Source organism: Phytohabitans sp. LJ34, assembly GCF_052068095.1.
Lineage (GTDB): Bacteria > Actinomycetota > Actinomycetes > Mycobacteriales > Micromonosporaceae > Phytohabitans.
In genome coordinates this window covers 170,042-496,297 of sequence record NZ_JBQHDG010000003.1, presented here as the reverse complement: position 1 = coordinate 496,297, position 326,256 = coordinate 170,042, and the positions used below count along the sequence as shown (strand labels likewise).

Below are 326,256 nucleotides of genomic sequence, written 5' to 3'. Positions count from 1 at the left end.
CTGAGCGGCGCCGGCGCCGGCTCCGCGGGCTCGGCGGGTTCCGCGCTCGTGCGGCGGCTGCTGCGGCGCCGCTCGGTGCAGGCGGCGGCCGGTGCCGCGGCGGTCGCGGCCGCGGTGGCGGCGCTGGCCATGCTGCTCACCAGCCAGCCGACGCCGGTGGCCGGGCCGCCTCCTTCCGCGGCTCCCGCGGCGCCACCGCCTCCCCCGGCCGCGACGGTGCCGCCTCCGGTCGTGCCCTCGCCCTCTGTTTCGGAACCCTCGTCCGCCGCTCCGCCGCCACCCACGCCGTCGCAATCTCCATCGCCATCGTCGCCTCCGGCGGCTCTGGAGGCGCGGCTGGAGCCGGTTGGCACCCTGGTGCGCGGGCGGCCGGGCGTGCTCGCGCTGACGGTCGTCCACTCCGGACAGCGGGGCGGCGTGGGTGGCAGCCTGGCACTGCCGGACACCGGTCCACTCACCGCGCGGCTGACCCTCCCTCGTGGAGTGAGCCTCCGCTCAGGACCGGCGGGCGACGGCTGGACCTGCGCCGCCGTCCGCTGTGGACGATCCGCGTTGGCCGCCGGTGGCACCACGCGCGCGTACCTGCCGGTCACCGTCTCCGACACGGCGGCCGACGACCCGCCGCGGGTCCAGCTCACCGCGCCGCGGGCCCGCGCGGTGGCGGCGACCGCTACGGCCGGGGTACGGGCCAGTGGGCTCCCCGCGACCTTCGCCGGCACGGCACCGGTCGCGCTCGCGGTCGGCGGCAACTCGCTGCTCTCCTGCGGCGACACCTCGCGCACCTGCCCGGACGCGCGGTCGGGCCAGCGCGCGGCCGACAACGGCGACTACCACATGACCCGCTACACCGACACGCGGGCGCCGGCCGGCTACCCGTACGGCGCGGCGGTGAGCGGAGCGGCGATCCCCGTGCGCGGGAAGGTGCTCTGGGCCGGCCTCTACTGGTCCGGCACCGGACCCCGCCCCAACGAGCCGGTCGCGCGGCTGCGGGTGCCCGGCGCGGACGGGTACGCCCCGGTGGCGGCCACCCGCGTGGACACCGCCTCGGCGGCCGACTTCGGAGACGTGTACCAGGCGTCGGCCGACGTCACCGCACTCGCGCGGGGCGCCCGGGGCGGCGGCACGTGGTGGGTCGCCGTGGAGCGCGAGGCCTTCAAGGGCGGCTACAACACGTACGCCGGCTGGGCCCTCGTCGTGGTCGCGGACGGCGGCGGTACACAGCGGACGGTGGCCGTCTTCGACGCCTTCACGCCGGTGGCCCGCGGCGGCTCGTACTCGTCCCCACTGTGGGGCGCGCCCGGCCCGGCGAGCATAGGCCTGGTCGCCTGGGAGGGCGACCGCACGCTGGCCGGCGATCGCCTCGTCATCGGCGGCGCGGCGGCCGGCGGCGACAACGTGGCCGCGAGCCGGTCGGACGGCACGCCGGCGGGCTGGCACACGCTGGGCACGGACGCCCGCGTGCTGCCCGCCCGCCCGCGCTCCCCCACCCTCACCGCGTCGGCGACGACGGACGCCTGGCTGCTCGGCCCGGTCGCGCTCGTATCAGGCTGAGCGCGGCGCCGCGCTCCTCAGTCCAGACACGCCACAGCGAGCCTCAGCCCTGTAGAGACGACGCCGCTCACCAGGGCGACCTCTCCTTGGCCCAGAATGCTGGTGCTCAGGCAGACGCCGTCACTGAGTTGAGCCGTCTGCCGGCACACTTCAGCCACGCGTTCACGCCAACCTTTCCGGGCCGGATCTTCGGTCATCTTTCCTGGACTCCTTATGGACAAAGCACTCTTCACCGTTGTGGATCCGATCGCGCGCGCGACCAGCCGCTCACCAGGACGATCGGTCCCGGCAATCACTTAAAGGCGCAAGTGAAGATATGGTCTGGCTGCGGATGAGCGACCTCGCCTCGTTCGCCGACGCCTCGCTGCCCCGCCTCTCCCAGGTGGTCGGCCGGCTCGAGCGGCGCGGCTAGGTGCGGCGCACCCCGGATCCGGCCGACGGCCGCTACACGCTCGCCACCCTCACCGAGGACGGTCGGGCCACGGTGGTGGCGACCGCGCCGGGACACGTCGAGGAGGTCCGCCGCCTCGTCTTCGACCCCCTCACCAAGGCCCAGCAGCGCCAGCTGGGCACGATCGGCCGGCGCGTCATGGGCGCGATCGACCCGACGGCACCTGCCCCACCCGCTGAAAGGCCCCCCGATGATCCCCGCGGGCGCGTACGACGCGTTTCTCCCCGAGGCCCTGACCAAAGCCCGCACCCACCGGGCCTGGATACCGGCCGACGGTGCCCTGCCCGCCCTCTACCTCAGCCACGGCGCGCCGCCCCTCTTCGACGACGGCCCCTGGCTGCGGCAGCTCTTCGACTGGGCGCAGGCCCTCCCCAAGCCGCGCGGCATCGTCATCGTCTCCGCGCACTGGGAGACCGCCCCGCTGAGCCTCTCCGCACCGGCCGCGAACACCCCGCTGGTCTACGACTTCGGCGGCTTCCATCCGCGCTACTACGAGATGGAGTACGGCACGCCCGACGCCACCACGCTCGCCCGCCGCGTCGCCGCCGCCATGCCCGACACCGAGCCGGTGCACCAGCACCCGAGCCGCGGGCTCGACCACGGCGCCTGGGTGCCGCTGATGGCCATGTATCCGCTGGCGGACATCCCGGTGCTCCAGCTCAGCCTGCCCACCCACGACCCGGCCCGCCTGCTCGACATCGGCGCGAGACTCCGCCCGCTGCGGCAGGAGGGCGTGCTGGTGATCGGCTCCGGCTTCATGACACACGGCCTGCCGTTCGTCACCCGCGAGATGTTTCTGCACGGCACGGTGCCCGCCTGGTCCGCCGACTTCGACGCCTGGGTGGCCGACGCCCTGGCCCGCGGCGACGTGGACACGCTCGCCAGCTATCGCGACCACGCGCCCGGCATGCCGTACGCACACCCGACGCCCGACCACTACATCCCGCTCTTCGTCACACTGGGCGCCGCCGACCGCCCTGACCACCCGGTAGACACGACCATCGACGGCTACATGATGGGCTTTTCGAAGCGCTCGTTCCAAACCACCGCCTGACGACCGGCGCGGCGGATCCTGCCACGGGAGATGGACGTCTCACCATCGCATGATCTGTGCGATCAGAATCGCATTCGAGGACGCGGACGCGCGCTTACCAAAACGATTAACGGGTGTCGACGCGTCGGAAGTTCGGATACCACAGCAGCTCCGTCAGCTGGGCCCGATCCATAGGGCAAGCCAACCTGCGATCATGCTGCTGGCACCGACGGCCAGCGACAGCATGTCGAAGGCACGCAGGCGCGTCGGCTGCCCCGCCGGCGTTGTGGGGATCCCACCTGATTGGGCGGCATGGACCGGCTGATCGGGGTACTCGTACGTGGTCGCCGCCTGGTCGCGGTCGTGGCCGAAGATTCTCCCGATGCGGTCGAAGCGGTGGTGGCGGCAGCCGATCAGCAAGCCGCAGCCGATAAGGCGGCAAGCTTTTCGCTGGCGCGTGTAGCCGCCGCACTTGAATGGTGCGACCAAAGCCAGGTAAGGAACGAACAGCGCCAGCGCAACGAAGATCGCCAGACGACGCTGGTCGGAGACCCAGAACAACAAAACCAAGGCGACCAGTACGATCCCGACGGTCACGCGCTCTGCGACCTTGGATTTCCTGGCCATAGAAGGACGCTAATGGCTAGCGGAGCGTAGCGGAACCCATCCCGACGGTAGTCAATCCGACAGGATCTGAGGCCAGCGGCTGACACGGACCAGGGCAATAAGGGTCTATGCCGTCTGGGGTGGGATGCGCATCGGCTCGGTGAGGTCGCGGAGCTCGGCCAGGCCCGCCGCCACGCCGCGGAGCATGTCGCTGGCCTCGGTCAGGCGGGACACGGCCGGGTGCTCGGTGGCCGCGCGGCCGTCCTCCGCCACGTAGCTGGCCGCGGCGGCGACCAGGCGTTCGTACGCCACCACGCCGCTCTCCAGCTGGTCGACCAGGTTTTGCCTGGCCTCCTCCAGCGCGGGCCTCGTGTCGGCCGGGGCGAAGCGCAGTGCCTTTTCGATCGTGGCCACCCGGTGGGCGAGGTCGCGCAGTGACTGCTCGGCCACCGCGGCCTCCAGCACCGCGGGCTCTCCCGGGCCGGTGAGGCGGCCGGCCAGGCCGGACAGGGTGAGTGACGCGCGGTCGAGGCGGGCCCACGGGCTCGCCGCGGACGAGCCGCGGAGGGCGAAGCGGGCCTGTTGGCGGCGCACCTCGTCGAGGGCCGAACGGCCGACGGGCAGGCGCTGGACGGCGGCGATCAGCTTGGCGCGGGCCTGCTCGCCGGCCAGGGCCGGGTCGGGCGGTGGCGGGGCGGGCTGCGCGGCCAGGGCGCGGAAGTCGACCCACCGCCAGGCGGCCAGCGCGATCGAGCCGCCCGCCGCGGCGGCCCAGGCCGCGTCGGGGAGGCCGAGGCCGGCGTACGGGGTGAGGACCGCCGCGGCGCCCCCCAGGCCCGCGGCGAGCACGCTCCACCGGCGCGCGGAACGGCGCAACCGGCGGAGCCGCCGGAAGTAGCGGGCCCGGGGATCTGCCACGGCAGCCTCCTGCTATCCGGCCGCGCTGGCGTCGCCGGTGGTCTTTTCCTTGTTGGCCATGCTGGCCCGGATCTGGTCGAGGCGAGCCACGCCGGCCGAGTCGGCGGGGTTGGCCTGCCCGACCGCGGGCGCGGCCGGCTTGGACGCGAGCTGGTCACCGGCCATGCTGGCCCGGATCTGCTCCAGCCGAGAAGAGCCGGCCAGGTCCAACGTGGACTTTTGAATCTCGAGCATGCGGCCCTCGACCGAGTTGCCGGCGAGCTCGGCGCGGCCCATCGCGTTGGCGTAGCGCCGCTCGATCTTCTCCCGCACCTCGTCGAGCGAAGGGGTGTTGCCCGGCGCGGCCAGCGCGGACATCGACTCCAGCGAGCGGGCCACGGTCTCCTGCATCTTGGCCTGCTCGAGCTGGCTGAGCAGCTTGGTGCGCTCGGCCAGCTTTTGCTGGAGGACCATCGCGTTGTTTTCCACCGCCTGGCGGGCCTGGCCGGCTGCGCCGAGCGCCTGGTCGTGGAGGGTCTTGAGATCCTCCATCGACTGCTCGGCGGCGACCAGCTGGGTGGCGAGCGTCTGCGCGGTCTGCTCGTACTTACCCGCCTCGGCCTCGTCACCGCCCGCCCGCGCCTTGTCGGCGAGCACCAGCGCCTGGCGGGCCATCGACTGAAGCTTTTCCACCTCGGACATCTGCCGGGAAAGCTTCATCTCGAGCTGCCGCTGGTTGCCGATAACGGCGGCCGCCTGCTGGACGAGCGCCTGGTGCTGGCGCTGCGCGTCTTCGATCGCCTGCTGGATCTGCACCTTGGGATCGGCGTACTCGTCGATCTTGGCGCCGAACAACGCCATGAAGTAGCGCCAGCCCTTGACGAACGGGTTCGCCATCTCGCGGTATCCCCTCAGTGTCAGCACTCCGGTCGAGCCGCCACCGCGATGGGCGGCGCGCCCCCGCGGTCCGGCAGAGTTCCATACTCCCAGCCCGGCGCCAACCCGTCATGCGACCTCAGGGGGATATCCGGGTATGTGCCGACCGTGCCTGGGTGGATGCCGCCCCGCGCGGTTAAACCCTACGCGCGTCAGGCGACGCAGACTACATCCCGGTCACGCGGGGTGGGACGCACGGTGCGCGTGGTGCGCAGGACCGCGCTGAGCGGCGTGTCCTGGCGGATCGAGACCGAGACGGCACCGTCGGTGATCTTGCCACCGGCGACCTTGCCGGGCCGGGCCATGCGGTGCACGGCGGCCTCGGGCTGGCTCGGGGTCTCCTCGCCGGCACCCGCCGTGGCCGGCACCGGGGCGGGCGCGGGCGTGCGGGCCGGCGCGGCCGCCGGCGGCGTGTCGCGGCCGTCGCGGTCGCCACCCTGGGCCGGAACCAGCACGTGCTCCATCTGCTCGGCCAGCGCCATCTCGTCGCTGACCTCGCGCAACAGCTCGGAGAGGTGGGCGCCGAGCGCCTCGCAGATCGAGGCGAGCAGCTCGCTGGACGCTTCCTTTTGACCGCGCTCGATCTCGGAGAGGTATCCGAGACTCACGTTGGCGGCGGTAGAGACCTCGCGCAGGGTGCGGTGCTGCCCCTGCCGGCGCGCACGCAGTGCGTCACCGATCACACGGCGTAGCAGGATCATGGCACCTCCCCTGGAAAGGCTGCCCGCAACGTTACCCGCTACCCGCCCGCAACTCACAGAGGTGAGCGGGCCTAGAGGTGCTCGGTCAGCAGCCGGAGGGCCTCGGTCACGCTGGCTGAGCGGATGGCTTGGCGCCCGCCGCCCAGCGAAAGTTCGCGCACGGCTGAACCGGTCGGGCCGGCCACCGCCACGTAGACCAGGCCCACGGGCTTGCCGCCCTGCGGCTCGGGCCCGGCCACACCCGTAGTGGAGAGCCCCCAGTCGGCGCCGCAGCGGGCACGCCCGCCCTCGGCCAGCGCGAGCGCCACGTCGGGGTCGACCGGGCCGCGCTCGTCGAGCAGATCCTCCGGCACGCCGGCCAGCGAGGCCTTGAGCTCCGTCGCGTAGACCACCAGCCCGCCCCGGTAGACCGCGCTCGCACCGGCCACCTCGACCAGCATGGCCGCGACGAGCCCGCCGGTGAGCGACTCGATGGTGGCGAGCGTCTCCTTGCGCTCCACGAGGGCGTGCACCACCCCGGCGGCGGCCGACGGATCAGACACGCGCCGCCGCCCGCATGCGGAGGGCCCGGAGGGTGTAGTCGAGACCGGTGACCGTGGTCACCACGACCGCGGCGGCCATGATCCAGGGACCGATGTCGGAGATCGGATCCGGGAACGGCCACAGATACCAGGCGATCGCCATGATCTGGAGGGTTGTCTTGATCTTGCCGCCCTTGCTGGCCGCGATCACGCCGTATCGGATCACCCAGAAGCGCAGCAGTGTCACGCCCACCTCGCGTACCAGGATCACCACCGTCACCCACCAGGGCAGCCGGTCGTACCAGGAGAGCAGCACCAGCGCGGCGCCGGTGAGCGCCTTGTCGGCGATCGGGTCGGCGACCTTGCCGAACGCGGTGACCAGCCCGTATCGCCGGGCGATCCAGCCGTCGACGAAGTCGGTGAGCGAGGCGAACCCGAACGTCAGGCAGGCCGCGACGCGCCAGTCTCGCCCGACCATGTCGGACGCCACGACCATCGCCACGAACAGCGGCACCATGACGAGCCGGAGCGCGGTAATCGCGTTTGCCGCGTTGACGAGTGGCACCGGCGGCACCGGCGCGGCCCGAAGCGCGGGGTCGGTCATGGCGCGGCCGCCGAGACCATCTCGGTCGGCACGGCCACGAGGTCGACGCCCTCGGTGCCGGTGACCGTGGCCCGCACCAGGTCGCCGGGCACGAGCGCGGCCAGGTCGACGCCCGCGTCGCCGGCGACCAGCGTCACCGAGCCGTCGACCTCGGGCGCCTGGTGGGCGGCACGGCCCTCGACCACGCCGTCTTCGACGGTGTCGACGAGCACCTCGACGACCGAGCCGAGCCGCTCGGACGCCCGCTGGGCGCACAGCTCCTCGGACAGGCCGAGCAGCTTTTCGTATCGCCGCTTGATGGTCGCCCGGCCGACCTTGCCGGTCATCGTGGCGGCCTCGGTGCCGTCTTCGTCGCTGTAGTCGAACACGCCGATCGCGTCGAGCCGCGCGTCGGTGAGGAAGCGCACCAGCTCGTCCACATCGGACCGGGTCTCGCCCGGGAAGCCGACGATGAAGTTGCTCCGGGCGCCCGCCTCCGGGGCCAGCGCCCGCACCGACTCCAGCAGCTCCAGGAAGCGCTCGGTCGAGCCGAACCGCCGCATCCGCCGCAGCACCGGCTCGCTGGAGTGCTGGAAGGACAGGTCGAAGTACGGCGCGACGCCCGGTGTGGTGGCGATCACCTCGACGAGCCCGGGGCGGGTCTCCGCCGGCTGGAGGTAGCTGGCCCGCACGCGCACGATGCCCTCGACGGCCGCGAGCTGGGGCAGCAGCCGCTCCAGCAGGCGCGGGTCGCCGAGATCCTTGCCGTAGGAGGTGGAATTTTCACTCACCAGCACCAGCTCGCGCACGCCGGTCTTGGCCAGCCACTCGGCCTCGGCGAGCAGCTCGTCGGGCGTACGCGACACGAAGGCGCCGCGGAAGGCGGGGATCGCGCAGAACGCACACCGCCGGTCGCACCCGCTGGCCAGCTTGAGCGAGGCGACCGGCCCGTCGGCCAGGCGCCGCCGGCGCAGATGCTTGGGACGCACCTCAGCGTCCGCGTCAGCGCGGCCCCCAACACCGTGTCCGGGTCCGAACGACCCGGCGGGACTTACCTCAGCGTCCGCGTCAGCGCGGCCCCCAACACCGTGTCCGGGTCCGAACGACCCGGCGGGAAGGTGGCCGGGGATCGCGAGGTCGCTCTCCCGGCGGGCGACCGGCGTGAGCGGCAGCAGCTGGCGGCGGTCGCGCGGGGTGTGCGCGTCGAGCCGCTCGCCGGCCAGCACCGAGTCGAGCCGCGCGGCGATCTCGGGGTAGTCGTCGAAGCCCAGCACCGCGTGTGCCTCGGGCAGGCTGTCGGCGAGCTCACGCCCGTAGCGCTCGGCCATGCACCCGGCGGCGACCACCTTGGCACCGGTGTCGGCGGCGGCCATCAGCGTCTGGATCGAGTCTTGCTTGGCCTTGTCGACGAAGCCGCACGTATTGACCAGCACCACGTCGGCGCGCTCGCCGTCGGTGGTGACCTCCCACCCGTCGGCGTGCAGGCGGCCGGCCAGCTCCTCCGAGTCGACCTCGTTACGGGCACAGCCCAACGTCAGCAGGGCTACGCGACGGGTTTCGGCGGAGGAGGGAGACACCACCCGAGGGTACCGGTCCGCGCAGCGGAAGCACCTGAGGCGTCCGTACTGGAAGTACGAGACCATCAGGACGTGAAAGAGCGAATCAGCAACTGGGCCGGCAATGTCACCTTCACCGCGGCGCGCCTGCACCGCCCCTCGACCGTCGCGGAGCTTCAGTCGCTCGTCGCCGGCGCGGATCGGATCCACGCGCTCGGCACCGGCCACTCGTTCAGCCGTGTCGCCGACTCCCCCGGCGACCTCGTCACCGTCGCCGGGCTGCCGCCTGTGATGGACGTCGACACGGCCGCCGGCACGGTCACCGTCTCGGCCGGGCTGCGCTACGGCGAGCTGGCGCCGTACCTGCACGAGAAGGGGTACGCGCTGCACAACCTGGGCTCGCTGCCGCACCTGTCGGTGGCCGGGGCGTGCGCGACCGGCACGCACGGCTCGGGCGTACGCAACGGCGGGCTCGCCACGGCCGTGTCGGAGATCGAGCTGGTTACGGCGGGCGGTGAGATCGCTCTCCGGAAAAGAGGCGACGACCTCTTCGACGCGGCGGTTGTCGGGCTCGGCGCGTTCGGCGTCGCCACCCGCGTCACGCTCGACCTCCAGCCCACGTTCGACGTCGAGCAGTACGTCTACGACGGCATGCCCTTCGCCGCGCTGCGCGAGAATTTCACCGAGGTGATGTCGGCGGCGTACAGCGTCAGCGCGTTCACCGACTGGGCCAGCCCCACCGTGCGCAACATATGGGTCAAGCGCCGCGTCGACGAGCCGCTCCCGCCGCCGGCCGAGTGGCTGGGCGCGGTGCGGGCGGACGGCCCACGCCACCCGGTCCCCGGCATGCCGGCCGAAAACTGCACCGAGCAGCTCGGCGTGCCCGGTCCGTGGCACGCGCGGCTGCCGCACTTCCGGCTGGAGTTCACACCGAGCAGCGGGGAGGAGCTGCAAACCGAGTACTTCGTGGCGCGCGAGGACGCGGAGGCCGGGCTGGCCGCGCTGGACGCCGTGCGCGACCGGATCGCCCCGGTGCTCCAGATCTCCGAGATCCGCACCATCGCGGCGGACCGGCTCTGGCTCAGCCCTTCGTACGGGCGGGACAGCGTCGCCTTCCACTTCACCTGGGTCAAGGACGCGGAGGCGGTCGCGCCGGTGGTCGCCGCGATCGAGGAGCGGCTGGCCCCGCTCGGCGCGCGCCCGCACTGGGGCAAGGTCTTCGCGATGGCGCCCGAGGTCGTCGCCGACCGGTACCCGAGGTTGCGCGACGCCGCCGCCCTGGCCCGGAGCCACGACCCGCGCGGCGTCTTCCGGAATGAGATGGTCGACCGCTACCTGACGTCCTAACTTCGAAAGATTTTGAGCTACCGCGACGTCCGCGGTGGTCCGGACCGCTGCTCCCGCGGCCTCACCCGTCCGCTGTTGGTCACGCGGTTGGGTCTTGCCCCGCGGACGTGGCAGCGGAGGCCGGGGATCTCGGCTCGCCCCGCGAGCCGCCGGCCGCCGCGGTCTCCGGCGGGAGCGGCGGCCCGCCGCTGACGCGGCCCGGGAACATCTAGCATCTACCGAGTGACGACTATCGATCTAGATCATCCGCTCGACCCACCGGCTGGCACGTGGCAGGAGGAGCACCTCAGTCGCTATCTGCGGACCGGCGGGCAAGACGGCCACATCTGGAACGGCGCGCCGACGCTGCTGCTCACCACGCGTGACCACCGACTCGGGCGGGCGCGGCGCACCGGGCTGATCTACGGGCGCGACGGCGACCGATACCTGGTGGTCGCCTCGGCCGGCGGGCGGGCCGACCATCCGATCTGGTTTCACAACCTGTCGGCGGACCCCGAGGTGCTCGTGCAGGTCTTCGAGGAGCGCTTTCCGGCGCGGGCGCGTGCCGCGACAGCCGAGGAGAAAGCGCGCCTTTGGGAGATCATGACTGATATCTGGCCGGACTACGACGTGTACCAGACGCGCACCGAACGCGACATCCCGCTGGTGATCATCGAACGTGCATAAGTGATCACGCACGGGTACCCACCAGGGACCCGAAGTGTGCGAAGATACGTCGTGTTTACCCAGCGTGACCAAGGGAGCGCGGCTTCGCGCCAGCTCACCGGTGTCGGCGCCAGCGACCTGACTGACTCCCGGGGGGCCGGCCGCGCCGCCGCTTCGGCCGCCGTGGGCCGGTTGGGCGGCCCGCCACCCACCCTCGTCGTCGTGTACTCGTCGGTGCGCCACAGCCTCACCGACCTGCTCGCCGGCGTGCGGGATGTCACCGGCACCACGCCGCTGGTGGGCGCCACCTCGAGCGGGCAGTTCCACGACGGCACGCTGACCCCGCCCGGCGAAGGCGTGGTCGTGCTGGTGCTCGGCCCGGGGCCCTACCGGTTCGGCGTGGCCTCGGCCAAGGGCCTGCGCGCCGACGCGTTCACCGCGGGTCGGGAGATCGCGCGGGCCGCACGCGACGCCGCCGGGCCCGAGCGGCTGGCGCACGCGGCGATCCTGCTCCTCGCCGACGGCCTCGCCGGCCACCACCAGACGCTGCTCAGCGGCGTTCACCGGGTGGCCGGTGCCTCGGTGCCGGTGGCCGGCGGCGCGGCCGGCGACGACCGCAGGCTGGCGGAGACGTTCGTCTTCCACGACGGCGAGGTGTTGGCCGACGCCGCGGCGGCGGTCTGGATCGACTCGCCCCACCGGCTCGATGTCGTGGTGGCGCACGGCTGGCGGCCGGTGAGCCTGCCGATGCTCGTCACCCGCGTCGACGGCACGGTCGTGCACGAGATCGGCGGCCGGCCGGCGCTCGATGTCTTCCGGGAGCACTTCCCCGGCCGGGCCGTGGAGCAGTCCCTGCGCTACGCGCCGGTGGACGGCTGGCCCCGCTCGCACGCGTTGGGCCTGATCGAGCCGGACGGCACGCAGCTGATCCGCGGTGCGTACCTCGACGACGAGGGCCGGCTCAACACGTTCGCGCCCCTCCCGCCGTACTCGGCGGTGCAGATCGTGGCCGGCGAGCCCGACGACCTGCTCAGCGTGGCCGACGGCATCGCGAAAGACGCGGTCGCCGGGCGGGAGCCGGGCGTGCTGCTGGTCTTCAGCTGCGTGGCCCGCCTCGACATCCTGCGCGACCGCGGCGCCGAGGAGCCCGGCCGGCTGCACGCCGCGGCGGCCGGCGTGCCCACGTTCGGCTTCTTCACCTACGGCGAGTTCGCCCGCACGACGAGCGTGGCCGGCTACCACAACGCGACAGTCGCGGCGATAGCCCTATGACCGCGGAGCACGTCGCCACGCTCCGGCGGCAGCTCGACGAGGCCGCGAGCGCGGTACGCCAGGCCTACCGCGACACCACGCGGCTGATCCGGCTGCTGGCGGCCGTCGGCCAGCCTTCCTCGCCGGGCGAGCTGACCGACCGGATGCTGCTGGTCCTCTCCGACGTGTTCTCCGCGGACGTGACGATGCTGGCCCACGTGGCGCCGCCGCGCATGGTCGTGCGCCACTCCTGCGGCCTGCCCGAGGACGACCCGGGGCACACCACCGGCTGGTCCCTGCCCGCGGAGTCGGCCGGCCCGCTCGCCAGCGCCGGCCTCGCCACGTTGGGCGGGCGGGGCGTGTCGGCGATGCCCGCCCCGCTCGCCGCGCTCGGCGCCCGGTTCGCGGTGTGGATCCCGCTCGACCCGGAGCGGGCGAGATCCGGGCCGGGGAGCGCGGGAGAAGCGGGCTCCGGCGCCGACCCGGGCGACGTGCTGGTGCTGTGTCGCGGCGCCGGTGAGGAGTTCACCCAGCTCGACCTCCAGGTGCTCGCGTCGGTGACACACCGCCTGCGGATGGCGCTGCACGAGCGCGAGCAGAGCGCGGTGATGGCCCGCCTCGCCCAGTCCGGCCACCGGCTGGCCCGCCACCTCGACCTGGTCCCGCTGCTCGACGAGGTGGCCGCGCTGCTGCGCGAGCTGACCGGCGCCGACGACGCGTGGGCGGTCACCGTCCGCGACGGCCGCGCGGTCCGCCGTGCCCACAGTGGACACGACGACACCCTCGATCCGGCCGACCAGCTGCCCGGCTGGGAGGCGGCCTGGCAGGGCGAGCCGTACGTGCTGGTGCAGGGGCATCGCCGGCTGGTCGGCGTGCCGGTGATGCGTGACGGCGAGCCGTGCGCCCTGCTGTACGCGGCCCGCTCGCTCCCCCGCCCGCTGACCGGCGACGCGGTCGAGATCCTCGCCGTGTTCGCCAACTACGTGGCGGCGGCGATCACCAACGCCGAGCTGTACCGCGCGCTCGGCCAGAGCGAGTCGTCGCTGCGCCTGATCACCGACTCGATCAGCGACCTCGTGGCGATGGTCGGCGCGGACGGGCGCTTCGCGTACGCCTCCCCCTCGCACGGGCGCGAGCTGGCCCGCGAGCCGGACCGGCTGGTGGGGCGGCGGGTCACCGACTTCGTCCACCCCGACGACCGCGCGCGGCTGGAGGGCGCGCTGCGCGGGGCCGCCTCGGGCGACAAGGTGGAGTACCGGCTGCGCACCGGCTCCGGCCACTGGACCTGGGTGGAGAGCGCGCTGCGCCCCGCCCCCTCGGCCGGCGGCACCGTGGTGCTCTCCTCGCGCGTGATCGACGACCGCAAGCGGCTCGAAGCCGAGCTGCGGCTGCGCGCCACCCACGACCCGCTCACCGGCCTGGCCAACCGCACGCTCGTCGCGCAGCGGCTCGCCGAGGCACTCGCCGACGGCGAGGGGGCCGGCCATGTCGGGCTGCTCTTCTGCGACCTCGACAGGTTCAAGGCGGTCAACGACCGGCTCGGCCACGAGGCCGGCGACGACCTGCTCAAGCAGGTGGCCGCCCGCCTGCGCCACAGCCTGCGCCCCGGCGACCTGCTCGGGCGCTTCGGCGGCGACGAGTTCGTGGTGGTGCTCGACGGCGTGGGCGACCTCGCCGACGTCGCACAGGTCGGCCGGCGGGTGGCCCGCGCGCTCGACGACACGTTCCGGCTGCACGACGAGCCGGTGCGCATCTCGGCGAGCGTGGGCGGGGTGCTCGGCGTACGCCGCCGCACCACCGCGAGCGCGATGCTGCGCGACGCCGACGCCGCCATGTACGCGGCGAAGGACCGCGGCCTCGGCCTGATCGAGGTCTTCGACGACGCCGCGTCGAGCCGCTCGCTCGACCGGCTCGGGCTCCGCTCCGACCTGCTCGGCGCGCTCGAAGGCGACCAGTTCGCGGTGCACTACCAGCCGATCTGCGAGCTGGGCAGCCGGCGGGTGGTCGCGTTCGAGGCGCTGCTGCGGTGGACCCACCCGCAGCGGGGCGCGGTGCCGCCCGACGTGTTCATCCCGCTCGCCGAGGAGACCGGCGCGATCGTCCCCATCGGACACTGGGTGCTCGAGGAGTCGTGCCGCGAGCTGGCCCGGTGGAACGGGCGCGCCGGGGAGCGGATGCGGGTCAACGTCAACCTCTCGCCGGTACAGCTCCAGCAGCCCCACCTCGCCCACGAGCTGCTCGACATCGTGCGACGGTCCGGAGTGGACCCGGGCGACGTGTGCCTGGAGGTCACCGAGCACAGCTACCTGCGCGAAGACGTCACCGAGAGCGCCTCGGTGCTCCGCTCCGCCGGGCTGCACTTCGCGCTCGACGACTTCGGCACCTCGTACTCCAGCCTCAACTACCTCAAGTGGTTTCCGATCGACCTGCTCAAGGTCGACCGCTCGTTCGTCGGCGGCGTGGCGGCGAGCGACACCGACCGGGGCATCGTGCGGGCGGTGCTCGCGATCGCCGACTCGCTGCGGCTCGGCGTGATCGCCGAGGGCGTGGAGACCGAGGAGCAGCGCGCGGCCCTGGTCGACCTCGGCTGCGCGCTGGGCCAGGGCAACCTGCTCTCCGCCCCGCTCACCCCCGAGGCGGCCGCTGACCTGCTGGGAGTGGCGCCGCCGCCGGCGCGGGATGCGGCTCACGCAGGGTGAACGCCTCGGGCCCGGGGCCCGCCTTGTCGAGCAGCGCCAGCCGCTCCCACGCCTCTTCCACGGTGGGGATCGTGCCGGCGGGGATCCACCAGAGCACGAGGTGGGAGCCGAGTCCTTCGCGGGAAAACCACTCCCGCCGCCGGCGCAGCTGCTCCAGGTGGGTGCCGTCGCGGTAGGTGAACTCGCGCAGCGCCTCGACCGACTCCCAGACCGACATGTTCACCATCAGGTCCGGCCCGAACGGGCGCAGCATCGTCGCGTCGTCGGAGCCCTCACCGATGAGCCGCCAGACGAAGCCGGGCGCGGCGTCGGCGCGCGCGTTGATGAGTTCGAGCTCGCCGACGAAGCCGGCCATCGAGGGGTCGTCGAGCGGCGCGCGCGGGTAGGCGACGTTGAGCTGGGCGAGGTGGTAGTCGGTCATGGCCGTACTATAAATCATCAGCGTTGGTTTTAGAAAGGACCACGCAGCAGTAGCCGGGACGCGGATCCAGCCGCGCCCGCCATTCGCCGTCGCCGGCCCCCTCCAGCAACCCCTCGACAAGGGCCAGGTTCATGCCGCAGACAAGCGGCGGAAACCGCTGCGCGACCTGGTGGAAGGGGCAGTTGCGCAGGCGCACCGTGTACCCGTCGACCTCCGGCTCGTAGCCCCGGGCGGCGAGCACCTCGACGGGGTCGGCGCCCGCACCCACCTTCTGGCCTTCCACGCGAGCGACCTCGTAGGCGGCGGCGTCAGCGCCGGACCGCTCGACCGCCTCGGCGAGCAGCTCGGCCGCCGACAGGTAGGAACGCGGCGGCACACTGACCACGTGCTCGCCGGCCGCCCGCTGGTAGAGCTTCGCCGGCCGCCCGGCACCCGGCCCGGAGCGCCCCGTCCGCCGCGCGAACGACACCTCCAGCAGCCCCGCCTCCACGAGCTTGTCCAGATGGAACGCCGCGAGCGTCCGCCCCACCCCGAGCGCCCCCGCCACCTCGTCCCGCCCCACGGCCACGCCGCCGGCATCGACGACGACCTGGTACGCCGACCGCCGCACCGGATCCGTCAACAGCGCGAGCGCCTCTAAATCCTCCACACGTTGACAATAGAGCCCTCGCCAGCCCAGGTCCGCCCGTCGTGATGCCTATTTACCCCTGTCCGCGCCAGTTACGGACCGTATGCTCCCGCGGGCACCGCTCCGGTCGGCGGCTCGCCAGGGCTCGCCGAGATCCCCGACCTCCACTGCCAGCTCCGCGCCCCAAGCCCTTCACCCTTGCCCCAAGAGGGCAGCCCTCTTGGGCGTGAATTCCCAGCAGGGGTCCCGTACACCCGCCCAGACAGTGACAGGGCTGCCCTCTTGAGGCAGGGGCGGGAGGGGTGAGCGGGACCAGCGGCGGACGGGTGAGGCCGCGGGAGCAACGGTCTGGACCACGACGGAGGTCGCGGTAGCTCGAAATGTCTTTGGCTCCGGTCACTCCGGGCGGAGCTGGACCAGCGCTTCCTCGAGCTCGTCGGGCTTGACCAGCACGTCGCGGGCCTTGGAGCCCTCGGACGGGCCGACGATGCCGCGGGTCTCCATCAGGTCCATGAGGCGGCCGGCCTTGGCGAAGCCGACCCGCAGCTTGCGCTGGAGCATCGACGTGGAGCCGAACTGGGACGTGACGACCAGCTCGATCGCCTGCACCAACAGGTCGAGGTCGTCGCCGATGTCCTCGTCGATCTTCTTCTTCGGGTCTTGCACCGGGGTAAGCACGTCTGGCCGGAACTCCGGCTCGCGCTGGTCCTTGCAGTGCTTGACCACGTCGTTGATCTCGGTCTCGCTGACCCAGGCGCCCTGGATGCGGATCGGCTTGGACGCGCCCATCGGCAGGAAGAGGCCGTCGCCGCGACCGATCAGCTTTTCGGCGCCGGGCTGGTCGAGAATGACGCGCGAGTCGGCGAGTGACGACGTGGCGAACGCGAGCCGCGACGGCACGTTGGCCTTGATGAGGCCGGTGACGACGTCGACCGAGGGGCGCTGGGTGGCCAGCACCAGGTGGATGCCGGCGGCGCGGGCGAGCTGGGTGATGCGGACGACCGAGTCTTCGACGTCGCGCGGGGCGACCATCATGAGGTCGGCCAGCTCGTCGACGATCACCAGCAGGTAGGGGTACGGGCGGATCTCGCGCTCGCTGCCGGGCGGCGGCTTGACCTGCCCGCTGCGTACCTTGCGGTTGTAGTCGTCGATGTGGCGTACGCCGGCGGCGGCCAGGTCGTCGTACCGCATGTCCATCTCGCGGACGACCCAGTCGAGCGAGTCGGCGGCCTTCTTCGGGTTGGTGATGATCGGGGTGACGAGGTGCGGGATGCCCTCGTACGAGGTCATCTCCACCCGCTTCGGGTCGATCAGGACGAGCCGCACCTCGTCGGGGGTGGCCCGGCTCAGGATCGAGACGAGCAGCGAGTTGAGGCAGGACGACTTGCCCGCGCCGGTGGCGCCGGCGATGAGGATGTGTGGCATCTTCGCGAGGTTGGCCACGACGTAGCCGCCCTCGATGTCCTTGCCGAGCGCGACGAGCATCGGGTGGTGGTCGCCGGTGGCGGCCCGCGAGCGGAGCACGTCGCCGAGCGCCACGTCTTCGCGGTCGGAGTTGGGGATCTCCACGCCGACCGCGCTCTTGCCCGGGATCGGGCTGAGGATGCGCACGTCGGGCGACTTCACGGCGTACGCGATGTTGCGGGAGAGCTGGGTGATCCGCTCGACCTTGACACCGTGGCCCAGCTCCACCTCGTAGCGCGTGACGGTAGGCCCGCGGGTGAAGCCGGTGACCGCCGCGTCGACGTCGAACTGCTCGAACACACCCTGGAGCGCGGCGATGACCTCGTCGTTGGCCTTGCTGCGGCTCTTCGCGGCGGCGCCCTGCTTGAGCAGGTTGGGCGGGGGCAGCTTGTAGTCGCCGGCCATGCCGGTGATGGCGAGCTGCTCGGCGCGGGTGGGCGGCGGCGAGTGCTCCGGCGGCTCGGCGACCTTGCGGGCGGCGGGCACGGAGGCGGGCGGCTTGCGGGGCAGGAGGACCGTGTCGTGGACGATCTCCTCCTCGTCCGGCTCCTCGTTGAGGCTCGCCTGGCGCCGGCGTGACGGCGAGCGGCGCCGGACCGGAGGCTCTTCTTCCTCCTCTTCCTCCGTGGGCTCCTCGTCGTCAGGGAGCGGCCGGCCCAGCAACGAGCCGACCAGCAGGCCCAGCCGCTCCGGGACCTTGTTGATCGGTGTCGCCGTGATGACCAGCAGGCCGAAGAGCATCAGCAGCACGAGCAGCGGGAACGCCACCCACTCGGTCACCGCCCGCTCGAGCAGCCCGCCGACGCCGGTGCCGATCAGCCCACCCGCGTAGTCGCGCTGGGCGTTGTCGATCGGGTCCTGGGCGAGGTGGAGCAGGCCGGCCGCGGAGAGGATCAGCGCGGACCAGCCGACCACGCCCCGCCCGCGGTGCTCGGGGTCGCTCGGCTCGCGCATCAGGCGGATCGCCGCGACGAGCAGCAGCAGCGGCAGCGCGGCGGCGATCGCGCCGAGGAAGAGCCGCACGGTGTCGGCCACCCGCTCGCCGACCGGGCCGGCGCCGGAGAACCAGACCGCGACGCCGGTGAGGATGGCCAGGCCCAAGAGCAGGAGGCCGCCGCCGTCGCGGCGGTGCTCGGGGTCGAGGTCACGGGCGGTGGCGGCCTGGCGACCGACGCCCCGGACCGCCCACCCCACGCTGTGCGCGACGCCCATCCAGACCGCGCGGACGCCGCGTCCCAACAGGACGGGCACATTGGTGCTGGAGGTGCGACGACGGGCGCGGGTGGATTGGCGGGCGCGACCGCTCGCGGCGCGCGCGGTGGACGCACCGCGCCGCCGACTCGCCTGGGTGGTGCGGCCAGCCATAGGCCCTAGGATCACACGGTAGCCGCAAGGTACGACGGAAGCGCGCCCACCGGCGGCGTGTCATTTTGAGGCGAAGACCCTTTGATCCGGCGCTGGCACCGCCGTCGTATCGTGCCCCGGGGACCCCTGGCCGCCGTTCATCGAGCGGTGCTAGGAAAGACCGCAGCCACATCCGAAGGGACATTTCTCGCATGCCATCCGAAGGCGAAGTCCAGACCCTCGCGCCGCTCACCAACGACCTGATCGCGCAGGTGCTGACCGCCCACGGCTACAACTTCGGCACTGACGACGACGGCGACATCGGCGGGATGTGGGACGACAACCTCATCTGGTTCTTCCGCCGCGGCTCCTCGGGCGAAATGCTCCAGGTGCGCACCCTGGCGGCGGCCGAGTTCACCGTCGACGACGTGCCGCGGCTGTACGCGTTCTGCAACGAGTGGAACCACGACCGCCTGTGGCCGAAGGCGTTCGTGCACGTCAACGACGACGGCACGGCCCGCGTCTTCGGCGAGGTCACCACCGATCTCGAGCGCGGTGTCTCGCACGCCCAGCTCGACCAGCTCATCGGCTGCGGCATCTCGACCGGCTGCCAGCTGGCCGAGGCGGCGGCGGAGCTCAAGTCGTGACGAGTACGGAGCACCGTTTCCAGGTCGACCTGCGCGGCGTGGTCGACCTGCTCAGCCACCACCTGTACGCGAGTCCTCGGGTCTTCGTCCGCGAGCTGTTGCAAAACGGCACCGACGCGATCACCGCGCGTCGCGCCGCGGACCCGGACGCCCCCGCCGGCCGCGTGGTCATCGAGCCGCTCCCCGGCGGGGCGCTGCGCGTGACCGACAACGGCATCGGCCTCACCGAGGCGGAGGTACACACGTTCCTGGCCAGCGTCGGGCGCACCTCCAAGCGCGACGACCTGGGCTTCGCCCGGCAGGACTACCTCGGCCAGTTCGGCATCGGGCTGCTGTCCTGCTTCATGGTCGCGGACGCGATCGAGGTGGTCTCCCGTTCGGCCAAGGGCGGCGGGGCGGTGAGCTGGACCGGTTACGCGGACGGCCGCTACACCACCGGCGCGGCCGAGGCCGCGGAGGTCGGCACGACGGTCACCCTCCGCCCGCGGGCCGGCGCCGAGCACTGGCTCACCCCGGCCACCGTGCGCGAGCTCGCCTCGTCGTACGCCCACCTCCTGGACGTCGAGGTCACCGTCGGGGGCGAGCGGATCACCGAGCCGCAGGCTCCGTGGGAGGTCGCCTACGACGATCCGGAGGTACGCCGCGCGGCGCTCCTCGACTACGGCGCCAAGCTGCTCGGCAGCCGCCCGATGGAGGTCATCGACCTGGGCGTGCCCGAGGCGGGGCTGCGCGGCGTCGGCTTCGTGCTCGCGTCGCCGGCCCAGGTCGGGCAGGGCGGCCACCGCGTGTACCTCAAGCGCATGCTGCTCAGCGAAGACGCCTCCAAGCTCGTGCCGGAGTGGGCGTTCTTCGTGCGCTGCGTGGTCGACACGAGCATGCTGCGGCCGACCGCCAGCCGCGAAGCGCTGTACGAGGACGACCTGCTCTCCGCCGTCCGCGCCGGCCTCGGCGAGCAGATCCGCACCTGGCTGCTCGACCTGTCGGTCAACGACCCCGACCGGCTGGCCGCCTTCCTGCGCGTGCACCACCTGGGTGTCAAGGCGCTCGCCGTGCGCGACGACGAGATGCTCAAGCTCGTCGACGCGTGGTTGCCGTTCGAGACGAGCCGGGGCACGATGCCGCTGCGGGTGTTCCGCCGCGGGCTGTCGATGATCCGCTACGTGGAGACCGTCGACGAGTTCCGTTCGCTCGCCGCGATCGCCAGCGCCGCCGGCACGCCGGTGGTCAACGCGGGCTACGCGTACGACACCGAGATCCTGGAGCGACTGTCCAGGGTGGACTCCGAGGCACGGGTGCGCCGCCTCGACCCGGGCGAGCTCGCCGCGCGGCTCGATCCGCTGCCGCCGGCCCAGGAGGCGCAGGTGGCGCCATTCCTGGAGACCGCGCGGGCGGTGCTGCGCGAGCTCGACTGCGTGCCGCTGATCCGCCAGTTCGACCCGGTCACGATGCCCGCCCTGTACGTGATGAGCCAAAAGGCGCGCACCCAGGACACCGTCCGGCGCAGCATCGAGGCGGTCGACGACCTGTGGTCGGACGTACTTTCGGCGTTCGACGACGTGGCCGTGGAACACCGGCCGGAGCTCGTCTTCAACTGGCGCCACCCGCTCATCCGCAAGATCACGTCGTACCCTCCGGGGCCCGCGCTGCGCCACGCCGTCGAGGCCCTCTACGGCCAGGCGCTGCTCGCCGGCCACCACCCCCTGCGGGCGGTGGACCAGGCGGCCCTCAACCGTTCGTTCCTCGCTTTGCTGGACCGCGCCTTCACGGACCTCCCGTCCTCTGACTCCTCGGAGAAATCATGAGCACCACGCACGAGCTGCAAGAGGCCCTCGAAGAGGCCCGCGACATGCCCGACGGCGACGGCAAGATCGCCGAGCTGGAGCGGATCGCCGCCCACGCCGACGCCGCCGGTGACGTGCGGCTCGGCTACGACGCCCGGATCGACCTGATCGACGCGTACAACAACCACACCGAGCGGTGGCGCATGCTTCCCGCGTTCGGGTGGTGCCTCGCGGCGTACGACCGCGACCCCTCGATGTTCGAGGAGTGGGACGGCGAGCAGCTGCGCTGGTACCACAAGTGGGCGGTGGCCACGCTGCGCAGTACTCCGCGCGTGGGGCTGGCGCAGACGCAGGCCGCGCTCGACGACATGGAGCGGCGCTTCCGGGCCGGCGGGCACAGCATGCAGACCATCTACAACCTCCGCTGCAAGATCGCCGACCACGTCGGCGACGAGCCGGGCGCGCGCAAGTGGTTCGACCTGTGGCGCACCGCCGAACGCGACGAAAACAGCGACTGCGCCGGCTGCGACCCCTCCCGCCAGGCCGAGCTGCTCGCCGGCTGGGGCGAGTGGGACGACGCGCTCAAGACGGTCGAGCCGGTGCTCAGCGGCGTGCTGGGCTGCGCCGAGCAGCCGGAGAAGGCACTCGTCGCGGTGCTCATGCCGTACCTGAAGCTGGGCCGCTACGAGGAGGCCGCGAAGGCGCACGTGCGGGCCTACCGCCGCCACCGCCACGAGCGGGACGCGTTCTCGTTCCTGCCCGAGCACATGCGTTTCTGCGTGCTGACCGGTAACACCGACCGCGCCGTCGACATCCTCGCCGAGCACCTGAGCTGGCTCGACCGCCCGTACGACGACGCCTCCGCCATGGAGTTCGCCGCCGTGGGCGCGCTCGTGTGCCGGCTGGCCGCGCCGACCGGCCGGATCGTGCACCGGCCGTCGTTCGAGAGCCGCCCCGAGGCCGACCTCACGCTGGAAGAGCTCGGCGCCACCCTGGCCGCACAGGCCCGGGAGATCGCCGGGCAGTTCGACGCGCGAAACGGCACCGACCACCAGTCCCGCCGCATGGCACAGTGGATGTCAGCCGAGCCACTGCTGGAGAGCCTTGAACTGCCACCGGACCAACCCACCCCGTCCTACATGAACGAGCCAGGCCTACCCCCGGAGGGCCGCGACGAGGTCGTGGCCCCGTTGACCGTGCAGGCCATCACCGCGGCGCTCGACGACCGCGGCGACCGCTACTACGTCGACGAAGACGGCACGGTCGGCGGCCAGTGGGGCAAGGGAATGCTGACCTTCGACTGTATGGGCGAGCAGGGCGAGATCCTGCACGTGCGCGTGGTCGCCCAGCGCCGCCTCCCCGCCGACCGGCTGATGGACGCGTACGCGTTCTGCAACGCCTGGAACCACGACAAACTGCTGCCGAAGGCCTACGTGCACGACACCGGCCAGGGCGACCTCATCCTGGCCGGCGACGTCACGACCGACCTGGAGCACGGCGTGGCCGCGCCCCAGCTGGGCGTGCTGCTGCACGCCGCGATCGTCACGAGCGCCCAGTTCGCCGACGAGGTGGCCGCCCTGCCGTAACGGGCACTGTCGCGGCGCCGTCCCGCTGGGGGCGGCGCCGCTCGCCGTCCCATTGGGTGCGGCGCTCGCCGTCCCGCTGAGGGCGGCGCCGTTGCTTTGCTACGAACCCCACCCACGAGACGACGACGGCGATCGCGGCGAGCACCTGCATCAGGGTGGCGAGCCGCTCGGGGTAGACGACGCCCTCGATGTACCGGTCGATGAAGCCCTTGGTCAGCCCGGCCTCGCCGGCCTGCCGCCGCGACCAGTCCTCCGCGTAGGTGAGCGGGCAGGTCAGCTGCGCCCCGATCACCACGAACCCCCACAGGCCGGCGGCCAGGTGCGGCCAGATCGCGCGCGGCCAGCGCCAGGCCAGAAACCCGCCCGCGACCGCGTAGGCCACGAAGGCGAAGTGCAGCCCGAGGATGATGCTGGTGAGCGCGCGGTACCCCACCCGGCCAGCGTATGCCGGCGCCTGGTAGATGGCCTGGTGTCGCATACCTAGGCTCGGGGTGTTGATCAGGGAGTTGGTGGGCGTGTCGGCCGATGTGTCGCGTCACCAACTCCCTGATCAATACCAAGGGGCCGCCCCTGAAGCGGGATGCCGGCGCCCAGATAGGGGCGCCGGCATCCGGCCCGCCCGCTCACCGCCGGCCCGAGTGGCGATGTGCGGGCTCTTCCTCCCGCCGCGGCGGGCGAGGAGGCGCGTCCGCTCGCGGCGCGCCACGGACCCGGCTGGCAGGGGCCGGATGTGCCCGCGGCGCCTTGCTGAGATTCTGGCCGCGCCGCCCCCTGGATCGAGGGCGGCGCGCTGGCTCACGGTGTGGAGAACCCCAACGTGTAGTCACCCGATCCGGTCCTGGACTGCACCCGGTAGCGGTACACGCCGGCGTTTCCGTTGAAGGTCAGCGTCTCGTCCGACCCGGAGCCGGTGGCCCGGGCCACGGTCTGCCACGCCTGGCCGTTGAAGCGCTGTAGGGAGAGGTCGAAGTCGGCGCCCTCCGGCCCGTCGAGGCAGGCGGTCTGCGCGCCGCCGGCGGTACGGAAGAAGCGGCCGTTCGGCTGGGTCTGGCGGGCGCCGCCGCGGCTCAGCGCGCCGGCCACCGTGACCTCCTCGTCCGCGCACGCGTTGGTCGCGGGCGGCTCCGGCGCGGGCTCCTCCGTGGCCGGCGGGTTGCCGGTGGAGGGCGGCGGGGCCACCTCACCGTTCGAGGTGACCAGCGTCAGCTGGTTGACCTGGAGGATCTCGGTCAGCGGCTGGAAGAACGTGACGCCACCCGACGTGCAGTCGCCCGAACCACCGGATGTGACGCCCTGCGCCTGGTCGCCGGACATCCAGGAGCCGCCCGAGTCGCCCGGCTCGGCGCACACGTTGGTGCGGGTCAGGCCGGTCACCGTGCCCTCGGGGTAGTTGACCGTGGCGTTCTTGGCCTGCACCACGCCGCAGAACGTGCCGGTCGTGGAGCCGGAGCGGCAGATCGACGCGCCGACCGGCGCCTCCTCCGCGCCCGCCACGGTGACCTCGCCGCCGTTGAAGTCGTTGACGACCGGACGCGGCGTCCAGTCACCGTTGACCTCGACCACGCCCCAGTCGTCGCCGGGGAACGACGACGCCGAGAACGTGCCCTGCGCCTCCTGGTTGAAGCCCGTGGTCGGGTCTCCGGTCTGTCCACAGTGGCCGGCGGTCACGAAGCCGCCCACCACCGAGAAGCCGATGGAGCAGCGGGCCGCGCCGTTGATGAAGAACGGGTCGGCGCCGCGCACGTCGAAGAACGGCGTCGGAGCCTCCTCTGTGGACAGCACGCGCACGCTCTGCGCCGGCGCGCCCGCGTCTACCACGAACTCGCGCGCCGCCGCCTCGCCGCCCTTGTTGGCGAGCACGACGACCGTGTTGGTGGCGACGTCGACGTACCAGCCCGGCAGGTTGGGCGTCGCGGCGTCGGCGTTCTGGTCGAGCGCCTTCTTGACCGTGTCGAGGTCGGCGGCGCTTCGCGTGACCACCTTCGGCTCGGCGCCGGCGGCCCGCACGCGCTCGGCCAGCGCGGGATCGGTCACCGCGACGGTCAGGCTGGTGGCGTCCGCGCTCAGCCAGGCACCGGCCCAGGCGTCGGCGGCGCCGCGCTTGAGGTCGGCGATGGTACGCGTCGCCGCGCGCTCGCTCGTCAACCGCGTGCGCGCCTGATCCTGCGTGATGCCGAGGTCGCGCTGGAGCGCCGAGAGGAGCTCGGGCTCCGGGCCGCCGGGCGCAGGACCTCTCGTGGTCGCCACCGCTGGGATCGTCACCGCGGCCGCGGCTCCCGCTGTGGCCACCACTAGTCCTATGGTCAACGCCCGTCTGCGGTCCATCCGCAACACCTCCCACATAGCCGCACTGATCCGGCAAATCGGGGTACGGCGGAGAGCTAGACGCGGATGAATGGGGCGGCGGTGGTGGATCTCACAGAGAAAGCCGAGAGAGTAGTGAACTGATCACTCTCTGCGGCGGTGCAGCCAAGCCAGGAACGAGATCCATTGCCCGGCCGAGAAGATCAGCCGTGGCCCTTCCGGATCCTTCCCGTCTCGGACCACCACTCCTTCGTTGCCATGTGCAACTTCCACACAAGCATTTGTGTCACAGCGGGCACTCTTGTGCCATTGAAGTCGTTCGGTGTCTGCCATCACCGACTCCACTCTATGCAGGGCCATCCTTACGATACGTAATCGCCCCGCCGAAAGGAAGAGGCGGCACCGTCGGCGCACGCGCCCCGGATGCCGCCTCGGTCAGAGCTCAGTCGAACAGGAAGTCGCCGTCGTGCACGCCGCCGACGAAGGCATCCCACTCAGCCCTGGTGAAGAGCAACGTCGGCCCGTCCGGACGCTTCGAGTCACGGATTGCGATGTCGTGGCCGACCGCGGCCACCTCGACACACGTGTTGCTGTCGCATCGCCCGCTCTTGCGCCAGACAAGCGCGGCGGTCTGCTCCATTCGGTTCTCCTCGGATAGGTAAACAGTGTGTTTTACCCCCCGCCCCCGTTAATCCTCGCGACGCTATACGTTGCGAGGATTACCGGGAAGCGAAGCTTTAATCAGCCGCTGGTATATCGGTCGGGCTCGGGCATCATCTGATCCGCGCGAGCCGCTATCAAACTCGCCGAAGCGGTCTCGCCGAGCGACTCTTGCCAGAGATGCTCGAAATATCCGCGGTGGCGCATAAGCGCCTCTCCGGCGTGGACGACCTCGTCCAGGAGGAGGCTTTCGCGGTAGAGCACCGCGTTTTCCTCGTCACCGAAGTCGCAGATGAGAAACGGACCGAGCATCGCGACCAGGGCACCCTTGGCAAAGGGCACGACCCGCACGTGCACGTTGGGCCGGCGCATGATGACCAGCAGGTGGCGCAGCTGCTCGGCCATCACCTCGACGCCGCCCACCGGTCGGTGCAGCACCGACTCGTCGAAGATGAAGAAGATGTCGGGCGGATCGGTGCGCCCGAGCAGCTGCTCTCCGCGCCGCAGCCGGGTCTCCAGGCGCGCCTCGCGGACGAGCGGAGACAGCTCCGGCTTCCAGAAATCGAGGACCGCCTGTGCGTACGCCCGGGTCTGGAACGGCCCGTTGACGACCGTGGGCTGGAAAATGCGAATCGCCGTCGCCTCGGTCTCGAACTGGAGGAGCTGAAGCATCGGTGGGGTCAGGTGCTCCCGGTAGCGCGGCTCGTCCCACCATCCGCGCTGTCGCGACGAACGGGACGACCGCACCAGCTCGTCGATCAGATCGTCGTCATCGACGCCGAACAACTCCAGTAACGCGAGCAGATCCGTCTTCGAGACGGTGACGTCGCCCTTTTCGATGCGGTTGACCTTGCTGAGTGACCAGTCGAGCTCGTCGGCGACGTGTTGCTGGGTGAAACCTCTCGCCTCGCGTGCCGCGCGCAACGCGAGGCGTACGCGGCGGCGTGCGACCGCGGGCGGCTCGGGCGAAGTCATGATCCAACCAATGAGGCGGAGCAAACCTGCCATGTGGCAGATAGCTGTTCCGCCACACGACACGATGCAGGACGTTACACGTGTCACTGGGGACACGCCAGGGCGACACAGACTTGCGAGCGACGACTTGCGGGACGGCTAGCGATCAGTGCCGCCAGTATGAGCGGGGCACGCCGAGATCGCCATGCCGCTATGTGCGACAGGGCGTGTGGGAAATCGAGGGGTCCTAGACCTCGACCACCGTGGGGACGATCATGGGGCGGCGGCGGTAGGCCTCGTTGACCCAGCGGCCGACCACGCGGCGCACGATCTGCTGGAGCTGGTGCGGATCCGTGACGCCGTCGAGCGCGGCCCGGTCGAGCGCCTCGGTGATCAACGGGATCACCGCGTTGAACGCGCCCGGGTCTTCCGAGAAGCCCTTGGCGGACACCGTCGGGCCGCCCACCACCTTGCCGGTGACGGAGTCGACCACGACGGTCGCGGCGATGAAGCCACCGTCGCCGAGGATCCGCCGCTCGGTGAGGAGCGACTCGCCCACGTCGCCGACGGCGAGCCCGTCGACGTACACGTAGCGGCTCTTCACGTGGCCGACCAGCCGCGCCCGCCCGTCGACGAGGTCGACCACGTCGCCGTCTTCGCAGAGGACGACGCGGTCGCCGGCGACGCCGGACTCGATGCCGAGGCGGGCGTGTGCGCGCAGGTGCCGCCACTCCCCGTGTATCGGCATGAGGTTGCTCGGCCGCACGACGTTGAGCAGGTAGAGCAGCTCGCCGGCGGGTGAGTGGCCGGAGACGTGCACCTTGGCCACGTCTTTGTGGATCACGTTGGCACCGGCGCGGGAAAGCTGGTTGATCACCCGGTAGACCGAGGTCTCGTTGCCCGGGACCAGCGAGCTCGCCAGCACCACCGTGTCGCCGGGCGCGACCGTGATGTGCCGGTGGTCGCCGATGGCCATGCGGCCCAGCGCGCTCATCGGCTCACCCTGCGAGCCGGTCGACATCAGCACGATCTGGTCCGGCGGCAGCGTGGTGGCCTCATCCAGGCCGACCACCAGGCCACCGGGGATGCGCAGCAGGCCGAGGTCGCGGGCGATGCCCATGTTGCGAACCATCGAGCGGCCGATGAACGCGACCTTCCGGTCGTACTCGTACGCCGAGTCGAGCACCTGCTGCACGCGGTGGACGTGGGAAGCGAAGCTGGCCACGATGATCCGGCCGGTCGCCTTGGCGAAGATCGAGTCGAGCACCGGCCCGATGTCGCGCTCCGGGGTGACGAAGCCGGGGATCTCCGCGTTGGTCGAGTCGGAGAGCAGCAGGTCGACGCCCTCGGCGCCGAGCCGCGCGAAGCCGGCCAGGTCGGTGATCCGCCCGTCGAGCGGCAGCTGGTCCATCTTGAAGTCGCCGGTGTGCAGCACCAGCCCGGCCGGGGTGCGGATGGCCACCGCCAGCGCGTCGGGGATCGAGTGGTTGACCGCGAAGAACTCGCACTCGAACGGCCCGAGCGTCTCCCGCCGCCCCTCGCGGACCGTCAAGGTATACGGCTCGATGCGCCGCTCGGCCAGCTTTGCCTCGACGAGCGCGAGCGTGAACTGCGATCCGACCAGCGGGATGTCCGGCTTGTGGGCGAGCAGGTAGGGCACCGCGCCGATGTGGTCTTCGTGGCCGTGGGTGAGCACGATCGCCTGCACGTCGCCGAGCCGGTCGAGGATCGGCGTGAAGTCGGGCAGGATCAGGTCGACGCCGGGCTGCTCCACGTCGGGGAAGAGCACGCCGCAGTCGACGATGAGCAGCTTTCCGTCGTACTCGAAGACGGTCATGTTTCGGCCGATTGCGCCGAGGCCACCCAGCGGGATCACACGCAAGCCGCCCTCGGGCAGCGGTGGGGGCAGCTCCAGCTCGATGTGCGCCCCGGTCATAGAGGAAGTCCCGCGGCCTCGCAGTCTTCGCGAAGCTGGGCTATCTCCGCCTCGCTCGCGTCGACCAGCGGCGAACGCACCGGCCCGGCGGGCAGCCCCTTCGCCGCCATGGCCGCCTTGACGAGGATCGTGCCCGGGCTGCGGAAGATGCCCGTGAAGATCGGCAGCAGCCGGTGGTGGAGCGCCAGCGCGGCGGCCATGTCACCCCGCTCGTACGCCTGGATCATCTCCAGGGCGCCGGGGCCGCTGAGGTGGGTCGACGTGCCGACCATGCCCACGGCGCCGACCGCGAGCGCCGGAAGCGTGAGCGCGTCTTCGCCGCAGTAGAACGCCAGCTCGGTGCGCTTGGTCACCCACGACGTCGCGATCAGGTCGGCCTTGGCGTCCTTCACGCCGACGATCCGCGGGTGCTCGGCGAGGCGGACCAGTGTCTCGGTGGCGACCGCGATGCCGGCGCGGTGCGGGATGTCGTAGACCAGCATCGGCAGGCCGGTCGCGTCGGCCACCGCGGTGAAGTGGCGGATCAGGCCGGCCTGTGGCGGCTTGTTGTAGTACGGCGTGACGACCAGCAGGCCGTGCGCGCCCGCCTTTTCCGCGGCGGTCGCGAGCTCGATCGTGTGCGACGTGTCGTTGGTGCCCACGCCGGCGACCACCTTGGCCCGGTCGCCGACGGCCTCTAACACCGCCCGGATGAGCTGCTCTTTCTCCCCGTTGGAGGTGGTGGGCGACTCGCCGGTGGTGCCATTGATCACCAGCGCGTCGTTGGCCTGGTCGTCCACCAGGTAGGTGGCGAGCCGGGCCGCTCCCTCAACGTCGAGTGAGCCGTCGGCGCGGAACGGGCTCACCATCGCGGTGAGCAACCGCCCGAAGGGTCGGTGGTCGTGCGTCATGCTTGACAACCTAGCGGACCCGCGCTGACCGGCCGAAGTGGTTACGACACCTGCGCATAAGGGCTGGCCGCGACCTCCGTGCCGTCGGGCAGCTTGGAGATCGTGAAGTCGCTGAAAACGTTGGGCGCGGCGCCCTGAAGCTGCCGCAGGCACTCCACGGCCAGCTCGCGGATCTCGACGTCGGCCGTCTCGGTCGCGCGCATCGCGATGAAGTGGCGCCACGCCCGGTAGTTACCGGTGACGACGATGCGGGTCTCGGTGGCGTTGGGCAGGACCGCGCGGGCCGCCTGCCGCGCCTGCTTGCGGCGGAGCGTGCCGTTTTCCACGTCGGCGAACCGGCGCTCCAGGCCCTCCAGCAGCTCGTTGTAGGCGCGGAGGCTCGCCTCGGTCGCCTCTAGGAAGAGCTTGTGCAGCTCGGGGTCGTCGGCGATCACCTCGGGCTCGACCATCGCGGCCTCGCGCTCCGGCACGTAGCGCTGGGACAGCTGCGAGTACGAGAAGTGGCGGTGCCGGATCAGCTCGTGCGTGAACGAGCGGGACACCCCGGTGAAGTAGAACGTGACCGACCCGTGCTCCAGCACCGACAGGTGCCCCACCTCGAGGATGTGAGCCAGGTATCCCTCGTTGGTGGCGGTGGCCGGGTTGGGCTTCTTCCACGACTGGTAACAGGCGCGGCCGGCGAACTCGGCGAGCGCCTGACCCCCGTCGGCGTCGGTGGACCACGGCACGTCGTCCGGTGCCTCGAAGTGGGTCCAAGCGATGAGTTTGACCTGGGGCGGGACTACTTCCGGCATGCCCGGGAGCCTAGACCACCCCACCGACAACATCCGCACCGCGGCTTGCTATGACGTCATCATGGTGTCATAGTGACGTCATGGACCTGGCACCGTATCTGGAGAACCTGCGGCGAGACCTCGCCGCCACCGCCGCACCCGGCGGGCCCGACGTGGCTCGGGCAGCCGACCTGCTCACCGGCGCGCTCGACGCGTCGGTGCGGCTGTGCCTCCTGGAGGTGCTCTCCGACGCGGCAGACGAGATCACCGCCCGGCTTCCGGCGGCGACCGTCGAGGTGCGCCTACGCGGTGGCCAGGCCGATTTCGTGGTGACGCCGACTGACGTCATGCCAGCACCGTCGGTGACACCACCCGAGCCGTCCGGCGACGTCGCCCGGATCACGCTGCGCCTGCCCGAGTCCCTCAAGGACACGGCCGAGCGCGCCGCGGCCGCGGAGGGCGTCTCGGTCAACACCTGGCTGGTCCGCGCCGTGCAGGCCGCGGCGCAGGGCGGCCCGTCCACCCCACCGACCCGTGGCATCACCGGCCGCCGGATCACCGGTTTCGGCCGGGCCTGAGAGGAGTCACCATGCCCGAGTTCCCCAGCCCCACGCCCGTCAACACCGTCGTCCGCCTGGCCGCCGGCGAGCTGGAGATCACCGCCGAGGAGCGCGACACCGCGCTGGTCGACGTCCAGCCGGCCGACGACCGCCCCGCCTCCCACGAGGCCGCCGAGCGCACGAAGGTCGAGATGCGCGGCGACACGCTGACCGTGGCCGCCCCCGAAAGCGGCTGGCTGTCCGGCCGCGCCGGCGCGCTGGCGGTCACCATCCGCGTGCCGTTGGACAGCCGGCTGGCCGTCAAGTTCGCCTCGACCCGCGTCGACTGCCACGGCCGCTTCGCCACACTTGACGCCGACGGCGCGTCTGGCGGCCTGACCATCGACCACGTCACCGGCGACGCCACGGTGAAGATCGCCGGCGGCGACGTGGTCGCCGGACAGATCGACGGCAAGTTCGAGGTCGGCGGCGCCTCCGGCGACGTCACCGCACGACACGTGGGCGGCCCGGTCGACGCCCGCCTGGCCAGCGGCAACGTCAACATCGGCGCGGCCGCCGCCAGCGTGAAGGCCCGCACCGCCTCCGGCCGGGTCGCGATCGGCGCCGCGCGGCGCGGCACGGTAAACGTTCGCACGGCCAGCGGCGACGTAGCGGTAGGCGTCCGCAGCGGCACCGGCGTCTGGCTCGACCTCAACACGGTGTCCGGCCACACCACCAACGACCTGGACATGACCGCCGGCGGCGGCGAGTCCGGCCACGACCTCAGCGTCGAGGTCCGCACCGCCAGCGGCGACATCGCCATCCAACGCGTCCCCGCCGACGCCACCGCGGCCTGACCTCCGCCTTCACGGTAGAGCCACATTTCGTGCGTCCGTCGGGGTAACTCGCCGCCGCTCCCGCCGAGACCGGTCGGTGGGTGGCTGCGGTGGGAGCCGTGCTTCGCACGCTGGCTGCGGCATCGGGGGGTTGACCGGGCCGCGAAACACCATGATCGGCGGCTCGCCGGCTGCTTTCCCACTGGTTGGGTATGTGGCTCAGCATGTGGGCGACGTCATGATCGTTAACCCGAAAAGGCTGTGACACGCCGAGGACCACGCCCCTATCGGGCTAACGATCATCGCAGCGCGGTAGACGCCGGGGGCTTGCGGAGCCTTGCTTGGCCGGGCCGCAAGCCGGCCAAACCGCGAAAGTCGAGGCGCCCTGACTCTCCAAGATCTGGAATCTCGGGCCGCGTGCACGGCGGCGGCGACTACTCGGGACGACGAAAGCGCAGGCGGCGCATCCGCCGAGGCAAAGGGGTGACGGCGACCGAACGCGGGGGTGAGCCGCGGGAGCAGCGGACCAGACCATGGTCGACTTAGGGTGAGTGGCATTGGGCGTTCAGACCGCTGCTTCCGCGGGCTTGCACCGCGGACCCGGCAGCGGACGGCCGGGGATTTCGGCTCGGTTACGAGCCGCCGGCCGGGAGCGGTGCCCGCGGGAGCAAACGGTCTACAGGTGACGCGGACGTGGGCAAATATGTCTCCAGCCCATCTCACGAAGAGCGAGACACCCCGACTCCCAAAGGTCTAGACGTAGAACCAGGTGAACGGCGCCCACGGCAGGTTTCGCAGGATGCTGAAGCCGAGCCACGCCGCGAGGAAGACGCCGATCATCGTCGGCGTGACGCGCAGCGACGGCAGCGTCTTGCCGAACACGCGCTTGCCGGCCCACGCCACGTACACATACACCAGGAACGGCACCGCGAAGATGAACAGCGCGTGGTGGCGGGCGGCGGCGGGGAGGTCGCCGTGGATCATGTACCAGAACGCGCGGGTGCCGCCGCAGCCTGGGCAGTCGAGGCCGGTCGTGAGCTTGAGCAGGCAGGTGGGGGGCGCGTCGGCGGTCGACTCGGTCGGGTTGGCGATCGTGACGTAGCCGGTGGCGGCGGCGAGGCAGCCAAGCACCGCGACCGGGGCCAGCCACCGTGGTGACCTGGCCATCAGGCGCGTGAAGCGGCCGGGCGGCGGGGGCACGAAATAGGGCGGAGGCGGCGGGGCGGCGGTGGGGTCGGCCACGCTGGTCACCCGCTCACCGTACACCGAGGGCGCTCCTCAGCTTGAGGTCTCCGCCCTCGGGCCGGGCCACCTCCGACAGGCCGAGCCAGCCGGCCAGCCGCTGGAGCTCGGCCGCCAGTGCCTCGGCGGTCTCCTCGGGGTCGGCGCCCGGCTCGAGCCAGGCCGCCGGCACGCGGAGCACGCCGGCTTTGCGGTCGGCTTTGAGGTCGACACGGGCGGTGAACCTGTCGTCCTGAAGGAACGGCAGCACGTAGTAGCCGTGGACGCGCTTGTGTGCCGGCGTGTAGATCTCGATCCGGTAGCTGAAGTCGAACAGCCGCTCGGTGCGGGCCCGCTCCCAGATCAGCGGGTCGAACGGGCTGACCAGCGTGGCACCCCGCACCCACCGGGGCAGCTTGGCGTCGGCGTGCAGGTAGGCCGGCTGGCGCCAGCCGCGCACCTCGACCGGGAGCAGCACGCCGGCCTCGACGAGCTCGGGGATCGCGGCCCGCGCGCCGGCGACGGGGAGGCGGAAGTAGTCGCGCAGCTCGAACTCGGCGGCCACCCCGAGCGAGCGGGCGGACACCGCCACAAGCTCGCGGTAGGCATCGGCCGGCGTCGGCGTGGGTGCGGCCAGGACCTCGGCGGGCAGAACGCGCTCGGGCAGGTCGTAGACCCGCGCGAAGCTGCCATTGCGCCGGGCGGCGACCACCTCGCCGGCCCAGAAGAGGAACTCCAGCGCGCGCTTGACCGACGACCAGTTCCACCCCCAGTTGCCCTTTTCGCGCGGGCTCTCGTGCTCGATCTCGGCGGCGGTCAGTGGGCCGTTGACCCGCACCTCGTCGCGCACCCAGTCGACGAGCTTTGGCTCCTCCTCGACAATGCGCCGCACGCCGCCCCACGCGTGGGCGCCGGCCATGCGCCACCGCAGCGCGGGGTGCAGCGACACCGGGATCAGCGACGCCTCGTGCCCCCAGTACTCGAAAAGCTCGGGTGGCCGCCCGTAGGCGGCGCGGTCGAGCAGGGCCGTGGGATAAGGGCCGAGCCGGCTATACATCGGCAGGTAGTGGGCGCGCTGAAGCACGTTGACGGAGTCGATCTGGAGCAGGGCGGTGCGCGACAGCACGCGGCGCACGTGGCGCATGGTGACCGGCCCCGCCGGCCTGGGGTCGGCGAAGCCCTGGGCGGCCAGCGCGATGCGGCGGGCCTGCGCGATCGACAAAGACTCTGGAACGGCCATCGGGTCGAACGCTAACCGACGGGTACGACACTCCCCTCCAGCACCAGCGCGGTGAGCCGCGCGGACGGGTCGAGGCCCGGACGACGACGCACCAGGGTGCTGGGGCCACGAGTCCAAGATTGGACACTCGCCGTCTACACGAACATCTCCGCTCCGTATCCGGACCGTCGACGCTTAGTACACACGTTCGATAGAATGGCGCGCGTGGACCCGCTGGAGAGCGCGTTGTGGTATGCGTCCACCGGCGTGCCCGTCCTCCCCCTGCACACCGGCCTGGGCGGCGGCCGCTGCTCGTGCCGGCGGCCACACTGCGACCGGCCGGGCAAGCACCCGCGGTGGCACCCCCGCCTGATCACCGCCGGCCTGCACGAGGCGAGCACCGACCCCGACCAGGTGCGCCGCTGGTGGTCCGCCTGGCCGGAGGCAAACGTGGGGCTGCGCACCGGCGTCGCCGTCGACGTGTGCGATGTGGACACTCCGGCCGGCCTGCACCTGCTCCGCGACCTCATCGGCGACCTCGACGAGACCCCGCTGGTGCAGACCGGGTCGGGCGGCCTGCATCTCTACTTCGCCGCGAGCGGCGCGCCCAACAGGGTCCGCCTGCTGCCCGGCGTCGACTGGCGCGGCGAGGGCGGTTACGTGGTGGCGCCGCCGTCCGTGCACGGCAATGGCACGCGCTACCGATGGATCAGCCACGGCCCGGCGCCGCCCTGCCCGCCCGAGCTGCTGCGCCTGGTCATCCCGCCTCCGCCACCGCCGCCGCCGGTGGTGCGCCACCCCGGTCGGTACGCGGCGGCCGCGCTCGACAACGAGGTCACGCGCGTGCGCTTCGCGCCGGTCGGCGAGCGCAACAACACGCTCTACCGCGCCGCCCGCAGCCTGGGCCGGCTGGCGGCGGCCGGGCTCCTCGACCCGTACGACGTGGTGAGCGCGCTGACCCCCGCCGCGCTCGCCGCCGGGCTGGGCGCCGCGGAGACCGCGCGCACGATCCGCTCGGGCCTGACCGCGAGCCGCGGCCGGCGGGTCGCCTGACCCCCATGGCCGGTCGTGGGGCCGGCGACGCGCGCCGGTCCCACCTCCGTAGGCTGGTCACCCATGGCCACGGGGTACGTCCGGCCGGCCCGTCCCGAGGACGCCGGCGAGATCGCACGCATCCAGCTCTCGACGTGGCGGACCGCGTACCGCAAGGTGCTGCCGGCCCGCGCGCTCGACCAGCTCGACGAGGCGTGGATCGCCGAGCAGTGGCGCGCCGCGATCGAGGCCCCGCCGAGCGCGCGGCACCGGGTGCTCGTCGCGTTCGAGCAGGCGGAGACCACCCACCTGGTCGGTTTCGCCGCCTCAGGCCCCGCCGACGAGCAGGCCCTGGCCCCCGACGAGCCACCACTCGGCGCGGACGTTGCCGCCTTCACCGACCTGCTGGTCGAGCCCCGCTGGGGGCGCCGCGGCCACGGCAGCCGCCTGCTCGCCGCGAGCGTCGACCTGTGGCGCGAAGACGCCCTGGCGACGGCGGTGGCCTGGGTCTACGACGGCGACCCGGCCACCCGCAAGTTTCTCGGCTCGGCCGGCTGGGAGCCCGACGGCGCCACCCGCGCCCTCGACGTCGACGACCAGCTCATTCCCCAACACCGCCTCCACACCAGCCTTTAGCGGAGCGCCGCGATCTCCGCACGACTGGCCCTTCGAGCGCGGCGCGGAGTGGTTTCAGCCCTTCTCGGCGCCTTCTGATGCGCCGCGGACGAAGTAGCGCTGGAAGATCACGAATATGATCGCCACCGGGATCGTGGCGAGCAGGGCGGCGCCGAGCTTGAGCGGGTACTGCGTGCCGACGCCCAGTGAGCCGCTCACCAGGTCGGCCAGGCCGCGCGGCAGCGTGAAGAGGTCCGGGTCCTGTACGGCGACGAGGGTGTGCGGAAACTCGTTCCACGAGCCCTGGAACGACAGGATCGTCAGCGTGATCAGCGCCGGCCGGGCCATCGGGAGCACCACCGACCAGTAGGTGCGGAAGATGCTCGCGCCGTCTATGCGGGCCGCCTCCTCCATGCTGGCCGGCACCGACTCGAAGAACTGCTTCATGATGAACACGCCGGCCGCGTCCACGATGATGGGCAGGATCAGCGCGGTGTAGCTGTCGTAGATGCCGAGCTGGTTGAGCACGAGAAACTTCGGGATCAGCAGCACCACGCCGGGCACCGCCATCACCGCGATGACGCCCGCGAAGATGGCTCGCCGGCCGCCGAAGCGGAGGCGGGCCAGCGCGTAGCCGGCCAGCGAGTCGAAGAACACCCGGCCGGCCGTGATGACGATCGTGACGAGCACCGAGTTGCCCAGCCAGAGCGGGAAGTTCGTGCCTTCGAAGATGCGCTCGAAGCCGGCGAACGACACCGGGTTGGGCACCGGCGACAGCGGGTTGTCGGCCGCGTCCGGCTCGGTCTTGAACGAGTTTGCCAGCTGGATCACGAACGGGTACAGGAAGACGAGCGCGAAGAAGATCAGGATCGAGTACCCGACCAGGGTGTTGACGAGACCGCGCGGCTTCACGAGGACTTCCTCTCCCGGAGGAGCCACCGCTGGAGCAGCGTCATCGCCACGATGATCAGGAAGAGCACGAACGAGATCGCGGCTCCCCGGCCGTACTCGAAGTCTCTGAAGGCCGTCCGGTACGACAGGAAGGCCGGCGTCAGCGTGGTCTTGGCCGGGTTGCCCTGGCTCATCACGTAGATCTGGTCGAAAACCTGCCAGGTGCCGATCAGTCCGAGCGTGAGCACCAGGAAGAGGGTCGGCCGCAGCATCGGGAGCGTGACGAAGCGCAGCCGCTGCCACCGGTTGGCGCCGTCGATGAGGCTCGCCTCCTCGACCTGCTGGGGCACGTTCTGGAGGGCGGCGAGAAACATCAGCATGAACGTGCCGGACGTGGTCCACACGACCAGCGCGATGATGGCGCACATCGCCACGCTCGGGCCGGAGAGCCAGTCCCACCAGGTCAGGCCGAGCACGCCGTGGTCGGCGAGCGCGCCGGGCGGGCTGTTGACGCCCACGGTGTCGAGCAGCAGGTGGACGAGGCCGCGCGAGTCGTCGAACCACACCGGCCCGTCGATCCCCACCGTGCCGAGCAGCGCGTTGACCGCGCCGGAGTTGGCGAAGATGAACAGGAACACCACGCTGATCGCCACCGAGCTGGTGACCGACGGGAAGTAGAACGCGGTGCGGAAGAAGCCTTTGCTCTTGAGCATCCGCTGGTTGACGACGAGCGCGAGCCCCAGCGCCAGCGCGGTCTGGATCGGCACGACGAGCGCCACGTAGTACAGGTTGTTGCGGATGCTCGTCATGAAGTCCTGGCGGGGCAGCCCGTCTGCGGTGATGAGCGACGTGTAGTTGTCGCCGCCCACGAAGGGCACACCGGACCGGAACGGGCTGCCCTGCCCGTTCCAGCCGGTGAGGCTCACCCACAGCGCCATGAGGATCGGCAGCAGCAGGAAGAGACCCAGGATCAACACGACGGGAGCGACGAAGAGCCAGCCCGCCAGGGTCTCGCTACGCGTCCTCATTGCCCCAGCGCGGACTGGGTGTTCTTCTGCACCCGAGCCAGCAGCGCCTTGGGGTCGCCGTTCGTCAGGCCTTGCAGGCCGGTGTCGAAGTCGGCGAGGACACTGTCCATCTTGGGCGCGTTGACCGGGCCCTGCGCGTACGCGGCGCCGTCGATGAACGCCTTGTCGGCCGGGAACTGCTGGGTGAACTGCCCACCTGCCGACTGTCGGGACGGCATCACGCCGAACGCCTTGGCGAACGTCATCTGCTGGTCGGCGATGGTCATCGCCTCGACGAACTTGACCGCCGCGTCCTTGTGCTTGCTCTTGGCCGCGATGCCCCAGCAGTTGGTGAACGAGAGCGTGCCCTGGCCCTTGGGACCGGCCGGCAGCGGGTGCACGGTGTACTTCACGTTCGGGAAGTCCGCCGACAGCGCACCCTTGATCCAGTTGCCCTCGATGGTCATCGCCGCCTTGCCCTTGCCGAACGCCTCACCTGCCCAACCGGCGTCGAGCGCCTTGGGATACTCGGCGTACTTGTTCTTGAGCAGCCCCTGCACGTACTGGAGGGCCTGGAGGTTTTCCGGCGTGTCGGCGGTGGCCGTCTTGCCGTCCACGCTCGTGATCCAGCCGCCGGCCTGCACCATGAACGCGCCGATCCGGTCGCGGGTGTCGCCGAGCGCCAGCGGCACGGTGCCCTTCGCCTTGATCTTCTGGGAGACCGAGGTGAGCTGGTCCCAGGTGGTGGGGATGTCCGCGTCGGTCAGGCCGGCCTTGCTCCACAGGTCGGTGTTGACCACCAGGGCCAGCGTGGAGAAGTCCTTGGGCGCGCAGTAGAGCTTGCCGTCGTACGTGAACGTCGTGCGCAGGCTCTCGTAGAAGTCACTCGAGTTGCTGATCTTGTCGCCGTAGGGCTCCAGCGCGCCCACGCTCGCGTAGTCGGCGAAGCGGCCGGCGTCCACATAGAACACATCCGGTGGGCTGTCGCCGGCGAAGGCCTGCCCGAGCTGCTGCGTCAGATCCTGCGCCGGCGTGACGGTCGCGGTGTTGCCGGACGAGCTGGCCCACTTCGCGGCCGCCTCCTGTACCGCGGTGGTCTCGGCCTGCCCGGACGAGCCGATGAGGATCTGGAGCGACACCGGGCCGGACTGCTGCTGCGCGGAGTCCGAGGAGTCGTCGTCGAACCCGCTGCCGCACGCGGCGGTGGCCAGCAGCGCGCTGGCCGCGACCGCGGCGAGCAATGTCCTATGTAGCATTTCCATCTCCTTCAGGCTGACTGGCGGATCACGAGGGAGGGTTGGAGGAGCACGGGACGCGGCGCGGTGCCCCCGTCGAGCACGCCGGCGAGAAGGTCGACACAGCGGGCGGCCGCCTCGGCGAGCGGCTGCGCGACGCTGGTGAGCCCGAGCACGCGCGCGACGGGCGTGTCGTCGAAGCCGGCGACCGCGACGCCCGGAGACGCCGCGGTGTAGGCCCCGACGGCCAGCGAGTCGCTCGCACACACGAGTGCGGTCGGTGGGTCCGATATGGACAGCAGGTCGCGGGCCGCCGCCTCGCCCTCGGCGACACCGTCCACAGTGGCGCGGGCGAGGTCGGCGTGGTCCGGCCCGACGGTGCTCGCCCACCCGGAGCGGCGCTCGTCGCCGACGCCGGAGCCCGCCGGCCACCCGACGAAGCCGATCCGCCGGTGCCCGGCGTCGAGCAGGTGGCGGGTGGCGGCGGCGGTGCCTGCCGCGTTGTCGACGTCGACCCACGGATGGCTGTCGGGCGCACCCCAGGGCTCAGCTAGCTGGCTCGCTTCGCTCGCTTCGGCCCTGGATGCCGGCTGAATCCGGGCACGTCGCTCCGCGCCATGCTCCGGGTCCAGCCGGCCCCACGGCCGCCCGAACGTCACGAACGGCACGCCCCGCTCGGCCAGCCACGACGTGCGCACGTCGCCGTGATGGGTGCTGGTCAGCACGAAGCCGTCCAGCTCGTGGGTGGCGAGCAGGTCGTCGTAGGTGGCGATCTCGGCCTGGTCGTCGGCGGCGGCGTAGAGCAGGATGCGATATCCGGCCGGGGCGGCCGCCTCGGTCAGCCCGTGCAGGAAGCGGTCGAGGACCGAGCCGTTGATCCCGTCGCGGGTGGGCTCGATCCGCACGGCCAGCAGGCGTGACCGGCCGGTGCGCATGAGCCGGGCGGCCTGGTTGGCCCGGTAGCCGAGGGTGGCGATCGCCTCACGCACCCGCTCCCGGGTCTCCTCGCGGACCAGGTGCGGGGTGTTGAGCACGTTGGACACCGTCTGCCGGGACACGTTGGCGCGCGCGGCAACCGTGGCGATCGTCACCTTACCACCCATTCGTACCTTCTATCCTCTTGAACGTTCAAAGCGAGGTGGGGCATGATTGGATCGTTCAAGTTTCGGGGTTGTTTCGCACTTTGCTCCGCGCGAGCCGATCTGTCAAGACTGTCCCCAGGAGGTAGTCACCCGTGCCGGACCGCAAGCTCCAGCCGCTGCTACACGACCTCGTGACCACGACGACGGCGCCGACGACGGCGCTCAGCGGGGCCGGCGGGCAGATCAGCGGGGCCGGCGTCCAGGGCGTCTTCCACGCCGACGCCCGCGTGCTCGCCGAGGCCAGGCTGCTGGTCGACGGGCGCGAGCCGCAGCCCATCGGGTACACGGCGGCGGGGCCCGGCACCGCCCGGTTCGTCTCGGTCGTACGGTGGCTGGGCACCCGGATCCCCGACCCCACCGTGCGGATCGACCGGGTCCGCCGCGTGACCGCGGGCGGGATGGCCGAGGAGATCACCGTGACCTCGACCGCCGACGTGCCCGTCCGCGCCACCGTCACCCTCGACCTCGCCTGCGACCTCGCGCCGATGGACATGGTCAAGTCGGGCGGCTCGACCGAGCGGCTGTCCCCCACAGCGCCACTCGTGTGGAGCGGCGGCGGCATCACCGTGACGGTGGTCGCCTCGGGGCTGCCCCAACCCGGCGGTGGCCGCTCCACGACCAGCCCGGATCGGGGCGGCAGCACAGCCCTGGAGAGCCTCACCTGGCCGGTCGACCTGCCGACGCGTGGCAGCGTGACGCTGCGCTGGGAGGTGCGGATCGACGACCCGCGCGCGATCGTCGCCGCGCCCGCCGGGCCGGTCGAGTGGTCCCGCCCGGAGGTCAGCGCCGACGACCACCGGCTGGTGCGCCTGCTCGACCGTTCCCTGGACGACCTGGCGTCGCTGCGGCTGGCCGACGGCGACGACACCTACCTGGGCGCCGGCGTGCCCTGGTTTCTGACGCTCTTCGGCCGGGACAGCATCTGGGCCGCGCGCATGCTGCTCCCGCTCGGCACCGACCTGGCCGCCGGCACGCTGCGGGTGCTCGCCCGGCGCCAGGGCACCCGCGACGACATCCGCTCCGGCGAGGCGCCCGGCAAGATCATGCACGAGCTGCGGCGGCACGACACCACCCACCGCGCCGAGCGGATCGATCTGCCCGCGGCGTATTACGGGACCGTCGACGCCACCCCGCTCTGGGTCAGCCTGCTGCACGACGCCTGGCGGTGGGGAATGCCACCGGAGCAGGTGGCCGCGCTGCTCCCGCACGTCGAGGCCGCGCTCGCGTGGCTCGGCACGCACACCGACTTCGTCCGCTACGTCGACAAGAGCGGCCGCGGCCTCGCCAACCAGGGCTGGAAGGACTCCGGCGACGCGGTCCGCTTCCGCGACGGCCGCCAGGCCGACCCGCCGATCGCGCTGGCCGAGGTGCAGGGCTACGCCTACCAGGCGGCCCTGCACGGCGCCGCGCTGCTCGACGCGTTCGGCCGCCCGGGCGCCGACCGCTGGCGCGACTACGCCGGCGCGCTGGCCGAGCGCTTCCGCGCACGCTACTGGGTGGACGGTCCACAGGGGACGTACCCGGCGCTGGCCCTCGACCGCGACGGCCGCCCGGTCGACGCACTGACCAGCAACATCGGCCACCTGCTCGGCACCGGCCTGCTGACCCCCAAGGAGTCGACCGCCGTCGCCGAGGCACTCGCCTCCCCCACCCTCTCCGGCGGCTTCGGCCTGCGCACGATGTCCACACAGGACGCCGGCTTCAGCCCGCTCTCGTACCACTGCGGCTCGATCTGGGCACACGACACCGCGATCGTGCTGGCCGGCCTGGCCCGCGAGGGCTTCGGCCCGGCGGCCGCCAAGCTGGCCGACGGCCTGCTGAGCGCCGGCGAGGCCTTCGACTACCGCCTGCCCGAGCTGTACGGCGGCGACGACCGGACGGAGTTCGCCCGGCCGATGCCCTACCCCGCCGCCTGCCGCCCCCAGGCCTGGTCCGCCGCGGCCGCCGTGGTGGTGCTGCACGCCGCGCTGGGCGTCTACCCGGACGTGCCGGCCGGCCGCGTCACCCTCCGCCCGTCGCTCCCGCTCGGCGCCGTGCGAGCCACGGGCCTCCGCATCGCCGGCACACCGGTGAACGCCTCCGTGGACGGCGACGGCCGCCCGGCTATGACCGGCCTACCGGCCGGCCTGACGATCCACGAAACCCTCTGACGTCATCGGTGGTGTCGCGCCGATCCTCCGGGCCCGGCCCGCTGGTCGACAGGCCAGGCCCAGGTGATGGTGTCATCCAACCGCATTTGCTCTGCTTCCCTATGGGAAGCACTCGCCCTGCCCTACGGGAAGCACTCGCCGCCCGAGGCGGCGCATCGCGGCCGCTTCCTAATGGGAAGCAGAGCAAATGCGGTTGGACGGCACACCTTGCCGGCCGCCGCCGGACGCCCGGCGGTCGGAGTTTGGGTTGTGAACCACGGAGGGTGAGGCCGCGGGAGCAACGGCACGGACCACCGCGGACATCGCGGTAGCCCAAAGGATCAAAGGCTCAGCTGTCGAGCAGCGGGGCCAACCCAACGGTCAGGCCGGGGCGCTGGAGGACCTGGCGGATGGCGAGCAGCACGCCGGGCATGAACGAGGCCCGGTCGTACGAGTCGTGGCGGATGGTGAGGGTCTCGCCGGTCGTGCCGAAGAGGACCTCCTGGTGGGCGACCAGGCCGGCGGCGCGCACCGAGTGGACGCGGACGCCGTCGAGGTCGGCACCGCGGGCGCCGGCCACCTCGTCCTTGGTGGCGTCGGGCATGGCGGCGAGGCCGGCGGCGGCGCGGGCCTCCGCCACGACGCGGGCGGTGTGGGTGGCGGTGCCGCTCGGCGCGTCAACCTTGGCCGGGTGGTGCTGCTCGATGATCTCGACCGACTCGAAGTAGCGGGCGGCCCGCGCGGCGAACTCCATCATCAGCACGGCGCCGACGCCGAAGTTCGGCGCGATGATCACGCCGACCTCGGGCTTGTGCTGGAGCCAGTTGCGCACGCGTTCGAGGCGCTGGGCGGTGAAGCCGCTGGTGCCGACCACGCAGTTGATCCCCTGGTCGATGCACCAGTGCAGGTGGTCCATCACCACGTCGGGGTTGGTGAAGTCGACGACGACCTCCGCACCCGCGTCCGAGGCGTTGAACAGCCAGTCACCCTGGTCGATCATCGCGACCAGCTCTAGGTCGTCGGCGGCGTCGACGGCCTTGCACACCTCCACGCCCATGCGCCCACGGGCACCGAGCACGCCGACACGGATGGGTTCGCGCTCTTCAGTCACGGGGAGAAACTATCCCACGGAGGAGAAGGTCACACGAAGAAGGCGGCGAGCTCACGGTCGCGCGCCGCTAGTTCGGCCGCCTCGGTCGGGTACGGCATGTGGCCGGCGCTGAGCATCCACAGCCGCTTGGGGCCGGCGAGCGCGTGGTAGATGGCGAACTGACCGACCGGCGGCACGGCCGGATCGCGCCGCGCCACGGACACGAAGACCGGTATCCGGATGCGGGTCGCGGCGGTCGCGGCGTCGAAGTAGGCGAGCACGTCGCGCACCTCGGGCTGGCGCGCCACCCGCCTGCGCACCGCCTCGCCGCTGCCGGTGCACGGCACGCGCAGCCGCAGCGGGTGGTGGCCGAAGCTCGGCAGGTAGAAGTGCGCGCGGTGGAAGCGGTCGTCCCATGGAAGCGCGAGCGCGCCGATGCCGCCGCCGAAGCTGCCGCCGTTGTAGTCGAGCCGCTCGATGCCCGGAAAGCGCTCCAGCAGGACCGAGGCGGAGCGCCAGATGTCGGCGGCGCAGAAGCGGTGCACGTACGTCTCCCGCGACTCGATGCCGTGCAGCACGTGCTCACCCGTCACCGCCGGGATCGTGGGCGACAGGCTGCGCGGCAGCCCGGGCGCGCACGGGAAGATCTTCGCGGCCTCGGGCGCGGGCGCGTACTCGTCCGGCCCGTCCGGGCGGCCCTGGTAGCCGTGGCTCACCACCATGCCGCGGCTCACCTCGGCACCGCGCGGGTAGGTGAGCCAGGCGAACGCCCGCTCGCCCGTGGCTGAGTCGAAAGTCAGCTCCTCGACCCGCCGGCCGAGCCGGTCGTCGTCGTATCGCCGGCGAACTCGCCAGGACAGTGGTGGTTTGGACAGGTCCTCACGCGTGGCACGCCAGAACGCCTCGAAATCGGCGGGCTCCGGCGGCGGTGCGGGAGGCTCGGGGAGGGACCCGGCGCTCATGGCCCATCATCGTGCCGCCCGCACACATCGACGCTCAAGGCCCTGATAGATAGACCACGATCAGGGCACCAAAATAGCCCTATACCGGGCCAATCACCGCCAACGAGGTGGGCCTTGTCAGCAGATCGGTGGCCAGTGCGTTCACCTGGTCGAGCGTCACCGCGTCGACGCGGGCCAGCAGCTCGTCCACGGAGAGCACGCTGCCGTACAGCAGCTCACCCTTGGCCAGCCGGCTCATCCGCGAGCCGGTGTCTTCCAGGCCCAGCACGTACGAGCCTTTGGACATGCCCTTGCCGCGGGCCAGCTCGGCCTCGGTGAAGCCCTTTGCCGCCACCGCGGCCAGCTCGGCCCGGGTCAGCTCCAGCACCTCGTCGACCTTGCCCGGCGCGCAGCCGGCGTAGACCGCGAAGAGGCCGGTGTCGGCGTACTGGCTGGAGTACGAGTAGACCGAGTACGCGAGGCCGCGCTTTTCCCGGATCTCCTGGAAGAGCCGGCTGGACATGCCGCCGCCGAGCACGTTGTTGAGCACGCCGAGCGCGAAGCGCCGCTCGTCGAGCCGCCCGATGCCGGGGCAGCCGAGCACGATGTGCGCCTGCTCGGTGTCCTTTCCGCGTACCACCGTGTCGGGCGCCTGCGTCGGCACGGTGTCGGTGGGTCGCAGCGGCGCGGGCGTGCCCCCACCGGCCAGGTCGAGGTTTCGCCGCACCAGCTCGACCACGACGTCATGGTCGAGGTTGCCGGCCGCGGCGACCACAATGGACGGTGCCAGGTACCGGTCGTGGTAGAAGCCCTCGATCTGCGGCCGCGTCATCGGCGCGATCGTGTCCTGCGTGCCGGAGATGAGCCGGCCCAGCGGGTGGGTGCCGTAGACGGCCTCGGCGAAGACGTCGTGCACCTCGTCGCCGGGCTCGTCGTCGTGCATCGCGATCTCTTCGAGGATCACGCCGCGCTCGGTCTCCACATCGGCCGCGTCGAGCACCGAGTGGGACACGAGGTCGCACATCACGTCGATGGCGAGCGGCAGGTCTTCGTCGAGGACCCGCGCGTAGTAGCAGGTGTACTCCTTGGTGGTGAACGCGTTGGTCTCGCCGCCCACCGCCTCGATCTGGGCCGAGATGTCCAGCGCGGTGCGCCGCTCGGTGCCCTTGAAGAGCAGGTGCTCCAGGAAGTGCGAGACGCCGGCGAGCTCGGGTGCCTCGTCGCGGGAGCCGATGCCCACCCACACGCCGAACGAGACGCTCCGCATCGAGGGGATCGCCTCGGTCAGCACCCTAAGGCCCGAGGGCAGCACGGTACGCCGTACCGTGCTGCCCCCGTCCCTACTGTCCAGCGTCATCAACGACGGTGCCGGCGGCGGCGCGGGCCGCCTTCGCCGTCGCCCTCACCCGCGGGCTCGCCGCGGCTCGGGCCACGGTCGCCACCGTCGCGGTCACCGCGGTCGCGCGGACCACGGTCGCCCCGGTCGCGGGCCGGCGGGCGGTCGCCACCGGCGGCGTCGGCCGGCGCCTCCTCGCCCTCGGCGCGCACCTTGTCGAGGTAGATCTTGCCGCGCTGGTCGATGTCGGCGATCTGCACCTCGACCTTGTCGCCGACGTTGAGGTAGTCCTCGACCTTCTCGACCCGCTTGCCGTTGCCCACCTTGGAGATGTGCAGCAGGCCGTCGCGGCCGGGCAGCAGCGAGATGAACGCGCCGAACGCGGCCGTCTTCACCACCGTGCCGAGGAACTTGTCGCCCACCTTCGGCAGCGTGGGGTTGGCGATCGCGTTGATCCGCTCGACCGCCGCCTCGGCCGAGGGGCCGTTGGTCGCGCCGACGTAGATCGTGCCGTCGTCTTCGATCGAGATCTCGGCGCCGGTCTCGTCCTGGATCGCGTTGATGGTCTGGCCCTTCGGCCCGATCACCATGCCGATCTTGTCGACCGGGATCTTGACGGTGGTGACCCGCGGCGCGTACTCGGACATCGTGGCCGGTGCCTCGATGGCCTCCTGCATCACGTCGAGGATCGTCTGGCGCGCGTCGTGGGCCTGCTGGAGCGCGGCCGCGAGCACGTCGGACGGGATGCCGTCGAGCTTGGTGTCGAGCTGGAGCGCGGTCACGTACTCACGGGTGCCGGCGACCTTGAAGTCCATGTCGCCGTAGGCGTCTTCCGCGCCGAGGATGTCGGTGAGGCTGACGTACTGCGTCTTGCCCTCGACCTCGTCGGAGATCAGGCCCATCGCGATGCCCGCGACCGGCGCCTTCAGCGGCACACCGGCCGACAGCAACGACATGGTCGAGGCGCAGACCGAGCCCATCGAGGTCGACCCGTTGGAGCCGAGGGCCTCGGAGACCTGGCGGATCGCGTACGGGAACTCCTCGCGGCTGGGCAGCACCGGGATCAGCGCCCGCTCGGCCAGCGCGCCGTGGCCGATCTCGCGCCGCTTGGGCGCGCCGACCCGGCCGGTCTCACCCGTCGAGTACGGCGGGAAGTTGTAGTTGTGCATGTAGCGCTTGTGCTTTTCCGGCGACAGCGTGTCGAGCTGCTGCTCCATGCGGAGCATGTTGAGCGTGGTGACGCCGAGGATCTGCGTCTCGCCCCGCTCGAACAGCGCCGAACCGTGCACCCGCGGCAGCACCTGGGTCTCGGCGGTCAGCGGCCGGATGTCGCGCGGGCCGCGGCCGTCGATGCGCACCTGGTCGCGCAGCACGCGCGTGCGCACCTCCGACTTGACCAGCGAGCGGAACGCCGGAGAGATCTCCTTCTCGCGCCCCTCGAACTGCGGGGCGACGAGCTCGACGGCCTTGTCCTTGATGCGGTCGAGCGCTTCCTCACGCTCGGCCTTGCCGGCGATCTTCAGCGCCTCGCTGACCTCACCGCGCACCGCGGACGCGACCGCCTCGAAGGCGTCGTCCTGGTAGTCGAGGAAGGTCGGGAACTCGGCGATCGGCTTGGCGGCCACGTCGGCGATCACGCTCTGCGCGCGGCACAGCTCGCGGATGGCCGGCTTGGAGGCCTCCAGGCCACCGGCGACGATCTCCTCGGTCGGCGCGGTGGCGCCGCCCGCGACGAGGGCGACGGTGTGCTCGGTGGCCTCGGCCTCGACCATCATGATCGCGACGTCGCCGTCGGGCAGGACGCGGCCGGCGACCACCATGTCGAACGTGGCGCGAGCCAGCTCCTCGTGGGTCGGGAACGCCACCCACTGGCCGTCGATGTGTGCCATCCGGGTGGCACCGATCGGGCCGGAGAACGGCAGGCCGGAGAGCTTGGTGGAGAGGGACGCGGCGTTGATCGCCACCACGTCGTACGGGTGGGCCGGGTCGAGCGCCAGGATGGTCTCGACGACCTGGACCTCGTTGCGCAGGCCCTTGACGAAGCTGGGGCGCAGCGGCCGGTCGATCAGGCGGCAGGTGAGGATCGCGTCCTCACTCGGCCGGCCCTCGCGGCGGAAGAACGAGCCGGGGATGCGACCCGCGGCGTACATGCGCTCTTCGACGTCGACGGTCAGCGGGAAGAAGTCGAATCCCTCGCGGGGCTGCTTGCCCGCCGTGGTCGCGGAGAGGACGACGGTGTCGCCGAGCTGGGCGATCACGGAGCCGGCGGCCTGCTTGGCCAGCCGGCCGGTGGAGAACGTGATCTCCCGGGTGCCGAACGACCCGTTGTCGATCACCGCGGTGCTTTGCTGGTTGCCGAGGCTGTTGTGCTCGGTCATGTTCTGGATGCACTCCTCTTCGGTTGTGGGGGTCACAACCTCGGGAGCTGCTCAGACGGGCCGGTCTTCGATCGAAGCGCCCGGGGGGCCGATGTGCGGCAGCCCGGGGGCCACTACCGAGGACCGGTGCGTCGATCCGCTCCCGGACCCCCTCGGGTGGGTAGGGGAGCGACTCACGCCGCTCCCCCGGTGTTTATCGCCGCAGACCGAGCCGCTCGATGATCGACCGGTAGCGGTTGATGTCCTTCTTCGCCATGTAGTTCAGGAGGCGGCGGCGGCGACCCACCAGGAGCAGCAGACCACGGCGGCTGTGGTGGTCGTGCTTGTGCACCTTGAGGTGCTCGGTGAGGTCGGCGATCCGCTTGGTAAGCACCGCGACCTGCACCTCGGGAGAACCAGTGTCTCCCTCGACGGTCGCGTACTCTTCCCTGATCTTGGCCTTGGCTTGTTGGTCGAGCGCCATTTTCTCCCTGTTTCTATGGGCGTTAACAGTCCGGGCCCGCGGCGTCGTGCAGGCACACGGAACAGAACGTCGTAACACGACGTCCCGGTAACACTACCAGCCCGTGAGACGCTACCCGTTCAGCAGTGCCCGGGTCTGCGCCACGTCCTCCTTGATCTGGGCGATCAGGGGCTCGATCCCGTCGTACTTGACCTGGCCACGCAGGTTGGCCACCAGCTCCAGGCCGAGGCGCTCGCCGTAGAGGTCGCCGTCGAAGTCGAGGATGTGCGCCTCGACCCGCCGGTCTTCGCCCGAAAAGGTAGGGTTTGTCCCCACGGAGGCGGCGGCCGGCAGCCGCTCGTCGCCGCGGATCACCCATCCGGCGTACACGCCGTCGGCCGGCACCGCCGTGTGGGTGCCGGTGAGGAAGTTGGCCGTGGGGAAGCCGAGCTGGCGGCCCCGCTGGTCACCGCGGACGATCACACCCTCCACCCGGTGCGGCCGGCCGAGCGCCTCGGCGGCCGCCGCCACGTCGCCGGCGGCGACACAGGCGCGGATGTACGTCGAGGAGAACACCGTGTCGCCGCTCGACACCAGCGGCGAGTCTTCGACCGCGAACCCCCACCGGCGGCCCAGGTCGCGCAGCAGCGCCCCGTCGCCGGCCGCCTTGTGGCCGAAGCGGAAGTTGTCACCCACCACCACCACGGCCGCGTGCAGGTGCTCGACCAGCACGTCGTGGACGAACGCCTCCGGTGGGAGCCGGGAGAAGTCCAGCGTGAACGGCACCACGCACAGCGCGTCGACGCCCAGCTCGGCGATCAGCTCGGCCTTGCGCCGCGGCTCGGTGAGCACGGCGGGGTGGGTGCCCGGCCGGACCACCTCGGAGGGGTGCGGGTCGAACGTCAGGACCACCGACTGGAGCCCGGCGTCGCGGGCCCGCTTCACCGCATGGCCGATGGTCGCCTGGTGTCCCCTGTGGACACCGTCGAACACCCCGATGGTGACCACCGAACGGCCAAACCCGCTCGGCACCGTGTCGTACCCCCGCCACCTCTGCATGCAGCCCACTCTAGGCCGTCCGGAGCCGCGAGCAGCGCGTGTGCGTTATCACTCGGTCTGTGGCACCCTCGGCGCGTGCCCGGTCTGGAGGTAGCCGCGATCTCACTCGGCGCGGCGGTGGCGAGGGTGGCCTGCGGCGTCTGGCTCGGCGACCACCGGATGGCGGCCGAGGGCGGTGCCAGCGTGATCGACCACGCGGCCGAGCGGCTGACCAGTGCCCGCGAGCGACGACGGTTCCACCGGATCTGGGAGGAGGCCGCCGAGGTCGTCGCCGAGCGGCTCCTGGCCCTCCGCGAGCTGGGCGACCTGCCGCCCAACGAGCAGGAGGCGGCGCTCCACGCGGTGCGGGAGACGTTCGAGGCGGCCGCGCTCACCGAGGAAGACCTGTTCAAGCAGGACCTGGACGCCGGCTACCTGGACCGCTACCTGCGCGCCCAGGACCCGGGGCGGCCGGTGCGCGCCGGCCTCGCCGAGGGCGGGGTCCGGCTGTACGACCTGGTGCTGCGCGAATGCGCCGCCTACGCGATCGAGGCCGCCCGCGCGCTGCCCGGCGCGGGCATCGCCGGGATCACCGAGCTGCTGCGCCGCGACCGCCAGATCCTCGACGAGATCCGCGCCATGCTGGAGCGCCTGCCGGAGCGGCGCGGGCCGCACGACTTCGAGCGCGACTACCGGCAGCTCGTGGCCAACCGGCTCGACCAGGTCGAGTTCTTCGGCGTGACGCTCTCCGAGTCCAGCCGCCGCTACCCGCTCTCGGTCGCTTACCTGAGCCTGACCGCGCGGGCCGCGCGGACCCCGGACGACCTGCTCGCGGGCGACCAGGTGGAGCGGGTCCTGGCCCGCTCCGACCGGCTCTTCGTGCGCGGGCAGGCCGGCACCGGCAAGACCACGCTGCTGCACTGGGTCGCGGTGCACAGCGCGCGCGACACCTTCCCGGACCGCCTCGCGGCCTGGCAGGGGACCGTGCCGTTCTTCCTGCCCCTGCGCCGGTACGCGGCCTCCGAGCTGCCCGCGCCGGAGGCCTTCCTCCAGGAGGTGGGCCGCCACATCGCGCAGGAGATGGCACCGGGCTGGGTGCAGCGGCAGCTCCGCTCGGGCCGGGCGATCGTGCTGCTCGACGGCGTCGACGAGCTGGCCGAAGACCGCCGCGACGAGGTGAAGCGGTGGCTCACCGACCTCATCACGGCGTTTCCGCGGGCCCGCTACGTGGTCACGTCGCGGCCGGCGGCCGCGCCGGAAGACTGGCTGGCCGCGGCCGGCTTCCTCGCCGCCGAGCTAGAGCCGATGACCCCGACACAGGTACGCGCGTTCACGCACCGGTGGCACGAGGCGATACGCAGCGGATGCGCCACCGAGCCGGAACGGGCGGAGGTCACCGAGCAGGAGCAGGGGCTGCTCGACGCCCTCGACCGCCACCGCCACCTGCGCCAGCTGGCCGGCTACCCGCTGCTGTGCGCCCTGCTCTGCGCGCTGCACCGCGACCGGCGCGGCCAGCTGCCCGGCAACCGCATGGAGCTGTACGAGATCGCGCTGCACATGCTTCTGGAGCGGCGCGACCGGGAGCGCCGGGTCGACACCCAGCCGGTGATCGGCCGTACCGAGCAGACCCTGCTGCTCAGCGACCTGGCGTACTGGCTGATCCGCAACGGCTGGTCGGACGCGGCCCGCGACGACGCGATCGACCGGCTGGCGGCGAAGCTGCGGGCGATGCCGCAGGTCAAGGCGGAGGCGGCCCAGGTCTACCGGGTACTGCTGGAACGCACCGGCCTGCTGCGCGAGCAGGTCGAGGGGCGAGTGGACTTCGTCCACCGGTCGTTCGAGGAGTACCTGGCCGCCAAGCAGGCGGTCGACGAAGGCGACTTCGGGGTGCTGCGGGCGCACGCGCACGAGCCGCAGTGGCACGAGGTCGTGGTGATGGCCGCCGGCCACGCCAGCGCGGCCGGCCGGGAGACGCTGCTGGGCGGGCTGCTGGCGCGCGGGCGCGACCGCGAGACCCCACGCGCCCACCGCGACCTGCTCGGCCTTGTCGCGCTCGCCTGCCTGGAGACCTCGCCCGAGCGCTCCCCCGAGCTGGAGCGGACCATCCGCGAGGCCACCGCCAAGCTTGTGCCGCCGCAGGGCGAGGCGGCCGCGCGGGCGCTCGGACGGGCCGGACCGTTCGCGATCGACCTGATGATGGCGAGCCAGCCCAACAACGAGTACGCCGCGGTGCTCACCATCGAAGCGGTCCGCGAGTCGGGCGACCCGGCCGCGCTGCCGCTGCTGGCCCGGTTCGGCGGCGACTCGCGACACAGTGTCGTGGACGCGCTCGTGCGGGCCTGGTCGCACTTCGACCCCGAGGAGTACGCCGCGCGGGTGCTGGCCGACTCGCCGCTGCACGCCGGCGAGCTGACCGTCGACGACGCCCGCCTGCTGCCCGCGCTGCGCTGGCTGCGGCGGCTGACGCACCTCACCGTGGCGGCCGGCGGCCTGGACGGTGTCGCCTTCGTCCGTGACCTGCCGGCGCTCCGGGCGCTGGAGGTCGCCGCCTCACCGGGGCCGCTGGACCTGGCGCCCCTGGCCGGCCTGCCGGATCTCACCTCGCTTGTCGTGGCCGGCGACGTGACGGGCGTGCGTGTACTGACCGGCCTGCCGCTGCGCGAGCTGGCCATCAGCGCCCCGCGCGTCTACGAGCTGGACGGCGCCGAGCTGCCCGCGCTCGAGTCGCTGACGCTCTACCACGTCACCACCGTCGAGCCGCTCGCCGGCATCGGCCTGCCCGCGATGACCCGGCTCGACCTGCACCTCGGCGGCGCGTGGTCCGCCGACAGGCTTCCGGTGCCACCGGGCCTGCGGCGGCTAGCACTCCACTTCGCGACGCCGCCGGATCTGCGCGCGCTGCGCGAGGTGACCGGCCCGGTGATCTCCATCCACCACCACGGTCACGGCCCGCTCGACCTCTCGCTGCTGGCCGGCCGCGCCAACGTGCGGGTGCACCTGTACCGCCGCAGCGCCCAGGTGGTCGGCGAGCGTGAGCTGGGTCCCGGGAGCCTGGTCCGCAGCGCCTGGGAAGACGGCCTCACGAGCCGGTGAAGACCACCTCGGGGCGGGCCCGCCCCTCCCGCTCGCGCACGATCGCGAGCAGCCCGCCGTCCGGGGCGAAGACCGCGTAGGGCCCCTCGATGCCGGCGCGGTCGAGCGGCCCGCCGTGCGACAGCGTCTTCGCCTCGTCCACAGTGGCCTCCCGTGCCGCGAAGAACCGCCGGGCGGCGTCCGCGAGCGGCAGGTTGACCACCTCGGGCGCCACCTTCTCCAGCTCTTCCAATGTGGACGCTTCCGCCAGCGTGAAGCCACCGACGGCCGTCCGCCGCAACGCCGTCAGGTGACCGCCCACCTCCAGCCCGGCGCCGAGGTCGCGGGCGATCGCGCGGATGTAGGTGCCGGACGAGCAAACCACCTCGACGTCGACGTCGACCACGTCCGCGGACGGTCGGCGGATCGCCAGCACCTCCAGCCGGGAGATCGTCACGGGCCGCGCGGCAAGCGTCACCTGCTCGCCCTCGCGCACCCGCTTGTACGCCCGCTTGCCGTCGATCTTGATAGCGCTCACCGCGCTCGGCACCTGCTCGATGTCACCGGTGAGCGCGTCCAGCCCGGCGCGGATCGCGCCGTCGGTCACGTGGCCGGCCGGCGTAGTGGCGACCACCTCGCCCTCGGCGTCGTCGGTGATCGTTGCCTGTCCGAGGCGGATGGTCGCCGTGTAGCCCTTGCCCGACCCGATCACGTAGGTCAGCAGCCGGGTCGCCTTGCCCACGCCGATGACCAGCACGCCGGTGGCCATCGGGTCGAGGGTGCCGCCGTGCCCTACCCGCCGGGTCCGGGCCAGCCGGCGTACTCGTGCCACGACATCGTGCGATGTCATCCCGGTCGCCTTGTCCACGACCACCAGCCCGTCCACGCTCACGGCGCAAGCCTGCCAGATAGCGGATTGTGATCAATCGGGCACGGTGGCAGCCTCGGCTCGCATTCCACGAGAGCTTCGCTGGAAGATCAATAGACCTTGCGCGTTATATGATGTCAGCGTTATAGTCTTCCCGTGGAGTCGCGTCGTGAGTTGGTCGATCATCGTTCTGGAGCCGGCCCGATCCTGGCTGCACACCCTGCGGCGCACCGACCGCGCCACCCTGCTCCTCGTCAGCCAGGCCATCGAGGCGCTCGGCGTCGAGGGCCCGGCGCTCGGTCGGCCGCTTGTCGACACGGTCAAGGGCTCGCGCCTGGCCAATCTCAAAGAGTTACGTCCCGGATCGCGCGGCGCCAGAAAGGTCCGGGTCCTGTTCGTCTTCGACCCGCTGCGGCGGGCGGTGATCCTGGTGGGCGGCGACAAGGCCGGCCGTTGGCGTAGCTGGTACAGCACGGCGATCCCGATGGCCGAGGCGGCGTATGCCGAGCATTTGAAGCATGTGGAGGAGCAGACGCATGAGTGACCACCTGAGTGATCCCGAGACGCGTTCTTGGGACGACATGAAGGGCGAGCTCGGCTTCACCGAGGCGGAGCGGGCCGAGATCGACGACGGCGCCCGGCGGATGGTCGCCGAGTCGCGGGCCCACCGGCTGGCCGAGGTGCGCCGCCGCCAGCGCACCACCCAGGTGGAGGTCGCCAAGGCGATGGGCGTGACGCAGGCGCGGGTGTCCCGCATCGAAAAAGGCCAGCTGGAGCGCACCGAGGTGGAGACGCTCGCGGCGTACGTGCGGGCCCTCGGCGGCAAGCTGACGATCGTGGCCGACTTCGGCGACGAGCAGTACGTGCTGGGCTGACGCCGGGGGCCTATCGCACCGCGCCGACCACGGCCCACGCGCCGGTGCGCATCCGCAGCAGCAGGGTGACCAGGCGCAACACGATGAAGAGCGACAGCCCCGCCCAGATGCCACCCAGCCCGGCGTCCAGCGCGTACGCCAGCCAGACCACCGGCAGAAAGCCGCCCAGCGCCGCCAGGATCGTGGCGTTGCGCAGGTAGCGGGCGTCGCCGGCGCCGATGAGCACGCCGTCCAGGGCGTAGACGATGCCGGCCAGCGGCAGCAGTGCGACAAACCACGGCCAGGCCACCAGCGCCTGGTCGTGCACCGCCGGGTCGCCGGTAAACCAGCCCGGCACCACGCCCGCGCCCGCGCCGATCACCACCGCGAAGCCGGCGCCGCTGACGCCACCGATCAATGCGATGCGCCGGCCCAGGTCGCGCGCCTCGCGGTCGTGTCCGGCACCCAGCGCGGCGCCGATCAGCGACTGGGCGGCGATGGCCACCGCGTCGAGGGCGAGCGCGCAGAAGAACCACAGCTGCACGGTGATCTGGTGCGCCGCGACCACCGCCGTGCCGAAGCGGGCGGCCACCGCCGTCGCGGAGAGGAAGCAGGCCTGAAACGCCGAGCCGCGGATCAGCAGGTCGCGGCCGAGCACGAGCTGCTGGCCGATCACCGCCGGGTGTGGGCGCAGGGACACCCGCTCGGCGACGAGCGCACGGGCGAAAAACACACCCGCGACCGTCTGCGCCACCACGTTGGCCACGGCCGAGCCGGTCAGGCCGAGCCCCGCCGGGTACACGAGGATGGGGCAGAGCACCGCGGAGAGCACGTTGGCCCCGAGCACGTAGTAGAGCGGCCGCCGGGTGTCCTGCACCCCGCGCATCCAGCCGTTGCCGGCGGCGGCGAGGAGAAGGCCGGGGGCGCCGAGCGCCGCGATCCGCAGCCATTCGGCGGCGGCGCCGGCCACGTCCGAGTCACCACCGCCGAGGGTACGGGCCAGGGGGCCGGCCGCCACCTGGGCGACGACCGCCAGGGCGAGTCCGACGCCGAACGCCAGCCACGACGCCTGCACGCCCTCGGCCACCGCCGCGGCCCGGTCACCGGCCCCGAAGCGGCGGGCGGAGCGGCCGGTCGTGCCGTACGCCATTACGGTGCCCAGCCACGCGGCCGCCGACATCACCGTGCCGCCGATCGCGAGCGCGGCGAGCGGGACACTCCCCAGGTGTCCGACGACCGCGGTGTCGACGAGCACGTAGAGCGGCTCGGCGGCGAGCACGATCAGTGCGGGCAGCGCGAGAGCCGTGATGCGGCGCAGGGAGTACGGGGACATCGCCCGCCATCCTGACACCGATCACGTAATGACCGCAATGGCCTGTGGTGCTTACGCCACGAAGAGCGAGCGCGGCTCGCCGTACTCCTTGATCTCGGTGCTCGTCGACTGGATGAGCTCGCGCGACCGGCGCCAGCCGGCCACCTGCTCGGCGTAGCGGACGCCTCCGCTGCGGGCGACCACGGTCCACGGCATGCCGAAGCCCACGCGAAGCAGGGTGATGATCGGCAGCAGGAGGAGCAGGAGCAGCCACTCGGCCACGAAGATGGCCGCGACGAGGACGACCGGAAACAGCACCAGGACGGCGGCGACGACGATGGCGATCAGAAGCCCGATGGGCTCGTCGCCGCTGATGGGAAAGTCGGTCAGGCCGCCCTTGCCCATGTCACGGCCGCGGGGCCGCCAGGGCAACCAGCGCCGGCCGACCCACCAGCGCCGGCCGTCAGGTCCTTCGATCCGCATGCCCTCGCATGGTGCCAAGGGCAATCAAGCGGGTGACTGTCTTACTGGCGCGTGTCCATGGAGGTCTGGAGTGCGCGGCGGGCCTGCTCGCGCTCGTCTTCGGTCGTCTGCGGCTTGGGCTTGCTAGCCATCGGAACAACGTCCTTCCAGGGCGTGCGGCTCTTGAGCGTGAGCCACCACGGCGGGCGGTCGTGCGGTGCGCCGAAACGGCCCTCCGGGATCGCCGGAACGGCGGTGGCGCGAGCCCGGGTCGGTCTGACCCTGGAGGCAACACCGGCCGCACGCAGTGCTCTGGATACGAACTGCACGCACGAACCGGTACGCAACGCCAACCAAGTTAGCGTTAAGTCAGATGAACGCGCGCTAGGTTCCCGGCATACGGACGGGTAGCAGAAGGAGACGCAGCGTCGTCGCGCCCGCTCACAGCTCCGCGCGGATGGACCCGATCACGTCGTCGACCGTGCCCCGCCCGGTGAACCCCGCCGCCAGCCGGTGGCCACCGCCGCCGAGCGCCACCGCGACCCGGCTCACGTCGACGGCGCCCTTGCTCCGCATCGAAACCGCCCACTCGGCCGGAGCGACCTGCTTGACGACGCAGCTCACGTCGGCCTCCGCCGAGCACCGCACGGAGTCGATGAGCGCCTCCAGCACGTACGGCTTCTGACCGTGGCGGGCGAGGTCGTCGAGCGTCGCGTACGTCCACACGAGCCCCACCCCGCCGGCCGCCTCGGGCTCGAGCTGGGCGCGCCGCAGCACGTCGCCGTAGAGCCGAACGGCGCCGAACGGGCGGGTGTCGAAGATCCGGCGGGAGATCTCACCCGGGCTGATGCCGGTGGCGATGAGCCGGGCGGCCATCTCGTGCACCGCCGGGGTCGTCATGTCGAACCGGAACGAGCCCGTGTCGGTCGCCAGCGCCACGTAGAGGCACGCCGCGATCTCCGCGTCGAGCGACACTCCCAGCCGGTCGAGCAGGCCCTCGGACACCACCGAGGTGGCGGCGGCACCCGGGTCGACGAGGTGGATGCCACCGAAACGTGTATTGGACGCGTGGTGGTCGAGCACCACGGCGGCGCCCGCCGTGTCGAGCCGGTCGACGAGCGCGCCGAGCCGGGAGGCGCTCGCCGCGTCGAAGCAGAGGAACAGGTCGGGCGCCGGGTAGGCGGTATCTGCCGGGACCAGCAGGTCGAGGCCGGGCAGCCAGCGGAACGGCTCGGGCACCTCCGGCGGCCCGGTGTACCCGTCGCCGGCGGCTCCCGCCGTCGCACCCGGGAACGTCGCCTGAAGCTGGGTGACGCCCAACCGGCGCAAGCCCAGCGCCACGCCGAGCATGCTGCCGAGAGCGTCGCCGTCCGGGTTGACGTGGCAGACCAGCAGCACCGTGCCGCCCGGCGGCAGGCCGCGCACCGCGGCGACGGCGGCGGCCCAGTCGGCGGCGGCAGGCTCCGCGGCCGGCGCCTCGACCACGGCGGTCACGGCCGGTCCCGGGCGTCGTCTTCGTCGCCCTCGTCCTCGTCCGCCTCTTCTTCCTTGTACGGGTTGGCCTCCCCCGCGTACTCCGCGCCGGCCGCCAGCCGCTGCACCTCGGTGTCGGCCGTGCGCGCCTGGGCGAGCAGGTCGTCGATGTGCTTGGCGTGATCCTGCACGACGTCGTGGACGAAGGTCAGCGTCGGCGAGTGGCGGAGCCCGAGCGCTTTGCCGACGGTGCTGCGCACGAGCCCCTTGGCGCTGTCGAGGGCGGCCGCGGTGCCCGCCTGGGCGGCGGCGTCGCCGAGCACCGTGTAGAACACCGTGGCGTCACGCAGGTCGCCGGTGATCCGGGCGTCCGTGATGGTGATCATGCCGAGGCGAGGGTCTTTGATCTGGGTGCGCACCACCGAAGCCACCAGCTCCCGCACCCGCTCCGCGTGCCGGCGTACCTTGGCCGGGTCCGTCATCTCGCCACCTCCGGAAGCTTCACTTGCGCGCACCCGGCCAGGCGGCCGGAAACACCCGCCAACCTCTGCACACTACCCGTGTGAGCAGCTCAAAATCAGTCCTCGTCGCCGTGTAGCCGGCGCCTCACGGACAGCAGCTCGATCTCTGGACGGCCGGCCATGAGGCGCTCGCAGGAGTCGAGCACCTCGCCCACGTGCCGGGGCTCGGCGGCCACCACCGCCACCCCGATCTCCGCCCGTCCGTGCCGGTCGAGCGCGCCGACCTCGGCCACGGATATCTCGAACTTTCGCAGCGCCGCGACGATCGGCCGCACGTACGAGCGCTTCGCCTTCAACGAACGTGAGTCCCCCGGCAGGAGCACGTCAAACACAGCGGTTCCGGTATACACGCCGAGAGAACTTACTGGGCCGGGGACCGCCCCGCGACAATGATCGGCTCCGGGGTCTCGGGCAGCGGCGCGGCGCCGGCGCCCATCGGCAGCCGCGGGTGCAGGGGCAGCGGCGCGCCCGAGCTGCCGCCGCGGCCCGGATACACGTATAGCCCGTTGACCGGGTCGGGCACCGCGTCGAGCACCGCACGCACACCGGGCAGCGCCCGGAAGCGCAGCCATCCCTCGGGGTCGCGGAAGCCCACCTCGAAGACAAGCCCCCAGGGCTGCTCCACCCAACCCCAGTCGCGCGCCCCGTGGGTCACCGCCATCTCGAAGAGCGACTCGCCGAGCTGGTCGCGCCACCGGTGGGCGGAGAACGCTCCGTGCCGGACCTCGATCGACCACCAATGCAGCTCCACGGCTACCCCCTTGGCGACGTCCCGCGTCCACGGTACGCCCGGAAAACACAAGCGCCCCGCCGGTGCGATGCCGGCGGGGCGCTTGCTACGCGTTCGCTACGAGCGCGTCTTCTCGCGCATCTCGAACGTCTCGATGACGTCGTCGACCTGGATGTTGTTGTAACCCTGGAGCGTCAGACCACACTCGAAGCCCTCGCGGACCTCGGTCGCGTCGTCCTTGAACCGCTTGAGCGAACTGAGCGTGAGGTTGTCGGCCACGACGGCCCCATCGCGGATGAGCCTCGCCTTGGCGTTGCGCCGCAGGACGCCGGACCGGACGATACAACCCGCGATGTTGCCGACCTTGGACGAACGGAAGACCTCGCGGACCTCCGCCGAGCCGAGCTCGACCTCTTCGTACTCGGGCTTGAGCAGGCCCTTGAGCGCCGCCTCGATCTCCTCGATGGCCTGGTAGATGACCGTGTAGTACCGGATCTCCACGCCCTCGCGGTCGGCGATCTCGCGGACCTTGTTGGCGGCCCGCACGTTGAAGCCGATGATCGTCGCGGCCTCGGACGAGGCACTGGCGAGCATGACGTTGCTCTCGGTGATCGCGCCGACGCCCCGGTCGAGGATCTTGAGCTGCACCTCTTCGGGGATGTCGAGCTTGAACAGCGCATCCTCCAGGGCCTCCACCGAACCGGAGACGTCGCCCTTGAGGATGAGGTTGAGCGTGGTCTTCTCGCCCTCCTTGATCTGCTCCATGAGGTTTTCGAGCGTGACCCGGCCGCGGGAGTTGGCGAAGCTCGCCGCCCGCCGCCGCGCCTGCCGCTGCTCGGCGATCTGTCGCACGGTGCGGTCGTCGGTCGCGGCCAGGAACGTGTCACCCGCACCCGGCACGGCCGTGAGGCCGAGCACGAGCACCGGACGGGCCGGACCCGCCTCGGTGACCGCCTTGAAGTTTTCGTCGAGCATGGCGCGGACCCGGCCGTGCGCCCCACCGGCGACGATCGAGTCACCGGCGCGGAGCGTGCCCTTCTGCACCAGCACCGTGGCCACCGCACCCCGGCCCTTGTCGAGGTGGGCCTCGATGGCGACACCCTGAGCCGGCCCGTCGACGGGAGCGGTCAGCTCCAGCGACGCGTCAGCGGTCAGCAGCACGGCCTCGAGCAGCTCGTCGATGCCGATGCCGGGCTTGGCCGCGACGTTGACGAACATCGTGTCGCCGCCGTACTCCTCGGCCACCAGCCCGTACTCGGTGAGCTGCTGGCGCACCTTGTCCGGGTTGGCCTCCGGCTTGTCGACCTTGTTGACCGCGACCACGATCGGCACCTCGGCCGCCTTGGCGTGGTTGAGCGCCTCGATCGTCTGAGGCATCACGCCGTCGTCGGCCGCGACCACGAGGATGACGATGTCGGTCACCTGGGCACCACGGGCACGCATGGCGGTGAACGCCTCGTGACCCGGGGTGTCGATGAAGGTGATCGCCCGCTCGGTGCCCTCGTGCTCGACCATGACCTGGTAGGCACCGATGTGCTGGGTGATGCCGCCGGCCTCGCCCTCGATCACGTTGGTCTTGCGGATCGCGTCGAGCAGCTTCGTCTTACCGTGGTCGACGTGACCCATGACGGTCACGACCGGCGGCCGGCTGACCAGCCGGTCTTCGTCGACCGCCGCGTCGAGGTCGATGTTGAACTGCGCAAGCAGCTCACGGTCCTCGTCTTCCGGGCTGACGATCTGCACGTCGAAGCCGAGGTGCTCACCGAGCAGCAGCAACGTGTCGTCGGAGACCGACTGCGTCGCCGTCACCATCTCGCCCAGGTTGAACATCTCCTGGACCAGTGAACCGGGGTTGGCGTTGATCTTGTCGGCGAAGTCGGAGAGCGACGCGCCGCGCGAAAGCCGGACGACCTGGCCCTGACCGCGCGGAGCACCGGAGCTCATCTGCGGCGCGGACAGGTTGTCGAACTCTTGACGCCGCTGCTTCTTCGACTTGCGACCGCGGGTCGGCTTGCCACCGGGACGCCCGAAGGCACCCGCCGCACCGCCGCCGCGACCGCGACCGCCACCACCGGGACGGCCGGCACCGCCGGCACCCGCGGGCGCTCCGCCACCGGGACCGCCACGGTAACCACCGCCGCCGCCACCGGGACCACCGCCGCCACCGGGACCGCCGCGGTAACCACCGCCGCCGCCACCGGGACCGCCGCCGCCACCGCGGAAGCCACCGCCACCGCCGCCGCCGCCGCCGGGACCGCCGCCACTGCGGAAGCCACCGCCGCCGCCACCGCCACCACCGGGACCGCGACCGCCGCCGCCGGGGCCACGGCCACCGCCGGGACCGCCAGGGCCACCGCCGGGTCGGCCGGGCCGCTGCGTCGGCATGGACGCCGGGCTCGGTCGGGGGGGCATGGACGCCGGGCTCGGCCGCGGGGGCATCGAGGCCGGGTTGGGCCGCTGGCCGCCACCGCCGCCGCTGGCCGCGGGGCGCTGGCCGCTGGGCGTGATGCCGAACGGGTTGTTGCCACCGCTGCGCGGCGGACGCGGGCCGGGACGGCCGCCACCCGTGGCGGGTGCCGCGGGTGGGGTGGGCCGACCGGCGGCCGGGGAACCGGGCCGCGGTGGCACCGCGCCCGGACTGGGCTTGGGCCGGGTCGCACCGTCGGCCGGGGGCTCCCGCCGAGCGGTGTCACGCTGCTTGGCCGCCTGCTGGGCGGCCTTGACCGCCTCCGCCTGGTCGCGCTTGAGCCGCGCCGCGCGCTCCTCCGCCGCGGCGACCTCGATGTCGTGGGCGCTCGCGGGCTTGGCCACCGGGGTGGGCTGGGGCGGATTGGGGACGGGGGACTTGGGTCGGGCCGAGGGCCCGGGCGCGGGCGTCGTGGCCCGCCGGGGCGGCGCCGGACGCGCCGCGACCTTCTGGGGCGCCGGAGCCGGTGCGGCGGGTGCCGCCGCTGAGGCCGCCGGGGCCGACGGAGCGGCCGGAGCCGCCGCGGGGGCTTGCGATCCTGCGGCGAACGCACCACGCAGCCGCCGGGCGACCGGCGCCTCCACAGTGCTCGACGCTGACTTGACGAACTCGCCCATTTCTTTCAGCTTGGCGAGCACGGTCTTACTTTCGACCCCGAGCTCCTTCGCAAGCTCGTGTACGCGGGCCTTGCCTGCCACTGCACTCCTCACTCCGAGGTCGTGCGGGCGGCACCCGCAGCGACCTCACTCCTGCACTTGAAGCCTGGTCATTTCAGCGACTTCATCGTGTGCTCATGTCGGTCGTCCTACCTTGCTCTTTGCGACCCCCGACCGGTCTGGTGACCGGTCGTAGTGGCTACCGCACGGATGTGCTCGGCCAGCGCACCGCTGTCCAGGACACCGGTGACGCGCAGCGCTCGCCCGAAGGCGCGACGCCGCTCCGCCAGCGCGAAGCAAGCCGGATCAGGATGCAGATGAGCTCCCCGACCCGGCAGTCTACGGGCCGGATCCGGCGTAAGGCTGTGGCCAGCCTCACTGGGAACCGCGACAACCCGTAGCAAATCGGTGGCCGCCGCCCGATGCCGGCAACCCACACAGGTGCGCACCGGCCGCGCACGTCGTACCAACGGAGAGTCTACTCCTACGCCTCGGCGACCGCGCCGCCTGGCTCGGTCGCATGATCGCCACCGGCGGGGCGCGCCGGCTCGTTGTCCGGCTTGATGTCGATCCGCCAGCCGGTGAGCCGCGCGGCGAGGCGGGCGTTCTGCCCTTCCCGGCCGATGGCGAGCGACAGCTGGAAGTCGGGCACGGTCACCCGTGCGGTGCGTGTGGCCGCGTCGACGACCTCCACGCGCAGCGCCTTGGCCGGCGAGAGCGCGTTGCCGACGAAGTGTGCCGGGTCGTCCGACCAGTCGATGATGTCGATCTTCTCGCCGTGCAGCTCGCTCATCACCGCGCGGACCCGCTGGCCCATCGGCCCGATGCAGGCGCCCTTGGCGTTGACACCGGGCGCGGTCGAGCGCACTGCGATCTTGGTGCGGTGACCGGCCTCACGGGCGATCGCGGCGATCTCCACGGTGCCGTCGGCGATCTCCGGCACCTCCAGCGCGAAGAGCTTCTTCACCAGGTTGGGGTGCGACCGGGAGAGCGTGATCTGCGGCCCGCGGAAGCCCTTCGCCACGTGTACGACCACGCAGCGGATCCGCTGGCCGTGCGCGTAGATCTCGCCGGGCACCTGCTCGGAGTGCGGCAGCACCGCCTCCAGCTTGCCCAGGTCGACGGTGACGATGCCCTTCTCCGAGCGCGCCTCGTGCGCCTGCACCACGCCGGTCACCAGGTCGCCGTCGCGCCCCACGTACTCACCGAAGTGCACCTCGTCGGTCGCCTCGCGCAGCCGCTGGAGGATCACCTGCTTGGCGGTCATCGCGGCGATCCGGCCGAAGTCGTGCGGGGTGTCGTCCCACTCCCGGACGACACTGCCGTCCGAGTCCAGCTCCTGCGCGTACACGAGCGCGGCGCCGGTCTTCCGGTCGATCTCCACCCGCGCGTGCGCCTCGGCGCCCTCCGTGTGCCGGTACGCGGTCAGCAACGCGGTCTCGATCGCCGCGAGGATCGTGTCGAACGGGATCTCCCGCTCTCGCTCGAGGGCGCGCAGCGCCGCGAGGTCGATGTTCACCTCTCCTCGTCCTCCTCGTCGATCTCGTCGTCCTCGTCCGCACCCTCGACCTCGCCCCAACGGGTGAACTCGAGCTGCACCCGGCCGGCCCCGAGGTCGGTGTGGGCCACCTCCTGGATGGTGCCGTCGACGTCGAGCGTCACGCCCTCGTCGCCAGCGGCCTTGATCCGCGCGGTGACCTGGCGGCCCGCCGCGCTCACCTTCACCAACCGGCCGACGTTGCGCCGCCAGTGGCGGGGCAGCGTGAGTGGCCGGTCGACGCCGCGCGAGCTGACCTCCAGCTCGTACTCGCCGGGCAGCAGATCGCCCTCGGCCGCTTCGGCCGCGTCGAGCGCCGCCGAGACGGCCCGCGAGACGTCGGCGATGTCGTCGAGGCTGACGCCCCGGTCACCGTCGATCGTCACCCGCACCACGTGTCGCCGGCCGGCCCGGGACACGGCGAGGTCTTCCAGGTCGTATCCGGCATCGGTCACCACCGGCTGCACGACGGCGGCGACCCGATCCCGGGAGACCCGGGGCTGCGGGGTCCGGTCGGCGGGCGGGCGGCGGCGGTCACCGGAGCCTCGCGGTGGAGTGGTGCGACCACGCTGAGTCATCAGGCGCACCTCTCTCCGTCACTCGGGCCACCCAGCCACCGTCTCCCCGGCCTGGTTAGGCGGCCATGCCTCCTCGCCACCGGACCAAACAGCGTCCGGTGGCTGCGCAGAGCGTAACGCGCCGAAGCGCTTCCGGGACGGCCGGCGCACCGACCTTCCCCCGCGTGGGACCACTGTGGGGGTTTCCCGGGAGTGGGGTGGCCGGCCGGTGGCGTGCGTACGGCAGACTTTGGCCGTGCGGAGCAGGCTTGTAGATCAACAGCCGTCCCGCCGTGGAGTGCTGGCCGCGGCGGTGGGGGCCGTCGCGGTATACCCGATCTCGGGGTGCGGCCTCTTCGGCGACGACGAGGAGAAGGCGCAGCCCCCGGCGCCCGACCCGCTCGCTCCGCTGCTCGCCGAGGCGCGGTCGCTCGCCGGCCAGCACGAGGCGGCGATCGCCGCCTTTCCTGTGCTCGCCGAGCGCCTGACACCGGTCGCCGAGGCACACCGCGAGCACGCGGCCGCCCTGGCCAAGGTCATCAAGACGCCCGAGCCGAGCGCGTCCGCGTCCGCCAGCCCTTCACCGCCGGCCGGCGACGCGAAGGGCACACTCGCCGCGCTGCGGGCGGCGGAGCAGAAGTGCCAGAAGGCCGCCGCGCAAGCCTGCCAGGCGGCACCCGCCGAGCGCGCCGCGCTGCTCGGCTCGATCGCCGCCGCCTGCGCGACGCACCTGGAGGTGGTCCGATGAGCCCGGAGGCTCTGGTCACCGCCCTCGACGCCGAGCACGCGGCGATCTACGCGTACGGGCCGATCGGGGTGCGCCTCGACACCGCCTCGGCCGGCGACGCGCGCCAGGCCGAGGCCGCGCACCGCTCCCGGCGGGACGCGCTCGTGCTCCGGCTGACCGCGCTCGGCACGACCCCGCCGCCGGCGGCGCCGAGCTACGCGCTGCCGTACCCGCTGACCGACCGGGCCGCCGCGCTCCGGCTGGCCACCGAGATCGAGGAACGCACCGCGGCGGTGTGGCGGGCCGCGCTGCCGGCGACCAAGGACGCCGACCGGGGCACCGCGCTCGCCGCGCTCACCGACTGCGCGGTCCGGGCCACCCGCTGGCGGCGCCGTGCCGGGGTCAGCCCGGCCACCGTCCCCTTCCCCGGCCGGGCTACCTGATACCCCCAGGTCTTGCCCGTGGCATACCGAGTATGCATACTCGGTAGCCATGTCCATCCGTCACGGTCTCCTGGCGCTGCTCGAACGCGGCCCCATGTACGGCTACCAGCTCCGCGCCGCATTCGAAGAGTCGACCGGCACGACGTGGCCGCTCAACATCGGGCAGGTCTACACGACCCTGTCGCGCCTCGAACGGGACGGCCTCGTGCGTCCGCTGCCGGAAAACGACGGGGGGCAGCGGCCGTACGAGATCACCGATCCGGGCCGGAGCGAGCTGGCGCAGTGGTTCGCCACGCCGATCAGCCGCACCGACCGCCCCCGTGACGAGCTGGCGATCAAGCTCGCGCTGGCGCTCACCACGCCCGGCGTCGACGTACGCGCGGTGGTGCAGACCCAGCGGACCGCCACGATGCGGGCGCTCCAGGAGTACACCCGCCTCAAGAGCCGGGAGAACGACCCCGCCGACCTGCCGTGGCGGCTCGTGCTCGACGCGATGATCTTCCAGGCCGAGGCGGAGATCCGCTGGCTGGACCATTGCGAGGCGAGCCTGATGCGCTACCCACCCCCGCCACCCAAGACGATTCCGGCGACGGCGCCGGACCCTGAACACAGCGAGGTGACCCACTCATGATCCTCGAACTGCGCGACGTGCACCGCACACACGGCAACGGCGCGGCCGCCGTACACGCGCTGCGCGGCGTCGCCCTCGGCGTACGCCCCGGCGAGCTCGTCGCCGTCATGGGCCCATCCGGCTCCGGCAAGTCCACGCTGCTCAACCTCGCCGGTGGGCTGGACCGCCCGACCCAGGGCGGGGTGTACGTCGAGGGCAAGCTCCTCGGCGAGCTCTCCAGGCGCCAGCTCGCCGCACTGCGCCGGCGGTCGGTCGGCTACGTCTTCCAGGACCTCAACCTGCTGCCCAGCCTCACCGCCGCGGAAAACGTCGCGCTGCCGCTGGAGCTGGACGGCATGAGCGTGCGCAAGGCGCGCCGGCTCGCCGTGGCCGCGCTGGAGGAGGTGGGCCTCGCCGACCTCGGCCCGCGCTTCCCCGACGACATGTCCGGCGGCCAGCAGCAGCGGGTGGCGATCGCCCGGGCATTGGTCGGCGACCGCCGCCTCGTGCTGGCCGACGAGCCGACCGGCGCGCTCGACTCGCAGACCGGCGAGGCGGTGCTGCGGCTGCTCCGGGCGCGGGTCGACGCGGGGGCGGCCGGCGTACTGGTCACGCACGAGGCACGCCACGCCGGCTGGGCCGACCGCGTGGTCTTCCTGCGCGACGGCGTCGTCGTGGACACGTCCGGCCCGCTCACCCAGGCGGAAGAGCTCCTGGAGCCGGTCCCGTGACGTCCTGGCTGACCGCCCTGCGCATCGCCCGCCGCGAGGCGCGCCGGGCAAAGGGCCGTTCCGCGCTGGTGATCGCGATGATCGCGCTGCCGGTGCTGGCGCTCTCCTTCGCCGCGGCCTCGTACGACATGTTCCGGCTCCGCCCGGCCGAGAAGGCGGACCGCGACATGGGCACCGCCGACGCCCGGCTGCTGTGGGAGTACACCGGGCCGGTCGTGCAGAACCCGCGCGGCGACGGCTGGAGCGCCGAGGGAGATCCGCCCGCCCAGCCCCGTACCGAGCGGGAGATCCTCGCCGCCCTGCCCGCCGGCAGCCGGGTCATCCCGTCGCTGGAGAGCTACGCGGACTTCCGTACGGCCAGCGGGGTGGGCAGCATCGGCACCCGCGGGCTGGACCTGCGGGACCCGCTCACCGCGGGCCTCGTCACACTCCTCGACGGCCGCGCGCCCGCGAGCGCCGACGAGGTCGCGATCAGCCCGGACGCCGCCGATCGGCTCGGCGCGGGCGTCGGCGACACGATCCAGAGCGCGGACCGCACGAAGTCCTGGACGGTCACCGGCCTCGCCGAGCTGCCGGCCGCGCTCTTCGAGAGCGTCATCTTCCTCCCCAGCGCCATGCCCTCCACCGGCCCCAACTCCTCCGGCGGCGGCACCGGTTGGCTCTGGGACGCCCCCGGCCCGGTCAGTTGGGAGCAGGTCAAGCAGCTCAACCAGCGGGGCATGGTCGTCTTCTCCCGCGAGGTCCTCATCCACCCGCCGCCGGCGTCCGAGACGCCGGACATGTTCCAGAACTCGACCGTCGACGCCGAGGCGATCGGGATCGGTGGCCTGGTCGCGGGCCTGGCGATCCTGGAGATCGTGCTCCTCGCCGGCCCGGCGTTCGCCGTGGGCGCCCGCCGCCGGCGACGCGACCTCGGGCTCATCGCCGCCAACGGGGGTACCCCCGCGCACCTGCGTCGCATCGTCCTCGCCGACGGCGTCGTGCTGGGCCTGCTGGGCGCCGTCGCCGGTCTGGTGATCGGGGTCGTGGCCGCGTTCGCCACCCGGCCGCTGCTCGAGGAGCTGCTGGTCAACCAGCGGGCCGGCGGCTACCGGGTGTTTCCGCTGGCGCTCGCCGGCATCGCGGCCCTCGCCGTGTGCACCGGTGTGCTCGCCGCGCTCGTGCCGGCGTTCACCGCGGCGCGGGGCGACGTCGTCGCGGCACTGACCGGGCGGCGGGGCAGCGTGCGCTCGCGCAAGCGCTGGCTCGTCGCCGGCGTCGGGCTGGCCGGGGTCGGCGCCGCCGCGACCGTCTTCGGCGCCCGGCAGACCGAAATCAACCTGGTACTGGGTGGCCTGATCGTGGGTGAGCTCGGCCTCGTGCTCTGCACGCCGGCGCTGGTCGGGCTGATCGCCCGGATGGGCCGGGTCCTGCCGCTCGCGCCCCGGATCGCGCTCCGCGACACCGCCCGCAACCGGGCCGCCTCGGCGCCGGCCATCGCGGCGGTGATGGCGGCCGTCGCCGGCAGCGTCGCGCTCGGCGTCGTGCTCACCGCGGACAACGAGCGCAACGACGCGAGCTACCAGGCCGGGCTGCCCGACGGCAACGCGTTCGTCCAGTACCAGTACGGCGGTCCGGGCACGGATCCGCGGGCACCGGCGAAGGCGCCCGACATGGGGCGGGTGGCGGCACTGGCCCGGAACACTTTCCCGGCGAGCACCACCGTCCCGGTCAACGAAGTCACCTGCCCGGCCGGCACGCCCAGCGACGTCTACTGTGGACTCAGCCCACGGATGCCGCGGGAGCGGGAGTGCCCGTGGGCGGACGACGCCACGCCGCTGAGCGCCGACGACCAGCGCAAGGCCCTCGCGGATCCGCGCTGCGCGCGCATCTCGGGCTGGTCGTACATGGGCTTCGGCGGCATCATCGCCACGCCTGAGTCGCTGCCCGGGATCACCGGGGCGACCGGCGACGACCTGGCCAAGGCGCGGGCGGCCCTGGCCGCGGGCGGCGTCGTGCTCAGCGATCCGCGGTACGTCGTCGATGGCAAGGTCACGCTGGAGATCTACGACTCCCGCCAAGCGGAGGGCACCACCACGCCGGAAGACCGCGAGCGGATACCGACGGTCGTCGTGCCCGGACACGCGGTCGCCACCGGCCTGCCGCCGCACGGCGGCGCCCTGCTCTCCAGCGGCGCGGTCGCGGCGGCCAAGCTGGCCGAGCGCCCGTCCGGCGTGGTCGTGACGAACAGCCGGGTACCCACCACCGCCGAGGAGGACCGGCTGACCGCTGGGCTGCGCGAGGTGGACCAGAACCTGTACGTCGCGGTCGAACGGGGCCCGGACCGCCGCTCCGACCCGACCCTGTTGATCCTCGCCGCCGCGGCCGGGCTGATCACGCTCGGCGCGGCCGGCATCGCCACCGGCCTGGCCGCCGCCGACGGCCGATCCGACCTGTCCACGCTCGCCGCGGTGGGCGCCAGTCCGGGGGTACGGCGGCGGCTGTCGCTGAGCCAGTCGGGCGTGATCGCCGGGCTCGGCACGGTGCTCGGCGTGGCCGCCGGGCTCGGGGTCTCCGCGGCGGTGCTCTACGCGTACAACCAGGCTGGCGCGGGCCGCTGGCCGGGCGAGCCGCCGTATCCGGTCGGTGTCCCGTGGGAGAGCCTCGCGGTCGTGGCCGTCGTGCCGATCGTGGCGATGCTCGGCGCGGGCCTGCTCACCCGTTCCCGCCTGCCGATCGAGGCCCGCCGGGCGACGTAGCTCCCGGAGTCGTGCCACAGAAACGTCCGGCGGACCCACCCGGGTCCGCCGGGCGCCAGGATCGTAAGCATGATGCGATGGGCCGGTCCGACATAGGGTGGGTCGGAGGGAAACAGCAACGCAGCGCTACCGCACCGCCACAGTGATGCCGGAGAATGATCGCCGTGGCGGAGCCAAACCCGTACCTCGCCAATCCCCGTTGGGTCGTGGCGGACCAGGTGGCCGATGCGGCCCGACGGCGATACCCGGCCGGCGTGTTGGCGATCGGGGTGCACGGTTCGCTGGCACACGGCGACGACACCGACACGAGCGACGTCGACATGGTCGTCGTCACCTACAAGGCGGGCGCCGGGCCGCGGCCGGTCACCCGGCGGGTGGACGGGATCCTCGTCGACCTCGGCGTGGTGGCCGCGGAGGAGTACCTCCAGCACGCCCGCACGCTCTCGACCTCGTGGCCGGTAGCCGCCGACCGGTACGTGACGACGCGCGCGATCTACGACCCGAACGGTTGGCTGGAGCGGCTCCGCGACACCCACCTGGGGCGGCTGGCGGAGGCGAAGTCGCTGGAGTTCACGACGCTGGCTCGTGAGGCGTGGTGCCGGGCCTCCTCGGCGCACGCGCGGGCGGTCCGGCTCACCCAGTGGTACGAGACGGACGCCGCGATGCTGACGATCGGCGAGGCGCGGCTCTCGGCGGCGATGGTGGTCGGGCTGCTGACCCGCACGTACTTCCGCAACAGCGCCGACGCGGTCAAGCGCACCGGACTGGCCGGCGTCGACATGACCGAGCTCGGCCTCATCCTGCGCGACCAGGCCAAGGAGCTGGCCAACAGGGGCCGCCCGGTCGACGCGACGGTGAGCCAGATATTCGACGCCTAGCACGGCCGCCTGGGTTGGGCCTTTGGGTCGCGGAGGCTGGACGCTCCGTCCCACCCGGACGCACCGCGCTAGGCGGCGTTGACGCCGATCAGGCTGCCGATCAGGTAGGTGGCGGCGGCCGCCGCGGCGCCGAGCAGGAGCTGGCGCAGGCCGCTGCCCCACCACGAGCGGTTGGTGAAGCGGGCGACGAGCGCGCCGGCCACGAAGAGCCCCACACCGCCGACCCCGAGCGCCAGCCACAGCTGGTCGAAGCCGAGCAGGTAGGTGACCAGCGGCACCAGCGCGCCGACCGAGAAGCACACGAACGAGGAGACGGCCGCCGTCCACGGGCTGGGCCGCTCGTCCGGGTCGACGCCGAGCTCTTCGCGGGCGTGAAAACGCAGCGCCTCCTCCGGGTTGCGCTTGAGCACGGCGGCGACCTCCTCGGCCAGCTCGCGGGGCAGGCCGCGGGAGGTCCAGGTCTCCACCAGCTCGCGCGCCTCGGCGTCCGGAAAGCGCTGGAGCTCCCGCCGCTCCTTGGCGACCTCGGCGGCCACCTGCTCGTTTTGCGTGCGCACGCTGGTGTACTCGCCGAGGCCCATCGAGATCGCGCCGGCGACGAGCCCGGCCACGCCGGTGAGCACGATGTTCCGCGACGAGACCCCGCCGCCGCCCACGCCCGCGATCAGCGCGATGTTGGTGACGAGGCCGTCCATCGCGCCGAACACCGCCGGGCGCAGCCAGCCGCCGGATACGTCGGCGTGGTGGTGTGGGTCGAGCGCGGCCGGGCGGTCGGCCGTCACGGCAGGGTCAGGATCTCGTGCCCGTCGTCTGTCACCACGATCGTGTGCTCGAACTGCGCGGTCCACTTGAGGTCTTTGGTCACGACCGTCCAGCCGTCGCGCCACATCGTGTACTCGTGGGTGCCCAGCGTGATCATGGGCTCGATGGTGAAGGTCATGCCCGGCTCCATGACCACGTCGAGCCGCGGGTTGTCGTAGTGCGGCACGTACAGGCCACTGTGGAACGCCTCGCCGATGCCGTGCCCGGTGAAGTCGCGCACGACCCCGTAGTCGAACCGGCGCGCGTACGCCTCGATGACCCGGCCCACGGCGTTGAGCGGGCGGCCGGGCGCGACCGCGCGGATGCCCCGCATCATCGCCTCGTGCGTGCGCTCGACGAGCAGCCGCGCCTCCTCGGAGACGTCGCCCACGAGGAAGGTGGCGTCGGTGTCGCCGTGCACCCCGCCGATGAACGCGGTCACGTCGACGTTGATGATGTCGCCGTCTTCCAGCACGGTGGAGTCCGGGATGCCGTGGCAGATCACCTCGTTGAGGCTGGTGCAGCACGACTTCGGAAAGCCCTTGTAGCCGAGTGTCGACGGGTAGGCGCCGTGGTCGCAGAGGAACTCGTGGACGACCTTGTCGATCTCGTCGGTGGTCACGCCCGGCTTGCAGTGCTCGCCGGCGAGCTGGGTCGCCTGGGCGGCGAGCCGGCTGGCCACCCGCATCTTGTCGATCGTCTCGGGTGTCTGCACGTGCGAGCCACGCCACTCCTTGGGCCGCTTTTTCCCCACGTACTCCGGGCGGGGGATGTTGGCTGGCACCTGGCGCCACGGCGAGATCTGGCCTGGCACGAGTGGGGCACGGACACTCATGGCCTCCACCCTAGCGCCGGCCGCGGCCGCCTTACCGCAACGCCAACTTACGGGCGTTGGCCGCCTCCACGAAGGCCTCGAAGACGCGGAAGTCGTCGGTGTCCTCGGGGTGCCACTGCACACCGAGGACGAAGGTGCGGCTCGGATCCTCCACCACCTCGATCAGATCGTCACCCGGGCACCAGCCGACCGGTGTGAGCCCGCCCGGGTCGCGGACCCCCTGATGGTGGTACGAGTTGACGGTCACCTCGTCGCCGAGGATCGCGTGTGCGCGGGAGTGCGGCAGCAACCGCACCGGGTGGTGGCCGAACTTGGGGCCGCTCACCGGCCGGTGGCCGTCGTGGCCGAGCACGTCGGGCAGGTGCTGGTGCAGCCGCCCGCCGTACGCCACGGCCATCAGCTGCATGCCCCGGCAGATGCCGAGCACGGGCAGGTCGGCGGCGACCGCCGCGCGGAGCAGGAGCAGCTCGGCGGCGTCTCGCTGGGGCTTGACCTTGGTGGCGGGGTGGGCCGGCTCGCCGAAGAGCGCGGGGTCGACGTCGGAGCCGCCGGTGAACATGATGCCGTCGATGCCGTCGAGGACGTCCGCGTCGGGCGCGTCCGGGGTGATCAGGACCGCCCGGCCCCCGCTTTCGTGTACCGCGTGGACGTACGACAGCGGCAGCACGGCGGAAAAGGTGTCATTGACCCCAAAGCGCGCATCCTCGGCATATGTCGTCAAACCAATCAGAGGCCGCCCCATAACGCCACAACCTATCGTGCGGCGTCCACCAGAGCCTGGAACGGCCGGATGTCGCCGTCCGACTCCGGGTGCCACTGGATACCCAGCAGGAACGGGCGCGACGGGTCCTCGACCGCCTCGATCGTGCCGTCGTCGGCCCAGCCGGTGACCGTGAGCCGCCCGGGGTCGGCGACTCCCTGGTGGTGGTACGAGTTGACCTCGCCGTCGCCCTCCATGATCCGGTCGACCAGGCTGCCGCGCACGAAGCGGGCGCCGTGCGAGCCGTACACGCCGGGCGCGGGGCGGTGCTTGTCGTGCCCCACCACGTCGGGCAGGTGCTGGTGCAGCCGCCCGCCGTACGCGACCGCCATCAGCTGCATGCCCCGGCACACGCCCAGGATCGGCAGGTCGGCGCCGGCCAGCGCGAACTCGCCCGCGTCCCGCTCGATACGAGGGCTGTCGGTGCGCGGGTCGGCCGGCGCGCCGTAGCGTGCGGGGTCGAGGTCGGGGCCGCCCGCGAGGACCAGGCCGTCGAGAACGCGCACGACCTCGGCGCCGGAAGGGTCGGGCGGGATCACGATCGCCCGCCCGCCGGCCGCCTCGACCGCGCGCACGTACGAGTACGGGAGGAGGGCGGCCGGTACGTCGTGCCACACGCCCCAGGCGGCGGGCTCCACGTACGAGGTGATACCGATGATCGGCCGCATCAGATTATTTCTACCCTAGATCGGCTCCTCTACCCCAGAGACTTTCCGTCGGGGTTACGTCTGTTCGACGTTGCCCAAGGCAGATTTTGTCCCGGGTCCGTGTCACCTGCGGACCGCCGCTCCCGCCGGAGACCGCGCAGGCCGGCGGCTCGCGGGGCGAGCCGAGATCCCCGACCTCCGCTGCCACGTCCGCGGTGCAAGCCCTCCGATGGAGCGCGGTGATCGTTCGCCACCATCGACGAGCGCAACCCAATCTGGGCAAGGAGATCGGCTGACCTTCCCTGGGGTGACCACCCCAGGGAAGCAGAGCAAAGCGGCGCGCACAACCGCCCTGGCCGGGCCCGCGCAGGGCCGGCGCGGCCGGAAAGCTCCCTAGATCGGCGTCACGTACGCCCCGGTGATCCCTCCGTCGACCACGAACTGGGACGCGGTGACGAACGACGCGTCGTCGCTGGCCAGGAACGCGACCGCGGCGGCGATCTCCTCCGGCTGGGCGAACCGCCCCATCGGCACGTGCACCAGGCGCCGGGCGGCCCGCTCCGGGTCCTTCGCGAACAGCTCCATGAGCATCGGCGTCGCCACCGGCCCGGGGCAGAGCGCGTTGACCCGGATCCCCTCGCGGGCGAACTGCACGCCGAGCTCGCGGCTCATCGCGAGCACCCCGCCCTTGCTCGCTGTGTACGCGATCTGGCTGGTCGCCGCACCCATGATCGCGACGAACGACGCGGTGTTGATGATCGAGCCCTTGCCCTGCCGCCGCATGTGCGGGATCGCGTACTTGCAGCAGAGGTAGACGCTCGTGGTGTTGACCTTGATCACCCGCTCCCACGCCTCCAGCCCGGTGACCAGGATCGAGTCGTCGTCGGGCGGCGAGATGCCGGCGTTGTTGAACGCGACGTCCACCCGCCCGTGCCGCTCCACCACGCCGTCGAAGAGCTCGCGCACGGTCGCCTCGTCGGTCACGTCGCAGGCGACGAACTCGCCGGCCACCTCGGTGGCGACCGCCTTGCCGCTCGCCTCGTCGACGTCCACGCAGACCACCAGCGCGCCCTCGGCGTGCAACCGCCGGGCGGTGGCCAGCCCGATCCCGCTTCCCGCCCCGGTCACGACCGCGACACGGCCGGCAAGACGCTCCATCCCACACTCCTTACGCTGCGATGAACACGTTCTTGACATCGGTGAAGGCGTGCAGCGCGTCGGGGCCGAGCTCGCGGCCGAGCCCGGACTGCTTCATGCCGCCGAACGGGGTCCAGTAGCGCACCGAGGAGTTGGAGTTGACGCTCAGGTTGCCCGACTCCACGCCGCGCGCCACCCGGATGGCCCGCCCCACGTCGCGGGTCCAGATCGAGCCGGACAGGCCGTACTCGGTGTCGTTGGCGAGCCGGATCGCGTCGGCCTCGTCGTCGAAGGGCAGCACCGACACGACCGGCCCGAAGATCTCTTCCCGCCAGTGGCGCTCGGCCGGCGAGTCGGCGAGCAGCACGGTCGGCGCGTACCAGAAACCGTCCCCGCCGGGTGCGGAGCCGGTGAACGCGACCTTCGCACCGTCTACATAGGAGGATACGGTGGCTCGCTGCCCAGCCGAGATGAGCGGGCCCATCTGCGCGGTCTCCAGCGCCGGGTCTGCCACCCGGAAGGCCCGCACCGCCGGCTCCAGCAGCGCCAGGAACTCGTCGTACGCCGAACGCTGGACGAGGATCCGGGAGCGCGCGCAGCAGTCCTGGCCGGCGTTGTCGAAGACCGCGGCCGGGGCGGCGGCGGCCGCCGCGGCGAGGTCGGCGTCCGCGAAGACGACGTTGGCGCTCTTGCCGCCGAGCTCCAGCGTCACCCGCTTGACCTGCTCCGCGCAGCCCGCCATGATCCGCTTGCCCACCTCGGTGGACCCGGTGAAACACACCTTGCGCACCGCGGGATGGGTCACGAACCGCTCCCCCACGACCGACCCTTTCCCCGGTACGACCGTGAAGACGCCCTCCGGCAGGCCAGCCTCCAGGGCCAGCTCGCCGAGTCTCATCGCGGTCAACGGGGTCAGCTCGGCCGGCTTGAGCACCACCGTGTTGCCGGCGGCCAGCGCGGGCGCGAAGCCCCAGCCGGCGATCGGCATCGGAAAGTTCCACGGGACGATCACCGCGACGACGCCGAGCGGCTCGTGAAACGTCACGTCGAGCCCGCCGGGCACCGGGATCTGGCGCCCGGTCAGCCGCTCCGGCGCGCCCGCGTAGTAGTCGAGCACGTCGCGGACGTTGCCCGCCTCCCAGCGGGCGTTGCCGATCGTGTGGCCGGCGCTGGTGACCTCCAGCCGGGCCAGCTCCTCCAGATGCGCGTCGACCACCGCGGCGAAGCGCCGCAGCAGCCGGGCCCGGTCGCCGGGCGAGACCTGGCGCCAGGAATCGAACGCCCCCCTCGAGCGCTCGATGGCGGCGTCGGTCTCCTGGGTCGATGACGACGGGACCGTCGCCACGACCCGCCCGGTCGCCGGGTTGAGCACATCTGTCGTCGTCACAGCCGTTCGAACCCCCGGTGCAGCTCCCAGTCGGTCACAGCGGCGTCGAAAGCGGCCAACTCGACGCGCGCGTTGTTGGCGTAGTGGGCGACCACGTCGTCCCCGAACGCCGCGCGCGCGACCGCGGAAGTCTCCCACAGACCGACCGCGTCGCGCAGTGAGGACGGCACCCGGGGTGCGGCGGCGTCCTCGTATGCGTTACCGCCGTACGCCTCTTCGAGGTCGAGCTCGTTTTCGAGGCCATACAGCGCCCCGGCCACGAGCGCGGCGATCGCCAGGTACGGGTTGACGTCCGCGCCCGGCACCCGGTTTTCCACCCGCAGCGAGTGGCCGCCGTGGCCGACCAGCCGCAGCGCGCAGGTGCGGTTGTCGGTGCCCCAGCGCACGGCCGTCGGGGCGAACGAGCCGGGCTGGTAGCGCTTGTACGAGTTGATGTTGGGGGCGTAGAAGAGGCTCAGCTCGCGCATCGTGGCGAGCAGGCCGGCGAGCGTCCGCTGCCCGGTCTCGGAGAGATGCCCGGGCCCGTCGCCGACCATCGCCGCGCCGCCCGCGGGCGTACGCAGCGAGAAGTGGATGTGGCAGGAGTTGCCCTCGCGCTGGTTGGGCTTGGCCATGAAGGTGATCGACATACCCTCCTGCGCCGCGATCTCCTTCGACCCGTTCTTGTAGATCACGTGGTGGTCGGCACAGGTGAGCGCGTCCGCGTACCGGAACGCGATCTCGTGCTGACCGAGGTTGCACTCGCCCTTGGCACTCTCCGGCACCAGCCCGGCCCCGTGCATCTCGTTGCGGATGCGGCGCAGCAGCGGCTCGACCCGGGCGGTGCCGAGCAGCGAGTAGTCGATGTTGTAGAGGTTGGCCGGGTTGAGGTCGCGGTAGCCGCGGCGCTGCGCCTCCTCGTAGGAGTCGCGGTAGAGCACGAACTCGAGCTCGGTGCCGGCGTACGCGGTCAGCCCGTGCGCGGCGAGGCGATCGAGCTGGCGGCGCAGGATCTGCCGCGGCGAGGCCACGACGTCGCCGGAGCCGTCGAGCCAGTGAAGGTCGGCCAGCAGCATCGCGGTGCCGGGCTGCCAGGGCACCCGGCGGAGCGTGGAAAGGTCCGGCGCCATCGCGAAGTCGCCGTAGCCACGCTCCCAGGACGACATCGCGTATCCGTCCACTGTGTTCATGTCGACGTCGACGGCGAGCAGGTAGTTACACCCCTCGCTGCCGTGCGTGACCACCTCGTCGAGGAAGTAGCGGGCGTGGAACCGCTTGCCTTGCAGGCGCCCCTGCATGTCGGTGAGCGCGAGCACCACCGTGTCGATCTGACCGGCGTCGACCGCCACGCGCAGCTCTTCCAGCGAGAGTGCCGGCCTGCCTGCCGTCATGAGAGCGCCTCCGGAAAAGGTCTATTGCTATACCAATATCAGGTCAAGAGTCCGAGCAACAGCTCCGCGGTGCCGTCGCAGTGCTCCTCCATCAGCGAGCGGGCCGCGGCCGGGTCGCCGGCGAGGATCGCGTCGACGACCCGGGTGTGCTGATCGTCCGAGTGGTCCAGGTTTCGCTTGATGACCGGGATCGCGGCCAGCAGCCGGTCGAGCGTGAGCTGCACGTCGGCGACCGCCGCCGTCAGCGACGGGCTGCCGCTCGCCGCCGCGATAGCCAGGTGCAGCCGCGAGTCGGCCACCCGCCGCGTGGCCGGGTCGCGGTCGCGGGACGCGGTGAGGCAGGCCACCAGGTGCTGGCGGTCGGCCGCCGCGAGCGCCCGGCTGGCGGCCAGCCCAGCCGCGCCCGGCTCCACCACCCGCCGGAAGTCGAGCGCGTCGTGCAGGGTGTCGCCCATCTCCCGGGCCAGGTCGGCCGCCGTGCCACGCCGGGCCAGCGGGGTGACGGCGGCCGCCGCCACCGACTTTCGGCCGGGCCGACCACGGGGCGGGCTGGACCCGGAGTTGGACGCCGAGCGCCCCGTCCGGATCGAGCCGGCATCCGGGGCCGACGCGAGCGGAGCGAGCCGACCCGCAGAGCCCCGCGGCGGGACGGGTGGCCGCCCCGCTCGCGAGACCACGAACGTGCCGCCGGTGCGGCCCCGGCGCGACTCGAGATAGCCCGCCTCCCGCAAGGCCCGGATGGCCTCGCGCAGCGTGACCCGGCTGACCTGGAGCTTTTCGGCGAGCTCGCGCTCGGCCGGCAGCCGCTCTCCCTCGGCCACCATCCCGAGCTTGATCGCCTGGGCCAGCCGGGACACCGTGATCTCGAACGCGTTGCCGCCGCGCACGGGTCGCCACAGGGGCATGCTCCGGCTGCTGGACTCCTGTCCGGTCAGCGCGGCGACCCCGTCGCTCGGCATCGATCACCCCTAGCGCTAGGCCGGCTGATCCGCGGAGACCTCCGGCTCGTCGATAGTACGGCGCGGACCGGTGAACCACTTGCGGGCCGAGGCGTACCACCACACCGCCACGAGGAGCAGCAGGCCGCCGACCGCGATGGGCGCGTAGTTGACCGACGACCAGCTGAAGTCGTCGTTGCCGGGCACGCCCGCGGGGACGATCGGCATGATGAAGTACAGCGAGATCACCGCGATCTCGATGACCGCGATCCAGCCGAGCACCTTGTACTTGCGGCCCAGCGTCCACGGGCCGGGCACGAAGCGGTCGCCCATCCGCAGCCGCAGCGCGATCGGGATGAGGAACGCCAGGTACAGGCCGATGACCGCCACCGAGACGACAGCGTAGAACGCGACCGGGATGCCGGCCGGACTCTGGTACAGCGCCGGGAGGGTGAGGATCAGGCCCGCGACGGTGGCGCCGATGATGGCGTTGACCGGCGTGCCGTTGCGGTCCACCTTGGACCACATCCGCCAGCCGGGGATCGCGCGGTCGCGGCTGAACGCGTACGTCATCCGGGACATGCTCGTCACGCAGCTCATGCCGCAGAAGAACTGCCCGATGGTGGAGATGATGATGACGGCCTTGAAGAAGAACGGCGTGAGCGCGCTCTCGAAGATGGCGCCGGAGAAGCCGCCCGCCTCGTTGACCGCGTCCACGTTGGTCGCCGCGAAGAGGAACGACAGCAGCAGGATCCAGCCGCCGATCGCGGAGTAGAAGATGGACCGCCACAGCCCCTTCGCGGCCGCCGTCGACGCGCCCCTGGTCTCCTCGGAGACGTGCGCGCAGGCGTCGAAGCCGGTGATCGTGTACTGGGTGAGCAGGAAGCCCAGCGGCAGGATGTAGAACCAGAACGTCAGCCCGTTGTTGTCGCCACCGGCGAAGCCCGAGTTGTTGAACTTCTCGGTGAAGACGAACTGCATGCTCTGGTGGTTGTCCGGCACGAAGACGAGGATCAGCACGACCGCGGCCGCGCCGACCACGTGCCACCACACCGAGACGTTCTGGAGGATGTCGATGATCTGGTGGCCGAAGATGTTGATGATCCCGTGCAGCGTCAGGATGATCACGAAGAGCAGGAACGCCTGGTTGAGCGTGCCGGCCCAGCCCTCGAAGAGCGCCGAGAGGGTCAGGTTGAGGAACGTCGCGCAGCCGTAGTCGACCGACGCGGTCACGGCGACGAGGCCGATGAGGTTGAGCCACCCGGTAAACCAGCCGTGCACCGGCTTGCCCATCTTCGAGGCCCACCAGTAGATGCCGCCCGCCGTCGGGTACGCCGACACGAGCTCGGACATGCAGAAGCCGATGATCAGGATGAAGATCGAGATGAGCGGCCAGCCCCAGCTGATCGCGATCGGGCCGCCGTTGTTCCACGCCTGGCCGAACGTCGTGAAGCAGCCGGCCAGGATCGAGATGATGGAGAACGAGATGGCGAAGTTGGAGAAGCCACTCCACTTGCGACGCAGCTCCTGCTTGTAACCGAGTTCGGCGAGGCGATGGGCGTCGTCGTCCATGGGGTGCTCGGCCGTCGCCGGCACGGTGGTTGCCATAAGGGTCTCCCTTGTCTACGGATGGAGGGAGGACGTGCGGCCGGCGGCCGCCCGCAGGAGCCGGCCCAGGTCCGGTGCATCCATGTCCCGGCAGGCCTGGCCCCACTTGTCGGCCGCCTCGGCCCAGTAGTCGAATGTGGACTCCGGATCGCGCAGCAGGCCGTGATGCACGGTGAACCACAACGTCCAGGTGACGTTGGAGAGCAGGAGGTTCAGCCGTACCCGGGCGACCAGCGCGGGCGTGGTCTCGGCGCCGAAGTAGGCGGCGGTGAGGTCCGCCACCTGGTCCGGGTCGAAGTCGGCCTCGGCCGCGATGTCGCCCAACTCGAAGGTCGGGTCGTTGTTTCCGGACAGCTGGTAGTCGACGATCCGGATGGCGCCGGCCACGTCGATGAAGTTTTCCGCCAGCAGGTCGTTGTGGCAGGGCACGGTCGGCATCGGGATGACACCGAGCGCCGCGCGCACGTGCTCCACCGTGGACAGCCGCTCGAGGTAGCCGTCGGGCAGCGGCAGGTCGTGGTGGCGGCACACGTCCAGCAGTTCGTAGAGCTTGCCGATGATGTCGAACTCGTTGCCGAAGCGAGGCCCGGCGTGCAGCCGCTTGCAGGCGGACGCGATGCGGGGGATCGAGGCCGGCTCCCGCACCGACGCCGGGTCGAGCGTGCGCCCCGGCAGAAACTCGAGCACCAGTGCGGGCAGGTCGGGGAGCACCTCGTAGACCCGTGCGCCGGCGCCCGACTCCGCCGCCAACCGGGTATTTTCGATCTCCAACGGCGGGGGCACCCCCAACCCCGCCGCGGAGACCGCGGGCTCGAGCACGCGCAGCACGTAGCTGCGGCCCCTCACGTCGACCCGCCAAATGTGGTGCGAAAGGCCGCCCGTCAGCGGCCTGTGGGTGACCGGCTGGCCAGACCACATCGCGACGCGCCCCAGCACGTCTTCGACATGGACCGTCCGTGCACCCATGGCTGAGTTTCAGCCCGTGGGATGAGAAGCGTCAATACACGCCAGGTTACGTTTTGAGTGGCCGCTCAGCTCTTTTGGTCTGACCAATTAGGTGATACGACTCACGTGTGCGGACTGATGCGCGGGTCGTCGTGGTCGGTGGCGGGGTGGCCGGATGCAGCGTCGCGTACCACCTGGCCCGGCTCGGCTGGACCGACGTGGTGGTGCTGGAGCAGCACGAGCTGACCGAGGGCACCACGTGGCACTCGGCCGGTTTCGTCGGCCAGCTCCGCTCCACCATCAGCCAGACCCGCATGATCATGTACTCCTCGTCGCTCTACGCCGAGCTGCGCGAGCGCACCGGGCTCGACCCCGGCTGGCGGGGCGTCGGCGGGCTGCGGCTGGCCACCACGGTGGAGCGCGAGGAGGAGCTGCTGCGCCAGGTCAGCGCCGCCACCACGTACGGGCTGGAGATGGAGCTGCTCTCCCCCGCCGAGACCCGCTCGCTCCTGCCCATGCTCGACGTCTCCGACGTGCGGTCGGCCGGCTGGCTGCCCGGCGACGGCTACCTGCGGCCCGAGCCGCTCGCCGCCGCGCTCGCCGCCGGCGCGCACCAGCTCGGCGTCGAGTTCCACACCGGGGTGAGGGTCACCGGCGTCGAGGTCGAGCGCGGCCGGGTGCGGGCGGTGCTGACCGACCAGGGTCGCGTCGCCACCGAGGTGGTGGTCGACGCGGCCGGCGCGGCGGCCGGCCACGTGGGGCGCCTCGCCGGGGTCGCGATCCCGATCGTGCCGATCAAGCACCAGTACGTGGTGTCGTCCCCATTGGACGCCCCGGACGTGCCCGGCATCCCCACCGTGCGCGATCCCGACCACATCGTCTACTTTCGCGGCGAGGGCGACGGGCTGCTGGTCGGCGGCTACATCCGCACGCCCGACGTGTGCTGGCCGGCGGCCGGCGAGGCGCCGCTCTCGACCGCCCGCACCCTCTTCCCGCCGGACCTGGCGAAGTTCGGGGAGTCGTGGGGCAACGCCCGCCGCCGCGTGCCGGCGCTCCGCACGGCCGAGATCGCCCGGGTGGTGCACGGGCCGGAGGCGTTCACGCCGGACGGCGAGTTCCTGCTCGGCGAGACCTCGGTGCGCGGCTTCTGGGTGGCGGCGGGCTTCTGCGTGCACGGCCTCGCGGCGGCCGGCGGCGTCGGCAAGGTGCTGGCGGAGTGGATTGTGGACGGCCAGCCGGAATTCGACGTGTCCCATATGGATATCCGCCGCTTCGGCGCGCACGCCGCGAGCCGCTCGTGGGCCACCGCCAAGGCGCTCGACGCGTACTCCCGCTACTACGACGTCGTCTACCCGTACACGGAGTGGTCCGCCGGCCGTCCCCTGCGCCGCTCCGCCACCTGGCCCCGCCTCGAGCCGCTCGGCGCGGCGCTGGGCGAGAAGGCCGGCTGGGAGCGGGTCAACTGGTTCGGCTCACCCCCCGGCTTCGTGCCCTCGGCGCCGCGCCCCGCCGGCTGGGCCGGGCAGGTCTGGTCACCGGCCATCGAGGCGGAGTGCCGCGCCACGACGGAGGCGGCCGGCCTCTTCGACCAGTCGTCCTTCGCGAAGCTCGACGTGCGCGGTCCGGTCTCCTTCCTCCAGCGGATGTGCGCGGCCGATGTGGACCGTCCGGTGGGGACGGTGGTCTACACCCAGCTCCTCAACGCCCGCGCCGGCATCGAGGCCGACCTCACCGTCACCCGGCTCGGCGAGGCACACTTCCGGGTCGTGACCAGCACCGCCTCGGGCGTGCGCGACCTGGCCTGGCTGCGCCGCCACGCGCCCGAGGGCGTCACCGTCGACGACGTCACCGCCGCGTACGGCTGCCTGTGCCTGTGGGGCCCGGCCGCCCGCGACGTCCTCCAGCCGCTGGTCGACGAGGCGCTCGACTTCCGCTTCATGCGCGCCCGCCACCTGACCGTGGGCCCGGTGCCGGTGCTGGCCCAGCGGGTCACGTTCGTCGGCGAGTACGGGTGGGAACTCTACGCGCCGACCGACTACACGCTGACGCTGTGGGACCTGCTGCTGTCCACCGGCGCCCCGTCCGGCCTGGCACCGGCCGGCTACCGGGCGATCGACGCGATGCGGCTGGAGAAGGGATACCGCGTCTGGGGCTCCGACATCACGCCGGAGACCACACCGGACGAGGCCGGCCTCTCGTTCGCCGTCCGGATCGAGACCGACTTCCTCGGCCGCGACGCCCTGCTGGCGGCCCGCGCGGCCGGCGGACCGGAGCGCCGGCTGCGCTGCCTTGTGCTCGACGACCCGCGCACGGTCTGCCTCGGCACCGAGCCGGTCCGCGTCGACGGCCGCCCCTGTGGCCGCGTCACCTCCGGCGGCTACGGCTACCGCGTCGGCGCCTCCATCGCGTACGCGTACCTGCCGTCCACAGTGGAGATCGGCGCGAAGGTCGAGGTCGGCGTATTCGGCTCCTGGCAAAGCGCCGAGGTCCGCGACGAGCCCCTCTTCGACCCCGCCAACACCCGCGTCCGCGGCAGCTGACCAACTGAGCCGCGACAAAGCCCACATTGACATCTCTTGGCCGAACTTCCCGTAAGGCGCCTTTCCGCTTCCTCCCTACACACCTGGTGAGAGGCAACCACACGGACATACATTCATTTACATGTATCTAGAGCTTGGGTGCCGTGCTTTGATCGCGGCGCTCGCCGGGGCACTTGCCGTGGTCGCGCCCGCCACCGCGGCACACGCGGCGGCCGGTTGTGAGGTCACCTACACCATGCAACCCTGGCCTACCCCCGGCTTCCTCGCCTCCGTCCAACTCCGGAACACCGGCGACCAGCCGTGGAACGGGTACACCGTCGACTTCCGGTTCACCGGCAACCAAACCGTCACGGGCCTGTGGCACCAGACCTGGAGCCAGGCCGGCCAGTCGGTCACCGCTCGCAGCGCGACCTGGGAATCTCCCGTGCAGCCCGGACAGGCCGCGTACCTCGGCTTCACCGCGTCGTACTACGGCACCAACAATCCGCCAATCGACTGGCGGGTCAACGGCGTGCCATGCAGCACGCCGGACGCGCCCGCCGTCGTCGCCGACCGCAACTACGTCGATGTCCTGGAGGGCACCGGCCAAGGGTTCAGCGTGCGGCTGAGCCATCCGCCCTCGGGCTGGGCGATGCTGCACATGTCGTCCTCGGGCACGGGCGTCTGGGCCACGCCGCCGTCCATCGTCTACTTCTCACCGGCGGACTGGAACTACCGCCTCATCACCGTGATGAGCGCGCAGGACGCCGACACGGTCGACGACCGAGTGGTGTTCACGCTCTCGGTGGACGGGTACGCCCCCACCACCGTCACCTTCCAACAGATCGACGACGACTAGAGACCTTCCGGTGTCAGCGTGGTGCCTGCCTTTCTTGAGCCCAATTTCGAGAATGTGAGCTACCGCGATGCCCGTCGTGGTCCAGACCGCTGCTCCCGCGGCCTCACCCGTCCGCCGCAGGTCGCGCTCACCCCGTCGGGCCGCCGCGACGGTCGCTGTTCGTCCACAATGTCTGCTCCCGGGTCGGCGCTCCGGGAAGGCTGCGGATTTTCGTCGCCGCCGGTAACCGCCGCGGGGGTGTGAGCGGCGCGAGATCCCAGATCTCGGAGAGTTAAGGCGCTATTTCAACCCCAACTCTCCTAGATCTCGAAGTCCCGACCCATGAGCTGGTAACGCCGCGTCAGGACGGCGGAGATAGGCCCCGCGAAGCCCCCTTCGGGGCTTGTCCCGCGGACCTGGCAGTGGACGGCCGGGGATCTCGGCTCGCCCCGCGAGCCGCCGGCCGGGAACGGTGCCCGCGGGAGCATACGGTCTCCAGCTGACGCGGACGGGGGAAATCTGCCGGAGCGCCGCCACGCGCGTAACCCCAACTCCGAAAGGTCTATATAGGCGGCGGTCGACGGTTCAACGGCCCCGTGGGTAGGTGGCCACTATAGGGAAGCAGAGCAAAGGGAACCGCGCGCACAGCCATCTCCCCGGTCGGCATGGCCTGCCACGGCGCCGGGTGGGCGTCGCCTCAGCCCTGGAACGCGCGGACCTCGACGTCGTTGAAGGCGACCGTGAACGGTGGCTGGTGGTTTGGGGTTTCGGGGTAGATGCCGAGCACCACCCGTCCCTCGGCGAACGTCTCGTCCGTCACGGTGCCGACCTGCTGGCCGTCGCGTTCCAGGGTGATGGTCGTGCCCTGCATCGAGACGCCCACGCGGGTCGGGGTGTCCAGCGCGATCGGCGTCGTGAACCCCATCGAGCGCAGCACCCGCACGGTCGTGCCGTCGTCGACGCCGTGCGTGCCGACGTAGAAGCCCTCCGGGCAGACGCGCACGATGTAGCCGGCCGCCTTCACGAAGCGGAACCACATCGCGGCGCAGGCGCCTTCGCTGCGGAGCCGCACGTCGACCGTCATCGAGAAGTCGGTGAGCTGGTCCATCGGGCCGGGGCAGCGGTAGGGGCCCTGCTTGCCGCGGGTGATCACCAGCGCGTCCTCGAAGGTGCAGGTGGTGAGCTGGGTCTTGTCGTCGCGCAGCTGCCACAGCCGGGGCGAGGTCAGCGGGTCCTGTGCGACCAGCTCGCTGGGCCGTGGGGAGCCGGTGGTCGGTGCCGCCGTCGGCGGCGCGGTGGTCGAGGGCGACGGGGCCGCACCGGACGAGCCGCCGCCGTCGAAAGGCAGCTTGCCGGTGGCGATGCCGGCCACGGTCAGCGAGGTGACGAGCACCGCGATGGCCATGGCCACGTTCGCGAAACGGCCCCATTTGCTGCCGCCCCGACCCGCCGGCGCGTGCGGTGGGGCCGGGACCGGGGCGGTCGGTGGGACCGGAGCGGCCGGGACCGCGACGGCCGGCGTCACAGCCGCCGGCAAAGCGGGCGAAACGGGCGCGACAAGGGCGGTTGGCTGGTTGGAGGGGGTCACCTCGGTCGGGCCGGCGGCGAGCGTGCCCAGGTCCGGTGGCACGGCGGCCGCGGTCAGTGCCCCCTCCGGCCGCTGGTGGGTGGCCGCCTGGGCCTCCTCGGCCGCGACGAGCAGGCCGGGCTGCTGTGCCAGCGCGGCGGCCATCGCGGGCGGCCGGTCCGGGCCGGCGACGAGCAGCATGTCGAGCAGTTCACGCGAGGTGGGGCGGAGGGACGGCTCTTTGGCGAGCGTCCGCTCGACGAGGTCGCGCAGCGGCGGCACGAGGCCGGTCAGGTCGGGCGGCTGGGTCAGGATGCGGGCGGCGACCACCGGCGGCGAGTCGGCCGCGAAAGGTGTGTGGCCGGTGCCCGCGTAGGCCAGGACGGCGCCCCAGGCGAAGACGTCCGCCGCGGGCGTGATGACCGAGCCGGCGTCAGACCCGAAGCGCTCCGGCGCCATGTACGCCACGGTGCCCAGCCACTGGTTCGTCGCGGTGTGGTGGCTCGTCGCCTCGACCGCCCGCGCGATGCCGAAGTCGATGACCTTCGGGCTGCCCGGTGCCAGCAAGACGTTGCTGGGCTTGAGATCCCGGTGGATGACGCCGGCGCCATGGATGGCCGTGAGCGCGGTCGCCATGCCGATCGCCAGCGCGTGCAGATTGGCCGGGCTGAGCGGTCCCCGCTCCGCGACCACGGCGGAGAGGCTGGGCCCGTCGACGTACTCGACCACGAGGTACGGGCGCTCGTGGTCCGGGTCGGCGTCGAGCACCTCCGCCGTGCAGAAGGGCGGCACCTGCCGCGCCCTGTTGACCTCACTGCGGAAGCGGCGGCGGAACTCCTCGTCGACCTCCAGGTCGGCGCGGATCATCTTGATCGCCACCTGGCGCCCGTCGGACGCGCGGGCGAGGTAGACCACGCCCATGCCGCCCTCGCCGAGCCGCCCCACCAGCTCGTACCGCCCCAGCTTTCGCGGGTCGCTCTGGCGCAACGGCGCAGCACGCGACCCCTGATCCCCGCTCATTTCCCCGATCCCCCCAGTCACGGCCCCGCCTCCACGAGACCGACAAACCACGCGACATGATTCCACCCGACCGGCGATCACGACAGTCCCCCGACGCAGATCTGCCTGTTCAGCGGGTTGACCGCAACCTGGCCGTGATGTCTCCGGCCGATGTGGCGCCGCCGAAGAGCAGGCCCTGGCCGGTGTCGCAGTCCAGCGCCCGCAGCAGGTCGGCCTGCTGGGCGGTCTCCACCGCCTCCGCCGTCACGGTCAGGCCCAGCGCGTGCGCCAGCCGCACCAGCGCGTCGACGATCCGCTCGTCGGCCATGCTCGCCGAGTCGACGAGGTCGCCCGAGCGCAGCCCTTCGATGAACGGCCCGGCCAGCTTGAGCGAGTGGATCGGCAGCCGGCGCAGGTAGGCCAGGTTGGAGTAGCCCGTGCCGAAGTCGTCGATCGCGATCCGCACGCCGGTCGCGGCCAGCCCGCGCAGCGACCGCACCGGCTCACCGGCGGTGGGCATCACCGCGCTCTCGGTGAGCTCCAGCTGGAGCTGGGCGGCCGGGAACCCGGTGCGGTCCAGCACCTCGGCCACCTCCTCGACGATGCCGGGCGCGTTGGCCTGGCGCACGGCGAGGTTGACGCTCACCACCAGCCGCGCCTCGGGAAACTCGCGGTGCCACCGCGCGCCCTGCGCGCACGCCTGCTCCAGCACCCACCGTCCAAGTCGGACGATCATGCCGGTCTCCTCGGCCAGACCGATGAACCGGTCCGGCGGCACCATCCCCAGCTCCGGGTGGCGCCACCGCACGAGCGCCTCGACCGCGCGCAGCCGCCCGCTCTCCAGGCCCACGATCGGCTGGTATTCCAAAGTGAACTCACCCCGGTCGAGCGCGCCGGGCAGTGCGGCGGCGAGTGCGGCGCGGGCCAGCTGGTGTGCGCCGCGCACCGGGTCGAACAGCGACCAGCGGCCGCGCCCGTCGGCCTTCGCCCAGTAGAGCGTGGTGTCGGCCGCCTTCATCACCTCGGTGGGGCTGGTGCCGTGTACCTCGCGCTCGACGATGCCGATGCTGGCCGTCACTGAGAGCGGCTGGTGCGAGTCGATCTTCACGGGCTCGGCCACCGCCGCCAGCGCCGCCTCGGCCACCTCGATGGCCGCGTCGGTGCCGCCCGAGTCCTCGACCAGGATCACGAACTCGTCGCCGCCCATCCGCGCCACGAGGTGCCCGCGCGCGGACACCGAGGCGGCCAGCCGTCGCGCCACGACCACCAGCAGCTCGTCGCCCACGTAGTGGCCGAGGCTGTCGTTGACCGCCTTGAAGCCGTCGAGGTCGAGGAAGCAGACGCCGACCCGGCGCGCCGCTCCGTCGAAGACCGCGGCCAGGCGTTCGAAGAAGAGCGTGCGGTTGGGCAGCCCGGTGAGCGGGTCGTGCAGCGCCTGGAAGCGGAGGCGCTCCTGGAGCTCGTACCGGTCGGTGATGTCCTCGACCATCGCCACGGTGAAGCGCGGCTGCCCGTCCTCGTCGCGGATGAGCGACACGGCGAGGTCGGTCCAGAGGATCGTGCGGTCCTTGCGGTAGTAGCGCTTTTCCACCCGGACGCCGTCGCGCTTGCCCTCGATCATCTCCTTGTACATGTCCCACATGCCCGGCCCGTCGTCCGGGTAGAACAGCTCCGCGACGTTGATCTCGCGCATCTCTTCGACGGTGTAGCCGAGCATGTCGGCGAACGCCTGGTTGACGTCGATGATCCGCCCGTCCATGTCGGCGATGCCGATGCCGATGGCCGCGCCCGCGAAGACCGCCCGGAAGCGCGCCTCGCTGGCCCGCAGGTCCTGCTCGATCTGGTTGCGCGCCGACCAGACCGCGCGGCCGATGCGTTCCTGCTGGGTGAACGTCCGGTCGCGCAGCCCGCGCGCGTATCCGGCCGCCAAAGCGGCCTGGAGGGCCACCGCCCGGTCGGCGAACCTCTCGGTGTGCTCGGGCACGACGAGCCGCAGGAACCACCGCCCGAACGTGAGCAGCGTCTGATCGAGGAACTCCGGCGCGGTGAAGTGCACGTCGACGAGCGCGCGGCCGACGGTGTGCGCGGGCGCGGTGCTGAACGGCTCGGTCACGAGCGCCTCGGCCAGCAGCGTCGTGTGGTTGTGCAGCATGCGCTCGGTCTCGTCCGGGCTCATCGGCACATAGCCGAGCGCCGCCCCGGCACGCGCCCACAGGTGCGCGTACCGCTCGACTCCCTCCCTGCTGACCCGGTCGATCGTCGCCCTCCCGCAGCCTTGGCGGCGCCCCTCGACCTAGCCGGCCCGGCCGACGCCCCCGAAGGCGCCGAACCGCTCCGGATGCTCGTCTACATCTCCCGGCGACTCCGGCCGCCACAGCGGCAGGTGCACGAGCCCGGGGTCGACGAGCGCGAAGTCACCGAAGTAGGACGAGATCTCCGCGTGCGAGCGCAGCGTGATCTCGGTGGCGGTGCGTTTGGAGAGCTTTTGCGCGTCGAGCATCTCCTGCGGCTGGTCCTCGTAGGTCGAGTGGGAGATGACCAGGAAGCTGCCCGGCCCGACGGCGGCGCGCAGGCTCGCGATCACCTCGGCCGGACGGTCGGCGTCGGGCAGGAAGTGCACGACACCCGCGAGCAGCACCGCGATCGGGCGGTCGAAGTCGAGCAGGGCTTGCTTTCGGGTATCGGCGAGGATCCGCTCCGGGTCGCGCAGGTCCCCTTCGAGCACCACGGTCTGCTCGTCACCCTCCAAAATGGAGCGACTGTGCATGACCGCCACGGGGTCGACGTCGACGTACACGACGCGCGACGCCGGGTTGGCCGCCCGGGCCACCTCGTGCACGTTGCCCACGGTGGGGATGCCCGAGCCGATGTCGAGGTACTGGTCGACGCCTTCGGCCGCGATGTATCGCACCGCCCGCCGCAGAAACGCCCGGCCGGCCCGCATCGTGTCGGCGAGGTTGGGCGTGAGGCTGGCGATCTGCTCGGCGAGCTGGCGATCGACCTCGAAGTTGTGCGCCCCACCGAGGAAGTAGTCGTACACTCGGGCCGCGCTGGGGCGGCTCATGTCGATGTCCGACGAAAGATCGCGCGGTTGCTCCATGATCCGCCTTTGGGGTGAGACAAGTTCGCGATCACACTACCGCTAGGGCGCCTCCAGCAGCAGAGAGATCCCCTGGCCAACGCCGATGCACATGGTGCACAACGCCCGGCGCGCCCCACGTTGTCCCAGCTCGACCGCCGCCGTCAGAGCGAGCCGCGCACCGCTCGCGCCCAGTGGGTGACCGAGAGCGATCGCGCCGCCGTTGGGGTTGACGTGCTCGGCGTCCGCGGGCAGCCCGAGCTCGCGGAGCACGGCCACCGCCTGCGCGGCGAACGCCTCGTTGAGCTCGACCACATCGACGTCCGCCAGCCCCAGGCCGAGCCGGTCGAGCAGCTTGCGGGTGGCCGGCACCGGGCCAATCCCCATGATCCGCGGCGGCACGCCGGCCGCCGCGGCGCCGGTCACCCGGGCGAGCGGGGTCAGCCGGTACTTGTCGACCGCTTCCTCGCTCGCCAGCAGCAGTGCCGCCGCGCCGTCGTTGACCGGCGAGGCGTTGCCCGCCGTGACCGTGCCACCGGCCCGGAACGGCGTGGGCAGCGCGGCCAGCTTTTCCAGCGACGTCTCCCGCGGCGGCTCGTCGACGTCGACGGTCTTGGTGGCGCCCCGACCGGCCGGCACGTCGATCGGCGCGATCTCCAGCGCCAGGCGGGCCCGCGCCTTGGCCGCCCGCTCCTGCGACCGCAGCGCGAACTCGTCCTGCGCCTCCCGGCCGACGTCGAACTCCGCGGCCACGTTTTCCGCCGTCTCGGGCATCGAGTCGATGCCCCAGCCGTCGCGCATCAGCTTGTTGACGAACCGCCAGCCGATCGTCGTGTCGAAGATCTCCGCGGTACGGGAGAACGCGCTCGCCGCCTTCGGCATCACGAACGGCGCCCGGCTCATGCTCTCCACGCCCCCGGCCACCACGAGGTGCGCCTCGCCGGCCCGGATCGCGCGCGCGGCCGTGGCCACCGCGTCGAGGCCGGACCCACAGAGGCGGTTGACCGTGGAGCCGGAGACGTGCTCGGGCAGCCCGCCGAGCAGCACGGCCATCCGCGCCACGTTGCGGTTGTCCTCGCCGGCCTGGTTGGCGCAGCCGAGCACCACGTCGTCGACGGCCGCCCAGTCGACGGACGGCAGCTTGCCGGTCAGCGCCCGAACGACATGCGCCGCCAGGTCATCCGGCCGCACACCCGACAGCGCCCCGCCATATTTTCCGAACGGTGTACGAACACCGTCGACGATGAACGCCTCCATGCCTACCCCGCTCCGCCGCTCGGCGCTCGTCCGCCGTCGTGGTCGAGACCCGTAGCCTCGCGGCTCCCGCTCATCTCAGAAAGGGTACTGGGGCACGTCACCACGGACGGTTACCCAGCGGGTCTCGGTGAACGCCTCGACGTTGGCCGCGGCGCCGCCGAAGCGGGCACCGGTCCCCGACGCGCCTACGCCGCCGAAGGGCACGTTCGCCTCGTCGTTCACCGTCTGGTCGTTGATGTGCACGATGCCGGTCGGGATGCGGTCGGCGAGCGCGAGACCCTTCGTCACGTCGCGGGTGATGATGCCGAGCGACAGGCCGTACTCGGTGCCGGCCGCGAGCGTGGCCGCCTCGTCCAGGCTGCCGAACCGGGCCACCGGCGCGACCGGGCCGAAGACCTCCTCGGCGTACGCGGGCATCTCGGGCGTGACGTCGGCCAGCACCGTGGGGCGGTAGAAGAGGCCGGTGAACGTGCCGCCGGCCGCGAGCCGCGCGCCCTTCTCGACGCTGCCGCTCACCAGTGCGTGGATCTTGTCGCGCTGGCCGGCGTCGATGACCGGGCCCAGTTCGAGGGCGTCGGCCTTCTTGGCGAGGCGCTCCACGTACTCCTCGTAGACGGACTCGTGCACCAGGTGGCGGCCGGTGGTCATGCAGATCTGGCCCTGGTGGTTGAACGAGCCGAACGCGCCGGCGGAGATCGCGCGGTCGAGGTCGGCGTCGTCGAGCACCACGAGCGCGGAGTTGCCGCCCAGCTCGAGGTGTACCCGGGTCAGGTTGGCGGCCGCGACCTGGCCGACCCGGCGGCCGGCGCGGGTGGAGCCGGTGAACGACACGACGCGTACCCGGGGGTCGGCGATGATCGCCTCGCCCAGCTCGGGGCCGCCGGGGAGCACGTGCAGCAAGCCGTCGGGGAGCCCGGCCTGCGCGAAGATGCCGGCCAGCAGCAGGCCGCCGCTGACGGCGGTGCGGGGGTCGGGCTTGAGCAGCACCGCGTTGCCGAGCGCGAGCGCGGGCGCCACCGAGCGGATCGACAGGATCAGCGGGAAGTTGAACGGCGAGATCACGCCGACCACGCCGGCCGGCACCCGCCGCGACATGCTGAGGCGGCCGTCGAGGCTGGGCAGCAGCTCGCCGTACGGGCGGGAAGGCAGCGCGGCCGCCTCGTAGCACTCCTGCGTGGCGACACCGATCTCGAAGTCGCCCTTGGGCGGGACCGCGCCGGTCTCGCGCACGATCCAGTCGCGCACCTCGTCGGCGTTCTGCTGCCACAGGTCGCCGGCCTTGCGCAGGACCGCCGCGCGCGCGGGATGCGGCAGCGCGGCCCACTCGGCCTGCGCGGCGGCCGCGGCGCGGGCGGCGGTGGCCACGTCGGCCGGGCCCGCGACGCCCACGCGGCCGAGCTCCGACCCGGTGGCCGGCTCGACGACCGCCCGGTCGCCACCCTCGCCGGAAACCCAGCCGCTACTGAAGAACTTGCTTTGCCATGTCGGTTGGTCGAGCAGCATCGTGACTCCCCACAGTGGACTCTCGTTTGGCGGCCTGGATCTGCGCGTACACGTGGGAGCGCAGCTCCGTGAAGCGGCTGTCTGACCGCGTGGTCAGCTGGTCGCGTCGATCCGGCAGGTCGACGTCGAGCACCTCGCGCACTACCGTGGGCGAGGAGGACAGGATGATCACCCGTTGCCCGAGGTAGACCGCCTCGTCGATGTCGTGCGTGACGAAGAGCATGGTGATGCCGAGCTTTCGCCACAGGTCCCGGATCAGATCCTCCAGGTCCGCGCGGGTCTGTGCGTCGACGGCCGCGAACGGCTCGTCCATGAGGAGCACATCCGGCTGGTACGCGACGGCGCGCGCGATGGCCACGCGCTGCTGCATGCCGCCGGAGAGCTGCCACGGGTAGGCGTGGTGGGCGTCGGCCAGGCCCACTGAGGCGAGCGCCCGGCCCACCACGTCTTGGCGCAGCCGGCGCGTCATGCCCTTGTTGCGCAACGGAAGCTCCACGTTGTCGCGCACGCTCATCCACGGGAAGAGGCTGCGGCCGTACTCCTGGAAGACCACGGCCAGACCCGGCGGTGGCGAGGTGACCCGCTTGTCCCGCAGCCGCACCTCGCCGGCGGTCGGGGCGAGCAGCCCCGCCATGCACTTGAGGAGGGTGGTCTTTCCGCAGCCGGACGGGCCGACGAGACACACGAGGTCGCCGGCGTCGAGGCCGAAGGTCAGGTCGCGTACCGCCTCGACCGGGCGCTGGCGGCCCTCGTAGACCTTCTTCAGGCCGCGGACATCGAGCAGCATCGTGTGTCCCTTCAGGACGGACCGCGCTGGGCCCGGCGCTGGCCGTGGTACCAGCGCAGGCTCCAGCTCTCCACGAGTCGAAACAGGACGGACAGGGCCAGGCCGAGCAGGCCCAGCAGGAGGATGCCGCTCCACATGTCGGGGATCGCGAAGCTGCGCTGGAACTGCACGATGGTGAAGCCGAGCCCGTTGCTGGCGGCGAACATCTCGCTGATGACCATCAGGATGATGCCGATCGACAGCGCCTGCCGCATGCCGGCCGCGATCTGCGGGCTGGCCGAGCGGAGCACGAGGTGGCCGATGCGGGACGGGCCGGTGATCCCGTACGACCTGCACGTGTCCGCCAGCACGCTGTCGACGGCCCGCACGCCCTCGACGGTGTTGAGCAGGATCGGCCACACGCAGCCGGCCGCGATGACCACGACCTTCATCGTGTCACCGATGCCGGCGAAAAGCATGATGACCGGGACCAGGACCGGCGGCGGGATGGCCCGGAAGAACTCCAGCACGGGCTCCAGCACCGCCCGCACCGGCCGGCTGCTGCCGACGAGCACGCCGAGGGACACACCGGCGAGCACCGCGATCGTGTAGCCGACGGCGAGGCGGATCAGGCTGGGCAGCACGTCGGCGCGGATCCGGTCCCAGGTCCACACCTCGGGGAAGGTACGCAGGATCTCGCTGAGCGGCGGCACGTAGAAGTTCTGGCTGTTCGCGGTGGCGAACCACCAGACGGCGAAGAGCACCACCGGCAGCGCCAGCCACAGTGCGACTTTCGTGAGGATGCGCTTCATACGAGCACTTCCCCGCGTACCGACTGGTGCCAGTGCAGCAGCAGCCGCTCGACGCCGCGGGCGGCGAGGTTGATGGCGACGCCGAGCAGGCCGGTGACGGCGATGAGCGCGTACATGTTGGGCACCGCGTTGGAGGACTGTGCGACCGCGATGCGGCTGCCCAGGCCCGGGGCGCCGATGACGAGCTCGGCGGTGATGGCCAGCACAAGGGCCACCGCGGCGGCCAGGCGGACGCCGGTCATCACGTACGGCAGGGCGGTGGGCCACAGCACGTACCGCACGCGGGCCAGCGTGCCGAGCCCGTAGCTGCGCGCGGTCTCGTCCGCGACCGGGTCGACGTCCTGCACGCCGTAGAGCACCTGGATCAGCACCTGCCAGAACGACGCGTACACGACGAGCATGAGCGTGGACCGGATCTCCGTGCCGTAGAGCAGGACGGCGAGCGGGATCAGCGCGACCGACGGGATCGGCCGCAGGAACTCGATCGTCGACGCGGTGAGCGCGCGCAGCACCGGCACGGCGCCGATCACGAAGCCCACCACGATGCCGGCGAGCACCGCGATGGCGAGCCCGATCGCCCAGGCCACGAGCGTGTCCCACAGCGCGCCCCAGAACGCGCCGTCGGCGAGCTCCGTGGCCAGCGCCACCGCGATCCGGTGGGTGGGTGGAAGGAAGTCCGACGACACCACCCCGGTGTACGGCAGCACCTCCACCACCAGAAGGAGGCCGGCGAGCCCGGACAGTCCGAGCGCGACTTTTCGGATCACGGCAACAGCTGGGTGAGGTCGGGCGTCTTGTCGCCGAAGACGCCGTCGTTTTTGCCCAGCGTCGCCAGCGTCTCGATGGAGGCCTTGTTGATCTCGGTCGGCCAGACCGGCAGCGTCATCGCGTCGCGGGTCTTCTGGTCGATCTGGGTATACGTGCCGAGCACCTGCCGCACCTCGTCGGCATGCGTGGACGCGTACGTCAGCGACTCGTTGATCGCCTCGGTGAACCGCTTGACCAGGTCCGGATTTTCCTGCGTCAGCTTGGTGGAGGTGAAGTAAGTCGCGACGGTGAGGTTGGGCGCGGCGTCCACGTAGTTCCACGCGACGACGCGACCGCCCTGCGATTTGACGACCGAGAGGGACGGCTCGACCACCCAGGCCGCGTCGACCTGGTCACTCGCCAGCGCGGCCGGCATCTGCGGGAAGCCGATCTCGACGAAGTTGATCGTGCTGGGGTCGCCGCCCGCCTTGCGCACGGACTCGCGGACGGTGGTGTCGCCGATGTTCTTCAGCGTGTTGACCGCGACCTTCTTGCCGGCGAGATCCTTGGCGGACTTGATCGGGCTGTCGCCCTTGACCGTCACGCCGCCGAAGTCGGCGCCCTCCTTGCCGGTCGAGGCGACCCCGTTGGCCACCACCTTGACCGGCACCCGGTTGCCCTGGGCGATCATCAGCGACGTCACGTTGCTGAAGCCGAACTGGAACTGGCCGCTGAGCACGCCGGGCACGATGGCGGCGCCGCCCTGGCCGCTCTCCATCGTGAGGTCGATGCCGCGGGCGGAGAAGAAGCCTTTTTCCTTGCCGAGATAGATCGGCGCCACGTCGACGATCGGGATGACACCAACCGTGACCTTGGCGGGGGTGCCTTCGTCGCTGGGCGTCGACGGGGAGTCGGACGACCCGCATGCCGTGGCGGCGAGAAGCGTCGTGGCCACGGAAAAGACTGCGAAGGACCGGCGCAAAGGGACCTCCGTAAGTGCGTGCGACATACGAACGTTGGTTCTCATCGTGAACGTACGGCGTGACCGCGCTCACGTCAACGTCGCTCTAGGCGCCCGATTGACAGTGCCAGAGCATCGCCGTTACGTTCGGATAGCGAACCTTGGTTCTACAAGCGCACGAGGTTGGGGTTTCAATGGGGGTCATCGCCTCGCTGCCCGAAGCGATCGCCGAGCTGGTGCGCGACGGGCAGACCGTGGCCCTCGAGGGGTTCACCCACCTGATCCCCGTAGCCGCCGGCCACGAGATCATCCGGCAGGGGCGCCGCGACCTCACGCTGGTCCGGATGACGCCCGACATCGTCTACGACCAGATGATCGGCGCCGGCTGCGCGCGCAAGCTCGTCTTCTCCTGGGCCGGCAACCCCGGCGTCGGCTCGCTGCACCGCTTCCGCGACGCCGTGCAGCGCGGCTGGCCGGCTCCCCTCGAGATCGAGGAGCACAGCCACGCTGGCATGGCCAATCGGTACGTGGCCGGCGCGTCCGGGCTGCCGTTCGCGGTGATGCGCGGCTACGTCGGCACCGACCTGCCCGCGCACACCGCGACCATCAAGCCGATCACCTGCCCGTTCACCGGTGAGGTGCTGACCGCCGTGCCGGCCCTCAACCCCGACGTCGGCATCGTCCACGCGCAGCGCGCCGACCGCGCGGGCAACGTGCAGATGTGGGGCATCACCGGGGTACACAAGGAGGTCGTGCTCGCCTCGCGCCAGTCGCTGGTGACCGTGGAGGAGGTCGTCGACGAGCTCGACCCCCGCCCCGGCGCCGTGATCCTGCCGGGCTGGGCGGTCACCTACGTGGCCGAGGTGCCCGGCGGCGCCCACCCGTCGTACGCCATGGGATACAGCGAGCGCGACAACGGCTACTACCAGGCCTGGGACGCGATCAGCCGAGACCGGGACGCGTTCACCGCGTGGCTCAAGGAGCACGTGCTCGATCGGGTGCCGGCGAAATGACCTGGTCGGCCGACGAGATGATGACGATCGCGGCGGCGCGGGCGCTGCGCGACGGCGACCGGTGCTTCGTGGGCATCGGCCGCCCCAGCACCGCCGCCAACCTCGCCCGCCGCACGCACGCGCCCAACCTCGTGCTGATCTACGAGTCCGGCACGATCGGCGCCAAGCCGGCCACGCTCCCGCTCTCCATCGGCGACGGCGTGCTGGCCGAGACCGCCGACGCCGTCGTCTCGGTGCCGGAGATCTTCAACTACTGGCTCCAGCCCGGTCGCGTCGACGTGGGCTTCCTGGGTGCCGCGCAGATCGACCGGTACGGCAACATCAACACGACGGTGATCGGCGACGACTACCGTGACCCGCGCGTGCGGCTGCCCGGCGCGGGCGGCGCCCCGGAGATCGCCGCGTCCTGCCGCGAGGTCATCGTGATCGTCAAGCACAGCCCGCGCACGTTCGTGGAGCGGGTCGACTTCGTCACCTCGGTCGGCTATGGCGGCGGCCCGCGCGACCGGGCAAAGCTCGGCCTCACCGGCCGCGGCCCGGTGCTCGTCATCACCGACCTGGGCGTGCTGGAGCCCGACCCGGAGACCGCCGAGCTCACGCTGACCCAGGTGCACCCGGGCGTCGAGCCGGCGCGCGCGGTCGAGGCGACCGGGTGGCCGCTCGCCGTCGCGCCGTCGCCGCGCGTCACGCCCGACCCCAGTTCCGCTGAGCTGTCCGCGCTACGCCAGCTGGAAAGGCAGGATTGACTGATGACAGCGGCCAATCGGCTGACCGTTCCCGGATACCGGCGGGACGAGGCGGGCACGCATCCGCCGCTGCTCTCGCCCGCCTACAAGTCGACCGTGCTGCGTGCGCCGGGCCAGGCCCCGCTGCTGCTCCCGCATACGCTGACCGAGGTGACCGGGCCGCTGCTCGGAGAGGGCCGGGTCACCGCGGACGACGCCGACCTCACCCACCACGCGGGCGGGGAGGCGCAGGGGCAGCGGATCGTCGTGCACGGGCAGGTCCGCGACAGTGACGGGCGCCCGGTGCCGCACACGCTCGTCGAGGTGTGGCAGGCCAACGCCGGCGGGCGCTACCTGCACCGGTGGGACCAGCACGACAGCCCGCTCGACCCGCACTTCACCGGTGTGGGGCGGGCGCTCACCGACTCGCTGGGGCGCTACAGGTTCGTCACGATCAAGCCGGGCGCGTACCCCTGGCGCAACCACCACAACGCCTGGCGGCCGGCGCACATCCACTTCTCGCTGTTCGGCCGGGCGTTCACCCAGCGGCTCGTCACGCAGATGTACTTCCCGGACGACCCGCTCTTCCCGCACGACCCGATCTACAACTCGGTGCCCGAGGCGGCCCGGCACCGCATGGTGTCCCGCTTCGACCTGTCCGCGACGGTCGAGGAGTGGGCGCTGGGCTTCGAGTTCGACATCGTCCTTCGTGGACGCGAGGCGACGCCGATGGAGGAGACGTGACCACGCCTTCGCAGACGGTCGGGCCGTACCTGTCGATCGGCCTGCCCTGGCCCGACGGGCCGGACGTGGTCGCCGAGGGCGTGCCGGGCGCGTTCCGCCTGCACGGCGTGGTGACCGACGGCGCCGGCGACCCGGTGCCCGACGCGCTCGTCGAGACCTGGCAGGCGGATCCGGCCGGCCACTTCGACCACCCGGACGACCCGCGCGGCGCGGTCTCCGGCTTCCGCGGCTTCGGCCGCTGCCCGACCGACGACAGTGGACGGTGGGCGATTCGCACGCTCAAGCCAGGCCCGGTGCCGGGGCCCGACGGGATGCCGCAGGCGCCGCACATCGACGTGTCGGTCTTCGCGCGCGGCCTGCTGCACCGGGTCGTCACCCGCGTCTACTTCGCCGACGAGGAGACGGCGAACGCGACCGACGCGATCCTGGCGAGCGTGCCGCTGCCCCGGCGCGCGACGCTGCTCGCGGTGCCCGACGAGGAGGGCTACAGGTTCGACATCCGCTTGCAGGGCGACGATGAGACCGTCTTCTTCGCCATCTGACGGTGGGCCGGCCGGCAGCCGCCGCGGCGCCGCTGGCGCGGGCGCCGCAGGGCCGGGCACCGCAGGGCCGGACACGGCAGGGGCGGGCACCGCAGGGCCGGGCACCGCAGGGCCGGGCACCGCAGGGCCGGGCACCGCAGGGCCGGGCGCCGCAGGGGCGAGCACCGCAGGGCCGGGCGGCGCTACGGCTGGCGGTACTGGAGCGGGCGCCGAGGGCGGGCTTTTTGATGGCGTGCTCGCCGCCGGCCCGGTGCGCGCGGCGACCAGCGACCGGGCGTGGCTCCAGGCGATGCTCGACGTGGAGGCGGCGCTCGCCCGGGCCGGCGGCGCGCCACCGGAGGTGGCGGCCTCGTGCCGTGCCGAGCTGTTCGACGTCGCCGCCCTGGGTGCGGCCGCCGCGGAGTCCGGCAACCCGGTCGTGCCGCTGGTCCGGGCCCTCCGTGCGGCGGTCTCCCCGGAGGCCGCCCGCCACGTCCACCGGGGCGCCACCAGCCAGGACATCCTCGACACGGCCGCGATGCTCGTCGCCCGGAACGCGCTCGGGCTGATCGTCAACGACGTCTCCGCGGCGGCGGAGGCGGCCGCCCACCTGGCCGCGGCCCACCGGGACACGCCGGTCGCCGCGCGCACGTTGATGCAACAGGCGCTGCCGACGACGTTCGGGCTCGTCGCGGCCGGATGGCTCACCGCGCTCGACGGGGCCGCCGACCGTCTCGCGGCGATGCGCGACAGCGGCCTGGCGGTCCAGCTCGGCGGTGCGGCCGGCACCCTCGCGGCCTTCGACTCACCGTCCATCGTGGACCGGCTGGCCGAAGAGCTCGGGCTGCCCGCACCCGCGCTGCCGTGGCACACCGACCGCACCCGGATCGCCGACCTCGTCTGGCCGCTCGGCACGGCGTGTGGCGTGATCGCGAAGGTGGCCGGCGACGTCGTCCTGTACGCGCAGACCGAGGTCGGTGAGCTGGCCGAGGGTCAGCCGGGCGGCTCGTCCAGCCTGCCGCACAAGCAGAACCCGGTCGCCGCCGTCTCCGCACGCGCCTGCGCGGCCCAGGCGCCCGGCTACGCCGCCACGCTGCTGGCGTCCATGGGGCACGAGCACCAGCGGGCGGCGGGCGCCTGGCACGCCGAGTGGGCGCCGTTCACCGGACTTCTGCGGGCGACCGGCTCGGCGGCGCACTGGCTGGCGCGGTGCCTGGCGCACCTGCGGGTCGACCCGGCCCGGATGCGGGCCAACCTCGACATCACCGGCGGGGCGCTGCTGGCCGAGCGGGTCGGCGCCGCGCTCGCGCCGAAGGTCGGCCCGACCGAGGCGCACGATCTGGTACGCGACGCGGTGGCCGGTGGCCGGCCGCTCGCCGAGGCGCTCGCGGAGCACTTCGCACCGGCGGAGCTCGCCGCCCTCCTCGACCCGGCGTCCTACCTCGGCGCCGCGCCCGCGCTGACCGACCGCGCGCTCAAGCTGCACGGGGAGCGACCGTGACTCCGTACTCCATAGTGGATGGTCCAACGGACGCGCCGGTGCTCGTGCTGGCCAACTCGCTCGGTGCCACAGTGGACATGTGGGAGCCGCAGCTGCCCGCGCTGGTCGAGCGCTTCCGCGTCGTCCGCTTCGACACCCGGGGGCACGGTCGCTCGGCGGTGCCTGCCGGCCCGTACACCATCGGGGATCTGGGTGGCGACGTGCTCGCGCTGCTCGACGAGCTCGATGTGGCACGGGCCCATTTCTGCGGTCTGTCCATGGGCGGCATGGTCGGCATGTGGCTGGCCGCGCACGCGCCGGAGCGGATCGACCGGCTCGTGCTGTGCTGCACGTCGGCCCGGCCGGGAGCGCCCGATTCGTGGGCGCGGCGCGCGGCTGTCGTGCGGTCGGAGGGCACCGCCGCGATCGCCGACCTGGTGGTGAGCCGTTGGCTCACGCCGGAGTACGCGTACCGCCGGCCCGATCTGGTCGCCCGGCTGCGCGCGATGCTCACCGCCACACCCGCCGAGGGGTACGCGTCCTGCTGCGGGGTGCTCGAGCGGCTCGACCTCACCGACGCGCTGCCCCGCATCGCCGCGCCCACGCTGGTGTTGCACGGTGCCGACGACCCGGCGTTCGCCCCGTCGCACGGCGCGGACATCGCGGCGGCGGTGCCGGGCGCGCGGCTCACGCTCGTACGCGACGCCGCGCATCTGGCCAATGTGGAGCAGGCCGACGCGGTCACCACGCTGATCGTCGAACACCTCGGGGGGACGGATGAGTGACTTCGACCGGGGCATGGCGGTCCGCCGCGAGGTGCTCGGCGACGCGCACGTCGACCGGGCCGTCGCCGACACGACGCCGCTCACGGCGCCGTTCCAGGAGTTCATCACCCGGTACGCGTGGGGCGCGGTCTGGAGCCGCGACGGCCTCGACCGCCGCACCCGCAGCTGCGTCACGCTCGCGGTGCTGGCCGCCCTGCGGTGCGAGGAGGAGCTGGCCATGCACGTGCGCGCCGCCCGCCGAAACGGCCTCAGCCCTGCCGAGATCGGCGAGGTGCTGCTGCACACGGCCGTCTACGCTGGTGTGCCGGCCGCCAACAGCGCACTGGCGATCGCGCGGAGAGTGCTGGAGGAGGACGCGCATGACGGATGACGTGGGGCGGGAGGCCCACTTCGTACAGTCGCTGGAGCGCGGGCTGGCCGTCATCCGCGCGTTCGACGCCGGGCACCCTGAGCTGACGCTCAGCGAGGTGGCCCGCATCTGCGACCTCACCCGCGCCGCCGCCCGCCGCTTCCTGCTGACGCTGGCCGACCTGGGCTACGTGCGCACCGACGGCCGGATGTTCAGCCTCACTCCGCGGGTGCTGGAGCTCGGCTACGCGTTTCTGTCCAGCCTTTCGCTGCCGGATGTCGCCGAGCCACACCTGGAGCGGCTGGTGGCGCAGGTGCACGAGTCGTCGTCGGTGTGCGTGCTCGACGGCGACGACGTGGTGTACGTGGCCCGCGTCCCCACCTCCCGGATCATGACGGTCGCCATCAACGTGGGCACCCGCTTCCCCGCGTACGCCACGTCGATGGGGCGGGTGCTGCTCGCCGGCCTGCCCGACGACGAGCTGGCGGCGTACCTCGACCGGGTGAAGCTGGCCCGCCTCACCGCGCGCACCGTCGCGACCCCGGCGGCGCTCCGCACCGAGCTGCGCAAGGTGCGCGCCCAGGGGTACGCGATCGTCGACCAGGAGCTGGAGGAGGGGCTGCGCTCGGTGGCGGCGCCGATCCGCGACCGGGCCGGCGCGGTGATCGGCGCGGCCAACGTGTCGGTGCACGCCAGCCGCAACTCCGTCGAGTCGATCCGCCGCGACCTGCTCCCCCACCTGCTCGCCACGGTCGCGAAGATCGACGCCGACCTACGGATCGCCAACCCGCGCCGCACGCGTCACCGGGTCGGCTAGCCCGTCCAGCATGATCCGGAGGAGCCGCTCGGCCTGCTCCTCGGACACCTGCTCGCGTACCCACGCGGCGGCCGTGATCAGCGCGAAGAGGTCGGACGCGCCGGCGTCCGGCCGGATGCCCCCGGCCGCACGCGCCCGCTCGACGAGCCGCTCGCCCATCTCGGTCATCGCGTGACAGGCGCCGTACAGGGGCGACGTCGGGTCGTCGAAGCAGCTGATCAGGGAGCCGGCGAGCCCCTGGTAGGCGGCGGTGTGCGCGACCGAGATCCGCGCCCACGCCTCCAGCGCCTCGCCCGGTGAGCGCTCCTTGATCAGCTCCTCCCCCTGGGCGATGACCTGGTCGTTGCGCTCGCGCATCAGCGACTCCAGCAGGGCCTGCCGGGTCGGGAAGTGCCCGTACAGCGTGCCGATCGCCACGCCGGCGCGGCGCGCGACCTCCTCCAGCGACGCGTCTGTGCCGTGCTCGCGGAAGGCCGCGTCGGCCTCCGCCAGCAGCCGCTCGTAGTTGCGCCGGGCGTCGGCGCGCATACGCCGCATTGCCACACTCCCCTTGCCTAAGTCGAGGGTCCCTCATTATGTTTCTTGAGGCAGCCTCAGCTTAACTCACTACGGGGGTACCACCTCATGCGTGTGCCACGGTCCTTCGCCGCGCTCGCCATCATCGCCGCCTGCCAGCTGATGGTCGTGCTGGACGGCACGGTCGTCTACGTAGCCCTACCCAAGATCCAGGCCGACCTCGGCTTCTCGACGGCCGGGCTGTCGTGGGTGGTCAACGCGTACACGCTGGCCTTCGGCGGCCTCCTCCTGCTCGGCGGCCGAGCCGGCGACATCCTCGGCCAGCGACGGGTGTTCGTCGCCGGCATCGCCCTCTTCGGCCTCGCCTCGCTCGCCGGCGGGCTCGCCGAGGCCGAGTGGTTTCTGCTCGCCGCGCGCACCGCCCAGGGCGTGGGTGCCGCGCTCGCCGCGCCGAGCGCCCTCGCGCTCATCCCGGCCAACTTCGCCGAGGGCGCGCCACGCACCCGCGCGATCGGCGTCTACACCGCCGTCGCGGCGGCCGGCGGCGCGGTCGGCCTCATCGTGGGCGGCCTGCTCAGCGACTGGGCCTCCTGGCGGTGGGTGCTCTTCATCAACGTGCCGGTCGCCGCCGCCGTGGTGCTCGCCGCCCCGGCCGCCATCCGCGAGACGCCACGCCGCCCCGGCCACTTCGACCTCGCCGGCGCGCTCACCTCCACGGCGGGCATGACCGGCCTCGTGTACGGGCTGATCCGCGCCTCCGCCGAGGGCTGGCGCGACCCGCTGGCCCTGGCCGCGCTGGGTGTCGCCGCGCTGCTGCTGGCCGGGTTCGTGGTGCGCGAGGCCCGCGCGAGCCAGCCGATCCTGCCGCTGCGCCTGCTCGCCGACCGCACGCGCGCGGCCGGGTTCGCGACGATGCTCGTCTTCCCCGCAGCCATGTTCGGCATGTTCTTCTTCCTTACCCAGTTCCTCCAGCAGGGACACGGGTACAGCGCGCTGCGCACCGGCTTCGCGTTCCTGCCGCTGACCCTGCTGGTGCTCGCCTCCTCGACGCTGGCCGCGCGGCTGATCCCGCGGTTCGGCACGACCGGGCTCGCCGCCACCGGCGCCTCGATCACCACCGCCGGCCTGGTGTGGGTGGCGCAGATCGGCCCGGAGACCGGCTACGCCGCCGGTGTCCTCGGCCCGGTGCTCCTCTTCGGACTCGGCGCCGGCCTGCTCTTCGCGCCGCTCACGACCGCGATCCTCGGCGGTGTCGCGCCGTCGGACTCGGGCGCCGCGGCCAGCCTCCTCAACGCGATGCAGCAGGTCGGCGGAGCACTCGGCCTGGCAGTACTCGTCGCGGTCGCATCGACGGACGGGGTGGCCGGTATGGCACGGGCGTTCTGGGTGGCCGCGGTCTTCACGGCGGCCGCGGTGGTGCTGTCGATCGTCGCCCGGCGGCGGCCGGTCGCCCCGGCTCAACCGTCCGCCAACGCGCAACTTGCACCCGACGTGAATACGCCACCTGGCGGACGTACGCGAAGCCCGCTCGGGAAAGGATGAACACCAAGCCGCTGGAAAAGCGGAAGCCGATGAGAGAAGTCCCAGCCCGCGTACTGCCAAGGGGCTGCGCTGGTTGGTCGACAAGGGGTGCGTGGCAAGCGCACCCCCATCGGTAATTCAAGCTCCCCATTCCTTGATCGGCGTTTACGGGGCTGCGAGTGTCGGACGGTAGTTCTAGCCTCACGACATGCCAACAACCAGATTGGCCCCCGCAGACCTACACGCATGGATAGACGAGGTCTTCGGCACACCCGATGCGGCGGCCTGCCGGGTTGTCGACGTGATCGAGGCGCAGGTCGACGCGCTGGCCTGGGTGCGCGACACGACCGGGTGCTACCCCTCGCCCAAGCCCGTGGCAGCCGCCATTCAGGAGGCCGCAAACGGTCTCCGTGGCGTGGACGACGAGCGCGACCCGCGGCAGGTGCTGTTCGCCATCGCGGCGGAGGCGCTTGCCGCGCACATGGCCGAGCCATCGTGACCGGTTACATTCTCGATGATCTCGCGCTGGTGGCGGGTCTCGGCGGCACGGGCGCTGAGCACCAACGGCGCGAGCTGTCCCGCATGATCCATCGCGCGGCGACCGGCGGGCCGGTGCTCGACGTGCCAGCCCTCTGCCTCACGGAGGCGACCACCGCGCGCCGCTCGATCGCCGAGCACGTGGCCGATCTCGTCGCGACTGCCCCGCCAGGCACGGTCGCGGTCCCTACGCTTGTCCGCGACGCCGGGCTGGATGCCGCCCTGAGCATCGACCAGCCGCTTGACTGGGCCGGCATCCATGCCGTGTCGCAGGCTCTCGCCACGGGGCATCCCATCGTGACGCTTCACCCTGACCGCTACGAAGGCTTCCCCGTCCAGACGGTGACTTGGTGATCAAGGCGGAGCTGGCTGTCACACCCGGCGGGTAGGGTCGGGTGCGCAGGGAGGGCCGCCGATGACGCAGCAGCCGGTGCCGCCGGAGCCGGTTTCGTTCGAGGAGTTTCGCCTTTATCACGCGACCACCGAGCGGGTGACCGACCGGCGGCTCGCGCTCAATCGGTGGAACTACTCGATCCTGGTCGCCACCCTCCTCGCGATCGGGGCGGTGCTCACCTGGTCCACGTCCCGCCCGTCGTATGTGCTGGTCGGCCTCTGCGGCGTGGTCGTGCTGTCGGTGGCGGCGATCCTGCTGTGCACGTACTGGATCCAGCAGATCAGTGACTTCAAGTCGCTCAACGCGGCGAAGTTCCGCATCCTCAACGAGATGGCTCCGCTGATCGTCTTCGACGGGCCCAACGGTCCGTCCGCCGCGCGGTCCTACCGGCCGTTCGAGCGCGAGTGGGAAGACCTCCAGGACCAGCAGGCGGTCAGCAAGGTGCCGACGGGGCGGCTGCGCCACACCTTGGCGCTCAGCTCCTCGGGTGCTGAATACTTCATTCCGAGGGCGTTCCGGGTGCTCTTCGCGACGATCCTGGTGGTGGCGGTGACGTTCGGGGCGATCAGCCACGAGGCTGTGTTCGACCAGATCTCGCCGTTCAGCGGCGTCGACGCCGACGAAGGGGGCACGCCGTGACACCCATGGTCTACGTGATCATGCCGGTCGGGTCCGACCCCGCCTACGAGCGCCGCCGCGCCGCCATCGAGCGGGCGACCGCCGCCGTGGGCCTGGCGACGCTGCTGCCCGCCGACCGGCTGCACGCGCAGGTGCCGTTCGACCTCGACCACGCCCGCCGCGACCTGCGGCGTGCCCGGGTGGTGCTGGCCGACCTGACGCTGGAGCGGCCGAGCTGCTACTACGAGGTGGGTCTGGCCCAGGCGCTCAATAGGCGGGTGGTGCTCGTCGCCGAGCGCGGCACCCCGATCCACCAGGCCCACGACCGCGACAAGGTCATCTTCTACGACTCGCTCGACGACCTGTCGGCAAAGCTGACCCGCGTGCTCCGCCCGATCGCCGCCGGCGCCCGCACCACGGCAAAGCCAGCCGCGACGACAGCCTGACCCACGCCCTTCGGGCCGTAAGAGCGGATTTCCCGAGCCGCGTCAGCTGCTGACCGTCGCTCCCGCCGGAGACCGCGCGGGTCGGCGGCTCGCGCGGGGCGCTCGCCGAAACCCCGACCCGCGCTGCCACCTCCGCTCGGCAAGCCCCACCCGCGCTACTTCGCCAGGCGGCTCAGCAGCGCGCTCGCCACACCGATCGCCAGCGCCGCCGCCCCGACCAGCACGGTGTAGTCGAGCCAGAGCCGCGCGGGTGAGCCGATCAGCAGGCCGCGCAGCGCCTCGACCTGATAGCTGAGCGGGTTGGCGTGGTTGATCGCCTGGAGCCAGCCGGGCATGAGGGCGACCGGGTAGAGGGCGTTAGAGGCGAAGAAGAGCGGCATCATGATGGCCTGGCCTATGCCCATCATGCGGTCGCGGGAGAGCACGAGGCCGGCGATGATGATGGACAGGCAGCAGAAGAACGCCGAGCCGAGCAGCACCGCCGCCACCACGCCGAGCAGCTTCAGCGGGTTGTGGGTCAGCGTCACGCCGAGGATGGCGGAAAGCACCAGCACGACCAGCACCTGGCTGAGCGCCCGCATGCCGGCGGCGAAGGCCTTGCCGGTCACCAGCGCCGCCCGCGGGGTCGGTGTCACCATCAGCTTGGCGAGGATGCCGGCGTCGCGGTCCCAGATGATCTGGATGCCGTAGAAGATCGAGATGAACAGCGCGGACTGCGCGATGACGCCGGGCGTGAGGTAGTCGAGGTAGGGCACGTCGCCGGTGGGGATGGCCTTGATCTTCGTGAACGTGACGCCGAAGACCAGCAGCCACAGCGCCGGCTGCACGGCACGGAAGAGCAGCTCCGCCTTGTCTCGCCGCATCTTCTGGAGCTCGACGAGGCACATCGCGCCAACCCGGGCGAAGAGCATGCGGAGGCCGCCGCCCCAGGTGTCAACCGAGGCGAGCGGCGGTGCGTCGAGTCTGGCGGACATTGCGGAGTCCCTTCGTCTCTTCGTCCCAGTCGTCCCCCGCGTACACCCGGAAAACGTCGTCGAGGCTGGCTGGGCCGGCGGCGCCCAGGCTGGCGATCAGCTCAGCCGGGCTGCCCACGGCCCGGATGTGGCCGCGGTGCATGAGCGCGACGCGGTCGCACGAATGCTGCGCCTCGTCCATGTAGTGGGTGGTGACCAGCACGGTCATGCCCGTCTCCTGGCGCACCTGCGCTATCCGCTCCCACACGCCGGAGCGCGCGACCGGGTCGAGGCCGATCGTGGGCTCGTCGAGCACCAGCAGCCGCGGCGCGCTCACGAGGGCCTGCGCCAGCTCCAGGCGGCGGATCATGCCACCCGAGTATGTGCCGGCGGGCCGATCGGCCGCCTCGGTCAGGCCCATGGCGGCGATCGCCGCGTCGACGCGGGTGGCCCGCTCGCGGCGCGGCACGTCGTAGAGCCGGGCGAAGAGGCTCACGTTTTCCCGGCCGGTCAGCGCGCCGTCGGCGGAGAGGAGCTGCGGCACGTACCCGAGGAGGCGCCGCACCGCGATGCGCCGGCGCCGCACGTCGATGCCGAAGACCGAGACCGTGTCACGCGGCACCGGCAGCAGCGTGGTGATCGCGCGGATGGTGGTGGTCTTGCCAGCTCCGTTGGGGCCGAGGAGGCCGAAGATCTCTCCGGGCTCGACGTCGAGGTCGATGCCGTCGACCGCCACCGTGTCGCCGAACGCGTATCGCAGGCCGCGCACGCTCACCGCCGCCGTCATGCCGCCTTCCGCCGCCAACGGCGTGGTCTTCGCACTCATCGAACCCGAAGCACTCGCGCTCATGCCGCCCCCTCCTCCTGCCGCATCTCGTCGAGCAGCCGCCGCAGTGCGGGCAGCGCGGCCGCGACCGTCTCGCGGTCGGTCTCGTCCAGCCGCTCCAGCGCCCGCCCCACCAGCTCGGCCCTGGCGTCGCGCCACCCGGCGAGGCGCTCGCGCGCGGCACCGGTGAGGAAGAGCCGCGCCGCCCGGCGATCGGCGGGATCGGTCTCGCGCGTAAGCAAGCCGGCGTCCACGAGCACGTTGACGAGACCGCTCACCGAGTTGTCCGCCAGGTGGAGCACGCGGGCGGCGGCCGCGATGCCGATGCCAGGCTCCTCCTCGACCGCGATCAGCAGGTCGACCTGCGCGGACGGCAGCCGGGGCGGTCGCGAGGCGGCCAGACGCCGGCGGACGACCCGCCGCATCCCGGCGAGCACCTGCATCAGCTCACTGGCGACCTTGGTGTCCACGCCTCCCAAAATACCTCGGTCACCGAGGTATTCGAAACCCCGCTATTTGCCGGCCGCCTGAAGCGCGGGTTCGGGCTTGGCCGGCGCCGCCGCCGGGCCCGCCGTCGAAGCCGACGCGGTCAGCCGCTCGTAGAGCATCCCGGCCTGGTGGGCGAGCGCCCCCACCACCGCCGGCACCACCGGGAGCACCCAGTCGGCGACCACGCCCGCGTGCGGGAGGTTCAGGATCAGCACGGCCGCGGCGGCACCGCCCAGGCCGTGTGCGAACGCCCGCCACACCGCCTTGCCCGCGTGCCCCGCCACCGCCCGCCGGGCGGCGCGGTCGCCGAGGTCCGGAAAGCCGGCCAGGGCGCGGGCGTCGCGGCGGCCGAAGTTGAGGCCGGCGACCAGCGCGGTGACCGAGGTGCCCACCACGGCCGCCAGCAGGATGTTTCGGGTGAGGAGCATCAGCAGGCCGAACGCGGCCAGCCCGATGCCGAGTGCCACAGCGGCGCGGATCCACTCCTTCTTGTCACCCGGGTACCAGTAATACTTCGTGGTCCCCTCGGAGACCTGCTTCACGATCCGCCCCATCGCGGTGCTCACCCCACTGGCCGTAACCTGCATCGCGGTCGGTCGTTACGTAGCGTAGGCAAGTGAAAGCGCAGAGTGTTGACCCCTTGCTGAAAACGCCTGTCATTCTCCCAGATACTGGGCGGTAAGCCGCCCATACGGGCCTAGAACAGGACGGTCGCGAACTCGCCGGCCGGCCGGAAGCCGCACCTCGTGTAGACGCGACGGGCCCGCTCGTTGTGGCCGTTGACGTAGAGGCTCACCGTCGGCGCCACCCGCCGCAGCGCGTCGCGCACCACCGCGGCCATCGCGGGCCCGGCCAGGCCTCGGCCGCGCCACTCCGGCGCCACCCAGACCCCCTGCACCTGCGTGGTGTGCCGGGTGACGACCGCGAGCTCGGCCTTGAAGATCACCTCGCCACCCAGGACCCGCGCGTACGCCCGGCGGGCGCGCACGAGCTCCGCGACCCTCCGCCGGTATCCGCGCCCACCGTCGTCGGCCAGAGGCGAGACGCCGACCTCCTCGTTGTACATCGCGACGGCGGCCGGGAAGAGCAGGTCGATCTCGTCAGGGCGGACGAGTCGCACACCGGGGTCGGCCGGAAGGGCGGGCGGGGCGTCCGCGACGAGCAGCGGCTGGTAGGGCCGGACATCGCGGGCCGGCCCCCAGTGTGGCTGGAGGCGCTCCCACAGCCCGAGCACCGCGTCGGCCCGCCCCACGATCGAGGAGCACCCGCGATCTTCGGAAAGGATCATCTCGGCGAACGCGGTGACCGCCGCCGGCGTGGCGAGGACGGGCGTGAGGTGGCCGCCGAACCAGCACAGCGACTCGAGGTGGCGGCGCGACCCGTAGCCGAAAATGCGCCCGTCGGCGCGCCACCATGACAGCCCGTGGGTGGCGACCCGCTCCGTGACCTGGGCAGCACCGAACGGATCAAGGTCGAGGATCCGCTCGACCGCACCGCGCTCGGTCTCGCCGAGCTGCCGCACGGGAACCGTCAGCACATCTGCCAGCCTATATGCAACGGGCGCCCAAGGAACCCGCCGGATATGAGGCAAATGCAGCACCGCCTGTCGCAGGCGCCCCAGACCTTGACAGTGGTCGCTGTAAGCGCTCACAGTATGACGGCTATGTTACGGACATAACTCCATTTCAAATGACTGTGAGCGCTCACAGGAGGCTGGCTATGAGATTGTTCCGGCTGGTCGCGGTCGCGGTATCCGCCGCCCTTGTCGGCGGGTTCCTGGGGAATGTTCCGGCACGAGCCTCCGGAGGCGGCGTGCGCAACGCGGGTTTCGAGGACGGACTCGCCGGCTGGGCCACCGCCGGCGCCGCCTCGGCCGAAGAGGGCGGGCACACCGGCACCGCCCGCCTCACGCTCTCCGCCGCCGCTGAGCCTCCCTCAGCCGGAGCGGGCCTGGCTCCCGCGTCGCTGCACGGGCCCGGCCCGGCGGAGGCCACGCAGCGGGTGTCCGGGCTGGCCCGCGGCACGTACACGCTGAGGGCCTGGGTCCGCGGCGGCGGCGCCGCGGCGGTGAGCCTCGACTGCGGCGGGCCCGGCCGCGACGTGGCTGTCCCCCGCACCGGCCCCGAACTGTGGGTGCAGGTGGCGGTCGACGCGCGGGTGACCTCGGGGCGGTGCCAGATCCGCCTCACCGCGGCGAGCGGCTGGGCGCACGTCGACGACGTCACGCTGGCGCGCGGCGCGCTCGACCCGGTGCGGATCAAGGGCGCCGACATCTCCCACCTGACCAAGAACGAAGACTACGGCGCCGTCTACCGCGACCACCGCGGCAGGCCCGGCGACGCCGTCCGGATCCTCCGCGACAACGGCGTCAACCTGGCCCGCCTCAAGGTCTGGGTGGACCCGGCGGACGGCTACAACAGCAAGGCGCGGGTGCTCGCGATGGCCAAGCGGGCGAAGGCGCGGGGCATGCGGCTGCTGATCGACTTCCACTACTCCGACGCGTGGGCCGACCCGGGCAAGCAGAACAAGCCCGCGGCGTGGGCGGACCTGCCGTTCGACGGGCTGCGGCAGGCGCTGTACGACCACACCTACGACGTCATCTCCGCGCTGCGCCAGCAGGGCACCCCGGCCGACATGGCACAGGTGGGCAACGAGATCAACGGCGGTCTACTGTGGCCGGACGGCCGCTGGGACAACTGGGACGGCCTCGCCGCCCTCCTCACCGCCGGCAGCAACGCGGTCAAGGCGGCCTCACCGTCCACAAAGGTCGTGCTCCACCTCGCCGAGGGCGGCAACAACGGCGGCCACGTGTGGTGGTTCGACAACGCGATCGCGCGCGGCGTCCCGTTCGACGTCATCGGGCTTTCGCACTACGTCTACTGGCACGGGCCGCTCGGCGCGCTCCAGGCCAACCTCTTCGACCTGTCCACCCGCTACGGCAAGCCGATCGCGTTGGTGGAGACGGCGTACGGCTTCACGCTCGAAGAGAACGACCACGAGGCCAACATCTTCAACGCCGCGCTGGAGCAGGCCGGCGGCTACCCCGCGACGCCGCAAGGCCAGGCCGACGCGCTGCGCGACATGTTCAACGTGGTGGCGGCGGTGCCGGGCACGCTCGGCGTCGTCTACTGGGAGCCGACCTGGACGGCGGTGGACGGCGCGGGCTGGGACCCGGCCGACCCGACCTCCGGTGACGGCTGGGAAAACCAGGCGGTCTTCGACTACTCGGGCCGCGCACTGCCGGCCCTGAAGGTCTTCGGGAGGTTCTGATGAGACGCCTCGTCATGCTGGCGGCCGCCGCCCTGCTCTTGGTCCCGGCGGCGCCCGCCTCGGCGGCGACCACACTGACCAACACCGGCTTCGAGTCGGGACTCAGCGGGTGGTCCGGCAGTGGCTACACCGAATCCGGCGGGCGCTCCGGACTCCGGCTCACCCACTGGGCGTCCGGCGCGTACCAGTGGGAGACGACCCAGACGCTGACCGGGCTGAGCAACGGCTCGTACACCGCGCGGGTGTGGGTACGTTCCGGCGGCGGGCAGAACGCCGCGTACCTCGCTCTCAAGAACTGCGGCGGCGCCGAGCAGCGGGCGTCGGTGCCCACCACCGACGCGTGGACGCAGATCTCGGTGACCACCACCGTCTCGAATGGACAGTGCACGGTGAGCCTCTTCTCCAACGCCAACGCGGGCAACTGGGCCAGCTTCGACGACGCAAGCTTCGCGGGCGGCTCGACCAGCGGCACCATCCAGATCCGCGGTGTCGACGTGTCCACGCTGAAGAAGAGCGAGGACCGCGGCGGCGTGTACCGGGACAGCGGCGGCACCCAGCGCGACGCGCTCGCCATCCTCCGCTCCGGCGGCGCCAACTACGGGCGGCTCAAGGTGTGGGTCAACCCGGCCGACGGGTACAACAACAAGGCCCGCGTGCTCACCATGGCCAGCCGCATCAAGGGCCAGGGCATGAAGCTGCTCGTCGACTTCCACTACTCGGACTCGTGGGCCGACCCGGGCAAGCAGAACAAGCCGGCCGCGTGGGCGTCGCTGTCGTTCACCGCGCTGCGGCAGGCGGTCTACGACCACACGTACGACGTGCTCAACGCGCTCAAGGCCCAGGGCACGACGGCCGACATGGTGCAGGTGGGCAACGAGATCAACGACGGCATGCTGTGGCCGGACGGCCGCTCGAACAACTGGGCCAACCTCGCCTCCCTGCTCACCGCCGGCAGCAACGCGGTCAAGGCGGTCAACTCCTCGACCCAGGTGATGCTGCACCTCGCCGAGGGCGGCAACAACACCCAGCACCGGTGGTGGTTCGACCAGGCGACCAGCCGCGGCGTGCCGTTCGACGTGATCGGGGTTTCGCATTACATCTACTGGCACGGCTCGGTCTCCAGCCTCCAGGCCAACATCAACGACCTCGCCTCCCGCTACGGCAGGCCGATCGTGGTGGCCGAGACGGCGTACGGCTTCACGCTCGCCCAGGAAGACAGCGAGCCGAACATCTTCAACTCCTCGCTCCAGCAGGCCGGCGGCTACCCCGCGACCGCGCAGGGCCAGGCGGACGCGCTGCGGGCCGTGATCAACGCGGTCAAGGCGGTGCCCAACGGCCGCGGCCTCGGCGTCTTCTACTGGGAGCCGACGTGGACCGCGGTCAACGGCAACGGGTGGGACCCGACCAACCCGTCGTCCGGCAACGGCTGGGAAAACCAGGCACTCTTCGACTACAGCGACAGGGCGCTGCCCGGCCTGTCGGTGCTCGGCACCGCCTGAGCCGGTAGCGTCGCGGCCCGGCCGGTCCCCCCGTTGGACCGGCCGGGCTCTTCGCACATCAGGCACAGTGCCTCGTCCAGGCGGCGGCGCGCCTCGGCGCCGTACGTCCGCACCGGCTGGTGGGCGACCTCGCCCAGGCCGAGCCGGATGAGCAGGCAGGCCGCGCGCGACCGCGCGTCCGAGGGATCCATGCGCCGGCGCCAGCCCGCGAGTAGCAGGTGCTCCAGGCCGGTGAGCTCGTCGTCCACGTCACAACCTCCCCGCTTCCCCTTGTCGACGATAGGTTACCGATATATCGTCAACGTATCAACGACAGAACGGAAGATCCACCAGAGGGGGACACCATGGGATTCCGCAGAGGCTTCCAAGACATGCACGAGGCCCGCATGCGCGGGTTCGGGTTCGGCGGCGGCGCGGGCTGGGGCGGTGGCTGGGGCCACGAGCACGGCCACCGGCACGGCGGCCGGGGCCGCGGCGGTCGCCGTCAAAACGTCAGGGCGGCCGTGCTCGCCCTGCTGGCCGAGCGCCCGATGCACGGCTACGAGATGATCCGCGAGCTGGAGACCCGCACCGGCGGCATCTGGCGCCCGAGCCCCGGCTCGATCTACCCGACGCTCCAGCTGCTGGAGGACGAGGGCCTGATCGTCGCCGAGACCGGCGAGGGCCGCAAGCGCTTCGCACTCACCGAGGCCGGCCGCGAAGAGGCCACCCGCGCGGCCGAGGCGCCGCCGTGGCAGGAGTTCGCCGACGACACCGTGTCGCAGGCGCAGGACTTCCGCGACGCCGCCTTCGGGATCATGAACGCGCTGCGCCAGGTCGGCTTCAACGGCACGCCCGAGCAGCGCCAGCGCGCGCTCGAGGTGCTCAACGAGACCAAGCGCAAGCTCTACGCCATCCTGGCCGAGTCCGAGTAACAGCCAGCCGAGTAGGGCCCCGCGACGTTTCGCGGGGCCCACTCTGTTACAGAGGCAAATTTGCCCCCGTCCGCGCCAGCTGCGGACCGTTCGCTCCCGCGGGCACCGCTCCGGCCGGCGGCTCGCAGGGCTCGCCGAAACCCCCGACCTCCGCTGCCAGGTCCGCGGACCAAGCCCCAACGCACCGCCCAGTGGGCGATGGGCAGCTCGCCTTTGGTTGCGGTTACTGCTGCGCCTCCGGCGAGGGCCTCCGGCGGGGCCTCGGGCTCCGGCCGGGCCGTCCCCGGCTTGTTCATCCTTCTTGGTGGGTGGTTGCGGTGTTCGCCGTGCTACGCCCGCTGGCGCGGCTTAGGGGTTGGCCTGACCGCGAAACACCATGATCGGCGGCTCGCCGGCCCGCCTTCCCCCCGTTTGGGGAGGCGGCTCGGTATGCGGGCGGTGTCATGATCGTTAGCCCGGAACCCGTGTGACACGCGGGCGAGAACACGGGTTTTGGGCTAACGATCACCGAAGCGCGAAGGGCACCGCGCTTGCGAAGCCTTGCTTGGCCGGGCCCCGAGCCGGTCAAACCGCGAAGTCGAGAGGCCGTTAAACGCCAAGATCTGGTGGGCCCGGCGGTACCCGGGCGATCAAGGTCTCGGCCCGCGGACGTGCACGCGGGGCCGGGGGAGAGTGTGGATCGCGGAGGGTGAGGCCGCGGGAGCAGCGGTCTGGACCACGGCGGACGTCGCGGTAGCTCAGAAATTGATCTTTAGCCGTGCCAGGAGCGCCAGAGGGCGGCGTAGGTGCCGCCGGCGTCCACCAAGTCGTCGTGGCTGCCTAGCTCCGTTACGCGGCCGTCTTCGAGTACCGCGATCCGGTCGGCGTCGTGCGCGGTGTTGAGGCGGTGGGCGATCGCGATGACCGTGCGTCCCTCCAGCACGGCGGCGAGGGCCCGCTCGGTGCGGCGTGCGGTGGTGGGGTCGAGGGCGGCGGTGGCCTCGTCGAGGATCAGGGTGTGCGGATCGGCCAGGACGAGCCGGGCCAGCGCGAGCTGCTGGGCGTCGGCCGCGCTCAGCTCGAGCGCGCCGTCGCCGAGCTGGGTGTCGAGGCCTTCCGGCAGTCCGGCCGACCAGTCCGCGCCCACCACGGCCAGCGCGGAGCGCATCTGCTCGTCGGTGGCCTGGGGTGCGGCGAAGGCGAGGTTGTCGCGGAGCGAGCCGATGAAGACGTGGTGCTCCTGGGTGACGAGGGCGATCCGGCGGCGGCGCTCGGCCGGGTCGAGGTCGACGACCGGGCAGCCGCCGACGCTCACCTCGCCCTCGTGCGGCGCGTCGATGCCGGCGAGCAGCCGGGCGAGCGTCGACTTGCCCGCGCCCGACGGGCCGACGATGGCCAGCCGTTCGCCCGGGTTGACGTCGAGGTCGATGCCGTGCAGCACATCGTGGCCCTCGGTGTACGCGAACCGGGCGCCGCGCACGACGATCCGCTCGCCGCGCGGTGCGGAGGCGGTGCCACGCGGCTCCGGCGGCACCTGCCCCACGCCCAGCACGCGGGCGAACGACGCGATGCCGCGCTGCGCCTGCTCGATCCACTGGAGCAGCAGGTCGAGCGGGTCGATCGCCCGCTGGAGGTAGAGGGCCGCCGCGACCACCTCACCGAGCGTGAACCACCCGTCGTTCAGCAGGAGGCCGCCGACCAGCAGCACCGCGGCGATGGGTAGCGCGTAACTGCCCTCCACGACCGGGAAGAACACCGACCGCAGCTTGAGCGTGGCTCGCCGGGTCGCCCAGACCTGGCCGATCCGCTCGCTGCCGTACCGGATGCGCTCGCCGCCCAGGCCGAGCGCCTCGACCGTGCGTGCGCCCTCGGCGGTCGTGGTGAGCGCGTCGGTGAGCTCGGCGGTGGCGGCGCCTTCGGCGAGGTACGCCGCGCTGGCCCGGCGCAGGTACCACCGGGTGACCGCGTAGATCGACGGGAGGCCGACCAGCGCGACGAGCCCGAGCAGCGGGTGCAGCAGGAAGATCGCGCCGAACAGGAGGGTCAGCTCGGCCGTCGCGAGCACGATCACCGGCAGCACGTCGCGGACCGTGGTGCCCACGGTGCCGACGTCGACCGAGCTGCGCGTGGCCAGGTCGCCGGTGCCGGCGTGCTCGACCACGGACACCGGCAGCTGGAGCGTCTGCGCGACGAAGCGTTCGCGCAGCCGCGCGACCGCCCGCTCGCCGAAGCGGTGCCCGGCGTATTGCGCGTACCGGGTCAGCAGCCCCTGCGCCAGCACGCAGCCGGCGATGACCAGCGCCAGGCGGTCGACGGCGCCCGCGCCCGCACCGCCGGCCACCTCGTCGACGATGCGACCCAGCAGCCACGGCGTGGCGAGGCCGGCGACCGCCGCGGCGCTGTGCAGCACCACCACGATCGTCGCCGCCCGGCGGTCGAGGGCGATCAGGTCGAGGGTCGCGCGGCGTACGGCGGCCCGGCCGGCGACCGGCAGGCGCCTCATCGCCGCACCTCGTCTTCGATGTCGGCGTTTCGCGCGACCAGCGCCCGGTAGCTCGGGTCGCTGGTTAGCAGGTCGGCGTGCCGCCCGGTGGCGACGACATGACCGCGACGAACGTGCGCCACGGTGTCGACGCGGCCCAGCAGCAGCGGCGACGTGGAGATGACGACCGTGGTGCGGCCGGCACGAGCGGCGCGCAGCCGCTCCGCGATCCGCGCCTCGGTGTGCGCGTCGACGGCCGAGGTGGGATCGATCAGGATCAGCACGTCGCGCTCGGCGAGCAGGTCTCGTGCCAGGCGTACCCGCTGCCGCTGCCCGCCGGAAAGGGTGCGGGCGCGCCCACCGACGGCGGTGTCGAGCCCGTCGGGCAGCGCGTCGACGACGTCTTCGGCCGAGGCGGCGCGGAGCGCGGGCCACATCGCGGCGTCGTCGACGCCGTCCCGGACCCGCAGCATCTCCCGCAGCGAACCCGCGAAGAGGTACGAGTCGTGATCCGCGACGAGGATCCGGGCCCGCAGCTGGTCGAGTGCGATCTCGGCGAGCGGCACGCCGCCCCAGGTGACGTCGCCGGGCGCGAAGCGACCGAGCCGATCCGCCAGCGCGATCCCCTCGGCCGGCTCGTCGGTCGCGACGCCCACGATCCACCCGTCGGGCACCAGCAGGCCGGTGCCGGGGTCGTGGAGATCGGCCGGACGCTCCGGCGCGGGCCGCGTGCCGCGTCCATCGGCGTCGTCCGGCCGGAGGCTCAGCAGCGCGACGATCCGCCGGGCGGCGACCCGGCCGCGGATCAGCTGATAGGTGCCTTCCAGCAGGAACCAGACCGGCACGATGAGCACCGTCACGTAGCCGTACACGGCGACCATCTCGCCGATGGTGATGTCGCCGTGCGCGGCCATCCGGGCCGCCAGCCACACCACGGCGGCAAGGAAGAGCCCCGGGATCACGATCGTCAGTGCCTCGATCCAGCTCTTGACCGCGCCCACCCGGTATCCCTGGGCCCGCAGCTCCTGAGACCGGACCGAGTAACGGCGCGCGAACAGGTCTCGCCCGCCGACGCCGGCGAGCACGCGCAGCCCCGCCACGATGTCGCCCGCGCGGGCGGTGAGCGCACCCTGCTGGTGCCGGTACACCTGCTCGGCGCGCTCCAGGCGGCGCAGCAGCGGCCCGACCACGACGACGATCGCCGGCACGCCGAGCAGCACGAACAGCGCCAGGAACGGGGAGACCGACCACAGCAGCACTGCCACGACCGCGTACGCGATCACCGCGCCGACGCCCGGCCCGGTCATCGTCAGCACCGCCGACGTGTTGACGATGTCGGTGCCACCGACCGTGGCGACCTCGCCCGCGGAGAGCTTGCGCGGCAGGACGGCGCCGATGCGGGAGAGCTGGCGCAGCAGCACGCCGGCGGATCGGGCGGAGGCGTCCTCGCGCACGAACGTCATCGTGCGGTGCCGCATGATGCCCAGGTACGCCAGGCCGAAGCCGGCGAGCACGATCGCGGCCACCCACAGGATCAGGGCTTGGCGGTCGTTCGCGCGCAGCCCGTCGTCGATCGCCCGCGAGATCAGGTAGGGCCGGACCGCCAGCCCGACCATCCACGCCGTGCCGATCAGGCTGCCGCGCAGCACCCGCACCGGCTGGCTGCGGACCAGCCACCAGATGTACTGCATCGGCCCCCTCGTATCCGGGACACCAGGATCCGGATGAGGGAGCTGAAGTGGCATGTGCCAAAGGCTACCTACGCCTCTGACATCGCTATATTCATTTTCTCGCTCAATGTCCTCAGTGGACGGTGACGGTGGGGCCCATCAGCTCGCGCAGCTCATCGGGGAGCTCGGCGCCCATCGAGTCGGCCAGCTTGAGCGCCTCCTCGATGAGCGTCTCCACGATCTGCGACTCCGGCACGGTCTTGATGACCTCGCCCTTTACGAAGATCTGGCCCTTGCCGTTGCCGGACGCGACGCCGAGGTCGGCCTCGCGGGCCTCGCCGGGGCCGTTGACGACGCAGCCCATCACGGCCACACGCAGCGGCACCGGCAGCCCCTCGAGGCCGGCGGTGACCTGCTCGGCCAGCGTGTACACGTCGACCTGCGCGCGACCGCAGGACGGGCAGGAGACGATCTCCAGGCCGCGTTCGCGCAGGCCCAGGGACTCGAGGATGGCGTTGCCGACCTTGATCTCCTCGACCGGTGGCGCGGAGAGGGAGACGCGGATGGTGTCGCCGATGCCCTCGGCCAGCAGCGCGCCGAACGCGACCGCCGACTTGACCGTGCCCTGGAACGCCGGGCCAGCCTCGGTCACGCCCAGGTGCAGCGGGTAGTCGCACTGCTCGGCGAGTTGGCGGTAGGCGCGGATCATCACGACCGGGTCGTTGTGCTTGACCGAGATCTTGATGTCGCGGAAGCCGTGCTCCTCGAAGAGCGAGCACTCCCACAGCGCCGACTCGACCAGCGCCTCGGCGGTGGCCTTGCCGTGCTTGGCCATCAGCCGCTTGTCGAGCGAGCCGGCGTTGACGCCGATGCGGATCGGCACCTTCGCGTCGGCCGCCGCGCGCGCGATCTCGGCCACCTTGTCGTCGAACGCCTTGATGTTGCCCGGGTTGACCCGCACCGCCGCGCAGCCCGCGTCGATCGCCGCGAACACGTACCTGGGCTGGAAGTGGATGTCGGCGATGACCGGGATCTGCGACTTCTTCGCGATGGCCGGCAGCGCCGCCACGTCGTCGGCCGAGGGCACCGCCACCCGCACGATCTGGCAGCCCGCCGCGGTGAGCTCGGCGATCTGCTGGAGCGTCGCGTTGACGTCGGCGGTGAGCGTGGTGGTCATCGACTGCACCGACACCGGCGCACCGCCGCCCACCGGCACCGAGCCCACCATGATCTGCCGCGACGTGCGGCGCGGCGCCAGCGGTGGCGGTGGCACCGCGGGCATGCCCAGGGATACGGCGGTCATGCGAGTCTCACCTCAGAAGGGCAGCTGGATCGGGTTGACGATATCGGCGGCGACGGTCAGCAGGGTGAACCCGCCGAAGATCAGAATCACCACGTAGGTGACCGGCATGAGCTTGAAGTAGTCGACCCGCCCCGGGTCGGGCCGGCCCAGCCGCGCGTACAGCCAGGAGCGCACCCGCTCGAACCAGGCGATCGCGATGTGCCCGCCGTCGAGCGGGAGCAGCGGCAGCAGGTTGAAGATGCCGATGAAGAAGTTGAGCGCGGCCAGCAGCAGGATGAACGTCGGCCACTCGCCGCGGTCGAAGAGCTCGCCGCCGATGCGGCTGGCGCCCACCACGCTGATCGGCGTCTCCGGATCGCGCTCCTCCCCGGTCAGCGCGTTCCACAGTGCGGGCACCTTCTCCGGGAAGCGCTTGAGCGCGCTGAACGTGCCCTCGAACATCACACCGGTCTGCTCGACGGCCTTGCCGACGCCGTCGATCGGACCGGCCGCGGTGCGCGGGATCTCCGGTGTGATGCCCAGCATGCCGACCTTCTCCAGGTCGGCGGGGGTGATGTCGCTGGCCGAGCGGTCCGGGTCGTCGCGGATCACCTGCTGCTTGACCCGCTCGGCGACCGGCAGCAGGACCGACTTGGTCTCGGTGGTGCCGCCGCGCTCGTAGGTGATGGTGACCTGCTGGCCACCGGAAGCGCGGATCTTGGTGGTCAGCGCGTCCCACCCGCGGATCTCCTGCCCGTTGAGGGCGGTGATGGTGTCGCCGGGCTGGAGGCCGAGCGTGACCGCGGCGCTGTCCGGGTCGACGCCCTTCTCGCAGGTGCGCTCACGCTGCGTGGCCGGGTCGACACTCCACTGCTGCTCGACGCAGGGCGAGATGCTCGCGATCGTGACCGGCTGGCTCTGGAGCTTGGTCTCGTCGTTGAGCGGGACGAAGGAGAAGAGGCCCCACAGGATCAGGACGCCGAGCGCGAAGTGGGTGAGCGACCCGGCGCTCATCACGATCGTGCGCTTCCACACCGGGTAGCGCCACATCGCGCGCGGCTGGTCCTCGGGCGCGACGTCGTCGTCCTGCGGCGTCATCCCGACGATCTTCACGAACGCGCCGGCCGGGATGGCCTTCAGCCCGTACTCGACTTCCTTGCGCTTGAACGCGAACAGGGTCGGTCCGAAGCCTACGAAGAACCGGGTGACCTTCATCCCGAACATCCGCGCCGTGCCCATATGTCCGGCCTCGTGCAGGGCGACGGAGATCAAGATACCCAGCGCGAACAGGAGAATCCCGAAGATCTCCATCAAGCTCCTTCACCGATGATCCGCTGGGCGTGTGATCGCGCCCAGTCCTCCGCCGCGAGGACGTCCTCGACGGTACCTGGTTCGGCGAAGTCAGGAGCCTCGTCCAGTACCCGTTCGAGCGTTTCAACCATCCCCAGGAATGGCAGCCGGCCGGCCACGAAGGCCGCAACGCACTCCTCGTTGGCCGCGTTGTAGAGGGCCGGGCGGCACCGGCCCGCCGCACCCGCCTCCTTGGCCAGCCGCACCGCCGGGAAGGCCGCGTCGTCGAGCGGCGTGAACTCCCACGCGTGCGCCTTCGTCCAGTCGACCGCGGGCGCCGCGCCGGGCACCCGGTCGGGCCACCCGAGGGCCAGCGCGATCGGCAGCCGCATGTCGGGCGGGCTGGCCTGGGCGATCGTCGACCCGTCGACGAACTCCACCATCGAGTGGATGACCGACTGCGGATGGACCATGACCTCGATCGCGTCGTATCCGATCCCGAAGAGCTCGTGCGTCTCGATCACCTCGAGCCCCTTGTTGACCAGCGTGGCCGAGTTGATCGTCACGACCGGCCCCATCTGCCACGTCGGGTGTGCCAGGGCCTCCGCCGGTGTGACCTCGGTCAACTCCTCGCGCCGCCGGCCGCGGAACGGCCCGCCGCTCGCCGTCAGCACCAGCCGCCGCACCTCGCCGGCCGAGCCGCCGCGCAGGCACTGGGCCAGCGCCGAGTGCTCCGAGTCGACCGGCACGATCTGCCCCGGCCGCGTCACCGCCGCCTTGACGAGGGGGCCGCCGGCCACGAGCGACTCCTTGTTGGCCAGCGCGAGGGTACGGCCGGCGTGCAGCGCGGCCAGCGTCGGCGCGAGCCCGAGGGAGCCGACCACGCCGTTGAGCACCACATCGCACGACCACTCGGCCAGCTCCGTCATCGCGTCCGGCCCGGCCAAGATCTTGGGGATACGGAAGTCGCCCGTGGCGTATCCCCGGCGGGACGCCTCGGCGTAGAACGCGAGCTGAAGGTCCTGGACGGCGGACGCCTTGGCCACGCCGACCGCCTCCACGCCCAGCTCCAGCGCCTGGGTCGCGAGCTGCTCGACATTGCCGCCGCCGGCGCCGACGGCCACGACCCGGAAGCGGTCGGGGTTGCGCCGGACGATGTCGATCGCCTGCGTACCGATCGACCCGGTCGAGCCGAGGAGGACGATCTCGCGGGGGGAGGTCACCCGGCCATTGTCGCCGACCCCGACGGCCGGCAGGCGACCGGTCTCCTAATCGCACCTGATCGGAATACAAGGTCCGTGTCAACCGATCAGACAAAGGCACGACATTCACCGCCGGCCGGCCATAATTCGCGCGAGAATCGCAGGACTTGCGTTCGTCGGCCACCATGAGTCCAGCCAAACAGGAGGTTGATGGCTCGCATGGTGAATGATCACAAAACTAGCGGGGCGCGACACCAGAGCTGGCGATGGGCGATCCTCTTCGTCGTTGGTGTCGCCGATTTGGCCTTAATGATCGTGACAGCCGCACCGCTCATTCGCGTGATCGCCGCGGCGCTGTTAGGCGTCATTATCGGGATCTTGGTGCGGAGCATTCGAGGACCGGCGGGCGGCACCGTCACCACGCCGGAGCCGGGCCCGTCACCGCAGCGGCCTTCCGGTTCCACGTTCGTCATCCCGTCGGAATTGCCGCCACCGCCGGACATTTTTCACGGCCGAGACGATGAGATTTCCATGATGATGGGGGCCCTTCAGGCCCAGACATCGCAACGCTGCACGGTGATCGTCCTGCATGGTGAGGCGGGCATCGGAAAAACGACATTGGCCATCCAATTCGCCTACCTCGTAGCCGACAGATTTCCCGATGGCAAGCTCTTCGGCCCTTTTCCACACGTCGGTGACGGCCGCACCGCCGTGCTCACGAGCTTCGTAAAGGGACTCCGCGGGCCGGGTGACCAGGCGACGCCGGTGGGTGACGCGCTGGCCGCGCAGTACGCGGCACTCACCCACGGCCGCCGGGTGCTCGTCATCATGGACGACGTCGGCGAGGTGGAAGACATCCGGCAGCTTCTGCCCACCGGGCCGGGCTGCGCCGTCATCACCTGCCGTCACCCGCTCCCGGAGCTGGAGTCAGACCTCCAGATGGCGGTGCCGCCGCTCGACAAGACCAGCGGCATCGCCCTGCTCAGCAGCATCGTCGGGGCGGAGCGGGTGGCCGCGGCGCCGCAGGCGGCGGGGCGGATCGTCGGGCTGGTCAGATACCATCCGCTCGCACTCCGCCTGGCCGGCGCGTCGCTCAGCCGCCGGCCGCACTGGAGTCTCGACCAGGTGGTCGAAAAGCTGGCGAACCGATCGTCGACCGCGCTGACACACACCGACTTCGCCGGCGCGCTCGACCTGAGCTACGGGCTGCTCACCACCGACGAGCGCCGCGCGCTCCGCCAGCTCGGGCTCCGGGAGGAGCTGAGCTTCGCGCCGTGGATGCTCGCCGCTCTGCTCGGCGACGAGTACGACGAAGACACCGTCTGGCGGATCACCGACCGGCTGGCCGAGGCCGGGCTCGTCATCAGGTCCACTGTGGACACCGCCGGCCTGACCACGTTTCGGATCCTCGAACACGTCCACCGGTACGCGCGGGCGCGCCTGCTCGCGGAGACCACCGAGGAGCAGCGGCAGAAGAGCATCCACGCGCTCCGGCGGGCCCAGTCGATCCGCACCGAGCAGACCGTCGGTGCCGACCTGCTCGAAGACATCTACGTCGTCCGGGACGGCGGCGACCTCAACAGGGCGATGGACATGATCCTCGCCGCCCTCGCCCTCGCCCGCGAAAACGGCGACCGCGGCGGCGAAGGCCTGGCGCTGGCGACGCTCGCCGAGTTCAAGGCCGAGCTGGGAAACGTCGCCGAGGCCACCGAGCTGGCCGACGCCGCCCTGCGGATGGAGCACCCGTTCGGCCGGATCCGCGCGCTGCGCTGCCACGCCCTCATCGAGCGCCGGCGGCGCCAGATCCCCGCCGCGCTCGGCCACCTCGACCACGCGCTGTCCATCCTCTCCGCCGGTGACGCGTCGTGGAGCGCAACGCAGGAGCGGGTGCGGATCCTGCGCGAGCGGGCCATCGCCCACGCGTTCGGCGCGCGCCCCCGCGACGGCTTCGCCGACCTCGACCTCGTCGACGAGATCGTCGGGCGGGCGGGGCAGGGCCGGCTACTGCGGGCCGGGGCCTGCTGGGCGCGGGGAGCGTTCCTCGATCTCACCGACGACCATCCCGGCGCGGAGCGGATGCTTGCCGAGGGCCGGCGAGTCGCCGAGGACCTCGGCCAGCGGTGGTGGTTGGCATGGCTGGCGCACGCCGAGGCCCGCCTCGCCCTCGAGGTGGGCCAGGTCCGAAAGTGCCGCGGGTGGGCCGATACGGCGATCGACCTGTTCGCCTCGATGCAGGACCGGTACGGCGCGGCACAGTGCCGCCTGTTGCTGGGCAAGGCCTACCTCCGTGAACGCCGCACCGTCGAGGCGTCCGCCCCACTGGAAGAGGCGCTGCACACGCTGCGCGACTGCGAAGACGAGCACCTTGAGGCCCTCACACTCAAGGAGCTCGCGGAGGTCCGGCTCGTCCAGGAGCGGTTCGACGACGCGATCGAGATGTTGCGGACGGCCGATCGCTCGCTGCACGACCTCGGCGACCTGCTCGAGCAGGGCATGGTCCAGCACCGGCTGCACGAGCTACTCGACAGCCCGGCGACCACCTACCGGCAAGCATGATCTCAACCCTCTGAGGATTGCGCATGGCGAAGCGGGGCTGGCGATTCCGGTGGCCGGTTTGGCTTTCGGGACAGCCAAACCGGCGGCGAGTCAAGGTCGCGGTGGCGGCTGCGATGCTCGGCGTCGCGGCCGGCACCGGCGTCGTCACGGGCGGCGCGCCATGGCCGCTGCTCCTCGCCGTCACCGCGTTCACCGCGGTGGGCACGATCCTGGTCACCGAGGCGCCGCACAACACGCTTCCGCCGGTACCGGATCTCCCCGCTCTCGATCCGGCCGCGGCTGCCGCCCCGGCGCGGCAGCCCGACCTGCCAAAGCCGCGCATGCTGCCGGAGCGCCAAGTGGCGTTCAGGGGGCGCGCGGAGGAGCTCGCCCAGCTGTTGCACCACCACGCGACCGGCCGGGCACAGCGTGACGCCCGCCCGATCGATGATCCCGGTGCGGCCGGCGCTCAGCTGATCACGCTGCACGGCCGGCCGGGCGTCGGTAAGACGGCGCTCGCCGACGAGTTCGCGCACCGCATCGCCGACCAGTACCCGGACGGCCAGCTTTACGCGACGCTCGGCAGTGCCGGCCATCCGCGGCCGCCGGGCGAGGTTCTCAAGATCTTCCTCGCCGCGCTCGGCCGCACCGAGGGGTTGCCGCGGCGCACCGAGGATCGGCTCAAGATGTTCCGTTCCCTCCTCGCCGGGCGGCGGGTCCTCGTCGTGCTCGACGCCGCCCGAAACGCCGACCAGGTGCGCCAGCTGCTGCCCACGGCGCCCGGCTGCACGGTCATCGTCACCAGCCGGCGCGATCTCGGGCTGTCGCTCTACGCCCGCGGCGCCTCGATGCCGGTCGACGTGCCGTCGGCGGTCGAAGCGGCGGAGATCCTGCGCACCGCGGCGCGTACGTCACCGTACGAGCAGCCCGTCTGTACCGCGGAGATCGTGCACTTCGTGGGCCGGCTGCCGCTGGCGCTCCGGGCGGCGGGTGAGCAGGCGGCGGAGGGCGGGCAGCAGCTGTGCGGGATGGCGCGCATCCTCCGCAACGAGCAGGGCCGGCTCGGGCAGCTCCAGTTTCGCGGTCTCGACGTGCGGGGACGCATCGCCAGCGAGTACCGGAAGCTGACCGACCGGGAGAAGGAAGCCTTCCACCTGCTCGCCATGGTCGAGTCGGCGACCTTCCAGCCGTGGGTGCTGGCGGCGCTCATCGACGTCGACGTCCTGGAGGCCGAAAACCTGGTGGCCCAGCTCTGCGCCGCCCAGCTCGTCGACGTGGCCCACCAGGATTCGTCCGGCCCGGCCCGATACCACTTCCACCCGCTCGTCCGCCTCTACGCCCGGGAGCAGCTCGCCGAGCGGGTGCCGGCGCGGGAGCAGCAGGCGGCGCGCGACCGCATGCACGAGGCGCACCTCCAGGTGGTGCGCGGCAGCGGTGGCGGCCTGCGGTACGTGGCCGCGGAGTACGCGAGCCTGATCGACGCCATCGACACCGCCGCCGCGAACGGCGACTGGGCGGCCTGCTGGTGGATCGGCTCCCTGCTCGGTGACTGCGTGCCGTACGACCTGGACCCGGAGCGGTGCCTGCGCGCGTTCAAGACGTGCGCCGAGGCCGCGGAGCAGCTGGGTGACGAAGACGCCCGCGTGGCCGTGGCGGTGGCGCGCGGGAGCTACCTGGTGAGCATCGAGCGCTACGACGAAGGCATCGCCGCGCTCGAAGAGGTCACCCAACAGCCCGGGAGCGAAGAGCTGATCATCCGCGCGCACCGCCGGATCTCCGAGGCCTACCTCCAGGCGGCCGCCTACGCCGACGCGCGCAGGAGCCTCGAACGCACCGCGAAGCTGATCAGGCGCACGACGGACGCGCACGCCGACCCGTACGTCGCCACCGAACTCGCCATGCTCAAGGTGCTGAAGGCCGAGATGCAGGCGGCCACCGACGCGACCCGCTGGCGCACGGACCGCCCGTACCAGGACGTGCAGGCAGCAAACGACGACCGGGTCCGCTACCGCATCCAGGTCAACCTCTCCGAGGTGGCCAGCCGGCGGCGCGACTGGCAGGCGGCGCTGGACCACCTCGGCCTCGCGTCGCTGGCGGAGCGCGAAAACGCGCGGCGCGTGGCCTCCGTGGCGTACCGCACCGCCCGGGTGAAGCTCGCGGCCGCGCGACACCTAAGAGGCGACGAAGGCGACCGGCTGGCGCAGGAGGCCGTCGACCTCGCCGCGGAGGCCGTGCTGACCTTCCGGCGGATCAACAACGAGGTCGGCGAGATCAGGGCCCGCTGCATGCTGGCGCGCGCCCTGACCCGTGGCCGCCAGTTGGAGGAGGCCGGCGCACAGATCCGCCTCGCCAGCCAGGCGCTGCCGGACATCCGCGGCGCGGCCTGCGCCATCGGCCCGCTCGAGGCGCGGATCAAACGGGCCGAGGGCGAGCTGCTGATCGACCAGGGCAGCTACGCCGCGGCGATCAGCGTCCTGCGCCGCGCCGAGCAGCTCTTCGACGAAAACCGCGACGTGCTGTCGAAGGCCGAGACGCGCCGCCTGCTCGGCCGGGCATACCGGCAGATCAGCCACATCAGCGAGGCGGCCGACATGCTCTGGTACGCCGCGGACGAGTACCGCCGGGCGGGCGACCACGTCACGTTCGGCGAGATCTGCGCCGAGATCGCGGCGATCGTCGGCCGCTGACCCCGCCCGCCCGCTCGTCCTCGAGAGGGCAGCCCTGTCACTGTCTGGGCGGGTATACGGGACCCCTGCTGGGAACTCACGCCCAAGAGGACTGCCCTCTTGGGGCTCGGGGGCTCGGCGCGCGGAGGTGGCCCCGCGCGGCGGTCCGCAACTGGCGCGGGCCCGGGCAAATCAGCCTCGTAACCGACAGATCAGGAGCGACTGGCGGGTTCTGGTTCGCGGACGGGTTGGGGGGCTTCGGTTTCCCTGAGGCCGTAGCGGCTGTAGACGCGGCCGAGCGGACCCGGTGCCCACCAGTTCCAGCGGCCGAGCAGCCGCATCGTCGCCGGGACCAGCAGCGCGCGGACCAGCGTCGCGTCTACCACGATGGCGACGATCATGCCGATGCCGATCAGCTTGATGAACATGATGCCGCCGGTCGCGAAGCCGGCCACCACCACGATGAGCAGCAGTGCGGCGGCGGTGATGATGCGGCCGGTGCGGGCCAGGCCGTGTGCCACCGAAGCGGTGTTGTTCCCGGTGCGGTCCCACTCCTCGCGTACCCGGGACAGCAGGAACACCTCGTAGTCCGTCGCGAGTCCGAAGAGGACGGCCAGCATGAGGATCGGGTTGCTCGGCTCGATGAACCCGGTCGGCGTGAAGCCCAGCAGGTCGGCGAGGTGCCCGTCCTGGAAGACCCAGACCACCACGCCGAACGAGGCGCCGATCGAGACGAGGTTCATGAGCACCGCCTTGATCGGCAGCACCACCGAGCCGAACGCGAGGAACAGCAGCACCAGCGTGGCCGACGCCATGATCAGGGCCATCCACGGCAGGCGTGAGGCGAGGCTGGAGATGAGGTCGAGGTCGGCGGCGGTGCGGCCGGTGACCAGCACCTCGGCGGCCGCCGGCCCGGGTAGGTCGCGGATCGTGCGGACCGCGTCCTGGGCCACCTGGCCGGTGGACTCGCCGGTGTACGTCGCCGAGAGCAGCGTCGAGTCGCCGCGGTTGGCGGTCACCTGTACGCCGGTCACGCCCGGCACCTGGCCGACCCGCTCGGCGAACTGCCGCGCCGCGGCCTCCGGCGCACCCGAGACCAGCACCTCGATCGGCCCGACCGTGCCGCCCGGGAACCCGGTGGCCAGCCGGTCGGCGACCACCCGCGGCTCGCTGCCGGCGGGCAGCACCCGCTCGTCGAAGCCGCCGAACTCCATGCGGACCGCCGGCGCCGCGAAGACGGCGAGGATCGCGACCACGCCGACCGCGTAGAGCCAGGGGCGGCGCATCACGCTGCGGGCGACGCGGGCCCAGCCGTCGCCGTGCGTGGCGGTCCGCCGGCGCCATGGCATGGGGATACGCAGCGCGTTGACCCGGGGACCGAGCACGGCGAGCAGCGCGGGCAGCACGGTCAGCGCGCCGAGCATCGCCACGAGCACCGCGGCCACGCCACCGAAGCCCATCGAGCGGAGGAACACCTGCGGGTAGATCAGCAGGCTGGCCAGCGCGAGTGCGATCGTGAGGCCGGAGACCATCACGGTGCGGCCGGCGGTGGTCATCGTCCGCTGGATCGCGGCCGGGGTGTCGTGCCCGGCCGCCAGCTCCTCGCGGAAGCGGCTCACCACGAAGAGCGCGTAGTCGATCGCCATGCCGAGGCCGATCAGCGTGATCACGTTGATCGCGAAGACCGAGACGTCGGTGGCGAGGGTGAGCAGGCGGATCGCCACGAACGCGCCAAGGATCGCCAGGCCGCCGATCAGCAGCGGCATGCCGGCCGCGACGAGCCCGCCGAAGATCACGACGAGCAGCACGAGGAGTACCGGCAGGGAGATCGTCTCCGCGCGTACCAGGTCGCGCTCGGTCTGGTGGTTCGCCTCGTAGAGGAACGGCACCGTGCCGCCCGCGTCGGTGGTCACGCCGGGCGCGTCGAGGGCCGGCTCCACCCGCTCGTACGCGGCGGTCTTGTCATCCGGCTCGACGGCCCGCAGCTGCACCACCGCGTACGTCGCGTGGCGGTCGGCCGAGACGAGGTTGGGCGCCTGCGTGTCGTACCAGCTGGTCACGCTCGCCACCTCGGGCAGCCCGCGGAGCGCGGTGAGCGTGGTGGTGACCGGGTCGCGGAAGGCCGGCTGGTCCACGGTGGTGCTGTCGCTGGAGTACAGGACGAGCACGTCGACGTCCTGGTTGCCGAGCTCGGCGATGATCCGGTCGCGTGCCTTCGTCGACTCGCTCGCGGGGTCGTCGAAGCCGCCGCCGGTCACCTTGCCGAACACCCCGGCGCCCCAGGTCAGGCCCACCACGACGAGCACCGCGGCCGCCGCGAGCACCGCCCACCTCAGCCGGACGACTGTCCTTCCCCACCACGCGAACATCGCTTTCCCCCACCGCGCAACAGCTACGCTGTAATAGCCGATCAGTCAGGTGAACGGTGTTAACTATCGCAATCGCCGTTTGCTGGCGTCAAGGGGGTTCGCGGGCATGACGACTTCGTCACCCACGCGTCGGGAGCGTCTGCGGTCCGCGACCGTCTCCGAGATCAAGGCGGGGGCGCGGCGGCTGCTCGTGGCGGGCGGGCCGCAGGCCATCTCACTGCGCCAGATCGCCCGCGACATGGGCATGACCGCGCCGGCCATCTACCGCTACTTCCCCAGCCTCGAAGCGCTGGTCCTCGCACTCGCCGAAGACCTGATGGAGGAGGTCGCGGGCGTGGTGGCCGCGGCCAGCGAGGCGGCGGGCGACGACCCCGGCCGGCAGCTCGCCGCGATGGCCCGCGCGTACCGCGCCTGGGCGGTCGGCCACCCGGTCGAGTTCGGCCTGGTCTTCGGCGCGCCGGTCCCAGGCGTCGGCCACCTCGGTCTCGAGTGCCTGCCGGACGACCCGGGCGCCGACCTCGGCCGCCCCTACCTGGAGGCGTTTCTCCGGCTGTGGCAGCGCCAGCCGTGGCCGACGCCCCCGCGCGAGTACATGCTGGAGCACCTCGGCCCCCACCTCGGCCCGCTGCGCGAGGCACACGGCGACCTGCCGATCGAGGTCGCGTACACGTTCCTGTCCGGTTGGGCGCGGCTCTACGGCATGGTCGCGATGGAGGTCTTCCAGCAGCTGCGCTGGGCGCTGACCGACCCGGAGGCGCTCTTCGAGGCCGAGATCGTCCAGTTCCTCAGCCAGGTCGGCGCTCTACCCGACTAACGTGCATGGGCATGGTGCCTGAACGCGCGGACGTGGTGATTGTCGGAGCCGGACACAACGGACTCGTCTCGGCGGTCCTGCTGGCCCGGGCCGGCCTCGACGTGGTGGTGCTGGAGGCGGCCGGCGTGCTCGGCGGCGCGGCGCGCACCGAGCACCCCTTTCCCCGGGTGCCGGGGCTGGGCCACTCCACCGGCTCGTACCTGCTGGGTCTCATGCCGCCCGAGCTGCTCAAGGCGCTCGACGTGGACATCCCGGTGCTCCGCCGCGACCCGCACTACTTCCTGCCCACGCGCGGTGACGCGTACCTGCTCTTCGGCACCGACCGCGAGGCGACCCGCGCGCAGATGACGCGCTTCTTCTCGCCCGAGGACGTGGCGGCGGACGACGCGATGCAGGCCGAGATCGGGGCCCTCCGCGACGACCTCGGCCCGGCGTGGCTGGCCGAGCCACTGCCCGTGGAGGAGACCGCCGAGCGCTACATCCGGCCCGCGCTCCGGCAGACCTTCGTCGACCTGGTGCGCGGCTCGGTCGCCGACTACCTGGCCCGCTTCGACTTCCGGTCGGAGCTGCTCGTCTCCATGTACGCGGTCACCGACGGCCTCTCCGGTCTCAACGCCGGCCCGGACGACCCCGGCACGGGCCACAACTTCCTGGTGCACAACATGTGCCGGCTCCCCGGCGCCGACGGCACCTGGATGATCGCCAAGGGCGGCATGGGCACCGTCTCGCGGACCTTCGCCGACGCGGCGCGTGCCGCCGGGGCACAGCTCTTCACGGGTACCACCGTGCAGGAGATCGTCCTCGACGGCGGCGCGGCCGCGGGGGTGGTGCTGGACGACGGGCGAGCGGTGGCCGCGAAGGTCGTGCTGGGCGCGTGCGACCCGTACCGGCTGATCGACCTGATGCCCGCCGGCGCGCTGCCGGTGGAGCTGACCGCGCGGATGGCGGCGGTCCAGCGCCCCGGCACCACGCTGAAGGTCAACATGGCGCTCTCCGGACTGCCCCGCTTTCCCTGCCTGCCACCGAGCGCGCCAAGCCCTTTCGGCGCGACGATCCACCTGCTTCCCTACCAGGACTCACCGATGGCCTCGCTCCGTGCGATGTGGACGGACGTGGTGGAGGGGCGGCTGCCGGCCGAGCCGACCATCGAGTGGTACGTGCACACCACAGTGGACCCGTCGCTGCGGGACGAGGGCGGGCACCACTCGTCGGCGCTCTTCGTGCAGTCGGTGCCGGCCACACTGACGGACGACGAGCTGCCGTCCTATGTGGACCACCTGCTGTCCATCTGCGACTCGTACGCGCCGGGTACCTCGACGCTCGTGGCCGACGCGTTTCCGCTGACACCGGCCGGCATCGAGCGGCATTTCGGCATCACCGGCGGGCACATCCACCACGTCGACAACACGGTGTCCTTCACCGACCGCATGCCCTACGCGACGGGCGTCGACGGCGTGTACGCGGGCAGCGCCGGCTGCTTCCCCGCCGGCAGCGTGATCGGCGCCGCCGGCCACAACGCCGCACTCCGCATCCTCCGCGACCTGGGCCACGCCTCATAACCGAGATTTGAGCTACCGCGATGTCCGCGGTGGTCCAGACCGCTGCGCGGGGCCCCCGGGGAAACGTGGAGCGCAGCGGAGCGTTTTCCTGGGGTGCATTTCCCGCGGCCTCACACGTCCGCTGTTGGTCACGCTCACCCTCGCGGTCACGCCTTCTTGCCTCCGGCGGAGGCGCGGCCCGCGCCACGCGGTGCAGCGGTGTTTGTCCACAATGCCTGTTGCCGAACGGGCGGTGGGAGATCGGGGCCTTCGTCGCCCTGAGTAACCGCCGCCGCCGCGTCACAGACGGTGGCCGGCCCACCCTGTACGGGCAGGAAGTCCATGCAGGGCCGTGGGCCCTTGCCTGTCCTGTCACCCGCGCCTCGACATGTCCAGGTCAATGCCTTGATCTACTTGGGGTGAGTGGCATTGGGTCCAGACCGTTGCTCCGGCGCCCTCACCCGTCCGCGCCGTTGGTCTTGCGCCGCGGACATGGCAGCGGGGGCCGGGGATTTCGGCTCGCCCTGGCGAGCCGCCGGCCGCCGCGTTCTCCGGCGGGAGCGGCGGCCCGCCGCTGACGCGGACCCGGGAAATGTCTGTTTCAGGTGGCCGATGGCGCCGGAGAAGGAGTGTCCGTGGGTTCGGGCGACGGCGTGGGTGACGGGGACGGGTCCGGGGTCGGCGGCGGGCAGGCCGGGACGGCGTCGCCGATGTAGAGGAGCAGGTTGGGCGTGCCCTCCAGCGGGTCTCGCACCGTGCCGGGCGTGGCGGCGGCGACCACCGCGGCCGCCACCTCGGGCGGGGTCGCCTCGGGGTGTTCCTGTAGGTAGAGGGCGGCGGCGCCGGTCACGTGCGGTGCCGCCATCGAGGTGCCGCTGAGGGGACGGGTGGCGTCGTCGGCGGCGTTCCAGGCGGAGACGATCGAGACGCCCGGCGCGAACAGGTCGACGCAACCGCCGGTGTTGGCCCACGGCGCGCGGCTGTCCTCGCGGTCGGTGGCCGATACCGTGAGCGCCTCCGCGACCCGCGCCGGTGACTGGTCGCAGGCCGGCCGGGGCGCGCCGCCCAGCCCGTTGCCGGCCGACAGCGCGAAGGTGACGCCGCTGGCGATCGCCCGCCGCACGCCGTCGTCGAGTGCGGGATCGGGGCCGCCGCCGAGGCTCATGTTGGCGACCGCGGGCTTTTGGGCGTGTGCGGCCAGCCAGTCGACGCCGGCGAGCACGGTCTCGGTGGTGCCGCTGCCGGCGCAGTCGAGCACGCGGACCGCGACGACCCGCGCGGCCTTGGCCACACCGTGCGCGGTGCCGGCGATCGTGCCCGCCACATGGGTGCCGTGGCCGTGGCAGTCGTCGGCCAGGCCGCCGTCGATCGCGTCGAACCCGCTCTCGGCCCGCCCACCGAAGTCGGCGTGGGTGGTGCGCACGCCGGTGTCGACCACGTACGCGTGCACGGTGGGCGCGTCGTTCGGGTAGGTGTACGACTCGTCGAGCGGCAGCGCCCGCTGGTCCACCCGGTCGAGGCCCCACGACGGCGGCTGCGCCTGGGTGTCGGTGACGCGGTGCCCTATGTTGCGCTGCACGTAGGACACGGCGGGGTCGCGCAGGATCGAGGCGGCCTGGTCGGCGGTCATCGCGGCGGAGAAGCCGTGGACGGCGCTCTGGTAAGTGTGGCGGGCGGTCACCCCGTACCGGTCGGCGACCGCTTCGGCCTGGACGGTGCCGTTGGTCACGACAATGTAGACACCGTCGCCGGCGGGTGGTGGCTGCGCCTGGCCGGCGGGTGGCGTGGGCTCTTGTGGGGGCGCTGGCGCGGCCAGGGGCACCGCGATGGTCATCAACACGGCGACGAGACCGAGCACGGCCCTCACCTGCCCTCCCGAGGTGGGACTAAATGTCCCTTTTGTACCTCAGGTCGGGCAAGATCGGCAGGAGATTACTCCGATTGGCTGGCGGCTTTGCTCGCCCGGATCTGGTGACCCACGCTCGTCAGGCACCGCCCGCTGGCCAGGTCGAACTTCCACCCGTGCAGCTGGCAGGTGAGCTGGTTGCCCTCCACGATGCCGAAGCGGGTGAGGTCGGCCTTGAGGTGCGGGCAGCGCCGCTGCACCACCCACTCGCCGAGCCGGACGTCCTCCTTGTCGGCGTTTTGGAAGTGCTCGTCGTACCAGCCCTCGGCGTACTGGAGCCGCTCTTCCGACAGGCACTTGAAGAAGGCGTAGACGAACTCGTTGTACTGGCCGATGCGGGCGGCGGAGAAGCGGCAGGACAGGAACAGCGAGTTGACCCAGTCGACCTCGCCGATGTGCAGCAGGTGCTCGACCAGGGCCCGCTCGGTGCGGAAGCGGTAGCGGACCTTCTCGTCGCCGTACGGCCGGACCTGCCCGTTGGGGAAGTCGACCACGATCGACTCGACCGCCTCGCCGTCGTAGCCGACCAGGTCGAAGCGGACCGGCCCGCCCACCCCCTTGGCCAGGTAGATCGACTCGTCGAGGAGCGGCTCGATGATCCGCTTCATCTCCTTGAGCACGTCGATCTCGGGGTGCCGCCAGGTCTTCTTCTCCGCCTCGATGACCGGGCGCTTGCGCTCCCGCATCTCCTCCAGGTGGGCCGCCTTGTTGGCGAAGTACTCGTCCACATCGGTCGGGTGCGTGGTGACGCACTCCTCGGTGGTCAGCTCCGAGACCGAGCCCGGCAACAGCACCACACCGTTGCTACCGCCCACCTTGGCGTACTCGCGGATGAACACCGACTGGTCCGGGAAGATGTTGCCCTCGTCACCGAAGATGTCGTTGAACTGCCACAGCTCGTCATCCAGGAAGCACGGCGGCCCGGCGATCGGGAAGACGTGCGAGGCCTTGAGGTCGTCGATGTAGCGGAACGTGCGGTCGAACTGCCGGTCACGCTTCTGCTTGCCGAACGCGGTCTTCGCCGTCTGCGGCAGCTCGTACACCATCGGATACCAGATCGCGCCGGAAAACTGGAGCATGTGCGCGTGCACGTGCCCCAACTCCGCGAACGTGGACAGGTCGGTGGGCCGCGCGTCGTTCTGGTTGAGCAGCCGCACCCCGTCGTACTCCACCCACAGCGACGAGTCACCAATCGGCCCGTCGGTCGGCGACGTCAGCGCCTGGATCATCACCTTGAGGCCACCGTCGAGCTCGATCACCTCGTTGGTCTTCGTCTCGATGAAGCTCGTGAAGCCCAGCTCGCGCAGCTGGTCTTCGAGCTCGCTGGTCGGGTAGTCCGGCAGCAGCACCGTCGCCTTCTTCGAGATGAAGCGCCTGAGGTGCTCGGCGTCGAAGTGGTCGCGGTGCAGGTGAGAGACGTACAGGTAGTCGGTCTGCCCGAGGCTCTCCCAGTCGAGCAGTGAATTGTCCGGGAAGGGAAACCACGAAGCGAAGTAGGCCGGGTTGACCCACGGGTCGCACAGGATGCTGCCCGCGGCCGTGTCGATCCGCATGCTCGCGTGCCCCGTACCCGTCACTCGCACCGCACTGCCTCCACTCGGTCTTGACGCCCGCAGTCGAGGTTATCGGGCGCGCGGCCCGATCCCGGCGCGGGGCGGCATTCCGGCGCATGCCAGACTTGGCCGCGGATCAGTTCGAGGGAAGGACCGAAGGTGGCGGGTAGCGAGCCGGTAACCTCACCGGACCAGCGCAAGCCGGGCGGGCGCAAGGCTTCCCGCATCGGCGCGGTGTTGACGATCATTGTGCTGCTGACCATGCTGATCGGCAACCACACCGGCCGCACGGAAGACGTCTTCCTCGTCGTGATCGCCGCCGGCCTCGCCCTGGTCCTCGTCGTCGACGTGGTGCTCCGCCGCAACGGCCTCCGCTCCTAGCGCCCCTTTCGCTCTGGTTCGCGGTTTGGCCGGCTTGGGGTCGGCCAAGCAGGCTCCGTAGGCGCCGGCATCCACCGCGCTTCGTGATCGTTAGCCCAGAACCCGCGTTCTTGCCGGCGTGTCACACGGGTTCTGGGCTAACGATCACGACCCTTCCACATCCTGACCCGCTCGTCCCGCCACATGGGAGATGCCCGACTGCGGCGGGCGCATCTCATGATCGTTAGCCCGATAGGGGCGTGCTCCTCGGCGTGTCACAGCCTTATCGGGTGACGATCATGGCACCGCCCGCATGCCGAGCCACATCCCCAACCAGTGAGAAGGTGGACCGGCGATCCGCCGGCCGGCCAACCCCCGAAGCCGCAGCCAGCGCACGAAGCACGAGCCATGCCTATACCGTCGTCCACCCGAACGGGGAGCCGACCCGCGCCTCAGCGAGGGACATTGTGGACAGATGCCGACCGCACTCGGTGCGCTCCGGGGTGAGCGTGACCAGCGGCGGACGGGTGAGGCCGCGGGAAATGCACCCCAAGAAAACGCTCCGCTGCGCTCCGCGTTTCCCCGGGGGCCCCGCGCAGCGGTCTGGACCACGACGGACATCGCGGTAGCCCAAGTCTGCTTTTGAACCGAGTTTTTGAGGCCGCGGCGCCCCTAACCGAGCCCGCAGACCGGGGCAATAAGAATCCCGCCCTCACTGCCCGCGCAGGATGTCCTTGACCTCCTTGAGGGCGGCGTCCACCTCGGCCTCGAAGTAACCGCCGGGCACCAGGCCGAACTGCGCCCGGTCGATCTCGTTGGGGTTCATCGGCATCGGGCCGCGCCCGGTCGCCGCGTTGAAGATGCCCTCGAAGAGGCGGTCGACCTGGGCCGGGTCGTAGCCGCTGCCGAACCGCCGCACCTGGAAGCCCCGCCGCAGCTGGTCGATCCGCTGCAACTCCGGGGGCAGGCCGGCCATCCCCGGTGGGGGGCCGCCCACGGGTGGGCCGCCGAGGCGCATCTCCGCGGTCATATCGGCCTTGCCGTGCCGACCGGGCTCGGCGAAGCCGTCGAAGCGGTCGTCGCCGTATCGCCCGTCGGATGGAGCGCCGAAGCCGCCACTGGGCGTGTTGAAGCCGCCGGTGGGCGGGCCGTCGAAGCCGTCACGGCCGGGCGGGCCGTCGAAACCACCGCGGCCGGGCGGGCCGTCAAAGCCACCGCGGCCGGGCGGAGCGTCGAAACCACCGCGACCCGGCGGGCCGTCAAAGCCACCGCGGCCGGGCGGAGCGTCGAAACCACCCCGGCCGGGCGGGCCGTCAAAGCCACCGCCACCGTAGCCGCCGCCCTGGTCGTAGCCACCCTGGTCGTAGCCGCCCTGGTCCTCGTAGCGCCCATACGGGTCGCGGGAGGGGCTGGCCTGGGCGGGCATCGGCCGCTGGGGCATGGGTGGGCCGCCGGGGGGCATGCGGTCGTCGCGGATCGGCGGGCCGATACGCTCCGTCATCGGGCCGCCACCCATGCGGTCGGGCGGGCCCATGCGATCCGGGGGGCCCATCCGGTCGGGCGGACCCATGCGGTCGGGCGGGCCCATCCGGTCTGCGCCGGCGAGGCGGTCGGGCGGGCCGAGGCGGTCGGGGCCACGGCCGTAACCGCCGCGCTCCTCCAGCTCGGCGAGCTGCCGCTCGACGCGGTCGAGGTGCAGGTCGACCTGCCACTCGTCGTAGCCGCCGAAGCGGACCCGGAAGACGACATCGTGGACCTCCTGGGAGGCGACCGGCGCGCCTACCTGGTCGCCCGCCAGGGTCGCCTCCACACGGTCGAGGAAGGCATCCACCTCGTCGACCTTGTAACCGCGACGCAGCGCCCGGCGCCGGAACCGCTGACCCTGACTAGCCACCTATGTCACCTTCCGTCCGCACTGCTGGTCTCGCTGGCGGCCAGCTGTCCGCACGCGCCGTCAATTTCACGACCCCGCGTGTCACGCACTGTGGTCGAAACTCCGGCCTCGCGCAACCGCCGGACGAACTCCCGCTCGACCGGCTTCGGGCTCGCATCCCAACGGCTGCCCGGTGTCGGGTTGAGCGGGATGAGATTTACATGGGCCAGCCGCCCGGCGAGCAGCCGCCCCAGCAGGTCGGCTCGCCACGGCTGGTCGTTCACATCCCTGATCATCGCGTATTCGACAGACACGCGGCGACCCGTGCGGGAGGCGTAATCCCACGCGGCGTCAAGCACCTCAGCGACCTTCCAGCGTTGGTTGACGGGCACGAGTTCGTCGCGCAGCTCATCATCGGGCGCGTGCAACGACAGCGCAAGGGTTACGGAGAGTCCCTCTCCGGCCAGCCTACGCATCGCCGGCACGAGCCCGACCGTGGAGACCGTCACATGGCGCTGGGAGAGCCCCAGGCCCTCCGGCGCCGGCGCGCACAGCCGCCGGACCGCGTCGACCACCCGAGAGTAGTTTGCCAGCGGCTCGCCCATGCCCATGAACACCACGTGTGACAGCCGCGGCGGCGAGCCGGCGACCGCCCCGGAGGCGGCCACGCCCGCCAGGTAGACGGCCTGGTCGACGATCTCGGCGGTCGACAGGTTGCGCGTGAGGCCGGCCTGACCGGTCGCGCAGAACGGGCAGGCCATGCCGCAGCCGGCCTGGCTGGAGATACAGACGGTGACGCGGTCGGGGTAGCCCATCAGCACGCTCTCGACCAGCGAGCCGTCGTGCAGCCGCCACAGTGCCTTGCGTGTGGCGCCGTCGTCACAGGCCATCTCGCGCACCGGCGTGAGCAGGCGCGGCATCAGCGCCTCGGCCAGCCGGTCGCGAGTGGCGGCGGGCAGGTCGGTCATCTGCGCGGGGTCGCGCACCAGGCGGCCGAAGTAGTGGGTGGACAGCTGCTTGGCCCGGAACGCCGGCTCGCCCAGCTCCGCCACCAGCGCCTGCCGGCCCGCGAGGTCGAGGTCGGCGAGGTGTCGCGGGGGCAATGCGGGGCGGCGCCCCACGGCGGCGGGACTGAGCGGGAGAACGGGCAGGCTAGTCATAGCTCGTCCAGTCTCCCATGCGCCCGCATTTGGCGCGGACTCGTGTCACGTGAAGACGGCCAGCAGCAGATACGCGGTCGGCAGTGCGAAGAGGATCGAGTCAAGACGGTCCATGAGGCCGCCGTGGCCGGGCAGGAGGTTGCTCATGTCCTTGATGCCGAGGTCGCGCTTGAGCATCGACTCGGCCAGGTCGCCGAGCACCGACACCACGGAGAGTGCCAGCCCGAACACGGCGCCCCACCACGGCTCGACGTCGAGCAGCACGTACAGCAAGATGGCGCTGCCCACGGCCGTGGCCACCAGCGAGCCGGCCAGCCCCTCCCAGGACTTTTTGGGGCTGATCGTGGGCGCCATGGCGTGCTTGCCGAAGAACACGCCGGCCGCGTACCCACCGGTGTCGGAGAGCACCACGGCGGCGAGGGTGACGATCACGCGGACCGCCCCGTTTTCGGGCTCGGCCAGCAGCGCGGCGAAGCCACCGAGAAATGGCACGTACACCGCGATGAGGACGGCCGCGGAGATGTCTTTCCCGTAGCCGGAGAGGCCGTCGGCGAGCCGCCACACGAGCGTCGCCAGGAGCGTGACCACGAAGCCGAGCAGCAGGGCGTCCTCACCGGCGTACCAGGCCATGCCGATCATGACCAGGCCGCCCGCGGCGAGCGGCACGGCCGGCGGATGCGCGCCCACGGCGCGCACCGCGCGGCTCATCTCCCAGATCGCGACGCCGAGGGCGAGCACGATCACACCCAGAAACGCCGGGCGCCACACGAACAGCGACGCGATGACCACGGCCCCGAGCGTCAGCCCGACGCCGATCGCCGCGGGCAGGTTGCGCCCCGCCCGGCCGGTCGCCCGCCGCTTTCCCGGACCCGGGCGCCGTGGACGCACTGGCTCGGGCTCCTCCTGTGTCCGGGGTCGCACCTGCGGGTACGCCGCCGTCTGGGCCTCGCCCTCCGAATAGGAGAGGTCACCCGACCCCGTGTACGGCTCGTCGACGTGCCCGTTGCGGTTCGGCCATTCGCCGGCTGGTTCGCGGTCGGGCTGGTCCAGCCAGGGGTCCGGCACCCACTCGTCGGGTGCCCGGTTGGGCGTCTGGTTGCCGTAGGGGTCGAGTTGCGACATCAGACCTCGAGCAACTCTGTTTCCTTGTGCTTGACGAGCTCGTCGACGTGCGTCACGTACCGGTGGGTGGTGTCGTCGAGGTCCTTCTCCGCGCGGCGTCCCTCGTCTTCGCCGGCCTCGCCGTCCTTGACGATGCGGTCCAGCTCTTCCTTGGCCTTACGCCGCACGTTGCGGATCGCGACCTTGGCTTCCTCGCCCTTGTGGCGGGCCACCTTGATCATGTCGCGGCGGCGCTCCTCGGTCATCTGCGGCAGCAGGATGCGCAGCTGGGTGCCCTCGTTGTTGGGGTTGACGCCCAGGTCGGAGTCGCGGATCGCCTTCTCCATCGCGCCGAGCTGCGACGCGTCGTACGGCTTGATGATGGCCATGCGCGGCTCGGGGGTGCCCACCGAGGCCATCTGGGTCAGGGGGGTTGGGCTGCCGTAGTAGTCAATGATGATCTTGGAGAACATCGCCGCGTTGGCGCGCCCGGTGCGGATCGCCGCGAACTCCTCCTTGGCGTGCTCTACCGCGCGCTCCATCTTTTCCTCGGCCTCGAGGAGGGTGTCGTCGATCACCTGCCCCGTCGCCTCCCTTCTAAGTGATCCGGCTAGTTAGCAGTGATCAGAGTGCCGATGCGCTCGCCACCTACGGCCTTCACGATCGTGTCGTCACCCTCGGCGCCGAACACCAGCATCGGCAGCCCGTTGTCACGGCACAGGCTGAACGCGGCGGCGTCGGCGACCCGCAGGCCCCGGCTCAGCGTCTCGTCGAAGGTGATCGCGTCGAGCTTGACCGCGGTGGGGTCGGTGCGGGGGTCCGCGGTGTAGACGCCGTCGACGCCGTTCTTGCTCATCAGCACGACATCGGCGCGGATCTCCAGGGCCCGCTGGGCGGCGACGGTGTCGGTGGAGAAGTACGGCATGCCGGCGCCGGCACCGAAGATCACGACCCGCCCCTTCTCCAGGTGGCGGATGGCGCGCAGCGGGATGTACGGCTCGGCCACCTGCGCCATGGTGATCGCGGTCTGCACCCGCGTCTCTATGCCCTCCTTCTCCAGGAAGTCCTGGAGAGCGAGGCAGTTCATCACCGTGCCGAGCATGCCCATGTAGTCGGCGCGCGCCCGATCCATGCCGCGCTTTTGCAGCTCGGCGCCGCGGAAGAAGTTTCCGCCGCCGACCACCACGGAGACCTGCACGCCCCGGCGCACCACGGTCGCGATCTGCCGGGCCACAGCCTGCACGACGTCGGGGTCGACGCCGACCGCGCCACCGCCGAAGACCTCACCGGAGAGCTTGAGCACCACCCGGCGCGCCCGCCCGGGGGGCGGTGCGGTCGGATCGTCCATCGTCGCGGGCTCGCCCGCCACCGTCTGCGTCATCCGGTCCGCCTTCCGCCGTCGTTGGCTGTGGTGCTGGTGATGCTCTTGTGACGCCCGCCGGCGTCGCCGGTGTTGCCGCTCACACTACGTGACAAGGAGGCCGCCGTGACGGTCACGTACACGGGCGGCCTCCTCGGCTGTTCGATCTTGTACTGGCGCTGCTGGCCGGCCGATCAGGCCTGGCCGACCTCGAAGCGCACGAAGCGGGTCACCTCGATGCCGGCCTCACCCAGCACCTGCTTGACCGACTTCTTGTTGTCGGCGACCGACGCCTGCTCCAGCAGGACGAAGTCCTTGAAGAAGGCGTTGACCCGACCGTCGACGATCTTGGGCAGCGCCGCTTCCGGCTTGCCCTCCTCGCGCGCGGTCTGCTCGGCGATGCGGCGCTCCGACTCCACGACGTCGGCCGGCACCTCCTCGCGGGTCAGGTACTTCGGGCGCATCGCGGCGATCTGCATCGCCACGCCACGCGCGTCGGCGTCGCCCGCCTCGTCGGTCTTGCCGGTGTACTCCACCAGCACGCCGACCGCCGGCGGCAGGTCCTGGCTCTTGCGGTGCAGGTAGACGGCGGCGGTGCCACCGACCACGCCGTAGCGGTTGAGCACCAGCTTTTCGCCGATCTTGGCGGACAGGTCCTGCACCGCGTCGGCGACGGTCTGCCCGTCGGCCAGCGTCGAGGAGAGCAGCTCCTCGGCGGTGGTCAGACCCGCCTGGTCACCGTGCTCGACCAGGCGCTGGGCCAGCGCGACGAAGTCGGCGTTCTTGGCGACGAAGTCGGTCTCGCAGTTGAGCTCGAGCAGCGCCTTGCCGGAGTGGGCCACCAGGCCGTTGGCGGCGGTGCGCCCGGCCCGCTTGCCCACGTCCTTGGCGCCCTTGATGCGCAGGACCTCGACAGCCTTGTCGAAGTCGCCCTCCGCCTCGTCGAGCGCCTTCTTGGCGTCCATCATGCCGGCGCCAGTGAGGTCGCGGAGCTTCTTGACGTCCGCGGCGGTGAAGTTGGCCATGACTCTCTCTTTGGGTCGTGGTTGTCGACTGGCTTGCGGTCCTACTCGGCGGCGGCCGGTGCGGGCTCGGCGGCGGCAGCCGGTGCCGGCTCGGCGGCGGCGGCCGGTGCCGGCTCGGCGGCGGCGGCCGGTGCGGGCGCGGCGGCGGCCGGTGCCGGCTCGTCCGCCTTCTTCTCGGTGTCTTCGAGCAGCTCGCGCTCCCACTCGGGCAGCGGCTCGTCGGCGCCGACCACACCGGGCTCGGGCTTCTCCTCGGCGCCACTGCGGGTGGCACGGCCGGAGCGGGCGATCAAACCGTCGGCGACGGCCGTGGCGACGACCTTGGTGAGCAGCTCGGCGGAGCGGATCGCGTCGTCGTTACCCGGGATCGGGAAGTCGACCTCGTCCGGGTCGCAGTTGGTGTCGAGCACCGCGATCACCGGGATGCCCAGCTTGCGGGCCTCGTCGACGGCGATGTGCTCCTTCTTGGTGTCGACGACCCAGATCGCGGCCGGCACCTTCTGCATGTCGCGCAGGCCACCGAGCGTGCGGCTCAGCTTGTCCTTCTCGCGGGACAGCTGGAGCGTCTCCTTCTTCGTGTACCCCGCGGCGGTGCCGGTCAGGTCGAGCGACTCCAGCTCCTTCATGCGCTGAAGCCGCTTGTACACCGTCTGGAAGTTGGTCAGCATGCCACCCAGCCAGCGGTGGTTGACGTACGGCTGGCCGACCCGCGTCGCCTGCTCGGCGATCGCCTCCTGGGCCTGCTTCTTCGTGCCGACGAAGAGGATGCTGCCGCCCTCGGCCACCGTGTTGCGCACGAAGTCGTACGCCTTCTCGATGTAGTCGAGCGTCTGGCGGAGGTCGATGATGTAGATACCGTTGCGCTCGGTGAAGATGAACCGCTTCATCTTCGGGTTCCAGCGACGAGTCTGGTGCCCGAAGTGGACACCGCTCTCCAGCAGCTGGCGCATGGTCACTACGGCCATGGTGGGGTGCTCCTCGTATGTTCCCTGGTTGTCACGCTTGACCGGTCGGTCAGGCGTCCTGGCGCCTGGTCGCCGGCCAGGGTGGGCCCGAAATGCTTCGGGACCAGGGGACCGTCGCCCCATGGACGGAGCCGTGGGGAGGGCGCGCGAGGTCGGCCGCCTTGAGGCGGTCGCCAGTCGACCAGTGTACGCCTCACTCCGCTCGGTCGTCCGGCGGGCCGGGACCAAGCGTGTGCTCCTGGCCCGCGTCTGGATCGCCGCCGCCGGCTCCACCGCCTAGCCCATGTCCCGGGTCCGCGTCACCTGCGGACCGCCGCTCCCGCCGGAGACCGCGGCGGCCGGCGGCTCGCCGGGCGAGCCGAAACCCCCGACCCCCGCTGCCACGTCCGCGGCGCAAGACCAGACCGCGGCTGTGGGTTTGCCGTCTAGCTTTGGGTGCTGTCTTGGCTCTCGGGTGTGCTGTCTGGCTCTCGGGCCGGACGTCCGGCTCTCGGGTGTGCCGTCCGGCTCCCGGGTGTGCGGTCCGGCTCTCGGGCCGGACGTCCGGCTCTCGGGTGTGCCGTCCGGCTCCCGGGTGTGCCGTCCCGCTCTCGGGCCGGACGTCGGGGCTTTGGGTTTGCTGTCAGGCCGCGAGCGCGGCCGCGACCAGGAGGACCAGGCCGACCGGCAGGTAGGCGGTCGGCGGCCGCAGCCACGCCTGTGCGCCACCACCGCCGTCGCTGGGCAGCCGATTGGCGCCCGTGACCAGGGCATAAAGGCCGAGCGCGACGAGCGGCAGCCCGGCCACCAGGAACGTGCCCGCCACCACGCCGGAAGCCACCACGGGCCCACCGATCGCGGCGTCCCCGAGCAGGCGCAGCGCCGGGATCTCGAACACGACCGCGAGGACCGCGAAGACGATGCCCGCCGCCGGCCGCTTCGTCCGATACACCCCGTCTGGGGCCGGCGCCGCCGGGCGGCGCAGCGCGGCCCGGTCGATCGCCTCGGTGTGGAAGTGCTGGGCCGCGGCCGGCGCGGTCTGGAAGCGCTGGGTCTCGATCGACTCGGCCTCCGCACGGGGCGTGACCGGCGGCACAGCGCCAGTCGGCTCCTCGAACGACTGGTAGCCCGGTGGCGGCGGCGGGACCTGCGGCACAGCTGCCGGCGCCGGCACCGGCGGGCCCCCGTAAGCGGGCACCTCCATCGCCGGCGCCGCCAGTGGGTTGTAGCCACTCTGCTGGTCATAGGCGGCCTGCGGCGGAGCGTGCTGCTGGTCGTAGGCGGCCTGCGGCGGGGCGTGCTGCTGGTCGTAAGCGGGCTGCGGCGCGGCGTGCTGCTGGTCGTAGGCGGGCTGTGCCGCGGCGCGTGGACCACCCGAGAGTGGGTCGGCCTCCAGCGACTCCCCCGCACCGCGCGGGCCGGGCAGGCGGTAGCCCTCCCACTCCGGCTCGCCGTGCCGGCGGTCGTACCAGCCGCGATCGGCCTGGTCGGGAGCGTTCCGTTGTGGGTCCATGCCTACCCCGCTCCGTCACTCGGCGCTCGTCCGCCGTCGTGGTCAAGGCCCGTAGCCTCGCGACTCCCGCTCACGCCTACCCCGCTCCGTCACTCGGCGCTCGTCCGCCGTCGTGGTCAAGGCCCGTAGCCTCGCGACTCCCGCTCACGCCTACCCCGCTCCGTCACTCGGCGCTCGTCCGCCGTCGTGGTCAAGGCCCGTAGCCTCGCGACTCCCGCTCACGGGCGCACGGTATGCGACCTGGCGCGATTAGGCCACCTTCGCAAAGCGGGCAAACTCTTGTGATCGGCGTCGCTGCGCCACCGGCCCCGGGCGGGCACGATCCCGGCATGAAAGCGGCGGATGCGGGACTGCTGATCCGGACGTTCCGGCATTTCGCCCACAAAGAGTTTCGCGGGCACTCTCCCCGGTACGAACGGCTCTCCGCGGCCGTCGCCGACCAGCCGGAGCTCGCCGAGCCGCTCCTCGCCGCACCACCGGACCAGCGGCGGCCGATCCTGTTCTTCGCCGCGGTGCAGTACCTCCTGCGCACGGTGGCGCGGGATCACCCGCTCGTGGCGTACCTGCCGACGCTCGGTGGCTCGCGTGACGTGGACAGCGGGCTGCCGGCGGCGCTCGTGGACCTCGTGGCGGCGCACCGCGACGATCTCACCGCCCTCTGCGCGACGAGGACGACCCAAACGAACGAGGCGCGGCGCGCGGCGCTGCTGCGGCCGGCCTTCGGCCGCGCCGCGGGTGTGGCTGGCCGGCCACTCGCGCTCGTCGAGCTCGGGACCAGCGCGGGGCTGCTGTTGATCAGCGATCGGTACACCTGCGAGTACCGCCACGGCGACCGCGTCGAGTCCTACGGGCCGGCCGGCGGGCTGGCGTTGAGCTGCGAGGTGCGCGGCGAGCGGTGGCCGTCGCCGGCCGCGAACGACGTGGCGGTCGCCGACCGGGTGGGCATCGACCTGTCCCCTGTGGACGCCGCCGACCCGCACGCCACCGAGTGGCTGCGTGCCTGCGTCTGGCCCGAGCACACCGAGCGGCTGGCCCGGCTCGACGCCGCGCTGGCCGAGGTGGCGGCCGCGCGCCCGCGGCTGGTGGCCGGCGAGATGGTGGCGGCACTGCCCGGCGTACTGTCCACTGTGGATAACGGTGCGGTGCCGTGCGTCTTCACGTCGAACGCGCTCATGTACCTGTCCGACGCCGACCGCCGCCGCCTGGCGCTCACCCTGGCCGAATGCGGGGCGCGGCGGGATCTCACGGTGGTGCTGAACGAGGCTTCGCAGTGCGGCGCGGAGATGTTCACCGGGCGGCCGGCGGAGGCGGGCCCGCGCGGGGTGCTGGCCGTCGGGCTGCTCACGCTCGTCGCGTGGCGGGGCGGCCGGGCCACCGTCGAAGTCCTGGCCCGCACCGGCCCGCACGGTGAGTGGTTGGAGTGGGTCCAGCGGGAGTACGCGTACGCGCCCGTTCGTTGAGCCGGGTCGGCTTTCGGCTTCTCGGCTTTTGGCTTCTCGGCTTTTGGCTTCTCAGATCTCGGCTTCTCGGCTTCTCGGGTGAGCTGACCGCGCCGATCTCATAACACACCCACCGCATGATTGTCCGGCTCTCCACAGCCCACACACCTGTCCACACATCGATCAAGGGCGCCTTCCCCTCCCACACCCTCCCCCCACACGCTCGTTCCCATGACGACGGCGACATTGGCGGTCGGTGCGTACGGCGAGCGGCGCGCGGTCGCCCACCTGGTCGAGGCGGGCATTCGGATCGTCGAGCGCAATTGGCGGTGCTCCGACGGTGAGATCGATATCGTCGCGCGCGACGGCGACGACATCGTCTTCTGCGAGGTAAAGACACGGCGCAGCCTCGAGTTCGGGCCGCCGGCCGGCGCGGTGGTGTCGGCCAAGGCGCGGCGCCTGCGCCGGCTCGCCGTGCGCTGGCTGCACGAGCACGACATGCACGGTCACGACGTGCGCTTCGACGTGGTGTCGGTGCTTCCGCAGCGGCGGGGCGCGGCGCGCGTCGAGCACCTGCGCGGAGTCTTCTGATGAGCGAGTGCGCCAGGCACGTCCACAGGCGCAGCGCCGACGAAGGTCCGTGGCCGCCCACCGCCGCGCGGATCGAGGGCGACGGCGTGGGCAAAGACCGGTGGCCGGCCGCGGCAGAGCGGGCGCGATCATGAGTTACGCCAAGGTGCTGTCGGTTGGGCTGACTGGTGTCACCGGCCACCTCGTCGAGGTCGAGGCCGACCTGTCGCCCGGGCTGCCGGCGGTGGTGCTCTCCGGCCTGCCCGACACCGCGCTCAACGAGGCCCGCGACCGCGTCCGCGCCGCGATCGTCAACTCGGGGCAGCGCTGGCCCAGCCGCCGCATCACGGTCAACCTGCTGCCCGCCGGCATGCGCAAGACCGGCTCGGCCTTCGATCTGGCCATCGCCGTCGTTCTGCTCGGCGGTTCGGGCGAGCTGCCGCTGGCCGCGTTCGACGGGGTGGCGATCTTCGGCGAGCTCGGCCTCGACGGCACCGTCCGTCCGGTGCGCGGCGCGCTGCCCATGGTGGCGGCGGCCGCCAAGGCCGGCGTCAGCCGCGTGGTCGTGCCGATCGGCAATGCGGCGGAGGCCGCCGTGGTGCCCGGCGTGCAGGTCAAGGCCGTCGACGCGCTGCACCGCCTGGTCGCGTTCGTGCGTGACGGCGCGTCGCTGCTCGACCCGCCCGATAGCGGGCCGGAGGCCGAGCCCGACGGTCCAGACCTGGCCGACGTGGCGGGCCAGGCGCTGGGCCGGCGCGCCATCGAGGTGGCTGCGGCGGGTGGCCACCACGTGGCCCTGCTGGGGCCGCCCGGGGCGGGCAAGACCATGCTCGCCGAGCGCCTGCCATCGATCCTGCCCGAGCTCGACGACGAGGCCGCGCTGGCGGTGACCGCCCTGCACTCGATCGCGGGCGTGCTGCCGCCGGGCGGGCGGTTGCTGCGCCGGCCCCCCTTCCAGGCCCCGCACCACACCGCCACCGTCCAAGCCCTGGTCGGCGGCGGCACCGGGCTGGCCCGCCCAGGAGCCGTGTCGCTCTCACACGGTGGTGTGCTTTTCATCGACGAGGCCGCCGAGTTCGCCAGCCGGGCCCTCGACGCGCTGCGCCAGCCGCTGGAGACCGGCCGCATCCTGCTGCGCCGGGCCGACGGCGCTACCGAATACCCGGCACGCTTTCAGCTGGTGCTCGCGGCCAACCCTTGCCCATGCGCAAAGCCATCTGGTGACCAGTTCTGCGAGTGCAGCCCGACGGCCCGCCGCCGCTACATCGGGCGCCTCTCCGGCCCCCTGCTCGACCGGATCGACGTGCAGGTGACGCTCGACCCGTTGGGCGCCGCCGAGCTGATGGCGCCCGAGACGGACGGCGAGCCGTCCGCGGTGGTGGCCGACCGGGTGCTCAAGGCGCGGGCGGCGGCGACGGCGAGGTGGTCGGCAAACGGCTGGCGCACCAACGCCGACGTGCCCGGCGCGGCGCTGCGGCGGCCGCCGTGGCGCCTGCCGGCCGCCGACACCAAGGCACTGCGCACCCGCCTCGACCACGGCTCGCTCTCCGCACGCGGCTTCGACCGCATCCTCCGCCTCGCCTGGACGATCGCCGACATCGACGGCCGCCACCGGCCGGATTCCGATGACGTGCTCGAGGCGACCCAGCTCCGCACCGGCATAGCCAAATGAGGGAGGTCTCTGTGAATGAGCGAGTGCGGCTGGCCCGGATCGCGCTGCACTGGCTGATCGAGCCGGGCAACGAGGCCGTGCACCGCATGGTCAACGCCAACGGCCCGCTCCGCGCGCTGGAGCGGCTCGTCGAGGGTGACGTGCCCGACGCACTGCGCGGAGCGGCCGCGGCCCGGATGGGTGCCGGCGACCCGCACGAGGTCGCCGAGGCAGCCCTCGAACGCGCCGACCGGCTCGGCGCCCGCATCGTGATCCCTGAAGACGACGAGTGGCCGCAGCCCGTCCGCGACCTCACGCTGCTGCTGGGCCGCCCCGCCGAGCACCGCATCGACCGCGACGTCGCACCGCCGCTGTGCCTGTGGGTGCGCGGCGCGCCCCGGCTCGACGAGGCCCTCGACCGGTCGGTCGCGGTGGTCGGCGCGCGGGCCTCCACCCACTACGGCGAGCACGTGGCGACCACCCTGGCATACGAGCTGGCCGAGCGTGAGTGGACGATCGTCTCCGGCGGCGCCCACGGCATCGACGCCGCCGCCCACCGGGGCGCTCTCAACGCCGGCGGGCTCACCGTGGCGGTGCTCGCCTGCGGCGTCGACAAGCCCTACCCGTCGGGCAACACCGGCCTCTTCGACCGCATCGCCGAGGCTGGCCTGCTGGTCAGCGAGTGGCCACCCGGGTCGGTGCCGGTCCGTCACCGCTTCCTGATCCGCAATCGCGTGATCGCGGCCGCCACCCGCGGCACCGTGGTCGTCGAGGCTTCCGCGCGCAGCGGCGCCAGCCAGACACTGCGGCGCGCGATCGCGCTCGGTCGCCGCCCGATGGTCGTGCCCGGCCCGGTCACCTCCGCCATGTCGGTCGGCTGCCACGAGCTGCTCCGCGACCATCCCGAGGTACGGCTGGTCACCGGCGCTGCCCATGTCATGGAAGAGATCGGCCAGATCGGCGGCGACCTCGCGCCCCGCCCGCGCGGCCCCGTGCGCCCCCATGACGGCCTCGACGTCGAGGCCGCGATGGTGCTGGAGTGGGTCCCGCGCCGCGGCACCGCGAGCCCCGACGAGATCGCGGCGAAGGCCGGCATCGACATCCGCACGGCGATGCGCAAGCTCACCCTCCTGGAGGATCTAGGCTTCGTCTCCCGCCGCGCCGGCGGCTATCGACTCGTCCCCAAGACGAGCAAGCCGCCAGTCCAGGCCGCTCCGCCCGAGTCCGACGCATCCGACCCCGAGGCAGGTGCGCCCGAGCCCGGGGCAGGTCCGTCTGAGCCGGGGATAGGTGCGCCTGAGCCCAGGGCGAGTGCGCCTAAGCCCCAGGAGCGTGCGCCCGAGCCCGCGCCGCGTGCGCCCGAGCCCGCACCGCGTGCGTCTCGGCCCAGGGCGCGTGCGTCTGAGCTCGGGGCGGGTGCGTCTCCGGTCGGGGTGGGTGCTTCTGAGCTTGGAGCGGGTGCGGCGACGGCCGCCGCCGATGTGGGCGAGCCTGCCTTGGCCGCCGCTGGCGACAAACGGCGGGGCGCTCAGCCGCGAAAGGCGCAGAAGGCCGGCGCGGTGCCTTGACACCCCACGCCTCAGGCTTCCACGGTCGACGGTGTGAAGCGAAAGAGCGTCAGCATCCGGGCGATCCACGAGGGCCTACCCGAGCCGATGCGCGACGCGGTCGACGAGTTCGCGGACCACCTCGCCCAGGTCGACAACCGCTCGGCGCACACGGTCCGGGCCTATGTCGGCGATGTCGTCTCGCTCCTCGACCACGCCGCGCTGATGGGGTGCGCGACGCCGGGCGACATCGACATCGCCGTGCTGCGCAGCTGGTTGGCAAAGCTCCGCACGCTCGGCGCCGCCCGCACCTCCCTGGCCCGGCGAGCCGCCTCCGCGCGCACGTTCAGCGCCTGGGCACACCGCGCCGGACGGCTCACCACCGACGTCGGCGCCCAGCTCGCCAGCCCGAAGGCACACCGCGACCTGCCGGCCGTACTCCGCGCCGACCAGGCCGAGACGCTGGTCAGCGCCCCGGGCGACGAGGCCTCCCCCGTGCTGCTGCGCGACCGCGCGCTGCTGGAGCTGCTGTATGCCACCGGCATCCGCGTCAGCGAGCTCTGCGGCCTCGACATAGCGGATGTCGATCGTGGCCGCCGGGTGGTGCGCGTGCTGGGCAAGGGCGGCAAGGAACGCTCCGTCCCCTATGGACTCCCAGCCGAGGAAGCGATCGATGACTGGCTCCGCCTGGGCCGCGGCGCCCTTTCCGGCCCGTCGAGCGGCGACGCGCTCTTGTTGGGCGCACGCGGCGGCCGCCTCCAGCCCACGATCGCGCGGCGCATCGTGAGCGGCTACGCCCGCGCCGCCGGCCTGCCACACACCAGCCCGCACGGCCTCCGCCACTCCGCCGCGACACATTTGCTGGAAGGCGGCGCCGACTTGCGGGCGGTGCAGGAGCTGCTCGGCCACGCCTCGCTGTCCAGCACCCAGATCTACACCCACGTCTCTGTGGAGCGCCTCCGCGCCGCGTACCGCCAAGCCCATCCCCGCGCCTAGCTGCCGCCCGCCGTCCCACAGCTCAGGTTGCCTGCCATGGATTGGCAATTGGACCGCATAGCTGCCGCCTGCCGCCTCGCAGCCCTGGTCGTGGGGCCATGGATCCCCGCGGCCACGAATGGCCTTTGGCGCCCCAAACCCATCCCCGCGCTGCGCGCCCACAGCACGGGTCGCCGCGGACAGCGGCCACGGATCAGCCATTGGCACGCTGCGGCGGGCGAGCCGGCGCGTAGGGTTGGCGCCGTGGGAGGCACGGTGGTCGAGGGTGTTAACGTCGGCTGGGACCGCATCCGGGAAGGCTTCTCGCTCGACCCCGCGCTCGCATACCTCAACCACGGTGCGCGCGGTGCCGTGCCGATCGCCGTGCAGCGGGCGCAGCAGCGGCTGCGCGACGAGGGCGAGACCAACCCGATCCGCTACTTCCGCGACCTGCCCGAGCGGATCACGCACACCCGCCGCCACCTGGCCACCTTCCTGGGCGCGGACCCGCAGGGCGCCGGCCTGGTCGGCAACACCACCATCGGCGCGGCGATCGTCCTCCAGTCGGTGGGGCTGCGCGCGGGCGACGAGGTGCTGATGACCGACCACCGGTACGGCGCGATCGCCTTCACCGCCGAGCGCGAATGCCGCCGTACCGGCGCCACCGTACGCACAGTCGGCGTGCCACTCGACGCCGGCGACGACGAGGTCACCGCGACGGTCGCCCAGGCCCTGCGGCCGGGCCGCACCCGCCTGCTCGTCGTCGACCAGATCTCGTCGCCCACGGCCCGCCTCTTCCCGGTGGAGAAGATCGCTGCCGCCGCCCGCGAGCGGGAGGTGCCGCTACTCGTCGACGCCGCCCACGTACCCGGCATGCTGCCCGTGTCGGTCGACACGATCGGCGCCGACTTCTGGATCGGCAACCTGCACAAGTGGGCGTACGCCCCGCGCGGCACCGCCCTGCTCAGCGTCGCCCCGCGCTGGCGCGAACGCATCGACCCGCTGGCCATCTCCTGGGAGCAGGACAGCGGCTACCCGGCGCGGGTGGAGTGGCAGGGCACGCTGGACTACACGCCCTGGCTGGCCGCCCCCACGGGTCTCTTCCTGCTGCGGACACTGGGCGCGGAGCGGGTGCGGACACACAATGCCGACCTGGCCGCCTACGGCCAGCGGGTCGTGGGAGCCGCACTCGGCCTGTCCCCGGAGGAGCTGCCCGACCCGGGCGCCCCGCAGGTCGCGATGCGCATCCTTCCGCTGCCGGCCGGCGTAGCGACGACCTTCGAGGCGGCGACCGAGCTCGCCAACCGCATCGAGGAGGAACTGGCCGCAGTCGTCGGGGTGATGTCCTGGAACGGCCGCGGGTGGCTGAGGCTGTGCGGGCAGATCTACAACCACCGCGACGAGTACGACCGGCTGGCGGAGCGCCTGCCCGCCTTCCTGCGCCAGCTCCGCTGAGCTCGCACGCCAGCCTGGCAGCCCACCGCCAGCTCCGCTGAAGCTCGCACGCCAAACCGGCAGCCCACCGCCAGAACGCTGAGCTCGCACGCCAAACCGGCGGCCCGCCGCCAACACCCAGCCGCGATTCCCGGCCGCCGGCGCCGGCCACACGTCGGCGACGGTCAGCCGTCGGCCCATGCGACGACATCTCCGCCGCCAACGCGAGCAGCACGTCCCGGTCACGCGGTCCGGGCGCCAGCGCGCTCATGGTGGGTCCATGTCCTCGGCGTCGAGGCGGGCCCAGCGGGTGGCGTGGCGGGCCTGGAGGCCGGCCTTCCGGCGGGCGTTCAGCACCCGCCGTTGCTCGGCGCGGGCGGCGCGCCGCCGCATGGAGCGCTCTACGCCTATCCGGACGCGTGCTTTCCACTCCGGCTCGGCGACCGACTCCGGCGTCGTCCCGCTGATCTGAAGCTCAGGTGCTTCAGGTCGCTCCCCGGTCATCGGGCCACCCCGGCGGAGCAGCTGTCCGGGTGAATGACCGGGCGGGCAACCCGACCGCCGGCGAACCGGCGAAAGTCACCGCCCACCGCCGGCGCCGACTCCACCGGCACCGACACAGGCACTGCCGCTGCCCACACCGCCGGGGCGGAAGCGTCCAAAGGCAGCAGGCGGACCCGGCCCAGGCCCAGCAGAGCTAGCGGATCCAGGTACTCCTCGCCGCGTCTCAGGCCCCAGTGCAGGCAGGCCGCCACCGGGCAGCCGGCGTGGCCGGCGATCAGCTTGCCGATCTGGTCGCCGGCCGCCACCGCCTGCCCGGTGCGGACGCTCGGTTTCAAGGGCTCGTAGGTGGTGCGTAGGCCGTTGGGGTGGGCGACGCTGACGACGCCACGGCCCGCCACGCTGCCGGCGAAGTGGACGGTGCCGGCGCCCGCCGCGCGCACCGGGGCGCCAACCTGCGCCGCCAGGTCAACGCCGCGGTGGCCGGCCAGCCACGGCTCCGGCGGCGGGTCGAACCGCCGCACCACTCGCGGAGCACCGTCCAGCGGCCATCGGAACGACCCCACCGGCACGGGCGCCCGAGCCAACGCCGCCGAAGGAAGGGCTGTACGCGAAGAGACCCAAAGACCGGGAGTCACCCACACGTCATGAGCCAGCGACAAATCAGTGCCGGAACCCACCCGCAAGCCGGTGGGCGCTCTCAAACCAGGGGAAACCGACCAACCTGGCGACCCCAACAAACCACCCAGCATGATCGCAACCAGCGACACCAATGCCCGCATGGAGGGCAGCGTCGGTGGTACCCCGGAAAGACCGCAACCGGGCCGCGGCCGCCCTGTGGACGGCCGGGCCCGGTGTGGATAACGCCCGGAGAGCTAGTCGATCTGGTATGGGGCCGAAGGCTCAGCCGCCGAAGCCGTTTTCCGTCGGGAGGGAGATGTCGGGCTTTTCGAGCTCTTCCACATTGACGTCCTTGAACGTCATTACTCGCACATTCTTCACGAAACGGGCGGGTCGGTACATGTCCCACACCCAGGCGTCGTGCATCTCGACCTCGAAGTAGACCTCGCCGTCCGAATTGCGCACATGCAGGTCGACCTGGTTGGCGAGATAGAAGCGGCGCTCGGTCTCGACCACGTAGGAGAACTGGCGGACGATGTCGCGGTACTCCCGGTAGAGCTGCAGCTCCATCTCGGTTTCATACTTCTCGAGATCTTCTGCGCTCATCGCACTCCGCCTTCCATGGCCACATCTTCCCCCACCGGCAGCGGCAGCCGCGCCCCCTCGGCCAACGCCACGCCGACGGTACCCCCTGCGGGGATCGCCCGCCCCATCGGCTCGAGCGCACCGACCGCCGCGGGGCGGCGGGAGCGTGGCGGGCGGGAGTCGCGGCCGGAGGCGGTGGCCACGTTCACGTACGAAAAGCGATGTTCCAGACACGGTCCGTGAGCTACCAGCGCGGCATTGTGCTCGGGCGTGACGTAGCCCTTGTGCTCGTCGAAGCCGTACTCCGGGAAGCGCCCGTGCAGGTCGACCATGAGCCGGTCTCGGGTGACCTTGGCAAGCACGCTGGCCGCGGCCACGCAGGCGGCCACCTGGTCGCCCTTCCACACGGCCAGCCCCGGCACGCCCAGCCCGTCGACGCCGAATCCGTCGGTCAGCACGTACTCCGGACGGGTGGTGAGGGTGGCCAGCGCGCGGCGCATGGCGGCGAGATTGCACACGTGAAGGCCGCGCGCGTCGACCTCGGCGGCCGGGATGACCACGACCGCGTACGCGAGGGCGCGCTTGACGACCTCGGCGTAGACACGTTCGCGTGCGGCGGGGGTGAGCAGCTTGGAGTCGGCCAGCTCGTCGATCTCGCCGCGCTTGCCCTCGGGCAGCACCGCCGCGGCGGCCACCAGCGGGCCCGCACACGCGCCCCGCCCGGCCTCGTCGGCACCGGCCACGATGCGGAAGCCGCGGCGCTGAAGCGCCCGCTCAAGGGCGTAAATGCCACCCTCCCGGCGGACCACCGTCCGCGGCGGCGTCAGCACGACGCCTCCACAGCGCCGCCAGCGGCGACCCCACCACCGACAAGCAGACGCCACACCACCGACCACCACCGCGTCAGCACGACGCCTCCACAGCGCCGCCAGCGGCGGCCCCACCGCCCACCAGCAGACGGCGCAGCAAAGGCGCCAGATCCGCCGGATACACCCGCTCCGCAGTCGCCTCCAGCTCGGCCACCTCCCACCACCGGTGATCGTCGATCGAGTCGCGCTCGACGTCGTCGAAGCCGCGCGTGTCGACCTCCCAGCTTGGCACGCGCACGAGGAAGAACTCCTGGCGCTGCCGGAACCACTGGCCGCCAAACGGGTACTCGGTCACCTCGTCCCACACCGGGTCGCCCAGCTCTTCCGGAGGTAGCCGCAGGCCGGTCTCCTCGGCGAGCTCGCGGGCGGCGCCCACCGCGTACGGCTCGTCACCGTCGAGGCCGCCGCCCGGGGTGAACCAGTACCGATGGTGCGGCCGGGCCGGGTCGAAGCCGCGAAACAGCAGCACGCGGTCGTCACCGTCGACGAGCAGCACCCGGGCCGCGCGGCGGGGGATACCGTCCACCGCCCCAGCCTAGACTCAGGGGTTGGGCACCTTGTCGAACGGATCGGGCACCGACAGCCACTTGGCCCGGCCCACCGGCCAGAAGACCACGAACGCGCGCCCGATCACCGCGTCTTCCGAAATGGTGGCCGAGTTGAGGTCGCGAGTGCGCTCCCAGTGCTCGAGCGAGTCACCCGACGCCGAGCGGTGGTCGCCCATCATCCACAGCCGCCCCTTGGGCACCGTGATGTCGAACGACTCGTCGGCCGCGAGGTCGGTGGTGCCGCCCTCGGAGAAGATGTACGGCTCGTCGAGCGACTGCCCGTTGATGATCAGGCGCTGGTCGGAGTCGCAGCAGACGATGTGGTCGCCGCCCACGCCGATGACCCGCTTGATGAAGTCTTCGCCGTCGGGGTTGCTCCGCCAGTCGGCCGGCGCCTCGAAGACCACGATCTCGCCGCGGTGCGGCGAACGGAAGTCGTAGACGAGCTTGTTGACGAGCACCCGGTCGTAGATGTCGAGCGTGTGCTCCATCGACGGCGACGGGATGTAGAACGTCTGGAGCACGAACGCGCGCACGAGCACGGCCACCAGGATCGCCACGCCCAGCAGGATGGGAAGCTCGCGCCAGAACGACCCGCGGCGCTTTTCGGTCTGCTCGTCAATCACGGACGGAGCCTACGACGGAGACCTGGAAATGAGCGCGGGGAACGCGCGGACAGGCCCAAAGACCAGCGGGGGAAGAGGGCCAGTGGCAGCAGGAGCGGTAGGACGACAGCGAAACCTCCCTGGTCAGGCAGGCGAGCCGGAGACTCCGCCGGCGGTGCGAGCGCCGCGGCCTGCGGCACGTCGTCGAAATTGGACGGGATGCCAAGCCCCGCCCACCTGTCGTATGGCCAGACGATCACGAAGGCGCGCCCGATCACGTTGTCGATCGGGACCTGGCCCTGGCATCGCGAGTCTTGGGAGACGAGGCGGTGGTCGCCCATCACGAAGAGGTTGCCCGGCGCGACGGTGATCTCGTCGAACTGCCGTGAACGGCACTCGCGCGGGTTGGGCGGCAGGTCCGGATCGGAGTTCTCCAACACGTACGGCTCGTCCATCGACTTGCCGTTGACCTGCACGCGCCCCTGGTCGTCGCAACACTTGACCTTGTCGCCGGGCACGCCGATTACCCGCTTGATGAAGTCTTTCTCGCCCGGACGGCTGACGCCGACCAGGTCGCCCACCGTGCGGCCGAGCTTTGCCATGAAGCCGACCGAGGGCTCTTCCTGGAACTCGGGCGTCCAGTTGGGCGGGCCACGGAAGACGACGACCTCACCGCGCTCGGGGTCGCGCACGTCGTAGACGATCTTGTTGACCAGTACCCGGTCGCCCACCAGCAGCGTGTCTTCCATCGACCCGGAGGGGATGAAGAACGCCTGCAACAGGAAGGTGCGGATCAGCACCGCCAGGCAGAACGCGACGATGAGCAGCAGCGGAAGCTCTTGCCAGAGCGGCATCTGCCGCCGCCGCCCGCTGCTGCGTCGGGGCAGGCTGCGCCACGGGTCGACGTCGCCGTCCTGCTGCACCTCGCGCGCCCCCCGAGTCCGAGATACAGCACTACCGCCCGCGAGGCCTCCTCCGCGGAGGTCGGGCGAGCGGTAGTGCGGGGGTGTCGCGCCGCCCCGGCGTTGACCGCGGACGAAGCGTTCGTCGTACGTCACCGCCGACAGCGTATCCGCCCGGCACCCGAAGCGGCCAATGCCAAGAACGAGAGGGACGAGCCTCAGCTCGGCTGCTTCTCCCGCTTTTCCTTGATCTTGGCGGCCTTGCCGCGCAGCTCGCGGAGGTAGTAGAGCTTGGCCCGGCGGACGGCACCGCGGGTCACGACCTCGATGCGGTCGATCGCCGGGCTGTTGATCGGGTAGGTGCGCTCCACCCCGACGCCGAAGCTGACCTTGCGGACCGTGAAGGTCTCCCGCAGGCCGCCACCCTGGCGCCGGATGACGACGCCCTGGAAGACCTGGACCCGGGAACGGTTGCCCTCGACCACTCGCGCGTGCACCTTGACGGTGTCACCGGCGCGGAAGTCGGGGAGGTCGGTCCGCTGCGACTGGGCGTCCAGTGCGTCGAGCGTGTTCATCGCGTGGCTTCCTCATGACTCGTTGGGGCGATCACCACCCGGCGGCGGCCGGGAGATGAGCACGCGGACCCACCGGAGGGCGGTGGCTGGTCGCGGCAACCTCACTACTTTGCCATATCGGCACCCCGGACCTGAAATCCGGCCCCGTCCAGGAGGGCGAGATCGCGCTTGTCCAGGATACCGGGGTCAAGCGCGGCAAGCAGATCCGGGCGGCGATGTGCGGTGCGCAACAGGGCCTGGTCGCGCCGCCAGCGCGCGATCCGACCATGATCGCCGGAGCGGAGGATTTCCGGAACGGGGTGGCCGCGCCACTCCGGTGGCTTCGTGTAGACCGGCGCCTCCAGGACCCCGTGTGCGTGCGACTCCTCCGCCAGCGAATCGGCGTTGCCCAGCACCCCGGGCAGTAGCCGCACGATCGCCTCGCACATGACCAGCACCGCGACCTCGCCGCCGAAGAGCACGTAGTCGCCGAGTGAAACCTCCGTCACCGGCATCCGGGTGGCCGCGTGGTCGAGCACCCGCTGGTCGATGCCCTCGTACCGGCCGCACGCGAAGATCAAGCGCGGCTCGGCGGCGAGCTCGTGCGCCAACGTCTGGGTGAACACCTCCCCGGCCGGCGTGGGCACCACGAGCCGCGCGCCCCCGTCCGGAGCCAGCGCGTCCAGCGCCTCACCCCACGGCTCCGGGCGCATCACCATGCCCGGCCCCCCGCCGTACGGGCTGTCGTCGACCGTCCGGTGCACGTCGTGCGTCCACGTCCGCAGGTCGTGTACGCCCACGTCGAGCAGCCCGCTCTCGCGCGCCTTGCCGATCAGCGACAGGTCGAGCGGGGCAAGGTACTCCGGGAAGATCGTGACAACGTCGATCCGCATCCCTCTTCGACCTCCGCATGGTGGCGGATGTATCCGCACGCGCTCTGGCCGAGTCTTTAACCCATGTACGGATCATCCGAGCAGGCACTCTACGTGCTGGACCAGGCGGCCGAGGTGCGCGCCCGGGCCGACGTCACCTGGCGCTCGGCGATCAGGCAAGCCCTCGCCAGCGAAGCGTCGATCGAGCAGATCGCCGACCGGGCGAACACGAGCATCGAGCAGATCCTCGCGATCGTCAGCACCCCCGTCCCCGCCCCCACATCCGAGTCTCCGCGTAGTGGCGGATGTTTCCCGCGCAACACCGGGCGATGGTGAGAGCCATGCCCAGCCTGGACATCACCGCGACGCGGTGTGAGGCGCTGTTCGTGTCGGATCTCCAACACTCGCAGCGTCCCAGCGCGGAGCAGGTACGTGCCGCGGTCGTCCGGACCGTTCGCGCCCACGGCGCGAAGAGCTGCGTGGCCAAGGTCGCGCAGGAGTTCGGCGACCACCCCGACATCGCCGCCGCCCGGATGCGCTGGGCTCGGGCGGCGGTCGCGGCGGCGTACACGGTTCGCGTAACGGGATGGTCGACCCGAACGACCATCTGCCATCTGGCCGCTCCCGCCCTGCCTCCGGCTAAGGCGGCCTGAAACAGCCGGTCATCCCCCCGACCGGTGACAGCCCTCCGGGTGGCGGACGTACCACGCCTCCCCGCCACCCGGAGGGTTCTTCCAAGGGGCAGCCCACGCCTCCGGGCTCCCCGAACGAAAGAATGACCCCGACCCCGTGGCCAGGGAACTGGGCCCTGGCCACGGAAGGAGGGGATTTTGGGGCGATATTTCCCGGGCCGCGTCAGTTGTGGACCGCCGCTCCCGCCGGAGACCGCGCAGGCCGGCGGCTCGCAGGGCTCGCCGAAACCCCCGACCTCCGCTGCCACGTCCGCGGTGCAAGACCAAACCGCGTGACCAACGGCGGACCGGTGAGGCCCAGAGAGCAGCGGTCCGGACCCGAATGCCACCCACCGTCAGTCGACCATGGTCTGGTCCGCCGCCCCCGCGCGGCTCACCCCTCGTTTTGGCCGCTGTCACCCTTTGCCTCCGCCGGATGCGCGGCCCGCGGTTTGTCCACAATGCCCGTTGCCGAACGGGCGGCGGGAGATCAACCGAGGCTTCGTCGCCCTGAGTAACCGCCGCCACCGCGCGTGCGGGCCAGATTTCGAGATCTTGGAGAGTTAGGGCGCTATTTCAACCCTAACTGTCCTAGATCTCGAAGTTCACCGCTGAGCCTGCTGACGCCGCGTCACAGACGGTGGCCGGCGAGGCCGGCCCACCCCCGTGCGGGCAGAAATCCATGCAGGGCCGCGGACCCCTTGCCGGTCCTGCCACCCGCGCGCCAACGGAATGTCCAGGTGCCGAATTCGTGAAATGACCCTTTATAGGTCGAAGAGGCCTTCTGGTGGGTCGACGACGACGCGGCCGGCGGCCAGGTCGACCTCAGGGACGATCGCCTTCACGAAGGGGACCAGCGCCGTGTGGCCCTCGGGGCGGCGCAGCACGAGCAGGTCGGAGGCGGGTGCGTGGTCGATGCGGGCCACCTCGCCCAGCGTCTCCCCCGCCGGCGTGACCGCCGTCAGACCCACCAGCTGGTGGTCGTGGAACTCGTCCGGGTCGGACAGCGGCCCCACGTCGGCGCTGTCGACGCAGAGCAGCACCCCGCGCAGCGCGTCGGCGACGTTGCGGTCGTAGACCCCGTCGAACGCGATGATCAGCCGGCCCTGGTGGGCGCGCACCGCCTCGATCGTGAGCTGATCCGGCACCTGGTAGGCGGCCGGGTCGGTGCCTTTGGACGGCATCGCCCCCGGATCGGTCGCGAGGACCTTTCCGGGGGCGAAACGCTCATCCGGGTCGTCCGTCCGCACCTCCACGATGACCTCACCGCGGATGCCGTGCGGCCGGACGATACGCCCGACGTAAAGCAGCATCTATCAGTACGAGTCGACGATGTCGACGCGCACGCCACGACCGCCGATCGAACCGATGACCTGCCGCAGGGCCTTGGCGGTGCGGCCGCCCCGGCCGATCACGGTGCCCAGGTCTTCGGGGTGCACGCGCACCTCCAGCCGCTTGCCGCGGCGCGAGTCGATCATGCGTACCCGGACGTCGTCCGGGTGGTCGACGATGCCCTTGACGAGGTGCTCCAGCGCGGGCCGGAGTGCCACCTCAGACCTGCTCGCCGGAGTCCGCACCGGCCTGCTCCTCGGTCTTCTCGGCGGGCGCCTCAGCGGCGGCCGCCTTCTTGGTCGCCTTCTTCGCGGGCTTGGCCGGAGCCGCCTCCGCGACGCCGGCGGCCGCCTTGGCCTCCGCCTCGTACGCCGCCTTGCGGTCGGCGCGCTCCGGCGCCACGAGCAGCGGCGGCGGGGCGGGCTCGCCCTTGAACTTCTGCCAGTCGCCGGTCTTCTCCAGCAGGCGCTGGACAGCCTCGCTCGGCTGCGCGCCGACGGAGAGCCAGTACTGCACCCGCTCGGACTTGACTTCGATCACCGAAGGGTCTTCCTTCGGCTGGTAGATCCCGACGTACTCGATCGCGCGACCATCGCGCTTGGTGCGCGAGTCGGCGACGACGATGCGGTACTGCGGGTTGCGGATCTTACCCATCCGCAGGAGCCGGATCTTTACGGCCACGTTTGTTTTCGCTCCTGTGCGATACGGGTGAGCTGACCGGATGCCACGTGGGGTTGTGACGCCGGAGCTCGGGTGGACTGGCCGCATGCCCGGGTTAGAGGGCGCGAACATGCGAAGCCGGATACCAGCGACCCATTGTGCCAGACGGTTCGGGGGTGTTACACGGCGGGTGGTCGATCCCACCCCGGCGGCAGTACGGGCGGAGGATCCCACGCCGGATCCGGGGTGAAGTCGACCCAGGTGCCGTCGAACGGGAACTCGCCCGCCTCGATCTGCTTGACCACCCGCCAGCCCTCGGCCCACACCGCCGCCTCGTCGGGCACCCAGTAGTGATCCGGGTGGGCGAGCCGCTCGGCGAACTCGCCCTCGTCCTTCCACTCCCAGGAGAGGTCCGGCCGCACCACGATGTCGAGGTCCTGGTCGACGATGTCGATGCCGGCGGCGCCGCCGTCGTCCCAGCGCACGCCGGGCTCTTCGAGGTTGACGTACCAGTTGACGAAGCGACCCTCGTCGTCGCGAAACCACCACACCGAGTGGCTCGCACCCACCGGAAGGAACTTGAGCACCGGCGGGCCGGCCCACGTGCCGGGGGCCAGGCGGTAGGGGCCCTGCTCGATCCACTCGGCGAACGGCATCGACCGCAGCCCCCGCCCGTCGGCGGCGACCTCGCCGGCCACCGGCGTGCCGCGCGCGACCCACACGAGCAGGCCGCGGTCGTCGTCGGCGACCACGCGCGCCGGGCGTACCCAGGCGATGCGGCCGCGGTGGACGTTGCGGTGGATGATCAGCTGACCGGGCTTGAAGCCCATCAGTAAGCGCGGGCCAGGATGGCCTGGAGCTCCGGCTCGTCTTCCGAGTCGGGCACCGAGCCGTCGGCACGGATGAGGCAGCGGACGGTGACGCCTTGCCCGTTGGCCTCCTTTTCACCGGCCGGCCCGACCTCCGACCACGGCACCTTGGCCCAGCCGTTGGCGCTGGCCTCGATGGCCTCCGCCAGCGTGGCCACCTCGACGGTGCGCTCCAGGCGCATCGCGAGCGCGGCGTCGTAGAGCGCCTGCTGGTCGGCGTCGAGCGCGGCGAGCACCGCCTTGACCACGTCGGGCACCGCCACCGGCGTCTTCGAGCCGTCGGTGCGGCGCACCAGCACCGCATTGCCCGCGGCGAGGTCGCGGGGACCCACCTCGATGCGCACCGGGTAGCCCTTGAGCTCGGCGTCGACGGCCCGGCGGCCGAACGGGGTGTCGACCCGATCGTCGAACCCGACCCGCACCCCGGCGTCGCGCAGCGCGTCGCGCAGCTTGGCCGCGGCCTCGCCGACGCCCTCGCCGTCCTTGACGATCATCACGTATGCCTGCACCGGCGCCAGCCGCGGCGGCACCCGCAGCCCGTTGTCGTCGCCGTGGGCCATGATCAGGCCGCCGAGCATGCGGGTCGAGGTGCCCCAGCTCGTGGTCCAGGCGTGCTCGACGCCGCCGGTGGCCGACGTGTACGTGATGTCGAAGGCGCGGGCGAAGTTTTGCCCCAGCTCGTGTGAGGTGCCGAGCTGGAGGGCCTTGCCGTCGCCCATCATGCCCTCGAGCGTGTAGGTGTTGGTGGCGCCGGCGAACCGCTCACCGGCCGTCTTGCGCCCGACCAGCACCGGGATGCCGAGCACCCCGACCATGAAGTCTTCGTACACCTCGTGGAGGATCTTGCGGGCGTAGGCGCGCGCGTCGGCCTCGGTGGCGTGGGCGGTGTGCCCCTCCTGCCAGAGGAACTCGCTCGTGCGCAGGAAGACCCGCGGGCGCAGCTCCCACCGCACCACGTTGGCCCACTGGTTGAGCAGCAGCGGCAGGTCGCGGTAGGAGTCGACCCACTTGGCCATGAACTCGCCGATCACGGTCTCGCTGGTCGGCCGCACCACCACCGGCTCGGCGAGCTGCTTGCCGCCACCGTGGGTGACCACCGCCAGCTCGGGCGAGAAGCCCTCGACGTGCTCGGCCTCGCGGCGCAGGTAGCTCTCCGGGATGAATAGCGGGAAGTACGCGTTTTCCGCGCCCGCCACCTTGATCCGCGCGTCCATCTCGGCCTGCATGCGCTCCCAGATGGCGTATCCCGTCGGTCGGATCACCATCGTGCCGCGCACGGGGCCGTTGTCGGCGAGCTGCGCTTTCGCGATGACGTCCTGGTACCAGCGGGGAAAATCCTCCGCACGGGGAGTGAGCACGCGTGCCATGAGCCGACATCCTATCGGCCGGTGAATGTGCAACCCGACCCGGCGCCATCCCGTGTCCCTAGTGGCAGATTGATCGATGGGTGGTGGGGATGGCGGAGGCTGAGCGGTTCGACGCGTTCTACCGGGACACGTCGAGACGCCTCGTGCGGTACGCGTACGGGCTGACCGGCGACGTGGCCGAGGCACAGGATCTCGTGCAGGAGGCGTACGCACGGGCCTGGCAGCGGTGGCGCCGGCTGACCGGTTACGACAACGCCGAGGCGTGGCTGCGGATCGTCATCACGCGTCTGGCGACCGACCGGTGGCGGCACCTCAAGGTGCGGCGGGTACGCGCCGCCGCGGACAGGCCACCACCCCCGGTCCCACCGCCCTCGGAAGACACGGTGCTGCTGGTCACCGCGATGCGCGGGCTGCCGGCGGCGCACCGGCGCGCGCTCGTCCTGCACTACCTGCTCGACCGTTCCGTGGCGGACATCGCCGCCGAGACCGGCGCGGCACAGGGCACGGTCAAGTCGTGGCTCTCCCGGGGCCGCGCGGAGCTCGCCGCGGCGCTCGGCCAGCCGCTGGCGCGGACCACGAGAGGAGGTGCCGGCGATGTCGAGTGACCTCGACCGGATGTTCGGCGCGCTGCGGCACGACGCGGACGCGATCCCGCTGGGCCGCGCCTCGACCGCGCGGCGCCGTGGCGAGCGCCGGCGCCGCACCCGGCTGATCGCCGCGACCGCCGCGGTGGCCTGCGTCGTCGGCGCCGGCCTGACCGGCGGCGGCTGGCTGGCCCGCAACGACGCCGCGCCGCAGCCGGCCGGTCCGCCCCGGCCGCTCACCGACATGATCCCGCTCGAAGGCGGCGCCGAGTCCTTCACACCCAGCGCGACCTCCGGCGACCGGGTGCTCGTCGCCTGGCGTACGCAAGGGCGGCTCGCCGTGCGGCTGGCCGACCTCGAAACGGGACAGCCGATCGGGCCCACCCGCGAGCTCGGTTCGACGCTGAACTACCCGGACGTGGTCGGGCTGCCGTGGGCGTTCGTGGCGATCGGAGACGGTGAGGGCGGCCGGGCGTACGTCCTCGATCCGGAAAGCGGCGACGTGCGGTGGAGCCTGCCGTCCGGCGACCTTCTCTACTACCCGTTCGCGCTCGTGGCCGTGGCCGGCGGAGTCACCCGGGGGTTCGACTGGGACACCGGAGCCCAGCTGTGGCAGGCGCCCGCACCGGCCGACGCGCCCGTACGCAGCCTCGGCGTGTTCACGCCCGCCGACCCGTTGCCCCGCGCCAGCTCCATCGAGGCGGACGCCTTCGGCTACGCCCGCCCGCTCGCCGGCGACCGGCTGCTCCAGATCACCGCCGGCGGCGCGCTGCTGGTCCGCGACGCCCGGACCGGAAGGCAGCTCAGCCGGCGACCCGGCGTCGCGCCGGCCGACGAGGCGTACTACATGGCCTACGACGGCCGCCTCTACGCGTGGCCGCGCGACGGTACCTTCCGGCTGACGGTGACCGACGTGGACGGTGCGGCCGCACCGCGCCAGCTGTACCGCGCGGCGGCCGGACGGTTCGGCGAGCACGTCGTGCCGTGCGGCACCGGCCAGGTCTGCTTCATCGAGGGAAACAGCACCGCGACCCAGGTCGTCGCCGTCGAGGTGAGCAGCGGCCGGGTGGCCTGGCGCGCGCAGGCCACCCGGAAGGCACCCAGCCTGCTGCCCGTCGGCGACCGGCTGCTGGTCTCCGCCGACGACGGCTCGAGCTCCGCCCTCCTCGACCGCGACGGTCGCCAGCTGCTCGGACCCGACGAGCGGGGGGTGCCACTTGTATGGCTCACCACCGGCACGCTGCTCACGATGGGCCAAGCGGACCTTGTCGAGATCTCCGCGGCGGACGGCACCCGCCGCTTCCTCGCCACGTCGCCGGAGGGGCGGTGGCGCTGCTCGTCCTGGAACGAGCGGCGGCTCGTCTGCCACGCGGGTTCGGGGCCATCTGCCGCTGCGACGCCCGCCGACGGTGGCTTCCAGGTCTGGTCGATCGCGAGGTGAGAGCTAGCGGACCACCCGCCCGCGCAGCACCATCCGCTGCGGGGCGCGGACCACGTGGAGGTCGCGACGCGGATCCTCGGCGTACACGACAAGGTCGGCCAGGCCACCCTCGACGAGGCCCGGGAAGCCCAGCCACTCGCGCGCGCCCCAGGAAGCGGCGCGGAGCACGTCGAGCGGTGCCACACCCGCCTCCTCGTGCATGCGCAGCATCTCGTCGGCGATCCGCCCGTGGGTGATCCCGCCGCCCGCGTCGGTGCCGGTGTAGAGGGGCACGCCCGCCTCGTACGCCGCGCGCACCAGCGCCGGAAAGCCGTCACCGAGGGCGCGCATGTGCCGCGCGTACCCGGGAAACTTGCCCTCCGCCCGCGCCGCGATGTCGCCGAACGTAGCGATATTGATCATCGTGGGCACCAGTGCCGTGCCCCGCCGCGCCATCTCGTCGACCAGGTCCAGCGACAGCCCGGTGCCGTGCTCCACGCAGTCGATGCCGGCCCGCACGAGCACCGCCACCGCCTCCTCGGAGAACGTGTGCGCGGTGATCCGCGCCCCGGCCGCCTGGGCCGCGCGTACGGCCGCTTCGAGGGTGGCGGCGTCCCAGGCCGGCGCGAGATCGCCGACCGAGCGGTCGATCCAGTCGCCGACGAGCTTCACCCACCCGTTGCCGGCCCGCGCCTGTGCGGCCACCTCGGCCGGCACGCCGGGCGCGCCCACCTCGACGCCGATGTCGCGCAGGTATCGCTTGGGCGGCGCGACATGGCGGCCCGCGCGGGCCAGTCGCGGCACGTCGGGGTCGTCGTCCAATTGGGGGTACGGGTAGGGCGAGCCACAGTCGCGGATCGCGAGCACCCCGCTGTCGCGATCCTGGGCGGCCAGCTCTTTGGCCTGCCGGATCCCCTCGATCGGCGCCCCGCCCGGAGCGATGCCGATGTGGCAGTGCGCGTCGACGAGCCCCGGCAGCACGTACCCCCGATCGACGATCGTCTCCGCCCCCGCCACGGGCGAAAACGTCACCCGGTCGCCGACGAGCCAGAGGTCACGCTCTTCGTCGTCCGGCAGCAGGACCCCACGCACATGCAACGCCATGCGCACAGTCCTACCCGATCGTCAGTCCGCCGGCTTGGACCGCCCCAGAAACCCGTCCCGCCGCGCTGTCAGGGCCGGCAGGTCGATGACGATCCGATAGGGCTCGTCAGTGGTAAAGACCTCCGTGGTCTGCTGGGCGATGGCGTACCGCCGGTGGGGCTTGGACTCCAGAACATGTTCGGCGAGCGAGATCTTGTCGCCCAGTGGGTCGATCACCCAATAGCGGTTGACACCGGCGGCGGCGAACATGCTCGCCTTGTCATACAGGTCGCGCACCTTCGAGTCCCTCGACACGACTTCGACTGCGAGGATCGCGTCTTCGACCGGAGGCGGATGCTGGTCGACGTGTGCGGTGTCCAACACCACCACGTCGGGCCGCGGCTCGCTGTAGCGGTTGACATCCAGCGAGAGGTCGTAGACGGGCTCATGGTCCGGCGGACAGTTGTCGCCGAGCGCACGCACAATCTGGACGCATAGGAACTGATGGATGAAGGTAGGGGGCAAGAGGATCAACCTTCCGTTGACGAGTTCGTACGGAAGGTCGGGGGGGTAGCTCGGCCAGGTCGTCGACGGTCCACACCTCGCGCTGCGGCAGGTTGAGGGCCGTGGTCATAGGGCTCTCCTTCCGTGAGGGCGGCATCACGTCAACCACCTCACGCCTCATCCTGATGCCCTATCAGCGTTGGTTCGAGTCCCCCCATTTCTTACCCCGCGCGGCGAGTTACTTGTCGGTGTCCTTGTCTTTCTTGCCGAGCTTGCCGAAGTCGAGCTTGGGGAGCTTGAAGCCGGGCGGCAAGGCGCCGCCGCCCAGGGCGCTCGGGTCCATGCCCGGGGGGAGCTGGGGCATGCCCGGGGGCATCCCGCCCGGCATGCCGCCGGGCAGGCCGGCCGAGCGGGGGCGGCCGCCGCCCTTGGTGCCCTTGCGCTTGTTCTTCGGGGACTTGGTCGCCTTGCGCCGGCCGCCCGGCAGGCCCATCATGCCGCCCATCTGCTTCATCATCTTCTGCGCTTCGGTGAAGCGGTTGAGCAGCTGGTTGACGTCCATGACGGTCACGCCGGAGCCGTTCGCGATGCGGGCGCGGCGGGAGCCGTTGATGATCTTCGGGTTGGTGCGCTCGCCGGGGGTCATCGAGCGGATGATCGCGGTGACCCGGTCGAAGTGCTTGTCGTCGAGCTCGGCCAGCTGGTCCTTCACCTGGCCCATGCCCGGCATCATCGACAGCACGTTGGCGATCGGGCCCATCCGGCGCACCGCGATGAGCTGGTCGAGGAAGTCTTCCAGCGTGAAGCTCTGGCCGCCCATGAGCTTGGCGGCCATCTTCTCCTTCTGGTCTTCGTCGAACGCCTGCTCGGCCTGCTCGATGAGCGTGAGCACGTCGCCCATGCCGAGGATGCGGCTGGCCATCCGGTCGGGGTGGAAGACGTCGAAGTCTTCGAGCTTTTCGCCGGTGGACGCGAAGAGAATGGGCTCGCCTGTCACGTGCCGGACGGAGAGCGCGGCACCACCGCGCGCGTCACCATCCAGCTTGGACAGCACCACGCCGGTGATGCCCACGCCGTCGCGGAAGGCCTCGGCGGTGGTCACCGCGTCCTGGCCGACCATCGCGTCGATGACGAACACGATCTCGTCGGGCTGGACCGCGTCGCGGATGGAGGCGGCCTGCGCCATCATCTCGGCGTCGATGCCCAGCCGGCCGGCGGTGTCGACGATGACGATGTCGCGGGCGGCCCGCCGCGCGTGCTCGATCGAGTCGCGGGCGACCTGGACCGGGTCGCCGACGCCGTTGCCGGGCGCCGGCGCGTACACCTCGACGCCGGCGCGCCCACCGAGCACCTGGAGCTGCCCGACGGCGTTGGGGCGCTGGAGGTCGGCGGCCACCAGCAGCGGCTGGTGACCCTGCGCCTTGAGCCAGCGGGCGAGCTTGCCGGCGAGCGTGGTCTTACCGGAGCCCTGGAGGCCGGCGAGCATGATCACGGTCGGTGGCTGCTTGGCGAACTGGAGTCGCCGCGCCTCGCCACCGAGGATCGCGACGAGCTCCTCGTGCACGATCTTGATGACCTGCTGCGCCGGGTTGAGCGCCTGGGAGACCTCGGCGCCCTGGGCGCGGTCCTTGATGCTCGCGATGAACGCCTTGACCACCGGCAGCGCGACGTCGGCCTCGAGCAGGGCGAGGCGGATCTCGCGGGCGGTCGCGTCGATGTCGGCGTCGGAGAGGCGCCCCTTGCCGCGAAGCTTGGTGAAGATCCCGGACAGCCGGTCGCTCAAGGTGTCAAACACGCCGCAACATCCCGTTTGTCGTCATTTGGCGAGCACATAGTGGGCCGGCTCACGAGCCGGCCGCGCCCCTAGCCTAACCGGGTACTCGTACCCAGACCCGGCTCTGGTCATGCTGTCCCTACCTCGAACAGACCGGCTGACCGGATTCAGACCGAGAGCGTGTGTTCATAGCGTTTCGAGCATGATGAGACACACACGCATCATCGTCGGAATCCTGGCCGGAGCGCTCGCCGCGGGGGCGGTCGCCGTGGCCGCGCCGGCGGCTGGCGAGACAAGGGAAAGCGGACGGATCGTGGCGGTCCAGCCACTCCGCAGCCTCACCACCAAGGAGGACGTCGCGCGCGAGCTGACCGCGGCCGAGTTCAAGGTCGACGAGGTCCGGTACGGCGTGGACACCTACCAGCTGGTCTACCGCACGGTGGACCCCGCCGGGCGGCCGACGATCGCCAGCGGCCTGGTGGCCCTCCCGCGGGGTGGGGCGCGCGAGCTGCGCGTCGTGTCGTACACGCACGGCACCGAGATCAACCGGACCGACGCACCGTCGATGTGGCGGGACGGTTGGGCGGTCGCTCCGGCGCTGACGTACGCCTCGGCCGGCTTCGCCGCGGTCGCGCCCGACTACCTCGGCATGGGCATCGGCCCCGGCCCGCACCCCTACCTCGACGTGCCCTCGGAGACCACGGCCGCGCTCGACCTGCTCCGGGCCGCGCGCGAGTTCACCGCTGGCAAGGGCCGCGCGCTGGAGCGGAAGGTGCTGGTCACCGGCTTCTCCCAGGGTGGCACCGCGGCCACCGGGCTGGCCCGCGCGCTGGCCACCGGCGCGGACGGCTGGTTCCGGCTGGGTGCGCTCTCGCCGATCGCCGGCCCGTACGACGGCCGGCGGCAGGTGCTGCCCGTGCTGGCCAGCATGCCGCCGCCGTTCAACACGGGCTACACGGCCTACCTGCTGGTCTCCTACAACCGGCTGCACCACATCTACGACAAGCCGAGCGACGTGTTCGAGAAGGAAGGTGTCGAGGAGGTCTTCGACGGCGTGCACACGGGCGAGGAGCTGGCGGAAACGCTGGGCGGCTCCGTGGACGACCTGCTCACGCCGCGCGGCAAGGCGCTGATCGACAACCCGACCGGCCCGTTCGCGGCGGCGCTGGCGGTGCACGACGGCACCTGCACCGGCTGGACGCCGCGGGCGCCCGTGCGGCTTGTGGTGTCGGGCGGCGACGAGCAGATCGTGGTGGGCAACGCCACCGCCTGCCGCGCCAGCTTCGCCGCCAGCGGGGTGGACGTGCCGGTCGTGGACGCCGGTGACCTGGTCTACAACGACTCCAAGCACCTCGGCGCCAACGTGATGGGCACCGCCGACACCGTGAAGTGGTTCAAGACCCTGTGATCGACGTTTCCGGTCCGCCCGCCGCCGCGAGCGGACCGGAACGTGGGCTCCGTTTCGAGGCGGATTTCCCACATCCGCGTCAGCGGCGGACCGTATGCGCGGAGTCCCCGGGGAAACGTGGAGCGTTTTCTTGGGGTGCTTTCCCGCGGGCACCGGCGGCTCGCGGAGCGACCCGAAATCCCCGGCCGTCCGCTGCCGGGTTCGCGGGCCAAGCCCCGAGAGTCTTTGCGGGGGCGGTCGCAGGCCCCATCCGTCCGACACCCTGACGCAGCGTTACCAGCCTGGGTCGGGACCTTGAGATCCCTTATTTGGACAGGTCGCTAGAAGTCGACCAGGCCCGATTGGTAGGCGAAGACGACGAGCTGGGCGCGGTCTCGCGCACCCAGCTTGATCATCGAACGGCTCACGTGGGTGCGGGCGGTCGCCGGGCTGACCACGAGGCGCTCGGCGATCTCGTCGTTGCTCAGGCCCTCGCCGACCAGGCCGACGATCTCCCGCTCCCGCTCGGTGAGCGTGTCGAGCTGGGGGTGTGGCTTGGGCACGCGGCTCGGCCGGGTGGCGAACTCGCGCACCACCCGCCGGGTCACCGAGGGCGACAGCAGTGCCTCGCCGCCCGCGACGAGGCGGATCGCGTGCAGCAGCTCGGCCGGCTTGGTGTCCTTGATGAGGAAGCCGCTGGCGCCGTGGCGGAGCGCGTCGAAGACGTACTCGTCGAGCTCGAACGTGGTCAGCACGACGACGCGGGTCTCGGCAAGCGAAGGGTCGGCGACGATGCGGCGGGTGGCCTCGATGCCGTCGATGCCGGGCATGCGGATGTCCATGAGCACCACGTCGGGGCGTTCGCGGCGGGCGATCTCCACCGCGGCGAGGCCGTCGGGTGCCTCGCCGGCCACCGCCATGTCGTCTTCGCTCTCGACGAGCGTGCGCAGCCCGAGCCGCACAAGGTCCTGGTCGTCGGCGATGAGTATCCGGATCATGGCAGCGGCAGCCTCGCGTACACCCGGAACCCGCCGCTCTCCGCGGGCCCGGCGGTGAAGTCGCCGCCCAGCGCCGCGACCCGCTCGCGCATGCCGGCCAGGCCGTGGCCCCCGCCCAGCGCGATCACCGCGCCGCGGCCGGTGTCGACCACCTCCACGCTCACCTCCTTGGGCAGGTAGACCAGCCGGACCGTGGCGGTGGCCGCGCCGGCGTGGCGCAACACGTTGGTCAGCGACTCCTGCACCACCCGGTATGCTGCCAGATCCACCGCCGCGGGCAGGTCCCGCCGCTCGCCGGTGACCTCGACCTTGACCGGCACCCCGCTCTCGGAGACCCGCGCCGTCAGGTCGTCGAGACGGGCCAGGCCCGCGGTGGCCGCTCTTGTCTCGCCTTCATTGGTACGCCGGACGAGCGCGAGTGTCACGCGCAGCTCGTCCAGTGCCTCGCGGCTGGTGCGGCTGATCGCCGTGAGTGCCGCCTCGGCCTGCTCGGGGCGCTTGGGCAGCAGGTGGAGGGCGATCTCGGCCTGCATGTTGATCGCGGAGAGCCCGTGCCCGACCACGTCGTGCACCTCCTGTGCGACGCGCAGGCGCTCCTCGTCGGCGTACTGGCGGGCCAGGTCGTCCCGGGCCCGCACCGCCGCCTCGCGGCTGATGCGCACGGTGACGCCCACCGCGAACGGCACCACCACCCACGCCGCGCCGGGCACGAGGCCGGCCACGTCGCCGTCGACGAACACGTGCAGCAGCAGGACGGCGAGCGCGATGCCGGCGGCGATCCCGGCGAGCTTGAGTGGCAGGTGGCGGGCGGCCGAGTAGACCGCGACCATGAACGCGATGAGGATCGGGCCGTACGGGTACGTCAGCGTCAGGTAGACCGACGTGCCGGCGGCCGCCACGCCGAGCGTGACGAGTGGCCACCGCCGCCGCACCACCAGCGACAGGGCCACGATCACGACCAGCACGAACGTGAACGCGGTGACCGGTCGGTCCTGCCCCTCCCCCGCCGCCCTGGTGCCACCGATGCCCACGAAGAGCAGCACCAGGGTGAGCAGCCCATCGGCCACCCACCTCCGGCGCGCTCCGTTCATGGTCCGCATTCTCCCTAGATGATGTCGCGACGGCGCAGCAGGAGGCCGCCGACGCCGACGAAGAGGATCAGGTAGGCCGCCAGCACCCCCACCGCGTGTACGTCGCCGACGAGCGTCGCCACGCCGGGCGTGTCCGGTGAGGTGCCGAGCGAGGCGGCGAGCGAGCCCGCGTTGGGGCCGGGCAGCCACTCCTGGAGCTTCGCCACCCAGTCGAGCAGGGGCGCGGCGATGGAGGCGAGGAGGTTCTGCACGGCCATCAGCCACACCAGGCCCAGCCCGATCGGCAGCGCCACGCCGCGCAGCGCCACTGCCAGCACCACGCCCAGCCCGGCCCACATCGTCGCCATCAGCCAGCCCGCGCTGATGCCCGCGAGTACGTCCACGATGGACGGCCAGTCCGCCGGTGCGCCCTCGGCCGCCGCGATCGCCGCGCTCGTCACCGCGCCGGCCGCGAAGAGCGCCAGCACGATGACGAGACTGGCCAGCGCGACCGCGGTGATCTTCGCGGCGTACACCGTGAGCCGCGACGGCCCCTGGGCGAGCAGCGTCTTCCAGGTGCCCCAGCCGTACTCGCCGCCGACCGCCAGCACGCCGAGGATCAGCAGGATCGCGCCGGCGAAGACCGGCAGCCCGCCGATCGAGTTGCCGACCAGCTGATCCGGCAGTGTCTCGGCGATGCCCCGGGTGGCGTTGGGCGCCCCGTCGGCGGTGCCGTTCGCCCCCGCGTAGGGGACCAGATAGGTGAAGGTCAGGCTCAGCACGACGGCGACGGCCAGCAGCAGCCAGCTCGCCGGGCGCCGTACCAGCTTGATGATCTCGGCTCGCGTACTACCCAACATTTGTCAACTCCAGGAATACGTCTTCCAGCTCGCGTTCGCGCACGCCCAGCTCGCTCACGTCGATGCCGGCGCTCACCAGCTCCGCGTTGATCCAGGCCGCCTTGCCCGCCTCGATGTCCAGCTCCAAGGCGCCGTCCTCGACCCGCACCCGGTCCTGCCCCACCAGCGCCCGCGCACGGGCGGCGGCCTCCTCGACCGGATCCGCCACCACCCGCAGCCGCGCGCCGCCACGCAGCTCGGTCACCGTGCTCTCGGCGATCAGGCGGCCGCCGGACACCACGCCGACGCGGTCGCAGATCTGCTGCACCTCACCGAGCATGTGGCTGGAGAGCAGCACGGTCTTGCCCGCCGCGCCGAGCCGCTTGATCAGCCGCCGCATGTCCGCCATGCCGGCCGGGTCGAGGCCGTTGGTCGGCTCGTCGAGGATCAGCAGCTGGGGATCCTTGAGCAGCGCCGCGGCCACGCCGAGCCGCTGCTTCATGCCGAGCGAGTACGTGCCGTAGCGGTCGCCGGCCCGGTCGGTCAGGTCGACGAGGTCGAGCACGATGTCGACCCGCCCGGCGGGGCAGCCGGCGTAGTGGGCGATGACGCGCAGGTTCTGCCGCCCGGACAGGTAGGGGTAGAACGCCGGCCCTTCGATCAGCGCGCCGACGTCACCGAGACTCTGCCCGACGTCCTTGCCGAGCAGGCGCACCGTGCCGGACGACGGCCGCACCAGCCCGAGCAACATCCGCAACGTGGTCGTCTTCCCCGCGCCGTTCGGGCCGAGGAACCCGTAGACCTCTCCGGGCCGTACGGTGAGGCTCACCTTGTCGACGGCGACGAGCTGGCCGTACCGCTTGGTGAGCTCGTGGGTCTCCACTGGGAACATGCCCAAAGCCTCGCCGCCGGCGGGCCGGGAGACGTCCGCCGCCGAGCGTCAGTCGGCGTACGCCCCCTGACGTACGGCTCAGCCCAGGTTGAACTTCTCCCACGTGCCGACCGCGGGTCGGCTGGCGATCAGCGGCAAGGTGCCGGCGCTTTCCGCGGACACGTAGAGGTTGTTGGTGGCCGAGCGGAAGCTCACCGTGCCGTCGCCGTTGCGGACCAGCGTGAAGCGTTCCCACGCGCTGACCGCGAGCCGCTTGGCCTGGAGCGGCTGGGCGCCGGCGTTCTCCGCGGCCACGAACCGGTTGTTCGCGCGGGCGAAGAGTGCGACCTGCCCGTTGCCGAGGTCGACGATGTCGAACCGCTCCCACGTGTTGGCGGCCGGCCGGCTGGCGATCAGCGGCTTGGTGCCCGCGCTCTCGGCGGAGACGAACTTGCCGTTCGCCGAGGCCTTCAGGGTGCGTGCGGCGTCGCTCACCTTGACCGGGTGGAACTTCTCCCACGTGCCGATCGCGGTCCGGGTGGCCCCGAGGTACGGCGACGTCTGCGACATGATGCTGACGTACCGGAGGGTGTGCACCGACCGGAGGCTGATGCTGCCGTCGGTGTTGCGGACGAGCGTGAAGCGTTCCGTCGGGCCGACGTTCGTGGCGAACATGGTAAGCGGCCCGGTGCCCATGCTGTCAGCAGACAGGTACATGCCGGTCGCCCGGGAGACAAGGGCCACCTCACCGCCACCGGCGTCGCCGATGTCGAACCCGCCCGCCGCGGTCAGCCCGGGCTGGCCGGGCCCGAGCAGGCCGTTGGTTGCCACGGCGACGTAGTTGAGGTTGTACAAGGAAAGCAGGCCGGCGGTCGGCGACGCGGGCAGGATGGTGACCCGCTGGGTGGGCACGCTCGTGCCGAGCCCGTCGGCCGTGTTCACCGTGGTCCTGATCTGGTACTCACCGGGCTGCGCGTAGCGGTGCGAGATGGTCGGCGCGGCCTGGGTGGTCGTCGTGCCGTCTCCGAAGTCGAAGGTGTACGAGACGATCGGATGGGTGCCGGCCTCGGACGCCGAGGCGTCTACGGTGACCGAGCTCGCCGCCAGGTCGACGGCGACGCTGCTCCGGGCCGAAGCGCGGCGGACGACCTCCCGCGTGCCCCGGTCGGCGTAGGTCACGGGTCCGGCGCCGGTGTTCGGCACGCCGGGATCGTCGATGCGGGCGGCGCCTTCGCGGTCGGTTTGCGGGTATCCCGGGGCGGCCGAGTTCGCCGAGTCGATGGCGTCGTGGTCGGCGGCAGTCTCACGGTCGTGTGCGGCCTGGCCGGACGCGGCCCGAAACGCGGCCAGGCTCATGCGAACCCCGTCCCACGCGTAGACAGCGGGCGAGTTCGGATTGAGATGATGCGCGTCGTTGTAGTCGACCACGGTGTCGCCGACCGCGCCGTCGTAGACGCCGATCTCGACGCCATCCACCGGCAGCCCGTCGCAGTGGTCCTGGCCGAGGTTGCCGTTGAGGCTGAGCCGGTTGTTCTGCACCGAGACACCGGAAGACGCACCCTCGACGCGGATGCCGTCCCGGCAGTGGTTCTCGACATGGTTGTTGGTGATCGCGGTGCCGGAAGCGCCCCGGTTGAGGATGCCGAAGCCGGCGCCGCCACCGATCGCGTTGTTGACGACGGGCGTGCCGGCTGCGCCGGGCTCCAGCACGATCTCCGCTTCTCTGAAGCCGTGAATCATGTTCTTCGCGACCGTGTTGCCAGGCCCGGTCACGCGGACGCCGGCGCTGTCACTCGTGCCGTAGGCCTCGCCCGAGGCGTAGATCGAGCCGGATCTGACCTCGACGCCCGTCGTTTCCGCGTCGAGGATGATGCCGCCGGCTGGCGCCCGGTGGACGTACGGGGCCATCCAGGACTGGGTGACCGCGGCAAGCCGGATGGCGGGTGCGGTGGCCGTCCACGTCATCTGGATGCTGGTGGCCTGGACCGTGATACCCGACGACGCGCGGATGTCCAAGGCGGGCACGGCCTCGGTCCCGTTGACGCGCACGTTCAAAATCTTGATGTCGTGCTGGCCGTCGATGACGAACCCGGCGGTCGGGCCGACGAGCGTCGGAAGGGGCAGCGCCGAGGCGATCCGGAAGGTGATCGGCTGGTCCGGCGTGCCGGACTTGGCGAGTGTGACCCGCTCCGGATAGCTGCCCGCGCCGATCATGACCGTCTGCCCGGCGCTGACGACCGCGGCCGCGGCACCGACCGTGCAGAACGGCTGTGCGCTCGTGCCCGGTCCGCCGTCGGTGCAAGCGGCTGACGTCTGCTGCACATAGAGGGTCGTCGCGTCGGCGGCACGGGCGGGGCCGGCGGCGCCCAGCACGGCGGCGCAAGCGAGTGCGATCCCGGTGATACAAGCTCGAAAAAACGCGCCCATGCCCGTCCCCCGTGTAGATCTTCGCCGAAGTCCCGGGATCAGACCATGCCACGAGATTTGATGTCATCAACCCAACGGTCGATGCGCGAGCGCTCTACGTACCGGCGGCGGTGAGGACGGCGGCCTCGACCTTTTCCCGTTCGGTGTCGTCGGCCCAGGCGCCGACGAGGTAGAACGCGTCGACCACGTCAGTGCCCAATGTGGAGATACGGGCGGCCCGCACCTGCGCGCCGGCCTCGTCGAGCGCCGACGTCACCCGGTACAGCAAGCCCGGCGCGTCGGCCGCGCGCAGCTCGAGGATGGCGGCGTCGGTGGCGGCTTCGCGGTGCCACACCACGCGGGGGGCGGCGTGTGCGGCGCCGGGTCGGGCGGCGAGGGCGCGGCCGCGCAGGCGCTGGGTTACCGAGACGTCGCCGGAGACGGCGCGGCGCAGGTCGCTGGCGAGCGCCAGCGAGTCGGGCGGGGTGCCGTACCGCGGGCGTACCCGGAACTCGACCAGCGACCGACCGTCCACGGTGGACGCGTCCGCGGTGAGAACCTCCAAGCGGTGCAGGGCAAGGCAACCGGCCACCGCGGCGAGCAGGCCGCGCCGGTCGGCGGCGGCCACCGCGACGCTGCCGCCGTCCAGGTGTACCACCGGGAGCGGGCCGGTCACCAGCGCCGGGTCCGGCCTCGGAGGTGCGGGCAGCGCGCCGGTGTCGAGGGCGATGTGCACGCGGCGCACCAGGTCGGCGATCAGCCGGCCCTTCCAGTCGGACCAGGCGGCTGGGCCGGTGGCCTGTGCGTCGGCGCGGGCGAGGCCGTGCAGCAGGCTCAGCGTGGTGGTGTCGCCGACCGCGTCGGCCACACCGCGGATGGTCACCGGGTCGGCGAGGTCGCGGCGGGTGGCCACGTCGGGCAGCAGCAGGTGCAGGTGGACGAGCTTTTCGATCACCGCCACGTCTTGCGGCGGCAGGCCGATGCGCTGGGCGACGGCGGCGGCGATCGGCGCGCCGACGACGCTGTGGTCGCCGGGCAGGCCCTTGCCCACGTCGTGCAGGAACGCGCCGAGCAGCAGCAGGTCGGGCCGGCCCACCTCGCGGGTGAACGCGGTCGCCTCGTACGCGGCCTGCACCAGGTGGCGGTCGAGCGTGAAGCGGTGGACCGGATTGTGCTGCGGCAGGCTGCGCATGCGGGTCCACTCGGGCAGCCACGCGTCGACCAGGCCGTACCTGTCGCAGGTCTCCCAGGTGGGCACCAGCCCGAGGCCGGCACCGAGCAGCGTGACCAGCGCGTCCCGGGCTTCGGACGGCCAGGGTGCGGGCAGCGGCGGGCAGTACGCGGCCAGCCACTCGCAGGTGGCCCGCGCGATCGGCAGCTGGGTGACCGCCGCGGCGGCCGCGACTCGCAGCGACAGGCTCGGGTCGGGCCGGGCGCCGATCGCGGCGCGGGCGAGCACCAGCTCGCCGTCCTGCTCGACGACGTCGCGGGCGACCGGCCGCCGCTGCGGCTTGCCGTCGGCCCCGCGGCGGCGCCCCGAGCGGAGGCGGTCGGCCATGCGCCAGCCGTCGTCGAGCGCGTGTGTGATCGTGCGGGCGTCGCTGGCCACCCGGCGCAGCAGCGCGTCGCCGTCGTCGAGGCCGAGCATGCGGGCCACCGAGGCACGCTCCTGGGCCACCAGGCGGTCGACCCGCCGACCCACGCTGGCGTGCAACGCGTCACGGGTGTCGAGCAGGCGCAGGTGCGCGGCGCGTACCGCCGGGCGCATCGTGTCGGCCAGCCCGCCCTGCGCGATGGCCCGCAGGATGCCCACGTCGCGCAGCCCGCCGGCGGCCTCCTTCAGATCGCCTTCGAGCAGGAACGCCAGCTCGCCGTGCGCCTTCCACCGGGCCAGCGTGATCTCGCGCAGCCGCACCAGCTGGCGCACGGCCGTACGCCGCCACTGCTCGGCGGCCGCCTCGACGAGCTGGCGGGTGAGCTCGCGGTCGCCGCTCACGTGGCGGGCGTCGAGCAGGCTGAGGGCGACCTTGACATCGTCGTGGGCGACCGACAGCGCCTCGGGGATGGTGCGCACCGAGTGGTCGAGCCCGATCCGCGAGTCCCAGATCGGGTACCAGAGGGAGGCGGCCAGCTCGTCGATGCCGGGTACGCCGGTGTGCAGCAGGATCAGGTCGAGGTCGCTGCGCGGGGCGCACTGGAGCCGGCCCAGCCCGCCGAAGGCGACCAGCGCGACCCCGGGCGGCCAGGTGGGCACGAGCGACCGGAGCCACATGTCAAGCGCCGCCGCACGCTCGACGCGTGCGGCGGCACCGACCTTGTCGTTTACCTCTATCAGAGCGCGTCCAGCCCGCGCTCGCCGGTGCGGACCCGGACGACGTCTTCCACCGCCGTGACCCACACCTTTCCGTCACCGATCTTTCCGGTACGCGCGGCGGTGACGACGGCGTCGACGACCTTTTCGACGTCGATCTCGTCGGTCAGCACCTCGATCCGGATCTTCGGAAGGAACTCCACCGTGTACTCAGCGCCCCGGTACACCTCGGTGTGGCCCTTCTGGCGCCCGTAACCCTGGACCTCGCTGACGGTCAGGCCGGCCACGCCGAGGGCGTGCAGCGCCTCCTTCACGGCGTCCAGCTGGTACGGCTTGATGACCGCGGTCACCAGCTTCATGCTCAATCCCTCCATCGGTCCGAGGTTAACCGGAGACCTTCTCGCTCACCGGCGCCTTGGCGGGCGCCGCGCTGTTGGCCGACGGAGCGATGCCCGCCTGGGCGAACGCGCCGCCCGTGGTCGGCGACAGGTCGTAGCCGCTCTCCGCGTGCTCGGCGACGTCGATGCCGTCGACCTCGGACTCCGTCGAGGTGCGCAGGCCGATCGTCGACTTGATGATCAGAGCGAGCACCGCGGCGATGGCGAACGAGTAGACCGACACGATGCCGCTGGCCAGGAACTGCCGGCCCAGCTGGGTGGCGCCGCCGCCGTAGAACAGGCCCTCGCTGGCGCCCAGACCCTCGATCGCCGAGTTGACCTGGAGGGTGGCGAAGAAGCCGATCGACAGCGAGCCGATCCAGCCGGCGACGAAGTGCACGCCGACAACGTCGAGCGAGTCGTCGAAGCCGAGGCGGTACTTCAGGCTGACCGCCACGGCGCAGACCGCACCGGCGATCAGACCGAGGATCACGGCCGGGATGGGTGCGATGAAGCCACACGCCGGGGTGATCGCGACCAGACCGGCGACAGCACCGGACGAGGCGCCCACCAGGGTCGGCTTGCCGTCACGGAGCCACTCCACGATGATCCAGCCCAGCACACCGGCCGCGGTCGCGACCTGTGTGTTGACGAACGCGACCGCCGTGGTGCCGTCGACGGTGAGCTCGGAGCCGGCGTTGAAGCCGAACCAGCCGAACCACAGCAGGCCCGCGCCGAGCATCACGAACGGCACGTTGTGCGGCTTGAAGCTTTCCTTCGGCCAGCCGATGCGCTTGCCGAGGATGAGCACCAGGCCGAGCGCCGCCGCACCGGCGTTGATGTGCACCGCCGTACCACCGGCGAAGTCGAGCGCCTTGATCTTGGCACCGATGAAGCCGCCGCCCCAGACCCAGTGCGCGACCGGGACGTAGACGAGCGTGAACCAGCCGAACGCGAAGAGCAGCCAGCCGGCGAACTTGAGCCGGTCGGAGGCGGCGCCGCTGATCAGCGCGACCGTGATGATGGCGAACATCATCTGGAACGCCATGAACACGTACGTCGGAATGCCGGTGCCCGCGCCGAGGAAGAGCCACTCCTCGCCGATGAAGTCGGTCTCGGTGCCGAGGTACTGGGTGAAGCTACCGATGATGTTGTTGACACTGGCGCTGTCGTTGGTGCCGAACGCCAGAGTGAAGCCGTAAATGACCCACAGTACGGAGATGAGCCCGATGGCGCTGAAGCTCATCATCATCATGTTGAGCACGCCCTTGGACCGGTTGAGGCCTCCGTAGAACAGAGCCAGACCCGGCGTCATGAGCAGCACGAGCGCAGACGACAGGAGCAACCAGGCGGTATTCCCGGTATTGATCTCCACGCTGCCTCCTCTCGGTTAGGTTGCCTCCCTCCGGCAGATCCGGGGCAGCGTTGCCCGTACGCCGGTTGCGCGGAAGCTTCTAGTGCCGAGGTTTCGCGCACGGTGCCTGCGTGATTTCCGCCAGGTCACGCTTTGTTTCAGGCGTGTGAAGAAACGCTCATTACCTCAGCGCAGCGCGTACTCGAGCGTATGGCGCTCGTAGTCCAATAGCCGCAAATCCCGCATAGGGCGCCTAAGGTGACCTTTGTGCACAATACGGACGAACGCCGGGTCGCCCGCCGCGGCCATCCGCCGGATGCCCTCCACGTGGTCGACGATCCGCTTACGGATCGTGCGCACGAGGCGGTGCCGGTCGCGCGGGATCAACCCGTACGCGTCGGCGAATAGCCGGAGCCGCCGCGGCCGGTTGGGCCGCTTCCAGCCCAAGGTGTACGAGTCGCGGTCGGAGAAGAGCGGCACCCAGGTCCACGCCGCGTACGCCACGTCGTAGATGCGCGCGCCGGGCGAGGCGAGGTCGAAGTCGATCAGTGCGAGCGTGCCGTCCGGCCGCCAGATGACGTTGTGTGGCGCCGCGTCGTGGTGGCAGATGACCTCGGTGTCCGGCGGCGGCGGGCCGAACGAGCGCCACACCGCACCGGGCGGCGGCGTGAACCCGTACTGCGCGTCGTGGAACATCCGCAGCATCGTCGCCACCGTGACCAGGGCCTCGTCGGTCACCCAGTGCGGGGCCAGCGGGTACTCCCCGCACTCCCCCTCCAGGTAGGAGAGGACCTCGCGGTTTCGCTCGTCCATGCCGAGGGCGCGGGGTGAGCCGGTGAAGCCGACGTACTCCAGATGGCGCAACAACGCGTGCACGGACGGGGTCCACGGGCCGGCGTTGCGCCGGACGGTGTCCCCCACACGCACCACGGTGCTGACGTTCCCGCCGCGGAGCGGGATCTCATGCGAAGTCACGTACGGTCTCCCGAGGCGCGGCGCCTGATCGCGGTAGGTCACCCGAGGTTACGCGTCCGTGCCAAGGAGCGCGTCTACGAACTGCCGCGGCTCGAACGGTGCCAGGTCGTCGGGCCCCTCGCCCAGACCGACAAGCTTCACGGGTATGCCCAGCTTGCGCTGCACGGCGATGACGATGCCGCCCTTGGCGGTGCCGTCCAGCTTGGTCAGCACCACGCCCGTGACATCCACCACCTCGGTGAAGACGCGGGCCTGCTCCAGACCGTTCTGCCCGGTGGTGGCGTCGAGCACGAGCAGGGTCTCGTCGACCGGCTGCTGCTTTTCCACCACCCGCTTGACCTTGCCGAGCTCGTCCATCAGGCCGACCTTGTTTTGCAGGCGGCCGGCGGTGTCGACGAGCACCGTGTCGACGCCGGTCTCGATGCCCCGGCGCACCGCGTCGAACGCCACGCTCGCCGGGTCGGCACCCTCGGGACCGCGTACCACCTCGGCGCCGACCCGGCCGGCCCAGGTGGCCAGCTGGTCGGCGGCGGCGGCGCGGAAGGTGTCGGCCGCGCCCAGCAGCACCGTGCGGCCGTCGGCCACCAGCACCCGCGCGATCTTTCCGCAGGTGGTGGTCTTGCCGGAGCCGTTGACGCCGACGACCAGCACGATGGTGGGCTTGCCGTCGCTCTTGAGCGCGCGGTCGAGCCCGGGGTCGAGCGCCGCGACGAGCTCCTCGGTCAGCAGCGTGCGCAGCTCGTCGGGGCTGCGGGTGCCGAGCACGCGGGTGCGCTCGCGCAGCCGGTCGACGATCTCGCGGGTCGCCTCGACGCCGACGTCGGCCGTGATCAGGCTCTCCTCGACCTCGTCCCAGACGTCGTCGTCGAGCCGGTCGCGGGAGAGCAGGCCGAGCAGGCCCTTGCCGAGAGCGCTCTGCGAGCGGGAGAGCCGGGCCCGCAGCCGGACCAGCCGGCCCGCCGTCGGCTCGGGAACCTCCAGCTCAGGGGTGGTCGGCACCGCTTCGGGCTCGACCTCCACCGGGGCCGGCGCGGTCTCCACCGGCGAAGGTGGGGCCGGTGGCGGCGGCAGCTCGGGACGGCGGCGCAGGCGGGGAATGACGAGCCCCAGGCCACCGAGCACGAGCACGCCCAGCAGGACGAGCGCGATGACGACGTACTCCATGCGGAAATCCTGACAGATGGCTGGGCGCCGCACACTGTTAGCCCTCACGGCTGGCGCACAGAGTCCTGGGGTAGAGAGGATGTCCCCGTCCCCCCGACCGGAGGTCACCCTTGTCCGCTGAGCTCGTCATCGGCCCGGTGCTGCGCCGGGTGATCGGCACCCGCGCCACCGTCTGGGTGGAGACCAGCGCACCGGCCATCGTGCGGGTTTCCGCCGGGTCGGGCGCCGGGGAGGCGTCGACATTCAGCGTGTACGGCCACCACTACGCGCTAGTGGTGGTCGAAGGGCTCACGCCGGGCACCGCGACGCCGTACGAGGTGTTCGTCGACGACGCCCGCGTGTGGCCCGAGCCGCGGAACCAGTACCCGCCGTGTGTGATCCGCACCCGCGAGGGTGACACCGCCGACGAGCCGGTGCGGCTGGTCTTCGGCTCGTGCCGGGAGACCACCCAGCACGCGACGCCGCGCAAGCTGCCGCCGGACGCGCTGGACGCCTACGCGCGGCGGCTGATGTCCGGCGCGGAGCCGGCCCCCGACCTGCTGGTGCTGCTCGGCGACCAGGTGTACGCGGACATCCCGTCACCGGCCGTCAAGCGCTTCCTGCACCGCCGGCGCGGGCACGATCACCACCATCCGGAAAATCAGGTGGTCTCGTACGAGGAGTACACGCAGCTCTACCTGGAGTCGTGGCGCGACCCGGAGATCCGCTGGCTCTTCGCCACCGTGCCGAGCGTCATGATCTTCGACGACCACGAGATCATCGACGACTGGAACTCCTCCGCCTCCTGGCGCCGCGAGGTGCGCGACAAGCCGTGGTGGCCGGAGCGGATCTCCAGCGGCCTCGCCTCGTACTGGGTCTACCAGCACCTGGGCAACCTCGACCCGGACCAGATCGCCGCCGACCCGGTGTACCAGAAGGTGATGGCGGCCGACGGCGACGCCACCGAGGTGCTGCGCGACTTCGGCACGGCGGTCGACAAGGAGGCCGACGGCGCCGTCGGCTATCAGTGGAGCTACGCGCTCGACCTGGGCCGCACCCGCCTCGTCGTGCTCGACAACAGGTGCAGCCGGGTGCTCGACCACGAGCACCGGGCGATGCTGCCGCCGGGCGAGTGGGCCTGGTTCGCCGAGCTCGCCCGCGGCGACTTCGACCACCTGGTCGTGGGCTCGTCGCTGCCGTGGCTGCTCCCGCCCGGCATCCACCACCTTGAGGCGTGGAACGAGCGGCTGGCCGGCTCGCCCCGCCCACGGGTGTCCGCCTTCGCCGAGCGGCAGCGCCGGGCGCTCGACCTGGAGCACTGGGCCGCGTTCCAGCGCTCCTTCGACGCGCTCGCCGCGCTCTTCGCGGAGGTCGGCTCGGCCGGCGCCGCGTCGATCAGCGTGCTCTCCGGCGACGTGCACCACTCGTACGTTGCCCGCGCCGTGTTTCGCGAGCGCCCGGTCGCCGCGCCCGTGCACCAGCTCACCTGCTCGCCGGTGCACAACCAGCTCCAGTCGTACATGCGGCCGGTGCTGCGGCTCGGCTGGTGGAAGGGGCCGGCCGCGGTGGCCCGCGCGGTGGCCCGCGCCGCCCGGATCGCCGCGCCCACGGTGCGGTGGCGGAGGCTGGCCGGCCCCTACTTCGGCAACGCGGTGAGCACGCTGGTGCACGAGGGCCGGTCGGCCCGGGTCGTGATCGAGGGAACGACGACGGACGGCGACCTGCGCCAGGTCGCCGCCGTCGATCTCACCGCTACTGGCAGTACACGGTAGGCAGCGCCAGCGGACCCGTCCCGATGTAGCCGAAGGTGACGGTCTGCCCGGGCAGCAGCACCGGGTTCCACGGCCTGATCACCGCGGTCGAACCGGTGACCGTGACGGTGACGTTCCAGCTCTGCACGATGAAGCCGGGCGGCTGGAGGATGACGTTCGCATACACGGTTACCGGCCGATTTGAGATGTTTCGAACGGTGATATTCACGATGTACCCGGTGGTCCACTGGGCCGGGACCGTGACCGAGATCTCGCAGAGCTGAGCCGGCGGGGTGGTGGGCGGTGGGGTCGGGTCGGCAACGGCGGGTGCGGCCAGCACGAGCGCGGCGAGCATGCCGACCACAAACGTGAGAAGCCTTCTGTAGTAACGCATCCGTTCCCCAATACATAGATGTAAATGAGTCAACGATCCGTCACTGACAGACACATGGTCAATGTCCGAACGGCTTCACATTCTCTTCACAGGAACCACGCAGAAACTGGACCGGAGTTTGATCGAGGTTCATCCAACCCAGACCCACTCTGTCTCCGTCAGGAAGGTGAAGATCCTGCACCTGATGGAGGCCTGGATTGTCCACCCACACGGGGACCCTGCTCGACCGGCCCGCCGCGTACCCCGCGGCCGACCGAGTCCATCGCCTGGTGGCGGGCGGGTCCGAGCTGGGCGTGCAGCTATCGCGCGCGCTCGACATGCCCCTGCGCGCCTACCTGCGCGCGCTGGTGCCCGCCCCACAGTCACAGCCGAACGCGCACCGGTTGCGCCTGGCCCGCGCGGTGGAGACGTACCTGCGCGCGCACGGTGACCCGGACGTGGACGCGACCTGCGACCACCTCCTGCGCGTACCGGTGATCCAGCAGGCCGACCACTCCAACCTGCTGCTGGACGCGGAGACGTTCCTGCACAACTACCTCTTCTACGTCGCGAGCCGGGAAGCGGGCGCGCGGGTCGCGCTGGTCAACCAGTGCTCGATCGTGAGCTGTCTGGCCCGCCGCGCGCCGGTGCTCGGGCCGACGTTCCTGCGCAGCCGCGGCGGCCTGTTCGGCGTCTACCCGTTATCCAAGACCCAGCTCAAGAACTCCTCCTTCTGCGGCCTACCCGGCCCGCTGGAGATGGCGTTCGAGCCGCTGGAGGGCACCCGCCACGACGTCGCGTCCGATCCGGTGCTCGGACCGCTCACCGGTCTCAAGGCGCCGGACGCGCCCACCGCGTACCGGATGGCCAACGACGAGATCTGGGCCGGCCTCGACGTCGACCACGACGTGCGGCGGGTGCAGATCGACGAGGCGGTCGTCTCGGAGTGCGTCGCCCTGCACGTCGAAGACCCAGCCAGCCCGGTCTTCGCGCTGCTCTTCGACCCGGAGGTACGGGACGCGTTCCTGCGCGCCAAGCGGCGGCTCGTCGCGGACCCGTCCAACCTGACCGTCAACAACGCCTCCCCCGACTTCCTGTGGCTGCGCAAGGGCAGCCGGCTGCACCAGGTGGTGCTCACCGGCACCGGCCCGGGAGCACAGTGGACCGTGGAGACCAACGGCGCGCCGCTGCCGGTACCCATGGAGCCGGCCGCCGTGGCCGCGGCACTGCGCGCCGGCGTGCTGTACGCGGACCGCATCCTGGCCTACCTCGTGCGGTGCCTGCTGCCCGGCGTCGTCGCGGTCGGCGGCACCAGCCAGCAGGACTACGTGGCGCTGTACCGGCGGATGTTCGTGGCCGCGGACGCCGAGGCACCCTTCCTCGACCGCTCCGACCTCGACCGCATCCGCCAGCCAGGACACAGCGTGGCCGGCGGGCGGGTGATGCTGGAGCCGTACGGCGAGTCGCTGGAGCTGATCCGCCACGTCGGGCCGCAGACCCGCCTCGCCGACCTCGACGAGGCATACCTGGACCGGCCCGTCGGCGAGACGATCGGCGAGCTGCGCTGCGTACGCCACCTGGAGCGTGCGATCGACAGGTGACACTGCCTGTCGGATACCCGTCGCAACGGCGGCCGCCGCCCGGACGTGTTCACCCCGAAGCCGGAACAGCCGGCCTGAAACGGGGAGAACGACGATGCGCGGGACACTGCTCGGCGCCGTGCTGCTGGCCACGGTGGCGATGACCGGATGCGAGGCGGACAGCGGGGCGGGGAAGGCACCGGACGGAGGCGGCGGCGGGGCCGCCCCCGTCGTCACCACCCCAGCTCCGGACCCCACGACCGCACCGCCGCCCACGACGACCGCACCGCCGACGTCGACGCCGCCCACCAAGGCGCCGCCTCCGCGACGGCCGGCCACGCCGACCCCGCCGTCGTCCTTCGACCCGGAGCGGGACATCACCGACCTCACGATCAGCACGCCAGGTCTCGTCCTGCGAAAGCCGATCGACGGGGTACGGCACGGGCAGCTCGTCGTGACAATCAAGAACAACGGCCCCAACCCGGTGTGGGGCCTGCGGTTCACCGTCGAGCTGCCGCGAAGCTTCGCGGCGGACGGCGGCGACTGGGCCGGGTGCACGCGGCTGAAGTCGACGCGGGCCGGATACCCGGCCGGCTCCATCTGCGGCAAGGGCTACATCGCGCCCGGTAAGTCCCGCACCTTCCGGCTGGGCGTCAAGTCGCCGGCCGCCAAGGACAGCGCCGACGGCACGGTCTCGCGGTGGCTCGTCGACGTGGTTTCCGCCGGACCGAAGGGCACCTTCTACCGCGACCGGGCCCCCGAGGACAACCGCTACATCTTCTCGATCACCCGCCGCTGACCCGCGTCGATACTTATACACCGGGTGGGAGTAGGTCTGGACGACTTGTGGTCGGCCGGTTGACCATAAGTCGTCCAAAGACCTTTCGGGGTCAGGGTCGCCGCCGTCGTGGCGCTGCTTCGAGGCATCTTTTGCCCACGTCCGCGTCACCTGCGGACCGTATGCTCCCGCGGGCACCGCTCCCGCCCGGCGGCTCGCCAGGGCGAGCCGAAATCCCCGGCCGTCCACTGCCAGGTCCGCGGGACAAGCCCCGAAGGGGGTCTTCGCGGGCCCTACCTCCACCATCCACCGCCTGGCGCGACCTCAATCCCCCGCGGGTTGCGCGTAGGGGGTGAGCGCGACCAACGGCGGACGGGTGAGGCCGCGGGAGCAACGGTCCGGACCACGACGGGCGTCGCGGTAGCTCAATCTCTGTCTAAATCGAGGATTTCACTTGTGGCGATCGTGGGCTTGCACCGCGGACCCGGCAGTGGACGGCGAGACAGCCGACTCCGATAGGTTTCTGGTCATGACCTGGACCGCGCCTGAGATCGAGCGCCGCAAAGAGCCCTTCGTCGCGGGCGAACGCGACATGCTCGAAGGCTGGCTCGACTTCCACCGCGACACCCTGCTCTTCAAGTGCCAGGGTCTGAGCGTCGACCAGCTCCGGCGGCGCAGCGTCGAGCCGTCGTCCTTGAGCCTGCTGGGGCTCGTGCGGCACATGACCGACGTGGAGCGGAGCTGGTTTCGGCGCCGGGTCGGCGGAGCGGGCGACCTGCCCGGCCTGTATTACGACGAGACCAACCGGGACGGCGAGTTCGACGACGTGGACACCGCCGACCCCGAGGCCGACTTCGCGGCCTTCCGGGCCGAGGTCGAGCTGGCCCGCGCGGCGGCGGCCGGACACTCGCTGGACGAGACGTTTCAGCATGAGCGGACGGGCGTCGAGATCAGCGTCCGGTGGGTCTACATCCACATGATCGAGGAGTACGCCCGCCACAATGGCCACGCGGACCTCATCCGTGAACGGATCGACGGTATGACGGGAGACTGACAGTTCTTCCGAGAAAGTTTCCCGACAGCCGGCCGCCCCGCTTGATACTGTGTGCGCTGTTGTTGATCAGCCCAGGCAGCACGCTGGCAGGGGGCGATACCGATAGAGGAGCCTGCCCCGGCGAGGGATAGCAGAGCCTCCGGGGTCGCGTCCGCCCTCTTCCTCGCCGCTGGCGTAGCAGCGAGCGTACTCTACGTCGTCACGAGCTCCGATGTGATCTCGGCGGCGTCTTTCGCCGGCATCGCGCTCGGCACGATCGTGGCCCTCTTCGCCGGACCCCGGTGGCACCGGGCGGCACCCCGCTATCCGTGGCAGCTGCTGGGCGCGGCCGGCATCGCCTTCCTCGCCGGGGCGCTGATCCGGCCCTGGGCGGCCGAGCGCGAGGGCTGGGAGGCGCTGGCCGGCGACGCGTTCACCGTGCCGGGATACCTGCTGATGTTTCTGTCGCTCGGCGGGCTGCTGCTGGCGCGCGGGAGCGTCCAGCGGCACGCGGTGATCGACGGCCTCATCGTGTGCGTGGGTGCCGGCCTGGCGTCGGCCCTGCTGCTGGCCGCGCCGGCGGCCACAATCGACGGTCGCCCGCAGCTCGTGTCCGTCCTAGCTGGACTGTATCCGCTCTTCGACGTCGTCTTCCTGCTGTTGCTGGTCAACCTCGCGTTCACCACGAAGGATCTCCGGCCCGCGTACGTGCTGCTCCTCTGTGGACTGTTCATGTTGCTCGCCGGCGACCTGGCGTACGCGATCGTCGGCGCGTCCGGCGACCTCACCGGATCGTCCCTGTTGGACCTGCCGTTCGTCGTCACGTTCACGCTGATCGGGTCGGCCGCGCTGCACCCGTCGATCGCCGACCTGACCCGCGCGGCGGCGATGCCGGTGCAGACCTGGTCGGTGCGCCGCCTGCTGGTGATCGTGCCGGCGATGCTCGTGCCGTTCGCCTTGATGCCGTTGATCGAGCACGGCACCGCCGAGCACATCGCGCTGGCCGCCGGCGGCACCGCGATGGTCACGCTGCTCGTCGCCCGCGCCGCCACGGCCGTGCGGGACTACGCCGCCGCCAAGCTCAAGTCCGAACACCAGGCCACGCACGACCCGCTGACCGGCCTGCCCAACCGCCTCATGCTCGCCCAGGAGATCAGCCGGCTGCTGGGCACCACCCCACCCGCCACGACGGCCGCCGGCGCAACACTCGCGGTCGGCGAGCCCGCCGTCTGGGTGCTCTTCCTCGACCTCGACGGCTTCAAGCTGGTCAACGACTCGTGGGGCCACGAGGCCGGCGACCAGCTGCTCGTCGAGGTGGCCAGCCGGCTCCGCGACACCGTGCCGCAGCCCGACATGGTGGCGCGGGTGGGCGGCGACGAGTTCGTCGTGGCGCGGATGGGCAACCGCCAGGAGACGGTGGCGCTGGTCGAGCGGATCATGGAGCGGCTCAGCGCACCGGTACAGGTCAGCAGCGCCGAAGTGGTGATCACGCCGTCGATCGGCGTGGTCGGCTCGGCGGCCGGGATGGCGCCGGTGCCGGCGGTGGCCGCGGTGACCGCCGAGGCGCTGCTCCGCGACGCCGACACCGCCATGTACCGGGCCAAGTCCGACGGCCGCGGGCGGTGGACCGAGTTCGACGCCTCGATGCACGAGCGGGTGCGCGAACGGGTCGAGATCGAGCTGGCCCTGCGGCACGCGCTCGCCACCGAGCAGCTGCGGCTGGCGTACCAGCCGATCGTCGAGCTGGCAACGGGACGCCTGGTGGGCGCCGAGGCGCTGTTGCGGTGGACCCATCCGGTGCGCGGCCCGATATCGCCGGCCGTGTTCATCTCGATCGCGGAGGACAGCGGCCTCATCGCGGCCATCGGCCGGTGGGTGCTCGACGGCACGCTGCGGCAGGTCGCCGCGTGGCGGGCGGACGACCTCGTCGACGACGACTTCTGGGTGTCGGTCAACGTCTCCCCGCGCCAGCTGCGCGACCCGACCCTGCCCGGCAAGGTCTCCGAGGTGCTGGAGCGGTGGAAGGTGCCGCACACCTGCGTCGTACTGGAGATCACCGAGTCCGTGATGATCGACGCGTCCAGCGTCACCGACCAGGTCCTCTTCGACCTGCGCCGGCTCGGCGTGAAGATGGTCGTCGACGACTTCGGGACCGGCTTCTCCGCGCTCGGATACCTGCGCCGCCACCCGGTGACCGGCGTGAAGATCGACCGGTCCTTCGTGGACGGTCTCGGCACCGACGCCGAAGACGAGGAGATCGTGCGCGCGGTGGTGGCGATGAGCACCGCGCTCAAGCTCACGGTCGTCGCCGAAGGCGTCGAAAACCAGGCGCAGCAGGAGGTGCTCTCCACGCTTGGCGTGACGGTCGGGCAGGGGCACATGTGGGGCGCGCCGGTCAGCGCCGAAGAGTTCACCGAACGCTGGCTGGCACTGGAGGCCACCCCCGACGGCGACGACGACGCCACCGTGCCCGACGCGGCCGCTCAGGAAGCCGCGGGAAACTCGTAGGACCAGTAGGTCTGCGTGTCCAGGCGCTGGGTGCGCACCTCGCCCAGGTCTTCCAGCACCCCGCGCACGAAGCGCGGCAACTGGGCCACTTCCTCGTTGTAGGCGCAGAAGTCCACCACGGCCACACCGGGCACGATGACCTTCACCATCTCTTCGATCAGCGACGCGAAGAGGCCCGAGCCACGGTGCTGTGGGTGCACGGCGTAGAACCCGACGTACCAGACCTGCCGCCGCGCGTAGAGGGCCGGCCACCGGTGCCGGAAGTAGTCCGGGGAGATGAGCGGCGCGGCGTCGAAATCGTTGGTGAGCGTCCCGATCGCGGCGATCGCCCCACTCCCCCGGATGACGTACTTGCGCACCCGCGGGTCGCGCATCTGCTCGTCGAAGTCGACCCGGGGCATGACGTGGCGCTGCACCGCGAGCGTGCGGAGCTCGTCGAACGACTCGGCGTACAGCCGCCACGCCTCGTCGAGCACCGCTTCGGGCAAGACCTTGTGGGTCTCCATCCGCATTTGCCGCCCCCTATGACGTGGGTGAACCCGGTCGGGCTCACCCAATATCAAAAATAACCGAGGACTCTTCACCTTCTCTTGGCGGCGTCAGTAAGGACAAACCCGACCAACCGCCCGCACCCACAGTGAGATCTCCACACACCAGATTTGCCCGCGTCCGCGTCACCTGCGGACCGTATGCTCCCGCGGGCCGCCGGCGCCGCGGTTCAAGCCCGACTACCCGCCGCTCTCGCTTGCCGGAACAAATGGGCTCAGGATGACGCAGCGCTACCAACGTTACTGACAGCGACAATGCCTGCTGTCGCCTCCGTCGATCCATCCGACAAGGGACATTGTGGACAAAGCTTTCACCCGACAGGGAAACCCGCCACCAGTCTCGATGGGCGAGGCCGGCGCTGGATTGGGCTTTCGGCGGGTGGGAGAAGGCGTCCGGCGGGCTTGGCACGCGGGCCTGGCAGTGGACGGCCGGGGTTTCGACGAGCGCCAAGCGAGGAGCCGGCCGGGAGCGGTGCCCGCGGGAGCATACGGTCCGCAGCTGGCGCGGACCGGGGCAAATATGCCTCAGCTCAGGCCGAGGGCGGCGCGCAGGTAGGGCAGGTCGGCCGGGCCGTTCCAGCGGTACGCGGAGAGCCCGACCACGCGCGCGCCGCGCACGAAGCGGTCTGAGTCGTCGATCAGCAGCATCCGGTCGGGCAGCGTGCGCAGGGCTTTCGCGGCCGCGGCGAAGAACTCGCGGGTGGGCTTGTGCGCGCCGACCGCCGATGAGTTGACCACGGCGTCGACCTCGCCGGTGAGGCCGAGGGTCGCCAGGTCGGCGTCGAGGGTGTCGGTGGCGTTGGTGGCGATCGCGACCGGCACACCACCGGCCCGCGCCTCGCGTACGAAGGCCAGCACGTCCGGGTCGACCTCGCCGCGGTATCGCTGCCACTCGGCGACGGCCTCGGGCGCGCCCAACGCCTCGGCCACGCCGGCCATCCAGCCCGCGTGGGTGACCTCGCCGGTGATCGCGGGGCGGAGGCGGGACCAGTCCATGGCGGTCTTCTCCAGGGAACCCGGCGGCAGGCCGTGCGCGGCCTCGATCCGCGCGGGCACTTCCGGGTCCCAGCGGCGCAGCACGCCGTCCAGGTCTACGAGCAGGGCGGTGGGCCGGGCGCGGACCACGCTCAGCCTTCCTCGTCGTTGGAGAGGCGCTGGCTGATCACCTCGGTGACACCGCTGCGCATGGTCACGCCGTACAGCGCGTCGGCGACCTCCATCGTGCGCTTCTGGTGGGTGATGATGATGAGCTGGCTCTTTTCGCGGAGCTGCGCCATCAGCGTGATCAGGCGGCCGAGGTTGACGTCGTCGAGGGCCGCCTCGACCTCGTCCATGATGTAGAACGGGCTGGGCCGCGCCCGGAAGATCGCGACGAGCATCGCCACCGCGGTGAGCGAGCGCTCGCCGCCGGAGAGCAGCGAGAGGCGCTTGATCTTCTTGCCGGGAGGGCGGGCCTCGACCTCGACGCCGGTGGTGAGCATGTCTTCCGGGTCGGTGAGCACCAGGCGGCCCTCGCCACCCGGGAAGAGCACCGTGAAGACCTGCTCGAACTCGCGGGCCGTGTCCTCGTACGCGCTGGTGAAGACCTCCAGGATGCGGTCGTCCACGTCCTTGACCACGGTGAGCAGGTCGCGGCGGGTGGCCTTGAGGTCTTCGAGCTGGTCGGAGAGGAACTTGAAGCGCTCTTCCAGCGCCGCGAACTCCTCCAGCGCCAGCGGGTTGACCTTGCCGAGCAGCGTCAGCTCGCGCTCGGCCTTCGCGGCCCGCTTTTCCTGCGTGGGGCGGTGGTAGGCGACCGGCTCCGGCGGTGTCTTGTCCTCGGCGAGTGCGGCGTTGACCTCGACCTGCGTCGGCGGCACCGGCTGCTGCGGGCCGTACTCGGCGACGAGCGTCTCGACGTCGAGCCCGAAATCCTCGGCCGCCTTGATCTCCAGCTGCTCGATGCGCATCCGCTGCTCGGCGCGGGCCACCTCGTCGCGGTGTACCTCGCTGGTGAGCCGCTCCAGGTCGGCGCCGAGGCGCTTGGCCGAACCCCGTACCTCGGACAGCTCGGCCTCGCGCGCGGACCGCGACTGGGCGATCTCGTCGCGGGTGCGTTCGGCGTCGGCCAGCGACACGGCGACGCGGGCGAGCGCCTCACGGGCGCCGACCTCGACGGCGCGGGCGATGTTGGCGCCGCGGGCCCGTGCGGCCCGGCGGGCGGCGGCCCGTTCGCGGGCGGCCCGCTCGGCGGCGGCCTGGCGGGCCAGCGAGTCGGCCCGGCCGGCGATGGAGGCGACCCGCTCCTCGGCGGTGCGGACCGCGAGGCGGACCTCCATCTCGTTTTGCCGGGCCTGTGGCACGGCGCCGGCGAGCTGGTCGCGCTCGTCGGTGTCCGGCTCCTCGTCGACCGCGGTGTCTTCGGCCAGCCGCAGCCGCTCCTCGAGGTCGTCGAGCGCGGCCAGGTCGCGCTCGCGGGCCTCCTCGGCCTTGGCCCGGGAGGCGGCGAGCCGCTCGGTCTCGGCCTTGGCGGAACGGGCGGCGGCGCCCAGCTCGGCGAGGCGGCGGGCGGCGGCGTTGCGGTGGCTCTCCGCCTCCTTGCGGGCGGCCGCCGCGACCGCGACGACCTCCTTGTGGGCGGCCACCTCGGCGCGGGCGGCGGTGAGCTCTTCCCGGGCGTCGGCCATGACGTCTTCGGCCTCGGCCCGGCGCGCCTTGGCCTCGTCGACCGCCGCCTGCACCTCGAGGTAGCTGGGTGCCTTGCCGGAGCCACCGGCGGCCGCGTAGGCGCCGACGACGTCGCCGTCGGGCGTGACCGCGCGCAGCTCCGGGTTGGCGGCCACGAGGCGGGTCGCGGCGGCGAGGTCGGGCACGAGCACGACGTCGCGCAGCGCCCGGTGTACGGCCGGGCGAATCTGGTCGGGGCAGCCGACCACGTCGGGGGCCCACACGGCGCCGTCAGGGAGGGCCGGACGGAGCGCGTCGAGCGACCCGATCATGCCGGGGCCGCCGGGGCTGCCGACCAGCAGGCTGGCCCGCCCGGCGTCTTGGATCTTGAGCAGCCGCATGGCTTCGGTCGCCTCGTCGACGCCGGCCACCGCGACCGCGTCGGCCAGGCCGCCCAGCGCCGCGGCGAGCGCGGCCTCGTGGCCGGGCCGGACCGTCAGCATGCCGGCGAGGCTGCCCAGCAGGCCGGGCACCTGGTCGGCGCGGGCCAGCAGCGCGCCCGCACCGTCCTTGCGGCGCAGGCTCATCGCCAGGGCGTCTTCGCGCGCTTTCCAGGTCGCGGCTTCCCTTTCCGCGGTCCGCTCGGCGTCGCTCAGCGCCCGTACGCGGGCGGCCGCCTCGTCGTGCGCGGCCACCGCCTCGGCGTGCTGGGCGTCGAGGTCGGCGTTGTCGCGGTCGGCCTCGCTGGAGAGCGCGGCCACGGCGTCCACTTCGGCCTGTGCCTTCTCGGCGCGCCCCTGGGCGTCCGAGTGGGCCGCGGCGAGCCGGGCGATCTCCTCGGCGGCGCTCGTCGTACGCGCGCGGGCGGCGTTGACCTGCCCGCTCAGCTTTGCCAGCCCTTCGCGGCGGTCGGCGATCGCCTTCGCGGCGGCGCGCAGGGCCCGCTCGGCGTCGGCGAGCTGCCGCTCCAGCTCCTGGCGGCGCTCGACGGCCTCGGCGAGGTGTGCCTGGTCGGCCTTGAGCGCGGCGCGCAGCTCGTCTTCCTGGGCCCGCACCCGCTCCGCCTCGGCGGCGAGCTGCTCCGGGTCGCGGCCGGGACGCTCGTCGTCGGGCGTGGCGGACAGGTGGCGCAGCCGCTCGCTGGCCAACTGCTCGGTCGAGCGGAAGCGCTCCTGCAAGGCGGACAGCTTGTACCAGGTGTCCTGCGCGGCGGCGAGCAGCGGGGCGTCTTCGGCCAGCGCCGCCTCGAGCTGGGCCAGCCGCCGCCCCACCTCGCCGTACTGGTGCTCGACGAGCTCGCGCCGCTCGCGCAGCGCGGTCTCGTCGGCGATCTCCTTGTCCAGAGTGGAGCGCAATGTGGACAGATCGTCAGCGAGCAGGCGGAGTCGGGCGTCGCGCAGGTCGGCCTGGATGCCGGCGGCACGGCGGGCCACCTCGGCCTGCTTGCCCAGCGGCTTGAGCTGGCGGCGCAGCTCCGCGGTCAGGTCGGTGAGCCGGTTGAGGTTGGCCTGCATCGCGTCGAGCTTGCGCAGCGCCTTTTCCTTGCGCTTGCGGTGCTTGAGGACGCCGGCCGCCTCCTCGATGAACGCGCGCCGGTCTTCGGGCTTGGCGTGCAGCACGGCGTCGAGCTGGCCCTGCCCCACGATGACGTGCATCTCCCGGCCGATGCCGGAGTCGGAGAGCAGCTCCTGGATGTCGAGCAGGCGGCAGGAGCTGCCGTTGATCTCGTACTCACTCTCGCCCGACCGGAACATCCGCCGCGTGATCGACACCTCGGTGTAGTCGATCGGCAACGCGCCGTCGGTGTTGTCGATGGTGAGCGTGACCTCGGCGCGGCCCAGCGGCGCGCGGCCGGCTGTGCCGGCGAAGATCACGTCTTCCATCTTGCCGCCGCGGAGCGCCTTCGCCCCCTGCTCACCGAGCACCCAGGCGATCGCGTCGACGACGTTGGACTTACCGGAGCCGTTGGGGCCCACCACGCAGGTGATGCCCGGCTCCAGTCGCAACGTCGTGGCGGAGGCGAAGGATTTGAAGCCCTTCACCGTCAGGCTCTTTAAATGCACGTCTTTCTATCCGCTCGCAGGGACTCTTCCATGGCAGGGTAACCCGACCTGGTACGACGCACTCGGCACGCCGCACGTATGCACAACGACAAAAAGCTGCGCGCCGCCACTTGTTGTGTCGGCGCGCGGTGTGTGCGATGCGATTGAGTTGTAGGCGGTGGGCGCCGGATGCCCGGCGCCCGGGAGGTCAGGTCAGAGCCGGTTCGGGCAGCCTCAGCAGGTCTCCTGCCTCGGCGGCGGCCGCCGCGAGCCGGTCGTTTTCTGCTCGCAGCCTGGTGACCTCGAACTCCAGTGCCTGAACCCTGGCACGCAGTCGGGTGACCTCGTCGAGGAGGCGCCGATCGGGCGCCGCACCAACGTGGCCGTAGAGGGCCTTCGCCATATCGTCTCCTTGTAATGCGCTGCCGGAGTGGCCGGCCAACGCGCGCCCAGCTATCTTCGCGACTATCAGCCCACGGGCACGCGTGGGCATGATTGGGCGCGACTGGCGACGCCCCTATACTCCGCCGATCCTCCCGCTTCGTCAAGTTAACCGGGCCCAGATCACCCCCGGATCCATGATCAAACGCTTCCTTGGCGGCGTCTTAGATCTTCCTTAGGGCGATTGCCCAGGTGGGAGCGCACCCGTACCGTCCGGCTCGGCCCAGTCCTGACTCTGGAAGGGATCCAATGGACGCCGATGCGCCCACGAGGCACACCGGCCGGCACCGGCCCACGCGCCGCCTGCCCGGCCCTCTCGCCCTCGCGGTGCTGGTCGGCGCCCTGCTGCTGGCCTTCGGCGCGGGCGCGGCGGTGCTCCGGCCCAACCTGACCGGTGGCGGCGATTCGGGGGGCGACCGGACGGCTTCCGAGCGCGCGGACGAAGCCGGCGGTACGGGCGGTTTCGGCGTCGCCGTGGCGGCGACCGCCACCCCGAGCCAGAGCCCGGACGCGAGCCCCAAGCCGACGCCCACCACCAAGGCCAAGCCGCGCACCACGACGAGCCCGACGCCGAAGCGTTCGCCGACCAAGACGACCACGCGCCCGGCGACGAGCGGCGGCAGCAGCCCGGCCCAGTCCGCCGACGAGAACAAGGTCGTCGAGATCACCAACCAGGAGCGGGCGGCCGCCGGCTGCGGCGCGGTCAAGGTCAACACCAAGCTCGCCGCCGCGGCCCGCCTGCACAGCCAGGACCAGGCCGAGCACAACAAGATGTCGCACACCGGCAGTGACGGCAGCTCGCCGTGGCAGCGCTCGGAGCGGGCCGGCTACACGAACGCGATCGGCGAGAACGTGGCCATGGGCTACCGCACCCCGGCCGCCGTCATGGACGGCTGGATGAACAGCGACGGCCACCGCGCCAACATCCTCAACTGCTCCGCGAAGGCGATCGGCGTCGGCCTGGCGTACGCGAGCGACGGCTCCCCGTACTGGACACAGATGTTCGGTTCTGTGGTCTGACCTGTCGCGTAGCTGACAGCTCAGCCGTTGGTTTCGACCTGGATCGTTGCCCCCTGCATGCGGGTAACGCTCATAACGGACGACTCCTACCCGTACGTCAAGGGTGGCCCCGGCGACTGGTGCCACCGGCTTGTGCACGGGCTCGACCGGCACACGTTCCACGTCGTCGCGCTCGGCTCCCACGAGCGGCGGGAGGCGGCGTACACCCTCCCGCCCAACGCGCTCCTCCACCCCCTCGGCGACCGCCGGCCCGCCCCCGCCGGGCGCCTGGCGCGGCACGGGCGGCGAAGGGCGGCCACCACGGCCGCCGTGCTGCTCTGCCGGGGGCTGTTGACCGACGGCGAGCAGGGCGCGGCGATGTTCGCCGAGAGCCTGCGCCTGCTCGCCGACCTGGCCGCCGCCGGCGGTGCCCCACTGCGCGGCGTACCCCTCCCCGACGTCCTGCTCGACGCCTGGCAGGCGGCCCGCTGCGAGCCGGCCCTCCCCCGCCTCTCGGTCCGCGACGCCCGCCGGGCGGCCGACCACCTCGACCGCGCGCTGCGGCCGCTCGCCGTGCGCCCGCCCGCCGCCGACCTCTGCCACGCCGTCGCCGCCGGCCCGGCGCTGCTGGTCGCGCTCGCCACCCGCTGGCGCGCGGGCACCCCGCTGCTGCTCACCGAGGACCGCCCGCCCGCTCTCGACGCGGCCGACGGGACGCCCGCGGTGAAGGCGGTGCTGCTCCGCTACCACCGGGCGCTGCGCCGCCTCGGGTACGCGGAGGCCGCGCTCGTCGCCTCGGCCAGCCGCTTCCACCAGCGCTGGGAGCTGCGCGACGGCGCCGACCCGGCCAAGGTCGTCGTGGTGCCGGGCGGCGTGGAGCCGGTGCGGTACGCGCCGCTGGAGACCGAACCACCCGCGCCGGCCGTCGTCTGGGTCGGGCAGATCGCGCCGCACAAGGACCTGCACACGCTGATCCGCGCGTTTCACCGGGTCCGCGAGGCGGTGCCGCACGCCGGACTCACCCTCGCCGGACCCACGACCGACATCGGGTACCTGGACACGTGCCGCCGCCTCGTGGAACGGCTCCGGCTCGGCGACAGCGTCACGTTCGCCGGTCCGGCCCCGTCCAGCCGCGAGGCGTACGCCGCCGGCCACGTCGTCGCCTCCTCCAGCATCGCCGAGCACACCCCCGACGCGCTCGTGGAGGCGATGCTCTGCGCGCGGCCGACGGTCAGCACCGACGTGGGCGCGGTGGCCGAGGCGGTGGGCGACGCGGGCGTGGTCGTGCCGCCCGGTGACCCGGTCGCGCTCGGCGCCGCCTGCGTCGAGCTGCTGCACGACCCGGAACGGCGGCGACGGCTCGGCGCGGCCGGGCGGGCGCGGGCGCTGCGCCTGTTCACAGTGGACGGGATGCGGCGCGCCTACGACCACCTGTACCGGGACGTGGCCGCGTGAAGGCACTCCACGAGCTGGCACAGCGCTTCGACAAAGGCGTGGCCGACGTCGACGAGCTCGTCGGGGCGCTGGAGGCGGCCGGCATCAACGACCAGGTGGCCGCCCGGCGGTACGGACAGCCCAGCGTCTTCGCGCTCGGCGAGGCGGTGCTCGCGCTGCTCGACCGGCCGCCGGCGCGCGCACCCCGCCCGAAGCCGTACCTGTGGGCCGCGCTCCGCCGCTCCGCGCTCCTGCTCACGCCGGTCGTCTGCGCCCTCGCCGCCGCGGACGAGCTGGCCCGCGTCGAGTGGCAGGTGCCCGCGCTCGCGGCCGTGCTCGGCTGGGCCGCCGCGCGCGGCTGGATGTACGCCGCCAGCGGTACCGCGCTGGTCATCGCCGCGTGCGCGCTGGCTCCCACCGCCGACCGGCCGCTGGCCGTCGGGGTGGGCCTGACCGGGTACGCGCTTGTCGCCGGGACGAGGGGCGGCCTGGGCTGGGCGGTGCCCGCCTGGCTGGCCGCCGCGGCGCTGCTGTCCGGCGCGTGGGACCGGGTGGAGATCCTTCCCGTCGCTGGCGGGCTGATGCTCGCCGGCGCGGTGCGGATCCACGCGCACGCCCCGTTCGCCGGTGTCGCCGCCGCGCTGTGCCAGGGCGCCACGGCGGTCCTCGTGTGGCGTGCGGCACCGGGCGCGGTGGTGCTCGCGCTCGGCGTACCCCTGCTGGTTTTCGTGGTGTGCTGGCACGAAGCCCGCGCCGCCACCGCGGCGGACGCGCACGACGACCTGCGGGCGTTCCACCGCGAGGTGCGCGACCTCGGCACGGTGACCGTGGGTGCGCTGGTGCCGCCGCTCGTGGCGGGCGTGGCACTGGGCGCGGCCGCGTACCGGCTGCCGTACTCGCTCTCCGGCCACCCCGGCGCGCGCGGCCTTGTGCTCGGGTGCGCGGCGGTGCTGCTGCTCGGCGGCGTGCTGGCGCTGACCGCGCTGCTCGCCGCGCGCGGGCGTCCGGCGGTGGCCGCGGTCGTCGCCGCCGGGCCGCTGTGCGCGCTCGCGGCCGGTGGCGCGCTGCTGCCGGCCACCGTCGCCGCGCTCGCCGTCACCTACGTGGCCGGTCTGGTGCTGGCCGCGCACGCCGTCTTCGACCCCGAGCGCTACTGATGGAGAAGTTCGCCAGGATCGACCTGGAGTACGGCGAGCGGCCGCTCGCGGACGTCCTCGACGCGGTGGAGCGGCTGGCCGCCGAGCCGCACGACGGGGTCTTCCTGGACCGCGCACCGGGCGACCGGGCCGGGCTGGGCGGTGTCGCGCTGGCGGTACGGGTGGCGCACCGGGTCGGGTTCGAGGTGGTGCTGCTCAACCCGGGGCGGCCGGTGGACCCGGGATACCGGGCGCTCGACGCCGCGATCTGCGTCTTCGACGGCGACTGGGCCGACTACCAGCGCTGGTCCGGCGAGGGCGCCGCGCCGGGCGACGGCCACCTCGTCTACGGCGTGCCGGCGGCCCAGGCCGAGACCGCGCGAAAGATGATGGAATGGCGCGGTGCGGGCTTCGGCGTGGTAGCCGAAACCCGCACCTGGTAGACGCCACTCCTTAGTGGACGGAGGCGAGCTCCCGCTCGGGCTCGCCGGCGTGCTTGGCCGGCGGGCGCTTGCGCAGGAAGCGCGGTGCCCACCAGTTGGCGTCGCCCAGCAGCGTCATCACCGAGGGCAGCACGACCGCCCGGATGATCGTCGCGTCGAGCAGGATCGCCGCCGCGAGGCCGATGCCGAGCTGCTTCATGTCGATCGTGCTGAGCGTGGCGAAGATGGAGAACACCGCCACCATCACGATCGCCGCGCTGCTCACCGTGCCCGCCGAGCTCGTGATGCCGTACGCCACGGCGTCCCGGTTGGACACTCCACGCTGGACAGCCTCGCGGATCCGGCTGACCACGAAGACGTGGTAGTCCATCGAGAGTCCGAAGAGGACCACGAAGAGGAAGAGCGGCAGCCACGTCACGATCGACTCCATCGACGTGAAGCCCAGCAACCCTTCCGCCCACGTGCCCTGGAAGACGAGCACCAGCAGGCCGTACGCGGCGCCGACCGAGAGCAGGTTGAGCAGGATCGAGGTCAGCGCGACCACCACCGACCGGAACGTCAGCACCATCACCACGAACGTGAGGATCAGCACGAACGCCATCACCAGCGGCAGCTTGTCCCGGATGTGTGCCGCGTAGTCCACGCTGCCGGCCACGTCGCCGCCGACCGCATAGTCCACCTTGGACAGCCCGGACATCGCCTCGGGGACGTACACGTCGCGCAGCTTGTCCAGCGACTGCCGGGCCTCGTCGGTGCGCGTGTGGTACGGCGTCGCCACTTGGAGCACGCTCACCGTGCCGTCGGCTGACTGCTCGATGTCCGGCCCGTCGGCCTCGACCGGTGCGAAGAGCGGGTCGCTCCCGGCCTTCTGCGCCAGCGCGGTCAACGCCGCCTTCACCTGTGCCGCCTCGGCCGCCGGCGCCTCCACCGCGAGGAAGTGTGCCGTGCCGGTGCTCGGGAACGCCGCGGTCAGCCGGTCGTACGCCTGCATGGCCGGCGTGGTGCGGGGCAGGTCCTCCATGCCCGGGAATTTCATCTTCATGCCCATCGCGGGCGCCGCGAGGGCCAGCAGCGCGCCGACCGAGAGGACCAGGGCGAGCAGCGGGCGGCGCAGCGCCGGGCGGAGCAGCGCCGGCCAGAAGCGGGGCGTGCCCGCGCGGCGGGCCTGAAGGCGCCACAGCAGCGGCACGCGCGGCCGGTCGACCCAGCGGCCGAGCTTGGCCAGCAGTGCCGGCAGCACGGTCAGCGAGCCGATCACCGAGACCGCGACCACCAGGATCGAGCCCACGGCCAGCGACGAGAACACCACGTCGGTGGCGAGGAAGAGCCCGGCCATCGCGATCATGACGGCGATACCCGAAACCACCACCGCGTGCCCGGACGTCTCCGCGGCGATCTCCACCGCGTCGAGGTGGGTACGTCCCTTGGCCCGTTCCTCCCGCTCGCGCTTGATGTAGAACAGCGAGTAGTCCACGCCCACCGCGAGGCCGATCAGCAGGATCACGCTGTTGGTGGTGTCGGTCGACGGCAGCAGGTGTGAGGCGAGCGTCGACAGCCCCATCGCCGCGAACACCGACGACATCGCCAGCAACACCGGCACACCGGCCGCGATGAGCGCGCCGAACGCGATGATGAGGATGGCGAGCGTGACCGGCAGGCTCAGCATCTCGGCCCGCTGGAAGTCCTCGCCGAGCGTGTCGTCGAGTGCCTTGCCGATGGACGGCCCACCGACCTCTTCGATCCGCACCTGCGGGTGCGCCTCCTGGAGAGCCGCGGTGGTGTCCTGAAGCGGCTGGAGCCGATCCGAGGCGGTGTCCGGGTCACCGCTCATGGTGACCCCGATCAGCAGCGCCGAACCATCCCGCGCCGGCACCGGCTCGTCCACTTTGGCCACACCTTCGGTGGCCTTCATCTTGGCGATCGCGTCGGCCGCCGCCGCGTCCGCCGCCGCCCGGTTCAACTGTCCACTGGGGGCGGTGATGAGGACGTTCTCCACCGCCGGGTCTTCGAAGTCACCGTGAATCTCGATCACCGACGCCCGACCGGCCTCGCCGATCGCCTGGTCCTCGTCGGTCGCCTCGTTGAGGCCGGCCGCGCTGCCCCCCACGAAGCACACCGCCACGAACACCACCCACAGCGCGATGGCGCGCCACGGGTGCTCCGCGCTCCATCGCGCGACCCGCACCGTTACCGGTCGCTTGCCCATCCCGGGCTCCCCCTCCGCCAGTCTCTTGTTCACAGCACCTGACGCTAGGGATCGGGACGCTCAGCTACATCCGGGTCCGACCCGCCCCGGCCCCGGAAGTCGGACCTCGGGGAATACCCCGACGAGAGGCCGCCGGCATAGGGGGTCGCCTGCTCCTAAAGATCAGTTCCCGAGCTACCGCGACGCCCGTCGTGGTCGCTCTCCGTCGCTCCCGCGGCCTCACCCATTCGCTGTTGCTCGCGGTTACCCCTGTTTCGCCTCCGGCGGGACCTTTCCTGAGCGGGTGTGGCTCGTTCGGTGCCCTCGTAGTCGCCTAGGTCTTGGGCTTGGCATCCCGCCATTCGGGGGAACGTGCTCGACATGTGGACCGCGCCATGATCGTTAGCCCTGTAGCTGTGTGACACGCCGAGGACAGTACGGATTTCGGGCTAACGATCATCGCGACGCAAGTGGTCGCCGGGCTTGCTGGGCGGGTGCCCACTAAAGGGAAGCAGAGCAAAGGGGTTCACGCGCACACCCTGTCTTAGCCGAGGTCTGTGGGCCTGGCGCGACCACCTGGAGTGCGTGACCAGCAGCGGACGGGTGAGGCCGCGGGAGCAGCGGTCCGGACCACCGCGGACGTCGCGGTAGCCCACGCCTTCTAAGGGGTGGCTCTGATCGGGCGGCGGGGGCGGGGTTGGCAGCGGGGGCAGCTGAAGGAGGAGCGGTTCATGAAGGGCTCGCGGCGGATGGGTGCGCCGCAGCGGTTGCAGGGCTCGCCCTCGCGGCCGTAGACGTTGAGCGAGCGGTCGAAGTAGCCGCTCTCCCCGTTGACGTTGACGTAGAGCGCGTCGAAGCTCGTGCCGCCCGCGACCAGCGCCTCGGAGAGCACCTCGCGGACGTGGCCGAGCAGCCGCGCGACCGCCGGCTTGGTGATGGCGTCGGTGGGGCGGACGCCGTGCAGTTTGGCGCGCCACAGTGCCTCGTCGGCGTAGATGTTGCCGACGCCGGAGATCAGGGTCTGGTCGAGCAGGGCGCGCTTGACCTCGGTGTGCTTGCGGCGCAGGTTGGTCACGAAGTCGGCGTCGGAGAAGAGCGGGTCCATCGGGTCGCGGGCGATGTGCGCGATCTCCGCGGGCAGCTCGGCGCCGCCGGGCGAGACCGACAGGCCGCCAAACGTGCGCTGGTCGACGAAGCGCAGCTCCGGGCCGTCGTCGTCGAAGCGGAAGCGGATCCGCAGGTGTGCCTCGTCGGGCGCGTCGTCGGGCTGGAAGAGCAGCTGGCCGGACATGCCGAGGTGGCCGATGATCGCGTCGCCCGAGTCGAGGGGGAGCCACAGGTACTTGCCGCGGCGGCACACGTCGACCACCGTGTGGCCGGAAAGTACCGCGGCGAAGTGGTCGGCGCCGGGCAGGTGGCGGCGGATGGCCCGCGGGTGGCGCACCTCCACCGACGCGATCCGCCTCCCCGTCACCCACTTGGCCAGGCCCTGTCGGACGGTCTCGACCTCAGGAAGCTCCGGCATTGTCCCCTCCGACCGCCTCGCCGAACTTGGCGGACAGCGTGCGGTAGGCCGCCTCGGCCGCCCGCTGCTCGGCCTCCTTCTTGCTGCGTCCCTCGGCCCCGCCGTAGCGGTCGCCGGCCACGACCACCCACGCCGTGAAGGTCTTGGCGTGGTCGGGGCCGGCCTCGTCGATCCGATACTCCGGCACGCCCAACCCGAGCGAGGCGGTGAGCTCCTGGAGGCTCGTCTTCCAGTCGAGGCCCGCGCCGCGGCCGGCCGACTCGGCCATCAGCGGGTCGAACAGGCGGTGGATCACCTCGGCGGCGATGTCCAGGCCGTACTGGAGGTAGATCGCGCCGAGCAGCGCCTCCAGCGTATCGGCGAGGATGCTCGCCTTGTCGCGGCCGCCCGTGGTCTCCTCGCCCTTGCCGAGCAGCAGGTACGGCCCGAGGCCGCTCGGGCCCAGCCCGCGTGCCACGTCGGCGAGCGCGCGCATGTTGACCACGCTGGCGCGGAGCTTGGCGAGCTGGCCCTCGGGCAGGTCGGGGTGGTTGTGGAAGAGCGCGGTCGTGATCACCACACCCAGCACCGAGTCGCCGAGGAACTCCAACCGCTCGTTGGTCGGCAGGCCCCCGTTCTCGTACGCGAAGGAACGGTGGGTCAGCGCCCGTTCCAGCAGCTCCGCGTCGAAGGCGACGCCGAACGCCGTCTCCAGGTGGTCGGCCGGCGGCCGCTTGCGCTTATCCATGACTCACCCCTAGCAGCGTGGCGATCTCGGTGGCCGCGGCGCGGCGGTGCAGATGTGCGGCGAGTGCGATGCCCGAGGCGACGTCCGCCCCAGTCGCGGCGCCATGGCAGACGATGACGACGCCGCCGACCCCGACCAGCGCCGCCGCCCGCGGCGGCGCCTCGATCCGGTCCGGGCGACATCTGATGTACGTGCCCTCGATGCCCTTGAGCAGCACGTTACCGGTGAACCCATCGGCGACGATCACGTCGGCGCGCTCACCGAGCGACGCTTCGTAGCCCTCGACGAGCCCGATGTAGCGGGCCTCGGAGGGCAGGGTCTGCGCGGCGATGAACGGGTCGGCGGCGCGCCGGACCCGGTCTCCCTTGCCCGGCTCGGTGCCGATCGACAGCAGGCCGACGCGGGGACGCTTCACCTGGTGGACGGTGGCGGCGTACGCGGCGCCGAGCGCGGCGTGGCGGGCCAGCGTGCCGGGGCGCGCCTCGACGGAGGCACCCACGTCGAGCAGCACCACGGGACCGGCCTCGGCCGGAAGGGTGGCGACCAGCGCCGGGCGGCGTACCCCGGCCCAGCGGCCGAGGCCGAGCACGGCGGCGGTGACGGTCGCGCCGCTGGCCCCGGCCGAGACGACCGCGTCGGCGCTGCCCTCCGCCACAGCGGCGACGGCCGCGCGGACGGTGGTGTCCGGGCGCTTGGCGCCGGTGGGCGCGTCGGCCATGCCGACCACCGCCCGCACCGGGCGCACGGCGACCCGGCCGCGGTCTGCCGGTGAGAGCGCGCCAACCAGCTCGCCGGCCACTTCAGGTGGGCCGACGAGCAGGAGGTGGAGGTCGGGATCGGCGTCGCATGCCCGCAGAGCGCCGTCAACCACGACGGCGGGTGCCCCGTCCCCGCCGAGGAGGTCAACGGCGATCCGCGCGATGCCAGGCTCAAGGGGAAGGCCAGCCTGCCCCGGTGCCTGTGCTTCCCGACCCGTGGTCGGGTCTGTCACGCGCGGCTGAGCGTCAGACCTCGATGATCTGACGGCCGTTGTACGTGCCGCAGACAGTGCACGCCGCGTGCGGGAGCTTCGGCGAGCGGCACTGCGGGCACGCCACCGTCGCCACCGCCGTGGCCTTCCACTGCGCCCGGCGCGACCGGGTGTTACTGCGCGACATCTTCCGCTTGGGGACCGCCACGGTTCTTACTCCTCTTTCTGGTGCAGTTGAGTCAGAGCCGCCCACCGGGGGTCGACCTGCTCGTGGCTGTGGCCAGCCGGCAGCTCGTCCCAGTGGACCCCGCACTCGGGGCACAGCCCTGGACAGTCTTCTCGGCACAGCGGGGTGACCGGCAGTGCGAGCACCACCGCGTCCCGCAGCACCGGCTCCAGGTCGATCAGGTCTCCCTGTAGCCGGCCGACCTCGTCTTCGTCGGCCGTCTCGTCCGTGGTGCTGTGCTCGTAGGCATACAGCTCCTGGATCGTGACGGCCACCGTGTCGCTGATCGGGCGCAGGCACCGGCCGCACTCGCCCGCCACGGGGGCGGACGCGGTGCCGGAGACGAGCACGCCCTCGGAGACCGACTCCATCCTCAGGTCGAGGGTGAGATCGGCGCCTTCGGGCACCCGGATCAGCTCCAGCCCGAGGTCTGCCGGTGCCGGCACCACCCGCGTGACCGTACGCATCGCACCAGGCCGGCGTGGGAGCTCCCTCGTGTCGAGGACCAGCGGCGACCTGGGGTCGAGGTGGATCTGCGCGTGATTGGGCATCATGAGACTCCGGCCTGGTAGGAGGCCGACGGTCTACGGTACCTGAGGCCGATCTCAGTATCAAAACGGCAGTGGCCGCTCGTTTTCCTCGCCGGTGAAGGTGCCGATCTCGCGGAGCGCGTGCATCTTGTCGCGGCCCCGCTCGATCGAGGCGAGCGCCCGGGTGAGGAACTGCTCGAAGTTGGCCAGCGCGGTGTCGACGTAGTCGTCGACCTCCGCGCGCAGCCGCTGGGCCTCCGCGCGGGCCTCGCCGACGATCCGGGCGCCCTCGTGCTCGGCGGAGACGGTGATCTCGTTGACCGACACGAGACGGGCGTGCTCGGCCTCACCCTCGCCGATGATCCGGTCGGCCTCGCGGCGACCCGCGTCGATGATCTTGTCACGCTCGTCAAGCAGAGCCGTGGCCCGCCGCAGCTCGCTGGGGAGCTCGGCGCGGAGCTGGTCGAGGGCGTTGATCATCTCACTGCGGTCGACCATGCAGTTGGTGCGCGACATGGGGACCGACCGGGCGGCCTCCACGATCGCGATGATCTCGTCGATGCGGTCGAGCGGGTCCACCTGCGCCTCACTCCTGTCGTTCCACAGCCGACCTTCACATGATGCGGGTGCTCACCTCATGATGCGGCCCCGGGGCGCAGGGTACGCCCACCGGTTGTCCGCCGGGCGCGTCGTGGTTACGACGCCAGGCGCTCGGTCAGGTGTACCGCCACCACGTCCGGCACATGCGCCGACACGTCGCCGCCCCACTTCGCGACCTCCTTGATGAGGCTCGACGAGATGAACGAGTACAGCGGGTTGGTCGGCATGAAGAGGGTCTCGACGCCGGCGAGCCCGATGTTCATCTGCGCCATCTGGAGCTCGTAGTCGAAGTCGCTCACCGCGCGCAGGCCTTTGACCACCACGGCCGCGTCCTGCGCGCGGCAGAAGTCGACGAGCAGGCCCCGGAACGACAGGACCCGCACGTTGTCGTACCCCTTGGTGACCTCGCGCAGCATGTCTATGCGCTCGTCCTCGGTGAAGAGGCCGGTCTTCGCCTGGTTGATCAACACACCGACGATGACCTCGTCGAAGAGCCGGCTGGCCCGGCCCACGATGTCCAGGTGCCCGTTGGTCACCGGGTCGAAAGAGCCGGGACACACCGCACGTCTCACGATCGGCGACCGTACCAAAGCGTTGTCTCCCCATATCGTCGGCTGTGCTCGGCGGTGATTCCTTTCACCCAGGTCAAGACCCCGGAGCGAGTGGAGCGCTCGATCACGACCACGGCCTCCGGGGCCAGCCAGCCGCCGTCGACGAGCGCGGCCTGCACGGCGGTGAGCTCCTCGTCGGGTGCCGCGTACGGCGGGTCGGCGAAGACCACGTCGTAGGCACCCCCCTCCGGCCCGTCGGCCAGTGCGCCGCTCACCTTGGCCGTGACCAGCCGGGCGGCGGGGCCGACGCCGAGCGCCGCGATGTTTTGCCGGACGACCCGGGCCACCCGCGCGTCGGATTCCACCAGCAGCACGTGCGAGGCGCCCCGGGAGAGCGCCTCGAGGCCGACCGCGCCGGAGCCGGCGTAGAGGTCGGCGACCCGCGCTCCCTCCAGGTCGACCATCGACTCCAGCGAACTGAAGAGCGCCTCGCGCACCCGATCGGAGGTGGGACGCGTGCGGTCGCCGACGGGCGCCGCGATCCGGCGGCCGCCGAGGGTGCCGGCCACGATGCGGGTCATGGGAGTGACGCTACGCTACGCGGCGGCCAAGTCACACCAGTCACTCCACTACACACAGGTATCGCCCCGCTTCACTCCGGCCATCGAAGATTACGAGTTCACAACGGGATTCTTAGTTCGGCTTCAATTCCTCTGCGTTACTTCAGGAACCGCTAAGGTCGTGCGCTGTGTCGGCAGCGTCCTCGCCGGCACGACGACCTGGGGAGGCGTCGGACGGGCCGCGGCTGAGATGGCCGCGACCGGCTGTTGCCCTGCCTGAGCCCCGGGCCGCGACCTGAGAACCCCCCTTTGTTTCAGGAGTTCGCGTGAACCGTAGCAAGCTGCGGCGATCTATCGCCGTCGTCGGAGCGGCCGTTATCGGCCTCATGACGGCCGTCGCCGTGTCCTCCCCAGCCAGCGCTCACCACCCCACCGTCACCGGCGAGGCCATCTGCACGTCGGCGGGCACCTGGATCGTCAAGTGGTCCGTCGGAAACAGCGAGACCGACATCCCCGGCACCGTCACCGCGCTCGAAGTGACACCCGCCGACACCAAGGTGGCCGGCGTCGCCGTCGGCACGGAGGTGGCCCCCGGCGGCAAGGCCCTCGGCGTGCACGTGGTGCCCGGCGACCAGACCAAGGCCGAGCTGACCGTGTCGATGCGCTGGGTCCGCGAGCACAACGGACACAAGAAAGAGATCGACGCCACCCGGAGCGGCACCGTCGAGTTCGGCGGCACCTGCACCAAGCCGAAGGCGAACCCCGACGCCAAGTTCGCGTCGAGCTGCACCGGGGTCACCGTGACGCTCATCAACGGCGCGGATGCCACCAAGCCGGCCGAGTTCGTGGTGACCGGCGAAAACGGCTTCAAGGTGGAGAAGACCGTCGCCGAGGGCGAGGAGCAGGTCATCGTCCCCGCCGCCAACGCGGGCAAGATCACCGTGACCGAGAGCGGCGAGCCCGTGGGTAAGCCGTACAGCTGGGAGCGGCCGGAAGACTGCGCGCTGCCGACCCTGGCCTACGCGTCGACCTGCGACGAGCTCATCTTCGAGATCACCAACCCGAAGGACGGCGCGCCGTTCACCGCGACCTTCACCCCCAGCACCGGTGACGCTCAGACGGTCACCGTGGCGCCGGGTGAGGTCAAGACCGTGACGTTCCCCGGTTCGGAAGGGCTCACCGTAACGCCGTCGAGCGAGGGTGTCGAAGGCGAGCCGTTCGCCTGGGAGCCCGAGGAGTCCTGCGGCGGTGGCGGTGGCGGCGGTGACGAGCCCGAGCTGCCGGTGACCGGTGTCGCGGCGGGTGGCATCGCGGGCGGCGCGCTCGTGCTGCTGTCCCTCGGCGCGGTGCTCTTCTTCATGGCTCGCCGGCGGCGCATGAGGTTTACCGCCTAAGCAGTATCCGTTTCACCCCCTCCGCGGCCCGCGACGACACCCCCCGGTCGTCGCGGGCCGCACCCGTCGCGGGCCTTGCCGTGGGTCAGCCCTTCTCCAGGTACTCCGCGCGCTCCTCGTCGACGAGCGCGGCCACCGAGGCGGCCAGCGCGGGATGGCGCTCGAGCTCGGGATCCTCCTCCACGAGCGAGATGGCCTCCATCCGGGCCTCGTTGATGAGCTTGGTGTCGTGCAGCAGCGACAGCAGCCGCAGGTGTGAGCGGCGCCCCGACTGGGTGGCGCCGAGCACGTCGCCCTCGCGCCGCTGCTCCAGATCGATCTCGGCGAGCCGGAACCCGTCGGTCGTGGAGGCCACCGCGTCGAGGCGCTCGCGGGCGGGCGTGCCCTCCGGCGCCTCGGTCACCAGCAGGCACAGGCCGGGCGCGGAGCCCCGACCCACGCGGCCGCGGAGCTGGTGCAGCTGGGAGACGCCGAAACGCTCGGCGTCGAGCACCACCATGACTGTCGCGTTGGGGACGTTGACGCCGACCTCGACCACGGTGGTGGCGACCAGCACGTCGATCTTGCCGCCCGCGAACGCCCGCATCACCGTGTCTTTCTCGTCGGCGGGCAGCTTGCCGTGCAGCACGCCCAGGCGCAGCCCGTGCAGCGGCCCGTCGGACAGCAGCGGCGCGACGTCGAGCACCGCCACGGGCGGCCGCTTGCCGTTGTCGTCCGTCTCCACTGGGGCGTCTTCGTCGGACGACGTGTCGCCGATGCGGGGACACACCACGTACGCCTGGTGGCCGGCCGCGACCTCCTCGCGGATCCGCTGCCACGCGCGCTCCAGGAACGCCGGCTTGTCGGCGGCCGGCACCACGTGCGACGCGATCGGCGAGCGGCCCCGCGGCAGCTGCGACAGCGTGGACACCTCGAGGTCGCCGTAGACGGTCATCGCCACCGTGCGCGGGATCGGCGTGGCCGTCATGACGAGCACGTGCGGCGGCTGCTCGCCCTTGGCCCGCAGCGCGTCACGCTGCTCCACGCCGAACCGGTGCTGCTCGTCGACGACCACCAGGCCGAGGTCGGCGAAGTCGACCCCTTCGTACAGCAGGGCGTGCGTGCCCACCACGATGCCCGCCTGGCCGGTCGCGATCTCCTCCAGCGCCCGCCGCCGGGCCGCCGCGCCCAGCGAGCCGGTGACGAGCGCGACGCGGGTGGCGCCGTCGGCCGAGTCGAGCTCGCCGGCGCGGCCGAGCGGCCCGAGCAGCTCGGCGATCCCCCGGTAGTGCTGCGCGGCGAGCACCTCGGTCGGCGCCAGCATCGCGGCCTGACCGCCGGCGTCGACCACCTGGAGCATCGCGCGCACGGCCACGAGCGTCTTACCGGAGCCCACCTCGCCCTGGAGCAGGCGGTGCATCGGGTGTGCGGTGGCGAGGTCGCGGGCGATCTCACCGCCGACCGTGCGCTGCCCGTCGGTCAGCTCGTAGGGCAGGGTGGCGTCGAACGCCGCGAGCAGGCCGCCCTCCCTCTGCCGGCGGGGCCGGGCCGGCCAGGAGGCGGCGCGGTGCTTGCGCTGCACGAGCGTCAGCTGCACCGCGAACGCCTCGTCCCACTTGAGCCGCCGCCGGGCCCGGTAGAGGTCCTCTTTGGACGACGGCCGGTGGATCTCACGCAGCGCCGTGGCGAGGTCGACGAGGCCGCCGTGGGCGCGCACGCCGCCCGGCAGCGGATCCTCCGGCATCGTGGCCGCGTCGAGCACGACGCGGACGCACCGCGCGATCGTCCACGTAGGAACCTTCGCCGCCGCGGGGTAGACCGGGATCAGCGCGCCCGCGAACTCCTCGATCTCCTCCGACGCCTCGCCCTCGTCGGACAGCAGGACGTACTGCGGGCTGTTGAGCTGGCGCTTGCCCCGAAACTCGGTCACCTTGCCGGCGAAGAGCCCCCACCGCCCCGGTCGCAGCTCCCTCTCCCGCCACGTCTGGCGGCGCCCGAAGTAGGTGAGCATCAGCTGGCCACCCATGTCGTCGCCGACGGTCACCTCGAGCATCTCGTCGGAGCCGTTTCGGATCTTGCGCTTGTTGGAGACCCGCACCTGCGCCATCACCGTGACGTCTTCGCCCACCTCGAGCGAACGCATGTCGGTGTGGTCGCCCCGCTCGTCGTATCGCCGGGGGAAGTGGTAGAGCAGGTCGCCCGCGGTGTGCAGGTCGAGGTGGGTGGCGAGGGCCTTGGCCGTATTGCCGCCGAGCACCTTGGTGAGCGGCGTGTCCACATCGGTCATTCGATGCCTACTAGGAGCGGATAGGTGGGCTGGCCGCCGTCGTACACCTGCACCTCCACAAACGGCCATCGCTGGGCCAGATGGTCCCGCAGCCCGTCACCGAGGCCCGGCGGCGCGTCGGAGCCCAGCAGCAGGGTGGCGAGCTCGCCGCCCCCGCCGAGCATGCGGTCGAGCAGGTCGCGGCAGGTCTGCGCCAGGTCGGCGCCGATCAGGTGCACCTCGTCTTCGACCAGCGCCAGCACGTCGCCGGGGCGGCAGGGGCCGGCCATGGTGACCGCCTCGCGGCTGGCGTAGCAGACCTTCGCGTATCGGCAGGCGCCCGCCGCCTCGGCCATCGCGATCACGTCGTCTTCGAACCCACGGCCCGCGTCGCGGACGGCCAGCGCGGCCAGCGCCTGCACCGGCGAACGGGTGGGCACCACGCTGACCCGCACCCCCAACGCCTGCGCCTCGCGCGCCGCGGCACCGGCGACCGCCTGGGTGTCGGGATCGTCGGGCAGCACCACCACCCGCCCGGCCCCGGTGGCGAGCACGGCGTCGAGGATCTCGGCCGTCGACGGGTTGGCCCCGATCACCCGCGCGCCCTCGCCCCCGAAGATCTCGACAAGCCCCGACCCGGCCGCGGCCACCACCGCACCCCGGCCGTCCGGGTCGCGGGGCGGCGATGTCGGCCCGGCGGTCGCCGCACCCGGCGCCTGGTCTTCGAAACGCGTCACCGTGATCCGGTGTGGCCGCCCCGCCTCCACACCCGCCTCGATGGCGGCGCCGATGTCGTTGACGTGGACATGCACATTCCACACAGGCTCGTCGCCCACCACGACGAGCGAGTCGCCCAGCACCGCCAGCGTCGCCCGCAACCGCTCCACCGCGGCGGAGCCGGCCTCGAGCAGGTACTGCACCTCGTACCCGTACTCCGAAGATCCGGTCTCGCGGGTGGCGGTGACCGGGCGGCCGAGCGCGACCGGCGCGGACGTCACCTCCTGCCCGGTGACCACCGCGACAAGAGCGTCGAGCAGCACACAGAGGCCGCGCCCACCCGCGTCGACAACACCGGCGCGGGCCAACGCCGGCAACTGCTCGGGCGTGCGGGCCAGCGCGGCGGCCGCCGCCCCCGCCGCCGAACGCGCCACCGCGTCGAGATCGTCCGACCCGGTGGCCGTCGCCCCCGCCGCGGCCGCTGAGGCGACAGTCAGGATCGTCCCCTCCACCGGCCTGGCCACGGCCGCCCGCGCCGCCGCGGCCGCCTCGCCCAGCGCGCCGGCGAGCGCCCGCCCCCGGACGGCGCCCACGTCGGCGAGGGAGTCGGCCATCCCGCGCAGCAGCTGCGAGACGATCACACCCGAATTGCCCCGCGCACCGAGCAGCGCGCCCCGCGACATGAGCCGCAGCACGCCGCCGCTGTCGTCACCCCCGCCTACCCCGTCGTCGGCGATCGCCCGCTGCGCCGACGCGACGGTGAGCACGAGGTTGGTGCCGGTGTCGCCGTCGGGCACGGGGTAGACATTGAGCTGGTCGATCTCGTGCTGGTGCAGGCGCAACGACTCGAGCCCGGCCGCACACCACCGGCGCACCGCCTCCGCGTCGAACGTCTCCAGCACGCGATGAGCCTACTGTCGCCCACCGACACCCGCCGCGATCTCCCGCCCGCCTGTCGTCGGCGGCCATACATTCAAATGCCTTGAGCTACCGCGACGTCCGCCGTGGTCCAGACCGCTGCTCCCGCGGCCTCACCCGTCCGCTGTTGGTCACGCTCACCCATTTCTCGGCCCGACGGCCCGGGTGCGCCACTTTGTGGTTGCGCCGCGAACACGCAAGACCGTCCGGGGTGGCGCGGTGATCGTTAGCCCTACAGCTGTGTGACACGCCGGGGAGAGTGCGGGTTTTGGGCTAACGATCATCGCGGTATCCGCCGGCCCTCTTTGCGGGGACCTGCCGCCGCCTGGGTTTCGGAGTCTAGAAAGCTTGCGCGATCAGGGTTGGCGAGCCTGCCCACAATGCGCGGTCAAGTTTTCCCAGGTCCGCGTTGGCGATGGACCGCATGCTCCCGCGGGCACCGCTCCCGGCCGACGGCTCGCCAGGGCGACCCCCTACCCCGACAATCTGACGCAGCGTCACCAGCCTCAGGGTCGGGCTTTGAGATCTAGGAGACTTAGGTTGAAATAGCGCCCTAACTTTCCAAGATCTCGCACCAGGCGTTGTTCCGATGGTCACTCACGGTGACGGCGCCTCGATTCGGGGCGTCACGCAGATCCTGCCGGAGGCGAGAGGGGTAACCGCGACCAACAGCGGACGGTGAGGCCGCGGGAGCAACGGCACGACGGGCGCGACTCGGCGGCGGTGAGAGTAGGGACAGACGTAGCCGCCGGATCGCGTCGATCCGGCGGCTACGGAAAAAGCGTCGCTAAAGGGGCGCGGCGTCAGCCGCGCACGACCTTGCCCGCCTTGATGCAGGACGTGCAAACCTGCATCTTGCGGGTGGTGCCGCCGCCAGCCGGCGTGCGGACGCTCTGGATGTTGGGGTTCCAGCGCCGCTTGGTCTTCTTCTTGGACCACGGCACGTTGTGGCCGAAGCCCGGCCCCTTGCCGCAGACGTCGCACACGCTAGCCACGGAACACTCCTGGGATTGTCGATCATGATGTCGCCGACGGATGCGGTCCGGGCAACCTGACCAGGGTAGCCGATCCCCCGCTCGACGAGCCAATCGGGCCCCGCGGGGGTCGGGCTCAGCGGGCGCCGACCGCGGCGACCACTTTCTGGGTCCAGGTGGCCTGGTACAACACGCCCGGGTCCAGTTTGGGGGCGTCCGCCGGTGCGGTGACCGTCACGCCGGGGTCCTGCGAGACCGTGCGGCGACCCACGGCCTGGCCTGTCGCGGGGTCGAAGAGGATCTCGTCGCCGGTGCCCCGCTCGGTGTGCCGCACGGCCACCAGCCGCCGGCCGTCGACCGTCACGTCGCTGGACGTGAGGCCGCGCAGGCCGGTGAACGACAGTAGCAGCGCCGCACGCACCTCCGGGCCGAGCACGAGGTCAGCCCTCAGATAGAGCTCTTGCAGCGTGCTCCACAGCGCGTGGTCGGTCGACCAGGCGCCGCCGTCGCCGGTGAGTTCGCGGAGCTTGGTGCGGAGCCGCTCCGGGTCGGTGGGCAGGCTGGCCAGCCACTCGGGCGTCGACCAGTTCAGGCTGGGGCCCTCCCGCTCGAAGGCCCCACGCTCGGCGGAGGGGTCGGCGCCCAGGTCGACCTGGCCGTCCGTGACGGACATCGTGACCATGCCCCGCGGGTCGAACCACATCTCGCGGATCTGCCGCTCGATCTCGCCCTCCTGCGGCGGCGCACTGTTGCCCTCGACGGCCGCCCGGAACGCCCCGGCCCACCCGTCGTGGCGCACGAAGATGTACTGCCCGGGAGGCACCTTCACGGCGGCCGGGCCGTGGGTGGCGGCCTCGGCGAGGGCGTGGAGCACGGCCACCGTCTGCGGCGGCGCGGGCGCGAGGTTGGGCTCGGAGGTCTTGTCGTCGGACGGCGCACCGAACTCCAACACGCCGCCGCCCGGACGCATCACCAGGACGCCGCCCACCACAAGGCCCGCGACGAGGGTCGCCGCCATCGCGGGGACGAGGATCCGCGAGGTGGCACGCGTCCGTGCCGGGCGGCGGGCGGCCGTGATGTGGTGCCAGGTGCGGCTCACCGACTCCTCGGTCGGCTCGGGCCGGCCGGGCGGGAGGTCCCGCACGGCGATGATGTCTGAATCGTCGCGGCTCATCGCGCGTCTCCTTCGGCGAGGGCGGCCCGCACCTTGGCGCGGGCGCGGTGCAGTGCCGACTGGACCGATCCGAGGGGTATCTCCAGGGCGGCGGCGATCTCGGCGTACTCCAACTCGGCCACCGCGTAGAGCATCAGCACGTCGCGCTGCCGCCTGGGCAGCTTCGCGAGTACCGCCGAGAGCCGCCCCACCGTCCGCTCGGCGTCCACCCGGTCGGTGGCGCGCTGTGCCGGCCCCTCCGCCGCCCGCGATCCCCCGTCCGCCTGGGCGAGTGCCCGGAGCGCGCGGATCTCGGTGCGGCGGTGGCGGCGCAGCAGGTTGGTGGCGATGCCGTAGAGCCACGGCAGCACCTCGCCCTGAGCGGGGTCGTAGTGGTCCCGCCGCTCGTACGCGACGAGGAAGGTCTCGGCCACCACGTCCTCGGCGACCTGCTCACCCACCCGGCGCGTGCAGTAGCGCAGCAGGTCCCTGGCGTACCGGTCGAACACCCCCGCGAGATCAGCAGGATCGATCGCCGCGGGGGATATCGGCGTCGTCATGCCCGTACTTGCCACGCCGCCCACGCCGTGTTCCCCAGTCGGTCAGAAATGTTGCCAGCCGGTCGGGCCCTTGAACGGCTTGCCGTCCACCGTCACACCCGCCCCTTCCCGCACCACGCCCACCAGCCGCCACCGCGGCGGCAGCGCCACGCTCTCCGGGAACGTGGCCACCAGCGCGTGGTCCTCGCCGCCCGCGAGCACCCAGGTGTACGGGTCGACGCCCAGCGCGTACGCCGCGTCGCGCATCTGGCGGGGCACCTCGAACGCGTCGCGCCGCAGGTCGACCGCCACCCCGCTGCCCTTGGCCACGTGGCCGAGGTCGGCCAGCAGCCCGTCCGACACGTCGATCATCGCGGTGGCGCCGAGCTCGGCCGCCTCCGGGCCGGCGTCGTAGGGCACCTCCGGCCGCCGGTACGCGTCCACGAGCACCTTCGGTGTGCGGAAGCCGCGGGACAGCACCGTGTAACCCGCGGCCGCGTACCCGACCCTGCCGGCCATGGCGACCACGTCTCCCGGCCGCGCGCCCGTGCGAACGACCGGCGCCCGGCCCTCCAGGTCGCCGAGCGCGGTCACCGCGATCGTCAGCGTGGGGCTGCCGGACATGTCCCCGCCCACGACGGCGGCCCCGACGGCGGCGGCCTCCGCCCCCAGCCCGTCGGCCAGCTCCTCGGCCCACTGGGCGTCCAGGTTGGGCGGGACGCAGAGCGCGACGAGCAGCGCGGTGGGCGTGGCGCCCATCGCGGCGATGTCGGCGAGGTTGGCGCCGGCGGCGCGGTGCCCCACGTCCTGTGCCGTGCACCAGTCACGCCGGAAGTGGCGCCCCTCCACCAGCACGTCGGTCGATGCGACGACCCGCCCGTCGCCGGCCTTCACGACTGCCGCGTCGTCGCCAGGCCCCAACACGGTGGCCGGCCCGTCCGGCAGGCGTGCGGTGACCCGGGCGATCAGTCCGAACTCACCGGCCTTCGCCACACTCAACTCCGACCTCCCGTGCACCATCGGACGATCCCGTTCCGCTCCGTACGGTAGTTTCACGGTCGAGCCGCTGGCTGCGGCGGAGAGGAGGCGGATCGTGGTCCAGGCATACATCCTCATCCAGACCGAGGTCGGAAGGGCGCGTGACGTGGCCGCGGCGATCAAGGATGTCTCCGGAGTCGTGCGGGTGGACGCTGTCACGGGGCCGTATGACGTGGTGGTGCTCACCGAGGCACACACCGTCGACGAGCTCGGCAAGATGATCGTCAGCAAGGTGCAGATGGTGCCCGGCATCACACGTACGCTCACCTGTTCGGTGGTGCACTTATAGATGGACCGCACCACCCGCCAGGCGGCACTGTGGGCGACCGCGGTGGCCGTGCCCATCACCCTGGTCGTGGCGCTGGTCGCCATCCTCGCCACCCGACCCGACGACGGCACGGCCGCCGAGCCGAGCGCCACGCCGCCCCGACCCCAGGCGACCACGCCGGTCGCGATGGACGCCCCGAAGCTTTCCGAGCGGGCCACCGTGGTCTGCCGCGCGCTGGTCTCCCAGCTGCCCACCGCCGTTCGTGACCTCCGCGTGCGGCCGGTGACGGCCGGCCACGAGCAGAACGCCGCCTACGGCGACCCCGCCATCACCGTCTCCTGCGGTGCCCCGAAGGCGACCTATCCGCCGACCGACCAGGTCTTCCAGCTCAACCGGGTCTGCTGGCACCAGGTCGAGCGGCCCGACGCCAGCGAGTGGACCACTGTGGACCGCGAGGTGCCGGTGCGGGTGACCGTCCCGCGGGCGTACGACGGGCCGGGGCAGTGGACGACGGCCTTCTCCGACACGGTGATCGCCACGGTGCGGTCGCTGGAAAAGATCCCGACCGGCTGCAAGCCTTAGCCCTCCGATCCCACGCGCTTCGTGCAGCCCATTTGAGCTACCGCGACGTCCGTCCTGGTCCATGCCGCTGCACGCCCCCATGGTCGTTGGCCGAGGCGTCGGCGCGGCTCGGCAATCGAAGAAGAGCACTGTGGACGGAGCCGCGAACCTGACGGCGAAAGGTCCACAGCTTGTCGAGCTGCCCCGTTTGTGAGGCCGCGGGAGCAACGGCATGGACCACGACGGGCGCCGCGGTAGCTCGAATCTTGGGTCGGGCCTTGAGCTAGTGCAGGCCGGTGCCGCGGTTGAGGGCGGTGCGGATGAGGCGGCTGACCAGCTTCGGGTACTCCAGCCCGGTCTCCGCCCACATGCGGGGAAACATCGAGGTCGGCGTGAAGCCCGGCATGGTGTTGATCTCGTTGAGGTAGACGTCGAGCTCGGGCGTGACGAAGAAGTCGACCCGGGCCAGGCCGGCGCAGTCGAGCGCGGTGAACGTGCGGCAGGCGTACTCCTGGACCCGCCGGGTGACGTCCGCGGGCAGGCTCGCCGGGATCGTGTACTCGCAGGAGTCGTCGAGGTACTTGGCCTCGAAGTCGTAGAACTCGTGACCGGAGACGACCCGCACCTCGGCGAGCAGTGACGCCTCGGGTGCGCCGCCGGTCTCCGCCTCCAGCACGCCACACTCGATCTCGCGGCCCACGATCGCCGCCTCGACCAGCACCTTGGGGTCGATCTGGCGGGCCTCGGTCACCGCGGCGTCGAGGTCGGCCCAGTCGCTGACCTTGGAGATGCCGTACGACGAGCCGGCGCGGGACGGCTTGACGAAGACCGGGAGGCCGAGCCGCTCCTTCTCCTCCTCGGAGAGTGAGACGCCGGCGCGGAGCACCGTGTACGGCCCGACCGGGATGCCCTCGGCGGCCGCGAGCTTCTTGGTGAACTCCTTGTCCATGGCGGCGGCGGAGGCGAAGACGTTGGCCCCGACGTACGGAATGCCGGCCATCTCCAACATGCCCTGGATCGTGCCGTCCTCCCCGTACGCCCCATGGAGTGCCGGAAACACGACATCGACACCAGTAAGTGCCTGCGGGCCAGCGGCGGCATCGAGCACCATGAGACCATTAGCCGTAGGATCGGCGGGGAGCACCACGGCCTTACCGGTCTCGTGAGTGATCTCCGGCAGCCGGCGGTCGGCGATGGCCAGCCGTGCCGGATCGCCGGCGGTGAGCACCCACTGGCCGGCTCGGGTGATCCCGACCGGGATGACCTCAAACTCGTCCGGGTCGAGGGCGGCCATGATGCTGCCCGCGCTCACGCACGAGATGGCGTGCTCGGTGCTGCGTCCGCCGAAGACGAGGGCTACGCGGGTCTTCCGTGGGCTGCTCACGCGGGTGACCCTACTCTGGGTGGGCGGCTTTCGCGCTCAAGGAGCGAGGAGTCGATGAGACCGACACTCCACGTGATCGAGTGGCACGGACCGGGGCGGTTGGCGACGATGTCGCACCCCCGCGGTGGCGACTGGCTGGCGGACGAAATGTCCGCGCTGGTCGAGGCCGACGTCGACGTGCTGGTCTCCGCCCTGACCTCAGAAGAGTCCGACCGCCTCGCCCTCACGCAGGAGCGGGAGGCGGCCCGGGCCGCCGGCATCGCCTTCGTCCCCTTCCCGATCCCCGACCGGGGCGTGCCCGCGCCGGGTCCCGCGGCGATCGAGCTGGCGATCCGGCTGGCGGCACACGTGCGCGCCGGCCGCTTCGTGGTTACCCACTGCTTCGCGGGCATCGGCCGGGCGACGCTGCTCGCCGGCGCGACGCTCGTCACACTCGGCGCCCAGCCGGCGCACGCCCTACGACTGATCGCCTCCGCCCGCGGCCTCGACGTGCCCGACACCGACGCCCAGCGGGAGTGGCTTTTCGACTTCGCGGCGGCGCACGCCTGCTATCGGGAGCGCGCCTGGCCGGGACGGCTCGTGGCGCCCCGGCCGCGTGCTCCGGAGAGCGGCAGCCCCACGGTCACCAGTAGCGGCGGCGTCCCTTCCGCTTAGGGCGGTAGTGGCCGTGGTATCCGTAGTGGCCGTATCCGCCCTTTGAGCGGTAATGCCCGTGATAGCCGTAGTGGCCGTGTCCATGGCCGTAGCCGGGCGCGTGGCCGTGACCGGCCCGGCGGTGCAGCTCGTGCTCCAGGTAACGGGCCGCCGTGGAGTGGCCACGGCGGTGGAGCAGGCGACCGAGCTTGGCCGCCAGGATCGAGAAGAACATGCCTTTCAGGTGGCGCCTCATGCGACAAGGGTAGGTAGTTCGCGCTACGACGCCCTGTGCATGAGCTGTGAGTTTGCTGCACGCCAACCCAGGCGCACGCCACGAGGCGCAGGCCGCGCGTCAACCGCGGTTGACAAACCTGGCGCGTCAACGTAGGTTGACGGCATGAGTGAGGCAACCGAGCTCGCCGCCGCGGCCGGCAGCGCCGACCCCCGGGTGGGCCTGCGCGCCGTGCTGGCCCTTCGCCGCCTGCTGGAGACCCTCGAGGTGCTCCAGGTCGACAACGCGCGGCGGCAGGGCTGGTCCTGGCAGGAGATCGCCGGCGCGCTCGACGTGACCAAGCAGGCGGTCCACAAGAAGCACGCCGGCCGGGCGCCGGTGGGCACGCGACGGGAGGCGTGATGTTCGAGCGGTTCACCGATCAGGCCCGGAGCGTCGTCAAGGGCGCCCAGGAGGAGGCGCGCGGGCTGCGCCACCGCTACATCGGCACCGAGCACATCCTGCTGGCCCTCCTCGCCGAGAGCAGCGGGATGGCCGCGACGGTCCTGCGCGACGCGGGCGTCTTCCCGGAGCAGGTGCGTGCCGACGTCGAGTCCGCGATCGGGCCCCGGCGCGACCAGCTCGGCCCGCTCGACGCGGAGGCGCTGCGGGCGATCGGCATCGACCTCGACGCCGTCCGGGAGAAGGTGGAGGAGACCTTCGGCGAGGGCGCGCTGGAGCCGCCGCCGAGCACCCCACCACAGCGGCGCGGGCTCTTCCGCCGCGCGGTGCCCCAGCCGGCGGCCAGCCCGGGCCACATCCCTTTCACCCCGCGCGCCAAGAAGGTGCTGGAGCTGTCGCTGCGCGAGGCCCTGCGCCTCAAGCACAAGCACATCGGCCCGGAGCACATCCTGCTCGGCCTGCTCCGCGAGGGCGAAGGGTTGGCCGCGATGGTGCTCACCGACGCCGGCGTCAGCCTCGACGACCTGCGCACCCACGTGCTCGACGCGATGGACCGCGCCGCCTGACGCTGGCTGACGCGACAGTCAGGCGGCACCGTGGGCGGCGTCGAGGGCGGCGGTGATGTCGGCCACCAGGTCGGCGGTGTCCTCGACGCCGCAGGAGACGCGCAGAAAGCCGGGCGGGGTGTCGTCGCCCCACTGAGCGCGGCGGTCGGCGCTGGTGTGCAGGCCACCGAAGGACGTGGCGGCGAAGACGAGCTTCGAGGCCTTCAGGAAGGCGGCCGCCCGCTCCGCCGAGCCGAGGTCGACCGAGACGAGCCCGGGGATCCGCCGCATCTGGCGCTCGGCGACCACATAGGACGGGTCGTCCGGCAGGCCGGGCCAGCGTACCCGCTCTACATCGGACCGGGCGGCGAGCGCGACCGCGATCCCCGCCGCGTTGGCCGACTGGCGGGCCAGGCGGAGGTCCAATGTGGCCAGCGAGCGGTGGGCCAGCCACGCGTCGAACGCACCGGGGATCGCGCCGGTCTGCGTACGCCAGGTGGTGATCCGCTCCAGCAGGCCGGCGTCGCGGGTGGCCACGTAGCCGAGCAGCAGGTCTGAGTGGCCGGTCAGCGCCTTCGTACCGGAGGCGACCGAGATGTCCGCACCCAGGTCGAGCGGGCGCTGGCCGAGCGGGGTGGCGGTGGTGTTGTCCACGGCGACGAGCGCGCCCGCCGCCCTGGCCGCCGCGGCGAGCTCCGCCACGTCGCAGACGTCGAGCCCGGGGTTGGAGGGCGTCTCCAGCAGCAGCAGCCGCACGCCCTCGAAAGACGGGTACGGGCCGGCGGTGGGCACATAGGACACGTGTACGCCCAGCTCGTCCAGTGTGGAGGCGGCGAACGAGCGGACCGCGTAGTACCCGTCGGCGGGCATCAGCACCGTGTCACCGGGCCGCAGAGCCGTCATCAGCACCGCCGTGATGGCCGCCTGGCCGCTGGCGAACGCCCGTGCCTCGCCGCCCTCCAGCTCGCCGATCGCGGCTTCGAGGTGCCGGCGGGTCGGGTTGTCCGGCCGGCCGTACCCGTTGGGGCCCGGCCCGGTGGCCGGATCGAGGTGGTACGGCGCGGCGAAGACCGGACCGGGCAGAAACGGCTGCCCCGGCTCTGGCGCCGGCAGTCCAGCGTGGACGGAGCGGGTGCCGTCGCCATAGCTCATTCCGGCTTCGTCTCCCGGCTCATCAGCGCGATGAGCGCGCTGCGCGGGTCGACGCCCTCGTGGCACACCGCCTCGACCTGCTCGGTGATGGGCATGTCCACGTTGTGCGTACGGGCCAGGTCGCGGATCGCGAGGCAGCTCTTCACGCCCTCGGCCGTCTGCCGGGTGGCGGCCTGCGCCTGCTCGAGCGTCTCGCCCCGCCCCAGGTGCTCGCCGAACGTGCGGTTGCGGGACAGCGGCGACGAGCAGGTGGCCACCAGGTCACCCAGCCCGGCCAGCCCGGCGAACGTCAGCGGGTCGGCCCCCAGCGCCACACCGAGGCGGGCGGTCTCGGCCAGCCCGCGGGTGATGAGCGTCGCCTTGGTGTTGTCACCCAGGCGCATGGCGGTGGCGATGCCGTAAGCGAGGGCGATCACGTTCTTCACCGCGCCGCCCAGCTCGCAGCCGACCACGTCCTTGTTGGTGTACGGCCGGAAGTAGGGCGTGGTCACCGCGCGCTGCACGAACGTGGCGCGGGCTCCGTCGATGCAGGCGACGACGGTGGCGGCCGGCTGCTCGGCGGCGATCTCGGCGGCCAGGTTGGGCCCGGAGACCACGGCGACCCGGTCGGCGGGCACGCCGGCGGTCTCCACGATCACCTCGCTCATCCGTTTGGTGGTGCCCAGCTCGACGCCCTTCATGAGCGAGACGAGCGTCGCGTCGGGCGCCAGGAACGCGGCCCAGTCGGCGAGGTTGCCGCGCAGCGTCTGCGACGGCACGGCCAGCACGACGAGGTCGGCACCGGCGATCGCCCGCTCCGCGTCGGAGGTGGCGGTGACCCGCTCGGGCAGCCGCACGGCGGGAAGGTAGTCGGGGTTCGTCCCGTACTCCCGGATCGCCGCCGCCACCGGCTCGCGGCGGGCCCAGATCGTGACGTCCGTGCCGGCGTCGGCGAGCACCTTCGCGAACGCGGTGCCCCACGAACCCGCGCCGAGCACGGCGGCGGCCGTCATTTCTTCTCTCCCTTCGCCGGCGCCCACAGCGGCGGCGGCGCCTCGCCGCGGATGCCGGCGAGCAGGTCGCGGACGCGGAGCATGATCTCGTCGGTCATCTCGTCGAGCGTTGCCCGGGTCGGCTCCGCGCCGGCCCAGCGGGACAGGTCGACCGGCGGGCCGGCCGCGATCGTGATCGGCGTACGGGGCCGGACGCGCACCTTCTTGGTGCGGGTGTCGTAGAACGACTGGGCGCCCCACTGCGCGATCGGGATCACCGGTGCGCCGGTGGCGAGCGCGAGCCGGGCCGCCCCGGTCTTGCCCCGCATCGGCCACAGGTCGGGCTCGCGGGTGGTCGTGCCCTCGGCGTAGATGATCACGGCGCCGCCGTCTTTGATCGCGGCGACGAGCGCCTCGAGCGACTTCGCGGCGTCGACGCTGCCCCGCTCGACCGGGATCTGCTGCACCCGCAGGATCAGCTTGCCGATCACCGGCACCTTGAACACGCTGGCCTTGCCCAGGAAGCGCGGCCACCGGTGCGCGTCGTAGACGAAGTGCGCCATCACCAGCGGATCGGCGTGGGAGAGATGGTTGGGCGCCAAGATCACACCGCCGGTACGCGGGATGTGCTCCTGGCCGGTCCACGTGCGCTTGGTCATCGGTGTCATGACCGACTTGACCAGGATCACCACGAACCGGCGCAGTGGCCCCAACCGCTTTACGGCCATCAGTCGCTCCCGTCCGGCGCCCCCGCCGGGCACCCGCAGCGAAATCATGCCTGCTGAAGCTGGGTACGGCCAGAGCGGCACCCGGGCCCGCCCCGGCACCGGCGGTCCGCGCGACACGCTGGCAGGATTGTCCCGTGAAACCGACGTGGGGGGTGGTGCTGCCGGTAAAGCGGCTCACCGCGGCGAAGAGCCGGTTGCGGGGAGCGCTCACCGGGGTGCCACACGAACGCCTGGCGCTGGCCCTCGCCCAGGACACCGTGGCCGCCACCGTGGCCAGCGACGAGGTGGCCGAGGTACTCGCGGTGACCGACGACCCGGTGGTGGGCCGGGCGCTTGCCGCACTCGGCGCCCGGGTGGTGCCGGACGTGCCCGGCGGCGGGCTCAACGCGGCGTTCGCGTACGGCGCGGGCCTGCTCGCCCACCGCCCGGTCGCCGCACTCGCCGCCGACCTGCCCGCCCTCCACCCGGCCGACCTTTCCGAGGCGCTGCGCAAGGCAGCCGGACCGGACCGGCACTTCGTCGCGGACGCACCCGGCACCGGCACCGTCCTGCTCGCCGCCCCGGCCGGCATGCGGCTCGACCCGCGCTTCGGGCCCGGCTCGGCGGCCGCCCACCGCCGCTCCGGCGCGGTGCCGCTGACCGGCGACTGGCCCACCCTGCGCCGCGACGTCGACACGGCCGCCGACCTCGCCGCGGCGGTCCGGCTGGGGCTGGGCGCGCACTCCGCCGAGACTGTGGGCGCACACTGCCTATCCCCCTAGAGCAACCAGCTGTCCCCCTGGAGCATCCGGGTCGGGCTTGGCCGCGGCCCGCAAGGCCGCGAACGTTCGATTCAACAGATTGGGCTACCGCGATGTCCGCGGTGGTCCCGACCGCTGCTCCCGCGGCCTCACCCGTCCGCTGCTGGTCGCGCCCCGGCGAGCAGGTCGACAGCCTCCACGGCGGTGGGTGGGCCACCACCCACGCACGCCTTCGCCTCCGCCATCCCGACGGGATGGCACCTCGACCATCCTGATGTCCGAAGGCTTGAAAGGGGGTAACCGCGACCAACGGCGGATGGGCGAGGCCGCGGGAGCAACGGACCGCGACCACGACGGACATCGCGGTAGCCCAAGAATTTCTGAAACGAAGCCGGCGGCGACCTCGACCCTGAAGGCTCACCAGAGCCGAGTGCGGGGGGCGCGGTTAGGCTGGTGACCATGCAAGGCACCGTCGCGACATACGACCCGGAGACCCGCTCGGGCACCCTTCTACTTGACGACGGCACCGAGGTCGCGTACCCGGCGGAGGCGTTCGCGGCGTCGGGCCTGCGGCTGCTCCGGCTGGGCCAGCGGGTACGCATCGACCACGACGAGTCCGGCCAGGTGACGCGCCTTACGTTGCCGACGTTCGACTGATCAAATCGCGGGTGAATTCACCTCGCGTTAACCGTTTTCGGGTGATGATGATTCAGTGAGCGAGACGCCTTCCGGACAGCCCCCTGTGCAGCGCCGTGCCCTCGGCACGGTGCTCGCGACTATCCCGCTGCGCGGTCCCGACGGGCGCTTCGTCAAGTCGCCCCCGGCGGCCGCCCACCTGCCCGAGCCACCGGAGAGCGGCACCGACGACATGGACAGCCCGCCGCCCGGTGACGACGAGCTGGCGCTGTCCGAGCCGCTGCCCGACGACCGCTTCCTCAACCGCGAACTGTCCTGGTTGGACTTCAACGCCCGGGTGCTCGCCCTGGCCGAAGACCCGGACACGCCGCTGCTGGAGCGGGCCAAGTTCCTGGCCATCTTCGCCAGCAACCTCGACGAGTTCTACATGGTGCGGGTCGCCGGGTTGAAGCGGCGGCTCCAGGCCGGCCTGCCGGTGCGCGGCGGCGACCAGATCCCGCTCCGCACCCAGCTCGAGCTGATCGGTGAGAAGACCAGCGACCTGATCGCCCGGCACTCCGCCTGCTTCGCGGAGGAGGTGCAGCCCAAGCTCGCCGCCGAGGGCATCCAGCTCGTCGAGTGGTCCGACCTCGACGGCGAGGAGCGCGACCGGCTCCGCACCTACTTCCGGGAGGTGGTCTTCCCGGTCCTGACCCCGCTCGCGGTCGACGTGGCGCACCCGTTCCCGTACATCTCCAGCCGCTCGCTCAACCTGGCCGTCACCGTGCGCGACCCGGAGGGCGGGCCGGAGCTGTTCGCCCGGGTCAAGGTGCCCAACAACGTGCCGCGCTTCGTGGTGGTGGAAAACAGCACCCGGGTCGCCCGCTTCCTGCCGCTGGAGGAGCTCATCTCCACCCAGCTGGGCCAGCTCTTCTCCGGCATGCAGGTGGTCGAGTGCCACCTCTTCCGGGTCACCCGCAACGCCGACTTCGAGGTCGACGAAGACCGCGACGAAGACCTGCTCCAAGCCCTGGAGCGAGAGCTGGCGCAGCGCCGCTTCGGCCCGCCGGTCCGGCTGGAGGTCGCTTCGACGATCTCCGAGCAGATGCTCGAGACGCTCGTGCACGAGCTCGACATGGACAGCCACGACGTCATCCGGGTGCCCGGACTGCTCGACCTCTCCTCGCTCTGGCAGGTGTACGACGCGGTCGACCGGCAGGCGCTCAAGGACCGCCCGTTCGTGCCGTCGACCCATCCGCGCTTCGCGGAGGGCGAGGTGCCGCGGAGCGTGTTCGCCACCCTGCGCGACGGCGACGTGCTCGTGCACCACCCGTACCACTCGTTCTCCACGAGCGTGCAGCGCTTCATCGAGCAGGCCGCCGCCGACCCCAACGTGCTGGCCATCAAGCAGACGCTCTACCGCACCAGCGGCGACTCGCCGATCGTCGACGCGCTCGTCGAGGCGGCCGCGGCGGGTAAGCAGGTGGTGGTGCTCGTCGAGGTCAAGGCGCGCTTCGACGAGCAGGCCAACATCGGCTGGGCGCGCACGCTGGAGCGGGCCGGCTGCCACGTCGTGTACGGGCTGGTGGGGCTCAAGACGCACTGCAAGACCGCGCTCGTCGTGCGGCAGGAGGGCAACCACATCCGCCGCTACTGCCACATCGGCACGGGCAACTACCACCCCAAGACCGCCCGGCTGTACGAGGACTTCGGGATGCTCACCGCCGACCCCGAGATCGGCAAGGACGTCACCGACCTTTTCAACGTGCTCACCGGGTACAGCCGGCAGACCGCGTACCGGCGGCTGCTCGTCGCCCCGCACGGCGTCCGCGCCGGCATCATCGGCCGGATCGAGCGGGAGATCGAGCACGCCCGCCTCGGCGGCCGCGGGCTCGTGCAGATCAAAGTGAACTCGCTCGTCGACGAGGAGGTCACCGACGCGCTCTACCGCGCCTCGCAGGCCGGCGTGCAGGTCGACCTGATCATCCGGGGCATGTGCATGCTGCGTCCCGGCGTGCCCGGCCTGTCGGAAAACATCCGGGTCCGCTCGATCCTCGGCAGGTTCCTGGAGCACTCGCGCATCTTCCGGTTCGGCAACAACGGCTCCACCGAGTTCTGGATCGGCTCGGCCGACCTCATGCACCGCAACCTCGACCGCCGGGTGGAGGCGCTGGTGCAGGTCACCGACCCGGTCGCCCGCGACGAGCTCGACCGGGTCATCAAGATGTCGATGAGCGACGAGTGCGAGGCGTTCGTGCTCCAGCCGGACGGCACCTGGCTCCGCCGGCAGGGCGCGACAAACCTCCAGGAGGCCCTCCTGCGCCGCGTACTCGGCGCATCGAAGTCTCGCACTGAGTAGGCTGATCGGATGCTGGAGGAGGAACGCAAGTACGAGGTGGAGCCGCGCTTCACGATGCCAGATCTGACCCCGTGCCTGCCCTCCGGCGGCAGGGTCGACGAGCGGCCGCCGGTGACCCTCACCGCCACCTATTACGACGCCCCCGATCTGCGCCTGGCCCGCGCGGGTGTCTCGCTGCGCCACCGCAAGGGCGACGCCGAGCCGTGGACGGTCAAGCTGCCCGCCGACACCCCCGGTGTGCGGCACGAGATCTCCCGGGGCGGCGGGCCCGGCACGCCACCGGCCGACCTGCTCGCACTGGTCACCGCGTACTCGCGGGGTGACGAGCTGGAGCCGGCCGCGGTGGTGCGCACGGTCCGCCGGGCGTACGAGGTGCGCGACGACAACGACCGCCTGCTCGTCGAGATCGCCGACGACGCGGTCTCGGTGCTCGACGGCCGCAAGGTGACGTCGAAGTTCCGCGAGATCGAGGTGGAGCGCAAGGGCGGCGGCCGCAAGCTGCTCGACCGCATCGAAGAGGCGCTGCGCGACGCCGGGGCGGTGGCCGGCGGGTTCACCCCCAAGCACGTGCGCGCGCTCGGCGACGCGGCGGCCGGCCCGCCCGACCTCGTGCGCGCCGGCGAGCTGCCGCGCAAGCCGCGGGCCGGCGAGGTGGTCACCGCCGCCATCCGCAAGGGCATCGACCGCGTGCTCACCCACGACCCGCTGGTCCGGCTGCGCGCCCCGGTCGGCGACAACGACACGGCGGTACACCAGATGCGAGTCGGCTGCCGGCGGCTGCGCAGCGACCTCAAGACGTTCGGCCCGCTGGTCGACAGCTCGTGGGCCAAGCCGCTGCGCGACGAGCTGGGCTGGGTGGCCGGGCTGCTCGGTGGCGCCCGCGACGCGGAGGTGATGCGCGCCCGGCTGCGCCGCACGGCCTCCGCCGACCCGCTCAGCCCGCCCGACGAGGCGTCCGTCGCGCGGATCGACGCCGACCTGGCCGCCCGCCACGAGGAGGCGCTCGTCGCGCTCGAGGAAGGGCTCCGCTCCGACCGGTACGCGAAGCTCGTCGACAGCCTCGTCTCCGCCGCCCGCGAGCCGCACCTCACCCCGCTGGCCCGCGAGCGCGCGGTCGACGTGCTGCCCAAGCTCGTGTCCCGGCCGTGGCGCATGTTCGCCCTCGGTGCCAAGGGCGTCGACGGCGCGGCCGACCTCGACCCGTACGCGCCGGACGAGCAGTGGCACGCGGTGCGCATCAACGGCAAGCGCGCCCGGTACGCCGTGGAGGCCGTCGCCGGCGTGCTCGGCGGCGCGGCGCCGGAGCTGGCCAAGGCACTCGCCGGCGTGCAGGATCTGCTCGGCGAGCACCAGGACGCCGCGACGGCCGCCGAGACGTGGCTCTCCATCGCACTGTCCGACCCCGACGACCACTCCCTCGCGGTGACCGCGGGCCGGCTCTTCGAACGCGAGCGCACCGCCATCCGCACGGTCCGCGCCGAGTTTCCCGAAGCCTGGCGGAAGGCGGCGAAACCGCGGATGACAGATTGGCTTCCGTAGGCCCGATCCGGGCCGCCGGCGGTGTCGTCTGGCGGACCGGCAAACGCGGCGGCGTCGAGGTGTGCCTCGTACACCGGCCGCGCTACGACGACTGGTCGCTGCCCAAGGGCAAGCTGCACAGCCGCGAGCATCCGCTCGCCGCCGCCGTGCGCGAGGTGGCGGAGGAGACCGGGATACACGGGCGGCCGCAGGTGCGCCTCCCGTCGGTGCGCTACCGCCGTGACGGGCAGCCGAAGGTGGTCGACTACTGGTCGATGCGGGCGCTCTCGGTGGCGCGCTTCTCCCCCAACTCCGAGGTCGACCGGCTCCGCTGGGTCTCACCGGAGGCGGCCGCGCGCACCGTGACGTACGGGCACGACGCCAGCGTGCTGCGCCACTTCGCGAACCTGCCCCGGGTCACCGCGGTGATCGCGCTGGTGCGGCACGGGCTGGCCGGCAAGCGGGGCACCTGGAGCGGTCCCGACAGCGCCCGCCCACTGGACGCGGCCGGTCGCGCGCAGGCGCGGGCGCTCAGCCCGCTGCTGGCCCAGGCGGCGCCGGAGCTGATCCTTTCCGCCACCGCCCGCCGGTGCACGCAGACGCTCGAGCCGCTGGCCGCCCGCCTCGACCTGCCGATCGAGGTCGACTCCGTGTTCGACGAGCCCAAGCCCGGCCAGGACCCGGCCGACGTCGCGGCCGCTGCCGCCGCCCGCCTCGCGGAGCTGGCCGTCGCCGGCGAGTCGGTGGCCGTGTGCAGCCAGGGCAAGGTGATCCCGCCGGCCCTCGCCCGCCTGTCCGGGCTGGGCTCCGCGAAGGCCTGGGCCACCCCGAAGGGCACCGGCTGGCTGCTGGCCTTCGCCGGCACGCACCTGGCCGGCGCGGACCGGTTGACCCTCTAGAGACCTTTCGGAGTCAGGGTTCGCGAGGGCGGCCACAATGCACGGTCAAATCCGAGACAGGAATTTTCCCAGGTCCGCGTCAGCTGGAGACCGTATGCTCCCGCGGGCACCGCTCCCGGCCGGCGGCTCGCGGGGCGAGCCGAAACCCCCGGCCGTCCACTGCCAGCTCCGCGGGACAAGCCCGACCACCGCCAGCATCCTGACACAGCGTCACCAGCTACGGGGTCAGGCGTTGGATCTAGAACGCTTAGGGTTGAAATAGCGCCCAAACTCTCCAAGATCTCGCACCGGACACCGTTCACGCCACCGCGGCGGTTACTCGCGGTGACGGCGCATCTGTCCGGTCTGTTGCCCGCCGCTTCGGCACGGGGCATTGGGGACAAACGAACCACGCGCGGGGTGAGCGTGACCAGCGGCGGACGGGTGAGGCCGCGGGAGCAGCGGTCTGGACCACGACGGACATCGCGGTAGCCCAGAATCGGTCTGAGAGTGCGCCTCGCTCCCAGGAGGGAGGCGCGGTATCCCCGCAGCGGGTGATACTTCGACCGTGGATTGGGTGAGGGCGCTTCGCGAGCGCACGGCCGCGGTGCCGCCACACATCGTGGACGTGGGCGTCGCGCTGCTCTGCTACCTGCTCATGGCGGTCTCGTCCGGTAACCACAACAACGCGCGGCCGATCGTGCTGCTGCTGGTCGCCGTGGCGACGCTCCCGCTCGTCTGGCGGCGCCGGTGGCCGCTCCCGGTGACGGCGGTCTGCGGCGCGGGCACGGTGACCCTCACGTTCCTCGACGGGTTGGGCGACATGCCCTACAGCCAGCTCGTCGCCACGTACACGTTCGCCGCCTTCAGCGGGCCACTGAGCCGGCTCGTCGGCGTGGCCGGCACGGCGGTCGGCATCGGCGTCTCGTTCCTCGGCCACGACGAAAAGCTCGCCCAGCTGCCGGTCGTCGCGCTGGTCTTCCTCGGCGCCTACGCGCTGGGCACCGGCACCCGGGCCCGCCACGACCGCATCGCGCTGCTCGAAGAGCGCAACCGGCGCCACGCCGAGGAGCGGGAGGCGGCCGCGGCCCGCGAGCGCGAGCGGATCGCCCGTGACATGCACGACATCCTCGCCCACTCGATCAGCCTCATCGCCGTGCAGGCCGAGGCCGGTCCGGTGCTCGTGCGCTCCGACCCATCCCGCGCCGAGCGGGTCTTCGACACCATCGGGGAGACCGCGCGCGAGACGCTGACCCAGCTGCGCCGCACCCTCGGGATGCTGCGGGGTGAGGCCGGCACGCGAGCCCCGCAGCCCGATCTCGACGGCCTCGCCGCCCTGGCCGACCGCGCGCGCGAGGCGGGCCTCGCGGTGGCGCTGGAGGAGCGCGGCGAAAAGCGGCCGCTCCCGCCGGAGCTGGGGCTCGCCGCCTACCGCGTGGTGCAGGAGTCGCTGACCAACGTGGTGCGGCACGCCAGCGCCAAGCGGGTGTGGATCCGCCTCGACTGGGCCTCCGACCAGCTGGGCGTGGAGGTGCGCGACGACGGCCGGGGCCCGTCCGCGGGTGCCGGCGGCGGTCACGGCATCGTCGGCATGCGCGAACGGGTCGGTGCGGTCGGTGGCGCGCTGCGCACGGGGCCGGGGCCCGGCGGCACCGGCTTCCAGGTCAACGCGACGCTGCCGGTCCAGGCGCATGGCTGATCTGATCCGGGTCCTCGTCGTCGACGACCAGGCGCTGGTGCGCGACGGCTTCAGTGTGATCCTGGACGCCCAGCCGGACATCGCCGTGGTCGGAGAGGCCGGAGATGGCGAAGAGGCCGTCAGCGCGGCGCTGGCGCTGCGCCCGGACGTCGTCCTGATGGACGTCCGCATGCCGCGGCTCGACGGCATCGGCGCCACTACGCGCATCTGCGCCGAGACCGACGCGCGGGTGCTGGTGCTGACCACGTTCGACGTCGACGAGTACGTGTACGACGCGCTGCACGCCGGCGCCAGCGGCTTCCTGCTCAAGGACATGCGCCGCGACGAGCTCGTGGCGGCGGTACGCACGATCGCGGCCGGCGAGGCGCTGCTCGCGCCGACCGTCACTCGCCGCCTGATCGCCGAGATGGTGCACCGCGAGCGGTCCGCGCCGGCCGGGCGGCGGCCCGAGGGGCGGCTGTCCGCGCTGACCGCGCGCGAGACCGACACGCTGCGCCTGGTGGCCCGCGGCCTCTCCAACGCGGAGATCGCCGCCGAGATGTTCGTCACCGAGCACACCGTCAAGACACACGTCAGCAACCTGCTCACCAAGCTCGGCCTGCGCGACAGGGTGCAGGCGGTGGTCCTCGCGTACGAGTCGGGGCTCGTCGTGCCTGGCACTGGGCTGGCTCAACCCGGAGCTGGACGCGAAGCGACCAGCCCGGACTGAGCCGGCCGGGCCGAAGCGAGCGAAGCGAGCCAGCAAGCTGAGTGCATCTCCGTCTCAGGACTGAGCCGCGACTCCACTCCTGTCGGCGATCCGCCCAAAGGGGTACCCGGACGAGCATCGGCACCATGCTCACCTCAGTCACAGGATTCGCGATCCGGCGCCCACGCATCGTCCTGGCGGCCTGGATTCTCGTACTCGTCGCCGGCTTCGGCATCGGCGTCGGCGTCTTCGGGCGCCTCACCGGCGAGATCAGCTCTGGCTCGGGCACCGAGTCGGCGCGCGGCCACGACCGCATCGCCGCCGCGGGCCCGGAGCGGTCCGCCATCACCGCGGTCGTACACGGCAAGCCGGCCGGCGATCCGACGGTGCGATCGCAGCTCGACGCCGCGATCGCCGACGTGCGCACGATCCCCGGCGTCGTCGAGGTGAGCCCGCCCCAGCCGTCCACGCGCACCGGCGAGGCACTGATCCTCGACGTCACGCTCGCGTCGGACGACGAGAGCGCCGCGGCGGAGGCGGCGGCCGCCCGGCTGCACGAGATCTCCGCCGCGCAGGTCGCGGTCTCGGGCGGCCCGCTCCTCGACGAGGAGTACAACGCGCAGGCACAGGAAGACGTGCAGCGCGCCGAGATGCTGACCACACCCGTCGTGCTCGTCCTGCTGCTGCTCATCTTCGGCGGGCTGATCGCGGCCGGGCTGCCACTGCTGATCGCGGTGGCCGGCGTGGGGGGCACGTTCGGCATCCTCTACGGCTTCTCGGAAGTCACCGACGTCTCCGTGTACGCCATCCAGGTCACCACGATGATGGCGGTGGGCCTCGGTGTGGACTACGCGCTGCTGATGGTGAACCGCTTCCGCGAGGAACGCGCGGTCGACCCGGACGTACGCGGCGCCGTGACCCGGACGGCCGCGAGCGCCGGCCGCACCGTGTTCTTCGCCGGCCTCACCGTCGCGATCGCGCTCGCCGGTCTCGTGGTCTTCTCCGACCCGTTCCTGCGCTCGATGGGCTTCGCCGGCATGGCCGTCGTCCTCGTCGACATGCTCGCCGCGCTCACGCTGCTACCCGCGTTGCTGGTTTTGCTGGGACGCCGGATCAAGCCGGCCAAGCGGCGGGCGGGCGGCGGCTTCTTCGCCCGCGTGGCGCGCGGTGTGCAGCGCCGCCCGCTCATGACGATGGTCGTGACCGCCGCCGCGCTGCTCTTCGTCGCGCTGCCCGCACTCGATCTGCGGCTCGGCGTCGGCGACCCGCGCATGCTGCCGGCGGACTCCGGCCCGCGCCAGCTCTACGATGCGCTCGCGACGCACTACCCGGAGGGGAACGCGCCGGATCCGATCGAGGCGGTGGCCGCCGTACCGTCGACGGATCCCGGCATCGCCGTGCTACGCGACCGGATCGGCGGCGTGGACGGCATCGCGCGTGTCGAAGCGGTTCCCGCCGGCCCTGACCTCACGGTGCTCAACGCATACCCGGTCGACATCACCCCGTCGGACAGTACGAAGGAAGCGGTGACCGCGATCCGCGACCTGCCCGCGCCGTTCGAGGTGTTGGTGACCGGCGACGCCGCCAACCTCGTCGACTACGAGGCGATGCTCGTCGACCGGGCGCCGTGGGCGATCGGCGTGGTGGTGCTCGGCACGCTGCTGCTGCTGTTCGCCTTCACCGGCTCGGTGCTGCTGCCGCTCAAGGCCGTGCTCACCAACATGCTCAGCATCGGCGCCGCGCTCGGCGTGGTGGTGTGGGTGTTCCAGGAGGGCAACCTGGCCGGCGTCTTCGACACCACGGGTCTGGGATATCTCAACCTGACCGTCCCGGTACTCGTCGCGGCGATCGCGTTCGGCCTGTCGGTCGACTACGAGGTCTTCCTGCTCTCCCGCATCCGCGAGCGGTGGCTGGCCGGCGTACCCGCGGATCGCGCGGTGGCGGAGGGGATCCAGCGCACCGGGCGCATCATCACCTCGGCGGCGCTGCTGCTCATGGTGGTGTTCGCCGGGTTCCTGCTCGGCGGCTTCGTACCCATCAAGGGAATCGGCCTGGGGCTGGTGCTCGCCGTCGCGCTCGACGCGACCGTGGTGCGGATGCTGTTGGTGCCGGCCACGATGACGATCCTCGGCCGGTACAACTTCTGGGCGCCGGGCCCGCTGCGCCGCCTGCACAAGCGGATCGAGGTGGCCGAGGAGGCGCCCGCGCCGAAGGAGCCCTTGCTCGTTTGATCCAGACAAGAAGAAGGGCACCCGGTTCGCCGGGTGCCCTTCTTCGTTGCTTGCTTAGCGCGCCTTGCGGGCCGGCGCCTTCTTGGCGGGGGCCTTCTTGGCCGCCGCGCTCGTGCGGGCGGTGGTGCTCTTGGTCGCGGCCTTCTTGGCGGGGGCGGCCTTCTTGGTCGCCGTAGCCTTGGCGGGGGCCGCGGCCTTCTTGGTGGCCGTGGTGGCCTTGGCGGTGGCGGCCTTCGTGGCGGTGGTCTTCTTGGCGGCGGCCACCTTCGGCACCCGGCCGCTGGCAACCATCTCCTTGAAGCCGGCGCCGGCGCGGAAGGCCGGGACCGAGGTCTTCTTCACCTTCACCGCTTCGCCGGTGCGCGGGTTGCGTGCTGTTCGCGCGCCACGGACCCGCTTCTCGAAGACGCCGAAACCGGTGATCGCCACCCGGTCGCCCTTTGTGACAGCCTGCTGGACTTCTGCCAGCACCGCGTCGAGCGCCGCCGTCGCCGCCTTCTTGTCCCCCAAGCGGGCGGCGAGCGCCTCGATGAGCTCGGCCTTGTTCACGTTTTCCCTCCCGTACTTAACTTCGGACTCAACTCGAGCCCATTCTGCGCGCACGGTATGCCCTTTGCCCAGTCTGAGCAAACATCCACGCGAAAAAAGCCGTTGTGTCGTAACGGATTCGCCCCTGTCGGATGATCCGACAGGGGCGAAAACGGCCAGGTGCGGGCTACCGCGTGGCTATGAAACCGCTGGCAGGAAGGGCAGTCGACGCTCTTCGTAGGCCGTGATGGCGTCCTCGTGGCGCAGCGTCAGTCCAATGTCGTCCAACCCCTCCATCAGCCGCCAGCGGCTGAAATCGTCGAGGGGAAAGGACCAGATGCTGTCGCCGGCCCGTACCTGCCGCGCCATCAGGTCTATCGTGACCTGCGCGGTCGGGTCACTCTCGACGAGATCCCACAGCGCTTCCACAGCCTTGAGTTCGAGCTCGACGGGCAGCAGCCCCTGCTTCAAGGCGTTGCCCCGGAAGATGTCCCCGAAGCGCGGCGAGACCACCGCGCGGAAACCGTAGTCGAGCAACGCCCACACGGCGTGCTCGCGCGACGACCCAGTGCCGAACTCGGTGCCGGCCACCAGGATCGAGGCACCTGCGTAGGCCGGGTTGTTGAGCACGAAGGCCGGATCCTCACGCCAGGCGCTGAACAGCCCGTCCTCGAAGCCCGTGCGGGTCACGCGCTTGAGGTACACGGCGGGGATGATCTGGTCGGTATCCACGTTGGACCGGCGCAGCGGGAGGGCGGTGCCGGTGTGCACGGTGAACTTCTCCATGAATGAACTCACGCCCTAGTTCAGGTCGGCGGGCGCGGCGAGGCGGCCCACGACGGCGGTTGCGGCGGCGACCGGGGGTGAGACGAGGTGGGTACGCCCACCGCGGCCCTGCCGGCCCTCGAAGTTGCGGTTGGAGGTGGACGCCGAGCGCTCACCGGGCTTGAGCGTGTCCGGGTTCATGCCGAGGCACATGGAGCAGCCGGCGAACCGCCACTCCGCGCCCGCTTCCGTGAACACCTTGTCCAGCCCTTCGTGCTCGGCCGCCTCGCGCACCGCCGCGGAACCGGGCACCACGAGCATGCGCACGCCGTCGGCGACCTTGTGGCCGCGCAGCACGTCGGCCGCGGCACGCAGGTCTTCCAGCCGGCCGTTGGTGCACGAGCCGACGAAGACCACGTCCACCGGGATGTCGCGCAGGCGCGTGCCCGGCTCCAACGCCATGTACTCCAAGGCGCGGCGGGCGGCCGAACGCTCGACCTCCTCGACGAACTCCTCCGGGTCCGGCACGGCGCCGTCGAGCGCGACGCCCTGCCCCGGGTTGGTGCCCCACGTGACGAACGGGTTGATCTGCGCGGCGTCCAGCACCACCTCGGTGTCGAACGTGGCGCCCTCGTCGGTCGCGAGGCTCTGCCAGTGCGCGACGGCCGCGTCCCACGCCTCGCCCCGCGGCGCGTTGGGGCGCCCCTTCAGGTAGGCGAAGGTGGTCTCGTCCGGCGCGATCATCCCGGCCTTGGCGCCCCACTCGATCGACATGTTGCAAATCGTCATGCGGCCTTCCATGGAAAGCGCGCGGATGGCTTCGCCGCGGTACTCCACCACGTGGCCGCGCCCGCCGCCGGTGCCGACCTTGGCGATCAGCGCCAGCACCAGATCCTTGGCCGTGACACCAGGCCCGAGCGCGCCCTCGACCGTCACCGCCATCGTCTTGGGACGCGCCTGCGGCAGCGTCTGCGTGGCGAGCACGTGCTCGACCTCACTCGTGCCGATGCCGAACGCCAGCGCGCCGAACGCGCCGTGCGTCGCGGTGTGCGAGTCGCCACACACGATCGTGAGACCGGGCTGGGTAAGGCCGAGCTGCGGGCCGATCACGTGCACGATGCCCTGCTGCGCGTCGCCCAGCGGGTGCAGCTTGACGCCGAACTCGGCGCAGTTGCGGCGCAGCGTCTCGATCTGCGTGCGCGACGTGGGGTCGGCGATGGTCAGCAGGTCGCCGCGGCGGCTGTTGAACGACGGATCCGCGTACCCGGTCGGGGTGTTGTGGTCTTCCGTCGCGAGCGTGAGATCCGTGCGCCGGACGGGCCGCCCGGCCATCCGCAGGCCGTCGAACGCCTGCGGGCTGGTCACTTCGTGAAGCAAGTGAAGGTCGATGAACAGCAGATCCGGCTCACCCGCGGCGGATCGCACCACGTGGGCGTCCCACACCTTCTCGGCGAGGGTCCTTGGTTTCTGCGTGTCTCCCACCATCTGGACATCCTAAATTCTGGGAGGTATGTTTCGGCTTGTGGGACACAGTATGAGCGGTGTCGGCGTTCTCGACAAGGCGGTGGTCATCCTCGCGGCCTGTGTCGACGGCGCCAGCCTGGCCGAACTCGTCGAGCGCACCAAGCTGCCGCGGGCCACCGCGCACCGGCTGGCGCAGGCGCTGGAAATCCACCGGATGCTGGTGCGCGACACCCAGGGCCGGTGGCGTCCGGGCCCACGCCTGGGCGAGCTCGCCAACGCCGCGCCGGACGTGCTGCTGACCGCCGCCGAGCCCCTCCTCGCCGCGCTGCGCGACGCCACCGGCGAGAGCGCACAGCTTTACCTGCGCCGTGCCGACGAGCGCATCTGCGTGGGCGCGGCCGAGCGCGCCAGCGGCCTGCGCGACACCGTGCCGGTGGGCGCCGTGCTCCCGATGACGGCCGGCTCCGCGGCACAGGTCCTGCTCGCCTGGGAGCCGCCCGAGGCCGTGATGCCGCTGCTGCCCCGCTGCAAGTTCACCGGCCGCACGCTCGCCGAGGTGCGGCGGCGCGGGTGGGCGCAGAGCGTCGCCGAGCGCGAGGCCGGCGTGGCAAGCGTTTCCGCCCCGATCCGCGACCGCACCGGCCGGGTCATCGCCGCGATCAGCGTCTCCGGCCCGATCGAGCGCCTCGGCCGCCGCCCAGGCGACCGCCACGCGATGGCGGTGGTCCGCGCCGGCCAGCGCCTGAGCGGCCTGTAGAAAGGCATCCGCGGTCGCTCCGGCCCGGATCCCCGCCACCACAAGGGATTTGAGCTACCGCGACGTCCGCCGTGGTCCAGACCGCTGCTCCCGCGGCCTCACCCATCCGCTGTTGTCACCGACAAACACTTGCACATCCTGCAAGCTACAATGCAGGATGTGCAAGCACGGTCGCAGCTGCTGCCCATCCTGCGCTCGCCGCTCGTCGGGGAGTTGCTGGCCTGGGTCTATCTTCACCCTGACGACGCGTGCTCCGTGACCGACCTGGCCAGGCGGTTCGCGATATCGCAGTCGACCGTGAGCCGCGAAGCTGACCGCCTCGTGTCGGCCGGCCTCATCCGGGAAGTGCGCCGCGGCAACCTGAGACTCCTCCAGGCAAACCTTGACAGCCCTCTCACCGGGCCGCTGACGGAGCTGCTGACCCTGACGTACGGGCCCGCGTCGGTGCTCGGCGACCTCCTCCAGCATGTCGATGGCATCACCGAGGCGTACATCTACGGCTCCTGGGCCGCGCGTTACACCGGAGAGCCCGGCCCACTCCCCCGCGACATCGACGTGCTCGTCGTGGGCACCGCGGACGAGGACGACCTCTTCGACGCCGCACGCAAGGCCGAGCAGCGATTGGGACGCGAGGTCAACGTCCATCGCGTCAGTGCCAAGGCATGGCGTAACTCGCCCCGTGACCCTTTCCTCACGGCAGTACGATCGCGCCCGCGCTTCTCCATCGACCTGGCAGGAGACCAACCGTGAGGTGGCAGCAGGGCCGCGAGGCACTCGACGGCATGATCGCTCGTCGAGAGCTGGAGCGGATACCAGCCAGCCGGGACCACGCCGATCTCCTCCTGGCTCAGGCGCGCCGGCACCTGGACTCCAGCCAGATCATCGGTCAAACCGACCCGGCGGGCGCTTACCAGCTGCTGTACGACGCCGCCCGCAAGGCCCTCGCCGCCGTGCTGGAAAACCAAGGACTTCGGGCGACGAGCCGAGGCGGCCACATCGCGGTGCGGGAGGCCGTCACGGCGCAGCTCGACCCGCCGTTGGGAAGCATCTTCCGTCCGTTCGACCGGCTGCGCCGCCGGCGAAACCAGGCCGAGTATCCGTCCGCCGAGGGACCCGGGTTCACCGCCGACGAGGTCGCTCGCGACCTGCCCAAGGTGCGCGAGATCGTGGCGGCCGTCGACAAGGTGCTCGACCAGATGAGCCCATACTGAGCCTCGTCCAGACGCCTTTCGTGCAAAACGAAACAGGTCCGCACCCGAAGATGCGGACCGCTGCACTGTAGCCCCGATGGGATTCGAACCCACGCTACCGCCTTGAGAGGGCGGCGTCCTAGGCCGCTAGACGACGGGGCCAAGACCTTCTTTGCTCCGCTGCCCTTCCGGACAACGGTGCTGAACTCTACCAGAGGACCAGCACCGGCGCCTTCGCGGACATCGGCTGCTGGGGTACCAGGACTCGAACCTAGACTAACTGAACCAGAATCAGTTGGGCTGCCAATTACCCCATACCCCATCGGCGCCTGCCCATCGGACGGCACCGAGGGGGAACTCTACCCGACCGCACCGCCGCCGCCCAAATCGACCCGCACGGGCTCAGTCGAGGGCCACGACCGGGTTGGCCAGGTCACCGATCCCCTCGACGCGGACCACCACGGTGTCGCCGGCCGTGATGGGGCTCACGCCGGCTGGCGTGCCGGTCAGGATCACGTCGCCGGGCAGGAGCGTCATGACGTGCGACACGTACGAGACGAGCGTGGGCACGTCGAAGATCAGGTCCTTGGTGCGGCCGAGCTGGCGGACCTCCTCGTTGACCTCGCAGCGCACCTCGAGGTCGCTCACGTCGAGGCCGGTGCTGATCCACGGGCCCAGTGGGCAGAACGAGTCGAAGCCCTTCGCGCGGGTGAACTGCACGTCGGCCTTCTGGAGGTCGCGGGCGGTGACGTCGTTCGCGCAGGTGTACCCGAAGATGGCGCGCTCGGCGGCCGCGCGGTCGGCCCGCCGTGCGCCCGGCGGGCCGATGACCACCGCCAGCTCGGCCTCGTGCTCGACCTGCTTGGACTGGGCCGGGAGCCGGATCGCGTCGCGCGGGCCGATCACCGCGGTGGAGGGCTTGAGGAAGAGCAACGGCTCCTTCGGCACCTCGTTGCCCAACTCGGCGGCGTGCTCGGCATAGTTTCGCCCCACGCACACCACCTTGCTCGGCAGGATCGGCGAGAGCAGCCGCACGTCGGCGAGCGCCCAGCGCTGGCTGGTGAACGAGATCTGCCCGAACGGGTGGCCGTCGATCTCGGCGACCGTCAGCCCGTCCGGGTCGCCCTCCACGACGCCGAACGACATCCCGCCGGCATGAACGAAACGAGCGATACGCACAACCGCCAACCTACCCTGGACGGATGCCGGTCCTGGACGCCACCGAGTGGCACGCGCGCCGCGCCGCCCACGAGGCGCGCGTCGACGCGTGGCTGGCCCCGCACCTGGCCCGCCGGCAGGCCGGCGAAAAGCATCCGGTCGAAGACTTCCTCTTCACGTACTACTCGTTTCGCCCCGCCCAGCTGCGCCGCTGGCACCCCGGCGCCGGCGTGATCCTGGCGGGCGGCGAGCCGGACAAGGACTACGTCGAGACCGCCGGCGGGGTGATGCTCGACCCGACGATCGCGAAACGCAAGTCGACCGAGTGGATCGCCACGCTGCTCCGAAACACGGCCGGTAGACCGGCCCAGTTCGGGTGCTTCGGCATGCACGAGTGGGCGATGGTCTACCGCGCCGAGGGCGTGCGCCACGAGCAGGTGCCGCTGCGCCTCTCGCCCGCCGAGACGGCGCGCGTGGTGGACGCCAACAGAGTGCGGTGCAGCCATTTCGACGCGTTCCGCTTCTTCACGCCGGCCGCCCGCCCGCTCAACCGGCTCCAGCCGACCCGCGAGGGCCAGCACGACAACGAGCAGCCGGGCTGCCTGCACGCCAACATGGACCTCTACAAGTGGGCGTACAAGCTGTCACCGCTCGTCGAGAGCGAGCTGGTCGCGGACGCCTTCGCGCTGGCTCGCGACATCCGGGCGCTGGACATGCGGGCCAGCCCCTACGACCTGGCCCACCTCGGCTACGAGCCGGTCCGGGTGGAGACGGCCGAGGGCCGGCACGAGTACGCGCGGGCGCAGCGCGCCTTCGCCGAGCGGGCCGCCCCGCTGCGCGCCCGCCTCATTGCTGCCCTCGATCGAGTCGCCGGCCCTTCTTGAGCTCGGAGCGGCGGCGCTTTTCGTCCAGGCGCCGCTGCTTGGCCGCACGGCTCGGCTTGGTCTGCCGGCGCGGCGGCGGTGGCGGCGCGATCGCCGCGCGCAGCAGCGCGACCAGCCGCTCCCGCGCGGCCTCCCGGTTGGCCAGCTGCGCCCGGTATTCGCTCGCCGCGATCGTGAGCACCCCGTCGACGAGCCGCCCGGCCAACCGGGCCACCGCGCGGGCGCGCAGGTCGGGCGGGATCGTGGGCGAGCCGGCCACGTCGAACGAGAGCTCCACCCGGCTGTCGGCCGTGTTGACGCCCTGCCCGCCCGGGCCCGAGGAGCGGGAGAAGCGCTCGCGGAGCTCGCCGCCCGGGATCAGCAGCCGATCGGTCACACGCAGGTCGTCAGGCACAGGCTCAGAGGCCTTTCGGATGCGGGGGTTGGGCGCCGGTCGTGATGGTTTCCACGCTGATTTTCCCACGTCGGCGTCAGTTGTAGACCGTATGCTCCCGCGGGCACCGCTCCGGTCGGTGTTTCGGCATCGCTGGCGCTCGCCGAAACCCCGACGCTCCGCTGCCGGGTCCGCGTTCCAAGGACACAGGTGGAGACCTCCGCGGCCCGCTGCGGCTGGCTATCTCAGCTGACCGACCCTGGGGTGTCCACTCCAGGGGAGCAGAGCAAACGCGCCTCGCGCACACCCACCTGGCCGGCCCGCGAGGGTCGGCGGGGTCGGCGCGACCAACAGCGGACGGGTGAGGCCGCGGGAGCGACGGTCTAGGCCACGACGGACATCGCGGTAGCTCACGTCTTTGTCTGGAATCTTGGCTAGTTGAGCGCGTTCACCGCTCGCGCGATGACCAGGACCACGATGAGGAACGACGTGCACGCCTGCACGGTCATCGCGAGCTTGGCCCAGCGGGCGAGCGGCATCGTGTCCGTCGGGCTGAACGCGGTGGAGTTGGTGAACGCCAGGTAGAAGTAGTCGACGTAGAGCGGGCGCCACTCGTTGTGGGTGAGCTCCGGCGTGGTCATCTGCGGGAAGAGGAACTCCGGGGTGATCTTCCGGGCGTTGGCGCGGGCGGCGGGTCCACCGCGGTCGGTGAGCCAGTACCAGACCGAGAAGACGATCACGTTGGTGAGCCAGATGACGGCGCCGCTGAGCAGCACGTTGCCAGGATCCTCGTGCTGGCCGCGGACCAGCACCAGCACCAGGCGGCCGGTGGACCAGAGCAGGGCGACCGTCGCCACGCACACCAGCGCGATGCCCAGCATCCGCAGCGCGGTCGACTCGCGGTCGAGCCGGAACGGGTTGACGACAAGCACGCCGAGCAGCAGGGCGACCTCGACGGCGGGCAGCAGCCACTTCGGGTCGAATGCCAGCTCCTGCGGGGTGAGAAACTGGAGCACGATGGCGAACGCGATCGCCAGCGCGACCGGCCCGCGGTGTTCCACCTGGTGGGGCCGCTTCCAGGCCGGGGGCTGATCACTCACGCGTCCATTGTGTACGCGATGACCGATTGACAACCCTGGTACGGCTTCCTATCGTGATTGGAAAGCGCTTTCCAGGTCCGAGGGTCTGCCACCTCTCCCCACGAAAGGCAGACCTCCGCATGCTCCGACCGACCCTCGCCGCCGTGCTCGTCGCGGCCGGCCTCACCGCCGTCGCGCCGCCGGCGCCCGCACAAGCGGCCGACAGCGCCCCGATCGGCTTCGCGGCCGTCAACGCGCTCGGTCAGAACGGCACCACCGGCGGCGCCGGTGGGCCTACCGTCACGGCCACCACCACGGCGCAGTTCCTCGACTACATCGCCCGGCCCGGCCCGTACGTCATCCAGGTCACCGGCACCATCACGCTGCCCACCGGCAGCAGCGACGGCATGCACAACGTGACCTCGGACAAGACCATCCTCGGCGTCGGCGCGAACGCCCGGCTCGTGGGCGGTGGCCTCAACATCGGCGTGCCGGTCGACGACGACGTGACGACCCCGCCGGCGAACGCCGTGCACAACGTGATCATCCGCAACATCGCGCTGACCGGCGCGACGGACGACCTCATCAACGTGCAGATGTTCAGCCACCACGTGTGGATCGACCACAACGACCTGTCGAACGGCGACGACGGCGCGGTGGACATCAAGCGCGGCTCGGACTACGTCACGGTCTCCTGGAACCGCTTCCACGACCACGACAAGACATCGCTGGTGGGGCACGACGACGACAACGCCGCGCAGGACGTCGGCCGGCTCCGTGTCACCTACCACCACAACTTCTTCGACGGCTCGGACCAGCGCAACCCGCGTGTGCGCTTCTCCCCGCTGGTGCACGTCTACAACAACTACTACGACGACCCGAGCTACGGCATCGCGTCGACAATGGACTCCGGGCTGTGGGTCGAGGGCAACTACTTCTACAGCGTCAACAACCCGGCACGGGTGGACTTCAGCGGTGACCTCGGCCGCCTTGTGCAGCGCGACAACATCCTCGTCGCCTGCAACCACGCCATCGAGGTACGCGGCTCCGTGCCCGATCCGCGCACCTACTACCCGTACACGGCGGATCCCGCCTCCAGCGTCCCCACGACCGTCCCGGCCGGCGCCGGCGTCGGAAAGATCTGAGGTGCCCGCCATGAAGCGCATTCCTGTCGTCCTGGCCGCGGCCTCCCTCCTCGCCGCGGCGATCGTCACCGCCGGCGGTGGTGGCGCGCAGGCGGCCACACTCTTCAGCGACAACTTCGAAGACGGCAACAGCAGCGGCTGGACCACGAGCGGCGGCACCTGGGCAGTCGCCGCTGACGGGTCGCAGGTGCTGCGCCAGTCCGGCACGAGCAGCGACGCCCGTGCCCGTGCCGGACAGGCGACCTGGACCGACTACACGGTCACCGCGAAGCTGAAGCCGACCGCGTTCAGCGGCAGCAACCGCTTCGCCGCCCTGCTCGCCCGGGCGCAGTCGGCCACCAGCTACTACTACGTGGCGCTGCGCTCCAACAACACCGTCGAGCTCAAGAAGCTCGTCAACGGCGCCGCCACCACGCTCGCCTCCACGTCGCTCACCGTGTCGGCCGGCACCACGTACACGGTGAGCCTCCAGGTGGCCGGCACGACCCTGCGCTCCACTGTGAACGGCGGCGCGGCGCTGACCGCCACGGACGGCACGTTCACGGCCGGCGGGGTCGGGGTCGCCACCTTCTACACGGCGGCCAACTTCGACGACCTCTCGGTGGAAACGGCGGCGGCACCGACGACCCCGCCGCCGACGACCAGCAGCCCGCCACCGGTCCCCACCGACGGGCCGATCGGGTTCGCCTCGCTGAACGCGCTGGGGCAGAACGGCGTCACCGGCGGTGCCGGCGGGCGCACGGTCACCGCGACGAACGCGACCGACTTCCTGGAGTACATCGACAGCACCGAGACGCTGACGATCCGGGTCTCCGGCCAGATCAACATCACGAGCAAGCAGGGCGTGCGCCCGAACAAGACGATCATCGGCGTCGGCACCTCGGGCCACATCAACGGCGGCGGGCTCGACTTCTACCGCTCGTACAACGTGATCGTGCGGAACCTCCGCTTCACCAACGCCGAGGACGACGCGGTCAACGTCGGTCAGGAGTCGCACCACATCTGGATCGACCACAACTCCTTCTCCGGCGCGGTCGACGGCTCGATCGACATCGTGCGCGGCGCGGACTACGTGACCGTGTCGTGGAACCACTTCGACCACGCCGACAAGAGCATGCTGATCAGCCACTCGGACGGGGCGGCCTCCACCGACATCGGGCACCTGAAGGTGACCATCCACCACAACTTCTTCGACAACAGCCGGCAGCGGCACCCGCGCATCCGCTTCGGCGAGCCGGTGCACGTGTTCAACAACTACTTCCTGAACAACGAGCTCTACGGCGTCGCCTCGGTGCAGCAGGCCGGCGCGGTGGTGGAGAACAACTACTTCGAGAACGTGCCCTTCCCGTGCTTCTCCGCGAGCGGGTACGCGGACAGCGGGCCGGGCCGGCTGGTGCACCGGGGCAACACGTTCGTCAACTCGGGCACGTGCGAGGCGGCCGGATCCGTCGTGGAGCCGCGCACCTACTACGCGTACACGATGGACAGTGCGGCGAGCGTGCCCGCCACGGTCCGGGCCGGTGCGGGGTACGGCAAAGTCAGCTGATCGGTGACACCGACGGCGCCGGAGTGTCGTCGGTGCGGTCGCGGGCCGGCAGCCACAGCACGAACGTGCTGCCGGCCCCCAGCGTGGAGAAGACCGACACGTGACCGCCGTGCGACTCGGTGATCTGCCGCACGATGGCGAGGCCGAGGCCGGTGCGGCGGTCGCGGGACGGATGGGCGCCGCGCCAGAAGCGGTCGAAGACGCGGGGCTGGTCGTCGTCGGAGATGCCCGGCCCCTCGTCGGCGATCGCGAGCCACAGCCACCCGCCCTCCTGCCCGGTCGCCACGGCCACGACGCCGCCCTCGGGCGACAGGCGGACGGCGTTCGACAGCAGGTTTCCCGCGGCCCGGCGCAGCGCGTCGTGGTCGCCGATGAGCATCAGGTCACCGCGTACGTCGTACCGGATCCGGACGCTGCGATCGGCCGCGATGGCGGCGAAGTCCTCCCCCGCCTCGCGCGCGACCGCGCCGAGGTCGACGTCGGTGTCGGCGAGCGCGACCGCGTTGCGCCGCGCGGTGGCCAGCAGGTCCTCGACGAGCCGGGACATGCGCGTGGTGGCCCGGTCGATGACCGCGACCGCCCGGTCCTTCTCCGGCTCGGTGGCGTCCGGCGCGTCCATCAGCGAGGCGTCGAGGTTGGCCCGGATCACCGCGAGCGGGCTGCGCAGCTCGTGCGAGGCGTCGTCGATCAGCTGCCGCTGCGCGCGGAACGCCTCGTCGAGCCGGTCGAGCATCGAGTCGATCGTGTCGCCCAGGTCGCGCAGCTCGTCGCGCGGGCCGCTGAGCCGGATCCGGCGGGACAGGTCGGTCGCCTGGATCTCCCGCGCGGTACGGGCGATCGCGCCCACCGGCCGCAGCGCCCGCCCGGAGAGCACCCACCCGATGCCGAGGCTGGCGACGAAGAGGCCGCCGAGCGCGATCAGCGAGTAGTTGCGCATGGTCTGGAGCGTGCTGTAGTTGACCGCCGACTCGATCTCGTCCACCTCGGCGACGGTCATCGTCCCGGTGAACTGGGTGCCCCGGTAGGTCTTGGCCTCGTACGACTTCGTGATCGGCTTGGGGTCGGTGGTGCGCTCCACCGCCACGTACGTCACCGCGAGCCCCGCCCCGGCGAGGGCGAAGAGCAGCGTCGAGTAGAGCACGGTGAGCCGGAAGCGGATCGTGCGGACGAAGCGCATCACGCCTCCTTCAGCCGGTAGCCGCGGCCCACCACCGTGTCGATGGCGTCGCCGCCGAGCTTGCGCCGCAGCGTACCCACGGTCACCCGCACGGTCTGCGTGAACGGGTCGGCGTTTTCGTCCCACACGTGCTCGAGCAGCTCCTCCGCCGACACCACGTGCCCGGGGCGGGTCATGAGGTACTCCAGCACCCCGAACTCCTTCGGCGTCAGGTGCAGCGCGTCGCCCCCCACGGTCGCCTCGTGGCGGGCCACGTCGAGGCGGATGCCGGCCACCTCCAGTACCGAGGTGCCGCCGCCGGTGTCCCGGCGCAGGAGCGCCCGCACCCGGGCCAGCAGCTCGGCGAGCGCGAACGGCTTCACGAGGTAGTCGTCGGCGCCCTCGTCGAGTCCGCGCACCCGGTCGTGCAGCGCGCCGCGCGCGGTCAGCATCAGCACCCGCAGGTCCGCGCCGCCCTCCACGGGCACCTCGCCGCGCCGGATCGCGTGGCACACGTCGAACCCGTCGCCGTCGGGCAGGTTGATGTCGAGCAGCATCAGGTCGTACGCGTTGACGGCCAAGCGGTCGTACGCCTGCGCCGCGTCGCCGGCCACGTCTACCGCGTAGCCGGCACGGACCAAGCCGAGGCGGACGGCCTCGGCCAGGTCTTCTTCGTCTTCCACCACGAGGAGGCGCATGGCTGAACGCTATCCGCCGCCGCTGATGATTCGCTCAGCCGCCTGCTGGGCCTGCTCGATCGGGATGGCGAAGCCGATACCGATGTTGCCGCTGCCCTCCAGCGTGGCGATCGCGGTGTTCACGCCGACCACCTCGCCGCGCGCGTTGACCAGCGGGCCACCGGAGTTGCCCGGGTTGATCGACGCGTCGGTCTGTATCGCGTTGCGCCGGGCGCCCGAGTCGCCGAGGCGCACCTGCCGGTCGAGCGCGCTCACGATCCCCGCGGTGACCGTGCCGGACAGTCCGAGGGGCGAGCCGACGGCAAGCACCGGCTCGCCCACCCGGGTCGTGCCGGGCTGCGCCAGCGCGAGAGGGCGCAGCCCGGACGACGGATCCACCCGCAGCACGGCGATGTCGCTGCCCGGGTCGCGGCCGACCACCTCGGCCGGCAGCCGCCGCCCGTCCTGGCCGACCACGCTCACCGAGCCGCCGCCCCGCACCACGTGGTTGTTGGTGATGATGTGGCCCTGGTCGTCCACCGCGAAACCTGAGCCGCCCGAGTTTCCCACCCGGACCTGCACCACGCCCTGAAGCGCGGTCGCGGCCGCGGCGACGAGGTCGCTCGGCACGCCACCCGCCGCCGGCGGCGGGGCGGCGGTGGCCGGCTCCGGCGTGCTCGGGGCTGGCGCGGCGTCGTCGTCCGCCACCACGCCGCCGGCGATCGCGCCGGACGTCGCGGAGACCGCCACCACCGCGAGGCCCACGAGCAGCAGGCGCGGCCATCGTGAGGGGTCACGCTTGCCCACCTCCCCCGCCACGCCGCCGGGCCGGGGCGCACCCCACGGGTCGAGCTCGGGAGAGATGAAGCCCGGCCCCCTGGGCTCTCCGAGTCCTGTGTGCACAGTTTCCTCCATCATGGAATGCGCGAGAACCAGAACATCGACGCGGCCGCCGCGCCCAGCGCGAGCACCAACCCGATGCCGATGAACCGGGCCGAGACGTCCTGCCGCTCGGTGGTGTACCCGACCGAACTGCCGATGTCCTCGTACACCGCGCGCAGCTCGTCGGAGCTGCCGGCCTGGTGGTAGGTGCCGCCGGTCTGCCGCGCCACCGCGTCGAGCGTCTCGCCGTCGACCGGCACGCTCATCCGCCGGCCCGCGCCCTCGATGGCACCCGACTCCGTGCCGAACGCGATCGTGTCCACCGGCACGCCCGCCGCCGTGGCCGCCGCGGACGCCTCGTCGGGGTCGCGGCCGGCCGTGTTGGCACCGTCGGAGAGCACGACCACGCGGGCCGGCGGCGTCTCCTCGGCGGCCTCCGCGTCGAGCGACTGGATCGAGCCCAGCGCCGCGTAGATCGCCTCACCGATCGCCGTGCCCTGCTCGCCCGCGCTCCCCTCTTCGAGCCGCTCGATGCCGTTGTACATGGCCTCCCGGTCGGTCACCGGCGCCACGAACACCGAGGCGTTGCCGGCGAAGCCGACCAGCCCGACGTTGAACTCCTCGGGCAGCCCCTGGACGAAGTCGCGGGCCGCCGACTTGGCCGACGTCAACCGGTCCGGCGCCACGTCGGTGGCCATCATGGACAGTGACACGTCCACCGCCACGATGACCGTGGCCCGCTCGCGCGGCACCCGCACCTCGTCGCTGGGCCGGGCGAACCCGACCACGAGCAGCGCCAGCATCGACAGGAACAGGGTCGCCGCCACGTGCCGCCGCCAGCCGGGGCGCTTGGGCGCGACCCGGTCGAGCAGCCGCAGGTTGGTGAAGCGCACCGCGTACCGGCTGCGGCGGCGTTGGAGCACCAGGTACAGCACGGCTATGGCTGCTACGCCGACGAGCAGCCAGAGCCGCACCGGGCTTTCGAAACTCACCGTGCTCTCCTTGTTCGCTCGCTCGCCGTCGTCGTGGACCGGCGCCGCATGCCACGCTCTCTCACGCTGTCCCCCTCTTCGGTGTTGCCGCCATCGCGAGGCGACGCTGGGCGTACACGTGCCGCACGATGTCGGCCACCCAGTCCCGGTCCGTCCGAAGTGGAAGGTGGGCCGCACCGGACCGCCGCAGCGCCCGCCGCACGGTCTCCCGTTGGACGGCCGCCGCCGCGGCGTACCGCTCGCGCAGCTTGCGGCTGCTCGTCGACACCTCACGCCGCTGCCCGCTCTCCGGGTCGACAAGCGTGATGAGTCCGACGTCGGGCAGCTCCAGCTCGCGCGGGTCGGCCACTTCGACGGCCAGCACCTGGTGCCGCACCGCCACGCGGCGCAGCTCCTCCTCCCAAGCCGGTCGGGCCTCTGGGTCATCGGTATCCGGTAGGCCATCCAGGAAATCGGAGATCACGACCACCAGGCCCCGCCGCGGCGCCGACCGCCGCAGGCCCGCGATCGCGTCCGCCAGGGCGGGTGGCTGCGCGCCTTCAGCCTCACGGGGAACGGCGAGCAGCGTGCGCAGCAGGCCGAGCAGGTGGGTCCGCCCGGTACGGGCCGGGAAGCGCCGCACCGCCTCGGCGCCGAGCACGTGCGCGCCGAGCCGGTTGCCTGAGCCGGCGGTCAGGAAGCCGACCGCGGCGGTCGCCGCCACGGCCAGCTCCCGCTTCTCGATCTCCGCCGTGCCGAAGTCCATGCTCGGCGTGGCGTCCGCGAGCAGCCAGGTGGTCAGCTCGCGGTCCGCGTCCACCTCGCGGACGTGCGGCACGTTCGTCCGCGCCGTGACCGCCCAGTCCATGCGGCGCACCTCGTCCTCGCCCGGCCGGTACTCCCGGCTGCCGGCCAGCTCACTGCCCGCTCCGGGGAGCAGGCCGAGGTACTGGCCGTGCAGCAGCCCGTCGAGCCGCCGGGTGATGGTGAGCTCCAGCCGCCGCAGCCGCCGTTCCGGCGCCAGCTCGTGGATGGACGCGTATCCCTCGTTCACGCTGCGGCCTTTTCGGCTTGATGAGGTGCGATCTGCGGCGGTGGCACCGCCTCGACGAGCCGGCGCACCACGGACTCCGCGCTCACGCCGTCGGCGACCGCGTCGAACGACAGCACGAGCCGGTGCGACAGCACGTCGACCGCGAGGTCGGTGATGTCGGCCGGGAGCACGTAGTCGCGCCCCCGCAGCAGCGCCAGCGCCCGCGCGGCGGCCACCAGTCCGAGCGTGGCCCGCGGGCTCGCGCCGTACGCCAGCCGCGCCTTCACGTCCCCCGCACCGAAGCGCTCCGGCTGCCGCGTGGAGACCACGAGGCGAACGACGTACTCGGCGAGCGCGTGGTGCACGAACACGCCCCGCGCCTGCTCCTGGAGCGCCCGGAGTCGCACCGGATCGAGCACGGTGCGCGGTTCGGGCCGCGTCGTGCCCATCCGGTAGAGGATGCCCAGCTCCTCCTCGTCGGTCGGGTAGTCCACCACGACCTTCATGAGGAACCGGTCCCGCTGCGCCTCCGGCAGCTGGTAGACGCCCTCGGACTCGATCGGGTTCTGGGTCGCCAGGACCAGGAACGGATCGGGCACCGGGTGCGACTTCCCGCCGATGGACACCTGCCGCTCGGCCATGGCCTCCAGCAGCGCCGACTGCACCTTGGCCGGTGCCCGGTTGATCTCGTCGGCGAGTACCAGGTTGGCCATGACCGGCCCGAGCTCGACGTCGAAGGTCTCCTTGGACGACCGGTAGATCCTGGTACCGACGATGTCCGACGGCACCAGGTCCGGCGTGAACTGGATCCGGCTGAAGCTGCCGCCCACCGCCGTCGCCAGCGTCTGGGCCGCGAGCGTCTTGGCCACGCCGGGCACGCCCTCCAGCAGGCAGTGCCCATCCGCCAGCAGCGCGGTGAGCAGCCGCTCGACGAGCCGATCCTGGCCGACGATCACCCGCTTGACCTCGAACAACGCCTGTTCGAGCTGCACGTGCGCCGGCGTGACCTCAAGTACGGTTTCCGTCACAGGTTCTCCTGGGCCGGCGCGTTACCGCCGTTCTTCTCGGGGCAGTCGACAGCCGACCCGCCCTCCTCCACGATCTTGACGGTCGTGCCCGTGCCGCTTCCGGTGTCGTCCGCGGCGTACGCCACACCCCCGGCCACCCCGACCGCGGCGACCGCACCGGCGAAGCTCAGGCCCACGATTGTCTTGATCCGCATTGATCTCGTTCCCTCCGTAGAACCAGCACTGCCGTACGGGCGCCCGCGTTCCGTCAGCTGGGGGGCAGCACCACGGGCGCCCGCATACGCCCATGTCACCAGGTGGAACCGAAAGACAGCCGAAGACGAGTCAGCCGGTGCTCAGGAAACCGACAGCGTCACCCGGGCCGGACTAGGCTCGGATCATGCGTCTGACCAAGTACACGCACGCCTGCGTACGCCTACAGGACGGTGACCGCCAGCTCGTCATCGATCCGGGCATCTGGAGCGAGGGCGCCGCGCTCGAAGGCGTCTCGCACGTGCTCATCACCCACGAGCACGCCGACCACGTCGACGTCGACAAGCTCGCCGCGGCCCAGCTCGCCAACGCCGACCTCAAGGTGTACGCCCACGCCGACGTCGCGCGGCAGCTCGAAAAGCTGGGCGACGCCGTAGTCACGGTGGCGAGCGGCGACGAGTTCGACGCGGGCGGCTTCCAGGTGCGCGTCGTGGGCGGCGCGCACGCCGAGATCTACGACGGCCTGCCGGGCTGCGCCAACATCGGCTTCGTCGTCGACGGCGTCTACCACCCGGGCGACTCGCTCTTCGTGCCGGACGTGCCCGTGACCACACTGCTCGTGCCGACCAGCGCGCCGTGGCTCAAGCTGGCCGAGGGCATCGACTTCGTGCGCGCGGTCGGCCCGGCACGCGCACACTCCATCCACGACGCGATGCTCAGCGACAAGGGCGAGCAGATCCTCGACCGCTGGCACGCCATGAAGGGCAACACCGAGTACTCACGCATCCCGGTCGGCGAAACCGTCAAAATCTAAAGAGCTTCCCGGGCTACCGCGACGTCCGCGGTGGTCCATACCGTTGCTCCCGCGGCCTCACCGGTCCGCTGTTGGTTGCGGTTACCCCTCTTTCGCCGCTGACGGGAGCGCTCCGCCCATCGGGATGGGGAGGCGCCATCCCGACGACGCGCAGGCACCGACCGAGCGACTGCGGCAACTCGGCATCCACTCCGGACGAGCCCGCTCCACCGCCCTGTTCGCCCTCTCGACCGAGCTGCCCGCCGCGCTGTTGGCCCGCATGCTCGGCATCCACATCGCGGTCGCCGTCGCTTGGCAACGCGCCAGCGCGGGCGACTGGACCACGTACGCCGCCGAAATCAGCCGCCGGAACAACACCTGATTCGGAGTATCGATGCCACACCAACCCACCGGCCCAGATCAACGCGATCTTGTCGACGTCCCAGCCGGGATTCGGCTGGTCGCCTTCGACCTCGATGGCACCCTCACACGCGGACAAACGTGCTTGGAGGCCATCGCCGACACGTTCGGTTTTGCCGCTCAAACGTCCGTCTGGGAACAGGCGCGCACCGAACAGGAGCTCATCGCGGCGCGCCTTGGTATGTGGGAATACCTCCAGCATCTCAGTACCGAGGACATGGACGCGGTGCTCGCCGACATCCCGCTGGCGCCCGGCGCGATCGAGGGCATCACCGCGCTGCGCACGGCCGGCATCGGCACGATCATCGTGTCCCTCGCACACGCCCCGAACGTCGCCTACTTCGCCAGCCGCCTCGGCGTCGACGCACACTTCGGCACCGAACTCGACGGCAGCGACGGAATCCGCCACGTCTTCCCGGCAACCAAACCCACCCTGCTCGCCGAGTACGCCAACGCCCTCAACGTTTCCCCCGAGCAGATCGCGGCCGTGGGCGACACCCCAAACGACGTGCCGATGCTTCGTACGGCCCGAATCTCGATCTACGTCGGCACCACACTGCCCGACGACTTCACACCGACCTGGCATCTCCCCGCAGCGCCCATCGACGAGATCGCCCGCGTCATCCTCAACCCCGACCAGGAAAACGCGCCACCGTCGACCCGATAGACAGGGGTATTCGGTCAGTTGGAATATCCGATGTCGCCAGAGATGCCCCACCAGCGCGGCCATGTCCAACAGTTTCCCCGGGGACCCCGCGCATACGGCCTACAACTGACACGGACCTGGGAAAAATCGTGCCTCGAATTTGACCGTGCGTTGTGGCCGGGCCCGCGAACCCTGACGCCGAAAGGTCTCTGGGGAGCACCAGTCAGAAAGGCGGCCGGCTGCCCCGTTTGTGCGAGCAGCTCGAAAGCTCTCCCGCACACCCGGCCTGGTTAGGACCAGGCGGTCCACTCGCGCCAGGCGTGTACGGCCACCTCGATGACGGGGCCGTGCACGTCCACAGTGGCGTACTGGGGATACTTCTCACGCAGGAGGGTGACCGCGCGGTCCACAGCGGACGGCGCCTCGGTGACCACGGCCAGGCCATCGGCGCGGACCCACCACAGGGCCGACCAGTCCTCGTCCCAGTGCTGTGCGAGCAGGCTGACCCGCGGGTTGGCGCGGATGTTGCGGTGGCGGCGCAACGCCGTGCCGCGCTTGGGCTTGCCGTCCACCGCGGACACGACGGTGTCACCCTCGACGGCGAAGGTCACCGGCACCACGTGCGGCGTGCCCGCGTCGTCCACTGTGGCCAGTATGGCGACGCGGGCGGCCGCGAAGCGTTGGCGGGCCTGGCTCACAGCACCGCGTCGGCGAGCCGGTCCACTTCCTCGACCGAGGGGATGGTCGGGTCGAAGACTAGCTCGGTGACGCCCACGTCAGCGAAAGCCTTTGCCGCCGCGCGGATCGCGTCCGGGGTGCGCAGCGCGCCGTTCGCGATGTTGTCGGCCCACTCGCCGAGGAAACTGTAGTACTGCCGCAGCGATGCCTTCGAGACGTCCTCGTCGCCGAGGCCGTAGTAGGCAAGCGCGGCGATCCGCGGCTCGCCCTCGCGGCCGGCGTCGTGCCACGCCTGCCGCACCTTCGCGACCATCGGGCCGATCTGGTCGGGGCTGGCGCCACCCACGGTCCAGCCCTCGCCGTAGGCCACCGTGCGCCGCACCGCCGCGTCCGAGCCGCCGCCGATGAGCACCGGGATCCGGCCGCCGGCGGCGGGCTCGGGGCCGACCGGGTGCTCGTCGCCCGTGACGCTCTCGCCGGCCCACGAGCGGTGGAGGAGGTCGAGCGTCTCGTCCATCAGCTTGCCGCGCCGCTCCAGCGGCCGGTCCATCGCCGCGTAGTCGTCCGGGCGGTTGCCGACGCCGAGGCCGAGCGTCAGGCGCCCGCCGGAGAGGGCGTCGAGGCTGGCCGTCGCCTTCGCCAGCCACACCGGTGGGTACGCCGGCGTGAGGAGGATGTCCGGGAAGAGCCGGATGCGCGACGTGGCGCCGGCGGCCACGGCGAGCACGGTCAGCGAGTCGTAAGACGGGTAGACGATCCGGTCGATCGTGGCGAGTGAGCTGAAGCCGCGCTCCTCCGCGCGGCGCGCCCACTCGACAACGTCGGGACCCTTGATGTGCAACGTGTTCGGCAGTCCGATCGCGATATCCACAAGACCTCACGCTAGCCCGGCAAGCTTGTAAAGGACCAGCGATCCGGCCACCGCCACGTTGAGGCTGGCGCCCATCCCGACCATCGGGATCTCGACCACGTCGTCGAGCAGGTCGAGCGCCTCCGGTGGGATGCCGCTCTGCTCGTGGCCGAGGACCGCGACGGTGCGACGGCGAGCGGCGGGCAGGTCGGCCAGGCGCAGCGCGTCTTCGGCCAGCTCCACGCCGAGCACGTGCGCGCCGCCGGCCCGCTGCTCGGCCAGCCAGCCGAGCGGGTTGCCGACCCAGTGCACGCAGGCCGGCCGCCGCAGGGTGTTGCCCTTGTCGAGCGCGTCCGGCACCCACCGGAACCGCGGCACGGCAATGCAGGCGCCCACCGCGTCACAGGTACGCAGGAGCGTGCCGAGGTTGACCCCGTGCAGTGGCCACAGGGGTGCGGCGACAAGATGGTCCCAACATGGGTGCTCGCGGCGGCGCCGGCTGGCGCGGAGCTCGCGGGGGGTGCGGAGCCGGATCGACCGGCCCGCGCTCATCGGCGGTGGGCGGGCGCGCCCTTCGTCTCGAGAGTCATCCCACCACGGTACTACCAGACCATCGTCACCACGCGCTCGAAGTTCGCGTACCCGGCCCGCTCGAAGGCGCGCGCCATCGGCATGTTTCCCACGTCGGTGGCGGCGCGGACGCGCGGCACGTCCTGGCCCGCCAGGAAGCGCGTGGCCTCGCCGACGAGGTCGTCGACGTAGCCGTGACCGCGGTGGGCCGGGCGCACCGCGATGTATCCGATGATGGGCCCGTAGTCGTTGCGCGCCGGGCACACGAAGCCCACCGGCTCGCCGCTCGGCAGCGTGCCCACCAGCCACCACTCACGCGGGCTGCGGTAGTGCGCGAGCTCTCCGTCGAAGTGCTTGCGGGCCGCTTCCGCCGGGGTCATCGACTCGAGGTCGAGGAGGCTGTGGCCGTCGAGCGTGCCCTCCAGCACCTCGGTCATCAGATCGAGCATCTCGCCGGCGTCGCGCACCGGCCGAAACGCCAACCGCCCGCGCGGCTCGGGCAGCGGCGTACCCGGCCGCCACTCGAAGCGCAGCCGCTCGACCAGCGGCCGCGCGCCGGCGCCCGCGAGGATCGCCACGCGCTCGTCCACCGCCGCGGGATCGTCGTGCCAGTCCGGCGGCACCAGGCGGTAGTACTCGGCGGGACCCACCGCGGCCAGGGCGGCGGCCACGAGCCGCGCACCCACCGCCCGCCGGTCCCGGTCCCCGTCATCAAGGTCAAAAACGTCAAGCAGCCTTGGTACCGGCTCCGACTCCCTCCCCCACCAGGCGATCCGTGCCACGACACGGTCACCTCGCGTGGCGACCCACATCCACGCGGCACGCCGTCGACCTGTCGCGAGGTCGTCGGCGAGCTCGTCGTTCAGCACGTAGGGCAGCGAGTTGAAGAGGCCTATCTCGTCCGGCCCGGTGATCGGCCGGATCGTCAGATTCTCGGTCAAGGCCACAGTCTGCACACAACCCACACGAGGCCTACAACCGATTTACACCATTCTGGTGGATCACCGTGGATACGGTCGAAGCATGGCGAGAGGGCTGACGGTGCTCTGCTGGGCGGTCGCCGCCCCCGGGCTGCTGTGGGCCACCGTGCGGCTCCTCGGCGTCGAGCGCGGGCCGCTCGTGCAGCTGCTCGCCTTCACGCCGTACGTGGCCGCCTGGAGCCTCGTCCCCGTCACGCTGGCGCTCGCCCTGCGGCGCTGGTGGCCGGCGGGCGTCGCGGTCGCCGCCGCGGTCGCGCTGATCGCCGTGGTGGTGCCGCGCGCGGTCGGCGGCGCCACCGACGTCGAGGGTCCTACGCTCCGCGTGCTGACCGCCAACCTGCTCGCCGGCGCGGGCGACGCGGAGACACTCGTGCGGCTGGTGCGCCAGCACGAGGTGGACGTGCTGGCGGTGCAGGAGTTCACGCCCGAGGCCGCCGCCCGCCTCGACGCGTACGGTCTGGCCGGGCTGCTGCCGCACCGCGAGCTCAACCCCGTCGTGGGCACCAGCGGCTCGGGGCTGTACTCCCGCTTCCCGCTCACCGGCACCGGCGTGCGGGAAAACCCGGGCGGTTTCACGCAGGCGTACGGCACGCTGACCGCGCCCGGCGCCGCACCGGCCACAGTGGAGTCGGTGCACCCCATGGCGCCGTACGCGTTGGGAAAGCTCCGCGACTGGGAACGCGACCTCGACGGCCAGCCACGGGCCACGCCCGGCGGGCCGCTGCGGATCCTGATCGGCGACTTCAACGCCACGCTCGACCACGCGCCGCTGCGCCGCCTGCTCTCCTCCGGCTACCGCGACGCCGCGGACGCGGCCGGCGCGGGGCTCACCGGGACGTGGGGGCCGTACCTGCCCGACCGCCGCCATTCGTCGGATCGCGGGCCCGCGATCCGAAGGATAGCGGCCAGAATAACTGGCGACCGGATTCCACCGGTCACCATCGACCACGTGCTGGTGGACCGCCGCGTCGGCGTACGCGACGTATCGGTGCTTCGCCTCCCGGGCAGTGACCACCGCCCGGTCTACGCGGAGCTGGCGCTACCGCGAGGCGATCTGCGCGGGTGACAGCCCGTACGTGAGCGCGTCGACGAGCGCGTGCCAGCTCGCCTCGACGACGTTCTCGTGTACGCCCACCGTGGTCCAGTCGCGGCCGCTGCCGTCGACCGTCTCCACGAGCACCCGCGTGACCGCGCCGCTGCCGTGGCTCCCCTCGAGGATCCGCACCTTGTAGTCGGCGAGCTCGAAGTGGGCCAGCGCCGGATAGTGCCGCCGGAGCGCCACCCGCAGCGCCTCGTCGAGGGCGTTGACCGGACCGTTTCCCTCGGCGGTGGCGATGACCCGCTCGCCCCGTACCCGGACCTTGACGGTGGCCTCGGAGACGACGGCGCCGTCCTCGCGGTGCTCGACCTGGACCCGGTAGGACTCCAGGGCGAACGGCTTCGCGGTGGTCTCGCCCGGCAGCTCCGAGCGGACGAGCAGCTCGAAGGAGGCGTCCGCGGCCTCGAAGGACCAGCCGCGCGCCTCCAGCTCCTTGACCCGGCGGGTGACCGAGGAGAGGGCTTCCGGATGGCCGGCCAGGTCGAGACCGAGCTCACGACTCTTGAGCTCGATGCTCGCCCGGCCGGCCATCTCGGTCACCAGGATCCGCATGTCGTTGCCCACGATCGATGGGTCGATGTGGTTGTACAGCACCGGATCCACTTTGATCGCGCTCGCGTGCAGCCCCGCCTTGTGAGCGAATGCCGCGGCCCCGACGTAGGCCTGGTGGGTGTCGGGGGCGATGTTGGCGATCTCGGCGATGGCGTGCGAGACGCGCACCGTCTGTTCCAGGCAGCCGTCCGGTAGGACGGGCAGCCCGAGCTTGAGCTGGAGATTGGCGACGACGGCGAAGAGGTCGGCGTTGCCGGGCCGCTCGCCGTACCCGTTGGCGGTGCACTGGAAGTGCTTCACACCCGCCTCGACCGCGGCGACGGTGTTGGCGACGGCGCAGGAGGTGTCGTTCTGGCAGTGGATGCCGAGCCGCTCCGGCCCGACGCCGAGGCGCTCGACCAGCTCACCGATCGCGGCGGTCACCCGCGACGGGAGCATGCCGCCGTTCGTGTCGCACATCACGACGACCTCGGCGCCCGCCTCGAGGGCGGTGGAGACGACCGAAGCGGTGTACGCGGGGTCGTAGCGGTAGCCGTCGAAGAAGTGCTCGCAGTCGAGGAACACCCGCCGCCCCTCGGCGACGAAGTGGGCCACGCTGTCGTGCACCATGGCGAGGTTTTCCGCGCCGGTGGTGCGCAGCGCCCGCTCCACGTGGCGGATGTCCGACTTGGCGACGAGACAGACGGCGGGCGTCTCGGCGTCGAGCAGCGCGCGTACCTGCGGGTCGTCGGCGACCGCGATGCCGGCCTTGCGGGTCGCGCCGAACGCCACGAGTACGGCGTGTTTAAGAGGTAGCTCGTTGCGGGCTCTGGCGAAGAACTCGGTGTCCTTGGGCATCGCTCCCGGCCAGCCGCCCTCGATGAAACCGACGCCGAACTCATCGAGGAGCCGCGCCACGGCGAGCTTGTCCACGACGGAGTAGCTGATCCCCTCACGCTGCGCCCCGTCACGGAGCGTGGTGTCATACACCTGGAAGGTCATGGCTCTTCCTCTCCTGTCCAACAAAAAGACCCCCCGCGGTCGCGGGAGGTCTGCGCGCTCGGCGTGAGGGGTGCCGGCGCGCTAGGTGCCAATAATGAGGGCGAGGTGGGTCACGAGTAGACACTCTGCCACCGCGCCGGCACGTTTGGAAAGCAAGGTCCACATCTCGGGAAGGGTCACTAGGTTAGGTGACCCTCGATGTGGGGTACCTCCTGGGTCGGAAGGAGTGATAGCCGTGAACAGGCACGATCCCCAGACCCCGTACCAACCCCCGACCCCGAATGAGGTCGGTGGCTCGATGCCGGGTGCCGTGCCGGGACGGGCGTTCGACCCGTGGACGTATCGCGACGACGCCGGCGTGACCGGCGCGGACCTCGTCGGCTACAAGGTGGAGGCGACGGACGGCGGCATCGGCAAGATCGACCGATGCAGCTATGAGGTCAACTCCAGCTACCTGGTAGTCGACACCGGCCCGTGGATCTTCGGTAAGAAGGTCATGCTGCCGGCGGGCGTCGTGAACAACGCAGACCACGAGGACCGCAAGGTGTACGTGGACCGGACGAAGGACGAGATCAAGTCCGCGCCCGAGTTCGACGAGAACACGTACACGGACCCCGTTTACCGGGACAAGCTCGGCTCGTACTACACCGGGCTCTAGTAGATCGGTTCCCTCCCTCTGAGGACCGGGGCGCTCACGCGGCCGCGTGAGCGCCCCGGTTTGCCTGCTGAGCTACCGTAGCGGCGTGGATCGCACGCTGCCCCTTACCACCACATTCAACTTCCGCGATGTCGGCGGCTACGTGGGCCACGAGGGCCGCACCGTGCGCTGGCGGCGGCTTTTCCGTTCCGACTCGCTGCACCGCCTCGACCGCGGCGACACGGAGGCGTTCGCCGCGCTGGGCGTGCGGACGGTCATCGACCTGCGCCGCCCCCACGAGGTCACCCGCGACGGCCGCGTGCCCGAGTACACGGGGCTCGGTTACCTCCACATCCACCCCGAACACCAGGACTGGGACGAGATCCCGTTCGAGGAGGAGCTGGGCGTCGCCCGCTACCTCGCCAACCGCTACCACGACCTGGCCGAGCAGGGCGTGGCGGGCATCTCCACGGCGATCGGCGTGATCGCCGACGAGGCCGCCGCCCCGGTGGTCGTGCACTGCGTGGCCGGCAAGGACCGCACCGGCGTGGTCTGCGCGCTCACCCTGTCGGTGCTCGGCGTGAGCGACGACGACATCGCCACGGACTACGCGCTGAGCACGGAGGCGTCGGCGCGCTTCACCGAGTTTCTGCGCACCCGCAAGGTCCGGGTGAACGACATCCCCCGCCCGTACTTCTCCTCGCCCGCCGAGGCGATGCTCCTCTTCCTCAAGGAGCTGCGCGAGCGGCACGGCTCCCCCGAGGGCTACCTGCTGGCCGCCGGCATCCGGCCGGAGCAGCTCGCCTCGCTCCGCACGCACCTGCTCTCCTGACCGCTGTGTGACATCCCACCGCCGGGTTGACGGCCGGCGGGCGGGAGGCGGACGGTAGCTGGATGGAGGATCTGCCGGCCGAGGCTGCCCGCCTCCGCGACGCCATCTCGTGCGAGCTGCACGCCCAGCTCGCCCTCCGCGGCGAGACCATCGACCTGGCGGCCGTGCCGGAGGTCGCCTACGCGGTCGCGATGCGGCTCCGGCAGGCATTCGCGATCGAGTGGGCCCCACGCTGGGACGACACCCCGGACGACGACGGCTCCCTGGGCCTGGACGCCGCGGTCTTCCACGCGTCGACCGCGCCGGCCGCCGACCGCTACCCGATCTTCGACCACGGCTGGCCGCGCCCCTGACCCGCTACAGGTCCCCGCCCGGCCCGGCGCTGGTCCGCTCCCCGGCAGGCGGCTCGCAGACCGAGCCGAACCCCGGCCAACCCGCCAGATCTTGGTATTTAGTGGCCCCTATGGGGGCCAATCCGTGCCAAGATCTGCTTGCGTCCCAAAGAGCGGCCGCTCGTCGTGGCGTTGCTTCGAGGCAGATTTGCCCGGCCGTCCACTGCCAGCTCCGCGAGACAAGCCCGAGCGGGTCTGCGCGGTCCCTACCTCCGCCATCCTGACGCAGTGTCACCAGCCAAACGGCCAGACTTCGAGATCTAGGAGATTTAGGGTTGAAATAGCGCCCTAACGCTCCTAGATCTCGAATCTCGCGCCGCTCACACCGCCGCGACGGTTACTCGCGGCAACGGAACCCCTGCTGCTTTCCCCGATCGCCGATCCGGGAATAGACATTGTGGACAAACGTCGAGCACCGGCGCGACCAACGGCGGACGGGTGAGGCCGCGGGAGCAGCGGTCTGGACCACCGCGGACATCGCGGTAGCCCAAATCTTTATTGATGGTCCAGGCGGCAACCCGCCGCGGAGGCGCTAGAGGACGCGGTGGACCCAGCCGTACGGGTCTTCGGCGCGGCCGCGCTGGATGGCGACGAGCTGCTCGCGCAGGCCCATCGTCACCTCGCCGGGGCCGCCGTCGCCCATCGTGAACTCGCCCTCGGGGGTGCGGACGACGCCGATCGGCGTGATGACCGCGGCCGTGCCGCAGGCGAAGACCTCGCGGAGGCGGCCGCTCGCGGCGTCGGCGCGCCAGTCGTCGAAGCTCACCAGGCGCTCCTCGACGCGGCGGCCCTCCCGCGCGGCCAGCGCCAGCACCGAGTCGCGGGTGATGCCGGGCAGGATCGTGCCGGTCAGCGGCGGGGTGGCCATGGTGCCGTCGTCGTAGACGAAGAAGACGTTCATGCCGCCCATCTCGTCGACGTACTTGCGCTCGACGGCGTCGAGGAAGACCACCTGGTCGCAGCCGTGCTCGATGGCCTCGGCCTGTGCGGCAAGGGAGGCGGCGTAGTTGCCACCGCACTTGGCCGCGCCGGTGCCGCCGGGCGCGGCGCGCGTGTACTCCTGGGAGACCCACAGCGCGACGGGCTTGACGCCGCCCGAGAAGTAGGCGCCCACCGGGGAGGCGATCAGCGCGTAGGTGTACTCGAGCGCGGGGCGCACGCCGAGGAAGACCTCGCTCGCGTACATGAACGGGCGCAGGTAGAGGCTGCCCTCTTCGGTCGCCGGGATCCAGCCGCGGTCGATCTCGATGATGTGGTGCAGCGCGTCGAGGAAGACCTGCTCGGGCAGGTGTGGCATGGACATGCGCTCGGCCGAGATGTTGAAGCGGCGGGCGTTGGCGTCGGGGCGGAACATCGTCACGCCGCCGTCGGCCGCGTGGTATGCCTTCAGCCCTTCGAAGATCTCTTGCGCGTAGTGCAGAACGGCGCTGGCCGGGTCCATCATGATCGGCCCGTATGCCTCGACGCGGGCGTCGTACCACCCCTTGCCGTCGGCGTATCGGATCGTGACCATGTGGTCGGTGAAGATGCGGCCGAAGCCCGGGTTGGCCAGCAGCGCGGCGCGCTCGGTGGCCGATACCGGCTGAGGATTCGGACGGATCTCGAAGTCGAGCTTGTCACCACCGCTCATGGCGCTGGACCTCCAAAACTATGGGAATGCAGGATACCCCGAACGCTCGTTCAAAAGCGCGGGGTGAAGAAGGGGGGAAGAGCGGGCTACGCCGCGGCAGCGGCGGCGAGCCGGTCGCCGACCTCGGCGGTGCGCAGCGGGGCGCCCGGGGTGCGGGACGCCAACTCGGCCGCGACCGCCTCGGATACTCGACGGGACTCGTCGGCGTGGCCGAGGTGATCGAGCAGGAGGGACGCCGACAGCACGGCCGCGACCGGGTCGGCCAGGCCCTTGCCGGCGATGTCCGGAGCCGAACCGTGCACCGGCTCGAACATCGAGGGAAACTCACGCGTCGGGTTGATGGAACCGCTCGCGGCGAGCCCGATGCCGCCCGTGACCGCGGCGGCGATGTCGGTGAGGATGTCGCCGAAGAGGTTGTCGGTGACCACCACGTCGTAACGCTGCGGCTGGGTGACCATGAACATGGCGGCCGCGTCGACGTGCTGGTACTCCGTCTCCACGTCGGGAAAGTCGGCCTTCACCGCCTCGAAGGCGCGCGACCACAGGCCACCGGCGTGGCTCAGGACGTTGGTCTTGTGCACCAGCGTCACCTTGCGCCGCTCGCGACGCTGGGCGCGGGTGAACGCGTCGCGGATGACCCGCTCGACGCCGTGTCGCGTATTGAGGCTCTCCTCGGTCGCGACCTCGGCGGGGGTGCCGCGGTGGAGCGTGCCGCCGGCACCCGCGTAGAGCCCCTCGGTGCCCTCGCGCACCACGACGAAGTCGATCTCGCCGGGCTTGACCTGGGCGAGCGGGCTGGAGGTGCCGGGCCAGAGGCGGGAGGGCCGCAGGTTGACGAACTGGTCGAAGTCGAAGCGGAGCTTGAGCAGCAGCCCCCGCTCCAGCACGCCCGGCGGGACGCTCGGGTCGCCGACGGCGCCGAGCAGGATCGCGTCGTGCTCGGCCAGCTCGGCGAGCACGGAGTCGGGCAGGACCTCGCCGGTGCGGTGGTAGCGCGCGGCACCCAGGTCGTACTCCGTCGCGGTCACCCCGGGGAGCACGGCGTCGATCACCTTGCGGGCCTGCGCGACCACCTCGGTCCCGATGCCGTCGCCGGCGACCACCGCGATGTGTGCCACGTCGAACCCCTTCGTCAGACCGCCTACTGAAGGAACGTTAATCGCCCGTCCCGATTCTCGGTACGCGAGTCTCACCATTCGGTACACAGGTCTTTCTCAGGTAATCCCCATGATCCGATCAACTTGAGGACCTACCTTGTCCAACATGGCGATCCAGCAGGTCCCGCTACCGAGCAAAAGCGTCGCACGTGCGGGGCGGCCGAGAGACGGGCGGGGGCGCGCGGACCTCTGGCTCGGCTATCAGGGCCCGGCCAACAGGCCGTTCGGTGCCGCGACCGCCGCCGCCACGGGCCGCCTCGTCGCCCGCCACGCGGTGCACACCTCGGCCGCCGACTTCTCGCTGATGCTCGTCGCGCCCCCGTGGATGAGCCGCCGCACGGTCAGCCTGGCCATCGCCGACGCGGTCGCCGAGCTCCGCGCGATCGACGTGACCTACAGCCCGCTACGCCGCGGCAGCCTTGTGTCGCTGCTGCGCCGCGGCGAGGTCACCCCCGACGCCTACCCACCGCTCGCCGACATCGTGGCCCGCTGCGACGCGATGCGGGCGGCCACCGACGGGTGGTTCGACGCCTGGGCGGTGCCCGGCGGCTTCGACCCGGGCGGTCTGCTCAAGGGCTGGGCGGTGGAGCGGGCCGCCGCGCGGCTGCGCGCCGCGGGCATCGAGGACTACGCCGTGGTCGGCGAGGCGGATCTCGCGGTGCGGGGCAACGCACCGCACGGCGGGCCATGGCGCGTCGCGATCCACCACCCGCGCGAGCCGCGCAAGGTGGCGATGGTGCTGGAGATGACCGAGGGCGCGGTCGGCACCTCCGGCATCACCGGCCACCGGGGGCACGTCGTCGACCCGCACACCGCCGAGATCGTGCGCCACGTGGGCTGCGCGGTAGTGGCCGGCCCCGACCTGTCCGTCGCCGACGCCTACGCGACGGCCCTCTACGCCGCCGGGCCCGCCGGCCTCGGCTGGTTTCCCACTGTGGACGGTTACCGCATGCTCTTCGCAGAGTGCCGCCCCGCCTAAAGGCTTTCACTCCAGGGGGTAAGGAAGATCAGCCTCCGCGGTCTCGGCAAGTGACCGCGGAGGCTGATCGGCAGTTCGGGTACGCGTGGCTCGCGCACACGGGAGGTGCGGAAACACACCTCGCCGGCCGCGTCACCCGAAGACGGGCCCACGCGGTGTGTAACCGAATGAATACGCTAGCGACTCGCCCCGACCGGGCGCAAGGCGGGGCCCCCGCCGCGTGTCGCGTGGGGTGGGCACCCCCGGGCGTTCACCGGATGGCAATATCTGTGCCCGTGAGTTTTGACCTCGTCGTGTGGGCCCTCGACGGTGGCGCCACGCCAGCGGACGTACGGGCGGCGCATGAGCTGTGCCGCGAAGGTGAGCACGCGGAGGGCCAAGTCGACCGCAGGATCGGCGGCTTCTACGCCGAGCTGACCGCCCAGTATCCCGACAAGGAGCCGGTCGCGGACAGCCCGTGGGCCGACGCTCCCCTGCACGTCGCGCCCGACCACGTCCTGATGTGCCTCGACGAGTCGTGCGCGGACGCCGTGCTGGAGGCGATCGAGCGTCTCGCCGGCCAGCACGACCTCATGCTGCTCGACCTCCAGGACGGCACCGTCTACCCACCGCCAACGCGGGTCGTTTGAGGCCCGAAGATCCAATTCAATCTGGGCTACCGCGACGTCCGTCGCGGTAGCTCAAATGATCGAAGCTGGCGGCCGCTCCGGACGGTCTCCAGATCTGGCGTGGTCAGGCGGAAGGCGTTGTGGGGCTCCCCGCTCTTGGCGGGGAGCCCTGACGCTTACTCTTCGCGGAGGTCGGCCGCGCTCGCCGCGGTCGCGCCGATCACGTCGGCGGCCTGGGTGAGCAGCTCGGCGCCCACCGAGGAGTCGACGGTCAGCGTCATCAGCGCCTCGCCGCCGGCCTCGCGCCGGGCCACCTGCATGGCCGCGATGTTGACGCCCGACTCGCCCAGGATCGAACCGATCGCGCCGACGACGCCGGGCCGGTCGACGTACCGGAAGAAGAGCAGGATGCCGTCGGCGGTGAGCTCGAGGTCGAACCCGTCGACCTCGGTGAGCCGGATGATCTCCTTGGTGCCGCTGACGACCACGGTGCCGGAGACGCTGACGGTGCGGCCGTCGGGCAGCGCGCCGCGGACGGTGACCAGCGTCGGCTCGTCGACCGAGTCGGCGAACGTGGCCAGGTCGACCTCGACGCCGCGGTCGGCCGCGACGAGCGGCGCGTTGACGTACGTGACCTGCTCCTCGACCACCGAGGCGAAGAGGCCCTTGGTGGTGGCGAGCTTGAGCACGGACACCTCGTTGGCGACGGCCTCGCCGCGCACCTCGACGGTGACGCTGGCTGCCACGCCGCCGGCGACGGCGGTGAAGACCTTGCCGAGCTTTTCGGCGAGCGGGAGCAGCGGCCGCACGTCTTCCGCGACCACGCCACCGGCCTGCACGTTGACCGCGTCGGGCACGAACTCGCCCTGGAGCGCCAGCTTGACGCTCTTGGCGACCGCGAGGCCGGCCTTGTCCTGCGCCTCGGCGGTGGACGCGCCGAGGTGCGGGGTGGCCACCACGTTGTCGAGCTCGAACAGCGGCGACGCGGTGCACGGCTCCTTCGCGTACACGTCGATGCCGGCGCCGCCCACCCGGCCCTCGGCGATCGCGTCGGCAAGGGCCTGCTCGTCGATGAGGCCGCCGCGCGCGGCGTTGACGATACGCACGCCCGGCTTGACGAGCGCCAGCTCCTTTTCGCCGATGAGGCCCACGGTCTCCGGCGTCTTGGGCAGGTGGATCGAGATGAAGTCGCTCTCCCGCAACAGCTCCTCCAGCCCGACCAGGCGGACGCCGAGCTGAGCCGCGCGGGCCGGCTGCACGTAGGGGTCGTACGCGATAAGGCGGGTGCCGAAGGCGGCGATCCGCTGGGCGAAGAGCACGCCGATGCGCCCGAGACCGACCACGCCGACGGTCTTGCCCTGGATCTCCACGCCGGTGTACTTGGACCGCTTCCACTCGCCGGCCTTGAGCGCGGCGCTGGCGCTGGCGGTGTTGCGCGCGACCGCGAGCAACAGCGCGAGGGCCTGCTCGGCGGCGGAGACGATGTTGGAGGTGGGCGCGTTGACGACCATGACGCCGCGGGCGGTGGCGGCGGGCACCTCGACGTTGTCGAGGCCCACACCGGCCCGGGCGACGACCTTGAGGCGGGGGGCCGCGGCGACAGCCTCGGCGTCGATCTGGGTGGCGGAGCGGACGATCACGGCGTCGGCCTCGGCCAGTGCGGCGAGGAGTGCTGGGCGGTCGGTGCCATCGACGTGGCGGACGTCGAAGTCGTGCGCGAGCACGTCGATGGCGGCGGGAGCGAGCTCTTCAGCGATCAGTACGACGGGAGTCATCTGTCCTCGTAGGTTTGTGGGCGGGTTGTCGGCAGCGCGTCGACCTTGAGTGAGTGTGGCCGTACAGCGCGCCGCTCTGCGCCCTGCGCCTCCCCCGCGAGCGGACGGCTCTCGCGGTCATCGCCATCCGTCGCACCGGACGTCTGGGCGCGACGATCGGCGCGGGGAAAGCGTGCGTGCCCTATCCCGCGATGGTAGGCGTACGAGGACGCTCAGTCGCTCCCGCCTCGGCGTGAGCGCCCTCACAACCCTTTACAAATGCGACGTAACCGGCGGCTACCCGAACGGGTGACGGTCGACACGAGCCAACTGGCGCCCCACCTGGCGGAACGACGTGGCCTCCGAGCTGAGCGCGTCGAGGAACGTGTCGAACGCCAACGAGCCCACCGGAGGGTAGATCCGCTCCCGCGGCGGCTCCTGCCCCGGCGCCAGCGCGCCCTCCGAGACCATGAACTCCAGGATCGCCTCGCGCACGGCCGGCAGCGCGACCGGCGAGTGGTACAGCACGTTGAGGGCCTGCATGCGCATGCCCTTGACGTGGTCCTCGCCCTTGTTGTCGTGGAAGTGCGGGTTGCGCGTCTCGATCTGTAGCACCGGCACGGAGTGCGGCAGCACCTGCGAGGAGACGGCCGGCAGCACGCCGCCGAACTGCTCGAACAGCTCGACGTACTCGAACGGCTCCACCGCGAAACCGCCGGCCAGCCGCATTTGCAGGCCGAGCTCGAGGCTGAGCGCGTGCTCGCCGGCGTTGCCGGTCGCGATCACCTCGGTGCCGAAGCCCGAGTACTCCGCGACGAGGCGGTTGAGGAACATGTTGGTGACTTCGGAGCTGCGCCCGCGGCGGCTGAAGAAGAGGCGGCCGTCGCGCAGCTTGGGCTTGGAGTGCCAGGAGATGCGGACCATCGAGTACGGGCTGTCGGCCGAGGCCAGGTGGAGGCCGGCCGCGTAGGCCTTGCAGTACTCGTTGACCGCGCCGGGAACGTAGTTGTCGGCGTCGACGTAGCCCAGGTGGCGCCGGCCGGTCATGGCGGCCATCGCCATGCCGATCAGCATCGCCTCGCCCTTGCCGGTGCGGACCAGCCCATCGTCGTCGATCAGCTCCGGCATGCCGGCGGCCTTGATCGCCGCGGCGAGGCCGGGATCGCGCTGGTGAATCGCCATGGCCGGCCGCTCCGCGGAGCGGCAGAACTGCTCCAGGCTCTGCACCTCAATCTCGTACCGATCGACGGGCTGGCGAGCACTGTTACTGACGAGAATGATGAGGCAATCGTGCGGAATTCCAGAGAGCACGCCTTCAATTACTCTGCGTGTCTCATTCATGCACGGAATAACGACGACCAATTCCTCCTCGACCGCTCGCATGGCGTCGGGGGGCACTAGCTGACTATGGGATCCGCCCTGGTCAGCGCCGCGTTGCGCGCCCGAGTCGAGCTCGATGACGCGCTGAAGCTCGTGGATCCGGACGGCGCCGAAGCGCTCGGTTCGGTGCGGTTGCTCCAGACGCATGAATCGACGGTACCCGAGGGTTCGATTAAGTGCCGTAAGCGAAGACAGATTGGGGGGAAGGTGGGGGGCAACGCTCGCAATAGTTCCAAGCACGCAATCTGCTGGTAACGCAGTCTCGTCCGATCCGTGATCAAGGCGCACGCAACCTTCCGAGGGGTTGGAGCGTACGCCTTGATCAAACGGACGTCAGGCGGTTTCGGTGATGGGGCGGTCGACCCAGCTCATCATCGACCGGAGCTTCTTGCCGGTCTCCTCGATCGGGTGCGCGGCGCCCTGCTCACGGTACTTGTTGAAGTTGGGGCGGCCGGCGTCGTCCTCGGCGATGAGCTCGCGGGCGAAGCTGCCGTCCTGGATCTCGCCGAGGATCCGGCGCATCTCTTCCTTGACCCGGTCGTCGATCACGCGCGGGCCGCGGGTGTAGTCGCCGTACTCGGCGGTGTCCGAGACGCTGTACCGCATGCGGGCGATGCCGCCCTCGTACATGAGGTCGACGATGAGCTTGAGCTCGTGGAGGCACTCGAAGTACGCCACCTCGGGCGCGTACCCCGCCTCGGTGAGCACCTCGAAGCCGGTCTGCACCAGCGCCGTCGCGCCGCCGCAAAGCACCGCCTGCTCACCGAAGAGGTCGGTCTCCGTCTCTTCCTTGAACGTCGTCTTGATGACGCCCGCCCGAGACCCGCCGATGCCCTTCGCGTACGACAGGGCCAGCGCGAGCGCGTTGCCGCTGGCGTCCTGCTCGATGGCCACGAGGCACGGCACGCCCTTGCCGTCCACGTACTGGCGGCGGACCAGGTGACCCGGGCCCTTCGGCGCGACCATGGCCACGTCGACGTCGGCCGGGGGCTCGATCAGGCCGTACCGGATGTTGAGCCCGTGCCCGAAGAAGAGCGCCTTGCCCGCGGTGAGGTTGGGCGCGATCGACTCCGCGTAGATCTTCCGCTGCGCGGTGTCGGGCGCGAGCAGCATGATGACGTCGGCCCACGCGCTCACCTCGGCCGGCGTGCCGACGGTCAGGCCCTGCTCCTGCGCCTTCGGCCGGCTCTTCGACCCCTCGGGCAGGCCGATCCGCACCTCGACGCCCGAGTCCCGGAGGGAGAGCGAGTGGGCGTGGCCCTGGCTGCCGTACCCGATGACGGCGACCTTCTTGCCTTGGATGATTCCAAGGTCCGCGTCATCGTCGTAGAAGACCTCTGCGGCCATGGTTGTTCTGCACCTTTCGGTAGGTCAGGCGGCGCGCAGCGCCGGCCCTGTGGTGATGGAGCGCGAGCCGCGGCCGATCGCCACCATGCCGGACTGCACCATTTCCTTGATTCCGTACGGCTCGAGGTCGCGCAGCAGCGCGTCGAGCTTGTCAGCCGTGCCGGTGGCCTCGATCGTGAGCGTGTCCGGCGCCACGTCGACGACGCGCGCGCGGAAGAGGTTGACCGTCTCGAGCACCTGCGAGCGGACCGGACGGTCGGCCCGGACCTTCACGAGGAGCAGCTCACGCTGGACGGCCACGACCGGGTCCAGCTCGACGATCTTCAAGACGTGCACCAGCTTGTTGAGCTGCTTGGTGACCTGCTCCAGCGGGGACTCCTCGGCGTTGACCACGATGGTCATCCGGGACACCTCGGGGTGCTCGGTCTCCCCGACCGCCAGCGAGTCGATATTGAACCCGCGGCGGGCGAACAACCCGGCGACGCGGGCCAGTATGCCCGGCTTGTTTTCCACCAGGACAGAGAGCGTGTGCTTGGTCATCAGAGGTCGTCCTCGTCGAAGCTCGGGCGCATGTCGCGGGCGAACATGATCTCGTCGTTGCTGGTGCCGGCGGCGACCATCGGCCACACCATCGCGTCCTTGCCGACCACGAAGTCGACCACGACGGGCGCGTCGTTGATCTCCATGGCCGCCTTGATCGTCTTGTCGACGTCGGCGGCGGTCTCGCAGCGCAGGCCGATGCAGCCAAGCGCCTCGGCCAGCTTGACGAAGTCGGGGATGCGGTGCTTGTGGGTGCCGAGGTCGGTGTTGGAGTAGCGCTCGTTGTAGAACAGCGTCTGCCACTGCCGCACCATGCCGAGGTTGCCGTTGTTGATGATGGCGACCTTGATCGGGATGCCCTCCAGCGCGCAGGTGGCCAACTCCTGGTTGGTCATCTGGAAGCAGCCGTCGCCGTCGATCGCCCACACGGTGGTGTCCGGCTGGCCGACCTTGGCACCCATCGCGGCCGGGACCGCGTAGCCCATCGTGCCGGCGCCGCCGGAGTTGAGCCAGGTGTTCGGCTTCTCGTACGAGATGAACTGGGAGGCCCACATCTGGTGCTGGCCGACGCCGGCGACGTAGATCGCGTCCGGCCCGGCGATCTCGCCCAGCCGCTTGATCACGTACTGCGGGGCGAGCGTGCCGTCGGTCGGCTCGTCCCAGCCCAGCGGGTATCGCTCGCGCAGGTCGTCGAGCTGTGTCCACCAGTCGGTGCGGTCGCCGGTGCGGCCGGCCGCCCGCTCGGCCGAGACGGCCTGGATCAGCTCGTCGATGACGTGCCGCGCGTCGCCCACGATCGGGACGTCAGCGGTGCGGTTTTTGCCGATCTCGGCCGGGTCGATGTCGGCGTGCACGATCGCGGCGTCCGGCGCGAACGAGTCGAGCTTGCCGGTCACCCGGTCGTCGAAGCGGGCGCCGAGTGCGACAAGCAGGTCGGCCTTTTGCAGCGCGTACACGGCGGAGACCGAGCCGTGCATGCCGGGCATGCCCACGTGCTGCGGGTGCGAGTCGGGGAACGCGCCGCGCGCCATCAGCGTGGTCACGACCGGGATGCCGGTCAGCTCGGCCAGCTTGCGCAGGCTGTCGGTGGCCTCGGCCTTGAGCACGCCGCCGCCGACGTAGAGCACCGGGCGCCGGGCCGAGGTCATCAGCCGCGCGGCCTCCCGGATCTGCTTGCCGTGCGGGTGCAGCGTCGGCCGGTAGCCGGGCAGTTCCAGCGTTGGCGGCCAGTTGAACGTGGTCTGCGCCTGGAGCACGTCCTTGGGAATGTCGACGAGGACCGGCCCGGGGCGCCCGGTGCCGGCGAGGTGGAACGCCTCGGCCAGGACCCGCGGGATCTCCTCGGCGGTGGTGACCAGGTAGTTGTGCTTGGTGATCGGCAGGGTGATGCCCTGGATGTCCGCCTCCTGGAAGGCGTCCGTGCCGATCGCGGGCCGCGGCACCTGGCCGGTGATCGCGACGATCGGCACCGAGTCCATGTACGCGTCGGCGATCGGGGTGACCAGGTTGGTCGCGCCCGGGCCGGAGGTGGCGATGCAGACGCCGACCTTGCCGGTGGCCTGCGCGTATCCGGTGGCCGCGTGCCCCGCGCCCTGCTCGTGGCGGACCAGGATGTGCCGGACCGTCGAGTCGTAGATCGGGTCGTACGCCGGCAGGATCGCCCCGCCCGGGATGCCGAACATGACGTCGACGCCGAGCGCCTCGAGCGACTTGACGAGGCTTACCGCCCCGGAGACCTTGGTGGGGGCGGGCGGCGCGGCCGGGGCGGCCGGAGCGGCCGAGTTGGCGAGCATCGCCGGCGACGGTGCGCGGTGGGCGAGGGTCTCAGGTGTTGGTCTCGTCATGGCGTTCAGCCTTCTGGCTCGTGGTCGGCGGTCTCGGGGTCACATGGCTGTTGGCAAGGCACAAAAAAGGCCCGCGTGCGAACGCACGGGGCCAGCGCACTCTCCGAGGGGAGAGTGCGCTCAGGTAAGTACTCGAGACGACCAGGTCGGCATGGCGCTAAGCCTGACGCATCTCACGCGATGAGTCAACTGCTCTCACATTGTGGGCGCGCCGCGCGGCTTTCTGCTCAGGTACGGGCACGACTCGAGCGGGTGACGTGGCGGAATCCAAGCGCGCCTCGAAGTGCTCCGCCGGCACCGGCCACCCGGACAGGTAACCCTGGCCGAGCTTGCATCCGGCGTCGACCACCATCGCCATCTGCCGCTGCTCGCCGATGCCCTCGGCGATGACCTCCAACCCGAACTGGTGACCGAGCTCGACCACCACCCGGATCATCTGCCGCTCCAACAGCGAATGGTCGATCTTCAGGATGTCGACCGGGAGGCGGCGGAGCTGGCCCAACGAGGAATACCCCGACCCGAAGTCGTCGAGCGCGATCCGCACACCGGTCTCGCGCAGGTCGCGCAGGCGGCGGATCAGCTCCTCGACGTCGGTGGAGACGGCTTGCTCGGTCACCTCCAGCACCAGCCGCTGAGGCGGCACCCGGTGTGCCCGCAGCGCGTCCTTCACCTGGTCGACGTAGCAGGTGGCGTGCAGCTCGCGGGGCGAGACGTTGACCGAGACCCAGACGTCGTGGCCCTCGGCCAGCCACCGGGACAACTGGTGGCAGGCCTGGTGAAGCACCCACGCGCCGAGCCGGTTGATCATCCCGCACTCCTCGGCGACCGGGATGAACTCGTCCGGACCCACCCGGCCCAGCCTCGGGTGCTGCCACCTGAGCAACGCCTCGGCGCCCACCGGCCGCACGTCGGGCAGCACCACGACCGGCTGGTACTGGAGGTGCAGCTCGTCGCGGTCGATCGCGCCGCGCAGCTCGTGCTCCAGCTCGGTGCGGCGGCGCAGCTTCACGTCGTACTCGATGTCGTAGAGCTCGACCCGGTTTTTGCCGTGCGTCTTGGCCCAGCGCAGCGCGAGGTCGGCGTTGCGCAGCAGCGTGGTCACGTCGGGGACGGTCGCGCAGCCGGCCAGGCCGATGCTGACCGAGAGGAAGACCGTGCCCATCTCCTGCTCGTACGGCCCGCCGAGCACGCCGAGCAGCCGGGACGCGGCCCGCTGGGCCTCGGCCGGGCCGGTCCACATCAGCACCGCGAACTCGTCGCCGCCGAGGCGGGCGGCCACGTCGCCGGGGCGCAGGTTCATCCGGAGGCGCTGCCCGACCTCGACCAGCACCGCGTCGCCCACGTCGTGGCCGCGCATGTCGTTGATGTTTTTGAACCCGTCGAGGTCGAGCGCGAGCAGCACGGCCTGGGCGCCGGCCACCTGCTCGTCTTCCAGCGCGCTGAGCAGGCCGCGCCGATTGGCCAGGCCGGTGAGCGGGTCGGTGTGTGCCAGCTCGCGGAAGTGTGCCTCCCGGTCGCGCAGCCTCTCCGCGTACGCCCGGACGTCGCGCAGCGCCACGAACTGCCGCCCGACCAGCGCGAACCCCTCCAGGCTGCCGGTGACGATGCCGACCAGGTCGAACGCGCCGCCGCGGACCAGGTGGTAGAGCGCGGAGGCGGCCATCGCGGCCATCGGCAGGAACGCGTAGGCACTGCCGCGGCGGCTCAGCTCGTCGTCGACCTCAATGCCGCCGTCGCCGTCGGTCACGGTCCTCGCGAGGGCCGGACGGTCGGTGCGGCGGGCGGCGAAGGCCACGACGGCCAGGCCGGCCGGGAGCGCGATCGCGCTGGCGTCGACCAGCGGGACCAGGCCCTGGCACACGCCCCGGGCCAGGCCGATGCCGGCCACGGCGGCCAGCGTCGCGCCGGCGCCGACCCACACGACCGGCCCGCGCGGCCTGGGCGCCCGCATGGCCGTGATCACGGTGACGCCGAGCGACAGCGCGGCGATCCCCGCCGGCGCGAGCAGGGGCACGCACCACGCCGGCGTCAGCTCGCCCAGCGCCCGCGTCGGCTCGGAGACCAGCACCCACCCGACGAACCAGATGGCCACCGCGATGACCAGCCCGTCGAGCAGGTAACGCGCGACGTCGGCGCCCGAGCGAGCGGCGCCGGGGAGCATGAGCATGCCGACCAGCAAGAGGCCGCTTGACGACGCGACGCCGAACGCGAGCACGCAGCCGAGCAGGATCTCGGGCTGGCCGTGCCGGACGTGCTCGCCCACCACCCGGCTGGCGACGAGGCCGCCCGCGGCGGTCAGCGCACCGGCTGCCGCCCCCGCGGCGAGCAGCCGGTGGGCACGGCGGCTCGCGCCAGCGCGCGCTCGCGCCGATGCGGCCAGCAGCACGACACAGACCAGCGCGAACACCACGCCTGCCGTCGCGACGGCCGCCACCACCGAGGGGAGGGGCACGAAACCATGCTGCCGGATATCCAGGGGGCATGGGGGACGGCATGTGCGACCCGCCACGGATTGGCACGAAGCGCCTAAACGGACGAGGCACTCCTGGACACTTCCCGCATATTGAAACGTGACAGACTGGTTTCATGCCTGAGCTGCGGTCGAGGACCTCCACGCATGGTCGCACCATGGCCGGCGCCCGCGCCCTGTGGCGCGCCACCGGCATGACGGACGACGATTTCGGCAAGCCGATCGTCGCGATCGCCAATAGCTTCACCCAGTTCGTACCGGGGCACGTGCACCTCAAAGACCTCGGCGGCTTGGTCGCCGACGCGGTGGCCGAGGCGGGCGGCGTCGGGCGCGAGTTCAACACGATCGCGGTCGACGACGGCATCGCGATGGGCCACGGCGGCATGCTCTACTCGCTGCCCAGCCGCGAGCTGATCGCCGACGCCGTCGAGTACATGGTCAACGCGCACTGCGCGGACGCGCTCGTCTGCATCTCCAACTGCGACAAGATCACGCCGGGCATGCTGATCGCCGCGCTGCGGCTCAACATCCCCACGGTCTTCGTCTCCGGCGGCCCCATGGAGGCCGGCAAGACCATCGCGATCGAGGGCATCGTCCACGACAAGATCGACCTGATCGACGCGATGATCGCCTCCTCCAACGACGCGGTCACCGACGCGCAGCTCGGCGACATCGAGCGGTCCGCCTGCCCGACCTGCGGCTCCTGCTCCGGCATGTTCACCGCCAACTCGATGAACTGCCTCACCGAGGCCATCGGCCTCGCCCTACCGGGCAACGGGTCCACATTGGCCACCCACGCCGCCCGCCGGGCGCTCTTCGAGCGGGCCGGCCGGCTGGTCGTCGACATCGCCAAGCAGTGGTACGAAAACGACGACGCCTCGGTCCTCCCCCGCGCGATCGCCTCCCGGAGCGCCTTCGAAAACGCCGTCGCGCTCGACGTGGCGATGGGCGGCTCGACAAACACGGTGCTGCACCTGCTGGCCGCGGCCCGCGAGGCGGAGCTCGACTTCGGCGTCGCCGACATCGACGCGATCTCCCGCCGCGTGCCCTGCCTGTCCAAGGTCGCGCCCAACTCGCCGAAGTACCACATGGAAGACGTGCACCGGGCCGGCGGCATCCCGGCCATCCTCGGCGAGCTCGACCGGGCCGGCCTGCTCCGCCGCGACGTGCGCTCGGTGCACGCGCCCGACCTCACGTCCTGGCTCGCGGACTGGGACATCCGCGGCGGCGAGGCCACCCCCGAGGCGATCGAGCTCTTCCACGCCGCGCCCGGCGGCGTGCGCACCACCCAGCCGTTCTCGACCGAAAACCGCTGGGACCGCCTCGACGTCGACGCCGCCGAAGGCTGCATCCGCGACAAGGCCCACGCCTACACGGCCGACGGCGGCCTGGCGATCCTGCACGGCAACATCGCGCCGGACGGCTGCGTGGTCAAGACCGCGGGCGTGCCCGAGGAGGTCTGGCGCTTCACCGGCCCGGCCCGCGTCTACGAGTCCCAGGAGGCGGCGGTCAGCGGCATCCTCAACAAGGAGGTCCAGGCCGGCGACGTCGTGGTCATCCGCTACGAGGGCCCGAAGGGCGGCCCCGGCATGCAGGAGATGCTCTACCCGACCTCGTTCCTCAAGGGCCGTGGCCTGGGCCGCGCCTGCGCGCTGATCACCGACGGCCGCTTCTCCGGCGGCACCTCGGGCCTCTCCATCGGCCACGTCTCCCCCGAGGCGGCCGGCGGCGGCCTGATCGCCCTCGTCGAAGACGGCGACGAGATCGTCATCGACATCCCGGCCCGGTCGCTGGAGCTCAACGTGCCGGCCGACGTCCTCGACGCCCGCAAGGTCGCCCAGGAAAAGCGCGACAAGCCCTACACCCCGATAAACCGCGACCGCCCGGTGTCGGCGGCCTTGCGCGCCTACGCCTCGATGGCCACCTCAGCCAGCGACGGCGCGTACCGCCTCGTCCCCTGACCCGTCAGATCGTGGTACTTGACTGCTGCTCCGGCTACAGCCAAGTACCACGATCTGCCGTGGAGCTACTCGGCGCGGACGTTGTCGATGTCGAATTCGCCGGGGTGGGACCAGATGTAGATCTCGCGGACGTCGGCTAGCGCGGTCGCGTCGCAGGACATCTGGGTTAGCAGGTCGGCCGTTACGGTTACTTGGGTGTTCTGCGGCACCCAGCTGAAGTTGGACTGGCACCAGCTCGGCACGTCGCCGTACTGGACCGCGATCGCGCCGCTCGTGCCGGCGTCCGGCCCCGTGCGCAGGTCGAACTTGAGCGCCACCTTGCTGGTCAGGTCGAGCGGCGCGGGTAGCCGGATGCCGTACCAGCCCTGGCCCGTGGCCGAGATGTGCAGGCCGTACGCGCCCTCGGTGTGGAAGTCGGCGGTCTGCGAGGTCGTGCCGATGTCAGCCATCCACGGCGCGGCCGCCCAGCCTTCGGTGCCGGTCTCGAACGTGGCGAGCTGGATCGGCGGTGTCGCCTCGGGCAGCACAGTGATGGTCAGGTCGGCCACATTGGATGTACGGCCGGCGAGGTCACGCACCGTGTAGCTGCCCGCTGCGCGGCCGCGGAAGTCGGCGGCGGGTGTGAACGTCACGCCGGCACCGTCCAGCGTGAACACTCCACCTTCGACGGTCGCCGAACGCTGCTGCCCGGCCGCCGACGGGTCGAGGTCGATCGACGAGGCGCGGACCGAGGTGCGGTAGGCGATGTCGTTCGCCGCCGGGGTGAGCGTGACCGGCGTCTCGAAGGCCGTCACGGCGGTGTCGCCGTCGGCCACCGGCGGTCGCGAGCGCAGGCCGCGGCGGATGTCGTCGGCGGCGTTGGCGAGCGTGATGCAGACCGGGCTCGGGCAGTAGACGGTGTAGCCGTCGTAGTCGGGGTAGAGCGTGCCGTCGTCCTGCACGCCGGAGAGGATCCAGTAGAGCCAGCCGTTGCCGCCGCTGGTCCGGGCCGCGTCCGTCCACTCCTTGAAGATCGGGTTGCGGTCGCCCTTGTCGTTCCAGCCGAACTCGCCGAGCATCGCCGCCTTGCCGATCCGCCGGGCTTCGCGGTTGTGCCGCTCGATCCACGTGGTGCCCCATGCCGCGTCCTTGCCCCACGGCTTCGGGTAGAGGTGGTAGGACATGATGTCGACGGCGGGCAGCTTGGCGAGCGCGATCGAGTCGACGCCCTCGCCGCAGTTGATCGTCCAGTCGGAGCTGGTGCGGTCGTCGCAGAAGAAGCCCTCGTCGCCGACGCCCGCCAGCTGCTTGGGGGCGGTCGACTTGATGTGGCGGGTCATCTCGTCGGCCCACGTGGTCAGCGTCTGGGTGGTGCAGTTGGGCGAGGTCGGGTAGCCACCGGATCCCTTGCACCGCGGCTCGTTGCCGAGCTCCCACATCATGACCGTCGGGTCGTCCTTGTACTTCACGCCGGTGAGCGTGTTGGTGCGCTCGAGGACGTGCGAGATCCAGTCCTTGTACCAGCCCCGGATGACCGGGTCGGTGTAGAAGTCGTCATGGTTACCCGCCCTGTCAGGAGACAGTTCGCCGCGCCAGCGCACGTACTGGGCGATGCCGCCGAAGTCGTTCCAGTTGTTGGTGAGCGGCACGATCAGCTTGACGCCGGCGTCGCCGGCGGCCTTGAGCACGTAGTCGAGGCGCTCCAGCCCGTCGGCGCCGTCGTTGTAGGCGGGCTTGGTGCCGTCCCAGTACTGGAAGTAGACGCCGTCGGCCTTGCCTGCGACCGAGTTCGAGCCGTCCTGGTTGCCGATGTCGAGGAAGCCCCAGGTGCGCAGCACCGTGAAGCCGGCCGACTTCGCGTCGGCGAAGACGTCGTCGACCATCAGCCGCGACTTGTACATCAGGTAGTAGTTGTTGCTGCCGCCGAAGCGGAACTTCTTGCCGTCGAGCTTGAGCTCCGTGCCGTGGCGGACGACGAAGCCATCGGTTGGCCCGCTCGCGACGGCGGGAGTGGCGGGCAGGATCACGGTCAGGGCGGCGAGGAGGGCGAGCGCTTTCATGGTTTGCTCCCGAAGACTAGAGCGGCAGCGCCAAGCAGACCCGCGTCTGTGCCGAGCGGGCTCGGGTGGATCCGCACCCGGCGGATGAAGGCGAGACCGGCCAGGTCGGCGACGGCCTCGCGGAGTGGGGTGAAGAGCAGGTCGCCGGCGCCGGCCACACCGCCGCCGACCACCACGTCGTCGAGGTCGAGCAGGCCGCCGGCGCAGACGATGCCGGCGGCCAGCGCGGTGGCGGAGCGCTGAAACGCCGCCCGGGCGACGGGATGGCCGTCGCGGGCGTCCCGGGCGAGCGTTCGGGCGTCCGGTGGGCCGGCGGGTGCCCAGCCCTGGGCTCGCGCCCACCTGGTCATCGACGGTCCACTGGCGAGCGCCTCGACGCAGCCGCGGCCGCCGCAGGGACACTGTGGACCGTCGAGGTCGACGACGATGTGTCCGATGTGGCCGGCGTTGCCGGTGACGCCGGTGTGGATCCGGCCGTCGAGCACCAACCCGCCGCCGACCCCGGTGGACACGACCATGCCGAGCATGGCGGCGGTGGTGTAGCCGCCCCGCCAGTACTCGCCAAGGGCCATGCAGTGCCCGTCGCCGCCGAGCACCGCCGGCCGGCCCGGCAGGATCGGGCGGAGCGCGTCGAGGATCGGAAACGGCCGCCAGTCGGGGATGTTGACCGGGCTGACCGTGCCGGCGGCGATGTCGAGCGGGCCGGCGGAGCCGACGCCGAGCCCCGCCAGACGGGCCGGTGGCCCCTGCGCGGCGACATCGCTTACGAGCCGGTCGAGCGCCGCCGCGACCTTCTGGCCGCCCGCCCCGGCCGGCGTCGCGGTAGTGGCCCGGGCCCGAAGGGTCCCATCCGCCTCCACGATCGCCGCCGCGATCTTCGTCCCGCCCACGTCGACCGCGAGGACCGGCCCACTCATGTCCCCTCCAGTCGATCAGGGACTTCGTGCAGCGACACGCCGCGCGCCACGCCCACCAACTCCCTGATCAACGCCCGGGGGCGGTTACGTCGTTGACGCAGCGCAGGACGGGGCGGCGGGTCAGCGCCGCCCTGTCCAGAGGCAGCTGCGACTTGACCAGGAACGTCGCTGTCTCGCCCGGGAGGAGCGTCACCAGCAGTTCGTCGGCCGACGCGGACGGGTCCAGGCGGTCGGGGAAGAGGGCCAGGTCGCGCAGGATCGTGCCGGCGTGCACGGTGACCCGCCACCCGTCCGGCAGCGGCTCGGCGGTGGCCTCGTACTCCGGCGCGGGGTAGGCGATGTCTTTGTCCTCGGCGAAGAACCACCATGCCCGCTGCCCCTCGGTCTCGGCCAGCAGCAGCTCGCGCCGTGGGTCTTCGCTGCCGGTCACGTCGGCGGGGAGCGCCAGCGTCACGGCCGAGTGTGGCGGCACGTCGAGGTCGACGGCCGTCTTGCCGCGCGGCTCGCCGTTGATGGCCAGCCGGGTGACGCTGGCCGGGCCGCGCCACGGCTCCACGCCGTCGTTGACCGCGACGAGCACCAGGTCGCCGTCGCGTGGCTGGATCGTGAGCAGGCGGTCCGCGTACGAGCGGCGCAGCGCGTACCAGAGCGGCTTGCGCCGACCGTCGCCGTCGACCGCCGCCCAGGAGGTGACCGGCCAGCAGTCGTTGAGCTGCCACGTGACGGTGCCCATGCACAGTGGACGGAGCGACCGGAAGTGCTCGATGCCGAGTGCGAGCGCGCGGGCCTGGTTGACCTGTGTGAGGTAGTGCCAGTCGTCGAAGTCGCGGGGTGCCGGCAGGTGCGCGTCGAGTCCACGCTGGAGCTTGGCGTCGCCGTCGAGCGCCTTCTGGTGGTGGCGCATGCCGGGCGAGTCGTGCGCCAGCGGCTCGTCGCTGACCGAGCGGCGCAGCGTGGCGTACGCGGGCGGGCCCTGGTAGCCGAACTCCGCGACGAACCGGGGGCGGTAGTCGCGGTAGTGGGTGTAGTCCCGGTCGTTCCAGACGTCCCAGATGTGCATGCTGCCGTGTGCCGGCTCGTTGGGGTGCCGGTCGGGGCGGCCGGAGTACGGGCTGCCCGGCCAGTACGGGCGGGTGGGGTCGAGCTCGGCGACGATGTCCGGCAGCACCCGCATGTAGTAGCCCTCGCCCCAGGTGCGCCCTTCGAGTCGTTCCGGCCAACCCCAGTCGTGAAAGCCCCAGATGTTTTCGTTGTTGCCGAACCAGGCCACGAGGCTCGGGTGGCTGGCGAGCCGGGTCACCTGCTCCCGCGCCTCGGCCGCCACCTCGCTGGCGAGCGGCTCCTCCTCCGGGTACGCGGCGCAGGCGAAGAGGAAGTCCTGCACGACGAGCAGCCCTAGCTCGTCGGCCAGGTCGTAGAACTCCTCGGACTCGTACCGGCCGCCGCCCCAGATCCGGAGCAGGTTGACGTTGGCGTCGCAGGCCTGCTCGAGCCGCTCCGCGTACCGCTCGCGGGTCATCCGGGTGACGAACGTGTCGTTGGGTATCCAGTTGACGCCGCGGGCGAAGACCGGCACGCCGTTGACCACGATCGTGAACGGGGTGCCGTGCGCGTCCGGGGTCGTGTCGAGTCGCACCGAGCGGAAGCCGATCCGCCGCTGCCAGGTGTCGACCGCGGCCCCTTCCGCCGAGCGCAGGGTCACGTCGAGCAGGTGGCGGGCCTGCTCGCCGTACCCCCGGGGCCACCACAGCTCGGGGTCGCGGACCTCCAGCGTCACGACGGCGGTGCGCTCGCCGGGCGGGATGGTGGTTTCGGCCCGGAAGCCGGCCACCGCCGCGCTGACCGCGAGGGGTTCGTCACTCTCCCGCTCCACGTCCACGTGTACGGCGACGCGCCCGACCCCGTCTTCGACCGTCACCAGTGGACGGACGGCGGCCAGCCGCGCGGTGCCCCAGCTGTGCAGGCCGATCGGCTGCCAGATGCCGGCGGTGACGACGTTGGGGCCCCAGTCCCACCCGAAGTTGCAGGCCATCTTGCGGATGAGGTTGAACGGGTCCGGGTACGCGTTGGGCCGGTCGCCGAGCTGGGCCCGCATTTCCTCCGCGTACCGGTACGCCGATCCGAAGTGGACGCGCAGCCGGTTTTCGCCGGGCCGCAGGTACGGGCGCGCGTCGAACCGGTACGACCGGTGCATGTTGGCGGTGGTGCCAAGCTCGACGCCGTTGAGGGTGACGGTGGCGACGGTGTCCAGCCCGGCGCAGGCGAGGTCGACGCGCGGATCGTCGCCCCCGTCCCACTGGAACGCCGTCTCGTACACCCAGTCGGTGTGGCCGATCCAGCGCAGCGCTGTCTCGTTCTCGTCGAGGTACGGATCGGGAATGCGGCCGGCAGCCAGCAGGTCGGTGTGGACGCAGCCGGGAACGGCCGCCGGCACCGGCTCGACCGAAGAGTCTGCCGATGCCACTGTCCAACCGTCGTGCAGCGGTCGGAATGTACCCATGTGTAGTTACCCCTTGATGCCGGACAGCGCGATGCCCCTGGTGAAGTGCTTCTGGAAGAACAAGAAAACGATGACGGTGGGCAGGGACGTGAGCAAGGAGGCGGCCATGATGACCGCCATGTGTTGCGGGTTGAACGCGTTGGACGCGTTGAGCCGGGAGAGCGCGACGGGCAGGTTGGCCATGTCGTCGCTCTGCACGATGATGAGCGGCCACAGGAAGTTGTTCCACTCGGCGAGCACCACGAAGATGGCCATCGCGGCGAGCGCCGGCCGCATCAGCGGCATCACCACCCGCCACCAGATCCGCCACTCCCCCGCGCCGTCGACCCGGGCCGCGTGCACGAGGTCGTCCGGGATCGAGCGCATGTACTGCACCAGGAAGAAGACGACGAACGCCTTGGCGAGCGCCGGGATGATGTATCCCTCGTAGCTGTTGAGCCAGCCCAGGTTGCGCACGATGAGGTAGTTGGGGATCAGGCTGACCTGCCAGGGCACCATCATCGAGGCCACGATGACCACGAAGATGAACCGCTTGCCGGGCAGGTCCATCTTGGTCAGCGCGTACGCGGCGAGCGAGGCGAGCAGCAGCGAGAGCACCGTGATGCTGGTGGCGACGACGAGGCTGTTGAACATGAACCGCCCGAAGCCGCCTGGCACGTCGGTGAAGCGCTGGAAGAGGCCGGAAACGATCTGCTCACCCCGTTGGTCGGGGTCGTACTTGGGCTCGTAGAAAGCGTCCACTGTCGGGTCGGTCGGCACGAAGCTCGGTGGGTTCTTGGTCAGCTCCGGCACCGGTTTGAAGGCCGCGGTGACCATCCAGTAGAAGGGCACCAGCATGGTGACGCCGAAGATGTACAGCGGGAGCCGAGCAACGGTCGGCCACAGGTTGCGTCGCATCACAGCTCCCTCAGCGCGCGGGTGACCCGGAGCTGGATCATGCTCACGATGAAGATGATGACGAAGAGCGACCACGCGATCGCGGAGGCGTAGCCGAGCTGGAACTTCGTGAAGCCCATGTCGTAGAGGTACGGCACGAGCATCAGCCCGCTGTCCTGTACGCCGCCGACGGTGCTGACGGCACGGAAGACGATGTAGACCGCCTCGAAGATCTGGAAGGCCGAGATGAGGCTCGTGATCACGACATACGTGGTGACGGGTTTGAGCTGCGGCAGCGTGATGTACCAGAACTGCTGCCACGCGGTGGCGCCGTCGAGCCGCGCCGACTCGTAGTGCTCCTCCGGTATCGCGTTGAGCCCGGCCACGAAAATCACCATGCCGTAGCCGCAGCCGCCCCAGACCGCCATCAGCACCAGGATCGGGATCGTCCAGTGTGGTGTGGCGAGCCACTGCACTGGCTCCGCGCCGAACCAGCCGACCACCGTGTTGGCGAGCCCGAAGTCCTCACCGGAGAAGATCCACCGCCAGATCAGCGCGACCGCGATCGTGGAGGTGACGGCGGGCAGGAAGAACAGCGTGCGCATGATGCGGTCGCGCCAGCTCGTGCCGCGGAAGGCGACCGCCAGAGCCAGCGCCAGCCCGGTAGTGAGTGTCACGGCGGCGGCGACGTAGACGAACGAGTTGACGATCGCCTTGCGGAACCGGTCGTCCTCGAACCACAGCCGCTGGAAGTTGTCGAAGCCCACAAAGGACGGTGGCTTGACGCCGTTGTAGTTCGTGAACGCGAAGTACAGCGAGTTTGCCAGCGGCCACACCAGAAACCCGATGAACAGCACGGCGAACGGCAGCAGCATCAGGTATCCGGGTAGCGCCCGCCGCAGCCGCATGCGCCGCAGGGCGGGCGAGCGCTTCACCCGGCGTACCCGATCGGGACCTTTGGCCCCCGCGGCCGGCGCACCCGGCGCCGGCGCGGTGGTGGTCGGTGTGGCCACGGGCCCTACTTGAGGTTGTTGTTCATGATGGTCGCGGCCTCGGTGAGCGCCTTCTTCGGGTCGACGTTGTCGTTGACGACCGACTGGAGCTTCTTGGTCACCTCGGAGCCGCTGATCTCCCAGCCCTTGCAGTTGGGCGGGCCGCTGATGGTCTCCATCGTGGTCTTGAGCGTCTGCTTCACGTTGTCGGTGGCGTTGAGGCTGTCGACGAGCTCCGGCCGCGGCGAGAGCCACAGCTCACCGCCCTTGTTGAAGGTCTCCTTCTGGACCAGCTGGATGGCCTCGTCCGTGTACAGCCACTTGATGAAGTCGACCGCGGCCTTCGGGAACTTGGAGTAGGACATCACGCCGATGATCCGGCCGCCGACGAACGTGCCGGCGCCCGCGGGACCGGTCGGGAGAGCGGCGACCTGCCACTTGCCCTTGAGGCCCGGGTGTGCGGTGTCGATGCCGTTGACCACCCAGGAGCCGTCGATGGCCATGGCGACGTCGCCCTTGGCGAGGCCCGCGGCGGAGTCGTTGGCGGCCTTCGGCACGCCGAACTTCTTGTACTGCTCGGCCCACTTGGTGGTGGCGAGCACCGCCTGCTCGCTGTCGATGGTGGCCTTGGAGCAGTCGTCGGCGTAGAGGGAGCCGCCGGCCTGCTTGAGCCAGTTGAACCAGGGCAGCCACTCGAAGGTGCTCCAGTTTTCCACCAGCGGGGTCTTCACGCCGGCCGCCTTCAGCTTGGTGATCGCCGAGGTCAGCTCCTCCCACGTCTTCGGCGGGCCGCTCAGCCCGGCCTTCGTGAGCAGGTCGGGGCGGTAGTAGAGGAGGTAGAACGCGTTGTCCAGAGAAACGCCGTATACCGAGCCGTCCTGCGACGTGATCGACTTGAGCACCTCGGGCTGGGTCTTCGCCTTGATGTCGCCGATGTCCTCTTTGTTGAGGTCGATCATGCCGCCCAGCTCGCCGAACTCGATGCCCCACGACATGCCGCCGGAGATGATGTCCGGCCCGGTCTTGGAGGTGGCGGCGGTGAGCACCTTCGCGTGCCCGTCGTCCCAGGAGATCGCCTGCACCTTGATCGTGACGTTGGGGTGAGACTCCTTGTACTTGTCCGCGGCGACCTGGAGCGCCTGGGCGCCCTCGTCGGTGCCGGTGTTCCAGAACGTCAGGGTGGCGGGACCCTCGGCGTCCTGCGCCGGCTCGTCTCCGCCACCGGAGGAGGTGGTGCAGCCGGCGACCAGAGCGGTTATCGCGGCCGCGGCCGTGACGACCGCCAATCGCGTACGCATAAGTGCCTCCACATATGACTAGCGCCACATCATTGATGAGTGTTGACTGAACCGGTTGAGTAGGCACACGGTACGGCCGGCCTCAGACAGTGTCAATGGCGTGTTAACGCCTAGATCAACCTGTAATTTGAAGGTCACTTAACCGGACAAGCGTCCTGCGGCAGACCCGCTCTGACCTGGGCGCGCGGTAGCGTAGGACGGCTTGTGACTAAGGAGCGCCCGTGAAGCGACCCACCATCGCTGACATCGCGCGGCGTGCCGGAGTCTCCAAAGGCGCCGTGTCGTACGCCCTCAACGGGCAGCCAGGCGTCTCCGAGGCGACCCGGCAGCGCATCATCGCGATAGCTCAGGAGATCGGTTTCAACCCCAACAGCGCCGCCCGCGCGCTCTCCGGGGCCACCGCCAACGCGGTCGGCCTCGCCCTGTGCCGTCCGGCGCGCATCCTCGGCATCGAGCCGTTCTTCATGGAGCTGATCAGCGGCGTCGAGGCGGAGCTGTCGGCCCGGTCGTACGCGCTGACCCTCCAGGTCGTCGCCGACCCGGATGCCGAGATCGCGGTGTACCGGCGCTGGTGGGGCGAGCGGCGGGTGGACGGCGTGTTCGTCTGCGACCTGCGGGTCGACGACCGGCGCGTGCCCGTGCTGGAGGAGCTCCAGCTCCCCGCGGTCGTCATCGGCGGCCCCGGCCACACCGGCAGCCTGGCCAGCGTCTGGGCCGACGACGCCGCGGCGCTGGTGGAGACCATGGAGTACCTCGTGGCGCTCGGCCACCGTCGCATCGCGCGGGTCGGCGGCCTGCCGGGGCTGCTGCACACCGAGATCCGCAGGCAGGCGTTCCTCGACGCGGCCGAGCGGCTGGGGCTGGAGCAGTCGCTGACCGTGCCCTCGGACTACACCGGCGAGGAGGGCGCCCGCGCCACCCGCCGCTTCCTCAGCTCGGCCGGCCGACCCACGGCGATCATCTACGACAACGACGTGATGGCCATCGCGGGCCTGTCGGTGGCGCAGGAGATGGGCCTCGCGGTGCCCGGCGACCTGTCGATCGTGGCCTGGGACGACTCGGCCCTGTGCCAGCTCACCCACCCGCCGCTGACCGCGCTGGGCCGCGACATCCCGGCGTATGGCGCACACGCGGCCCGCCAGCTCCTGGCCGCGATCGAGGGCCGGCCGATCGGGGCGTACCAGGACGAGACCGCCCACCTCACGCCTCGGGGCAGCACGGCCGCACCCGCCAGCCGGTAGCCGGCGCCTTCACCACGCCTCGAGAGGTGTTCGCTAAGCTCATCGGGTACTCGCGACTGGCGCATCGAACCCTTTCCGACAGGGTTCGTTGAGGTGGAAGAGACCACCGGGGAGCGACCACGATCGCGGCACCGCGCGCCTGGGTGCCGGTCATCGTCGACATGCCAGGAGTTCGCCGTGCACGAGCCAGCAATCCCACACCTGACCGCCGCCGACCCTGAGCTCGCCCGCCTCGTCGAGGGTGAGGCCGAGCGCCAGCACGACAAGCTGCGCATGATCGCCTCGGAAAACTACGTCTCCGAAGCGGTGCTCGAGGCGAGCGGCACGGTCCTCACCAACAAGTACTCCGAGGGCTACGCCGGCAAGCGTTACTACGAGGGCCAGCAGTTCGTCGACCAGATCGAGACCCTCGCGATCGAGCGGGCCAAGGCGCTCTTCGGCGTCGACCACGCCAACGTCCAGCCGTACTCGGGCTCGCCCGCCAACCTCGCCGTGTACCTGGCGTTCCTCAGCCCGGGTGACACGGTCATGGGCATGTCGCTGCCGATGGGCGGCCACCTGACCCACGGCTGGTCGGTCTCCGCGACCGGCAAGTGGTTCAACTCGGTCAGCTACAACGTCTCCCGCGAGACCGGCCTGATCGACTTCGACGAGGTCCGCGACCTCGCCCGCCGCGAGCGCCCCAAGGTGATCTTCGCGGGTGGCACGGCCATCCCCCGGACGATCGACTTCGCCGCGTTCGCGGAGATCGCCCGCGAGGTCGGCGCGGTGCTCGCCGCCGACATCGCCCACATCGCCGGCCTCATCGCCGGCGGCGCCCACCCGACCCCGGTCGGCCACGCCGACGTCATCACCACCACGACCCACAAGACCCTGCGCGGCCCGCGCGGCGCCATGATCCTCACGACCGAGGAGCACGCCAAGGCCATCGACCGGGCCGTCTTCCCCGGCCTTCAGGGCGGCCCGCACAACCACACCACCGCCGGCATCGCGGTGGCACTCCGCGAAGCCGCCCAGCCGGCCTTCCGCGACTACGCCGCCCAGGTGGTCGCCAACGCCAAGGCCCTGGCCACGGCGCTGATCGAGCGCGGCTTCGACCTCATCTCCGGCGGCACCGACAACCACCTGATCCTCGCCGACCTGACCGGCAAGGGCATCGGCGGCAAGCCCGCGGCCAAGGCCCTCGACCGGGCGGGCATCGAGCTCAACTACAACACCGTTCCGTACGACACGCGCAAGCCCTTCGACCCGTCGGGCATCCGGCTGGGCACACCGGCGCTGACGACGCGCGGCCTGACCGAGGCACAGATGCCGCAGGTCGCCGCGTGGATGGACGAGGCCGTCACGGCCGCGGTGAAGGAAGACGACAGCGCACTCGACCGGATCGCGGGCGAGGTCCGCGACCTGCTCACGTCCTACCCCATGCCCGGCTACAAGGCCTGATCGCTCTTTCCAGACGCCATGGCCGCCGCCCGGCGGTCATGGCGTCTCCTCATGCCCTCTTCAGCCGCTCAGGTCGCCGACCGCGTTCGCGTAGTACAGCGACTCTTCCAGATGGAAGGCGATCTGCCGCGCGGACCAGGCGCCGCCCGGGCGGCGGTCGAGCTCGGCCTCTGTCAAGGCCCTCAGCCGCACGTCGAACACCTGCGCCAGCCGCGTGAGCCGGCTCCGCGCCTCGTCGAGATCCTCGGCGGTGAACATCGCCAGGTCGGCCGGCGTGGTCGACGCGGACGCGTGCCAGGCATCGGGGATGGGAGGCACGCCGGCACGCTGCGCCTCGATCTGCGCCAGGTGGTCGACGAGGTGGTCGGCGACGCGGCGGATGGCCTTGTGTGGCGTGTAGATCCGGTCGTCGACCGACCGCGGCTTGCCGTCCCACGCCGTCCACGTCTCGGCGAGGGCCAGCACCCGCGCGACCATCTCCGTCACCACAGCGGCCGGGTGCCGCTCGTCGACCCGCGGTTCGTCAGACATAGGCGCACCCTAGGCGGAGCCTCCGACATCACCCCACATCGCGGCTACGTGGCGCGCGTCGGTGCCGCAGCAGCCGCCGACGAGGGACAGGCTCGGCAGGCGGGGACGCAGCTCGTCCTGTGCGCGGGCCAGCTCCGCCGGGTCGCCCTCGTCCAGCTCCGTCGCGGCGTCGAGCTCCTCGTGGCTGCGGGTCGACGCGTTCGCGCGGAGTCCGGCGATGCGGGAACGCCAGTCGCCGCCGTCGGTCAGGCCCGGCCCGATGTGGGTGGGGTGAGCGCAGTTGACCATGAAATAGTCGGGCCCGCCCGCGGCGTCGACCTCGATGATGGCCGCGGACAGCGGCGTGCCGTCCGGGAGCCGCCCGTCGCGCTCCACCGTGAACGACACGGCCACCGGCAACCCGGCCGCCCGCGCGGCGCGGACGATGCCGATTGCCTCGCCGGTGCCGGTCAGCGTGAGGACGGTGATTAGATCGGCGCCCGCCTCGGCGAACGCCTCGATCTGTGGCGCGTGGTACGCGGCCGCGTCGTCCGGGTCGATCGCCTCGCCCGCGACGTAGCCGTCTCCGCGCGGCCCGAGGCATCCGCTGATCAGCAGCGGGTCGATGCCGGCCTCGTCGCGCAGTCTCTTGAGCATGGTCACCGATTCGCGGTTGGCGCGGCGAAGCTGGTCGGCCGAGTAGCCGAGCCGGTCGCCCCAGGCCTGGCTGGCCCGCCAGGTCGGCGTCTCCAGCTGGAGCCCGGCACCGGCCCGTCTGGCGATGTCGACGTACTCGCCGTAGTAGCGGGTGAGTAGCTCCCGCCCGCGGTCGTCGGCGACGAGCGGAAACGCGGCGAAGTCCGGCAGGTCGGCTCCGTGGTGGTAGATGAGGTCGGTTTCCAGGCCACCGTCGGTGACGATCGGATGCCCGGACATCTGCGGCAGTGCGGCGGCGGACATGGCTTCCCTCCGTAACAGACTAATCAGTCTGTTTCTAACAGACCAAGCGGTCTGGTACAACCGAGTTGTGCCAAGAGACGGGAACGCGACACGCGAGCGGATCCTCGGCGTCGCCGAGCGGCTCGTGACCGACCAGGGCTACAGCGCCACGTCGGTCGACCAGGTGATCGCCGAGGCGGGCAGCTCCAAAGGCGCCTTCTTCCACCACTTCAGCTCGAAGACCGACCTCGCGGTCCAGCTCGTGGCCCGTTACGTGGCGGCCGACCTGGCCCACCTCGACGCCGGCCTGGCCGCCACCGCGCACATCACGGACCCCGCCGCGCGGGTGGTGGCGTTCATCCGCCACTACGAGGACGGCGCCGACGAGCTCATGGCGGAGCAGAGCGGCTGCCTGTACGCCACGGTGCTGGCGGAGCGCGAGTTCACCGGCGGCGAGATCAACGACCAGGTCGCCAAGGCCACGCGCGTCTGGCGCGACGCCGTGGCCGACCTGCTACGTGCGGCGCTGGCCACCCGCCGACCCGACACAGACATCGACGTCGGCGCCCTTGCCGACCACCTCTACACCACGTTCGAGGGCGGCTTCATCCTGTGCCGCACCTACGCCGACCGCTCCGCGATGCGCGCCCAACTCCGCGTCTACCGTCAGCTCGTCGAGGCACTCCTGCGCATCTAAGGAGCTTCGAAGTAGGGGTCGCGCCGCGATGATCGTTAGCCCAAAATCCGCACTATCCTCGGCGTGTCACATAGCTGTAGGGCTAACGATCACGGCGGCGTCCAAATGCTGAGCACATTTCCGCGAATGGCGGGATGCCTGACCCAAGATTAGTTGATCATGGTGGTTTCGACAGCTCGACTTCGCATAAATGCCGCGTCACACATAACCATACGACCCATGCGAAACTTCGGGACACGTTCGCCGCCACCTTTAGACCGTTTGTCGCTTTCTCGTAGCGCTGCCACAGACGGCCCAAGTAGATCGACCAAGCGATCATGACCCCACCGCAGCCGGCCAACCCTCAAGCCGCGGCCAGCGTGCGAAGCCGAGCCCGTGCCGCAACCGCCCACCAAGACCGCAACAGGCCGACGACGAGCAAGACGGCCCCTCCGGAGCCCGAGGCCCCGCCGGAGGCGCGGTAACCGCAACCAACAGCGGACGGGTGAGGCCGCGGGAGCAACGGAGAGCGACCACGACGGACGTCGCGGTAGCCCAAAGCTAGTTGGACGGCGCGCGATGTTCTTCGAGGAAGGCCTCTACCCGCTCGGCCGGTGCTGGCCTGGCCAGCGCGAAGCCCTGCCCCAGGCCGCAGCCGGCCTCCTGGGCCTGGCGGATCTGGGACATCGACTCCAGGCCCTCGGCGATGATCTCCACGCCAAGCCGGCGGCCCAGGTCGGCGACCACGTCGATCAGCGGGCGGCTGTGGCCCTGTAGGTCGGCCGGGAGCTGGTCGGTGGGTGCGGCGATGATCGAGCCGTCGATCTTCAGGAGGTCGACGGGTAGGCGGCGGAGCTGCTGGAGCGACGCCTGGCCGGCGCCGAAGTCGTCCAGGGCCGTGCGGACGCCCAGTGAGCGGAGCGCCGCCAGCTGGGTGACCACCGCGGCCACGTCGCTGGACAGGCGGGACTCGGCCACCTCAACGACGAGCAGCTCGGGTGAGACCTCGCGTTCGGCCAGGGCGGCCTTGACCCGCGTGACGTAGTCGGCGGCGGAGAGCTCGCGCGGGGAGACGTTGATGGACATCCACAGCTCGCGGCCGGGGACGGTCCAGGCGGCCAGCTGCTTGACGGCGGTGGCGAGCACCCACTGGCCGATCTCCTCGATCAGCCCGAGGTCTTCGGCCACCGGCAGCAGCTCGCTGGGCAGCACGGTGCCGAGCGTGGGGTTGCGCCAGCGCAGCAGTGCCTCGACGCCGACCGGCTGGCGGTCGGGCAGGGAGAGGACCGGCTGGTAGACGAGGTCGAGCTCGCCGCGGCCGGCGGCGCCGGGCAGCTCGCGCTCCAGGTCCATGCGGCGGACCAGCTGCTCTTCCAGGTACGCGTCGTACCACTCGATGCGGTCGCGGCCCATCTGGCGTGCGCGGCGGCGGGCGAGGTCGGCGCGGCGGAGTACGTCGTCGACGTTGTCGCCGCCGGACAGCTCGGCCAGGCCGATGCTGACCTTGAGGTGCACGATCGCGCCGGGGAGCTGGTAGGGCTCGGTGAGGATCGTGAGCAGGCGGGTGCCCAGCGCGTACGCGAGCACCGGGCCCTCGACGGTGACCACCGCGAACTCGTCGCCGGCCAGGCGGGCGGGCAGGTCGTCGGAGCCGACAGCGGTGCGCAGGCGGCGGCCGACCTCGATGAGCACGGCGTCGCCCATCTCGCGGCCGCGCACCTCGTTGACGTCGGCCATGCCGTGCAGGTCGATGACCAGCAGCGCGCCGGTGTGCCCCTCGACCTCGCGCTGGCTCACGATCGTGCGCATCAGCTCGCGGCGGTTGGCGAGGGCGGTCAACTGGTCGGTGAACGCGAGCTGGTGCAGCGTGCGCTCGAGGTGGCGACGCTCGCCAACGTCGCGTACGTGCACGACGAGCGCGGCGACCGCGGGAACGGCGCGCTGGTCACCCACAGTGGACTCGGTGTCGCGCCAGGCACCGTATCCGTCGCGGAGGCGGGCCTCGACCAGCGGCGGGCGGCCCAGCGCCTGGCGCTCGGACAGCACGGCGGTGAGCAGCGAGGTGACCTCGGCCGCGTCATCCGGGTGCATCAACGCCGGGAACGCCCGGCCAACCACGTCCGCGTCGGAGAGGCCGAAGAGGCGGGCCGCGGCGGGCGACTGCCAGCGCACCACGAGGTCATCGTCGACGATCATGATGAGGTCGTTGGCGCCGGCCACGAGCGAGCGGAAGTGTGCCTCCTGCTCGACGAGGCGGCGGGCGAAGCGGCGCACGTCGGCGGCGGCCATGATCTCGCGGACCACGACGGTGGGGATGACCATGAGGCCGATCAGGATCGCCGTGTGGTCGAACTCGCCGACCGTGATCAGATGGTAGAGCGCGGCCAGCATCGCGAGCAGCGCCGGCACGGTCAGCAGCGGATAGCCGGAGAGGCGGGTCTCCGGCTCGTCGGGCGGGACCACCTCGCCGTCGGCGTCCGCGCGGTAGGCGCCGAGCAGCACGAGCACCGGGCCGACCACTACGAGCGCGGCCGGGTAGAGGAGGGCTCGGTCGCTCACGCCGTACGCGATCATCATGGTCTGGATCGCGAGGCCGAGCACGGCGGCGCCAGCGCCGGCGCCACACAGGATGGCGGCGCGGCGGTAGCGGGCGGCACGCAGCGCCGTCACGGTGACGATCGAGAGGCCGCCGACCGCGAAGAGCATGCCGGCCAGCGCGGCCGGTGGCATGCCGCCCGGCGGCGGCAGCAGCCAGCCGGCGAACGCGAGGCTCACGCCGATGCTCACCCCGTCGCAGGCGCGTCGCAGGCGCATGCCGAGGGTGGTGGCCGCGCCGGGAAGCAGGAGGATGCCGAGCACGTACGTGGTGACGGCCGCGCCCAGCCCGACCGCGCTCACCGCGGCCTGGTGCGCGGCGTCGACCTGGGTGAGTGCGAGCGCCGTGAGCCCGCCGGCGAGCGTGCCCAGCCCCAGGAAGCCGGAGCCCCGGCACGGGCCGAAGCTGTGCTGCTTGGCGTGGATCTGGAGGGCGAGACGCCACAGCCGGAACGTCACGAGCGCGGCGATCCCGCTCACGCCCACCAGGAAGCCGAACACGGGAGGGGTGAAGCCACCGAGCGAGCCGGCGAAACACACCAGGGCGGCGGCGACCACCGCGATGTCCACTGTGGGTACGGCGCCGAACCGGGTGCGGGCGCCGGGCGTGTACGGCACTGTCACTGCCGGGTCCTCTTTCGAGGGGGTGAGGGGGACGGCGCGGTTTCGCTTTTGGCGACACCGCACCTATGACCGGTAACGAGTCGCCGGCCACACGGGTTACGGGTGAGTATCGGGGGTGCGGGCCTCGATCATCCTCCCGCCACCGACGGGAGGATCTGCACCTCCCCGCCATCGGCCACGGGCGTGTCCTGCCCATCCGCTAGACGGCAGTCGGCACCGTCCACGTATACGTTGACGTAGCGGCGGACCTCGCCCCGCTCGTCGCGGATGCGCCGCTCCAGCCTGGGCCAGCGCGCGCCGACCTCGTCGAGGACGGCGCGCAGCGTGCCGGCGGCGGCCACGTCCAAACGGGCGGCACCGCCCGCTTCGGCGCGGAGCACACCCGGGACGAGAACGGTCACCACGGGCTCACACCTCCGCCGCCCGTACACAAAGGACGTCGGGGAGGTGGGCGGCGACCTGCGACCACGAGTCACCCTCGTCGCGGCTCGCGTAGACCTCGCCGGAACGGGTGCCGAAGTAGACGCCCGCCGGATCGGCGCCGTCGGCGCACATCGCGTCGCGCAGCACGGACGGATAGTACGGCTCGGTGGGCAGACCCTCGGCGAGCGGCTCCCACGACTTGCCGGCGTCGGCCGAGCGGAACACCCGGCACCGCCGGTCGACCGGGAAGCGCTCGCCGTCGCGTACCAGCGGGAAGTTGTAGATCACCCCGGCCCGGGACGGGTGGGCGACCATCGGGAAGCCGAAGTCGCTGGGCAGCCCGTCCGCGATCGAGCTCCAGCTTGAGCCGCTGTCGTCGGAACGGTAGACGCCGTGGTGGTTTTGCGCGTAGAGGCGGTCGGGATCGGTGGCGTCGCGGGCCACCTTGTGCACGCACTGACCGAACTCGGGCCACTCGTCGGGCAGGAAGTAGGCCCGGATGCCGGTGTTGCTCGGTGCCCAGCTATGGCCGGCGTCGGCCGTGCGGTAGACCCCGCCGGTGGACATCGCCACCAGCATGCGGGCCGGGTCGTCGGGATGCGGCAGCACCGTGTGTATCGCCTGCCCGCCGAAGCCCGCGCCCCACTGCTCGCGGTGCGGGTGGTCCCACAGCTCGCGGATCAGCTCGTAGGTCGCGCCGCCGTCGACCGAGCGGAAGAGCGCGGAGGGCTGTGTGCCCGCGTACACCACGTCGGGCTCGGCGGCCGAGGCGGGCGCGAACTGCCACACCCGCGTGAGCGTGGCACCCGTGTCCTCCGGAAACGCCACCGGCGCGTAGTCGGGCTCCTGCCAGGAGCGCCCGAGGTCGTCGCTGGTGGCCACGCTCGGACCGAAGTGCGAGCTGGTGACCGAGGCCAGCACCCGCGGCGCCGCGCGGCGCCTGTCGATGCCGACCGCGTATATGGCGGTCATCGGGAAGTGCGGGCCGTCGACCCGCCAGGAGCGCCGACCGTCGTCGCTGGTGGCGAGGAAAAGACCCTTTCCCGTGCCGATCGCTAGCAAGGTGGCCATGAGTGCAGACTATGCCCGCTGAGCGGCGCGAAGGGGCCCGTGAAAGTATCGTTCGGGTGAGTACCGACCAGCCAAAACGGATCCGCTTCCGGCCACACGGCGCGATCGCGATCGCGGCCCTCGTCGCCCTGATCGGCGCGGTCCCGCTGGCCAGCGCGGGGTGGTACTACCTGCCCGTCCTGCTGGTGCCGCTCGTGATCGTGGCCTGGGCGCTGCGGGCCGGCACCGACGCCGGCCCGGAGGGGCTGCGCGTGCGCGCCCTGCTCGGCCAGCGTCGCATCGGGTGGTCCGAGGTCAGCGAGCTGGCCGCCGACCGGCGGGGCCGCGTGCTGGCCCGGCTGACCGACGGCCAGGTCGTGCCGCTCACCTCGGTGCGCGACCGCGACCTGCCCCGCCTGGTCGAGTTCGCCAACACCAAGTAGCAGCCCCGAACCCGAAACAGGCGCGGCCACGAAACCCCCATAAAGACCGAGATCTGAGCTACCGCGATGCCCGTCGTGGTCCAGACCGCCGCTCCCGCGGCCTCACCCATCCGCCGCTGGTCACGCTCACCCCTGCGCGCGACCGGCCGGGAGGAAAGGGGGCGGGGTGGCTCTCTGGAGTCAGTAGCCCTCGGTCACCTGGTTGGTCAGCGGCTCGCCGGCCACGAAGCGGCGCAGCTGCTGGCCGACCAGCTTGTACGCCCGCGGCAGCAGCCCGCGCACCGAACCGCCGACGTGCGGGGTCAGCAGGAAGTTGGGCAAGCTCCACAGTGGATGGCCGGCGGGCAGCGGCTCGGGCTCGGTCACGTCGACGGCCGCCGCGATGCGGCCGGTCTCCAGCTCGGCGACCAGCGCGCCGGTGTCGACGACCGGGCCACGCGCGCCGTTGACGAGCAGCGCGCCGTCGGGCATGGCGGCGAGGAAGCGGGCGTCGACCAGGCCCCGGGTCTTGTCGGTGAGCGGCACGATCAGCACGACCACGTCGTGGTGCGGGAGCAGGCCGGGCAGCTCTTCGACGGCGTGCACGCCCTCGGCCGGCCGCGCGGTGCGGGCCACGTTGGTCACCGAGACCTCGAACGGGGCGAGCCGAGCCGCCAGCGCCGCGCCGATCGAGCCGGCACCCACGATCAGCACCCGCTTGCCGGCCAGCTCGTCGGTCGGGGTGTGCTCGCCGTAGGACCACTCGCCCCGCGCCTGCGCCCGCACGAAGGCCGGAAACGCCCGCAAATGCGCCAGGATGGCCGTCATCACCCACTCGGCCGTCGCGGAGTCGTGCACGCCACGGGCGTCGCAGAGCATGATGCCCGCCGGGATCTTGCCAACCCACACGTCCGCACCGGCGGAGAGAAGCTGCACGATCTCCAGGTCGGGCATCTTGGCCGCGACGTCGGCCGACTGGGTCTGCGCGAGGAAGGGCGGCACCCAGAAGCGCACACCGGCCGGGTCGGAGGGCAGCGCGTCGGGCGCCGGGGCGACCTCCACGGTCACGCCGTCCGGCACGTCGCCGATCAGCCCGAGGCCCTGCTCATGAGGAATCCACACCTTCACGGAACACGACCCTAGCCCACAGGCAGGGCACAGCTACGGGACAAGGACGGGCCAGCTTCGGCCGACAACCTCGACCGCATGACCTCGACACTGCCCGAAGCCGTGCTGGCCACGCCCGTGCCGGCGCCTCCCCGGCGTACCACCGCCGCCGCCCGCCTCTGGCGCGGGCCCGCCGGCGACCCGGCATGGACGCGGCCGGCGCTCCTCGTCCTGCTCGCCGCGACCGCCCTGCTCTACCTGTGGGGCCTCGGTGCCTCGGGGTGGGCCAACTCGTTCTACTCGGCGGCGGCGCAGGCCGGCTCGGCGAGCTGGAAGGCGTTCTTCTTCGGCTCTTCCGACGCGGCCAACTCGATCACCGTGGACAAGCCGCCCGCCTCGCTGTGGGTGATGGCGCTGTCCGTGCGCGTCTTCGGGCTCAGCTCGTGGAGCATCCTCGTGCCGCAGGCGCTGATGGGCGTCGGGTCGGTGGCCCTCCTCTACGCGACCGTGCGCCGCTGGTCCGGGCCGGTCGCCGGCCTACTGGCCGGCGCGATCCTGGCGACCACGCCGGTGGCGGTGCTGATGTTCCGGTTCAACAACCCGGACGCGCTGCTGGTGCTGCTGCTGGTCGCCGGCGCGTACGCGACCGTGCGGGCGATCGAGACCGCCAGCACCCGGTGGCTCGTGCTGACCGGCGCGCTGGTCGGCTTCGGCTTCCTCACCAAGATGCTCCAGGCGCTGCTGGTGGTGCCCGCGTTCGCGCTGGCGTACCTCGTCGCCGCACCCACCCCGCCGCGCCGCCGCATCGTCCAGGTGCTGTGGGGCGGGCTGGCGATGGTCGTCGCGGCCGGCTGGTGGATCGCGATCGTCGAGCTCGTGCCGGCGCGCTACCGCCCGTACGTCGGCGGGTCGCAGAACAACAGCATCCTCGAGCTCACACTCGGCTACAACGGCCTCGGCCGGCTCAACGGCAACGAGACCGGCAGCGTCGGTGGTGGCGGCGGGGGTTGGGGGCAGACCGGCCTCACCCGCCTCTTCGACGCGGAGAACGGTGGCCAGATCGCGTGGCTGCTGCCCGCCGCGCTGATGCTGCTGGTCACGGCCATCGCGCTGCTCCGGCGTGCCCCGCGTACCGACCGCAGCCGGGCGAGCCTGCTGCTCTGGGGCGGCTGGCTGCTGATCACCGGCCTCGTCTTCAGCCTGATGCAGGGCATCTTCCACGCGTACTACAACGTGGCGCTCGCGCCCGCCGTCGGCGCGGTGGTCGGCATCGGCGCGGCCGTGCTGTGGCGGGAGCGGCGCAACCCCGCCGTCGCCGCGATCTTCGCCGGCACCGTCGCGGTCACCGCGCTGTGGTCGTGGGTGCTGCTCGGCCGCAGCGCCGACTGGCACCCGTGGCTGCGCGCCGCCGTGCTCGTGCTCGGCCTCGCGGCCGCCGGCGCGTTCCTCCTCGTCGGGCGCCTGACCAGGTGGGCCGTCACCCTCGTCGCGGCCGCCGCGGTGGGTGCCGGGCTGCTCGGGCCGGCGGCGTACGCGATGAGCACGGCCAGCTCGCCGCACACCGGCTCGATCCCGACCGCGGGACCGGCGGTGGCCGGCGGCCGCGGCTTCGGCCCGGGGGGCGGGGCCGGCGGGCCCGGCGGCGGAGGCTTCCGAGGCGGGTTCCCGGGTGGCGGCACGAACGGCGGCCAGGCACCCGGCGGCTTCCAGGGCACGCCCGGCGGTGGCTTTCCCGGCGGCCTTCCTGGCGGCACGAACGGTGGCACGACCGGCGGTGGCACCAACGGCGGCGGCACCACGAACCGCGGTGGCGGCATGGGCGGGCTGCTCAATGCCACGACACCCAACGCCGAGCTCGTCGCCGCGCTCACCGAGAACGCCGGCTCATACACCTGGGTGGCCGCCGCGGTCGGCGCCAACAACGCCGCCGGGTACCAGCTCGCCACCCAGCAGCCGGTCATGGCGATCGGCGGCTTCAACGGCAGCGACCCGTCGCCGACGCTGGAACAGTTCCAGCAGTACGTCGCCGAAGGGAAGGTCCACTACTTCATCAGCAGCGGGCTGGGACGCAGCAACGGTGGCAGCAGCGCGTCGCAGGAGATCGCGGCCTGGGTGGCGGACAACTTCACCGCCACGACGGTCGGCGGCACGACCCTCTACGACCTGTCATGACGGCCACGTTTCCCGGGGTGGCGTCGCAGCCGGTCGAGAGCAGCACCGGCGCCGTGCTCGACGTGGTCGTCCCGGTCTACAACGAGGAACGCGACCTGGAACCCTGCGTGCGCCGCCTGTACGCGCACCTGTGCGACACGTTCCCGTACCCATTTCGGATCACGATCGCGGACAACGCCAGCACCGACGGCACGCTCGCGGTCGCCGAGCGGCTGGCCCGGGAGCTGCCCGGCGTCGAGGCACTCCACCTGCCGGCCAAGGGTCGCGGGCGGGCGCTCGCGGCGGCCTGGTCGGCGTCCGACGCGCCGGTGCTGGCGTACATGGACGTCGACCTCTCCACCGACCTCGCCGCGCTGCTCCCGCTCGTCGCGCCGCTGCTGTCCGGCCACTCCGACCTGGCGATCGGTACCCGCCTGTCCCGCGGCTCGCGGGTGGTGCGAGGCGCCAAGCGGGAGCTCATCTCGCGGGGGTACAACCTGCTGCTGCGCGGTGCCCTCGCCGCCCGGTTCTCCGACGCGCAATGCGGGTTCAAAGCGATCCGCAAAGACGTCGCCGAGCGCCTGCTCCCGCTGGTACACGACACGGGTTGGTTCTTCGACACCGAGCTGCTGGTGCTGGCCGAACGCGCCGGCCTGCGCATCCACGAGGTGCCGGTCGACTGGGTCGACGACCCGGACAGCCGGGTCGACATCGTGGCCACCGCGATCGCCGACCTCAAGGGCATCTGGCGGCTCGGGCGGGCGCTGGCCACCGGCCGCCTTCCACTCGCCGACCTGGCGCGGCAGCTCGGCCGGGAGCCCGCGGCACCGCCTGCCGGGGTACCACACGGTCTGGCCGGCCAGGTGATCCGCTTCGCTGGCGTGGGCGTGGCAAGCACGCTCGCGTACCTGCTGATCTTTTGGGTCCTGCGGGGTCCGGCCGGCGCGCAGGGAGCCAACCTGCTCGCGCTCCTGATCACGGCCCTGGGAAACACGGCCGCCAACCGGCGGCTCACGTTTCGCGTCACCGGGGGCCGGGGTGCGGCCCGGCACCAGGCGCAAGGGCTGGTGGTGTTCGCGCTCGGGCTGGCGCTGACCAGCGGCGCGCTCGCCAGCCTCGCGGCCGTGGCACCCGCCGCCGGCCGGGTGGTCGAGGTGACCGTGCTGGTGGCGGCCAACCTCGGGGCCACGCTGCTGCGATTCCTGCTGATGCGGGGGTGGGTCTTCGCCCGCGCGTAGCGTCATGCCGGGGGCGGGGTCTTCGCCGCGCGCGGCTTACGCGGGGCGGGGTCTTCGCCCGCGCGTAGCGGAACCACACGGGTGGCGTCCGCCTCGTCCTGCGCGTGATCACCTCTCCTCACAGCAGGCGCGGCTACCCTGGCCGGGTGGACGCCCGCCCCCCGTACCGTGCCACCGTCGCCGCCCTGGCCCTGACCCTGGCGGTCGGCGGTTGCACCTTCGGCCCGCCGGAGCCCGACGAGGCCGGCGAGCCACCCAAATTTCCCACACCCTCCGTGACCGCCACCGCTCCGGCCGGCAACAGCCAGGAGGTGGCCGCGACGGTGGTGGCGAAGGGGCTGCGGGTGCCGTGGGGCGTCGCGTTCCTGCCCGACCGGGGCGCGCTCGTCACCGAGCGCGACACCGCCAAGATCCTCAAAGTCGGCCCCGAGTCCGGCAACGACGGGCTCAAGGTCACGACCATCCAGACGCTCGCCGAGGTCAACGCCGCGGGTGAGGGCGGGCTGATGGGCATCGCGGTCTCGCCCAGGTACGACACCGACAAGACCGTCTTCGTGTACTACTCGACCGACACCGACAACCGCATCGCCACGCTCACGCTGGGGCAAAAGCCGGTGCCGATCGTGACCGGCATCCCGCTCTCCGGCATCCACAATGGCGGGCGGCTGGCGTTCGGGCCGGACGGCTTCCTCTACGCGACCACCGGCGACGCCTCGCAGCGCGGCCTGGCACAGGACACCCGCAGCCTGGGCGGCAAGATCCTGCGGATGCGGCCGGACGGCAAGCCCGCGCCCGGCAACCCGTTCCCCAACTCGCTCGTCTGGTCGTACGGGCACCGCAACGTGCAGGGCATCGCCTGGGATCCGGCCAAGCGGATGTTCGCGGCGGAGTTCGGGCAGAGCACGTGGGACGAGATCAACCAGATCCAGCCGGGTAAGAACTACGGCTGGCCGGCGGTCGAGGGCCGCGCCAACGACCCCAAGTACGTAAACCCGCTGGTCGTGTGGTCGCCGGCCGACGCCTCCTGCTCGGGGCTCGCGGCGGTGGATCGGTTGCTGATCGCCGCCTGCCTGCGCGGCGAGCGGCTGTGGTCGGTCGAGCTCACGCAGAGTGGCACCGTCTTCGGGCAGCCTCGCGCACTGCTCAACGGCCAGTTCGGCCGCCTGCGCACAGCCATCGCGGCGCCGGATGGTTCACTGTGGGTGACGACCTCCAATCACGATGGGCGGGGCGAGCCAAAACCGGAGGATGATCGGATCATCCGGCTGGTCTTCTCCGGCGGCGGGGCCGGCAAGAGCTAGTTTCGGCTCGTGACGTCTGGGCACGACAGAACACGGTGATGGAAGAGCGCGCAGAAACCGATCGGCGTACCGCTTCGGCGGTACGCCGCGTTGTGGGATGGATCAGGTCCTTCTTCCGCTCCCGCGTGCCCCGGCGCGCCGGCCTCGGGCTGCTCGTCTTCGGGGTCGCGCTCGCGGGCGTCGTCGTCGGCGTCCTGGTGGGCGCGCGCACGGAGACCGACGTGGGGCCGTTCCGCGCGGAGATGTCGATCGCTCCGTCGTTCGTCGGCGACACCGAGGTGGCCATCCCGCCCCTCGGCTCGCTGCACCTCGACAGCCACGACGGCCCCGCGCACCTCAACGTGAGCCTCGGCGCGCTCGACCAGGGCCGCACCGAGGCGCTGATCGACGACCCGGCCGGCATCACGCGGGCCAGCCAGACGGCCGTCGACGACGTCAAGAAGGGCCTCATCCAGCTCGGCATGCGCACCGTCGCGGTATCCGTGCTCTTCGCCATGGCGCTCGCCGCGCTCGTCTTCCGCGACATCCGGCGGGTCGCCTGGTCGGGGGCGCTGGCGCTGGTCATCGTCGGCACCAGCCTGGGCAGCGCGTTCGCCACGCTCCACCCCGACTCGATCGAGGAGCCACGCTACGAGGGCCTGCTGGTCAACGCTCCCGCCGTGGTCGGTGACGCGCGGCGGATCGCCGACGACTACGACAAATACGCCGAGCAGCTCCAACAGCTCGTCGCGAACGTCAGCCGCATCTACACGACGGTCTCCACCCTCCCCGTGTACCAGCCGCAGGAGGGCACCACGCGCATCCTGCACGTCTCCGACCTCCACCTGAACCCCAGCGCGTGGCCGCTGATGCGGACGATCGTGGAGCAGTTCGGCATCAACGCGGTGATCGACACCGGCGACATCACCGACTGGGGCAGCGAGCCGGAGGCGTCGTACGTAGCCTCGATCGGCCTGCTCAAGGTGCCGTACGTCTTCATCCGCGGCAACCACGACTCGGCCGCCACCGGCGCCGCCGTGGCCCAGCAGTCCAACGCGGTCGTGCTCGACAACTCGATCACCAACGTCGCCGGCCTGACCGTGGCCGGCATCGGCGACCCGCGCTTCACCCCCGACAAGGAGACCTCCCCGACCGGCTCTGGCACCTCGAAGCAAACCGTCGAGCAGGTCATCGGCGCCGGCGAACGCCTCGCCGCCACGATCCGCGCGTCGAAGGACCCGGTCGACATCGCCCTGGTACACGACCCCGCCTCGGCCGGCGCCCTATCCGGCACCTGCCCGCTGGTCCTGGCCGGCCACACGCACGAGCGCAAGGTGAGCACCCTGTCCCAGGTGCCCGGCCAGATGACCACCCGGCTGCTGGTGGAGGGCTCCACGGGCGGCGCCGGCCTGCGCGGCCTGGAACACGACGAGCCACTGCCGCTGGCGATGTCGGTGCTCTACTTCGACAAGGAGACGCGGGCACTACAGGCGTACGACGACATCAAGGTAGGCGGCACCGGCCAGTCCCAGGTAACGCTGGAGCGCAAGGTGGTCGACGACGAACACCCCGCACCAGCCGAAGGCCAACGCCCAGCCCCCACCCCGACGCGCTGAGGGGCAGGCCCGGAGCGTCCGTGGCGAAAAACGGCCCGTATGGGGGCAACAAATCGCCACGGACGCGCCGTCGGCGTCAGCTCAGGCGGGAGATGATGAGTTCGCGGACGGTCTTGGCGTCGGCCTGGCCTCGGGTGGCCTTCATGACCGCGCCCACCAGCACACCGGCCGCGGCCACCTTGCCTTCGCGGATCTTGGCGGCCACGTCGGGGTTGGCGGCGATGGCCTCGTCTACCGCGGCGGTCAGGGCGCCCGTGTCCGATACGACGCCCAGGCCGCGCGCGGACATGATCTCGGTGGGCGAGCCCTCGCCGGCGATCACGCCTTCCAGCACGGCGCGGGCCAGCTTGTCGTTGAGCTTGCCCTCGTCGACGAGGCGCTGGAGCTCGGCCACCTGGGCGGGCGTCGCGCCCACCTCGACGAGCTCGATGCCGGCCTCGTTGGCGCGGCGGGCCAGCTCGCCCAGCCACCACTTGCGGGCGCCCTCGGGCGAGGCGCCGGCGGCCACCGTCTCCTCGATCAGCTCGACGGCGCCGGCGTTGAGCACCGACTGCATGTCGAGGTCGGACAGGCCCCAGTCGGTCTGTAGGCGCTTGCGGTGGACGCGCGGCAGCTCGGGCAGCGCCTCCTTCAAGGAGGCCACCCAGGCGGCGTCCGGCGCCAGCGGCACGAGATCGGGCTCCGGGAAGTACCGGTAGTCGGTGGCCGTCTCCTTGGACCGGCCGGGCCGGGTGTCGCCGGTGTCCTCCTGGAAGTGGCGGGTCTCCTGCTTGATCTTCCCGCCGGCGTCGAGGATCGCGGCCTGGCGGAGGATCTCGGAACGCACGGCCCGCTCGACCGAGCGGAGCGAGTTGACGTTTTTGGTCTCGGTGCGGGTGCCCCACTCCGCGCCGGGCAGGCTGAGCGACGTGTTGACGTCGCAGCGCAGCGAGCCCTGCTCCATGCGCACGTCGGAGACGCCGAGCGTGCGGAGCACGTCGCGCAGCTCCGTCACGTACGCACGGGCGACGATCGGGGCAAGCGCGCCCGTGCCGGGCACCGGCTTGGTGACGATCTCGACGAGCGGGATGCCGGCGCGGTTGTAGTCGACGAGCGACTCGGTCGCGCCGTGGATGCGCCCGGTCGCGCCGCCGACGTGCAGCGTCTTGCCGGTGTCTTCCTCCAGGTGGACGCGCTCGATCTCGACGCGCACGATCTGGCCCTCGACCTCGACGTCCAGCCAGCCGTCGACGCACAGCGGCTCGTCGTACTGGCTGATCTGGTAGTTCTTCGGCATGTCCGGGTAGAAGTAGTTCTTCCGGGCGAAGCGCGACCAGGCGGCGATCGTGCAGTTGAGCGCGAGGCCGATCCGGATCGTGGCCTCGATCGCGGCCTTGTTGGCCACCGGCAGCGAGCCGGGCAGCCCCAGGCACACCGGGCAGACCCGGGTGTTGGGCTGGCCGCCGAAGTCGATCGGGCAGCCGCAGAACATCTTCGTATTCGTGCCCAGCTCGACGTGCGTCTCCAGGCCGATCACCGGCTCGTAGCGGGCGACGACGTCTTCGTACGGCGGAAGGGTGACGGTCATGCCAGCTCCCCGGGGGTCAGCGTGCCGACGGCGGATTCGAGTGCGGCCGCCACCCGGTACATCCGGTCGTCGGCGAGCGTCGGGGCCATGATCTGGAAGCCGACCGGCAGCCCCTCTGACAGTCCACAGGGGACGGAAATGGCCGGCCCGCCGTAGAGGTTGGTCGGGATCGTGAAGAGGTCGGCCAGGTACATCTGGTACGGGTCGGACGTACGCGAGCCGAGCGGGAACGCCACGAACGGCGTCGTCGGCGACACGAGCACGTCGACCTGCTCGAACGCGGACGTGAAGTCCTGCGTGATGAGCGTGCGCACCTTCTGCGCCTGCCCGTAGTAGGCGTCGTAGTAGCCGCTGGACAGCGCGTAGGCGCCGATGATGACCCGCCGCTTGACCTCTGGCCCGAAGCCGGCCTCGCGGGTGAGCGACATGACCTCTTCGAGCGCCTTGGCGCCGTCGTCGCCGACCCGCAGGCCGTAGCGCACGCCGTCGTAGCGGGCCAGGTTGGAGGAGCACTCGCTCGGCGCGATGAGGTAGTAGGCGGGCAGCGCGTACTGGAAGTGCGGGCAGGAGACCTCGACCACCTCGGCGCCCAGCTTGGTCAGCGCGTCGAGCCCGTCGCGGAAGGCGGCCATCACACCCGGCTCGGCGCCCTCACCGCCGAACTCGCGCACCAGGCCGAGCCGCACGCCGCTCAGGTCGCCGGTGGCCCCGCGCCGGGCGGCGCCGACCACGTCGGGCACCGGCTGCGGGATCGACGTGGAGTCGCGCGGGTCGTGGCCGGCCAGCACCTCGTGGAGCAGGGCCGCGTCCTCGACGGTGCGGGCACAGGGCCCCGGCGTGTCCAAAGAGGAGGAGAACGCCACGAGCCCGTAGCGGGACGTGCCGCCGTACGTGGGCTTCGCGCCGACGGTACCCGTGACGGCTCCTGGCTGGCGGATGGAGCCGCCGGTGTCGGTGCCGACGGTGAGTGGCGCCTCGTAGGCGGCGAGTGCGGCGGCGCTGCCGCCGCCGGAGCCGCCCGGGATGCGGGTGAGGTCCCACGGGTTGTAGGTGGGCCCGTACGCGGAGTACTCAGTGGACGAACCCATCGCGAACTCGTCCAGGTTTGTCTTGCCGAGGATCACGAGGCCGGCGGCGCGCATGCGCTCGACGATCGTGGCGTCGTACGGCGGGCGCCAGCCTTCGAGGATCTTGGAGCCGGCCGTGGTGGGCACTCCGCGGGTGACCACGATGTCCTTGACGCCGATCGGCACACCGGCCAGCGACCCCAGCGGCTCGCCCGCCGAACGGCGCTCGTCGACCTCGAGCGCGGCGGCGCGGGCGCCCTCCGCGTCGACGTGCAGAAACGCGTGCACCCGGTCGTCGACCTCGGCGATGCGCGCGAGGTGTGCCTCGGTGACCTCTGTGGCGGAGGCCTCACCGCTCGCGATCACGCCCGCGAGCTGGGCCGCGCTCATCTTGATCAGGTCGCTCACGGCTCAGGCCTCCTCTTCCAGGATCCGGGGCACCCGGAAGCGACCCTCTTCCACGTCGGGTGCGCCGGCCAGCGCCTCCTCGGGCGTCAGGCAGGGCACCTCGACGTCGTCGCGCAGCACGTTGGTGAGCGGCACGGAGTGCGAGGTCGGCGGGATGTCCTCGGCCACGACCTCACCCACCCGGGCGACCGCCTGGAGGATCACGTCGAGCTGGCCGGCGAAGAGGTCGAGCTCATCTTCGGTGACGGCGAGCCGCGACAGGCGCGCGAGATGCGCGACCTCCTCGCGGGAGATGGCGGCCATGACTGCCCCCTTCGAAACGACTGGCGGTAGACCGAGCGTGACACGCGCGCGGTGACCCGAGCGAGTCTATTTGTCACTGTCCGGCGTCCAGGGAGCGACCCCACGGAAAACGAGGACATAGACCGAACTCCTCACCGTCGCGGCGCGTATAACCCGGTATGCCCATACGGCGCGAGGTGATCCTGCCTGCCGCCGATCCTCTCGTCGCATGGCGTCGGATCGCACTGGACAAGCAACTGCCCGCACCGCGGTTTCCGAGCGGCATCCGCGCACCCTCCGTAGCGCTGCTGTGCGCCCTGCTCGTACTCGCCGTGGTGTGTGCGGTCTACCTGGGCATGTTTCACGGCCGGGTGATCCCGCAGGCGGTGGTCGACTCGCAGGACCGGCTGGTGACGAGCCTCGCCCGCGGCCTCAACGCGACGGTGACCACCGGGATCGAGGAGATGGAGGCGGCCGCCAAGCAGGTGCGGCCGGGCGGCGACCCGGCCGCGGTGCTGGCCTCGGCCGCCGGCGGCGGCACCGCCTGGGCGGGTGCGGCGGTGCTCGACGCGGGCAACCGCCGGCCGGTCGCCACGCGCGGTGAGCCGGTCCCGGTCGCGAACGTGCCGCAGGACATACCCCGCACCACCGTCACCCCCTTGATCCAGGGCGCCGAGCCACGCGCGTTGATCTCCACGCCGCTGCCCGACGGGCGGGTGCTCGCCGGCATGACCTCGCTGCGAGTACGCCCGCTGCGCCTGGCCCCCAACGCCCGCCAGTCGGTGCTCGTCGGGCTGCCCAGCGGCGAGAGCACGGTCGTGCAGGGCGCGTCGCCCGCCGGCGGGCCGGCCGGCGACGTGATCAAGCGGACGCTCGCCGAGACCCGCGGGGGGCGCGCCGTCCGCTCGACCGGCGGACCGACCGGCAGCGCGCTGCTGGTGGTGGCCGCGCCGGTCGGCTCGCTCGGCATCGCGGTGGCCTCGACCGTCTCGGCGCCGGTGATCGACGTCGGCTCGCCGTGGAAGGGCCTGGCCCCCGGCGCCGGGCTGATCGTGGCCGCGCTGCTCGCCTACCTTGTGGCACGCCGCGCCCTGGTCCGCCCGGTGCGCCGGCTGCTGGACCGCGCGAAGGCGGACGCCTGCGGCGACAGGAGCCCACAACCCAAGATCAAAGGCCCGTCCGAGGTACGCCGCATCGGCGCCGCCCTCGACGACCGGGCCCGCCCGCGTGGTGTGCCGGCCGTCGTGCTGCTGTTCGGCGTACCTGCGATCATCTTCGGCTGGTCCGGCGCGCTGGGGTACACGTTCGCCGGCGGCCCGGTGCCCGTACCCGCGCAGGTGGTCCTCGACAGCGAAAACCAGGTGACCGCCGCGACGATCGCGCTCGGCCAGTCGCTCGACGGCGCGCTGCGGCAGGCCACCGTCACCGCGGCGCAGAGCGCGCAGACCGCACCCGCGCGGCTCGGCCCGGACCTCGATCGGCTCGTCAAGAGCGACGACGAGTACCGCGGCGCCTACGTCACCGACCCCGAGGGCCGGGTCGTGACGAGCGCCGGCCGCGAGCCGCTGCGCCAGCAGGAGAAGCTGCCCAAGGAGAGCGGCGTGCGGCTGGCCAACACCGGCGGGCGGCTGCCGGTCATCTACGCGTACGCGCACCGGCCGGACGGGCACAGCGTGGTGGTCGAGTTCGACGTGCCACAGCTCTCCGACCTGCTCCGGCGGGCCGACGGCCGGGTACGCGTGGTCGACAGCGAGCTGCGCACGATCCTCGACACCGAGGGGTTCCGCGCGTTTCAGCCGCTGGCCGGCGCCGAGGCGCGGGAGGCGGCCACCACCGCGTCGCAGGGGCGCACCGGGGCGAAGCTCGCGGGACGCGCGCTCGTCGCCGGTACCCCGCTGTCCGAGCCCAGCTCCGCCGCGGGCCTGCGCTGGTCCGTGGTGGCCGAGCAGGCGGTCGGAGACCTCGCTTTGCCGGTCAACAGCCTGCGCCGGGCGAGCCTCGTGCTCGGCGGCGCGGCGGCCTTCCTCGCCGTGGTGGCGCTCGGCTGGCACTACTTCGTGCTGCTGGTGCCGCTGCGGCGGCTGGCCGCCGCGGCCGACCGCATGGCCGACGGCGACACCGAGACGGTGATCTCCCCACACCGCCCCGACGAGATCGGTGCGATCGCGAGCTGCCTGGAGATCTGCCGCCAGGTGCGGGTGCACGGCCCGGCCCGGCTCGGCGGCGCGGAACGCCTGCGCGGCACCGGTGCGCCACCGACCGTCGTGGTGCGCCGCCCGCCCAACCGCCGCAAGTCCGGTGTCCGCCGGGTGGGGAGACGCTGAGGTGCTCTTCCTGTACGGCATCTTCGCCGCCAGCTGCCTGGTGCTGCTGGTGGCGGGCATGGTGGAGCAGCGCGGCCACTACGCCAACCTGCGCAAGATCCCGACCCGCGTCCTCGTCAACGGCATCCGCGGCAAGAGCTCGATCACCCGCCTCTGCGCGGGCGCGCTGCGCGGCGGCGGGCTCGCCGTGGTCGCGAAAACCACCGGCACCGCCGCGCGCTTCATCTTCACGGACGGGAGCGAGGAGCCGGTCTACCGGAAGTTCGGCATCGCCAACGTGGTCGAGCAGATCGGCATCGTCCGCCGTGCCGCGATGTTCCACCCGGACGTGCTCGTCATGGAGTGCATGGCGGTGATGCCGGCGCTCCAGGAGGTCAACCAGAGCAAGCTGATCCGGTCGACGATCGGCGTGCTGTGCAACGTACGCGAGGATCATCTGGCCGAGATGGGCCCGACGCTCGACGACGTAGCCCGCTCGCTGAGCCGGTCGATGCCGGTCGACGGCGTGTGCGTGACCGCCGAACGCGACCGCCTGCACATCCTCAAGGAGGAGGCGGCGAAGCGACGGTGCCGGCTCATCTCGGTCGACCCGGAGACGGTTTCCGACGAGGAGATGCGCGGCTTCGGCTGGATCACGTTCAAGGAAAACGTGGCGATCGCGCTGGCCGTCGCCCGGCTCATGGGCATCGACCGCCGGGCCGCGCTGGCCGGCATGTGGGACGCGCCGCCCGACCCGGGCGTGCTGACCGTCGAGACCTACGAGGCGAACGGGCGGCGGCTGCGCTTCGCCAACGTCTTCGCCGCCAACGACCCCGAGTCCACATTGCTCAACGTGCGCCAGCTCGCCCAGCAGGGCCTGATCCGCCGGCCGGTCCACCTTGTCATCAACTGCCGCCCCGACCGCGTCGAGCGCAACGGGCAGATGGGAGCGCTTGTGCCCCGGCTCGATCCCGACCGGGTACTGCTGATCGGCGAGCCAACCCGCAGCGCGCTGTCGAAGATCCCCGAACGGTGGCAGGGCCGCGTGCTCGACCTCGGCGGCCGGCAGCGCCCGGGCGCGATGCTCGACGCGCTGCTCGGCCAGGTGCGGGGCACCGCCTCGGTGGTCGCGGTCGGCAACATCCACGGGCAGGGCGAGGTACTGCTGGAAGAACTGTCCCATCTGCGGGGTGCCCGGTGAACTTCATCCCCGGCGGCGAGCTGAGCCCCCAACTGGCCACCATGTGCCTCGGCGTCGGCCTGATCTTCGCGCTGGTCTGCTACCTGACCACCAACCTCTCCCCCGGCGGCATGATCACGCCGGGCTGGATGGCGCTCGCCATGGTGGAAGACCGCCTCCAGGCCGTGGTGATGGTGGTCATGACCGTCGTGACGTACGGGCTGATGAAGGTGCTCCAGCGGATCGTCATCCTGTACGGCAAGCGTCTCTTCGCCGCCGTGGTGCTGCTGAGCGTGCTGCTCCAGGTGACGGCGTTCCTCATCATCCAGCGCGACGTGCCACTGCTCTTCGCGCACCAGACGCTCGGCTTCGTGGCGCCGGGCCTCATCGCGTACCAGCTGATCCGCCAACCCAAGGGCGCGACCATCCTCGCGACCACGGTCGTCTCCGCGGCGACCTACGGCGTGGTGATCAGCGGCATCCTGACCGGCCTGGTGCCGGTGACGTAGAAGGGAGTTCGTTGATGCATCGGGGTTTGATGGGCGTGGTCGCCCTTGTACTTCTCGCCGTCGCCGGATGTCAGACCGGGGATCGCCCGGCGGCTCCCGCGGCCGCTCCCGAGCCGGACTTCGTGTCCGCGCCACCCGTCGATGAGCTCCAGTTCAAGCGGGTGAGCGACCCGGCGCGCACGCTCGTCGTCGACGCCGGCGGCAAGACACTGGCCGTCTTCACCGACAAGGCCCGCACGGTGCGCCTCACCGGACCCTCGCGCACCTTCGCCGAGCAGGCACACACGTCCGCGACGATCACCACCGACGCCTGGATCCGCCTCGCGCCGCGCCCCTGGCAGAAGGATTCCGTCGACGACACCTGGGTACGCCCCTGGTTGGAGAAGGCACTCGACGACCGCAGCCCCGACGCGCTGGCCATCGCGATGGAGTACGTCGACGGCGCCAAGCGCGACGCCTCCTTCGGTCCGCTCTCCAACACCGACCCCGACGGCCGCGCCGAACGCTCCGACTTCTACGACTACCTCGGCGTCGACTGGGAGTTTCCGGACGGCAAGAAGGAACGCCCCGACCCCGACCACATCCGCAGCCTCGACTGTTCGGGCTTCCTCCGCATGGTGTACGGCTACCGCATGGGCTACCCCCTGCGCGGCACCAACACCCCCGGCACCGGCCTGCCCCGCCGCGCGTACGCGATCGCCGAGTTCGGCCCCGGCGCGCAACTGATGCCCAACCGCGGCACCCAGGCCCGCGAGTACGAACGGCTCAACGCCGGCGACCTGGTCTTCTTCAACGGCGGCCCGGTCCTCAACGACCACATCGAGCACATGGGCATGTACCTGGGCGTCGACAGCAACGGCCGGCACCGCTTCATCTCCAGCCGTACCAAGGCCGACGGCCCGACCCTCGGCGACACTGGCGGCGACTCCCTGCTGGACGGCTCCGGCCACTACGGCGTCCGCTTCCGCACCGCCCGCCGCATCTAGAGACCTTTCGGAGTCAGGGTCGCCGCGGTCTCGGGCTCGATTCAAAGGCAGATTCGAGCTACCGCGATGTCCGTCGTGGTCCAGACCGCTGCTCCCGCGGCCTCACCCGTCCGCCGCTGGTCACGCTCACCCCGCGCGTAGTTCGTTTGTCCACAATGCCCCGTGCCGAAGCGACGGGCAACAGACCGGACAGATGCGCCGTCACCGCGAGTAACCGCCGCGGTGGCGTGAACGGTGTCCGGTGCGAGATCTTGGAGAGTTAGGGCGCTATTTCAACCCTAAGCGTTCTAGATCCAAAGCCCGACACCGCAGCTGGTGACGCTGTGTCAGGATGCTGGCGGTGGTGGGGGCTTGTCCCGCGGAGCTGGCAGTGGACGGCCGGGGGTTTCGGCTCGCCCCGCGAGCCGCCGGCCGGGAGCGGTGCCCGCGGGAGCATACGGTCTACCGCTGACGCGGACCTGGGAAGAATCCTGTCTCGAATTTGACCGTGCGTTGTGGCCGCCCTCGCGAACCCTGACTCCGAAAGGTCTCTAGAGGCGGGGCTCCCCCACAGCGGCCACCCACGTCCAGGAGCGGGTGAACCGCCCGGCCGCCTCCCATAGGGGAGCAGAGCAAAGGGCTCCACGAACACCTCACCCATCCCGGGCCGCCGGCCCGGGGACGGCTGCCGACCCGCACGCACAAGCGGAGGCTGCCGGAGCGACGCGCGGCGTGGGCTTGTCCCGCGGAGCCGGCAGCGGAGGCCGGGGGTTTCGGCGAGCGCCGCGAGCCGCCGGCCGCAGCGGTGCCCGCGGGAGCAAACGGTCCGCAGCTGACGCGGGCGCGGGCAAATCTGCCCAAAAACGTTACTGCATCTGGGCTACCACGTCCTCGGCCGTCAGGCGGCCGCGATCGGCGACCGCCGGAGACGAGCGGAGCGCGGAGACGGCGGCGGAGGCCGGTGGGTTGGGTGGGCGGCGCCAGTGCCAGTCGGTCACGGCCTGGTAGGCGGCCACGACCGACAGCAGGCGGTCCTCGGCGTAGGGCTCGCCGCCCAGGATCGTGCCGATCGGCACACCGGCGGCCGTGAAGCCGATCGGGAAGCCGATCTCGGGCAGGCCCAGGATGTCGAACGGCACCGGGCCGGTCTGCACCACCACGTCGCAGCGGTCGAAGATCTGGTCCAGCACGCGTTCCAGCAGCAGCAGCTTGGCCCGCTGGCCGGTGAGGAACTCGTTCGCGCCGAGCAGCGCGCCCTGGAGCCAGCCGGTGACCGACACGCCGAAGCCGCGCAGGTCGGTGCGGAGGTAGGGCATGAAGGGCTCGCTGCGTTCGGGTAGGCGGACGTTGTTGAAGGCGCCGCCGGTCAGCAGCTCCCACTCGTCGGGCAGCGGCACGTCGACCAGCCGCACGCCGTCAATCTTGTCCACTGTGGAGAGAAACGCCTGGCGGGCCAGGGCGGTGGCGGACGTGCCGTCGGCGTAGCCCGGAAGAACGCCGATCCGCGTGCTCCACCGCGCGCGGACCTTGCGGCCCGAGTAGACCGGGGTCGCCGCCTCGACAAGGTCGGGCACGTGGGGCAGCCCTTGCGTGCGCGGGTCGGCCGGGTCCTCCCCCGCCATGGCGGTGAGCATGATGGCCGCGTCCTTGGCGTCGCGGGCGAGCGGGCCGGGGTGGTCGCGCGTGTAGCTGAGCGGGATGATGCCGGCCAGCGACACGCGGCCCATGGTGGGCTTGAGACCGGTCAGGTTCTGCGCGTTGGACGGCGCGGTGATCGAGCCGCCGGTCTGCGTGCCGGTGCCCGAGGTCGCCATCCGCCCGGCCACCGACGTGGCCGTGCCGGTCGACGAGCCGCCCGGGTCCGTACCCGGGATGGTGGGTGTCCACGCGTTGACCGTCGTGACGCGACCGTCCGGTGTGGTCGCTCGGGTCGTCGCGAGTGGACCCATCTGGGTCTTGCCGAGCACGATCGCGCCGTTCGCCTTGAGGCGGGCGACGGCGGTCGCGTCGTACGGCGGCACGAAGTCCTGGAAGAGGTACGAGTTGGCGGTCGTGCGCACGCCGGCGGTCCAGTAGTTGTCCTTGACGGCGAGCGGGATGCCGTGCAGCGGCCCGGTGTGACGCCGCTTGCCGGCCGCCTTCGCCGCCGCTCGCGCCTGGTCGGCGAGCACGGTGTTGAAGGCCTGGTACACCGGCTCGTACGCGCCGACGCGCGCCAGGTACGCCTCGACGAGATCGGCCGGCGTGAGCCTGCCGTTCTTGATCATCCAGGCGGCCTCGGCGAGCGTCAGCTCGGTCGGATCGGCGAAGGCCTCCGGGCGGGGACGCGCGTAGGCGCCGGCGCCGAACCTCGCCGGCCCGCCGGCCCACGCCACTCCGGGGATGGCCGAAGCGCCGGCAGCGGCCGCGGCCGCCACCGCGGCGGTGCGGGCGAGAAACGCTCGTCTATCCACTGTGGTCATTTGCGCCACTCCGTGCTGATCGAGGGGTAGAGCATCGGGGCCGGCTGCTGGGAAAGCGCGGGATCGGCGCCGGGCAGCCGGTACGCGGCGATCGCCGTCACGCTGCCGCGCACGAACGAGCGCAGGGAGGCGAGCACCGAGTCGCGGCCGGGCGCACCGGTCGCCGGGTCGGGCGCGGTGCCGGGCGGCAGCTGGTCGAGGTCGATTCCGAGGGAGGCGAGGCGAGCTCTGATCATCACGTCGAGCTCGGCGTCCGTGGGTGGGGTGGGAGCCATGGTTGATCACTCTCGGAGCGGCCTGTGTCGTGCCGGTATCCCCAAGATCACGTGGACGTGTCTTATCAAATCCGGCCGTTCGGCTGTCGCCTAGTCGGCATATCAGGCCGGTCGATCGGGCGCTCTGTTCTGACGTCCCATACCCAACCCACGAAGGAGCGCTATGGGAATCCTTCACAGGCTCGCCGCCGTCGGCGTCGCCGCGGCACTGGCGGCCGTCGGACTGGCCGCGCCCGCGCAGGCCGCGGTGCCGGACGGGCACGGCTTCGTGCTGTGGAACGGCGCCACCACGGTGCCCTCCGGCACCTGGCCGCCGGCCACCACCGTCACCCCGTTCGGCGGCGGTTTCTACGAGGTCGTCTTCCCCGGCCAGGCCGCGAAGGGCGGCGTCGTACACGTCACCGCGATCAGCGGGCGCCCGATCTGGTGCCAGGCGCTGAAGTGGGGCCACTCGGGCACCGACCAGATCGCGTACGTCGGCTGCTTCCGGCCGGGCGGCTTCGGCATCGACACGCCGTTCACCGCGGTCTTCACGAGCAGCTCACCGCCCGACGGGGTACCGGGCCACTACGGGTACGTGCACGCCGACGCCAGCACCGCGATCGTGAGCGAGTACAACTCGGTCTTCGGCACCGGCAACTCGGTGTCGTCGACCGCGACCGGCGAGTACCTGGTGCGCTTCCGCGGGCTCGGCTCACCCGGGCCGAACGACGGCAGCCTCCAGGTGACCGCGGTCAACAGCAGCGTCGGAGCACACTGCCAGATCGCCAAGTGGAACTCCAACAGCGTGTCGCAGGACGTGCTGGTGTTCTGCTTCGACGGGACGGGCGTGCCGCTCAAAACCGGGTTCACGCTGAGCTACCAGCTGGAGCGGTCGCTCTTCGGCTCGGCGTTCCCGCCGAAGTTCTTCGGCTACGTCTGGAACATGCAGCCGCCGCCCGCGCCCAACCCGGGCCCGCCGACGACCAACTTCAACTCGCAGCTCGGCCTCGGCGCGAACGCGCTCGTGTCATCGGGCCCCGGGCTGACGCTGGTCGGCTTCCGCGCGCTCGCGCAGCGCCCGGACACGGTGCAGGTGTCGGCCAACGGCCAGAGCGGTGAGTTCTGCAACCTCCAGGCACCGTGGTCGTACAGCGGCTCCACCGTGATCGTGCGCAACGTCGCCTGCTACAACGCCGGCGGCGGCCGCGTCGACGCCGGTTCGTTCACCAGCTACAACTCGGAGTTCTGAGAAGCCCGGTCGGGGGCCGCTTGCCGGCGGCCCCCGACCGCCTCTGGTGGATTTACACCCTGAGGAATACCCTTACACCATGGCATTGAACGTGAAGGACCCGGAGACCGAAGAGCTGGCGGCGGAGGTCGCGGCCCTGGCCGGCGAGAGCAAGACCCGGGCCATCAACGTCGCGCTGAAGGAGCGCCGCGCCCGGCTCATGGCGGCCCGCACCAAGCGGGATCGCGACGACCGCCTGCGCCGTTTCCTCGCTGACGAGGCCTGGCCGCAGGTCCCCGACGACGTCCGAGGCACCACGCTGACGAAGGCGCAGCGGGAGGAGATCCTCGGATACGGCACGGAGGGCGTGTGATCGTCGACAGCTCGGCGATCATCGCCATCCTCCTCCAGGAGGCGGAGTGGGAGCCCCTGCTGGAAAAGCTGGTCGAGTCGGAGCACGCCCCCGGTGTAGGCGCCCCCACTCTCGTCGAGACCGGCATCGTGCTGGCCGCCCGGCTCGGCATACCCGGAAAGACCTTGCTCGCGCGGTTCGTCCAGGAGAGCGAGCTGCGGGTTATCTCGTTCACCGCCGACCACTGGCCGGTCGCGGTCGACGCCTACCTCCGGTACGGCAAGGGCCGCCACCCGGCGGCGCTGAACTTCGGCGACTGCCTCACCTACGCGGTCGGCCGCGTCGCGAGCGAGCCGCTCCTCTGCCTGGGCAACGACTTCACCCGGACGGACCTTCCGCTCGTCGAAATCTGACCTACACCGCCAGGGGTTGGGCCGCCGGGGTGACCGGGGCCGGGAGCGAGCCTTCCCCGCCGAGGTACGAGTGGATGGCCGCCGCCGCGGCGCGGCCTTCGGCGATCGCCCACACGATGAGCGAGGCGCCGCGGTGCATGTCGCCGGCCACGAAGACGCCGTCGGCCGCGGTCTGCCAGTCGGGGCGGGCGTCGATCGCGCCGCGCCTGTTGCGGGCGACGCCGAGCTGGTCGAGCAGCGGCTGCTCCTCGGTGCCGTCGAAGCCGATCGCCAGCAGCACGAGGTCGGCCGGCAGCTCGCGCTCGGAGCCGGGCACGAAGGTCAGGATGCGCCGGCCGTCGACCTTCTCCACGGTCACCTCGGCGATGCGCACCGCGCGCACGTTGCCGGCGCCGTCGTCGACGAACTCCTGGACCGCGACCGCGAACACGCGCTCGCCGCCCTCTTCGTGCGCCGGGTAGTTGCGCAGGATCCACGGCCAGACCGGCCACGGGTCGCGCTCTTCGTCGCGGGCGTCCGGCGGCTGCGGGTACAGGTCGAGCTGGATGATGCCCGCCGCGCCCTGCCGGTGGGCGACGCCCAGGCAGTCGGCCGCCGTGTCGCCGCCGCCGATGATGACCACGTGCTTGCCGTTGGCGTCGATCGGGGCGGAGTCGGCCAGGCCGGCAACCACACGGTTGGCCGGGACGAGGTGGTCCATCGCCAGGTGTACGCCGCGCAGCTCACGGCCGGCCGTCTCCGGTGTGTCCCGGCTGGCGAGCGCGCCGCATGCCAGCAGCACCGCGTCGTGAGACTCGCGCAACGAAGAAGCCGTCACATCCACGCCCACGTTGACCCCGGTGCGGAAGAGGACGCCCTCGGCCGCCATCTGCGCGAGGCGGCGGTCGATGTGCTCCTTCTCCAGCTTGAAGTCGGGGATGCCGTAGCGCATCAGGCCGCCGATCGCGTCGTCCCGCTCGTACACGGTCACCTGGTGACCGGCGCGGGCGAGCTGCTGCGCGGCGGCGAGCCCGGCGGGCCCGGAACCCACGACCGCGACCCGCTTGCCGGACGGCGGCGGCACGGCCTGCGGGGTGACGTACCCCCGCTCGAAGGCCCGATTGATGATCTCGACCTCGACCTGCTTGATGGTGACCGGCTCGCCGCCGGCGATGCCGAGCACGCACGCCGCCTCGCAGGGCGCCGGGCACAGCCGCCCGGTGAACTCCGGGAAGTTGTTGGTGGCGTGCAGCGACTCGATCGCCGACGCCCAGCTGCCGGTGCGGACCAGGTCGTTCCAGTCGGGGATGCGGTTGCCCAGCGGGCAGCCGTCGTGGCAGAACGGGATGCCGCAGTCCATGCAGCGGGTGGCCTGCTCGCGGATCAGCCCCTCTTCGGCGACCGGGTAGACCTCGCGCCAGTCCTGGATGCGCACCGGGACCGGCCGCCGGGCGGGAAGCCGGCGGCCGTAGCGAAGGAAACCTTGAGGGTCAGGCACGAGCGACCTCCATCACCGCTTCGTCGATGTCCCGACCGGCAGCTTCGGCGGTGCGGATCGCTTCCATGACGCGCTTGTAGTCGCGCGGAACCACGGCGGTGAACTCCTCGACCGCCTCGGTCCAGCGCTTGAGCAGGTGTTCGGCGACGGCCGAGTCGGTCTCGGCGAAGTGCCGCTCGACGAGCGTGCGGAGCGTGACCTGCTCTTCGTCGGTGAGCGGCTCGAGCTCGACGAGCTCCGGGTTGACCCGGCTCTTGTCGAGGCGCCACACGAACGCGGTGCCGCCGGACATGCCGGCCGCGAAGTTGCGACCGGTCGCGCCGAGCACCACCACGGTGCCGCCGGTCATGTACTCGCAGCCGTGGTCGCCGACACCCTCCACAATGGCCACCGCGCCGGAGTTGCGGACGGCGAAGCGTTCGCCCACCCGGCCGCGCAGGAAGACCTCGCCGTCGGTCGCTCCATAGAGGATGGTGTTGCCGGCGATGATCTGCTCCTCGGCCACGAACGGCGCGGTGCTGAACGGCCGCACCACGAGCCGCCCGCCGGACAGGCCCTTGCCCACGTAGTCGTTGGCGTCGCCGAACAGGCGCAGTGTCACGCCCCGCGGCAGGAACGCGCCGAACGACTGGCCGGCCGTGCCGTGCAGCGTCACGTCGACCGTGTCGTCGGGCAGCCCGGCGCCGCCGTACCTGCGGGCGACCTCGCCGCCCAGCATGGCGCCGACGCTGCGGTGCTCGTTGCGCACCGCCACCACCGCGCGGACCGGCTCGCGGCGCTCCAGCGCGGGCCCGGCGAGCGCGATCAGCTCGTTGTCGAGCGCGCGGTCGAGGCCGTGGTCCTGCTCGCGGACGCGCCGGCGCGCGGCGCCCTCGGGCAGCTCCGGCACGTGCAGCACCGGGCGGAGGTCGAGGCCGCGCGCCTTCCAGTGGTCGACCGCCGGCGCGATGTCGAGCATCTCGGCGTGGCCGATCGCCTCGTCGAGGGAACGGAAGCCCAGCTCGGCAAGGTATCCGCGCACCTCCTCGGCGAGGAAGAGGAAGAACGACTCGACGAACTCCGGCTTGCCCGTGTAACGCTCGCGCAGCACCGGGTTTTGCGTCGCGATGCCGACCGGGCAGGTGTCGAGGTGGCAGACGCGCATCATGATGCAGCCGGAGACGATGAGCGGGGCGGTGGCGAAGCCGTACTCCTCGGCGCCGAGCAGCGCCGCCACGATCACGTCGCGACCGGTCTTGAGCTGGCCGTCGACCTGCACCGTGACGCGGTCGCGCAGGCGGTTGAGCAGCAGCGTCTGCTGCGCCTCGGCGAGGCCCAGCTCCCACGGCGTGCCGGCGTGCTTGAGCGAGTTGAGCGGGGACGCGCCGGTGCCGCCGTCGTGGCCGGAAATCAGGATCACGTCGGCCTTGAGCTTCGCGACGCCCGCGGCGACGGTGCCGACACCGACCTCCGAGACGAGCTTCACGTGCACCCGCGCCGCCGGGTTGACGCACTTGAGGTCGTGTACCAGCTGGGCCAGGTCTTCGATGGAGTAGATGTCGTGGTGCGGCGGCGGCGAGATGAGGCCGACGCCGGGCGTGGCGTGGCGGGTCTTGGCGATCCACGGCCAGACCTTGTTGCCGGGCAGCTGGCCGCCCTCGCCGGGCTTGGCGCCCTGGGCCATCTTGATCTGGAGGTCGTCGGCGTTGACGAGGTATTCGCTCGTGACGCCGAACCGTCCACTCGCGACCTGCTTGACCGCGGAGCGCCGGGACGGGTCGTAGAGCCGGTCGACGTCTTCGCCGCCCTCGCCGGTGTTGGACTTGCCGCCCAGGTTGTTCATCGCGACGGCGAGCGTCTCGTGCGCCTCGGCGGAGATCGAGCCGTACGACATCGCGCCGGTGGCGAAGCGCTTGACGATCTCGCTCGCCGGCTCGACCTCGTCGAGCGGCACGGCCGGGCGCACGCCGGTGCGGAGCGTGAAGAGGCCGCGCAGCGAACCCGCCTCGGCCGCCAAGCCGTCTACAGTGGACGTGTACTTGCGGAACACGTCGTACTGGCGGCTGCGGGTGGCGTGCTGGAGCAGAAACACCGTCTCGGGGTTGAACAGGTGCAGCTCGCCCTCGCGGCGCCACTGGTACTCGCCGCCCACCTCCAGCCGGCGGTGGGTGCGCTCGGCCTGGTTGGCCGGGTAGGCACGGGCGTGGCGGGCCTTGACCTCCTGGTGGATCCCGGCGAGGGTGACCCCGCCGATCTTGCCGGGCGTGCCGGCGAAGTAGCGCTCGACCAGCCGCGCGTCGAGGCCGACCGCCTCGAAGACCTGCGCGCCGCAGTACGACGAGACCGTCGAGATGCCCATCTTGGACATGATCTTCAGCACGCCCTTGCCGAGCGCCTTGACGTAGTTGCGCACCGCGGTGGCCGGCTCGATCCCGGGCAGCGCGCCGGTCGCGATGAGGTCTTCGACCGACTCGAACGCCAGGTACGGGTTGACGGCCGCCGCGCCGTATCCAATGAGGACGGCCGCGTGGTGCACCTCGCGGCAGTCACCGGTCTCCACGATGAGCGCGACCTGGGTGCGCGTCTGCTCGCGTACCAGATGCTGGTGGACCGCCGCGGTGAGCAACAGCGACGGGATGGGCGCGAGGGTCGCGTTGCTGTCGCGGTCGGAGAGCACCAGGATGCGCACGCCGTCTTCGATCGCCTCGGAGACGTGGCGGCAGATCTGGGTGAGCCGCGCCTTGATGCCGGCCGCGCCGTCGCGCAGCGGGTACAGCCCGGAGACCCGCACCGCCTTGAAGCCCGGCAGGTCGCCGTCTTCGTCGACCGACAGGATCTTCGCCAGCTCGTCGTTGTCGATAACCGGGTAGGGCAGCACGATCTGCCGGCAGCTCGCGGGGCCCGGGTCGAGCAGGTTGCCCTCCGGGCCGATCGTGGACTGGAGGCTGGTGACCAGCTCCTCGCGGATCGCGTCGAGCGGCGGGTTGGTCACCTGGGCGAAGAGCTGGTGGAAGTAGTCGTACAGCAGGCGCGGGCGGGTCGACAGCGGCGAGATCGGCGTGTCGGTGCCCATCGAGCCGAGCGGCTCGGCGCCGGTGCGGGCCATCGGGGCGAGCAGGATCTTCAGCTCTTCCTCGGTGTAGCCGAAGGTCTGCTGCCGCCGCTGCACCGAGTCGTGGGTGTAGACGATGTGCTCCCGCTCGGGCAGGTCACCGAGGTCGATGAGGCCGGCGTGCAGCCACTCGTCGTACGGCTGGGCCGCGGCAAGCTCCGCCTTGATCTCGTCGTCCTGCACGATGCGGCCGGCGGCGGTGTCGACCAGGAACATGCGACCCGGCTGGAGCCGCCCCTTGGCCACCACGGTCGCCGGGTCGAGGTCGAGCACGCCCGCCTCGCTGCCGAGCACCACGAGGCCGTCGCTGGTCTGCCACCAGCGGCCGGGGCGCAGGCCGTTGCGGTCGAGCACGGCGCCGACGACCGTGCCGTCGGTGAACGCCACCGCGGCCGGCCCGTCCCACGGCTCCATCAGGCTGGCGTGGAAGCGGTAGAACGCGCGCCGCGCCGGGTCCATTTCCGGGTCGTTTTCCCACGCCTCGGGGATCATCATGAGCATCGCGTGGGGCAGGCTCCGCCCGGCCAGGTGGAGCAGCTCGAGCACCTCGTCGACGTTGGCCGCGTCGGAGGCGTCGGGCGTGCAGATCGGGAAGAGCCGCTTGAGGTTTCCGGGGATCACGCCGGAGGCCAGCAGCGCCTCGCGGGCGTTCATCCAGTTTTTGTTGCCCCGGATGGTGTTGATCTCGCCGTTGTGCGCGATGAACCGGTAGGGATGGGCCAGCGGCCACGACGGAAACGTGTTGGTGGAAAAGCGGGAGTGGACCAGCGCGATCGCGCTGGCGACCCGCTCGTCGCCCAGGTCGGGGAAGAACGCCGGCACCTGAGCCGGCGTGAGCATGCCCTTGTAGGTGATCGTGCGGGAGGACAGCGACGGGAAGTAGGCCGCCACACCCCGCTCGGCGCTCTCCCGCTCGGTCTGCTTGCGCACGCAGAAGGCGACCCGGTCGAGGTCGAGCCCGGTCAGCGGGCTGCCGGCCGGACCGTCGGGCGTGTCGGTGAGGCGGTGGGCGGCGAGGAAAACCTGCCGGATCCGCGGGCGGGCGGCCTCGGCCGACTCGCCCAGGTCGCTCGGGTCGACCGGCACGTCGCGCCAGCCCAGCAGGTCGGCACCCTCCACCAGCGCGTACTTCTCCAGCACCCGGATCGCGCGGGCCGCCGCCTCCTCGTCGTGCGGGAGGAAGACAAGCCCGGTCGCGTACTGCCCGGCGGGCGGGAGGGGAAAGTCGACCACGGCCCGGAAGAACTCATCGGGCACCTGCAACATGATGCCGGCACCGTCACCCGTATTGGGCTCCGCGCCGCGCGCGCCCCGGTGGTCGAGCCGGCACAACGCCGACAGCCCTTTGGCTACGACGTCGTGGGAACGCTGGCCCGACAGATCCGCCACGAAGGCCACACCGCAGGCGTCGTGTTCGTACGCCGGGTCGTAGAGCCCTTCGGAGGTGCGCTGAGGGTGCGGATGAACCACCGGGCCTCCTTGTCGTCGCTCGCGCTACGTGGGATAGGTCGGGACGACGTCGGCCCTGCTGAGTCCTTCGAGTCTACGTTAGGGGTTCCTGAACTCCACCAGCGGAGATTGATCACACGTGGCTGAACTGTTCGAACGGTTGGAACGCTTCTACGACGCCGTGCCCCGGGACGGTGCCCACACCGAGGACTTCGGTGGACTCGTGCTCTTCGTCCGTGACGGACCGGGCTGGCCGTTCTACGCGCGCCCCCGCCTGGGCGCCGCAGCACCGCCATCCGCCGCTGACATTACCTCGGTTCGCGCTCGTCAGCGCGCTATCGGTGCGCCCGAGGCATTCGAGTGGGTACACGAGGTGACGCCGGACCTACTGGCCGTAGCCCGCTCGGCCGGACTCGCGGTACTCGAGGCGCCATTGATGGTCCTGGATCCATCCGCCCTGGTCACCCCGGCGGGCGCGGAAGTCCGCTTCCTCGACGCGGCGGCACCGACGTTCGCCGCCGACGTCGCGGTGCGCCGGGCCGTCGGAGCGGTCGGATTCGGTACGCCCGGCACCTCCACGGGCTTGGCCGGTCCCAAGGAGCGGGACGCCGCGGTGCTCCCCGTCTCCCCCGAGGAACTGGCCGACGAGCGCCGCATGATGGACGCCGGCCGCCGCGCCTCGGTGTTGGGATATTTGTCACCGTCACCACCGGACCCCGACCTCGAAGGCGTGGTGGCGAGTGGCATCCTCCAGCGGGTCGACGACGTGGCCGAGATCGCCGGCGTGGCGACGCTCCCCACCGCCCGCCGCCGAGGCCTCGGCGCGGCCGTCACGGCGGCACTGGCGAGGCACGCCCTCGACAACGGCGTCGACCTGGTCTTCCTGTCGGCCGGCAGCGACGACATAGCCCGCGTCTACGCGCGGGTCGGCTTCCAACGCGTAGGCACCGCCTGCATCGCCACCCCATCCGTCTTCCCCACGGCTTAGCCCGCTCCGGTGACCCCGCCGCCGCTAGCTGACGGCGGGGTCACACCGCGACATTGCTTCGAAGCAGGAATTGCCCGGGCTTCACGGCAGAATTGCCCGGGTCCGCGTCAGCGGCGGACCGCCGCTCCCGCCGGAGACCGCGGAGCCCGGCGGCTCGCAGAGCGAGCCGAACCCCCCGGCCCCCGCTGCCACCCCCGCGCCACAAGCCCACCCCCGTGACGCACGGTGCGGGCGACCGGTTTTCGATTCTCTTGTCGCGGCGCAGGCGACTCGCTCAACATCTGGGCGGCGCCATGATCGTTAGCCCTACAGCCGCGGGGGCCCCGCGCAACGGCACGGACCACGACGGACGTCGCGGTAGCTCACAAAATTTCTCTAAATGGGCGGGATCAGAGCGCGCGCCGGCAATGGCGTGCCGTCGCCGAGGGCGGCGCGCAAGGCGGCCGCCGTCGCTTCGGTGTCGGGGCGTTCGCAGGCGGGGACGGGGGCGCCGATCTCGTCGCGGATGCGGCCGGCGTCGGCCAGGAGCTCGGCGGCGCGGGCCGGGTCGTCGCGGCGGTGTACCTCGGCGAGGGCCTCCAGCACGCTCGCCGTGCGCCAGCGGTCGCCGACCTTGCGGTGGGTCGCGAGGCTCAGCGCGAGATGCTCCTCGGCCCGGTCTGCCCGACCGGTGCGCAGCTCGACCAGGCCGCGGAGGTTGTGCGCCCAGCCGACGCCTTCGGGGAAGCCCAGCGCGGCGTAGCGCTCCAGTGCCGCGTCGAGCAGGCTTGTGGCGCGGTCGGTGTCGCCGCGGTAGAGGGCGACGGCGCCGAGGTTCATCAGGGCGGAGGCGGCCGCCTCGGCGTCGCCCAGGCGTTCGAACCAGCGGCGGCAGGCGCGCAGGCGCAGCTCGGCGCGGTCGAAGTCGCCGGCCAGCCAGGCGGTGAAGCCGCGCAGCTGCACGGCGCGGGCCTCGCCCAGCTCGTCGCCGCACTCGACGTAGATGGCGGCGGCCTTGTCGAGGTGGGCGGCGGAGGCCTCGTACTGCGCGCGTTCGCGGGCCACCGAACCGAGGATCATCTCCACGCGGGCCTCCGCACGGCGGTCACCCAGGGCGCGGTAGGCGGCGCGGGCGGTGCCGGCGTACTCGGCGGCGGCCGGGTAGTCGCACAACAGCATCGCCAGCATGGCGGCGTCGGCCGCGGCGGCGCCGCGCAGGAGGGCGGGGGCGCGGGGGTGGCGGGCCAGCGCGGCGGCGAGCCAGCCGCGGGCCTCGCGGTAGTGGCCCTCGATCCGGCAGTACATGGCGAGCGCGGTGGCCAGGCGCAGGTCACCGTAGGGCACGGCGATCGGGCGGGCCTCGGCCAGCCAGGCCATCGCGGCGCGCATGTTGGGCGCGTCGGCGCGCAGCCGGGCCAGCCCGGCCTCCTGGGCGTGGCCGCGCAGGTCGGTGTCGGCCGCTTCGGCGACCCGCAGGTAGTGCGCGGCGTGTGCGGTGCGGGCGGCGGGCACGTCGGCGTGCAGGCGGGCCAGCGCGTGGCGGCGGATGGGCATGAGCAGGCGGTAGCGGCCGGCGTTGGCCTCGACCAGCGACGCGTTGACGAGCTGGTCGAGCGCGGTGGGGTCGGAGCTGGTGCCGGCGCGCACGGCGTCGGCCGCGGCGGTGTCGAAGCTGCCCGCGAAGACCGCCAGGCGCTCGAAGAACGCCTGCACGTCCGGCGCGAGCTGCTCGAGGCTGGACTCGACGGCGGCCGCCACGGTGCGGTGGCGGGGCGGGGTCGTGGGGTCGGGGCTGTGCAGCAGCCGCTGGTCGGTGCGGATGCGGGCGACGATCTCGGAGACGCTCAACAGCGGGGTGCGCGCGGCGGCCAGCTCGATGGCGAGCGGCAGCCCGTCGAGCTCCGCGCAGAGCTGGGCCACCGCGTCGGCGCTGCCCTCGGGCACCGGGCGGCCCGAGCGCGCCTGGGCCCGCTCCAGGAAGAGCCGGGTCGCGGCGTGCGTGGCCAGGTCGGCCAGCGTGTGGCCGCCGGCCGCGGTGGGCAGCGGCAGCGGCGGGACGGGCACGATCGACTCGTCGTCGGCCCGCAGCGGCGCCCGGCTGGTGGCGAGGATGCGCAGCGCCGGGCAGCGGGCGAGCAGCTCGCGCGCCAGCTCGCCGCAGCCGGCGACCAGATGCTCGCAGTTGTCGAGCACGAGCAGCACCTCGTGCTCACCGATCTCCTCGGCGATCGCGTCGACCGGGTCGAGCCCGGGATCCTCGCGCAGGCCCAGCGTCTCGGCGACCGCGCTGGGCACCAGGACCGGCCGGTCGACCACGCTGAGGTCGACGAACCAGGCCACCGGCCCGCCCAGCACGCCGGCCGCGGCGATCGCCAGCCGGGTCTTGCCGGCGCCGCCGGGGCCTACCAGCGTGACCAGCCGGTGGGCGGCGAGCCGCGCGCCGATGTCGTCGAGGAGCGTGTCACGGCCGAGCAGGCTGGTCAGCGGCACCGGCGGCGGCGCCACCCGCCGGGGCACGCGGGGCTCGGGCCGGGGCGGGGCGGGCAGCTCGGCGATGTCACCGCGCTCGGCCGCGGCGGCCAGCGCGCGCAGCCGCTCGCCCGGCTCGACGCCGAGCTGGTCGGCGAAGGTGCGGACCGCGCGCTCGTACACCGATCGGGCGGCCGCCCGCCCGCCGCTGAGCAGCGACGCGGTCAGCAGCAGCTCCCACCGGCGCTCGCGCAGCGGGTGCTTGGCCACGCCCGCCTCGAGCTCGGTGGCCGCCACCTCCGCCGCCTTGGTGGCCTCGATGCCGGCACGCACCGCGGCCCGGTCGGCGACCGGCGCGCCGGTGGCCCGGACCGCGTCGCCGGCGTGGCGGAGCACGCAGTCCCACCGCTCCTCGTGGGCCCGGGTGCGGGTGTCGCGCAGCCGCTTGGCCTCCGCGGCCGCCCAGCCGGTCAGTGCGATCCCGTCGAGCGGGGTGTCGGAACGCCACCGGGCCAGCGCGCGGTCGTAGAGGGCGATCGCGGCCGGGAGGTCTCCCGCAGCCCGCCGGGAGCGGGCCCGGCGCAGCTCGTCTTGGCAGCGGAGCGCGTCGATATGCCGAGCGCCGAGGCGCATGCCGGACGGGCGGGTCTGTAGCGCGCCGCGCAGGCCGACCCGGGCCAGCGCACCGGCGAGTGCCGCCGCGTCGCGGTCGAGGGCCACCGGGTCGAGGCCCGCCGCGCTCAGCTGGGCCCAGCCGACGACCTCACCGCCGCGCAGGCCGAGGGCGGCGAGCAGCCGGCGCGCGCCGGTGGCGAGCGGAACCGGCCCACCCGGACCGGTCAACTCCACCGGCCCCAGCAAGCGCACCTGTCCCGGGCGTACGCGTAGGCCATCGGTCATTGCGCGTAGTGTGCCCCTCGCGCGCTGCGACGGTCAGCATCCGTTCGGTCCGACTTCTGCGCCCGCCGTGTGCCGGCATGGATGTCCGCCCGGCTACGTGACTGCCCCCTTCGGGCAGATTCGCGATGAGGTCAGGCGGGGGGTTTCCAGGCCGCGGCGGCGGTCGCCGCACTGCCCATCAGGCGCGGGCTGATCGTGCCCAGCGCGGCGTCGCGGGCGCGCAGCGCGAGGCGGCCCCGGGCCTGGAGCACCGCGGACATCCGGCGGGTCTGGCGCACGACCGTGGCGGCGCGGGGTCGGCGCTGCCGGGAGTACGCGGCGATCGCCTCCCGCACCTGCCCGCCGGGCACCGCGTCGCGCAGCACCGAGCCGAGCGTCGCCGCGTCTTCCAGCGCGAGGCACGCGCCCTGGCCGAGGTGGTGCGGCATCGCGTGGGCGGCGTCGCCGAGGAGCGCGAAACCGCCCGGCCCGGCCGGGAAGCCGTACTCGCGGGGCAGCGGGCGCAGCTCGCGCACCTCCTGCTGCACGAGGTCGTCGGGCTCGGTGGCGGCGAGCAGGTCGCCGATCGGCGGGTGCCACTTGGCGAACCACCGCCGCAGCAGCGCGAGCTGGGTGGCCGGCGGCTCGGGCCGGGGCGCGCCGGCGGCCGTGGCGACCCAGTAGACGCCGCCGCGGGTGGAGCCGCCGGACGAGCCGCGCTGGCCGAGCTGGGCTGCGACGAAGCGGTATCCCGCGCCGAGCGTCTCCCCCACCACCGGGC

Annotated in this window: 289 protein-coding genes, 2 tRNA genes, 6 pseudogenes and 1 riboswitch (1 of these 298 running past the window's edge); of the genes and pseudogenes, 112 read left to right on the top strand and 185 right to left on the bottom strand. The window is 71.7% G+C overall.

Translation table 11 applies throughout. The features are described 5' to 3' along the window. Positions 1–1,551 (top strand): annotated as a pseudogene (locus ACTMTJ_RS07680) (hypothetical protein); the annotation flags it as partial. A gap of 641 nt (positions 1,552–2,192) precedes the next feature. Further along, complete coding sequence (locus tag ACTMTJ_RS07675) at positions 2,193–3,056, top strand: dioxygenase family protein (RefSeq protein WP_441215400.1); 864 nt, start codon at positions 2,193–2,195, stop codon at positions 3,054–3,056. A gap of 153 nt (positions 3,057–3,209) precedes the next feature. Here ACTMTJ_RS07675 and ACTMTJ_RS07670 read toward each other — a convergent pair whose 3' ends face one another. The 7 genes from ACTMTJ_RS07670 to rimO form a co-directional block, all read right to left on the bottom strand. Next, positions 3,210–3,662 carry a hypothetical protein gene (locus ACTMTJ_RS07670; protein ID WP_441215399.1) on the bottom strand — a complete coding sequence of 151 codons (453 nt, stop codon included), beginning with the start codon at positions 3,660–3,662 and terminating at the stop codon, positions 3,210–3,212. A gap of 105 nt (positions 3,663–3,767) precedes the next feature. Then, positions 3,768–4,559: a phage shock envelope stress response protein PspM gene (pspM, locus tag ACTMTJ_RS07665; protein WP_441215398.1), complete on the bottom strand. Its 792-nt coding sequence runs from the start codon at positions 4,557–4,559 to the stop codon at positions 3,768–3,770. A gap of 12 nt (positions 4,560–4,571) precedes the next feature. Then, positions 4,572–5,435: a PspA/IM30 family protein gene (locus tag ACTMTJ_RS07660; RefSeq protein ID WP_441215397.1), complete on the bottom strand. Its 864-nt coding sequence runs from the start codon at positions 5,433–5,435 to the stop codon at positions 4,572–4,574. A gap of 191 nt (positions 5,436–5,626) precedes the next feature. Then, entirely contained in the window at positions 5,627–6,175 is a 549-nt protein-coding gene (locus ACTMTJ_RS07655) for a helix-turn-helix domain-containing protein (RefSeq protein WP_441215396.1), read from the bottom strand. Between the two features lie 71 nt (positions 6,176–6,246). Then, positions 6,247–6,717, bottom strand: a complete 471-nt coding sequence (locus ACTMTJ_RS07650) for a CinA family protein (RefSeq protein WP_441215395.1) — start codon at positions 6,715–6,717, stop codon at positions 6,247–6,249. Beyond that, complete coding sequence (pgsA, locus tag ACTMTJ_RS07645; RefSeq protein ID WP_441215394.1) at positions 6,710–7,300, bottom strand: CDP-diacylglycerol--glycerol-3-phosphate 3-phosphatidyltransferase; 591 nt, start codon at positions 7,298–7,300, stop codon at positions 6,710–6,712. The genes ACTMTJ_RS07650 and pgsA overlap by 8 nt, the downstream gene beginning before the upstream one ends. After that, positions 7,297–8,859: a 30S ribosomal protein S12 methylthiotransferase RimO gene (gene rimO / locus ACTMTJ_RS07640; protein WP_441215393.1), complete on the bottom strand. Its 1,563-nt coding sequence runs from the start codon at positions 8,857–8,859 to the stop codon at positions 7,297–7,299. The genes pgsA and rimO overlap by 4 nt, the downstream gene beginning before the upstream one ends. Positions 8,860–8,928: 69 nt before the next feature. Here rimO and ACTMTJ_RS07635 point away from each other — a divergent pair, with 69 nt between their 5' ends. From ACTMTJ_RS07635 to ACTMTJ_RS07620, 4 genes are all read left to right on the top strand, one after another. After that, positions 8,929–10,182: a D-arabinono-1,4-lactone oxidase gene (locus ACTMTJ_RS07635; protein ID WP_441215392.1), complete on the top strand. Its 1,254-nt coding sequence runs from the start codon at positions 8,929–8,931 to the stop codon at positions 10,180–10,182. A 222-nt stretch (positions 10,183–10,404) separates the two neighbouring features. Next, positions 10,405–10,848 (top strand): nitroreductase family deazaflavin-dependent oxidoreductase, encoded by a 444-nt coding sequence (locus ACTMTJ_RS07630; RefSeq protein WP_441215391.1) that lies wholly within the window; start codon positions 10,405–10,407, stop codon positions 10,846–10,848. A gap of 36 nt (positions 10,849–10,884) precedes the next feature. Further along, complete coding sequence (locus ACTMTJ_RS07625; RefSeq protein WP_441215390.1) at positions 10,885–12,099, top strand: FIST signal transduction protein; 1,215 nt, start codon at positions 10,885–10,887, stop codon at positions 12,097–12,099. After that, positions 12,096–14,777 carry a putative bifunctional diguanylate cyclase/phosphodiesterase gene (locus tag ACTMTJ_RS07620; RefSeq protein ID WP_441215389.1) on the top strand — a complete coding sequence of 894 codons (2,682 nt, stop codon included), beginning with the start codon at positions 12,096–12,098 and terminating at the stop codon, positions 14,775–14,777. Before ACTMTJ_RS07625 ends, ACTMTJ_RS07620 begins: the two co-directional genes overlap by 4 nt. Here the strand turns inward: ACTMTJ_RS07620 and ACTMTJ_RS07615 are convergent. The 4 genes and pseudogenes from ACTMTJ_RS07615 to ACTMTJ_RS07600 form a co-directional block, all read right to left on the bottom strand. Continuing rightward, positions 14,704–15,198 carry a DUF3291 domain-containing protein gene (locus ACTMTJ_RS07615; RefSeq protein WP_441215388.1) on the bottom strand — a complete coding sequence of 165 codons (495 nt, stop codon included), beginning with the start codon at positions 15,196–15,198 and terminating at the stop codon, positions 14,704–14,706. The genes ACTMTJ_RS07620 and ACTMTJ_RS07615 overlap by 74 nt on opposite strands. 7 nt (positions 15,199–15,205) lie before the next feature. After that, entirely contained in the window at positions 15,206–15,847 is a 642-nt protein-coding gene (locus ACTMTJ_RS07610; protein ID WP_441215387.1) for a helix-turn-helix transcriptional regulator, read from the bottom strand. 375 nt (positions 15,848–16,222) lie between these two features. Continuing rightward, positions 16,223–17,809: pseudogene (locus ACTMTJ_RS07605) on the bottom strand (DNA translocase FtsK); the annotation flags it as partial. A 219-nt stretch (positions 17,810–18,028) separates the two neighbouring features. Beyond that, positions 18,029–18,502 (bottom strand): annotated as a pseudogene (locus tag ACTMTJ_RS07600) (DNA translocase FtsK 4TM domain-containing protein); the annotation flags it as partial. A 344-nt stretch (positions 18,503–18,846) separates the two neighbouring features. On the opposite strand from ACTMTJ_RS07600, the gene ACTMTJ_RS07595 reads away from it, so the two are divergent. From ACTMTJ_RS07595 to ACTMTJ_RS07585, 3 genes are read left to right on the top strand one after another with little or no spacing between them, the layout of a single operon-like run. Further along, positions 18,847–19,281, top strand: coding sequence for a YbjN domain-containing protein (locus ACTMTJ_RS07595; protein WP_441215386.1), 435 nt, complete (start codon positions 18,847–18,849; stop codon positions 19,279–19,281). After that, positions 19,278–21,083 carry an HSP90 family protein gene (locus tag ACTMTJ_RS07590; protein WP_441215385.1) on the top strand — a complete coding sequence of 602 codons (1,806 nt, stop codon included), beginning with the start codon at positions 19,278–19,280 and terminating at the stop codon, positions 21,081–21,083. Before ACTMTJ_RS07595 ends, ACTMTJ_RS07590 begins: the two co-directional genes overlap by 4 nt. Then, entirely contained in the window at positions 21,080–22,648 is a 1,569-nt protein-coding gene (locus ACTMTJ_RS07585; protein ID WP_441215384.1) for a YbjN domain-containing protein, read from the top strand. Before ACTMTJ_RS07590 ends, ACTMTJ_RS07585 begins: the two co-directional genes overlap by 4 nt. Here ACTMTJ_RS07585 and ACTMTJ_RS07580 read toward each other — a convergent pair. From ACTMTJ_RS07580 to thyX, 8 genes are all read right to left on the bottom strand, one after another. Further along, complete coding sequence (locus ACTMTJ_RS07580) at positions 22,605–23,081, bottom strand: DUF2784 domain-containing protein (protein WP_441215383.1); 477 nt, start codon at positions 23,079–23,081, stop codon at positions 22,605–22,607. The two genes, ACTMTJ_RS07585 and ACTMTJ_RS07580, sit on opposite strands and share 44 nt — an antisense overlap. A gap of 362 nt (positions 23,082–23,443) precedes the next feature. Then, positions 23,444–24,895 (bottom strand): S1 family peptidase, encoded by a 1,452-nt coding sequence (locus ACTMTJ_RS07575; protein WP_441215382.1) that lies wholly within the window; start codon positions 24,893–24,895, stop codon positions 23,444–23,446. 201 nt (positions 24,896–25,096) lie between these two features. Further along, entirely contained in the window at positions 25,097–25,285 is a 189-nt protein-coding gene (locus tag ACTMTJ_RS07570; RefSeq protein ID WP_441215428.1) for a DUF397 domain-containing protein, read from the bottom strand. Between the two features lie 109 nt (positions 25,286–25,394). After that, positions 25,395–25,592, bottom strand: a complete 198-nt coding sequence (locus ACTMTJ_RS07565; protein ID WP_441215381.1) for a DUF397 domain-containing protein — start codon at positions 25,590–25,592, stop codon at positions 25,395–25,397. A 101-nt stretch (positions 25,593–25,693) separates the two neighbouring features. After that, positions 25,694–26,587, bottom strand: coding sequence for a helix-turn-helix domain-containing protein (locus ACTMTJ_RS07560; RefSeq protein ID WP_441215380.1), 894 nt, complete (start codon positions 26,585–26,587; stop codon positions 25,694–25,696). Between the two features lie 226 nt (positions 26,588–26,813). Continuing rightward, entirely contained in the window at positions 26,814–28,502 is a 1,689-nt protein-coding gene (locus ACTMTJ_RS07555; RefSeq protein WP_441215379.1) for a ribonuclease J, read from the bottom strand. Then, positions 28,499–29,392 carry a 4-hydroxy-tetrahydrodipicolinate synthase gene (gene dapA / locus ACTMTJ_RS07550; RefSeq protein ID WP_441215378.1) on the bottom strand — a complete coding sequence of 298 codons (894 nt, stop codon included), beginning with the start codon at positions 29,390–29,392 and terminating at the stop codon, positions 28,499–28,501. The genes ACTMTJ_RS07555 and dapA overlap by 4 nt, the downstream gene beginning before the upstream one ends. Before the next feature lie 41 nt (positions 29,393–29,433). Further along, complete coding sequence (gene thyX / locus ACTMTJ_RS07545) at positions 29,434–30,186, bottom strand: FAD-dependent thymidylate synthase (RefSeq protein ID WP_441215377.1); 753 nt, start codon at positions 30,184–30,186, stop codon at positions 29,434–29,436. A gap of 80 nt (positions 30,187–30,266) precedes the next feature. Here thyX and ACTMTJ_RS07540 point away from each other — a divergent pair, with 80 nt between their 5' ends. Together ACTMTJ_RS07540 and ACTMTJ_RS07535 are read left to right on the top strand one after the other, a co-directional pair. Continuing rightward, on the top strand, positions 30,267–30,743 hold the full coding sequence (locus tag ACTMTJ_RS07540; RefSeq protein ID WP_441215376.1) for a toxin-antitoxin system HicB family antitoxin: 477 nt from the start codon (positions 30,267–30,269) through the stop codon (positions 30,741–30,743). A gap of 11 nt (positions 30,744–30,754) precedes the next feature. Beyond that, a complete protein-coding gene (locus tag ACTMTJ_RS07535; RefSeq protein ID WP_441215375.1) occupies positions 30,755–31,561 on the top strand; it encodes a DUF4097 family beta strand repeat-containing protein in 807 nt (268 codons plus the stop codon). Between the two features lie 732 nt (positions 31,562–32,293). On the opposite strand, the gene ACTMTJ_RS07530 is transcribed toward ACTMTJ_RS07535, so the two are convergent. Together ACTMTJ_RS07530 and ACTMTJ_RS07525 are read right to left on the bottom strand one after the other, a co-directional pair. Continuing rightward, complete coding sequence (locus ACTMTJ_RS07530) at positions 32,294–32,707, bottom strand: DUF2752 domain-containing protein (RefSeq protein WP_441215427.1); 414 nt, start codon at positions 32,705–32,707, stop codon at positions 32,294–32,296. Between the two features lie 88 nt (positions 32,708–32,795). Continuing rightward, the gene (locus tag ACTMTJ_RS07525; protein WP_441215374.1) at positions 32,796–34,001 is read right to left on the bottom strand and encodes a winged helix-turn-helix domain-containing protein; all 1,206 of its coding nucleotides are present in this window, start codon (positions 33,999–34,001) and stop codon (positions 32,796–32,798) included. 204 nt (positions 34,002–34,205) lie between these two features. Here ACTMTJ_RS07525 and ACTMTJ_RS07520 point away from each other — a divergent pair, with 204 nt between their 5' ends. Beyond that, complete coding sequence (locus tag ACTMTJ_RS07520; RefSeq protein WP_441215373.1) at positions 34,206–35,033, top strand: bifunctional DNA primase/polymerase; 828 nt, start codon at positions 34,206–34,208, stop codon at positions 35,031–35,033. Between the two features lie 63 nt (positions 35,034–35,096). Beyond that, positions 35,097–35,648 carry an N-acetyltransferase family protein gene (locus ACTMTJ_RS07515; protein ID WP_441215372.1) on the top strand — a complete coding sequence of 184 codons (552 nt, stop codon included), beginning with the start codon at positions 35,097–35,099 and terminating at the stop codon, positions 35,646–35,648. Between the two features lie 54 nt (positions 35,649–35,702). Here the strand turns inward: ACTMTJ_RS07515 and ACTMTJ_RS07510 are convergent, their stop codons facing one another. From ACTMTJ_RS07510 to ACTMTJ_RS07495, 4 genes are read right to left on the bottom strand one after another with little or no spacing between them, the layout of a single operon-like run. Continuing rightward, positions 35,703–36,539: a carbohydrate ABC transporter permease gene (locus tag ACTMTJ_RS07510; RefSeq protein WP_441215371.1), complete on the bottom strand. Its 837-nt coding sequence runs from the start codon at positions 36,537–36,539 to the stop codon at positions 35,703–35,705. Beyond that, positions 36,536–37,546 carry a carbohydrate ABC transporter permease gene (locus ACTMTJ_RS07505; RefSeq protein ID WP_441215370.1) on the bottom strand — a complete coding sequence of 337 codons (1,011 nt, stop codon included), beginning with the start codon at positions 37,544–37,546 and terminating at the stop codon, positions 36,536–36,538. Before ACTMTJ_RS07505 ends, ACTMTJ_RS07510 begins: the two co-directional genes overlap by 4 nt. After that, a complete protein-coding gene (locus ACTMTJ_RS07500) occupies positions 37,543–38,787 on the bottom strand; it encodes a sugar ABC transporter substrate-binding protein (RefSeq protein WP_441215369.1) in 1,245 nt (414 codons plus the stop codon). The genes ACTMTJ_RS07505 and ACTMTJ_RS07500 overlap by 4 nt, the downstream gene beginning before the upstream one ends. Positions 38,788–38,792: 5 nt before the next feature. Beyond that, complete coding sequence (locus tag ACTMTJ_RS07495; RefSeq protein ID WP_441215368.1) at positions 38,793–39,863, bottom strand: LacI family DNA-binding transcriptional regulator; 1,071 nt, start codon at positions 39,861–39,863, stop codon at positions 38,793–38,795. 131 nt (positions 39,864–39,994) lie between these two features. Here ACTMTJ_RS07495 and ACTMTJ_RS07490 point away from each other — a divergent pair, with 131 nt between their 5' ends. Further along, positions 39,995–42,052, top strand: a complete 2,058-nt coding sequence (locus tag ACTMTJ_RS07490; RefSeq protein WP_441215367.1) for an amylo-alpha-1,6-glucosidase — start codon at positions 39,995–39,997, stop codon at positions 42,050–42,052. A 328-nt stretch (positions 42,053–42,380) separates the two neighbouring features. On the opposite strand, the gene dapB is transcribed toward ACTMTJ_RS07490, so the two are convergent. The 6 genes from dapB to ACTMTJ_RS07460 form a co-directional block, all read right to left on the bottom strand. Continuing rightward, the gene (gene dapB, locus ACTMTJ_RS07485) at positions 42,381–43,142 is read right to left on the bottom strand and encodes a 4-hydroxy-tetrahydrodipicolinate reductase (RefSeq protein WP_441215366.1); all 762 of its coding nucleotides are present in this window, start codon (positions 43,140–43,142) and stop codon (positions 42,381–42,383) included. 29 nt (positions 43,143–43,171) lie between these two features. Further along, positions 43,172–44,083 carry an acetylxylan esterase gene (locus tag ACTMTJ_RS07480; protein WP_441215365.1) on the bottom strand — a complete coding sequence of 304 codons (912 nt, stop codon included), beginning with the start codon at positions 44,081–44,083 and terminating at the stop codon, positions 43,172–43,174. Positions 44,084–44,162: 79 nt separating this feature from the next. Then, the gene (locus tag ACTMTJ_RS07475; protein WP_441215364.1) at positions 44,163–45,419 is read right to left on the bottom strand and encodes a M16 family metallopeptidase; all 1,257 of its coding nucleotides are present in this window, start codon (positions 45,417–45,419) and stop codon (positions 44,163–44,165) included. Next, positions 45,419–47,776 (bottom strand): polyribonucleotide nucleotidyltransferase, encoded by a 2,358-nt coding sequence (locus ACTMTJ_RS07470; RefSeq protein ID WP_441215426.1) that lies wholly within the window; start codon positions 47,774–47,776, stop codon positions 45,419–45,421. Before ACTMTJ_RS07470 ends, ACTMTJ_RS07475 begins: the two co-directional genes overlap by 1 nt. Positions 47,777–47,969: 193 nt before the next feature. After that, entirely contained in the window at positions 47,970–48,239 is a 270-nt protein-coding gene (gene rpsO, locus ACTMTJ_RS07465; protein WP_308714609.1) for a 30S ribosomal protein S15, read from the bottom strand. Between the two features lie 111 nt (positions 48,240–48,350). Beyond that, a complete protein-coding gene (locus tag ACTMTJ_RS07460; RefSeq protein ID WP_441215363.1) occupies positions 48,351–49,277 on the bottom strand; it encodes a bifunctional riboflavin kinase/FAD synthetase in 927 nt (308 codons plus the stop codon). A gap of 75 nt (positions 49,278–49,352) precedes the next feature. Here ACTMTJ_RS07460 and ACTMTJ_RS07455 point away from each other — a divergent pair, with 75 nt between their 5' ends. After that, complete coding sequence (locus ACTMTJ_RS07455) at positions 49,353–52,349, top strand: NACHT domain-containing protein (RefSeq protein WP_441215362.1); 2,997 nt, start codon at positions 49,353–49,355, stop codon at positions 52,347–52,349. Here ACTMTJ_RS07455 and truB read toward each other — a convergent pair. Further along, the gene (truB, locus tag ACTMTJ_RS07450; protein WP_441215361.1) at positions 52,336–53,220 is read right to left on the bottom strand and encodes a tRNA pseudouridine(55) synthase TruB; all 885 of its coding nucleotides are present in this window, start codon (positions 53,218–53,220) and stop codon (positions 52,336–52,338) included. The two genes, ACTMTJ_RS07455 and truB, sit on opposite strands and share 14 nt — an antisense overlap. A 145-nt stretch (positions 53,221–53,365) precedes the next feature. Between truB and ACTMTJ_RS07445 the strand changes: the two genes are divergently transcribed. Together ACTMTJ_RS07445 and ACTMTJ_RS07440 are read left to right on the top strand one after the other, a co-directional pair. Further along, positions 53,366–53,740: a type II toxin-antitoxin system RelE/ParE family toxin gene (locus ACTMTJ_RS07445; RefSeq protein WP_441215360.1), complete on the top strand. Its 375-nt coding sequence runs from the start codon at positions 53,366–53,368 to the stop codon at positions 53,738–53,740. Next, positions 53,733–54,071, top strand: a complete 339-nt coding sequence (locus ACTMTJ_RS07440) for an XRE family transcriptional regulator (protein WP_441215359.1) — start codon at positions 53,733–53,735, stop codon at positions 54,069–54,071. The genes ACTMTJ_RS07445 and ACTMTJ_RS07440 overlap by 8 nt, the downstream gene beginning before the upstream one ends. Positions 54,072–54,081: 10 nt before the next feature. Here the strand turns inward: ACTMTJ_RS07440 and ACTMTJ_RS07435 are convergent, their stop codons facing one another. The 10 genes and pseudogenes from ACTMTJ_RS07435 to rimP form a co-directional block, all read right to left on the bottom strand. Beyond that, the gene (locus tag ACTMTJ_RS07435; RefSeq protein ID WP_441215358.1) at positions 54,082–55,383 is read right to left on the bottom strand and encodes an MATE family efflux transporter; all 1,302 of its coding nucleotides are present in this window, start codon (positions 55,381–55,383) and stop codon (positions 54,082–54,084) included. A 51-nt stretch (positions 55,384–55,434) separates the two neighbouring features. Next, entirely contained in the window at positions 55,435–55,845 is a 411-nt protein-coding gene (locus tag ACTMTJ_RS07430) for a hypothetical protein (RefSeq protein ID WP_441215357.1), read from the bottom strand. A 420-nt stretch (positions 55,846–56,265) separates the two neighbouring features. Further along, complete coding sequence (locus ACTMTJ_RS07425) at positions 56,266–57,318, bottom strand: DHH family phosphoesterase (RefSeq protein WP_441215356.1); 1,053 nt, start codon at positions 57,316–57,318, stop codon at positions 56,266–56,268. Further along, a complete protein-coding gene (gene rbfA / locus ACTMTJ_RS07420) occupies positions 57,315–57,779 on the bottom strand; it encodes a 30S ribosome-binding factor RbfA (protein ID WP_441215355.1) in 465 nt (154 codons plus the stop codon). The genes ACTMTJ_RS07425 and rbfA overlap by 4 nt, the downstream gene beginning before the upstream one ends. A 95-nt stretch (positions 57,780–57,874) precedes the next feature. After that, positions 57,875–58,168 (bottom strand): DUF503 domain-containing protein, encoded by a 294-nt coding sequence (locus ACTMTJ_RS07415; protein ID WP_441215354.1) that lies wholly within the window; start codon positions 58,166–58,168, stop codon positions 57,875–57,877. 11 nt (positions 58,169–58,179) lie between these two features. Further along, positions 58,180–58,569, bottom strand: coding sequence for a hypothetical protein (locus ACTMTJ_RS07410; protein WP_441215353.1), 390 nt, complete (start codon positions 58,567–58,569; stop codon positions 58,180–58,182). Between the two features lie 96 nt (positions 58,570–58,665). After that, the gene (infB, locus tag ACTMTJ_RS07405; protein ID WP_441215352.1) at positions 58,666–61,713 is read right to left on the bottom strand and encodes a translation initiation factor IF-2; all 3,048 of its coding nucleotides are present in this window, start codon (positions 61,711–61,713) and stop codon (positions 58,666–58,668) included. 93 nt (positions 61,714–61,806) lie between these two features. Beyond that, a pseudogene (locus tag ACTMTJ_RS07400) lies at positions 61,807–62,141 on the bottom strand (YlxR family protein). Positions 62,142–62,155: 14 nt separating this feature from the next. After that, on the bottom strand, positions 62,156–63,190 hold the full coding sequence (gene nusA, locus ACTMTJ_RS07395) for a transcription termination factor NusA (RefSeq protein WP_441215351.1): 1,035 nt from the start codon (positions 63,188–63,190) through the stop codon (positions 62,156–62,158). After that, positions 63,187–63,786 (bottom strand): ribosome maturation factor RimP, encoded by a 600-nt coding sequence (rimP, locus tag ACTMTJ_RS07390; protein WP_441215350.1) that lies wholly within the window; start codon positions 63,784–63,786, stop codon positions 63,187–63,189. Before rimP ends, nusA begins: the two co-directional genes overlap by 4 nt. A gap of 292 nt (positions 63,787–64,078) precedes the next feature. Here rimP and ACTMTJ_RS07385 point away from each other — a divergent pair, with 292 nt between their 5' ends. The 6 genes from ACTMTJ_RS07385 to ACTMTJ_RS07360 all read left to right on the top strand — a co-directional run bounded on the left by ACTMTJ_RS07385 (position 64,079) and on the right by ACTMTJ_RS07360 (position 69,892). Next, complete coding sequence (locus ACTMTJ_RS07385; protein WP_441215425.1) at positions 64,079–64,513, top strand: hypothetical protein; 435 nt, start codon at positions 64,079–64,081, stop codon at positions 64,511–64,513. Then, positions 64,510–64,935, top strand: coding sequence for a ferritin-like domain-containing protein (locus ACTMTJ_RS07380; protein ID WP_441215349.1), 426 nt, complete (start codon positions 64,510–64,512; stop codon positions 64,933–64,935). Before ACTMTJ_RS07385 ends, ACTMTJ_RS07380 begins: the two co-directional genes overlap by 4 nt. 49 nt (positions 64,936–64,984) lie before the next feature. Continuing rightward, positions 64,985–65,566 (top strand): PadR family transcriptional regulator, encoded by a 582-nt coding sequence (locus ACTMTJ_RS07375; RefSeq protein WP_441215348.1) that lies wholly within the window; start codon positions 64,985–64,987, stop codon positions 65,564–65,566. Then, a complete protein-coding gene (locus tag ACTMTJ_RS07370; RefSeq protein ID WP_441215347.1) occupies positions 65,563–66,276 on the top strand; it encodes an ABC transporter ATP-binding protein in 714 nt (237 codons plus the stop codon). Before ACTMTJ_RS07375 ends, ACTMTJ_RS07370 begins: the two co-directional genes overlap by 4 nt. Beyond that, on the top strand, positions 66,273–69,014 hold the full coding sequence (locus ACTMTJ_RS07365; RefSeq protein ID WP_441215346.1) for an FtsX-like permease family protein: 2,742 nt from the start codon (positions 66,273–66,275) through the stop codon (positions 69,012–69,014). Before ACTMTJ_RS07370 ends, ACTMTJ_RS07365 begins: the two co-directional genes overlap by 4 nt. A 164-nt stretch (positions 69,015–69,178) precedes the next feature. After that, positions 69,179–69,892, top strand: a complete 714-nt coding sequence (locus ACTMTJ_RS07360; RefSeq protein ID WP_441215345.1) for a nucleotidyltransferase domain-containing protein — start codon at positions 69,179–69,181, stop codon at positions 69,890–69,892. A 68-nt stretch (positions 69,893–69,960) separates the two neighbouring features. On the opposite strand, the gene ACTMTJ_RS07355 is transcribed toward ACTMTJ_RS07360, so the two are convergent. From ACTMTJ_RS07355 to ACTMTJ_RS07310, 10 genes are all read right to left on the bottom strand, one after another. Then, positions 69,961–70,674: a VIT1/CCC1 transporter family protein gene (locus ACTMTJ_RS07355; RefSeq protein ID WP_441215344.1), complete on the bottom strand. Its 714-nt coding sequence runs from the start codon at positions 70,672–70,674 to the stop codon at positions 69,961–69,963. After that, the gene (map, locus tag ACTMTJ_RS07350) at positions 70,671–71,528 is read right to left on the bottom strand and encodes a type I methionyl aminopeptidase (RefSeq protein ID WP_441215343.1); all 858 of its coding nucleotides are present in this window, start codon (positions 71,526–71,528) and stop codon (positions 70,671–70,673) included. The genes ACTMTJ_RS07355 and map overlap by 4 nt, the downstream gene beginning before the upstream one ends. 31 nt (positions 71,529–71,559) lie before the next feature. Next, the gene (locus ACTMTJ_RS07345; protein WP_441215342.1) at positions 71,560–72,270 is read right to left on the bottom strand and encodes a gamma-glutamyl-gamma-aminobutyrate hydrolase family protein; all 711 of its coding nucleotides are present in this window, start codon (positions 72,268–72,270) and stop codon (positions 71,560–71,562) included. An 11-nt stretch (positions 72,271–72,281) separates the two neighbouring features. Beyond that, complete coding sequence (locus tag ACTMTJ_RS07340) at positions 72,282–72,956, bottom strand: gamma-glutamyl-gamma-aminobutyrate hydrolase family protein (protein ID WP_441215341.1); 675 nt, start codon at positions 72,954–72,956, stop codon at positions 72,282–72,284. Between the two features lie 372 nt (positions 72,957–73,328). Further along, positions 73,329–74,093 carry a 3-oxoacyl-ACP reductase gene (locus ACTMTJ_RS07335; RefSeq protein WP_441215340.1) on the bottom strand — a complete coding sequence of 255 codons (765 nt, stop codon included), beginning with the start codon at positions 74,091–74,093 and terminating at the stop codon, positions 73,329–73,331. A gap of 10 nt (positions 74,094–74,103) precedes the next feature. Beyond that, positions 74,104–75,459, bottom strand: a complete 1,356-nt coding sequence (locus ACTMTJ_RS07330; RefSeq protein WP_441215339.1) for an aldehyde dehydrogenase family protein — start codon at positions 75,457–75,459, stop codon at positions 74,104–74,106. After that, a complete protein-coding gene (locus tag ACTMTJ_RS07325) occupies positions 75,456–76,829 on the bottom strand; it encodes a glutamine synthetase family protein (protein WP_441215338.1) in 1,374 nt (457 codons plus the stop codon). Before ACTMTJ_RS07325 ends, ACTMTJ_RS07330 begins: the two co-directional genes overlap by 4 nt. A 38-nt stretch (positions 76,830–76,867) precedes the next feature. Continuing rightward, a complete protein-coding gene (locus tag ACTMTJ_RS07320) occupies positions 76,868–77,788 on the bottom strand; it encodes a FadR/GntR family transcriptional regulator (RefSeq protein WP_441215337.1) in 921 nt (306 codons plus the stop codon). Positions 77,789–77,803: 15 nt separating this feature from the next. After that, entirely contained in the window at positions 77,804–79,375 is a 1,572-nt protein-coding gene (locus ACTMTJ_RS07315) for an amino acid permease (RefSeq protein ID WP_441215336.1), read from the bottom strand. 15 nt (positions 79,376–79,390) lie between these two features. Then, positions 79,391–80,341 carry a choline/ethanolamine kinase family protein gene (locus ACTMTJ_RS07310; RefSeq protein WP_441215335.1) on the bottom strand — a complete coding sequence of 317 codons (951 nt, stop codon included), beginning with the start codon at positions 80,339–80,341 and terminating at the stop codon, positions 79,391–79,393. A gap of 107 nt (positions 80,342–80,448) precedes the next feature. Here ACTMTJ_RS07310 and ACTMTJ_RS07305 point away from each other — a divergent pair, with 107 nt between their 5' ends. Next, the gene (locus tag ACTMTJ_RS07305) at positions 80,449–82,860 is read left to right on the top strand and encodes a GcvT family protein (protein ID WP_441215334.1); all 2,412 of its coding nucleotides are present in this window, start codon (positions 80,449–80,451) and stop codon (positions 82,858–82,860) included. A gap of 121 nt (positions 82,861–82,981) precedes the next feature. Next, complete coding sequence (locus ACTMTJ_RS07300) at positions 82,982–83,698, top strand: cellulose binding domain-containing protein (RefSeq protein WP_441215333.1); 717 nt, start codon at positions 82,982–82,984, stop codon at positions 83,696–83,698. A 676-nt stretch (positions 83,699–84,374) separates the two neighbouring features. On the opposite strand, the gene ACTMTJ_RS07295 is transcribed toward ACTMTJ_RS07300, so the two are convergent. The 9 genes from ACTMTJ_RS07295 to ACTMTJ_RS07255 form a co-directional block, all read right to left on the bottom strand. Further along, complete coding sequence (locus tag ACTMTJ_RS07295; RefSeq protein ID WP_441215332.1) at positions 84,375–86,264, bottom strand: serine/threonine protein kinase; 1,890 nt, start codon at positions 86,262–86,264, stop codon at positions 84,375–84,377. Positions 86,265–86,373: 109 nt separating this feature from the next. Then, positions 86,374–88,500 carry a putative bifunctional diguanylate cyclase/phosphodiesterase gene (locus tag ACTMTJ_RS07290; RefSeq protein ID WP_441215424.1) on the bottom strand — a complete coding sequence of 709 codons (2,127 nt, stop codon included), beginning with the start codon at positions 88,498–88,500 and terminating at the stop codon, positions 86,374–86,376. A 36-nt stretch (positions 88,501–88,536) separates the two neighbouring features. After that, positions 88,537–89,343, bottom strand: coding sequence for an SAM-dependent methyltransferase (locus ACTMTJ_RS07285; protein WP_441215331.1), 807 nt, complete (start codon positions 89,341–89,343; stop codon positions 88,537–88,539). Positions 89,344–89,385: 42 nt separating this feature from the next. Further along, the gene (gene pcaF / locus ACTMTJ_RS07280; protein ID WP_441215330.1) at positions 89,386–90,579 is read right to left on the bottom strand and encodes a 3-oxoadipyl-CoA thiolase; all 1,194 of its coding nucleotides are present in this window, start codon (positions 90,577–90,579) and stop codon (positions 89,386–89,388) included. Between the two features lie 75 nt (positions 90,580–90,654). After that, positions 90,655–92,082 carry a benzaldehyde dehydrogenase gene (locus ACTMTJ_RS07275; RefSeq protein ID WP_441215329.1) on the bottom strand — a complete coding sequence of 476 codons (1,428 nt, stop codon included), beginning with the start codon at positions 92,080–92,082 and terminating at the stop codon, positions 90,655–90,657. Then, positions 92,039–92,869 (bottom strand): ABC transporter ATP-binding protein, encoded by an 831-nt coding sequence (locus tag ACTMTJ_RS07270; RefSeq protein ID WP_441215328.1) that lies wholly within the window; start codon positions 92,867–92,869, stop codon positions 92,039–92,041. Before ACTMTJ_RS07270 ends, ACTMTJ_RS07275 begins: the two co-directional genes overlap by 44 nt. A gap of 11 nt (positions 92,870–92,880) precedes the next feature. After that, entirely contained in the window at positions 92,881–93,660 is a 780-nt protein-coding gene (locus ACTMTJ_RS07265) for an ABC transporter permease (protein ID WP_441215327.1), read from the bottom strand. Continuing rightward, positions 93,657–94,427 (bottom strand): ABC transporter permease, encoded by a 771-nt coding sequence (locus ACTMTJ_RS07260; RefSeq protein ID WP_441215326.1) that lies wholly within the window; start codon positions 94,425–94,427, stop codon positions 93,657–93,659. Before ACTMTJ_RS07260 ends, ACTMTJ_RS07265 begins: the two co-directional genes overlap by 4 nt. Continuing rightward, entirely contained in the window at positions 94,424–95,362 is a 939-nt protein-coding gene (locus ACTMTJ_RS07255) for an ABC transporter substrate-binding protein (protein ID WP_441215325.1), read from the bottom strand. The genes ACTMTJ_RS07260 and ACTMTJ_RS07255 overlap by 4 nt, the downstream gene beginning before the upstream one ends. Before the next feature lie 200 nt (positions 95,363–95,562). Between ACTMTJ_RS07255 and ACTMTJ_RS07250 the strand changes: the two genes are divergently transcribed. The 8 genes from ACTMTJ_RS07250 to ACTMTJ_RS07215 all read left to right on the top strand — a co-directional run bounded on the left by ACTMTJ_RS07250 (position 95,563) and on the right by ACTMTJ_RS07215 (position 101,802). Beyond that, a complete protein-coding gene (locus ACTMTJ_RS07250) occupies positions 95,563–96,381 on the top strand; it encodes a CoA transferase subunit A (protein WP_441215324.1) in 819 nt (272 codons plus the stop codon). Then, complete coding sequence (locus tag ACTMTJ_RS07245) at positions 96,378–97,127, top strand: CoA-transferase subunit beta (protein WP_441215323.1); 750 nt, start codon at positions 96,378–96,380, stop codon at positions 97,125–97,127. The genes ACTMTJ_RS07250 and ACTMTJ_RS07245 overlap by 4 nt, the downstream gene beginning before the upstream one ends. Positions 97,128–97,130: 3 nt before the next feature. Beyond that, entirely contained in the window at positions 97,131–97,850 is a 720-nt protein-coding gene (gene pcaH, locus ACTMTJ_RS07240; protein WP_441215322.1) for a protocatechuate 3,4-dioxygenase subunit beta, read from the top strand. Beyond that, positions 97,847–98,392, top strand: coding sequence for a protocatechuate 3,4-dioxygenase subunit alpha (gene pcaG, locus ACTMTJ_RS07235; protein WP_441215321.1), 546 nt, complete (start codon positions 97,847–97,849; stop codon positions 98,390–98,392). The genes pcaH and pcaG overlap by 4 nt, the downstream gene beginning before the upstream one ends. A 232-nt stretch (positions 98,393–98,624) precedes the next feature. After that, a complete protein-coding gene (pcaB, locus tag ACTMTJ_RS07230; RefSeq protein ID WP_441215320.1) occupies positions 98,625–99,872 on the top strand; it encodes a 3-carboxy-cis,cis-muconate cycloisomerase in 1,248 nt (415 codons plus the stop codon). Beyond that, the gene (gene pcaD, locus ACTMTJ_RS07225; RefSeq protein ID WP_441215319.1) at positions 99,869–100,636 is read left to right on the top strand and encodes a 3-oxoadipate enol-lactonase; all 768 of its coding nucleotides are present in this window, start codon (positions 99,869–99,871) and stop codon (positions 100,634–100,636) included. The genes pcaB and pcaD overlap by 4 nt, the downstream gene beginning before the upstream one ends. Further along, the gene (gene pcaC, locus ACTMTJ_RS07220; RefSeq protein WP_441215318.1) at positions 100,629–101,006 is read left to right on the top strand and encodes a 4-carboxymuconolactone decarboxylase; all 378 of its coding nucleotides are present in this window, start codon (positions 100,629–100,631) and stop codon (positions 101,004–101,006) included. The genes pcaD and pcaC overlap by 8 nt, the downstream gene beginning before the upstream one ends. Then, a complete protein-coding gene (locus ACTMTJ_RS07215) occupies positions 100,996–101,802 on the top strand; it encodes an IclR family transcriptional regulator domain-containing protein (RefSeq protein WP_441215317.1) in 807 nt (268 codons plus the stop codon). Before pcaC ends, ACTMTJ_RS07215 begins: the two co-directional genes overlap by 11 nt. On the opposite strand, the gene ACTMTJ_RS07210 is transcribed toward ACTMTJ_RS07215, so the two are convergent. Continuing rightward, on the bottom strand, positions 101,758–102,339 hold the full coding sequence (locus tag ACTMTJ_RS07210; RefSeq protein ID WP_441215316.1) for a TetR/AcrR family transcriptional regulator: 582 nt from the start codon (positions 102,337–102,339) through the stop codon (positions 101,758–101,760). The two genes, ACTMTJ_RS07215 and ACTMTJ_RS07210, sit on opposite strands and share 45 nt — an antisense overlap. An 87-nt stretch (positions 102,340–102,426) precedes the next feature. Between ACTMTJ_RS07210 and ACTMTJ_RS07205 the strand changes: the two genes are divergently transcribed. From ACTMTJ_RS07205 to ACTMTJ_RS07185, 5 genes are all read left to right on the top strand, one after another. Next, complete coding sequence (locus ACTMTJ_RS07205) at positions 102,427–103,860, top strand: MFS transporter (protein WP_441215315.1); 1,434 nt, start codon at positions 102,427–102,429, stop codon at positions 103,858–103,860. 187 nt (positions 103,861–104,047) lie between these two features. Then, complete coding sequence (locus ACTMTJ_RS07200; protein WP_441215314.1) at positions 104,048–104,338, top strand: hypothetical protein; 291 nt, start codon at positions 104,048–104,050, stop codon at positions 104,336–104,338. Next, positions 104,335–104,730 (top strand): hypothetical protein, encoded by a 396-nt coding sequence (locus tag ACTMTJ_RS07195; RefSeq protein WP_441215313.1) that lies wholly within the window; start codon positions 104,335–104,337, stop codon positions 104,728–104,730. The genes ACTMTJ_RS07200 and ACTMTJ_RS07195 overlap by 4 nt, the downstream gene beginning before the upstream one ends. Before the next feature lie 61 nt (positions 104,731–104,791). Continuing rightward, positions 104,792–105,409 (top strand): RipA family octameric membrane protein, encoded by a 618-nt coding sequence (locus ACTMTJ_RS07190; RefSeq protein ID WP_441215312.1) that lies wholly within the window; start codon positions 104,792–104,794, stop codon positions 105,407–105,409. Continuing rightward, positions 105,406–105,834, top strand: a complete 429-nt coding sequence (locus ACTMTJ_RS07185; protein WP_441215311.1) for a hypothetical protein — start codon at positions 105,406–105,408, stop codon at positions 105,832–105,834. Before ACTMTJ_RS07190 ends, ACTMTJ_RS07185 begins: the two co-directional genes overlap by 4 nt. A gap of 155 nt (positions 105,835–105,989) precedes the next feature. Here the strand turns inward: ACTMTJ_RS07185 and ACTMTJ_RS07180 are convergent, their stop codons facing one another. From ACTMTJ_RS07180 to ACTMTJ_RS07160, 5 genes are all read right to left on the bottom strand, one after another. Further along, positions 105,990–106,808, bottom strand: coding sequence for an ABC transporter permease (locus tag ACTMTJ_RS07180; RefSeq protein ID WP_441215310.1), 819 nt, complete (start codon positions 106,806–106,808; stop codon positions 105,990–105,992). Next, entirely contained in the window at positions 106,768–107,637 is an 870-nt protein-coding gene (locus tag ACTMTJ_RS07175) for an ABC transporter ATP-binding protein (RefSeq protein ID WP_441215309.1), read from the bottom strand. The genes ACTMTJ_RS07180 and ACTMTJ_RS07175 overlap by 41 nt, the downstream gene beginning before the upstream one ends. Continuing rightward, entirely contained in the window at positions 107,634–108,083 is a 450-nt protein-coding gene (locus ACTMTJ_RS07170; RefSeq protein WP_441215308.1) for a MarR family winged helix-turn-helix transcriptional regulator, read from the bottom strand. Before ACTMTJ_RS07170 ends, ACTMTJ_RS07175 begins: the two co-directional genes overlap by 4 nt. Before the next feature lie 42 nt (positions 108,084–108,125). Further along, positions 108,126–108,668 (bottom strand): hypothetical protein, encoded by a 543-nt coding sequence (locus ACTMTJ_RS07165; protein WP_441215307.1) that lies wholly within the window; start codon positions 108,666–108,668, stop codon positions 108,126–108,128. Positions 108,669–108,799: 131 nt separating this feature from the next. Next, positions 108,800–109,639: a GNAT family N-acetyltransferase gene (locus tag ACTMTJ_RS07160; RefSeq protein WP_441215306.1), complete on the bottom strand. Its 840-nt coding sequence runs from the start codon at positions 109,637–109,639 to the stop codon at positions 108,800–108,802. A gap of 182 nt (positions 109,640–109,821) precedes the next feature. Here ACTMTJ_RS07160 and ACTMTJ_RS07155 point away from each other — a divergent pair, with 182 nt between their 5' ends. Both ACTMTJ_RS07155 and ACTMTJ_RS07150 read left to right on the top strand, forming a co-directional pair. Further along, a complete protein-coding gene (locus ACTMTJ_RS07155) occupies positions 109,822–111,372 on the top strand; it encodes a glycoside hydrolase family 53 protein (RefSeq protein WP_441215305.1) in 1,551 nt (516 codons plus the stop codon). Continuing rightward, positions 111,372–112,871 (top strand): glycoside hydrolase family 53 protein, encoded by a 1,500-nt coding sequence (locus tag ACTMTJ_RS07150; protein ID WP_441215304.1) that lies wholly within the window; start codon positions 111,372–111,374, stop codon positions 112,869–112,871. The genes ACTMTJ_RS07155 and ACTMTJ_RS07150 overlap by 1 nt, the downstream gene beginning before the upstream one ends. Here ACTMTJ_RS07150 and ACTMTJ_RS07145 read toward each other — a convergent pair. Further along, entirely contained in the window at positions 112,823–113,119 is a 297-nt protein-coding gene (locus tag ACTMTJ_RS07145; RefSeq protein WP_441215303.1) for a hypothetical protein, read from the bottom strand. The two genes, ACTMTJ_RS07150 and ACTMTJ_RS07145, sit on opposite strands and share 49 nt — an antisense overlap. A 96-nt stretch (positions 113,120–113,215) precedes the next feature. On the opposite strand from ACTMTJ_RS07145, the gene ACTMTJ_RS07140 reads away from it, so the two are divergent. Continuing rightward, on the top strand, positions 113,216–113,785 hold the full coding sequence (locus ACTMTJ_RS07140; RefSeq protein WP_441215302.1) for a PadR family transcriptional regulator: 570 nt from the start codon (positions 113,216–113,218) through the stop codon (positions 113,783–113,785). Between the two features lie 751 nt (positions 113,786–114,536). Here the strand turns inward: ACTMTJ_RS07140 and ACTMTJ_RS07135 are convergent. The 5 genes from ACTMTJ_RS07135 to dxr all read right to left on the bottom strand — a co-directional run bounded on the left by ACTMTJ_RS07135 (position 114,537) and on the right by dxr (position 121,711). After that, positions 114,537–116,267 (bottom strand): ABC transporter ATP-binding protein, encoded by a 1,731-nt coding sequence (locus ACTMTJ_RS07135; protein ID WP_441215301.1) that lies wholly within the window; start codon positions 116,265–116,267, stop codon positions 114,537–114,539. Then, positions 116,264–117,937 (bottom strand): ABC transporter ATP-binding protein, encoded by a 1,674-nt coding sequence (locus tag ACTMTJ_RS07130; RefSeq protein WP_441215300.1) that lies wholly within the window; start codon positions 117,935–117,937, stop codon positions 116,264–116,266. Before ACTMTJ_RS07130 ends, ACTMTJ_RS07135 begins: the two co-directional genes overlap by 4 nt. Before the next feature lie 112 nt (positions 117,938–118,049). Beyond that, positions 118,050–119,219: a flavodoxin-dependent (E)-4-hydroxy-3-methylbut-2-enyl-diphosphate synthase gene (gene ispG / locus ACTMTJ_RS07125; protein WP_441215299.1), complete on the bottom strand. Its 1,170-nt coding sequence runs from the start codon at positions 119,217–119,219 to the stop codon at positions 118,050–118,052. Positions 119,220–119,231: 12 nt separating this feature from the next. Further along, entirely contained in the window at positions 119,232–120,512 is a 1,281-nt protein-coding gene (locus ACTMTJ_RS07120) for a M50 family metallopeptidase (RefSeq protein ID WP_441215298.1), read from the bottom strand. Beyond that, positions 120,509–121,711: a 1-deoxy-D-xylulose-5-phosphate reductoisomerase gene (gene dxr, locus ACTMTJ_RS07115; RefSeq protein ID WP_441215297.1), complete on the bottom strand. Its 1,203-nt coding sequence runs from the start codon at positions 121,709–121,711 to the stop codon at positions 120,509–120,511. The genes ACTMTJ_RS07120 and dxr overlap by 4 nt, the downstream gene beginning before the upstream one ends. Before the next feature lie 189 nt (positions 121,712–121,900). Between dxr and ACTMTJ_RS07110 the strand changes: the two genes are divergently transcribed. Together ACTMTJ_RS07110 and ACTMTJ_RS07105 are read left to right on the top strand one after the other, a co-directional pair. After that, positions 121,901–124,246, top strand: coding sequence for an NB-ARC domain-containing protein (locus ACTMTJ_RS07110; protein WP_441215296.1), 2,346 nt, complete (start codon positions 121,901–121,903; stop codon positions 124,244–124,246). Between the two features lie 101 nt (positions 124,247–124,347). Beyond that, complete coding sequence (locus ACTMTJ_RS07105; protein ID WP_441215295.1) at positions 124,348–126,912, top strand: NB-ARC domain-containing protein; 2,565 nt, start codon at positions 124,348–124,350, stop codon at positions 126,910–126,912. 191 nt (positions 126,913–127,103) lie between these two features. On the opposite strand, the gene ACTMTJ_RS07100 is transcribed toward ACTMTJ_RS07105, so the two are convergent. Then, positions 127,104–129,215: an MMPL family transporter gene (locus tag ACTMTJ_RS07100; RefSeq protein WP_441215294.1), complete on the bottom strand. Its 2,112-nt coding sequence runs from the start codon at positions 129,213–129,215 to the stop codon at positions 127,104–127,106. Positions 129,216–129,366: 151 nt separating this feature from the next. Here ACTMTJ_RS07100 and ACTMTJ_RS07095 point away from each other — a divergent pair, with 151 nt between their 5' ends. Further along, the gene (locus tag ACTMTJ_RS07095; protein ID WP_441215293.1) at positions 129,367–130,074 is read left to right on the top strand and encodes a TetR/AcrR family transcriptional regulator; all 708 of its coding nucleotides are present in this window, start codon (positions 129,367–129,369) and stop codon (positions 130,072–130,074) included. A gap of 5 nt (positions 130,075–130,079) precedes the next feature. Continuing rightward, a complete protein-coding gene (locus ACTMTJ_RS07090) occupies positions 130,080–131,633 on the top strand; it encodes a phytoene desaturase family protein (protein WP_441215292.1) in 1,554 nt (517 codons plus the stop codon). Positions 131,634–132,213: 580 nt separating this feature from the next. On the opposite strand, the gene ACTMTJ_RS07085 is transcribed toward ACTMTJ_RS07090, so the two are convergent. Together ACTMTJ_RS07085 and ACTMTJ_RS07080 are read right to left on the bottom strand one after the other, a co-directional pair. Continuing rightward, a complete protein-coding gene (locus ACTMTJ_RS07085; RefSeq protein ID WP_441215291.1) occupies positions 132,214–133,479 on the bottom strand; it encodes a S8 family peptidase in 1,266 nt (421 codons plus the stop codon). Positions 133,480–133,544: 65 nt separating this feature from the next. Further along, entirely contained in the window at positions 133,545–135,101 is a 1,557-nt protein-coding gene (locus tag ACTMTJ_RS07080) for a Rieske 2Fe-2S domain-containing protein (protein ID WP_441215290.1), read from the bottom strand. Positions 135,102–135,230: 129 nt separating this feature from the next. On the opposite strand from ACTMTJ_RS07080, the gene ACTMTJ_RS07075 reads away from it, so the two are divergent. Continuing rightward, positions 135,231–135,452 carry a DUF2631 domain-containing protein gene (locus ACTMTJ_RS07075; RefSeq protein WP_441215289.1) on the top strand — a complete coding sequence of 74 codons (222 nt, stop codon included), beginning with the start codon at positions 135,231–135,233 and terminating at the stop codon, positions 135,450–135,452. Between the two features lie 691 nt (positions 135,453–136,143). Here ACTMTJ_RS07075 and ACTMTJ_RS07070 read toward each other — a convergent pair. From ACTMTJ_RS07070 to ACTMTJ_RS07035, 8 genes are all read right to left on the bottom strand, one after another. After that, positions 136,144–137,325 carry a DivIVA domain-containing protein gene (locus ACTMTJ_RS07070; protein WP_441215288.1) on the bottom strand — a complete coding sequence of 394 codons (1,182 nt, stop codon included), beginning with the start codon at positions 137,323–137,325 and terminating at the stop codon, positions 136,144–136,146. A 5-nt stretch (positions 137,326–137,330) separates the two neighbouring features. Further along, positions 137,331–138,464 carry a 23S rRNA (adenine(2503)-C(2))-methyltransferase RlmN gene (rlmN, locus tag ACTMTJ_RS07065; RefSeq protein WP_441215287.1) on the bottom strand — a complete coding sequence of 378 codons (1,134 nt, stop codon included), beginning with the start codon at positions 138,462–138,464 and terminating at the stop codon, positions 137,331–137,333. Positions 138,465–138,509: 45 nt separating this feature from the next. Beyond that, complete coding sequence (locus ACTMTJ_RS07060; protein ID WP_441215286.1) at positions 138,510–139,586, bottom strand: phosphatidate cytidylyltransferase; 1,077 nt, start codon at positions 139,584–139,586, stop codon at positions 138,510–138,512. Then, a complete protein-coding gene (frr, locus tag ACTMTJ_RS07055; RefSeq protein WP_441215285.1) occupies positions 139,586–140,143 on the bottom strand; it encodes a ribosome recycling factor in 558 nt (185 codons plus the stop codon). The genes ACTMTJ_RS07060 and frr overlap by 1 nt, the downstream gene beginning before the upstream one ends. Before the next feature lie 32 nt (positions 140,144–140,175). Next, positions 140,176–140,913 (bottom strand): UMP kinase, encoded by a 738-nt coding sequence (pyrH, locus tag ACTMTJ_RS07050; protein ID WP_441215423.1) that lies wholly within the window; start codon positions 140,911–140,913, stop codon positions 140,176–140,178. Positions 140,914–141,119: 206 nt separating this feature from the next. Beyond that, positions 141,120–141,950 carry a translation elongation factor Ts gene (gene tsf, locus ACTMTJ_RS07045; RefSeq protein ID WP_441215284.1) on the bottom strand — a complete coding sequence of 277 codons (831 nt, stop codon included), beginning with the start codon at positions 141,948–141,950 and terminating at the stop codon, positions 141,120–141,122. 41 nt (positions 141,951–141,991) lie between these two features. Beyond that, on the bottom strand, positions 141,992–142,915 hold the full coding sequence (gene rpsB / locus ACTMTJ_RS07040; protein WP_441215283.1) for a 30S ribosomal protein S2: 924 nt from the start codon (positions 142,913–142,915) through the stop codon (positions 141,992–141,994). A gap of 622 nt (positions 142,916–143,537) precedes the next feature. Continuing rightward, positions 143,538–144,407: a hypothetical protein gene (locus tag ACTMTJ_RS07035; RefSeq protein ID WP_441215282.1), complete on the bottom strand. Its 870-nt coding sequence runs from the start codon at positions 144,405–144,407 to the stop codon at positions 143,538–143,540. A 329-nt stretch (positions 144,408–144,736) separates the two neighbouring features. Between ACTMTJ_RS07035 and ACTMTJ_RS07030 the strand changes: the two genes are divergently transcribed. The 6 genes and pseudogenes from ACTMTJ_RS07030 to ACTMTJ_RS07005 all read left to right on the top strand — a co-directional run bounded on the left by ACTMTJ_RS07030 (position 144,737) and on the right by ACTMTJ_RS07005 (position 152,044). Next, positions 144,737–145,867 (top strand): DUF2332 domain-containing protein, encoded by a 1,131-nt coding sequence (locus ACTMTJ_RS07030; protein WP_441215281.1) that lies wholly within the window; start codon positions 144,737–144,739, stop codon positions 145,865–145,867. Between the two features lie 210 nt (positions 145,868–146,077). After that, complete coding sequence (locus tag ACTMTJ_RS07025) at positions 146,078–146,437, top strand: YraN family protein (RefSeq protein ID WP_441215280.1); 360 nt, start codon at positions 146,078–146,080, stop codon at positions 146,435–146,437. Positions 146,438–146,567: 130 nt separating this feature from the next. Continuing rightward, positions 146,568–148,088, top strand: a complete 1,521-nt coding sequence (locus tag ACTMTJ_RS07020; RefSeq protein ID WP_441215279.1) for a YifB family Mg chelatase-like AAA ATPase — start codon at positions 146,568–146,570, stop codon at positions 148,086–148,088. Then, positions 148,085–149,335, top strand: a pseudogene (gene dprA / locus ACTMTJ_RS07015) (DNA-processing protein DprA); the annotation flags it as partial. The gene ACTMTJ_RS07020 and the pseudogene dprA, both read left to right, overlap by 4 nt. Positions 149,336–149,722: 387 nt before the next feature. Continuing rightward, positions 149,723–150,610 (top strand): tyrosine recombinase XerC, encoded by an 888-nt coding sequence (locus tag ACTMTJ_RS07010; protein ID WP_441215422.1) that lies wholly within the window; start codon positions 149,723–149,725, stop codon positions 150,608–150,610. Positions 150,611–150,853: 243 nt separating this feature from the next. Continuing rightward, positions 150,854–152,044, top strand: a complete 1,191-nt coding sequence (locus ACTMTJ_RS07005) for an aminotransferase class V-fold PLP-dependent enzyme (protein ID WP_441215278.1) — start codon at positions 150,854–150,856, stop codon at positions 152,042–152,044. A gap of 246 nt (positions 152,045–152,290) precedes the next feature. Here the strand turns inward: ACTMTJ_RS07005 and ACTMTJ_RS07000 are convergent, their stop codons facing one another. From ACTMTJ_RS07000 to trmD, 9 genes are all read right to left on the bottom strand, one after another. Then, positions 152,291–152,527, bottom strand: a complete 237-nt coding sequence (locus ACTMTJ_RS07000) for a hypothetical protein (protein ID WP_441215277.1) — start codon at positions 152,525–152,527, stop codon at positions 152,291–152,293. After that, the gene (locus ACTMTJ_RS06995) at positions 152,524–153,048 is read right to left on the bottom strand and encodes a M23 family metallopeptidase (protein WP_441215276.1); all 525 of its coding nucleotides are present in this window, start codon (positions 153,046–153,048) and stop codon (positions 152,524–152,526) included. The genes ACTMTJ_RS07000 and ACTMTJ_RS06995 overlap by 4 nt, the downstream gene beginning before the upstream one ends. A gap of 379 nt (positions 153,049–153,427) precedes the next feature. After that, on the bottom strand, positions 153,428–153,751 hold the full coding sequence (locus tag ACTMTJ_RS06990; RefSeq protein ID WP_173055909.1) for a DUF2469 domain-containing protein: 324 nt from the start codon (positions 153,749–153,751) through the stop codon (positions 153,428–153,430). Beyond that, the gene (locus ACTMTJ_RS06985) at positions 153,748–154,560 is read right to left on the bottom strand and encodes a ribonuclease HII (protein ID WP_441215275.1); all 813 of its coding nucleotides are present in this window, start codon (positions 154,558–154,560) and stop codon (positions 153,748–153,750) included. The genes ACTMTJ_RS06990 and ACTMTJ_RS06985 overlap by 4 nt, the downstream gene beginning before the upstream one ends. A 73-nt stretch (positions 154,561–154,633) precedes the next feature. Next, positions 154,634–155,125 (bottom strand): NUDIX hydrolase, encoded by a 492-nt coding sequence (locus tag ACTMTJ_RS06980; protein ID WP_441215274.1) that lies wholly within the window; start codon positions 155,123–155,125, stop codon positions 154,634–154,636. 15 nt (positions 155,126–155,140) lie between these two features. After that, positions 155,141–155,773 carry a signal peptidase I gene (gene lepB / locus ACTMTJ_RS06975; RefSeq protein ID WP_441215273.1) on the bottom strand — a complete coding sequence of 211 codons (633 nt, stop codon included), beginning with the start codon at positions 155,771–155,773 and terminating at the stop codon, positions 155,141–155,143. Further along, a complete protein-coding gene (gene lepB, locus ACTMTJ_RS06970; RefSeq protein WP_441215421.1) occupies positions 155,770–156,675 on the bottom strand; it encodes a signal peptidase I in 906 nt (301 codons plus the stop codon). The genes lepB (ACTMTJ_RS06975) and lepB (ACTMTJ_RS06970) overlap by 4 nt, the downstream gene beginning before the upstream one ends. 197 nt (positions 156,676–156,872) lie before the next feature. Next, a complete protein-coding gene (gene rplS / locus ACTMTJ_RS06965) occupies positions 156,873–157,229 on the bottom strand; it encodes a 50S ribosomal protein L19 (RefSeq protein WP_441215272.1) in 357 nt (118 codons plus the stop codon). 104 nt (positions 157,230–157,333) lie between these two features. After that, positions 157,334–158,101 carry a tRNA (guanosine(37)-N1)-methyltransferase TrmD gene (gene trmD / locus ACTMTJ_RS06960; RefSeq protein ID WP_441215271.1) on the bottom strand — a complete coding sequence of 256 codons (768 nt, stop codon included), beginning with the start codon at positions 158,099–158,101 and terminating at the stop codon, positions 157,334–157,336. A gap of 63 nt (positions 158,102–158,164) precedes the next feature. Here trmD and ACTMTJ_RS06955 point away from each other — a divergent pair, with 63 nt between their 5' ends. After that, a complete protein-coding gene (locus ACTMTJ_RS06955; RefSeq protein WP_441215270.1) occupies positions 158,165–158,416 on the top strand; it encodes a hypothetical protein in 252 nt (83 codons plus the stop codon). 5 nt (positions 158,417–158,421) lie between these two features. Beyond that, positions 158,422–158,733, top strand: a complete 312-nt coding sequence (locus tag ACTMTJ_RS06950) for a hypothetical protein (protein WP_441215269.1) — start codon at positions 158,422–158,424, stop codon at positions 158,731–158,733. Between the two features lie 782 nt (positions 158,734–159,515). Here the strand turns inward: ACTMTJ_RS06950 and rimM are convergent. The 5 genes from rimM to proS all read right to left on the bottom strand — a co-directional run bounded on the left by rimM (position 159,516) and on the right by proS (position 162,979). Further along, complete coding sequence (gene rimM, locus ACTMTJ_RS06945; protein WP_441215420.1) at positions 159,516–160,061, bottom strand: ribosome maturation factor RimM; 546 nt, start codon at positions 160,059–160,061, stop codon at positions 159,516–159,518. 6 nt (positions 160,062–160,067) lie between these two features. Continuing rightward, positions 160,068–160,328, bottom strand: a complete 261-nt coding sequence (locus ACTMTJ_RS06940; protein WP_173041827.1) for an RNA-binding protein — start codon at positions 160,326–160,328, stop codon at positions 160,068–160,070. Next, a complete protein-coding gene (gene rpsP / locus ACTMTJ_RS06935) occupies positions 160,303–160,764 on the bottom strand; it encodes a 30S ribosomal protein S16 (RefSeq protein ID WP_441215268.1) in 462 nt (153 codons plus the stop codon). Before rpsP ends, ACTMTJ_RS06940 begins: the two co-directional genes overlap by 26 nt. Positions 160,765–160,922: 158 nt before the next feature. Next, the gene (locus tag ACTMTJ_RS06930; protein WP_441215267.1) at positions 160,923–161,573 is read right to left on the bottom strand and encodes a DUF402 domain-containing protein; all 651 of its coding nucleotides are present in this window, start codon (positions 161,571–161,573) and stop codon (positions 160,923–160,925) included. Beyond that, positions 161,573–162,979, bottom strand: coding sequence for a proline--tRNA ligase (proS, locus tag ACTMTJ_RS06925; RefSeq protein WP_441215266.1), 1,407 nt, complete (start codon positions 162,977–162,979; stop codon positions 161,573–161,575). Before proS ends, ACTMTJ_RS06930 begins: the two co-directional genes overlap by 1 nt. Before the next feature lie 89 nt (positions 162,980–163,068). Here proS and ACTMTJ_RS06920 point away from each other — a divergent pair, with 89 nt between their 5' ends. Then, positions 163,069–163,584 (top strand): SigE family RNA polymerase sigma factor, encoded by a 516-nt coding sequence (locus ACTMTJ_RS06920; protein ID WP_441215265.1) that lies wholly within the window; start codon positions 163,069–163,071, stop codon positions 163,582–163,584. Beyond that, positions 163,574–165,004: an outer membrane protein assembly factor BamB family protein gene (locus ACTMTJ_RS06915; RefSeq protein ID WP_441215264.1), complete on the top strand. Its 1,431-nt coding sequence runs from the start codon at positions 163,574–163,576 to the stop codon at positions 165,002–165,004. The genes ACTMTJ_RS06920 and ACTMTJ_RS06915 overlap by 11 nt, the downstream gene beginning before the upstream one ends. A gap of 3 nt (positions 165,005–165,007) precedes the next feature. Here the strand turns inward: ACTMTJ_RS06915 and ACTMTJ_RS06910 are convergent, their stop codons facing one another. The 3 genes from ACTMTJ_RS06910 to ffh form a co-directional block, all read right to left on the bottom strand. Further along, on the bottom strand, positions 165,008–166,087 hold the full coding sequence (locus ACTMTJ_RS06910) for an amidohydrolase family protein (RefSeq protein ID WP_441215263.1): 1,080 nt from the start codon (positions 166,085–166,087) through the stop codon (positions 165,008–165,010). A 21-nt stretch (positions 166,088–166,108) separates the two neighbouring features. Then, a complete protein-coding gene (locus ACTMTJ_RS06905) occupies positions 166,109–166,591 on the bottom strand; it encodes a Uma2 family endonuclease (RefSeq protein ID WP_441215262.1) in 483 nt (160 codons plus the stop codon). Between the two features lie 217 nt (positions 166,592–166,808). Then, the gene (gene ffh, locus ACTMTJ_RS06900) at positions 166,809–168,365 is read right to left on the bottom strand and encodes a signal recognition particle protein (protein ID WP_441215261.1); all 1,557 of its coding nucleotides are present in this window, start codon (positions 168,363–168,365) and stop codon (positions 166,809–166,811) included. Between the two features lie 181 nt (positions 168,366–168,546). On the opposite strand from ffh, the gene ACTMTJ_RS06895 reads away from it, so the two are divergent. Further along, positions 168,547–169,752: an alpha/beta hydrolase family protein gene (locus ACTMTJ_RS06895; protein ID WP_441215260.1), complete on the top strand. Its 1,206-nt coding sequence runs from the start codon at positions 168,547–168,549 to the stop codon at positions 169,750–169,752. Between the two features lie 320 nt (positions 169,753–170,072). On the opposite strand, the gene ACTMTJ_RS06890 is transcribed toward ACTMTJ_RS06895, so the two are convergent. The 10 genes from ACTMTJ_RS06890 to ftsY form a co-directional block, all read right to left on the bottom strand. Then, positions 170,073–170,729 carry a response regulator transcription factor gene (locus ACTMTJ_RS06890; RefSeq protein ID WP_441215259.1) on the bottom strand — a complete coding sequence of 219 codons (657 nt, stop codon included), beginning with the start codon at positions 170,727–170,729 and terminating at the stop codon, positions 170,073–170,075. Beyond that, positions 170,726–171,820 carry a sensor histidine kinase gene (locus ACTMTJ_RS06885; protein WP_441215258.1) on the bottom strand — a complete coding sequence of 365 codons (1,095 nt, stop codon included), beginning with the start codon at positions 171,818–171,820 and terminating at the stop codon, positions 170,726–170,728. Before ACTMTJ_RS06885 ends, ACTMTJ_RS06890 begins: the two co-directional genes overlap by 4 nt. Before the next feature lie 14 nt (positions 171,821–171,834). Continuing rightward, the gene (locus tag ACTMTJ_RS06880; RefSeq protein ID WP_441215257.1) at positions 171,835–172,659 is read right to left on the bottom strand and encodes an ABC transporter permease; all 825 of its coding nucleotides are present in this window, start codon (positions 172,657–172,659) and stop codon (positions 171,835–171,837) included. After that, positions 172,649–173,530 carry an ABC transporter ATP-binding protein gene (locus ACTMTJ_RS06875; protein WP_441215256.1) on the bottom strand — a complete coding sequence of 294 codons (882 nt, stop codon included), beginning with the start codon at positions 173,528–173,530 and terminating at the stop codon, positions 172,649–172,651. The genes ACTMTJ_RS06880 and ACTMTJ_RS06875 overlap by 11 nt, the downstream gene beginning before the upstream one ends. 78 nt (positions 173,531–173,608) lie before the next feature. Then, the gene (locus ACTMTJ_RS06870; RefSeq protein ID WP_441215255.1) at positions 173,609–175,882 is read right to left on the bottom strand and encodes a PKD domain-containing protein; all 2,274 of its coding nucleotides are present in this window, start codon (positions 175,880–175,882) and stop codon (positions 173,609–173,611) included. 148 nt (positions 175,883–176,030) lie between these two features. Continuing rightward, positions 176,031–178,250, bottom strand: coding sequence for a [protein-PII] uridylyltransferase (locus ACTMTJ_RS06865; protein ID WP_441215419.1), 2,220 nt, complete (start codon positions 178,248–178,250; stop codon positions 176,031–176,033). Further along, complete coding sequence (locus ACTMTJ_RS06860; RefSeq protein ID WP_441215254.1) at positions 178,247–178,585, bottom strand: P-II family nitrogen regulator; 339 nt, start codon at positions 178,583–178,585, stop codon at positions 178,247–178,249. The genes ACTMTJ_RS06865 and ACTMTJ_RS06860 overlap by 4 nt, the downstream gene beginning before the upstream one ends. Positions 178,586–178,610: 25 nt before the next feature. After that, positions 178,611–179,978, bottom strand: a complete 1,368-nt coding sequence (locus ACTMTJ_RS06855; RefSeq protein WP_441215253.1) for an ammonium transporter — start codon at positions 179,976–179,978, stop codon at positions 178,611–178,613. 165 nt (positions 179,979–180,143) lie between these two features. Next, on the bottom strand, positions 180,144–180,974 hold the full coding sequence (locus ACTMTJ_RS06850) for an aminoglycoside phosphotransferase family protein (protein WP_441215252.1): 831 nt from the start codon (positions 180,972–180,974) through the stop codon (positions 180,144–180,146). Positions 180,975–180,980: 6 nt separating this feature from the next. Beyond that, positions 180,981–182,096: a signal recognition particle-docking protein FtsY gene (gene ftsY, locus ACTMTJ_RS06845; protein ID WP_441215251.1), complete on the bottom strand. Its 1,116-nt coding sequence runs from the start codon at positions 182,094–182,096 to the stop codon at positions 180,981–180,983. Between the two features lie 110 nt (positions 182,097–182,206). Here ftsY and ACTMTJ_RS06840 point away from each other — a divergent pair, with 110 nt between their 5' ends. Continuing rightward, positions 182,207–183,847, top strand: a complete 1,641-nt coding sequence (locus tag ACTMTJ_RS06840; RefSeq protein WP_441215250.1) for an alkaline phosphatase D family protein — start codon at positions 182,207–182,209, stop codon at positions 183,845–183,847. On the opposite strand, the gene ACTMTJ_RS06835 is transcribed toward ACTMTJ_RS06840, so the two are convergent. Further along, a complete protein-coding gene (locus tag ACTMTJ_RS06835; protein WP_441215249.1) occupies positions 183,828–184,220 on the bottom strand; it encodes a cellulose binding domain-containing protein in 393 nt (130 codons plus the stop codon). The genes ACTMTJ_RS06840 and ACTMTJ_RS06835 overlap by 20 nt on opposite strands. 197 nt (positions 184,221–184,417) lie before the next feature. Between ACTMTJ_RS06835 and ACTMTJ_RS06830 the strand changes: the two genes are divergently transcribed. The 4 genes from ACTMTJ_RS06830 (at position 184,418) to ACTMTJ_RS06815 (ending at position 190,098) form a co-directional block, all read left to right on the top strand. Beyond that, the gene (locus tag ACTMTJ_RS06830) at positions 184,418–185,800 is read left to right on the top strand and encodes a hypothetical protein (protein ID WP_441215248.1); all 1,383 of its coding nucleotides are present in this window, start codon (positions 184,418–184,420) and stop codon (positions 185,798–185,800) included. A 94-nt stretch (positions 185,801–185,894) separates the two neighbouring features. Beyond that, positions 185,895–186,578 carry a hypothetical protein gene (locus ACTMTJ_RS06825; protein ID WP_441215247.1) on the top strand — a complete coding sequence of 228 codons (684 nt, stop codon included), beginning with the start codon at positions 185,895–185,897 and terminating at the stop codon, positions 186,576–186,578. Positions 186,579–187,086: 508 nt separating this feature from the next. Continuing rightward, positions 187,087–187,611, top strand: a complete 525-nt coding sequence (locus ACTMTJ_RS06820; RefSeq protein ID WP_441215246.1) for a DinB family protein — start codon at positions 187,087–187,089, stop codon at positions 187,609–187,611. Between the two features lie 213 nt (positions 187,612–187,824). Then, positions 187,825–190,098 (top strand): putative bifunctional diguanylate cyclase/phosphodiesterase, encoded by a 2,274-nt coding sequence (locus tag ACTMTJ_RS06815; protein WP_441215245.1) that lies wholly within the window; start codon positions 187,825–187,827, stop codon positions 190,096–190,098. On the opposite strand, the gene ACTMTJ_RS06810 is transcribed toward ACTMTJ_RS06815, so the two are convergent. From ACTMTJ_RS06810 to ACTMTJ_RS06795, 4 genes are all read right to left on the bottom strand, one after another. After that, positions 190,074–190,610 (bottom strand): GNAT family N-acetyltransferase, encoded by a 537-nt coding sequence (locus ACTMTJ_RS06810; protein WP_441215244.1) that lies wholly within the window; start codon positions 190,608–190,610, stop codon positions 190,074–190,076. The genes ACTMTJ_RS06815 and ACTMTJ_RS06810 overlap by 25 nt on opposite strands. Positions 190,611–191,171: 561 nt before the next feature. Continuing rightward, positions 191,172–191,771: an HAD family hydrolase gene (locus ACTMTJ_RS06805; protein WP_441215243.1), complete on the bottom strand. Its 600-nt coding sequence runs from the start codon at positions 191,769–191,771 to the stop codon at positions 191,172–191,174. 2 nt (positions 191,772–191,773) lie between these two features. Beyond that, complete coding sequence (gene smc, locus ACTMTJ_RS06800; protein ID WP_441215242.1) at positions 191,774–195,355, bottom strand: chromosome segregation protein SMC; 3,582 nt, start codon at positions 195,353–195,355, stop codon at positions 191,774–191,776. A 187-nt stretch (positions 195,356–195,542) separates the two neighbouring features. Further along, positions 195,543–195,737: a hypothetical protein gene (locus ACTMTJ_RS06795; RefSeq protein WP_173041801.1), complete on the bottom strand. Its 195-nt coding sequence runs from the start codon at positions 195,735–195,737 to the stop codon at positions 195,543–195,545. 287 nt (positions 195,738–196,024) lie between these two features. On the opposite strand from ACTMTJ_RS06795, the gene ACTMTJ_RS06790 reads away from it, so the two are divergent. The 4 genes from ACTMTJ_RS06790 to ACTMTJ_RS06775 are packed head-to-tail and all read left to right on the top strand — an operon-like array spanning position 196,025 to position 199,787. After that, complete coding sequence (locus ACTMTJ_RS06790) at positions 196,025–196,795, top strand: CAP domain-containing protein (RefSeq protein WP_441215241.1); 771 nt, start codon at positions 196,025–196,027, stop codon at positions 196,793–196,795. Between the two features lie 57 nt (positions 196,796–196,852). Continuing rightward, entirely contained in the window at positions 196,853–198,229 is a 1,377-nt protein-coding gene (pelF, locus tag ACTMTJ_RS06785; RefSeq protein ID WP_441215240.1) for a GT4 family glycosyltransferase PelF, read from the top strand. Then, a complete protein-coding gene (locus tag ACTMTJ_RS06780; RefSeq protein ID WP_441215239.1) occupies positions 198,226–199,365 on the top strand; it encodes a hypothetical protein in 1,140 nt (379 codons plus the stop codon). Before pelF ends, ACTMTJ_RS06780 begins: the two co-directional genes overlap by 4 nt. Then, positions 199,365–199,787 (top strand): spherulation-specific family 4 protein, encoded by a 423-nt coding sequence (locus ACTMTJ_RS06775; RefSeq protein ID WP_441215238.1) that lies wholly within the window; start codon positions 199,365–199,367, stop codon positions 199,785–199,787. The genes ACTMTJ_RS06780 and ACTMTJ_RS06775 overlap by 1 nt, the downstream gene beginning before the upstream one ends. A 10-nt stretch (positions 199,788–199,797) precedes the next feature. On the opposite strand, the gene ACTMTJ_RS06770 is transcribed toward ACTMTJ_RS06775, so the two are convergent. From ACTMTJ_RS06770 to rsmD, 9 genes are all read right to left on the bottom strand, one after another. After that, entirely contained in the window at positions 199,798–202,026 is a 2,229-nt protein-coding gene (locus ACTMTJ_RS06770; RefSeq protein ID WP_441215237.1) for an MMPL family transporter, read from the bottom strand. A 607-nt stretch (positions 202,027–202,633) separates the two neighbouring features. Next, complete coding sequence (gene mutM, locus ACTMTJ_RS06765) at positions 202,634–203,497, bottom strand: bifunctional DNA-formamidopyrimidine glycosylase/DNA-(apurinic or apyrimidinic site) lyase (protein WP_441215236.1); 864 nt, start codon at positions 203,495–203,497, stop codon at positions 202,634–202,636. Beyond that, positions 203,481–204,224, bottom strand: coding sequence for a ribonuclease III (rnc, locus tag ACTMTJ_RS06760; RefSeq protein ID WP_441215235.1), 744 nt, complete (start codon positions 204,222–204,224; stop codon positions 203,481–203,483). Before rnc ends, mutM begins: the two co-directional genes overlap by 17 nt. Continuing rightward, positions 204,217–205,215: a phosphate acyltransferase PlsX gene (locus ACTMTJ_RS06755; RefSeq protein WP_441215234.1), complete on the bottom strand. Its 999-nt coding sequence runs from the start codon at positions 205,213–205,215 to the stop codon at positions 204,217–204,219. The genes rnc and ACTMTJ_RS06755 overlap by 8 nt, the downstream gene beginning before the upstream one ends. Before the next feature lie 13 nt (positions 205,216–205,228). Continuing rightward, entirely contained in the window at positions 205,229–205,402 is a 174-nt protein-coding gene (rpmF, locus tag ACTMTJ_RS06750) for a 50S ribosomal protein L32 (RefSeq protein ID WP_441215233.1), read from the bottom strand. Positions 205,403–205,407: 5 nt separating this feature from the next. Continuing rightward, positions 205,408–205,971, bottom strand: a complete 564-nt coding sequence (locus ACTMTJ_RS06745; protein ID WP_441215418.1) for a YceD family protein — start codon at positions 205,969–205,971, stop codon at positions 205,408–205,410. Positions 205,972–206,031: 60 nt separating this feature from the next. Then, on the bottom strand, positions 206,032–206,529 hold the full coding sequence (locus tag ACTMTJ_RS06740) for a hypothetical protein (RefSeq protein ID WP_441215232.1): 498 nt from the start codon (positions 206,527–206,529) through the stop codon (positions 206,032–206,034). A gap of 116 nt (positions 206,530–206,645) precedes the next feature. After that, positions 206,646–207,122, bottom strand: coding sequence for a pantetheine-phosphate adenylyltransferase (gene coaD, locus ACTMTJ_RS06735; RefSeq protein ID WP_441215231.1), 477 nt, complete (start codon positions 207,120–207,122; stop codon positions 206,646–206,648). Then, positions 207,119–207,682 (bottom strand): 16S rRNA (guanine(966)-N(2))-methyltransferase RsmD, encoded by a 564-nt coding sequence (rsmD, locus tag ACTMTJ_RS06730; protein ID WP_441215230.1) that lies wholly within the window; start codon positions 207,680–207,682, stop codon positions 207,119–207,121. Before rsmD ends, coaD begins: the two co-directional genes overlap by 4 nt. Positions 207,683–207,987: 305 nt before the next feature. Here rsmD and ACTMTJ_RS06725 point away from each other — a divergent pair, with 305 nt between their 5' ends. Beyond that, positions 207,988–209,055 (top strand): cell wall anchor protein, encoded by a 1,068-nt coding sequence (locus tag ACTMTJ_RS06725; RefSeq protein ID WP_441215229.1) that lies wholly within the window; start codon positions 207,988–207,990, stop codon positions 209,053–209,055. Between the two features lie 85 nt (positions 209,056–209,140). Here the strand turns inward: ACTMTJ_RS06725 and recG are convergent, their stop codons facing one another. From recG to ACTMTJ_RS06695, 6 genes are all read right to left on the bottom strand, one after another. Further along, positions 209,141–211,321: an ATP-dependent DNA helicase RecG gene (gene recG, locus ACTMTJ_RS06720; RefSeq protein WP_441215228.1), complete on the bottom strand. Its 2,181-nt coding sequence runs from the start codon at positions 211,319–211,321 to the stop codon at positions 209,141–209,143. Further along, positions 211,318–212,919, bottom strand: a complete 1,602-nt coding sequence (locus ACTMTJ_RS06715; RefSeq protein WP_441215227.1) for a DAK2 domain-containing protein — start codon at positions 212,917–212,919, stop codon at positions 211,318–211,320. Before ACTMTJ_RS06715 ends, recG begins: the two co-directional genes overlap by 4 nt. Before the next feature lie 819 nt (positions 212,920–213,738). Continuing rightward, positions 213,739–213,930, bottom strand: coding sequence for a 50S ribosomal protein L28 (rpmB, locus tag ACTMTJ_RS06710; protein ID WP_441215226.1), 192 nt, complete (start codon positions 213,928–213,930; stop codon positions 213,739–213,741). A gap of 115 nt (positions 213,931–214,045) precedes the next feature. Then, on the bottom strand, positions 214,046–215,083 hold the full coding sequence (locus ACTMTJ_RS06705; protein WP_441215225.1) for a CU044_5270 family protein: 1,038 nt from the start codon (positions 215,081–215,083) through the stop codon (positions 214,046–214,048). Continuing rightward, complete coding sequence (locus ACTMTJ_RS06700) at positions 215,080–215,622, bottom strand: RNA polymerase sigma factor (RefSeq protein ID WP_441215224.1); 543 nt, start codon at positions 215,620–215,622, stop codon at positions 215,080–215,082. Before ACTMTJ_RS06700 ends, ACTMTJ_RS06705 begins: the two co-directional genes overlap by 4 nt. Positions 215,623–215,664: 42 nt before the next feature. Continuing rightward, entirely contained in the window at positions 215,665–216,621 is a 957-nt protein-coding gene (locus tag ACTMTJ_RS06695; RefSeq protein ID WP_441215223.1) for a thiamine-phosphate kinase, read from the bottom strand. Positions 216,622–216,694: 73 nt separating this feature from the next. Between ACTMTJ_RS06695 and ACTMTJ_RS06690 the strand changes: the two genes are divergently transcribed. Together ACTMTJ_RS06690 and ACTMTJ_RS06685 are read left to right on the top strand one after the other, a co-directional pair. After that, a complete protein-coding gene (locus ACTMTJ_RS06690; RefSeq protein ID WP_173056002.1) occupies positions 216,695–216,928 on the top strand; it encodes an Lrp/AsnC ligand binding domain-containing protein in 234 nt (77 codons plus the stop codon). Further along, a complete protein-coding gene (locus tag ACTMTJ_RS06685; RefSeq protein WP_441215222.1) occupies positions 216,929–217,489 on the top strand; it encodes a DUF3515 family protein in 561 nt (186 codons plus the stop codon). A gap of 262 nt (positions 217,490–217,751) precedes the next feature. Here ACTMTJ_RS06685 and ACTMTJ_RS06680 read toward each other — a convergent pair whose 3' ends face one another. Beyond that, on the bottom strand, positions 217,752–218,852 hold the full coding sequence (locus ACTMTJ_RS06680; RefSeq protein ID WP_441215221.1) for a D-alanine--D-alanine ligase family protein: 1,101 nt from the start codon (positions 218,850–218,852) through the stop codon (positions 217,752–217,754). A 54-nt stretch (positions 218,853–218,906) separates the two neighbouring features. Here ACTMTJ_RS06680 and ACTMTJ_RS06675 point away from each other — a divergent pair, with 54 nt between their 5' ends. Beyond that, a complete protein-coding gene (locus tag ACTMTJ_RS06675) occupies positions 218,907–219,506 on the top strand; it encodes a protein-tyrosine phosphatase family protein (RefSeq protein ID WP_441215220.1) in 600 nt (199 codons plus the stop codon). Here ACTMTJ_RS06675 and ACTMTJ_RS06670 read toward each other — a convergent pair. Beyond that, positions 219,475–219,741, bottom strand: a complete 267-nt coding sequence (locus tag ACTMTJ_RS06670) for a hypothetical protein (protein ID WP_441215219.1) — start codon at positions 219,739–219,741, stop codon at positions 219,475–219,477. The two genes, ACTMTJ_RS06675 and ACTMTJ_RS06670, sit on opposite strands and share 32 nt — an antisense overlap. 144 nt (positions 219,742–219,885) lie before the next feature. Here ACTMTJ_RS06670 and ACTMTJ_RS06665 point away from each other — a divergent pair, with 144 nt between their 5' ends. Together ACTMTJ_RS06665 and ACTMTJ_RS06660 are read left to right on the top strand one after the other, a co-directional pair. Beyond that, on the top strand, positions 219,886–220,122 hold the full coding sequence (locus ACTMTJ_RS06665; RefSeq protein ID WP_441215218.1) for a helix-turn-helix domain-containing protein: 237 nt from the start codon (positions 219,886–219,888) through the stop codon (positions 220,120–220,122). Beyond that, positions 220,122–220,712: pseudogene (locus ACTMTJ_RS06660) on the top strand (Clp protease N-terminal domain-containing protein); the annotation flags it as partial. The gene ACTMTJ_RS06665 and the pseudogene ACTMTJ_RS06660, both read left to right, overlap by 1 nt. A gap of 33 nt (positions 220,713–220,745) precedes the next feature. Here ACTMTJ_RS06660 and ACTMTJ_RS06655 read toward each other — a convergent pair. From ACTMTJ_RS06655 to ACTMTJ_RS06645, 3 genes are read right to left on the bottom strand one after another with little or no spacing between them, the layout of a single operon-like run. Then, complete coding sequence (locus tag ACTMTJ_RS06655; RefSeq protein ID WP_441215217.1) at positions 220,746–221,858, bottom strand: cystathionine gamma-lyase; 1,113 nt, start codon at positions 221,856–221,858, stop codon at positions 220,746–220,748. Beyond that, on the bottom strand, positions 221,855–222,850 hold the full coding sequence (locus ACTMTJ_RS06650; RefSeq protein WP_441215216.1) for an NAD(P)H-dependent glycerol-3-phosphate dehydrogenase: 996 nt from the start codon (positions 222,848–222,850) through the stop codon (positions 221,855–221,857). Before ACTMTJ_RS06650 ends, ACTMTJ_RS06655 begins: the two co-directional genes overlap by 4 nt. Next, positions 222,847–223,557 carry a lysophospholipid acyltransferase family protein gene (locus ACTMTJ_RS06645; RefSeq protein ID WP_441215417.1) on the bottom strand — a complete coding sequence of 237 codons (711 nt, stop codon included), beginning with the start codon at positions 223,555–223,557 and terminating at the stop codon, positions 222,847–222,849. The genes ACTMTJ_RS06650 and ACTMTJ_RS06645 overlap by 4 nt, the downstream gene beginning before the upstream one ends. A gap of 134 nt (positions 223,558–223,691) precedes the next feature. On the opposite strand from ACTMTJ_RS06645, the gene cofC reads away from it, so the two are divergent. From cofC to ACTMTJ_RS06605, 8 genes are all read left to right on the top strand, one after another. Further along, entirely contained in the window at positions 223,692–224,318 is a 627-nt protein-coding gene (gene cofC / locus ACTMTJ_RS06640) for a 2-phospho-L-lactate guanylyltransferase (protein WP_441215215.1), read from the top strand. Between the two features lie 438 nt (positions 224,319–224,756). Further along, the gene (locus tag ACTMTJ_RS06635; protein WP_441215214.1) at positions 224,757–224,954 is read left to right on the top strand and encodes a cold-shock protein; all 198 of its coding nucleotides are present in this window, start codon (positions 224,757–224,759) and stop codon (positions 224,952–224,954) included. A 55-nt stretch (positions 224,955–225,009) separates the two neighbouring features. Next, positions 225,010–227,271: an RNA degradosome polyphosphate kinase gene (locus ACTMTJ_RS06630; RefSeq protein ID WP_441215213.1), complete on the top strand. Its 2,262-nt coding sequence runs from the start codon at positions 225,010–225,012 to the stop codon at positions 227,269–227,271. 9 nt (positions 227,272–227,280) lie between these two features. Then, positions 227,281–228,810, top strand: a complete 1,530-nt coding sequence (locus tag ACTMTJ_RS06625) for a CYTH and CHAD domain-containing protein (protein WP_441215212.1) — start codon at positions 227,281–227,283, stop codon at positions 228,808–228,810. Further along, positions 228,798–229,688, top strand: coding sequence for an NUDIX hydrolase (locus ACTMTJ_RS06620; protein ID WP_441215211.1), 891 nt, complete (start codon positions 228,798–228,800; stop codon positions 229,686–229,688). The genes ACTMTJ_RS06625 and ACTMTJ_RS06620 overlap by 13 nt, the downstream gene beginning before the upstream one ends. A gap of 556 nt (positions 229,689–230,244) precedes the next feature. Further along, on the top strand, positions 230,245–231,366 hold the full coding sequence (locus tag ACTMTJ_RS06615) for a sensor histidine kinase (protein WP_441215210.1): 1,122 nt from the start codon (positions 230,245–230,247) through the stop codon (positions 231,364–231,366). Between the two features lies 1 nt (position 231,367). Beyond that, positions 231,368–232,075 (top strand): response regulator, encoded by a 708-nt coding sequence (locus tag ACTMTJ_RS06610; RefSeq protein ID WP_441215416.1) that lies wholly within the window; start codon positions 231,368–231,370, stop codon positions 232,073–232,075. Between the two features lie 125 nt (positions 232,076–232,200). Next, positions 232,201–234,285 (top strand): MMPL family transporter, encoded by a 2,085-nt coding sequence (locus ACTMTJ_RS06605; protein ID WP_441215209.1) that lies wholly within the window; start codon positions 232,201–232,203, stop codon positions 234,283–234,285. Between the two features lie 54 nt (positions 234,286–234,339). Here ACTMTJ_RS06605 and ACTMTJ_RS06600 read toward each other — a convergent pair whose 3' ends face one another. The 3 genes from ACTMTJ_RS06600 to leuC form a co-directional block, all read right to left on the bottom strand. Next, a complete protein-coding gene (locus ACTMTJ_RS06600; protein ID WP_441215208.1) occupies positions 234,340–234,834 on the bottom strand; it encodes an HU family DNA-binding protein in 495 nt (164 codons plus the stop codon). 177 nt (positions 234,835–235,011) lie between these two features. Further along, complete coding sequence (gene leuD / locus ACTMTJ_RS06595) at positions 235,012–235,599, bottom strand: 3-isopropylmalate dehydratase small subunit (protein ID WP_441215207.1); 588 nt, start codon at positions 235,597–235,599, stop codon at positions 235,012–235,014. Positions 235,600–235,614: 15 nt separating this feature from the next. Beyond that, positions 235,615–237,063, bottom strand: coding sequence for a 3-isopropylmalate dehydratase large subunit (gene leuC, locus ACTMTJ_RS06590; RefSeq protein ID WP_441215206.1), 1,449 nt, complete (start codon positions 237,061–237,063; stop codon positions 235,615–235,617). 49 nt (positions 237,064–237,112) lie between these two features. Here leuC and ACTMTJ_RS06585 point away from each other — a divergent pair, with 49 nt between their 5' ends. The 3 genes from ACTMTJ_RS06585 to ACTMTJ_RS06575 all read left to right on the top strand — a co-directional run bounded on the left by ACTMTJ_RS06585 (position 237,113) and on the right by ACTMTJ_RS06575 (position 239,010). Further along, positions 237,113–237,799 carry an IclR family transcriptional regulator gene (locus ACTMTJ_RS06585; protein ID WP_173056033.1) on the top strand — a complete coding sequence of 229 codons (687 nt, stop codon included), beginning with the start codon at positions 237,113–237,115 and terminating at the stop codon, positions 237,797–237,799. A 150-nt stretch (positions 237,800–237,949) separates the two neighbouring features. Beyond that, entirely contained in the window at positions 237,950–238,549 is a 600-nt protein-coding gene (locus ACTMTJ_RS06580; RefSeq protein ID WP_441215205.1) for a MarR family transcriptional regulator, read from the top strand. Then, complete coding sequence (locus ACTMTJ_RS06575; RefSeq protein WP_441215204.1) at positions 238,546–239,010, top strand: hypothetical protein; 465 nt, start codon at positions 238,546–238,548, stop codon at positions 239,008–239,010. The genes ACTMTJ_RS06580 and ACTMTJ_RS06575 overlap by 4 nt, the downstream gene beginning before the upstream one ends. 68 nt (positions 239,011–239,078) lie before the next feature. Here the strand turns inward: ACTMTJ_RS06575 and ACTMTJ_RS06570 are convergent. The 3 genes from ACTMTJ_RS06570 to ACTMTJ_RS06560 form a co-directional block, all read right to left on the bottom strand. Then, positions 239,079–239,151 (bottom strand) — tRNA-Glu (locus ACTMTJ_RS06570). A gap of 88 nt (positions 239,152–239,239) precedes the next feature. After that, positions 239,240–239,311 (bottom strand) — tRNA-Gln (locus ACTMTJ_RS06565). A gap of 80 nt (positions 239,312–239,391) precedes the next feature. After that, on the bottom strand, positions 239,392–240,168 hold the full coding sequence (locus ACTMTJ_RS06560) for a fumarylacetoacetate hydrolase family protein (RefSeq protein ID WP_441215203.1): 777 nt from the start codon (positions 240,166–240,168) through the stop codon (positions 239,392–239,394). A 23-nt stretch (positions 240,169–240,191) separates the two neighbouring features. Here ACTMTJ_RS06560 and ACTMTJ_RS06555 point away from each other — a divergent pair, with 23 nt between their 5' ends. Beyond that, complete coding sequence (locus tag ACTMTJ_RS06555) at positions 240,192–241,031, top strand: 3-methyladenine DNA glycosylase (RefSeq protein ID WP_441215202.1); 840 nt, start codon at positions 240,192–240,194, stop codon at positions 241,029–241,031. On the opposite strand, the gene arfB is transcribed toward ACTMTJ_RS06555, so the two are convergent. Together arfB and ACTMTJ_RS06545 are read right to left on the bottom strand one after the other, a co-directional pair. Then, on the bottom strand, positions 240,994–241,425 hold the full coding sequence (gene arfB, locus ACTMTJ_RS06550) for an alternative ribosome rescue aminoacyl-tRNA hydrolase ArfB (protein WP_441215201.1): 432 nt from the start codon (positions 241,423–241,425) through the stop codon (positions 240,994–240,996). The genes ACTMTJ_RS06555 and arfB overlap by 38 nt on opposite strands. 413 nt (positions 241,426–241,838) lie before the next feature. After that, positions 241,839–242,504: a hypothetical protein gene (locus ACTMTJ_RS06545; protein ID WP_441215200.1), complete on the bottom strand. Its 666-nt coding sequence runs from the start codon at positions 242,502–242,504 to the stop codon at positions 241,839–241,841. Positions 242,505–242,623: 119 nt separating this feature from the next. Between ACTMTJ_RS06545 and ACTMTJ_RS06540 the strand changes: the two genes are divergently transcribed. Then, positions 242,624–243,628, top strand: coding sequence for a pectate lyase family protein (locus tag ACTMTJ_RS06540; RefSeq protein WP_441215199.1), 1,005 nt, complete (start codon positions 242,624–242,626; stop codon positions 243,626–243,628). A gap of 10 nt (positions 243,629–243,638) precedes the next feature. Further along, on the top strand, positions 243,639–245,174 hold the full coding sequence (locus tag ACTMTJ_RS06535) for a pectate lyase family protein (protein WP_441215198.1): 1,536 nt from the start codon (positions 243,639–243,641) through the stop codon (positions 245,172–245,174). Here ACTMTJ_RS06535 and ACTMTJ_RS06530 read toward each other — a convergent pair. The 7 genes from ACTMTJ_RS06530 to ACTMTJ_RS06500 form a co-directional block, all read right to left on the bottom strand. Further along, on the bottom strand, positions 245,167–246,351 hold the full coding sequence (locus tag ACTMTJ_RS06530; protein WP_441215197.1) for a sensor histidine kinase: 1,185 nt from the start codon (positions 246,349–246,351) through the stop codon (positions 245,167–245,169). The two genes, ACTMTJ_RS06535 and ACTMTJ_RS06530, sit on opposite strands and share 8 nt — an antisense overlap. Then, positions 246,351–247,028, bottom strand: coding sequence for a response regulator transcription factor (locus ACTMTJ_RS06525; RefSeq protein WP_441215196.1), 678 nt, complete (start codon positions 247,026–247,028; stop codon positions 246,351–246,353). Before ACTMTJ_RS06525 ends, ACTMTJ_RS06530 begins: the two co-directional genes overlap by 1 nt. A 9-nt stretch (positions 247,029–247,037) precedes the next feature. Beyond that, positions 247,038–247,922: a S1C family serine protease gene (locus tag ACTMTJ_RS06520; protein ID WP_441215415.1), complete on the bottom strand. Its 885-nt coding sequence runs from the start codon at positions 247,920–247,922 to the stop codon at positions 247,038–247,040. Beyond that, positions 247,922–248,881: a VWA domain-containing protein gene (locus ACTMTJ_RS06515; protein ID WP_441215195.1), complete on the bottom strand. Its 960-nt coding sequence runs from the start codon at positions 248,879–248,881 to the stop codon at positions 247,922–247,924. Before ACTMTJ_RS06515 ends, ACTMTJ_RS06520 begins: the two co-directional genes overlap by 1 nt. 61 nt (positions 248,882–248,942) lie before the next feature. Next, a complete protein-coding gene (locus ACTMTJ_RS06510) occupies positions 248,943–249,914 on the bottom strand; it encodes a DUF58 domain-containing protein (protein WP_441215194.1) in 972 nt (323 codons plus the stop codon). Continuing rightward, positions 249,911–250,921 (bottom strand): AAA family ATPase, encoded by a 1,011-nt coding sequence (locus ACTMTJ_RS06505; RefSeq protein WP_441215193.1) that lies wholly within the window; start codon positions 250,919–250,921, stop codon positions 249,911–249,913. Before ACTMTJ_RS06505 ends, ACTMTJ_RS06510 begins: the two co-directional genes overlap by 4 nt. Beyond that, positions 250,918–251,115 (bottom strand): hypothetical protein, encoded by a 198-nt coding sequence (locus tag ACTMTJ_RS06500; RefSeq protein ID WP_441215192.1) that lies wholly within the window; start codon positions 251,113–251,115, stop codon positions 250,918–250,920. The genes ACTMTJ_RS06505 and ACTMTJ_RS06500 overlap by 4 nt, the downstream gene beginning before the upstream one ends. A 185-nt stretch (positions 251,116–251,300) precedes the next feature. Here ACTMTJ_RS06500 and ACTMTJ_RS06495 point away from each other — a divergent pair, with 185 nt between their 5' ends. The 3 genes from ACTMTJ_RS06495 (at position 251,301) to ACTMTJ_RS06485 (ending at position 252,993) form a co-directional block, all read left to right on the top strand. Then, entirely contained in the window at positions 251,301–251,927 is a 627-nt protein-coding gene (locus ACTMTJ_RS06495; RefSeq protein WP_441215191.1) for an MBL fold metallo-hydrolase, read from the top strand. 124 nt (positions 251,928–252,051) lie between these two features. Continuing rightward, complete coding sequence (locus ACTMTJ_RS06490; protein ID WP_441215190.1) at positions 252,052–252,288, top strand: hypothetical protein; 237 nt, start codon at positions 252,052–252,054, stop codon at positions 252,286–252,288. Positions 252,289–252,300: 12 nt separating this feature from the next. Further along, entirely contained in the window at positions 252,301–252,993 is a 693-nt protein-coding gene (locus ACTMTJ_RS06485) for an HAD family hydrolase (protein ID WP_441215189.1), read from the top strand. Positions 252,994–253,262: 269 nt separating this feature from the next. On the opposite strand, the gene ACTMTJ_RS06480 is transcribed toward ACTMTJ_RS06485, so the two are convergent. The 4 genes from ACTMTJ_RS06480 to ACTMTJ_RS06465 are packed head-to-tail and all read right to left on the bottom strand — an operon-like array spanning position 253,263 to position 256,017. Next, positions 253,263–253,670: a TIGR03668 family PPOX class F420-dependent oxidoreductase gene (locus ACTMTJ_RS06480; RefSeq protein ID WP_441215188.1), complete on the bottom strand. Its 408-nt coding sequence runs from the start codon at positions 253,668–253,670 to the stop codon at positions 253,263–253,265. Next, a complete protein-coding gene (locus tag ACTMTJ_RS06475) occupies positions 253,667–254,521 on the bottom strand; it encodes an LLM class flavin-dependent oxidoreductase (RefSeq protein WP_441215187.1) in 855 nt (284 codons plus the stop codon). The genes ACTMTJ_RS06480 and ACTMTJ_RS06475 overlap by 4 nt, the downstream gene beginning before the upstream one ends. Positions 254,522–254,527: 6 nt before the next feature. Next, complete coding sequence (locus tag ACTMTJ_RS06470) at positions 254,528–255,052, bottom strand: TrmH family RNA methyltransferase (RefSeq protein WP_441215186.1); 525 nt, start codon at positions 255,050–255,052, stop codon at positions 254,528–254,530. A gap of 50 nt (positions 255,053–255,102) precedes the next feature. Further along, complete coding sequence (locus ACTMTJ_RS06465; protein WP_441215185.1) at positions 255,103–256,017, bottom strand: GNAT family N-acetyltransferase; 915 nt, start codon at positions 256,015–256,017, stop codon at positions 255,103–255,105. A gap of 76 nt (positions 256,018–256,093) precedes the next feature. Here ACTMTJ_RS06465 and ACTMTJ_RS06460 point away from each other — a divergent pair, with 76 nt between their 5' ends. Continuing rightward, positions 256,094–257,116 carry an endonuclease/exonuclease/phosphatase family protein gene (locus ACTMTJ_RS06460; protein ID WP_441215184.1) on the top strand — a complete coding sequence of 341 codons (1,023 nt, stop codon included), beginning with the start codon at positions 256,094–256,096 and terminating at the stop codon, positions 257,114–257,116. Here the strand turns inward: ACTMTJ_RS06460 and cimA are convergent. Continuing rightward, positions 257,090–258,682 (bottom strand): citramalate synthase, encoded by a 1,593-nt coding sequence (cimA, locus tag ACTMTJ_RS06455; RefSeq protein WP_441215183.1) that lies wholly within the window; start codon positions 258,680–258,682, stop codon positions 257,090–257,092. The two genes, ACTMTJ_RS06460 and cimA, sit on opposite strands and share 27 nt — an antisense overlap. 235 nt (positions 258,683–258,917) lie before the next feature. Between cimA and ACTMTJ_RS06450 the strand changes: the two genes are divergently transcribed. The 3 genes from ACTMTJ_RS06450 (at position 258,918) to ACTMTJ_RS06440 (ending at position 260,504) form a co-directional block, all read left to right on the top strand. Beyond that, positions 258,918–259,340 carry a PRC-barrel domain containing protein gene (locus ACTMTJ_RS06450; RefSeq protein WP_441215182.1) on the top strand — a complete coding sequence of 141 codons (423 nt, stop codon included), beginning with the start codon at positions 258,918–258,920 and terminating at the stop codon, positions 259,338–259,340. A gap of 85 nt (positions 259,341–259,425) precedes the next feature. Next, complete coding sequence (locus ACTMTJ_RS06445; protein WP_441215181.1) at positions 259,426–260,151, top strand: tyrosine-protein phosphatase; 726 nt, start codon at positions 259,426–259,428, stop codon at positions 260,149–260,151. Between the two features lie 62 nt (positions 260,152–260,213). Continuing rightward, positions 260,214–260,504 carry a hypothetical protein gene (locus ACTMTJ_RS06440; RefSeq protein ID WP_441215180.1) on the top strand — a complete coding sequence of 97 codons (291 nt, stop codon included), beginning with the start codon at positions 260,214–260,216 and terminating at the stop codon, positions 260,502–260,504. A gap of 571 nt (positions 260,505–261,075) precedes the next feature. On the opposite strand, the gene ACTMTJ_RS06435 is transcribed toward ACTMTJ_RS06440, so the two are convergent. Continuing rightward, on the bottom strand, positions 261,076–262,173 hold the full coding sequence (locus tag ACTMTJ_RS06435; RefSeq protein ID WP_441215179.1) for a branched-chain amino acid aminotransferase: 1,098 nt from the start codon (positions 262,171–262,173) through the stop codon (positions 261,076–261,078). Between the two features lie 86 nt (positions 262,174–262,259). Further along, a complete protein-coding gene (locus ACTMTJ_RS06430) occupies positions 262,260–263,291 on the bottom strand; it encodes a 3-isopropylmalate dehydrogenase (RefSeq protein WP_441215178.1) in 1,032 nt (343 codons plus the stop codon). A gap of 145 nt (positions 263,292–263,436) precedes the next feature. Here ACTMTJ_RS06430 and ACTMTJ_RS06425 point away from each other — a divergent pair, with 145 nt between their 5' ends. Both ACTMTJ_RS06425 and ACTMTJ_RS06420 read left to right on the top strand, forming a co-directional pair. Beyond that, complete coding sequence (locus ACTMTJ_RS06425; protein WP_441215177.1) at positions 263,437–264,309, top strand: FAD:protein FMN transferase; 873 nt, start codon at positions 263,437–263,439, stop codon at positions 264,307–264,309. A gap of 275 nt (positions 264,310–264,584) precedes the next feature. Next, complete coding sequence (locus ACTMTJ_RS06420; protein ID WP_441215176.1) at positions 264,585–264,938, top strand: hypothetical protein; 354 nt, start codon at positions 264,585–264,587, stop codon at positions 264,936–264,938. A 155-nt stretch (positions 264,939–265,093) separates the two neighbouring features. Here the strand turns inward: ACTMTJ_RS06420 and serA are convergent, their stop codons facing one another. The 6 genes from serA to ACTMTJ_RS06390 form a co-directional block, all read right to left on the bottom strand. Then, the gene (gene serA, locus ACTMTJ_RS06415) at positions 265,094–266,692 is read right to left on the bottom strand and encodes a phosphoglycerate dehydrogenase (protein ID WP_441215175.1); all 1,599 of its coding nucleotides are present in this window, start codon (positions 266,690–266,692) and stop codon (positions 265,094–265,096) included. Positions 266,693–266,968: 276 nt separating this feature from the next. Continuing rightward, positions 266,969–268,198, bottom strand: a complete 1,230-nt coding sequence (gene mpgS / locus ACTMTJ_RS06410; protein WP_441215174.1) for a mannosyl-3-phosphoglycerate synthase — start codon at positions 268,196–268,198, stop codon at positions 266,969–266,971. Positions 268,199–268,384: 186 nt separating this feature from the next. Then, a complete protein-coding gene (ilvC, locus tag ACTMTJ_RS06405) occupies positions 268,385–269,398 on the bottom strand; it encodes a ketol-acid reductoisomerase (protein ID WP_441215173.1) in 1,014 nt (337 codons plus the stop codon). Between the two features lie 24 nt (positions 269,399–269,422). Beyond that, complete coding sequence (ilvN, locus tag ACTMTJ_RS06400) at positions 269,423–269,938, bottom strand: acetolactate synthase small subunit (protein ID WP_173056056.1); 516 nt, start codon at positions 269,936–269,938, stop codon at positions 269,423–269,425. Continuing rightward, positions 269,938–271,731: an acetolactate synthase large subunit gene (locus tag ACTMTJ_RS06395; RefSeq protein ID WP_441215414.1), complete on the bottom strand. Its 1,794-nt coding sequence runs from the start codon at positions 271,729–271,731 to the stop codon at positions 269,938–269,940. The genes ilvN and ACTMTJ_RS06395 overlap by 1 nt, the downstream gene beginning before the upstream one ends. Before the next feature lie 208 nt (positions 271,732–271,939). Beyond that, positions 271,940–274,234, bottom strand: coding sequence for a putative bifunctional diguanylate cyclase/phosphodiesterase (locus ACTMTJ_RS06390; RefSeq protein ID WP_441215172.1), 2,295 nt, complete (start codon positions 274,232–274,234; stop codon positions 271,940–271,942). A 134-nt stretch (positions 274,235–274,368) separates the two neighbouring features. On the opposite strand from ACTMTJ_RS06390, the gene ilvD reads away from it, so the two are divergent. After that, the gene (gene ilvD, locus ACTMTJ_RS06385; RefSeq protein WP_441215171.1) at positions 274,369–276,213 is read left to right on the top strand and encodes a dihydroxy-acid dehydratase; all 1,845 of its coding nucleotides are present in this window, start codon (positions 274,369–274,371) and stop codon (positions 276,211–276,213) included. Positions 276,214–276,278: 65 nt separating this feature from the next. On the opposite strand, the gene ACTMTJ_RS06380 is transcribed toward ilvD, so the two are convergent. The 6 genes from ACTMTJ_RS06380 to ACTMTJ_RS06355 form a co-directional block, all read right to left on the bottom strand. Beyond that, positions 276,279–278,252 (bottom strand): cellulase family glycosylhydrolase, encoded by a 1,974-nt coding sequence (locus ACTMTJ_RS06380; RefSeq protein WP_441215170.1) that lies wholly within the window; start codon positions 278,250–278,252, stop codon positions 276,279–276,281. Next, positions 278,249–279,169, bottom strand: a complete 921-nt coding sequence (locus tag ACTMTJ_RS06375) for an ROK family protein (protein ID WP_441215169.1) — start codon at positions 279,167–279,169, stop codon at positions 278,249–278,251. Before ACTMTJ_RS06375 ends, ACTMTJ_RS06380 begins: the two co-directional genes overlap by 4 nt. A gap of 67 nt (positions 279,170–279,236) precedes the next feature. Continuing rightward, a complete protein-coding gene (locus ACTMTJ_RS06370) occupies positions 279,237–281,669 on the bottom strand; it encodes a glycoside hydrolase family 2 protein (RefSeq protein WP_441215168.1) in 2,433 nt (810 codons plus the stop codon). A gap of 6 nt (positions 281,670–281,675) precedes the next feature. Beyond that, the gene (locus tag ACTMTJ_RS06365; RefSeq protein WP_441215166.1) at positions 281,676–282,566 is read right to left on the bottom strand and encodes a carbohydrate ABC transporter permease; all 891 of its coding nucleotides are present in this window, start codon (positions 282,564–282,566) and stop codon (positions 281,676–281,678) included. Beyond that, the gene (locus ACTMTJ_RS06360; protein WP_441215164.1) at positions 282,566–283,558 is read right to left on the bottom strand and encodes a carbohydrate ABC transporter permease; all 993 of its coding nucleotides are present in this window, start codon (positions 283,556–283,558) and stop codon (positions 282,566–282,568) included. Before ACTMTJ_RS06360 ends, ACTMTJ_RS06365 begins: the two co-directional genes overlap by 1 nt. 5 nt (positions 283,559–283,563) lie before the next feature. Beyond that, on the bottom strand, positions 283,564–284,835 hold the full coding sequence (locus ACTMTJ_RS06355) for an extracellular solute-binding protein (protein ID WP_441215163.1): 1,272 nt from the start codon (positions 284,833–284,835) through the stop codon (positions 283,564–283,566). 221 nt (positions 284,836–285,056) lie between these two features. Between ACTMTJ_RS06355 and ACTMTJ_RS06350 the strand changes: the two genes are divergently transcribed. After that, positions 285,057–286,076: a LacI family DNA-binding transcriptional regulator gene (locus ACTMTJ_RS06350; protein WP_441215161.1), complete on the top strand. Its 1,020-nt coding sequence runs from the start codon at positions 285,057–285,059 to the stop codon at positions 286,074–286,076. Between the two features lie 42 nt (positions 286,077–286,118). Beyond that, positions 286,119–286,228: riboswitch (ZMP/ZTP riboswitch) on the top strand. Positions 286,229–286,253: 25 nt separating this feature from the next. Next, positions 286,254–287,519, top strand: a complete 1,266-nt coding sequence (gene glyA / locus ACTMTJ_RS06345) for a serine hydroxymethyltransferase (protein WP_441215159.1) — start codon at positions 286,254–286,256, stop codon at positions 287,517–287,519. 60 nt (positions 287,520–287,579) lie between these two features. On the opposite strand, the gene ACTMTJ_RS06340 is transcribed toward glyA, so the two are convergent. Beyond that, positions 287,580–288,050, bottom strand: coding sequence for a hypothetical protein (locus ACTMTJ_RS06340; RefSeq protein WP_441215158.1), 471 nt, complete (start codon positions 288,048–288,050; stop codon positions 287,580–287,582). A 9-nt stretch (positions 288,051–288,059) separates the two neighbouring features. Then, entirely contained in the window at positions 288,060–288,989 is a 930-nt protein-coding gene (locus tag ACTMTJ_RS06335) for a homocysteine S-methyltransferase family protein (RefSeq protein ID WP_441215156.1), read from the bottom strand. 67 nt (positions 288,990–289,056) lie between these two features. Here ACTMTJ_RS06335 and ACTMTJ_RS06330 point away from each other — a divergent pair, with 67 nt between their 5' ends. Beyond that, positions 289,057–289,665 carry a TetR/AcrR family transcriptional regulator gene (locus tag ACTMTJ_RS06330; RefSeq protein ID WP_441215155.1) on the top strand — a complete coding sequence of 203 codons (609 nt, stop codon included), beginning with the start codon at positions 289,057–289,059 and terminating at the stop codon, positions 289,663–289,665. 540 nt (positions 289,666–290,205) lie between these two features. On the opposite strand, the gene ACTMTJ_RS06325 is transcribed toward ACTMTJ_RS06330, so the two are convergent. The 3 genes from ACTMTJ_RS06325 to ACTMTJ_RS06315 all read right to left on the bottom strand — a co-directional run bounded on the left by ACTMTJ_RS06325 (position 290,206) and on the right by ACTMTJ_RS06315 (position 294,357). Continuing rightward, entirely contained in the window at positions 290,206–292,863 is a 2,658-nt protein-coding gene (locus ACTMTJ_RS06325; protein WP_441215154.1) for a putative bifunctional diguanylate cyclase/phosphodiesterase, read from the bottom strand. 128 nt (positions 292,864–292,991) lie between these two features. Continuing rightward, on the bottom strand, positions 292,992–293,264 hold the full coding sequence (locus tag ACTMTJ_RS06320) for a MoaD/ThiS family protein (protein ID WP_441215152.1): 273 nt from the start codon (positions 293,262–293,264) through the stop codon (positions 292,992–292,994). A gap of 7 nt (positions 293,265–293,271) precedes the next feature. Beyond that, positions 293,272–294,357: an exo-alpha-sialidase gene (locus ACTMTJ_RS06315; RefSeq protein ID WP_441215151.1), complete on the bottom strand. Its 1,086-nt coding sequence runs from the start codon at positions 294,355–294,357 to the stop codon at positions 293,272–293,274. 56 nt (positions 294,358–294,413) lie between these two features. On the opposite strand from ACTMTJ_RS06315, the gene ACTMTJ_RS06310 reads away from it, so the two are divergent. After that, entirely contained in the window at positions 294,414–294,779 is a 366-nt protein-coding gene (locus tag ACTMTJ_RS06310) for a PH domain-containing protein (RefSeq protein ID WP_441215150.1), read from the top strand. A 180-nt stretch (positions 294,780–294,959) separates the two neighbouring features. On the opposite strand, the gene ACTMTJ_RS06305 is transcribed toward ACTMTJ_RS06310, so the two are convergent. After that, the gene (locus ACTMTJ_RS06305) at positions 294,960–295,886 is read right to left on the bottom strand and encodes a 2-hydroxyacid dehydrogenase (protein ID WP_441215149.1); all 927 of its coding nucleotides are present in this window, start codon (positions 295,884–295,886) and stop codon (positions 294,960–294,962) included. A 78-nt stretch (positions 295,887–295,964) separates the two neighbouring features. On the opposite strand from ACTMTJ_RS06305, the gene ACTMTJ_RS06300 reads away from it, so the two are divergent. The 4 genes from ACTMTJ_RS06300 to ACTMTJ_RS06285 all read left to right on the top strand — a co-directional run bounded on the left by ACTMTJ_RS06300 (position 295,965) and on the right by ACTMTJ_RS06285 (position 302,150). Continuing rightward, positions 295,965–298,037, top strand: a complete 2,073-nt coding sequence (locus ACTMTJ_RS06300) for an ArnT family glycosyltransferase (protein ID WP_441215147.1) — start codon at positions 295,965–295,967, stop codon at positions 298,035–298,037. Next, positions 298,034–299,254, top strand: coding sequence for a glycosyltransferase (locus ACTMTJ_RS06295; RefSeq protein ID WP_441215145.1), 1,221 nt, complete (start codon positions 298,034–298,036; stop codon positions 299,252–299,254). Before ACTMTJ_RS06300 ends, ACTMTJ_RS06295 begins: the two co-directional genes overlap by 4 nt. 146 nt (positions 299,255–299,400) lie before the next feature. Then, positions 299,401–300,555, top strand: coding sequence for a PQQ-dependent sugar dehydrogenase (locus tag ACTMTJ_RS06290; RefSeq protein WP_441215143.1), 1,155 nt, complete (start codon positions 299,401–299,403; stop codon positions 300,553–300,555). A 38-nt stretch (positions 300,556–300,593) separates the two neighbouring features. Continuing rightward, positions 300,594–302,150: a metallophosphoesterase family protein gene (locus tag ACTMTJ_RS06285; protein WP_441215142.1), complete on the top strand. Its 1,557-nt coding sequence runs from the start codon at positions 300,594–300,596 to the stop codon at positions 302,148–302,150. A gap of 76 nt (positions 302,151–302,226) precedes the next feature. Here the strand turns inward: ACTMTJ_RS06285 and gatB are convergent, their stop codons facing one another. The 3 genes from gatB to gatC are packed head-to-tail and all read right to left on the bottom strand — an operon-like array spanning position 302,227 to position 305,495. After that, entirely contained in the window at positions 302,227–303,717 is a 1,491-nt protein-coding gene (gatB, locus tag ACTMTJ_RS06280) for an Asp-tRNA(Asn)/Glu-tRNA(Gln) amidotransferase subunit GatB (protein WP_441215141.1), read from the bottom strand. Further along, entirely contained in the window at positions 303,714–305,174 is a 1,461-nt protein-coding gene (gene gatA / locus ACTMTJ_RS06275; RefSeq protein ID WP_441215413.1) for an Asp-tRNA(Asn)/Glu-tRNA(Gln) amidotransferase subunit GatA, read from the bottom strand. The genes gatB and gatA overlap by 4 nt, the downstream gene beginning before the upstream one ends. A gap of 21 nt (positions 305,175–305,195) precedes the next feature. Then, positions 305,196–305,495, bottom strand: a complete 300-nt coding sequence (gene gatC / locus ACTMTJ_RS06270) for an Asp-tRNA(Asn)/Glu-tRNA(Gln) amidotransferase subunit GatC (RefSeq protein ID WP_441215140.1) — start codon at positions 305,493–305,495, stop codon at positions 305,196–305,198. Between the two features lie 158 nt (positions 305,496–305,653). Between gatC and ACTMTJ_RS06265 the strand changes: the two genes are divergently transcribed. From ACTMTJ_RS06265 to ACTMTJ_RS06250, 4 genes are read left to right on the top strand one after another with little or no spacing between them, the layout of a single operon-like run. Continuing rightward, positions 305,654–307,798, top strand: a complete 2,145-nt coding sequence (locus ACTMTJ_RS06265) for a HAMP domain-containing protein (protein ID WP_441215138.1) — start codon at positions 305,654–305,656, stop codon at positions 307,796–307,798. Between the two features lies 1 nt (position 307,799). Further along, complete coding sequence (gene pgsB, locus ACTMTJ_RS06260; RefSeq protein ID WP_441215136.1) at positions 307,800–308,978, top strand: poly-gamma-glutamate synthase PgsB; 1,179 nt, start codon at positions 307,800–307,802, stop codon at positions 308,976–308,978. Beyond that, positions 308,975–309,466 (top strand): poly-gamma-glutamate biosynthesis protein PgsC/CapC, encoded by a 492-nt coding sequence (locus ACTMTJ_RS06255; protein ID WP_441215135.1) that lies wholly within the window; start codon positions 308,975–308,977, stop codon positions 309,464–309,466. The genes pgsB and ACTMTJ_RS06255 overlap by 4 nt, the downstream gene beginning before the upstream one ends. Before the next feature lie 14 nt (positions 309,467–309,480). Continuing rightward, positions 309,481–310,452: an NlpC/P60 family protein gene (locus tag ACTMTJ_RS06250; RefSeq protein ID WP_441215134.1), complete on the top strand. Its 972-nt coding sequence runs from the start codon at positions 309,481–309,483 to the stop codon at positions 310,450–310,452. 845 nt (positions 310,453–311,297) lie between these two features. On the opposite strand, the gene ACTMTJ_RS06245 is transcribed toward ACTMTJ_RS06250, so the two are convergent. Together ACTMTJ_RS06245 and ACTMTJ_RS06240 are read right to left on the bottom strand one after the other, a co-directional pair. Then, the gene (locus ACTMTJ_RS06245) at positions 311,298–312,893 is read right to left on the bottom strand and encodes an amidase (RefSeq protein WP_441215133.1); all 1,596 of its coding nucleotides are present in this window, start codon (positions 312,891–312,893) and stop codon (positions 311,298–311,300) included. Continuing rightward, on the bottom strand, positions 312,890–313,168 hold the full coding sequence (locus ACTMTJ_RS06240; protein WP_441215131.1) for a hypothetical protein: 279 nt from the start codon (positions 313,166–313,168) through the stop codon (positions 312,890–312,892). The genes ACTMTJ_RS06245 and ACTMTJ_RS06240 overlap by 4 nt, the downstream gene beginning before the upstream one ends. Before the next feature lie 163 nt (positions 313,169–313,331). Between ACTMTJ_RS06240 and ACTMTJ_RS06235 the strand changes: the two genes are divergently transcribed. The 3 genes from ACTMTJ_RS06235 (at position 313,332) to ACTMTJ_RS06225 (ending at position 315,143) form a co-directional block, all read left to right on the top strand. Next, positions 313,332–314,399 (top strand): hypothetical protein, encoded by a 1,068-nt coding sequence (locus ACTMTJ_RS06235; RefSeq protein WP_441215130.1) that lies wholly within the window; start codon positions 313,332–313,334, stop codon positions 314,397–314,399. A gap of 79 nt (positions 314,400–314,478) precedes the next feature. Further along, positions 314,479–314,751, top strand: coding sequence for a type II toxin-antitoxin system VapB family antitoxin (locus tag ACTMTJ_RS06230; RefSeq protein ID WP_441215128.1), 273 nt, complete (start codon positions 314,479–314,481; stop codon positions 314,749–314,751). Then, positions 314,748–315,143, top strand: coding sequence for a type II toxin-antitoxin system VapC family toxin (locus ACTMTJ_RS06225; protein WP_441215127.1), 396 nt, complete (start codon positions 314,748–314,750; stop codon positions 315,141–315,143). The genes ACTMTJ_RS06230 and ACTMTJ_RS06225 overlap by 4 nt, the downstream gene beginning before the upstream one ends. A gap of 1 nt (position 315,144) precedes the next feature. On the opposite strand, the gene ACTMTJ_RS06220 is transcribed toward ACTMTJ_RS06225, so the two are convergent. Further along, a complete protein-coding gene (locus ACTMTJ_RS06220) occupies positions 315,145–316,620 on the bottom strand; it encodes a glutamate synthase subunit beta (RefSeq protein ID WP_441215126.1) in 1,476 nt (491 codons plus the stop codon). Beyond that, positions 316,613–321,181, bottom strand: coding sequence for a glutamate synthase large subunit (gene gltB, locus ACTMTJ_RS06215; RefSeq protein WP_441215125.1), 4,569 nt, complete (start codon positions 321,179–321,181; stop codon positions 316,613–316,615). The genes ACTMTJ_RS06220 and gltB overlap by 8 nt, the downstream gene beginning before the upstream one ends. A 118-nt stretch (positions 321,182–321,299) precedes the next feature. Here gltB and ACTMTJ_RS06210 point away from each other — a divergent pair, with 118 nt between their 5' ends. Beyond that, on the top strand, positions 321,300–322,148 hold the full coding sequence (locus ACTMTJ_RS06210; protein WP_441215124.1) for a GNAT family N-acetyltransferase: 849 nt from the start codon (positions 321,300–321,302) through the stop codon (positions 322,146–322,148). 375 nt (positions 322,149–322,523) lie between these two features. Here ACTMTJ_RS06210 and ACTMTJ_RS06205 read toward each other — a convergent pair whose 3' ends face one another. Both ACTMTJ_RS06205 and ACTMTJ_RS06200 read right to left on the bottom strand, forming a co-directional pair. Then, positions 322,524–325,496, bottom strand: coding sequence for an AfsR/SARP family transcriptional regulator (locus tag ACTMTJ_RS06205; RefSeq protein ID WP_441215123.1), 2,973 nt, complete (start codon positions 325,494–325,496; stop codon positions 322,524–322,526). 131 nt (positions 325,497–325,627) lie between these two features. Next, positions 325,628–326,256: the 3' portion of an FAD-dependent oxidoreductase gene (locus ACTMTJ_RS06200; RefSeq protein WP_441215121.1), read on the bottom strand. The gene runs 568 nt beyond the window's last position; 629 of the gene's 1,197 nt are visible here — the last part of the coding sequence; its start codon lies off the right edge, out of view; the stop codon is at positions 325,628–325,630.

Bases quoted from the DNA above. Each gene is read 5' to 3' on its own strand.
- ACTMTJ_RS07675 (WP_441215400.1), top strand. From the start codon at position 2,193: ATGATCCCCGCGGGCGCGTACGACGCGTTTCTCCCCGAGGCCCTGACC.
- ACTMTJ_RS07670 (WP_441215399.1), bottom strand. From the start codon at position 3,662: ATGGCCAGGAAATCCAAGGTCGCAGAGCGCGTGACCGTCGGGATCGTA.
- ACTMTJ_RS07660 (WP_441215397.1), bottom strand. From the start codon at position 5,435: ATGGCGAACCCGTTCGTCAAGGGCTGGCGCTACTTCATGGCGTTGTTC.
- ACTMTJ_RS07655 (WP_441215396.1), bottom strand. From the start codon at position 6,175: ATGATCCTGCTACGCCGTGTGATCGGTGACGCACTGCGTGCGCGCCGG.
- pgsA (WP_441215394.1), bottom strand. From the start codon at position 7,300: ATGACCGACCCCGCGCTTCGGGCCGCGCCGGTGCCGCCGGTGCCACTC.
- ACTMTJ_RS07620 (WP_441215389.1), top strand. From the start codon at position 12,096: ATGACCGCGGAGCACGTCGCCACGCTCCGGCGGCAGCTCGACGAGGCC.
- ACTMTJ_RS07615 (WP_441215388.1), bottom strand. From the start codon at position 15,198: ATGACCGACTACCACCTCGCCCAGCTCAACGTCGCCTACCCGCGCGCG.
- ACTMTJ_RS07595 (WP_441215386.1), top strand. From the start codon at position 18,847: ATGCCATCCGAAGGCGAAGTCCAGACCCTCGCGCCGCTCACCAACGAC.
- ACTMTJ_RS07585 (WP_441215384.1), top strand. From the start codon at position 21,080: ATGAGCACCACGCACGAGCTGCAAGAGGCCCTCGAAGAGGCCCGCGAC.
- ACTMTJ_RS07570 (WP_441215428.1), bottom strand. From the start codon at position 25,285: ATGGCAGACACCGAACGACTTCAATGGCACAAGAGTGCCCGCTGTGAC.
- ACTMTJ_RS07565 (WP_441215381.1), bottom strand. From the start codon at position 25,592: ATGGAGCAGACCGCCGCGCTTGTCTGGCGCAAGAGCGGGCGATGCGAC.
- ACTMTJ_RS07560 (WP_441215380.1), bottom strand. From the start codon at position 26,587: ATGACTTCGCCCGAGCCGCCCGCGGTCGCACGCCGCCGCGTACGCCTC.
- ACTMTJ_RS07555 (WP_441215379.1), bottom strand. From the start codon at position 28,502: ATGACCGGGGCGCACATCGAGCTGGAGCTGCCCCCACCGCTGCCCGAG.
- dapA (WP_441215378.1), bottom strand. From the start codon at position 29,392: ATGACGCACGACCACCGACCCTTCGGGCGGTTGCTCACCGCGATGGTG.
- thyX (WP_441215377.1), bottom strand. From the start codon at position 30,186: ATGCCGGAAGTAGTCCCGCCCCAGGTCAAACTCATCGCTTGGACCCAC.
- ACTMTJ_RS07540 (WP_441215376.1), top strand. From the start codon at position 30,267: ATGGACCTGGCACCGTATCTGGAGAACCTGCGGCGAGACCTCGCCGCC.
- ACTMTJ_RS07535 (WP_441215375.1), top strand. From the start codon at position 30,755: ATGCCCGAGTTCCCCAGCCCCACGCCCGTCAACACCGTCGTCCGCCTG.
- ACTMTJ_RS07530 (WP_441215427.1), bottom strand. From the start codon at position 32,707: ATGGCCAGGTCACCACGGTGGCTGGCCCCGGTCGCGGTGCTTGGCTGC.
- ACTMTJ_RS07525 (WP_441215374.1), bottom strand. From the start codon at position 34,001: ATGGCCGTTCCAGAGTCTTTGTCGATCGCGCAGGCCCGCCGCATCGCG.
- ACTMTJ_RS07515 (WP_441215372.1), top strand. From the start codon at position 35,097: ATGGCCACGGGGTACGTCCGGCCGGCCCGTCCCGAGGACGCCGGCGAG.
- ACTMTJ_RS07505 (WP_441215370.1), bottom strand. From the start codon at position 37,546: ATGAGGACGCGTAGCGAGACCCTGGCGGGCTGGCTCTTCGTCGCTCCC.
- ACTMTJ_RS07500 (WP_441215369.1), bottom strand. From the start codon at position 38,787: ATGGAAATGCTACATAGGACATTGCTCGCCGCGGTCGCGGCCAGCGCG.
- ACTMTJ_RS07495 (WP_441215368.1), bottom strand. From the start codon at position 39,863: ATGGGTGGTAAGGTGACGATCGCCACGGTTGCCGCGCGCGCCAACGTG.
- ACTMTJ_RS07480 (WP_441215365.1), bottom strand. From the start codon at position 44,083: ATGAGCGCCGGGTCCCTCCCCGAGCCTCCCGCACCGCCGCCGGAGCCC.
- ACTMTJ_RS07475 (WP_441215364.1), bottom strand. From the start codon at position 45,419: ATGACGCTGGACAGTAGGGACGGGGGCAGCACGGTACGGCGTACCGTG.
- ACTMTJ_RS07470 (WP_441215426.1), bottom strand. From the start codon at position 47,776: ATGACCGAGCACAACAGCCTCGGCAACCAGCAAAGCACCGCGGTGATC.
- rpsO (WP_308714609.1), bottom strand. From the start codon at position 48,239: ATGGCGCTCGACCAACAAGCCAAGGCCAAGATCAGGGAAGAGTACGCG.
- ACTMTJ_RS07460 (WP_441215363.1), bottom strand. From the start codon at position 49,277: ATGCAGAGGTGGCGGGGGTACGACACGGTGCCGAGCGGGTTTGGCCGT.
- ACTMTJ_RS07440 (WP_441215359.1), top strand. From the start codon at position 53,733: ATGAGTGACCACCTGAGTGATCCCGAGACGCGTTCTTGGGACGACATG.
- ACTMTJ_RS07435 (WP_441215358.1), bottom strand. From the start codon at position 55,383: ATGTCCCCGTACTCCCTGCGCCGCATCACGGCTCTCGCGCTGCCCGCA.
- ACTMTJ_RS07430 (WP_441215357.1), bottom strand. From the start codon at position 55,845: ATGCGGATCGAAGGACCTGACGGCCGGCGCTGGTGGGTCGGCCGGCGC.
- rbfA (WP_441215355.1), bottom strand. From the start codon at position 57,779: ATGACGGACCCGGCCAAGGTACGCCGGCACGCGGAGCGGGTGCGGGAG.
- rimP (WP_441215350.1), bottom strand. From the start codon at position 63,786: ATGACTCAGCGTGGTCGCACCACTCCACCGCGAGGCTCCGGTGACCGC.
- ACTMTJ_RS07380 (WP_441215349.1), top strand. From the start codon at position 64,510: ATGAGCCCGGAGGCTCTGGTCACCGCCCTCGACGCCGAGCACGCGGCG.
- ACTMTJ_RS07375 (WP_441215348.1), top strand. From the start codon at position 64,985: ATGTCCATCCGTCACGGTCTCCTGGCGCTGCTCGAACGCGGCCCCATG.
- ACTMTJ_RS07370 (WP_441215347.1), top strand. From the start codon at position 65,563: ATGATCCTCGAACTGCGCGACGTGCACCGCACACACGGCAACGGCGCG.
- map (WP_441215343.1), bottom strand. From the start codon at position 71,528: ATGAGTGTCCGTGCCCCACTCGTGCCAGGCCAGATCTCGCCGTGGCGC.
- ACTMTJ_RS07345 (WP_441215342.1), bottom strand. From the start codon at position 72,270: ATGGGGCGGCCTCTGATTGGTTTGACGACATATGCCGAGGATGCGCGC.
- ACTMTJ_RS07340 (WP_441215341.1), bottom strand. From the start codon at position 72,956: ATGCGGCCGATCATCGGTATCACCTCGTACGTGGAGCCCGCCGCCTGG.
- ACTMTJ_RS07335 (WP_441215340.1), bottom strand. From the start codon at position 74,093: ATGGAGCGTCTTGCCGGCCGTGTCGCGGTCGTGACCGGGGCGGGAAGC.
- ACTMTJ_RS07325 (WP_441215338.1), bottom strand. From the start codon at position 76,829: ATGACGGCAGGCAGGCCGGCACTCTCGCTGGAAGAGCTGCGCGTGGCG.
- ACTMTJ_RS07320 (WP_441215337.1), bottom strand. From the start codon at position 77,788: ATGCCGAGCGACGGGGTCGCCGCGCTGACCGGACAGGAGTCCAGCAGC.
- ACTMTJ_RS07315 (WP_441215336.1), bottom strand. From the start codon at position 79,375: ATGGCAACCACCGTGCCGGCGACGGCCGAGCACCCCATGGACGACGAC.
- ACTMTJ_RS07310 (WP_441215335.1), bottom strand. From the start codon at position 80,341: ATGGGTGCACGGACGGTCCATGTCGAAGACGTGCTGGGGCGCGTCGCG.
- ACTMTJ_RS07300 (WP_441215333.1), top strand. From the start codon at position 82,982: ATGTATCTAGAGCTTGGGTGCCGTGCTTTGATCGCGGCGCTCGCCGGG.
- ACTMTJ_RS07295 (WP_441215332.1), bottom strand. From the start codon at position 86,264: ATGAGCGGGGATCAGGGGTCGCGTGCTGCGCCGTTGCGCCAGAGCGAC.
- ACTMTJ_RS07285 (WP_441215331.1), bottom strand. From the start codon at position 89,343: ATGGAGCAACCGCGCGATCTTTCGTCGGACATCGACATGAGCCGCCCC.
- pcaF (WP_441215330.1), bottom strand. From the start codon at position 90,579: ATGGAGGCGTTCATCGTCGACGGTGTTCGTACACCGTTCGGAAAATAT.
- ACTMTJ_RS07275 (WP_441215329.1), bottom strand. From the start codon at position 92,082: ATGCTGCTCGACCAACCGACATGGCAAAGCAAGTTCTTCAGTAGCGGC.
- ACTMTJ_RS07270 (WP_441215328.1), bottom strand. From the start codon at position 92,869: ATGCTGCTCGATGTCCGCGGCCTGAAGAAGGTCTACGAGGGCCGCCAG.
- ACTMTJ_RS07265 (WP_441215327.1), bottom strand. From the start codon at position 93,660: ATGAAGCGCATCCTCACGAAAGTCGCACTGTGGCTGGCGCTGCCGGTG.
- ACTMTJ_RS07250 (WP_441215324.1), top strand. From the start codon at position 95,563: ATGGGGGTCATCGCCTCGCTGCCCGAAGCGATCGCCGAGCTGGTGCGC.
- ACTMTJ_RS07245 (WP_441215323.1), top strand. From the start codon at position 96,378: ATGACCTGGTCGGCCGACGAGATGATGACGATCGCGGCGGCGCGGGCG.
- pcaH (WP_441215322.1), top strand. From the start codon at position 97,131: ATGACAGCGGCCAATCGGCTGACCGTTCCCGGATACCGGCGGGACGAG.
- pcaC (WP_441215318.1), top strand. From the start codon at position 100,629: ATGAGTGACTTCGACCGGGGCATGGCGGTCCGCCGCGAGGTGCTCGGC.
- ACTMTJ_RS07215 (WP_441215317.1), top strand. From the start codon at position 100,996: ATGACGGATGACGTGGGGCGGGAGGCCCACTTCGTACAGTCGCTGGAG.
- ACTMTJ_RS07210 (WP_441215316.1), bottom strand. From the start codon at position 102,339: ATGCGGCGTATGCGCGCCGACGCCCGGCGCAACTACGAGCGGCTGCTG.
- ACTMTJ_RS07205 (WP_441215315.1), top strand. From the start codon at position 102,427: ATGCGTGTGCCACGGTCCTTCGCCGCGCTCGCCATCATCGCCGCCTGC.
- ACTMTJ_RS07200 (WP_441215314.1), top strand. From the start codon at position 104,048: ATGCCAACAACCAGATTGGCCCCCGCAGACCTACACGCATGGATAGAC.
- ACTMTJ_RS07190 (WP_441215312.1), top strand. From the start codon at position 104,792: ATGACGCAGCAGCCGGTGCCGCCGGAGCCGGTTTCGTTCGAGGAGTTT.
- ACTMTJ_RS07180 (WP_441215310.1), bottom strand. From the start codon at position 106,808: ATGTCCGCCAGACTCGACGCACCGCCGCTCGCCTCGGTTGACACCTGG.
- ACTMTJ_RS07175 (WP_441215309.1), bottom strand. From the start codon at position 107,637: ATGAGCGCGAGTGCTTCGGGTTCGATGAGTGCGAAGACCACGCCGTTG.
- ACTMTJ_RS07155 (WP_441215305.1), top strand. From the start codon at position 109,822: ATGAGATTGTTCCGGCTGGTCGCGGTCGCGGTATCCGCCGCCCTTGTC.
- ACTMTJ_RS07150 (WP_441215304.1), top strand. From the start codon at position 111,372: ATGAGACGCCTCGTCATGCTGGCGGCCGCCGCCCTGCTCTTGGTCCCG.
- ACTMTJ_RS07140 (WP_441215302.1), top strand. From the start codon at position 113,216: ATGGGATTCCGCAGAGGCTTCCAAGACATGCACGAGGCCCGCATGCGC.
- ACTMTJ_RS07135 (WP_441215301.1), bottom strand. From the start codon at position 116,267: ATGAGGCGCCTGCCGGTCGCCGGCCGGGCCGCCGTACGCCGCGCGACC.
- ACTMTJ_RS07130 (WP_441215300.1), bottom strand. From the start codon at position 117,937: ATGCAGTACATCTGGTGGCTGGTCCGCAGCCAGCCGGTGCGGGTGCTG.
- ispG (WP_441215299.1), bottom strand. From the start codon at position 119,219: ATGACCGCCGTATCCCTGGGCATGCCCGCGGTGCCACCGCCACCGCTG.
- ACTMTJ_RS07110 (WP_441215296.1), top strand. From the start codon at position 121,901: ATGGCTCGCATGGTGAATGATCACAAAACTAGCGGGGCGCGACACCAG.
- ACTMTJ_RS07095 (WP_441215293.1), top strand. From the start codon at position 129,367: ATGACGACTTCGTCACCCACGCGTCGGGAGCGTCTGCGGTCCGCGACC.
- ACTMTJ_RS07090 (WP_441215292.1), top strand. From the start codon at position 130,080: ATGGGCATGGTGCCTGAACGCGCGGACGTGGTGATTGTCGGAGCCGGA.
- rlmN (WP_441215287.1), bottom strand. From the start codon at position 138,464: ATGACTAGCCTGCCCGTTCTCCCGCTCAGTCCCGCCGCCGTGGGGCGC.
- ACTMTJ_RS07060 (WP_441215286.1), bottom strand. From the start codon at position 139,586: ATGTCGCAACTCGACCCCTACGGCAACCAGACGCCCAACCGGGCACCC.
- pyrH (WP_441215423.1), bottom strand. From the start codon at position 140,913: ATGGACGATCCGACCGCACCGCCCCCCGGGCGGGCGCGCCGGGTGGTG.
- tsf (WP_441215284.1), bottom strand. From the start codon at position 141,950: ATGGCCAACTTCACCGCCGCGGACGTCAAGAAGCTCCGCGACCTCACT.
- rpsB (WP_441215283.1), bottom strand. From the start codon at position 142,915: ATGGCCGTAGTGACCATGCGCCAGCTGCTGGAGAGCGGTGTCCACTTC.
- ACTMTJ_RS07035 (WP_441215282.1), bottom strand. From the start codon at position 144,407: ATGGACCCACAACGGAACGCTCCCGACCAGGCCGATCGCGGCTGGTAC.
- ACTMTJ_RS07030 (WP_441215281.1), top strand. From the start codon at position 144,737: ATGAAAGCGGCGGATGCGGGACTGCTGATCCGGACGTTCCGGCATTTC.
- ACTMTJ_RS07025 (WP_441215280.1), top strand. From the start codon at position 146,078: ATGACGACGGCGACATTGGCGGTCGGTGCGTACGGCGAGCGGCGCGCG.
- ACTMTJ_RS07020 (WP_441215279.1), top strand. From the start codon at position 146,568: ATGAGTTACGCCAAGGTGCTGTCGGTTGGGCTGACTGGTGTCACCGGC.
- ACTMTJ_RS07010 (WP_441215422.1), top strand. From the start codon at position 149,723: ATGCGCGACGCGGTCGACGAGTTCGCGGACCACCTCGCCCAGGTCGAC.
- ACTMTJ_RS07000 (WP_441215277.1), bottom strand. From the start codon at position 152,527: ATGACCGGGGAGCGACCTGAAGCACCTGAGCTTCAGATCAGCGGGACG.
- ACTMTJ_RS06990 (WP_173055909.1), bottom strand. From the start codon at position 153,751: ATGAGCGCAGAAGATCTCGAGAAGTATGAAACCGAGATGGAGCTGCAG.
- rplS (WP_441215272.1), bottom strand. From the start codon at position 157,229: ATGAACACGCTCGACGCACTGGACGCCCAGTCGCAGCGGACCGACCTC.
- trmD (WP_441215271.1), bottom strand. From the start codon at position 158,101: ATGCGGATCGACGTTGTCACGATCTTCCCGGAGTACCTTGCCCCGCTC.
- ACTMTJ_RS06955 (WP_441215270.1), top strand. From the start codon at position 158,165: ATGTACGGATCATCCGAGCAGGCACTCTACGTGCTGGACCAGGCGGCC.
- ACTMTJ_RS06950 (WP_441215269.1), top strand. From the start codon at position 158,422: ATGCCCAGCCTGGACATCACCGCGACGCGGTGTGAGGCGCTGTTCGTG.
- ACTMTJ_RS06930 (WP_441215267.1), bottom strand. From the start codon at position 161,573: ATGGGCTTCAAGCCCGGTCAGCTGATCATCCACCGCAACGTCCACCGC.
- proS (WP_441215266.1), bottom strand. From the start codon at position 162,979: ATGGCACGCGTGCTCACTCCCCGTGCGGAGGATTTTCCCCGCTGGTAC.
- ACTMTJ_RS06920 (WP_441215265.1), top strand. From the start codon at position 163,069: ATGGCGGAGGCTGAGCGGTTCGACGCGTTCTACCGGGACACGTCGAGA.
- ACTMTJ_RS06915 (WP_441215264.1), top strand. From the start codon at position 163,574: ATGTCGAGTGACCTCGACCGGATGTTCGGCGCGCTGCGGCACGACGCG.
- ACTMTJ_RS06910 (WP_441215263.1), bottom strand. From the start codon at position 166,087: ATGGCGTTGCATGTGCGTGGGGTCCTGCTGCCGGACGACGAAGAGCGT.
- ACTMTJ_RS06895 (WP_441215260.1), top strand. From the start codon at position 168,547: ATGATGAGACACACACGCATCATCGTCGGAATCCTGGCCGGAGCGCTC.
- ACTMTJ_RS06890 (WP_441215259.1), bottom strand. From the start codon at position 170,729: ATGATCCGGATACTCATCGCCGACGACCAGGACCTTGTGCGGCTCGGG.
- ACTMTJ_RS06885 (WP_441215258.1), bottom strand. From the start codon at position 171,820: ATGAACGGAGCGCGCCGGAGGTGGGTGGCCGATGGGCTGCTCACCCTG.
- ACTMTJ_RS06880 (WP_441215257.1), bottom strand. From the start codon at position 172,659: ATGTTGGGTAGTACGCGAGCCGAGATCATCAAGCTGGTACGGCGCCCG.
- ACTMTJ_RS06875 (WP_441215256.1), bottom strand. From the start codon at position 173,530: ATGTTCCCAGTGGAGACCCACGAGCTCACCAAGCGGTACGGCCAGCTC.
- ACTMTJ_RS06860 (WP_441215254.1), bottom strand. From the start codon at position 178,585: ATGAAGCTGGTGACCGCGGTCATCAAGCCGTACCAGCTGGACGCCGTG.
- ftsY (WP_441215251.1), bottom strand. From the start codon at position 182,096: ATGGAGTACGTCGTCATCGCGCTCGTCCTGCTGGGCGTGCTCGTGCTC.
- ACTMTJ_RS06835 (WP_441215249.1), bottom strand. From the start codon at position 184,220: ATGCGTTACTACAGAAGGCTTCTCACGTTTGTGGTCGGCATGCTCGCC.
- ACTMTJ_RS06825 (WP_441215247.1), top strand. From the start codon at position 185,895: ATGCGCGGGACACTGCTCGGCGCCGTGCTGCTGGCCACGGTGGCGATG.
- ACTMTJ_RS06820 (WP_441215246.1), top strand. From the start codon at position 187,087: ATGACCTGGACCGCGCCTGAGATCGAGCGCCGCAAAGAGCCCTTCGTC.
- ACTMTJ_RS06810 (WP_441215244.1), bottom strand. From the start codon at position 190,610: ATGCGGATGGAGACCCACAAGGTCTTGCCCGAAGCGGTGCTCGACGAG.
- ACTMTJ_RS06795 (WP_173041801.1), bottom strand. From the start codon at position 195,737: ATGGCGAAGGCCCTCTACGGCCACGTTGGTGCGGCGCCCGATCGGCGC.
- ACTMTJ_RS06790 (WP_441215241.1), top strand. From the start codon at position 196,025: ATGGACGCCGATGCGCCCACGAGGCACACCGGCCGGCACCGGCCCACG.
- pelF (WP_441215240.1), top strand. From the start codon at position 196,853: ATGCGGGTAACGCTCATAACGGACGACTCCTACCCGTACGTCAAGGGT.
- ACTMTJ_RS06775 (WP_441215238.1), top strand. From the start codon at position 199,365: ATGGAGAAGTTCGCCAGGATCGACCTGGAGTACGGCGAGCGGCCGCTC.
- mutM (WP_441215236.1), bottom strand. From the start codon at position 203,497: ATGCCGGAGCTTCCTGAGGTCGAGACCGTCCGACAGGGCCTGGCCAAG.
- rnc (WP_441215235.1), bottom strand. From the start codon at position 204,224: ATGGATAAGCGCAAGCGGCCGCCGGCCGACCACCTGGAGACGGCGTTC.
- ACTMTJ_RS06745 (WP_441215418.1), bottom strand. From the start codon at position 205,971: ATGCCCAATCACGCGCAGATCCACCTCGACCCCAGGTCGCCGCTGGTC.
- rsmD (WP_441215230.1), bottom strand. From the start codon at position 207,682: ATGACCCGCATCGTGGCCGGCACCCTCGGCGGCCGCCGGATCGCGGCG.
- recG (WP_441215228.1), bottom strand. From the start codon at position 211,321: ATGACCGATGTGGACACGCCGCTCACCAAGGTGCTCGGCGGCAATACG.
- ACTMTJ_RS06705 (WP_441215225.1), bottom strand. From the start codon at position 215,083: ATGAGCCGCGACGATTCAGACATCATCGCCGTGCGGGACCTCCCGCCC.
- ACTMTJ_RS06700 (WP_441215224.1), bottom strand. From the start codon at position 215,622: ATGACGACGCCGATATCCCCCGCGGCGATCGATCCTGCTGATCTCGCG.
- ACTMTJ_RS06695 (WP_441215223.1), bottom strand. From the start codon at position 216,621: ATGGTGCACGGGAGGTCGGAGTTGAGTGTGGCGAAGGCCGGTGAGTTC.
- ACTMTJ_RS06685 (WP_441215222.1), top strand. From the start codon at position 216,929: ATGGACCGCACCACCCGCCAGGCGGCACTGTGGGCGACCGCGGTGGCC.
- ACTMTJ_RS06675 (WP_441215220.1), top strand. From the start codon at position 218,907: ATGAGACCGACACTCCACGTGATCGAGTGGCACGGACCGGGGCGGTTG.
- ACTMTJ_RS06670 (WP_441215219.1), bottom strand. From the start codon at position 219,741: ATGAGGCGCCACCTGAAAGGCATGTTCTTCTCGATCCTGGCGGCCAAG.
- ACTMTJ_RS06665 (WP_441215218.1), top strand. From the start codon at position 219,886: ATGAGTGAGGCAACCGAGCTCGCCGCCGCGGCCGGCAGCGCCGACCCC.
- ACTMTJ_RS06655 (WP_441215217.1), bottom strand. From the start codon at position 221,858: ATGAGCTATGGCGACGGCACCCGCTCCGTCCACGCTGGACTGCCGGCG.
- ACTMTJ_RS06650 (WP_441215216.1), bottom strand. From the start codon at position 222,850: ATGACGGCCGCCGCCGTGCTCGGCGCGGGTTCGTGGGGCACCGCGTTC.
- ACTMTJ_RS06645 (WP_441215417.1), bottom strand. From the start codon at position 223,557: ATGGCCGTAAAGCGGTTGGGGCCACTGCGCCGGTTCGTGGTGATCCTG.
- ACTMTJ_RS06635 (WP_441215214.1), top strand. From the start codon at position 224,757: ATGCAAGGCACCGTCGCGACATACGACCCGGAGACCCGCTCGGGCACC.
- ACTMTJ_RS06625 (WP_441215212.1), top strand. From the start codon at position 227,281: ATGCTGGAGGAGGAACGCAAGTACGAGGTGGAGCCGCGCTTCACGATG.
- ACTMTJ_RS06605 (WP_441215209.1), top strand. From the start codon at position 232,201: ATGCTCACCTCAGTCACAGGATTCGCGATCCGGCGCCCACGCATCGTC.
- leuD (WP_441215207.1), bottom strand. From the start codon at position 235,599: ATGGAGAAGTTCACCGTGCACACCGGCACCGCCCTCCCGCTGCGCCGG.
- leuC (WP_441215206.1), bottom strand. From the start codon at position 237,063: ATGGTGGGAGACACGCAGAAACCAAGGACCCTCGCCGAGAAGGTGTGG.
- ACTMTJ_RS06585 (WP_173056033.1), top strand. From the start codon at position 237,113: ATGAGCGGTGTCGGCGTTCTCGACAAGGCGGTGGTCATCCTCGCGGCC.
- ACTMTJ_RS06580 (WP_441215205.1), top strand. From the start codon at position 237,950: ATGCAGGATGTGCAAGCACGGTCGCAGCTGCTGCCCATCCTGCGCTCG.
- ACTMTJ_RS06555 (WP_441215202.1), top strand. From the start codon at position 240,192: ATGCCGGTCCTGGACGCCACCGAGTGGCACGCGCGCCGCGCCGCCCAC.
- ACTMTJ_RS06540 (WP_441215199.1), top strand. From the start codon at position 242,624: ATGCTCCGACCGACCCTCGCCGCCGTGCTCGTCGCGGCCGGCCTCACC.
- ACTMTJ_RS06535 (WP_441215198.1), top strand. From the start codon at position 243,639: ATGAAGCGCATTCCTGTCGTCCTGGCCGCGGCCTCCCTCCTCGCCGCG.
- ACTMTJ_RS06530 (WP_441215197.1), bottom strand. From the start codon at position 246,351: ATGCGCTTCGTCCGCACGATCCGCTTCCGGCTCACCGTGCTCTACTCG.
- ACTMTJ_RS06525 (WP_441215196.1), bottom strand. From the start codon at position 247,028: ATGCGCCTCCTCGTGGTGGAAGACGAAGAAGACCTGGCCGAGGCCGTC.
- ACTMTJ_RS06520 (WP_441215415.1), bottom strand. From the start codon at position 247,922: ATGGAGGAAACTGTGCACACAGGACTCGGAGAGCCCAGGGGGCCGGGC.
- ACTMTJ_RS06500 (WP_441215192.1), bottom strand. From the start codon at position 251,115: ATGCGGATCAAGACAATCGTGGGCCTGAGCTTCGCCGGTGCGGTCGCC.
- ACTMTJ_RS06495 (WP_441215191.1), top strand. From the start codon at position 251,301: ATGCGTCTGACCAAGTACACGCACGCCTGCGTACGCCTACAGGACGGT.
- ACTMTJ_RS06490 (WP_441215190.1), top strand. From the start codon at position 252,052: ATGGGGAGGCGCCATCCCGACGACGCGCAGGCACCGACCGAGCGACTG.
- ACTMTJ_RS06485 (WP_441215189.1), top strand. From the start codon at position 252,301: ATGCCACACCAACCCACCGGCCCAGATCAACGCGATCTTGTCGACGTC.
- ACTMTJ_RS06470 (WP_441215186.1), bottom strand. From the start codon at position 255,052: ATGAGCGCGGGCCGGTCGATCCGGCTCCGCACCCCCCGCGAGCTCCGC.
- ACTMTJ_RS06460 (WP_441215184.1), top strand. From the start codon at position 256,094: ATGGCGAGAGGGCTGACGGTGCTCTGCTGGGCGGTCGCCGCCCCCGGG.
- cimA (WP_441215183.1), bottom strand. From the start codon at position 258,682: ATGACCTTCCAGGTGTATGACACCACGCTCCGTGACGGGGCGCAGCGT.
- ACTMTJ_RS06440 (WP_441215180.1), top strand. From the start codon at position 260,214: ATGGAGGATCTGCCGGCCGAGGCTGCCCGCCTCCGCGACGCCATCTCG.
- ACTMTJ_RS06435 (WP_441215179.1), bottom strand. From the start codon at position 262,173: ATGAGCGGTGGTGACAAGCTCGACTTCGAGATCCGTCCGAATCCTCAG.
- ACTMTJ_RS06425 (WP_441215177.1), top strand. From the start codon at position 263,437: ATGGCGATCCAGCAGGTCCCGCTACCGAGCAAAAGCGTCGCACGTGCG.
- serA (WP_441215175.1), bottom strand. From the start codon at position 266,692: ATGACTCCCGTCGTACTGATCGCTGAAGAGCTCGCTCCCGCCGCCATC.
- mpgS (WP_441215174.1), bottom strand. From the start codon at position 268,198: ATGCGTCTGGAGCAACCGCACCGAACCGAGCGCTTCGGCGCCGTCCGG.
- ilvC (WP_441215173.1), bottom strand. From the start codon at position 269,398: ATGGCCGCAGAGGTCTTCTACGACGATGACGCGGACCTTGGAATCATC.
- ilvN (WP_173056056.1), bottom strand. From the start codon at position 269,938: ATGACCAAGCACACGCTCTCTGTCCTGGTGGAAAACAAGCCGGGCATA.
- ACTMTJ_RS06395 (WP_441215414.1), bottom strand. From the start codon at position 271,731: ATGCTCGCCAACTCGGCCGCTCCGGCCGCCCCGGCCGCGCCGCCCGCC.
- ilvD (WP_441215171.1), top strand. From the start codon at position 274,369: ATGCCTGAGCTGCGGTCGAGGACCTCCACGCATGGTCGCACCATGGCC.
- ACTMTJ_RS06380 (WP_441215170.1), bottom strand. From the start codon at position 278,252: ATGAAAGCGCTCGCCCTCCTCGCCGCCCTGACCGTGATCCTGCCCGCC.
- ACTMTJ_RS06375 (WP_441215169.1), bottom strand. From the start codon at position 279,169: ATGAGTGGGCCGGTCCTCGCGGTCGACGTGGGCGGGACGAAGATCGCG.
- ACTMTJ_RS06370 (WP_441215168.1), bottom strand. From the start codon at position 281,669: ATGGGTACATTCCGACCGCTGCACGACGGTTGGACAGTGGCATCGGCA.
- ACTMTJ_RS06365 (WP_441215166.1), bottom strand. From the start codon at position 282,566: ATGCGACGCAACCTGTGGCCGACCGTTGCTCGGCTCCCGCTGTACATC.
- ACTMTJ_RS06355 (WP_441215163.1), bottom strand. From the start codon at position 284,835: ATGCGTACGCGATTGGCGGTCGTCACGGCCGCGGCCGCGATAACCGCT.
- ACTMTJ_RS06340 (WP_441215158.1), bottom strand. From the start codon at position 288,050: ATGTCTGACGAACCGCGGGTCGACGAGCGGCACCCGGCCGCTGTGGTG.
- ACTMTJ_RS06335 (WP_441215156.1), bottom strand. From the start codon at position 288,989: ATGTCCGCCGCCGCACTGCCGCAGATGTCCGGGCATCCGATCGTCACC.
- ACTMTJ_RS06315 (WP_441215151.1), bottom strand. From the start codon at position 294,357: ATGGCCACCTTGCTAGCGATCGGCACGGGAAAGGGTCTTTTCCTCGCC.
- ACTMTJ_RS06300 (WP_441215147.1), top strand. From the start codon at position 295,965: ATGACCTCGACACTGCCCGAAGCCGTGCTGGCCACGCCCGTGCCGGCG.
- ACTMTJ_RS06295 (WP_441215145.1), top strand. From the start codon at position 298,034: ATGACGGCCACGTTTCCCGGGGTGGCGTCGCAGCCGGTCGAGAGCAGC.
- ACTMTJ_RS06285 (WP_441215142.1), top strand. From the start codon at position 300,594: ATGGAAGAGCGCGCAGAAACCGATCGGCGTACCGCTTCGGCGGTACGC.
- gatB (WP_441215141.1), bottom strand. From the start codon at position 303,717: ATGACCGTCACCCTTCCGCCGTACGAAGACGTCGTCGCCCGCTACGAG.
- gatA (WP_441215413.1), bottom strand. From the start codon at position 305,174: ATGAGCGCGGCCCAGCTCGCGGGCGTGATCGCGAGCGGTGAGGCCTCC.
- gatC (WP_441215140.1), bottom strand. From the start codon at position 305,495: ATGGCCGCCATCTCCCGCGAGGAGGTCGCGCATCTCGCGCGCCTGTCG.
- ACTMTJ_RS06265 (WP_441215138.1), top strand. From the start codon at position 305,654: ATGCCCATACGGCGCGAGGTGATCCTGCCTGCCGCCGATCCTCTCGTC.
- ACTMTJ_RS06250 (WP_441215134.1), top strand. From the start codon at position 309,481: ATGCATCGGGGTTTGATGGGCGTGGTCGCCCTTGTACTTCTCGCCGTC.
- ACTMTJ_RS06245 (WP_441215133.1), bottom strand. From the start codon at position 312,893: ATGACCACAGTGGATAGACGAGCGTTTCTCGCCCGCACCGCCGCGGTG.
- ACTMTJ_RS06240 (WP_441215131.1), bottom strand. From the start codon at position 313,168: ATGGCTCCCACCCCACCCACGGACGCCGAGCTCGACGTGATGATCAGA.
- ACTMTJ_RS06235 (WP_441215130.1), top strand. From the start codon at position 313,332: ATGGGAATCCTTCACAGGCTCGCCGCCGTCGGCGTCGCCGCGGCACTG.
- ACTMTJ_RS06230 (WP_441215128.1), top strand. From the start codon at position 314,479: ATGGCATTGAACGTGAAGGACCCGGAGACCGAAGAGCTGGCGGCGGAG.
- ACTMTJ_RS06205 (WP_441215123.1), bottom strand. From the start codon at position 325,496: ATGACCGATGGCCTACGCGTACGCCCGGGACAGGTGCGCTTGCTGGGG.